This window comes from Acidovorax sp. 210-6 (genome assembly GCF_010020825.1).
GTDB lineage: Bacteria > Pseudomonadota > Gammaproteobacteria > Burkholderiales > Burkholderiaceae_C > Simplicispira > Simplicispira sedimenti.
On record NZ_JAACJE010000001.1, the window covers coordinates 3,329,575 to 3,780,225 of the forward strand.

Below are 450,651 nucleotides of genomic sequence, written 5' to 3' on the forward strand. Positions count from 1 at the left end.
GCGCTGCGGACCGGGGCAGCGGCAGAGGCCACACCTTTACGCAGGGCAGCCTGCACCTTGGCCATGCTCAGGCGGCTGCTCATGGCTGCGCGCCCACCACCACGGTGACCATACGCGCAGGCTGGAGCTTGCGCGCCATGGCAGCCTTGACGTCGGCCACGGTGAGGGCTTCCACGCGGCGCGTCCAGCCATCCAGGTAGTCCAGCGGCAGGCCGTAGGTGGCGATGTTGACCACATTGGCCAGCAGCTTGCGGTTGCTGTCGATGCGCAGCGCAAAGCCGCCCACCAGGTTGTCCTTGGCGGCGCGCAGCTCTTCTTCGGTGGGGCCCTCGGCGACGAAGCGCTCGACCACTTCGTGCGCGACCTGCACGGCCTGCGCGGCCTGGTCGGGCCGGGTCTGCAGGTTGATGCTGAACGCGCCCGCATGCAGGCCCGGCGCAAAACCGCTGTACACGCTGTAGCTCAGGCCGCGCTTTTCGCGCACCTCTTCGGTCAGGCGCGAGACAAAGCCCCCGCCGCCCAGGATGTGGTTGCCCACCAGCAGCGCGATGAAGTCGGGGTCCTTGCGCGCAAAGCCGGGCTGGCCGATGTACACATGGGCCTGGGCCGAGGCAAAGGGGATGTTCTGCTGCGCTGCAGCCTTGAGCGGCTCCACCTCAGGCACGGCAGGCAGCGGGGCGCAGGGGCTGGAGGCCGGCAGGCGCGCCAGCAGCGCAGCCACCAGCAGCCGCGCCTGCGCCTTGCCCACCGCGCCCACGATGTGCACGCGGGCGCGGCAGGCGTCCAGGTGCTGGGCGTGAAAGCGCTGCAGGTCGGCCACCTGGATGCGCTCCAGCGTTTGCGGCGTGGGGCGCTGCCCATAGGGATGGCTGCCAAACACGGCACTCGAAAACGCCTTGGCGGCCACGGTGCCGGGCCGGGTGTCGGCCTCGCGCAGGCTGGCGCTCCAGCGGGCGCGCTCGCGCGCCCACACCTCGGGCGGCAGGGCGGGCTCGGCCATCTGGCGCGCGGCCAGGTGCACGGCCTTGTCGAGCAAGGCGGGCTCGGTGAGCGAACGCAGCGAGAAGCTCAGGGCATCGCGCCCGGCGCTGGCCTCGAACTGCGCGCCCAGGTCGGCCCAGGCTTCGCCCAGGGCGTTTTCGTCCAGGGCGGCAAAGCCGCGCCCGGCGCGCACGCCCTTGGACACCATGCCCGCCAGGGCCTGCGCGAGGCCGGCCTGTTCGGCCGGGTCGCGCCGGGCACCGGCGTCAAAGTCGATCTGCACATCCACCATGGGGATGGCGGTGCTTTCCACCAGCCAGACGCTGGCGCCGCTGGGCTCCTGCCAGTGCTGGATGGGCAGCAGCGCCCAGGCGGATTGGGCATAAAAAAGCACACCAGCGCTTACCAATAAAGCGCGGACAGCTATTATTTTTATAGCATTCATGGCAATGGTTCCAGGGTAGGCCTGAACGTGGGCATCAGTGGCGGTGGGCTGCGGCGGGCGCGCTGCCGGGGCGGGCGGCGCCCGCAGGCAGGGGCTGGGGCAGCAGGGTGGCCACGGTGAGCTGGTCGTCGCCAAAGTAGCGCTGCGCCACGGCCTGCACCTGCTGCGGCGTGACGGTGCGCAACTGCGCCAGCAGACGGTCTTCGGCGTCCAGCGGCCAGCCCTGCACCCAGTGCTGGCCCAGGCTTTGCGCCTGGCGCATGACCGAATCGCGCTCATAGACCTTGGCGGCGATCCACTGGGTCTTGACGCGCTCCAGCTCGGCCGCACTCACACCGTCGCGGGCCACGCGCGCCAGTTCGGCGCGCAGGGCGTCTTCGACCTGCCGCGCCGTCTTGCCCTGGGCCGGGACGCCGGTCAGCACAAACTGCGCAGGCCCGCGCCCCATGACGGAGGCACCGCTGTCGGCGCTGTCGGCCACGCGCTGTGCGCCCTGGGTGAGGGCACGCTCCAGGCGTGCACCGTCGTAGCCGCTGAGCACGGCGGAGAGCACGATCAGCGCCAGCGCGTCGCGGTCTTCGGCGCTGGGGGCGTCCACCGCAGTGAGTGCGGGCACACGGAACGCCAGCGCCACATAGGCCTGCTCGGCCGGGGCCTTGACCTCGATGCGACGCAGGCCGCGCTGGGGCGGCTCGGTGCGCGGCTTGCGCGTGGGCACGGCGCGCGTGGGGATGCTGCCGTAGTACTTTTCGGCCAGCGCACGCACCTGGGCCACATCCACGTCACCCGCCACCACCACGGCGGCGTTGCCCGGCACGTACCACTGGCGGTGGAACTGGCGCACGTCCTCGGGCGTCATGGCATCCAGGTCGCTCATCCAACCGACGATGGGCCGCCGGTAGGGCGAGGCGGTGAAGGCCGCCGCGCTGAGCTGCTCCCACAGCAGGGCACGCGGCTGGTCTTCGGTGCGCAGGCGGCGCTCTTCCTTGACGACCTCGATCTCCTTGCGGAATTCGGCGTCGGGCCATTCGTTATGGGCAAAACGGTCGGCCTCCAGGCGCATCACGTCTTCGAGCCGGTGCGCCGGAATCTGCTGGTAGTAGCCGGTGTAGTCCAGGCTGGTGAAGGCGTTCTCCTGCCCACCCAGGGCCGCCACACGGCGCGAGAACTCGCCCGGCGGCACGCTGCGCGAGCCCTTGAACATCATGTGCTCCAGCACGTGGGCGACGCCCGAGGTGCCATCGACCTCGTCCATGGAGCCCACACGCACCCAGACCATGTGCACCGCCGTGGGCGCGCGCCGGTCGGGCTGCACGATGAGCTGCATGCCGTTGGAGAGCTGGAACTGCTGCGGCCCGGCCACGGCCTGCGCTGCGGCAGGGGTTGCGGGCGCACGCGCCGGTTGCGCCTGGGCAGCCCCGGCGACAAGACAGGCCCACAGGGCCAGGAGGGGTGTGGCGTGTTTCATAGAATGCAGTGATTCTACGAACCCACCAATGTTCAGTTTTTTCAAGAAGAAACCCACGCCTGCGCAGCCCACCGAGGGCAGCGCACCCGCACAGCCGACCGCGCCCTCGCCCGTTTCGCCGCCTGCCGAACCACCGCCCAAGCCCGCCGCCACCGGCGATGCCGACGCCGGCGGCCTGTTTGGCTGGCTGAACAAGCCCATCGCGCCACTGAACGCAGATGCCGCTCCCCCGGTGGCCGTTCCGCCTGCGGCTCCTGCGGCCCCAGCACCTGAAGCGCAGGTGCTGCCAGCCCCCGCAGCGCCGTCGATACCCACGCCCACAGCAGACGTTCCGCCCCCGGCGCCGACACTGGCCCCGGCGCCACCCGCCACGCCGGAACCTGCGGCGCCCGCTGCACCTGCACCTGCACCTGCACCTGCACCTGCACCTGCACCTGCACCTGCACCTGCACCTGCACCTGCACCTGCACCTGCACCTGCCCCTGCCCCTGCCCCTGCCCCTGCCCCTGCCCCTGCCCCTGCCCCTGCCCCTGCCCCTGCCTCTGCCCCTGTCATGGCATCGGCGCCCATGGCAGCGGAGCCAGCGCCAGAGCCTGCGCGCAAGGGCTGGCTCGATCGCCTCAAGTCCGGTCTGCGCAAGACCGGCAGCAGCATTGCCACGGTGTTCACGGGCACGCGCATCGACGACGCGCTGTACGAAGAACTGGAAGACGCCCTGCTGATGGCCGACACCGGCGTCAAGGCCACGCAGTGGCTGCTCACCGACCTCAAGCGCCGCGTCAAGGAAGCCAAGGCCACCGAGCCTGCCGCCGTCAAGGGCCTGCTGGCCGAGGCGCTGACCGAACTGCTGCGCCCGCTGGAAAAGCCCTTGGTGATTGGCGAGCACCAACCCACCGTCATCATGGTGGCGGGGGTCAACGGCGCCGGCAAGACCACCTCCATCGGCAAGCTCACGCGCCACCTGGCCCAGCACGACCAGAAGGTGCTGCTGGCAGCGGCCGACACCTTCCGCGCCGCCGCGCGCGAACAACTGGGCGTATGGGCCGACCGCAACACGGTCGAGATCGTCAGCCAGGAAGGCGGCGACCCCGCCGCCGTGAGCTTTGACGCCGTGACCGCGGGCAAGGCGCGCGGCAAGGACGTGGTGCTGGTGGACACCGCCGGGCGCCTGCCCACACAACTGCACCTGATGGAAGAGCTGAAGAAGATCCGCCGCGTGGTCACCAAGGCCGACGCCACGGCGCCGCACGAGGTGCTGTTGGTCATCGACGGCAACACCGGCCAGAATGCGCTGGCCCAGGTGCGCGCCTTTGACGACGCGCTGCAGCTCACCGGCCTGATCGTGACCAAACTCGACGGCACGGCCAAGGGCGGCGTGCTGGCCGCCATTGCGCAGGAGCGCCCCATTCCGGTGTATTTCATCGGCGTGGGCGAAAAGCTCGAAGACCTGGAAACCTTCAACGCCCGCGAGTTCGCCCAGGCACTGCTGGGCTGACGACCACGCCCCGCCCGGGCCACCGGGCCACGGGGCGGGTTTCCCCGTTTACGCGGGCAGGCGATTGCCGCATGATGGTGCCTTCTTGGCTCCAGGAATCCGTCCACGCTTCCTGTGGACTGGTCCGCGCACCCATGTTCACCGAACTGGTCAAAGCCCTTGCCCTGCTGCTGACCCTGTGCTTTCTGCACGCCAGCCATATCCGCCTGTGGCGACAAAAGCCCACGGCCGGGCGCCTGACCTCGGGGCTGCTGTTCGGCAGCATCGCCGCAATCAGCATGCTCAGCCCGTTGGTATCGGTCGGTCCTGGTGCGATTTTCGATGTGCGCTCCGTGGTGCTGAGCATGGCGGGTCTGTTCGGCGGCCCCGTGGTCGCTGGCTTGGCCGTGGTCATGGCGGGCACCGCGCGCCTGTGGATCGGCGGCGCCGGAACCTGGGTGGGCCTGTCGGTGATCGTGCTTTCCGCCGCCCTGGGTCTGGCCTTCCGCTGGGCCCTGCAGCGGGGACTCGTCCAGGTCAGGCCTGTGCCGCTGCTCGGCTTCGGCCTGCTGCTGCACGCCGTGGCCCTGGGCATGGCCCAGTGGCTGCCAGACACCCTGGCGCAGGAGATGAACCAGCGCCTGACGCTGCTGCTGCTGCTGCTGTCTGCGCCTGCCACGGCCCTGGTCGGGTTGCTGCTGCGCGACGTGGAAGACCGCATGGCCACCGAGCAGGCGCTGCAAGAAAGCGCAGCGCGCCTGCACGCGATTGCCTACGCCATCCCCGATGTACTGCTGGTGCTCGACGCACAGGGCCGCTATGTCGAAGTGCTGTCACCTGAAGAGTCGGCACTTGCAGCACCCGCCCCCGTGCTGCTGGGCAAACGGCTGCATGAGGTGCTGCCAGCCGCTCAGGCGGACCGCTTCATGGAGCTGATCCAGGCCACGCTGCGCAGCGGCCAGACCGAAAGCGTCGAATACGTGATGGAGACACTGTCCGGGCCGCGCCATTTCGAAGGCCGGGCGCGCCCCCTGGGCACACGGGTCAACGGCCAGGCCACGGTGCTCTTTCTCGCCCGCGACATCACCGAGCGCACGCTGGCCGAGAACGCGCTGCGCGAATCCGAGCTGCGCTTTCGCTCGCTGCTGCGCGACATTCCCGCCATCTCGGTGCAGGGCTACCGCGCCGATGGCAGCACCACCTACTGGAACAAGGCCTCCGAAACCCTCTACGGCTACACCGAACAGGAAGCACTGGGCCGCAACCTGCTGGACCTGATCATTCCGACCGAGATGCGCGAGCCGGTACGCAAGGATGTCGCCCGCATGTTCGCCACCGGCCAGCCCATCCCGGCCGGCGAGCTGCGCCTGCGGCGCAAGGATGGCTCGCTCGTCGATGTGTTCTCCAGCCACACGCGCATTGCGGTACCGGGGCAGCCCCCCGAGATGTTCTGCATCGACATCGACATCTCCGCCCGCAAGGCCGCCGAGGAAGAAGCCCGCTACCTGGCCTTCTACGATGCCCTCACCGGCCTGCCCAACCGACGGCTGCTGACCGACCGGCTGCAGCAGGTCATGGCCGGCAGCGCGCGCACGGGCCTGAATGCGGCCGTGCTGTTCGTGGACATTGACAACTTCAAGACCCTGAACGACAGCCGGGGCCACGAGGTGGGCGACCTGCTGCTGGTCGAAGTGGCGCAGCGCCTGCGCGCCTGTCTGCGCGAGCAGGACACGGTGGCGCGGCTCGGTGGCGACGAGTTCGTGCTGGTGCTGCAGAACCTTAGCCCCGATGCCACCGAAGCGGCCGCACAGGTGCGTACGCTGGGCGAACTGCTTCTGACGCAGTTGCGCATGAGCTACCGCCTGGCCGGGCAGGATCACCATTTCACGGCCAGCATCGGTGCCACGCTGCTGCGACATCAGGCCTCGGTGGACGAGGTGCTCAAGCAGGCCGACCTGGCCATGTACCGCGCCAAGGATGCAGGCCGCAACACCCTGCGCTTCTTCGACCCGGACATGCAGGAGGCCGTGAACCAGCGCGCCCTGCTCGAAACCGAGCTGCACGACGGCCTGCGCAATGGCCAGTTCCTGCTGCTCTACCAGCCCCAGGTGGACAGCGAAGGACAGATCACCGGCGCGGAGGTGCTGTTGCGCTGGAAGCACCCTGAAAAGGGACTGGTCTCGCCCGCCCTCTTCGTGCCGTTGGCCGAGGACACCGGCCTCATCCTGCCACTGGGCTACTGGGCCATGGAAACCGCCCTGCGCCAACAGGCCCGCTGGCGCACGGACCCTCGGCTGGCCCACCTGACGCTGGCCATCAATGTGAGCGCGCGCCAGTTCCACCAGGAAGACTTCGTGGCGCAGGTGCTCGACCTGATCGGCTCCACCGGGGCCGACCCGGCGCACATCAAGCTCGAACTGACCGAAAGCCTGCTGCTGCAGGACGTGGCCGGCGTCATCGCCACCATGCAGGCACTCAAGCGGCACGGCCTGGGTTTCTCGCTCGACGACTTCGGCACCGGATACTCCAGCCTGAGCTACCTCAAGCGTTTGCCACTCGACCAGATCAAGATCGACCAGGGCTTCGTGCACGACGTGATGCTGGACCCCAAGGACGCCGCCATCGCCCACACCATCATCGCGCTGGCCAACATGCTCGGCCTGGGCGTGATTGCCGAGGGTGTGGAAACGCCCGAGCATCACCGCTTCCTGATGGAGCATGGTTGCCGCGCATTCCAGGGTTACCTGTTCGGTCGGCCCGAGCCATTGGAGCTGTTTGAGCAACGCGTGCGCGCGCAGCACAGCTGATCCGAGGACTCAAGTAACGCGGCTGTTGTGCCGATATGCCGGTATCCGCTCCTGGGAGTCCGGCCATGAAAGTCACATCCTCTGCCCTGCAGTGGCAGGTGCAGCACAGCGCCACGCGCGTGCAGGCGCAGAGCACCCGGCTGGAAGCCTGGGTAGGCCCGCGCCCAGCGCGCGCTGCCGCAGTCACAGGTCAGCCGTCGGCCCGCGCACTTGCCGCGGCCAGCGCTGCGGCCGTGGCACACAACGCGCCCGCACCCCAGGCCGCGTCCAGCACCAAGGCGCGGGATGCCGACCCCGCCAAGGCACTGACCCCGCACCTGGCCATGGTGCGCGACCTGATCGAACGCATGACCGGCATCCGCGCGCAGGAATTGCGCCTGGCGGACGCTCCAGCGGCCGATCCCGTGGTGCTGCAAGACCCCCGTGCAGCCGCCGTTGCATCCCCGCGCCCTGAATTCGGCCTGGAATTCGAACAGCACACCGTGCTCGAAGAAACCGAGCAGACCCAGTGGGCCGCCCAAGGCGTGGTGCACACCGCCGATGGGCAGGAAATCCGTTTCAGCCTGCAATTGCAAATGCAGCGCAGCTACCGCGAGGAAACGCACCTGCTGGTCCGCCTGGGCAACGCGGCCCAACCGGTGGATCCGCTGGTCATCAACTTTGACGGCATGGCCGCGCAGTTGCAGGACCTGCGCTTTGCCTTCGACCTGGACGGCGATGGCCACACCGAGCAGGTGCCTTTGCTGGCGGGCCAGCGCGCCTACCTGGCGCTGGACGGCAACCGGAACCAGCGCATCGACGATGGACGCGAGCTGTTCGGCCCCGCCACGGGCAACGGCTACAGCGAACTGGCCGAACACGATGAGGACGGCAACGGCTGGATCGATGCCAACGACACCGTGTATGGCGAACTGCGCCTGTGGACCCCCGAGGCCGAAGGGCCTGGCCACCTGCGCACCCTGCAAGAAGCCGGTGTGGGTGCCTTGGCGCTGGCGGCAGCAGACACCCCGTTCTCGCTGCGCACGACCGACAACCGCACGCTGGGCGCCGTGCGCGCCACCAGCGTGTACCTGCGTGAAGACGGCGGCGTGGGGAGCACGCAGCAAATCGACCTGGTGGCCTGAGCACCGGTTCTGAAACTACCAAGCCCCCTGCGTCTCTTGCCGCACCCAGTCGGCGTACGCTGCGCTGGCCTGCTGGGGCTGCACCACCAGTTGCGGCAAGGTATAGGGGTGCTGGGCCTGCAACAGCGCACATAGCCCATCCACCGCCTGGGGAACGGTCTTGCAGACCAGGCGCCACTCGCCATCCTCGTGCAGCGCGCCCTCCCAGCGGTAGTGGGAGGTGATGGCTTCGATCTGCACGCAGGCCGCCAAGCGCTGCGCCAGCACAGCCTGCGCCAGGCGGCGCGCATCCTCTGCCGTGCCCACGGTGGTGGTCACGGCGCTCAGGGTTTCGGAACAAAGAGTCATGGATAGAGACCTCGCCACACAAGTCTGCCACGCAGGAACGCGCCTGACCGCCCCCTCATTTTGTGCAAACCCCAGGGGAACTCCGGAATTAGCAGTCCCTCCAAGAGAGTGCTAATATGAAGGCATACAAGGAAAGGACAAGCCGAATGACCCTTCCCACCATCGCTGCGACGAACGCTGTGGCGCCTGCCAACCCTTGGGCGCTGGTGCCCCCGCTGGGCAATCTGGACGCCTACATTTCTGCGGTCAACCGCCTGCCGCTGCTCACCCCTGAAGAGGAGCAGGAAGCAGCGCGCGCCCTGCGCGACCGCAATGATGTGGACGCCGCAGGACGCTTGGTGATGTCGCATCTGCGCCTGGTGGTGTCCATATCGCGCCAATACCTGGGCTACGGACTGCCACAGGGCGATCTGATCCAGGAAGGCAATGTGGGGCTGATGAAGGCGGTCAAGCGCTTTGACCCCGACCAGGGCGTGCGCCTGGTGAGCTATGCCATGCACTGGATCAGGGCCGAGATCCACGAGTACATCCTGAAGAACTGGCGCATGGTCAAGGTGGCCACCACCAAGGCGCAACGCAAGCTGTTTTTCAACCTGCGCTCGATGAAGCAGGGCTTCAAGGCCGATGCCGACGCGCTGGACACGCACCGCAACACGCTGACCGAGAGCGAAATCGATCAGGTGGCGGCGCAACTGAACGTCAAGCGCGAAGAAGTGCTGGAGATGGAAACGCGCATGTCGGGCGGCGATGTGCTGCTGGACCCTGCCCCGTCGGACGATGGCGAGCAGGCCTATGGCCCCATTGCCTATCTGGCCGATGCGGCGCACGAACCCACCGCCATGATCGAGTCGCGCCAGCGCGACCTGCTGGCCTCCGATGGCATTGCCACGGCGCTGAACAGCCTGGATGCGCGCAGCCGCCGCATCGTGGAGGAGCGCTGGTTGCGCGTCAATGACGACGGCTCGGGTGGCATGACGCTGCACGAACTGGCCGCCGAATACGGCGTGAGCGCCGAGCGCATCCGCCAGATCGAAGTAGCGGCCATGAAAAAGATGAAGAAGGCGCTGGCGGAATTCGCCTGACGGCCTGCTGCCCCCCCCCAGAAACACCAGGGCTGCCATGTGCAGCCCTGCTGCTTTCAGCGCACCCACTCCACAGGCCTCAACGGGCTTCCTTGAGCAACTGCTTCACATCGTGCGCCAGGGCCTCGGCACCGCTGCCGTAGCGGTAGTACACGCGCAGGCGACCCTGGGTGTCGTAGATGTAGCTGCCGGCCGAGTGGTCCATGGTGTAGCTTGTGGGGGTCTTGCCCTCGGCCTTCTTGTAATAGATCTTGAACTCCTTGGCCAAGGCCGCTGTCTGTTCGGCGTTGCCGACCAGGGCCAGGAAGCTGGGGTCGAAGTTGGCCATGTAGGCTTTGAGCATTTCCGGCGTGTCGCGCTCGGGATCCACGGTGATAAAGATGGACTGCAGGCGTTCGCCATCGGCACCGAGCATTTTCTTGACTTCGGCCATCTCCTGCATGGAGGTGGGGCACACATCGGGGCACTGGGTGTAGCCAAAGAACACCACGACGACCTTGCCTTGGAAGTCCTTGATGCTCCGCTGCTGGCCGTTGTGGTCCTTGAGCGGTGCGAAGTCGCGCGCATAGTCCATTTGCGACAGATCCACGCCACGAAACTCCGGTTGGCTTTTGGAACAAGCAGAAAAAATGGCTCCAGCGCTTACAAAAAAAGCGCAAGCAGCTATCGTTTTTATAGCATTTCGACGGGGCATGAACGGGGCTCTCACTGCAGGTAGTGGTCCACCAGCAGGGCTGCAAACAGCAGGCTGAGGTAGACGATGGAAAAACGGAAGGTGCGGCGCGCCAGTGCATCCGAGTAGCTGCGCCACAGCGCGAACCCGTAGGCACAGAAACCTGCGCCCAACAACACAGCGGCGCTCAGGTAGATCCAGGAACTCATGCCGGACACAAAAGGCATGAGGGCAGCGGCAAACAGCACCAGGGTGTACAGGAACACCTGCAGGCGCGTGTAGGCATTGCCATGGGTCACCGGCAGCATGGGAAGGCCGGACTTGCGATAGTCCTCCACCCGGTACAGGGCCAGCGCCCAGAAGTGCGGCGGCGTCCACAAAAAGATGATGAGGAACAGGATCAGCGCCTGCGGCCCCACATCGCCGGTCATGGCGGCCCAGCCCAGCACTGGGGGCATGGCGCCCGAAGCCCCCCCGATGACGATGTTCTGTGGCGTGCGCGGCTTGAGCAGAAGGGTGTAGATGACCGCATAACCCACAAACGTGGCAAAGGTCAGCCACATGGTCAGCGGGTTGGCTCCCTCGTACAGAACGGCCGAACCCGCCAGGCACAGCACCGCAGAAAACAGCAGTGCCTGCATGTCGGTCAGCTCACCCTTGGCCGTGGGGCGCCAGGCGGTGCGCTTCATCTTGGCATCGATGGTTTTCTCGACCAGGCAGTTGAAGGCGGCGGCCGCAGCCGCCACCAGCCAGATTCCCAGGCAGGCCACCAGCATGCGCAGCAGTTGGTCGAGTGTGGGCACGCCAGGCACCGCCAGCACCATGCCGATGAGCGCACAGAACACGATGAGCTGGACCACGCGCGGCTTGGTCAGCGCGTAATACTGCGCCAGGCGCGAGGGGAGCGACACTGCGGCGGTCACGCTCATGCCTTGGCCTTGGCTGTCGCCAGGGGCGTGTTGGATGACACCAGTACGGCCTGTGATGCGCTGGCCTCGCTGGCCGCCAGCGCCCAGGTCAGTACACCCACCAGCGCCGCAGCACCACCGGTGTGCAGCACGGCAGCCGCCAGGGGCCAATCGAGAATCACGTTGCTCAGACCGGTGACGAGCTGCAACGCTGCCAGCGCCAGCAACCACCGTCCCTGCGCTGCCACGGGATGGGTGGAATCCCCTGCACGCAGCATGCGCAGACCCAGTACGACCAGCACCACCAGGACCAGGTAGGCGAACAGTCGGTGCACATAGTGAATGGCCGTGAGCGCCGCAAATCCAATGTGGCTTCCATCCTTGAGCAGGCCCAGCGGACGCCAGATCTCAAAGCCCTGGGCAAAGTCCATGGCAGGCCACCAGCTTCCCTGGCAGGTCGGGAAGGTGGTGCAAGCGAGCACCGCGTAGTTGGTGCTGACCCAACCGCCCAAGGCGACCTGAATCCACACCAGCGCCAGGGCAGCCACCATGGCCCAGCGCAAGTTCACTGGTAGCTGCACAGGTTGTACGCCCTGCACCGTGCGCACCTGCCGCACCGCTTGCGCGCACAACAAGGCCAACAGCACCAGCCCCCCGATCAGGTGCAAAGTGACGATGGCGGGGAACAGCTTCATGGTCACGGTCCAGGCGCCAAACACCCCCTGCAGGCAGACCCACACCAGAGTGGCCACGGCCCAGCCGGGGTGCAGGGGTTCATCACCGGTGCGTCCCTCGCGCTGCCACTGGCGCTTCTGGCGCCACACGCCCACATTGATGGCAATGATCAGCACACCCACGGCGCTGGCAAGGTAGCGATGGATCATCTCCACCCACGCCTTGCCATGCGTGACCGGGCCGGTGGGCATGGCATCCTGGGCCGCACTGATTTCTTCGCGTGCACCGATGGGGCTGGCATTGCCGTAGCAGCCCGGCCAATCGGGACAGCCCAGACCCGAGTCGGTCAGGCGCGTGAAAGCACCGAACATCACCAGATCAAAGGTCAGGAACAGCGTGAGCACCATGAGTGCCTGCAGGCGCTTGCCACGGGCACCGCCCCTGCTGCGCCAGGCCACCCACGCCAAAGGTCCCAGGGCAATGGTCGCTCCCAACAGCATCAGCTGCAGCAGCGGCGCGTAGTCATACAAGGCTTGGGTTTCGTTCATCGAGAGGTTTCCATGCGTCCTGCAGTGTCCCAGGATGAAGAAGCGCGCAACATGCGCTCCAGGTCACGCTTGGCCTTGGCCGCGCCTGCGGCATCCAGTGCCGCAGGGAAGCGCATCATCCAGTTCCCCATAGGGTCCACAACGTATAGGTGTTCGTTCAATCCATGTCCCGGGGCCGGCTCCAGCCAACGCGCCAGCGCCTGGGCATCCACCCGCAGCACCGTGGCCTGCGCCAGCGCCGGTTGCAGCGCCTCAGGCACCGGGGCGTCATCCGTCACAAGCCAGATCCAGTCGAGCCGGTCCTTTTCACGGCCCAGGCCCTCGCGCATCTGGCGCTGCAAATACAGGTGATTTTCGCAGACTGCATCGCAGGCCCCGGAACCCACGCTCACCAGCAGCCACTGATGGCGCAGATCGGACACCCGGCCGGGACGGCCATCCAGCGTGCTGGTGGCCAGCGCTTCGGGGACGGGACGCTGCGGATCAATGAGGCTGCCAAAGTTGCGCCGCCCTTCCGGCCGCACCACGTAGTAGGCAAAGTACGACGCCAGCACCGGCGCCAGACAAGCCAGCAGCAGCACCAGCAAAGTCCAGCGCGCACGGCGCCGAGCGCGCGCCGCCTCGGGCTTGTCGCCTTCAGGCGGTGCGAGGGCTGCGAGGGTGGAGGCGTCGGACAAATTGGAACCAGACATAAAGCAGTGCAATCAGGCCGCTGAGCCCGAACCATTGGAAAGCGTAGCCGTGGTGCTTCTCCACCCCGGCGCTGAATGCGGGCCACTGACGCAGCAGGCCATCGGCAGGCCCCTGGGTCTGCACCACCGTCAAGGGTGCCAGGGCCAGGCCGGTTTCTGCCGCAAATGCGGCCAACTCCAGATTCTGCCGGATGCGCGAAGTCCCTGGTCCCTTGTCGGCACCAGCCAGTTCCAGAAGACGCGAGGGCCCCAGCGCGAGCCGTCCGGTCACCTCGACCTCGCCTTGCGGTGTCTCTACGCTCGCCAGCGCCGTGCGGTCCTGGAAATTGCGCGCAATCCAGCCACGCTGCACCAGCACGCTGTGCGCGGCCCCTTCCAGCTGCAGCGGTGTCAGCACAAAGAATCCTGGCCGACCGTTCATCTGGCGGTTGTCCAGGTACACCGTGTGCTCAGCCAACCAACGTCCACGCAGGTGCACGGTGCGATGCAGCAGGTCAGCGGCCTGCTCGGTGCCGGGGCGCAAGGCCTGCACCGCTTCATGGGATGTGAGGGGTGACTGGGTGGCACGCGTTTCCACCGCCGTCTGCAGGGCCTGCTTCTGGGCAGCCCGGTCCATTTGCCACCGACCCAGGGACGCGGTCACCCCCACGGCCAACACCGCAGCCAGGGTCACACTCCAGAATCGCCCTTGTGCCTGCATGCCTTGTACCGTCCCGGGATAATCGCTTTCCATGAAAACCATGGTTCTGCTCGCCTTTCTGGCCATTCTTGCCAGCCTGGGCTCTGCATTGTTCTTCATGCTGCGCGGCGACCGCAAGCCTGCCCCCCACAGTGAAGACAATGGCCGACGCATGGCCCGTATGCTGGCCTGGCGCGTGGGACTGTCGATCGCGCTCTTCATCGCCCTGCTGCTGGCCTGGAAGCTGGGTTACATCCAGCCCACCGGCCTGCCCGCAGCGTAGCGCTCCGACTTACATCCAGTACACCAGCACGTACAAGCCCAGCCAGACCACATCGACAAAGTGCCAATACCAGGCGGCACCCTCGAAGCCAAAATGCCGCTCTGCGCTGAAATGCCCCTGATGCAGGCGCAGCGTGATGAACAGCAGCATCAACATGCCCAGGAAAACGTGGAAGCCGTGGAAGCCCGTGAGCATGAAGAACGTAGAGCCGAAGATGCCCGAGTTGAGCTTGAGGTTCAGGTCGGTGTAGAGGTGGTAGTACTCGTAGCCTTGCACACACAGGAAGGTAAAGCCCAGCAGCACCGTGATCCACACGAAGGCGATGGTCTTGCCGCGCTGATTCTCACGCAGCGCATGGTGCGCAATGGTCAGCGTGACACCGGAACTCAGCAGCAAGGCGGTGTTGATGGTCGGCAGCCAGAACGGCCCCACGGTCTTGAACGGCTCCACGATACCCGCTGGCGACGCCGTGGCGCCCGCCACCACGCTGGGCCACACGGCCTTGAAGTCGGGCCACAGGATGCCGTTTTCCAGGCTGCCCAGCGCAGGCACCGAGTGCGCGCGGGCCCACCACAGCGCGGTGAAGAACGCGCCGAAGAACATCACTTCCGAGAAGATGAACCAGCTCATGCCCCAGCGGTAGGAGAGGTCGATCTTGCGCCCGTACAGGCCTCCCTCGCTCTCGCGGGCGGCATCGCGGAACCATTGGAACAGCACGACCAGCCACCACAGCAGGCCAAAACCCAGGGCATAGGCGCCCCAGTCGATGCCATTGATCCACTGGCTTGCTCCCAGGATCACGAAGAACAGCCCCGCCGCAGCCATGACGGGGTGGCTGGACTGCGCGGGCACGTAGTAGTACGGGGTGCTGCTGGGGGTGGTTGCACTCATCTCGATTGCTCCTGGATCTATATGTTCTTTTGGGACTCACACAATGAAGTGGACCAGGGCCATCAGCAGCGCCACCAGTCCAAAAATGGCCACCAGGCCCACCACAATCACATGCAGGGGATGTATCCGCTGCAAGTCCTCACGGTACTCGCTGCCCTTGCGCAGGCCAATCAGCGACCAGGCCACCGCACGGATGCTGCGCAGCGCCGAACTGCGGCCCGGTGCCTGGGGCGGGCGGGGCTCGGTGACCTGCTTCATGTGCCCGCCTTGGGGTTCACCTGGGCTGCCGCCACAGGGGTGACGGGTGCGGGAGGCGTACGCCCACCCACCTCGAAAAAGGTATAGGACAGCGTGATGGTGGTGACATCACGCGAAATGCGCGGGTCGATCACAAAGGCCACTGGCCATTGCTTCTTCTCGCCAGGCTCCAAGGTGTACTGGTCAAAGCAGAAGCATTCCAGCTTGTTGAAATGCGCTGCCGCCTGGCTGGGGGCGTAGCTGGGAATGGCCTGCGCTGCCATACGCCGGTTCTGCACATTCTGGAACTCGTACATCACCGTGGTCAGCTCGCCAGGGTGCACCTGCAGCGAGCGCTGCGCGGGCCAGAACTTCCAGGGACCACGGGCATTGGCATCGAACTCCACCGTGATGGTGCGGCTGCGATCCACCTGGGTGTTCCTGGGCGCCGGCACATCACGCCCTGCCGCGCCATTGCCCGGTACCTGGCGCTCGGACAAGGCCAGGATATTGATACCCGTCAGCTCACAAATGCGCTCGTAAATAGGGACCAAGGCATAGCCAAACGCAAACATGCCCACGGCAATGACGGCAAGCTTGCCGAGCATCTGGGTGTTGGCGCTGCGCGCTGTCATGACGGTCGCCTCAGGCGTTCAGCCACAAAATCTTGCCGACGAAACCTGCAAGAAAGGTGGCGGCAAGCGCCACCAGCCCCCACGCAGTGCGGGCATTGGCCTTGCGTTGTGCAGCAGTAGGCATGGCAGTCTCCTCAGCCAATGATGCGCGTGGCCGTTGCGTCCAGCTTCGGCGGGGTCTCGAAGGTGTGCAGAGGTGCAGGCGAAGGCAGCTCCCACTCCAGGCCCTCGGCACCATCCCAGGGCTTGGCGGGAGCCTTGGACCCCTGCCCGCGCATGCAGGGCCAGACCACGGCGACAAAGAAGTACACCTGCGCCAGACCAAAACCCAGCGCGCCGATGGACGCAACGGCATTGAAGTCGGCAAACTGCATGGGGTAGTCCGCATAGCGGCGTGGCATGCCCGCCAGCCCCAGGAAGTGCATGGGGAAGAAGGTGATGTTGAAGAACACCAGTGAGGTCCAGAAGTGGATCTTGCCGCGCAGTTCGGAATACATCACTCCGGTCCACTTGGGCAGCCAGAAATACACGCCCGCAAACAGCGCAAACAGCGAGCCGGCCACAAGCACGTAGTGGAAGTGCGCCACCACGTAATAGGTGTCCTGCAACTGGATGTCGATGGGCGCCATGGCCAGAATCAGGCCCGTGAAGCCACCAATGGTGAACACGAAGATGAAGCCTACCGAAAACAGCATGGGCGTCTCGAAGGTCATGGAACCACGCCACATGGTGGCCACCCAGTTGAAGATCTTCACCGCCGTGGGCACCGAGATCAGCATGGTGGCGTACATGAAGAACAACTGGCCCGTCACCGGCATGCCCGTGGTGAACATGTGGTGCGCCCACACGATGAACGACAGGATGGCGATGGACGAGGTGGCGTACACCATGGAGGCATAGCCGAACAGCTTCTTGCGGCTGAAGGCAGGCACGATCTGGCTGATGATGCCGAAAGCCGGCAGGATCATGATGTACACCTCGGGGTGCCCGAAGAACCAGAAGATGTGCTGGTACATCACCGGGTCACCGCCCCCCGCGGGGTTGAAGAAGCTGGTGCCGAAGTGGCGGTCGGTCAGCGTCATGGTGATGGCGCCGGCCAGCACAGGCATCACGGCGATCAGCAGGTAGGCGGTGATCAGCCAGGTCCAGCAGAACATCGGCATCTTCATCAGCGTCATGCCGGGCGCGCGCATGTTCAGGATGGTCACGATGATGTTGATCGAGCCCATGATGGACGAGGCACCGAGGATGTGCATGGCAAAGATGCCGGCGTCCATCGAGGGGCCCATCTGCAACGTCAGCGGCGCATACAGCGTCCAACCGGCGGCGGGCGCGCCGCCGGGCATGAAGAACGAGCCCACCAGCAGCAGCGCAGCCGGGATCATCAGCCAGAAGCTGAAGTTGTTCATGCGCGCGAAGGCCATGTCGGACGCGCCGATCTGCAGCGGCACCATCCAGTTTGCGAAGCCCACGAAGGCCGGCATGATGGCGCCAAACACCATGATCAGGCCGTGCATGGTGGTGAGCTGGTTGAACAGCTCGGGGTTCACGAGCTGCAGGCCGGGCTGGAACAGCTCGGCACGGATCAGCAACGCCAGCACCCCGCCCACCATCAGCATGGTGAAGGAGAACAGCAGGTACAGCGTGCCGATGTCCTTGTGGTTGGTGGCATAAACCCAGCGGCGCCAGCCTGTGGGTCCGTGGTGATGGTGATCGTGCGCGCCGTGCGCGGCGCCTGCAGCGTGTGCGGAATGGTCAAGAACTGCGCTCATGGGTGGGATTCCTCAGTGCACTCAGGCACGGTTCACTTGCCGCGCTGGGCCACGACGTCGGCCGGCTGCACGAGCTGGCCGGTCTTGTTGGACCAGGCATTCTTGGTATAGCTGATCACGGCCGCCAGGTCGGTATCGCTGAGCTGCTTCCAGGAAGGCATGGCCCCATTGGCCGCTCCCTGCAGCAAGACCTGGATCTGGCGCGCAGCATCCTGGTCCTTGACGATGGCCGAACCATCCAGCGCCTTGATCGCACCCGCACCCTGACCGCTGGCCTGGTGGCAGGCGGCGCAGTTGGCGGCGTACACCTTTTCACCGCGCGCCACGATGTCGTCGAGCACCCACACGCGCTTGGGGTCGTCGAGCAGCGCTGCTGCCTTCTTCTTTTGCTCTGCCACCCAGGCGGAGTAGTCCTGAGCGGACACCACCTTGACATGGATGGGCATGTACGCGTGCTCCTTGCCGCACAGCTCGGCGCATTGGCCGTAGTAGTCGCCCACCTTCTCGGCGCGGAACCAGGTGTCGCGCACAAAGCCCGGGATCGCGTCCTGCTTCACACCGAAGGCCGGAACCATCCAGGCGTGGATCACGTCATTGGCCGTGGTGATGATGCGGATCTTCTGGCCCACGGGCACCACCATGGGGTTGTCCACCTTCAGCAGGTAGTCGGCAGGCGCCTGGGACACGTCGCCGCTGTTGGACATGGCGCGGTGGCTGCTGTCCAGCGTGGACAGGAAGGCAATGCCCTCGCCTTCGCCCTTGAGGTAGTCGTAACCCCACTTCCACTGGTAGCCCGTGGTCTTGATGGTGATATCGGCATTGGTGGTGTCCTTCTGGGCCACCAGCACCTTGGTGGCGGGCAGTGCCATCAGGATCACGATGATGAAGGGGATCACCGTCCAGATCACCTCGACGGTGACCGACTCATGGAAATGGGCTGCCTTTGCCCCCTGGGACTTGCGATGCTTCCAGATCGAATAGAACATCACCGAGAACACGGCCACGAAGATCACCGTGCAGATGATGAGCATCATCCAGTGGAGCCAGTGCTGCTCTTGCGCAATGCGCGTGGCGGGTGGGTGCAGGTTGAGCTGGTTGACCGCCGGGCCGCCGGGCAGATCCTGCGCGGCATGCGCTGCCGTGGTGGCCCAGGCGCCGACCCAGCACAGGGCGCTGGCCAGCATGTGGGGAATGCGCATCATGGTTTTCACTTTGTTGTGCCTCATCGTTCGAGTCGTCTCCCTCACCGTCGCCCAGGGGCTGGCGCCTTGCACTGCAGGGCCACGCACCCAGCGCACCAACGCACCGCCCACAGGCAGTCGAAACGCGGCCCGAGGGCTGCGAAACCATTGTAGCGGTATTGAGATAAATCAGACGTTCACGTAATTACTGCCTTTGTGGGCAGTGTTTTTGCGCTACGTCATTGACGAGATAACCGGCACTTGGCCGATGATGCTCAGCGGCGTTGATTGCCGCGCAGCATGGCGCGCATGTCCTGCAAGGACACGGCACTTTCCCCCGCCACGGGCACCCGGGGCGTGGGTTTGTAGGCATGGCCATAGACGATTTCAAAGGTCAGCGCCAGTTGACCTCCATGCTCCGGCGCCGCCAGCCGCTCGGTCAAGGCCTGCTCCAGGCCCGCCTTCCAGCGCCGCCCACGCAGCCCCGCAAAGCGCGCCGGATGCAGGTTGCGGCCCAACTCGCGCAGTTCTTGCAGCAGGCGCGGCGCGCTGGGAAAAGTCAGGGTGATGCGCTCCATGTCCATCACCGGCTCGGCAAAGCCCGCCTCGATCAGCATGTCACCCCAATCGTGCATGTCGGTGAAGGCGTGGCCAGGCAGGGGCCAGTCCATGGCCGCGTAGAGCGCGCGCAGCTCACGCAGGGTGTCCGGACCCAGGCACGAAAACATCAGGTAGCCGTCCACGCTCAGGGCCTTTTGCCACTGCGCAATCAGCGCCTGTGGGTCGGCTGCCATGTGCAGCGCCATGTTGGCCCAGAGCATCTGCACCGATCCGGGCGCAGGCGCCTCAAAGCGCACACCCGCACCTATCCACCGGGAAGCCGACCACCATGCAGGCGCCAGCGCATTGGCAGCCACGGGCTGCAGGTGCGGCGCGGTCTCGACAACGTGGCACAGCGCCTGCGGGTAGCGCGCGCGCACCAGGGCGTGTGCCTGCAAGCCACCGCGCACCGGATCCCAATGACACCAGGCCTGGGGAGGAATGCGAATCCACTGCAGGCGCTGCTCCATGCGGCGTGCCACCTCCTCATGCAGCCAGGGCGACAACGCAGGCGCAGTGGCCTGCCAATGGGCGGCGGCAACAGGGTCGATGGTGGGCGGGCGCTCGAAGGGCATGGCAGCTACAAAGGCAAATGGCGCAACCGTTTGTTGCGCCCTGCCCTATATTGGACACGATCATGCATACCCCTTCGCCCTCCATGCTGCGCACCACCCTGCGCCGCCTGGGTGCATGGCTGCCGAGCCAGTGCGCCATCTGCCATGCCTGGCCCGCACGCCGCGTGTGCGATGCCTGTGCCGCACGCTTTGCCCAGCCGCAGGCGCGCTGCACCGGCTGCGCCCTGCCCCTGCCCGCCAGCGGCCATGCCCCCGAAGGCATGCGCTGTGGCACCTGCCTGCGCACACCCCTGGGGCTGGACCGCTGCGTGGCGGCCGTGGACTACGCCTACCCCTGGGCGGGCATCGTGGGGCAATACAAGTTTCAGGCAGACCCCGCATGGGCGCCCACCCTGGCCCGGCTGCTGCACAGCACGCCCTGGGCCGAACCACTGATGGATGCCGCCGATTGGGTCCTCCCCATTCCGTTGTCTGCCCACCGCCTGCGCAATCGCGGCTTCAACCAGGCACTGCTGCTGGCCCGCATCCTGGCGCCCGCCAAGACAGACGCCACACTGCTGCTGCGCCTGCATGACACACAGGCCCAAAGCAACCTGGGCCGCGCGCAGCGCCTGCGCAATCTGCAGGGCGCACTGGCGGTGGACCCGTTGCGCGCCGCCGCGCTGCAGGGGCGCAGCGTGCTGCTGGTGGACGACGTGATGACCACCGGCGCCACGCTGCAGGCCGCTGCGCTGGCCTTGCGCCAGGCAGGTGCCAGCACGGTGTCAGCCCTGGTGTTTGCACGCACGCCGCCACCCGAATGACGCACGACAGCGCAGACAATACGCCCATGTTCCACATCGTCCTGGTCGAACCCGAGATCCCGCCCAACACGGGCAACGCCATCCGCCTGGCGGCGAACACCGGCTGCACGCTGCACCTGGTCGAGCCGCTGGGCTTTTCGATGGAAGACCGCCTGATGCGCCGCGCCGGGCTGGATTACCATGAATACGCCCGCGTGCTGCGCCACCGCGACTGGGCGAGCTTGCTGGCCACGCACCACCCCGACCCGCAGCGCATGTTTGCCTTGACCACCAAAGGCCAACGCCTGGTGCACGAAACGCACTTTGAGCCCGGCGACTGGTTTGTGTTTGGTGCCGAATCGCGTGGCCTGGACCCTGCGCTGCGCGAGACCTTTGCCCCCGCGCAGCAACTGCGCCTGCCCATGCTGACGGGCCAGCGCAGCCTGAACCTGTCCAACGCCGTGGCCGTCACGGTGTTCGAGGCCTGGCGCCAGAACGGCTTTGCCGCGCCTCCCGGAAACCCCTGAGTTAGTTCACCAGGCCCGCCGCTGCGCGCTGCAGCGCCACCGCCTCGGGCACCTGCTCGGTCACAAAATCGAGGAAGGCCTTGGTGCGCGCAGGCACCATGCGCCGCGTGGGCAGGGCGGCATACACGGTGTAGCGCGAATACATCCAATCGGGCAGCACATGCACCAGCGCGCCGCTGGCCAGGTAGGGCTCGATCAGCAGGCGCGCCATCACGGCCACACCCACACCGTCGAGCGCGGCGCGCAGCAAAAGCTCCGTGCTGACCGATTGCAGCGCCACATGCGGCATATCCACCTCCTGCGCCGCAAACTGACCCTGCAGATGCTGCAGGCGCAGCTTGCGTCCGGCAGGGTTGTGCATGGCCATGGCACTGTCGCGCAGGTACTGGTGGTGGCCCAGGTCTGCGGGCGTTTGGGGCACGCCCATGCGCTGCAGGTAGGTCGGGGACGCCACCACGACGGCCTCGCCCTGGAACAGGTTGCGCGCCACGATGTTGCCATCGTAGTCCTCGGGCACCACCATGAAGGTCACGTCAAACTCGTCCACGCGGGCGGCCACGTAGTTGTCGGTGGCAATGTCCAGCAGCAGGCGCGGATAGCGCGCGCGCCAGGGCGCCACCAGCGGCGCCAGAAAGTAGGTGGCCAGCACCGGCGGCGCCAGCACATGCAGGCTGCCGCGCAGTTCGCGGGTGCTGGCAGCGGCGTGGGCCTCGGCGTCTTCGATGTCGAACAAAATGGCGCGCACACGCTCCAGGTAGGCCTGGCCCGCATCGGTCAGCGCCACCTTGCGCGTGGTGCGCTGCAAAAGCCGCGTTCCCAGGTGGCGCTCCAGATCCGCCACCATGCGCGTGACCACCGGGGGCGACATGTCCAGCGCCCGCGCCGCTGCGGCAAACCCCCCCTCGTCCACGACGCGGGCAAACACCCTCATGGCCTGCAGGCGATCCATCGCTCAGCCCCTTCGCCCAGCACTGGGCGCGGCCAAGGCCAGCGGCCGCCGCGCAAGGGCCGCCCCGCCGCGCTGGTGGCGTCCCCCTGCCCGCAACGCGCAGCGATGCGAGAGCGGGGGGAAGCGGCGCAGCCGCTCAGGGGGTTGGCACCTTATACAGGCGCGCCGTAGCTGCGCGACAGCGACTCGGCCACGCAGGCGGGCTTGTCGGCCCCCTCGCGCTCCACGGTCACCAGCCAGGTCATCTGCAGCCCATCGGGCGCCAGCGCCTCGGTGGCCTGCAGCGTCAGCCGGGCGCGCACACGGCTGCCCACGGGCACCGGCGCGGTGAAACGGACACGGTTGAGGCCGTAGTTGACGCCCATGCGCGCACCCTCGATCTGGATGCCCAGATCGAAGAAACGCGGAATCAGCGACAGCGTAAGAAAGCCATGCGCAATGGGCGCTCCAAAGGGCCCGGCCTTGGCGCGCTCGGGATCCACATGGATCCACTGGTGGTCGCCCGTGGCCTGCGCAAACTGGTTGACCTGTTCCTGCGTGATGGTGATCCAGTCGGTCACGGCCACTTCCTGGCCCACGCAGGCACTCACTTCGGTGTAGGAACGAAAGGTTTTCATGGGCGCAATGTAGCGCCGCCGCCCCACGGGCCTTGTCTGGCGTGCGACAGCAGGGCATCAGGCGTCCAGCCATGCGGTGATCGGATCCCATTGCTCCAGGTCGCGCGCCACGCGGCCAGGGGTGACGTCGAACACCGTGAGCCCGTGCGCCGCCAGGTGCACGTAGTTCTGCGTGTCGCGCAGCGTGCCCAGCACGGGCAGGCCCAGCCCATCCACGAAATGGTGGAGCTGCTCGGCCGAACGCGTGCGCTCATCCACCCGCATGCCCACGATGCCCACCTGCGCATGACCGGCGCGGCGATGGGTGGCCAGCTGGTCCAGGAAGTCGCGCGTGGCGTAGATGTCGAAGATGCTGGCCTGCAGCGGCACGATGATCTTGTCGGCCAGCTTGAGGGCATCGCTCAGCCGCCAGCCATGCAGGCCTGCGGGCGTGTCCAGCACGGCGTGGATGCCCTTGGGCGGCTTGGCGATGGCATCGCCATCACCCGTATCCCACAGCGCAATGGGGCGCGCCTGGGGCGGACGCAGGCCCAGCCAGAGGCGCGCGGATTGCTGACGATCCACATCGCCCAGCGCCACCGCATGGCCCTTGCGTGCCCAGTACCCCGCCACATGTGTCGCCAGCGTGGACTTGCCCACGCCACCCTTGGGATTGGCTATGACCACCACCGGCATGATCCGATCTCCTTGCGAACAAACAACAAAAAGTGCCATTAGCGCTTATGGATAAAGCGCAAGCAGCTATTGTTTTTATAGCAACAGCATCACGCGTGCTGCCCTCCCCGCTTGACGAAGAACAGCCCGGCGCCCACCGCCATGAGCAACCCGCCAAACACGCGGTTCTGCACGCGCATGGCACGGGCACTGCGCGTCAGCCGGCGCAATGCGCTGGCACCGGCGGCATAGCCATGCATCACGGTCACATCGACCACCACCGTGGTGGCGGCCATCACCAGCAACTGGGTCCAGAGCGGGCGCGCGTCGGTCATGAACTGCGGCAGCACGGCCACCATGAACAAAATGCCCTTGGGGTTGGTGGCATTGGTCAGAAAACCGGTCAGGCAGCGCTTCTTCCAGGTGCCCGCAGGCCCACCCTCCTGCTCCTGCAGGGGTGACGCCTCACCTGCACGCCACTGGTTGAACCCGAGGTACAGCAGATAGCACGCCCCGAGCACCTTGACCAGGTTGAACGCCCACTCGGACGCCAGCAACAGCGAGCCTACGCCCGCCCCGGCAATGACCAGCACCAGCAACAACCCCAACTGCAGGCCCAGGATGGTGGCACCCGCCTTGCGCACCCCGTAGTTGAGCCCGTGGCTCATGGACAGCACGGCCCCCGAGCCGGGCGAGATCGCAATCAGGCAAGAAGCCACGAAAAAAGCCAACCAAGTCTGCACATCCATGGGAACCGTCCGCCACAAGCTCAAATTGAGCGGGGCATCTTAGCAAGCCCCGGCGCAGCCCACAGGCCGTGCGCGACAATGACACCCTCGCTCACGCCCTGTTCCATGCCCCCCTCCGACTGGCTCCACACCCTGCGCCTGCTGCTGGAAATCGCGGCCACGGCGGCCTTTGCGCTCTCGGGCATCATCGCCGCGGCACGCAAGCGGTTGGACGTCGTGGGCGTGTGCGTGGTGTCCTTTGTGGCCGCCTTTGGCGGCGGCACCCTGCGCGACCTGCTGCTGGACCAGCGCCCCTTTTTCTGGGTGCGGCACACCGAGTTTGTGTGGGGTGTGCTCGCCCTGTCCCTGGCGGCCATGCTGTTCATGCGCCACCGCCACTTCGAGCCCACCGAGCGCGCCATGCTGCTGCCCGACGCCATCGGTCTGGGCCTGTTTGCGGCCGTGGGGGTGGATGTGGCCACGGCCGTGGGCATGCCCGCCATCATTGGCGTGATGATGGGCGTGATCACGGGCGTGTTTGGCGGCGTGCTGCGCGACGTGCTGTGCAACGAAGTGCCCCAGGCCTTCAGCGACCACCGCCCCTACGCACTGTGCGCCTTCGCGGGCGGCTGGGCCGACGTGGCGCTGCGCCAAATCCACACCAGTGAATGGATGCCGCTGGTGGCCTGCGTGGCCATCACGGCGGGGCTGCGCGGCCTGGCCGTGTGGCGCAACTGGCAACTGCCCGCCTGGCGGGTCTGAAAGCCGGTTTGCCCCTCCATGCCCAGGCCCATGCACGGGGCGCACCCCGCATGGCCCGCTGCACCGCTACACTGCCGCCATGTTCCAGCCCAGCCAAGCCGACGTCCGCCGCTTCTTCTGCGCAGCCCATGCCAAGGCGCGTGCGGGCGCGCCCATGGAAGCCATAGAGACCCTGGCCAGCCTGTGGATTGCCGAGCACCCCGAGTACCACGCCGAACTCGCGGATGCGGACGCCGCCGTGGCGCGCAACTATGACGAGACGCCGGACCGCACCAATCCCTTCTTGCACCTGTCGATGCACCTGTCCATCAGCGAGCAGTGCAGCATCGACCAGCCGCGCGGCATCCGCCAGGCCGTGGAGTTGCTGTCCAAGCGCCTGGATTCCCTGCACGACGCGCACCACGCCACCATGGAATGCCTGGGCCAGATGCTGTGGGACAGCCAACGCTCGGGCCGCCCGCCCGATGGCGATGCCTATGTCGCCGCTGTCCAACGCCGGGCAACACGCGACTGAGCGCACCACGTCATGCCGTCAGCCGCCCCGCCGGACGGGCGGGCTGCGCGCCACCGGGCACCACGCCCAGGTAGGCATGGGGCACGACCAGCAGGTCGCTCTCCAGGCCGCCCGCCAGCAGACGGCGCGGCACGCTGCCGCGCAGCAGTTCCATCAGCCATGAGCGGTGCTCCTGGCCCAGCACCACCAGATCGGCGTCGGCGCTTTCCTGCTGTACCGTGAGTTGACGCGCCAGGTCGCCCCGGCCGATCAGCGTGCCGACACGGTTGCGCCGAGCATCGAACACATTGGACAGCCGGTACAGCCGCTCCTGCGCGTACTGCAGCACCTCGCGCCGGTAGGCCTGCACGGCAGCCGTTGAAGCCTCGGCGCTGCGCAGCCGGGCTTCATCGTGGGTGTCGATGGCATGGAACAGTTCCAGGGCCGCGCCGGTCTCGAAATCGCCCGCGTAGCGCACCAGTGGGCGCGATGCCGCAGAGAAATCCACCGCCACCAGGACCCGTGCATAAGGCCCCTGCGGCGGACGACATGCCACCAGCACCGGGCAGGGACAGCGGCGCAACAACGGGTACAGCAGCGTGCGCCAGGGCGGCACGGGCCAGGGACGGTGCATGCGTCCGTGCGCCACCAGCAGATCGGCTCGCTCGGCCTCGGCCAGGCAATCGTCCAGCGGCCGACCCGTGCCGATCACCGCAGTCACTGGCACACCATGGCGCCGCGCCAGTTGGCGCGCGCGCTGTTCCAACCGAGCCGCCGGATCGGCCAGTTGCAGCGGCGGCGTTTCGCAGACATACAGGACGCGCAGCCGCGCGCCATGGGTGGCGGCGAGCGTCGCCGCCCGGTCCAGGCCGTGCTCGGCCGGGGTGGAAAAATCGGTCAGGGCCAGAATGTTCTGGATGCGCATGGGAACTCCTCTCGGGCAGATGGGCGGGACGCCTCAGCGTCATCGTCTGCGTCATCCACCTCTCGCGCGGAAGAAAGGCATCTGTGGCAACGGGCCAGGGCGGCGCGCGCATGCCACTGCACCGGACGAGGATGTGCCCGGCGGGGATTGGATGACGTCTGTGAGAGAAGAGCCGCCGGGCCTAGGAATCTGCGACCGGGGCGATGGACTGCGCCCACCCCGGCCCGACCCGAAAGGATCTGGGCGTTGAATGATGGGGTTCAAGGGCCAGCGGTTTCATGCGCCTGCCATTGTAGGGAGCAGGGCTGCAAGCCACAAGCATGTCGCACCTCGGCGTGTCAGTATTGGCGCGCCCGTGGCAAGCGCGAGGGAGGGTCAGCGGAAGCGCGGCTGCGGCACCACCTGCAGGTCCCCCTGCACCTTGCCGATGTACTGCGCCAGCGCCTTGAGCTCGTCGTTGGAGAACTGGCCGACCACGCCTGCCATCACGCCGTTGCTGCGGCCCACGTAGGCGTTCTTGCCGGTTTCCTTGTAGGACTTGAGGGCGACGAACAGATAGTCGGCATGCTGGCCGGCGATCTTGGGGTAGGACGGGTCGATGGGCTTGGCGAAGTTGTCGCCGTGGCAGGACACGCAGGCGCCCTTTTGCAGCAGCGCGGCCACGCGGGCATCGGGCTGGCGCTTGGGTGCCGCGGGCAACTCGGTGCCGCTCTTGCCATGCTGGGCATAGTAGGCGGACAGATCGGCAATGTCCTGCTCGGTCAGCGAGATGGCCACACCGCGCATGGTGGGGTGCTTGCGCTCGCCCTTGAGGTAGGCCTGCAGCGCCGAAGCCAGGTAGGCCGCGTTCTGGCCCGAAATCATCGGCACCTTGTGCACTTCAGGGAAGCTGGACTGGTAGCCCACGATGCCGTGGCAGCCGATGCACATGGCATTCTTTTGTTCACCGGCCTGGACGTTGCCCTGCACCTCCTGGGCGTGGATGGCGGCGGTCCCGCAAGCGACAGCCAAGGCAACGAGCATGTGGAGCGTCTTTTTCATTTTGCGAGCACAATCTTTGTGGAAGAGAACCCTGGGGCCCAGGCGCTGAAAATTATTATAGCCAGCACCTGTCAAGCCCATTTGTCAACGATACCGCATTTATTTTCATGAAATTCCAAGGCTCCCAGAATTACGTCGCCACCCAGGACCTCATGCTGGCCGTGAACGCCTCTATCCGACTGCAGCGCCCCTTGCTCGTCAAGGGCGAGCCCGGCACCGGCAAGACCATGCTGGCCGAGGAAGTGGCCCAGGCGCTGGACATGCCGCTGCTGCAGTGGCACATCAAGTCCACCACCAAGGCGCAGCAGGGTTTGTATGAATACGACGCCGTGAGCCGCCTGCGCGACAGCCAGCTGGAAGGCAGCAGCGAGCGCGTCAAGGACATCCGCAACTACATCGTGCAGGGCGTGCTGTGGCAGGCCTTCACGGCCGACCGCCCGGTGGCACTGCTGATCGATGAGATCGACAAGGCCGACATCGAATTCCCCAACGACCTGCTGCGCGAGCTCGACCGCATGGAGTTCTACTGCTACGAAACGCGCGAGCTCATCAAGGCCAAGCACCGTCCGCTGGTGTTCATCACTTCGAACAACGAAAAGGAACTGCCCGACGCCTTTCTGCGCCGCTGCTTCTTCCACTTCATCAAGTTCCCCGAGCCCGACACCATGCGCCAGATCGTCGGCGTGCACTTCCCCACGCTCAAGGGCGATCTGCTCTCGGTGGCCATGAAGACCTTCTACGACGTGCGCAACCTGCCGGGCCTGAAAAAGAAGCCTTCCACCTCCGAGCTGCTGGACTGGCTCAAGCTGCTGGTGGCCGAAGACATTCCGCTGTCGGCCCTGCAAAGCGCCGACAACAAGGTGTCGGTGCCGCCGCTGGTGGGAGCCTTGCTGAAAAACGAGCAGGACGTGAGCCTGTTCGAAAAGCTGGTGTTCATGAACCAGAGGAACAGATAAGAGCATCCCCCTGTGTCGCTTCGCTCCATCCCCCTTCTCTCGAATTGCTGCGCAATTCGGGAAGGGGGACGCTCCCAGCGCGGCGGGGCGGCCCTTGCGCGGGAGCCCTGGCGGGGGCAGCGCCAGTCTCAGGGGCCACGGATGATGTACGCGATATGGAAAACTGACATCGGAGCCAACGCATGAGTTTTGTTCAACCCGTTGTGATGCGAGACCGCAACGTGCGCCTGGAGCCCCTGGGCCTGGAACACGTAGCGGGTCTGGCCGATGCCGCTGCCGACGGAGAACTGTGGAAGCTGCGCATCACCTCGGTGCCCGAGCCGCAGGACACGCGCGCCTACATCGAAACCGCGCTGGAGGGACGTGCCCAAGGCCACCGCTTTGCCTTTGCCGTGCTGGACGACGCCAGCGGCCAGGTGCTGGGCAGCACCAGCTTCCACGACATCCTGCCGGCCGTGCGCCGCGTGGAGATCGGCTGGACCTGGTACCGCAAGAGCGTGCAGCGCACCCACGTCAACACCACCGCCAAGCTGCTGATGATGGGGCACGCCTTTGACCAGCTCGCCTGCCACGTGGTGGGCTGGCGCACCGACAACTTCAACTTCGCCAGCCAGCGCGCCATCGAACGCCTGGGCGCCAGGAAGGACGGCGTGATCCGCGGCCATGCACTGCGCCGCGACGGCACCATCCGCGACACCGTGATGTACAGCATGCGCAGCGGCGAATGGCCCGAGGCCCGCGCACAGTTGCTATACCTTTTGCAGCGCCATGCGCAGGATTGACGGGCGCTAGAGGCTATTTTTATGTTGATTGATTTTTTCTACACCCTGCGCGCCGCCAAGCTCCCGGTATCGGTGAAGGAGTACCTCACCCTGCTCGAAGCGCTGGAGGCTGGCGTGGTGGGGCCGCGCTCCGAGGACGCCTGGAGCCTGGACGATTTCTACTTCATGGCGCGCACCGCGCTGGTCAAGGACGAAAAGCACTTCGACAAGTTCGACCGTGCCTTTGCGGCGTACTTCAAGGGCGTGGAAATGGTGGCCGACTTCACCAAGGAGATCCCCGCCGACTGGCTGCGCAAGGTGCTGGAGCGCGAACTGAGCCCCGAGGAAAAGGCCGCGATCCAGAAAATGGGCTGGGACGAGCTCATGGAGACGCTGAAAAAGCGCCTCGAAGAGCAGAAAGAACGCCACGAAGGCGGAAACAAGTGGATCGGCACCGGCGGCACCAGCCCCTTTGGTCACGGCGGCTACAACCCGCAGGGCGTGCGCATTGGTGGTGCGGGCAAGAACCGCAGCGCCGTCAAGGTGTGGGAACAGCGCGCCTACCGCGACTATGACGACCAACAAGAGCTGGGCACGCGCAACATCAAGGTCGCGCTGCGGCGCCTGCGCAAGTTCGCACGCGAAGGGCACGAGCTGGAACTCGATCTGCCCGACACCATCCGCAGCACCGCGGCCAACGCGGGCTTTCTGGACATCAAGATGGTGCCCGAGCGCCACAACAACGTGAAGGTGCTGCTGCTCATGGACGTGGGCGGCACCATGGACGAGCACATCCAGCGCGTGGAGGAACTCTTCAGTGCCGTGAAGGCCGAGTTCAAGCACCTGGAGTTCTACTACTTCCACAACTGCGTGTACGACTTCGTCTGGAAGAACAACCGCCGCCGCTTTGCCGAGAAGTTCCCCACCTGGGACATCATCCGCAAGTACAACAAGGACTACAAACTCATCTTCGTGGGCGACGCCACCATGAGCCCCTACGAGATCCTGCAGCCTGGCGGCAGCGTGGAATACAACAACGAGGAAGCCGGGGCCGAGTGGCTTCAGCGCCTGACGCACGCCTTCCCCCGCTACGCCTGGGTCAACCCCGAGCCCCAGGGCGTGTGGGAGTACCGCCAGAGCATCAGCATCATCCAGCAGCTCATGGGCCACCGCATGTTCCCTTTGTCACTCAAAGGCCTCGAAGACACCATGCGCCTGCTGTCAAAATAGCCGCATGCCACGCCACGCCCCGACGCCGGCCCGATGGTCGGCGTTGCTGTTTTTCTGCCTGGTGCTGACGGGCTGCAGCCTTTGGCCCCGCGCGAACGACGCGGACCCGGAAGGCCAACCCGGCACACCCCTGGCCTTTGAGGTGCGCGTCCAGGCCCCGGATGCGCTGCGCCCGCTGCTGGAACAGCACCTGGAGCTGCAACGCTTTCGCCACCTGCCCGACCTGCGTGCCGACGAGCTCGAACGCCTGCGCGATGCCGCCGCCGCCAACGCCCGCGAACTGCTGGCCACCCAGGGCTACTTCTCACCCGATGTGCAGGTGCTGCTGACGCAGGCGCCCCCAGGCAGCCCCACCGCACAACACATCCGCGTGCAGGTGGAGCCCGGCCCCCGCACCCAGGTTGCACAGGTGGACATCCGCCTGCAAGGCCCTGGCGCACAAGCCCCCGGTGCCGAGCGCCTGCAGCAAGGCCTGCAATCGGCATGGACGCTGCCCAGTGGACAGCCCTTCACCCAGGACGCCTGGGACAACGCCAAACAGCAGGGCCTGCGCACGCTGCAAACGCGGCGCTACCCGGCGGCACGCATCGCCCACAGCCGCGCCGACATCGATGCCCCACAGCACCAAGCACGCCTGGCCGTGCACTACGACAGCGGCCCGCTGTACCGCTTTGGTGCGCTGCAGGTGCAGGGCAGCGAGCGCTATGGCAGCGACACCGTGCACCGCATCGCCCGCCTGCCCCTGGGCAGCACCTACGACGAAACCGCCCTGCTCGACGCGCAGCAGCGCCTGGCCGACAGCGGCTATTTCGACGCCGTGTTCCTGAGCCTCGCGCCCGAAGTGCAAGACCCGCTCTCCGCCCCCGTTCTGGCCCAGGTGCGAGAAGCACCGCTGCAGAAATGGGTGCTGGGCGTGGGCGCCTCCACCGACAGCGGCCTGCGCCTGTCGGTGGACCACACACACAACCGCTTGCCCTGGCTGGGCTGGCGCGCCCTGAGCAAGATCGGCTGGGACCGCAACACCCAGTCCCTGACCACCGACTGGACCGGCCTGCCGCACGACAGCGGCTGGCGCTGGTTCACCGGCGCCCTGGTGCAGCGCGATGCCACGGGCAGCACCATGGTGCACAGCAGCCGCCTGCGCGCAGGCCGCGCCAAGAGCAGCCAACGCATCGACCGCTCCCTGGCACTGCAATACGACAGCGCAGACAGCCAGGGCGTCGGCGCCCCTCCCTCCAGCGCCGCCCTGGGCCTGCACTACGCCTGGACGGGACGCTACTTCAACCAGCCCACCAACCCCACGCGCGGCTGGGGCCTGGCCTGGGAACTGGGCCTGGGCCACACCCTGCGCCCCGAGCGCGACCCCTACGTACGCGCACTGGTGCGCTGGCTGCATTACCAGCCGCTGGGGCAGGTCGGCAAGGCCACGAAGCCCGGCCCCAGGGCGCGCATCGCCTGGCGCGCCGAGGGCGGCGCCGTTCTGGCGCGCGATGGCACGCCCGTGCCGGTGAGCCAGTTGTTCGTGACCGGTGGTGACACCACAGTGCGCGGCTACGGCTACCACAGCATTGGCGCGCGCACCACGGCAGGCCAGACCACCGGCGGCCGCTACCTGGTCGTGGGCAGCATGGAATGGCAGCACCCCCTGGTGCTGGATGGCGCCCCGTCGGACTGGGAAAGCGCCTTGTTTCTGGATGCAGGCGCCGTGGCCGACCAGCCTGGCGACCTGCACGCCCGCGTGGGTGTGGGTGCAGGCCTGCGCTGGCGCAGCCCGGTGGGGCCGGTGCAGGCCGACCTGGCCTACGGCGTGCAGGAGCGCAAGCTGCGCCTGCACTTGCGCCTGGGCTTTCGCTTCTGATGGGCACCATGCCGCGCCGCACCCCACCCGCCTCAATCAGAGTGAAACACTACACTAGCGCGCCCAGCCCCGAGGTGTTTGCCGCTGGCGCGAGCCGGCCCAGCGGCCCCAACCCTTACGCAGCCGCCTCTGGCCAGGGCGCAAGCGCCAGCACACCGCCGCAGCGCAAGCCCTGGCTGCTACCGCTGCTGGGCCACGCCCTGGTGCGCGCGGGCGCCCTGGTGCTGCTGGCCTGCACGGCCCTGCTCGTGTGGCTGCACCTGCCCGGCTCACTGGCCACGGCGGTGCAATGGATCACCCCGCTGCTGCCCGCAGGCCAACAGATCGAGGCCCAGGGTGTGCAGGGCAGCCTGCGCCATGGGGGCCGCATGGCCTCGCTGCGCTGGAGCGGCCCCGGCCTGCAGGTGCAGGCCCAAGACGTGCAGATCGCCTGGGACCTTGCCACGCTCCTGCAAGGCCGCGTGGTGCTCAGCCGCCTGCGGGCCGCACAGCTTGCGCTGACCCACACCCCCCAGCCCAGCGCTGCCCAGCGCGACACAACCGCGCCAACACAGCTCGGCCTGCCCCTGCGCGTGGACATGCCAGCGCATATCGGTCAGATCGTCTGGAACGGCCAGCCCCTCGCGCAAGACCTGCAAGCCCACTACGGGTACGACGGCAGCACGCACCGGCTGGAGCTCGCCCAGTTGCAGGTGGCCCAGGGCCGCTACCAGGCCAGTGGCACGCTGCAGGCACAGGCCCCCATGGCACTGGACGTGCAAGCCCAAGGCCAGGTGCACACCACCACGCCAACCGGGCAGGACCTGGTCCTTCAGGCACAGGCCCGGCTGCAAGGCCCTCTGGCCGGGGCCGATGCCCTGCTGCGGTTGCAGGCCCGGCTGCAGCCCGACACAGCACACGCCCCCACCACGCACTCCACCGCCCAGATCGACGCCACCATCGCGCCCTGGGCCGCGCAGCCACTGCGCCAGGCCCAAGCCAAGCTACAGGCGCTGGACTTGGCCATTCTGTGGCCCCAGGCACCGCACACCGCGCTGCAAGGCAACGTGCAGGTGCAGCCCGAAGGTGCGGGCTGGCAGATCGAGGCCCAGTTGAGCAACCCGCAGCACGGCCCCTGGGACCAGCAGCGCCTGCCCCTGCAGGCCCTGCAAGCCAGCGCCCACTACGACGGTACGCTGTGGGAGCTGGCCCAGGCCCGTCTGCAGGCAGGCAGCGGCCACATGACCCTGCAAGGCCGCTACCACCCCGCGGACAAGGCCCTGGAAGGCGGCGCCCAGTTGCACGCCTTCAACCCCGCTCTGCTGCACAGCGCCTGGGCGCCACAGCCCCTCAGTGGATCGCTGCTGGCACGGCAGAACGCCACGGGCCTGGACTGGCGCGTGGACCTACAGGCCGACGCGCGCCGCACAGCGCCTGGGCCGGGCCTGCGGTTGGACCATGCCCGTGCCCAGGGCCGCTGGCACGACCGCACCTTGCAGATCGACCGCCTGGACCTGCAAGCCCTGCAGGCCCGTGTGCAAAGCCCAGGGCTGGAACTGCGCTGGGCCGATGCCCCCCAGGCGCGTGGCCGTCTGACCCTGGCGCTGCCCGGCGCCAGCGCCCAGGCCAGCGGGCACTGGAGCGCCCACAGCGGCGCAGGCCAGGCCCAGGTGGACGTGCAGCAGGCAGCCCAGGTGCAGGCCTGGCTGCGCAGCCTGCCCGGCCTGCCACCCGGCGCACTGGATGCGGGCACGGCCCAGGGCCAGGCCCGGCTGGACATGCGCTGGCAAGGGGGCTGGAAAGACGGCCTGGCAGTACCCACGGGCACTGGCCGCAATGCCCCAAGCCCCCCACCCCAGCTCGAAGCCACGCTGAGCGCCCCGCGTCTGGAATGGATGACCCGCGCGGCGGACAACCCAGCGGCCACCACCGTGCAATGGCGCGATGTGCAGGCCCGTTTCAACGGTAACGCCGCGCAAGCCCAGCTCGACCTGGACGCCCAGGCCCTCACCCAAGGCCAGCGCCTGCGCCTGCAGACGCGCCTGAGCGGCGGCCAGAAGGCCCCAGCGGGCGACTCCCCCGCCACTGCGGCATGGCACGCCCAGATCGCTACCCTGCAACTGACGGCCCAGCCCACAGCGGCAGGCGCAGGCCAGCCCTGGCTGCTGGCCCTGGCCGAACCGCTGCCCTTGGCGCTGCACACCGAGCCCGGCCCCACACTGGCCTTGCAGGCGGATGCGGGCTCGGCCCACCTCAGCGGGCCCCAGCCCGGCCGCACGCTGCTGCGCTGGGAGCGCCAGCGCCTGCGCACGCACCCGACCCAGCCCTGGCAATGGCAGAGCCGTGGCACGCTGGAGGGCCTGCCGCTGGCCTGGCTGGCCGCGCTTGCGCCCCCATCAAGCACCCCATGGCCTGCCACGGCGCAAGGCGTCGCCCCCCTGCTGTTGAAGGGCCGCTGGGACACCGAAGGCGGCGCCCGACCACGCCTGGACGCCCGCCTGCAGCACGAAAGCGGCGACCTGCCCTTGCCCCTGATCGAAACCAGCGCCGCACCCCAATCCGCAGGGGTGCGCGCCTTGGCCGCGCAGCTGGAAACCGACGGCACCACCCTGAGCGCCCAGCTGCACTGGGACAGCGCACGCGCAGGCACACTGGAGCTGCAGGCATCCACACAAATCGCGCGCACGGACCAGGGCTGGCTCTGGCCCGAACAAGCCCCCGTGGCAGCGCAGATGAACGCCCAACTGCCGCAACTGGGCGTGTGGTCGGCCCTGGCGCCGCCGGGCTGGCGTGTGCAGGGCACGCTGGACACGCAGGCCACCCTGTCGGGCACGCGCAGCCAGCCGCGCTGGCACGGCAAGCTGGCGGCTGATGGCTTTGCGCTGCGCTCGGTGCTGGACGGCGTGGACCTGCGCGACGGCCGCCTGCGCGCCACGCTGCAGGGCGACCGCATCGCGATCACCGAACTGCAGCTGCACGGCAGCCCCGGCGGCGGCGCCCACATCCCCGGCTACAGCGGCAACCGCACACCGCCACCACGCGATGGCGGGCGCCTGGAGGCCCAGGGCCATGTCACCTGGGCCGCAGGCCAAGGCCTGGCCATGGACCTGAACGCCCAGGCCCACGCCCTGCAGGTGCTGGCCCGCGCGGACCGCCAGGCCAGCGTGTCCGGCAAGGTGCGCGCCACCCTGGCCCAGGGCCAGGTGCGCCTGCAGGGCCAACTGCGCGCGGACCGCGCCGCCCTGCTGCTGCCGGACGCGAACGCCCCCCGCCTGGGCAGCGACGTGGTGGTGCACTGTGCGGACGATGCCCCCCGCAGGGACGCTGCGGCCCCTGCACGCCGCACCCTTCCTGCCGCCCAGGTGGAGCTGCGCCTGGATCTGGGCGATGACTTTGCCGTGCAGGGCCACGGCATCACCACCCGCCTGGGTGGGCAGGTGGAGGTGCAAAGTGGCGGGCCGGGGGGCGCTGCACTGCGCGTGACCGGGGAGGTGCGCACCGTGCAGGGCCGCTACCGCGCCTGGGGCCAGATGCTGGACGTGGAGAGCGGGCTGATCCGCTTCAACGGCGCCTACGACAACCCAGCGCTGGACATCCTGGCCCTGCGCCCCCAGATCAGCACCCGGGCGGGCGTGCAGGTGCAAGGCACGGCACAGGCCCCGCGCGTGCGCCTGTACGCCGACCCGGAGCGGCCGGATGCCGAAAAACTGGCCCTCGTGGTGCTGGGCCGCAGCGCCTCCAGCGGCACTGCCGAAGCAGTGCTGCTCCAGCAGGCCGCATGGGCACTGCTGGGCAGCAAAGGGACGAGCCCCACAGCCCCCCTGGCCAGCCGTCTCGGGCTGGACGAACTCGGCGTCCAGACCACCGACGGCAGCAACGGCGCCAGCAGCGCCGCCCTCACCCTGGGCAAGCGGCTGTCCCAGGACTTGTACCTGAGCTACGAGCGCAGCCTCTCGGGCGCCATGGGCACGCTGTACATCTTCTACGACCTCTCACGCCACCTGACCCTGCGCGCCCAGACAGGCGAGAAAGCGGCTCTGGATCTGATCTACACCCGGCGATTCGACTGAAGGCCGAAGGATTTAGGCCAAATTGGCCTGTAGCGCCCGTCCATCAAGCGCAGGCAGCTATCAAAATGGAAGCGTTTGAACGCGTACAATCCTGGCCTGCCGCTCCTCGTAGTTCAATGGATAGAACGAGTGCCTCCTAAGCGCTAGATACAGGTTCGATTCCTGTCGAGGGGACCAAGTGACCGAATCACACTGTCTCACAACACCTCAGAAACCCGCATGCCTCCTAGCATCGCGGGTTTTTTGTTGTCTCAAGCCATATCACCCCGTAACATGACATACCGCCAAAAAAGCGGTATTTTTGACGGTATCTTGAAATACCGCCAAACGGCATACCGCCAAACGGGAGGGACTCATGGCACTGACAGATACCTTCACCAAGAACGCAAAACACAGTGGCAAACCTGCTGGCGACAAGCACCGCGATGGCAACGGCATGTACTTGCTGGTGAATGCGGGCGGCAAATACTGGCGCATGGATTACCGCTTTGCCGACAAACGCAAAACGCTGGCGCTGGGCGTGTACCCCGAGGTATCACTGGCAAAGGCCAGACAGCGGCGCGAAAAAGCACGCGAGCTGCTGGCGGACGGAATCGACCCCGGCATTGCCAAGCGCGAGGAAAAGCAAGCCAAGGCGGCAGCGGCAGGAAACACCTTTGAGGCGGTGGCAGAGCAATGGCTCAAAGCCACGGCAGCAAAGCGGGCCGCCATCACGCAGGACAAGGTAACGACATGGCTACGCAAGGACGTGTTCCCGTACATCGGAAAAATGCCAATTACCAGTATCGGGCCGCGTGACGTGCTGGCCGTGGTGCGCAAGATGGAAGCGCGGGGCGTGATCGACAGCGCAAAGCGCATCGCCCAAATTTGCGGACAAGTGTTTCGGTATGCGGTGGCCGAGGGCACGGCAGAGCGGGACGTGACCACCGACCTGCGCGGCGCATTCCAGCACGCAGAGAAAAAACACTATGCCGCCATCACCGACCCGGCAAAGCTGGGCGAGCTGCTGCGCTCCATCCACGCTTACACCGGGCACCCCTACAGCGTGGCAGCGCTGAAGCTGTCGCCCCTGGTGTTCCTGCGCCCCGGCGAACTGCGCACCGGCGAATGGGCCGAAATTGATCTGGAAGCAGCAGAGTGGCGCATCCCCGGCAGCAAGATGAAGATGAAGAATGACCACATCGTCCCGCTGTCGCGGCAGGCCGTGGAGATTTTGCAAAGCCTGCACCCCATCACCGGGCATGGCCGCTATGTGTTCCCCAGCCTGCGCACAGGCGAACGCCCTATGAGCGAGAACACGGTGAATGCAGCGCTGCGCGGCATGGGCTATAGCAACGAGGTTCACACAGCCCACGGGTTCAGGGCAACGGCACGCACCATCATGGATGAAGTGCTGGGCGAGCGCGTGGACTTGATAGAGCACCAACTGGCCCACGCGGTGAAGGATGCCAATGGGCGGGCCTACAACCGCACGGCACACCTACCAGCACGGCGGGACATGATGCAGCGCTGGGCGGACTACCTGGACAAACTGCGCATCGGGGCGGACGTGATCCAGTTCAAAGCCGCGTGAACACCCACATTCACAGCAAGGCCCTTTGGGGCCTTTTTCTATGACATGCGCGACGACAACAAGATGCACGACTTCGACATGAACGAAGGCTTGTTCGTGTTCTTCTTAGACAACATGCAGACACGCCGGAAATATTCTTATAAATCAATGACTTACATAAAACATCGATCCAGCAAGTACAAGCTGTATACAACGAATTACGTGCTTTTGATTGTTGGGGTGGGGTGGGGCTGCCGCAACCGCTGTGCGGTGTTTCATCCCTTAGGATTGGCGCACCTGCTTGGATGCAACGGCACAAAGGGCGAAAGCCCCCAAGTGCTTTGAACACAAGGAGGCTTTCTAGTACCCAATCCCGAAGGATCGAGGACTGTCTGGGGAGACAAACCGAGATTCTATAGAACTGGCCGCATACGAGCGACCTGTTCACGGGTACGGGATTGTTCTTGGCCCTGCTTATAGAAAGGCCAGCCATGGCCCAAAACGTCTATCACCCTGAAACCTTGCTGCGCCTGCCGCAAGTGCTGACCCGCTTTCCTGTGTCCCGCTCCGGCTGGTATGCGGGCGTGAAGTGCGGCAAATACCCCTCACCCATCAAGACCGGCCCGCGCACAGCCATGTGGCGCTCCAGTGAAATCGACGCCCTCATTGCCGCCATCGGCAAGTGACTGGAGGACGTTATGCACACAGTCAAGGACTATTCAAAGTCCGGGCAAACCGCGCCCAGCGTAATTCCCTCATTCGACACCCTGCCCGACAGCGCGTTCATTCGTGAGTCGCAACTGGTGCAAAGCCCCAAGCGCCCCGACAGCCCCGCACCCCTGCCCTTCAGCGCCCCGACCCTGTGGCGCAAGGTGAAGGCGGGCACTTTCCCCAAGCCCGTCAAATTGTCGGATCGGGTGACAGCATGGAAAGTGGGCGACGTGCGCGCCTGGATCGCTAGACACTGCTCAATGCAACAGGCGGGGAGCTGAGGCCATGACCCCAAAGAAAACGCCCGACCCCACCAAAGCAGAATCGAGCGCTCCGAACACGGCGCAGTCTATCGCTACCGACAGGGATTTTCACGCCCTGCGCAGAGCCTATGCGCAGCAAGGCCACCACCTGCACAGCGTGACGCCCAAGGACGGCGCAACCACCTATTGGGCCGAGCGCTGGGGACTGGTGCGCTACCTGCCCAGCTTGCACGATGCCGCGCTGTTTTTGGCGCAGATTGGGGGGCGGCTGTGATCGCATCCGAACAATTCCAACAAGCCATTGCAGGCGCTGGCCTGCCAGTGCCCGAGGTAATCCACGGCGACGGCACGCTGTACCGATTCAGCACCAACGGCAAGCGCGTGGATCAATCGGGCTGGTATGTCTTGCACGACGATGGCGATGTTCCAGCGGGCGCTTTTGGTTGCTGGCGCAGCGGGCTATCTCAGACCTGGTGCAGCAAAGACACCCAGGCCATGACCCAGGCCGAGCGCATCGCCCACCAGCAGCGCATGCTGGCCATTGCGCAGCAGCGCGAAGCCGACAAGGCCCAGCGCCAGCAGGATGCAGCGACGGCGGCGGCGCAGCGCTGGGAAGCTGCGCTACCGGCCCCGGCGGATCATCCGTACCTGGTGCGCAAGGGCATTCAACCCCACGGCATCAAGGCCGAGGGCGAGGCGCTGCTGATCCCGCTGCGCGATGCGTCAACCACCTTGCACAGCCTGCAAGCCATCGGCCCCGAGGGGGACAAGCGCTTTCAACCGGGCGGGCGCATCAAGGGCTGCTACTTTGGCATCGGCAAGCCCAAGGGGCTGCTGATCGTGTGCGAGGGTTTTGCGACCGGGGCCAGCATCCATGAGGCCACCGGCCATGCCGTAGCGTGCGCAATGAACGCGGGCAACCTGCTGGAAGTGGCCCAGGCACTGCACAGCAAGTACCCCAAGCTGCGCCTGATCCTGGCGTCTGACGATGATGCTTTTACCGACGGCAATCCGGGCATCACCAAGGCCACCGAGGCGGCAAGGGCCGTAGGTGGCTACCTGACAAAACCTGACTTTGGCGAGCAGCGCGGCGACAAGGACACCGACTTCAACGACTTGCACCAGCGGGCCGGCCTGGGGGCTGTGCAGGCGTGCTTTGATGTGGCTATGGCCGTGGTGGCTGATCCCGTTTTTCCGCCATTGGAGGACGTGGCCCACGGTATCGACATAGACCCGGCCACCACCGCACCCGAGCCGCTGCGCGCGCCACTGCCACCTGGCGAGGCATACCCGGTTGATGCGCTGGGCGACGTGCTGGGTGCCGCTGCGCGAGCTCTTCACGAAGTGGTCAAAGCACCAATGGCGCTGTGCTGCCAGTCTGTGCTGGCCGCTGCCAGTCTGGCCGCGCAAGCGCATTTTGATGTGCAACTGCCATGGGGACAGCGCAAGCCGCTATCGCTCTTCCTGCTGACCGTGGGCGAGTCTGGCGAGCGCAAGAGCGCGGTTGATGATGTAGTTCTCGGAGCGGCAAAGGCCCATGAAAAAACCGCCATGGCCGCCTATCAAGAGGACATGGATCGTCATGAGGCCGATATGGCTGCATGGGGCAAGGCCACCGAGGCGGCGCGCACCGCTGCCACCCAGGGCAAGAAAGGCACGGCCACCGCCGAGCAGATACGCGATGCGGTTGCAGCCGTCGGAGACAAGCCTGTTGCACCCATTGCGCCATTGCGGTTTGTGACCGACCCGACGGCGGAAGGGCTCTACAAGCTGCTGGCCATGGCGCAGCCGAGCGTGGCGCTTTTCAGCGACGAAGGCGGCCTGCTGATTGGCGGGCATGCACTCAACGGCGACAACTTCCTCAAGACCATCACGCGCTGGTCAAAGATGTGGGACGGAGCGCCTTTCGACCGCGTGCGCGCTGGCGATGGCGTGGGCATCCTGTACGGGCGACGCATGGCCTTGCACCAGCTGGCGCAAGGGGATGTGATGGTCAAACTCTTGTCCGACCGGCTGGCCAATGGACAGGGGCTGCTGGCGCGCTGTCTGGTGGCATGGCCTGAATCCACTATCGGCACGCGGCACGCCGATGCATTCGAGTGGGCAGGGGCGCGGCCCGAGCTCAAACGCATGTTTGCCGTGCTGTCTGGCCTGCTGGAGACTGAGCCGCGCACGTCGGAGAAAAACCCGCAAGAACTTGATCCCCTGGAACTGCCGCTGTCGGCTGAGGCCGGTCAATTGGCGCTGCAAGCGGGCAACCAGTTCGAAACATTGATGGCGACCGGGAACGACCTGAGCGAGCTGCGCGACCGCACCGCGAAGGCGGTAGAAAACGCCTGCCGCATTGCTGGCGTACTGGCTGCAATTGAGGGCGGCATGGGCACCAGCGAAATTACTGCTGACCACCTGACGCGCGCCCTCGTGCTGATCCAGTGGTATCTGGCCGAGGCGCTGCGCATTCGTGGCGCAGCTGCTGTACCGCAGTCTGTGCAGGATGCCGAGGCGCTGTCGAACTGGCTACACGCGCGAGGCATGCGCAAATTCCGAACCCGCGATGTTCTCAACGCTGGCCCTGCGCAACTGCGCAACAAGGCGCGACTGATGGCGGCGATAGAGCAGCTTGTCGAGGCCGGGTACATCACCGCATGCCCGGCAGGGACGGAGATTGACGGCGTGAAGGCGCGCAAGGCGTGGGAGGTGCATCACCATGTGGTTTGACCCTCAAACCCTGCTGGCGCGCTCTTACCCCCCTGCGACTTCTGCGACTTCTGCGACTTTCGAGGTGCAGGTAGGGACAAAAGTCGCAGAGTCGCAAAAGTCGCAGCCTGCCGCGAACGATGCAGCCCTCGACCCCGACAGCTATTGCTGGCCGCACAGCAGCGCCTGGAACACCAGCGAGATAGCGCTGTTCAACCGGCGCGCGGCGCTGTTCGTGCGGCGTGGCGCCAGCGACACCGAAGCCGAGCGGCTGGCCGAAACGCTGGTGCAGTGTGATCGTGAGGGCGACAGCATGCACGCCTGCATGGAGTGTCGGCACCTGCAAACCAGTGAGCCCTGGCGCTGTGGCAACTGGCAATCGGCTGGTGTAGCTGTTCGTGCTGTCGATGCGAGCCTGGCGCGCACCATGGTCATGCAGGCGCAGCGCTGCCCAGGCTATGCGGCGGCTGCCCTGCCAGCGACGGCACCGCCATTCGTGGCCGAGCCGGAACCACCACCACCTGCAACTGCACAGCCCCAGGCCAGCAGCCCCGACCGTTGGCCTGCTGCGCCATGGCGGGAGTCTGACCGCGCATACCTGGCCCACCATGCCGAATGCCATGCATGCCAGTGCGCAGGCCGGGGCTACGGGCAGCGCTGCGCCATCGGCATGCAGCTATGGACGGCGTACAGCAGCATGAATTCAGACTTGAAGGAATAGACCATGGCAACCACCAAAAACACCAAGGGCAAGGACAAAACCCCACCTGATCCCAATGCCTTGCGGGTTGAAGTCCACCCCGGTGACAGCCCTTCCGAAAAGCTGGCCGCGCTGGCAACCGACGGCGCACTGACTGCCATCACGCTGCAAGCCTATGCAGGCGGTGGCAAAGAGCTGGGAGTGACTGAGCTACTGGCCGCCATGCGCAAGGCCGGGGACGAGACCGTGGCCGGAGACATGGGCCGGTTTGAGCGCGTCTTGACCCACCAGTTTCTGACCTTGGACGCGCTGTTCAACAACCTGGCGCAACGCTCAGGGCGGCAGGATTCATTCAAGGGCATCGAGGTGCTAATGCGGCTGGCCCTGAAGGCGCAGTCCCAGGCACGCGCAACGGCTGAGACTCTGGCATTGATGAAAAACCCCATGCCCTACATCAAGCAGGCCAACATTGCCAACGGCCCCCAGCAGGTCAACAACGGCACTCCCGCGAGCGCGGGGAAAACACAATGCAAACCAAACGAACTATTGGAGCACCAGCATGGCAACACCCTGGACACCAGAGCGCAGGCAGCGGCAGGCCGAGCTGATCCGGCAATGGCAACCGTGGAAGCAAAGCACCGGCCCACGAACACCCGAGGGTAAGGCAGCGTCATCACGCAACGCATGGCAGGGCGGGCACCGGGCGCAACTGCGAGAGCTGACCCAGGCGCTGAATGCCGAGCTGGCCGAAATGCGCAGGATCAACAACATGGCGCGGGGTTGATCGAGGGCGGGCGCTAGCATGCCGGGGGGAGGGGGAAAGTCTGGGCATGCGACTTGAGTGACACCCTGCAGTTCCGCACGCACAGAAAAAATCCCCGTTTGAAAACAATCAAACGAAAATTCCCCAGTCAAAGCTAGATGCTTTCCTTGGCTTACGCAGACTAGGAACAACGTGAACTTCAAAACCATCTGCGCACTGTGCGCATTGCTCGCCACAACGGGCGCATATTCGCAACAAGCGGACATCGCAACGTGCAGAAGCCCTGCGGGTAAGGTGTACCGACATTTCAGCGGCATCGTGGAAAAGGCAGATGCCGGATGGTCAGATGAAAAAATCTCAGAGGGAGTTTTGACGCTCGTGCGGACATCAAACGGGACGCTGGACATGCTGTTCATAGATGCCCGCAACAAACCCATCAGCATGACGCAGGACGGAGCAAAGCTCGTGCTGCTCAGGTCATCCGACAAGTCAATTTCGATTCTTGCGCACTACGCAGGCGCGACCACTGAGATTTACTCGTTCTTTCAAGAGAAAGACGGGCGAAATAGATACAGCGTTCTCACCAGCAGAACAGGACCGCAGGCCGTGGTGGAAAAGAGTAGCGTAATGCTCGGCGTATGCGACCCAATCAGATTTGACCTGCTGCCGCGATAGGTGCGCGTGTAGGTACGCGGGCGAAGGAACGACGAGAGCGACACCGAATCCTCCGTAGACTTTTCGCAACGGAAGGGAGACACCTTCACAAATGACGGTACTTTTGACGGTACTTTTCAAGTAGAAAAATCAAAAATCCAGCATCTATGCGGCTTTCAAGCTGCCATTCGATTCCTGTCGAGCCCAACGGAAACATGGGGACATTGCGACGGCTGCGCATGGGCCATGCGCTGACGTGCCCCGCGCCCCATGCCTTCGATTCGCAGCCCCTTTGCGCTGCAACAGGGTCACTGTGCAGCGCAAAGCACACTCTTACGCCACGCTGCCGGCGGCCGTCCGACCCTGCAAGGCTGGGACGCTGCCAAGGTAGCGGTCCACCGACAGGCCTTCGGTGGAGATCCCGGTCTTGCGGCCGGTGACGATGTCGGCCAGGAGTTGCCCCGAACCGCAGGCCATGGTCCAGCCCAGCGTGCCGTGCCCCGTGTTCAGGTACAGGTTCCTGTGCGGCGTGCGGCCCACAATGGGCGTGCTGTCGGGTGTCATGGGGCGCAGGCCGGTCCAGAACTCGGCGCGTGCCAGGTCGCCGCCGGGGAAGAGCTGGCGCGTGACCATCTCCAGCGTGGCGCGGCGCTGCGCGCGCAACGTCTTGTCAAAGCCCGACAGTTCGGCCATGCCACCTACGCGGATGCGGTTGTCAAAGCGTGTCAGCGCAATCTTGTAGGTTTCGTCGAGGACCGTGGAGACGGGTGCCAGCGCCTCGTCCTGGATCGGGATGGTGAGCGAATAGCCTTTGACCGGGTACACCGGGATGTCCAGCCCGCTGGACAGCAGCAACTGGCGCGAGTAGCTGCCCATGGCCAGCACGTAGCGGTCGGCCTTGACCACCTCCCGGTCTGGTGTGGCCAGCTGCACGCCATTGACGGCGCCCTGCCCGTCAAACAGCAGCGCGTCCACGCTGGTGTTGAAGCGGAACTGCACGCCCAGCTCCTGCGCCATGCGCGCCAGGGCGTTGGTGAACTTGAAGCAGTCGCCGGTTTCGTCCTGCGGCAAACGCAGGCCGCCGGCGATCGGGGCACCGGCCCGGGCCAGCGCGGGCTCGGCCTGGCACACGCCCTTGGCGTCGAGCATTTCGTAGGCAATGCCGCACTCCTTGAGCACGGCGATGTCGCGCTCGGCCTGGTCCACCTGCTTTTGCGAGCGGAACAACTGCAGCGTACCGGCCTGGCGGCCTTCGTAGGCAATGCCGGTGTCGGCACGCAGCTGGGTGATGCACTCGCGGCTGTAGTTGGACAAGCGCAGCATGCGCTCTTTGTTGACCGCATAGCGCTCGGCCGAGCAATTGCGCAGCATCTGGGCCATCCAGCGCAGCTGGAACAATGTGCCGTCAGGCCGGATGGACAGTGGCGCGTGCTTTTCGAACATCCACTTGAGCGCCTTGACCGGGATGCCGGGCGCGCCCCAGGGCGTGGAGTAGCCGAACGAGACCTGGCCGGCATTGGCAAAGCTGGTGTCCAGGGCCGGGCCCTCCTGCTGGTCGATGACCGTGACCTCGGCGCCCGCGCGGGCCAGGTAGTAGGCGGTGGTCACACCAATCACGCCCGCACCCAATACGACAATTTTCATGGCATGTCTCCGATGTACGATGAATGATCGTGACTTTACGGATTTTCAGGCATATCTTTTGCTGAAATAATGCTCTACTACAGCAATAGCTGCCGTTTTGATTGTCAAACCTCTGCATGAACAACAATGTCTGAACTCGACTCCATCGACCGGCGCATCCTGGACCTCTTGCAGCAGGACGGACGCCTGACCATGACCGAACTGGGCGAGCGTGTCGGCCTGTCCACCTCCCCCTGCTCACAACGGGTCAAACGGCTGGAGGCGCAGGGCGTGATCAAGGGCTACCACGCACGCGTCAACCCGGCCGCGCTGGGCAAGAACCTGCTGGTGTTCGTGGAAATCACCCTGGCACAGAAATCCGAGCACATCTTCAAAAAGGTGCGCGACGAGTTGCAGAACATGCCCGAGGTGCTGGAATGTCACCTGATCTCGGGCAGCTTCGACTACCTGGTCAAGGTGCGCCTGACCGACATGTCGGAATACCGGCACCTGCTGGGCTCCATCCTGCAACACATGCCGGTGCCAGCGCAGTCCAACAGCTATGTGGTGATGGAGGAGGTCAAAGAAAGCTTCGTGATCCCCGTCCAGCGAGGAAAGGTCTGACGCGGCTGGGAAGGGCCCCGATGGCTTCTACGACGGTCCCACATGAACGACCGCAGCAGAAGCAGCGCCACATACCGTCGGTAGCACGTGGCTTCCAGCGCACAGCCCCCACTGCACCGGTGCGATACCAAAGATCACAAAGAAAAGGGCCGCACGTTCTTGGAACGGTGCGGCCCTTGATGTGGTGCCGATTGTCGGGATTGAACTGACGACCTACCGCTTACAAGGCGGTTGCTCTACCACTGAGCTAAATCGGCGAGAGAGGTATTGTAAAGCCCCGCCAGCTCACTTGACACGCTTGAGCGCGGGCCGTGTGGGCGAAGCCGGGGGTGGCCCGGGGGGATGCGGGTCGCTGTCCTCGTCGCCCGGCTCGCTGCTGACCAGCTGCACCAGGCGGCTTGGATCGGCACTGGATACCGGCGCCGCAAAAGTGGCGGGCGGCGGCGCCATGTCTTCCGCGGGAGGGAAGGCCATGCCCTGCCCGTTTTCACGGGCGTAGATGGCAATCACCCGGCCCACGGGCACCATGATGTCGCGCGCCACGCCGCCAAAGCGGGCCTTGAAGCTGATGTAGTCGTTGCCCAGTTGCAGGCTGCCCGTGGCATCAAAGCCGACATTGAGCACGATCTCGCCATTGTTGACGTACTCCATGGGCACCTGCACGGTTTCGTCCACGCGCACGGCGATGTAGGGCGTGAAGCCGTTGTCCGTGCACCATTCGTGCAGTGCACGGATGAGATAGGGGCGCGTGGAGGTGGTTTCCAGGGCGTTCATGGGCGAGGAGGCTGCAGGGGTTGGGCGACGGACAGTCTTACTTGCGCATGACCTTTTCGGAGGGCGTGAGCGCCTCGATGTAGGCTGGGCGCGAGAAGATGCGCTCGGCGTACTTGAGCAGCGGCGCCGCGTTCTTGGACAGTTCGATGCCGTAGTAATCCAGGCGCCACAGCAGCGGTGCAATCGCCACGTCGAGCATGGAGAAGTTCTCGCCCAGCATGTACTTGTTCTTCAGGAACACGGGGGCGAGCTGCGTCAGGCGATCGCGGATGTGGGCGCGGGCCTTTTCCAGGGCTTTTTCGTTGCTCTTGGAGGCACGCGATTCGAGCGTGCCGACGTGCACGAACAGTTCCTTCTCGAAGTTGAGCAGGAACAGGCGCACGCGGGCGCGGTCCACCGGATCGCCAGGCATGAGCTGGGGGTGCGGGAAGCGCTCGTCGATGTACTCGTTGATGATGTTCGATTCGTACAGGATCAGGTCACGTTCAACCAGGATGGGAACCTGCCCGTAGGGGTTCATCACGCTGATGTCCTCGGGCTTGTTGTAAAGATCCACGTCGCGGATTTCAAAGTCCATGCCTTTTTCGAACAGCACGAAACGGCAACGGTGGGAGAAGGGACAGGTGGTTCCCGAATAAAGCACCATCATGGCGAGTAGCTCCTAAAAACCAAAGGAGTGGAGCGCTCGCAAGCGCCCACTCCGTAGAGAAATGCACCGCCGCCAGGGCGGCGGCGGTGGCCAGGTCGAGACCGGGCCTTACTTGACGTCTTTCCAGTAGGCTGCGTTGAGCTTCCAGGCGAAGAATGTCATGACGAACAGGAAGCCCAGCACCCAGATGCCCAGGCGGACACGCGTGCCCTGGGCAGGCTCACCCATCCACTGCATGTAGGCCACGAGGTCGCCGATGGCGGCATCGTAGTCCTGCGCGCTCATGGAGCCGGGCGTGATCTGCTCGTAACCCTTGAAGGCGTGGGTGGTTTGGTCGAACACCGCACGGCGCTCACCCTGCAGTTGCCACAGGGGATGCGGCATGCCTACGTTGGGGAACAGCACGTTGTTCCAACCCGTGGCCTTGGCCTCATCACGGTAGAAGGAGCGCAGGAAGGTGTAGAGGTAGTCGGCACCCGTACCACCATGGCCGGCGCGCGAGCGAGCGATCACGGTCAGGTCGGGCGGGTTGGCGCCGAACCATTCCTTGGCCTGCTTCGGATCGATGTTAGCCTTCATGGTCTCACCGATCTTGTCCGTGGTCAGCAGCAGGTTGTCCTTGATCTGCTGCTCGGTCAGGCCGATGTCCTTGAGGCGGTTGTAACGCATGAACGCGGCCGAATGGCAGCCCACGCAGTAGTTCACGAACAGCTTGGCACCATTCTGCAGGGCAGGCAGATCGTTGAGCTTGTTGGGCGCCTTGTCCCAAGGGATGGTGCTACCGCCAGCAGCGTGCGCCGCGCCAGCGGCCAGACCCAGGGCTGCAATGAACGAGAGAATGATTTTTTTCATGGTGGGTTGACTCCGGCTCAATGCGCTTTGTAGGTGACACGGTCGGGCACCGGCTTGGTCTCACCCTTGGCACTCCACCAGGGCATCAGCAGGAAGAAGCCGAAGTACAGCAGCGTGCCGACCTGCGAAACGCGCTCGCCCACAGGCGACGGCGGCTGCACACCCAAGTAGGCCAGGATCACGAAGTTGACCACGAACACGGCATACACGTACTTGTGCCAGCTCGGACGGTAGCGGATCGACTTGACCGGGCTGTTGTCCAGCCAAGGCAGGAAGAACAGGATGATCACGGCGCCGCCCATCACGACCACGCCCCAGAACTTGGCGTCAATGGCCAGCATGAGGGCCACGACCACCGCAGCAGCCACGGCGACGATGCCCTTGAAGAGCACCGGCATGCGCGCCTTGAACACACCAAACGCCGCAGCCAGCACCACGCACGCGACCAGCGCATACATCATCTCGGCGGTGATGGCGCGCAGCATGGAGTAGAACGGCGTGAAGTACCACACCGGGGCGATGTGTGCCGGCGTGACCATGGGGTCGGCCGGGATGAAGTTGTTGTACTCCAGGAAGTAGCCACCCGCCTCAGGGGCAAAGAAGACCACGGCCGAGAACACCATCAGGAACACGCAGACACCGAAGATGTCATGTACCGAGTAGTAGGGGTGGAACGGAATGCCGTCCGCAGGTGCATTGGGAGACCAGCGGTTGCCCTTGGGGCCCTTCTTGATTTCCACGCCGTCGGGGTTGTTGGAACCCACATCGTGCAAGGCCAGCAAGTGCGCCACGACCAAGCCCAGCAGCACCAGGGGCACGGCGATCACGTGGAAACTGAAGAAGCGGTTCAGGGTGGCATCGGACACCACATAGTCACCACGGATCAGCAGCGCCAGATCAGGACCCACGAGCGGGATGGCAGCAAACAGGTTCACGATCACCTGGGCGCCCCAGTACGACATCTGGCCCCAGGGCAGCAGGTAGCCCATGAAGGCTTCGGCCATCAACGCCAGGAAGATGGCGCAGCCGAAGATCCAGACCAACTCACGCGGTTTGCGGTAGCTGCCGTAGAGCAGGCCGCGGAACATGTGCAGGTACACCACGACAAAGAATGCCGAGGCACCCGTGGAGTGCATGTAGCGAATCAACCAGCCCCAGGGCACGTCGCGCATGATGTACTCGACCGACTCGAAGGCCTTGGCGGCGTCGGGCTTGTAGTGCATCACCAGGAAGATGCCGGTGACGATCTGGATCACCAGCACCAGCAGGGCCAGCGAGCCGAAGATGTACCAGAAGTTGAAGTTCTTGGGTGCGTAGTACTCCGACATATGGACGCGATAGGCGTCGAATGCCGTGGGAAAGCGGTTCTCAAACCAGTTGGTGAGCTTGGCGCCCGCCGAGGCGTTGGGGGAAATTTCCTTGAATTCGGCCATGGTGGGGTCCTCGATTAGGCTTTCTTGTCTTCACCGATGAGCAGGCGCGTATCCGACAGATACATGTGCGGCGGGATTTCGAGGTTGTCCGGCGAAGGCTTGTTCTTGAACACACGGCCGGCCATGTCGAAGGTCGAACCGTGGCAGGGGCACAGGAAGCCACCCTTCCAGTCGTCGGGCAGCGAAGGCTGAGGACCGGGCGTGTATTTTTCAGAGGGCGAGCAGCCCAGGTGCGGGCAGATGCCCACGGCCACGAGGACTTCGGGCTTGATGGAGCGGTGGCCGTTGCGCGCGTAGGCTGGCGTGAACTCGTCGGGCTTGCGCTCGGACTTGGGATCGGCGAGCTGCGCATCCAGCGCAGGCAGATCGGCCAGCTGCTCGGGCGTGCGCTTGATGATCCAGACCGGCTTGCCGCGCCACTCGACGATGGCGCGCTCACCGGGTTTGAGCTGAGAAATGTCCACTTCAACCGCAGCACCGGCGGCCTTGGCCTTCTCGGAGGGCTGGAAGGTACTCACGAACGGAACGGCGGTTGCTACGCCGCCCACAGCGCCCGCGCAGCCGGTCGCGATCAGCCACGTCCGTTTGCTGGAGTCGATTGGAGTGTCACTCATGGGGGTCCTCTATGATCATCGCTAGGGTTGGGACAACCGTAAATTGTAGCGGACTGCAATGAACCAACCGCCGCTTTCTCGCGCAGTCATGACCTGGATCGAAAATACGGCGATTGCGTGATACTGCGGGCTTGTCGTTTTGAAAGGAATCGAACCATGGGAATGATGCAGGAATTTCGTGAATTCGCCATCAAGGGCAACGTCATCGACTTGGCCGTGGGCGTGATCATTGGCGGCGCCTTTGGCAAGATCGTTGACTCGGTGGTGTCCGACCTCATCATGCCGGTGGTGGGCCTGGTGTTCGGCAAGCTGGATTTCTCCAACCTGTTCCTGGTGCTGGGCACCGTGCCCGAAGGCACGGCCATGACGCTGGATGCGCTCAAGAAGGCGGGCGTTCCGGTGTTTGCCTATGGCAACTTCATCACCGTGGCGGTGAACTTCTTCATCCTGGCGTTCATCATCTTCATGATGATCAAGCAGATCAACCGCCTCAAGCGCGAGGCCCCTGCGGCCCCCGAAACGCCCGCCGCCCCCGCTCCCACGCCCGAAGACATCGTGCTGCTGCGCGAAATCCGCGACAGCCTCAAGCGCTGAGCACCTGCGCCGAGTTTTACAGCGCCAGGCGGCGCGCCATGCGCACGGCCTCGATGAGGCTGGAGGCATCGGCCACGCCCTGGCCCGCGATGTCGAAAGCGGTGCCATGGTCCGGGCTGGTGCGTACCAGCGGCAGGCCCAGGGTCACGTTCACGCCCTTGTCCACGCCCAGGTATTTCATGGGAATCAGGCCCTGGTCGTGGTACATGGCCAGCACCGCATCAAACTCGCCCGGATGACCCGGCGCATGGCGTGCGCGCATGAACACCGTGTCGGGCGGCAACGGCCCCACCACGGTCCAGCCCCTGCGCAGACCCTCGGCGATGGCGGGGGCGATCACCTCGATCTCCTCGCGGCCAAACAGCCCCCCTTCGCCCGCGTGCGGGTTCAGGCCAGCCACAGCGATGCGCGGCGCGCGCCCCAGGCTGCGCGACAACGCTTCGTGCGTGATCTGCAGGGTTTGCAACAGGTTGCCTTGCGTCACGGCAGCCAGCGCGTCGCGCAAGGACACATGGATGCTGACCAGCACGGTGCACAGCTCATCGCTGGCCAGCATCATGCGCACGGGCATGTCGGCCAGCGCAACGCCTGCGTGCGCAGCCGCCTCGGCCTGCAGCAGCTCGGTGTGGCCGGGGTAGTCCACTCCCGCCGCGTGCAAGGATTCCTTGTGCAACGGCGCCGTCACCAGCCCGGCCACCTCGCCACGCAAGGCCGCGCGCGCGGCCCACACCACGCACTGCGCTGCCGCCCGGCCGGCCTGCGCCGAGACCTGGCCCCAGGGCACCGGCCCCGGCAGGCCGGGCAGCGGCAGCACCGGCAGGCTACGCGGCGGCATGTCCAGCGCCTGCACGGGCGCATCGATCTGCGCCACCGGCAGCTCGGGCTGGCCCGGCCGGACGATGCACTGCGCAGCGCGGCGCAGCGTAGCCAGGTCGCCCACGGCGAAACAGCCGCGCAGCAGCTCAGGTGCGTCCCGGAATGCCTTGGCGACGATCTCGGGGCCTATGCCTGCAGGGTCTCCCTGGGTGATGGCCAGAGGGCGCAGCGTAGATTTTTCAGTCATTTATGCCTCTAGCGCTCGTATTCATTGCGCAAACAGCTATCATTTTTATAGCGTATCATGCGGGATTGTCGATGTCGATGAACCGGTGCTCCAACCCCAGCTGTGCCGCCACATGGGCGGCCACCGCCGGGGCGCCATAGCGTTCGGTGGCGTGGTGCCCGGCGGCGATGAAGGCCACGCCACTCTCGCGCGCCAGGTGGGCCTGGGGCTCGGAGATTTCGCCGGTGATGAACGCATCGGCACCGGCGGCCATGGCGGCCTCGAAGTAACCCTGCGCCCCGCCGCTGCACCAGGCCACGCGACGGATGGGCTTGGCATCCTCGGGCGCCACCAGCGTGGTGCCGCGCCCCAGCACCTGCTGCACATGCTGCGCCAGCAGCTGCGCGTTGCCATAGTCCGCGCTGGCCACGCAGCCCAGGTCCTGCTCGCCAAAGCGCGCGTCGGCCTGCCAGCCCAGCAGTGCGCCGAGGCGGGCGTTGTTGCCCAGTTCGGGGTGCGCGTCCAGGGGCAGGTGGTAGGCGTACAGGCTGATGTCGTGCGTCAGCAGGCGCTGCAGGCGTTGCTTCATCCAGCCGGTGACGCGCCCGTCCTGCCCGCGCCAGAACAGACCGTGGTGCACAAAGATGGCGTCGGCCTGCTGCGCAATGGCGGCGTCGATCAGCGCACGGCTGGCCGTCACGCCACTGACGATGCGCGCAATCTGCGCCTTGCCTTCGACCTGCAGGCCATTGGGGCCGTAGTCCTTGAAGCGTTCGGGCTGCAAGAGCGCGTCCAGCGCCTGCAGCAGGGTGTCTCGGTGAATGGGCATGGCCGTATTGTCGTGCGGCGCAGGGGGCAGCGCTTGGGCCACAATAGCATCCGCACTCTCATCGCCCATCGTCCATGAAACGCATCTGGTTGCTGTTTTCGCAGACCGTGACGGTTCTCGTCGCGGCCTATTTTGTCGTTGCCACCTTGCAACCGGACTGGATCCGCAAGGGCGCCATCCGGTCGGGCGCCGGCATTGCGCTCATCGAGGCCCCTCCAGCCGCCAGCGGCTACGTGCCGCCAGGCAGCCTCAGCGGCGCGGCGCGCAAGGCCTCGCCCGCCGTGGTGAGTATCAACACCAGCACCGCTCCGGCGCGCGATCCGCGCAGCAACGACCCTTGGTTCCGCTTCTTCTTTGGCGACATGGGCAACGAGCCCCAGACAGGCCTGGGCAGCGGCGTGATCGTGAGCCCCGATGGCTACATCCTCACCAACAACCACGTGGTCGAGGGGGCCGACGAGATCGACGTCACCCTCTCCGACAGTCGCCGGGCACGCGCCCGCGTGGTGGGCACCGACCCCGAGACCGACCTGGCCATCCTCAAGGTCGAACTCGACAAGCTGCCCGTCATCGTGCTGGGCAACTCCGACGAGCTGGCCGTGGGCGACATCGTGCTGGCCATTGGCAACCCGTTTGGCGTGGGGCAGACGGTGACCAGCGGCATCGTCAGCGCGCTGGGGCGTAGCCAGCTGGGCATCAACACCTTCGAGAACTTCATCCAGACCGACGCCGCCATCAACCCCGGCAACTCGGGGGGCGCCCTGGTGGACGTGAACGGCAACCTGCTGGGCATCAACACCGCCATCTACTCACGCTCGGGCGGGAGCCTGGGCATTGGCTTTGCCATTCCGGTGTCCACGGCGCGCATGGTGCTCGACGGCATCGTGCGCGAGGGCAAGGTCACGCGCGGCTGGATCGGCGTGGAACCCAACGAACTGTCGCCCGAACTGGCCGAAACCTTTGGCGTCAAAGCCACCGAAGGCGTCATCATCACCGGCGTGCTGCAAGACGGCCCTGCAGCCGTGGGCGGTATCCGTCCTGGCGACGTGATCGTGCAAGTAGCGGGCAAGCCCGTGACCAACGTGGCGGGCCTGCTGTCCTCGGTGGCGGCGCTGCGCCCCGGAGAAGCGGCACCGTTCCAGGTGCAGCGCGGCAACCGGATGCTCGACCTGGAGCTGACGCCCGGCGTGCGGCCACAGGCCCGACGCACCCGCCAGCGCTGAGCAGCGCGCCGGTCAGCGCGGCGTGGTTTCCTGCACGTCGTCCGGCGCCCGCGTGTGCCGGATGAAGACTTGCGCAGCCCAGATACCCAGTTCGTACAGCAGGCACATGGGCACGGCCAGAGCCAGTTGCGACACCACATCGGGCGGCGTCACAACGGCAGCGATGATGAAGGCCAGCACGACGAAATACCCCCGAAACGCCTTGAGCTTCTCCACGCTCACCAGCCCCAGGCGCGCCAGCACGATCACCACAATGGGCACCTCGAAGGCCAGGCCAAAGGCAATGAACATGGTCAGCACGAAGCTGAGGTAGGCCTCGATGTCAGGGGCGGCCGTGATGCTCTTGGGCGCAAAGCTCTGGATGAAGCTGAACACCTGCCCAAAAACGAAGAAATAGCAAAAGCCCACCCCCACAAAGAACAGCAAGGTGCTGGAAACCACCAGGGGCAGCACCAGGCGCTTCTCATGGGCATACAGGCCGGGCGCGATGAAGGCCCAAACCTGCCACAACACCACAGGCAGGGCCAGCAGAAAGGCTGAAACCAGCAAGATCTTGAGCGGCACCATGAAGGGCGAAATGACCGAGGTAGCGATCAGCGTGGCCCCTTTGGGCAGATGAGCTACCAGGGGAGCGGCCAGCAAGTCATAGAGGGCCCCTGGCCCGGGGAAGAAAAACAGCAGCGCTGCAGCCACACCCACGGCGATCAGTGCCTTGACCAGTCGGTCACGCAGCTCGACAAGATGCTCCACAAAGGGCTGCTCGGTGCCGGCTAGTTCTTCGTCTTTGGATGGTTGGTCGGACATGATGGGTTGCCTGCAGGCCTGCGGCCCGCGGTGGCGTCGCTGGCAAGCGCGCGTCAGTGGAATTTTTGGGGCCGGTAGCGCGCAACACGCGCAGCGCCAGATTGCGCCTTGGTACGCACGCCGTTGCGCGACTTGTACCACTGGGGCACCGCGCCACGCTTGAGGCGCCAGTTCTTGCCTGGATGCCGGTACACGGGAGCCGCCGGCTCCACCGTGGCACTGCCCTCCAGCTCCGCGCTGGCCTGGCCGGTGGCTTCGGCCCAGTCCTGCTCGAACTCATTGGCCGCGGTCTGGACGGAGTGTTCCACGTCGCGGGCCGCGCTTTCCACCGTTTCCTTCATCTTCTTGAGCTCGTCAAGCTCCATGGAACGGTTGACCTCGGCCTTCACGTCGGACACGTAGCGCTGCGCCTTGCCCAGCAAGGTGCCCACGGTGCGCGCAACGCGCGGCAGCTTCTCAGGCCCGATGACGATGAGCGCCACCACGCCAACCAGCGCCATCTTGGACAGGCCGATATCAATCATGCGTGCGCGCGCCTCTCGGTTTCAAGCATCAGCTTTTTTGCTTGGCTTCGACGTCGATGGTCGTCTTGTCGGTGGCCGTGCTGCCCGTGACCTGGCCTGCGGGCGGCGTGGCCGGGGCGGACGCATCACCGGAAGTGCCATCCTTCATGCCGTCCTTGAAGCCCTTGACGGCGCCACCCAGATCAGAACCGATGTTCTTGAGCTTTTTGGTGCCAAACACCAGCACGACGATCAGCAGGACAACCAGCCAATGCCAGATGGAAAAAGTACCCATGGAAATTCTCCTAACGAATGCGGGCCATTTTAGTCGGCGCCTGTGACGAATCTGTCAGAGACCTTGCAAAACAGCTCTCAGCCCTTGAGCCACGGACGCGGCCCACCCAACACATGCACATGCAGATGGTGGATTTCCTGCCCGCCTTCAAGCCCCGTGTTCACCACAATGCGGAACCCCCCCTCGGGATAAGGGCGGCAGCCCTGCTCCAGCGCCAGGCGCGGCGCCAGCGCCATCATGCGCCCGAGCAGCCCCGCATGCTCCGGCTGCACCTGCGCCATGGAGGGCAAGTGCAGCTTGGGCACCATCAGAAAATGCACCGGCGCCCAAGGGTGGATGTCATGGAAGGCAAAGATCTCGTCATCCTCGTACACCTTGCGGGACGGAATCTGGCCCGCAATGATCTTGCAGAAGAGGCAGTTGGGGTCGTGGTCGTGAAGGCTAGCCATGGCGGTTTCTCAGAAATGTCAAAGCAGAAGGAGTTCCATCATTCGCGCAAGTGGCGCCGCCCAAAACGCCAAACACCGGCGGGGCCCAGGCCAGCGGCCACCGTGCAAGGGCCGCCCCGCCGCACCGGTGGCGTCCCCCTTCCCGAATTGCGCAGCAATTCGAGAGAAGGGGGAAGGCGCGCAGCGCCACAGGGGGTTGCTCCCCATCATGCATGCTGCGCCAGATCCAGCGTGGCGCGCACGCCCACATCGGCGCGGTGCGCCAGCAGCCACTGCTGCCCAGCCTCGCGGCCCAGGTCGAAGAGTTTGTGCAGAAAGGCCGCATCCGCGCGCGACTTGCTGGCAAAACCCTGGCCTTGCAGCGGGGTTCCGCCGTCGATGCGGTGCATGCGCACGTTCTTGTAGCGGCGCGGGTCCAGCTTGCCCTCGGCCAGCAGGCGGCGCACGAACTCGATGGCCCGCAACTCGGCCAGCAGGCTGGCGTTGAAGGTGATTTCGTTCATCCGATCCATGATCTCCGGCATGGTGTCGGGCACGCCCAAATGCTCGATCGGATTGATCTGCACCAGCAGGATGTCGCTGCACTCGGTCTGGTAGATCAGCGGGTACAACGCCGGGTTGCCGGAATAGCCCCCGTCCCAGTACAGCTCGCCCTCGATCCGCACCGCGCTGAACATCAAGGGCAGACAGGCCGAGGCCATGACCGCATCGGCCGAGAGCCGAGGGCCGGCAAAGATTTCCCCGCGCCCCGTGCGCACGTTGGTGGCGCACACAAACACCTGGGGCACGCCCTTGCGCTGCGACGCCAGCAGCTCGAAATCCACTTCGCGCGCCAGCAGGCTGCGCAACGGGTTGATGTCGAAGGGATTGATCTGCGCGGGCGCCAGCCAGGGCGTGGCCATCATCGGCAGCCCGGCAAAACCCTGGGACTGAGGAAGCCCCCAGGCCATGTTGCCCAGGGCGCCCACACCCTCCCACAGGCGACGCAGCGTGGCGCGTGCCAATGCGGCACCCGCCTGACGTGCATCCAGCGGGTCGGCATGCTCACGCGCGGCCTGTGCAAAACCGTGGGCCAACGCAACCGCGTTCATGGCCCCAGCGCTGGTGCCACTGATGCCGTCGAGCGTCCACTGCCCGTCTTCCAGCAGCGCATCGAGCACGCCCCAAGTGAACGCACCGTGCGAGCCCCCGCCTTGCAAGGCCAGGTTCAGGCCCTTGGCTGGGGTGCGCTCTGGCTCAGGCATCGATCGCACGGCTCTGGTTCATGGTGACCATACCGCGGACGATGCGGTAGAGGAACCAGATGGAGATCAGCCCCCAGGCAATCCAGCCCGGCAACAGGAACAACACCCACAAGGGCGCCGTCAGCACGTACAACACCCCGGCCCAGATCACGGTACGGATGCGCCAGGCGTAGTGGCTGGCCTGCCAGGTACCGTCGGCATCGCCTTTTTTCACCAGGTCGATGACCAGCGCAATGATGAGCAGCGCCGCGCCGGGCTGTGCGCCCGGAATCACGGCGCCCACGGCCACGATCAGGTGCAGCAGGTAGCTGACCCAGCCCCAGGCCTTGAGGCCCTCGGCACGTTGGTCTTCCACATCGGTGATGTCGCTCATGGCACAGCCCTCCTCGGGGATGCGGGTTTCAGGTGCGGTCGCGTGCGGCCTTTTCGGCAATGCCGCTGGTGCCTTCGCGGCGCTCCAGTTCGGCCAGCACGTCGTCGGGGTGCAGCCCGTAGTGGGCCAGCGCCACCAGGCTGTGGAACCACAGATCGGCCACCTCGTACACGAGCTTGGCCTTGTCGGCGCCATGGTCCACGTCCTTGGCGGCCAGCACGACCTCGGTGGCTTCCTCGCCGATTTTCTTCAGAAATGCATCCGGCCCCTTGGCCAGCAGGCGGGCCACGTAGCTGGTAGCGGGGTCGGCGCCCAGCGCGGGCTTGCGGCTTTCGATGGTGGCGGCCACGCGGGCCAGGGTGTCGCTGCGGGTCATGCGGGTATCACTTGTAGATCGATTCCGGGTCTTTGAGCACCGGATCGGCAGCCTGCCAGGCATCGCCCTGCAGCACGTTGAAGAAGCAGCTGTGCCGACCGGTGTGGCAGGCAATGCCGGGCTCATGGCCCAGTTGGGTGACCTTGAGCAAGACCACATCGGTGTCGCAGTCGGTGCGGATCTCGTGCACGGTCTGCACGTGGCCGGACTCCTCACCCTTGAACCAGAGCTTGCCGCGCGAGCGACTGAAATACACCGCGCGACCCAGCTCGGCCGTCTTGGCCAGGGCCTCGCGGTTCATCCACGCAAACATCAGCACATCGCCCGTGTCTTTTTCCTGCGCGATGACGGGCACCAGGCCCTGCGCATCCCATTTCACTTCGTCCAGCCAGTTCATTTCGGCATTGTCCTTGAAAGCCGTTCAGCGCCACTGCGGCGCCCAGGAGCGCATCGCGTGCACGGCCCCTTCGCCCAGGGTCATGCCAAAGCGCTTGACCAGGCGCTCGGCCACGTTCTCGCGGCGCGTGTAGTCGATGATGTCCTCGGCCTTGACCACCTCGCGCGCTACGTAGTCCAGGCTGCCCAGGTGGTCGGCCAGGCCCAGATCGATGGCCTGCTGGCCCGTCCAGAACAGGCCGCTGAAGGTTTCGTCGGTGGACTTGAGACGGTCGCCGCGCCCTTCCTTGACCACCGCGATGAATTGCTGGTGGATCTGGTCGAGCATGGACTGCGCGAACTGGCGCTGCTTGTCCGACTGCGGGCTGAAGGGGTCCAGAAAGCCCTTGTTCTCCCCGGCGATCAGCAAACGGCGCTCGACCCCGAGCTTTTCCATGGTGCCGGTGAAGCCAAAACCGTCCATCAGCACGCCGATGCTGCCCACAATGCTGGCCTTGTCCACGTAGATGTCGTCGGCGGCGGCGGCAATGTAGTAAGCGGCCGATGCGCAGGTTTCTTCGACCACGGCGTACAGCGGCTTGTTGTGCTTTTGCTTGAGGCGCACGATCTCATCGTTGATGATGCCTGCCTGCACCGGGCTGCCACCGGGCGAATTGATGAGCAACACCACAGCCTGCGAACCCTGGTCCTCGAACGCACTGCGCAGCGCAGCGAGCACATTCTCGGCACTGGCTTCCGCGCCATCGGCGATTTCGCCCTTGACGTTCACCACCGCTGTGTGGGGCGCCGATTTGCTGGCATTGCTGGCCATTTCGTTGGAAGCCAGCGTCCAGACCAGGCCGGCAAACAGCAACAGCCAGGCCAGGCGAAAGAAGATGCGCCAGCGCCGAGCGGCACGCTGCTCTGCCAGCGCGGCAAAGGCGAGTTTTTCGAGCACCCCGCGCTCCCAGCCCGGAGCGCTGGAATCATCCTCTTTTGCTACCGATTGAGTAGCAACTTGCGCCCATGGATCGGGCGTCGGCAATGGTTTTTGCTCAGATCCAGCGCCAGAAGTCGCTTGGGGGTCGGTCATGTCAGAAATCCACAGGTTTCAAAGATTGCGCAGTATGCCAGTGCACCATGCCATCGCTCTCGGTCAGGGCGATCTTGACCAGCCCGCCCCGGCAGGGGCCGCCCACGCAGGTGCCGGTGTCGGGGGCATAGGTAGCGCCGTGGGTGGCACACATCAGCCAGCGCCCGCTGTCGTCGAAGAAGCGGTTTTCCTGGTAGTCCATTTCCATGGGCACATGGGCGCAGCGGTTGAGATAGGCGTGCACCCGCCCCTGGAAGCGGATGGCAAAGGCGCGGCAATGCTGCCCGTGGTACAGCACGTCAAACGGCACGGCCAGGCCGCCCTCCTGCAGGTCGGCGCTGGGGCACAGAGGCAAGGCTTGTGGGTCGGTGTGCTCGCTCATCTCATGCCGCTCCATCCAACCAGGCGTGCAGGTCAGCCACCGAATGCGCCACATGCAGCGGATTCAGCGCCGCAAAGGCCTCGGGCTCGTGCGCGCCGTAGCTCACGCCCACACTGGCACAGCCCGCGTTCTGCGCCATCTGCAGGTCGTGCGTGGTGTCGCCCACCATGAGCAGGCGCTCGGGCGGCACGTCGAATTCGGCCATCAGCTCCTGCAGCATCAGTGGGTGGGGCTTACCGGCGGTTTCATCGGCGGTGCGCGAGCCGTCGAACACACCGCGCAGACTCACGCTGCGCAGTGCTTCGTCCAGGCCACGGCGGCTTTTGCCGGTGGCCACCGCAAGCAGGTGGCCGCGCTCGCGCAGCCGCTCCAGCAGGGGCAGCACGCCATCGAACAGGCTCAGGTCGTCCTGGTGCTGCATGTAGTGGTAGCGGTAGCGCTGGCCCAGTTCGGGGTAGCGCTCGGGCGGCACATCGGGCGCAGCGTGGGCCAGCGCTTGCGGCAGCGCCATGCCAATGACATAGGAGGCCGCCTGTACGCTGGGGGTGGCGCCGCCCACGTCGCGCACGGCGGCCTGGATGCTGCGCACGATGATGGCCGTGGAGTCGAACAGCGTGCCGTCCCAGTCGAAAGCGATCAGGTCGAAGCGGCGCGCACGGGCGATGGAATTCATGGTGTGTCGTGAACAAAAATGGCCAGATCGGGCGGCAGTGGTGCCAGCAGTTCGGTGCGCACGCCGCTGGCGGGGTGGTCGAACTGCAGCCGCCAGGCGTGCAGGAACATGCGTTTGAGGCCCTGGCGCTGCAACTGGCGGTTGAGCTCAAAGTCGCCGTATTTTTCGTCCCCGGCAATGGGATGACCCTGGCTGGCCAGGTGGACGCGGATCTGGTGCGTGCGCCCGGTCTTGATGGTGACCTCCAGCAGCGTGAACGCGGGCAGGCCTGCATCGGGCCGCTCGGGCAGCACGCTGCGTACCTTGACCAGCGTGATGGCACGCATGGCATCAGGATCCTCGGGCGTGGTCACGCGCACGCGGCGCTCACCATCGGGCTGCAGGTATTTGTGCAACGGCGTGTCGATGAGCTTTTTGCGCGCAGGCCAAGTGCCCACCACCAGGGCCAGATAGGTCTTGCCGGTCTCGCGCTGGCGGAACTGGTCCTGCAACTGCGTGAGCGCGCTGCGCTTCTTGGCCACCAGCAAAATGCCCGAGGTTTCGCGGTCCAGCCGGTGCACCAGCTCCAGAAAGCGGGCCTGCGGTCGTGCCTGGCGCAGTTGCTCGATCACGCCAAAGCTCACGCCGCTGCCGCCGTGCACGGCCGTGCCTGCGGGTTTGTCGATGGCAATGAGGTGCTCGTCCTCCAGCAGCAGCGGGAATTCGCGCGCCGGTGCAGGGCGCTCGGCCTTGTCGGCCATTTTTTCGGACACACGCACGGGCGGCAGGCGCACCTGGTCGCCCGCATTGACCCGGGTGTCGGCGCTGGCGCGGCCTTTGTTGATGCGCACCTCGCCACTGCGGATGATGCGATAGACGTGGGTCTTGGGCACGCCCTTGAGTTGGCGCAGCAAAAAGTTGTCCAGCCGCTGGCCCGCCGATTCGGCATCGACCTCCACGGTACGTACCGCCGATGGTGCAGCAGTGCCTGGGGTTTGCGAGCGTGTCGTCGCCCGCGGCAGCGGTTTGGCCCCTATAATGTGTTTCACCTGCGCAGTGTTTTGTAAGTGGTTGATTCGTCTGGAGTTTAGTCCACGCGGCCATTTCCCCATGCGCAGGCAGGTCGATGCCGGCGGGTGTCGCACCAGCAGATGACAGGCCCATTGCCTGCCATGGCCGGTGTGGCGCACGGGTGGCTGACACATTGGAACACCGATACGGAATACCCCATCTGGCAGGCCACCCCACCCGGGCCCGTCCTGCCGGAGGATCGAAGCGAACATGTGGGCACTGGTCATGATGGTTCAAGCACTGTGGCGTAGGCGCCTGCCTGCGGCATGGGCATCAAATCATGCTCCAGCGCCCTTCCAGCCTGCGCAACCAGCTACATTTTTTGTAGCATTTGAGCGTACTGTCAGGCTTTTCGCCCCCATCCACGCGCCCTTGCCGCCCCCGCAAAGCTAGAAGCTGTGCGGGGTATTGCGGCATCCTTGGCAATTCCCTTCGTTCCAGAGCGTCAGTCCAGGCATTGTTGGCTCGGCAAGAGCCTGTCGTTTGTTTGGAATCAGCGGGTCGGTCGCCGCGCGGCGTGAGTGCTGCTGCGCAGGCGCGTCCCGCCACTGGAAGAAGGAAAACGCTCATGAAGCGGATGCTCATCAACGCCACGCAGCCCGAAGAACGGCGCCTGGCCATCGTCGACGGACAAAAGCTCCTCGACTACGAAATCGAAATCGAAGGGCGCGAACAGCGCAAGGGCAACATCTACAAGGCCGTGGTCACCCGCGTGGAGCCCAGCCTGGAAGCCTGTTTCGTCGATTACGGCGAAGACCGCCACGGCTTCCTGCCCTTCAAGGAAATCTCGCGCATGTATTTCAAGGAAGGCGTCTCGCCCTCCCAGGCGCGCATCAACGACGTCATTAAGGAAGGCCAGGAGCTGCTGGTCCAGGTCGAGAAGGAAGAGCGCGGCAACAAGGGCGCAGCGCTGACCACCTTTGTCAGCCTGGCCGGGCGCTACGTGGTGCTGATGCCCAACAACCCGCGCGGCGGCGGCGTCAGCCGACGCATCGAGGGCGAGGACCGCGCCGAGCTGAAGGAGGCGATGGACCAGCTCGAGTACCCCAACGGTATGAGCATCATCGCGCGCACGGCCGGCATCGGTCGCAGCGCCCCCGAACTGCAATGGGACCTGAACTACCTGCTCAAGCTCTGGAGCGCCATCGACGGCGCAGCCAAGGGCGGCAAGGGCGCCTTCCTGATCTACCAGGAATCGAGCCTGGTCATCCGCGCCATCCGCGACTACTTCAACAGCGACATCGGTGACATCCTCATCGACACCGACGACATCTATGAACAGGCCCACCAGTTCATGTCGCACGTGATGCCCGAGCACGCTGGCAAGGTCAAGCGCTACCGCGACGACGCAGCCCTGTTCAGCCGCTTCCAGATCGAACACCAGATCGAGTCGGCCTACGCGCGCACCGTGAGCCTGCCCTCCGGCGGCGCCATCGTGATCGACCACACCGAAGCGCTGGTCAGCGTGGACGTGAACTCGGCCCGCGCCATCAAGGGCGGCGACATCGAGGAAACCGCCACCCGCACCAACCTGGAAGCGGCCGACGAAGTGGCGCGCCAGATGCGCCTGCGCGACCTGGGCGGCCTGATCGTGATCGACTTCATCGACATGGAGGAGAGCAAGAACCGCCGCGAAGTGGAAAACCGCCTGCGCGATGCCTTGCGCCAGGACCGCGCCCGCGTGCAGTTCGGCAACATCAGCAAGTTCGGCCTCATGGAAATGAGCCGCCAGCGCCTCAAGCCCGCCCTGAGCGAAGGCTCCTCCATCCCCTGCCCGCGCTGCGGCGGCGCGGGCCACATCCGCGACACAGAAAGCTCCGCGCTGCAAATCCTGCGCATCATCCAGGAAGAGTCCATGAAGGACAACACCGCCGCCGTGCACTGCCAGGTGCCGGTGGAAGTGGCCTCCTTCCTGCTGAACGAAAAGCGCACCGAGATCGCCAAGATCGAACTCAAGCAGCGCGTGGCCGTGCTCATGGTGCCCAACAAGACGCTGGAAACGCCCAACTACAGGCTCGAACGCCTCAAGCACGACGACCCGCGCCTGGACCACCTCGACGCCAGCTACAAGCTCGCCGAGGAATTTGAGGACCCCACCGCCGTCACGCGCCGCTCGCAAGAGCCCACCAACAAGCAAACGCCCGTGATCAAGGGTGTGCTGCCCGATGCCCCCGCACCGGTGGCCGAGCCCCGCCCCGAACCCGCACCGCGTCCCGCACGCAACGCCCCCCAGGGCGCTGGCGCGGCGGCCCCTCGGGCCAACGCCCCCAAGTCTGCTGGCGCTGCGGCTCCGGTGGCTCCCGCGCAGGAGCAAGGCTTCTTCTCCTGGCTCAAGAGCCTGTTTGGCTTCGGCCCCTCGGCCCCTGCAGCCCCCGCACCCGTGGCACCGGCCAGCCCTGCGCCCGCCGCAGAACCCGGCGCCCGCGAGCCCCGGCGTGACGGACGCGGTCGCCGTGGTGAACGCAGCGGCGAGCGCCAGGGTGAACGCAACGGCCCCCGTGACGGCGCCGGTCGCGAAGGCGGCAGCGACGGACGCGGCCGCCGTGGTGAGCGCAACACCGAGCGCGAGCCACGCAATGGCGAAGTACGCAGCAACGAAAGCCGCCCACCGCGCGAGAACCGCGAGGGCAACCGCCCGCGCCGCGATGCAGAGGCCCGCGCCCCTCAGGCCAACGACACCGGTCTGAACGCCACCGAGGCACCCCAAACCGCCGCAGCGGATGCGAACGCGAGCGAACGCGCCCCCCGCAACGGCAACGGCCGCCGTGAACGCGGCCCGCGTGGCGAGGGACGTGAGCGCCAGCCCCGCCCGGCACCCGACACCAGCACGGCCGAAACCGGTTTTGCCGACACGGCACCTCAGGAATTGCTGCCGGACCTGGATCTGACCGGCAATGAGATTCCGGGCAGCACCTCGGCCGAAGGCGGCGAGCCCCGTCAGCGCCGCTCGCGTGACCGCTATGGCCGCAACCGGCGCGAGCGCGGTGAGCGCAACGATCAGGCCGCCGCACCCAGCACCGAGGCCGATAGCGGCAACCTGCTGGACATCGACCTGACGGGCAGCCACGCCGCCCCAGCAGCCGAACCTGCCACGGACGAGCCGCCGCGCCGCAGCTACTTTGCAGCCGCGGCCCCCGCGCCGCTGCAAGCGCCTGCCGAAGACGCAGCGCCCGCCCCCGTGCAGGCCGAGGCGCCCATCGCCGCAGCAGCACCCACAGAGGCCACGGCAGCGCCCGCAGCACCTGCCCCTGCCGCCGCACCCCAGCCAGCACCGCAAAGCGCAGGCCTGCCCCGTGTGGCGCCCTACCAGTTGCCGGTGCAGGAAATGCAGCAGATCGCGCAAAGCAGCGGCCTGCAATGGGTGCAGTCCGACGCGGACAAGGTGGCAGCCGTGCAGGCGGCCATCGCCGCCGAGCCCCGCCCCATCCACGTGCCGCGCGAGCGCCCCCCTGTCGTGGTGCTGGATGAAGGCCCGCTGGTGCTGGTGGAAACCCGCCGCGACCTGCGCGATCTGCACCTGCCGTTCGAGCAAGAGCAAGGTCCAGCCGCCTGACCGGAGCCGCAAGGCATACAGCAAACCCTGCAAGGTCGCAGCCGCGGCCTTTTGCAGGGTTTGTGCCTTCTGTGGCTTTGCCGCGGCGACCGCGCCAGAGCGATCCAGCGGCGCTAAGCTGAAAGCTGTTGTCATCCCCCTTGCCGCCCACCTCTGCCATGCTGATCCTGCTCTCCCCCGCCAAGTCACTCGACCTGGACACCCCGCTGCCCGCTGAGCTGCCGCACACCTTGCCGGAGTTTCGCCAGGAGGCCGCGCAACTCATCGAGGTGCTGCGCCCCCTGGCGCCGCAGCAGGTGGCCTCGCTGATGCACCTGAGCGATGCGCTGGCCGCACTCAACGTGGCGCGCTATGCGGCATGGTCACCCCGCTTCACGGCAAAGAACGCACGCCCTGCCCTGCTGACCTTCAATGGCGATGTGTACGAAGGGCTGGACGCGCGCAGCCTGGCACGCAGCGACCTGGACTGGGCCCAGGACCACCTGGCCATCCTCAGCGGCCTGTACGGCGTGCTGCGCCCACTGGACTGGATGCAGCCCTACCGCCTGGAAATGGGCACGCGCCTGGCCACGCCGGCGGGCGCCAACCTGTACCAGTTTTGGGGTGACCGGCTGGCCGAGCACCTGAACCAGCGCCTGGCCGGCGACCCCGCACCCGTGCTGCTGAACCTGGCCTCGCAGGAATACTTCAAGGCCGTGGACCGCAAGGCGCTGCGTCCACGCGTGGTCGAATGCGTGTTCGAGGACTGGAAAGGCGGCAGCTGGAAAATCATCAGCTTTCACGCCAAGCGCGCACGCGGGCTGATGGCCCGCCACGCCATCCAGCAGCGGGCACGCAAACCAGAGGATCTGCGGGGCTTCGACGCCGAAGGCTGGGCCCACGATGCCGCCGCCTCCAGCACCGGCCGGATGGTGTTCAGGCGCAGGCTAAAGTAGCCTCTAGCGCTCGCGAAACAAGCGCTAGAAGCTATCATTTTTATAGCAAAATCGATTGACCATGCACTCGCCAGACCAATCCCCACTGGGCAAGGCGTCGGCCTACGCCGATCAGTACGACCCTTCGCTGCTGTTCCCCCTGGCGCGTGCGCCCAAGCGGGCTGAGATCTGCATCACGGGCAACGTGCCCTTTGTGGGAGCAGACCTGTGGACGGCGTTTGAACTGTCCTGGCTCAACGAGCGCGGCAAGCCGCAGGTGGCCCTTGCACACATCACCGTACCGTGCGAGACGCCAAACATTGTGGAGAGCAAGTCCTTCAAGCTCTACCTCAACAGCTACAACAACACGCGCTTTGCCACCGCACAGGACGTGCAGGCGCGCCTGCGCGCCGATATCAGTGAGGCCGTCTGGCGTGGCGCCGAAACTCCGGGCACCGTGGGCGTGCGCCTGGTGCTGCCGGAGCAGTTTGACCAGGAGCCGCTGCACGAGCTCGACGGGCTGCTGCTGGACCGGCTGGACATCGAATGCGACACCTACCAGCCCGCGCCCGAGCTGCTGCGCGCTGCCATGGACGAAGCGCCGGTCAGCGAGGTGCTGGTGAGCCACCTGCTCAAGAGCAACTGCCTGGTCACCGGCCAGCCCGACTGGGGCAGCGTGCGCATCGCCTACAGCGGCCCACAGATCGACCAGGAACGGCTGCTGCAGTACATCGTGAGCTTTCGCAACCACAACGAATTCCATGAGCAATGCGTGGAGCGCATCTACATGGACCTATGGACGCGCTGCAAGCCCATCAAACTGGAGGTGTATGCGCGCTACACGCGCCGCGGGGGCCTGGACATCAACCCCTGGCGCACCAGCCACCCGCAGGCGATGCCCAAGAACATCCGTACTGCGCGCCAGTGAGCGCCTTGGGTGCTGCAAGCAACCGCCCCAGGGCGGGTCACGAACGACGAAAATCCAGCCAGTCGCAGCGCAGCTTGTGGCGCCGGTGCGCGCTGCTGCGCCAAGTGACATAGATGCTGGGAATCAGCATACCCAAGCAACACAAGGGAACACCCCACCACTGGTCAAACAGGTAGGCGGGAAACCACCCCACCCAGCCCATGAGCCACAGTGTCAGCACGACATCCCACAAGTAGTATTCCAAGGGATGCTCGGCCTTGTGGTCCACATGCCATTGCTTGATGCGTTGCAGCTCTTCGAGGGTCATTGGAGTCTCCCGGCGCGACGGAGACTCCAATGTAAGACTGACGTAAGTTTTCGTCAAGGAGTGGGTGCGGCCTCAGCCGAACACCCGTCCTGCCCGCAGCCGAGCTTCAACGCACGCGGAACACTTCCAAGGTACGGCCCAACACGGCAGCACTGTCACTCATGACGCGGGATGCTGCGGCCGATTGTTCCGCCAAGGCTGCGTTCTGCTGGGTGTCCCGATCGAGCAGGGTGACGGCCTCGTTGACCTGTGAGATGCCCTCTGCCTGCTCGCGCGCTGCGACACCCATCTGGCCCATCAGGGTATTGACGTGCGCCACCGACTGCACCACCTGTTCGATGGTTTTGCTGGCCGACTGCATCAGGCCCGCACCGCGGCCGATGTTGCTGGCCGACTCGTTGATGAGCGCCTGGATTTCCTTGGCAGCCTCGGACGAGCGCTGCGCCAGGCTGCGCACCTCCCCTGCCACCACGGCAAAGCCACGCCCCTGCTCACCCGCACGCGCGGCCTCGACGGCTGCATTGAGCGCCAGGATGTTGGTCTGAAAGGCGATGCCCTCGATGGTCGAGATGATCTGCCCCATCTTGCGCGAAGACTGCTCGATGGCACCAACCACCTGGCTGACCTGGGCCACCGCTTGCCCACCCTCACTTGCCAGCTCAGCACTGTGGTGGCTTTCACGCACCACCTTCTGGGCGGCCTCGCTGGAGTTTTCCACCGTGGCAGAGAGTTGCTCCATGGCCGCGGCCGATTCTTCCAGGCTGCTGGCCTGGGATTCGGCACGGCCGGACAAATCCAGCGCGCTCTGCGCCATCTCGGCAGACACCGCACTGAACTTCTCCATCTCCTCCATCGCATCGCCCACCACGGCGCGGATGTTGAGCTGCAGGCGCTGCACGCGCGCCATGACCTTGCCCAGCACATGGGTCATGGGCAGGGTGGGCTCACGGTGGGTCAGATCACCGCTGGCCATGCCGTTGAGCAGCCTGCGCAGGCTGCGGATGGGCAGCGTCATGCTCACGTGGTAACGCGCCAGCACCAGGCCCGCCACCACCAACCAGGCGAGGGTTTGAAAGGCCACGGCCATGCCGTCGTTCCAGCCCATCCAGCCCGGCACCAGGGACACCAGCATGAGCGGCAGCATCATGGCCGTCAAGCGCAGCGTGGGGCCCGAGCGATACGCCCTGCGAACGTTGTCCCACACACTGGTGCTGCGCACGCCGCCCGCATGGATACGGATGGTCTGGCGTCCGGACTCGCGTTCCTGCTTGACGCGGGCATACAAGGCCTCGGCGGCCTGAACCTGCTCGCGCGTGGGCTTGGTGCGCACCGAGAGGTAACCCACCGGCTTGCCCTCGCGCATGATGGGCGTGACATGGGCCTGCACCCAGTAGAAGTCGCCGTTCTTGCGCCGGTTCTTCACAAAGCCCGTCCAGCTGCGGCCGCGCCCAATGGTGGCCCACATGTCCTTGTAGGCCTCGGGCGGCATGTCCGGGTGGCGGATCATGTTGTGCGGCTGGCCCATGAGTTCTTCCATGGAGTAGCCACTGACCCGGGCAAAGGGTGCGTTGCAGTGCGTCAGCACCCCCTTGGTGTCGGTGGTGGACATCAGCAGCTCATCGGCCGGAAAGTCGTATTCGTTGTTGGTGACGGGAAGATTGACGCGCATGAATCCTGGCTCCAGGAAGGTCTTTTTTGATAAAAACGATACTTTTGATAATTCTATCTCAAGACCTTGAAATCCGTATGGATGGGCAACATATTGCTCCGAAAGGCCGAAAACCGCCATGAAAATGAAGCGCGCTCAAACACTTTGTTGCCATAGTGCAAAAAGTGATACCAAGCCCCTGAAGCCCTCTTGACGCCCCGAACCTGGCAGGTGTAGGAGGGCTGATCCACGGTCTTTTTTGCGCCGAACAACCGGCGCGCCAGTGCAAGCGAGATCGCTACCCAAGCCATGGCGCCACAGCAGCTGGCCAAGAATGGGGCACTAAAACAGCATGGCGGTACCCCCGTCCGTGCCTCCCCCATCTGCACGTTCTGGCACCAGAGTGCTCTCATCCAGGTGCACCAGCCCACCCACGCGCACGCCCAGCAGGCGCAGGCGCTGCTGCAGCGGCACACGCTTGAGGCACAGGCCCGCCACGCGGCGGATGGTCGCCGCGTCGTGCGTGGGCTCGGCAATGGTCTGGTCGCGGGTGACGGCGCGAAAGTCGTCATAGCGCAGCTTGATGCCGATGGTGCGGCCCCGATAGCCCTTGCGCTGCAGGTCCTGCGCGACGCGCTGGCACAGGTCGGTGAAGATGGCGCCGAGTTCGGCGCGGTCGTGCACGGCGTGCAGGTCGCGGTCAAAGGTGGTTTCGCGGCTCATGCTCACGGGCTCGCTCTCGGTCACCACGGGGCGCTCGTCGCGCCCCCAGGCGGCATCGTGCAGCCAGGCGCCCGTGGCCTTGCCGAAATGCTGCACCAGCCACTCGCGCGGGCGGGCCGCCAGTTCACCGATGGTGTGGATGCCGTGGCGCGCCAGCTTTTCGTCGGCCTTGGGGCCGATGCCGTTGATCTTGCGGCAGGCCAGCGGCCAGACAAGCGACTGGAGGTCGGTCTCGTGCACGATGGAAATGCCCTTGGGCTTGTGGAATTCGCTCGCCATCTTGGCCAGCAGCTTGTTGGGCGCTACGCCGATGGAGCAGGTCAGGCCCGTGGCGTCGTGGATGCTCTTCTGGATCAGGCGCGCGAGCACGCGCCCGCCCTCGCGCTGGCCGCCGGGCACGTGGGTGAAGTCGATATAGACCTCGTCCACGCCCCGGTCCTCCATCACGGGGGCGATGTCGGTGATGATGTCCTTGAAACGGCGCGAATAGCGTCGGTACTCGTCAAAGTCCACTGGCAGCAGGATGGCCTGCGGGCACAGGCGCGCGGCCTTCATGAGCCCCATGGCCGAGCCCACGCCGAACGCACGCGCCGCGTAGGTGGCGGTGGTGATCACGCCGCGCCCGGTGTAGCCCTGCAGCAGCGGAAAGGCGGAGAGCGGAATCTCGTGCAGCGGCAGGCCCGAGCCTTCGGTGGTGAGCACGCTGTCGCAGGCCCGGCGCCCGCCGCCGATCACCACGGGCAGGCCCTGGAGTTGCGGGTAGCGCAGCAGTTCCACGCTGGCATAGAAGGCATCCATGTCCAGGTGGGCGATGCGGCGCGGCGGGGAACTGTCGGTGGCGGTCACGGCCGCCATTGTTTCACCTCAGGGTGTGGGATAGGTTCCCGGCAGCAGGATGGAGGTATCGACGGTATTGATGTCGGTGCGGCCGCAGAAGGCCATGGTGAGGTCGAGCTCCTTGCGGATGATCTCCAGCACGCGCGTCACGCCCAGTTCGCCGTAGGCGCCCAGGCCGTAGAGGAAGCTGCGCCCGATCAGCGTGCCGCGCGCGCCCAGGGCGCGGGCCTTGAGCACGTCCTGGCCGCTGCGAATGCCGCCGTCCATCCAGACCTCGATGTCCTTGCCCACGGCCTGCACGATGCCGGGCAACGCGGCGATGGACGAGGGCGCGCCGTCGAGCTGACGCCCGCCGTGGTTGCTGACGATGAGCGCGTCGGCGCCGCTGTCCACGGCCAGGCGCGCATCCTCGGCGTCCATGATGCCCTTGAGGATGAGCTTGCCGCCCCAGCGCTTCTTGATCCATTCCACGTCGCCCCAGTTGAGCTCGGGGTCGAACTGCTCCACCGTCCAGGACGAGAGCGAGGACATGTCGCCCACGCCCTTGGCGTGGCCGACGATGTTGCCGAAGCTGCGGCGCTTGGTGCCCAGCATGCCCAGGCACCAGTGCGGCTTGGTGGCCAGGTTGATGAGGTTGGCCAGCGTGGGCTTGGGCGGCGACGAGAGGCCGTTCTTGATGTCCTTGTGGCGCTGGCCCAGGATCTGCAGGTCCAGCGTGAGCTGCAGGGCCGAGCAGCCGGCGGCCTTGGCGCGGTCGATCAGGCGCTCGATGTAGTCGCGGTCGCGCATCACGTAGAGCTGGAACCAGAAGCCAGGGCCGGCGTGCTGGGCCACGTCCTCGATGGAGCAGATGCTCATGGTCGAGAGGGTGAAGGGCACGCCGAAATCGCGCGCCGCACGGGCCGCGAGGATCTCGCCGTCGGCGTGCTGCATGCCGGTCAGGCCCGTGGGCGCCAGCGCCACGGGCATGGCCACGTCCTGGCCCACCATGGTGGTGCGCGTGGTGCGCCCGGTCATGTTCACGGCAACGCGCTGGCGCAGCTTGATCTTCTGGAAATCTTCCTCGTTGGAGCGGTAGGTGCCCTCCGTCCACGAGCCCGAATCGCAGTAGTCGTAGAACATGCGGGGCACGCGGCGCTTGGCGATGCGGCGCAGGTCTTCGATGCAGGTGATGGTGGACAGGTCGGGCACGCGGATCTCCTTGGGGGTCTGGTTCTGGTTGGCCGCAATGGTAGGTCGCATGCTGGCGCCAGGCCATCAAAAATTACTTTCGCGCTTTGGACCAAATTTGCATTCAAGACCCGAATTGGCCTCAAGGCAGTGAACAAGAGCTCCAGCAGCTATTGTTTTGATAGCAACTCAAGCCAGCTCGGAGGTGCTGTCCGAGGCCTGCGCCAGCAATTCAGGCTCCTGCGCCGCCCCCGCGTAGCAGCGCACCTGCATGCGCCCGGAACGCTTGGCCGCATACATGGCGGTGTCGGCGTGACGCGCCAGTTCTTCAAAGGCACTGCCGTGCTGCGGGAAGAGGGCCAGCCCTGCGCTGAGACCCACGCGGACTTCGTGGCCCTGCAGGTCGAACGGCGCCTGGCACACGGCCAGCACCTTGCGCGCCACCACCGTGGACTGCTCCGGCCCGTCCAGGCCCGGTAGCAGCACGACGAACTCATCGCCCCCCTGGCGGCACACGGTGTCCGACTGACGCACCGCCGCCTGCATGCGGCGTGCAAACTGCACCAGCAATTCGTCACCCAGGTCGTGGCCCAGACGGTCATTGACCTGCTTGAAGCCATCCAGGTCGATGTACATCACGGCCAGCGACTTGCCCTCGCGCCGCGCCAACGCCAGCGCCTGGCGTGCGCGGTCCTGCAGCAGCACGCGGTTGGGCAGATCGGTCAGGGCGTCGTACTGGGCCAGGCGCGCCATGCGCTCGGCCAGGGCCATGGTTTCGGTCACGTCGTGCAGCACCATCACTGCACCATTGAGGTGACCGTGGCGATCGGTGATGGGGCTGGCGGTTTCCTCGACCACGTAGCGGTGTCCGTCCTTGCGGTGCAGCACCACGCCACGCGTAGGACCACAGGGCTTCCCCGACCCCAGGGCCTGGCGCACCGGGCTGGGTTCCACGCGCTCGCCATTGTTGTGATACAGCGGTGCCACGACATCCACATCCTGGTCCGCCGCATCGAAGGCCTGCCAGCCGGTCATGCGCTGGGCCACGGGGTTGATGTAGGTGACGCGGCCTTGCGCGTCGGTACACAGCACCGCATCACCAATGGACTGGAGCGTCAGGCGCATGCGCTCCTTTTCGCTGAACAGCTCCTCCTCCATGCGCTTGCGTTCGGTGATGTCTGTCATCTGCGCAAACATGCCGCGCACCGGACCATCGTTCCCCTCGCGATCGGGGGTGTAGGTGATGTGGACGTGCCGCACATCGCCCGACGCCGTGGTGATGGTGCGCTCGAACACCTGGGGGCGCCCCTGCAGCGCCTGCAGCACATAGGGCTGGACCATGGCGTAGCCATCGGCGCCCAGCACTTCGGCAGCGGTCTTGCCCTGCAGCGCCTCGGGTGGGCTGCCAAAGAATTCGCGACTGGTCTGGTTGACAAAACGGTTGCGCTGCTCCTGGTCCCAATAGCTGATGGTCGAGGGCAGGTTGTCCAGGATGGTGCGCAGGTAGTGCTCTGCCTGCTGCAGCTGGCTGGCCACCTGCTGGCGACGCCCCAGCTCGCGCGTAAACAGGACGGCCAAGCCCACGCAACCGGCCATGAGCACCAGGGCAAAAAAGGACAGTTGCAAGGCGCTCTTGCGCCAGTCGGCCAGAATCACATCGGTCGATTGGGCGACGTTCACCACCAGGGGATACGGCCCCACATGCCGAAAGGTATAGAAACGCTCCATATCATCCAGCGCAGCCACCCCCACGAAGCTGCCCGAGCGCTCCGACAAAAACCGCAGCATATTCGCCGTACCGGCAAGGGACTTGCCCACATGGTCATCCCCATAGGGATAACGGCTGACGATGGTGCCACTCCCGAGGAACAGGTTCACACCGCTGCCCGGCCCCAGGTCCAGTGATTTGAACAACTCGTTGAAATAGCTCAGTCGGATGGAGCTGACCACCACCCCGGCCACACGCCCGTTTTCCCCCCGGTAGGCCCGTGCCACCGGCAGCATCCAGGTCTGCGTGACCTTGCCCAGCACAGGCTGCCCGATCACCAGGCCTTCCTTCTCGCCCCTCATCAAGGCCTGGAAATAGTCACGGTCAGCGTAGTTGGCCTTGCGCGGCGGCATGGCGCCCGAATCGATGACGATTTCACCCTGGCTGTTGATGACATACACATCCATGATGCCTGCGGCACGCAGGGGACGGTCAAAAAGCACCGTGTTGCGCACTTCCTGCTGCAGTTGCATGACCTCGGGATGTTCCAGCTTGATCGCAACGTCCTGCAGCGACTGGTCCATCGCACTGAGCGTCCAGCCCAGGGACTGCTCCAGCGCCTTCACCAGATTGGCGTTGTTACGCTCGGCAAAGGCCCACTCGTCCTGGCGCATGGTCCAGACCGTGCGCGCCACCATCGATCCAATCCCCATGCTCAGCAGCAGGGCGAGCCAGATCGGACGTTGGGATAGGAATCGGCGCATCGCGTTGGTGGGGTGTGCGCTCTGGATTGTAGGGGCGAAGAAGCGAGACGCACGCCGCTGTCAGAGCGCCGACACCAGAGTGTCAGCGCCGGGCAACCCCTGCGCCCCGCACCTCGATGCGCAGCTCGTCGAGCACCCGCCCCCGCGCATCGGTCAGCTGCACCACATGCCGCCCTGGCCACGGCAGCCAGGCCACTTGCGCGCCCCGGCCCAGGGGCTTGCCATCCATGCGCCAGCGCAGGCCCGGCGCCGAGGCAGGCGAAGCCATGAAGTGCACGCGCTGGTGCTGCGGCGGAATGTCGGGATCCAGCGCCACGATGCTGCCCGGCGCGGGCGCCACGATGCGCACCGCACCCATCACCTCGGAATCCAAGCCAAATTGGCCTTTTGCGCCCGTCAAATAAGCGCCATCAGCTACATTATTAATAGCAAACAACGCTTGCTGCGTGCCCGCCACAAACCACTCGGTGCGCGCGGCCTCCAGCGGCACCTCCGCACCCGGCCCGGCGCCAAAGTGCACCGGCAGACGCACCAGCGCCGCAGGCGCCGCCGGGGCGCGGCTGGGACTGCGGGCATGCAGGTGCGCCATGAGTGCGGCCCAGATGGGCGCAGCCCCGCTGGTGCCGCTGACCTCGTGCATGGGCGCCCCGCTGGCGTTGCCCACCCACACGCCCACGGTATAGCGGCTGGACCAGCCGATGGCCCAGTTGTCGCGCATGTCCTTGCTGGTGCCGGTCTTCACGGCCGCCCAGCTGCGGGTGGCAAGCACGCTGTCGGTGCCGAAGGTGCGCGCACGGGCCAGCGGGTCGGCCAGGATGTCACCCACGATCCAGGCGGCGCCCTCATCCACCGCCCGGGTGAACGCAGGGCGCACGGGCCGCTCGGCGCGCAGCAGCGGAGCCACCGGGCTGTGGCGCCCGCCGTTGGCCAGCGCGCGGTAGGCATTGGTCAATGGCAGCAACGGCAGTTCAGCACTGCCCAACGCCAGGCTGTAGCCGTAGTAGCCCGCGCTCTCGCGCAGCGGCAGGCCCAGCGCCTGCAGTTGCCGGTAGAACGCGTCGGGCGACACCATGACCAGCGTGCGCACCGCAGGCACGTTGAGCGACGCGGCCAGCGCCGTGCGCACCGACACCCAGCCCTTGAACTGGCGGTCGTAGTTCTGCGGGATGTACAGCCCGCCCGGCGTGGCGATCTGCGCCGGTGAGTCTTCCACCAGCGAGGCCGCCGTGAGCCTGCGCTCGGCCAGCGCCTGCGCGTACAGAAACGGCTTGAGCGTGGAACCCGGCTGGCGCAGCGCCAGCACGCCATCAACCTCGGCAGCTCCGCTCAGGGCACCCGACGAGCCCACCCAGGCCAGCACCTCGCCGCTGGCGTTGTCCAGCACCAGCACGGCCCCGTCTTCCACCTGGCGGCCCTGCAGTTCACGCAGATGCTGTGTGAGCGACTGCACCGCAAAACGCTGCAGTGGCGCGCTGAGCGTGGTGCGCAGTTGCGCGCCTGGGGAGACCCCACCCTGCTGGGCCTGCGCCAGCGCACGGCGCGCCGCATGCGGAGCCACGCCTTCGCTGGCGGGCCAGGCGCGGCGCTGCAACGCAGCATGGGCCAACATCTCCAGCGCGGTGCAGTCTGCGGCCTGCGCCGCAACCGACGGTGCCCGGCCGGTACGGGCGGGGGCCACCTGCATCTCACGCCACACACCGCAGGCCCGTTGCGCCACCTGGGCGACACGCGCATTGGGGGCGCGCACCAGGGCCGCCGCCAGCGCCGCCTCCTGGGCATCGAGCCCATGCGCAGCCTTGCCAAACAGCGTGCGCGCCAGGGCATCAATGCCCACCACCTCGCCACGAAAGGGCACCAGGTTGAGATAGGCCTCCAGAATCTGGTCCTTGCGCCAGCGCCGATCCAGCACCTGCGCCGCCACCGTCTGCCCCAGCTTTTGCGCCACGCTGCGCCCACCGGGGCCCTGGCGCCAGTCGTCGTCGAGCAAGCCCGCCAACTGCATGGTCAGCGTGCTGGCACCCCGCGTGCGCGTGTTCCACAGATTGCCCCAGGCCGCCGCCGATGCGGCGCGCCAGTCCACTCCGCTGTGCTCGTAAAAGCGCCGATCCTCGCTGAGCAACATGGCCTGGCGCAGCGCTGCCGACACCTCCGGCAAGGCCACCCACTGACCCCGGCGTACCGACGCATCGGTGCGCAGCCGCTGCAACACCTCCCCCTCACGCGAGAGCACCAGCACCTCCGAGGGCTGGTGCGCGCGGCGGACTTCGTCGAAGGTGGGCAGGCCCCAGGCCACAGGCGCGCACACGGCCGCACACAGCACCAGACACCACTTTGCGAGCCCCATGCCTGCGCTGTACCTCATGCACTGAAGATCCGGCCCAGCCCCTGTGCGGCCATCATTGCGCTGGGACGACCTGCACCCGCCCATTCGGCACCTCGCCAAACATCTCCGGCGCGTACAAGGCCTCGGCGCGGCTGGGGGGCAGGGCAAAGTCGCCCACGTTGTTCAGGCGCACGGTGTACTCCATCTTGACGGTGCCCTTGGGCAGGTATTCGTAGTAGCTGCGGAAGGCCTCGAAGCTGCGCTCCTCGAAAGCAGGCCAGCCTGCGCCGCTGCGCCGCTCGCCCTGGGTGGCGATCTCGGAGTCGCGGCCCAGGCCGCTGCCCAGGATGGTGGCTCCTGCGGGCACGGGGTCGGTGATGGCGACCCAGGTCATGTCGGTCTGGCTGGTGACCTCCAAGGTCACGCGCAACACGTCGCCGCGCGTGTACTGGCCTGGCGGCAGCGCCTTGTTGGCCTGCTCGATGGGAGTCACCGTCTTGGCGATGCGGTAGCCCGCGCTGAACGGTGCCTTGAGCGCGATGGCCGCCACCGATTGCACGGTGAGCCAGGGCTTGCCCGGCCCCTGGTGTGCGACGGAAAGCTGCTCCTTGCCCGCACCCCAGGGCAGGAACATGCCGTTGCCGCGCAGCATGCCGGGGGCTGCCGGTGCACCAAACCAGGTGGTCTGGTGCGCGGCGCCGCTGGCGTCCTGCGCCTTGATGCGCTCGACCTTGCTCCAGTCCACGCTGGCGCTGTTGCCGCCCATGCTGGCGCGGGTGGTGCCAGACACCGGGGTGGCCTCGAATTTGGCGCTGAATTTCTCCAGCGCCAGCCCGCCCCACAGGTTGGCCGTGGTGGTGTGCCAGGCGCCGCCCTGCTGGCGGCTGATGAAGCCGTTGGCCAGGCGGCCCATGTCGTCCTTCCAGGCCGGATCGTCCATCACGGCGAGCAGCAGGCGCGCGGTGTTGACGTCGCCGTTCTGCATGAGCCACCACCAGTAGTCGTCTTGCTCGGTGCTGAAGAGCAGCTTGGTGCCCTGGTAGGACAGGCGGGCCTTGAGGATTTGCTGCGCCTCCTGCAGGCGCTGTTCGCGCTGGGGTACGTCCTGCACGCGGCGCAGGATGTTGAGCCAGTCGATCACGCTGTGCGTGGGCCACTGGTTGGGCGCCACGGTGATGCTGGCCACCATGCGGCCCTGCGCCTTGCCGTAGCGCGACAGCGCCTCGATGGCGGCGAGCTTGCGCATGTCCAGGTCCTTGCGCGGGCTCCAGAAGCTGCGCTCGATGCGTCCTTCGATGAAGGCAGTGAGCCCGCGCTCCATGGGTGCGCGCACGTCGTCGGGCAAGGCGAAGGCGGGGTTGAGCGCGGCGGCTTCGTGCGTGGCGGCGAGCACATAGGCCGTGAGCGTGTCGCTGCCCCGGTTCGCATCGCCGTCGCGCGGCGGGAAGTAGTGGGCCAGGCCATCGTCGTCCAGGTAGGTGGGCAGTTGCGCAACCACGGTCTGCCAGAGCTTGGCGTCACGCAGGCCCACGGCCTTGCTGGTCTTTTGCTCCAGGCAGGTAAAGGGGTAGCGCGCCCACCAGTCGCGCACGCCGGGCAGGCCTTCGGCCAGCTTGGGTTGCAGCGCGAGCTTGAGCCCGCCGCGCTTGGCACCGGTATCGGGCAGCGCGTCAGCGGGTGCCTGCACCGGCAGCGTGTAGCTGCCATCGACCTGCACCAGCGTGGCCTGCTGCACCGTCAGCGGCACGGCGGGAATGATGCGCTGGCTGACCTTGAGGGCGTCGCGTGCCCCGCCGCCCTGGGCCTTGGCTTGCACCTCCCACAGCAGGGCCTGGGCGCGGGTCTGGCCCAATTGCTCGGGGGCGGTCACCATCCAGGCCAGCTCGCGCGCCTCGCCCGCAGGGATGTCCACGGTCTGGGGCTTGAGCTCAAGCAGCGTGGCGCGCGGTGCCACTTCCACCTGCATGGCCGCCTTGGTGGTGTTGCGCAACGTGAACTGGGCGCGGAACTGGTCGCCCTCACGTACCAGCGGTGGCAGGCCGCTGATGATCTGCAGGTCCTGCGTGGCACGAATGGACGTGCTGCCCGTGCCAAAGAGCCCGGTGGCGGCGTCGGCCACGGCCACGATCTTGAACGTGGTGAGCGCGTCGTTCAGCGGCACCGTCACCTTGGCCTGGCCGTTGGCGTCGAGCTGGAGCGCGGGCTCCCACAGCAGCAAGGTGTCGAGCAGCTCGCGCGTGGGTGCACGCCCACCGCCGCCGCCCGCGGGCACGGCCTTGCGGCCGTAGTGGCGCCTGCCGATGATTTCCATCTGCGCAGTGGATGTCTGCACACCCCAACTGCGGCGCTGCAGCATGGCGTCGAGCAAGTTCCAGCTGGTGTTGGGCATGAGTTCGAGCAGCGCCTGATCCACTGCAGCCAGCGCCACTTCGGCGTGGGCTGCGGGCTTGCCGTTGGGCAAGGTGGCCGTGATGGTGACCTGGGCCTTGCCACGCACAGGGTAGCTCTCCTTGTCGGCGCTGAGCTTGACGTTGATCTGGTGGCCTTTGGTGCCCACCTTGAGTTCCGCCGCGCCCAGGCGGAAGGCGGGCTTGGACAGATCCACCAGCGCCGTGGGTGCCTGGTATTCCTTGCCCTCGTACCAGAAGGCCGTCCACCATTCACGCGGCGCCTTGAAGCCCCAGGTGAAGAAGCTGTACCAGGGCACGTCGCGCAGGCGGCCGCGCAGCGCCAGCACGCTGACGTACACATTGGGGCCCCATCCGTCCTCGATCTTGAGGTGCACTGTGGGGTCCTTGCCGGTCAGCTCGACGACCTGGGTGGCAATGATGCCTTCGCGCTCCACCGCCACCAGCGCCGTGGCATAGCGGAAGGGCATGCGCACCTGCAGGCGCGCGGTTTCGCCGGGCTGGTAGCTCTTCTTCTCGGGCAGCAGGTCGATGCGGTCATGGTTCTCGCCACCAAACCACAGCTCGCCCTGGCGCGTGATCCACACGGACGACGCCGCATCCACCGTGTTGCCGGCCTTGTCGCGTGCCGTGGCCACCAATTCCACCTCGCCGCTCTGGTCGATCTTGGCTTCGCACAGCAGCAGGCCGCGCGCGTCGCTCTGGCCGGTGCAGACGGTACCCAGGTCCTTGGTCTCGACACGATGGTCGTAGCTGTAAAAGCCCCCCACCATGCGCTTGCGGCTGCTGGTGGTGATGCGTGCAATGGCCTGCACCTGCAACGGCACATCGGCAGCCGGCTTGCCATCGGGGGTGAGCGCCAGGGCCTGGAAGCGCAGCTTCTGGTTGGCCGAGGCCCAGCCTTCGGTCTTGATGCCCGCCAGCACTCCCGCAGGCCAGAGCGTGTGGGTGCTGCGCAGGGTTTGCACCTCGCCGTTGGGGTCGGCATAGGTGGCTTCGATGAGCAGGTCTTGCGCCGCCGGGGCGCGCGGCACGTTTTCCAGCACGACGCGGCCTGCACCATTGCGGTCCAGCGTGAGCGCAAGCTTGTCGGCCACCACGCGCGCATCCTGGCTGGCGGCCTCTTCTTCCTCGCCGTCGCCAGCTGCGGCAGCCTGGCGGTTGCGGGGGGGGCGGAAGCTGAATTCCTCGTAGTCACCAAACTGCAGCCACTTGGGCCGCACCAACGCAGACACTCGCACCGGCAACTGGGCCGCCGCGCCACCCGCCACGTAGTTGACCTGCACGCTGGCAGGCACCGTGCGCACGTTGACCAGCGGGCCCTTGTCGGCCGGGCCCACACGCCCTTCCAGCACCGGCAGGCGGAATTCCTCGACACGGAAGCGCCCCGAGGTCAGGTACATGTCCATCTGCTCGCCGCGCAGTTCGACCTCGTACACACCGAGCTTGGCGGCTGGGGGCACGGCAAATTCGCTGTGTGCGCTCAGGCCACCGGTGGCGGTCTTGCGCCATTGCAAGGGCTGCGTGTACTGCTGCCCACTGCCCACATGGGTGATGACCAGCGTGTCCGGCCGGCGCTCGGGCAGGCCAAAGCCCTTGCGCGTTTCGGTGCGCAGCAGGTGCTTCATGGACACGGTTTCCCCGGCGCGCAGCAGCGTGCGGTCGAACACGGTGTGCGCACGCGCATCCGGCTGCGGGCCGCTGCTGGTGGGCAGGTTGAAGCGCCAGGGCTCGATGCCGCGCTGCCACTCGCTCCAGGCAAAGGCCATGTCTTCCACACCGTCGGTGCCGCGCAGGCGCGCACTGACAAAGTAGCCGGCGCCAGCGTCACCGCCGTTCTCGCAATAAGGCGCCTCGGGTGACAGGCCTTCGATCCGCGCCAGGCCCTGGGCATCGGTGGTGCCGGTGGCCAGTTCCTTGCCGCTGCAGTCGGACACACGCACCTGCGCGCCCGCCACGGGCAGCCCCCGGTCGAGCGAGGTCACCCACACCAACGCGTTCTCGCGCCCCAGCTTGAAGTGCACGCCCAGGTTGGTGACCAGGGCCATGCTGCGCACGTACATGGTGCGCTCTTTGCCATGGCGCTCGTCCAGCAGCGAGGCACCCAGCAGCGGCGAGGCGATCTCGACCACGTGGAAGCCCGGCGCCAGCGGGATGCCCACCACCTCGAAAGGCCGCTTATCGCCCTTGTCGGGGCGGGGCAGGTCCAGCGCGCGCACGCCCGGCTGGCCGCCCAGCAGCGAGAGCATGCGCGTTTGCACCACGCTTTTGTCCTCCTGCTCCAGCACCTTGGGCAGGGCGCCCTTCACCTCGCGCCGCGCCTGGCTGCGGTCGATGAAAAAGCGGTCGTAGCGCTGCACCTTGTGGAACCAGGCAATGATGTCCGCGTCCTGCGTGGGCCGCAGCGTGCTGACCTTGCCACGGGGCGGCTGAGCGTCCGTGCCCGCCTGCAGCCCCTGCACGCGCAGGTCGGGCTCCACGTTGCGCAGCGTGACGGGAAACAGCGCCGGGCCCTGCGGGCCTTCGGCAAAGCGCTCGACGATGCCAAAGGGCGACGCTGCAAACTTGGCCAGCGGCGGCAAACCACCCGTAGCCACCTTGAGCGGAAAGCTCTGCGCATTGGCCAAGGGCCGGCCCGAGGCGTCCTTCAGGTCCTTGGGCAACTCCAGCGCGTAGGTCGTGCTCTCGGTCAGGGGCGGGGCAAACTGCACGCTGCTCACCAGCTCGTCGGCCTGGTGTGCTTGCGCCTCGCCGCCGTCGTCTTCCTGCAGCCGGGGCTTGACCACCTCTTGGGCCGACTTGAGCCGCAGGCCCGCCGCCAGCTTGCGCGGTACCGGGGCACTGAACGTCACCGTGAGCGGGCGGATCGGCAGGCAGGCAGCCTGGGCGTTTTCGCGCTCGCAGGTGAATTCGGCGGTGAACGGCGCACGCACCTGGTAGGTGAAGCGCTTTTCCACCGCATTGGGCACGCCGCTGGGCGTGGCCACCCCCTTGCCCCACACCAACTGCACCTTGGTCGAAGGCGTAAAGCGCCGGGCGCAGGCCAGCGTCTGCACCGCCAGCGGCTCCTGCGCCGCACGTCGCTCCAGGCCCTGGGCCTTGAGCAGGGCCGCACGCTCCTTGCCATCCACCAGGCGCACCGGCACGCGCTCGCCCACGCCGTCGAGCTGGCACCAGGCATAGGCCTGCACGCTCTCCAGTGTGGCGGGGCCGTTGAGCTGCAGCACGAAATACTGCTCTTCGTCGATGGGCTCGTAGGTGCCGGGACGCAGGTTCTGCACGAAAGGCCCGCCGCTATTGAATTGATAGCTAGCAGCGCCCTTCAATGGGGCGCCAGAGGCCGATTTGAAGTCAGGCTTGATGTGTGCCGTGCAGCGCACCCCCGGTGGCAGGTCGCGCTCGAAGTCATACACCCATTCGCGCTCGCTGGTCCAGCGGCCCGTGCCCTTGCTGACCTGCGCGTCGCTGCAGCGCAGTTCCAGCGGCGCCGGGGCCTTGGGATCACCGAAGGTGATGGCGGCACTGTCGAACTTGGCCACCACCTGGCGCACCCGCGCCACCTCACCCTGCGGCGAAAACTGGGTGATCTGCAAAGCCTGGGCGCTGCCAGCGGCCAGCAGGCCGAGCAGCCAGAGACTTTTTGGGATGGATTTCACACTGCCCCCTCACGAATAGAACCTGCAAGCGTACCCAATGCACTGGGCAGGCATATGGCCGTTGCATGTGCTTACACATTGTTCGGGCCGCCTCCAGCGCCCCGGTCATGGGACCTGCCTAGAATCCGCCCCCACCATGACACAAGAGAGGGAAGCGGATGATCAAGAAGATAGCCATTGTCGTGGCGGTGGTGGCTGCCGGGTGGTACTCGCAAGTCGGCGGGCGACAAATCAACGAAAGCCAGGTGCAGGACTTTTACCGCCAGGAGTCCCAGGCGTTCTATGCCCGCGACCCCGAAGCCATGTGCAAGCTCATCAGCACCAAGTTCCATGGTACTGAGCGCATCAAGATGATGGGCGAGAGCCGGGAAGCGACGACCACCCGCGACCAAACCTGTGAAAGCTACCGCGCGGCCTTTGATTCTTTCGAAAAAATGGGCGGCAAGATGGGCGGCATTCTGTCGATGGAATACTCGCAAAACATCGACCACATCGAAATCGCTCCCCACCGCAAGAGCGCCCGTGTGACCGGCACCAAGACCCTGAAAATGGGCGGCGCGATCATGGAATTCAACATCCGCTTCACCGAGGACATCGAGCGCGAATGGGGCCAGGCCAAGATGGTGCGCTCCGATACCACCACCCGCGTGGTCATGATGGGCGACAGCGGCATGAAGCAGAGCGACTTCTTCCGCTAGGCTTTGCAGACACCGGCGGATCGGTGAAAACCCATACCGCCGCAACGGTTCGTTGGCTTGTCAGCCTGGCACGGCTGTGCCATCCTGCGGCAAGAAATTTTTGCCCCGCCCATGCCGCTTGACACTCCCTTTGCCCAAGAGCTCTGCGACCTGTTGCACGCAGAGTTGGGCTTGGTGTGCAGCTTCATGGATGCCGACGGGCGCATCGTGGCGTCCAGCGAGCGCCAGCGCCTGGGCAGCATCCACCCGATAGCGCAGCGCATTGCGCGCGGCGAGATGGACGAATACCGCGTGAGCGCAGAGGAAGCGCGGCAGTCCACCACCGTGCGCGAAGGCATCAACATGGGCATAGACCTGGCGGGCCGACGCCTGGCCTGTTTTGCCATTGCCGGGCCGCTGGACGTGGTGCGGCCACTGGCACGGATTGTGTGCTTTTGCGTGACCTCCTTGCTGCAGATCCGTCAGGAGGAGCCTCCTGCACTGGCGCCACAGCCACCAGGCACCAGCACCGACCTGATCGAGCTGCTCAGCCATGCCAGCCAGACCGTCGAATCCAGCCTGGCCCGGCTGCACGAAGCCGTCAACCACATCGACCAGGGCATCACCCTGTTCGACCCACAGCTGCGGCTCGTGGTGTGGAACCAGCGCTTCCTCGAGCTGATTGGCTGGCCCACGGATGCCGCCTGCCTGGGCCAGCCCATGACGGCCTTGCTGCGCAGCTACGCGCAGCACACCGGCCAGGCCACTGACGATGAGGCGCTGCAGGCCCTGGTGGCCCGCCGGGTGGAGCGGGTGCGCGAAGGCCAGACCAACCACTTTGAATACGCCAGCCCCACGGGGACCGTGCTGGCCGTTGTGGACCGGCCACTGGCCGATGGCAGCGTGGTGTCCACCTACACCGACATCACCGAGAAGCACCGCGCCGATGCCGCCCTGCGCGAAGCCTACGCCCATGCCGAACGCCTGGTGCAAGAGCGTACGCGCCAGATCTCCGACTTTGCCAACCTGTCTTCCGACTGGTTTTGGGAGCAGGACGCGGACTTTCGCTTTACCCGCTTTTTCGGCCACTCCACAGAAAAGCTGCGCCGCAACCCCAAGGACTTCGAAGGCAAGCGGCGCTGGGACATGCCCATCCAGGGCGTATCCCCCGAACAACTGGCAGAACACATTGCCTGCCATGAACGGCATGAGCCATTTCGCCGCTTCGAGTATGAAATCACGGCGGCCGACGGAAGCATCCAGTACTTCTCGGTCAGCGGCGCCCCCCGGTTCGATGACCAAGGCCGCTTTCTGGGCTACCACGGCATGGGCAGCAACCTGACCGAACTGCGCCGTGCCGAGTTGGCCATCCATGAACGCGAACGCCAACTCGCCCAGATCGTGGACGGCACACCACTGGCCACCTTCGTCATTGACGTACAGCACCGCGCCACCCACTGGAACCGTGCCTGCACGGCACTCACCGGCGTAGATGCCGCCACGGTCATCGGCCGTGGCGAGGTCTGGCGCGCGGTGTACCCCAGCCAGCGCCCGACCTTGGCCGACCTGTTGGTGGACCAGGCCAGCGACGAAACGCTGGCCGAGCATTACACCTATTTCAGACAATCGGTCTTGATGGCAGGCGCACTGGAAGCCGAGCTCCTGCTCCCCGGCGATGGACAGGGACGCGAAGATCGATGGCTGTACGTCACGGCCGCACCGCTGCGCAATGCGCGAGGCGAATTGACGGGCGCCATCGAAACCCTGCAGAACGTGACCGGGCGCAAGCGCGACCAACGGCTGCTGGAAGAACGCAGCAGCGCGCTGCAACAGGCCTACGAGCAAATGGAGCAGCGCGTACAGGAGCGCACCGAGGAGCTGTCACGGCAACTGAGCTTCATGCAGCAACTCATCGAGGCCATCCCCAGCCCGTTGTTCTACAAGGACGCCCAGGCACGCTATCTGGGCTGCAACAGTGCCTTTGAAGCCTTCATCGGCGCACCCGCGTCGAGCATCATTGGAAAGACGCCGCACGACATTGCGCCCCCCGCTCTGGCAGACCGCTATCTGGCCGCCGACCGGGAAATTCTGGACCAGCCAGGCAAACAAATCTACGAAAGCCAGGTACGCCACGCCGACGGACAGCTGCACGACGTGATGTTCCACAAGGCCACCTTCACCCACCCCGACGGCAGCGTGGGCGGACTGGTGGGCGTGATGCTGGACATCACCGAGCGCAAGCGCATGGAGAACGACCTGCGCCAGGCAGCCACGGTGTTCGACAACAGCGCCGAGGGTGTGATCATCGCCGAGAAGAACGGCACCATCATCGGCGTGAACCGGGCGTTCTGCACCATCACCGGCTATGCGCGCGACGAGGTGATCGGCCAGTCGCCGCGCATGCTCCAGTCCGGGCGGCACGACCGCCGGTTCTACAGCGGCATGTGGGAGACGATCGGCCAGCATGGCCGCTGGCAGGGCGAGGTTTGGAACCGGCGCAAGAACGGCAAGGTGTACCCACAGTGGCTGTCCATCACGGCCGTGCGCGACGCCCAAGGCCAGCCCACCCACTATGTGGCCACCTTCTCGGACATCACGCACCAGAAGCAGAACGAGGAACGCATCCAATTGCTGGCGTTCTCCGACCCGCTGACGGGCCTGCCCAACCGCAGGCTGCTGCTGGACCGCCTGGAGCACGCGCTGATCGTGAGTGCGCGCAATCAGCAGCGCGGAGCGCTGTTCTTCATCGATCTGGACGACTTCAAGGGCCTCAACGACACGCGTGGACACTACATCGGCGACCTGCTGCTGCAACACGTGGGCAAGCGCCTGGTGGCCTGCGTGAGCGAGGGCGACACCGTGGCCCGGCTCGGTGGGGACGAGTTCGTCATCATGCTCGAAGGCCTGGGGCAGGATGCGATGCAGGCACTCAAGCAGGCCGAGGCCGTGGGTGCCAAGATTCTGCTGGCCCTCAACGAACCCTACACGCTGCAGGGCACGGTGCACCACAACACGCCCAGCATTGGCGTAGCGCTGTTTGGTGAGCCCCAGGGCACTGTGGAAGATCTGCTCAAGCAGGCCGACCTGGCCATGTACCGGGCCAAGGCTTCGGGCCGCAACGCGCTGTGCTTTTTCGACCCACAGATGCAGTCGACGCTGGCCGAGCGCGTGGGGCTGGAGAAAGAGCTGCGCGCAGCACTGGAGGGCCAGGATTTCGTGCTGCATTACCAACCCCAGGTGAACGAGGCCGGCGCCATGATCGGCGTGGAGGCGCTGGTGCGCTGGCAGCACCCGCAGCGCGGCACCGTGTCACCCGCCGAGTTCATCCCACTGGCAGAGGACACGGGGCTGATCCTGCCTCTCGGGCGCTGGGTGCTGGAAACCGCCTGCCGCCAACTGGCCGTGTGGGCCCAGCGCACGGACCGTAAGCACCTGACCATGGCGGTCAATGTCAGCGCCCGGCAGTTCCACCATGCGGGGTTTGTGGAGCAGGTGCTCGGCGTGCTGGAGCAGACCGGCGCACCGGCCCAAAGGCTCAAGCTGGAACTGACCGAAAGCCTCCTGATCACCAACGTGGAGGAAGTGGTCACCAAGATGGATGCGCTCAAGGCACGGGGCGTGTGCTTTTCGCTCGACGATTTCGGGACCGGCTATTCCTCGCTGGCCTACCTCAAGCGCCTGCCGCTGGACCAGCTCAAGATCGACCAGGGCTTTGTCCGCCATGTGCTGACCGAAGCCAACGACGCCGCCATCGCCCGCATGGTCATTGCGCTGTCCGAAAGCCTGGGGCTGGAAGTCATTGCCGAAGGCGTGGAGCATGTGGAGCAGCGCGATTTCCTGGCGCGCCACGGCTGCCATGCCTACCAGGGTTATTTCTTCAGCCGCCCCCTGCCGATCAATGCCCTGGAAGCCTACGCCGATGCCCGGCAGGCAGCCACCTACTTGTTGGCTGGCGAAGGCATTTGAGTTCCGATCGACGCGTCAGACGGCCAGCCGCGCCTGGTGGCGCGCAATCTGCGCGCGCACCTGCGCGGGTGCCGTGCCGCCCAGGGTGTTGCGTGCGCCCAGCGAACCACGCAGGCTCAGGCACTCGTACACGTCCTTCTCGATGCTGGCGTGGAAGCCCTGCAACACGGCCAGCGGCAGCTCGGACAGGTCACAGGCGTGCGACTGGGCTGCCCTCACGGCGTGGGCCACGGTCTCGTGCGCGTCGCGGAAGGGCAGGCCCTTCTTCACCAGGTAGTCGGCCAGGTCGGTGGCGGTGGCGTAGCCCTTCTTGGCGGCGTCTTCCATGGCCTGCGGGTTGACGGTGATGCCGCCCTCCTTGGCGCCCGTGGCTGGGTTCACCTGGCCGCCCACCATCTCGGCGAAGATGCGCAGCGTGTCCTTGAGCGTGTCCACCGTGTCGAACAGCGGCTCCTTGTCTTCCTGGTTGTCCTTGTTGTAGGCCAGGGGCTGGCCCTTCATCAGCGTGATCAGGCCCATCAGGTGGCCCACCACGCGGCCGGTCTTGCCACGCGCCAGTTCGGGCACATCGGGGTTCTTCTTCTGCGGCATGATCGAGCTGCCCGTGGTGAAGCGGTCAGCGATCTTGATGAAACCGAAGTTCTGGCTCATCCAGATGATGAGTTCTTCAGACAGGCGGCTCACGTGCACCATGCACAGGCTGGCGGCCGCCGTGAATTCGATGGCGAAGTCACGGTCGCTCACGGCGTCCAGGCTGTTCTGGCACACGCCGTCCATGCCCAGGGTTTTCGCCACGCGCTCGCGGTCCAGCGGGTAGGTGGTGCCGGCGAGAGCCGCTGACCCCAGCGGCAGCACGTTGGTACGGCGGCGCACGTCCTGCATGCGATCGGCGTCGCGTGCGAACATTTCCACGTAGGCCAGCAGGTGGTGGGCAAAGCTCACGGGCTGGGCCACCTGCAGATGGGTGAAGCCGGGCAGGATGACGTCCACGTTCTTTTCTGCGACCTCCACCAGGGCCTTCTGCAGGTCGCTGAGCAGGCCGCCGATCAGGTCGATCTCGCCGCGCAGCCACAGGCGCACGTCGGTGGCCACCTGGTCGTTGCGGCTGCGGCCGGTGTGCAGGCGCTTGCCAGCGTCACCCACGAGCTGCGTCAGGCGCGCCTCGATGTTCAGGTGCACGTCTTCGAGATCGAGCTTCCACTCGAACTGGCCGGACGCGATCTCCTGGCTGATCTGCGCCATGCCGCGCTGGATGGCGGCGTGGTCGTCCTGGCCGATGATGCCCTGCGCGGCCAGCATCTCGGCATGCGCCAGGCTGCCCGCGATGTCGGCCTGCCACAGGCGCTTGTCGAAGTACACGCTGGAGGTGTAGCGCTTGACGAGGTCGCTCATGGGCTCGGAAAACAGCGCCGACCATGCCTGCGCCTTGGTGTCGAGCTGGTTGTGGGAAGGCTGGGTGGGTTGGCTGGTGGGCATGGGAGGGCAATAATCCGGTGGAACAGACACCCGGAACACCCGGATGCCGCAATGCAAGAGACGCAAATTTTATCGACCCTTCCAGACACACCTGCCACAGCGCGCCAAGCCCTGACGGCCGGACGCGCACTGGTGTTCGATGCCTGCCACGCCGGAGTAGTGCTGCGCGCGGTGCTGTTTGTCGAGGCGGTGATCGCCGTGGGCGCACTTTTCGGCGCGGACTCTCCGCCCGACTGGCTGGCCCGACTGGCCCTGCTCACGGGCGTGGCACTGCCCGCCACGCTGGCGTGGCTGGTCGCTGCCTGCAGCCTCAAGCAGTGGCTCGAACGTCTGAGCACGCATGGCCAGTACACCGCAGGTGTGGTGCTGGGCGCGCTGGCGGGACTGGGCGCCTGTGGCATCACGCAGGTGGTTGCCACCACCGAGCACGCACCCTGGATCGCCAGTGCTGCCAGTGGCGCATTGCTGTCCGCGCTGCTGGTGGCGGCGCTGGTGCTGCGCGCGCGCGGGCGCACCCCTGCAGCCACCACGGCACGCCTGACCGAGCTGCAGTCGCGCATTCGCCCACACTTTCTTTTCAACTCGCTCAACAGTGCCATTGCGCTGGTGCGTGACGAGCCCGCCAAAGCCGAGTCGCTGCTGGAAGATCTGAGCGATCTGTTCCGCTCGGCCCTGGTCGAACAAGGCGAAGCCGTGACCTTGGCCGACGAGATCCGGCTCGCGCGCCGCTACCTGGCCATCGAGCAGGTGCGCTTTGGCGAGCGACTGCGCGTGCAATGGCAGCTCGACCCCCGTGCCGATGCAGCCCTGCTCCCCCCGCTGTTGTTGCAGCCGCTGGTGGAAAACGCCGTCAAGCACGGGGTAGAACCCAGCACCCTGGGCGGCAAGCTGCGCGTGCTGACCGAACTGCGTGGCAGCCGGGTGGTGGTACGCATCACCAACACCCTACCCGACGAGCGCTCCAGCAAGGGCGATGTGTCCCGCGGCAACGGCATTGCATTGGCCAACGTGCGCGCCCGCCTGTCGCTGCTGCACGACGTACAGGCCGACTTCAGCGCAGGCGTGCAGGACGGCCTGTACCAGGTGCGCCTGAGCCTGCCCGCTCCGCCCAATGTGCAGCAAGCTGCCACACCCTCACGCCCTTCTCGCAAGAAACGCCATGAACATTCTGGTCGTCGATGATGAAACGCTGGCACGCAACCGCCTGCGCACCCTGCTGGCCGATTGCGCAGCCCAGCCACCCCACATGGTGCGAGAAGCAGCGAGCGCCACAGAGGCCCTCGGGCTGCTGTCCCCCAGCGGCGGACAGGCCTTCGATTTGCTGCTGCTGGACATCCACATGCCCGGGCAGGACGGCCTGTGCCTGGCGCAGAACCTGCGCGCGCTGAGCCACCCTCCGGCCGTGGTGTTTGTGACGGCCCATGCCGACCATGCGGTCAGCGCGTTCGAGCTGGATGCCATCGACTACCTCACCAAACCTGTGCGCCTGGAGCGACTGCAGCAGGCCCTGGCCAAGGTGCAGCGTACGCAGCGCCCTGCCCTGGTCGCGGCACCGCAACCCGCACTCAGTGAGGATGCATCGGGCGAAGTGCTGCTGATCCAGGACCGCGGACGCACCGAGCGCGTTCCACTGACCGAAGTGATGTACTTCAAGGCAGAGCAAAAGTACGTCACCGTGCGCACCACGGCGCGCAGCTATGTGCTGGACGGCTCTCTCAGCGAGCTGGAAGCGCGCTTTCCTGGCCGCTTTCTGCGCATCCACCGCAACGCACTGGTAGCGCGGCGTGCACTGCGTGCCCTGGAGCGTCACCATGATCCCGAGGAGGGCGAAGGCTGGGCCGTGCGCCTGCATGGCCTGGCCGAGCTGCTGACCGTTTCGCGCCGCCAGGTGGCGGTGGTGCGCGAAGTGCTCTCGCAATAAGCCACGTTCAGGTCGGCAGCGGGCCGTCCAGTCGGGGGGCCATGTCTTCCACCACGCCACTGTCGATGCGCCGCTGGACAAGGCGCAGCCAGGATGCAGGCAAAGGCAGCGCCAGCATCGGGCGCAGGCGCTCGGGGTCCTGTTCGGGCGCGTACAAGGCATCCAGAAGGTGCGCCATGGACCATTGCGGATGCGGCCGCTCTTGCAGCGCCATGGGGGCGCCGGCCCACAGATCGCCCTCCTGCAACACGCGGTAGTACCAGCCCGTGCGGCGGCTGGCCTGCACCTGGCGCGCCATGTCGGCACGGGCAAAACGCTCGTTGAGCTTCCAGCAGGGCTGGCGGGCCTGGCTCACTTCGAGCAGCGCCTCGCCCACGCGCCAGTGGTCGCCCAAGCAGACATCTGCCTCGGTCAAGCCCCGGGTATGCAGGTTTTCGCCAAAGGCTCCCGGCACATGCAGCAAAGGGTGTGCGCCCAGCACAGCCTGCCAATGGGCACTGTGTTCTTGCGGGTAGTGGTGTATGGCCTTGTCGGGCCCGCCATGCACGCGCAGGTCGCCTTGCGCATCCCCCACCAAGCCCAACACGGTGGCACGCACCCTGCCAACCACCGGGCGCTTGTCAATGCCGCTGCGGCTGCCCCGTGCATAGGCTTGCACCGCCCCCACGCACACAGCCAACAGTTCGCAGGCGGAACCTTGGCTACTGGCCCAGGCCACGGCGCAGTTCCTTGAGCAGCAGCGTGACCTGGTTGGAGGCGTGCCGGTAGCCGCCCTGGAAGAGTTGCAGTGCCTTTTCCCGCTCGCCCGCCTGGCTCAGCGACACCACCGCCGCCGCTTGCGCGTGGAAGTAGCGGTGCCGGGACACCAGCATCTCGAACGCCGGATACTGGCCCAGCATGTCCTTGCCCGTGCCTTGGAGCCACTGCCCCAGCGGGCAGCAATCGGCATCGCCCACCTGCGCGGGGTCCAAGACTTCGGTGGACGTGCCTTCCACCACCTGGCGCAAGCGCTCCTTCCAGGCGTCATGGCTGACGATGGCGGCATCGATATCGAACTCCGTCATCAGCGTCGCGGCGTACTCCGGATCCAGCACCAGCTCGCTGGCGTTGTCCTCGTAGGCCCAGGTGGTTTCGGGGCTGGACGAGTCCTGCTCCTTGAACTTGAAAAAGCGGCTGAAAAATCCCATGCGAACCTCTGGTGCTGGTGGCTTCCTGGGCCGCGCTGGCCCACGCAAAACATTGTTTTTTGGCGATCGAGAAGCATTTTGTGACACCGAAGACGCTTTGACCAGGGGTTTTCCCGCCTTTCGAGGAAAGCAACGCCCCCATGTCGGGCTTGTGGGCATGCATGCGACACGTCAGCGCGCTGCCCTTGTGCGTGAAGCCCTGGGCATGCACAGGCACAATCAGCGGCTACCATCGCCGTTTCCACCGCCCTCCCCTGCGACGAACCTAGCCCATGCCTGCTTTTTCCTTTGAAGCCCTGGACGATCAGGGCCTAACCCGCAAGGGCGTGCTCGAAGCGGACACCGCAAAAGCCGCGCGCAGCCAGTTGCGCGCGCAGGCGTTGGTGCCACTGACCGTGCAGGCGGTGGGAGAAGGCAGCGCCAGCGGCCCCGCGTCCAGCGCCTGGTTCACACGCCCGGTCTTCAACGCCACGGCGCTGGCCATCTGGACACGCCAGCTCGCAGGGCTGGTGTCCTCGGGCCTGCCGCTGGAGCGCGCATTGACGGCCCTGGCCGACGAAGCCGAGCATGAGGGCCAGCGCAATCTGGTGGCCGGGCTGCGCGCCGAGGTGAATGCAGGCTCCACCTTCGCGCGCGCGCTGCAGCAGCACCCGCGCGAGTTTTCCGACATTTACTGCGCCGTGATCAGCGCGGGGGAGCACAGTGGCCACCTGGCCCAGGTGCTGGAGCGCCTGGCCGATGACCTGGAGGAGCGCCAGGCGCTCAAGGCCAAGCTGCTGGGCGCAGCGCTGTACCCTGCCATCGTTACCGTGGTGGCTATCTTGATCGTGCTGTTTCTGGTCACCTACGTGGTACCGCAGGTGGCGGGGGTGTTTGCAGGCACCAAGCGCCAGCTCCCGATGCTGACCGTGGCCATGCTGGCCATCAGCGCGTTTGTGCGCAGCCATGGTCTGTGGATGGGCGGGCTGCTGGCACTGGGCCTGCTGGGCGGGCGCTGGGCGCTGCGCATGGACAGCGTGCGCACCCGCTTCGACGCTGCCGTACTGCGTCTGCCGCTGCTGGGCCGCCTGGCCCGAGGCTACAACGCGGCGCGCTTTGCCGGTACGCTGGCCATGCTGGCTGGCGCAGGGGTACCCATCCTCAAGGCACTGCAGGCCGCTGCCGAAACGCTGAACAACCGCGCCCTGCGGGCCGACGCGCTCGACGCCCTCGTCATGGTGCGCGAAGGCGCTCCCCTGGCCTCCGCCCTGGCGCAGAAAAAACGTTTTCCCAGCCTGTTGCCCATGTTTGCGCGCCTCGGCGAGCAGACAGGTCAGTTGCCCGTGATGCTGCAACGTGCGGCCCAGCAGTTCTCGACCGAGGTCCAGCGCCGCTCCATGCAGCTGGCCACCTTGCTGGAACCCCTGCTGATCGTGACCATGGGCCTGGTGGTGCTGCTGATCGTGCTGGCAGTGCTGCAACCCATCATCGAACTCAACCAATTCATGAAGTAGGCCCCACGATGGCGCAGACCTTGGACGACAAGCTGGTGGTGGCGATTTCCTCGCGCGCCTTGTTTGATTTCGAGGAAGAAAACCGCCTGTTCGATCAGGGCGATGCACGGGCCTACATGCAGCTGCAACTGGAGCGGCTGGACGCCCCCGCTGCGCCAGGCGTGGCTTTTTCGCTGGTACGCAAGCTGCTCGCCTTCAACACACCAGACCAGCAGCGGGTGGAGGTGGTGGTGCTGTCGCGCAACGACCCCACCAGCGGCATGCGCGTGTTCCGCTCGGCGCGCGCCCATGGCCTGGCCAGCGTGCAGCGCGGCGTGTTCACCCAGGGGACGGCTCCCTTTCGCTACCTGCGCCCGCTGGGCGCACATCTGTTCCTGTCAGCCAACGGGGCCGATGTGGCCCAGGCCTTGGCCATGGGCTACCCAGCCGCCCAGGTGGCCACCCAGTCAGCCCAGGCCAGCGCCGCGCACCCGCACGAGGTGCGCATTGCCTTTGACGGCGACGCGGTGCTGTTTTCCGACGAGGCCGAGCGGGTGTTCCAGTCCGCCGGGCTGGATGCCTTTCAGGCGCACGAGCAGGAAAAAGCCCATCTGCCGCTGCCGCCGGGGCCGTTCAAGCCATTTTTGTCGGCCCTGCACCGCCTGCAACGCAGCAGCCCGGGCGAGATGCGCATCCGCACCGCGCTGGTCACGGCACGCAGCGCCCCGGCGCACGAGCGCGCCATCCAGACGCTGATGAGCTGGAACATTGCGGTGGATGAAGCCATGTTCCTGGGCGGGCTGCCCAAGGGCGAGTTTTTGCGCGAGTTCGAGCCCGATTTCTTCTTTGACGACCAGACCGGCCATGTGCGCTCGGCCGCGCAGCATGTACCTGCAGGACATGTGAGCAGCGGCATCACCAATCCAACGGTCTGATTATTAGGTCAAAAATGCCTATATCGCCCGCTGAATAAGCGCGGAAAGCTACATTTTTTATAGCAGAACCACGACGGACTACAAGCCCCCCGTGCGCTTGACCTTGGGATCGGAGTAGGTCAGCGGCTCGTTCTTGGCCTGGGGAGCCATGCGTTCCTGCAACGTGGCCTTGTTGACCTCCTGCGCCAACTCAATGGCGCTGCCGCTGGCGCGCCAGAGGGATTGCAGATGTTCCAGCAACTGCTTGTAGAGCGGCTCCTTCGGGGGCTCGGGAGGCTCTTCCACCGTTTCCTTCTTCTGGACCATGGTCCAGTCGCGGTTGGGGGCGTCGGGATCGGAAGGTTTCTCGGGCGCCTTGACGACAGCCCCTTCACCCAGACGGTCCATGGACTCCACGGGGTTGGGGTTGTTGATGGGGCGTACAGGTACCGCCCCGGAAGCTCCGGTGGAATACAGATCTGCGCCCTGGGGACGCCAGATCGGAGATCGGTCGACAGGTGGCAGTTGCATGATGGGGCCTCTGGGAAAAGTTACACGACGGGGCTTTAACCCCATCTCGCGCCTCCATTTCGGCGAAAAGAAGGGGGAATTGAGGTCTTATTACCATTTGTAACAAATTGACCGTTACCTCCGCTACTACGCCAACCCACCAGCAGCGCTACAAAAACCGCTCCAGCAGCTTGCGCGAGGCTTTGTCCAGCGCGGTGGAGTCGGGAATGGCGTACTGCACGCCCTCGGCACTGGCCACCAGCAGCTTGGTGCGCCCATGCAGGCGGCGGATGTCTTCCTCGCCCTTGAGGGTGAAGCGCGTAGGACCGCGATCGGTTTCTACCGACCAGGTGCTGGGCGTGGAGAAGCTAGACACCCCGCTGATTTTCACGATAGTGGGCACAAACTCGCGCACCGCCAGTTCTTCTTCGACCATGGCGCGGGCCGCTTCGGGCAGCGCATCGAAACGGTCGAGCCAGATCAGCTCATGCCCATCGGAACCCACGATCGAAAGCCCTTCCTGCGGCGCGGCCAGCGGAAAAGCCCGCACGGGCACCACGCCGCTGTGCACAGTGCCGTCAGGCAGGGTCAACACCAGGCGACCATGGGCGTCGCGGTGCAGCTGCAGGGAAATGGAAACATTGGGGTGTTGCATGGTGTTCTTTCATTGCCCGGCCGGGTGAGCGCTGTGCTGCAAGCTGCTGTCGATGACCACGCCAGCAGCCTGCGCGTCTTCTTCGGCGCGGCGCACCTGGGCCTGGTACAACCGCCAATAGGCACCTTGCTGCTCCATGAGTGCGTCGTGCGGGCCCACCTCGACGACCTCTCCGCGATCCATCACCACCAGGCGGTCGGCCTTGCGCAGAGTGGACAGGCGGTGCGCAATGGCAATGGTGGTGCGGCCTTGTACCAGGTTGTCCAGCGCTTTCTGGATTTCCTTTTCGGTCTCGGTGTCCACGGCCGAGGTAGCCTCGTCCAGAATGAGGATGCGCGGGTCGATCAGCAGCGCCCTGGCAATGCTGATGCGCTGGCGCTCGCCGCCCGAGAGGCCCTGGCCGCGCTCGCCCACCAGCGAGTCGTAGCCATGCGGCAGGCGCAGGATGAACTCGTGCGCATGCGCTGCGCGTGCGGCCGCGATGATTTCTTTGCGCGTGGCGTCCGGCTTGCCGTAGGCAATGTTCTCGGCAATCGTGCCAAAGAACAGGAAGGGTTCCTGGAGCACCAGCCCGATGTGGCGCCGGTAGTCGGCCACGGCAAAGCGGCGCAAATCGACGCCATCAACCTGGATCGAACCTTCGCTCACATCGTAGAAGCGACAGATCAGGTTGACCAGGGTGCTCTTGCCCGATCCGCTGTGCCCCACCAAGCCGATCATCTCGCCGGGGCGGATGTCCAGATCCAAATTGCGAATGACCGCACGGCTGCCGTAGCGAAAGCCTACGCCGCGCATGGCGATGGCGCCCTGCACCTGTGCCAGCTTCACGGGCTGTGCCGGGTCGGGCACGTTGCTGACATGGTCCAGGATGTCAAAGATGCGCTTGGCCCCGGCCGCCGCTTTCTGCGTGACCGAGACAATGCGGCTCATCGAATCGAGCCGCCCATAAAAACGCCCGATATAGGCAATGAAGGCCGTGAGCACACCGACCGTGATCTCACTGCGCGAGACCAGCCAAATGCCAAAGGCCCAGACCACCAGCAGTCCCATTTCGGTAAGCAGGGACACCGTGGGCGAAAACAGCGACCAGGTGCGGTTGAGCTTGTCGTTCACCTCCAGGTTGTGCTGATTGGCATCGCGAAAGCGCTGGGCCTCCCGGCTCTCCTGCGCGAAGGCCTTGACCACACGGATACCCGGAATGGTGTCGGCCAACACGTTGGTCACCTCGCTCCAGACGCGGTCGATCTTCTCAAAGCCGGTGCGCAGGCGGTCGCGCACGGTGTGGATCAGCCAGCCGATGAACGGCAGCGGCACCAGCGTCACCAGCGCCAGCGCGGGGTTGATGGAAAAAAGGATGACCGCTGTCATCACGATCATGAGCACGTCGGTCAGAAAGTCGAGCGCGTGCAGGGAGAGGAACACGTTGATGCGGTCGGTCTCCGAGCCAATGCGCGCCATGAGGTCGCCAGTGCGCTTGCCGCCAAAGTAGTCCAGCGACAGGCGCAGCAGGTGCTCATAGGTGGTGGTGCGCAGATCAGCGCCAATGCGCTCGGACACCAGCGCCAGGATGTAGGTGCGCGCCCAGCCCAGCCCCCAGGCCACGAGTGCAGAAGCCAGCAACCCGGACAGGTACAGCAGCACCAGCATGGGGTCGATCTTCTGGCCGTTCTGGAACGGGATCAGGATCTCGTCCATCAGCGGAATCGTCAGGTACGGCGGCACCAGCGTTGCCGCCGTGGAGGCCAGTGTGAGCGCAAAGCCCGCCGCCAGTTGCCCACGGTAGGGGTGCGCGAACCGCCACAGGCGCAGCAGCACCCAGGTGGAGGGCTGCGGGGCCTGCGCACGCGCACAAGCGGGGCATTCTTCGCTGTCGGGGGGCAGTTCGGCGTTGCAGACGGGGCAGCGTGCTTCTTCCGGCACTGCACTCTGCGCACCTGCGGCGCTCTGGGCCACCTGCTCGAAGCGCTGAATCAGCAGCAGTGCCTGGGCCTGCGCCCCCAGCGTGAATCGCCACAACGCCAGGCGCTGCTGAGCGTCGTGCAGCTCCAGAGTGCCTACCCCAGCGTGGTCTCCCATGCGCAGCACAAGGTGCGGAGCAATATCCCAGGTCTGCCAATCGTTCTGTCCGGGAGCCAGAGCCAGCAGGCGACGGGTTGTCACCACGATCACCCCCTCACCAAAGCGCAGCGCACCGTCAAGGTCAACCGCCAGCGCCGCCCGCACGTTCTCGTCGGAAGCGAGCATGGCCCGCAAACCCGCCCCAAAGGGGCCCTGAAAAACACCCGATGTATCCAATGGATGGTGATGTTGCATTGTGGTCTTGTAATTGCACCCCCGGGCCCTGCCTGTGTGAGCGCCCAGCGATATGGGAATTCTCTCCGAAGTACCCCTACACGGCAGCAAGGCTGTCCGGGCATCTCGACTTAACGCCCCACCCCCTGCCGTGGCTGACATGCCTGTAACCATGGCAATCTGACGCACAATCCTGAAATCACCCTACCCTGGGTCTGAAATTCTCTCGTCCGGCAAACCACCCTTGCACCCCATGGCGAAATTCAACGACATCCAACTACTGCGCATCAACTACCTGCGCGGCCCCAACCTGTGGACTTACCGTCCGGTGCTCGAAGTCTGGCTGGACCTCGGCGCGCTCGAAGACCACCCTTCCCATCAGATCCCCGGTTTCAATGAGCGCCTGACCGCATGGCTGCCTGCGCTGATCGAGCACCACTGCGGCGTGGGTGAGCGCGGAGGCTTTCTGCAACGGCTGCAAGAGGGCACCTGGTGCGGTCATGTGCTGGAGCACATCGTCATTGAGCTGCTGAACCTCGCCGGCATGCCCACTGGCTTTGGCCAGACGCGCAGCACCTCGACACGCGGCGTGTATCGCATGGTGTTTCGCGCACGCGACGAGCAAGTGGCCCGCGTGGCGCTGGCACAGGGCCACCGCCTGATCATGGCCGCCATCAACGATGAGCCTTTCGACGTACAGGCCGCCGTGGCACGCGTGCGCACCGAGGTGGATGAACGCTACCTGGGCCCCAGCACGGCCTGCATCGTCACCGCCGCCACCGACCGGGGCATTCCGCACATCCGGTTGAACGACGGCAACCTGGTTCAACTGGGCTATGGAGCCGCCCAGCGCCGCATCTGGACCGCAGAGACGGAGCGCACCAGCGCTATCGCCGAGGGCATTGCCTCGGACAAGGATCTGACCAAGAGCCTGCTCAAATCCTGCGGGGTTCCCATTCCCGAGGGCCAGATCGTCAACAGTCCCGCCGAAGCCTGGGAGGCCGCGCAGGACATCGGCTTGCCCGTGGTCGTCAAACCCTCGGATGGCAACCATGGCAGGGGCGTGAGTCTGGACCTGCGCAAACAGGAAGACATCGAGGCCGCCTACCACGTGGCCTACCCCGAGGGCAGCGACGTGATGGTCGAGCGCTACATCCCCGGCGACGAACACCGCCTGCTGGTGGTGGACGGCAAGCTGGTAGCCGCCGCGCGGGGTGAGCTGGTCTGCATCACCGGCAACGGCCATTCCACGGTCACCGAACTGATTGAAACCCAGCTCAACTCGGACCCACGCCGCGGCTACGAGGAGGAATACCCCCTGGAAATCATCGACGTGGCCACCGACTCCAAGGTGCAGCTGGAACTCAAGCGCCAGGATCTGGATGCTCAGTCGGTGCCTGCAGCCGGCCGCGTGGTGGTGGTGCAGCGCAACGGCAACATGGCCGTGGACTGCACCGATGAGGTGCACCCCGAAGTAGCCCACATGGCGGCCTTGGCGGCCAAGGTGGTGGGACTGGACATTGCTGGCATCGACCTGGTGGCGCAGGACATCAGCAAGCCCCTGCAGGCGCAGGGCGGTGCCATCGTGGAGGTGAACGCCGGCCCCGGCCTGCTGATGCACCTCAAGCCCGCCGTGGGTGCGCCCCGCCCCGTGGGGCAGGCCATCGTGGAACACCTGTTCCCTGCCGAAGAACACGACGACGCGGACCAACCCGCCGGGCGCATCCCCGTGGTGGGGGTGGCGGGTACGCAGAACACCACCTTGATTGCTCGCCTGGTGGCTTGGTTGCTGCACCTGAGCGGAAAGCACACCGGGCTGGCGTGCCGCGAAGGCCTGTTCCTGGACCGCCGCCGCGTCGAATCCACCGACAGCACGCATTGGGAGCCCGCGTATCGTCTGCTGATGAACAAGATGGTGCAGGCCGCCGTCATCGAAAACGACGCCCGCGTGATCCTGCGCGACGGTCTGGCCTACGACCGCTGCCAGGTCGGCGTGGTCACCGACATGCTGGGCGCAGAGGGCCTGGCCGAATTCGACGTGCACGAGCAGCCCCAGATGACCAAGGTCCTGCGCACCCAGGTCGATGTGGTGCTACCCAGCGGCGCGGCGGTACTCCATGCAGCCCATGCCCAGGTGGCCGAGCTGGCCCCGTTGTGCGATGGCGCCGTGGTGCTGTACGCGCAGGACGGCGGACTCGATGTAATTGTCCAGCACCGCACACAGGACCAGGGCCGCGCGGTATTCATCAAGGGCGGACGTGTCGTGCTGACCACCGGCGGCAACGAGCAAGCCATCGCCCCTTTGAGCGCACTGTGCTTTGGCCGCAGCGCCACGCCACCCGATACCGACGCCCTGCTGGCCGCCATAGCTGCCGCATGGGCGCTGGACATTGCCCCGGACCTCATCGTTGCGGGCATCAAGACCTTTGAACCCGATCAAGCTGCCGCCCAGGCTGCGTAGACCGCCGACGCATTGGCAGAAAAAAAAGGAAATATCCCCATGGATGTCACCCGCATCAGGGCCTTGCGTGGGCCCAATCTCTGGAGCCGCCACCTGGCCATTGAGGCCGTGGTTTCCTGCAGCGCGCAGGAATGCACCATGTCGCGCATCGACGGCTTCGAGGCCCGCCTGCGCGCCCTGTTTCCAGCCATTGGCGTGCTGCAGCCCCAGGGCGGCGAGACCGATCTCTCGCTCGCCCACGTGTTGCAAGCGGCCGCGCTGGCGCTGCAGGCTCAGGCCGGTTGCCCGGTGAGTTTCGCGCGCACCACGCCCACCGTGGATTCAGGAGTGTTTTTAGTCGTCGTGGAATACACCGAAGAAGAGGTGGGCCGCGAGGCCTTCCAGTACGCCCGGCAATTGGTACAGGCGGCCCTCGATGGCAACTCCTTCAACACCGAAGCCGCTATTGCCCACCTGCGCGATCTGGACGAAGACGTCCGCCTGGGCCCCAGCACGGGGGCCATCGTCCAGGCCGCCGTGGATCGAGGCATCCCCTACCGCCGCCTCACCCAGGGCAGTCTGGTTCAGTTGGGTTGGGGCTCCAAGCAGCGGCGCATCCAGGCGGCCGAAATCGATTCCACCAGCGCCGTGGCCGAATCCATCGGCCAGGACAAGGACCTGACCAAGCGCCTGCTACACGCCGCCGGTGTGCCCGTACCGCTGGGCCAGCCGGTCGAAACGGTGGACGAGGCCTGGGCCGTGGCCCAGAAGGTCGGCCTGCCTGTGGTCGTCAAGCCCCAGGACGGCAACCAGGGCAAGGGCGTCACGGTCAACATCACCGACCGCGCGCAACTCGAAGAGGCCTACAAAAACGCCGCCGACTATGGCACCGTGATGGTCGAGCGCTTCCTGCCCGGGCAGGATTTTCGCCTGCTCGTGGTGGGTGACCAGCTCGTGGCCGCCGCCCGCCGTGAACCACCCCAGGTGCTGGGCGACGGTGAGCGCACAGTGCGCGAGCTGGTGGACATCGTCAACCAAGACCCGCGTCGGGGTGAGGGCCACGGCACGGCACTGACCAAAATCCGCCTCGACGATATCGCCATCTCGCGCCTGGCGTTGCAAAACCTCACACCCGATTCGGTGCCCGAGAAGGGCCAGCGCGTGGTACTGCGCAACAACGCGAACCTCTCCACCGGCGGCACTGCCACTGACGTGACCGATGACGTACACCCTGAAGTCGCCGCACGCGCCGTGGCTGCGGCCCAGATGGTGGGCCTGCACATCTGCGGCGTGGACATGGTGGCCGAAACCGTGCTGCGCCCGCTCGAAGAGCAGGGCGGTGGCTTTGTCGAGGTGAACGCCGCCCCCGGCCTGCGCATGCACCTGGCGCCCAGCTACGGCAAACCGCGCGCCATCGGCCAGGCCATCGTCGATCGTCTTTACGCCCACGGCCAGGACGGCCGCATTCCCGTGGTGGCCGTCACCGGCACCAACGGCAAGACCACCACGGCACGCCTGATCGCCCACCTGTTCTCGGCACAGGGCCTGCGCGTGGGCATGACCAACACCGACGGTGTGTATGTGAACGGCCGCCAAATCGACAGCGGCGATTGCAGCGGCCCCAAGAGCGCACGCAACGTGCTGCTGCACCCCGAGGTGGATGCAGCGGTGTTCGAGACCGCGCGTGGCGGCATCCTGCGCGAAGGCCTGGGCTTTGACCGCTGCCAGGTGGCCGTAGTCACCAACATCGGCGAAGGCGACCACCTGGGCCTGAACTACATCACCACAGTGGAAGACCTGGCGGTGCTCAAGCGCGTGATCGTGCAAAACGTGGCCCCCACAGGCTACGCCGTGCTCAACGCCATGGACCCTATCGTCGCCGCCATGGCCAGTGTGTGCCCTGGCAAGGTCATCTACTTTGCCAGCGACCGGCTGCACCCGGTCATGGTCACGCACCGGGCCCAGCGGCACCGCACCGTGTATGTCGATGGTGACTCCATCGTGGCAGCCGAAGGCTCCTGGCGTGAAACCATCCACCTGCGCGATGTGCCCATCACGCGGGGGGGCAAGATCCTGTTCCAGGTCGAAAACGTCATGGCTGCGGTGGCTGCGGCCTGGGGCGCTGGCCTGCCCTGGCAGACCATTCGCCGGGGCCTCTCGGGCTTTGTCAACGACAGCGACAACGCACCTGGCCGCTTCAACCTGATGGATTACCACGGCGCCACCGTGATTGCCGATTACGGCCACAACCCCGACGCCATGCGCGCCTTGGTACAGGCCGTGAATGCCCTGCCCGGCAAGCGCCGCAGTGTGGTCATCAGCGGCGCTGGCGACCGCCGCGACGAGGACATCCGCGTGCAAACCGTGATCCTGGGCGCCGCCTTCGACGACGTGATCCTGTACCAGGACGCCGCCCAGCGCGGCCGCGCAGATGGCGAGGTCATCGGACTGCTGCGCGAAGGACTGGCAGGCGCCACACGCACGCAGCATGTGGAAGAAATCCGAGGCGAGTTCCTGGCCATCGACACCGCACTTGCTCGCCTGCAACCGGGCGACCTGTGCCTGGTGCTGGTCGATCAGGTGGAAGAAGCCCTGGCCCACCTCGCGCAGCGCTGCGCAGAACCGCGGTTGAGCGCATGAGACGCAGTGCGCTGGCCCTGCCCGCCTTCCTGCTGGCCCTGGCTGCTCAGGCAGCCTCGGGCGAAAAGATTGGCGCCGTGGACACCGCCTTCCAGTGGATTGGGCGGGACCACGACATTCTGGTGGAGGCCTACGACGACCCGGCCGTGCAGGGCGTGACCTGCTACGTTTCGCGTGCTCGCAAAGGTGGCATCAAGGGCACCCTGGGTCTTGCAGAAGACCGCGCCGAGGCCTCCATTGCCTGTCGGCAGGTAGGCCCCATCAGCATCCCCGAGCCGCTCAAGAAGCAGGAAGAAGTGTTCAGCGAACGCATGTCCATCCTGTTCAAGCGCCTGCGCATCGTGCGCATGGTGGACACGCAGCGCAATGTGCTGGTGTACCTGACCTACTCCGAAAAACTGATCGACGGCTCGCCGCAGAACAGCGTCACGGCGGTGCCCGTGGAGCGCAGCCTGCCAATTCCCATCAGACCATGAGCCAAGGCTGCGCCGTCAGCCCGCTTCAAGGGTATGCGTGGCGTTGCGATCCTGCCCCATCAAATCCACCATGCACGGAAGCGCCTCGCGCAACGCTGCGTGCAAAGTGTGCGGCGGATTGATGACGAACATGCCGCTCGCAGCAAGGCCGGGACGCTCACCCGCCCCTGATTTCACCGTCAGGGACGCATGCAACCAGTTCTTCCCGGCTTTGCTGGCGACCGATTTCAACCGCCGGGGCAGGTCGTGCGCCTCCGGGCGCGGAATGATGGGGTACCACACGGCGTAGGTTCCCGTGGCAAAGCGCTTGAGGGCATCCTGCAGCATGTCGGGCACACGGGCGTAGTCGCTCTTGAGTTCATAGCTGGGATCACACAGAAGCAGCGCCCGGCGCGATGGTGGCGGCAGAAAGCGGCGCACCCCTTCAAATCCGTCCTCCTGCAGCACTGCCACCTGGCGCCCTGCATTCAGTTGCGCCACATTGCCTGCCAGCGCACGCAGATCAGTCGGGTGCAGCTCGAACAACTTCAGTTTGTCGCGCTCGCGCAACAGATGCTGCAGGATGAACGGAGAACCAGGGTAAACCCTGATTTGCACCCCTTGATTGAAACCCCGCACCAGTTCAAGGTAGTTCTGCAAAAGCGAGGGAAGCGGCGCGGCAGAGGGTGCACTGGCAGCCGCGGCCAGTTTGAGAACCCCTTCCTCGGCTTCGGCACTGGTGCGCGCATAGTCACCATCCAGCCTGTATAGACCGGCACCGGCGTGGGTATCCAGCACCATCAGGGCCGTGTCCTTCGCGATGAGGTGCTGCAGGGTGGCAATCAGCACGGAGTGCTTGAGCACGTCGGCATGGTTGCCGGCATGGAAGGCGTGGCGGTAACTGAACATACGTCAATGGTAACCCCCGCATCCCCCATGTGGATGCGCAGCACGGTGCTAGACCGGGTTGTGCGGGCCTGCACAGCGGGCACAATCGTGGAAAAAGTCGGCAGGCAGCGTGTGTTTTTTCCCACCAGATACGTTTTGTTGTCGGTGGGGCTGCGCACAGCGGCGATGATGGCCCCTGCTTTCTTGTAGCTCCAACCTGCGTAGGCTGTCCCCGCAGCTTTGGCTCTATGGATTTCTCACCATGACCGACCTCGTTACCGAGCACCCCTCCCCAACGGCAATGCATGTCGATGCCTTGCCAGTGGGCACGCGCCTGGGAGAGTTTGAAATCCTGGCTCTCCTGGGGGTGGGTGGCTTTGGCATGGTGTACAAGGCATTCGACCATTCCCTGCACCGGGCCGTGGCCATCAAGGAATTCATGCCTGCAGCGCTGGCCACCCGCGGTGGCGATGGCGCTCTGGTACCGCGCTCGCCTGCGGACCAGCCTGCTTTCCACGCAGGCCTGAAGTCTTTTGTGGGTGAAGCGCGGTTGCTGGCCCAATTCGACCACCCCTCCCTGGTCAAGGTGTTCCGCTTCTGGGAAGCCAACCATACGGCCTACATGGTCATGCCCTTGTACAGCGGCATGACGTTCAAGCAAGCGCGCGCCCAGATGCGAACGCCCCCCCCAGAGGCTTGGCTGCGCAAGGTACTTTGGTGTGTGCTGGGAGCGCTGCGCGTGCTGCACGGCGGTCAGACGCTGCATCGCGACATTTCTCCCGACAACATTTTCTTGCAGGACTTTGGCCCGCCTGTATTGCTGGATCTGGGTGCTGCACGCCATGCCATCAACGACCGGGACCGCAAGCATACGGCCGTGCTCAAGGTGAACTACGCACCGATCGAGCAGTATTCCGAAGGCGACCTCGAGCTGGTGCAGGGGCCATGGAGCGACCTGTACTCCCTTGCAGCAGTGGTGCACGGCTGCCTTTGCAACGATACGCCCCTGCCGTCCACGCTGCGCGCCATCCGTGACCGTATGGTGCCCTTTGCCCGAGTCGCCAAGACGGTGCGCAAACAGTTCGGACAAGAGTATTCCCCAGCGTTTGTCGATGCGATCACCAAGGCCTTGTCCTTGCAGCCCCAAGACCGACCGCAGAGCATTGACGAGTTCCTGCAATTGATGGAAATGACCACGGCGCCTGCCGGGCTGGAGTTGTTTGACTTCCGTGCCGAGCTCGGCGACCTTTGGGTCGAGCCGACCGACCAGCCGGGGCCGGGCATTGTGGTGCCTACCGTGGACTTGACGTCCGAAGTCATGGGCAAGCTCAACAAGCCGATTCCGCCTGCGCCTGTCCCGACACCTGCTGCTGAACCCACTCCACCCGCTCCGGCCATGCTGGACGCGCAGGACACCGTGGCGCTGGACGCCGGCGACACCGTACTCATGGAAGACGTGGCCGACAGTTCCCTCCTTGACGCGGTGGAGGCGTCCCAGCCGCCGATGCCTCCGGGCACCAAGCGTTACGGACTGGAATCCGAGCGTGAGCGACCATCGCGCCCCACCCCTCTGCACAAAGGCGCACCCAAGACGGCTGCACGAAAGCCCGCTACGGGTGCAGGTGTGGCTTGGTGGGCCATCGGCGTGGCAGCACTCGTCGTGATGGCGGGTGGCGCCTACGGATGGCGCAGCCATGTGGCCGGCAAGGCGCCGCCGCCCAAGGACGACATCATCACTGAACTCGCCGAGCCGGCATCCGCTCCAGCATCAATGCCTGCCTTGGATGCCACTGCAACAGCGGTGGCGCCTGCTGGCTCTGAACCAGCCTCCGATACGGTGGGCGCTGCTTCGGCGTCGGAAGTAGCGTCTAGTCCGGCTCCTGCCTTTGTAGCGGCCTCTGACCCCCGTGCAGCCTCGCGTGTGACGCAACGCCGCAAGGCTGCTGCAGCAGCAGCCGCGCCCCCCCCGGCACCCGAGCCCGCACCGCCCCCACCGCCCGCGCCCGAACCAGCACCCGCGCCTCCACCGCCCAAACCCGCACCGCCGGTGCGGCTGTGCGAAGGAGAGTCGTTCTTCACCCGCAGCATGTGCCTGCGCGAGCAATGCCGCAAACCCGGCAATGCCGCCTTGCCTGTCTGCGTGGAGTTCCGCCGCCAGATGGAGCCACTGGAGAATCGCCAGCTTGCCAATTGAGGGATTTCGCCCCTTGCGGCACCCCTGGTGTTGATGAGGCGAGTTTTGTATAATGGCAGGCTTCGCAGCGAACTGGTGCTCCGCGGCGAAGTGGGTTTGCCCTACGCGGGCGCGCCCAGGTCCCACCTAAGAGGTTTCCGCCTGAGAGAAACACCGACCGTGGAAAAGAGCCCGCAGGACACCGGCCCCTATTTTTTGGCCGGTCAAACCCTCGAAAGAGAACTCTCATGTCTACATTCAGCGCAAAACCCGCTGAGGTGGTGCACGAGTGGTTTGTGATTGACGCCACCGACAAGGTGCTCGGTCGGGTAGCCAGCGAAGTTGCCCTCCGTCTGCGCGGCAAACACAAAGCCATTTACACGCCTCACGTCGATACCGGTGACTTCATCGTCATCATCAACGCATCCAAGCTCAAGGTCACCGGCACCAAGTCGCTCGACAAGGTGTACTACCGTCACTCGGGTTACCCCGGCGGTATCACGGCCACGAACTTCCGCGACATGCAAGCCAAGCACCCCGGCCGCGCGCTGGAAAAGGCCGTCAAGGGCATGCTGCCCAAGGGCCCGCTGGGTTACGCCATGATCAAGAAACTCAAGGTGTACGGTGGTGCAGAGCATCCCCACACCGCCCAACAGCCCAAAGTGCTGGAACTGTAAGGAGCCTTGAGATGATTGGTGATTGGAACAATGGCACCGGCCGTCGCAAATCCAGCGTCGCCCGCGTGTTTCTGAAAAAAGGCTCTGGCAAGATCACGATCAACGGCAAGGACATCCAGTCCTATTTCGGCCGTGAAACCTCGATCATGATCGCCAAGCAACCCCTGGCGCTGACCAACAACCTCGAAGCCTTCGATGTGCAGGTCAACGTCAATGGCGGCGGTGAATCCGGCCAGGCCGGTGCCACCCGCCACGGCATCACCCGTGCGCTGATCGACTACGACGCCTCGCTCAAGCCCGCGCTGAGCCAAGCCGGTTTCGTGACGCGCGATGCACGCGAAGTCGAGCGCAAGAAGGTCGGTCTGCGTGGCGCCCGCCGCGCAAAGCAGTTCTCCAAGCGCTGATCCGCTGCGACTGCACGCCTTCCCTGCAAAACCGCCACGGTGCAAACCGCTGGCGGTTTTGTTTTTTTGGGCGCACTTGCCCCAGAGGGTATAGTCCGGGCCTTCGATCGCCAAGGAGACCGATCCCATGCGTTTTCGTCTGCTGCGACGCCGCTTGACCGTCAGCGCCCCCCGGATGGCCGTGCGCAGTGCGCTGCCTTGGCCTTTGCGCTGGTTCCTGCTGGCGCTGATGCTGGGGTTCTCCGCAGCATTGGCGCTGTGGGCTTTTGAGTTTGGGCGCTCCATTGCCGGGCTGGATGCAGGAAGCCGAGAAGAACTCAAGCATCTGCGCGCCGAGGTGCAGCGCCTGCAGGACGAGTCCCAACGGCATCAGGCCCTTGTGGACACCTCGGGAAGCCTCTTGCTGGCCGAAAGGACCGCCCTGGAGCAACTCACCGCAAGATTGCGCCAGGCCGAGGCAGAAAACCGTTCGCTGCGCGAAGACCTGGGCCTGTTTGAAAAACTCATCCCGGCTGGCGCCGACACCAACGGCGTCGCCATCAGAGGCCTTCAGGCTGAAGTCATCGCAGGAGTGCATCTGCGATGGCAAGCACTCGTGATGCGCACCCTCAAGAATGCTCCAGAATTCAAGGGGCAGGTGGAGTTGGTGCTGACCGGCACACGCGAAGGCCAGCCTTGGACCCGCACATTCCCAGGCCAAGGCCAGGCACTGCAGCTGCGCCAATACCGGCGCCTGGAAGGCATGATCGACCTCCCCCCCCATACCGTGGTAAAAACCGTCACCGTCCGCGTGCTGGAAGGTGGCACAGCACGGGCCACCCAGACACTTGCGCTGGAAGACACTGCGGCAAGCCCTGCCAGTTAGCGCGCTCCGGCGCAGCGTCCAGCCCGCCATTGGAGTATTGAACATGTTTTCCCGCAACAAACAACCTCCCATCAAAAGCCTGATCGCAGAAGGCAGCCGCATTGAAGGCAATGTGCTGTTCACCGATGGCTTGCGCATCGATGGCGAAGTGGTCGGCGACGTGCGCGTGGGCCAAGGCACGCCGGGCCTGCTGGTGATCTCAGCCACCGCCAAGGTGGAAGGCGCGGTGCATGCCGACCATGTCATCGTCAACGGCCAGATCCATGGCCCGGTACATGCCGGCACCATGCTGGAACTTCAGCCCAAAGCGCGCATTGCCGGGGATGTTTACTACAAAACCCTGGAAATGCACCAAGGCGCCACCATCTGCGGAAAGATGTTTCCAGCCGATGCCGTGGTGGAAGAAAAGCCCACATTGAAGCTGGCGGCAAACAACCCTTGAGGGTGAACAATTGCGCGCTTTGCAGTAGCATTGCGCCCCAAAGTCCTATCCCGGAGCCCCGCCATGAGTGCCGCAGTCCAAGATTCCCCCGAAGAAGTCATGCCCGACCCCATCCTCTTCACCGAGAGCGCGGCCGCCAAAGTGGCCGATCTCATCGCTGAAGAAGGCAACCCCGATCTCAAACTGCGCGTCTTCGTGCAGGGCGGCGGCTGTTCGGGTTTTCAGTACGGCTTCACTTTCGATGAGATCGTCAACGAGGACGATACGGTGATGACCAAGAACGGCGTGTCTCTGCTGATTGACGCCATGAGCTACCAGTACCTGGTGGGCGCCGAAATCGACTACAAGGAAGACCTGCAGGGCGCCCAGTTCGTGATCAAGAACCCTGGCGCATCGTCCACCTGCGGCTGCGGCTCCAGCTTCTCGACCTGAAAAACCACACCCGCCAGCAACGCTGGTGGAATCAAGCGGGGTAGATCGCCCCGAGCACACGGGCGCCTTGGGCGCCCGTTGCGCTGGGCAGGTTGCCGGGCAGGCCCAGAAGGCACTGGCGCGCCAGCCAGGCAAAGGCGGCAGCCTCCACCTGCTGCGCGGGCAGGCCCAGCGTATCGGTAGGCTGCACACGCAGGTTCGGCAACAGCGCCTGCAGGCGTGCCATCAGGCGGCCATTGAAAGCCCCACCGCCACACACAGCAAGCAGAATGCTATTATTTTGATAGCGCATAGCGCTTTCTGCACAAGCGCTGGCGGTCAATTCGAGCATTGTCGCCTGCACATCGGCCGCAGACGCGGATGGGCAGTGGCGCAGGTGTTGCTCCAGCCACGAAGGGTTGAACAGGTCGCGCCCGGTGCTTTTGGGCGGGCTTTGATGCAGGTAGGGCTCAGCCTGCATCTGTTGCAGCAACGCAGGCAGCACCTGACCACTGGCCGCCCAGGCGCCGTCGCGGTCAAAGGGCTCGCCGCGATGCTGCTGGCACCAGTGGTCCATCAATGCATTGCCAGGGCCGCAGTCAAAGCCCAGCACGCTGCCGTCGGCACGCAGCACGCTCAGGTTGGCGATGCCACCGATGTTCAGCACCAAGGCATCCTGGCCCGGTTGGCCAAACTGGAACTGGTGAAAGGCAGGCACCAGTGGCGCGCCCTGGCCGCCGGCGGCGACATCGCGGCTGCGCAGGTCGGCGACCACGCGGATGCCCGTGCATTCAGCCAGCAGCGCCGGATTGTTGAGCTGCAGGGTGTAACCCGTTCCGTCAAAGGCGCCAGGGCGGTGGCGCACGGTCTGTCCATGCGCTCCGATGGCCTGCACCGCGCTGGCGGGGATATCGGCAGCCTGCAGCACGGCCTGCACCGCCTGCGCATAGCAGCGCGCCAGCGCATTGGCGGCCAGCGCGGCGCGGTGCAGTTCGTCGGCTCCGCTGGTGTTGAGCGCCAGCAGTTCACTGCGCAGGTCAGGGTCAAAACCCAGGGCGTGGTGTCGCAGCACCTGGCAGCGCGGCCCGGAAAAGTCGGCCAGTACGGCATCCACGCCGTCCAGCGAGGTGCCGGACATCAGGCCGATATACAGATCGGACATGGCTTTGGTGGCACCTCAGCGGCCCAGGCGCTTTACTCTGCGCTGGCCTGCTCGATGAGCGCGGCCGAAGACAGCTCGATGCGCATGGTGCTGGCCAAGCGGTCAAAGGCTGGGCGTGCGGCGGCAGACACCGGTGCGGCGGCCTCACTCTGGCGGGCGATGACCATCGGGTCCTGGTGCTGGCCATCGACGCGGAATTCGAAGTGCAGGTGCGGCCCGGTCGCCCACCCCGTGGCGCCCACCGTACCGATGTTCTGCCCCTGGGAAACGGACTGGCCCTTCTTCACGTCGATGCGGTTCAGGTGCGCATACACGGTGACATGCTGGTTGCGGTGCTTGACATAGACCACGTTGCCAAAGCCATTTTGAACCCCAGCAAAGTCCACCACACCGTCACCCACGGTGCGCACCGGGGTGCCTGTCGGAGCCGCAAAATCGGTCCCCAGGTGGGCACGCCACTTTTGCAGAATGGGGTGAAAGCGCATGGCAAAGCCGCTGGTTACCCGGGAAAACTCCAGCGGCGAGGCCAGGTAGGCGCGGCGCTTGCTCTGACCGTCGAGCGTGTAATAGGCGCCTTTGTCCGAGCCGGGCTCCTGGAACCACAGAGCCTGGTGGGTTTTGCCGTTGTTGACGAATTCTGCGCTGAGCACACGGCCGGAGCGCAGGGGCTCGCCATCGGCCACCAGGGTTTCGTACACGACCGAGAAACGGTCGCCCTTGCGCAGGGCACGTCGGAAGTCGATGTCAGCCGAGAACAACTCGGCCAGTTGCACGGCCACGCCATCAGGGATGTTGGACGCATCCGTCGCGGCAAACAGCGAGCTGTGGATGACGCCCCCCGCCAAGCGCGTGGAGGCCGTCAGCGGCGCCGTCTCGATGCGCGAAACAAAACCCTTGTCGGTCTTCTCGACCACCAGGCGCTTGAAGTTGCCGCTGTCGTCATGGGCCCAACGCGCCGTCAGGCGCTGCAGGCTGTGGTCGTCGCTGGTTTCGGCAGACACCAGGCGTCCAGTGCGACCCAGCAGATTGCGCTGCACCAGCGTGTCACGGCGCAGAAAGGCCGCGGCCAGCGGATCGGCCACACCCATGCGCTGCAAGAGTGATTCGGCCGTATCCGTGCTGCGCACCTGTTCCGAACGGTAGAGAGAGAAGCCGCCGGTATCGGTCAAATCCGCGAGCGCCACCCCCGAGGCCAGGGATTCCACTGGCAGCTCCACCAGACGCACTGGCAGGTCGGCAGGGTCCGGCCCCAGCGAGGCGACGGCAAACGCGCCACCGCCGCCCGTCAACAGGACGGCTGCAACAAAAGCGGTGATACGACGGGGGTGTTTTTGAATGCCTTGGGCAATTCGCTCCAGCAAGGCGGTGCGTGCGGTGGTCAGGCCGTGTGTCAAAAGTCGATCCCCAGGTCTGCAAGGCAGCCCACGCGCTACCGGCGGTGCCGGGTAGCGCGGGCGCGCCAAAGAATGTCAGGCGGCAGGCAGCGCCGGCAGGCGGCGCTGGGCGGGCACGTAAAATCCCCACTCCTGCAATGTGCGCGCAAGTATAGCGAAGCGCTTTGAGAGCACACCCTAGAAAACCCTATGAATTCATCTGCTGAAAACACACCACTGTCCGAGGGCGTGGCCCGGGCGCTTGAAGTCTCGCTGCGCGGCGTGGAGGAACTGCTGCCCCGTGACGAATGGGTGAAGAAACTCCAGCGCTCCGAGGCCACGGGCCAGCCGCTGCGCATCAAGCTGGGCCTGGACCCCACAGCCCCCGACATCCACATCGGCCACACGGTAGTGCTCAACAAGATGCGCCAACTGCAGGACCTGGGGCACCAGGTGATCTTCCTGATCGGCGACTTCACCACCCTGATCGGCGACCCCTCGGGGCGCAACAGCACGCGCCCGCCGCTCACGCCCGAGCAGATCAAGGTCAACGCCGAAACCTACTACCGCCAGGCCAGCCTGGTGCTGGACCCGGCCCGGACCGAGATCCGCTACAACAGCGAATGGAGCGAGCCCCTGGGCGCCACCGGCATGATCCAGCTGGCCGCCAAGTACACCGTGGCGCGCATGATGGAGCGCGATGACTTCCACAAGCGCTTCAATGCAGGCCAGTCGATCAGCGTGCACGAATTTCTGTACCCGCTGATGCAGGGCTACGACTCGGTGGCGCTCAAGAGCGACCTGGAGCTGGGCGGCACGGACCAGAAGTTCAACCTGCTCATGGGCCGCCATCTGCAGCAGGAATATGGCCAGGAGCCGCAGTGCATTCTGACCATGCCGCTGCTGGTGGGGCTGGACGGCGTGGACAAGATGTCCAAGTCCAAGAACAACTACATCGGCATCACCGAGGACGCCAACACCATGTTCGCCAAGGTGCTGTCGATCTCGGACGACCTGATGTGGGACTGGTACACGCTGCTGTCCTTCAAGAGCCTGGCCGAGATCGCCGCGCTCAAGGCCGAGATCGCCGGCGGGCGCAACCCCAAGGATGCCAAGGTGATGCTCGCCAAGGAGATCACGGCGCGCTTCCACAACGCCGCTGCGGCCGACGCGGCGGAGCAGGATTTCATCAACCGCAGCAAGGGCGGCATTCCTGACGACATTCCCGAGGTGGCGCTTTCGGGCGCGCCGCTGGGCATCGGCGCGCTGCTCAAGCAGGCCCACCTGGCCCCCTCGAGCAGCGAGGCCAACCGCCTGATCGACGGTGGCGGCGTGCGCGTCGATGGCGCGGTGGTCAGCGACAAGGGTCTGAAGCTGGGCGCAGGCAGCTACGTGGTGCAGGTGGGCAAGCGCAAGTTCGCGCGGGTGTCCATTTCGTAGTCTTTTTGGCCTTCAAGGCTTGCCATTCAAGCGCAAGTAGCTATATTTTTAATAGCATTCACGCCCGGCCATAGGTGGCCGTGAAGCTGGCCTTGGCCAGGCTGTGGGCATTGACCATGAAGCCCGCGAGCGCGGCCGTGGCATCGTCGGGAATGTCCAGTCGCGGCACCGAGAGCGCGTGCACGGTGAAGATATAGCGGTGTGGCTTGTCGCCCGGTGGCGGGCACATGCCGCCCCAGGCCATGGCACCGTAGTCGTTGCGGATCTGGCGCGCGCCCTGCGGCAGTTGCGCACTGCCCTTGGCGCCTGCATTCGGTGCCAGCGCCGTCGTATCGGCCGGCAGGTCCACCACAAACCAATGCCACCACCCCGAGCCTGTGGGCGCATCGGGGTCGTACACGGTCAGTGCAAAACTCTTGGCGCCCTCGGGTGCGCCGCTCCATTGCAGTGCGGGCGATTCGTTGCGCCCCGAGCAGCCAAAGCCATCGAACTCGAAGTGCTGCGGCACCGTGCCGCCGCTGGGAATGTCGGGACTGGTGAGGGTGAAAGTGCTCATGCGTGCCTCCTGTGGTTTGACCCCGGCAAGTATGCCGCCTCGCACCCTGTGCGGCCAGACCTGGATGGCTCAGTTCGGGCCCTTGAAACTGCGTGTGCTGTAGAACGCTGGATCCAGCGGCTGGAGCAAGGGCAGTCCGCTGGCCGCGTCCTTGGGCTGGGCTTCGATGTAGCTCAGAAACACATCGGCATCGAGCACGCCCACATCAAGCCGCCGCGCAGCGGGCACTGCGGCCAGGGTCTTGTAGCCGTCACCCCCGCGTGCATTGAAGCTCAGGGCGAACATGCGGTAGGTTCTGGCCCTGTCCAGGGGAGCCCATTGGCCTGTGCGCGCGTCACGCACCTCGATGCGGCTGACGCGCTGGCCCCGGGCCGCCGTGGCGTCCACATCAAAGCGCAACCCGGCGGTGTAGGGATAGGGGCCGGTGGAGCCGCCCGGCCCATAGACGGCCTCCAGGCCATCTTCCAGCATGGCATGCACCTCGTCGCCGGTGATATCCAGGCGGTGCAGCATGTTGCCAAAAGGCAGTACCTGCATCACGTCGGATGCCGTGACCTGCCCTTGCAGCGCCCCGCGCACGCCACCCGCGCTTTGCAGCGCGACGTCTGCGCCGCCGTACCTGGCCTGCGCCACTTCCAGATAGGCCTGCGCCACCAATTGCTGAATATCGCCGCCATGCGCGTTGACCCTGGGCTGCGCATTGCATGCCACGCTGGATTGGCTGTGATCGCCCGCCGCAGCCTCGGCACCAGGCACACGGCGCATGCACAGCTCGGCTGGCGCCGTGGCCACCACGGTCTGGTTGAAACGTGCCACCCGCTCCTGGTAGGGCTGGAGCATGGCCGCCGCAGCCGCTTGCGGCGCCGTGGCATGCAGCACGCCGCTGGCTTCCACACGGGCCCGCAGCGCCTTGTTCTCTTCGTCCGAAGGGGCCTTGCCGGCGATGGTGAAGTGCTCACCGATGAGGACATGCGGACGCCCTTCGCATGCCAGCACCTCGCCCTGCGCATCGAACTGCACCCGGAGTTCACCCACCACCTGCGCATACTCCCAGGCCTGGACGATGCAGACGGTCTTGCCATCCCTGTCCTTGCTGCGCGTGGGATAGGGCCCCGCCGGTGAGCCCACGCCCAGGGTCTGGAGCTGTTGCGGCCCCAGCAGCGTGTGCGAATCGCCGCCCACAATCACATCCACGCCACGCAGCCTGCCCGCCAGCCGCTGGTCGTTGCCGTAGCCGATGTGGCTCATCAGCACGATCTTGTTCACACCCTGCGCGTGCAAGCGGTCGATCTCACGCTGCGCCGCGATGGCCTCGTCCTCGAACGTGGTGTCTGGATCAGGGCTGGAGGATGCCTTGGTTTTCTGCGCCACCGTCAGGCCCACCAGGCCGATGGGCTGCCCTCCCCGCTCCAGCACCACGGACGGCTGCACCGCACCCGGCGCCCTGGAGGGATGCAGCGCCGAGCCAGCACCAAAGTGCACATTGGCACTCAGCGCGGGGGTCTTGCACGGCCCTTGGCGCAGCAGATCAAGAAAGCCCTTGAGCCCTGCGTCGCCTTTGTCGAACTCGTGGTTACCCAGAGTGAACGCATCGAAGCACACCGTGTTCATCAGCGCGGCATCCGCCGCACCTGCAGCGCCTGCGCGGTTGAAGTAGAGCGTGCCCGTCAGCGCATCCCCCGCATGGAGCTTGAGCACCTGGGGACCGGCTGCCTGGGACAGCGACTCGAATGCGGCCGCCACGCGCGCAAAACCGGCGGCATCGACCGCCACAGCCACCGGCGCACCCGTCCCCGCATCCAGTTGCAAGGTCCTGGGCTGGGGCTCCAGGTGCGAGTGGTGGTCATTGATGTGCAGCAGGGTCAGCGTGTAGGGCCGTGCGCCCTCCCGCAGACCGGCACAGGACGACAGCAAACCCGCCGCCAGCAGAGCCCACGCAAGGGTACGAAAACGGTTTTTCCAGAATCCAGGCATAGCCACACTCCCATCCACCGCCCATGCAGCGCCCGCATGTCGGCGCGGTGGATCCTTGCCTGCGATGTTAAGGCGATGTGCAGGGGACTTTGCAGCGCTGCCTCACACCGGGAGCCGCCCTTCCTCCACCGCGTGGCAAGCAATGCGAATACCGCCCAGGGTGAGGAGCTGGGGCCGCTCGGTGCGGCAGCGCTCGTTGACATGCGGGCAGCGCGGGTTGAAGGCGCAGCCCGGTGGCGGGTTCAGCGGGTTGGGCACTTCACCCTGTACGGGGGTGCGCGCCTTGCCGGTGTCATGCATCTTGGGGATGGCGTCCAGCAACATGCGCGTGTAGGGGTGGCGCGGGTTGTCGAACAGGGTGTGCTTGTCGGCCAGCTCCACCAGGCGCCCCAGGTACATCACGCCCACCTGGTCGCTCACGTGGCGCACCACGGCCAGGTTGTGGCTGATGAACAGGTAGGTGAGTTGCTGCTCGCGCTGCAGATCCTTCATGATGTTGAGCACTTGCGCCTGCACCGACACGTCCAGCGCGCTGGTGGGCTCATCGCACACCAGGAACTCGGGCTTGGTGGCCAGGGCACGGGCAATGGAGATGCGCTGGCGCTGGCCGCCAGAGAACTGGTGCGGGTACTTGGCCATGTCCAGCGGCGACAGGCCGACGGACTGCAGCAACTCGCCCACACGTGCCTTGAGCTGCGCCTTGTCGGTGATGAGGCCATGCTCCTTGAGGGGTTCGCCAATGATGTCTTCCACCAACCAGCGCGGGTTGAGGCTGGCGTACGGGTCCTGGAAAATCATTTGGATGCGTCGGCGCATGGCCTTGGCGTTGTTGCCCTTGAAGGCGGCATGTGCATCCTGCCCGTCGAAGGTGAGGCCCCCACGCGTGGGCTCGTACAAGCCCACCAGCAGGCGCGCCACGGTGCTCTTGCCGCAGCCCGACTCGCCCACCAGGGCCAGGGTCTTGCCCTTTTCGATCTCGAAGCTCACGCCATCGACGGCATGCAGCAGCGTGCGCGGCTTGCCTTCGAGCACGCGGTTGAGCCAGGGGGCGGACACATCAAAGGTGCGCGCCAGGTCGTGCGCCTGCACCAGGGGCTGGGGGGCGGTGTTCAGGGCGGCGGCGCTCATGCGGTCACCTCGCTGTGTGCGGCGTGCAGCCAGCAGGCAGCGCGTGTGGCACCCGCGGCCATCAGGTCGGGGCGATCCTGCAGGCAGCGGTCGAAGGTGCGGGTGCAGCGCGGATTGAAGGCGCAGCCCTTGGGGATGGCGTTGAGGCGGGGCATGGCTCCGTCGATCTGGTTGAGGCGCTCGCGGTCTTGCTCCATGTCGGGGATGGAGGCCATGAGGCCCACGGTGTAAGGATGGGCGGGGTGGTTGATAACTTCGTGCACGGGGCCAATCTCGGCAATGCGGCCTGCGTACAGCACGGCCACACGGTCGCAGGTTTCGGCGATCACGCCCATGTCGTGCGTGATGAGCATGACCGCAGCGCCGCGCGATTTGCAGATGTTCTTGAGCAACTGGATGATCTGCGCCTGGATGGACACGTCCAGCGCCGTGGTGGGCTCGTCGGCGACGATGAGCTTGGGCTCGGCCGCCAGGGCCAGCGCAATCACCACGCGCTGGCGCATGCCGCCGGAGAACTGGTGCGGGTAGTGATCGATGCGCTGCTCGGCCGCCGGAATACCGGTGTCGCGCAGCAACTGGATGGCCCGCTCGCGTGCCTCAGCGGGGGTGACGGGCAGGTGCGTGAGGATGGTTTCGGTGAGCTGCCGCCCCACGGTGTACAGCGGGTTGAGCGAGGTCAGCGGGTCCTGGAAGATGGCACCGATGTGCCGCCCGCGGATGTGGCGCATCTGCTCATGGCCGAGGTTGTCGATGCGCTGGCCTTCGAGCACGATCTGGCCCGAGGCCACGCGGCCCGGCGGCTCCAGCAGGCCGATGATGGCCGCGCCGGTGAGCGATTTGCCCGCGCCCGATTCGCCCACCACACCCAGGATCTCGCCGGGAGCGATGGAGAAGGAGATGTCGTCCAGGGCCCGCAGGGTGCCGCGACGGCCTGGAAATTCGACGACGAGGTTTTTGACTTCTAGAAGAGACATATCAGTGATTCACAGTGCTGTGCGCTGCACGCAGTCCATAGAAAGGGCATGGCCCAGGCCAGCGGCCACCGTGCAAGGGCCGCCCCGCCGCACGGGTGGCGTCCCCCTTCCGCATCGCGCAGCGATGCCAGAGAAGGGGGAAGCGGCGCAGCCGCTCAGGGGGATGTTCGCCATCTTTTCAGCGCAGACGTGGGTTGAGAGCGTCACGCAGCCAGTCGCCGAGCAGATTCACGGACAACGCGATCAACACCAGCATGGCGCCGGGGAAGACGGTGATCCACCATTCGCCCGAGAACAGGTAATCGTTGCCGATGCGGATCAAGGTGCCCAGCGAGGGCGAGGTGGGCGGCGCGCCCACACCCAGGAAGGACAGCGTGGCCTCGGTGATGATGGCCGTGGCCACCTGGATGGTGGCCAGCACCAGCACCGGGCCCATCACGTTGGGCAGCACATGCTTGCGCATGATGCGCAGCGGCGCCACGCCGGTGACGCGCGCGGCCTGCACGTATTCCTTGTTGCGCTCCACCAGCGTGGAGCCGCGCACCGTGCGGGCGTACTGCACCCAGCCGGTGAGCGAGATGGACAGGATCAGCACCCCAAAGGCCAGGGATTCGTGCGCATTGGGAAACAGCGCCCGGCCCACGCCCGCGATCAGCAGCGCCACCAGAATGGCCGGGAACGACAGCATCACGTCGCATAGGCGCATGAGCACGGCATCGATCCAACCGCCCTTGAAGCCCGCCAGCAGCCCGAACGACACGCCCACCACCACCGACAGCACGACCGAGGCTACGCCCACCACCAGCGAGATGCGGGCGCCGTAGATGAGCGCCGAGAGGATGTCGCGGCCCTGGTCATCCGTGCCCAGGGGATAGGTGCCGCGCCCTTCAGGCATCCAGGCGGGGGGCAAGCGCGCATCGCCGAGGTTGAGGGTGGCCAGATCAAACGGGTTGTGGGGCGCCACCCAGCCGGCAAAAACGGAGCAGAACACACACACGAAAGCGATCAGGGCCGCCACGATCGCCATGGGCGAGGTGCGGAAGCTGTGGCCGACATCGCTGTCAAGCCAGCGGGCAAGGGTGTTTTTCATTGTGGAAAATCAGTGTCCGGGGGCCACGCACCACCGGGATGGTGGTGGTGCGCTGCCTCCGGTCTTGGATCAGTGGGAAAAAAAGAAAACGGTCGTCGGCTTACTGCACGCTCATCCACTTGAAGGGCATGAAGTTGTCGGCCAGTTGCACCAGCTTGACCTTGTTGCTCACCCCCCAGGCCAGGGCCTGCTGGTGCAGGGGCAGGTGGCCGATGTCGGCCGAATGCAGGTCGAAGGCCTCGCGGATCATGGCATTGCGCTTGTCCTTGTCGGTCTCGGACTGGATCTTGAGCGTGAGCTCATCCACCTTGGGGTTGCAGTAGGCCCCCAGGTTGAACTGGCCCGATCCCTTGTCGTCCACGCAACGCATCAGCGCATTGAGGGCGTTGTGTGCGTCGTAGGTGCCGGGGGTCCAGCCCAGCATGTAGAAACTGGTGTCGCGGCGCAGGATCTTGGGGAAATAGGTGCCCTTGGTTTCGGCCTGCAGGTTGATCTTGACGCCAATGCGCGAGAGGTTGGCGGCCACCGTCTCGCAGATGAGGCGGTCGTTCACATAGCGGTCGTTCGGACAGTTGAGGGCCACCTCAAAACCACTGGGGTAGCCTGCCTCGGCGAGCAGTTTCTTGGCAGCTTCCACATCATGGGGCAGGCGCTTGTTCTGGTCCGTGCTGAAGCCGTTGATGCCTGGCCCCACCATCAGCGCAGTGGGGTTGGACGCGCCGCGCATCACCACGCGCTTGATGCCGTCGATGTCGATGGCCTGGTAGAAAGCCTGGCGCACGCGCTTGTCCTTGAAGGGGTTCTTGCCCTTGACGTTGGAGTACAGCAGTTCGTCACGCTTTTGGTCCATGCCCAGGAAGATGGTGCGCAGCTCGGGGCCGGTGACGGCACGCACGCTGCCGCTGGCATTGACGCGGGCAATGTCCTGCACCGGCACGGGTTCCATCACGTCCACCTCGCCCGACAGCAGCGCGGCCACGCGCGTGGCATCGTTGCCGATGGGGGTGAAGACGACTTCGGCGGCGTTGCCCTCGATCTTGTCCCAGTAGCCCCCATGGCGCGTGAACACGGTGCGTACGTTGGGCTGGCGCTCGCGCACGCGGAACGGGCCGGTGCCGTTGGCCTTGAACGAAGCGGTGTTCTCGATGCCCTTGCGCCGGTCCACCGGGCGCTCGGCCTTGTTGGCCTCGCACCATTTCTTGCTCATGATGTACACGAGCGAAATCACGTCGGGCAGGATGGGGAACGGTGCCTTGGTTTCAATCTCCACGGCGTGGTCGCCCACCTTGCGCACTTCCTTGATGTCGTTGGTGTAGCTGCGCATGTCCGAACCGTCACCAGCAGCACGCGCGAACGAAAACACCACATCGTCGGCAGTGAACGGCGTGCCGTCGTGGAACTGCACGCCCTTGCGCAGTTCGAAGCGCCAGACCGTCGGTGCGGTCTGCTTCCAACTGGTCGCCAGGGCAGGCGCCAGGCCCAGGTCCTTGCCCCGGCCCACCAGCGGCTCATACACGTTGCCCGTCACGCTCAGTTGCAGCGATTCGTTGAGCGAATGCGGGTCCATGGACAGCGCATCCCCTTGGTTGGCAATGCGGACGGTTTGCGCATTTGCTACCAAATTCATAGCGCATAGCGCCGTAAATACGGCGCTGTAAGCCATTTTCTTATTGAACTTCATGGCATGTCTCCTGGTGGTGGATGAAAGCGTCGAATCGGGTGTGCTGCGCGCAGTGGTCACGCCGCCGCAGGCAGGGGCATGGACTGCTCGATCAGGCTGGCGTGCAGGGCGGAGCCCAGCGGCAGGATGTCGTCGTTGAAGTCGTAGCGGCTGTTGTGCAGCGCGCTGCCGCTGGCGCCCGTACCCTGGCCGATGCGCAGGTAGGCGCCGGGCTTGCTCTGCAGCATGAAGGAAAAATCCTCTGCGCCCATGCTGGGCTCCAGGTCGCGCACCACATGGTCCGCGCCCACCAGCATCTCGGCGACGTCGCCCGCAAACTGCGCCTCGGCCTCGGTGTTGATGGTGGCCGGGTAGATGCGTTCGTAATGCACCGTGGCCGTGGCGCCAAAGCCCAGGGCGATGGCGTTGCACATTTCCTTGAGGCGCTTCTCCACCAGTTCCTGCACCTGGGGATCAAAGGTGCGCACCGTGCCCACAATACGCGCCGCGCCCGGCAGCACGCTGAAGGCGCCCATGTCGCCTGCGTGGATGGCGCACAGGCTGATCACCGCGCTTTCGATGGGGCGCACGTTGCGCGAAACAATGCTCTGCGCTGCCGTGATGATGTGCGCCGCCACCAGCACCACGTCCACCGTCTGGTAGGCGTGTGCGCCGTGGCCGCCGCGGCCGGTGATCTCGATGGTGATGCGATCGGCCGCCGCCATCATGGGGCCGGAGTTGATGCCCACCATGCCCGGGCGCAGTTGCGGCCAGTTGTGCATCGCATAGATGGATTGCACGGGAAAGCGCTCGAACAGGCCGTCTTCCATCATCACGCGCGCACCACCGAAGCCCTCTTCGCCGGGCTGGAAGACCAGCACGGCCGTGCCGTCAAAACGACGGGTCTCGGCCAGGTAGCGTGCGGCCCCCACCAGCATGGCGGTGTGACCGTCGTGCCCGCAACCATGCATGAGCCCGCTCTTGCAGGATTTCCAGGGAAACTCGTTGTCTTCGGTAATGGGCAACGCATCCATGTCGGCACGCAGGCCCACCATGGCGCCACTGGCGCGGGTCTGGCCATGGATGACGCCCACCACGCCGGTACGGCCCAAGCCTTCATGGATTTCATCGACACCACACAAGCGCAACGCTTCCTTGACGCGGGCGCTGGTGTAGTGCTCCTCGAAGCCCAGCTCGGGATGGGCATGCAGGTCGCGGCGCAAGGCCGTGAGTTCCGGAAGGAACTGCGCGATGTGCGCAAAGGCCCTGCCACCAGCTTTCAGGCGCAGCTGTGCCATCTCAATGCCCCCCGGCTTTGCCTACGCGCAGCCGTGGGTCCACGGCGAAATACAGCAGATCCACAACCAAGTTGATGACCACGAAGATCAGTGCGATCAGGCACAGGTAGGCAGCCATCACCGGAATGTCGGCAAAGGTGACTGCCTGGATGAACAACAGCCCCATGCCTGGCCACTGGAACACGGTCTCGGTGATGATGGCGAAGGCGATCAAGCCGCCCAGTTGCAGGCCGGTGATGGTCATTACCGGCACCAGCGTGTTTTTCAGCGCATGGCCGAAATGGATGGCGCGATCGGTCAGGCCGCGGGCACGCGCAAACTTGATGTAATCGGTGCGCAGGACTTCCAGCATTTCAGCCCGCACCAGGCGCATGATGAGCGTGAGCTGAAAGATCGCCAAGGTGACTGCGGGAAGCGTGATGTGGTGCCAGCCCTTGGCGCTCAGCAGGCCGGTGCTCCACCAGCCCATCTGCGTCACGGGGCCCCGACCAAAGCTGGGGAACCAGCCCAGGGTGACGGAAAACACCAGGATCAGCAAAATGCCGATCAAAAAGGTGGGCAAGGAGACCCCCAGAAGGGAGAAAGTCATGAACACCTGGCTCATGAAAGTGCCGCGCTTGAGCGCCGCATACACGCCCATGGGCACTCCGACCAAGAGGGCCAGGAAGGCGGCCACCAGGGCCAGTTCCAGGGTGGCAGGGAAACGCTCGGCAATGAGTCGGGACACCTTGGCGCCCTGGCGCAGGCTCAGGCCAAACTCGCCCTGTGCGGCGTTGACGAGGAAGTGTCCGAACTGAACGAAGAACGGTTGATCCAGCCCCAACTGCGCACGCAGTTCCCGAATCTGCTCGGGCGTGGCGTCCTGTCCGAGCAGGAAAACCACGGGATCCCCCACATACTGGAACAGCATGAAGGAGATGAAGGCCACCGTGACCATGACGATCACTGCCTGGATTAGGCGGCGCAGGATGAAAGCTAGCATCGGTGTAGGAGTCGAGTGGGTTTCGGTCAGCCTGCCCAGGCTGCTTTTGGCGGCCTGGGCGTCATACGGTGTACAGCCGGTGGTGCAGGGTAGGCACGACCGGCCACGGGATCAATTGATCTTCACCGTTAGCATGTCCACGCGGTTGTCGGCACGATGGACCAATTCCACATTCTTCTTCATGGCCCAGGGGATGACCTGGTCGTGCAACGGAATGTGCGATACGGTGTCATTGGACAACTGCAGCGCCTCGGTCAGCATGCGCGCGCGCACGGGTGCGTCGGTTTCGACCTTCACGCGATCGACCAGGTAGTCCATGCGCTCGTTGCTGTAACGGCCGACGTTGTAGTTGCCGTCGCCCCCTGACCCACGGTGCGTACCAGCGACTGCAGGCTGTATAGCGCGTCAAAGGTCGGAACGCCCCAGCCGAGCATGTAGATGCTGGCTTCGTAGCGCTGAATCATGGGGAAGTAGTTCACCAGCGGCATGGTGCGCAGCTTGGCCTTGACACCCACACGCGCCCACATCGCGGTCACCGCCTGGCAGATGGCTTCGTCGTTGATGTAACGGTTGTTGGGGCAGGCGAAGTCCACTTCAAAACCGCTGGGGTAGCCCGCGTCTGCCAGGAGCTTCTTGGCCGCTTCCACATCGTAGGGGAAGCGCTTGGCCACGCCTTCCGTCCAGCCTGCCACCTGGGGCGCCACCAGCGCACCGGTGGGCTTGCCCAGACCCCGCATGATGTTGCGCGAAATCGTGTCCACATCAATGGCTTGGTACAAGGCCTTGCGCACGCGCACGTCCTTCAGCGGATTCTTGCCCTTGACGTTAGAACCCGGCAACTCTTCACGGAACTGGTCCATGCCAAGGAAGATGGTGCGGTTTTCCAGTCCATCGATCACCTTGAGATCGGCGCTGGCACGCAGGCGGCCCAGGTCCTGGGGCGTGGGATCCAGCACCATGTCCACCTCGCCCGACAGCAGCGCAGCAATGCGTGTGGCAGCGGACTTGATCGGGGTGTACACAATCTCCGTCACATTGCCTTCCATCTTGCCCCACCAATTGGGGTTTCGCTTGAAAACCATGCGCTGGTCAGGCTGCCAGGACGTCAGCACATACGGCCCGGTCCCCATGGCATTGCGGTGGGCAAAATTCTCGTCCGCCGCCTTCATGTCCTTGGGGTCCACCGACTTGTTCTTCTCGGCCCAAGCCTTGCTCATCATGCGCAGCTCCGTCATCTGGCGCAGCAGCACGGGGTTGGGGCCTTTGAGGATGACGTCGATGGTGTGGCTGTCCACCTTCACCACTTTGTCGATGCCCTGGACATAGGGCGAGAAGTTGGAGGTCTTGGCCATGGCGCGGTTCAGCGAGAACACAGCGTCATCGGCGGTGAATGGCGTACCGTCGCTGAATTTCACTTCCTTGCGCAGATTGAAGCGCACCTGGGTAGGCGAGATTTCTTTCCAGGACGTTGCCAACACCGGTTCGACCGCGAAAGTCTTGCTGTTGTAGTACACCAGGCTTTCGTACACATTGGCATGCAGACCGTTTTGCAGCGCATTGTTTTGGGAATGGATATCCCAGGTCGCGATTTCCCCTTGGCTGGCCCATTTGAAGGTCTTGGCATGCACGCCGGGCGCCGCAGCCAAGGCCGCAGCCGCTGCCAGCGTCAACAGACTGATTTTGAACTTCATGAAACCCCTCGTATTGAAAAAAGGTAACTATGCAACAAGGCATAAGCTCATGCCAATGGGTTATCCCTTATTACCCAAGACCATCAGGGGACATCGGAAAGGCCTTGCTTGACAAGCCTCGAAATAGACGTTGTCGCCAATCAGTTGGGGAGCGCCTGATGTCCGCACTGATTCTGCAAATCCAAAGCCACTCAGCACTTTTGAATGGCATGAAAACCACGCACCAATAGAAAAAGCCAGCCCGAAGGCTGGCTTTTTGATTCTGCTGGAATACTGGCTCAGGCCAGCATGCCATTAGAAGTTGTGGCGAACGCCCACGCCGAAGTGGCTCTTGGCGCCGGTAGCGTAGCCACCAGCAGCAGCGCCGTTGGCGTCGCCGTCCTTGTAGTACGCAACGTATGCGAAGGTGCGCTTGGACAGAGCGTACTTGCCTTCCAGCAGGAAGTCGGTGTTCTTCATGCCGTCGCCGTTTTGGCGAGCGATGTCAGCCGTGACGGAGAAAGCGCCCAGAGGAACGGTAGCGCCCAGGGTGAAACCCTTGCTCTCGCCAGCGGGGTTCTGGATAGAAGCAGCAACCTTGAAGCTGCCGAAGTCATAGCTGCCGCCCAGAGCGTAGTTGCCCTTGGCGTTGTTGACCTTGTTGTAAATGAACGAAGCCACGACGGGGCCTTGAGCGTAGATAGCGTTCAGGTCGTACTTGGCGTTGCCACCGCGGTCGGGCTTGAAGATGTAGCCCAGGGTGCCGCTGAAGCCATTGGCAGCGAAGGTGTACTGCAACACGCTGTTGTCACGCACATCACCACCCATGGAGGCCATGAACTGGTTGATCGTGGCCGAGTAGTTGGCGGCGCCGGTCAGTTCCCAGGCAGCAATACCGTAGAGGCTGGGGTTCAGGGTGCGGCCCATCTGGACGCGACCAAAGCCGCCCTGCAGAGCCATCCAAGCGGCACGGCTCCACATCTGGCCGCCGCTCTTGTTACCCGAACCATCTTCCATGCTCAGGCCGTGCTCGAAGTTGAACGAAGCCTTCAGACCACCGCCCAGGTCTTCCACGCCACGCACGCCCAGACGGCTGGTGCCGTTGTTCATAACGCCAGAACCGGACATCTGGAAGGAGACGCCATCGGACTTAACCAAGCCCATGTCGGCCACGCCGTACAGAGTGACGGAAGATTGAGCCATGGCGGCGCCGGAAGCAGCCAGCACGGCCAGGGCGATCAGGGATTTTTTCATTGCGAGTTACTCCAAGGTTAAACATAGGGCGCCGGTACGGGGGGTCTGGGGGTGGTTTGCACCTTGGCAATCCCGCCGGTTCCCCGGGCCAACCTCCTGGTGGGGAAGTTGTTGCTATTGCACCAGACGTCGGCGGGTTTCGCAAAGGAAATCACCCACAAGGCGCCTTAAAAAAGGATTTCGTTGTCCTGTTGCAACACCGCGCCGTCTGCCTGCACAATGGACGCAACGCAGGGGCAGCGAGCCCGGTGCTCCTCGAGCAGCTTGTTGTTTTTTTGTATCAATATGAAAAGTGTGTTGTGAAAAGCACGGGAAACTTAGCCCCATGGATCGCCTATTGATTGCGTTGGACACTACGCTGCGCACCTTGTGGGCGGCACCGAGGGCCGGGGAAGCCTCCCCGGCTGAGAGCATTCCGGATGCGCCACTGGCACCGGCCGACAGGCAGCAGTCCGTGGCATTGATGCGCGTGAACCATGTGGGTGAGGTCTGTGCACAGGCGCTGTACACCGGCCAGGCTGCGGTCACACGCGACGAATCCCTGCGCCTGCAATTGCTGGAAGCCGCCCGCGAGGAAACGGACCACCTGGCCTGGACGCAGGAGCGCATCCGAACCCTGGGGGGACGCGAAAGCCTGCTCAATCCCCTGTGGTTTGCCGGTGCCTTTGGGCTCGGGGTGCTGGCCGCCAGCATCAGCGACAAGGTCAGCCTGGGCTTTGTGGCAGAGACCGAGGACCAGGTCGCCGCACACCTGGACAGTCACTTGCAACGACTGCCTGCCCAGGACACCCGCTCACGCACCATTGTGGCGCGCATGAAGTCCGACGAAGAGCGCCACGCGGCCTGGGCGCGCCGCGCCGGTGCGGTGGAGCTGCCCCCCCCGGCGCGCTGGCTGATGCGCGCAGCGGCCAAGGTGATGACCTCCACAGCGCACCATATTTGATCTCAGGCCTCGATCAAATCGAAGCTGGTGACGATCTCGGCGGTTTTTCCCAGCATGATGCTGGCGGAACAGTATTTCTCGTGGCTCAGGGCGATGGCGCGCTCCACGGCCGTGGCGGGGATGCCCTTGCCTGTGACCGTGAAATGCATGTGGATGCGCGTGAAGACCTTGGGATCGGTGCTGGCGCGTTCGGCCGAGAGCTTGACGCTACAGCCGCGCACGTCGTGCCGCCCACGGCGCAGGATCAGCACCACATCGTAGGCGGTGCATCCGCCCGTGCCGGCCAACAGCGTTTCCATGGGCCGGGGTGCCAGATTTTGTCCGCCCAGCGCTGGTTGCGCCGCGTCGGGCGCGCCATCCATGGCCAACACATGACCGCTGCCGGTTTCGGCCACAAACCCCATTCCGGAGCGGGTGCCTGCGGCACCCGTCCAGCTCACTGTGCATTCCATTGTTCCTCCTGCGTGGTGTTCTTGCGACAAATGTAACAGCCGCATCAAAGAAGCGGTATTCATGCTGCAGCGCAACAGACTTGCGCTACACTGACGCCATGCGCTGCCCATGGGCAGTGCGCCAATTGTCTCCTCCACCTCCCTGGTGGATTCCACCCCGGGCCTTACCGCCTGGGGTTTTTTTTGTGTGCATGGCGACCCCCCTGTGGTGCGTGCTGCGGTATGGCAAGCGCCTATGATGTGTGCCCCGCCCTGTCCCTGCCGTGGCGGTGATGTCCTTTTCTGCCATGAACCAGCCCCTGACCCCCCTGGATTACCTCAAGAAGATCCTGACCGCACGCGTCTATGACGTGGCGGTCGAATCCGACCTGGAGCCTGCCCGCAACCTCAGCCGCCGCCTGCACAACAAGGTGCTGCTCAAACGCGAGGACCAGCAACCCGTGTTCAGCTTCAAACTGCGCGGGGCCTACAACAAGATGGCACAGTTGGCGCCCGAGCAGTTGCAGCGCGGCGTGATCTGCGCCTCGGCGGGCAACCATGCCCAGGGCGTGGCCATGAGCGCGCACAAACTGGGTACGCGCGCCGTCATCGTGATGCCCACCACCACGCCGGCCGTCAAGATCGACGCCGTGCGCGCCCTGGGTGGCGAGGTGGTGCTGCACGGTGACAGCTATTCGGATGCGTACGGCCACGCCGTGGAATTGCAGCAGGCCCAGGGCCTGACCTTTGTCCACCCCTTTGATGACCCGGACGTGATTGCCGGCCAGGGCACGATCGCCATGGAAATCCTGCGCCAGTTACAACCTTTGGGCAGCACCAGGCTGGATGCGGTGTTCGTGGCCATTGGCGGCGGCGGGCTGATCAGCGGCGTGGCCAACTACATCAAGGCCGTGCGGCCCGAGGTCAAGGTCATTGGCGTGCAGATGAACGATTCCGACGCCATGATGCAGTCGGTGCACGCCGGAGAGCGCGTTCAGCTCGCCGACGTGGGCCTGTTCTCCGACGGCACGGCGGTCAAGCTGGTGGGCGAGGAAACCTTCCGCATCGCCAGCGGCCTGGTGGACGAGTTCGTGACCGTGGACACCGACGCGGTGTGCGCGGCCATCAAAGACATCTTTGTGGACACGCGCAGCATCGTCGAGCCCGCTGGCGCGTTGGCCGTAGCCGCCATCAAGCAGTACGTGGCCACGCACAAGACCAAGGGCGAGACCTACGCTGCCATCCTGTGCGGCGCCAACATGAACTTCGACCGCCTGCGCTTCGTGGCCGAGCGCGCTGAGGTGGGCGAGGAACGCGAAGCGCTGCTGGCGGTCACCATCCCCGAGGAGCGCGGGAGCTTTCGCCGCTTTTGCGAAGTGATCGGCAGCCTGCCCGGCGGGCCGCGCAATGTGACCGAGTTCAACTACCGCATCAGCGACAGCGCACGGGCGCATGTGTTTGTGGGCCTCACCGCGCACGGCAAGGGCGAGTCGGAAAAGATCGCCAAGAACTTTACCCGCCACGGCTTCGAGGCGCTGGACCTCACGCACGACGAGTTGGCCAAGGAGCATTTGCGCCACCTGGTGGGCGGGCGCTCGGCACTGGCGCAGGAGGAGCGACTGCTGCGCTTTGTCTTTCCGGAGCGACCCGGCGCACTGTTCAAGTTCCTGAGCCTGATGCAGCCCACCTGGAACATCTCGCTGTTCCACTACCGCAACCAGGGCGCAGACTACGGCCGCATCCTCGTGGGCATGCAGGTGCCCGCGAGCGACGCGCAGGCGTTCGAGGCTTTCCTCGCCACCCTGGGCTACCCCTATGTGGAAGAAACCCAGAACCCGGCCTACCGCCTGTTCCTGCAAGCCAATTCTTGATGAAATATGGCTCTAACACTTATTTTTAGGGCGCTAGCAGCTATTGTTTTTATAGCATGACACAAGCCCTGCGCCACTACCTGCTGGCCGTGCAGTTCTTCACCCGCATTCCCATCACGGGGCGGCTGGCACAGTGGGTGGGGTACAGCCCGGCCATGCTGCGCGCCAGCAGCGCGCATTTTCCGGGCGTGGGCTGGCTGGTGGCGGCGGTGGCGGTGGCCTGCCATGCCGCCCTGATGACCGGGCTGGGCACCGGCCCCCTGGTGCCCTGGGTGGCGGCAGTGTTCAGCACGGTAGCCACGGTGCTGGTCACCGGGGGCTTTCACGAAGACGGCCTGGCCGACGTGGCCGACGGCCTGGGCGGCAGTGCCGAGCGCGAGCGCGCGCTGGACATCATGAAGGATTCGCGCATCGGCGCCTACGGCGCCATGGCGCTGGTGCTGGCACTGCTGGCCAAAACCAGCCTGCTGGCGCACCTGGGCACGCAGGGCATGGTACCGGTGCTGACAGCGCTGGTGGGCGGGCATGTGCTCTCGCGCTTTTGGCCACTGCTCATCATCCGTGGCCTGCCCCATGTAGGCGACACGGCGCGGTCCAAAAGCAAGCCGCTGGCAGACCAGATCACGCTACCCGCGCTGGGTGCCGGATTGTTGTGGTGTTTTTTACCTCTAACGCTTGTCTGGCAAGCGCAAGGCGCTCTGTTTTTTATAGCATGCACCGGCCTGAGCTCAATAGCTGCCGCCTGGATGGCACGCTGGTTTGCGCAGCGCTTGCAGGGTTTTACTGGCGACTGCCTGGGCGCCACGCAGCAGGTGAGTGAAATCGGCTTCTACCTGGGCGCAGCGCTGGCGCTGGGGCCTGCCCTGGCATGAGCCCCCGGCTCTGGCTGGTGCGCCATGCGCCCCCGCTGGCAGCACAGGGGCTGTGCTACGGGCGGCTGAACCTTCCCGCCGACGCGCAGGCCACACGGGACAGCGCGCGTGCGCTGGCAGAGGCACTGCCCCAGCGTGTGCTCGCATGGCACTCACCGCTACAAAGATGCGAGCAGCTCGCGCACACCCTGCAAGCGCTGCGACCAGATTTGGCCTCCAAGCCCGATGTCCGCCTGCAGGAGCTGGACTTTGGCCGCTGGGAAGGCCAGGCCTGGAGCGCCCTGCCCCGCGCCGACATCGATGCCTGGACAACAGACTTTGCCCAACACCGACCTGGTGACGGCGAGAACCTGGCCACCATGGTGCAGCGCGTGGATGCGGCCCTTCAAGACGCCCGCCAGCAAGCGCTGCAGAGGCAGTACGATGTGCTCTGGATCAGCCACGCGGGCGTGGCGCGCTGCGTGCAGTGGCTGCTGCAGCACCCTGCAGGTCCATTGCCCCAAGCCCATGAATGGCCGCGGGAGGCGCCCGCATTCGGGCGCTGGGTCTGCGTACCCCTGCCGCCTACTTGAGCCGCAAGGCGCCCTTGGCGCGTGCCAGTGGCGCGGGTCTGGTACTTGGGGGTGCAGGAGCTGCCATCGGGGCCACTGACGCATGGCCCATGCCCGCGCCGCCACGCAGCTTGAACTGGCTGGCCGCACGCAACAGGCCACTGGCCTGTTCGCGCAGGGACTCCGAGGCGGCGGCAGACTCTTCGACCAAGGCGGCGTTCTGCTGGGTCATCTGGTCCAGTTGGCGCACGGCCTGGCTGACCTGCTCGATGTTGTCGCGCTGCTCACTGGCCGAAGCGGTGATCTCGCCGATGATGTCCGACACGCGGCGCACGCTGTCCACGATTTCGTTCATGGTCTGGCCAGCCTGCCCTACCAGTGCGGAACCAGCCTCGACCCGCTCCACGCTGGACCCGATCAGCGCCTTGATTTCCTTGGCGGCATCGGCCGAACGCTGGGCCAGGCTACGCACCTCGCTGGCCACCACGGCAAAGCCACGGCCCTGCTCGCCCGCACGTGCGGCCTCCACGGCCGCATTGAGCGCCAGGATGTTGGTCTGGAACGCGATACCATCGATCACGCCAGTGATGTCGGCGATCTTGCGTGAGCTGGTGGTGATCTGGTCCATGGTGCTGACGACCTGTGCCACCACCTCGCCCCCCCGTCCGGCCACCTGTGCGGCCGAGACCGCAAAGTCGCTGGCGTGGCGCGATGATTCAGCGCTGTGCTGTACGGTGCTGGTGAGTGTCTCCATGGAGGACGAGGTTTCTTCCAGGTTGGCTGCCGTCTGCTCGGTGCGGTGGCTCAGGTCCTGGTTGCCGTTGGCGATTTCGCTGCTCGCGGTGGAGATGTTGCCCGCCGCTTCCTGCACCTGGCGCACCAGGTCGCGCAGCGATTCCTGCATGCGTGCCATGGCGGATACCAGTTGACCGACCTCGTCCTGCTGCTGCGTGTGCACGTCTTCAGTGAGGTCGCCGGCCGCAATGCGCTCGGCCAAACGGCTGGCGTCGCCCAGCGATTGCGTGATGGAGCGCACACTGAAATAGGTGAGCGGTATCAGCACCGCCAGCCCCAGCACCAGCCCCACGCCAATGAGCACGGCCATGGATGCGGTGCGCGTCTCGACTCCCACGCGGGCTTCGTCCATCTGGCTGCGCGCACTGGCCGCCAGATCGCCCAGCATCTTGTCGGCATCGTCGGTGTGCTTGCGCAGGCGGTTGGCATAGGCACCGCCGCCGGCCCCATCGAGTTGCGCGTTCTCAATCTGCTGGAAGATGGGGGTGATCCCCGTGTCGTACTGCTGCAGCTCTTCCAGGGCCTTGTCGATGGTGCCAGTGAACTGCGCATCCTGTGCCTGGCGCTGGCGCACCTCGCCCAGATCCTTGCGCAGCTTGCCCATGGTGCCAGCCCAGTCCTCACGCAGCTTGGCCACCTCGACGCTGTTGTTGAAATTGATGATGATGTCTTTTTCAACGCGGCGCACGTGCCCCAACAGGGTGCGCAGGTCCGACATGTCGGTGAGGGTCTGTACTCGGAGCGAAAACAGCTCCTGCAAGGTGCCCCGTGTGCGGTCCAGCGCCACATAGCCCATGGCGCCAATCACGATCAGCAACACCAGTGCAAACCCCGTGCCGAAGTACAAGCGCGCACGGATCGAGAGTCGGCCAAGCAGATTCATGGCACCCTTTCCATCAAAACCATCAAGCACGGCAAGGCGCCTTCTGCAGCGTCTTACCCCTCCCGTAGCCTTGTGGGCTACCTTTGGTTGCAATATAGCCCAGCCCCCTGTTGCCGTATCACAGGGTTATCACGGCTGGGCACAGGTGCTCATCGCTGCGGATGCAAGGGCACGTAGAAGCTGCCACCAGCACGCTGGAACTCCTCGGCCTTGGCGGCCATGCCCTGCTGCAGCGCAGCATCCTCGGCCAGGCCCTTCTGGGCCGCAAAGTCGCGCACCTCTTGCGTGATCTTCATGGAGCAGAACTTCGGCCCGCACATGGAGCAGAAATGCGCCACCTTGGCGCTGTCCTTGGGCAGGGTCTCGTCGTGGTACTCCTGCGCCGTCTCCGGGTCCAGGCCCAGGTTGAATTGGTCCTGCCAGCGGAAGTCGAAGCGCGCCTGGGAAAGCGCGTCGTCGCGCGCCCGCGCGCCCGGGTGGCCCTTGGCCACGTCGGCGGCGTGCGCGGCGATCTTGTAGGCGATGATGCCCTGCTTGACGTCGTCGCGGTCGGGCAGGCCCAGGTGCTCCTTGGGCGTGACGTAGCACAGCATGGCCGTGCCCATCCAGCCGATCATGGCCGCGCCGATGGCTGACGCAATATGGTCGTAGCCCGGGGCGATGTCGATGGTCAGCGGGCCCAGGGTGTAGAACGGCGCCTCGTGGCAGGTCTTGAGCTGCTCGGTCATGTTGGCCTGGATCATGTGCATGGGCACATGGCCGGGGCCTTCGATCATGGTCTGCACGTCGTGCTTCCAGGCGATCTGGGTCAGTTCGCCCAGCGTGTGCAGCTCGGCAAACTGGGCTTCATCGTTGGCGTCGGACGCGCAGCCAGGCCGCAGGCCATCGCCCAGGCTGAAGGCCACGTCGTAGCTCTTCATGATGTCGCAGATGTCCTCGAAATGCTCGTACAGGAAGCTCTCGCGGTGGTGCGCCATGCACCACTTGGCCATGATGGAGCCGCCACGCGAGACGATGCCCGTGCGCCGCGCCGCCGTGAGGTGGATGTAGGCCAGGCGCACGCCGGCGTGGATGGTGAAATAGTCCACGCCCTGCTCGGCCTGCTCGATCAGGGTGTCGCGGAAGATTTCCCAGGTCAGGTCCTCGGCGATGCCGCCGACCTTCTCCAGCGCCTGGTAGATCGGCACGGTGCCGATGGGCACGGGCGAGTTGCGCACGATCCAGTCGCGCGTGGTGTGGATGTTCTTGCCGGTGGACAGGTCCATCACGTTGTCGGCGCCCCAGCGGATGGCCCAGACCAGCTTCTCCACCTCCTCCTCGATGCTCGAGGTGACAGCCGAGTTGCCGATGTTGGCGTTGATCTTGACGAGGAAGTTGCGCCCGATGGCCATGGGCTCGACCTCGGGGTGGTTGATGTTGGCCGGGATGATGGCGCGGCCGCGCGCGACCTCGTCGCGCACGAACTCGGGCGTGATGATCTTGGGGATGCTCGCGCCCAGCGGGTTGCCCATCAGGCGCTGCTCACGCGCTGCGTCCTGCTGGTACTGCGCCATCCACTCACGGCGACCGTTCTCGCGGATGGCCACGTATTCCATCTCGGGCGTAACGATGCCTTTGCGCGCGTAGTGCATCTGCGTGACGTTGGCACCGCTCTTGGCGCGCAGAGGCTTGCGTTGCAAGGCGGCGGCCTCCAGGCGCAGCTGCGCCAGGCGCGCGGCGTCCTCGCTCTTCTGGCCGTCGTCCAGCGCCACGGGAGGGCGGCCGGCGTAGGCCTCGGAGTCGCCACGCGCGCCGATCCAGGCGCCGCGCACGCTGGGCAGGCCGCGCCGCACGTCGATCACGGCCTGCGGATCGGTGTAGGGGCCGGAGGTGTCGTACACGCTGACCACCTCGCCGTTGGTGAGCTGGATGTCGCGCACCGGCACCTGCAGGTCTGCGTGAAGCTGGCCCGGCAGATAAGCCTTGCGCGAGGCCGGGAAAGGCTCGCGGGCACGCGCCAGCTGGGCGGCGAAGGAGTCATGGGCAAGGGGTTCGGGGGCGTTCATGGTCAGGTCTCCTGGGTCCGGATGGTGGGGTGCTCCGGACTGGACCTGCGCCCGCCGCAGGCACGGTTCGCGCCTGCGGTGCGGCGTGTCTGCCGGATGGGCAGCCACGCAAACTGGGAGGGTCGGCTCTTCTTCCGCCGGCATGAACCGGATCAAGTTCGTCGGGTTCGCAGCAGGCCTGACAACAGGCCGTTTGCATCTCAGCGCATCAGCACACCCCGGAGCAGGCGCGAGTATAGGTCAGATGCCGCGTTCGAGGATCAGCACAGCGAAGAAGACACCCGCCGCGATCATCGTCCACTTGAGAACGACAAAACCCAGGCGCTTGTAGCGCGCCTGCCCCGTGCCGGCATAAAAAGCAAAGCACAGCGCCGCCACAAACAGCAGCAGCATGATGAGCCAGCGGAACAGCAGCATGCGCTCTATTCCCCGTGCAATGTGACGCCGAGGGCGATTGTCACTGGCGCGCTCCAGACCAGCGGCCGCCGCGCAAGGGTCGCCCCGCCGCGCTGAGCAAGCGCTCCCCCTTCCCGCATCGCGCAGCGAGGCGAGAGAAGGGGGAAGGCGCGCAGCGCCACAGGGGGTTGTTTCATGTCACCAGGCGCGCGCAGGTTGCGCGAAGCCGGTGGGCGCGAGGCGCTCGTTGTCAAAAGTGACGACCTCCCAGGCCTCCGGGTGGGCCTCCAGCTCCCGCAACAGCAGGTTGTTGAGCGCGTGGCCTGAGCGGAAGGCACTGTAGGCCGCCAGCAGGGGCTTGCCCACGAGGTACAGATCGCCCATGGCGTCCAGAATTTTGTGCTTGACGAACTCATCGTCGTAGCGCAGACCGTCGGCATTGAGCACCTTGTAATCGTCCATGACGATGGCGTTGTCCAGCCCGCCGCCCAGTGCCAGGCCGCTGGAGCGCATCATCTCCACGTCCTTGGTGAAGCCGAAGGTACGCGCGCGCGCGATGTCGCGGCTGTAGTTGCCGGTGCCGAGGTCGAATTCCACACACTGCCCCGTGGAATCGACCGCCGGATGGGCGAAATCGATCTCGAAGCGCAGCTTGAAGCCGTGGTAGGGCTCCAGGCGCGCCCACTTGGCCTGCGCGCCCTCGCCATGGCGCACTTCCACCGGCTGCTTGACGCGAATGAAACGCCGCGGCGCGTTCTGCAAGGCAATGCCTGCGCTCTGCAACAGGAAGACAAACGAGGCCGAGGAGCCGTCGAGAATGGGCACTTCTTCGGCGGTGATGTCCACATACAGGTTGTCCACCCCGAGGCCCGCGCAGGCCGACATGAGGTGCTCTACCGTGTGCACCCGCGCGTCACCCACCGAGATGGTCGATGCCATGCGGGTGTCGGTCACCGCCAGGGTGGACACCGGAATGTCCACCGGCTCGGGCAGATCAATGCGCCGAAACACGATGCCGGTGTCGGGCTGCGCCGGGCGCAGGGTCAACTCCACGCGCTGACCGCTGTGCAGGCCCACGCCCACCGCACGGGTGAGGGACTTGAGGGTACGTTGCGCAAGCATCCCGCAATTTTAGTGCGGCTGGCCCTCGGCCGCAGCACTGTTCAGCTATGGCTTCAATAGAAACAAAAACGCCCGCGCCTTAGCGCCCCAAGCCAGCGACCGCCGCGCAAGGGCCGCCCCGCCGCGCTGGCGGCGCCCCCCTTCCCGCGCTGCGCAGCAGCGCGAGAGAAGGGGGGAGCGGCGAAGCCGCTCGGGGGGTTGCTCCGAATCAATCTGCCTGCTTGCGCAGGAAGGCCGGGATCTCCAGATCGTCCATACCGCCCGACACCAGCGCATCGACCCGCGCTGCAGCCTGCGTGCGGTTGGTGCGCCACACACTGGGCACCGCCATGTTGCCGTAGTCGGCGCCGCCAGCGGGAGCCGCCATGCCAGAAGCCATGCCCCCAGCGGCCATGCTGTTGCCCACCATGGGGTACGCCATGTTGTCGGTACCGGTGCGCAAGCCGCCCTGCACCACCGAAATGGGCTGGCGCCGCGCGTTGGCACGGGACAGGCCCGTGGCCACGACCGTGACACGCAGTTCGTCACCCAGGCTGTCGTCGTAGGCAGCACCATAGATGACATGTGCATCGGGCGATGCGTAGGCGTTGATGGTGCTCATGGCCAGGCGCGATTCGGACAGCTTGAGGCTGCCACGTGCCGCCGTGACCAGCACCAGCACGCCCTTGGCGCCGGAGAGGTCGATGCCTTCGAGCAGCGGGCAGGCCACGGCCTGCTCGGCGGCGATGCGTGCGCGGTCCGGGCCGCTGGCGGTGGCGGTGCCCATCATGGCCTTGCCGGGTTCGCCCATCACGGTGCGCACGTCTTCAAAGTCCACGTTCACATGGCCGTACTCGTTGATGATCTCGGCAATCCCGCCCACGGCGTTTTTGAGCACGTCGTTGGCGTGGGCAAAGGCCTCGTCCTGGGTGATGTCGTCACCCAGCACTTCCAGCAGCTTCTCGTTGAGCACCACGATCAGCGAATCGACATTGGCTTCCAGTTCAGCCAGGCCGTTGTCGGCGTTTTGCATGCGGCGGCCACCTTCCCAGTCGAAAGGCTTGGTCACCACGCCCACGGTGAGGATACCCATCTCCTTGGCCACACGCGCGATCACCGGGGCCGCGCCCGTGCCCGTGCCACCGCCCATACCGGCGGTGATGAACAGCATGTGCGCGCCTTCAATGGCTGCGCGGATTTCCGCTTCGGCCGCCTCGGCAGCTTCGCGGGCCTTCTCGGGCTTGCTGCCTGCACCCAGGCCCGTGCCACCAAGCTGGACCACACGGTGCGCCGTGCTGCGCGCCAGGGCCTGTGCATCGGTGTTGGCGCTGATGAACTCCACGCCCTGCACGCTGCGCGCAATCATGTGCTCGACGGCATTGCCACCGCCGCCGCCCACACCAATCACCTTGATCTGGGTACCCTGGTTGAAGTCTTCGGCTTCGATCATTTCAATGGTCATCTTGCAGCTCCTCTTTCATCAATTCTCAAATGGGTTTCAGGTTCTTGTCTGGAAACGGTGTCAATTTCGGGGACTCGCGGGCGGTGGCGGCCCAGCACTGCGCCAGCGCCCGCGCAGTCTTCGTTGCGGGCTGGCCCGCGAAAGCCACAAGGGGAAGTTCATGGTCAGAAGTTCCCCACGATGAAGTCCTTGAGGCGGCCAAAGACCGACTGCACGGCGCCGCCCTTGTGCGCCACCTTGAAACCCCGCAGCCGGGCCAGGCGTGCCTCTTCGAGCAGGCCCATCACCGTGGCGGCGCGCGGCTGGGCCACCATGTCGGCCAGCGCGCTCGAATACTTCGGAATGCCCCGGCGCACCGGCTTGAGGAAAATGTCTTCGCCCAGTTCCACCATGCCCGGCATGACCACGCTGCCGCCGGTGAGCACGATGCCCGAGGACAGCACTTCCTCGTAGCCCGACTCACGGATGACCTGCTGCACGAGCGAGAAAATTTCCTCGACGCGCGGCTCGATCACACCCGCCAGCGCCTGCTTGCTGAGCATGCGCGGCCCCCGGTCGCCCAGGCCCGGCACCTCGACCTGTGCCTCGGGATCGGCCAGCAATTGCTTGGCAAAACCGCTTTCGACCTTGATGTCCTCGGCGTCCTTGGTGGGGGTGCGCAATGCCATCGCTATGTCGCTGGTGATGAGGTCACCCGCGATCGGAATGACGGCCGTGTGGCGGATTGCGCCACCGGTGAAGATGGCCACATCCGTGGTGCCCGCACCAATGTCCACCAATGCCACGCCCAGTTCGCGCTCGTCGTCCGTCAGCACGGCCTGGCTGCTGGCCAGCGGGTTGAGCAGCAGTTGCTCCACTTCCAGCCCACAGCGGCGCACGCACTTGATGATGTTCTCCGCTGCGCTTTGCGCGCCTGTCACGATATGCACCTTGGCCTCCAGGCGGATGCCGCTCATGCCGATGGGCTCCTTCACGTCCTGCCCATCGATCACGAACTCCTGCGGCTCCACCAGCAGCAATCGCTGGTCGCTGGAAATGTTGATGGCCTTGGCCGTTTCCACCACGCGCGCGACGTCGGCGGCGGTGACTTCCTTGTCCTTGACGGCTACCATGCCGCTGGAATTGATGCCCCGGATATGGCTGCCCGTGATGCCGGTATAGACCCGCTGGATCTTGCAGTCGGCCATCAGCTCGGCCTCTTTCAGCGCCTGCTGGATGCTTTGCACCGTGGCGTCGATATTGACCACCACACCGCGCTTGAGACCGTTGCTCGGCGCCACGCCCAAGCCTGCCAGCTTGAGTTCGCCGCCGGGCAACACCTCGGCCACCACGGCCATGATCTTGGCCGTGCCGATGTCCAGCCCTACCACCACATCTTTGTATTCTCTTGCCATATGCGTCTTGTGCCTTTTGTTCTGAGCGTGCCTGTCAGCGGCGCACGGTAGCGCCCTGCTGCCCCTCCAGCACCGTGGTCACCCCGCGCAGGCGCAGCGCGTAGCCGCTGCTGTGGCGCAGGTCTGCCGATTCCAGCGCGTCCGCGCGGCGCCCGTACTTGCCAGCCACTTGGGTGAGCGTGCGCACGAAGCGCTGCAGGCGCAGGGCCAGCTCTTCGTCGCTGCCTGCCCCCAGTTCGATCTCGGCTCCGCTGTCGAGCACCATGCGCCAGCTCCCCCGACGGTTGAACTCCAGCACCTGGATGTCCCAGTCAAGTGGCTCCACGATGTGCTGCAGCTTCGCGTGCATTTGCAGCATCTGCGCCGAAGCCCCCTCGGGCCCGGCCAGGCGTGGCAACAGGTCGTATTCGGGATCGTCGGCGCTGGCATCAAACACCTCGCCAAAATCATTGACCATGGTGGTGCTGGATTCCGCGCCCCAGTGGGCCACCGGGCGGTGCTCTTCCAGCAACACACGCAGCGTGCCGGGGTACTGGCGCTGCACCTGCGCCTTGCGCACCCAGGGCACCTGCTCGAAGGCGGCGCGGGCGGCCTGCAGGTTCAGCGTGAAGAAATTGCCTGTCAGGCGCGGTGCCACGTTGGCCCGCAGGGTCACGGCACTGTGGTGCGTCACATCACCCTCCACCACCAGCCGCGTGATGGCAAAGGCGGGCAGGCGCATGAGCCAGGCCGCCAAGGCTGCCAGCAGCAGGGCGGCGCAGCCCATGAACAGGGCCGTGGCGGTCCAGTTCATGAGGCGCACATCCAGCGGTGCGGGCAGGGTTTGGTTCACGCCTGAACCTCCTGCGGCGGCGAGTCGAGCGCGGCGCTGGCCAGCAGGCGCAGGCACAGGTCTTCATAGCTGATGCCTGCGGCGCGCGCCGACATGGGCACCAGCGAGTGGCCGGTCATGCCGGGGGACGTGTTCATCTCCAGCAGGAAGGGCTTGCGGTCGCTGGCGCGCACCATCAGATCCGCGCGCCCCCAGCCGCGGCAACCCAGCGCACGGTAGGCGGCCAGCACGATGCGCTGGATCTCGCGTTCCTCGGCCTCGGGTAGTCCACTGGGACACTGGTATTTCACGTCGTCGGTGAAGTACTTGTTCTGATAGTCGTACGCACCGTCCGGCGCATTGATGCGAATCACCGGCAGCGCCACGGCATCTGCGCCCTGGCCCAGCACCGGGCAGGTGACTTCCTCGCCTTCGATGAATTCTTCGCACAGCACGTCGGGGTCGTAGCGCGCCGAGAGCCGCACGGCTTCCTGCATGTCCGAACACCCCTGCACCTTGGTCACTCCGATGGATGAGCCCTCGCGCGGCGGCTTGACGATCAGCGGCAGGCCCAGCTCGTCGGGCACGGTGCGCACGGTTTCACGGTTCTGGCGCTCGGGCGCCAGCCAGACGTAGCGTGGCGTGGGCAGTCCCTCGGCCAGCCAGACGCGCTTGGTCATCACCTTGTCCATGGCAATGCTGGACGCCATGACGCCCGAACCGGTGTACGGAATGCCCAGCAACTCCAGCGCGCCCTGCACCGAGCCGTCTTCCCCATGCCGCCCGTGCAGCGCGATGAAGCAGCGCGCATAGCCAGCGCGCTTGAGTTCGCACAGTTCGGTGTGCGCGGGGTCGAAGGCATGGGCATCCACGCCGCGCGCGCGCAACGCCTGCAGCACACCCGCACCGGACATGAGCGAGACCTCGCGCTCAGCCGAGGTGCCGCCCATGAGCACGGCCACCTTGCCCAGCGCGGCCGGGGTGGGCAGAAGCTGCCCGGTGGTCTTGGCATCCATTGCGGTCATTGCGCTTTCTCCTCCTGCCCTCTTTGCTCTGTATTTGATAGCAACTCAACCAGTCTTCCCGGCATGTTGCCGATGGAGCCTGCGCCCATGCACAGCACCACGTCGCCGTCCTGCGCCATGGCTGCGATGGCCTGGGGCAGATCAGCCACGTCCTCCACAAACAGGGGCTCCACACGCCCCACCACGCGCAGCGCACGCGCCAGCGATCGACCGTCGGCAGCCACCACGGGCGCCTCGCCTGCGGCATAGACTTCGGTGAGCAGCACGGCATCGGCGCTGCCGATGACCTTGACGAAGTCCTCGAAGCAGTCGCGCGTGCGCGTGTAGCGGTGTGGCTGGAAGGCCAGCACCAGACGCCGCCCGGCAAAGGCACCGCGCGCCGCCGCCAGCGTGGCCGCCATTTCCACAGGGTGGTGGCCGTAGTCATCGATCACGGTGAAGCGCCCACCATCCTTGGCGGGCAGGTCGCCATAGCCCTGAAAGCGCCGCCCGACGCCCCGGAAGCTGGCCAACGCACGCAGCACGGCCTCGTCGGGAATGTTCAGCTCCACCGCCACGGCAATGGCCGACAGGGCGTTGAGCACGTTGTGCTCGCCCGCCAGGTTGAGCACCACCTCCAGGTCGGGCAGCGTCACGCCATTGCGGCGCTGCACGGTGAAGTGCATCTGCGCCCCCACAGCCCGCACGTTGACGGCGCGCACCTGCGCGTCCTCCGAAAAACCGTAGCTGGTGATGGGGCAGGACACCTCGGGCACGATCTCGCGCACCGCCGGGTTGTCGATGCACAGAATGGCCGTGCCGTAGAACGGCATGCGGTGCAGGAAATCGACAAAGGCCTTTTTGAGCCGCGCGAAGTCGTGGCCGTAGGTCTCCATGTGGTCGGCGTCGATGTTGGTCACGACGGCCATCACGGGCAGCAGGTTGAGGAACGAGGCGTCGGATTCGTCAGCCTCGACCACGATGTAGTCGCCGCTGCCCAGCTTGGCGTTGGCCCCGGCACTGTTCAGGCGCCCGCCGATGACGAACGTGGGGTCCAGTTCCCCCTCGGCCAGCACGCTGGTGACCAGGCTGGTGGTGGTGGTCTTGCCATGCGTGCCAGCAATGGCGATGCCGCGCTTGAGGCGCATGAGCTCGGCCAGCATGAGCGCCCTCGGCACCACGGGGATTTTCTTTTCGCGCGCGGCCAGCACCTCGGGGTTGTCGCTTTTGACGGCGGTGGAGGTGACCACCGCATCCGCCCCGGCAATGTGCGCTGCCGCATGCCCCACAAAGGTCTGCATGCCCAGGCCCTGCAGGCGACGCAGCGTCGCGCTGTCGGACAGGTCCGAGCCCGAAATGCGGTAGCCCAGGTTGAACAGCACCTCGGCAATGCCGCTCATGCCAGCACCCCCAATGCCGACGAAATGGATGTGGCGGATGGCGTGTTTCATAGAGCCTGTCCAAAGTCTTTTCGCGGCGCCCGCAAGGAAGCAAGAAGCCGCAATCTAGGCGCGTACCGCAGCCCATGCTGGTAGCCTGGGCAAGGTGCGCAACGACGAGTGCGGCTTCTTGCTGCCTTGCCCGAAGGGTTGCCCCGCAGAGGCAGCGCCTGCGGCGTTGCCCATCCTCGCCGCACACCAGTGCGGCTTGCGGCGGGCGCCTTGCATCCGCTGCCTCTGCGGGGCAACGGGCACCACGAAAAGACTTTGGACAGGCTCATGCGAGCTCCTCACACGCGGTCACCACCTCGCGGGTGGCGTTGATCTTTTGCATTGTTTTGGCCTTCAGCGCCCGTTCCATCAGCGCTGTACGCTCTGTATTTTGTAGCATTTCGGCCAAGCTTTGGGGAGAAAGATCGCGTTGTTGCACCAACCATCCACCCCCGGCCTGCACCAGGAACTGCGCGTTGGTGGTCTGGTGGTCGTCCACCGCCGCCGGAAACGGCACAAACACGGCGGCAGCGCCCACAGCGGCAATCTCTGTCACCGTGCTCGCGCCCGCGCGGCAGACGATGATGTCGGCCTGCGCGAAGGCGCTGGCCGTGTCTTCGATAAAGGGCGTCAGCTCGGCCTGCACATCGGCGGCCTCGTAGTTGGCGCGCAGTTGCTCGATCTGCGCCGCGCCACTTTGGTGTGTGACCACAGGGCGCCGGTCCGGCGGGATGAGCGCCAGCGCCTGGGGCACGATGTCATTGAGCGCACGCGCCCCCAGGCTGCCACCCACCACCAGCAGGCGCAGCGGCCCGGTGCGGCCCGCAAAGCGCTCTTGCGGCGCCTCCTGGCGCGTGAAGGCAGCGCGCAGCGGGTTGCCCACCCACTGGCCTTTCTTGAGCACCTCCGGAAAGGCCGTGAACACGCGGTCGGCCACGCCCGCCAACACCTTGTTGGCCATGCCAGCCACCGAGTTCTGCTCGTGCAGCACCAGCGGCTTGCCGGCCAACACAGCCATCATGCCGCCCGGAAAGCTGATGTAGCCGCCCAGGCCCACCACCACATCCGGCTGCACCCGGCGCACCACGCACCAAGCCTGCCAGAAGGCGCGCAGCAGCCGCAGGGGCAGCAGCGCCAGCGTGGCGAGGCCCTTGCCGCGCACACCGGAAAAGTCGATGGTCTCCAGCGCAAAACCATGCGGTGGCACGATGCGCGCCTCCATGCTGTCGGGTGCCCCCAGCCAGTGCACACGCCAGCCGCGCGCACGCAGCTCCTCGGCCACGGCCAGACCGGGGAAGATGTGGCCGCCGGTGCCTCCGGCCATGATGAGGGCGGTCTTGGCGCTCATACACGCCCTCCTCTCATCAGGCGCTTCGCGCCTGGCATTGCTGGCGCAATGCGCGGTTTGTTTTGGTGAAACAAACTGCTCATACGCGGCCTCCGCGCATCGAATACTGCGCATTCGGCAGCGCTGGCGCGCTGCAGCAGCCCGTTTTGGTGAAACAAACTGCTCATACGCGGCCTCCGCGCATGAGCAGCTTGTTTTCATAATCAACCCGCAACACCACCGCGAGCGCCACCAGGTTCATCAGGATGGCCGAGCCGCCATAGCTCATGAGGGGCAGCGTCAGCCCCTTGGTGGGCAATGCGCCCAGATTCACGCCCATGTTGATGAAGGCTTGGAAACCGATCCAGATGGCCACGCCCTGGGCCACCAGGCCTGCGAACACGCGGTCCAGCGCAATCGCCTGGCGGCCGATGTGCATGATGCGCCGCGTCATCCAGAGGAAGGCCACGATGAGCACCAGCACGCCCACCAGACCGAATTCCTCGCCGATCACCGCCAGCAGGAAGTCGGTATGTGCTTCGGGCAGCCAGTGGAGCTTTTCCACGCTGCCACCCAGGCCTACGCCAAACACTTCGCCGCGGCCAAAGGCGATCAGTGCATGCGAGAGTTGGTAGCCCTTGCCCAGCGCGTGCTGCTCGCTGAAGGGGTCCAGATAAGCAAACACACGCTCGCGCCGCCAGGGCGAGCTGACGATCATCAGCGCGAATGCCGCCACCAGAATGGCCGCGATGAGGAAGAACATGCGCGCATTCACGCCGCCCAGGAACAGAATGCCCATGGCGATGACGGCCACCACCATGAAGGCGCCCATGTCGGGCTCGGCAAGCAACAGCACCCCGACCACCGCCACCGCCGCCCCCATGGGCAGCACGGCGCGGAAGAAGCGCTCCTTCACATCCATCTTGCGCACCATGTAGTCGGCGGCGTAGATGAGCACAGCGAACTTGGCCAGCTCCGACGGCTGGAAGCTGATGGGCCCCAGCGCCAGCCAGCGCCGCGCCCCGTTGACGACCTTGCCCACCCCCGGCACCAGCACCACGACCAGCATCAGCAGGGCCGCCCCAAAGAGCCAGGGGGCCAGCCGCTCCCAGGTGCGCATGGGCATCTGGAACGCCAGCAGCGCCGCCACGAAACCCATCACCAGGTAGAACGCGTGGCGCGTGAGGAAATGGGTGGGCGCGTAGTTGGAAAAGCGTGGGTTGCCCGGCAGCGCGATGGACGCCGAGTACACCATCACCAGTCCCCAGGACAACAGGGCCACCACCACCCACAGCAAGGCCTGGTCAAAACCCAGCACGCTGGCGGGGGTGGCCGTGGTCTGGCGGTACTCGGTACCGCCCACGCGCACGGGCAGTACATCGGCCGCCTGGCTGCGCGCGCTGCCCAGCCACTGCGTCAGGCGCTGCCATGGATTGCTTGGGGTGCGTGTGGCCGCGTTGCTCATACGCCGCCTCCCAAGTCCTGGCCTGCGTCCTGCGCCAAGGCCTGCACGGTATCGACAAACACCTGCGCACGGTGCGCATAGTCGCGGAACATGTCCAGGCTGGCGCAGGCGGGCGAAAGCAGCACCGCATCACCCGCATGGGCGCGCTGTGCGGCCCAATGCACGGCATCGGGCAGCGTGGCGCAGTCGTGCAAGGCAATGCCGGTGCCCTGCAGCGCGGTGCGAATGGCCGGTGCATCGCGCCCGATCAGCACCGCCGCGCGGGCGTAGCGCGCCATGGGCGCGGCCAGCGGGCTGAAGTCCTGGCCTTTGCCGTCGCCACCCAGGATGACGACCAGGCGCCGCTCGGGCCCCAGCCCATTGAGGGCGGCCACCGTGGCACCCACATTCGTGCCCTTGCTGTCGTCGAAGAATTCGACCTCGTTCACCGTGCCCACCGGCTCGACCCGGTGCGGCTCGCCCCGGTATTCGCGCAGGCCATACAGCATGGCCGAGAGCGGGCAACCCGCTGCCTGCGCCAGCGCCAGTGCCGCCAGGGCATTGGTGGCGTTGTGGCGCCCGCGGATACGCAAGGCGTCGGCGGGCATCAGGCGCTGGATGTGCAGCTCCTCCTCGGCGTTCTTGCTGCGGCGCAGGGTTTCGTCGGCCTCTTGCGCGCGCACCAGCCAGGCCATGCCGTTGACGACCTCGATACCGAAATCGCCCGGCCGCTGCGGCATGTCTGCGCCAAAGGTCACATGGGCGCGGTGCTGGGGCTTTTGCAGCCTCTGCTTCACTGGCGGCGGCATGGACGGCGCCCCCACGCTTGCCACTGCGTGCGCTGCGCTGCCCCCCAAGGGGGCTGCTGCCGCCTTCGGGCGGCCGGGCGGCGGCAGCATGTGCATCACCAGCGCATCGTCACGGTTGAGCACCATCAGGGCCTGCTCGCCAAAGATGCGTGCCTTGGCCGCGGCGTAGGCGGCCATGTCGCCGTGCCAGTCCAGGTGGTCCTGCGTGACGTTGAGCACCGCTGCGGCCGTGGGCTCGAAGCCGCGCACGCCGTCCAGCTGAAAGCTCGACAGCTCCAGCACCCAGGCCTCAGGCAACTGGCCGGCGTCGATGCGCTCGGCCAAGGTATCCAGCAGCGTGGGGCCGATGTTGCCTGCCACCGCCACCGACTTGCCCGCATGCGCCACCAGCTTGCCGGTGAGCGAGGTCACCGTGGTCTTGCCGTTGGTGCCGGTGATGGCCAGCACGGCAGGCGCGTAGCCATGGGCGGCACGCAGCGCGAGCAAGGCCGAAGAATACAGGTCAATTTCGCTTCCAACGCTTATTCCACGGGCGCAAGCAGCTACAAAAACAGGAGCAATCACTTGCGGAGCCAGGCCGGGCGAGCGGTACACCGCGCTGAAGTTCGCACCGTCGAGCAAGCTCGCATCAAAGGCTCCGGCCACAAAACGCACCTGGGGCAGCTCGGCGCGCAATTGCGCCAGCTGCGGCGGGGCCTCGCGCGTGTCGGCCACCGTCACCTGGGCACCGCAGCGCGCACACCAGCGCGCCATGGCCAGGCCCGATGCGCCCAAGCCCAGCACCAGCACCTCCTGGTCCTGCAGGGGCTTGCTGCCCTCCAGGGGCCAGCCTTCGGGTACGGGGTCGGGTGCGGCGGGCGGCTCCTCGGCGGTGGGTTCGGGTGCCGCGGGTTCGACGGCCTCGGCGCCCGGGTCGGACACCGGGGTTTCGGCAAAGATGCGCGCCACAAAAGCCGCGGCCTCGCGCGCGGCGTCCAGGGTTTGGGGCAGCTCGTGCTGGGGCGCCGGGGCCACCACCGCGGGCGCAGCGCCACTGCTCCCCAGATCCGCTGCAGCGGACTCAGCAGGCATGGCCGGTGCGCCAGCCTCATCTTCCGCAGGCTGGGGCAGCGCCAAGGGCGTGCCTTCGGCGGTGGGGGGGAGGTGCTCGTCCAGCGGATTCATCGCAGCTTCAGGGTGGACAGGCCGATGAGGCACAGCAGCATGGTGATGATCCAGAAACGCACGACCACCTGCGTCTCCTTCCAGCCGCTCTTCTCGAAATGGTGGTGCAGCGGCGCCATCTTGAGCAGACGCCGGCCTTCGCCGTACTTGCGCTTGGTGTACTTGAACCAGCTCACCTGCAGCATGACCGACAGCGCCTCGACCACAAAGATTCCGCCCATGATGGCCAGCACGATTTCCTGGCGCACGATGACGGCAATGGTGCCCAGGGCACCGCCCAGCGCCAGCGCGCCCACATCGCCCATGAACACCTGGGCCGGGTGGGTGTTGAACCACAGGAAGGCCAGGCCCGCACCCGCCATGGCGGCACAGAAGATGAGCAGCTCACCCGCACCCGGAATGTGCGGGAAGAACAGGTACTTGGAATACACCGAGCTACCCGCCACGTAGGCAAAAACGCCCAGCGCCGAGCCCACCATGACCACTGGCATGATGGCCAGGCCGTCCAGGCCGTCCGTCAGGTTGACCGCGTTGCTGGAACCCACGATCACCAGGTAGGTAAGGATGACGAAGCCCAGCACGCCCAGCGGGTAGCTCACTTCCTTGAAGAACGGCACCAGCAGGCCCGCCTTGGGCGGCAAGCTGACATCAAAACCCGAACTGACCCAAGTGAAGAACAGCTCCAGCACCTTGAGGTTGGAGCTTTCGGAAATGCTGAACACCAGGTACAGCGCCGCCGCCAGCCCGATGAGCGACTGCCACAGGTACTTCTCGCGCGAAGGCATGCCGTTGGGGTCTTTGTAGACCACCTTGCGCCAGTCGTCGGCCCAGCCGATGGCACCAAACCCCAGCGTGACGATGAGCACGATCCACACAAAGCGGTTGGACAGATCGGCCCACAGCAGGGTGGCAATGGCAATGGCCAGCAGGATCAGCACTCCGCCCATGGTGGGCGTGCCGCTTTTGACATGGTGCGTTTCCATGCCGTTGGTGCGGATGGGCTGGCCGATCTTCAGTGCCGTCAGGCGCCGGATCACCGCAGGCCCGGCGAGCAGGCCGATGAGCAGCGCTGTCATCGCACCCAGCACGGCACGCAGCGTGAGGTACTGGAACACGCGCAAAAAGCCCAGCTCGGGCGACAGGCCTTGCAGCCATTGGGCCAGCCACATCAGCATGGTGCACCTCGACCGGTTTCAATGCGTCGTGCCATGGTCGGCCTCCTGCGCCGCAGCGGCGGCTTGCGCGGTGGAGGTCAATGCCTCCACCACCTGTTCCATCTTCATGAATCGCGATCCCTTCACCAGCACGCTGCCCACCTCGGGCAGCGCCTGCCGCACCGCTGCCAGGAGCGATGCCATGTCGTCAAAATGCGTGGCTGTGCCAAAGGCCTTCGCGGTGTGCCGCGACAGCGTGCCCAGCGCGTACAGCCGCTCGATGCCGCGTGCACGCGCATGGCCCCCGGCCTCGGCGTGGAACTGCGGCCCCTGGTCGCCCACCTCGCCCATATCGCCCAGCACCAGCAGGCGCGGCGCGGGCAGTTCGGCCAGCACCTCGATGGCGGCGTGCATGGAGTCCGGGTTGGCGTTGTAGCTGTCGTCCACCACGGTGACGGTGCGCTCGCCGCAGCGCACACCCAGCGCACGCGAACGGCCCTTGACCGGCGCGAACGCGCTCAGGCCGCGCGCAATGGCGTCCAATGGCACGCCCGCCGCCAATGCGCAGGCTGCGGCGGCCTGGGCGTTGGTCACGTTGTGGCGGCCCGCAATGTGCAGCGCACATTCCAGCGGCCCTTGCGGCGTGGCCAGGATGACCTGCCAGGCGCCGCCCTGCCACTGGGCCTGTGTGCAGCGCACATCGGCCTGCGCACCACCAAAGGTGATGCAACGCCGCCCCGCCGCCAGGTGCTGCCACAGCGCGGTGTAGGCATCGCCCGCCGGTAACACGGCCACGCCGTCTTCGGGCAGCGCGGCCAGCACCGAGCCGTTTTCTTCGGCCACGGCCTGCACGGTGTGCATGAATTCCAGGTGCTCGCGCTGCGCGTTGTTCACCAGGGCCACGGTGGGCTGGGCAATGCGTGCCAGCAGGGCGATCTCGCCGGGGTGGTTCATGCCCAGCTCGACCACGCCCACGCGGTGCGAGGCGTTCAGGCGCAGCAGGGTTTGCGGTACGCCGATGGCGTTGTTGAGGTTGCCGCGCGTGGCAAACGCGGCATCCTGCGCGTGCGCCTGCAGGATGGCGGCAATCATCTGTGTGACCGTGGTCTTGCCATTGCTGCCGGTGACCGCGATCAAGGGCAGGTTGAACTGCGCACGCCACGCAGCAGCCAGGTGGCCCAGGGCCTGCAGGCTGTCGGGCACTTCGATGCCCGGCAGCCCGGCGGCCTGCAGGCCGCGCTCGGCCAGGGCGGCCACAGCGCCGCTGGCGCGGGCCTGGGCCAGAAAGTCGTGGGCGTCAAAGCGCTCACCGCGCAGGGCCACGAACAGATCGCCCGGCTGCAGGGTGCGCGTGTCGGTGTGCACGCGGGCCAGGGGCGTGGCGCCATCGCCCACCAGGCGTGCACGCGGCTCGCGTGACTGGATCCAGGCGAAAACCTGCTGCAAGGTCATGCCCGTCATGGGGTGCCTCCTCGGCGCTGGAGTGCTGTGATGGCTTGTGCCATGTCCGAGAATGGCTGTCGCACGCCCGCCGTTTCCTGATAGTCCTCGTGGCCCTTGCCTGCGATGAGCACCACATCGCGCGCATCGGCCTCTTGCAGGGCCAATCCGATGGCGGCAGCGCGGTCCGGTTCGGCGCGCACGGTTTCCCCGGCAATGGTGCCCAGCAGGATCTGGTGCAGGATGTCGGCAGGCCGCTCGCTGCGCGGGTTGTCGCTGGTCACCACGACCCAGTCGGCGTGGCGCTGCGCAATGCCGCCCATCAGCGGGCGCTTGCCCGCGTCGCGGTCGCCACCGCAGCCAAACACGCACCAGAGCTGGCCGCCACGCTCTTGCGCCAACGGTCGCAGGGCTTGCAGTGCCTGCTGCAGGGCGTCGGGGGTGTGGGCGTAGTCCACGGCCACCAGCGGTTGGCCGGGCTGCACGATGCGCTCCATGCGGCCCGGCACGGGCTGCAACTGTTCGCAGGCACGCACGGCCTGCTCCAAGGGCACGCCCAGGGCGCGCTGCGCGGCAATCACGCCCAGCAGGTTGGAGACGTTGTAGCTGCCGATCACCTGCGTTTGCAGCATCAGGCTGCGTTCCCCTTCGCGCACACAAAAACGCAGGCCGCCCTCACCCAGCGTGACCTCGGTGGCGCTCAGGCGGGCGGCCGTGTGCTGCGAGAGGCTCCACAGGTCGATGCCACGCCCCTGCAAGGCTGCATGCAGGGCGGCACCCTGGGGGTCGTCGATGTTGATGGCAGCGGCACGCAGGCCAGGCCAGTCGAACAGCGCGGCCTTGGCCTGCCAGTAGGCCTCCATGCTGGCGTGATAGTCCAGGTGGTCTTGCGTGAAGTTGGTGAACACCGCCACGGGAATGCGCGTGCCCACCAGCCGGTGCTCGGCCAGGCCGATGGAGGAGGCCTCGATGGCGCACGAGCGCGCACCGGCATCGGCAAACTGCCGGAAGGCGCGCTGCAGCAGCACAGGGTCTGGCGTGGTCATGCCCGTGGACTCCAGGCGCCCGGCAAGCCCCACACCCAAAGTACCCACCAGGGCACATGGGCCAAGCGCTGAATGCTCCTGATTCGATAGTGCCTGCGCCAACCACCAGGTGGTGCTGGTCTTGCCGTTGGTGCCCGTGACGGCCACCACCTTCAGCGCCTGGCTGGGCTGGCCGAACCAGGCGGCAGCGATGTCGCCGGTGGCCTGCTTGAGGCGGGGCAGCGCGGCGATGTCGTCGCCCGCAAAGGCGTAGGGCAGCACGCCCTCATGCTCGACCAGGCAGGCCGTGGCGCCGCGCACCAGGGCGTCGCGCACATGGGCACGGCCGTCGGTGGCAGCGCCGGGCCAGGCGATGAAGCCATCCCCCGGCGCGATGCGGCGGCTGTCGGTGTGCAGCGTGCCGGTGACGCGCGCGCGCAGCCACTGCACGGCCTCGTGGAAATCGGTCAGGGTGCGGATCACAGCGGCTCCTCCACCACCTCGGCCACGATCTGCGGCTTGACGTCCATGTCGGGCTGCACGCCCATCATGCGCAGCGTCTGCTGCACCACTTCGCTGAACACGGGTGCTGCCACCGCACCGCCGTAGTACACGCCGTTGCTGGGCTCATCGATCATCACCGCGACGATGATGCGTGGCCGGTCGATGGGCGCCATGCCGGTGAACCAGGCACGGTACTTGTTGGTGGCGTAGCTCTTGCCCACCTGCTTGCGCGCGGTACCCGACTTGCCGCCCACGGAGTAGCCCAGGGTCTGCGCCTTCTGGCCCGTGCCACCTGGGCCCGCGGCCATCTGCAGCATCTTGCGCACGGCGTCGGCCGTCTTGGGCGAGAACACGGGCACGCCCACGACCGGTTCGCTGCTCTTGAGCATGGTGGCCGGGATGATCTGCCCCTGGTGCGCAAACACGGTGTAGGAACGCGCCATCTGGAACAGGCTGGCCGAGAGACCATAGCCATAGGACATGGTGGCCTGCTCGATGGGGCGCCAGGTCTTGTACGGGCGCAGGCGACCGCTCACCACGCCGGGGAACCCGAGCTGGGGTTTTTGCCCGAAACCGGCGGCCGAGAAGGTTTCCCACATCTCGCGCGCGGGCATCTGCATGGCGATCTTGGTGGTGCCCACGTTGCTGGACTTCTGGATCACACCCTCCACGGTGAGTGCGCCGTAGTTGTGCGTGTCCGAAATGGTCGATCCGGTGATGGTCAGACGCCCTGGCGAGGTGTCGATGACCGTCTGGGGCCGCACGCGCCCGGTCTCCAGTGCCAGCGCAATGGTGAAGGGCTTCATGGTCGAGCCGGGCTCGAAGGTGTCGGTCAGCGCGCGGTTGCGCAGTTGCTCGCCCGAGAGGTTCTGGCGCTTGTCGGGCGCGTAGCTGGGGTAGTTGGCCAGGGCCAGCACCTCGCCCGTCACGGCATCGAGCACCACCACGCTGCCCCCCTTGGCCTTGTGCGCCTGCACCTGGTCGCGCAGCTTCTGGTAGGCAAAGAACTGCACCTTGCTGTCGATGGACAACTGCATGTCGCGCCCATCGACCGGCGGGCTGATCTCTCCCACGCCATCGACCACGCGGCCCAGGCGGTCCTTGATCACGCGGCGCGAGCCCGGCTTGCCGGCCAGCAGGTCATTGAAGGCCAGCTCCATGCCCTCCTGGCCCTTGTCCTCGACGTTGGTGAAGCCCACCACATGGGCTGCGGCCTCGCCCTCGGGGTACTCGCGCTTGTATTCCTTGCGCAGGTAGATGCCCTTGATGCCCAGGGCCACGATCTGCTGGCCCAGGTCCCAGTCGAGCTGGCGCTTGATCCAGACGAAGGTCTTGTCCTCGTCGGCCAGCTTGCCCATCAGGTCCTTGAGCGGCATGCCCATGAGCCGGGCGAGTTCCTTGAGCTTGGCGCGCACCTGGGGATCGTCGTGCGCGACGTCCTCGGGAATGGCCCAGATGCTGGCCGCAGGCACGCTGGAGGCCAGGATGAGACCATTGCGATCCAGGATGCGCCCCCGGTTGGCGGGCAGCTCCAGCGTCCGCGCAAAGCGCACCTCGCCCTGGCGCTGGAAGAATTCGTTGCCCACCACCTGCACGTAGGCCGCGCGCAAGCCCAGGCCCACAAAGCCCAGGGCGATCATGCCCACGATGAACTTACTGCGCCAGACCGGCGTCTTGCTGGCCAGCAGCGGGCTGGTGGCGTACAACACACTGCGGCTCATCGCTGCACCTCGGATGCGGCCGGTGTGGGCAGGGGATTCACCACGTACTGCGTGATGGCCGGCGTGGCCGTGCGCATCTGCAGGCGCGCACGCGCAAGCTGCTCCACCCGCAGCGGCGTGGCCTGGGCGCGCTTTTCCACCTGCAGACGCTGCTGCTCGGTTTCCAGGCGCCGCGCCTCGGCGTTGGCGCGGTCCAGCTCGGTGTAAAGCTGGCGCGATGCGTACTGCGTGTGCACCAGGTACAGCGCACTGGCAATCACCGCGAGCAGCAGGGCGATGTTCAGGCGCGTCATGCCGGCACCTCGGTACGCTCGGCCACGCGCATCACGGCGCTGCGCGCACGCGGGTTGGCCGCCACCTCGGCGGCACCGGGCTTGATGCGCGCCAGCGCCTTGAGCCGCATGGGCTGCGGCGCGGCAAAGGGGGCACGGCGGTCGTACACCTCCTTGGAGTGCTGCGCGACGAACTGCTTGACGATGCGGTCCTCCAGCGAGTGGAAGCTGATGACCACCAGCCGCCCGCCAGGCCGCAGCACCGACAGGCTGGCCTCTAGCGCCTGTTGCAGCTCTTCAAGCTCGGCGTTGATGAAAATCCGAAGAGCTTGAAATGTGCGCGTTGCAGGGTTCTGGCCCGGCTCGCGGGTTTTGACCGCGCCAGCCACGAGGTCGGCCAGTTCTGCGGTGGATGCAACAGGACCCCGTTCCTGCCGCCGAGCAACAATCGCCTTTGCAATGGGGCCAGCAAACCGTTCTTCACCGTATTCACGTATCACCTCCGCAATCTGCCCTACTTCGGCACTGGCCAGCCACTCGGCCACGCTTTGTCCGCGCGTGGTGTCCATGCGCATGTCCAGCGGGCCATCGAAACGGAAACTGAAACCCCGTTCGGGGGTGTCGATCTGGGGCGAACTCACGCCGAGGTCCATCAGCACGCCAGCAGCGCTGCCGACCGGGAGGTCGGCCAGATGGCGAAAACCTTCATGCCGAATGGAAAAACGCGCATCCTGGATGCGCGCTGCTTCTTGGATGGCTTCGGGGTCCTTGTCGAAGGCCAGCAGACGCCCCTGGGGCGAGAGCCGTGAGAGGATGCGCCGCGAATGCCCTCCGCGCCCGAAAGTGGCATCGACCCACTGGCCCGCAGGCGCGTCGCCCGCGCCCGCCAGGAGCGCATCGACCGCTTCGTCCAGCAGTACGGTGGTGTGTGCAGCCGTGGTGGTCAAGCGCGCCTCAGAAAGAGAAGTCCTTGAACACATCGGGCATGTCGCCCTGCATGGCCTGCGCCTCCTGGGCGTCATAGGTGGCCTTGTCCCACAGCTCGAAGTGCTCGCCCATGCCCAGCAGCATGGCGTCCTTGGTGATGCCCGCGGCTTGGCGCAGTTCGGGCGAGATGAGCACGCGGCCGGTGGCGTCCATGTCCACGTCCATGGCGTTGCCCAGGAAGATGCGCTTCCACCACTGGGCCGACATGGGCAGCGCCGCAATGCGCTCGCGGAACTTCTCCCACTCGGGGCGCGGAAACACCATGAGGCAGCCGTGCGGATGCTTGGTGATGGTGAGCTGGCCGGCGGCGGTGGCGCTCAGGACGTCACGGTGCCGGGTCGGCACAGAAAGCCGACCCTTCGCATCCAGACTGAGCGAAGACGCCCCTTGAAACACTGCACCGACCCCTTGCTGTTGATTGAATCCATTGCCGGCTTGCCACAGACCGGAAATGGCACTTTTCACCACCTAATTGCACTTTTTTGCACTGTAGCAGGAAAAGCAGCGTTCGCAACAGGGTTTGCAACAACTTCTTGCAATGAAATCAAGGACTTAGGCGCTATTTTGCATGTGCATGTCAGGCAAAAAACCTTTTACACAAAGCAGTTAGACGCGCCAATGAAAGTAACACCTGAGGCATGTGGACAGTCTGCCTTTTTGCAGCATTCCAAAGACAGAGGCCGCCCGCTCCCCCAGGGGAACGGGCGGCCCGCACCGAAAAGGCACTTAGAACGTGTTCGTGATCTTACAAAATGAAGCGCGAAAGGTCTTCGTCCTGCGACAGCGCCTGCAGGCGCGCATCGACGTAGGCTGCGTCGATGGCCACCGTCTGGCCCGCTCGGTGCGCGGCGTCAAAGCTCACCTCGTCGAGCAAACGCTCCATCACCGTGGACAGGCGGCGCGCGCCGATGTTCTCGGTGCGTTCGTTGACCTCGAAGGCAATGTGCGCCAGGCGGGTGATGCCTTCGGGCGTGAACTCCAGCGCCACGCCCTCGGTGGCCAGCAGCGCCTGGTACTGGCGCACCAGCGAGGCGTGCGTCTGCGTGAGGATGGCTTCAAAGTCCTGCACCGAAAGCGAGTCGAGCTCCACGCGGATCGGAAAGCGCCCCTGCAACTCGGGAATCAGGTCGCTGGGCTTGGCCAGGTGGAAAGCTCCGGAGGCAATGAACAGGATATGGTCGGTCTTGACCATGCCGTACTTGGTGTGCACCGTGGTGCCTTCCACCAGCGGCAGCAGGTCGCGCTGCACGCCCTGGCGTGACACATCGGCGCCGCTGCTCTCCTGGCGCGCGGCCACCTTGTCGATCTCGTCGATGAACACGATGCCGTTCTGCTCGGCGCTGAGCAGGGCGCGCTGCTTGATCTCTTCCTCGTTGACCAGCTTGGCCGCCTCTTCCTCGACGAGCTGGCGCCGGGCTTCGGCAATGCTGAGCTTGCGCGTCTTGCGCTTGCCCTGCCCGATCTGGCTGAACATGCCGCGCAGCTGCTCGGCCATGTCCTCCATGCCCGCTGGGCCCATGATTTCGAGCTGTGGGCGGGCCTCGGCCAGGTCGATCTCGATTTCCTTGTCGTCGAGTTGGCCCTCGCGCAGCTTCTTGCGGAACACCTGGCGTGCGGTGCTGTCGGGCGGCGGCTCGCTGCCGGGCGTGCGCGCCACGGGGATGAGCACGTCCAGGATGCGCTCCTCGGCCGCGTCTTCGGCGCGCGTGCGCACCTGGCGTGTCTGTACCTCGCGCTCCTGCTTGACGGCCACTTCCATCAGGTCGCGGATGATGGTGTCCACGTCCTTGCCCACATAGCCCACCTCGGTGAACTTGGTGGCTTCGACCTTGATGAAAGGCGCATCGGCCAGGCGTGCCAGGCGCCGCGCGATTTCGGTCTTGCCCACGCCCGTGGGGCCGATCATGAGGATGTTCTTGGGCGTGATTTCGTGGCGCAGGGGCTCCTGCACCTGCTGGCGGCGCCAGCGGTTGCGCAGCGCAATGGCCACGGCCCGCTTGGCCTTGGACTGGCCGACGATGTGGCGGTCCAGCTCGGAGACGATTTCCTGGGGGGTCATGGAAGACATGGAGAGAAATTCCAATCAAATCGGCACATAGCGCTTATAGAATAAGCGCAAACAGCTATTATTTTGATAGCAAACGAAGTTCCCTTAAAGGGTTTCAATCGTGTGGTGCATGTTGGTGTAGATGCACAGCTCACCGGCAATGGCCAGGGATTTGCGCACGATGTCTTCAGCGCCCAGTTCGGTGTTGGTCAGCAGCGCCTTGGCGGCCGAATGCGCATAGGCCCCGCCCGAACCGATGGCCACGATGCCTTGTTCGGGCTCCAGCACGTCGCCGTTGCCGGTGATGATGAGGGAGGCCTCGCGGTCGGCCACGGCCAGCATGGCTTCCAGGCGGCGCAGCACGCGGTCGGTGCGCCAGTCCTTGGTCAGCTCGATGGCGGCGCGCACCAGGTGGCCCTGGTGCTTGTCCAGCTTGGCTTCAAAGCGCTCGAACAGCGTGAAGGCGTCGGCCGTGGCGCCGGCAAAGCCCGCCAGCACCTTGCCATGGTGCAGCTTGCGCACCTTGCGCGCCGTGCCCTTGACGACGATATTGCCCAGCGTGACCTGGCCGTCGCCGCCAATGGCCACCTGCACGCCCTGCGGGGTTTGGCGGCGCACGCTGAGGATGGTGGTTCCGTGGAACACCGGGGATTCGTTGGATGCGGTCATAGGGCGCTTAGGTGGGGGCGCCCACCGTCAATACAAGTCAGTTTTTAGTGGTGAAGCCGCTTCCAGTGCCGCGTGACACTGGCACACCCCAGACCAGGGCTCCCGCGCAAGGGCCGCCCCGCCGCGCCGGGAGCGTCCCCCCTCCCGAATCGCGCAGCGATTCGAGAGAGGGGGGAAGGCCCGCAGGGCCTCAGGGGGGAGTACGCTAATTCTTCCGCGGCAGCACCCAGGCATGCTCGTTGACACCGAGCACGTTGAACAGCACCGCCACCAAGCGGTGCAGGTTGTGGAACTGCACTTCGCGCCCCTGGGCCTGCTGCTGGGCCGCCCAGTTGAGCACCGAGCCCGCAGCGGTGAAGTCGATGCGGATGAGCCTGTCGCACGGGATGGCCAGCGGCTGGCCCGCAGGCACATGGTCCTGCATGCCTTCGAGCAGGTGGGTGGCGTCGCCCTCGATATGGCCGGTCAGCCCGGCCAGCGCAGGCACCGAATCGCCAAAACCCGTGAGCGGCGCCGGGGTGGTGCTGTCTTTCCAGTGCGGCCGCGCAACCAAATCCTGGGCCGGGGCGGGCGCAGGCGCGACCTCGGGGGTGGAATCGTCGCTGTAGCCGCACAGCGGGTTGGCCCAGGAGGGAGGCGACACTTCGTAGGTGACGCAGTAATCCAAGGCCACCATTTCGAACTCGTCGGCCTGGCCCATGAAGCGCAACACCGCCATGCGCAGGCGCCACCATTCCGGGTTGGTCTCGCGGTTACCCGACTGGGTGCACTCCTGCAGCAAGGTCAGCAGCGCTTGCGAGCCCGTGAACACAAACTGCCCCTTCATGTCCGCCCAGCGGGTGAACTCGTTGGCCAATGCGGTCAGCGCCGTGTCTTCAATGGACTTGAGCCGCGTCCAGGTCAGCGTCCAGGGCGAGGCCGAGCGATTGATGGATGCCTGCAGCGCAGCTGCCGACTGCAGCGTCATGGCGGCCGGTGCGTTCCAGCTGAATTCACGCTGGGGCACTGCGGTGGCCTCGGCCTTCACGGCAGCCTGCAGGCCCAATTGTTCGGGGATGGAAAACCACAGCGGCGCAGAGCGCGCAAAGCGCCCGGCAAAGTCGATGGCCAGCGCGTCAAAACGGTCTTGCTGGCCTGTGGCGCGGTACAGGTCGAACAGCGTCATCCAGATCTCGAACTGGGCATCGGCTTCGTCGGCGCTGTGGCGCTCCAGCACTTCCAGCAGGCCCGCCTCTGCGCCCGCGTAATCGCCGTTGGCAAAGCGGATGGCGGCTTCTTCGAGGTCGGGTTCGTGCACGAATTTCTCCAAGGCCGGTGCGGCCGGTGGTGCCGAGGTACCTGCCCCCCCCATGTTCCATGTGGCCGCATCGGGCTCCTCCAGCGGCAGGGAGGTTTCCTGTGCAGCCAGGCTGTCGCCCGCGAACAGCGGCTCGGGCGCCGTGCGTGCGGGAGGGGTGGGTTGCAGAGCCAGGGGAGCCGTCGGGGCGTAGGCATTGGGGTGGGCCGGCACGGTGGTCGCGTCTGCCAGGGCATCGCCCGCCTGCACAGGGGCCACACCTTCGGGGTTGTCACCCGCCTGTTTGCTCTTCCACCACTGCATGGACATCTGCGCCTCGATCTCGTCGATCTTCTTGATCGTGACGGCGCGCTCGCCTGGCGAGGTGAGGCTGCTCTGGAAGAACGAGGGTCGGGCCGCCGGATCGGCCGTGCGCTGGCCGCTCAGGGCGTCGCGCTGGCGCAGTTTGCGCAGCTGATCGAATTCACGGCGGCGCACAAAGTCGTTGCGCCGCTTGCGCTCGATCATCTCCTTGAGCATCTGCTTGCTGTACTGGCTCTCCTTGTCGTCCTGGATGGAGTCCAGCTCCGACCAGTTGACCGTGGGGTTGCGCACGAAACGCACCACCTTGGACAGGAGGCCACCGCCGGAGGAGGGGTTGTCTTCCTTGCTCATGATGGCTTGCGTACTGCGCGGCAGAGGCTCAAAAGGAGTTCCCCGTCAATCACCAAACATCTTTTGCTTGAGCTCGCGGCGCTGCTGCGCTTCCAGCGAGAGCGTGGCCGTGGGTCGGGCCAGCAGGCGGCCCACGCCAATGGGTTCGCCGGTTTCGTCGCAGTAACCGTAGTCGCCAGCGTCGATGCGCGAGATGGACTGCTCGATCTTCTTGAGCAACTTGCGCTCGCGGTCACGGGTGCGCAGCTCCAGGGCGTGTTCTTCTTCGATGGTGGCACGGTCTGCCGGGTCGGGCACGACCACGGTGTCCTCACGCAGGTGCTCGGTGGTTTCACCTGCGTTGTTGTGCATGTCCTGCTTGAGTTGCACCAGCTTGCGGCGGAAGTAGGCCATCTGGACGTCGTTCATGTACTCGCTGTCGGGCATGGCGAGGATGTCGGCGTCGGTCAATTCCTCCAGGGGCTTGGTCTTCCAGTGGTTGGCCAGCTTGGGGTCCTTTTTGGGAGCCGCAGCACGCGGGGCTTGCAGGGTGGTGGGCATGGTATTCGTGTAACTCGCTTTGGCAGCCGTCGAAGCGACGGACTGCTGAATGGATGGTACGGTCAATTGGGCCAGGCGGGAAGAAGGCCGAGCACTGCGCACGGGCAAGCCGTCAGGCGACGCTGGAGCCGCCTTGGCGCTGACTTTTGCCGGGGCCGGTGAGGCCGCGGTGGAAGACGCCTTTGCAGGGGCCTTGGGTTTGCTGGGTGCAGCGTTCACGTCCTGTCTCCTCGCGGTACGGGCTTCCCGCTTCGGTGGCGGTGCGGCGCCACCTGCGGGAGGTTTGATCGTAGTATGCCCTTGGCTTTACCGGGGCGCGATTGTATAGGCACTGTCTTGCTTGGGGGCAGGCGTTGTGCATTCCCCACACCGCGGGTGCTGCATCAGGCGACCAGGCACTGGTCCAGGCCCTGCTCCAGGATGTCGCGCGGCAGCTCGATGCCGATGAACACCATCTTGCTCTGGCGCTTCTCGCCCTCGGCCCACTGCGGCCCCAGGTCGCTGCCCATGAGCTGGTGCACGCCCTGAAAGATGACCTTGCGCTCAGTGCCCTTCATGTGCAGCACGCCCTTGTAGCGCAGCATGCGCGGGCCGTAGATGTTGACGATGGCGCCCAGAAAGTCTTCCAGCTTGGCCGGGTCAAAGGCACGCTCGGCGCGATAGACAAAGCTCTTGACGTCGTCATCGTGGTGATGGTGGCGGCCATGCTGGTGCGAGGGGTGGTTGCAGTGCTCGCCATGCGCATGGTCGTGGTGATGGTGGTGCCCGTGGTCATGGCCATGCTCGCACTGCCCATGGTCATGGTCGCAGTGGCTGTGGTCGTCCTCTTCCTTGAGGAAATCGGGGTCGATGTCCAGCTTGGCGTTGAGATTGAAACCGCGCAGGTCCAGCACCTCGGACAGCGGCACCTCGCCAAAGTGCACCGCCTTGATCGGCGCACGCGGGTTCATGTGCTTGAGGCGGTGGATGAGCGCGTCCACTTCTTCGGCGCTGACCAGGTCGGTCTTGGACAGAAAGATCTGATCGGCAAAGCCCACCTGGCGGCGCGCCTCCTGGCGATCGTCGAGCTGCTGCTGGGCATGCTTGGCGTCCACCAGGGTGAGGATGGAGTCCACCAGGTAGGTTTCGGCGATCTCGTCGTCCATGAAGAAAGTCTGCACCACCGGGCCGGGGTCGGCCAGACCCGTGGTCTCGATGACCACGCGGTCAAAAGCCAGCATGCCTTTGCGGCGCTTGGCAGCCAGCAATTGCAGGGTTTCGCGCAGGTCTTCGCGGATGGTGCAGCAGATGCAGCCATTGCTCATCTGCACGATCTGCTCCTCGCTGTCGGTCACGAGGATGTCGTTGTCGATGTTCTCCTCGCCGAACTCGTTTTCGATGACGGCGATCTTCTGGCCGTGGACTTCGGACAGCACACGCTTGAGCAAGGTGGTCTTGCCCGAGCCCAGGAAGCCGGTGAGGATGGTGACGGGGATGAGGGACATGAGAAGCCTTGGGAGAAATACGGGAGACAACCCAAAAACTGTAGCCGAGCTGTCAAGCCCCTGTGCGCAGGGGCTGTATGAACTTTGAGTGATTTGTGCCTCTGGCGCTTTCACATCAAGCGCAAGCAGCTATTATTTTTATAGCATTGGTGCTCACTTGCGCATCACGGCCAGGCCCTTGAGGTATTCCCCTTCGGGGAATTCCAGCGTCATGGGGTGGTCGGGCGCCCCACCCAGGCGCTCCAGGATGTAGCCGTCCACCCCCGCATCGGCCCCGGCCGAGGCGACGATCTTGTGGAACAGGTCGGCGCTGATGCCGCCCGAGCACGAGAAGGTGTAGAGCACACCGCCGGGCTCCAGCAGCTGCAGCGCCAGGCGGTTGATGTCCTTGTAGGCGCGCGCGGCGCGTTCGGCGTGCGTGACCGTGGGGGCGAACTTCGGCGGGTCGAGCACGATCGCGTCAAAGCGCCGCCCTTCGCGCAGAAACTGGCGCAGCGAGGCGTTCACATCGGCATCCAGAAACGTGGCACGGGCCGCGTCGAAGCCATTGAGTGCCACATGCGCGCGCGCCCGCTCCAGCGCCGGGCCAGACGAGTCGATGGACACCACCTCGCCGTCCTCCACCCCGGCCGCGCGCTGGCCCGCCAGCGCCGCCACCGAAAAGCCCCCGGTGTAGCAATAGCAGTTGAGCACACGGCGCAGCCCCAGGCGCTGCACGCAGTCGGCAAAACGCTTGCGGCTGTCGCGCTGGTCCAGGTAGAAGCCGGTCTTGTGGCCCTCGGCGATGTTGAGCGTGAGAAGCCACTCGTGCTCGTGGATCTCCAGCTCCAGCGGGGGTGCCTCGCCCCCGGCCTGCGGGCCGCCGCGCAGCCAGCCGGTGCTGCTCTCCAGCCCTTCGAGCTGGCGCACGCTGGCGTCCGAGCGCTCGTACAGGCGCGTCAGACCCGTGGCCTGGAGCAGCGCGTCGGCCAGCACGCTCTTCCAGCGCTCGGTGCCCGCGCTGGTGAACTGCGCCACCAGCGTATCGCCGTAGCGGTCCACCACCAGGCCGGGCAGACCGTCCGACTCGCCATGCACCAAGCGCACGCCGTTGCTTTGTATATCAAATCGGCCTCTAGCGCTTATTGCACGGGCGCAAGCAGCTATGAAAAAAGGAGCATCGATGCGCTGCGCCTCGTCAAAGCTCCACACCCGCGCGCGGATGCGCGACTGTGGGCTGAACGCCGCCCAGGCCAGGAACTGGCCCTCGTGCGATTCCACGCGCACGGTTTCGCCGCTGTCGCCGCCGCCCTTGGCGATGGCGCTTTCAAAAATCCAGGGGTGGCGACGCTGCAGTGAGCGCTCTTTGCCGGGTTTGAGTCGGATCGTTTTCATCCCCGGATTGTGCGTGCTGCGCCAATACCCGTAACACGCCCAGCCCGCCAAGGGCTGCGCATTGTCCGAGCGCAACCTTCCGGCTTATTTGCACAATTTGATTAAAACAAACCCAAACTTAACCCTCAGTCATCCAGGCCCCCGTGGAATCCGCCAGCCTCGTGCAGGTCTGGCAAATGCCGGCTTCAGCCCGCCGGGCTCAGGCTCTCGACCAACAGGGCCGGAAGCTCCTGCACCAGGCGCGGCTTGTGTACCACCGGCACACCGGCCAGCACAAAGGCGTAGGAGCCGCGTTGCGCTTCGTCCAGCGAGGTCACCACGATCACACGGCTGCGCTGGAACTGCGGATGCGAACGCAAACGGGAAATCAAGGTGGCGCCATCGATACCCGGCAAGAGAATGTCCACAATGAGAACGTCGGGCTGAAGTTCGCCCGCCATGGCCAGACCCACGATGCCGTCGTCCGCCACATGCAATTCCACCTGGGGGAATTCATGCGCCATCAGCAGCTTGACCAGGTTCTGAAAATGGACCGAATCCTCGATCAACAGTACCCGCTGAGGGCTGCCGCACGACGCTTCCCGGCGCCCATCCCGCGGAGAGCGCCTGGATGCGGTATCACCCTCCGCATCATCGATCGAGGCTGGCGCTCTTGCGGCCATCTCATGGCCCCGCGCGTCCCCAGCAGCCCCTTGGCGCCGCTTCAGCCACCGCTCCACCGAGGCTCGCGCAATGCGCCGGTGCCCGCCGGGCGTCTTCCAGGCCTCCAGTTCGCCCCGATCCACCATGAGTTGAACGGAACGCACTGCCAAGCCCAGCACGCGTGCGACGTCGCGCGTGCTGCAGTCCGCAGGCAGGGACATGAGCTTGCTGGCTTCCATGGTCGCAAATTTTATCATTTATGTTTCGATAAATATGATGCATTTGGTTAAAACCAACATACCCCTTTCCCGAGGACATGCCATGCACAAACGAATCCTGGTTGTTGAAGACCACGCAGACATCCGCAAACCGATCCACGTGCCCCTGGAGTTTGAGGACTACGACATCCATGAAGCCGCCAACGCCGATGAAGGCCTGGTGGCCGTGCAGCAAGTGCGCCCCAATCTGCTGCTGGATGGGATGATGCCCGGCACCATGGACGGGCTGGATCTGCGCCGTTGCATCAAAAGCGACCCCTCCCTGGATCTCCCCCAGGTGGTGCTGCTGACCGCCCGCGGTTAGAGCCAGGACTTCAAGGTATCGGACACAGGCCCAGGCATCGACCCTTCGCAGCACACCATGATTTTTGAAAAATTCCGCCAGGCGAACACCCGCGTCAGCTACCAGCACGGCGACACCGGGCTGGGGCTGGCCCTTTCGCGCGAGCTGGCGGACCTGCTGGGCAAGGGCGCCTGCTTCACTCTGGCCGTGCCCACGGGCGCGCAGGTATCGCGTCCCAAGGTTCAAGCGGGCGCTTCTGCCTGAGCACCGGCTCCCAAAGCCTGTGCACTGCGGGGGGGCTCTGGCTATTTTCCCTCTTGGGTTTCCGGCACATAGACCATGCTGCCGTCCTTCATGCGGTAGGCCACCCCGGCCTTCATGCCCTGGCCTTCGCCAATCTGGCCCGAGGACTGGTACTGCTTGAGCTCATTGCCTTCCTTGACCAGCATTTCCATGTTGGGCTTGCCCGCGTTCTTGATGACCACCACGTCCTGCGAGGCAAAGGGGTTGAGCGGGTTCTCGGCCACGGCGATGAGCAGCACGGCAATCACCACCAGGAACACGTCGATGATGTTCACCACGCTGAGAATGGGATCGTCCTCGTCGGAGTCGCCCAGGATGTCGATGCGCATGCGGCGGGATTCAGCCATGGGCCAGCTCCCGGGTGGCGCGCGAGGGCACCGCATCGTGTGCATGGCCGTGCGCAGGCGTTGGCACGGCCACGGGCGCGGCGTCCAGGCCAATGAGCAGCACGTTGAGCTCCTCCATGAGCCAGCGCTTGCGCAGCGTCTGCACCACAAAGGTGATGGCGGCCGCCAGCAGCGCCACGATCACGGCGGCAAAGGCCACCACCAGGTTCTGCGCCATGCCCTGCGTGTTGCCGGCCGCCACGGCCACCAGGGCCGGGCCCATGGGGATCATGGTGGCCACCAGCCCCAGCAGCGGCGCCACGCGGCTGACGATGCGCTGGAGTTCGAGCTGCTTGAGCACGTACAGCTCCAGCCCGTCGCTGCCCAGGTGGGCATTGCGCTGCCAGTAGCGGTGCAGCGGCTGCTGGCCCTGCGGCAGGCGCGCGCGTGCCACGGCCTCGACCAGCACCTGCCCCAGGCTGAACAGGGCATAGACGAACATCAGGCACAGCAGCACCAGTACCGGGGTGAGGAAGAACTTGGAGATCTCGTAGAGGAAGCTTTCAAGGGCGTTCATGCGGAGGCTTTCAAAGAAATGGAAGATGGAATGCGGTGGCGGCGCACGCGCCAGGTCTGCCAGGCCATGCCGGCCAGCACCACGGCGCCCAGCAGCCAGGCGTAGGCCCAGATGAGCTGCTGCACGGGGGTGTCGCGCAGCACCTCGCGCAGCTCCTGGCCGCGCACCACCGGGGGCGGCGCAGGTGGCTCCGGTTCCGGTGCGGGCGGTTGCGGCTGCGGTGCTGCCTGGGGTGGCGCAGCAGCGGCGCTGGGCGCGGCCTGGGCAGGCGCAGGCTGCGGCCCGATGCCAAAGCCCTGCGCCAGCTCGGCCACGTAGGCCTTGAAGGCTTCGTTGCCGGTGTGCACGTCGTGGCGCGCGGCCAGATCCTGGTAGGTGGCCACCAGCTCGCGCTTGGTACGCTCGTCGGCCTGCCAGTAGTCCTTGCGGATGGCTTCGAGCATGCGCTCGGCCACCTGCGCCAGGGCGGTGGGGTTGTTCTTCTCGAACCATTCGCGCGTGCCCAGGCGGTGGCGGTCGTTCACATAGGTTTCGTGAAATTCCTGCCACTGGTCGTCGCGCACCACGTTGCGGTCCATCACCTGCCAGCCCCAGAAGTTGTTGACGGTGTTGAGCATCTGCAGCGTGCCGCTGTAGCCCTCCTGCATCATTTCCTTCATCCAGTTCGGGTGCTGATAGACGCTGCGCAGCTCGGTGGCCATGAACTTCTCGGCCGTCTGCAGGCGCGCGCGGTTGGGGTCGCGCATGTTGGAGATGTAGAGCTGCGGGTTCTTGCCGTCCAGGTGCTTGACGGCCAGCGAGATGCCGCCCAGGTACTCGAACGGGTGATCGGTATCAAGCAGGCCGCGCAGGTTGGACGAGCGCGAGAACACCGCCGCGCTGGTGCCGCGCAGGTGCTCGGCGTAGGTGTTGATCTCGCGCCCAGAGGGGTCGGCCAGCTTGCGGCTCCAGTTCGCGGTGTTGGGGCCATAGGCCCAGGACATGCGCGAGAGGTAGAGCTTTTCGAGCTTGCCGTCGCCCTCTTCCCACATGTCGGAGGCGAGCGAGGCGTCGGTCAGCTTGGTGCTGTAGTCGCCGCTTTCGTTGCCGAAGATGCGGGTCAGGGCAAACTCGCGCGCCTCCTGCGCGGGCACGCCCTGCGCACGCAGCGCGGCCTCGATGCGCTCGGTGTTGGCACGCACAAAGTTCTTCTCGCGCGGCTCGGGCTGCGCGGCGAGCAACTGGATGGCCTCGTTGAAGCGCTCCATCACATTGGGGAACTGGTCACGGTACAGGCCGGTGAGCGAAATCACCGTGTCGATGCGCGGGCGCCCCAGCTCCTGCAGGGGAATCACCTCCATGCCCACCACGCGCCCGCCCTCGTCCCAGCGCGGTTTCACGCCCATGGCATAGAGGATTTGCGCCTCCAGCATGCCCAAGTGGCGGAGGGTTTCGGTGCTCCACATGCTGAAGGCCAGCTTCTCAGGGAACTTGCCGTGCTCGGCCTGGTAGGACTGGATCAGCGCCTGCACCGCCTCCTTGCCCGCCTCGTAGGCCGCGCGCGTGGGAATGCGCGCAGGGTCGAAGCCGTACATGTTGCGTCCGGTGTGCAGTGCGTCGGGGTTGCGGATCGGGTCGCCGCCGTAAGACGGGTCGATCCAGCGTGCCGACAGGCCCTGCAGCACGCCCTCCACCTCCCAGGCGGCCCGCAGCGTGACCAGGAAGCGCCGCCCCTTCTCGGCCAGCACGCGCAGTTGGGGGTCGTCCAGCTCGCGCAGCGGGCGCTCGCTGAAGACCCAGTCGTCCACGAAGCGGTAGGGCGCGGTTTTGGGCAGGTCCTTGTAGTCGCCCTTGAACGCGGCCTTGGCGTTTTTCACACCCGTGGCCTCGTAGAGCGGCTGACCCAGCATCTGCATCACGTTGCTGACGAGGTGGGCGCGCTCGGCGTCCTGGCCCAGGGTGTGCAGGCCCAGCGGCTGCTGGGCAGCGCCCAGGTCTTCGAGGTAGTCCTCCAGGTCGCGCAGGAACTTGTCGAAGCTGCGCTCCAGCTCGGCGACCTTCCACTTCAGGTCTTTGTGGATGTTCATCTTCACTGCCTGCGCCACGATCAGCTTGCGGTTGTTGTCCTTCACCAGGCCGGAATCGAGCGACTGGTATTCGCGGATCAGGTCGTTGATGCGCACGAAGTCTTCCGACAGACCTGCAGGCGCGAACGCCGGGGTCTGGTGGCTCACGATCACGCCGCGCCCGCGCCGTTTCACGTGCAGCGCCTCGCCAATGTTGTCCACGATGTAGGGATAGACCACTGGCGTGTTGCCCACCAGCAGGTTGGGCTCGTCGTAGGCCCACAGGCCGCGCTCCTTGCCGGGCGTCCACTCCTGCGTGCCATGCGTGCCAAAGTGCACGATGGCGTGTGCCGCATGCTGCTCACGCGCCCACAGGTAGGTGGCCAGGTAGAAGTGGTTGAGCGGCACCTTGGTGTCGTGGAACAGCTTTTTTTCGTCGTGGTGGCCCGCCGCTGTCTCGCTGCGCATGGGCTGGGGCAGCACCACGAGCTGGCCCAGCTTCATGCGCGGAATGACAAAGCCCTGCTGCCCCTGGTGGCGCACCACCCAGGGGCTTTTCTCGGGTGCGCCCCAGAAGGCGGTGATGCGCTGGCGCACCTCGGCGGGCAAACCCTGGAGCCAGCGCTCGTAGCGCGCCAGGGGCAGAAAATCCCAGTGCGGCGTCTTCATCAGCTCGCCCAAGGCGCCGCTGCGGTACGCCGGGCGCAGCAGGGTGGCCACGGTGGCGATGATGTCCTGCTCGGTGGTGGCATCGATGCGGTAGCCCTCGGCGCGCAGGCGCTGCACCAGGTGCTCCAGCGAGCGCGGCACGTTGAGGTTGGAAGCACCCTGGTTCTTCTCACCCGGCGGGTGGTTCCAGAAGAACAGCGCCAGGCGCTTTTCGGCGTTGGGCGAGGACTGCAGGCGTGCCAGGTTCACGGCCTTGCCGACGAGCAGGTCCATCTGCTCGGGCATGGGCACCAGCTCGCCACCCTCGTTGGCGCTGACGACCACCGGGTCCTGCAGGCCGATGTATTCGGCGTTGGTCAAAGAGAACGGCAGGTTGAAGCTGTTGATTCCCACGGTATCGCGCAGGTATTCAGCCCGCGTGCCCTGGCGGTACGACAGCATGTGGATGACCGGCACGCCCATGGCGCGGTGCCAGGCCTTGCGCGCGTCGGGGTTGATGCCCAGGAAGGTATTGACCAGCAGCACCTGCGGCAACACCTTGCCGTCCAGCGTGATGATGGGCTCGTCCACCTCCACCGGCGCCAGCTCCTGGGGGTTGGGGAAGCCCGATCCCGCATACACCCCGGCAGCAATGTCGGCCACCTGCACCGGACGCCCCCCAGGCCCGGCCGGAGGTCCACCACCCCCCGGCCGGGTCGCTGCCGTTGCAGCTTGCACATCGGTGGCCGCACGCGCCACGCGGCTGCTGCGGTAGAACACCAGCGGCAGCGCGCCACGCGCTTCCAGCGCGGCAATGGTTTCGTCGAGCACGCGGGTCTGCCCGTCGGACAGGTAACTGGACGACATCTCCATGCCCACCACCGGCGCGCCCCGCACCGCGCCGCCCTGGCGTGCCTGCCACCAGGTCAGGTAGCTGCGCAGGTCGGCAAACACGCCCTTGTCGTACGCCGGGTGGTAGATACCACCGTTGGGCAATGCCACCGGCGCGGGCACGGAGGCGGGGTCGGTGCCCTGCAGCACGGCGCGCAGGTACTGGAACAGGCGCTCGTGGTTCACGCGCATGCCGCCCACGTAGTAGTCGAACACGCGCTGGGCCTGTACCGGCGGCAGACCCATGGGACGCAGACGCACGGGCGGGCTCATCACATGGATGCCCACGCCCGGCAGGCGGGCGGCGCGGATCTGTGCCCCGGCCACACGCTCAATCAGCGCCTGGTCGTCGGAGCGCGGTGCATCCACCAGCACCAGGCGCGCACCGTCGAGCACACGCGCCACGCCTTTTTCGCCCTCGGCATCGACCTGCGTCCAGGCCAGCTCCACGCCCTGCGCGCGAGCGGCTTCCTGCATGAGCTTGAACTTGCGCTCCAGCACCATGGTGCTGCTGATCAGGGCCACCTTGTCCGCCGCAGCGGCGGGGCCCACCAGCGCGCAGCACAGGGCTGCCACCATCCATATCCAGCGTGCCATTTTCAAGATTCCGTCAGTTCGTAAACGATAGGGATGCGCAGGTCGATCGCGCGCCCCGGTGCCATCTGTGCAGCCAGGGCTTGTGCCACGCTGCGCACCAGTTGCTCGGCGGCATGGTCGAGCGCCTTGAAACCCGAGGAGTGGTGCAACATGCAGTGCTGCAGGCTGCCGTCGGCACCCACGCGCAGGTGCACCACCACGGTGCCGCTCTGGCCCATGCGGCGCGCGCTGGCCGGGTAGCGCTTGCCCTGCTGCAAGGCCTGCTCCAGCTGGGCACGCCACTGCTGGTAGTCTTGGTCGTTTTGCGGCGCAGGGGGTGCGGCGACGCTCGGGGGCGCTGGCGGCGCCACAGCCGCCACCGCACGCGGCGCTTCGGCCGCCGCAGTGGCGACCGGCGTGGCCACGCTGGGTTCAGAGCGCAGGGGCTCGGCCTGGGGCTGCGGCGCCTGCACCGGTGCCCGGGGAGCCGGGGTGGGACGGTGCGCAGCCACGGCCCGCTGGCGCGGGGCCGGTGCGGGCTGCGGCGCGGGGGGCTCGGGTGCCACCTGCGGGGGCACCGGCGCGGGCGGTGGGGGCGGTGGGGGCGCCGCCCAGCGCACGGCCACCTCCAGGCGCTCCACGGCAGGCGCCTGTTCCAGGCCCCACCAGAGCGCGGCACCCAGCAGGCTGGCGTGCAGCAGGGCAGAAACGGCCCAGTCCCTGGGCGACATACGGGTTGGCGCCCCGGTGGCGGTCATGGTGGGCGCGTTCATGTGCGGCGCACCTCCAGCGCCACCTTCTCGAAGCCCAGCGCCTTCACGCGGTCCACCACGTCCACGAAGTCGGTCAGCGCCAGAGCGCCATCGGCGCGCACCGTCACGGGCTGGGCGCGCTCGAAGCGGGCCAGGGCGGGGGCCAGATCGTCCACACGCTCGTCATTCAAGTACAGCACCTTGTGGCTGGTGAGCGTGAGCACCACCGGCGCAGGCTGGGCCGGTGCGGCCTGCGCGGCCTGCGCCAGATCCACGGGAATGCGCCCGGTGACCACGAAGGTGGCTGTGGTGAGCACGATGGTGAGCAGCACCAGCATCACATCGACCAGCGGCACGACGTTGATGGAGTCGATGTCCTCATCCATGTTCAGCCTCCCTGGGCTTCGTCGAACTCGGCCAGCTTGACGCGCACCACACGGCGCAGCGCGTTGTTCAGCCCCACGCAGGGAATGGCCACACCAATGCCCACGGCCGTGGCCTTGAGCGCCAGGGCCAGGCCGACCATGATGGTTTTCACATCCATGGCCCCGCTGCTGCCCAGGGCCTCGAAGGTGAGCATGATGCCCAGCACCGTGCCCAGCAGGCCGATGTAGGGCGCGTTTGCGGCCACGGAACCGATCACGCCCAGGCGCTGGGTCAGCTCAGTCTCCAGCCGCACGCGGCTGCGGTAGCTCTGCACCTGCACCTGGCGATAAAAACGCCAGCGCTCCAGTGCCACGGCCACGGCCCAGGCGCTCAGGGACAGGAGCAGGCCGATCACGCCCCACTCCACGACGGATTTGAAGTCTTGCATGGTGTGCTCCGATGTTCAGAACTGCAGGCTCAGGCCCAGGCGCCAGGTACGGCCGGGATCCACCACGATGGAGGGGTCCTGGCTGGTGTAGCGGCCGTCCATGTTGGAATCGCCCGCACCGCGTGCCGTGAGGTAGTAGCGTTTGTCGAACAGGTTTTCCACGCGCACGTAGGCACTCAGGCGCGCGCCGGGCCAGGCCGAGAGCTTGGTGCTGTACTGCGCCGTAAGGTGCAGCAGGGTGCGACCCGGAAGTTTTTCCTGGTTGATTTCGTCGGCCCAGGCCGAGGCCTTGGCGTCGATCTCGCCGCTGAGCGTCCAGCCCGGTGCGGGCAGGTAGTTGGCGCGCAGGTTGAACTGGTGCGGTGGCGTGCGCGGAATCTTCTTGCCCGTGTTGTCAAAGCGCTGCACCGTGAAGTTGCTTTGCCAGAAACCGGGGTTGGCACGCTGCGCCGCCGTAGGGCTGGCGACATAGGTACCGTTGGCGTTGCCGTAGGTCTGGTAGTAGCTGTCGTAGCGCGTGAACCAGGAATCCAGGTAGGTGTAGGCCACATCGAACGACCACTGGCGGTGCGGCTGGGTGCGCAGCTCCAGCTCCATGCCCCGGCTGCGCGCACCGCCGATGTTGCGGAACTGCGAGCCCCCGCCCGCCGGATTGTTGCTGCCCGCGTACTGGCCATTGCTGTCCAGGATGAAGTCCTTGCGGTCCACCTGGAACAGCGCCGCGCTCAGGCTGGAGGGCCAGCCCACCAGCTGCATCTGGCGCTTGAGGCCGATTTCGAAGCTGGTGGCCTTTTCCGGCTGGAGGTCGGGGTTGCCCTGCACCAGAGCGTTGGTGGTGGTCTGCCCGCGGTAGAGCTGCTCGGCCGTGGGCGCGCGGAAGCCCGTGGACACCGCCGCGTGCAGCGCGGTGTCCTTGTCCAGCGCGTGGGTCAGGCCCAGGCGGTAGCTGTTCACGCCAAAGTCCTTGCGCTCGGCCACCGTGCGGTTGCCGTTGCCCGCCACGGGCAGGGCGTTGAAGCGCACGCCCAGGCGGTCGTGGCGCAGGTTGAAGGTGGCCGCCGTCCTGTCACTCAGGCCCCACTTGGCCTCGCCGTACAGCGCCTGGTTGGTTTCCACGGTGTCGTCGTCGCTCATCACCATGCCTGCGGGGGTGACCGGGCCGGTGGGGCGCGAGCGGTAGCTGTTGAGCGTGCTGACGCGGTTGTCGAAGCTGTTGCGCTTGACCTCCAGCCCGCCCATCAGCGCCAGGCGGTCGCGGTGGGTGCGGTACTCGGTCTTGAAGCCGCGCTGCACCTGCGTGTAGTCGTTGAGCAGGCTGTAGTGGTCGATGCCCGTGGTGGGCGCGCCCGTGGCCGTGAAGCGCATGGGGTTGGCCCAGAAGGTGGTGTCGTCCTGGTACTGGTACACCACGGCCAGCAGGTTGCTGCGCTCGTCCAGGTCGTTGGAGTAGGTCAGGTTGACGCGCGCGAGATCCACGTCGAAGTTGCGGCTGTAGCCGCGCCCGCCGTCGATGCCGCGCGGATCGGTGAACGCGTTGTCCACCCCGGTGACCGAGCCCTCGCGGTCGCGGAAGCGCCGGGACTTCTCGAAGCCCAGGCTCAGGTCACTGCGCGCATCCAGCGCGTACTTGAGGTTGCCCGAGAAGGTCTTGCTGTAGGTGCGCGAGAGGAAGTAGTAGCCGTCCTGGTCGCGGTCGCTGTACTGGATGTGGCCCGACAGATCATCCAGCGCAAAGCCCGCACGCACCATGGCTCGTCGGTAACCGAACGAACCCGCATCCACCTCGGCCTTGATCCCTTTCTGGCTGGCGCCACGCTTGGTGGTAATGACCACCGCACCTGCCAGGGCGTCCTCGCCATAGAGGTAGGAGGCACCGCCCTTGATGACCTTGAGGGACTCGATGTTGTCGATGTCGATGTTGACCTTGCCCGTGCGCTCGAAGACCGGCACGCCATCGATGATGATGGCCACACCGGGCTTCTCGCCCATGTAGCGCTGGTTCTCCACGCCGCGCAGCTTGATCTTGACGGTCTCGCCATCGCCTTGCAGGTCGGCCGTGATGCCGCTGACATTGCGCAAGACCTCGATCAGGTTCTTGGCATGCTGCTCCTCCACCTGTTTGCGGCCGATGGTGATGGACGACACCGGATCGGTGGCGCTGGACAGAAAGCGGTCGTCAATGGCCGAGCCGGTGATGGTGATGGTGATGGGGCCCAGCGTATCGTTGGTCTGGGCCAGGGCGGACGAAGACATGCCACAGACCAGCAGACAGGCCAGGGCGACGGTGGAGTAGCGCAACATCGTGCTTTTCCTCGGGGAATGGGTGGGTCGGAACGGGGTGGCGCGCCCGGCCACGGCCAGGCCGTGGCCAGCGCAGGCGGATCGGCAGGCGCTCAAGCGCGCTGCGGGCCGGGCAGCAGGCGAAGGGGGAGGCGAAAGGACGGCACCCGCCGCCCGCAAGCATCAGGTGCGGGGGGTACGGTCAGCCGCGCGCAGCAGGCGGCGCGCGTGTGAGGGCGCCCAGCCAGACGGTGGGCGTGGGCCCGGCGCGGTAGAACGCAACCGGCATCTCCTGCGCGCAGCGCAGCAGGGGCAACGCCGCGGGCAGGGCGGGCGGTGCCGCCACGCCGTGCATGCCGCACCAGAGGCAGGGCTTTTGCATGGGCGAGGCCTGGGAGCCGTCGCCGCCGCCAGGGTCGGCCTGCACCAGCAGCATGCCGGTGCTGGTGCACACCTCCATGGCCAGCTCGGGACTGGCGCTGGACACCATGGCCTGCGCCACGGCCGGGGCCAGCGCGCCAAACACCATGGCCAGCATCGCCAACAGGGCGACGAGACGGCGGTGGAGACGGGTGGCGCGCATCGGCGTAGTGTAACCAAGCGCTGCTGTCGGGCATTTGCGCCAGCGCAAGGGCCTGCCGCCCCGCAGGCGGCGCCCTACTTGCGCCGCGCCCGCGGGTGCGCCTGGTCGTACACCTTGGCCAGGTGCTGATAGTCCAGCCGGGTATAGACCTGCGTGGTGGTGATGCTGGCGTGCCCCAGCAGCTCCTGCACGGCGCGCAGGTCGCCGCTGCTTTGCAGCAAGTGGCTGGCAAAGGAGTGGCGCAGCATGTGCGGGTGCACCGGCGTGCTCAGCCCGGCGCGCTGGCTGCGCTGGCGCAGGCGCAGCCAGATGGATTGGGCCGACAGGCGCGTGCCGCGCTGGCCCAGGAACAGCGCAGCGTCCAGCCTGCCAGGTGCAAACGGCGTGGCGCGCTGCGCCAGCCAGGCCTGCAGCGCCTGCAGCGCTGCCGCGCCCAAGGGCAGGCTGCGGCGCTTGCTGCCTTTGCCGCGCACATGCACTTCGGCGGCCTGCAGGTCGATCCAGCCGCGCCCCAGGCGCTCGGTGTCGGGGCCAGGGGCCACGTCCAGGCCTTCGAGCTCGCCCACGCGCAGGCCGCAGCCGTACAGCAGTTCGACCATGGCGGCATCGCGCGCTTCCAGCCAGGGGGCGACGCCGTCTTCGGCATGTTCGGCCAGACGCACCGCGTCGTCCACACCCAGTGCCTTGGGCAAGGGCTTGGGGGCCTTGGGCGCACGCACGCCCTGCACGGGGTTGTGCGCGGTCAGCCCCTGGCGTGCGGCCCACAGGTAAAAGCCGCGCCAGCCCGAGAGGATGAGCGCTATGCCGCGCCCGCTGCGCCCGCCCGCATGCATCTGCGCCACAGCGCGGCGAATGTGTGCGGTCTGCAATTGCAACAGCGGCAGACCGACCTGTTCGCCCACCTGCTGCAGGCGCTGCAGGTCCAGCGTGTACAGGGTGACGGTGCGCGCGGCCAGGCGCTTTTCCACGCGCACATGCTCCAGGTAGCGCTGGGCTTCGGGGGGCAGCGGCGCGGGGGCGGTCATGTGTTGGCCGCTTTGCACGCCGCCCACGGCCCACGAATCCGGCGCGGCCCAGGCCAGCAGCCACCGCGCAAGGGCCGCCAGAACTCCACTGTGCAGGCGCTGGTGGCGTCCCCCTGCCCGCATCGCCCAGCGATGCGAGAGCGGGGGGAAGGCGCAAAGCGCCACAGGGGGGTGGTCACATCACCTCAAGCGCAGCAAGGCTGCGCTGGCGAGTTCTGCCATGCGCGCCAGGAAGTCCGTGCCCATGGTGGCGTCAAAGCGCTGCGGGTCGGGCGAGCCCAGCACCAGCAGACCGAAGGCGGGGGTGGCGCTGTCGATGGGGCCTTCGCGCAGGGGCAGCAGGGCCACGGACTGGGCGCTGTGCGCCACGGGTTCGGTCTCGCCCTCTGGCGTGACCAGCGCCTGGGGCAGCCACTGCGTGGGCTCGAAGCCCAGGTTGGGGCCGCAGAAGGGCATGGTCAGCGAGCTGGCAAAGGCCTGCGCATCTTCGCTGGCGCCCAGCGCAAAGTCGCAGTCGATGTACGGCCCGGCCACGCCCCACACGCGCACGGCGGCCAGGGGCACGTCAAACAGGGCGCGGATGCTCTCGGTCACTTCGGTGGGCAGGTCGAACGGGTCGCGCACGGCGAGCAGGCGACCGGTCCACTGGTGCACCTTCTGGCCGATGGCGGCGTTTTCGGTGCCGTGGCGCACCATTTCGATGATGCGCTGCTCCAGGCCCTTGATCTTCTCGCGCAGCATTTCGGCCTGGCGCTCCTGCAGGCTCACGGCGCGCTGGCCGTGCGGGCTGGTGAGCTGCACGCCCGCCAGCACCTCGGCATGGCGCTCGAAGAAGCCGGGTGTGCGCAGCAGGTATTCGGCGATGTCGTCTTCGGTGATGGGGGGGATGGCGTTGCTGGTGGTCATGGTGCGTCGGGAATATCGATCTGGCCTTCGAACACGGTCACGGCGGGGCCGGTGAGGAACACGGAGTCGGCCTCCTGGCCGCTCCAGGCGATGGTGAGCAGGCCGCCGCGCGTCTGCACGTCCACGCGCGCATCGAGCAGGCCCAGGCGGATGCCCGCCGCCACGGCCGCGCAGGCGCCGGTGCCGCAGGCCAGGGTTTCGCCCGCACCGCGCTCGTACACGCGCAGGCGCACATGGCTGCGGTCCACCACTTGCAGGTAACCCGCGTTCACGCGCTGCGGAAAACGGGTGTGGCACTCGATGAGCGGGCCGGTCTGCGCCACCGGGGCGGTGTCCACGTCCTCCACCAGTTGCACGGCATGCGGGTTGCCCATCGAGACAACCGCTATCAAAACAGTAGCTTCTGGCGCTTGCCCATCGAGCGCAAGAGGCCATTTTTGTCCCAAACCTTGGGGCACAGGCACCAGGCCTGCAGCGTCGAAGGGCACGCGCGCCGGGTCGAACTGCGGGCGGCCCATGTCCACGGTGACGCGGCCGTCGGGGGTGAGTTCGGGTGCGATCACGCCCGACAGCGTCTGCACGCGGATGCGGTCCTTGGCGGTGAGCCCCTTGTCGCGCACATAGCGCGCAAAGCAGCGTGCGCCGTTGCCGCACTGTTCCACCTCGCCGCCGTCGGCGTTGTGGATCACGTATTCAAAGTCCAGGCCCGGCACGGGCGCGGGGCGCACGGTCAGGATCTGGTCCGCGCCCACGCCGAAGTGGCGGTCGGCCAGAAAGCGGTAATGCGCGGGCGTGAGCCCCAGGCGTTCCTGGGTCTCGTCGAGCACGACAAAGTCATTGCCCGCACCCTGCATCTTGGTAAAGCGGATCTGCATGGCTTGGATTATCGTAGCTGTCGCAGCACCGTGGCACGGTGCCTTGTCCGGCTGTGTTTTTTCCGCAAGGAGCTTTCCGATGAATGACCTGAGCGCTTTCCCCATCACCCGCAAATGGCCGGCCCAGCACCCGGACCGCATCCAGCTCTACTCCCTGCCCACGCCCAACGGCGTGAAGGTGTCGATCATGCTGGTGGAAACCGGCCTGCCCTACGAGCCGCACCTGGTGAGCTTCGAGACCAACGACCAGCTCTCGCCCGAGTTCCTCTCACTCAACCCGAACAACAAGATCCCCGCCATCATCGACCCGCACGGCCCGGACGGCACGCCCTTTGCACTGTTCGAGTCGGGCGCCATCCTGGTGTACCTGGCGAGCAAGAGCGGGCGCTTTCTGCCCGCGGACACTGCCGCGCGCTTCGAGACGCTGCAATGGCTGATGTGGCAGATGGGCGGCGTGGGGCCCATGTTCGGCCAGCTCGGCTTCTTCCACAAGTTTGCAGGCAAGGACTACGAGGACAAGCGCCCGCTGGGCCGCTACGTGGCCGAATCCAAGCGCCTGCTCGGCGTGCTGGAGCAGCGCCTGACGGGCCGCCGCTGGGTGATGGGCGACGAGTACACCATTGCCGACATCGCCATCTTTCCCTGGGTGCGCAACCTGGTGGGCTTTTACGGCGCGGGCGAGCTGGTGGAGTTCGAGCGCTTCCCGCAGGTGCAGCGTGCGCTGGCGGCGTTCGTAGAGCGCCCGGCCGTGCAGCGCGGGCTGGCCATTCCCGCACGCGACTGAACTCACTCGATCCGCAGCACGTCGATCCGGGGCACTACGGCCAGCCGCGCAGGCAGACCAATGGTGCCCACCCCCGCCGTCACGAACAGCGGCCCGGCCGGCGTGGTGTTCAGCCCCTCAAACCAGCCCTGTGCACTCATGCCGGGCAAGACCCAGTGGCGCGTGATCCAGGGCAACATGATCTGGCCGCCGTGCGTGTGTCCGCTGAGCACCAGGCGGGCGCTGCCCGCAGGCAGCAGCGCTGCGGTGTCGGGCTGGTGCGCCAGTACCAGCCGCGGCACGGTCGGCGTGCCCGGCGGCAGCAGGCGGGCCACGTCGCCGCGCGGATCGCCGCCCCACAGGTCGCCCAAACCCAGCACCTCCCAGCCCCGGAACAGCAGGCGCTGCCCTTCGAGCAGTTGCACGCCGTGGCCTTGCAACGCCTGGCGCAGCGCCGCCGCCAGCGGTGGCCCGGGCGCCCCGGTGTCGTGGTTGCCCAGCACGCCCCAGACCGGATGGCGCAAACGCGCAAACGGCGCCAGCAGCACGTGCAGATCGCGCGGCGGCTCGTAGGTCCAGTCGCCCGCCACCACCACGGCATCCACATCCAGCGCATTGAGCCGATCCACCAGCCGCTCGATCTGCCCGCCGCGCATGAACAGGCCGGCATGCACATCAGCCACCAGCGCCAGCCGCAGCGGCTGCGCCTGCACCGATGGCGACAACGGCAAGCGGTGCTCGCGCACGGTCAACAGGCGCGGCTCCACCAGGCCGCTGTAGGCCACCAAGGCCAGCGCCCCCAGCCATGCCAGCCGCGGCGCGCTGCGCCCTGCGGGCTGGCGCAGCCCCAGCAGCGCAGCGCCACACCAGGGAATCACCGCCCACACTGCCCAAAAAATCCACAACTTGACCAGCACGACGGTCTCTCGCCCGGGGTCGATCCAGCGCCCCTCCCGGTCCAGCCAGGCCAGCACCAGCGCAAGCGCCAGCCACCCCCCGCCCAAGCCCAGCAAGGCGCGCTGCAGCCGCGCAGTACGGGGGCAAATACGCAATGGCTGTGAGGATCGGTACATCGTGGGGTGTTTGGGGTAGGCCCGGCATTGTGCCGCTGGCTCCTGCCCATAATGCAGCCATGACACGCCCCAGCCAGCTCCTGCACCCGCCCCGCCCCCCCGTCCCCACCCTGAACGCCGCCACCGTGCTGCTGCTGCGCGATGGCGCGCAGGGGCTGGAGGTGCTGATGACGCGCCGCTCGACGAAAGCCAGCTTCGCGCCCGGTGCCTATGTGTTCCCCGGCGGCGGCATCGACGCACTCGATGCGCAATCGCACGCCACCGCCGCGCGCCGCGCCACGCAGAGCGACGAGCAGCTCACCCAGGCCATCGCTGCCATCCGCGAGAGCTTCGAAGAGCTGGGCGTGCTGCTGGCGCGCCACCCTGACGGCCGCTGGGCCGATGCCGACGACATCGCCGCACTCGACCGCCACGCCCCCTTCGCCGCGCAGTGCCAGGCGCGCGGCCTGCAACTGGCGGCCGACGGCGTGTTCACCCTGGCGCGCTGGATCACCGACCGCGACCTGCCCAAGCGCTTCGACGTGCCCTTTCTCGTGGCGCGCATGCCCGAGGGCCAGACGCCCGTAGCCGACGAGGCCGAGCAGTTCGAGCCCCAGTGGGTGCGCCCCCAGGAGGCGCTGGATCGCCACGCGGCTGGCGGCTTCTTCATGATCTTCCCGACCATCCGCACGCTGCAAAGGCTGGCGCAATTCAAGCGCGTGGATGACGTGCTGGCCGCCTGCGCCGTGAGCGAAGCCCCGCTGTGGACGAGCTGCCCGCGCGCGGGCCTGCTGGCCGGCAAGGAAGCGCGCTACATGGAAGACGAAATGCCCTTCGGCGAGCTGGCCCTGGTCTGCCCCGACGGGCAGATCGCCCACGCGCTGGACTGGCAGAGCGAGCGCCCGGTGCAGCTCTTGAAGAACGTGCAGCGCCTCACCGCCCCCAACCCCGGCGTGATGACCGGCCCCGGCACCAACAGCTACCTCGTGGGCGACCCGGCCACGGGCTACATCGCCATCGACCCCGGCCCGGCGGACGCGGAGCACCTGGAACGCCTGTGGCGCGCCGCGGGCGGCGACATCCGCTGGATCGTCTGCACGCACTCGCACCCCGACCACTCGCCCGGCGCCGCGCCGCTGCAACAGCTCTGCGCACGCGCGGGCCGCGCCGCGCCGCCCATCCTGGGCCTGCCCTCGGCCCCCACGGCGCGTGCCGACAGCCAGTTCACTCCCGACCGTTCGCTATCGAATGATGAGCGGCTCACGCTCACCGGTAAAGGGCTGGAAGGCGAAATCACCCATACGCTGCAGGTGGTGCACACACCGGGCCACGCGGCCAACCATGTGTGCCTGCTGCTGCGCGAAGACGGTCTGCTGTTTTCCGGCGACCACATCCTCAACGGCAGCACGACCATCATCAACCCGCCCGACGGCAACATGGCCGACTACCTCGACGCGCTCGACCGGCTCGACCAGCTGTGCGCCGAACACGGCGTGGAGTTCATCCTGCCCGCGCACGGCCATGTGCTGGGCGAGGCCCGCGCCGCCATCGCCCAACTCAAGGGCCACCGCCTGGCGCGCGAGGCCAAGGTCATCGCCGCCATGCAGCAGCTCCCCGAAGGTACGGTGGAGCAGTGGGTGGAACTGGCCTATGCCGACGTGCCGCCGCGCATGTGGCCGCTGGCGCAGCGCTCGCTGATCGCGCATGTGGAGCGCATCCGCGCGCTGGAGCCGGGCAATGACTGAGCCGAGCGACAACACCGTGCGCCTGGCCAAGCGCCTGGCGGCCGAGCACAGCCTCTCGCGCAGCACCGCCGAACAGTACATCGAGGGCGGCTGGGTCAGCGTCGATGGCCAGGTGGTGGAGCTGCCCGGCGCGCGCGTCGCGCCGCAGCAGCGCGTGGAACTGGCGCCGGACGCCAGCCTGCTGGAGCTCACCCCCGTCACCCTGCTGCTGCACAAGCCGCCGGGCTACGAGGCCGGGCTGGGGCTGGAGGCCGGCGCGGCAGCGCACGGCAGCCGCAGCCAGGGCGCGCCCTCCGCCCTCACGCTGCTGAACGCGCAGAGCCACCTGCCCGAGGACGCCGCAGGCATCCGCGTGCTGCTGCGCCACTTCAAACAGCTGGAATGCTTCACGCCGCTGCCCACGCCGGCCAGCGGGCTGGTGGTCTATACGCAGGACAAGCGCATCGCGCGCAAGCTGCAGGAGGACATCGAGACGCTGGAGCAGGAGTGCATCGTCGAGGTGGCGGGCCAGATCGCCGACAACGGCCTGAAAAAGCTCTGCCACGGCCTCTCGTTCAACGGCCGGCCGCTGCCCCCCATCAAGGTGAGCTGGCAAAACGAAACCAAGCTGCGCTTCGCGCTCAAGGGCATACGCCCTGGGCAGATTCCGGCCATGTGCGAGGCCGTGGGCCTGCAGGTGCTGGCCATCAAACGCATCCGCCTCGGCCGCGTGCCGCTGGCCAAGGTGCCCGAGGGGCAGTGGCGCTATCTTCAACCTTGGGAGAAGTTCTGACACCCCCTGTGGCGCTGCGCGCCTTCCCCCCTCTCTCGGCTTCGCCGTGAGGGGGGACGCCCCCAGCGCGGCGGGGCGGCCCTTGCGCGGGGGCCGCTGGCCTGGGCCGTGGCAGCACCATCAAAAACCATAGCTAACCGCGCTGTGGACACAAGCGCTGCGGGCGCTTTCAGATCAAAATTCACACGCCACTGCTACACTGCCCGGCCATCCTGGAGGGAGACCATGGAACACCCACCCCGCAGCAACGCATCGGCGCAGGCGGCACCCTTGGAGTCAGCAGCGATCGACGCCCACCCGTTGGAGTTTTCCGGCCGCGGTGGGGAGTATTTCCGTGTCTGGATCGTCAACGTACTGCTCAGCATCGTGACGCTGGGCCTGTACACCCCCTGGGCGCGCAGGCGCACGGTGCAGTATTTCTATGGCCACACGCTGGTGGCCGACAGCCCACTGGAATTCACGGCGCCGCAGCGCAAGATGGTGACGGGTTTTGTGCTGCTGGTCCTGCTCACGCTGGCCTATAACATCGCCGTGGACACTGGGCAAGACACGGCCGTGGCCTTGCTGCTGCTGGGCGGCGCAGTGCTGGCGCCCTACCTATGGGCCAGCGCCATGCGGTTTCGGTTGGGCAACACGCGCTGGCGCGGGCTGCGCCTGCGGTTTGCGGCAAGCTGGCGCGAGGTGTACAGCGCCAGTTGGCCGGTGTTTGCCATTGCGTTGGTGTGGATTGGGGTGGTGTTCGGGCTGCGCTGGGTGGCCCCCGAGCTGGCCCAGGCCCTGGACGGCGCCACCCCCGACGGCGACGAAAAGAGCAGCGCCATGCCCGCGCTGCCACCGGCGCTGTGGGCCTTGCTGCTGCTGGGCGTGGTGCTGTCGCTGCTGTGCTTCATTCGGCTGGAATACAACTACCAGAGCCTGCTGGTGCTGCGCACCCACCTGGGCGCCGAGGCCGGACGCTGGAAGCCGGTGTACATGGATTTCGTCAAGATCTGGCTGGCCACGGTGGGGGTGTTCCTGCTGTGCTTGCTGGGCATGGTGGCACTGGTGACGCTGGCGGCGGGGGGCTCGGTGGCGCTGCTGGCGGGCCTGGGCAAGAACGCCGGGGTGTGGGTGTTCTTCCTGTTGCTGTTCGGCTTTTTTGCACTGTTCATGCTCTTGCTGCTGGCCTCGGCACCGGCACGCGCCTACCGCGAGGCGCGCATGTTCCTGCTGCAATGGAACAACATCGGCGTGAGCCAGGTGGCCCGCTTTCGCTGCACGCTGAGTGTGCGCGGGTTTGTCTGGCTGCGCGTGCGCAACCTGCTGCTCACGCTGCTGACGCTGGGTTTTTACCGGCCCTTTGCGCGGGTGAGCGAGTACGCCATGAAGCTTGAATCGGTCACGCTGCACGTCAAAGGGGGCGTGGACCAGCTGGCAGGCCAAATGCTGCGCCACCAGGAGGGCGGGCTGGGCGATGCGCTGGCCGATGCGGCGGGGCTGGACCTGATCGGGTGATCACGAACACCCCCCTGAGCGGCTGCGCCGCTTCCCCCCGCTCTCGCAGCGCTATGCGCTGCGGGCAGGGGAACGCCCCCAGCGCGGCGGGGCGGCCCTTGCGCGGGGGCCACTGGGCTGGGCCGCGCCAGTTTTTGGGGCTGGAGTGCTTTGTCGAGGAGACCACCCGTTGAATGCATCTCAGGAATCTACCGTCGCACCCGGCGATCTGCTCCCGGGACGCTGGTTTGACGGACGCAGCAGCCAGGCGCGGCCGGTGCTGGTGGGCTTGCGGGCCACGGCCCGGGGGCCGTCGCTGCACCTGCATCCGCTGTCGGCACCGGGCGCGGCGCCGGTAGTGTTTGCCCACCAGGACGTGGGCTGGCCCGAGGCCTGGAATGCGCGCCGCCCCCAGGCACGCGTGGTGGTGGACCTGCGCGATCACGGCAGCCTGGAAATCGACGCCGTGTCTGCCTGGCACGCGGCCCTGGCCGCAGCGGGCGCGCGCCCCGGCCTGGCCCAGCGCATGCAGACGCGCTGGAGCGTGCTGCTGGCCGTGCTGCTGGCCGCTGCCATCGGCCTGACCCTGTTCTACCGCTATGGCACACCGTGGATGGCCACGCAGCTCACGCGCTGGGTGCCCGTGGGCTGGGAAGCCGCGCTGGCCGACCAAGGCCTGCGGCAGATGGACGATGGCCTGCTCAAGCCGAGCAAGCTGCCACCCGAGCGCCAGGCGCAGCTGCGTGCACGTTTTGATGCGCTGGCCGGGCAGATCCCGCCCGCGCTGCAGCGCTACCCCGGCTACGCACCGCGGCTGCAGCTGGAATTCCGCTCCGGCCTGGGCGCCAACGCCTTTGCCCTGCCCGGCGGGCAGGTGGTGATGACCGATGGCCTGGTGCAGGCGGCCGCCAAGCAGGGCCTGGACGACGACGCGCTGGTGGGCGTGCTGGCGCACGAGATCGGCCATATGGTGCACCGCCACACCACGCGCATGGTCGTGGAGCAAGGCGTGCTGCAAATGGGCCTGGGGCTGGCACTGGGCGATGTGTCGGGCGTGCTCTCCACGGGCGGCGCGCTGCTCACCGGGCTGCACTACCGGCGCAACCATGAGCGCGAGGCCGACTGCTTTGCCATCGGCCTGATGCGCCACGCCGCCCTGCCCACGGCGCCCATGGGCACGCTGCTGCTGGCCATCGCGCACGACGAGGACGACGCTGAAGGCAGCCAGAAGTCCGGCGCGAGCCAGCCCGCGCCCCAAAAGCAGGGCAAGGCCGAAGCCGCGCACCCGATCTGGTCGCTGCTGAGCAGCCACCCCGACACGGTGGAGCGCGCCCACGCGCTGCAGCAGGGGCAGTCGCCCCATTGCTCAGCGCTGTGACACATCAAAAATGAGAGCTGCCAGCGCTTGCCCCATAAGCGTTGGAGCCATTTTTGGCTAAAAAAGTGTGAAGCGCGCCGATAAGCCGGATTCTGTGCACTGCGGTTGCCCGCAGCGTGACCGCCATTACTCTGGGCCGGGGGTCGCCCACCCGGCTCGATGCTACCTACCCGCCAGCTCTCCCTGCGGATCCACAAGGTCGAGAGAGGTCGCCCTGCTCCCGTGGCTGGCCTACTTGGTATTGCTGCGCGTAGAGATTGCCCGTTTCACCCCCAGTGGTCTGCCTTGCGGCACTCCCCCGGGACTCGTCTCTGTTGCTCTGATCCTCACCTCACGGTGGGCAGCCGTTAGCTGCTACGCTGTCCTGTGCAGTCCGGACGTTCCTCCAGTGCCTGGTTTCCCAGATTGCACCAGCGGCGGTCTGGCGCGCTTCACGGGCGTGATTATCCCAGACCGGCGGGACGCCACGGCGCCTGGCAGATACTTGCACCATGACCGCAGCCCACTCCCACTTCGACACCGCCGCCCGCGACTGGGACCAGCGCCCCATGTCCCAACAACTGGGCGCCGTGCCGCCGCGCCTGCTGGCGCATTTGCCCCTGGCCCCCACCGACCATGTGCTGGACTTTGGCGCGGGCACCGGCCTGCTGGCCACTCAAATCGCACCCCTGGTGGAGCAGGTCACGGCGCTGGACATGTCTGGCGCCATGCTGCAGGTGCTGGCCGACAAGGGCTTTGCCAACATCACACCGCACCAGGGCGACATCTTTGCCGGCCTGCCGGGGCGCTACCACGCCATCGTCAGCTGTATGGCCCTGCACCATGTGGCCGACACCACCGCACTGATGCAGGCCTTTGCCAGCGCCCTGCACCCCGGCGGGCGCGTGGCCCTGGTCGATCTGTACCAAGAAGACGGCAGCTTTCACGGCGACAACGAAGCCAAGGGCGTGCACCACTTCGGCTTTGCCCCCCAGGCCCTGCAGGCACAGGCCGAGCACGCAGGCCTGCGGGACGTGGCGTTCACCGAAATCCTGCGCATGCAGCACCGCAATGGGCGGGAGTACCCCTTGTTCTTGATGACGGCGCGCAAGCCCTGACGCAGCTCACGCGCCCGCCACTTGCTCCCACGTCAGCCCAAACCGCGCCAGGTACTTGCGCAGGCGGTCTGCATCGTTGACCACGGAGCGCTGCGTGCGCGAGGCCTGGAACAGCACCCGCCCGGCATCCGACAGGCTGCGCGCACGCCGGCACACCCCGGCCACGGCCTGCAGTTGCAGGCGGTCAAACAGGTCCATGGCATCCCACACCGCGTCGCCCACCAAGGCCTGCAGCGCCGCTTCGCCATCGGGTGCAGTGGCAGCCCCCACGCCCTGCGGTTGCCATAGCCAGCGCAGCCGTGCCACTTCGGCCTGCACCAGCGATTCGCCAATGCGGCCTGCTTCTGCCAGCGTGGCCAGCCGGGTCACACTGGCGGCCAGGTCGCGAAAGTTGCCGCTCCACAGGGCCTCGGGGCCCGTGGCAAAGCGCAGGTACGCGGCCTTGGCCTCTTTGGTGAACCGCACCGCGCCGCCCAGCTCGGCGGCCACGCGCATAAGCAGGTAGTCCACATTGGGCTCGATGTCCTCGGGCCGCTGCGCCAGGCCGGGCAGCACATAGCTCCACAGGTTGATGCGCGCAAACAGGTCTTCGCGGAAGCGCCCGGCCGCCACCTCGGTGCGCAGGTCGCGGTTAGTACCCGCCACCAGCTGAAAGTCGCTCTCCACCTCACAGTCGCTGCCCATGGGGTAGAAGCGCTTTTCTTCCACGGCCTTGAGCAGCATCGCCTGCTCGTCCAGGCCCAGCTCGCCTATTTCGTCGAGGAACAGCACACCCTGGTGCGCCGCACGCAGCAGGCCGGGCCGGTCAGCCGCCGCACCCGTGAAGGCGCCCTTCTTGTGGCCAAACAGGGTGGATGCCGCTCCGTCACCGCGCAGCGTGGCGCAGTTCACTTCGACGAACTCGCCTGCCACCTGGTGGCGGGCTTTCTTCAGCTCAAACATGCGCCGCGCCAGATGCGACTTGCCGGCGCCCGTGGGCCCGGTGAACAGGATGGGCGCACGCGAGCGCACGGCCACGCGCTCCACCTCGTCGATCAGTCCGTTGAAGCGCGCATTGCGCGTGGCAATGCCGCTTTTCAAGAACTGCACCGCATCGCGCTGCTCTGCGCCAAAGCGCTGGGCAATCACGTCGTAGCGCGAGAGATCCAAGTCGATCAGCGCAATGCTGCCGGGGTTGCCCGCCTGCTGGCGCTTCGGGGGCGAAGTCTGCGCCAGCACGCCCGGAATACGGCGCGACTCCACCAGCAAGAACAGGCAGATCTGCGCTACGTGCGTACCCGTGGTGATGTGCGTCCAGTACTCCTCGCGCTCGGTGTCGAAGCGGTAAGCCTGCGTCCAGTCAAAGAGCTGGGCATACACCTCGCCAAAGTCCCACGGGTCGGCAATGGGCATGGGCACCAGGTTCACCGTGGTCTCGGGCGAGGCAAGAGCCATGTCGGCCTGCACGAGCTGAGCCAGGTCTTGGTGCGCAAGGGTGTAGAGCAGCTCCAGCCGATCAATCACCACGTCTTCGTGCTGCACCAGCGACACGGTGGGGCGCCACTTCTCCCACCGCCCCGCGCCCCGGCCGGAGTCAAGCTGCGTGCCCAGAAAGCCGATCACCACCTTGTTTTTACGCATAGATATCAATCTATTTATTTAGTTTTAATTCTAGTATTCCCACATCACATAAATCAAAAGAATCCCTTTCAGGATTTTCTATCCATTCAAATCAACAAGTTACAAACCAGCGACACCCTAGCCACCCACCTGGCACGCATCTGGCAATAGACAAGGCATCCAGCGCAAGCGGTGACCGCTCACAGGCCGGGGTTGGGACAGAAGTCCGCCCCGCCGGTGCCGGAAATCCGGGACCTTCGGGCCCTGTCGATGCCCTGCATGCCGCACACCGCAAACACTGGATGACGGCACGGCCGCAGTAGCCACTCCGAAAGGACGTGCCTGGTGCGACTCCAGGCGTGTCACCACTGGTAGCTCAGTCTGGTAGAGCCCCGCCGAAAGGCGGTTGTCGCAGGTTCGATTCCTGCCCACGGTCGCAAGACCTTGATTGGAAGTACCGGTCGAAAGACCACCCGCCGAACGCGGGGAGCGGCCCCAGGGTTGCGTTTATCTAGACGCCGCCGCAAGACCCCGCCCCGTCAGCCGGTGGCGGTTTGTGCCAGCACCGGGCACAGCCCGCGCCCGCAGCCAGCCACGCTGCCGCCCCGCCTGCGGGGCAGCAGACAAGGCGCACTGCAGGGCCCTGGCTGTGCCCCCTGGCACCCCGCCATCGCTGTAACGGCAACCCGATACGACAACAAAGAAGAGAGAGAGGAAAAGAGATGCTGAAGATGTTTCAACGAGCCGTCGTGAAGAAAAGCGAACGCGCCCTGCTGCTGCGTAACGGCAGCTTTGATCGCGTGCTGCACAGCGGTACCTACTGGCTCTTTGCGGGCACTGACGAGCTGCGCGTGGAGACCTTCGCCCTCGAACAACCCGCCTTCACCCACGGCCTGGCCGAGTACCTTATGGCGCAGGAGCCTGCCGTGGTGGCAGCCGAGTTTGTGCAGGTGAACCTGTCGGAAACCGAAGTGGGCCTGCGCAGCGAAAACGGTGTGCTGGTCGAGATCCTGCCGCCCGGCACCCGCCGCCTGTATTGGAAAGGCCTGGTAGAGGTGAGCGTACAGGTGGTGGACCTGCAAGCCGGCGCAGAACTGCCCGCCGACCTGGTGGCGCGTTTGACGCAAGCCCAGCTGCGCCAGCGCGCGGTGACGGGCCTGACCGGCGTACTGCAGGTGCAGGTGCCCGAAGGCCAGTGCGCGCTACTGACGGTGGACGGCAAGGTGGAGCGCCTGCTGACCGCTGGCACCTACGCGTTCTGGAAGTACGGCCGCACCATCGCCGTGGAGCTGGTGGACCTGCGCCTGCAAGCCGTGGAGGTATCGGGCCAGGACATCATGACCCGCGACAAGGTGGGCCTGCGCCTGAACCTGTGCGCCACCTACCGCTATGCCGATGTGCTGCGCGCCTTTGCCCAGTTGCAAAAGCCTGCCGATCACCTGTACCGCGAGCTGCAGTTTGCGCTGCGCGCCGCCGTGGGCACCCGCACGCTCGACGAACTGCTGGAGAACAAGACGGTGATCGACGAGGTGGTGACTGCACACATGGCCGCCAAGCTGTTGCCCTACGGCATGCAGCTGGAAAGCGTGGGCGTGAAGGACATCGTCCTGCCCGGCGAGATGAAAACCATCCTGACCCAGGTGGTGCAAGCCCAGAAGCAGGCCGAGGCCAACGTGATCCGCCGCCGCGAGGAAACCGCCGCCACGCGCTCGCTGCTCAACACCGCCAAGGTGATGGAGGACAACCCCGTCGCCCTGCGCATGAAGGAGCTGGAGACGCTGGAACGCGTGGCCGAGCGGATCGACAAGATCTCGGTGTTTGGCGGCCTGGACCAGGTGCTGAATGGGCTGGTGAAGATGCGCTGAAGCCCATGGCACAGTGCCAGGATCATGCAGACAAGATAAGAACAAGCAAGACGAAAGAACACCATGAACAACTACGAACAATACGAAGTCCCGAACGGCGTCCCCGTGAAGATGTGGACCAACGGCGTGCCTGTGGAGGAAGACGCCAAGAACCAGCTGCGCAACATTGCCCGCCTGCCCATCGTCTTCAAGCATGTGGCGGTGATGCCCGATGTGCACTTGGGGATTGGCGCCACCATCGGCTCGGTGGTGCCCACGCTCAAGGCCATCATCCCCGCCGCAGTGGGCGTGGACCTGGGGTGCGGAATGATGGCGTGCAAGACCACGCTCACGGCCAGCGACCTGCCTGACAACCTGTCCGGCGTGCGCGCCGCCATCGAGCGCGCCGTGCCCGTGGGAATGACCCCCAAGCGCTTCGGCCGTGACAAGGGAAGCTGGGATACGCCGCCTGCAGAAACCGACCGCGCCTGGGCCGCGCTGGTGGATGAGTTCGACGAGATTTGCGAAGCGCACCCGCGCATCAAGAACACGAACAACTACAAGCACCTGGGAACGCTGGGAACGGGGAACCACTTCATCGAAATTTGCCTGGACGAACACCAGTCCGTGTGGGTGATGCTGCACTCCGGCTCACGCGGGGTGGGGAACGCCATCGGCACCCACTTTATCGAGCTGGCCAAGAAGGACGCTGAGCTGCACCAGCGCAACCTGCCGGACAAGGACCTGGCGTACTTTGAAGAAGGCGCGCAGTACTTTGGCGATTACGTGAAGGCCGTGGGGTGGGCGCAGAAATTTGCTGCCGCCAACCGCGAGGTGATGATGGGCCGCGTGATTGCCGCGCTGCGCCAGGTCATCACCAAGCCGTTCGAGACCCACGTGGAAGCCGTGAACTGCCACCACAACTACGTGCAGCGCGAGACGCACTTCGGGCAAGACGTGTTCGTGACCCGAAAGGGCGCGGTGAGTGCCGAGCAGGGCAAGCTGGGAATCATCCCGGGGAGCATGGGGGCCAAGAGCTTCATCGTGCGCGGAAAAGGCAACCCCGAGAGCTTCAACAGCTGCAGCCACGGCGCAGGGCGAACCATGAGCCGCACCAAGGCCAAGAAACTGTTCACCGTGGAAGACCAGATCAAGGCGACCGAAGGCGTGGAATGCCGAAAGGACGCCGACGTGATCGATGAGATCCCGATGGCGTACAAGGACATCGATGCGGTGATGACGGCGCAGGAAGACCTGGTGGAGGTGGTGTACACGCTCAAGCAGGTGGTGTGTGTGAAGGGGTGACCAAACATGAACGTCTACAAAGAGCAGGTAGAAACGCTCCAGAACCTGATGGTTGCACGAGCAACCGGCAACGACGAAAACGACGCCGACTATGTGAGGCTACGACAGGTCGTTTTGTCGGAGAAGCGATTTGACTCCCTGGTTCCAGGCTTCGTGAGAACCTGCCGAAGCCTGCCTCAGTTTTGGCAATTTATAAAAAGCAAGTACGCCACGTATGCCGAGCGAAGAGAGTACATATGGAGTGAGTTTCGCCCCCTTTTGGACTTGATTGAATCTGACCAGAACCATGAACCGCCCCGGGTTTTGAGGAGGCTCCAACACTTGAGAAGATGGAGCTATGAACAAGTCACCGAAGTTCTCCCCGGAAGTGCGCGAGCGCGCCGTGCGCATGGTGCAGGAGCACCGAGCCGACTACCCGTCGCTGTGGGCAGCGATTGAATCGATTGCCCCCAAGATTGGCTGCGTGCCACAGACCTTGAACGACTGGGTCAAGAAGGCCGAGGTCGACAGCGGCCAGCGCCCCGGCACCACCACCTCGGATGCGCAGCGCATCAAGGAACTGGAGCGTGAGGTCAAAGAATTGCGCCGGGCCAACGACATCCTGAAGACGGCCAGCGCGTTTTTCGCGCAGGCGGAGCTCGACCGCCGACTCAAGTCGTGAAGGCCTACATCGACCGCCACCGTGATGACTACGGGGTCGAGCCCATCTGCCGGGCGCTGCAGATGGCCCCGTCGTGTTACTGGCGCCACGCAGCCCGGCAACGCAACGCGCAACTGCGCAGTGCACGCGCCCAGCGTGACGAGGGTTTGAAGGCCGACATTCAGCGCGTGTGGCACGCCAACTGGCAGGTCTACGGAGCCGACAAGGTCTGGCTGCAGATGAACCGCGAGGGCATCGTGGTGGCGCGCTGCACGGTCGAGCGTCTGATGCGTGCCATGGGCTTGCAAGGGGCACGCCGTGGCAGGGCGGTGCGCACCACCACGCCGGATACCTCGGCCCCGTGCCCGCTGGACCACGTCAACCGGCACTTCCATGCCAGCCGTCCCAACGAGCTATGGGTGTCGGACTTCACCTATGTCTCCACCTGGCAAGGCTGGTTGTATGTGGCCTTTGTGGTGGATGTGTACGCTCGGCGCATCGTGGGCTGGCGCGTCAGTCGCAGCATGCAGACGGACTTCGTGCTCGATGCCCTGGAGCAGGCTCTGTACGAACGCCAGCCAGCGGCCCATGTCTTGACGCACCATTCCGACAGGGGCAGTCAGTACGTCAGCATCCGCTACACCGAACGCTTGGACCAGGCGGGCATACAACCTTCGGTGGGCAGCAGGGGAGACAGCTATGACAACGCGCTGGCCGAGACCATCAACGGTCTGTACAAGGCCGAGTTGATTCACCGCCGGGGACCTTGGAAGACCAGGGAATCCGTGGAACTGGCCACCCTGCAATGGGTGCACTGGTTCAACCACGTCCGACTGCTCACGCCGATTGGGGGCATCCCTCCGGCAGAAGCTGAGGCAAACTACTGGAGGCAACTCGCCGCCAGCGACACCTCGACAAAGGTGTCAACTTAAACCAACCGGCCTCCTCGATACCCGGGGCGGTTCACCATCCCGCTGATTCATTGGTCTCTGGGGCCGTGAAAAAAATGAACTCGGCGTATGCCCAAGCCGTATGGTCAAAAGCCCTTGATCGGAGGGCAGCAGATCCAGAGGGTGCAATTACTGTAGCTCGGACACTTCTTGAGTCGGTGTGCAAGCAAATTCTTGATGACTGCAACGTTGCACATGACGACAACCCCGACATGAACAAGCTGTATCGACTCACAGCAGAGGAGTTGCGAATAGCTCCGTCCCAACACACCGAACAAGTTTTCAAACAAATATTGGGAGGTTGCACGGCAGTCGTTGAGGGCCTAGCAGCGCTTCGAAATCGCTTGGGCGATGCCCATGGAAAGGGGAAGGTAGGCGTTCGACCTGCTGCGAGGCATGCAGAACTGGCAGTCAATCTCTCAGGCGCGTTAGCCATCTACTTACTTGCTACGCATGAGGCTCGCAAGGATGTACCGACCTAACGTGATCGGTGTCAAACCAACCTTGATGAGAACAAAAAATATTGAATGAAGGTGCACTCACTAAACCTCGACGGCTCCACCGGCGAAGGCGGCGGCCAGATTCTGCGCACGGGCCTCGCCCTGTCCATGGTCACCGGTCGGCCGCTGCACATCACGCGCATTCGCGCCGGGCGGCCCAAGCCGGGCCTCATGCGCCAGCACCTGGCCTGCGTGCAGGCGGCCGTGGCCGTGTGCGGTGGGCGGGCTGAGGGGGCGGAGCTGAATTCGCAAACACTGCTGTTCACGCCCGGCGAAGTGCGATCGGGCGACTACCGTTTTCAGATCGCCACCGCAGGCAGTTGCCTGCTGGTGCTGCAAACCGTGTTGCCCGCGCTGATGCTGGCCGAAGCCCCCAGCAAGGTCGAATTGATGGGCGGCACGCACAACCCGATGGCGCCGCCGTTTGATTTTCTGGAGCGCGCCTTTGCCCCGTTGGTGCGGCGGCTGGGCGTGGGGCTGGAGCTGGATCTCAAACGCCGTGGCTTCTTTCCTGCGGGCGGTGGCGAGCTGGTGGCGCACATCGCGCCCGACCCGCAGGCGCTGGCTCCGGTGGATGTGCAGGAGCGCGGACCGCTGCTCAACGCCTGGGGCGAAGCGCTGGCGCCCGGCCTGGCACGCAGTATCGCGCCGCGTGAACTGGAGACGCTGGGCCAGCGCATGGGCTGGACGTTTGAGGCAGGCCAGCTGCGCCAGCCACCCACGCGCCAGAACGAAGGTCCAGGCAACGCGCTGCTGGCAACGCTGGAGCATGCCCATGTCACCGAAGTCTTTGCCAGCTGGGCGAACGCAGCCTGTCGGCCGAGCAAGTGGCCAAGCGCCTGGCGAATGAAATCCGTACCTACCAACGCAGCCACGGCGCGTTGGGCCCGCACCTGGCCGACCAATGGATGCTGCCCCTTGCGCTGGCCGTGTGGCGCAGTGGCCGGGCCGCCAGCTACACCTGCACCGAGGTCACGCTGCACACAGCCACCAATGCGCAGACCATTGCACTGGGTTTGCCCCTGCAGGTGCGGATCATCCCGGTGGAACGGGCGATGCGGGTAGAGATTGCCCCAGCGTAGCCTTGCCACGCCCTGGCATCGGCCTGCACTCCTGACGCACAGGCATATCCATATCGCCATGGCGGTAGAACACCTGGTTCAAAATGCAGGCCACACCCCTTGTCGCATTTCACAGGAGACGCCATGAAAGTTGAAAACGTTCTGCAAACCATTGGCAACACGCCGCACATCCGCATCAACCGCCTGTTTGGGGCGGGGGCCAATGTGTGGGTCAAGTCCGAGCGCGGCAACCCCGGTGGCTCGATCAAGGACCGCATCGCGCTGGCCATGATTGAAGACGCCGAGAAATCGGGCGCGCTGCAGCCCGGCGGCACCATCATCGAGCCCACCAGCGGCAACACTGGCGTGGGCCTGGCCATGGTGGCGGCCGTCAAGGGCTACAAGCTCATCCTCGTGATGCCCGACAGCATGAGCATCGAGCGCCGCCGCCTGATGCTGGCCTACGGCGCCAGCTTCGACCTCACGCCGCGCGAGAAGGGCATGAAGGGCGCCATCGCCCGGGCCGAGGAACTCAAGGCCCAAACACCCGGCGCCTGGATTCCGCAGCAGTTCGAGAACCCGGCCAACGTGGACGTGCACGTGCGCACCACGGCGCAGGAGATCCTGGCGGACTTCCCCGACGGGCTGGACGCGCTCATCACCGGCGTGGGCACGGGCGGCCACCTCACGGGCACGGCGCGCGTGCTGAAGGCCCGGTTCCCGCAGCTCAAGGTGTTCGCCGTCGAGCCCACGCTCTCGCCCGTGATCTCGGGCGGCCAGCCCGCGCCCCACCCCATCCAGGGCATTGGCGCGGGCTTCATCCCCAAGAACCTGGACACCGGCCTGCTTGATGGCGTGATCCAGGTCGATGCCGAAGCGGCACGCGAATTCGCCCGCCGCAGCGCACGCGAAGAAGGCATGCTGGTGGGCATCTCCAGCGGCGCCACGCTGGCCGCCATCGCCGCCAAACTGCCCGAGCTGCCGGCAGGTGCCCGGGTGCTGGGTTTCAACTACGACACGGGTGAGCGCTACCTGTCGGTGGAAGGCTTCCTGCCGACCTGAACAGGCCCGGAGCGCGGGCGTCCGCGCTCCCAAAATTCCTCCGGTCGGTAAAATTCGCGTCTCTGCATTGCCCTTTGCCCGATCACCACGGGCCCGCAAGACCATGATCCGTCTCTCTGAAATCCGGCTGCCGCTGGGCGCGCTGCCCACCGATCCCGAAACCCACCCCGAGGCTGCGCTGCGCGCCGCTGCCGCTCAGGCGCTGGGCATCGCGCCCGCCGGCATCGCCCACGTCCACGTCTTCAAGCGCAGCTTCGACGCGCGCAAGGCCGACCTGCTGGCGGTCTATATCGTCGATATCACCCTCACCGAGCCTGCCCAGGATGCCGCGCTGCTGGCACGGCATGCGGGCAATCCCCACATCCAGCCCACCCCCGACATGGCCTGGCGCCCGGTGGGCCAGGCTCCGGCCGGGCTGCGCGAGCGCCCGGTGGTGGTGGGTTTCGGGCCCTGCGGCATCTTCGCGGCGCTGGTGCTGGCGCAGATGGGCCTGCGGCCCATCGTGCTGGAGCGCGGCAAGACGGTGCGCGAGCGCACCAAGGACACCTGGGGCCTGTGGCGCAAGCGCGAGCTGAACCCCGAGAGCAATGTGCAGTTCGGCGAGGGCGGCGCGGGCACTTTCTCCGACGGCAAGCTCTACAGCCAGATCAAGGATCCGCGCCACCTGGGCCGCAAGGTGATGGAGGAGTTCGTGCAGGCCGGTGCACCGCCCGAGATCCTGTACGTGGCGCACCCGCACATCGGCACCTTCAAGCTCGTGAAGGTGGTCGAGACGCTGCGCGAGCAGATCATCGAGTTGGGTGGCGAGGTGCGCTTCCAGCAACGCGTGACCGATGTGCTGATCGAGCAGGGCAGCACCGGTCAACGCCAGCTGCGCGGCCTGCGCGTGCTGGACCAGGCCACGGGCCAGACCCACGAGCTGGAGGCGCGCCATGTGGTGATGGCGCTGGGCCACAGCGCGCGCGACACCTTTGCCATGCTGCACGAGCGCGGCGTGCACATGCAGGCCAAGCCGTTCTCGGTGGGCTTTCGCATCGAGCACCCGCAGGGCGTGATCGACCGCGCGCGCTGGGGCCGCCACGCCGGCCACCCGCTGCTGGGCGCGGCCGACTACAAGCTGGTGCACCACGCCAGCAATGGCCGCACGGCCTACAGCTTCTGCATGTGCCCCGGCGGCACCGTGGTGGCCGCCACCAGCGAGCCCGGCCGCGTGGTGACCAACGGCATGAGCCAGTATTCGCGCAACGAGCGCAACGCCAACGCGGGCATGGTGGTGGGCATCGATCCGCAGGACTACCCCACCGACCCCGCCGCGTTCGAGGCCCAGCTCGGCGCCACGCACGGCGTGGAGGCACTCCAGGATGGCCAGTACCACCCGCTGGCGGGCATCGTGCTGCAGCGCCAGCTCGAAGCCAACGCCTATGTGCTGGGCGGCGGCAACTACAACGCGCCGGGCCAGCTCGTGGGCGATTTTCTGGCGGGCCGCCCCTCCCAGGCACTGGGCAGCGTGGAGCCCTCATACAAGCCCGGCGTGACGCCCTGCGACCTGCGTGCGGCCCTGCCCGACTACGCCACCGAGGCGCTGCGCGAGGCCCTGCCGGCCTTCGGCCGCAAGATCAAGGGCTTCGACATGCACGACGCCGTGCTCACCGGCGTGGAGACGCGCACCTCGTCACCGCTCAAGATCGGTCGGGGCGAGGACTTCCAGAGCCTCAACACCGCCGGCCTGTACCCGGCGGGCGAAGGCGCGAGCTACGCGGGGGGCATCCTCTCAGCCGGTGTGGATGGCATCAAGGTGGGCGAGGCCGTGGCGCGCAGCATTCTGACAACCCCCTGAGCGGCTGCGCCGCTTCCCCCTTCTCTCGGCTTCGCCGGGAAGGGGGACGCCACCAGCGCCTGGACTCGGAGCACTGGCGGCCCTTGCGCGGTGGCCGCTGGCCTGGGCCGCGCCAGTAGCATTCGCTGCAGGAGGTGCGAAGCGCCAAGCAAAAGCGCCAGGGGCCGAAGCCACCTGGCGCTTGTTGGGGTATCGGAGCGGCCGGGCCGCCATCAACCCTGGTTCTGCATGTTCTGCAAGGCCGCAATGCGCTCTTCGATGGGCGGGTGGGTGCTGAACAGTTTGCCAATGCCCCCGGCAATACCCATGGCAGCCATGCTCTTGGGCAGCTCCTGCGTGTGCACGCCACCCAGGCGGGCCAGGGCATTGATCATGGGTTGGCGGCGGCCCATGAGCTGGGCGGCACCGGCGTCGGCACGGAATTCGCGCTGGCGCGAGAACCAGGCCACGATGATGGCTGCCAGGAAACCAAGCACGATGTCCAGCACGATGGTCGTGACCATGTAGCCGATGCCGGGGCCGGAGCTGTTCTCGTCGTTCTTGCGCAGAAAGCTGTCCACGGCATAGCCAATCACGCGCGAGAGGAACACCACGAAGGTGTTCATCACACCCTGGATCAGCGTCATGGTGACCATGTCGCCGTTGGCGATGTGCGCTACCTCGTGGCCGATGACGGCCTCGACCTCCTCGTGCGTCATGTTCTGCAGCAGGCCGGTGGACACCGCCACCAGGGCCGAGTTCTTGAACGCACCGGTGGCAAAGGCGTTGGGGTCGCCCTCGAAGATGCCGACCTCGGGCATGCCGATGCCTGCCTTGTCGGCAAACTTGCGCACGGTCTCGACGATCCAGGCCTCATCGGCAGAGCGCGTGCCGTCAATGATCTGCACCCCGGCGCTCCACTTGGCCATGGGCTTGCTCATGAGCAGCGAGATGATGGCGCCGCCAAAACCCATGATGAAGGCGAAACCCAGCAGCGCGCCAAGGTTCAGCCCGTTGGCGGTGAGATAGCGGTTCACGCCGAGCAGGCTGGCCACGATGCCAAGCACGGCCACCACGGCGATGTTGGTCAGCAGGAACAGGATGATGCGTTTCATGGTGCTCCACAAAAAAGTGGTCGGTTGTCGGAACTGGATGGATCACATGGGGGTGGCCCGGCAATCCTTCAAGCCGCGCCGGACAAAGCCCGGAGCGCGGTTTACTAGAGACCCATCATAAAAGGAAAGGTTCGCCCAGGCAGGCCTGAGGATTTCAGTTTGCTATAAATTTTATAGCTACCATCGCTTATAAACAGGGCGCTACAGCGTGATTTCTTTTAAACCTGAACACATTTCCAGGGCAGCGCCTCTCCGGCACGCAGCGGCTTGAGTTCGGCCTCGCCGAAGGCGAAATGCTCGGGGGGCATCCAGCTTTCGCGGCGCAGGGTGATGGTGCCGCTGTTGCGCGGCAGGCCGTAGAAGTCCGGGCCGTGGAAGCTGGCGAAACCCTCCAGCTTGTCGAGCGCCCCGGCGTTATCGAAGGCCTCGGCGTACATCTCCATGGCCGCATGGGCCGTGTAGCAACCCGCGCAGCCGCTGGCGTGCTCCTTGAGGTGCGCAGGGTGCGGCGCGCTGTCGGTGCCCAGGAAGAACTTGGGGCTGCCGCTGGTAGCGGCCTGCACCAGCGCCTGGCGGTGCGTTTCGCGCTTGAGCACCGGCAGGCAGTAGTAGTGCGGGCGGATACCGCCGGTGAAGATGGCGTTGCGGTTGTAGAGCAGGTGGTGCGCGGTGAGCGTGGCCGCGGTGAAGCGGTCTGCCTCCTGCACGTACTGCGCGGCTTCCTTGGTGGTGATGTGCTCGAAAACGATCTTCAGCTCGGGGAAGTCGCGGCGCAGCGGGATGAGTTGTTGCTCGATGAACACGGCCTCGCGGTCGAACAGGTCGATGTCGGGGCTGGTCACTTCGCCGTGCACCAGCAACAGCAGGCCGGCCTTCTGCATGGCTTCGAGCGTCTTGTAGGTCTTGCGCAGGTCGGTCACGCCCGCATCGCTGTTGGTGGTGGCGCCTGCGGGATACAGTTTGGCGGCGACGACGCCCGCGTCCTTGGCGCGCGCGATCTCCTCGGGCGGCAGGTTGTCGGTGAGGTAGAGCGTCATCAACGGCTCGAACGCCACGCCCTGCGGCACGGCCGCCAGGATGCGCTGCTTGTACTCCAGCGCCTGCTGCGCCGTGGTCACGGGCGGGCGCAGGTTGGGCATGATGATGGCGCGGCCGAACTGAGCGGCGGTGTGCGGCACCACGGTGTGCAGCGGCGCACCGTCGCGCACATGCAGGTGCCAGTCGTCGGGGCGGGTGATCGTGAGAGTGTTTGGGGCAGCGGTCATGTCTGCCATTGTCCCATCACTGCCCCCGCCACGGCATCTGGCGGGGCCGCCATGCGTCGCTCGGGTCGGGCCTATTCGGGGTCGAACCCGGCCAGATCCAGGGCTTCGCGCAGTGAATCGAGCGCGTCGCGCACGAGGAAGGTTTCCGCATCGTCGCGGGAGCATGCCCGGATGGCATCATGGCTGATGCGCTTGACGAACTGCGCCAGCGCCTGGGCATTTTCGGGCGTGAGTTCGGCGGTGATGACCACGGGTTGCGACATATTCAAGTTCTCGTTCTGGCCCGGAGGCCTATGCCGGGAGATTCCGGCCCTGCACATCTTACTGGCCCAAAACACAGCGGCACCCGAAGGTGCCGCCGGAGCATGGTGCCAGGTGCTCAGTGCTGCAGGATCTTGTTGAGAAAATCCTTGGTGCGCGGCTGGCGCGCATCGGGGTTGCCGAAGAACTCCTCCTTGGAGCAGTCCTCCAGAATCTTCCCGCCCACGTCCATGAAGATCACCCGGTTGCTCACGCGCTTGGCAAAGCCCATTTCGTGCGTCACGCACATCATGGTCATGCCCTCGTTGGCCAGACCCACCATCACGTCCAGCACTTCGCCCACCATCTCGGGGTCGAGCGCGGAGGTGGGTTCGTCGAACAGCATGACGATGGGGTCCATGCTCAGTGCACGGGCAATCGCCACGCGCTGCTGCTGACCACCCGAGAGCTGGCCAGGGAACTTGTCCTTGTGGGCGATCAGGCCCACGCGCTCCAGCATCTTGAGGCCACGCTTCTTGGCGTCGTCGGCACTGCGGCCCAGCACCTTGATCTGCGCGATGGTGAGGTTGTCCGTCACCGACAGGTGGGGAAACAGCTCGAAGTGCTGGAACACCATGCCCACGCGCGAGCGCAGCTTGGGCAGGTCGGTCTTGGGGTCATGGATGGCCGTGCCGTCCACCCAGATCTCGCCCTTCTGGATGGGTTCGAGCGCGTTGATGGTCTTGATGAGCGTGGACTTGCCCGAGCCCGACGGGCCGCACACCACCACCACCTCGCCCTTGCTGATGCGGGTGGAACAGTCGTTGAGCACCTGGAAGGAGCCGTACCACTTGGAAACGTTCTTGAGTTCGATCATTGTTGAAATTCCTCACGCGGTGGCCATCAGCGGATGATGGCGATCTTTTGGTGCAGTCGCTTGACCGTCCAGGACAGGGCGTAGCAAATGATGAAGTAGAGCACCGCCGCCGCCAGATAGGCTTCGATGGGGCGCCCGAAGTTCTTGCCTGCCACCTCGAAGCCCTTGAGCATGTCGTAGGCGCCGATGGCATAGACCAGCGAGGTGTCCTGGAACAGGATGATGGTCTGCGTGAGCAGCACCGGCAGCATGTTGCGGAAAGCCTGCGGCAGGATCACGAGCTTCATGTTCTGGCCATAGGTCATGCCCAGTGCCTGGCCCGCGAACACCTGACCACGCGAGATGGACTGGATGCCCGCACGCATGATCTCGCTGAAGTAGGCCGCCTCGAAGGCAATGAAAGTCACCACGGCCGAGACCTCGGCCCCGATGGGCCTGCCGATGATGGCGGGCACGAGCAGGAAGAACCACAGGATCACCATCACCAGCGGAATGCTGCGCATGCCGTTGACGTAGATGGTGGCCGGAACGACCAGCCATTTCTTGCCGGACAGACGCATGAGTGCCAGCACCGTACCGAACAGAATGCCGCCGATGGTCGCCACCACGGTGAGCATCACGCTGAAGTACAGGCCCTTGAGCACGAAGTTGCTGATCAGGTCCCAGTTGTAGAAGGAAAAGTCCAGAGCGAGGTTCATGTCAGTGGCCTCCCGATCCGCCAGCCACGATCAGGCCGGGCACGCGCGAGCGCTTCTCGACAAAGGCCATGACGCGGTTGATGGCAAAGGCCGAAACGATGTACAGACCCGTGACGGCCAGGTACACCTCGATGCCGCGCGAGGTCTCTTCCTGCGCCTGCATGGCGAACATGGTGAGTTCCGCCACCGACACGGCGAAGGCCACCGAAGAGTTCTTGAAGATGTTCATCGTCTCGCTGGTCAGCGGCGGAATGATGATGCGAAACGCCATGGGCAAGAGCACATAGCGGTAGGTCTGAAAGGTGGTGAAACCCATGGCCATGCCCGCATAGCGCTGGCCACGCGGCAATGCCTGAATGCCCGAACGCACCTGCTCGGCGATACGCGCCGAGGTGAAGAAACCCAGCGCCAGCACCACGAGAACAAAACCGGACACACCCCGCATCACTGGGAACAGCGTGGGCACCACGTGGTACCACAGGAAAATCTGCACCAGCAGCGGGATGTTGCGAAACAGCTCCACCCACGCGTTCCCCAGGCGAACGACCATGGGTCTGTCCTGCAGGGTACGCAAAGTGCCCACCAGCGAACCCACCACCAAGGCCAAAGCCAAGGCCAGCACCGATACCGACACCGTCCAACCCCATGCTGACAGCATCCAGTCCAGGTAGGTGATGTCGCCGCCCTTGCCAAAGCAGCCTTGAATCGCCTCCCTTGTCAGCGTGTCCTCGCAGAACACCTGCCAATCCCAGCTCATAGGATGATTCCTTATTCAATATGACGCTGCAGGCATCTCGGCCCGCATGCGCCCAACAAAAAAGCCCCTTCAAACCGGTGGTCCGAAGGGGCGGCTCCTACCCGGGATTACTTCTTGGCGTAGTCTTCCATGGGCTTGTCGTTGGGGTTGGCCCAGGCGTCCTTGGTGGCTGCGGACAGGGGCAGGCCAATGGCCAGGTTGGTGGGAGGCACGGGCTGCATGAACCACTTGTCATACAGCTTGGCGAGCGAACCGTCCTTGATCTGGCGCTTGATGGAGTCGTCCACGGCCTTCTTGAAAGCGGGGTCGTCCTTGCGCAGCATGCAGGCGATGGGCTCGACGTTCAGCACTTCACCCACAATCTTGAAGTCGGCGGGGGTCTTGGCCTTGGAGATGTTGGCCGCCAGGATGGAGCCGTCCATCACGAAGGCGTCGGCACGACCGGTTTCCAGCATCAGGAAGCTGTCTGCATGGTCCTTGCCATAGACTTCCTTGAAGTCCACGCCACCGGCACGCTCGTGCTTGCGCAGGGTCTGCACCGAGGTGGTGCCCGTGGTGGTGGCCACGGTCTTGCCGTTCAGGTCCTTGACCGAAGTGATGCCCGAATTGGCCTTGACGGCCATGCGCACTTCTTCCACGTAGGTGGTGACGGCAAAGGCCACGTCCTTCTGGCGCGCCGCGTTGTTGGTGGTGGAGCCACACTCCAGGTCCACCGTACCGTTGGTCACCAGCGGAATACGGTTCTGCGAGGTCACGGGCTGGTACTTGATCTCCAGCTTGGCCAGGCCGAGCTGCTTTTGCAGGTCGGCAATGATGACTTCGGCCATTTCGGTGTGGAAGCCGACGTACTTGCCGCCACCCAGGGTGTAGGACAGGCCCGAGGACTCGCGCACGCCCAGGGTGATGCTGCCAGCGCCCTTGATCTTGGCCAGTGTGTCGTTGGCTTGCGCCATGGCAGTGCCAGCGGCCAGCAGGGTGATGGCAGCAGCAAGCAGGGGTTTCTTCATGATTGTCTCCTTGTGGGTCAACGAAAAAAACGGATGGGTCGGTGCGATTATCTGCCCAGGCCCGCCAAGCCTGCGCAAACGCCACACCATCGTAACCGGCAACGCGCTAAGCGCGGCGCCCGGATTCAGAAAGGAACATGGTCGGTCGGGTACTTCCAGAAGTCGCGCAGCAGGTAGCTGACGGGCATGTTCAGAGCCGTGCCCTTGGGCGGGATGGGGCGCAGAAACCACTTGTCGTAGATGTCATAGATGTCACGGCTGGTGATCAGGCGACGCATCTCCTCGTCCACCACCTTCTTGAACGCGACATCGTTCTTGGGCAGCATGATGGCCAGGGGCTCGGTGGTCAGGAAGCGCCCCACCACCTTCAGCGCCTTGGGATCAGGCCGGTTGGCGGCCAAACCGAACAGCAGCACATCGTCCATCAGAAACGCATCGGCCTCGCCTTTTTCCACCATTTCAAGCGCTCTGGCGTGGTCCGGCGCCTCCACGATGGTCAGGCCCATCAGGCGCTCGCGGTTGGCCTGCTCTACCGCCTTGAGCGGCGTGGTGCCCTTGGTGGACACCAGTTTTCTGCCCGTCAGGTCTTCAATGCGGTCCACCGGGCTGGACGCCTTCACCAGGAGGCGCGCCCCGGTGATGAAGTGGGGAATGGTGAAACCGACCTTCTGGCGCCGCTCGGCATTGTTGGTGGTGGAGCCGCATTCCAGGTCGGCCTTGCCCTCTTCCACCATGGTGATGCGGTTGGCCGGCGTGACCATGAGGAACTCCACCGGCATGTCCTTCATGCCTGTTTTCTTGCGCACCGCGTCGGCAATGCGCAGGCACAGGTCCACGGCGTAACCGACCGGTTTGCCATCCACCATGTAAGAAAACGGCACCGACGATTCCCGGTGCGCCACCACCAGCTTGCCGCCTCCAGCGACACGCTCCAGCACCGTTTGCGCAGGCACCGCAGCGGCGCTGCACAGCAACGCAAGACAAGCGGCAAAGGTCCTGATGGTGGTCATGCTGACTCCCCGTCGGTTGGTGAATGGTGCAGCGCCAAGGCACTGCGGATGCGCTCAGACACAGAGCAGCACAACCTGCTCCGGCCCCCGAAAAAAACCCAAGGCGCGGATGGTAAGTCCCGCATTCACGCATTGCCAATGCTGAATCCGCGCACAACTATGAAAAATATTTATACAAGCCCCGCACCCGCCTGCACCTGCAAATACTCCCACAGAGCCTGGGCGGTGCCCTTGGCGGTTTCCTTGCCCGAGGGTTTTTCTCGGTAGGCGCGCACATCCATCACCATCTGCAGTTCTGTCGCACCCGGCGGTACAGCGCTGACCAGGCGGCGCGCCTTCAATTCCTTTTTGACCGCGCTGTAGGGCAAGAAGGCCACGCCCTGCCCCTCCAGCGCCATGGCCTTGAGGCCTTCGGCCATGTCGGTCTCGTACACCCGGTCCAGATGGATGGGCGTGCCCGACTGCTTGAGGATCAATTCCGTCACACGCCCCAGGTACGCCCCTGGCGCATAGCCCAGGTAGGGCAAGGGCTGGCCCGGCTTTCCGGGCAAGCAATGCACGGGCTTGCCGTCCGCATCGGGGCGACTGTAGGGCGCCAGCACCTCCTGACCCAAGCTGACCATCTCGTAGCGATCGGCGTCCAGTTGGAAGGGCTGAGAATCATGGTGGTAGGTGATGAGCAGATCGCAACTGCCTTCGACCAGGCGCATCAGCGCATCGTGCACGTTCAGGGCAATGAGCCGGCTCTTGAACGGCCCGAACTTCGTGCGCAGGCTCGACACCCAGGCCGGGAAGAAGGTGAACGCCAACGTGTGCGGCACGGCGAACTCGATCATGTCCTGGCTCGACGTGCTGTGTGCGCGCAGCATGGCGCGGGTGTTCTGCAGCGCCTGCAGGATTTCCAGCGACTGGTCGTACAGCGTCTTGCCGGCCCCCGTAAGCCGGGTGGGGTAGGAGCTGCGGTCCACCAGATCGGTCCCCGCCCAGGCCTCCAGCGCCTGGATGCGGCGCGAGAAAGCCGGTTGCGTGACATGCCGCAGTTGCGCCGATCGGCTGAAACTGCGCGTCTCGGCCAAGCTCACAAAATCCTCAAGCCATTTGGTTTCCATGGGTGGATTATCTGCCTGCGCTATGCCACAGCCATAGGTGCAAGCGCGCATGCTCCGGGATGCGGAGCATCGCGCTGCAAGTCGCCGCATAATGGCCACGCAGCATCTGCAGCGCTCACCACGCGCACCCAGCGCTTCCTGCACCACCGAAACATGGTCGGTCACGGCAGCGCCGCTTTTCCGCGCTCTCCCTGACTTTCCGACACCATGTCCACCACACCCTCCCCCGGGCCCGATCCCGCTGCGCCGGCAGCGGACACCCCCTACCCCGACGAGCCCCGCTCGCTGCGCATCGAAGACTGGCTCACCGTGATCGTGATGGCGCTGCTGGCCCTGATCACCTTCGCCAACGTGCTGGTGCGCTACTTCACCAGCTCCTCGTTCGCCTGGACGGAAGAAATCTCTGTGTTCCTGATGATCGTGCTGGCCCTGGTGGCCGGTTCGGCCGCCGTGGCGCGCGACATGCACATCCGCATCGAATGGTTCGCCGAGGGCGGCTCGTTCGCGCGCCGCCGTGCCCTTGCGCGCTTTGGCGCGCTGATGGTGGCGCTGCTGTTCGGCGCCATCGCCGTGCTGAGCGTGCGCGTGGTCTGGGACGACTACCGCTTCGAGGAAACCTCCCCTGGCATCGGCGTGCCCCAGTGGTGGTACTCGGCGTGGCTTCCGGTGTTCTCGGCATTGATTACCTGGCGCGCCCTCGGCCTGTTCTGGCGGCGCGGCAAGAAGCCTCCCGTGGAGTTTCTGGACACCGCAGGCTCTGCCGGGCCAGAGGAGCGCCAGCCATGATCGCCACCCTGCTGTTCGTGGCCTTCCTGGCCATGATGTTCGTGGGCGTGCCCATCGGTGCCGCCCTGGGCCTGGCGGGCGCGGCCGCCATCGCGCTGGCCAATGCCGAGACGCAGTGGTTCGGCCTGCTGGCCGTGCCGCAGAACTTCTACGCCGGCCTGGGCAAGTACCCGTTGCTGGCCATTCCCATGTTCGTGCTCGTGGGCTCGATCTTCGACCGCTCGGGCGTGGCGCTGCGCCTGGTGAACTTTGCCGTCTCCATGGTCGGTCGCGGCCCCGGCATGCTGCCGCTGGTGGCCATCGCCGTGGCCATGTTCCTGGGCGGCATCTCCGGTTCGGGCCCGGCCAACGCGGCCGCCGTGGGCGGCGTGATGATCGCCGCCATGTCGCGCGCGGGTTACCCCGGCAGCTTCTCGGCCAGCGTGGTGGGCGCCGCGGCAGCCACCGACATCCTGATCCCGCCCTCAGTCGCCTTCATCATCTACTCGGTGCTGGTGCCCGGCGCCTCGGTGCCCGCGCTGTTTGCCGCCGGCATGGTGCCCGGTGTGCTGGCGGGCGTGGCATTGATCGTGCCGGCCGTCTGGATGGCGCGCAGGCACCGCATGGGCGCCCTGGAGGCCGACATGCCGCGTCCGCCCTTCTGGAAGAGCCTGCGCGAAGCCTCCTGGGGCCTGGCCGCGCCAGTACTGATCCTCGGGGGCATGCGCGCGGGCTGGTTCACGCCCACCGAAGCGGCCGTGGTCGCCGTTTTCTACGGCCTGTTCGTGGGCATGGTGATCCACCGCACGATCTCGGTGCGCGACCTGTTCCCCATCCTGCGCGAAGCGGGCGAACTCTCGGCGGTGATCCTCATCGTGGTCTCGCTCGCGGGCATCTTCGCGTATTCGCTCTCCACGCTGGGCGTGATCGACCCGGTGGCCAACGCCATCGTGAACTCGGGCCTGGGCGAATACGGCGTGCTGGCGCTGCTGATCCTGCTGCTCATCACCGTGGGCATGTTCCTCGACGGCATCTCCATCTTCCTGATCTTCGTGCCGCTCTTGCTGCCCATCATGCAGCACTACCAGTGGGACCCGGTGTGGTTCGGCGTCATCCTCACGCTCAAGGTGGCGCTGGGCCAGTTCACGCCGCCGCTGGCCGTGAACCTCATGGTCTCGTGCCGCATCGCTGGCGTGCGCATGGAGTCCACCGTGCGCTGGGTCGGCCCCATGCTGCTGGCCATGTTCCTCGTGATGGTGGCCGTGATCGCCTTCCCGCAGCTCGCGCTGTGGCTGCCCGCCCAACTGGGCTATTGAATTTTTCCCAAGGAGACTGAAAGCATGAAACTGCGTACCTTCCTCACCACCGCCGTGGCCGCCGCCGCGGCCCTGGCCTTCACCGCGCCCGCCGCCCTGGCGCAGACCGCCTACAAGAGCGAATACCGGATGTCGCTCGTGCTCGGCCCGGCCTTTCCCTGGGGCAAGGGCGGCGAGCTGTGGGCCAACAAGGTGCGCGAACGCACCCAGGGCCGCATCAACATCAAGCTCTACCCCGGCGTGTCGCTGATCCAGGGCGACCAGACGCGCGAGTTCTCCGCACTGCGCCAGGGCGTGATCGACATGGCCGTGGGCTCGACCATCAACTGGTCGCCCCAGGTCAAGCAGCTCAACCTGTTCTCGCTGCCCTTCCTGATGCCCGACTATGCCGCCATCGACGCCCTGACCCAGGGCGAGGTGGGCAAGAGCCTGTTCCAGACGCTGGACAAGGCCGGCGTGGTGCCCCTGGCCTGGGGCGAGAACGGCTACCGCGAGATCTCCAACTCCAAGAAGGAGATCAAGAGCCCGGCCGACCTCAAGGGCATGAAGATCCGCGTGGTGGGCTCGCCGCTGTTCCTTGACACCTTCACCGCGCTGGGCGCCAACCCCACGCAAATGAGCTGGTCGGATGCCCAACCCGCCATGGCCAGCGGCGCCGTGGACGGCCAGGAAAACCCCCTGTCCATCTTCACCGCCGCCAAGCTGCACACTGTGTCGCAAAAGTACCTGACGCTGTGGGGCTACATCGCCGATCCGCTGATCTTCGTGGTGAACAAGGACATCTGGAACAGCTGGACGCCCGCCGACCGCGAGATCGTGAAGCAAGCCGCCATCGATGCCGGCAAGGAACAGATCGCCCTGGCCCGCAAGGGCGTGGTCGAGGCCGACAAGCCGCTGCTCAAGGACATCGCCGCCAACGGCGTGACCGTGACCCAGCTGACCCCTGCCGAGCGCGAGGAGTTCGTCAAGGCCACGCGCCCGGTGTACGCCAAGTGGAAGGGGCAGATCGGCGCCGACCTGGTGAATGCCGCCGAGAAGGCGATTGCCGCCCGCAAGCCCTGAACGGCTCGCACCGCGTCAACCCCAAGCCCCGCATAGCGGGGCTTTTTGCTATATTTTTAATAGCTGTTAGCGCTTATATTACGGGCGCCAGAGGCCAAAAATACCTCAAACCTCCAGCGCCTCGCCGGACTGCTGCAGCGCCCACATGCGTGCATAGCGCCCGCCCGCCGCCAACAGCGCGGCGTGCGTGCCGCGCTCGACGATGCGGCCCGCGTCCATGACCAGAATTTCGTGCGCATCCACCACGGTGGAGAGGCGGTGCGCAATCACCAGCGCGGTCTTGCCCTGCGCCACCTGGCGCAGCTCGGCCTGGATGGCGCGCTCGTTGGCCGAATCCAGCGCGCTGGTGGCCTCGTCGAAGATCAGGATGGGCGGGTTCTTCAGCAGCGTGCGCGCAATGGCCACGCGCTGCTTCTCGCCGCCCGAGAGCTTGAGCCCGCGCTCGCCCACCATGGTGGCGTAGCCCTTGGGCGTGGCGGCGATGAAACCATGGATGTGCGCCGCGCGTGCGGCCTGCTCCACCTCATCCTGCGAGGCGTCCGGGCGACCGTAGGCGATGTTGTAGGCCACGGTGTCGTTGAACAGCACCGTGTCCTGCGGCACGATGCCGATGGCGCGGCGCAGGCTTTCCTGCGTCACGCTGCGGATGTCCTGCCCGGCAATGCAGATGCGCCCGGCCTGCACGTCATAGAAGCGGAACAGCAGGCGCGAGAGGGTGGACTTGCCAGCGCCCGAGGGCCCGACCACGGCCACCGTCTTGCCTGCCGGAATCTCGAAGCTCACCCCATTGAGGATGGGGCGGCTGGGCTCATAGGCAAAGTGCACGTCCTCGAACCGCACCGTGGGCGCCGCCAGCCCTGTCAGCGCGGTGGCGCCTGGAGCGTCGGCCACTTCGCGCTCCCGGTCCATGAGGGTGAACATCTTGTCCAGGTCGGTCAGGCTCTGCTTGATCTCGCGGTAGATCACGCCCAGGAAGTTGAGCGGGATGTAGATCTGGATCATGAAGGCATTGACCATGACCAGATCGCCCAGCGTCAGCCGCCCCTCGGCCACGCCCTGCGTGGCGCGCCAGAGCATGGCCACCAGCCCGATGGCGATGATGAGCTGTTGCCCGGTGTTGAGCAGGGACAGCGTGCTCTGGCTCTTGAGGCGCGCACGCCGCAGGCGCTCCAGGCTCTCGTCGTAGCGCCGCGCCTCGAACTGCTCGTTGTTGAAGTACTTGACCGTCTCGTAGTTGAGCAGCGAATCGACCGCCTTGGTGTGCGCGGCCGAATCAAACTCGTTGGCCTCGCGCCGGAACTGGGTGCGCCACTCGGTCACCAGCACGGTGTAGGCGATGTAGCACAGCAACGCCGTGAGCGTAATGACGGCAAACCCCACATCGAAGCGTGTGCCCAGCACCGTGAGCACCAGCAGCACCTCGACCAGGGTGGCCAGAATGTTGAACAGCGCAAACGACACCAGCGACTCGATGCCGCGCACACCGCGCTCGATGTCGCGCGTCATGCCGCCGGTCTGGCGCTCCAGGTGAAAACGCAGGCTCAGCCCATGCAGGTGTTGAAAGGTCTGCAGCGCAATGCTGCGCGCCGCGCCGTGCGTGGCCTTGGCAAACACCAGTTCGCGCAGCTCATTGAACAGCGAGGTGGACAGGCGCAGCATCCCGTAGGCCAGCAGCAGGCCCACGGGCACCACCAGCAGCGCCGTGGCGGCGCCGGGCGACACATCCATGGCGTCCACCAGTTGCTTGAGCAGCAGCGGCACGCCAACGTTGGCCAGCTTGGCGCCGACCATGAAGGCGATGGCGGCCAGTACCCGGCCCTTGTATTGCCACAGGTAGGGCAGCAGGCGGCCCAGTGTGGCCCAGTCGGAGCGCGGGCGGGCGGGTTCGAGGGGCGAAGGGGGGGGAGCAGATTCGCCGTGGCGGCGCATGGGAGACAATCCAAAGATCAGACAACACCCGAGATTGTGCCCATGTCCCAGCATTCCGACCGTCCCGCTGCCTCTTTACCCACCGACAAGGAGCTGGTGCTCAAGGTCATCCCCATGCCCGCCGACACCAACGGCAATGGCGACATCTTTGGCGGCTGGGTGATGGCACAGGTGGACCTGGCAGGCTCTGTTCTGCCCGCGCGGCTGGCACAGGGCCGCATGGCCACGGTGGCGGTCAATGAATTCATCTTCAGGCACCCGGTGCGCGTGGGCGACATCCTGTCGCTCTACGCCAGCGTGACGCGCGTGGGCCGCACCTCCATCACCGTGGAAGTGGAGGTGTTTGCCGAGCGCTTTGCCCAGCAGGGCGACTACGTGAAGGTGACCGAGGCGCGCCTGACCTATGTGGCCATTGACAGCGAAGGGCGGCCTCGCCCGGTGCCGCAGGCGCAGGCGCAGGGCACAGCCTAAAACCGCGAAAAATCCGGCGGGCGCTTCTCGATAAAGGCCATCACCGCCTCGGCCAGTTCGGGCGACTGCACGCTGTGCTGCAGGGCTTCGCCCTCGGCAGCCAGCGCGGCCTGCAGCGCCGCCTGGTGGCCCTGGCGCAACAGGCGCTTGGCGCTGGCCACGGGGCCCGGTGCCAATTGCGCCAGGGCTTCTGCCGTCTGGCGCGCACGGGCCAGTTCCTGGCCTGCGGGTTCCACGGTGGTGAGCAAACCGGCGCGCAGCGCGGTATCGGCGTCAAACGGCTCACCCAACAGCACGAGCTGGCTGGCCAGGCGCATGCCGGCATTCATGGGCAACAGGTAGCTGGAGCCGAACTCGGGCACCAGCCCCAGGCGTGCGAAGGGCAGTTGAAAACGCGTGCCCTGGGCCGCATGCACAAAATCGCAATGCAGCAGCAGCGTGCTGCCGCCGCCAATGGCCAGGCCATGCACCGCCGCCACGATGGGCTTGTCGAACGTCGTCAGGCGGCGCAGCAGGCGCGAGAGCGCCGACTTTTCGTAGCCGTCGGCCAGCAGGCCGTGCTGCACGCTCTTGAGGTTGGCACCCGAGCAAAAGGCATCGCCCTCGGCGCTGAGCAGCACCACGCGCACGCCGGGGTCTTCGGCAGCGCGGGCCAGGTGGGCCTCCAGCGCGTCGAACCAGGCATCGTCCATGAGGTTGCGCACACCTGCCTGGCCAAAGCGCAGGTGCAAGACCTTGTTCTCGGTGGTGGTCTGGAAGGAAAGGCTCATGCCGGGGTCTCCAAGGGTTGGGCGGAAAGGTGGAAGGGCTCTGCGGCGGGCGGCCCCAAAAACAAGGCCAGCGCCTGCTGCGCCAGCGCATCGAGCGACAGGGGGCCATCGGGCCGGTACCACTGCACCGCCCAGTTGAGCGCGCCCAGAATGAACAGGCGCGCCAGCGGTGGCGCGGTGCATAGCCGCCCCTGCTGGTGCAAGGCCTGCAGCACGGGCATCCAGGGGGCCTCGTACACGGTCTTGAGGCGTGCGATGGAGTGGCGCTGCTCCGGCGTGAGCGAGCGCCATTCGTACAGCATCACGGGAATGAAGTCGCCCTCGGGGCCGAACAGGATTTCAAAATGGTGGCGCACCAAGGCAGCCAGGCGCTCTTGCGGCAGCGCATCGGCGCGCACGCCATCGAGTGCCGCCTGCTGGCTGCGCACGGCATGCTCCATGCCTTCGTGCATGACGGCGTGCAGCAACGCGCTCTTGCTCTCGAAATGGTAGAAGGGCGAGCCGCTTTGCATGCCCGCTGCGGCCGCGATGTCGCGCGTGCTGACGGCGGCGAAGCCCCGGCTGCGGAACAGGCGGGCCGCGCCGCGCAGCAATTCGCGGCGGCGGTTGCCTTCGTCGCGCGCATCGGGCAGCTTGCGCGGACGCCCCCGGGCGCGCCGGGGCGCCTCGGGAGAATCTGTGCCCTGCGCATCCATGCCCGGCACCTTAGCCGGGTTTCAGGATTTCAGCAAGCAAATGCTTGGCAAAAACCCGTCATGCGGCCAGGGCGCTGGCAGGCTCGGGCCGGGCGCGGGTCAAGGCGGCGCCCGTGCCCATTTCCACCTCGCCGCTGAGCTGGCCGCCCTCCTCGATCACCAGCTTGCCATAGCGCACCTTGCCGCTGACCTTGCCGGTGCCGTGGATCACGAGCTTGTGGCGTGCCGTGAGCGTGCCGCTGAACTCGCCCCGGATCTCCGCAATATCGATCTCTGCGGCGCCACGGAATGCGCCCTGCTCGGCGATCTGGATCACGCGCGAATCCATGGTGGCCTCGACCGTGCCCTCCACCACCAAGGTGTCGCAGTCGGTGATCTCCACCCCCTTGAGCTTGATGTTGGGGCCTACCGTGAGCTTGCTGCCCACGGGCTCCGTGCTGCTTTTGGGGGCGCTGCTGGCCACCGGCGCAGTCGCTGTTGGCGCGCTGGTGGATGGCGCCACCCCATTGCTGTGGTGGTGCGGCTGCGCCGCAGAGGGTGAGCGGGGGGCCAGGGCGTCGGGTTCGCGCCTGCCGAAGAAGGGGTTTTGCACAGCCATCGTTTCTCCTTGGGACAAAAGTCCATCCTAGGAGCCACGCACTGGTAAAACACCGCGCATTGCGCAAGATCGGTAACCAGGTGGTTCAGGCGTTGCATGCGCTTGCAACGCTTGCAGCCCCATACAGTTGTGGCGGGGTCAGGACACGATGTACGCCGCTGCGCCCGAAGACAGCAGTTTGCCGTCGGCGCCCAGAAACTCCATGCGCGTGGTGGCCACGCGCGAGCCCAGGCGCAGCACTTCGGCGCGCAGCTCAAAGTGCGTGCCGATGCCAGGGCGCAGGTAGTCGATGCGCAAATCGATGGTGCCCAGCTTGGCAAAGCGGTGCAGGCGCTGCAGGGGTTCTTCGTCCATGTGGCGCGCGCCGATGGCGGCCATCACCGCCAGGCCGCCCATGGCGTCGAGCCCGGCGCTGATGACACCCCCGTGGATGCGGTTGTGCGCGAAGTGCCCGATCAGCTCGGGCTTCATCTCGATGCGCCCCGCCACGCGCTCGGCCTCCATGCGGACAATCTTGAGCCCCAGCACCTGATTGAACACGATGCGTTCCTCGAAGATCGTCTTGAGCCCGGCGATGAACTCGGGCTCGAACGGCGGCGGGGTGGCGGTGGATTTGGTCATGGAGGTATTGGCTTGTGCCCGGTGCTGCAATTGCTATTATTTTAATAGCTGCTTACGCTTGATTGGCGGGCGCAAACGGCCAATTTTCCTTGAATGACTGCTTCAGCACTGGCTGAAGTCTGGCTTGCGCTTCTGCATGAACGCGGTGAAGGCTTCACGGGCAGCGGGTTCGCCCAGCATGCGCCCGAAGCTGTCCCCCTCGATGGCCATGCGTTCGAGCACGGGGGCAGTCTGGCCCAGCTTCATCAGGCGTTTGGTCTCGACCAGCGAAGACAGTGGTTTGCCCGCGAGCTTGCGCGCCTGCGCTTGCGCCACGGCGTTGCATTCGGTGGGCGGCACCACGCGGTTGACCAGCCCGACCTCCAGCGCTGCCTCGGCCATGAAGGGCTCGCCCAGCAGCAGTGCCTCTGCGGCACGGTGGTAGCCCAGCAACTGCGGCGCCAGCAGGCTGGACGCAGCCTCGGGGCACAGGCCCAGGTTCACGAAGGGCATGGAGAAGGCTGCGTTGTCCCCCGCATAGACCAGGTCACAGTGGAACAGCATGGTCGTACCGATGCCCACAGCCGGGCCGCAGACGGCGGCGATCACCGGCTTGGGGAAGCTGGCGATGGCGCGCAGGAAGCGGAACACCGGCGAATCCTGCGAGGACGGCGGCTGCTGCAGAAAGTCGCCAATGTCGTTGCCCGCGCTGAAGACCGTGGGGTCGCCCTGCAGCACCACCACGCGCACGCTGGCGTCCTGCGCAGCGGCTTCCAGCGCATCGGCCAGCGCCGCGTACATGGCGCGGGTGATGGAGTTCTTCTTGTCCACGCGGTGGAAGGTCAGGGTCATGACGCCTGCATCGGCGTGCACGAGGATGTCGTTCTGCGGTTCGCTCATGGGAAATCCTTGCGAGGGCGCGCTGGCCCTCATTCTTTGTAATAGACGATCTGGTGGCTGGTGGCGAGCATGGTGCCCGCCTCGTTCCACAGCTGGGCGGTCTGGTCGAAAAAGCCGTTGCGAAACTCCTGCGCGCGCGCCTGGCCCAGCACATAGCCCGTGCCCGTGGCCTGCAACTGCGGCGCGCTGGCATGGAAGTACACGGTGATGGACACGGTGCCTGCGGGCACATGCACGGCGCGGCGCAGCCATACGCGCGGAAAGAACACGTCGGCCAGCGCCGCCAGCCCACAGAAGTCAAGCACACGCTCGGGCGTGTTGCGCATCCACAGCTGCGTGAGGCTGCTGTCGCCCTGGCCGTTCCACTGCCGGGGCAAGGCACCGGCCACGGGCCGCAGGTCGTAGCGGTTGAACCATTCGACGCCCGGCACCGGCGGCACGGGCTGCAGCGTGTCGGGCCGGGGCACCTCGGGCATGGGCATGTCGGCCAGGCTCCAGGTGTCGCGGCGCGCCGCCGTGACCGCCGTGGCCGTGGTGGTGACCACGGGCTCGCCGTCGGCACCGGTCTGCACGATGGACACGTTCCAGTGCTGGGTCGAACGGTTGGTGCGCACCGGAGTCGCATCGACCGTGAACGGCCCAGTGGTGGGCGCCCCGGCGTAGTTGACCGTGAGCGACAGGGGCTCACCCAACAAGCGGGGATGCAGCAGGATGGCGCGCAGCGCCGTGGCCGCGGTGATGCCGCCAAAGGGCCCGACCATGTTCCAGTAGGCTGGGTGTGTCTGGCCCCGGTAGTGGCCCTCGGCCAAGGTGTCGAGCACCAGGGCCTGGTCAAAGGAATGGGGTGTCGTCATGGTGCCGAGTGTGCCGTGAAATGCGCCGTCCCACCGTCATGCCGGTGACTGCGCCGCCGGGCGGGCCAGCGCCGCCAGGTCGGCCACCGCACGCGGCCACAGGCTTTGGCGGAACTGCTCGCGGAAAAACCCGAAATGCCCGATGCGCAGCGCCTTCACGTCCTGCGGTGCGATGCGCTCGACGCGCGTGGGCGCGTTGCTGTAGAGATTTACCAGGGCCTGCGTGCCGCGCAGCGTCATCAGTTCGTCGTCGCTCATCGACAGCGCCAGCACCGGAAAGCGCACTGCGCCATAGCGCTGTGCCACCTCGGGGCCCTCGGCGCCCACGCTGTAGGTGGGGTTCAGGCACCAGCGGCGCCATTGCAGGATCACGCCGGCAGGCAGGTCGCCCACCTTGCGCAGCTTGCGGCCAGGGAAGTAGCCGCACAGGCGCGTGGCCAGCGGCACCAGCACCCACCAGAAGTACGGCACCATGCGCTTGAGGCGCGGGGCGTTGTCGCGCCAGTAGCCGCTGCCCGCAGCCACGCTGAGCAGGCCATCCACCTGGCCAGGGTTGCGCAGCAGGCCGGGCAGTTGCGCACCCAGGCTGTGGCCCAGCAGGTACAAAGGTTGTTCAGGCAGCGCCGCGCGGGCCGCCGCAATCACGGCCTCGTAGTCGCGCGCCCAGTCGAACAGGTCGGCGCGCACCTCGCGCAGGGGGCCCACGAGCGAATCGCCATGGCCCCGGTAATCGAAGGTGGTGACGCGAAAGCCCTGCTGCGCCAGCCACTGGGCGAAGGAGGCGTAGTAGTCCTGCCGCACCCCCATGGCCCCGCCGATGACCACGCTGGCGCGGGCCGCGCCCTCGGGCTCGAACACGCACAGCGCCACGCTGACGCCTTCATCGACCCGCAAGGTCTGCTTGGTCATGCTTGTCTCCTGTCAATCATGCCGATCTGCGCCAGCTTGAGTTTCAGAACACTCCGCCCTCAAGAAAGGGCTTACACCCCGCCCTCAAGGGCGTAGCGAGCGGGTGTCAGGCTAGGCGGACGGAGCACAGCAACCGGAACGTACTTACCTAGTACGTGAGGATTGCAAGCACCGCCCAACGACGCATGACGCCCGCGCAGTAGCCAGTTACAGCGCTTCAAAGATTCCTGCGGCGCCTTGGCCCGTGCCCACGCACATGGTCACCATGCCGTACTTCAGCTTGTGGCGGCGCAGTGCGTGCACCACGGTGGCGGCGCGGATGGCGCCGGTGGCGCCCAGCGGGTGGCCCAGGGCGATGGCGCCGCCCATGGGGTTGACCTTGGCGGGGTCCAGGCCCAGGGTGTTGACCACGGCAAGCGACTGGGCGGCAAAGGCTTCGTTCAGCTCGTACCAGCCGATGTCCTCGCTCTTGAGGCCGGCGTAGCGCAGCGCGGCGGGAATGGCCTCGATGGGGCCGATACCCATGATTTCGGGCGGCACGCCGCGTGCGGCGTAGCTCACGAAGCGCGCCAGCGGCGTGAGGCCGAACTGTTTCACGGCCTTCTCGCTGGCCAGGATCAGCGCACCTGCGCCGTCACTGGTCTGCGAGCTGTTGCCGGCCGTCACGCTGCCGCGCGCGGCGAACACGGGCCGCAGCTTGGCCAGGCCTTCGAGCGAGGTGTCGGGGCGGGGGCCTTCGTCCAGGTTCACGGTGCGGGTCTTGGTGATGACTTCCCCGGTGGCCAGGTTGGGCACGCGCTCCAGCACTTCGATGGGGGTGATTTCGTCGGTGAATTCGCCCGCCTGCTGCGCCTTGATGGCGCGCATGTGCGACTCCAGCGCGAAGGCGTCCTGCATCTCGCGGGTCACCTTCCACTGCTGGGCCACCTTCTCGGCCGTCAGGCCCATGCCGTAGGCAATGCCGACGTTCTCGTCCTTGGCGAACACCTCGGGATTGAACGAGGGCTTGCCACCACCCATGGGCACCATGCTCATGGACTCGGCACCACCGGCGATCATCACGTCGGCCTCGCCCACGCGGATGCGGTCGGCGGCCATCTGGATGGCCGTGACGCCCGAAGCACAGAAACGGTTGACGGTGACGCCGCCCACCGGGTGGCTGAAGGCCAGGCCGGTGGCGATACGTGCCATGTTCATGCCCTGCTCGCCTTCGGGGAAGGAGCAGCCGATGATGGCGTCTTCGATCGCCTTGGGGTCCAGCGTGGGGACTTGCAGCATGGCGCTCTTGATGGCGGCGACCAGCAGCTCGTCAGGACGGGTGTTGCGGAAATAGCCGCGGCCCGAACGCCCGATGGGCGTGCGCGTGGCGGCAACGATGTAGGCGTCTTGGACTTGTTTCATGATGGGATCCTTACCTTTGGGGTGTGGCGGCAGGGGCCGCCGGGGCACTGGTTTTGCTCTTGCTGGCGGGCACCCAGGCCCAGATGAATTCGCACTCGATGGGCTGCGCGCCGGATTCGTCGCTCACCTGCACGGCCACGGTGACTTCGCCTTTGTCGCTTTGCTGCATGAGCGTGCGCTGCTCATCGGTGAGCGTGGCCACTGCGCGCAGGGCGCCCTGGGCACGCCGCTTGAAGGCCACGCGCAGCTCCTTGGCCAGGGGCAGGCAGTCGTCGCGCACGTTCATGCCCACCACCATGCCGGTGGCCGTCTCTGCCAGCAGCGTCATGGCGGCGGCGTGCACGCCGTGGATGTGGTTCTGCACCCGGCGCTGGTTGGCCACGGCCACTTCCACGCGCTGGGGCGTCAGCTCAAGGTACTGCAGGCCTGCCGTGCCGGTGAAGGGCACGGCGCGGCGCAGCACCAGGTTGCGCGCCCAGGGCCGCACTGCGGCGGGCACCCGGTCGAGCTGGCCCATGGTGCGGGCCAGCCGGTTGGGCCGCGCGGTGGAAGGGGTGGCTGCAGCGCTCATGTCAGTTGCGAACCGGTTTGCCGGTGGACAGCATGCCCATGATGCGTTCCTGGGTCTTGGGGTGGTCGAGCAGGCTGCAGAAGGCCTTGCGCTCCAGCGCCATGAGGTATTCCTCGTTCACCAGGGTACCGGCCTCGACCTCGCCGCCACACACCACACCCGCGATCAGGCTGGCAATGTGGAAGTCGTGCGCGCTGATGAAGCCGCCGTCACGCATGTTGACCAGCTGCGCCTTGATGGTGGCAATGCCGCTGCGACCGGCCACGGGGAACAGGCGCTTGTGCGGTGCACGGTAGCCGCTGGCAAACATGGCCTTGGCTTCGTTGATGGCAACGAACAGCAGCTCGTCCTTGTGCGCCACAACCACGTCGCTCTCCAGCAGGTAGCCGAGCTTGCGCGACTCCAGCGCACTGGTGCCCACCTTGGCCATGGCCGCGGCGGTGAAGCCTTCGGTCAGGAAGGGCAGCACGTCCTTGGAGGTGGACAAGGCCATGTTCTCGGCGGCACGGCGGGCGATGTAGGTCAGGCCGCCCGCGCCGGGCACCAGGCCCACACCCACTTCGACCAGGCCGATGTAGCTTTCCATGGCCGCCACGCGTTTGCTGGAATAGATGGCCAGCTCGCAACCGCCGCCCAGGGCGATGCCGCGGATGGCAGACACCACGGGCACGTTGGAGTAGCGCAGCGCCAGCATGGCCTTCTGCAGCTCGGCCTCGGCGCCTTCCACGGCCTTGGAGCCGCCCATCATGAAGGCGGGCAGCATGGACTGCAGGTCGGCACCGGCAGAGAACATCTCGTCCGGCGACCAGACCACCAGGCCCTGGTAGCTTTCCTCGGCCATGGCCTGGGCCTTGAGCAGGCCCTCGATCACGCCGCCGCCAATGGCGTGCATCTTGGTCTTGATGGAGGCGATGAGCACCGCCTCGTCCAGCGTCCACAGGCGGATGGATTCGTCCTCGAACAGCGTGGTGCCCGCCGTCTTGGCGCTGGGTGCGTTGGCGCCCAGCACGCTCTCGGGGAAGTGCTGGCGCGCATACACGGGCAGGCTGCGCGGGGCCACGAACTGGCCGGTGGTGGGGTTGAACGAGCCCTCGGGCTGGTGCACACCGCCGCGCTCGGCCACGGGGCCCTTGAACACCCACTCGGGCAGGGGCGCCTTGCACAGTGCCTTGCCAGCGTCGATGTCCTCCTGGACCATCTTGGCGACTTCCAGCCAGCCTGCTTCTTGCCACAGCTCGAAGGGGCCCTGCTTCATGCCAAAGCCCCAGCGCATGCAGAAGTCCACATCGCGGGCGTTGTCGGCAATCGAAGCCAGGTGCACAGCAGCGTAGTGGAAGCTGTTGCGCAGAATGGCCCACAGGAACTGGCCTTGCGCGCCTTCGGCGTTGCGCAGGAGCTTCAGGCGCTCGGCTGCGGGCTTCTTGAGCATGCGGGCATAGACCTCGTCGGCCTTCTGGCCTGCGGGCACATAGTCCTTGCTCGCCAGATCGAAGCGCAGCACATCGCGGCCCACCTTCTTGAAGAAGCCGGCCTTGGTCTTCTGGCCCAGGTTGCCCATTTCCAGCAGGGTCTTGAGCACTTCAGGCGTGGCGAAGCTGGCGTAGAAGGGGTCGGTCTCGGCCGAAAGCGTGTCCTGCAATGTCTTGATGACGTGGGCCATGGTGTCCAGGCCCACCACATCGGCGGTGCGGAAGGTGCCGCTCGATGCGCGGCCCAGCTTCTTGCCGGTGAGGTCATCGACCACGTCGTAGGTCAGGCCGAAGTTCTCGACCTCCTTCATGGTGGCCAGCATGCCGGCGATGCCCACGCGGTTGGCGATGAAGTTGGGCGAATCCTTGGCACGCACCACGCCCTTGCCCAGCGTGCTGGTGACAAAGGCCTCGAGCGCGTCGAGGTAGCGCGCTTCGGTCGTGGGGGTGTTGATCAGTTCCACCAGCGCCATGTAGCGCGGCGGGTTGAAGAAGTGGATGCCGCAAAAACGCGGCTTGATGGCGTCGGGCAGGGCCTCGGAGAGCTTGGTGATCGACAGGCCCGAGGTATTGGACGCGACGATGGTCTGTGCGCCAATGAAGGGAGCGATCTTCTTGTACAGGTCCAGCTTCCAGTCCATGCGCTCGGCAATGGCCTCGATGATGAGGTCGCAGTCGCGCAGTTGCTCCAGATGCTCTTCGTAGTTGGCCTGACCGATCAATGCGGCGTCGTCCGCCACACCCAGCGGTGCGGGCTTGAGCTTCTTGAGGTTGTCGATCGCCTTGGTGACGATGCCGTTCTTCGGGCCTTCCTTGGCCGGCAGGTCGAACAGCACCACCGGCACCTTGACGTTGACCAGGTGCGCAGCAATCTGCGCACCCATCACGCCAGCGCCGAGCACGGCGACTTTCTTCACTTGAAATCGGGACATGGTTTTCGTTCCTTGTTGATGGCCCGACCGCGCTCTGCGCAGGCCAGGCCTGTGCCCTTACTGCACCCGGGTCCAGGTCTGCGTGCGGCCAAACGGCCCAAAGGAGCCACGCACTTCGAGCTTCTTGCCGCCCTCGGTGGGCGTAAGGCGCAACGTGTAGTTGCGGCCGTTCTCGGGGTCGAGAATCTTGCCGCCTTCCCACACGTCCTTGCCCTCGGCCTTCTTGGCGCCACGGATGATCTCCAGGCCCAGGAGCGGCTTGTCCTTGCGATCGTCATCGCATTCCTTGCACACGTCCTCGGGCTTGGCGTCCTTGGTCAGGCGCTTTTCGATGGTGCCATTCAGCACACCCGCACCATTGGCCTGGATGCGGATCTCGGCCTTGGCCTCGCCGGTCTTGTCATCCACGTTGCGCCAGAGGCCTTCGGGCGTCATCTGCGCCCATGAAGGGGCGGAAGTTACTACAAAAATGATAGCTGCTATCGCTTTATTCATGGGCGTCTCCTTAGGTTTATGTATCGATTTCAGGCCAGTGCCAGGTCGGTATCCATCAGCACCTTGCTGCCAGTGCGGGCGGTGCGCATGGCCGTCGCCGTCTCGGGGAAGAGCTTGGCGAAGTAGAAGCGCGCCGTCTGCAGCTTGGCCTGGTAGAACGGATCCTGGTTGCCTTCGGCAATTTTGCGCAACGCGACCTGGGCCATGCGTGCGAAAAAGTAACCGAACACCAGGTGACCGGCGACGCGCAGGTAGTCCACGGCGGCGGCGCCCACTTCGTCGGGGTTCTGGAAGCCCTTGAAGCCGATCTCGGTGGTGAACTTGGTCATCTGGTCACCCAGGTAGGCGATGGGATTGACGAACTCGGCCATCTTTTCGTTCACGCCCTCTTCGGCCACCAGTTGTGCCACCAGCTTGCCGAACTTGCGCAGCGTGGCGCCGTTGTTCGACAGCACCTTGCGGCCCAGCAGGTCCAGCGACTGGATGGTGTTGGTGCCTTCGTAGATCATGTTGATGCGGTTGTCGCGCACATACTGCTCCATGCCCCATTCCTTGATGAAGCCATGGCCGCCGAAAACCTGCATGCAGGCGTTGGTGGCGATGTGGCCGTTGTCCGTCAGGAAGGCCTTGGCGATGGGGGTGAGCAGCGCGAGCAGGTCACCGCTGTCCTTGCGCACCTTCTCGTCGGGGTGGTGGTGCTCCTTCTCCAGCAGCATGGCGCAGAAGGCTTCCAGTGCACGGCCACCTTCGGCGTAGGCCTTGGCCGTGAGCAACATCTTGCGCACGTCGGGGTGCACGATGATGGGGTCGGCAGGCTGGTCCTTGGCCTTGGGGCCGGTCAGCGAGCGCATCTGGATGCGGTCCTTGGCGTAGGCCAGTGCGTTCTGGTAGGCGACTTCGGTCAGGCCCAGGGACTGGTTGCCCACGCCCAGGCGGGCGGCGTTCATCATCACGAACATGCCCTGCATGCCCTTGTTGGGCTGGCCGACCATGGTGCCCACGGCGCCTTCGAGCGTCATCTGGCAGGTGGCGCTGGCCTTGATGCCCATCTTGTGCTCCAGACCGGAGCAGTAGATGCCGTTGCGCTCGCCGACGGAGCCGTCCTTGTTCACATGGAACTTGGGCACGATGAACAGGCTGATGCCCTTGATGCCGGGAGGCGCATCGGGGAGGCGGGCCAGCACCAGGTGGATGATGTTCTCGGCCATGTCATGCTCACCAGCGCTGATGAAGATCTTGTTGCCGGTGATCTTGTAGGTGCCGTCGGCCTGGGGTTCGGCCTTGGTGCGCATCAGGCCCAGGTCGGTGCCGCAGTGGGGTTCGGTCAGGCACATGGTGCCGGTCCACTCGCCGCTGGTCATCTTGGGCAGGTAGGTGGCCTTCTGCTCGGGCGTGCCGTGCGCTTCCAGCGCGGCGTAGGCGCCGTGCGTCAGGCCGGGGTACATGGTCCAGGCCTGGTTGGCGCTGTTGAGCATTTCGTAGAACAGCGTGTTGACCACGAAGGGCAGGCCCTGGCCGCCGTATTCCGGATCGCAACCCAGTGCCGCCCAGCCACCCTCGACATACTGCGCGTAGGCTTCCTTGAAACCCTTGGGCGTGGTCACGGCGTGGGTGGTGTTGTCCAGGGTGCAGCCTTCGGCGTCGCCCGATGCGTTGAGCGGGAAAGTCACCTCGGCCGCAAACTTGCCGCCTTCTTCCAGCACCGCATTGATGGTGTCGGCGTCAATGTCCGCGTGCTTGGGGATCTGCTTGAGCTCGTCCACGACGTTGAACACTTCGTGGATCACGAACTGCATGTCGCGCAGAGGCGGCGTGTAAGAGGGCATGGGGCTACTCCTTGGAGGTTGGGTGAGAAACAGGGGAAGGCACCGCCGCAGGCGCAGCTGCGCTGAAGCGGGCCAGGATGTTGTCGAAACCGGTGAGCGCACGGGCGATCGAGCCGGGGTTCTTGAGGAAGCGCGCCTCGTAGTGCAGCGCCAAAATCAGGCCATGGACCTCGAACAGCATCTGGTCTTCGACCACATCGCTGCGGATCTGTCCCAGATCCTTGGCCTGGGTGATGGCACGCTTCATGGCCGCGTGCCAGGTCAGCACCGAATGCGCGAGCGCATCGCGCACGGGCCCGGTACGGTCATCGAACTCGATGGCACCGCTGATGTAGATGCAGCCCGAGTCGATTTCGATGGAAGTGCGCTTCATCCAGTTGTCGAACAGCGCGCGCAGGCGCTGCACGCCGCGCGGCGCCGACATGGCGGGGTAGAACACTTCCTGCTCGAAGCAGTGGTGATATTCGCGGATCACCGAAACCTGCAGCTCTTCGCGCGAACCAAAATGGGCGAACACGCCGGACTTGCTCATGCCCATCACGTCGGCCAATGCACCGATGGACAGGCCTTCGAGCCCGATGTGGGTGGCCAGGCCCAGCGCGGCCTCGATGATGGCTTGCTTGGTCTGCTGGCCCTTCTGCAGCGCGCGCGCACCGCCCGAACGCGTACGTGTCGCGCGGGGTTTGGCACTGGTGGATTCGGTGGCAGGCATGCTTCAGATAAAAACGAACGATCGTTCTATTCTGCAGCAATTTCTTACCAGCGCCTATCCCCCCCCGAAAAATAGAGAGGCTTCTCCAACCGAACGTGGCAAGCCTGCCACCCGCCGCGCTCACAGCAATCGGGCCAGACTCTCCTGCAAATGCTCGGTCGGCAGGCGGCGCTGCCCCGTGCGCACAAAGCGCTGCAGCCGCCCCAGCGCAAAGGCCACCCAGACACTGGCGGCCACCTGCGCATCCACCGTAGGCGTGGCCGATCCCGCCTGCCCGGCGGCAGGCCGCAGGCACTGGCGCAGGTGGGACTCGATGCGATCAAAGAACTGGTTCATGCGGGCCTGCAGGCGCTCATGCTCCAGCACCAGGGCATCGCCCACCATCACCCGGGCCAGACCAGGGTTGCGCTCGCCAAACTGCAACAGCAGGGCCACCACGCGCGCGGCCTGCTGGGGGCCATCGGCCGATGCGGTCGCGGGGGCATCGCCCTCGCGCCCCACGATCTGCACCACGCGCGTCAACACCGCGTCCTCGATGTAGTCGATGAGTGCTTCAAACATCTGCGCCTTGCTGGCGAAATGGCGATACAGCGCCGCTTCGCTCACGTCCAGGCGGGCGGCCAGCGCGGCGGTGGTGATGCGCTCCGCGCCCGGTTGCTCCAGCATGGCGGCCAGTGCCTGCAGGATTTGCTCACGCCGCTCGCCGGGCCGTGGTCTGCGCCGAGGCTCCGCCTCACGCGCCGCAGAGTCAGTGGGATCAAGGCCAGCGGGCGTGGGGTCAGGGCTGTTCATGGCGGTGTGGGAAAAACACGTCGGGGCATTCTCGCACGCTCATGTCGGCACACTCCCCCTCGCGACCGCAGCGAACACCAGGGTCACGCGCAGGCCCTTGCCTCCCGCTCCCGGCTCCAGCACCAGAGAGCTGCCGTGGGTGCGTGCAATCTCCTCGGCAATGGGCAGCCCCAGGCCCGAGCCCTCGCCCCCGGTCCCCGGAACGCGGTAAAAGCGCTGCAGCACATGGGATACCTCCTGCTGGGGTACGCCAGGCCCGTCGTCTTCCACCTGCAGAAAAGCCGCAGGCCTTCCCGCCAGGTCGGTCAGTGTGGCGCAGCGAATGGTCACCGAGCCTGCGGCCGGGGTGTATTTGATGGCGTTGTCCACCAGGTTGGACAGCAGCTCGCGCAACAACCAGTCGTGGCCGGACACATGCACCGGCTGCGCATCCAGGCCCAGGTCGATGCCCTTGCCGGTTGCGGCGTCGAGGTACAGCTCCAGCATGCTTTCACACAGATCCTTGAGATCCACGCGCTGCATGGGCTGGGCGTTCATACTGCGTGCATCTGCCCGGGACAGGGCCAGCAACTGGTGCGCCAGTTGCGAGGTACGGCGCGTGGCATCGCGCAGCTTCTCGATCTCGGACGCTTTCAAAGTAATAGCACCTTGCGCTTGCCCCACCTGCCCTGGGAGCACTTTTTTATCTACCAACCGAGCATTTGCAGGCGCCTTGGCGGCCGAGCGGGCCAGCAAGGCCCAGGCTTCCACCTGCGCCTGCAAGCCCGCCAGCGGCGTGCGCAACTGGTGTGCGGCATCGGCCACGAATCGGCGCTGGCTGTCGGCCTGGGCGTTGACCAGGTTGAACAGCCGGTTGAGCGAATGCACCAGAGGCCGTACCTCGGCGGGTGACGCCGCCTCGTCGATGGGACTGAGGTCGCGCGGAGAACGCCGCTCCACCGCATCGGCCAGATCCACCAGGGGCTTGAACGCCCGGCCCACCGCCCAGTGGATGGCCAGCCCTGCGGCCGCCACCAGCAGCAGGTTGGGCAGGAGCACGCGCAGCAGCAGTTGCTGCGCCCATTGCTGGCGTGGGTCCGTGCCGTCGGCCAATGCCACCACCAGCTCCCCCGCCCCCGTGCGTCCGCGTTGCACCGCCACGCGGTAGGTCACGCCACCCTCCTCGACGCTGTGGAACTCCGGCTCGCCGGTTTCAGGCACGGTGGTGCGCACCCAGTCATCGCCCAGCAGCAAATTGCCAGAGAGGTCGCGCACGCTGTAGCCGGTATAGGAAGCGTTGCTGCGCAGAAAGTCTTCGATCGGGGGCGCCATCAGCCACACCACGGGCTGCGACTCACCCACCCCCGGTGCCAGCACCGAATCGGCCAGCGCCGGCAGCAAGCGCAACAGGCGCTGATCGTGCCGCATGGCGGCCTCGTCGGCCGAACGGTAGTCCATCCACACCCCCAGCAGCGCCAGAGTGCACAGCGGCAGCAACAGCAGCAGCAACAGCCGGTTGCGCAGATCGGAGGTCATGCCCTGCAGGCGTCGGCGCAGCATGGCCAAACTTGCCGTCCGCGGCTCAAGAAGCTTGCAGTTCCAGCCGGTAGCCAAAGCCCCGGATGGATCGCAGCGCCACGCCATGCGGTTCGAGCTTGCCGCGCAGGCGCGAGACATACACCTCGACCGCATTGGGGGTGATTTCCTTGTCCCAGCCGGTGAGTGCCTGCAAGAGCTTGTCCTTGCTGGCGGGCTTGGGAGCGTGAACCATCAGGTACTCCAGCACCGTCCACTCACGCGGCCCCAGCTCGATGGGCTGCAGTGGCGCATCGGGCTGCAAGCGGATGCCCACCCAGCGGTTGGCTGTATCCAGCTCCAGCGGACCAAAGTTGAGCACGGCCGAATTGGCCGCCTGCGAGCGGCGCAGCAGCGCCCGCAGCCGCGCCAGCAACTCGGGCAGCTCAAAGGGCTTGACCATGTAGTCGTCGGCCCCCAGGTCCAGCCCCTGTACCCGGTCGTGCAAGGCGTCGCGCGCCGTGAGGATGAGCACCGGCATGTCCCTGCTGGCCATGTCCGGGCGGCGCATGCGCCGCGTCAGCTCCAGCCCATCCATGCCTGGAAGCCCGATATCGACCACCGCCACATCGAAAGTCTCGCGCTGCAGCACCTCTTCGGCCCGCTCGCCGCTGCCCACCCAATCGACGGCATAACCCGCCTCTGTCAGCCCCAGCTTGATGCCGCTGGCCACCATGATGTCGTCTTCGACCAAAAGAAGGCGCATGGTTCATCCTCAGCGTTCAAAGAGGTGCATGGGGAAGGCCCATGCACCAGGCACAGCGCTTGCACTGGGCGCCCCCAGGCCAGGGCCGCCGTGCAAGGGCCGCCCCGCCGCACGGGCGGCGTCCCCCTTCCCGGCTCGCGCAGCGAGACGAGAGAAGGGGGAAGCGGCGCAGCCGCACAGGGGGTTGTTCATGCTAATGACTACGGATCATCGTGCCATAGGCCTGCTCGGTCAGGATCTCCAGCAGCATGGCGTGCGGAACACGACCGTCGATGATGTGCACGGCGTTCACGCCCGCCTTGGCGGCATCCAGCGCGCCCGCAATCTTGGGCAACATGCCGCCGCTGATGGTGCCATCGGCAAACAGCTCGTCAATACGGCGCGCTGTCAGATCGGTCAGCAGCTTGCCCTCCTTGTCCAACACGCCAGGCGTGTTGGTCAGCAGCAGGAGCTTCTCGGCCTTGAGCACCTCGGCCAGCTTGCTGGCCACCACGTCGGCGTTGATGTTGTAGCTTTCGTTGTGCTCGCCAAAACCGATGGGGCTGATGACCGGGATGAAAGCATCGTCCTGCAGCGCCTTGACCACGCTGGGGTCGATGGACACGATGTCGCCCACCTGACCCACGTCATGCTCCACCTCGGGGTTCTTGTTGTCCACCATCTTGAGCTTGCGCGCGCGGATCATGCCGCCATCCCGCCCCGTCAGGCCCACGGCCTTGCCGCCCACCTGGTTGATCAGGCCCACGATGTCCTGCTGCACCTCACCCGCCAGCACCCACTCGACCACCTCCATCGTCTCGGCGTCGGTCACGCGCATGCCCTGGATGAACTGGCCCTTTTTGCCCAAGCGGTTGAGGGCGGTCTCGATCTGCGGCCCGCCACCATGCACCACCACGGGGTTGATCCCCACGAGCTTGAGCAGCACCACATCCTCGGCAAAGTCCTGCTGCAGGGCCGGGTCGGTCATGGCGTTACCGCCGTACTTGATGACCATGGTCTTGCCATGGAACTTGCGGATGTAAGGCAGCGCCTGCGCCAGGATCTCGGCCTTGTCGCGCGGTGCAATCGAAAGAAGGGTTTCAGTGGTCATGGATACGGCCGCTTTCAGCACGAAGAGGGAATCGTGCAAATTGTGCCGCAAACCAGACCCACGTCAGTGGCGCAGCCAGGCAGGCACCTTGAAGCGCACAATGGCCAAGTAGGCGGTCACATAGGTCACCACAAACAGTGCGCAAAACACCATCAGCACCCAGGTGTTGCTCCAGAACAGCACTGCAGGCACCACGGTGAGCAAGGTAAACCCCCACAGGTACGGCGAAGTGCGGTTGTTGCGCATGAGCATGCGGCGCGACTCATCGTCGTGAAACACGCTGCGCACGATACGGCGGTAGATCAATTGGTGGAAATGCAGCGCATCGGCCACGCCGGGCGACACTCCGCGCACCCACTTGCGGTATATCGAAAACACCGTCTCCCACACCGGGTAGATCAGCAGCAGCATGGGAAACCAGGGAGATACCGCCGGGTTGCGCTGCACCAGAGACAGACTCGCCAGCGCAATCACCACACCCCAGATGTAGGCCCCCCCGTCGCCGGCAAACAACATGCCTCGCGGGTAGTTCCAGAGCAGGAACCCTGCTGTCGCGGCAGCCATCGTCACCAGCAGGGCTGCCAGGGCGCGGTCGCCGACCTGCAGCGCCACATGCGCCAGCGCCAGACAAACGATCAGGGCCACCATGCCTGCCAGTCCGTTGTAGCCGTCGATGATGTTGAAGGCATGCGGCAGGCCCGCCACCGCAAGCAGCACCACCAAGCTCCCCACCCAAGGGACCATGGGCAGCCAGGCATCCAGCCAGTCGAGACCAGTACGCGGCACCTCCAAACCCACCAATAGCAACGCCAGAATTCCGGAGGCTGCGGTGAGCGCAAGGCGATATCGAACGGCCAGACGCTGCGTCAGGTCCTCGGCAATCCCTCCCACGGCCGATGGCAACAAGGCGGCCATCCAAGCATAGACCCAGGTGTCCAGGCGCACTGACGCGTAGTCACCCAACAGGGTTTCAACCACCCCCAAGGACCACGCCACCAGCGCACCCAACAAGATGGCAACCCCTCCAAGCCGGGGTACGTCTCCATGATGAAACCTCTGAGGCATGCCGTTGCCATAGACCGCCGCATGACTGCGCACCCACCGGACGATAAAACCCGCAGCCAACGCCGCGACGACAAATGCCACCAGAGAGAGCCAAATCATGGAGCGCCGATGTTACCTTTTTCACAAAATGGAATAAGACCCACCATCGGCAGAAATGTAACCAATTACCGCTGTAGCGAACGGTAGATGTTCAGGACCCGCTCTACGTACTGCTGGGTCTCCGGATAGGGCGGGATGCGCCTCCCATGCTTCAGTACCGCGCCCTCGCCGGCGTTGTAGGCGGCCAATGCCAGTTCTTTGTCACCATCAAACATGCGCAGAAGGTCGGCCAGGTACCTGGTCCCGATATGGGCGTTGAGCTTGGGTTCCATCACGGCCTGCTTCGCCTCTTGCGCGCTGCGCGCCGTCACACCATAACGCTGCGCTGTTGCTGGCATGACCTGCATCAAACCCAGCGCCCCCTTGCGCGACACCGCTTCCGAATTGAATGCCGACTCCGCCGCAGCGACCGCAATCACCAAGGCTGGCTCCAGTGCCTGGGCGCGGGCGGCTTCTTCCAGCACCGGTCTTGCAGACTCATATTTCGTAGACGACGAAAGATGGCGTACGGAACCCTTGGGCTTATCGGAAACCACCGAGCCCACCCCTTCCAGCCAAACCACTTCACGCGCCGCTGGCGGCGCCACGTTACCCATGTGGACCACCCCATTTCGATCCACAAACTCCCAAACCGCCGAGGCAGCGGCATCGGAAACGCCCATTGAAAGTGCCGACAGCAAGGCCCAAACGACCAGCGTCATCAACCGGCGCACAAAAAGACTCCTGTCCCACACGTTCATCATTCCATTCATTGACATACCACTCAAGCCCCAGCCCACCAGGACTTGAAGCGACGCCAAGCCGTTGGTGAAGGTTCATCAAGCGGCACGGAACCGGCAAACTGCCCCGATCGGCGCAACCTGATCAGCCGCGCAGGCATACCCGCAGCGACCATGCCGTCGGGGACATCCTGACGCACCAAGGCACCCGCAGCCACAACCGCACCACGCCCGATCCTCACACCTTCGAGCACAATGGCTCCAGCACCAATCCACGCGCCATCTCCCACGACAATCTGCGCGCGGGTAATTCGATTGCGAGCAATGACGGCGTCGCCCTCATCGATGGCATGCCCAGCCGACAGCAGCTTGGCATGTGGCCCAATCAGTACATCTTCCCCAATGTCCAGCCCCCCCTCACCGGAGAGGTAGCAGCCAACATTGACGATCGTACGCGCACCGATCCGAATCCCGACCATCGGGTCGGCGACCACATCACTGACGACCAAACGTGTATGGGCGTACAGACTGACATCCGCGCCAAGGCAAATGACATCGGCGCGCTCGCCAAAACGCATCACCGAGACCGTGGGGTCAATGCGGCACCCGCTGCCCATGGTGTCGATGCCCGGATGAAAGTCTGTGGGATCTGGGACACCCAAAATGCGATGCATTCTGCTCCCTTCAGTTCAACCTCAAGAACTTGCGAAGACGCCGACGCAAAGAGCTTTCATGCAAGGCATGCTGGGTATGCGCCAAGGTTTCCTTCGCGGATTGCAGATTTGCAGCCAACTCCCGCTTTTCAGCAGCCAAGGTCTCGACCAGCTGTTGCAAACGACTGGCATCAGCTTTCAATAGGCTGATTTCATTTTCGAACCGATGAATGACTTCCTTGGCTTCTGCAAATGCCTTTTGGTGCTCAATCAAGGATGCATGCTCAGGCTCATGCACTCGCCGCAGCGCATCTAACTCCAGACGCAAGCGCTCGGCTTGCGCACGTATATCAGCCATTTCCCAGACACGTCCATCTCTGGACGGCACTGCCACTACCATCCATTGATAAACATCGAAATCAGACCACCCGGCCAGTAATTGCTGTCGCAAATCCCCTGTCAGCGCCTCCCAGCACCATGAGAACTCACTTTGGGCCAATGGAACCCTGTTGGCATCCCAAAGGCGGGGAACCCAGCCGCTGTTCATCATCGCTTTTTCAACACTGCGACGAGTAAAGAAGTGAACATGGGTTCGATCCAGCAGACCTTTGTCCGCATAATCAAACACACCATACCGCAGGGCCGCCACGATTCCGGCATACGCCACGTTTGGCACAGAAACCACCAACTTCCCCATTGGCTCCAGCACCTCGCCCAACGCGCGAAGCACCGCCTCAGGGAGTCGCAGATGCTCCAGCACATCACATGCAAGCACCACTCCGAAGCGCCGGTCACCCAGTGCTGCGATCCAATCGGTGCACTCCAGATCACTCTCGATCACCTCCACGCCCATGGCCAGAAGGGCCTGCACAGCCTCGGGATCATTCTCGACCACTGTCACCTTGCAACCGCGTGCAAGCAGCACCCGCGTCATCGCTCCAGCACCAGGGCCTAGCTCCAGCACCGCACTGCCCTGCGGAACCTGCCGCAACAGACGAGCAGGCCAATTATCTGCTTCGGGATCAAAAGCGTAGTCGTATCTATCAATATTGGACATGGCGTTCCTCCTGGGGCGCTGGTCGCCACATTTGATCCCACAAGCCCCAGTGCCACCAGGCCCAGGGTCGTTCCCGCACATCCGCCTCCAACCGCTGGATCACCTGATCAATCGCGACCCTAGGATCCGCAGGAAGAGGTTCGACTTGCACATTCAATTGATCAGGCGCCTGACTCCGCGTAATGACATGCAGCAACGCCGCACCCGTCGAATGAGCCAAGCGCTCAATGCCCGTGGGAAGTAGCAGCTGCCCCCCCAGAAACGGATGACTGCGCAAGCGTCCAAACTCTGGGCGCCATGCATCCGCCAGAATCCCCCACGCCTGCCCAGACCGAAGCCCCTCATGCAAAGGACGCAACCCATCATTGGAGGTGCACCACTGCCCGCCAGTAATATCCGTATAGGCTTTGATCTTGTTGGTCAAAAACCGTCGCTGCGACGGATTTAGTTCAGCATTCTCTGCTATGGGCATGGTCATGGCATGCAACCGCAAACCACGACGCGCCAAAGCAATGGGACCGGCCAAAAGACGGTCATAGTGATTGAGAACGACTATAAAACCCTGGTTCTTGCTCTGAAGCGCCTCAACATGCTCCCAACCAGACACCGTCACACGAGGACCACCGGGCATACCCATCCTGTACAAGACCACGGAGTCCAGCATCTCCTGGGCCAGCATCTCCATGTGTGATTGCGCCCACAGACGACATTGCACAGCCTCAGCATCGGGAAACACTTCGCGGAAACGCGCCTCCAGATAGCGCTCCGTCGCCTGCCGCTGTGGCGCCGGATCACGGCCCAAACGATGCGCCAGTCGCCATGGCAACGACGTGGGCATCCGCCCAAGCAGCGGAAAACCCCAATCCATTCTCCAGTCAGCGCTCACTCTACTTGCAGCCATTCGTGCTCCAGCCAGACAAGCCCCACCTCCCGATGCCTCTGGTTGAGTACCGTGAAAGGCTGGACCAATTCCGCCATATCCAAAACCTGCAAGCCTGAATCGTCCAGGGTGTAAACACTCCAAAGATATTCCCCAGACAATAAAGGCAAGCGCGGATACTTCACGCGCAGTCTATGCAATCCAACGCCGCTCAGAGGTCGATGCCCCACACGAAACTGAGTGCTGGTACCAAAAACGTTGTCCTTGTCGGGGCGCACAATCGAAAATCCGACATGGAACGGTGCCGCACTGTAAGCCTCCACCTCTATTTCAAGAATCAGATCCTGAAATGAATCCACCTGCGCCGGATTCACACCATCCGATGTTTCGATGGTCAATCGCATGATCTTCACCGGTGCCGACACTGAAGCCGACGCGCCCGCAGAAGCAACCCCGACCTCAGCATCTGCGGAAACGCCATCGCTGCGCAAATGAGCGTATCTGCGTCGTTCATAGGCCTCGTATGCGGTAACCACATCTTCAGTGCTGCCCAATGCCTCTATGCGTCCGGCATGTACCCATGCAGCACGCTGGCATAAGCTGCGTACTTGATACAGGTTGTGTGAGCAAAACAGGATCGTGGTACCGCGCTCACGCAATCCAAGAATCCGATTCAGGCTCTTCTTTTGAAAATGAAGATCTCCCACTGAGAGTGCCTCATCCACAATCAACACCTCTGGATCGATGGCAGTGGCGGCTGCAAATGCCAGCCGCATGAACATGCCAGACGAGTAGGTCTTGACCGGCCGAGCCAGCGCTTCAGACGACAGTTCGGAAAACTCAATCGTTTGCGCGACGAAGGCCTCCAGCGCCTCTCCCTGAACCCCATGCAAGGCTGCCATGAAACGGATGTTGTCCAGCCCTGATTCTTCGGGGTGAAAGCCAGCGCCCAGTTCCAGCAAAGCTGCCACGCGCCCTTCCCGAAACACCTGCCCTTTGGTAGGACGAATGGTGCCGGCAGCGATCTTCAGTAGCGTGCTCTTGCCAGCCCCATTCTCACCAATCAGGCCAAAGGTTTCGCCCGACTTCACCTCAAAATCCACACCGGTGAGGGCGACATGCAGGCGATGGCGCGGCTTGCGTGAGAGCCACTCCCACAGACGGTCCTGTGGCCGCGCATACACCGGGTAGATCTTCTCTATGCCCTCGAAACGAATCAAAGCGCCTCCCCCAGTGCCGACTTCATCGAGCGGAAAAACCACCACCCACCACCGCCCAGCAAGAGCACCCAGAACGCCAGGGCATACCCTACCCCATGCATCATAGGCATCCCCAGCACAACGCCCTGCAGCACCAACACCATGCACGCCACGGGGTTCAACAGATACCAAGCATGGAATGACTCAGGCACCTGCGACAAGGGGTACACCACCGGGGTGAGGTAGAACCACAATTGCGTTGCAAACGCGACAAAGGAGCCTACATCACGCCACATGAAGTGGGCCATGCTCAGAAACAGCGTCAGACCCAAGGTCAGCACCAACTGGGCCAACACCAGCAGCGGCACCATCAACCAACCCATCGCCGGCCCCAGACCCTGCGCCATGGCCAGGGCGAGCAGCAATGTGTATGCCACCGCCATGACCGGAACACTTCCACCCACGGAGACTGCAGGTAATATTTCTGACGGCATGGGCTGCTTGCGCAGGAAGTCTTCATAGGCAACCAGGCTGCCAACCCCCCTGCCGATGGAGTCGGTGAACGGCAGCCACACCGCCAGACCCGCCAACAAATGCAACAAGTAGCCCTGATCGGTTTCCAACCCCGGCACCCGGACCGCCAGCAAGCGGCCAAACAGCACGTAAAAAATCGCCAGTGTGGCTACAGGCTGAACAAATGCCCATGCCAGACCAAGCACCGAGCCCGCATAACGCGTCTTGAACTCGCGCAGCATCCAATAGCGCCACAAAACCCATGCATGTCGAGTGGCGCCTCGCTGCACATGCTGCTGCAAGGCCGCTTGCGGCTGATGGTGCATGGGCTCCCCTGGCACGCTCACGGAGCCATCCCTTCCGTGGACGCAGGGATTGCCTTGCGCGCAGCCAGCAAGCCCTGCTCAAACGCCTCCGCCGACGCCTGCCAGTGTTGTTGGCGCGCGAATTCCTGTCCGCGGCTGGCCAATGCCTGACGCTCAGCGTCGTTCTGCAAGAGACGGCACAGAGCGTCTGAAAGCGCTTCGAGCGTGGGATCGGTCAACAGCGCGACGTCATCATGGAGCAACCACTCCACGCACTCGCCCCGATTGGAGACCACGGCGCAACCAGCAGCCATCACCTCCAGGGGCATCAAGGACAAATTGGTCAAAGACATCACCAGCGCCGCATCGCACTGACTGAATACGTCGGCCAGTTCTTCGGGCGTGATGACACCCGCCGCAAGGTGCGGAAACGGGATGTGATAGTCACCCACATCCCACCCGGCCAGAATGAACTGGGTGTCAGGCAATTTGCGCGAAACTGCCTCCAGCACCAACAACCCGAATTCGAAGGCACGTCGGGGTGTGGGCGGACGCGCGTAGAAGAAGACGCGCTTGATATGTGGCTCGCGCCTTGGGCGCTGCCGGTACAGCTCATGGTCCACTCCAAAGCTGATGGGGTGCGTCTGCATCCCATACTCGGCTTTCAGCTTGCGCGCCAGCCAACCACCAGCGGTGATACCAAAGAACCCGAAGTGGTAGGTGTTGTCGGCCAAGACCGACTCTGTTCCGGTCGGGTAAAAGCTCGGTTCAAAGTCCTGCACAAAATACAGCTTCTTGACCGGGCCAACGACCGCACGCACTGGGTATGCTGTTTGCCACCCCGTGGCAATCACAAATTCACAGTTGGGCAGCCCCTCAAAGCCCACATAGACCTTGGCCTTCAAGGGAAAGAAATGTGCACAAATGTCGTGATGTGCCGCTTCAGCGGTAGCGTGCACCGAGGGGCTCACAATCACGATGCCCGACTCCCAGCCCATGCGCTCCAAATGCCAAATGGTGCGAAAGATCGTCTGGTGCCCCCCCGAACCAATATTGAAATCCGGAATGAACCACAGCAATGTGTTGGGGCGTGCAGCTTGTGGCGCCAGTTGCACACGTTCTACGCGAACAAAATCGTAAGTTGCAAAAACGTTCCGGCTCTTCAGCATGCCACCGGGCCCATGTTTGAGCCGCTGGCGAACCATGGATGCCGTGCGAAACACTCCATGGTGCCGAGTCAACTCCCATACTCGGCGCAGGCGCCGCACGAATGATCCGACCATATTTCCCCAAAACTGATTTCAAAATCCTGCCGTCTGCACCAGGCACTGCGCCCAGTACCGTTGGCTAGGCAGTGCGACCACGCTGCAGCGCCTGATCGCGTGAAATAACGCCCAACAGCCAGCCTGGCAAACGGCGATGCCGGGTTCCCAGGAACTGACCCAAAGTTCGCGCCAACTCTATGGCCGCCATATATACGGAATGCTTCAGCCAGGAAATGCCACCCAGGCCCGCCTGATGCAACCAACGGGCATCCCTGCGTGCCAACAGCATCGCACTGGCCAGCGCACGCCAGAGGCTGCGCTGGATCTCATAACCAAAATCACGCTGAAAGGAACTGGCCTCGTCAAAGTTTCGCTGCAGCGTCTCCCACACACCGAAATCGTGGGAGTGGTAAACCGCCGCCTCCGGCACGTAGGCCTTGGCGTATCCGGCCTTGATGGCCGCCAGCATCCAGGTCTGGTCTTCGGCAAACATGACGTCTGGAAACGGCAGATGCTCCCACACCGAACGGCGCAGGCAGGAATTGTTGTTGGAGAAGAAGTGCAGAAACTGCCGGTGGCCAACCTCGCGGTCAAAGCGCTCGCGGTCTTCCATGCGCACCCGCGAAAGCGCATTGCCAAAACCGGCAAAATGCTCCTGCAACTCCCGCTGCGTCACCAGCCGCGCGCCTGGATGCGCGCGATGCGGGCCAAATGCCCCCGCCACTTCAGGCGCGCTGTCACAACCGTCAACCAGGTTGTACAGCCAGTGCGCATCGGCTGGACGTGCATCCTGGGTAATGAACACCAGAAAATCGCCACGAGCCAAAGTAGCGAGATGGTTTCGGGTGCGCCCGTGGCCAAACTCTGCTGGCGCGATCTGCTCCACCCGCACCCCGCGCTTGCGGGTCTGCTCCACGGAATCGTCCTTGGACCCTGAGTCCACCACAATGACCTCGAAAGGCCAGGGCGTGTGCTGAGCCAAGACGGCATCCAGCACCTCGCCCCACAGGGCGCCGCCGTTTTTGACTGGTACAAGGACTGAAGCACGCATGTGATTCTTGAATACGTAGTTGTCAGAAATGCTTACAGCCCATTGAGATTGCAATTTCAACCAAGAACAGCCCCCTCTAACAGGCTGCTGAAATACTGCTGGAGAACTCAAAAAATGACGACTTTGAGGGTGCCTCACCCCTTGCCGGGTTCGAAAGAATCGCTTGTAGGCCGTTTTAAGCGGTCGATGTTCTTGGCTGCCAATGGGCAAACCAGTATTTCAGCAGCCTGCTAAGAACTATTCCAGTTCGCGCTAAGTGCTATTTTTTTCCTTCAAAACGGTTGAACATGGCCTTGATAGCCTCGACGTCCACCTCTATTCCATACTTTTTCACCATTTCGTCGCGAATCCTTGCGTCCCCTTGTTCGCGGCAGTAACGCACCGCACGATTGGCAGCCATTTCTGCAACCTCATTCCATTCCAGAACACGCCCCTCCCGCTTACTGACAATCTGAAAAGCGTAAATGAACTCGCCTTCGTTGACCGGCCCAACAATGTCTCCCTCCTTTGCACCAGCCAACGCACGCATCAGCGGAATATCGTCTGACAACATCACCCAGCCGAGATCTCCCTGCGGATCCAAGTTGTAGACCGTCTTCGCCTTCGCCACCAATTCGTCGAACGGCTTGTTGTTCATTCCCACTTTCGGAATCTGGCTCAGCAACCAGCCCACGGCAGGCTCCCCGTCCACGGTGGACGACTTTGGCAACATCACCCGGTTCATCCGAGCCGATGGCGGCACAGCGAATGCTTTCGGATTTTCGACGAAGAATTTCTTGGCAGCCTCTTCATTGGCTGGCGACGCACATTCCGGTCGCAATTGCTGAAATATGGTGTGCGCATAAATGTCGTCAAACCGACGGGCCGTGATGCCCTCTTGGCGCGCCACACCCTTGGATTCACCTTCCAGCACTAGCGCTCGGGTCAAGGTCATTTCCCGCACAATGTTCTCCACCCCCCAGACGTTCTTGCTCAACGCACGGAGGTCTGTTCGCAATTTCAGGTACTCGGACACATCTGCTTCAGTGATGACCTCCTTATTTCCAACGCGCCCCAAGACTTCTACTTTGTCTTGTGCACCCCACGTCGGCCACACAGTGACTACGTATACAGTCAGCACCCCAATGGCAAATCGTTTGAACTTCATGGTTAGCATTTTCACGAACAAGTTATGGCATAACCGGCTGCGCCAGTTCCCACAGGGGCCCATAGAACACGTCAGCCTCCTTTCCTGCAGAGTTAAGCACTACCAGATCCTGATGGCCGTCCTTATCTAGATCCAAGAGCTGCAGGCTGGTCGAGAAGCCACTGGATACTAGTTTCCGTGCTTCAAGCACATTGCCTGCGGCGCCCAGTCGCTGGAGGAATATTTGCTGGCTATCCCCCCACAGCACCAGATCGTCAGACAAGGCCGCGACCGATACGAATCCGGTCGGAGGCGCGCTGATCCATTGAAGTTCCCCTGTTTCCATGTGGACACGGGCATTGCGCCCTCCTGTTTCCAGGGCAATATACAACCAACGCCCTGTAGGCGACGGCCTCACCTGCCGTGGTATGGAAGAAAAGCGCGCCAAAACCACGGCTTGCGCCGTGGCATCCATTCCCGGCACGTATATCACTGACTTGTCATCCAAACAGGCAACTGCGATCCCCCCACCCTGGGCGTTGGGCACCCTGGAGACGCGGGTGGGGTGCCATGGTGTGCGGCACAACACTGTGCGCTGCACCTGGGCCGCAGCCCGGTTGTCTTCATACCAATCCAGCCACGCAACTTCGGTGCCCTCGTAGGGAGTCGCCAAAAGCCGGAAATGCCCCTCCTGCGCCTGCAACAAAATAACGTCTCGTGGGCTGAATCCCACATGTATTTTGTGCACACGCATCAACCGCTCGCCCTCCAGGCGAAAAATATCAATCGCCCCACCTTCTTCTACGGCAGCACCCAAAAGATTGTCCGACAACCATACTGCAGAGTCCGGATGGTAAGCCACTGGCTGGCGATCGAGCAGTCGAACCGTCCGCCCCTGCAACCGATACACAACAACTTTGTTGTTTTCATGCTCTATGGCACCCAAGAAGCAGCCCTGAGCACCACAACGAACTTCACCACCCCAAGCCTCTGGCAGCTCAAAACGCACGTGCGATGCTTGGCTGTCGGGCACCACAACTTCGCCATCCACCGGGCGCGGCGTCTGACAGGCCGCCAGCAGCGCTGACAAAGCAGAGCCCAGCAACACGCTCCGCAGCGTTCGATACCAATTCATAACTTGCACCTCAAAAAAAAGTAGCGCCATTAGGCGCTACTTTGTGGCAGGTTACCCAAAAACCCACCTTGGCGGCACGGGCAGCGTCGGCAGCATCACAAATGCCACCGACAAACCCATTACGCATTAGGGGTGATGAGCACCCAGAATAGTTTGGACGGCACCGAAAGCGGGAGCGGAGACCACACTATAGGTAAACACCGAGCGCGGAGCGACAGGAGCAACGGGAGCAGTACCCAGAGCCGTACCAGCAGCACCAGGGAAATCAGCAGGAACCACGCCAGTGTTCCACTCGATGAAACCATCGGTGTAGTTGGCAGGACGACCAGCGATTTGCTCAGGATCGAACCAATCCAGCTCGCGATGGGTCAGAGCAAAGTTGACCGACTTGCGACCCTGCGCATTGTCAAACATGTTGACAGTGTGGGTGCCGCGCTGGTCACCAGTGGACCACACAACGATACGGGTCTCGTTGCCACCATTGGCCGTGCCATCAACGAAATAACGCATCAGCATTTGAGGACCAACACCGGGAACCACGTTCACGGCACCCGCCACGTTTTCCAGGCTTTCGGGACCCATGGTGCTCAGGTTGGTACCAGCCGCCAAGGTCAGGTCGCCGTCGATCACAGGAATATAGGACACGTCGCTGGAAGCAGCCATCACCTGCACCGCGTTGGCAGCCAAACGATTACCAGCGCCCACTGCATTTGGCAATGCAGCTTCAGCCGCCGAGCAAGCAGCAGCAGGAGTTGCGGGAGCCAAACTACCCAGAGCAAACACCAGATAACCACGACGACCTTCCAGACCCAGACCAGACTGGGCAGCCCAGACGAAGGGCTCGTAGTCGTTGTGGGTCATGGGGAAGCAGCCGTCGGTGATGTGAGCAGACTCTTGGTCAAAGAACGTCCAGTACACCGACTTGATGGTGCCCGAGCGGTTGATCAGACCCACAGCAGTGGTATCGGCTGCGCCGTTGTGAATAACGTTGGGAACCACAACGCCGTTGGAGAACGTACCCATGGTGTAGGCCTGCGCCACACCTGCGGTCATCGCTGCTGCCGCGACGGCTGCCATTGCAAACTTTTTCATCTTCTCAGTCCTTAAAAATTGAAGGAAGCTTTCCCTTATGGGATATGCAACCCATCCGCCACTTCGTTTGGGTTGCTGCTATCTTAGCTTGAGCGTGCAGTGTTTTCAATCAAAACTCGCCAGAATGTGGCATCCATCACGCATGTTGCGCACAAACAACAAAAATCAAGGTTTCGCATCCGAGAACATGATACTTTGGCGCAACACATGGTGCCAGGCGCCATCAATCCGACGCCAGTGATCCTGCACAACATCCTCCAATCCCTTAATGCGCATCTGCGGCACGCTATAGCGCATCCACACATCCAGCACGGCATTGTCGCCCTCCATGCTGCGGATGCCGCGCACCTCCACGACATCATAGGCAACGCCACCGCGCTTGAGGTAACCCTCCAGCGTCAGGCTCTTGTCCTTGGAAGCAGCTTCGTACTTCCATGCCTCCAGGCGGTCGTTGGCGCTCACTAGGCGCCAGTAGGCCTGAGCACGCGGGATCAGGTCGGCTTGGTCGTCGGCGCGCGCAGAGCCAGGGGCCGTTGCGCAACCTGCCAACGCTGCCACCAAGGTGGTTGATCCAATGAGACAGGCCAGTAGCCTGCGACGGTGGGGTTGCATGGTCATGGGTAATATCTCCTGTTCAGTTCTTTAATCAGAAGGGTTGGTAGAGCGGATTGGATCCGATGGTATGGACAGTTTTGACAAGCACTGGTTCAGTGCGTTTACTGCAACGCCGCAGCGGGGGACTTTGTCTCTTCACGCGGTGCGGGCTGCAAGGCGATGGCTCGCATGCGCTGGCGCAGCTCTGCGCTGGCGGCACGCAATTCGTCGTCGTTTTCCAGAGCGCGCGGCGTCAGCAACACCAGCAGTTCGGTGCGCTCGCTCTGGTCGCTGTTCCGGCCGAACAGGGCGCCCACGACAGGGATTTCTGACAGCAACGGCACTCCGGTGCTGCCGGCAGACGAGTTTTCGCGGATCAGCCCCCCCAGAACGACAGGCTCCCCGGAACGCACGGCAATACGGCTCTGGATCTGGCGGGTAAGGAACTTGCGTTGCCCCGTGGGAATATCCACGTCACCCACATCGGTCACCTGCTGCAGGATGTCCATGGTGATCAGCCCGCCAGCATTGACCGAAGGGGTGACCGAGAGCATGACGCCGGTGTCTTTATAAGTGATGGACTCCGTAACGATGGTTCCCGTCGAAGAGGTGGAGCTCTTGATGGGTTGCTGGTTACCGATCTGGATGGTGGCGTTGTGGTTGTCCAGCACCAGCACCGTGGGGTTGGACAGCACGCGCAGCTTGGATTTTTCTGCCAGTGCATTCAGCGTGGCGCGGATGGTACCCGCCTTGTTGAGAATGGTGTAGGAGAAGCCCGGCTGCGAGGGGCCAATGGAGCCGCTTTCGCGCAGGTTCAGTAGCGCATTGCCCTCGCGGCCGCCGCCGAGGCTGTTTTGCACAAACCATTCCACACCATAGGCAAGGTTGCCGGAGAGGCTGACCTCGACAATGCTGGCTTCGATGAGCACCTGGGTCGGCGCCTTGTCCAACTCACGCAAGGCTTGCTCTATGCGGCGATACTCGGTGCGCGGCGCGCGGATCAGCAATGCGTTGCGCTTTTCATCGGCCACCACACGGACGTTGCCATCCAGATGATTGACCGTGGTGGCTGGCTCATTGCTGGCGCTGGCCTGATTGGGCGTCAACACCGGCAGACCAGCGGCAGAGGATGTGGAGGCCCCGCCAGAGGCTGTGGTTTTGCTGCCACTTGTATTCAGGGTCGAGGCACTCCCCTTGGCAGAACCCGATGTGAATTGCGAAGGCGCGCTTCCCGCGGCCACGCCTGGCTTGGCGCCATTGGTGCTGCTTCCGAACAATCCATTGAGCATTTCGGCCAAGTGGGTGGCCGAGCCATTTTGCACGGGGTACACAAACAGGGTGGCCTCCAGCGCGTCCATGGGCCGGTCCAGGCGCCGGATCCAGGTTTCCACCTGACTGAGGATGTGGCTGCGCGGCGTGACCACCACCAGAGCGTTGAGCCGTTCGATCGGAATCACGCGCACGAGGCCATGCAGGGGGTTGGTGGCTTGTGCTGCGCCCGCGCTGGCGCCGGAATTGGCAGCGGCCATGCCCAGCATGTTGGCAGCAGCAGCGGGCAGCGCTGCACCCTGGGCTCCGCCCGCGGCGTTGCTGCTGGTTGTGTTGCCATAGGGGTTGCCAGCCGATGCGTCGCCCCCGATCAGGGCCTGCAATGCATCGCGCACCACGCTGACGCTGGCGTTTTCCAGCACAAACACGCCCAGGGACATGCCGGCCAGAAAATCGACATCGAATGCCTCGACCAGTTCCAGCCAGCCGCCCAATTGCGCCTTGCTGCCCTGCAGCACCAGCAGGTTGCGCATGCTGTCCACATAGACGATGGCCTCCCGGGGCGCGACGGGCGCCAGGATTTTGGCCATTTCGCTGGCGCCGATATGGTTGAGCGGCACGATGACAGTGCCTGCGCCTGCCAGATCCTTGAAGCGCGCCGTGCCCACCACAGGACGCGACCCCACGGTCACGGTGCGCTTGGTGACGTGGTACACCCCGGCGCTGTCGCGCACGATGGCCAGGTCATGGGGCAAGAGCACGGTATCCAACACGTCCAGCACCTGGCTTCGCGGCAAAGGCTGGCGTGTGTGCAGGCTCACCACGGCGTCGCCTCCGGCGTCAATGGTGTAGTTCAGCTTGAGCAGATCCCCCAGCAGGGCCGACGCAAGACTGGCGACGGAGATGTTCTCGAAATTGAGCGACACCCGGTCACCCGAGACAAGCGCAGGGTCGATCTTGGGGGTCACGTCGCGCTTGAACAGGGTGTCGTTGCCAGGGAACAGACGGCTACCGGCCGGGGCCTGCTTGTTCTGGGCCTTGACCACGCCCTCTTTCTCGGTCGCAGAGGGCCTATTGGCGCCAGAAGGCTCCGCCACCGAACCAGGATTGGTTGTCGGCGCCCCGGCCGCCGCTGAATCGGTGGCTGGCTTTGTCGTTGCAGCAGCGTCTGGGGGTGGCTCAGCAGTATTTGCAGCAGCAGGATCGGAAACTTGCGCCGTGGCGCACGCCGAAACCAGCAGCGCCATCAGATAAATGGAGGGCCGAAAAATCATGTCAGATAGCTCCGGGTGTGTACGGTAGGTCGCCAGCAATCCGGCGGCCTCAGGGGTTGGCCAGAGAAGTTTGCCGTCGTGCCGGGTTGGCCTTGGCCGGAGGCGGGTTACCCGGCTCCAGCGGACGCTCGGCGCGCTGTCCATCTGCAGCGACGAAATAGGCCTTTCGGCCATCGAAGGACTGAAGTTTCCAGGGCTCGGAGGCCACACTGATCTTGAAGACGCTGCCATCCTTGCGCTGCAGGACGGCTACGCGCTCCTTGCCCGACTCGAACACGGCCATGAGGCGCGATTGCAGGAGCTCCTGGGCCATGCCGGCTTTTTTGTCGCCCGAATCGGCCGGCTTGCGCGACGACCAAAGCAAAGGGCGCTCCAAGGCCTGCTTTGCGACGGCCCCGGATGGTGAGGGCAGCGCCTCGAACTGCGGCAAGTCCGGAATGCGCGGTGCAGGGGCCTGCCACTGGTCTTTTTTGGCATGCCACCAAGCAGCGCTGCCCGCCAAAGCCGCAGCCGCCAGTGCAGGAACCAGGTACCAGGGTCTGATCATGGCGCAGCCTTCCCGGGCGCCAGGGGCGCATCCAATTGGAGGGTCAAACGTGCCTGCTGGGAAGCAACTGCAGCGGTGCCGCCTTCGCGCGCAAGGGTGGCCGAGCGCACCCAATATATCGGGCGATGGGTTTGCATGGTCTGCATGAAGCGCACCATGCGATTCCATTCCCCCGTGATGGTGGCAGTGAGCCGTACCCGGTTCATTTCCCCATCAGATCCCGTCTCCAGCGCCACTTGCGACGATACCAGCGTACCGCCAGAGGCGGTGATCAGTTCGCGCAGCTTCTGCTGGACATCGTTCTGTGCATTGTCGCCCGAAGCATGCAGCCTGGGAGTCACCGCATCGCGCACCAGCGCCAGCCTCTTGCCAATGTCAGGACCCGCTTGGATGACTCCATCGATGCGCTCGCTGCGAGATTCGAACTGCCCCAGTGCGGTGTCGTAGCGTATCCAGAGGGTGCGGTATATGCCTCCGGCTACAGCCAGCACAGCCACTGCAAGGCCGATAAGCAAAACACTGGCATTGCGAGTCCAGGGATTCATGGCTTGACTCCTTCGACTGCACGCCAACGCATCTCGAATGTGAATCGCTCTTTGTTCAGGTTGTTGTCACGCACGCTGGCCACCGTGGCCTTGGTGTCGGCGAACTGCGGTTGTCGCCCCAGGAGGGCTGCCAGTTCAGCGGCATTGCCCGTCAGACCACTGATGCGGATTTCATTGCCATTGACATCGATGCGGTCCAGCCAAGTGTCGTCCGGCAATGCCTGCGACAGGGCGTCCACCACACTGGCCAATGGCAGGCTTTGTTGAAGCCCCTGGCGCAGCTCCTCTCCCAGCGCCGCCTGTTGACGCAGTTCATCCAGTTGCTGTCGCAGCGGTTGCGACTGGGGCTCGACCGCCGCAATGTGCTGAACGGCGCGCAACACATCTTCACGTTTGAGCACCAGAGGCATGAGCGCAGGCAGGAACAGCGCTGCCAAGGACAACAGTGCTCCCATCAGCACCAGCACATGCATCCAGCGCCGGCGCAGGGAGAATGTTTGCGTGGTCCCTGAGTCCACTGCAAAGGCACGCCCGTGGCGCGCCAGGTACACAGGTGCCTGTGGGCCCAGCCCTTTCTCGACACACCATGTATCGCAGTGACTGCGGCGGCACAGTCCCCATTCGACAACCCAGCCACCTTGTGCATGGGGCTGCGCATGCCACGCCGCCACCGTGTGCTGTCGTGGCAAGGGAGAGGTGCGCCACAACGTTTCCTCGACCGCCTGCCTCAATGCATGACGGGGCATGTCAGGCAGAACGGCGGAGCCCCACAGGCTTTCGGATTCCGGCACCAGTAAACCTTCCGCCTTGCCTGGCTTGACGGCACGCAGCCGTGTTTCGGTAACAGCCCAATGCGAACCATCCACAGAGACCAGCCCCCGCGGACGGCTGGGCCACCATCCGCGCTCGGACAACAGGCGACGCAGATCCGCGCATCCCCACGCAAGCCTGTCTTGCGCCATTTGCACGCGGCGGTAGAGTTGCCCCTTAGCTGTCATGGACTCCATTCCTGTTCCGGCTTGTTGATGCGGCGCGTGGGCTCCAATGTGAGCAAGGTCCAGGGAGCCAATGTGTCGGGTCTCTCGCGGGAGTCGATCCACGCCTCGCGCAACCACCACCGGTCGCCATCACCCCTTGCATAGGCACGAACCCGCACTTCTTTCCCGCCGCCGCTTTTGGCAGCAAAGAAATCGGCCGTCGCGCCCGAAAGCAGGAGGCCCGCGCGCGATTCGGGCGGTGATTGATGAACTTGAGCCCCAAGCCCTTTCTGACCCGTCAAGATGTCGATCAAAGCCCAGGGGGTTGCATCGACTTCCAGTCGCTGCTGGCCGTTGACGCCGAGGTAGGGCGCGATTATGTCATAGAGCTCCGGCGTCATTCCCAGAACGGATTTGAGCTCCGAGAGGTCTTCCAGCGCCGAATTGCGGGGCACCGCAGGCCAGTTTGCAGCCCTGTATTGCGCGGCTTCCGCCCCCCCAGCGCCCGTGGGCGTATCGTCCGGATCCAGGAAGTCACGGATACGGGACACCATGATCGCTGCATCACCCGCAGGCAGTTCTCCCACCCGCTGCAGTAGCGCAAGCAACAGACCATCGCTGGCGACATTGACGTCTATCAATCCGGTGGCAGGCGTCACCTCCAGCCATATTTCCTGCCCTTCCAGGGTCAGCACCTCTCGGCGATAGTGGCTGGGCTGGTCTCTTTCCGCCACCAGTCGCTGCGCCGCGAGCTGCAGAGCTCCGTCCAGCACGGCCTCGGCCCTGAGACGCTCCAGCGCCAGGCCCGCTTGCTGGGTCTGCTGGCGCATGCCTTTGGCACCGGCCAGCACGGTGAGGGACAAGGCCGCCACCAACCAGAGGACCAGCACCAGTGCGGCGCCTGCACTCCCGTGCCGCCAGGGGCGCGTCAGATGAGCCGTCGTCATCGCGCCCTCGCCAAGGGAAAAACCAGGGGCGGCCAATCCCCCCGCGCGTCGCCCAGTTCCAGCCGAATACGGGCTGGGTACTGCGCCTGAGAGGCGTCCCATTGCTGTGTCCAGGCGCCGGTGCGGCCATCCTGGTAATACCACTGCAGGGTACGCACATCGGTCAGCAGGGTCTCGCGCAAGGCCTGGTTCCAGTCCATCGCCATGGCAGAGCCGTCGTAGGGCAGTGCCTCGACGGACAGATCCACGCGGCCGTCGTTGTGGCGCAGGGGGCCGATGCGAAAGACGTGCAATCCCCCGGCGCTGCCGCGCTCCGGCAGCGGCGCAACCCACATCAGGCCCGCAGCGTTGCCGCTGAAGAAACGCACAAAAACGCCACCTTCCTGGCGCGAGAGCAGGCGCAAGCCGTCGAACTTGCGCCCCAGCCACTGGCTGACGGTCAGCATGTGCTCGGCACGCTCCATGGTGCGCTGGTTGCGATCCTCGGTCCGACCAATGACGCCGAAACCGGCAAACATCAGCCCCACCACCGCCGCCGTGACGGCCAGGGCAATCAGCAATTCAATCAGCGTGAAACCGCGCTGGAGGACGGACAGGCTGCGGCTCATGGCGCGGCCCTATAGGGTTTCCAGCCGGTCCAGACCAGCACGGCATCGCCACCCTCAGCACGCATCACATCCACCGTGACCCGAGCAACGGTTTGGGGCGCGGGGCTCGGACGGCCGGGCGGGGCACCCCATTGCGCCACGGCGGGCTGCATTTGCAGGCGCCAGCGCCAGGCGCCCGTCTTGCCTTCGCTTTGGTTCGCCAGTTCTTCGGCATACAACGCGCCTGCCAGCACCGAGCGCGCCACCATGGCGGCCTCCACCCGCTCCTGGACAGTGACAGCGTTCTTGGAGCTTTGCCCGACCGTGCGGTACAGCGTGCCCAGGGCCATGGCTGCAATGGCCATGGCCACCAGGGCCTCCAGCAGGCTGAAACCCCTGATACCCCTGGTGCCCTGGGTCACCCTCCAGGACAACAGTGCGCTGCTTCGTGCCTTGTTCGTCATGAGGGGGCCTGCACCGGGGTTTGCTCCACCCGGCCCAACAGCCAGTTGACGCGGTACTTCACTCCCTGCCCTGCGCGCAACACACTCAGGCTGCCGCCTTGCGTTCCGCCATCGTTGTTGAACTGGAACAAGGGCTCGCCGGATACCGGGGCTGCGCCCTTGCGCCTTTCGATGGCGGTCCATTGCACTTGCAGCGACTCGGGCAGGTCCACGCGCCATTGCCCATCGGCAACGAGCTGACGGCCCTCCGGCTCGTAAGCGACGACAACCGCACGCCCTTCCCGCTCGCTGAGCGTGCGGGCCTGCACCAGCAGGCTGGCCACATCACGCACGGTCTGGTGGTAGCGTGCGCGGTCCATGTACGACTGCGCGCTGCCCCCCACCACAGCCACCGTGATGGCGGCCAGCACGAGCACGACCAACAACTCCAGCAGAGTGAAACCGGAATGCGTGCGGCGCACCGGCGCGAGACAAGTCATCGGCGGGCAAGAAGCGGTCTGCGACGAAGCAATCCGTCAGTTGTAAACGTCGGCGTTTTCGCCATCTCCACCTGGCTTGCCGTCAGCCCCGAGCGAAAAGACGTCCGGCCCCGCATTGCGACCTGGATTCTTGTACTGGTAGGCTGCGCCCCAAGGGTCGGTGGGCAGGCCCTTCTTCATGTAGGGGCCGTTCCAGCCTTGTGCAGTGGACGGACGCTCGACCAGAGCGCGCAAGCCTTCGGCGTCGTTGGGGTAGCGACCCACATCGAGCTTGAACAGATCCAGGCTTTGCTCCAGCTCGCCGATCTGCACACGGGCCGTCTTGGACTTGGCGCCGCCCAACTGGTCCAGCACCCTGGGGCCCACCAGGCCAGCAAGCAGGGTCAGGATGACGAGCACCACCAGCAGTTCGATCAGGGTAAAGCCAGCGGAACGGCGCGGCGCGGCGGCCATGGGGCGAGCGGAAAAATGTTGCACGGTTTGCATGGATGTGTGTTGCCAGAACATGAAGGGTCAGATGGTATCGTTGATGGACAGTACGCCGCCCAGGATGGAGATGATGATGAAAGCCACCACCATGCCCAGGATGATGATGATCAGCGGCTCCAGGGCGGCCAGCACGCGCCCCATGGTGCGGCGCCCCTCTTCCTCGTAGCGGTCGGCCAGCGCGAGCAGTGTCGCGTCGAGTTGGCCAGTCTCCTCTGCCACGCGAATGAGCTGGGGGGTGCTGGTTTTGTGGAAATGGCGCAGCCCGAACCCGCTCGAAAGCCGTTTGCCGGTCTTGACCGTTTCCACCAGGGGCTCCAGATCCGTGCGCAGCACGGTGTTGGTGAGCGCATCGATGGCAATCTTGAGCGCATCGACCATGGGAATGCCCCGTTGCAAAAGAATGCCAAAGGTGCGGAAGTACATCGCAAACTGCAGATTGCGCAGCACCACGCCCAGCAAGGGCACGGCCAGCAGGGCGCGATCGATCTGCAGCCGCCCGGACGGCGTGGCCGCCCAGCGCGAAAAACCGTACAGCGCCAATGTGGAAACCAGCAGCAGCTCCATCCAACGCGAGCGAATCAGATCACTGAATTGCACCACCAGCCGCGTGGCGTAGGGCAAGGCGTCGCCCATGGAATCGAAAATCTCGCGGAACTGAGGCACCACAAAGGCCAGCAGCATGATGACCGAGAGTACCGCCACCACCAGCAGGATGACGGGGTAGGTCATGGACGAGATGATGTAGTTGCGCAGCTTGTCGTCCGCCTCCAGTTGCACGGTCAGCTCCTTGAGCACGACATGCAGAGAGCCCGAGGTTTCGCCAGCGCGCACCAGCACCAAATATTGACGGCCCAGGTCGTTTTCGAAGGGCAGCAGCGACTGGTGCAGCGACTTGCCGGCACGCACGCTCTCCTCGACCTTGCCGATGAAGGTCTGCAGGCGCTCGTTGTCGGCGGTTTCCTTGAGCATGGACAGCGCACGGTCCAGCGGCATGTTGGCCTGCTTGAGGTGTGCCATTTCGCGTGTGAACAGCAACACATCCTTGCGCTTGAGCCCCAAACCACGCGCACCGCCCGCGGAAGGAGCGTCCGAGCCCGCGTCGCTGCTGATGCGCACGGGCGTGATCCCCTGCCCCATGAGGCGCAGGCGTGCGGTGTCGGCGTCGGGCGCACGCACGCTGCCCTGGCAGGGCTTGCCTTCGGAGGTCACGCCGGCGTATTGGAATTCAGTCATGTTGGCGAGCGACCCGCAGTACTTCTTCTGCCGTGGTCAGGCCCTGAAAGACCTTGGTGGCGCCATCGTGCAACAAGTTCCCTGCGGCGTAGGCGCCTTCGTCACCGCGCAGGGTGGATCCGTTTTCGAGCACCGCGCGCTTGACCTGGTCGTTGAGTTCCAGCAGCTCATGGATGGCCAGCCGCCCCCGGTAGCCCGTGGAACGACAGTGCGCACAACCCACCGGGCGGTAGAGCGTGGCTTCTGCCGGCGCCTGCACCCCCAATGAGGATGCGGCCAAATGGGCCTGCTCTGGAGTGAGTGGCGCCTTGCAGTCCGTGCAAAGCTTGCGCACCAAACGCTGCGCCAGCACACCCACCACGGAGGCGGTGATGAGGTACGGCTCCACCCCCATGTTGATGAGGCGCACGATGGCCCCCAAGGCGCTGTTGGTGTGCAGTGTGGAAAGCACCAAGTGGCCCGTGAGCGCGGCCTGCACGGCGATTTCTGCCGTTTCGCCATCGCGCATTTCGCCGATCATGATGACGTCGGGGTCCTGGCGCAGGAAGGAGCGCAGCACGGCCGCAAAGCTCAGGCCGATCTGCGGCTGCACCTGAACCTGGTTGAGCCACTGCAGGCGGTATTCGACCGGGTCTTCCACCGTGAGAATCTTGAGGTTTTCACCCTCCAGCTCCTGCAGCGACGCGTACAAAGTGGTGGACTTGCCCGAACCGGTCGGCCCCGTGACCAGCAAGATGCCGTGGGGCAAGGCCAGCATCTGTCGCAAGGCCTGCAGCGTGGCCGGGGTGAAATGCAGGCTTTCGAGCGAAAGCAGGTCGAAGTTCTTTTCGAGCAGACGCATGACCACCGATTCGCCGAAGGCGGTCGGCACAGTGGAAACGCGCACATCCATTTCCTTGCCATGCACGCGCAGCTTCGTGCGCCCGTCCTGAGGCATGCGGCGCTCGGCGATGTCGAGCTGCGAAAGAATTTTGATGCGCGAGACGACGGCGGGGGCGTCTTTGTTGTCGATCTCATCGACCGGGAAGATCTCGCCATCCACACGGATGCGCACCACCGATTTCTGCTCGTAGGTTTCGATGTGAATGTCCGACGCTTTGGATGTGACCGCATGCGCCAGGATCTGGTTGACCCGCTGGATGATGGGCGCCTCGGACGCCATGTCGCGCAGGTGCTCAATGAACTCGGACGCCTCGGCACCGCCAGGGACGGCCTCTTCGTCCTCCTGCGCGGCCTGCACATACCACTCGTTCAGCCGACCGGCAATCTCGGTTTCGAGCCCAAACACCAGCGTGGGCACGGCACCGAACACCAGGCGCAACGCAGAGCGCAGGGTCTCGCTGCGCGGGTCGGCGCTGGCAAACGCAGGTGGCTCGGCACCTTCCTGCGCAGGCCCCAGCGGCAGCAGGTTGTGGGCCAGCAGAAAACCGGTATTGAGGGCGGGCGTTTCCGGGCGCTCTGCCGGAAATGCGTCGGCGCGCAGCAGGGGCAAGTCCGCCTGCCGGGCCAGTGCGGCAAAGACGTCGGCTTCCGCCACCAACCCCAGGCTGACCAACAGCCGCCCCAGCTTTCCGCCCATGGAGCGCTGCACTTCGAGCGCCCGCTCCAAATCGTGGCGCGAGAGCTTCTGGGCAGACAGCAACATGTCTCCCAGCCTGGGGGCAGCAGCAGCCTGCTCGGTCGGTTCGATACGTTCTGCGGTCGGCAAACTCATTCTTCAGCCTTGTGGGTTCTGGGGCGCCTGCGCGGCATCTGGGTGCGGCGTGTACTTACCCGTAGCGGGCGCAGGCCACAACAGGCAGCGCAGCAGCCGGTCCATTTCGGAGCCGGGATAGTATGCCCTGTAAGTGCGAATTCTCTGCCACAGCGGTTGGTTCCGCCAGGCCAGGTAGTCTGCAACAAGGCTTGTATCCCGTTGCAGGCTGCGCAGGCGCTGGTCCAAGGCCATGGCCTGGCGGTAGCTGTTGCGCCCGGCCTGGCCGACACGACGCAGCACCGCTGGGGCGTCACGCAACAGGCGCAGCATGCGATGGTGCAGGCTGCGGCTGTGTGCGCCGATCTGGTTGACCGCATGCTGACGGTACTGCAGGGTGGGGGCATCGACGAACGTGCGCCGACCGCTGCCGCTGAGCACGGCACACCACCAGTCGTGCACCACCACCTCCGCGGGAATGGGCAGCGCCATGGCCAGAAGGTTGCGGTTCACCATGGTGGCGCAGCCGGTGACTTGGTTCATGCTCAGCAGATCCCTTGGCGTGCAGCGTGCGGGGTCCATGTGCTGGTAGCGCACAAAGGATTCGGCGATGGGCGCCAGCGCCTCGTCCACCACCCGCAGGTCGGTGTGCACCAGGCAGGGAGTCCCCGGTTCAGCGCCTTGTTCGGTGCGCTGCATGGCGGCCAGGGTCTGCGCGATTTTCTCCGGCAGCCAGACATCGTCCTGGTCGCAGAACATCGCCCAGGGCGCCTGTGCATCGTCCAGGCTGGCCTGCATGAGGTATTCGAAGTTGCCCAGACCACCCCGCCCAGCCGGGCGCGGTGGCAGCAGCAGCAGGCGCCCGCCGAACTGCGGGCGGTAGCGCTCCAGCACAGCCCGGGTTCCATCGATGGAGCCATCGTCGCTGACCAGCAGGCGGAAATGCGGGTATGTCTGTACCAGGAGCGAATCCAGCAGCACGGCCAGATGGCGCTCCCCGTTCCAGGTGGCCAGCAACACATCAACCAACGCGGCGTGCATGGTTTTGCTGAAACTGTTGGTACGCCGGGGAATGCCACAACCGCCACAGGCTGCGCAGATGCCAGCCCAGGTGGCGCCATTGGCGGTGGCTGGCACGCTGGCCCACGTGAACAACGCAGGCGTCTTGCGCCTCGGCCAGGCGGTACCCGGCCAGTTGCAGGCGCAGGCAGATGTCCACGTCTTCGCAGTACATGTGGTAGGCCTCGTCGAAGCCCTGGATACGCTGGTAGGCCACGCTGTGGAACAGCAGCAACGCGGCGTTGGCCCAGTCGGGCGCCGCAACCCGCACCCTGCGCCTGGCGGCACCGCCCAGGTAGCGCCGCAGCAAAGCACCAGGGGTGGGCAGGCGGCGGGCATGGTCCTGAGGCTGGCCGTGGGCATCGACCTGCTGCGGATACACGCAGCCCACGCCGGGCTGTTGCGCGGCCTGCAGCATGGCGACCCAGGGATCCTGGGACCAGGTGATGTCGGGGTTCATGACCACAAAGAAGGGCGAAGGCGCGCTTTGCTGCTGCTCATGTCCAAAGGCCTGGTTGTGGTTGGCTCCAAAGCCCAGTGGCTGGGGGTTGTGCAGCACGCGCACATCCAGGCGACCGCGCCAGGCAGCATCCGGGGCGGCCAGCGCCTGCGTGAGGGCGGGCTCGGGGGTGTTGAGCGTGACCCAGACGCGGCGAATCAACGACTGCGGTGATTGCACCAGCAGCGCCAGCAGGGACAGCACCTGTGCACCGTGGCCATGGCTGACGATGGAAAGCGCGAGGGTCACCGGCCTGCCGCTGGGAAATGGTTAGGCAAACAGGGCATCAGCGCCCAGGCTGGCGAGAAGTGGCGCGGCGCTGTCCTTGGCCGAGAGCAGCGGTTGCTGGCCTTGCGCCAGCGCAGGCCAGGAAATGCCAATGCTCGGGTCGTTCCAGGCGATGCTGTGCTCGTGCTGCGGTGCGTAGTAATCGGTGGTCTTGTAGAGGAAATCCGCCGACTCGCTGAGTACCACGAAGCCATGGGCGAAGCCGGGCGGCACCCAGAGCTGGTGCTGGTTGTCCTCGCTCAGTTCCACGCCCACCCATTGCCCGAAGGTGGGCGAGCTGCGGCGGATGTCCACGGCCACATCGAACACGGCACCTCGCGCCACGCGCACCAGCTTGCCTTGGGGCTGCTGGATCTGGTAGTGCAGGCCGCGCAACACGCCCCGGCTGGAGCGGCTGTGGTTGTCCTGCACAAACTGGTGGTTGGTGCCTGTGGCTTCGTTGAAGGCTTTCTGATTGAAGCTCTCGAAGAAGAAACCGCGCGCGTCGCCGAACACCTTGGGTTCGATCAGCACCACCTCGGGGATGGACAACCGGGTCGCTTTCATCAGTACACCGTCTCTTTCAGCAGGCGCTGCAAGTATTGGCCGTAGCCATTTTTGGCCAAGGGCTGGGCCAGGCGCTGGAGTTGTTCGTCGCCAATCCAGCGGCTGCGCCAGGCAATTTCCTCGGGGCAGGCGATCTTCAGGCCCTGGCGGTGTTCCAGCGTGGCGATGAACTGGCTGGCTTCGAGCAGGCTTTCGTGCGTGCCGGTGTCCAGCCAGGCATAGCCACGGCCCATGATTTCAACGTTGAGCCGGCCCTGCTCCAGGTACAGGCGGTTGAGGTCGGTGATTTCCAGCTCGCCGCGCGGGCTGGGCTTCAGGCTCTTGGCGAGCTCCACCACTTGCTGGTCGTAGAAGTACAGGCCGGTGACGGCGTAATTGCTTTTGGGCGCCTGGGGCTTTTCTTCGAGCGAGAGCACCTTGCCCTGGGCATCGAACTCGGCCACGCCATAGCGTTCGGGGTCGTGCACGTGGTAGGCAAACACACTGGCGCCGGTGCTGCGGCCATGGGCGTTGGCCAACAGCTCGTGGAATTGGTGGCCGTAAAAGATGTTGTCGCCCAGCACCAGGGCGCTGGGTGCGTCACCCACAAACGACTCGCCGATCAGGAACGCCTGCGCCAGCCCGTCCGGGCTGGGCTGAACGGCGTATTGCAGGCTGATGCCCCACTGGCTGCCGTCACCCAGCAACTGTGCAAAGCGCGGGGTGTCCTGCGGCGTGCTGATGACCAGGATCTCGCGGATGCCCGCCAGCATGAGGGTGCTGAGCGGGTAGTAGATCATGGGTTTGTCGTACACCGGCAGCAACTGCTTGCTGATGGCCAGCGTGGCGGGGTGCAGGCGCGTGCCGGAGCCGCCAGCGAGGATGATGCCTTTGCGGGATGTCATGGTCATGGGGAGGTCAGAGGATTTCGGCGAGCATGCGCGCCACGCCGGTTTGCCAGTGCGGCAACTGCAGGCCGAAGGTGGTTTGCAGCTTGGCGGTAGCCAGCCGCGAGTTGTGCGGGCGCGTGGCGGGCGTGGGGAAGGCACTGGTGGGCACAGGCGCGACTTCTTTTGCTATTATTTTTATAGCTTGCTGCGCTTTGCTGGCGTGCTCCAGCACGAATTTCGCATAAGAATGCCAAGTGGTTTCGCCCGCCGCCACGCAGTGGTACAGGCCGCCGTCCTGCGGCCGGTGCTGCAGGTGACGGATGGCGTGGGCCGTGACGTCGGCGAGCAGGTCGGCCCCCGTGGGCGCACCCCACTGGTCGTCGATGACGGTGAGGCGTTCGCGCTCCTGGCCCAGGCGCAGCATGGTCTTGGCAAAGTTGCCGCCGCGTGCGGCATAGACCCAGCTGGTGCGCAGAATCAAATGCTGGCAACCCGATTGCTGGATGCGTTGCTCGCCTTCCAGCTTGGTGGCGCCGTACACCGACAGCGGTGCTGGCGTGTCGGTTTCGACCCAAGGCCGGGTACCGCTACCGTCGAACACATAGTCGGTGCTGTAGTGCACCAGCCAGGCACCCAGGCGCGCGGCCTCCTCGGCCACGAGGCCGGGGGTGGTGGCGTTGAGCAGGCGCGCGAATTCTGGTTCGCTCTCGGCCTTGTCCACGGCGGTGTGGGCGGCGGCGTTGACGATGACCTGAGGGCGCAGCTGGCGCACGGTGTCGCGCACGCCCTCGGGGTTGGCAAAGTCACCGCAATGCGCTTGGCTGTCGAAATCCAGCGCCGTGACCTGGCCCAGCACGCTGAGGCTGCGCTGCAGCTCCCAACCGACCTGGCCGCCTTTTCCGAGCAGGAGGATGTTCATGCTCATGCAACGCTGCCCTCGGCCTCGTACTGCTTGGCCACCCAGTCGCGGTAGGCGCCGCTTTGCACCTGCGCCACCCAGTCGGGGTGGTCCAGGTACCACTGCACGGTCTTGCGGATGCCGGTGTCGAAGGTCTCGGCGGGTTTCCAGCCCAGCTCACGCTCGATCTTGCGCGCATCGATGGCATAGCGCCGGTCATGGCCGGGGCGGTCCTTCACGTAGGTGATCTGGCTGCGGTAGCTCTGGCCGTCGGCACGCGGACGCAACTCGTCCAGCAGGGCGCAGACCGTGTTCACGATATCGATGTTGGGCTTCTCGTTCCAGCCGCCGACGTTGTAGGTTTCGCCCACAGTCCCGGCCTCCAGCACTCGCCGGATGGCGCTGCAGTGGTCCTTGACGTAGAGCCAGTCCCGGATCTGCATGCCGTCGCCGTACACCGGCAGGGGTTTTCCGGCCAGCGCGTTGACGATCATCAGCGGGATGAGCTTTTCCGGGAAGTGGTACGGCCCGTAGTTGTTGCTGCAGTTGGTCGTGAGGACCGGCATGCCATAGGTGTGGTGCCAGGCGCGCACGAGGTGGTCGCTGGCGGCTTTGCTGGCGCTGTAGGGGCTGTTGGGCTCGCAGTTGTGCGTTTCGGTGAACGCGGGCGCATCGGGTGCCAGGGTGCCGTACACCTCGTCGGTGCTCACGTGCAGGAAGCGAAATGCTTCTTTTTTTGTAGCATCCAGCGCTTGCCAGTAGTGCCTTGCGGCTTCCAAAAGCCTGAAAGTGCCGACCACGTTGGTCTGGATGAAGTCCTCGGGGCCGTGGATGGAGCGATCCACATGCGATTCGGCCGCAAAGTTGACGATGGCACGCGGCTGGTACTGCGCCAGCAGGCCATCGACCAGGGTGCGGTCACCGATGTCGCCCTGCACGAAGACATGGCGCACATCGCCCTGCAGGCTGGCCAGGTTGTGCAGGTTGCCGGCATAGGTGAGCTTGTCGAGGTTGACGACGCCCTCCGGGTTGCCGGCAAGCCAGTCGAGTACGAAGTTGGCGCCGATGAAACCGGCGCCTCCGGTGACGAGGATCATGGGATGAACCAAAAATGTGCCGAGGGCAAAGTTTTGGATTATCCCACCGCACCTTGTTGCTGCTCGTAACCGCCGGCCCTCGGCGTGACGCTCAGAAGTGAATGCCGCGCATCATCTGCTGCAGCGCAACGGCTTCCGCCGACAGCTGCGGCTTGGCGCCCTTCTCTCCCTTGGCCGCGGACGAATCGGGGAACATGCGGAAGCTGGCGTTCATGCCGATCTGCGCCACACGCGGCACCAGGGCGTGCATTACCTGGCCCAGGATGCCCAGGCGTGTGGCAATGCGCACCGGCTTGAAGATGCAGGCCTGCGCCACCATGTCGGCGGCCTCCTCGGGGCTGAGCGTGGGCACGTTGTTGTAGATCTGCGTGGGCGCGATCATGGGGGTACGCACCAGCGGCATGTTGATGGTGGTGAAGGTGATGCCCTGGTCGGCGAACTCGCTGGAGGCGCAGCGCGTCCAGGCATCGAGCGCCGCCTTGCTGGCCACATAGGCCGAGAAGCGCGGGGCATTGGTCAGCACGCCGATGGAGCTGATGTTCACAATGTGGCCCTTGCGCTTTTCCACCATGGCAGGCAGCAGCCCCATGGTCACACGCAGGCAGCCAAAGTAGTTGAGCTGCATAGTGCGCTCGTAGTCGTGGAAGCGGTCGTAGCTGCTCTCGATGGCGCGGCGGATCGAGCGGCCCGCATTGTTGATGAGGAAATCCACCCCGCCGTGGTCGGCTACGAGTTGCTGCACGAAGCGGTCACAGTCCTGCATGTCGGCAATGTCCACGGCATACGCGATGAACGCATGGCCCTTGTCCTTGGCTTCCTGGCAGGCGGCGTCGAGCTTGTCCTGGTCGCGTCCGCAGATGATGGTGGTGGCGCCCGCCTCGGCAAACTTGTGCGCCGTGGCCAAGCCAATGCCCGAAGAGCCCCCCGTGACCAGCACCACCTTGCCCGCCACCGTGCCCTTGAGCGAGCGGTCGATGAACAACTCGGGGTCCAGGTGGCGCTCCCAGTAGTCCCAGATGCGCCAGGCATAGTCGTTCAGGCTGGGGCAGGAAACGCCCGAACCCTTGAGCGCCGCCAGCGTTTCGCGGCAGTCAAAGCGCGTGGGGTAGTTCACAAAGGTGAGCATGTCCTCGGGCAGGCCCAGGTCCTTGAGCACGGCATTGCGCACACGGCGCACGGGCGCAATGGCCATGAGGCTCTTCTTGATGCCCTTGGGAATGAAGCCCAGCAAGGCCGCATTGACGAACAGGTTCATGCGCGGCGCATGGGCAGCGCGCGAGAAGATATCGAGCACATCGCCCACGCGGTAGCCCACCGGATCCACCAGGTGGAAGCACTTCTTGCCAATGGAAGCCTGGTGGCTGATCACGTTGATGGCGTTGACCACGAAGTCCACCGGCACGATGTTCACGCGCCCGCCTTCCAGGCCCACGGAAGGCATCCAGGGCGGCAGGATCTGGCGGATGCGCTGGATGAGCTTGAAGAAGTAGTACGGCCCGTCGATCTTGTCCATCTCGCCGGTTTGGCTGTCGCCCACCACCATGGCGGGGCGATAGACCGTCCAGGGCATCTTGCACTCCTGGCGCACGATCTTTTCGCTCTCGTGCTTGGTCATGAAGTAGGGATGGTCCAGCCCCTCGGCCTCATCGAACATGTCTTCGCGGAACACACCTTCGTACAGCCCCGCTGCGGCGATGGACGACACATGGTGGAAATGCCCGGCATCGATGGCGCGGGCAAACTCCACCGTGTTGCGCGTGCCTTCCACGTTGACGGCCACCTGGCTTTCGGTGTCGGCCGAGAGGTCGTACACGGCAGCCAGGTGATGGAAATGGTCGATCTGGCCCTTGAGCTTTTTCACGTCCTCGGCGGCCACGCCCAATTTCTTGCTCTTGAGGTCACCAAACACCGGAACAGCGCGCGCGGCGCTCACGCCCCAATAGCTGCGCAGTTCGGCCACCTTGTCCGCGCTCTCCTTGCGCAGCAGGAAGTACACCACGGTGCCCTTGCGCTCCAGGAGTTTTTTGACCAGACGCTTGCCGATGAACCCTGTGGCTCCTGTCACGAAATACTGCATGCTCAAGACTCCTGTTGGTTGTGCTGTGAAATCGCTCCCATTCTTGCTCAGGCCCGCCAGTGCAGGCTTCAGCAAAAACCCGCGGCGATGCTACCCACCAAATCCATCGCTAGACCCCACCCTCTATGTTTTTAGGAGCGGCCACCTACACGCGGGCCATTGCACGGCGTACATTCCCATTCATGCCCAGCGCGGTTGCTGCGGCGCATCTTCAACCCCTTCCACGGAGGCCGTATGGTCAAGAAACTGCAGAAACTCAGCAACGACAAGAAAAAGCCGGGCGCCCAGCTCTCGAGCACCGTCAAGGACTCCGCCCAGCAAATCTGGCTGGCCGGCCTGGGCGCTTTTGCCAAGGCCCAGGAAGAAGGCAACAAGGTGTTCGAGGCCCTGGTGAAGGAAGGCCTCTCGCTGCAGCGCAAGACCCAGGCCGTGGCCGAAGAGAAGATCTCGCAAGCCTCCAGCCGCGTGACCGGCATGGCCACCGACATTGGCTCGCGCGCCGCTGGTCAGTGGGACAAGCTGGAAACCATTTTTGAAGACCGCGTGGCCACCGCTCTGTCCAAGCTGGGCGTGCCCACCTCGCGCGATCTGGACGTGCTCAACGCCCGCATCGACGCACTGGCCAAGAGCCTGGGCAAGACCCCTCCGGCCACCAAGCCTGCGCCTGCCAAGAAGGCCGCCGCAAAGCCTGCAGCCAAGCCCGCTGCCAAGAAGGCCGCTGCAAAGCCCGTGGCCAAGAAAGCTGCTGTCAAGCCCGCAGCCAAACCGGCTGCCAAGCCCGCCGCCAAGAAGACTGCTGCCAAGCGCGCGCCCTTCCCCAAGGTAGCACCCCGCAGCACCCCCGAAGCCGCAGCGGTCGCAGACGCAAACCCCAGCGCCTGATCGCACGACGCCACCGCCGCCTGAGGCGGCGGCAGGCATCGGCCCCTCAGCGGCTGTCACGTCCATGGCGTGGCAGCCGTTGTGCTTTGCTGCACGTCAACATGCCGCAGTGCAGCATGAAATCTGCCTGAAACGTCGGTTAGAGTAGCCCCAGGGAACCCATTGATTCGATGCATGAGGACCAGCACCCATGGTGAAAAAAGCGCCGCGCCGCACCGCTGAACGCATACTGGAAGTCACGCTCGAACTGTTCAACCGTTTCGGCGAACCCAACGTCTCGACCACCCTCATTTCCGCAGAACTGCGCATCAGCCCGGGCAACCTGTATTACCACTACCCGGCCAAGGATGAGCTGATCAACGCGCTGTTCGACCGCTACGAGCGCTCGCTCACTGAGTTGCTCGGCGCCAGCGGCAGCGTGCGCAACGTGGAGGACGCCTGGTTCTTCATGCACACGCTGTTCGAGCTGATCTGGCAGTACCGCTTTTTGTACCGCGACCTCAACGACCTGCTGTCCAAGAACCGGCGGCTCGAAACCCATTTCCAGACCGTGCTGCAGCACAAGACCGCTTCGGTACGCACCCTGCTGGACGGCATGCAACGCGCGGGCAGCCTGCAGATCGACACCCGCGAGATCGAACCCACCGCCACCAGCATGGTGGTGGTGCTGACGTACTGGCTGAGCTTCGAGTACGTGCGCGACCCGCGCCGCGCCCTGGAGCCCGAAAGTGCGCAGGCGGCCCTGCTGCGCGGTGCCCACCATGTACTGAACCTGCTCATGCCCTACCTGGAACCTGGGCAACGCAGCCACCTGTTGCAACTGGCCAGCGCCTACCAGCGCCCCTGAACCCCCTACAGACACCCCAACGGAGACAATGATGGCTAAATGGATCCCCTTCCCCCACGCTGGCGAATTCGACTACACCCCCGCCAGCCTCAAGAAGCAATGGGCGCGCCTGCATGCCGGCGACGCCGAGCCCCTGCCCAAGGACGCCGCCGTGCTGCAGGCCTGGGCCCATTACCACAATGGCAACTTCCAGCAGGCGGCCGAGGAAGGGCTGGCCGCCGGCGGTGACGGCATCACCGTGGCCAACAAGGCCACCGCCATCTACGCCACCTACCTGGAGAAGAAGGAAAAGACCCGCCTCGACCTGTTCATGCAGGTGGCCGAGCGCGCCCAGGCCCAAGCCCAGGCGGAACCACAGAATGCCAACGCGTGGTACTGGAACGCCTACGCACTGGGCCGCTACAGCCAAGGCATCAGCGTGGCCAAGGCCCTGGCGCAAGGGCTGGGGGGCAAGATCAAGGAGTCGCTCGAAAAAGCCATCGCCCTGGCACCCAAGCATGCCGACGCGCGCATTGCGCTGGGCGCCTTCCATGCCGAGGTGATCGACAAGGTCGGCGCGCTCATCGGCGGCATGACCTACGGTGCCAAGAAGGACGTGGGACTCAAACTGTTCCAGGAAGCACTCAAGCTCAACCCGGGAAGCGCCATTGCGATGATCGAGTACGCCAACGCGCTGGTCATGCTCGAAGGCGACAAGAAGATGCAGGAAGCGACCAAGCTCTACGAACAGGCCGCCGCCACCGAACCCCAGGACGCCATGGAGCGCCTGGACGTGGAAATGGCCCAGGCAGAGCTAGAGGAATAACGCCCGTCGCGGGGCGCTATGGCGCCCGCCAGTGCCACCGTGGAACTGGCTTTGCCAGACCACCGGTGGCGTCCCCCCTCCCGCAGGAGAGGGGGGAAGGCGTGAAGCAACTCAGGGGGGTGTCCCAAACCTTCGGGCCGCAATCTCCAGCAGGCCATCAAAAATCAGGTTGTCCACCAGCTCGAACGGTCGCGTCATGCTGGGGGCCATCTTCCAGCCTGCACCGCCCGTCATCATGCACACGGGCTCCTCGCCACAGTGCTGCAGCAGGTGCTGGTAAATGCGCTCGACGGCACCGGCAATGGCAAAGGTGCCGCCGCTGGTGAGGGCATCGCTGGTGTTGGTGGGGAACGACCGCACCTCGCCCGTGGGCACGTGCAGACCGGCCGTGCCGGACTCCAGCGCGCGCAGCATGATGCCGTGGCCCGGCAATATCAGTCCACCCAGAAAGCGCCCCTGCGCGTCGATGGCCTCCACCGTGACGGCCGTGCCCACCATCACCACCACCAGCGGCCGCGCCGGGCCCCGCGCCAGCACGCGCTGGCGGGCGCCGATCATGGCCACCCAACGGTCACAGCCCAGGCGTGAGGGATGGTCGTAGCCGTTGGTGAGACCCGACTCCTGCAGCGAGGGCACGACCCATTGCGGGTCCACGCTCCACAGCTCCATCTGGTCTTCCACGCGCCTGCGCACCGCGTCGCCCGCCACCACACAGCCCAGCATGCGCGTGGGCGCCGCCAGGTGCGCCCAGGCGGTTTCGGACAGTCGATCGATGTGGTCCAGAAACTCGGCGCCCTGCGCCAGCAGGGCCGCGCCAGGGCGCGGTGCCTCGTACATCGCCCACTTGAGGCGGGTATTGCCCACGTCGATGGCCAGAAAGCTCATGGCGCGCATTATCAAGGGATTTGCCTTCGCCGCACGTCACCTTTGCAGCAAAGTCACCCCTGCCGCCAGGGCAGGCCATGAAAGCGCCAGCCGCCCACACGCCCGCGGTGGGCGTGCTCATCAGGGTCGCCTTCAAAGCCTTCGAGCACGTTCCAGGCCTCCAACCCCAGGGCCGTGGCGCGCTGCGCGGCAGCGATGGAGCGCACGCCGCTGCGGCACAGCAGCAGGGCCTTGCGGCCCGGCGGCACAGCAGCCTGGATCTGCGCATCGAACTGGGGGTTGAGCGCCATGCCCGGCCACTGCTTCCAGGCCACGGCCACGGCGCCCGGCACCTCCCCCACCCACGCGCGCTCGGCGTCGGTGCGCACGTCCACCAGCACGGCCTGGCCCGCTTGCACCCATTGCCAGGCCAAGGCCGGGCTCACGTCGCCCGCATAGCCTTGGGCGCTGCGTTCCTGGGCCTGCACGGCGGCTGCGGCGGCATCGTGGCGCAGGCCCGAGTGGCGGTTGGCCGGCAGGGTCTCGTGCATGCGCTCGGGCGCGGGCAGGTGCAGTCCTTGCATCAGCGCGACAAACTGCTCCTCGGTACGCCCGGCCAAGCGCGGGTTGTGCGCCTGCTCAGCAGCGATGCTGGAGTGGCTGCGCCCCTCGTAGTCATGGCCTGGCCAGACCAGGGTGTCGGGTGGCAGCGCGAACAGCACCTGGGTGATGCTGCGCCACAGGGTGCGCGCGTCGCCGGACTGGAAGTCGGTACGGCCACAACTGCCGATGAGCAACGTGTCCCCGGTGAACACATGGTCACGCCACAGGTAGCTCATGCTGCCCGCCGTATGGCCAGGGGTGTGCAGGGCGCGCAACTCCTCACCGCCAAAGTGCAGCACATCACCATCCGCCAGTTGCACCTGCGCCGTGCCGATGCCGCAGGCCGCAGGTGCCGCCGTGCGCGCGCCGGTGTGCTCGGCCAACAGGGCGGCACTGGTGATGTGGTCGGCATGGTTGTGCGTTTCCACCGCCCAGCACAGCCGCAGGCCCCGCGCCTGCAGCACGGCCAGGTCACGCTCGATCTGTGCATCGACAGGATCGATGATCAGGGCCTCGCGTGTGTGCGGGTCGTGCAGCAGATAGGTGCAGGTGCCGGAGGCGGGGTCCAGGAGTTGGAGGGGGTGCATGGTGGTGGCTCAGAACTTTTCAAGATAAAAACTGGCTACAGCGCTCGTCCATATTGCGCAAGCAGCTATTATTTTTATAGCATTTATTCCCACTGCGGTGCGGGTTCGTCGCGCAGTTGGCGGCGCAAGCGGGCGTAGTCGGGCACCACGCTGGCCACGGTGTCCCAGAAGCGCGGGCTGTGGTCCATGACGCGCAGGTGCGCCAGTTCGTGGACGACGACGTAGTCGATGACGGCCTGGGGGTAGTGCAGCAGGCGCCAGTTCAGGCAGATGGAGCCATCGGCACGCGCACTGCCCCAGCGGGTTTGCGCGCTGGACAGGCGCAGGCGGGTCCAACGCACGCCCAGCTGCGGGGCAAAGTGGTCCAGCCGGGCGCTGAAATGCAGGCGTGCATTGCGCATGAGCCAGGCCTGCACGGCGTCGCGGATCTGTACGGGCTGGGCCGATGCACTCAGACCAATGCGCAGTTGGCGCTGGGGGCCGCAGGCGGCGGCGGGTTCGCTGGTGACAGCCACATCGTGCAGCACACCACGCGCGCTGTGGCGCGCATCGAGCACCACCTGCAGCGGCGTGCCCAAGTAGGGCAGCACGGTGCCGTCGTGCCAGGCAATGCGTGCATGCTCCAGGCGCTGGCGGCGTTCGCGCGCCTCGTGCAGTTTGCGCAGGATCCAGTCCGACTTGTCGCGCAGTGCGGCATCCACGGCACCCAGCGTGACCCAGGACGGCGCGCGCACAGCCAAGCCGTCAGGCCCTACGGTGAAGCCGATGCTGCGCCTGCGTGCACGCTCCAGCCGGTAGGCGACCACGGCATCGCCCAGGCGCAGCTCGCGGTTGGCCTGCGGATGGGCAAAGGCGGCGGCAGGCAGCACCTGTGACAGCGGGATGCTGGGCTGCATGACCGAATCTGCTATCAAATGAATAGCGTTTTGCGCTTTATCAACGGGCGTTTGAGCCACATTTTTGCCTGAAGAAGGCAACGCAGGCCGTGGGTCGAACAGGTCCAGTGCCAGTTGCACAAAACGCTGCATGCGGCACCTGTCAGGCGGCGGCGCTGGCGTTGCTCAGCAGGTGCTCGGCAAAAGCGGCCAGATCGGCATGGATCTGAACGCCCGCAGGCCAAGTGGGAGGCAAGGCCTGGCCCGGCTCCATGGCGGCCGACTCGCCCGTGCACAGCAGGTGCAGCCGCGCGCCCAGGGCCGCGCCCGCGAGCAGATGCACACGGCAGTTGCCGGCCACCACCACGTCCTCGGCGTCCACCCCGTAGCGCTCGCAGATCTGCTCCATGAGCCCGGGTTCCGGCTTGCGGCAGTGGCAGGCGTCGTCGGGCGCATGGGGGCAGAAGAACACCGCGTCGATGCGACCGCCCACCGCCGCCAGTTGCTTGTGCATCTTGGCGTGGATGGCGTTGAGCGTGGCCATGTCGAACAGCCCCCGCCCCAGGCCTGGCTGGTTGGTGGCCACCACCACATGCCATCCAGCGTGGTTGAGCCGCGCAATCGCCTCCAGCGCGCCGGGCAGCGCGGTCCAGTCGTCAGGCGACGCCACGAACGCATCGGGCTCCAGGGCATTGATCGTGCCGTCGCGGTCGAGGATGGCGATTTTCATGGCTGCATTATGGCAACACTGGACACCTCCCTCGCGCACCACCGCAATGCGCGCGCTCGCTGATTCAGCGCCGCGGAATCAGTCGTTCGGCAACTGCCAACCCGTGACGTACAGCCCATGGGTACGCCCCCGCGCCCACTGGAGCTGCAGGCGCTGGCCCGGCCGCCAGGTGGCGGCCTGCGGGTCGGAAATGATGGATTGCTGGGGCTGCGCCAGGCCTTCGATGCGCAGGATCAGCTCGGTGCCCCCGGTGCCGCGCAGACTGGGCGACACGGCGCGGCTGCCCAGCACCTGGGCCTGCACCGGCGGCTGGGCCTGCAGATTCTGCAGGTTGTGCGTGCGCAGCAGCAACGCACCAGCGCCGCCCAGGCAGGCCAGCACCCAGGCGCCCAGCAGCCCTGCGCGCACCCCGCGCCCATGGCCCCGGCGCGCCAGCCACCACAGCCCCGCTGCCAGCAGCGCCACAAGCGCCAGGCCCACCAATGCTGGCAGGAACAAATCCAGCGCCGTGGCCTGCGGCGGCGGCAGCGGCTTCAGCGGCCAGGCGGCTGGCAAGGGCGCACGTTCAGCCTGCCATTGTTGCCAGGCACGCAGCGCCGCCAGCAACGCCGGTGGACCAAACAGCAGCCAGGCCGTGCGCTGACTGCGGGCGGAATCAGTGGTCATGGGCATAAAACCAACGGCTACTCCGCACAATCACGGCCCATGAAAAGGGCGCGGCCTCCCGATCAGGGCTCCCGCGCAAGGGCCGCCCCGCCGCGCAGGGAGCGTCCCCTCTCCCACCAGGGAAGAGGGGCAATACCTCCCCTCCCCCCTCGCGGGGGAGGGGTCGGGGGAGAGGGGGCGCCGAAGGCGACAAGGGGGGAGTTCTCAAGCCAACCGAGCGAGATCCGCCACGCGGTTCATGGCGACATGCAGCGTCTTGAGCAAGCCTTGGCGGTTCAGGCGCAAATCGAGCTGCTCGGCGTTGACCATCACGTCGTCAAAGAACGCATCCACCGGCGCGCGCAACACGGCCAGGGTTTGCAGGCTGGCGGTGTAATCGCCCGCGTCGAACTGCGCATTGGCCTCAGGCACGAAGCGCTGCAGCGCAGCGTACAGGTCTTTCTCGGCCAGCTCCTGCAGCAGGGCGGGGTTGACGTGGGCATCCACCGCACCTTCGGCCTCGGCCTTTTTCAGGATGTTGCCCACGCGCTTGTTGGCTGCCGCCAGCGCGGGGGCTTCGGGCAGTGCGGCGAAGGCGCGCACCGCTGCGAGCTGCTTCTCAACCAGGGCCAGGCGCTGGGGGCGCAGGGCCAGCACGGCGTCCACTTCCTGGGCGCTGTAGCCTTGCTCGCGCAGGCTGCCGGCGAGGCGGTCATAGATGAAGTCGGCCAGCTGCGCCGTGGCGTCCTGGGTCTTGTCGCCGAACGCGGGCACGGCGCCCTTCAGCAGCGCCAGCAGGTCCAGCGGCAGGTTCTTCTCCACCAGCATGCGGATCACCCCCAGCGCATGGCGGCGCAGCGCGAACGGGTCACGGTCGCCCGTGGGCAGGTTGCCGATGCCGAACATGCCCACCAGGGTTTCGAGCTTGTCGGCCAGCGCCACGACCACACCGGCCATGTTGCGCGGCAGCGCGTCGCCCGCAAAGCGCGGCTTGTAGTGGTCTTCGATGGCCTGGGCCACCGTCTCGCCCAGACCGTCGTTGAGGGCGTAGTAGCCGCCCATGATGCCCTGCAGCTCAGGGAACTCGCCCACCATGTCGGTCACGAGGTCGGTCTTGGCCAGTTGCGCGGCCAGGTCGGCGTCCTGTACCAGTTGCGCATCGCCCAGCTGCTGCGCGATGGCCTTGGCGATGGCGCGCACGCGCTCCACACGCTCGCCCTGCGTGCCCAGTTTGTTGTGATAGACCACCTTGGCCAGGCTGTCCACGCGCGAGGCCAATGTCTTTTTACGGTCCTGGTCAAAGAAGAACTTGGCATCGGCCAGGCGCGGGCGCACCACGCGCTCGTTGCCGCCAATGACGAAGCAAGGGTCTTCGGGGCAGATGTTGCTCACCACCAGGAACTTGTGGGTCAGCTTGCCTGCCGCATCGAGCAGCGGAAAGTATTTCTGGTTGGCCTTCATCGTGAGGATGAGGCATTCCTGCGGTACGTCCAGGAACTGCTCCTCGAACGCGCAGACCAGCACATTGGGGCGCTCGACCAGTGCCGTCACCTCGTCGAGCAGGGCGTCATCCTCGATGGGGCGCACGCCACCACCCAGGCGCGCAGCAGCGGCTGCGAGCTGGCGGGCGATCTCGGCCTTGCGCTCGACAAAGCTGGCGATCACGGCGCCGTCACGCGCCAGGGTCTCTGCGTACTGGTCGGCGTGGGCAATCTCCACCACCGGTTTGGCCGCCTCGAAGCGGTGGCCCTGGGTGGTGCGCCCTGCCGTCAGGCCCAGCGCCTTGACCGGCACCACCGTGCTGCCATGCAGGGCCACCAGGCCATGCGCGGGACGCACGAAATGCACGCTGCTCCAGCCGGGCAGCTCGCAATCCGTCTCCAGCTGGTAGCTCATGACCTTGGGGATGGGCAGCTTGGCAATGGCTTCGTCCAGCGCTTTTTGCAGGCCGGTGTCCAGCGTGGCGCCGCTGACCAGGCTGTCATAGAACAAGGCTTCAGCCTTGCCATCGGGCGCGCGCTGCAGGCGGGCCACTGCGGCGGCGGGGTCGGACAGGTCGGCGCCCAGGGCCTGCAGCTTTTTCAGCAACGCGGGCGTGGGCTGGCCCTCGGGCGTCAGGCCCACGGCCACGGGCATGAGTTTTTGGCGCACGGCCTTGTCTTCGGCCTTGAGCCAGACATGGCGCACATGCGCAGCCAAGCGACGCGGCGACGCGTAGGCGGTAACGCCCGAGTCGTCGCCCGTCAGACCCTGGGCCTGCAGCTGGTCGAACAGCACGCCGGCAAAGGCGTCGCCCAACTTTTGCAATGCCTTGGGGGGCAGTTCTTCGACAAACAGTTCTACGAGAAGGTTTTGCGTGGTCATGTGATCGACTCTATTCCGTTATCCGTTGGGCATTCGCTACGCCAGAGATGCCTGAAACAGGCGCGGCCCATGCGCAGGCAGCCGCGCAAGGGCCGTCCCGCAGCGCGGGCTGCGTCCACCTGCCCGCATTGCGCAGCAATGCGAGAGCGGGGGGAAGTCGCGAAGCGGCTCAGGGGGGTGTCTCACTTCAGGCGGTCTTCTTGGGCATGTTTGCCACCCATTCGCGCGGAGCCATGGGGAAGCCCAGGCGTTCGCGGCTGTCGTAGTAGCTTTGTGCCACGGCACGGGCCAGGTTGCGGATGCGGCCGATGTAGGCGGCACGCTCGGTCACCGAAATGGCACCGCGCGCATCCAGCAGGTTGAAGCTGTGCGCCGCCTTGAGGACTTGCTCGTACGCGGGCAGCGCGAGTTGCTGCTCCATCAGGTACTTGGCCTGCTTTTCGTGGGCGTTGAAAGCGGTGAACAGGAAGTCGGCGTCGGAGTGCTCGAAGTTGTAGGTGGACTGCTCGACCTCGTTCTGGTGGTACACATCGCCGTACTTCAGCGTGTCGGTCCACTGCAGGTTATAGACGTTGTCCACGCCCTGGAGGTACATGGCCAGGCGCTCCAGGCCGTAGGTGATCTCGCCCGTGATGGGCTTGCAGTCGATACCGCCCACCTGCTGGAAGTAGGTGAACTGCGTCACCTCCATGCCGTTGAGCCAGACCTCCCAGCCCAGGCCCCAGGCGCCCAGCGTGGGGTTCTCCCAGTCGTCCTCGACGAAGCGGATGTCGTTCTTCTTGAGGTCAAAGCCCAGGGCTTCCAGGCTGCCCAGGTACAGCTCCAGGATGTTGGAAGGCGCGGGCTTCAGGACCACCTGGTACTGGTAGTAGTGCTGCAGGCGGTTGGGGTTCTCGCCGTAGCGGCCGTCCTTGGGGCGGCGGCTGGGCTGCACATAAGCGGCCTTCCAGGGCTCGGGGCCGATGGCGCGCAGGAAGGTGGCGGTGTGCGAGGTGCCCGCGCCCACTTCCATGTCGTAGGGCTGCAGGAGCGCGCAGCCCTGGGCGTCCCAGTAGGACTGCAGCTTCAGGATGATTTGCTGGAAGGTCAACATGAGGTTCGGGGCACTGGCAAGGCCAGAGCCGGGCAATGAGGAAGGTGAAACAACAACGGGATCTCGCCGAAGCCCAGGCGCGCCGCCCTCCAGGAAGGAGGTCACGTGGCGCCAGGGCCAAACCGGCGATTTTACGGCGCCCCGCCAAGAACAAAGGCCGGGGCCCTTGTGGAGCCCCGGCCTTGGCCACCGGTGTCGCATGCGGATCGCAGAGGCAAACGATGGGCGCGCCTCCAGAAGATCAGTATTCCCAGAAGATTCGCTGCAATTCCTTGCTGTCCTGGGTCTTGGTCAAAGCCACCATGGCCAGGATGCGGGCCTTTTGCGGGCGCAGGTCATGCGCCACCACCCAGTCGTATTTGTCGTCGGGCTGCTCGGCATTGCGCAGCACAAAGCCATCGGGCACGCGGGCCGAGCGGACGATCTGCACACCCTGGCTGCGCAGGGCCTTGAGCGATTCCACCGCCTGCGCAGCCACCGAGCCATTGCCCGTGCCGGCGTGGATCAGCGCCTTGACGCCCACCTTGCCATAGGCTTCGATGCCTGTGGTGTTCATGTTGCCGTAGCCGTACACAATGTCCACTGCGGGCAGGGTCTTGATGTCATCGATGTTGAATTCGGACTGCGTGGTGTGCCGCTTGACCGGCGCGCGGAACCAGTAGTTCTTGCCCTCCACCACCATGCCCAGCGGCCCCCACTGGCTCTTGAAGGCCTCGGTCTTGATGTTGATGTGCTTGTGCACATCGCGGCCACTCTGGATCTCGTCGTTGATGGTCACCAGCACGCCTTTGCCCGCAGCGTCCTTGCTGGCGGCCACGCTGACGGCGTCGTACAGATTCAACGCACCATCGGCCGACAGGGCCGTGCCAGGACGCATGGAGCCCACCACCACGATGGGCTTGTTCGTGCGCACCGTGAGGTTCAGGAAGTACGCGGTTTCTTCCAGCGTGTCGGTCCCGTGGGTGATGACGATGCCGTCCACGTCGGCCTGCTTGGACAAGGCGGAAACACGCTGACCCAGCTTGAGCAGGTGCTCGTTGGTAAAGCTCTCCGACGCGATCTGGAACACCTGTTCACCCGACACCTTGGCGACGTTGGCCAGCTCGGGAGGCTTTACTCACACGCAGCGTGGACTTCTGCCTGGGTTTCTACAAACATCCCCACCCTCAGATTGCTAGCGACTTGCTGGTCAGCGGCAGGCTGTATCTGGCGGTGGCCACCTGTGTATGGCCACGCGCGCCCCGCGCGGCCAGCCTGGGGGCACGGCTGGCGCAGGAGCCCGAGATCCGCCTGGTGGGGGACGATCCCATGCGCCAGGCCATCGATGAGATTGCGCAGCGGCTAGGGTCGCCTGCCGGGCCGGGCATCCAGGTGCAGACATCGCGCCTGGCGCTGGCGCTGGAGCTGGTGCGCCTGGGCATGGGCATGGGCTGGACGGTGGTGTACTTCCTCACCGCCACCCGGCTCGACCCGGCCCAGATGGTGGCCATGGAACTGCCCGATTTGCCGCCCATGTCGCTCTACAGCTACCATGCCAGCGCCCATCCGCCGGGGCTTCATGCGACACGCATGCTCACCATGCTGCCGGGTCTGCTGCACGCAGCGCTGTCACCCCACACACGCAAATGACGTAAAAAAACCCGCCCCCGCAGTTGCAGAGGCGGGCCGACTGGCTCAAGCCAGCGGGGGGATCAGGCGCCCTGCCAGCGACGCAGCACCAGGCTGGCGTTGGTGCCGCCAAAGCCAAAGCTGTTGGACAGCACGGTATTCAGAATGGCGTCGCGCGTGCGGGTGACCAGCGGCATGCCGCCCAGCAACGGGTCGGGGGTTTCGACGTTGACCGAACCGGCGATGAACTGCTTGCCCAGCATGATGAGGCAGTAGATGGCCTCCTGCACGCCCGTGGCGCCCAGCGAGTGGCCGGTGAGTGATTTGGTGGACGAGAACGGCGGCACCTGGTCGCCGAACACGGCCTGCATGGCGCGCACTTCCTGCATGTCGCCCACAGGGGTGGAAGTGCCATGGGTGTTAATGTAGTCGATGGGCGCATCCAGCCCTTCCATGGCCTGCTTCATGCAGGCAATGGCGCCGTCGCCCGAGGGGGCCACCATGTCTTCACCGTCGCTGGTGGCGCCAAAGCCCACCACTTCGGCCAGGATGGTGGCGCCGCGCGCCTGGGCGTGCTCCAGGCTCTCCAGCACCACGGCACCGCCGCCGCCGGCGATGACGAAGCCGTCGCGGTTGGCGTCGTAGGCGCGCGCAGCCTTCTCGGGTGTGGCGTTGTACTTGCTGGACATGGCGCCCATGCCGTCGAACAGCAGGGCCATGCCCCAGGACAGTTCCTCGCCGCCACCGGCGAACACCACGTCCTGCATCCCCCAGGCGATTTGCTGCGCGGCCGCGCCGATGCAGTGCGCCGAGGTGGAGCAGGCCGAGGTGATGGAGTAGTTGATGCCCTTGACCTTGAAGTTGGTGGCCAGGCATGCCGACACGGTGCTGCTCATGCAGCGCGTGACCTGGTACGGGCCCACGCGGCGGATGCCTTTTTCACGCAGTGTATCGGCCGCCTCGATTTGGTTGGCGGGCGAACCGCCACCCGAGCCCATGATGAGGCCGGTGCGCGGGTGGCTGACTTGCTCGGGCGTCAGACCTGCCTGCTTGATCGCGTCTTCGAGCGCAATCTGCGCGTAGGCTGCGGCATCGCCCATGAAGCGCAATTGCTTGCGGTCGATGCGCGCCTCGATGTCGATCTCGGGCACGCCCGCGACCTGGCTGCGCAGTCCCAGTTCGGTGAACTTCTCCACGGCCTTGATGCCGCTCGTGCCCGCGCGCAACGAGGCCTCCACTGTGGCCCAATCGTTGCCAATGCACGAGACGATGCCCGCGCCCGTGATGACTACGCGCTTCTTGGTCATGCCGCTTCCTTGCTGTCGCCTTCGCGCAGAAACAGGCCCACGCGCAGGTCATTGGCTACGTAGATTTCCTTGCCGTCGGCGAGCAGGCGTGCGTCGCCGATGGCCATGTTGAGTTTGCGCTTGATGACGCGCTTGATATCGATCTCGTAGGTGACGAGCTTCACATCGGGGCCCACTTCGCCCGTGAACTTGACCTCGCCCGCGCCCAGCGCGCGGCCCCGGCCCGGCAGGCGCAGCCAGGTGAGGTAGAAGCCGATGAGCTGCCACATCGCGTCCAGCCCCAGGCAACCGGGCATGACCGGATCACCCTGGAAATGGCAGGCAAAGAACCACAGATCCGGCTTGACGTCCAGTTCGGCCACGATCCGGCCCAGGCCATGGGCACCACCGTCGCTGTCGATGTGCGTGATGCGATCGAACATCAGCATGGGCGGCAAGGGCAGGCGTCCGCTGTCGGGGCCGAACAGCCGGCCTTCGCCCGAGGCGATCAGTTGGTCATAGGAAAAGGATTCGGCCATTGTCAGTCTTGCTCCGCATCGGCGGCTGGGCCGCCCTGGTTTTCATCGTGCCCGCCCCGGGATGTCATGGCGGACCCCCATTATCCCGTATGCCTTGGGCCCTTTGGCACTCGCTTGCGCAGGGCCGCCATCATCAGCACCAACCCACCCAGAGCCCACAGCGGCCAGAGCCCCCAGTGCCCGGCCCAGTGGGCATAAGGTGTGGGCGCACCATCGCGCCCTTCCACCTGCCCCACCAGCACACCACGCTCGTGGCGTGCCAACTGGTGCGTGACCACGCCCCGGTGGTCGATGATGGCCGTGGCGCCGGTGTTGGTGGCACGCACCATGGGGCGCTCAAACTCCAGCGCACGCATGCGCGCAATGGCCAGGTGCTGATCGATGGCCAGCGTGTTGCCAAACCAGCCGATGTTGCTCAGGTTCACCAGCACGGTGGGCGCTGGCCTGCCGGGCTGGACGAACAGTGCGGCCAGCTCCTCGCCAAACAGGTCCTCGTAACAGATGTGGGGCGCAAAGCGCTCCCCGCGCCAGTCGAACGTAGGCTGGACCAGCGCGCCCCGGTTGAAGTCGCCCAGCGGGATGCGCATCAGATCGGTGAACCAGCGGAACAGAGGCGGGATGAACTCGCCAAAAGGCACAAGGTGGTGTTTGTCGTAGCGGTACACCTCGCTCTGCCCGGCGCGCAACCCCATCACCGAGTTGGTGTAGCCCTCTTCCATGCTGCCCAGGGGCAGGCCGATAAGGGCCGCACGCTCAGGCTGGGCAAAGTGGTCTTGCAGGCCCTGGAGGTAGCCCTCGGGCAGTTGCTGGGGCAACAGCGGCAAGGCGGTTTCGGGTGCCACGACCAGCGCCCGGTGCGGCTGCAGGAGCAGGTCGCGGTACCACTGCAAGGCCATGGGCACACCGGAGCCGGGTTCAAACTTCTCGTCCTGCGGGATGTTGCCCTGCAGCAGCACCAGGGGAACTGGCGTCTTGCGCCCCTGGATGGGGGTGTGGCACGCCTCCACGGCGCAGTGTCGGTCCAGGGCGGCTGCTACGCCAATGGCACCGAGCAACAGCACCAGCGCCCAGGCCCGCAGGCTGCGCAGATCGGACATGCGTACCTGCACCAGCAACATGGTCAGCGCAGCCGCCACCGCGCCCACGCCGTACACACCAACCCAGCGCGCCAGCGCCGCCAGCGGCCCCTGCACATGGGCATAGCCGCCAGCGCCCCAGGGAAAGCCCGTCCACCAGACGCCACGCGCCAGCTCGGCCAACAACCAAAACGCTCCGAAAACAATAGCACCTTGCGCCCGTCCCTTGGGCGCAAAGTGCACAAAAAGCCCTGAAATCAGCGCATAGTAGCTGCCCAGAAACATTGCCAGCGCCAGCACCGCAGCCGCGGCCAGGGGCGCCGCCAGGCTCCCGTAGGTGTGCATGGAGACATAGAGCCACCAGAAGGTACCCGTGAGCCAGGCCGTGGCAAACACACCGCCCAGCAGTGCACCGCGTCGCCAGCCCTGCGAAACGCTCAGGAGCCAGGCGAGCACGGCCAACGAGGCCATCTGCAACCACCACAAGGGCTGGCCGTTGCCCGGCCACGCGAGCGACGCGGCCTGAAGCCCCCCAGCCGCAGCCGCCCACCACAGCGCCAGCCAGCGCCTGGGCTGCGCTGGCGCGTACCGTGGGGAAGTCATCCGGCAGCCGCTGCCGAATCGGGCGGCAATGGCGCCACCTTGAACCAACGCACCGCCCCGCCCTTGGTGTGCAGCACCACGAACTGCAGGCCGCACAGCGCGAGTTGCTCGCCCCGGCGCGGCACATGGCCCATTTCGTGGGCGATCAGACCGCCGATTGTGTCGAATGCTTCGTCGGCGTCACTGCCCACAACCTGCACGCCGAAAGCCTCGCTGACGCGCTCTACCGGCGTATCGCCGCTGACGCGGTAAGTGCGGTCGGCCAGCGCGAAGATGTCGCCTTCTTCCTCGGGAATATCGAATTCGTCCTCGATCTCTCCCACGATCTGCTCCAGCACATCCTCGATGGTGACCAGCCCGGCCACGCGGCCGAATTCGTCGATGACCACAGCCAGGTGGTTGCGATTGCCGCGGAATTCGCGCAACAGATCGTTGAGGCCCTTGCTCTCGGGCACAAACACCGCCGGGCGCAGGAGTGCACGGATGTTCAGCTCGGGCGCGCGCTGCAGCTTGAGCAAATCCTTGGCCATGAGGATGCCGATGATGTTCTCGCGCTCACCCTGGTACACCGGAAAACGCGAATGCGCGGTGCTGATGATGAGGTGCAGCATCTCGTCATACGGCGCATCGATGTTGATCAGGTCCATGCGCGGCGCCGCCACCATCACGTCGCCCGCCGTCATGTCGGCCATGCGGATCACGCGTTCGAGCATGACGCGCGAATCGGCGCCGATCACGTCGTTGCTTTCGGCCTCGGCCAGGGTTTCAATCAGCTCTTCGGCCGAGTCGGGGCCAGGGTGGATGAACTCCACCAGTTTTTGCAGAAGCGTGCGCTTGTCTTCGCGTTCAGGCGAGCGCGCAGGGTGTGGTTCGGACACAGCCTAGGGTGCAGGACGTGCGGTAGTGGGACAGGCCCCTAGTGTAGTGCTTCACTCTGATTGGCACTTTCAGCCAGTGGCCAAGGGGTCAGCTGCTAGGCGCAGGGGCGCAGGCATAGCGGGTTACGTCAAGCCACTGCAACAACGCAGATGGCCCCTTGGCCACTGGCCCGAAGGGAGCCCCGAAAAAGCCGCCCAGCGTCGTTGCAGCGCTTGACAAGGGCACCACCATTGCCCGCGCGCTGCGCCTAGCCGGGCAGCTTTTTCGGGGCTCTGAAAGTACCAATCAGAGTGAAGCACTACACTAAGATAATGGTTTGCCATGACGGCACGGATCGTGTGCCGAGGTCCGCGTTCAGCGATCGGTGGACCCCAGCGCCTTGCGCACACCTTCGCGCACTTCATCCCCCATGCCGCGCACGCTGGCCAGGAAGGCCCAGAACTGCTTGGCCTGGCGCTTGAGTTGGTAGTCCACCTCGCCGTACTGCTGCTCGACTATTTCGGTCATGCGGGAGTCCAGATTGGGGGGCGGCAGTTGCAGAAACGCCTCTGATTCGGAGCCATCGCGCTGCACCACGGCCCCGGCATTGCTGGCGATGCGCAGCATGGCCGTGTTTTCGGTCAGTGCATGGATGAAGACCATGCGCACACCCGCGTTGCGCGCGTGCATGACGGCCCGGTCGAACAGCCGCGCCCCGTAGCCACGCCCGCGTGCACAGCGCGCCACCGAAACACCGAACTCGGCGCAGTTCGCATGCTCGGGCAGGGGCGTATAGGCCAGGTGCGCCATCGCGATGAGTTCGAGCCGACGGTTGTAGATACCGAAGATGTCATCACGGTCAAAGTCGAGCTGATCCACATAGCGCCGGATCTGCTCGTCACTGGCCGGGTAGCCAAAGCGCAGATAGCGATCTTCCGCATCCAAAGCGAACAAATGCCTGGCGATGCGCTCGCGGTGGCTGGGCCCCAGCGAACGGATCGGCACCATCAGATGCTTGGCGGCGCCAGGCGGGCGCCCGCCCTTTCCCCGTGTCGATACGGGATCGGCAGTGTCCAAGGCGGCCTGAAGCCATTCGTTGTTTGCGGTCATGGAACCAATATAGGGGTTTTCCCTGGCAATTCCAAGACATTTTTGCTGCATTGCAACAATTCAACACAAACCCGAATTTAGTGCATGAAATCAATGACTTGCAAAAGAGCCCGCTTGCCCACACCAGCACAAGGTGTCGGCACGGAGACAGGTTGGGAGTCTCCGATGCGCTGCCCGTGACCCTTCACCAGGCCACGCGCGGTGTTGGCCTTTACACCGGTACCGCCGTGGTGGTCTTCACACGGTCGAGCACGAAGCTGGTCTTGCAATCCTGCACGCTGGGGTGCTTGAGCAAGGTGTCCATGATGAAGCGGCTGTAGTGCGCCATGTCGGCCACCACCACGCGCAGCAGGTAGTCCATTTCGCCGGTCAGTGAAGCGCACTCCACCACCTCGGGCCAGGTCTGCACGCTGGCGCGAAACACATCCATGGGGTTGCGCTTGTGGGTTTCGGTGTGCTTTTCCAGCCGCACATTGAGGTAGGCCGTGAGCCCCAGGCCCACCGCCTCGGGGCGCACCAGTGCCACATAGCGATCGATCACGCCGCTCTCTTCCAGGCGCTTGACACGGCGCAGCACGGCACTGGGCGACAGGCCCACCTGCTCGCCAATCACCTCGTAGGTTTCCCGGCCGTTGTGCTGCAAACAGCGCAATATAGCCCTATCCAGCTTGTCCAATGCGTCAGAAGTATTCATGACGCAATTATTACGCGCCACCCATCCACGGAGATCACTTTGCCCTTGTATCGGGTATGTCCCGATAGTGATAACCCATGGATTACCCAACAATAAATTCCACAAAAACGCACGGTCGTTCGTTTTTGTGCAATACAAAATCCACAGGAGACATTCATGACCGGTTTCATTCGCCGCGCGCTGCGCGGCCTGGCGTTCGCGTGTGCGTCCCTAGCTCTGTTGCACGGCGCCCATGCAGGCACCTACACCCAGACGCGCTACCCCATCGTGCTGGTGCACGGGCTGTTTGGCTTTGATTCGGCGCTGGGCGTCGATTACTTCTACGGCATCCCCGAAGCGCTGCGCCGCGATGGCGCCAAGGTCTATGTGGCCCAGGTGTCGGCCGCCAACAGCACCGAGGTGCGCGGCGAGCAACTGCTGGCCCAGGTGAAGAACATCCTGGCCATCACGGGTGCGTCCAAGGTCAACCTGATCGGCCACTCTCACGGCGGCCCCACCACGCGCTACGTGGCCGGTGTGGCGCCGCAGCTCGTGGCCTCGGTCACCTCGGTGGGTGGCGTGAACCGCGGCTCGCGCGTGGCCGACATCATGCGTGGTGTGGCACCTGCAGGCAGCGTCAGCGAGAGCGTGGCGAACGGTGCCGCCAAAGCCCTGGTCACCCTGATCAACCTGACCTCGGGCGGCAGCAGCCTGCCGCAAATGCCCACGGCCGCGCTGGATTCGCTCACCACGGCTGGTTCCGCCAAGTTCAACCAGCGCTTCCCCGCCGGTGTACCCACCAGCGGCTGCGGCAACGGCGCCGAACTGGTGAATGGCGTGCGCTACTACTCCTGGACCGGCACCAAGACGCTGACCAACCTGCTGGACGTGAGCGACGCCCCCCTGGCCGTGCTGGGCCTGGTGTTTGGCGAAGCCAACGACGGCCTGGTGTCTGCCTGCTCGTCGCGCCTGGGTAAACACCTGGGCGACTACTCGCAAAACCACTTGGACGAAGTCAACCAGGTGCTGGGTCTGCGCGACTGGTTCGCTACCGATCCCGTCACGGTGTACCGCCAGCAGGCCAACCGCCTGAAGAACCTGGGCCTGTGATGCACAAGGCGGTGTGGGCCGGTGGAGCAGTCGCCGCCCTGGCCGGTGCGGGCGCACTGTGGTGGTTTCTGGGCGGGGACACCTCGCCCACCGACACCGCACCGCCCGCCGCCCAGGGCCAGGGGCCTGCACAGGCCCTGGCCCGCGCAGCCCCACCGCCCCACCCCCTCGGCCAAGGACGCACAACCCCAGGCGCAGCGGGCAACGACCCGTTGCTGACCCCCGGCCTGCGGGACGCCATCGAGGCCATGTTGCACGACGCCGGCGAAGCCGGCAGCCCCGACGCCTTGAAGCTGCGGCTGGAGGCGCTGGTCGGCCAGCACTTTGCGCCAGAGATGACCACCCGCGCCCTGGCCCTGGCGCGGCGCTATGTGGACTACCGGGTGGCGCTGGGACAACTGCGTCCCCCCGCCGATCCGCTGGACCCCCATGCCATGCGACAGGCGCTGGAGCAGCGCCAGAAGCTGCGCCTGCAGCACTTCGACGGCGACGAGTACGAGGCCTTGTTCGGCCAGCAACAACTGCTGGACCAGGCCCTTCTGGCCCGCTTGGAGATCGAGCGCAACACCGCGCTGAGTGCCGAGGAGAAGCGCAAGGCCCTGGCCGAGACCGAAGCCCAGTTGCCCGCCCCGCTGCGCGCGCAGCGCAGCGAATCTGTGGCCCATGTCGGCGCCGCCCAGCAAACCGCCGCCTTCAACGCCCAGGGGGCGGACGATGCCACCCGCTTTGCCCAGCGCAGCGCCACCTACGGCGCCGAGGCCGCAGAGCGCCTGGCACGCCTGGACCGCGAAGAGCGCGACTGGAACGCCCGGTTGGACCAATACCAACAAGCGCGCAGCGCCGGGCAGGATGCCGCCCGCCTGGATCAACTGCGCCAGACCCTGTTCACCCCCGAAGAACAGCTGCGCCTGGAAGGCGCCCTGGGCCTGCGCAGCCCTGCGCAAAACCGCTGATACAGCACCCGTTTCGCGCACATGGATTTGATGTGACGCAAAATTCCTGCAAACACCTTGTTTTATGAGGCCCATTTCGCGCGAACACTGATCTCCCTGGCGCCTACAGTGCATGACTCAGAGGCTGAAAGTTTTTTGCCCGTGCCCGAAAGGCGCGTCAAAGCGCCGCTGATCGAGGCGCAAAGCGCAGCCATAGCGCGGGCTATGGCGAGCATTTGCAACGACGAGCAGGGGTGTTTTGGCGTGCAAGGCGGGCATTGGCAAAAGACTCTCAGCCTCTCAGGTCAAGCAACTACGGAGACACCATGAACGCTGCACTGCCGGAAACGGCCACCGCCCCCCAAGACGCCTGGGACAACCCCATGGGCACCGACGGCTTCGAATTCATCGAGTACGCCGCACCCGATCCAGCCGCACTGGGACGCAGCTTTCAGGCCATGGGCTTCCAACCCGTGGCACGGCACCGTCACAAGAACGTGCTGCTGTACCGCCAGGGGAGCATCAACTTCATCGTCAACGCCGAGCCCGACAGCTTTGCCCAGCGCTTTGCGCGCCTGCACGGGCCCAGCGTCTGCGCCATTGCCTTTCGCGTGCACGACGCCAAGGCCGCCTACGAGCGCGCCATCTCGCTGGGCGCCTGGGGCTATGCCGGCAAGGCGGGCCCTGGCGAACTGAACATCCCGGCCATCAAGGGCATTGGCGACAGCCTGATCTATTTTGTGGACCGCTGGCGCGGCAAGGGCGGCGCACAGCCCGGCGACATCGGCAACATCGGCTTTTACGACGTGGACTTCGAGCCCCTGCCGGGCGTGAGTGCGCAAGAAGCGCTCAACCCCGTGGGCCATGGCTTGACCTACATCGACCACCTCACGCACAACGTGCACCGCGGCCGCATGGCCGAGTGGGCCGATTTTTACGAACGTCTGTTCAACTTCCGCGAAATCCGTTACTTCGACATTGAAGGCCAGGTCACGGGCGTCAAGAGCAAAGCCATGACCAGCCCCTGCGGCAAGATCCGCATCCCGATCAACGAGGAAGGCAAGGACAAGCCGGGCCAGATCCAGGAATACCTGGACATGTACAAAGGCGAGGGTATCCAGCACATCGCCATGGGCTCAGATGACCTCTACGCCACCGTGGACAAGCTGCGCGCCAGCGGCGTGCGCCTGCTCGACACGCCCGACACCTACTACGAGCTCGTGGAAAAGCGCATCCCCGGCCACGGCGAGCCGCTCGCCGCATTGCGTGACCGCAAGATCCTGATCGACGGCAAGAAGGACGCACTGCTGCTTCAGATCTTCAGCGAGAACCAGCTCGGCCCCATCTTCTTCGAGTTCATCCAGCGCAAGGGAGACGAGGGCTTTGGCAACGGCAACTTCAAGGCCTTGTTCGAGTCCATCGAGCTGGACCAGATCCGGCGCGGCGTACTCAAGGCTCCGGGCCAGGCCTGAGCGGACTGCCCCCCCGACACAGGCCGCCACCGAAGCGGCCTGTGCGCACCATGACAAAAAACCAGGAGACACACCATGGCCGCCGAACCCGTCGTCTATGGAGCGAGCGAGCGCCCCCCGCGGGGTGACTACGCCCGCGCCCGCCCCGACTACACCTGCACCCAGGACTGGAACGCCTATACCGCGCAGGACCACGACACCTACCGCCGCCTGTACGAACGCCAGAGCGCACAGTTGCCCGGCCTGGCCTGCGATGCCTTCATCGCCGCACTGCCCCGGCTGGGCGCGCGCGAACGCATTCCGCGGCTGGACGACATCAGCGAGCACCTGCACCGCGCCACCGGATGGGAGCTGGTGTCCGTGCCCGGCCTGATCCCCGAGGTGCCCTTCTTCACCCTGCTGGCCCACCGCAAGTTCCCGGTCACCGACTGGATTCGCACCCCCGAGGAGTTCGACTACATCGTCGAGCCCGACATCTTCCACGACCTGTTCGGCCATGTGCCGCTGCTGTTCGACCCGGTGTTTGCCGACTACGTGCAGCGCTATGGCGAAGGGGGGCTCAAGGCCGAGCGCCTGGGCGCGTGCGAGATGCTCTCGCGGCTGTACTGGTACACCATCGAGTTTGGTCTGATCCGCCAGCCCGAGGGGCTGCGCGCGTATGGCGCAGGCATCCTCAGTTCGGCCGGCGAACTGCGCTACGCCGTGCAAAGCCCCGAGCCACAGCGCCTGCCGCTGCGGCTGGAGCGCACCATGCGCACGCGCTACAAGATCGACAGCTTCCAGCAGACCTACTTCGTCATCGACAGCTTCGAGCAATTGTTTGCCATGACCGACCCGGACTTCGGCCCGATGTACGAGCGCCTGCGCAAGCAACCCGAACTGGCAGCCAATGCGCGCGATCCGGACGATGGCGACAACGCCACGGACGCCGAAAGCTACCCCGGTTTTCGCTGCATGCTGGAGCGCTGAGAGAACCGCCGACGCTGCGCGCCCCTCAATCCGCCTGCGCCAGTTCTTCCAGGCATTCGGCCATCACCTGCGCATCGCAGGCCATTTCCACATGCGCCAGGCCCGCCACAAAGCGCTGGCGCGCGCCGGGCAGCGCCGCCGTGCGCGCCGGGAAGACGATGTTGTCGCAGTTGGAATACCAGCAGGTGAACAGGCGGGCGCGGGTGAGGGGCTCGTCAAGCTGCAGTTGCTGCAGCCACGGGCTGGCCTGCTGCATCTGGCGTCCGTTGGTGGCCTGGCTCCAGCGGCCCAGCCAGGTGCCGCCGTGCGGCGTGCCCAAGGTGATGACCCGGTGCACCCGCGCATCGGCAGAAAACGCCCGCAGCCAAGCCCGCGTGGCCAGGCCGCCCATGCTGTGCGCCACGATCACGGGCGGCAGGCCGGTGGCCTGCGTCACACGGCGCACCGCCTCGTCCACCGTGGCGGCATAGGCATCGATGGAGCCGAACACCGGCTCCAGGTTCACCGCCACGTAGGCATGGCCGCGCGCACGCAGCAGCGGCATCCAGGACAGCCACAACCCACGGTTGCACAAAAAGCCGTGCACCAGCACCACGCCACGCCGACCGGTGGGGGCATCGGGCAGCCAGTCGGGCACGCTGGTGCTGCGCAGCGGCTGGCGCCAGGCAAACACCACCAGCGCCCAGCGCGCCTCGGCCACGGCCGCCCGCAACACCTGCGCCAGCGTGGCCCGGGGCGCCACATCAGCCTGGTTGACGGCATGCATCAGCACAAAGGGCAGGCCCAGGCCCAGCACATACATCCCCGCAAAAACACCCATTCCTGCCCAGGCCAGATCCAGCCCCTGGGGCAGCGCCCAGGCCCACCAGGCCGCCAGGGATAGCACCAGAGACACCAGCGCCAGCAATTGCATGCGCGCGATCATGGTGTACCTGCAGCGAAGTGAAGAGAGGGAAGACTATTCATGCGGGCTTTCGAGGTGGCGCAAGGGGGGAAACGCCGTTTTTCGGTGTAATGGTGAAAGCATAGACCATCCCCTCCAGCCATGGACGCTGCCGACACCATCCGCCACAGCCTTGCCGACGTGACCGCGCTGCGCGTGCAGCAGCAGGCCGACCCATCGCTGGCCCAGGCCGTACTGGCCGTCAAGCAATGGCAGTCGCGCCGCTTCGCTGGCACCTATGCCGACCTGATGGCCGACCCCCTGTACCAGGGTGCCACGCGATTTTTCCTGGAGGAGCTGTACAGCCCCGGCGACTACAGCGAGCGCGACACGCAATTCGGTCGCATCGCGGGCACCTTGCAGACGGTGTTTCCGCAGGCGGTGGTGCAGACCGCCACCGACCTGGCGCTACTGCACATGCAAACCGAGCGGCTGGACCACGCCATGGGGCTGGCCTGGGTGCACCTGCCCCCCACCCCCGCCGACGCCGCCCGCTACGTGGCCGCCTGGCGCGGCGTGGGCGAGCGCGCCGAGCGCGAACAACAACTGGCCAGCGTGATGAAGCTGGGCCAAGACCTCACCCGCTTCACGCGCATGCCCGGCCTGCGCATGATGTTGCGCATGATGCGCAAGCCCGCCCAGGCCGCCGGCCTGGGGGCCTTGCAGCATTTTCTGGAAACGGGGTTTGACACCTTTGGCGAGATGGCGCGCAGGCGCGGTGCGGTGGAGCATTTTCTGAGCACCGTGCACGAGCGCGAAGCCATGTTGATGCAGGCGCTGTTCGACGGCGACCCTGTCGCCTGCGGGACGCAATTGGAGGCCACCCTAGGACTTGCCCGGTAGCCCTTGCGCACTGCAACACAGAGAATGGGGCCTCCTTTTTTCCCCATCCTGACTGCAGAACAACGCATGGACAAGATCTGGCTCAAGAACTACCCCGCGGGCGTACCGCACGACGTGGACCCCGATCAGTACCGCTCGGCCGCGCACCTGCTGGAAGAGGCGATGCGCAAGCATGCCGCCAGCCCCTTCTCGGTGTGCATGGAACGCTGGATGAGCTACGGCGAGCTGGATCGCCATTCCGCCGCCCTCGGCGCCTGGCTGCAGGGCCAGGGGCTGGAGCCCGGCGCGCGCGTGGCCATCATGCTGCCCAACGTGCCGCAGTTCGCCGTGACCATGGCCGCCGTGCTGCGCGCGGGCTACACCTGTGTGAACGTCAACCCGCTCTACACCGCACGCGAACTGGAGCACCAGCTCAAGGACTCCGGCGCCACCGCCATCGTCATCCTAGAGAACTTCGCCCACACGCTGGCCGAAGTGGTCGATCACACCAACGTCAAGCATGTGGTCATGGCCTCCATGGGCGACATGTTGGGCTTCTGGTACGGCCAGTGGATCACCTTCGCCGTGCGCCACCTGGCCAAGATGGTGCCCGCCTATGAGCTGCCGCTCACCGGCGGCCGCCAGGTCACCAGCTTCAAGAAGGCGCTGGCGATGGGCGCGCGCCGCACGCTGCAACCCAGCCAGGCCAACCACGACTCCATTGCCTTCCTGCAGTACACGGGCGGCACCACGGGCCTGTCGAAAGGCGCGGTGCTCACCCACCGCAACATCATTGCCGCCACGCTGCAAGCCGAGGCCTGGTTCACGCCGGCGCTGTCCAAGATCGGTGACCTGAGCAAGGCCAACAGCATTGCCGCGCTGCCGCTGTACCACATCTTCGCGCTCACGCTGTGCCTGCTGGCCATCCGCCAGGGCTCGCGCCTGACGCTGATCCCCAACCCGCGCGACATTCCCAAGTTCGTCGAGGTGCTCAAGAAACGCCCCTTCCACATGCTGCCGGCCGTGAACACGCTGTTCAACGCCCTGCTGCAGAACCCACAGTTCCGCGCGCTCGACTTCTCGCACCTGTGCGTGTCGCAGGCCGGCGGCATGGCGGCGTCCGAGGGCACGGCCAAACAGTGGCAGAAGGTCACGGGCAGCACCATGATCGAGGGCTGGGGCATGAGCGAGACCTGCGCCATCGGCACCAACAACCCGGTCAACAACACCACCTTCACCGGCACCATCGGCCTGCCGCTGCCGGGCATCGAGATCGCCATCAAGGACGATGACGGCAACAGCCTGCCCCAGGGCGAATCGGGCGAGATCTGCATCCGTGGCCCCAACGTCATGCCGGGCTACTACAACCAGCCCGAGGAGAACGCCAAGGCCTTCACACCCGACGGCTTCATGCGCACGGGCGACATCGGCATCATGGACGCCGAGGGCTACACGCGCATCATCGACCGCAAGAAGGACATGATCCTGGTCAGCGGCTTCAACGTCTTCCCCAACGAGATCGAGAACGTCATCTCCACCTGCCCCGGCGTGCTCGAATGCGCCGCCGTCGGCATCCCCGACGAGAAATCGGGCGAGGCCGTCAAGGTGTTCGTGGTGCGCAGCGACCCCTCGCTCGAAGAAAGCGACGTGGAACGCTTCTGCCACGAGAACCTCACCGGCTACAAACGGCCCAAGTACATCGAGTTCCGCGAAGACCTGCCCAAGACCAACGTGGGCAAGATCCTGCGCCGCGAGTTAAGGACAACCCCCTGAGCGGCTGCGCCGCTTCCCCCTTCTCTTGCAGCGCTGCGCGCTGCGGAAGGGGGACACCGCCAGCGCGGCGGGGCGGCCCTTGCGCGGCGGTCGCTGGGCTGGGCCGCGCGCATGGCAACCACCACGGGCAGCAAATTTTCATTGGATAGCTTATGACGCAACATCCATCGGCCCTTCCGCCCGAAGTCACTGTTTTTGAACGCGGCTGGCTGTCGTCGAACAACATCCTGTTCACCGGACTGCATTCGGGCGCCGCGCTGGTGGACACGGGCTACTGCACGCACAGCGCGCAGACGCTGGCGCTGGTGCAGTCCGCGCTGGGCGGACGGCCGCTGGAGCGCATCCTCAACACCCACCTGCACAGCGACCACTGCGGCGGCAACGCCGCGCTGCAGCAGGCCTGGCCGCAGGTGCACACCGCCATCCCGCCCGGCCAGGCAGCGCATGTGCGCCACTGGGACCCCTACGCCCTGAGCTACACGCCCACGGGCCAGGAATGCCCGCAGTTCCGATGCGACGCCCTGCTGCAACCCGGCACCGAGGAGCTGCTGGGCGACCGCCCCTGGCAGGTGCACGCCGCGCCGGGGCACGACCCGCATTCCATCGTGCTGTTCGAGCCGCAGGACCGCATCCTCATCTCGGCCGATGCACTGTGGGAGAACGGCTTCGGCGTGGTCTTCCCCGAGCTCGATGGTGCCGACGCCTTCGAGGAAGTGGCACGCACGCTCGACCTGATCGAGCACCTGGCTCCGCGCACCGTGATCCCCGGCCACGGCCCGGTGTTCCACGATGCCCCGCGCGCCCTGGGCGTGGCACGCAGGCGCCTCGACGGCTTCGCCAGCAACCCCGGCAAGCACGCGCTCTATGCCGCCAAGGTGTTGCTCAAGTACAAGCTGCTGGAATGGCAGCGCATCAGCCTGCCCGACCTGCGCGCCTGGACCGACGCCACGCCCTACTTCGGCACCATGCACCAGCGGCATTTCGGCGACCGCGGCCAGGCCGAGTGGCTGGAGGGGCTGATGGACGAGCTTGTGCGCTCGGGGGCGGCGCGGCGGGAAGGGGATGTGCTGGTGAATATTTGAGGTGTTTTTGGCCTCTGACGCTTATCTGATAAGCGCAAACAGCTATATTTTTTATAGCAATCATCATGTAGTTGCAGTGGGCAGCTGGCCGGGTCTCGCCCCGGCGGGCGACTCACTTTCTTTCGCTTCGCCGAAAGAAAGTAAGCAAAGAAAGGGCGACCCTGCTGGCTCCGACCCTCCGCTTCGCTGCGGGCAACGGGGTCTCGCTCGAACTCGCGCCTGCGGCGCTCAGACAATCGCGAGCCCTGATCCGCTGGCCGCTGCGCTCCTCGGCGCATCCTGAAGGGATAGTGGCAGCCCAACAGTCCTACGGGCCATCGCTGCGCTCGGCCCCACAGGGCGCAGCGATGGCCCGTGTTCTTTCCAACCCCTTCTGGCTGCGCCTGCGGCGGGGCGCTTGCGGGGTGGGCATGCGCGTCGCAGCGCGCATGCTTTGTCATCTGACTCGCCGGGGTTGTCCGAACGAAGCTGCGCAGCAGCGCAGTGAGTTCCACGGCGCACCCCGCAAACGCCCCGACGCAGGTTTGCTCCTTCGCACCGCGAAGGGGTCGCAGACAGTGGGTCGCCTTTCTTTTGGGTACTTTTCTTTGGCGAAGCAAAGAAAAGTACCTCGCCCCCCGGGGCGAGACCCGGCCAGCCACCCTCAAAAACAGCCCCCAAGAACCATCAAGGCAGTTCCTTGTTCACCTCCGGCTCCGCAACCCCCCGCGGCCCCACCGTCCCCAGCCGCGCCTTGAGCGACTGCGGCTGCCCCGTGATCAGCGCCGCGTAGTTGGTGGTGTTGGCCAGCACCTTCTTCACGTAGTCACGCGTTTCGCTGAACGGGATGTTCTCGGCCCAGATGGCGGCGTCCAGCACGGTGCCGTTGCGCCACACCCGTGGGCGGCCGGGCCCCGCGTTGTAGGCGGCAGCGGCCATGGGCATGGAGCCGCCGAAGTCGTCCAGCGCCAGCTTGAGGTAGGCCGTGCCGATGGCGATGTTGGTGTCGCGGTCGGTGATCTGCTCGGCACGGAAGTCCGTCAGCCCGATGCGCTTGGCCGTCCAGCGTGCGGTGGCGGGCATCACCTGCATGAGACCCGAGGCACCCACGTGCGAGCGGGCATCCATGATGAAGCGGCTTTCCTGCCGGATCAGGCCATAGACGTAGGCCGGGTCGAGTCCGATGGACTTGGCACGCTCCACCACCGCGTCGCGGAAGGGCATGGGGAAGCGCTGCACCATGTCGATGGTGCCGCGCGTGCGTTCGCTGGTGTTGATGCAGCGGTCCCACACCTCGCGCTGGCAGGCAAAGTCGGCGGCGGCCAGCAGTTCGCGGTCGTTCATGCCGCCGGGGCGGTGCAGGTTGGTGGTGTAGTTCCACTCGCGCACGCCCTCGCCACGCAGGCCGATGAGGATGGCGTACAGCCCCCGGTTGAGGCCGGGGTTGGCGCGCGCAGCGGCTTTCTCTTCCTCGGTCAGCGGTGCGGGGGCGGGGGGCAGCGTCACGCGCTGGCCCAGTTCTTCCAGCGCCAGTTGTTCGTAAAAGCCGCGTGTACCGGCAATGCCTTCGAGCAGGCGCTGGGCCTGGGCGCGCTCGTGGTCGTTGGGGCGGCCGGCCAGCAGCGCGCGGGCCTTCCAGTACACCCAGGTGGCGTCCTGGCGCTGCTCCTCGCCCATGGCGTCGATGGCATGGCGCACCTCCCTCCACTGCCCGGCGCGCAGGGCGGCACGCACCTTCCAGGCCAGGAGGTCGTCGTTCAGGTCCGTATCGCGCGATACGTTGGCGTAATAGCCCATGGCACTGGGCGAGAGCTTTTGCGCCGCCACCTTGCCCATCACGCCCCAGGCCCAGTTGCGTTCTTCGGGCGACAGGTGCACGCCCCACTTGGCATCCAGCTGCGACGCGGCGGATTCGATGTCGCTGCCCGCCAGCTTGATGAGGGCCAGCAACACCAGCTCCTGCCGCATCCGCCCACGGGCCGTGGAGTGTGCGCGCAGGAACTTGCTGGGCGCGTCCAGGGCCTCGCGCAATGTGGGCAGCGCATCGGGCGCCACGATTTCCACCGCCTTGCGCGCCACACCGGGGCGGTTGGCTTCCACAGCCAGGCGCGCCTTGCGCCACACATCCAACGCACTGAGCTTGCGCGCCGCCAGCAGCTCAGCCGCAGCGTGGGCGCAGCCGTCATCGGCGTCGCGCTGGCTGTGCCACAGGCGGCGTACCTCATCCCCCACGTTGGGGCTGGCAGTGCCCTTGATGTCTTCGATCAGCAGCGCGTAGCAGCGCACCTCCTTGTCGTCCTGCATGCGGTACTGGGCGTGGTGCTCGGCAAACTGCGCCCAATCGCGGCGCTGGCCCAGCAATTGCAACCAGTCGTTGCGCAGGCGGTCTTCGTGGTAAGTGCCCGCCCAGCGCTGCAGAAAGCCCTGCACTTCCTGTGCCGAGGCGTCGTTCAGCCGGGCCTTGAGCTCCCAGTAGGCCGCCCAGGGCTCCAGCGCATGGCCCTTGGCCTGGGGAAGGAGCTGTTCGAGCCTTTTGCGGTCGCCCTTGCGAAAAGCCTGCTGCATGTCCAGCAGCACCTGGTCCCCCTTGGGCTGGGCCCAAACAGGGGCCGTGGGCGTAGCCAGCAGCGCACAGGCCACCAGCGGTGTCAGAATCTTCGATAAATACATTCGGGGAATTATGTGATGGACAAAGCAGCCCTGCGGCGCACTCTGGTGGAACAACGCCTGAACCTGCCCGATCGCCTACAGCGCGCCGACCTATTGCAACAGGTCATGCGCATCTGGCTCGTGAACCGGCCCGACACCATCATCGGCGCCTACTGGCCCATCAAGGGCGAATTCGACCCCCTGCCCGCCCTGCACCGCTGGAAGGAAGACGGCGAACTGCTCGACGAACCGCAGTTGCGCCGCATCGGCCTGCCCGTGGTGAACAAGCAGCACAAGACCCTCACCTTCCACGCCTGGTACCCCGGCTGCCCCATGGAGGAAGACGCCTACGGCATCCCCAAGCCCAAGGACACCGAGCTGATCGTGCCCACACTGCTCTTCGTGCCCTGCGTGGGCTACGGACCGGGCGGCTACCGCCTGGGCTACGGTGGCGGCTTCTACGACCGCACCCTGGCCACCCTGCAGCCCCGCCCAACTACCGTGGGCCTGGGCTACACCCAGGGCTACCTCGACGACTTCGAGCCCGAGGCGCACGACCTGCCGCTGGATGCGATCCTGAACGACAACGGGGTGGTATGGCCTGTATGAGGCACATCCCCCTGAGTCGCCTGCGGCGGCCCCTCTCCCCCTGCCCCTCTCCCACCAGGGGAGAGGGGTAACACCTCCCCTCCCCCCTCGCGGGGAAGGGGTCGGGGGAGAGGGGCCGCCCCCTGCGCGGCGGGGCGGCCCTTGCGCGGTGTCTGCTGGCCCCCGCTGCTGACGCCGCTGCATCGATAAGCAAAAACCGACGAACCCGCAGTGGCTTCGCACGCGCCGCGTTATTACACATATTTGCTTTGCTGTGATATTTGTGTAATATTTAACACATGCATTCTTCCCTCGACGCCAAAGTCCAACCCAAGCACCTGCTGCTGGAGCTGCTACTCGCCAGCGGCGACGACGCCCTGCCCGTCAGCCATGCCGTGGCGGCGGGGGCCGTGTTCGGCATCAGCGAGAACCATGTGCGCGTGACGCTGGCGCGGCTGGCCGCGCAGGACATGGCGCAGGCCACCGAGCGCGGCACCTGGCGCCTGGGGCCGGCGGCGCAGAACCTGGCGCAGGATGTGTCCCACTGGCGCAGCACCGCCGAGCGCCTGCGCCCCTGGAACGGGCAGTACGTGGCGGTGCACTGCGGCGCCCTGGCGCGCAGCGACCGCGCCACCACACGGCAGCGCGAGCGCGCCCTGCACCTGCTGGGCTTTGCCGAGCTGCAACGCGACTTCTGGCTCCGCCCGGACAACATCGAGGCGGACATCGCCGCCATCCGCGCGCGCCTGCACGCGCTGGGTCTGGAGGCGCAGGCCGTGGTCTGCGGCTGCACCTCGCTCGATGCCGCGACCGAGGCCGCGGTGGACGCGCTGTGGGACGGCGCGGCCCTCAACCAGGGCTACCGTGCCACGCAGGAGCGGCTGCAACGCTGGCTGGATAGCGCGGCACGCCTGCCCATCGACCAGGCGGCGCGCGAATCGTTCTTCCTCGGTGGCGCGGCCATCCGCCAGCTCGTGTACGACCCGCTGCTGCCCGAACCCATGGTGGACGGCGCGTTGCGCGCCGCCTTCATCAACAGCGTACACGCCTTCGATGCGGCGGGCCGCGCCATCTGGGACCGCTTCTACGACGCTCTGCCCACCCCCGATGCCGCCGCGCGCAAGGCGCGCCTGCGCGTCGCCTGACCCTTCCCTTGCCCCAGGAGACACCGCCATGACCGCCCTGAACGAGAGCAACGCCCTGCACACCCGCTACCTGGCCGAAACCCACCAGGTCGAGAACGTGTCCTGCGAACTCGCCGACTACAACATGTACGCGCAGGACGCCGCGCTGCGCGAGGCCGTGCAGCGCGAGGGCGCGGCCTGGGCCGATGCGGATTTGCTGCGCTTTGGCGAGTTGACCGGCTCGGCCGAGTACCTGGAGCAGGGCCACCTCGCCAACAAGCACCTGCCCGAACTGGAAACGCACGACCGCTTCGGCAACCGCATCGATCTGGTCAAGTTCCACCCCGCCTACCACCGCTGCATGGGCACGGCCATCGAGCACGGCCTGCACTCCGCGCCCTGGACCGATCCGCGCCCGGGCGCCCACGTGGCGCGCGCCGCCGGCAACTACCTGCACACCCAGGTGGAGGCCGGCCACGGCTGCCCCATCACCATGACCTTCGCCGCCATTCCAGCGCTGCGCCTGCAGCCCGACCTGGCCGCGCTGTGGGAGCCCAAGATCACCGCGCGCGTGTACGACCCGCGCAATGTGCCCGTGGAGCAGAAAGCCGGCGTGACCATCGGCATGGCCATGACCGAGAAGCAGGGTGGTTCGGACGTGCAGGCCAACAGCACGCGCGCCTACCCCGTGGGCCAGGGCTGCCCTGGCCAGGCGTATGAACTGGTGGGCCACAAGTATTTCGTCTCGGCGCCCATGTGCGACGCCTTCCTGGTGCTGGCACACACCGACAAGGGCCTGTCGTGCTTCCTGCTGCCGCGCTGGCGACCCGACGGCACCAAAAACCCGCTGCAGGTGCTGCGCTTGAAGAAAAAGATGGGCAACGCCTCCAACGCGTCGAGCGAGACCGAGCTGCGCGGCGCGCTGGCCTGGATGGTGGGCGAGGAAGGGCGCGGCGTGCGCAACATCATCGAGATGGTGGCCATGACGCGCTTCGACTGCATGGTGGGCTCCAGCGCGGGCATGCGCATGGCGCTGTCGCAGGCGCTGCACCACTGCGCGCACCGCAGCGCCTTCGGCGCACGCCTCAACCAGCAGCCGCTGATGCAGAACGTGCTGGCCGACCTGGCGCTGGAGAGCGAGGCCGCCATGACCCTGTCGATGCGCGTGGCCCGCGCGCTGGACCACCGCGACAACCGCCACGAGGATATGCTCGTGCGCCTGGTGACCGCCGTGGGCAAATACTGGATCTGCAAGCGCACGCCCGGCCACGCCTACGAGGCCATGGAATGCATCGGCGGCAGCGGCGTGATGGAGGACAGCATGTTCCCGCGCCTGTTCCGCGAGTCGCCCGTCAACGCCATCTGGGAAGGCAGCGGCAACATCCAGTGCCTGGACGTGCTGCGTGCCATGGCCAAGACGCCCGAGGTGGTGGACGCCTTCTTCGCCGAACTGCGGCTCGCGCTGGGCCAGAACACATTGCTCGACCAGCATGTGCGCGACCTGGGCAAGGAATTCCTTGATACCACCGACCTGCAGTACCGCGCCCGCCATGTGGTCGAGCGCATGGCGCTGGCGCTGCAGGCCTCGCTGCTGGTGCGCGGCGCGCCCGCCTTCGTGGCCGACGCGTTCTGCGCCTCGCGCCTCGCGCCCGAGGGCAGCTTCAACTACGGCGCGCTGCCGCGCGGTGTGGACGTGCAGGCCATCATCGACCGGGCCACGCCACGGATACAGTGACACCCCCCTGTGGCGCTGCGCGCCTTCCCCCCTCTCCTGCGGGAGGGGGGACGCACCCAGTGGCCCGGCAAAGCCGGTTCCACGGGTGCCCTGGCACAAGCCCGCTACGCACGCCGGAGTGCATTGACGCACAATGGGTCGCTCTTTTGCGGCCCCTTTTCTTCAGCAGGTGAACCATGCTCCAGCTCTACATCGGCAACAAGAACTACTCCTCCTGGTCCATGCGCCCCTGGGTGCTGCTGCGCCAGGCGGGCATTCCGTTCGAGGAAGTGCTCGCGCGCTTCGACAGCTTCGACGCTGACTCGCACTTCAAGGCCATGATCGCCGGCATCTCGCCCACCGGTAAGGTGCCCGTGCTGGTCGATGGCGATCTGGCCATCTGGGACACCCTGGCCATCGCCGAATACCTGGCCGAAACCTACCCCGAGAAAAACCTCTGGCCCCAGGACAAGACCGCCCGCGCCCGCGCCCGCAGCGTCTGCGCCGAGATGCACAGCGGCTTCACCGCCCTGCGCGGCGCATGCCCCATGAATATCGAGGCCCACCTGCCCGACATCGGCGCACTGATCTGGCGCGACAAACCAGCCGTGCGCGCCGATGTGCAGCGCCTGGTGGACATGTGGAGCGGCCTGCTGGAGCAGCACGGCGGCCCCATGCTGTTCGGCGACTTCAGCATCGCCGACGCCTTCTACGCCCCGGTCTGCATGCGCCTGCACAGCTACGGCCTGCCGGTGCCGGAGCACATCCAAGCCTATGTGCAGCGCGTGCGCGCACTGCCCGGGGTCAAGGCCTGGATCGACGGCGCGCTGGCCGAGCAGGATTTCCGCGACTTCGAGGAGCCGTACCGGCTGGGGCGCTGAGACGCTGATTTCGCTCCCGGCATGGCACTTGTAGCACTTGTGTGCTACATTGATTCACCACCGGAGCCGCCATGTCCACCACCACCATCCGCCTCGAAGACGAGCTGAAAGCCCGTATCAACGCCGCTGCCGCGCAAGCGGGCAAAACGGCCCATGCCTTCATCCTGGACTCCCTGGCCCAGACGGTGGAGCAGGTGGAACTGGACAACGCCTTTCACGCCGTGGCCGACGAGCGCTGGGCACGCATCCGCGCCACGGGACAGACCGTGGCCTGGGACGATGCCAAGGCCTACCTGGTCGCCCGCGCCCAGGGCAAACGGCCACGCAAACCCTCCGCCCGTACCCCAGGCAAGTAAACGCCAGCGCCCGCCTTCGCATGACCCGCACCGAGCTGGCCCCGGAAATCCTGGACGATTTCGACCGCTTCTTCGACCACATCGCCCAACACGACCCCGAATCCGTACCCGAGCACATTGACACCATTCTGGAGGCCCTGCAGATCCTCACCCACAGTCCGCAGATCGGGCGCCCTGTGCGGGGCGGCAAGCGGGAGCTGGTGATAGGTCAATCCTCGCGCGGCTATGTGGCGCTGTACCACTACGTGGCTGCCATCGACACCGTGTTCGTGCTGGCGGTGCGCAGTCAGCGGGAGGCCGGTTTCAAGCGCTGAGGCCCGGCCTCACCCCTGCCGGAACTGCTTGCGCAAAAACGGTTTGTGCCGCCCGATGTGCGCCAGTTGCTCGGAGGTGATGCTGCTACCGAGGGATCGCCCTCGGCGGCTAGATGGATACTTAAATGGCGAAGCCATCACGGCAACACATCCCCCGGAGCTGCCGGAACATCAGGCACCAGATCCAGTGCAGCCGCATATTTTTCAGCGCTGGCGCGCTGGCCACGCTGGGCGATGTAGTCCTCGGCGGCGAGCGCTGCCAGTTTTTCAGCCAATGCCGTCGCCGCCAACTGATTGACGGAAATGCCCTCCCGCTGGGCATAGAGCTTGGCGTTCTGGTGGATCGATTGCGGTAAACGCAGGCTGAGTATGCTCATAGTGCTCCTCCATCCAATAGCTTCAAGAACTGGCCGGGTGTGACCACCTGGACTGCGAACCCACCTGCGGCAGCAAAGTCGCGCAGGTTGTGCGTCACCAGATAGTCTGCCGAGGCATTGACTGCGGCCTCCAGCACCAGTTCATCGCGGGGGTCACGCAATTGAGGCCGCCACAGAAAATGAACCGACTGCTGAACCGCGACGGCACACACCATGTCCAAAACAGCGTCGATCGCGTCCACAGGCAAGGGCAACAGCCCGGAACGGTGCAAGACATCCTCGTACTCCATGGCCAATGGCACCGTCAGATGCAAGCGATATTGCCCTGTAGGCAAGCGCCGGAGCAATTCAAACGACGCACCATTGCGTGAACGCAGCCCCGCCACCAACACATTGGTGTCCAGCACAATCTGGGGACAAGCTTTCATGGTATTACCTATAATACCGTATCACATCCAGCGAGGCGACCTACCGCCCTCCTCACCCCTGCCGGAACTGCTTGCGCAAAAACACCTTGTGCCGCGCAATGTGCGCCAGTTGCGCCGGGGCGATCGAGCCGCCCAGGGTCTCGTCCTCGGTGTTGAGCACCGCGTTGGCATAGCGCATAGCGCGCGCCACCACCTCGGTTTCGCTCACCTCCTGCTGCGCGGCCAGGTCCATGGCCACGCGGCGCATGGCGCGCTGCGACAGCACCCACATGGCACCGAAGGCATCCCATGCGCCAGCAGCCTCCAGAGCTTTTTCACGGTCGGCCAGGATTTCCGACAGAGGCTTGTTCAGGATTTGCTGCAATCCCTCCAGTTGGTTCTGCAGTTCCTGTGCCCGCGCCTGCAAGGCCTGCGCGGCCTGCTCGGTGGCGGCCACTTGCTCTGCCGAGGGCGCTGCCTGCGGCACCGGAATGCTCCCATCGGGTTGGGGCTGCACAATGGTCAATGAATCAGACAAGGACATGATGGGCGTACTGTAGCAACGCATGCCTGCAACCAACACACCCGCCACGCACCCATGAAGACGATCTACCAAGCGGCCAACGCCATCGAAGCGCATATGTTGCGCGACCTGCTGGCCCAGGAGGGGCTTTCGCCCGTCATCCAGGGCGAGCATCTGCAGGGCGCCGTGGGCGAACTGCCTGCTGCCGGGCTCGTCCGACTGGAGGTTCCAGAGCCAGAACAAGCGAAAGCCCGCGAAATCATCGCGCGCTGGGAGGCGGACCAGCCCAGCGAAACTGCCCCCATACCGCAGCACTCCCGGCGCGCCGGTGGGTTGTGGTACTTCGTGGGCGGCATGCTCCTGGGGGCGGGTTTGTTGTACGCCTTCGTGCGGACACCGGTCTCCAGCGATGGCATTGACCACAACTGGGACGGAGTGTTGGATGAGCGATGGAGCTACGCCGCGCGCGGCAATCTGCTACGCACGGAAGTGGACCGCAACCTGGATGGCAAGATTGACTACATCGTGCAATACGACAAACGAGGGTTGGCAGAGTCCGCAAAAAGCGACGACAACTTTGACGGAACATACGAGACCACGACGAGCTTTCGTGACGGCAACGCCGTGACTACAAGGACAGACACCAACGGAGACGGTCTCCCGGATCTGGTAACCCACTTTGTCCATGGCGTTCAACGGTCCACGCAATACATCAACCCCACCTCGGGCCTGCCCGTGCGGGTGGAGTATTTCAATCTAGGCGTGATGCTGCATGCCGACTTGGACACCGACAAAGACAGCAAACTGGACACCCGCGTGACCTACACCCCCCTGGGGGAGGAGGCTTCACACGGCCCTATTCCCCGGTAGGTACACAAACGCCCCCCACCACCGATACACTGCCCCCATGCAAATCTACATGGTGGGGGGCGCCGTGCGCGACCGGCTGCTGGGCCGCCCCGTGAACGACCACGACTGGGTGGTGGTGGGCGCCACGCCCGAGCAGATGGTGGCCCAGGGCTACCTGCCCGTGGGGCGCGACTTTCCCGTCTTCCTGCACCCCCAGACGCGCGAGGAGTACGCGCTGGCCCGCACCGAGCGCAAAAGCGGGCGCGGCTACCGGGGCTTCGTGGTGCAGACCTCGCCCGACGTGACGCTGGAGGAAGACCTCTCGCGGCGCGATCTCACTATCAATGCGATAGCGCTTGGCGCATATTCCACGGGCGCTGAGGCCATTTTTGACCCCCATGGCGGCGCGCGCGACCTGCGCGACAAGGTGCTGCGCCACGTGACCCACGCCTTCCACGACGACCCGGTGCGCATCCTGCGCGTGGCGCGTTTCGCGGCGCGCTTCACCGACTTCAGCGTGGCGCCTGAAACGATGGCGCTGATGCGCTCCATGGTGGCGCACGGCGAGGCCGACCACCTGGTGGCCGAGCGCGTGTGGCAGGAGCTGGCGCGTGGCCTCATGGAGGAAAAGCCCTCGCGCATGTTCGAGGTGCTGCGCCAGTGCGGCGCGCTGAAGGTGGTGCTGCCCGAGGTGGACCGCCTCTGGGGCGTGCCCCAGCGCGCCGACTACCACCCCGAGGTGGACACCGGCGTGCACCTGATGATGGTGCTGGACATGGCCGCGCGCCTGCAGGCGCCGCTGGGCGTGCGCTTTGCCTGCCTCACGCACGACCTGGGCAAGGGCACCACGCCCCAGGATGTGCTGCCGCGCCACATCGGCCACGAGCAGCGCAGTGCCCAGTTGCTCAAGAGCCTGTGCGAGCGCCTGCGCGTGCCCACGGACTGCCGCGAGCTGGCCGACGTGGTGGCGCGCGAGCACGGCAACATCCACCGCAGCGGCGACCTGGGCGCGGCCGCGCTGGTGCGGCTGCTGGAGCGCTGCGACGCGATCCGCAAGCCGGCACGGCTCGACGAGATCCTGCTCGCCTGCGAGTGCGACGCGCGCGGGCGCCTGCATTTCGAGGAAAAACCCTATCCCCAGCGCCCGCGCATCAACGCCGCGCTCACGGCGGTGCAATCGGTTGCTACCAGTGTGATAGCTGCTCACGCAGCATCCAAGGGCGTTACAGGCCAAAAAGTAGGTGAACTAATCCACGCCGCACGCGCGGAGGCCGTGGCCGCCTGGCTGGCCCAGCCCGCCACCTGATTCCGTTTCCAAATCATTGGTGTCTAGGCGCGAAGCCGCAGACAGTGCTGCAGCACGGCAAGGCGAAGCAACAACGACACGGATGATTTAGAAATGGAATGACGATCAGCTACCAGCGCAGCACGCGCGGCCCCAGCCAGGCACCCGCCAGCGTGGGCAAGGCCATGCCCGCCAGGTACCACACGGCCAGGAAGGGCGCGGCCATTTCCGGGCAGTGCAGCGCATAGGCCAGCGCGCCCAGGGCACCCGCCAGCAGCCCGGCCCCGGCGCCCGCCCAGGCCAGGCGCGTGGGCGCCGCGCCGCGCAACGCCCACAGGCTGGCCGCCAGGGCGGGCAGCGACAGCGCCGCGATGTTGAAGGCACAACTGCGCCAGGTGCTGCCCAGCACCAGGGGCAGGCGCTCGCCGGGCCCGGCCTGGCCCAGCGCCACGGCGGCCAAACCCCACAGCACCAGCGGCGGCAGGGCCAGCAACGCCAGGCTGTGCCCCAGGCCCATGCCGGGCCGCGCCAGGCGGCGCAACACGGCCAGGCCGCCAGCGGCCAGCAGGCCGGCAAACCCCAGCTTGCCCCAGAACATGGGCAGGGCCATGTCCTGCACCACCCCAGGGCGCATGCCAAACAGCAACAGCATCAACACCAGGCCCCCGCCCAAGCCGGCCAGCACCGCCACCGCAAAGCGTTGCTCGATGGCGTACGACGCCACCGGCTCTGCGTCCTGCGCCAGCAAACCAATCAAATCGTCCGTTTTCATGCCGTTCCCCTGATACGGGCGGCCAGGGCCTTAAGCCCCCGGTGCACACCCACCTTGACCGCCGATTCCGACAGCCCCGTCAGGCGCGCCGTCTCCACCACCGACAGGCCTTCGAGCTTCATGTGCACGATGGGCAGGCGCTGGCGCTCGGGCAGCGTCTGCAGCAGCTGGCCCAGATCGCGCCGGGCCTGCGCGGCCTCGGCATCGCTGCTGGAAAACAGCTCCTGCACGTCATCCAGCGGCACATCGAGCGCGCCCTTCACCGCGTGCGAGCGCAGCCAGTCGATGAGCTTGTAGCGCGCGATGGCATGCGCCCAGGCCGTCACCGGCAGGTCGGGCCGGTAGGTGTGGCGCTGGTTGTGCACGGCGAGCAGGGTCTCCTGCACGAGGTCCTCCACTTCATCGGGCCGCTGGGCCAGGCGGCGGCGCAAAAAGGCCCGCAGGTGCGCGCTCAGCTCCTTCAGGAAGCGCTGGTAGGCGTCGGTGTCGCCCTCCAGGCCCTGCAGCAGCAGCGGGCGCAGCCGCTGTTCTATCTCCATGGCGTCTCCCTCGCTGGTATTCGGGGCCGGTGCGCGGCCGGTTACACGGGGGCCGAAAAATAAATTTTCGGCCACAGCGTAACCCGCACCGCCGTGCCCGCGAATTACAGCGCAGACCGGCCGGGTGCGTTGGCATTGCAGGCAGAGGTCTCGTTCATCACCCAAGGAGCTATCAGCATGACCACCCGTTCCCTCACCCTCGGCGCCCTGGCTTTTGCCGCCCTCGCTTCTGGTGCCGCCATCGCCCAGTCCGACAGCATGAACAAGTCCGGCGACATGGCCAAACCCACCATGGAGAAGTGCTACGGCGTTTCCATGGCCGGCAAGAACGACTGCGCCGCCGGCCCCGGCACCACCTGCGCGGGCACCGCCAAGGTGGACTACCAGGGCAACGCCTGGAAGTATGTGCCTGCGGGCACCTGCACCAGCATCCAGACGCCCAAGGGCATGGGCTCACTCAGCGCCATCAAGGCCTGATCCCCGATAGGACCGCACCATGCCCCACCTTCTCACCGCAGGCCTGGGCCTCAAGCCCCAGCATTACGACGAGGCCCTGCACTGCACCGCCAGCGGCCTGTGGTGGGAGGTGCACCCCGAGAACTACCTGTCGGGCGGTGGCCCGCGCCTGGCCTGGCTTGAAGCCATCCGCGCGCGCCACCCGGTGTCGCTGCATGGCGTGTCGCTCTCGCTCGCGGCCGACGCGCCGCCCGATGCGGGCCACCTGCACCGCCTGGCGCAACTGGCGCGGCGCATCGAGCCCGCGCTGGTGTCCGAGCACCTCGCCTGGTCGGCCTGGCGCGGGCGCTACCACCCGGACCTGCTGCCCTTCCCGCGCACGCACGAGGCGCTGGCGCGCATTGCAGCCAACATCAGCGCCACGCAGGACGCACTGGGCCGCACCATCGCCATCGAGAACCCCACACACTACCTGCACATCGACGGGCACGATTGGTCCGAGACCGATTTCCTGGCCGCGCTGGTGCGCCGCACCGGCTGCGGCCTGCTGCTGGACGTGAACAACGTGGTCCTCAGCGCGCACAACCTGGGCACCCGCGCCCACGACTACCTGGACGCCTTTCCGGTGCAGGCCATCACCGAGATCCACCTCGCGGGCCACCATGCCGACCCGCGCCTGGGCGAGACGCTGCTCATCGACAGCCACGACGCCCCCGTAGCCGAGCCCGTGTGGGCGCTGTACGAGCACCTGATCGCACGCACCGGCCCTCGGCCCACGCTGATCGAGCGCGACGACGCCATCCCGCCCCTGCCCGAGCTGCTGGCCGAGCGCGAGCGCGCGCACCGCATGCTCGCGAACCTGGAGGCCCTGCCATGCGCCTGAGCGATTTCCAGGACGGCCTGGCCAGTGCCCTGCTGCCCCCACCCGGCGCCAGCGCACCGCCGCCCGCCTGGCTGGATGCGCTGCTCGCCCAGCCCGGCTTTGCCGTGTACCGCAACACCGTGGCCAAGGGCTGCATCGACGCGCTGCAGGCCAACTACCCCGCCGTGCACGCCCTGGTGGGCACCGACTGGCTGCGCGCCACGGCACATGCCTTCGTGCACCAGCACCCGCCGACGGACGGGCGACTCATGGGCTATGGCGCGGGCTTTGCCGATTTTCTGGAAGGCTTTGGCCCGGCCGCCAACCTGCCCTACCTGGGCGCCGTGGCGCGGCTGGACCGCTGCTGGACCGAGTCCCACCTGGCCGCCGACGCGCCCACGCTGCAGGCCACATGGCTGGCCCAGCAGCCGCCCGAGGCCCTGGCGCTGCTGCGCCTGCACCCCCACCCGGCCACGCGCTGGCGGTGGTGCGCGGAGCACCCCGCCTACCGCCTGTGGCAATGCCAGCGCGACGGCTTGCCCTGGGATACCGACCTGCCCTGGCAGGGCGAAGGCGCGCTGCTGACCCGCCCGCACGATGCCGTGCAATGGGCGCCCCTGCCGCACGCGGGCTGCGCGCTGCTGGACGCCTGCGCCGCAGGCGCCACTTTTGAAGACGCCGCCGCCCAGGCCCTGCAGGCCGCCCCCGCCACCAACCTGCCCGCGCTCGTCGCACTGCTGCTGCGCACCGGCGCCCTGCGCGCCCCCGAACCCTGTTGAACGAGGAGTACCCCATGCACACCACCCATTCCCCTGTCGGCTCTGCGCCCGCATCCCTCCCCGGCGTGCGGGGGCTGTGGAACGGCCTGGCCCAGCGGCTGGAGCAGTGCACACCGCACGGCCTGATCGCGCTGGCCGCGCGCCTGGCGCTGGCGGGCATTTTCTGGATGTCGGGCCGCACCAAGGTGGAGGGCGTTTTCACGATCACCGACACCACTTACCTGCTGTTCCGCGAGGAATACAGGCTGCCGCTGATCCCCCCGGAATGGGCGGCGCCCATGGCCACCCTGGCCGAGCACCTGTTCCCGGTGCTGCTGGTGCTGGGACTTTTCACGCGCCTGTCGGCCCTGGCGCTGCTGGGCATGACGCTGGTGATCCAGGTCTTTGTGTACCCCGACGCCTGGCCCACACACCTGTCGTGGGCGGCGCTGATGCTTTACCTGGCCGGGCGCGGTGCGGGCCGCCTGTCGCTGGACCGCTGGCTGGGACTGCGCTGAGGCCTTTGGTTCAGAGCTCGCTGCGCACCCAGCGCTCGATGTCCGCCGCGCCCAAGGCGCCCGAAATGCGTGCCACTTCGCGCCCGCCCTGGAACAGCACCATGGTCGGAATGCTGCGGATGTTATAGGGCGCCGCCAGCTGCGGGTGGGCCTCGGTATCGAGCTTGGCCAGCCGCACCTGGGGCTCCAGCGTGCGCGCCGCCTGGGCAAAGGCCGGCGCCATCTGGCGGCACGGCCCGCACCAGGGCGCCCAGAAGTCCACCAGCACCGGAATGTGGTTGCGCTGCAGATGCTTGGCAAAGCTGGCGGCATCCAGCGCCAGCGGCGCGCCCATGAACAGGGGCTGGTGGCAGCCGCCGCAGTCAGGCTGGCTGCCGAGCTGCGCCGCCTGGACGCGGTTGGTGGTGTGGCAGTGGGGGCAGACGATGTGCAGGGATTCGGTCATGCCCCAGACATCGGGCCGCACCCCGAAAAAATCAAGTCAGAGCCACTTGACGATCAGGCTCAGCACAAAGCTGAGCAGCACGGTGCTGGCCAGCGGGATGTACCACTCGCGCCCGAACAACCGGAAATGAAAATCCCCCGGCAACTTGCCCAGCCCCAGGCGCTGCAACCAGGGCGTGAGCCCGTTGATGAGCACCAGCGCGAGGAAGACGACGATGAGCCAGCGGATCATGCGTTACAGCCTGTGGCTGCGGTCGCCGTGCGCAAAGCCCACGGCCTCCCAGGGCGCGCCCTTGGCCAGCAGCAGCACCTGGAACAGCTCGCCCATCTCGTGCTCCATCAGCAGCTTGGCCGCCAGGGCGCGCTCTTGCAGCGGCGCCTGCTCCATGGCCTGCGGCAGGCCGCAGTTGATGAGGAAATGCGCCTGCGAGGTGTAGCCGAGCAACTGCCATTCCTGCCCCACGGGCAAGGGCTGCTCCTGCGCGGCCAGCACGATGCCGGTGAAGTTGACGTGCGCCGTGATGTCCTTGGCACCCACGTCCACCAGCGGGTTGTCGTCGGCCTGGTGGGCGCGGTGGCACATCAGCGTGCCCATGTGGCGCTGCGGGTGGTAGTACTCGCGCTCGCCAAAGCCGTAGTCGATGAGCAGCAGCGCGCCGCGCCGCAGCTTCTCGCCCAGGGTGCGCACAAAGGCTTCGGCCTGGGGGTGGATTTCGGTGAGGTAGTCGTGCGTGCCGCCGATGGGGATCGGCGGCGCCAGGGGGGTGGGCCGGTCTTGCCAGACAAACGCCTCCTGTGCCAAGGCCACACCACGCTCATGCCACTGCCCACCCTGGCGCAGCAGCAGTTGCACAGGCATGGCGTCGAGCAGCTCGTTGCCCACGACCACGCCTTCCATGGCGTCGGGCAGGGCGTCCAGCCAGCGCAGCTTGTGCGCGTGCGCGGCCAGGCGCTCCTGCTGACGCGCGCGCAGACTGCCCGACAGGTCCACGATGGTGTAGCGCTGCACCGCGTCGCCCAACGCGTCCAGCAGTTGCAATGCCAGCGCGCCCGAGCCCGCGCCAAACTCCCACAGCTCGCTGGTCTGCGTGCGCTCCAGCGCCTCGCGCACCTGCACGGCCAGTGCCTGGCCGAACAGCGGGGTCAGCTCGGGTGCGGTCACAAAGTCGCTGCCCGACTGGGGCAGGTGGCCAAACTTGGGCAGGCCGCCCGCGTAGTAGCCCAGGCCCGGCGTGTACAGGGCCAGCGCCATGAAGCGGTCGAATCCGATCCAGCCGCCCGCGGCGCCGATGGCCTGGGCGATGTGGGAATGCAGCGGGCCGCCAGTGTGGCTTGCGTTCAGGGACACAGATCACCTCTCCTGCGCATCGGGAACATCGGGAACGGCCCGCAGGTAGCGGTCAAAGGCCTCGCGCTGGCCTTGTGCAGCCTCCTGGCGCAGGTAGTCCACGGTCAGCATGGATGCGAGCTTTTCTGCCGCAGCACTGGCGATGAACTGGTTGACGGAAATGGCATCGCGCGCTGCCAGTTCGCGGATTTTGGCGTGCACCGAATGGGGCAGGCGGACGGTCAATGCGGTCATGTTGGGCTCCTCAGCATGTCCAGGAATTCAGCAGGGGTCACCGGGCTGATCCCCAGTGATGTGATGCGCGCAAAATCGCGCACGTTGTGGGTCACCAGGTAGCGGCTGCCCGAGGCCACGGCGCATTCCAGCACCATATCGTCATCGGGGTCGCGCAGAAAGGGGCGCCACAGGTAGTGCACATCCTGCAGATGGGCAATGGACGCCAGATAGCGCAGGTAGGCCAGGGCGTCCTGCGGCTGCAGTCCTGGGGGCAGGTGCTCTGGCCGTGTGAGCACCGCCTGCCACTCGGTGTACAGCGCCACGCTCAGCGCAAACTCAAAGCGCGGGTGAGGCAGACTGCCGACCAAGGCAAAGCTGGCCCCCTGGCGCGACCGCGCCGCTGCCACCAACACCGAGGTGTCCAGAACGATTCGCATGGTTGCACCAGTATAACCACATTGACCGCACAAAACCCATGGGGGCGGCATAAACTACAGGCTTTTGCGCTTTGCACCGCAGCACCCGAATGCCCACCCCCACCCGCCCGCGCACCGTTCTGGTCACCGGCGCTGCCAAGCGCCTGGGCCGCGCCATTGCCCTGACGCTGGCCGAAGGCGGCTGGCAGGTGGCGGTGCACTACCGCAGCGCGGAACAGGATGCTATCGAAACAGTAGCTGCTTGCGCCCGTATTTCGGGCGTTAGTGGCCATTTTGATGCTGATTTTTCAGACGAAGCTGCCGTGCGCACCCTGTTGCCGCGCGTGGTGGCGCACTTTGGTGCGGTGGATGCGGTGGTCAACAGCGCCTCGCTGTTCGAGCACGACGACCCCGCCACCTTTGGCTACGCCCGCCTGCAGCAGCACCTGGCCAGCAACACGGCGGCGCCGATTGTGCTGGCGCAGGCCCTGCACGCGCACCTGAACGAACGCGCTGCCCAGGGCGAGGCCGATGCCCAGGGCGCGGTGGTCAATCTGCTGGACCAGAAGCTCTGGAACCAGAACCCCGATTTTTTGAGCTACACGCTCTCCAAGGCCGCCCTGGAAGCCGCGGGCACCATGCTGGCGATGGCGCTGGCGCCGCGCGTGCGCGTGGTGGGCGTGGCGCCGGGGCTCACGCTCACCAGCCACTACCTCAGCGAGGAGCAGTTTCAGCGCCTGCACGCGCTCAGCCCGCTGGGGCGCTCGTCCACCGCGCAGGACGTGGCCCAGGCCGTGCGCTTTGCGCTGGAAAACCGCGCGCTCACCGGCACCACGCTGCTGGTCGATGGCGGCCAGCACCTGATGCGCTTCGAGCGCGACTTTTCCCTCATGCAAGACACCCCCACCCCGCCATGAAACCCACCACCGGCCTGCAGACCCTGACCCTGACCGGGCTGCGCTTTGACGCCAACCTGGGCATCCTGGCGCACGAGAAGAGCTCCCCCCAACCCATCCAGGTCGATGCCGAACTGAGCCTGGGCGCACAGCCCCTGGAGCCGCACGACGACGACATCGCCCATGTGCTGGACTACCGCAAGGTGCGCCAGATCATCATCGACGAATGCACGGCCGAACATGTGAACCTGCTGGAGACGCTGATCGGCAAGCTCGCGCACCGGCTGCTGCAACTGCCTGGCGTACAGGGCGTGCGCGTCAAAATCGCCAAACTCGAAATCTTTGACGACTGCGAAGTCGCCATCCGCATGGAAGCCGGGCAGTGGTGAGAACCTGTTCACGATCTTTTCATGGGGTACGTTGCCCCGCAAAAGCAGTGGGTGCAAGGCGCAAACCGCAGCCGGGCTGGTGGCCCGGCGAGGATTTGCAACGCCGCAGACGCTGCTTTTGCGGGGCAACCCTTCGGGCAAGGCAGCAAACCGCCACGCTCGTTGTTGCCCGCCTTGCCCAGGCCGCCAGCATGGGCTGCGGCAGACGCCTAGATCGTGACGGTTTGCTGCCTTGCGTACCCCATGAAAAGATCGTAAACAGGTTCTACACAGCAACACAATGAACACCTGGACCCCCGACACCGACACCCCCGCCGCCGACGCACCGCAGGCTGGCGCCGCGCCCCACAGCTTCAAGATCGAGCGCGAGGCGCACAAGCTCGAAAAGCGCCTGTGCCGCGAGGTGGGCAAGGCCATCGTGCAGTACAACATGATCGAGGAAGGCGACAAGGTCATGGTCTGCATGTCGGGCGGCAAGGACAGCTATGCGCTGCTGGACATCCTGCTCAAGCTGCAAAAGCGTGCGCCCATCCATTTCGACCTTGTGGCCGTGAACCTGGACCAGAAGCAGCCCGGTTTCCCCGAGCATGTGCTGCCCGACTACCTGACCAGCGTGGGCGTGCCCTTCCACATCGAGAACGAGGACACCTACAGCATCGTCAAGCGCCTCATCCCCGAGGGCAAGACCACCTGCAGCCTGTGCTCGCGCCTGCGCCGCGGCATTCTGTACCGCGTGGCCGACGAACTGGGCGCCACCAAGATCGCCCTGGGCCACCACCGCGACGACATGCTGGCCACGCTGCTGCTCAACATGTTTTTTGGCGGCAAGCTCAAGAGCATGCCCCCGAAGCTGGTGAGCGACGACGGCCGCCACGTGGTGATCCGCCCCCTGGCCTTTGTGGCCGAGAAGGACACCACCCAGTGGGCCAAGGTGCGCCAGTTCCCCATCATCCCCTGCAACCTGTGCGGCAGCCAGGAGAACCTGCAGCGCAAGCAGGTGAGCGAAATGCTGCGCGAGTGGCAGAAAAAATACCCCGGCCGCGTGGAAAACATGGCCAACGCCCTGCAAAACGTGGTGCCCAGCCATTTGCTGGACGGCGCGCTGTACGATTTTGTGAACGCGCGTGCCACCGGCGTTGCCAGCGAGGACGGCGACAAGGCCTTTGACGAAGAAGAGTTCCCTGCGCCGCCCCCGCTGCCCGGCATGCAGGTGGTTCGCATAGGCTGAACAAGGCCCGCCCGCCGACCGGCCACACCCCCAAGGAGGACAGCATGCTTTCCCGCCGCTCTCTCGGTCTCGCACTGCTGGGCACCGCGCTGGTCGCAGGCTGCTCCACCACCCGCGTGGTGGACAGCCAGGTGCAAAGCTGGTCCACCCTCACCACCCCGTCTGCGCCGCCCACCTACCGGCTCGACAAGCTCCCCTCACAACAGGCGGCGGCCCAGGCCTTTGCCCCCATCGAGGCGCTGGCCCATGCCGCGCTGCAACGCGCCGGGCTGCAGCGCGACGACGCACAGCCCCGCCTGATTGCCGAAGTGGGCGTGCGCTCGGGCCAGGCCCTGCCCGACTGGCCGCACTACCCGCCCGCCTGGTGGGGCTGGGGCCCTGGCCGTGGCTGGCGGCCCGGCATGCGCGCGGGCGCCATGCTGCGCGAGATGCCCCCCACCCTGCACCGACGCGAAGTGAGCGTGGAATTGCGCGACGCGCGCACGCAGCAGGTGGTGTACGAGACCTCGGCCCTGTTCGAGGACGTGTGGACCGACGACCCCGCCGTGTTTGGCGTGCTGTTCGACGCCGCGCTCAGCGGCTTCCCGCAACCGCCCCAGGGCCCGCGCCAGGTGCGCCTGCCCCTGGCCCCCACCGGCGCCCCGCGTTGAGCGTGCCGATGCAGGCCACCCGCATCATTGCCGTGCGCCACGGCGAAACCGCCTGGAACGTGGACACGCGCATCCAGGGCCACCTGGACATCGCCCTCAACGACACCGGCCGCTGGCAAGCACGCCAGGTGGCCCGTGCCCTGGCAGACGAGCCGCTCGCCGCCGTGTACACCAGCGACCTGCAGCGCGCCCACGCCACGGCCCAGGCCATCGCCCAGGCCAGCGGCGCCCCGTTGGTGGCTGAGCCCGGCCTGCGCGAGCGCAGCTTTGGCGAACTCGAAGGCCGCACCTTTGCCGAGATCGAGGCCGAGCTGCCTGAACAGGCCCGGCGCTGGCGCCAGCGCGACCCGCACTTTGCGCCCACGGGCGGCGAAACCCTGGTGCAACTGCGCGAGCGCATAGCCGCCACCACACACCGGCTGGCGGCGCAGCACACGGAGCAGCTCATCGTGCTGGTGGCGCACGGCGGCGTGCTCGACATGCTCTACCGCCTGGCCACGGGCCTGGACCTGCAGGCACCGCGCACCTGGCTGGTGACGAACGCCTCCATCAACCGCCTGCTCTGGACGCCCCAAGGGCTGACCCTGGTGGGCTGGGCCGACACACAGCACCTTGACACGGGCTCCCGCGATGAAACCGTCACCTGACACCGCACTGCAACACCCACTGGTCGGCCAGCGCGTGGACCTGATCGACAGCCCCGCGCTGGTTGTCGATCTGGACGCGATGGAGCGCAACATCACCCGCATGGCCGACTTTGCCCGCAAGCACCAGGTGCAGTGGCGCCCCCACGCCAACGCCCACCGCAGCGCCGAGCTGGCCCTGCAAATGCAGCGCGCCGGTGCCGTGGGCGCCTGCGTGCAGAAGATTGCCGAGGCCGAGGTGCTGGCCGCAGGCGGCGTGCGCGACATCACCCTGACCAACCAGGTGGTCGCCTACCCCAAGCTGCTGCGTGTGGCACGCCTGGCCGCGCGCCTGCAGGCCCAGGGCGGGCGCCTGGCGCTGGCCGTGGACAGCCCCGAGGGCATCACCCGCCTGGCCGAGGCCATGGCCCAGGCCGCACCGCAGACGCGCATCGACGTGCTGGTGGAAATCGACGTGGGCCACTGGCGCTGCGGCGTACCGCCCGGCGAGCCCGCGCTGGCACTGGCCCAGGCCGTGGCGCGGCTCACACAGTTGCGCTTTGCCGGGCTGCAGGCCTTCCAGGGCCGGGCGCAGCACATGCGCAGCGCGGCCCAGCGCCGCAGCGTGGCCACGGCCTGCGTGCAGTCGGTGCGCGCCACCTGCGAGCGCATCCAGGCCGCCGGCCTGGGCGTGCCATTGGTGACCGGCGGCGGCACCGGCACGCTGGTGCACGAGGCCGCCAGCGGCGTCTATGGCGAACTGCAGGCGGGCACCTTCCTGTTCATGGATGCCGACTACGCACGCAACGAACGCGAGCCCGCCCAACCGGCTTTCGAGCATGCGCTGTACGTCAAGACACAGGTGATCTCGCGCCAGGGCGAGCGCGCCGTGTGCGACGCAGGCCACACCAGCCATGCCATCGACGCGGGCGTACCCTGGGTGGCCCACCTGCCCGAAGGCCAGGGCCTGGCCTACCACAGCGCGGGCGACGAGCACGGCATCCTCACCGCCGAAACCGACGAAACCCCGCTGCCCACCATTGGCAGCATGCTGTGGCTGGTGCCCAGCCACTGCGACCCTACGGTGAACCTGCACGACACGCTGATCGGCGTGCGCGGTGGGCTGGTGCGCGGCGTGGTGGAACGCATCATCGCGGTCGATGCGCGCGGCGCGCTGAGCTGACCCCCGTTGCCCATGACCATGTCCCATCCCTCGCTCCACCCCCAACACCGCACCCTGCTGACGCTGATGGTGCTGTGCGCAGCACTGGCCACCATCACCAGCGAGGCCGGTCTGCTGCACTGGCATTGGCTGTTCAAGCCGCTGACCATGGTGATTGCTATTGTTTTAGTAGCTACCAGCGCTTATCCCATAATTGCTAGGGGCCAATTTGATTCAAAATCCTGGTGGCTGCTCGGCGCGGCGCTGGTGGGCTCGCTGGCGGGCGACGCCTTCCTCATGGTCGAGGGCTTCTTCATCCCAGGACTAGTGAGCTTTCTGCTGGCACACATCGCCTACATCGTGCTGTTCCGCCAGGGCGTGGCCTGGCTGCCCCGGCCTGGCGCCTTGGCCGCCACGCTGAGCGTGGGCGGCGCCATGTATGCCTATCTGTGGCAAGGCGGGCTGCCCGCCGAACTGCGCATTCCGGTGGCGGTGTATGTCACCGCGATCGCGCTCATGGCGGCGCAGGCCCTGGGCCGCGCCAGCGTGCTGGGCGACCGCGCGGCGCGCCAGGTGGCGCTGGGCGCGTGCTTTTTCATGCTCAGCGATTCGCTGCTGGCCACCAACCGCTTTGTGCAGCCGCTGCCGCTGGCGCAGGCGGGCGTGCTGGCCACCTACTACGCGGCGCAGGCCTTCATCGTGCACGGCATGGTGGCTGGCCTACGCAGACCACAGCATGCTTCCGTTTGACGTTACTACCGCAGAACGTTAATATTCATGGCAATCCAGTCCTTCAAGTGCAGTGAAACCGAAGCCCTGTTTGGCCTTGTTCGCGTGCGCCGCTGGGTGAACGTCGAAGCCCCTGCCCTCCGGAAATTGCGCATGCTTCATGCTGCGCACGCGCTGCAGGATCTGCGCATTCCCCCAGGGAACCGCTTGGAGCCACTTTTCGGTGACCGCGAAGGCCAACACAGTATTCGTATCAACGATCAGTGGCGCGTGTGCTTCGTGTGGACCCCGGAAGGCCCGAAGGACGTTGAGATCGTCGATTACCACTGAAGTGAATCCAATGGGATGAAGCACAGGAGTGTGGACCATGAGCAAGCAACTGACCCTGCCGACCCCCGGCGAAATCCTCGCCACCGAATTCCTGGAGCCCTTGGGGCTGACGCAGTACCGTCTTGCCAAGGAAATCCATGTGCCACAGACTCGCATTGCAGCCATCATCAAGGAGGGGCGCTCCATCTCTGCCGACACCGCTCTGCGTCTGGCGCGATTCTTCGGCACGTCTGTGGAGTTCTGGCTGAATCTTCAGAGTCAATACGACGCCGACATCGCGCGCGCCGCTCTCGGGCAAGAGCTCGAATCCATAGCGCCGTTTGCGATGGCTTGATCGATCCCTCATTTCGCACCCCTATTCAGCGTCGGGCTGGCGCGCTGGGTGCGCGGCCTGGAAGGGCGCGAGGCCCTCGCAGTGTTCCGCGATGCGCCGCACCGTGGGGTACGGCGCCAGGTCCAGGCCGAAGCGGCGCGCGTTGAACACCTGGGGCACCAGGCAGCAGTCGGCCAGGGTGGGCGTGTCGCCATGGCAGCACAGGCCGGTCTGCGCGTCGCGCGCCAGCTGCGCCTCGATGGCTTCCAGGCCCAGCGCCATCCAGTGGTGTATCCAGGCGGTGCGCTGCGCGTCGGTGGCCTGCAAGGTGCCGGTGAGGTAGTTGAGCACGCGCAGGTTGTTCAGCGGGTGGATGTCGCAGGCCACGCTCAGGGCCAGCGCGCGCACGCGGGCGCGGCCCACGGCGCCCTGCGGCAGCAGCGCGGGCGCGGGGTGCGTCTCTTCCAGGTATTCGAGGAGGGCGAGCGACTGCGTGAGCGTGGCGCCCCCGTCCTGCAGCGCGGGCACGAGCGCGGCCGGGTTCACGGCGCGGTAGGCGGCCTGGAGCTGCTCGCCGCCGCCGCGCAGCAGGTGCACGGGCACGCTGTCATACGCCAGCCCCTTGAGCGCGAGCGCGATGCGCACGCGGTAGGCGGCCGAGCTGCGGAAGTAGGTGTAGAGCCGCAGCATGGTCACTCGGGCGCTGGCACGCGGCGCACGGTCTGGTCGATGGCGCCGAAGATGCTCTGGCCGGCGGCGTCGAACATCTCGATGCGCACGCGGTCGCCAAAGCGCAGGAAAGGTGTGACGGGCGCGCCGCCCTCGATGGTCTCGACCATGCGCAGCTCGGCCAGGCAGGCGTAGCCCACGCCGCCACGGGCGATGCTGGAGCCATGCAGGCTGCCGTGCTTGTTCGACACCGTGCCCGAGCCGACGATGGAGCCCGCCGCCATGGCGCGCGTCTTCGTCACATGCGCCACGAGCTGGGCGAAGCTGAAGGCCATGTCCTGGCCCGCGTCGGGGCAGCCGAAGGGCTGGCCGTTGAGCTGCACGTTCAGGGGGCGGTGCAGCTTGCAGTCCTGCCAGGCGTCACCCAGCTCGTCCGGCGTGACGGCCACGGGCGCGAAGCTGCTGGCGGGCTTGGACTGGAAGAAGCCGAAGCCCTTGGCCAGCTCGGCCGGGATGAGATTGCGCAGGCTCACGTCGTTCACCAGCATGACGAGGCGGATCGCCTGCGCGCACCGCGCCACGCCCGCGCCCAGCGGCAGGTCGCCCGTGACCACGGCCACCTCGGCCTCGAAGTCGATGCCCCAGTCCTCGGTGAGCGCGTCGATGGGAGCCTGCGGCGGCACGAAGCTGTCCGAGCCGCCCTGGTACATCAGCGGGTCGGTCCAGAACGATGCGGGCATCTCGCTGCCGCGCGCCTTGCGCACCAGCTCCACATGGTTGAGGTAGGCCGAGCCGTCGGCCCACTGGTAGGCGCGCGGCAGCGGCGCATGGCATTGCGCCGGATCGAAAGGCTGGGCGCCGGGCGCCTGGCCCCCATTGAGCGCATCGGACACCTGCTGGAGCTGGGGCGCGCAGCGCTCCCAGTCGTCCAGCGCGGCCTGCAGCGTGCGCGCGATGGCGGGGACGGGCTGGCAGCGGGTGAGGTCGCGGCTGACGACGACGAGCGTGCCGTCGCGGCCGCCTTGCTGGAGGGTGGAGAGTTTCATGGGTGGGCTCCGCAATCAGGTGGGGCGATGGCTACCGTCGTGCATCCACGCAGCGTGTTTGGGGGCTTTCTTGGTGCGCGCCCATTCGTTGAGCATGTCCCACTTCACCTCGTCGAGCTTTTGCAGCATCTCGGGCGTGCCGGTGTTCACGGCCAGCTCCAGGCGGTGGCCGCTGGGGTCGAAGAAGTAGATGGACTGGAACAGCGTGTGGTCGGTCGGGCCGATGACCTCGATGCCGTCGGCCTGCAGGCGCGCCTTGGCGGCGAGCAGTTCCTCCATGGTGTCCACCTGCAACGCCAGGTGCTGCGTCCAGACGGGGGTGTTGCGGTCGCGGTCCATGGGCGGCTGGCCCGGCAGCTCGAAGAAGGCCAGGATGTTGCCGTGGCCCGCGTCCAGGAAGATGTGCATGTACGGGTCGGGCTCGCCGGTGGAGGGCACGCTGTCCTCGGCGATGGCGAGCACGAAGCCCATGTTCAGGTACTTGCCGTACCACTCCACCGTCTGCTTGGCGTCCTTGCAGCGGTAGGCCACGTGGTGAATTTTCTGGATCTGCATGGCGGTGTCTCCTGTGCCGTTCATGGCACCTTGGACGCCATTACACGGCCTTTCGATCTATCATTCAAACGGTATTTATTAATTCATTTATCAGTTTTTCATATGAATGTGACCCTGCGGCAGTTGCGCGCCCTGGTGGCGCTGGTGCGCACCGGCAGCTTCACCCAGGCCGCCGCCTCGCTGCATGTGACGCAATCGGCGCTGAGCGGGCAGATCAAGGAACTGGAGCAGGCGCTGGGCGTGCGCCTGGTCGAGCGCAGCACGCGGCGCATCGGGCTGACGGAAGCGGGGCGCGGCTTCTATCCGCTGGTGGACAAGATCCTGCAGGACCTCGAAGGCGTGCTGCACGGCATCGACGATCTGAAGGCGCTCAAAAAAGGCGTGGTGCGCGTCGCGGCCCCGCAGCTCATGGCCTGCACGCTGCTGCCCGAGGTGATCGCCGCATTCAGCCACGCCCATCCAGAAGTGCAGGTGCGGCTGGCCGACTGCGAGGTGGACAGCGTGCTGGCGCGCGTGGCCAGCGGCGAGGTGGATTTTGGCGTGGGGCCCGAGCGCCCGACGGGCGCGGACATCGCCGCACAAGCGCTGTTCGAGCTGCCCTTCATGGTGGTCTTCCCGCCGGGCCATGCGCTGGAACCGTTGCCGCGCATTGGCTGGAACGATGTGGTGCAGCACCCGTTCATTGCCCTGCAGGGGCAATTCACAGAGCTGCTCACGCACGACCTGCACGGCGCGCTGCGCGACCTGACACTGCGCCCCAGCCACGAGGTGGCCTTCATGTCCACGGCGCTGAGCCTCGTGCACGCCGGCCAGGGCATCACGACCTGCCTGCCCTACGCAGACTCGCTGGTGAAGCTCTACCAGTTGCGGATGCGCCCGCTGACCGGCCCCGAGCTTCGCCGCAAGTTCCAGGTTTATCAACGCGCCAGCGCCTCGCTGGCACCGGCGGCGGCTGAGTTCGCGCGGTTCCTCCATGCGCAGGTGGCGTCCCGAGGCTGGAGCGCTTCTGGTGAATGATTCCTGCCGCTCTGCATTCCGTCAGGGCGCATGAACGCACGGCCCAGCCCAGCGACCACCGCGCAAGGGCCGCCCCGCCGCGCTGGTGGTGTCCCCCCTCCCGAAGGAGAGGGGGAAGGAGCGAAGCGACACAGGGGGTGTTTACCTCAGCGCCGGCCCGCCGATGCGCTCCTGCAGCGACACGGTGCCGCCAATCATGATGAGCGCTGGCGGGTGCACCCCGTGTTTCACGCTGAGCGCGGGCAGGGTTTCGAGCGTGCCGACGATGGTGCGCTGGTCCGGCCGGGTGGCGCGCTCGACCAGGGCCGCAGGCGTGTGGCCCGGCAGGCCATGCTCGACCAGCTTGGTGCAGATCACCGGCAGGGTGCCTACGCCCATGTAAATCACCACCGTCTGGCGCGGCCGGGCCAGTGCGGCCCAGTCCAGCGCGACGCTGCGCTCCTCGCCCTCGCCCTGCAGGTGGCCGGTGGCGAACACCAGCATGCCGGTGTGGTCGCGGTGCGTGAGCGGAATGCCGGTGCTGGCCGAGGCGCCCTGCGCGGCGCTGATGCCGGGCACGGTCTCGCAGGCAATGCCTTCGGCAATCAGGGCCTCGGCCTCCTCGCCGCCACGGCCAAAGATGTAGGGATCGCCACCCTTGAGGCGCACCAGCGACTTGCCGGCCTTGGCCAGGCGCACCATGAGTTCGATGATGCCTTCCTGGGGCAAGGTGTGGTTGCTGCTTTGCTTGCCGACGTAGATGCGCTCGGCGTCCTGGGGAATCTGGCGCAGCACATCGTCCGACACCAGGTTGTCGTAGAGCACCACGCGCGCGCTGGCCAGCACGCGGGCAGCCTTGAGGGTCAGCAGTTCCGCGTCACCGGGTCCTGCACCGACCAGCGTCACGCGCCCCCATTCAGAAGGTGAAAGGACGGCGGTCACAGGGGCGTCTGGCTGAACGGCGGCGTGCGCGGGAGGGCGGGCGGTATCCATCAATGCTCCGGTAAAAGCGGGGTGCGGTGGCAGGTGTTCCCATTGTCAAAAGCCCTCGCCATAACGCCCTTGACTCACATCAAGGACATGCAGAACCATTGCGGTGAACATCGGCACATGTCGGCGGCCTTCTGCCACCGATAAATGCCCACCATGGTAAACCTCCCGATCCTTTCACGGCGCCCCCGATCCTTGGCACGCACCCTGCAGTCCTGCGGCGTGTCGCTGCTTCTGTGCCTTGTCGCCCATCAAGTCCATGCGCAGGCCCCGGACGCTGCGCGCCAGCGCGAGCTGATCCGCATGGTGCGCCAGGACTGCGGCTCCTGCCACGGCCTGCAACTGACGGGCGGCCTGGGCCCCGCGTTGACCCGCGAAGCACTGGCCGACAAGCCCCTGGAATCCATGGCCTCGACGATCTACGGCGGCCGCCCCGGCACGCCCATGGCGCCCTGGAAGGCCATGCTCAGCGAGGCCGACGCCCTGTGGATCGCCCAGCAACTCATGGCCGGATTCCCCGAGCCGCAGAAGGATGCCCGATGAAACGCCGTGACTGCCTCGCCCTGCTGGGCGCCTCTTCCCTGCTGCTGGCGGGCTGCGCCAGCACCGGCCCCGCGCCCTCCCTGGTCGGCACGGGCGACCTGGGCGTCGTCGTGGCGCGCTCCACCGGCACGCTGGCCATCGTCAACACCAGCCAGCGCAAGTTGCTGGCCGAGGTCAAGGGCCTGGGCGACCTCTCGCACGCCTCGGTGGTGTTCTCGCGCGACGCGCGCCATGCCTTCGTTTTCGGGCGCGACGGCGCGCTGACCAAGGTGGACCTGCTGACCCAGCGCATTGCCGGCCGCGTGATGCAGGCGGGCAACTCCATCGGTGGCGCCATCAGCGCCGACGGCAGCCTGGTGGTGGCGCAGAACTACACGCCGGGCGGCATCAAGGCCTTCGACACTGCCACGCTGGAACTGGTGGCCGACGTGCCCGCCGAGTTCGAACCCGGCCGCCTCTCGCGCGTGGTCGGCCTGGTGGATCTGCCGGGCCGCCGCTTCGCCTACAGCCTGTTCGACGCGGACGCCATCTGGATCACCGACCTGTCCAACCCCGCGCGCCCCGTCACCACCAAGCTGCCGAACATCGGCCGCCAGCCGTACGACGCGCTGGTCACGCCCAACGGACGCCACTACATCGCCGGCCTGTTCGGCGAGGACGGCCTGGCCATGGTGGACCTGTGGGAGGAAAAACCCCAGGTACGCCGCATCCTCGCGGGCTACGGCCGGGGCCAGGAGCCGCTGCCGGTCTACAAAATGCCGCACCTGCGCGGCTGGGCCGTGGCCGGGCGCCGCGCCTACCTGCCCGCCATCGGCCGCCACGAGGTGCTGGTGGTGGACACCGACACCTGGCAGGAGGTCGGCCGCATCCCGGTGGCGGGCCAGCCCGTGTTCGTGATGGCCCGGCCCGATGGCCGCCAGGTGTGGGTCAATTTCTCGGTGCCCGACTACCACCGCGTGCAGGTCATCGACACCACCACACAGAAGATCGTGCGCACGCTGGAGCCCGGCAAGGCCGTGCTGCACATGGAATTCACGCCGCGCGGCGAATCGGTCTGGATCAGCTCGCGCGACGACCACCGCGTCAGCGTGATCGACACGCAAACCTTCGCCACCCAGGCGACGATGACAATCGATTCGCCCAGCGGCATTTTCTTCACTTCCCGCGCTGCGCGGGTGGGGTTCTGAGCTATGGAACACCCCCCTGAGCGGCTGCGCCGCTTCCCCCCGCTCTCGCATTGCTGCGCAATGCGGGCAGGGGGACGCCGCCAGCGCGGCGGGGCGGCCCTTGCGCGGCGGCCGCTGGCCTGGGCCGCGCGAATTTCATCGCATGCGGGCATATCGCAATGCAGCGGAGGAACGGCATGCTTCTGAATACCGACCTGCGCCTGGCGCTGCTCAACCCCTGGCAACGCGATTTTCCGCTGGTGCGCGAGCCCTTCGCGCACATCGCTGCCAGCCTGGGCATGCCGGCCGACGAGGTCCTGGCAGGTTACGCCCGGCTGCAGAGCGACGGCGCGTTGAGCCGCATCGGCGGAGTGTTCGCGGGCAATGCCGGCGGCGCCGCGCTGCTGGCCGCCATGGCCGTGCCGCCCGAGCGCCTGGACGCCGTGGCCGCTGTGGTGTCCAGCCACCTGGGTGTGAACCACAACTACCAGCGCGAGCACCACTACAACCTCTGGTTCGTGATGACCGGGCAGGACGATGCCGCCGTGCGCGCCGCCATGCGCGCGCTCGAAGAGGCTACGGGCCTCCCCGCGCTGCAACTGCGCATGCAGCGCGCCTACCACATCGACCTGGGCTTTGATCTGCGCGGCAGCACCGCCCCCGCGCCCATGGCGGCCGCGCGCGAGGCCACACCGGTGCTCGATGCCGACCGGCCGCTCGCCGCCCTGCTCGAAGACGGCGTGCCGCTGGTGCCGCGCCCCTACGACGCCTGGGCGCAGGCGCTGGGCCGCACGCCCGAATCCGTGCTGCACACGCTGCAACAGTGGCTGGACCAGGGCACGGTGCGGCGCATCGGCGCCATCGTGCGCCACCACGAACTGGGCTTCGACGCCAACGCCATGACGGTATTCAACATCCCCGATGCCGAAGTCGACACCTGCGGCGAGGCGCTGGCGCGCGTGACCGGCGTAACCCTGGCCTACCGGCGCGAGCGCGCCGAAGGTTGGCCCTACAACCTGTACTGCATGGTCCATGGCCGCGACCGGGCCGCCGTACGCGATGTGATCGCACGCGCCATCGCCGAAGCCGGCCTCGCGCAGTATTCGCACGAGGTACTGTTTTCGTGCCGCCGCTTCAAGCAGACCGGCCCCCGGCGCTTCCGCGCCCTGCCCGAAGCCGCTGCCCCCAGCGCCGCCACACCGGAGGTGCTCGATGCTGTCGCCGGATGACGCCCGCCTGCTGGAGCGCCTGCACGGCGATCTGCCGCTGACCGAGCGGCCCTTCGCCGACGTGGCCTTGGAGTTCGGCTGGACCGAGGACGACGTGATCGGTCGGCTGTCGGCCCTGCTGGAGAGCGGCATGCTCACGCGCTTCGGCCCGCTGTTCCAGATCGAGCGCGCGGGCGGCCTGTTCGTGCTCGCCGCCATGGCCGTGCCCGAGGAACGCTACGAGGCGGTCACGGCCCAGGTCAACGCCCACCCCGAGATCGCGCACAACTACCGACGCGACCATGCGCTCAACATGTGGTTTGTGCTGGGCACCGAGACGCCGGCGCAGTGCGCGGCCGCGATAGCACGCATCGAGGCCGAAACGGGCCTCCACGTGCTGGCCTTCCCGAAGGAGCGCGAGTTCTTCGTCGAACTCAAGCTCCCCCTCACGAGCGGAGAAGCCCATGGCGCTTGACGATTTCGACCGTGCCCTGATCGCCGCCACCCAGGGCGGCCTGCCGCTGGTGCCCCGCCCCTACGACGCCGTGGGCGAACGTCTGGGCGTCTCGGGCCTGCAGGTGCGCGAGCGCCTGGCGCAGATGCTGGAGAGCGGGCTCATCCGCCGCATCGGCGCCGTGCCCAACCACTACCGCCTGGGCTTCACAGCCAACGGCATGAGCGTCTGGGACGTGGACGACGCGCTGGTGGACCAGCTCGGCGAACGCATCGGCCAGTTGCCCGGCGTGAGCCACTGCTACCGCCGCCCGCGCCGACTGCCGAGCTGGCCCTACAACCTGTTCGCCATGCTGCATGGCCGCACGCGCGCCGAGGTCGAGCAGCAGGCCGTGCAGTTGCGCGAACTGCTGGGCAGCGCCTGCCGGGGCCACGACATTCTTTACTCCACCGCCATCCTCAAGAAGACCGGCCTGCGTCTTCGGCAAAGCCAAGAAAGCTAACCATGTTCCGCATCAGCCAATACATGCGCGAGCTCGCGCAAGCCCAGGCCACGGGCACCTACCCCGTTCCCGCCCGCCGGGGCAGCGGCCAGCCGCCCGGCCCGGTGGTGATCTGGAACCTGATCCGCCGCTGCAACCTCACCTGCAAGCACTGCTACGCGCTGTCGGCCGACCACGACTACGAGGGCGAGCTGTCCACGCAGGAAGTATTTGGCGTGATGGACGACCTCAAGGCCTACAGGGTGCCGGTGCTGATCCTCTCGGGCGGCGAGCCGCTGATGCGGCCCGACATCTTCGAGATCGCCGAGCGCGCCCGGGACATGAAGTTCTACACGGGCCTGTCGACCAACGGCACCCTGATCGACGAGCCCATGGCCGACCGCATCGCCGCCATGGGCTTCGACTACGTGGGCATCAGCCTGGATGGCCTGCGCGAGACGCACGATTTCTTCCGCCGCCTGGACGGCGCGTTCGACCGGAGCCTGGCCGCCGTGCGCTACCTGCACCAGCGCGGCGTGAAGGTGGGCCTGCGCTTCACCATGACGGCCATGAACGCGCACGACTTCCCGGCGCTGCTGGACCTGATGCGCCAGGAGGCCGTGGACAAGTTCTACTTCTCGCACCTCAACTACGCCGGGCGCGGCAACATCCACCGCGGCAAGGATGCGCAGTTCCAGGCCACGCGCGATGCGCTCGACCTGCTGTTCGAACGTGCCTGGCAGTCGGCGCTGGAAGGGCGCGAGGAAGACTACGTCACCGGCAACAACGACGCCGACGGCCCCTACCTGCTGCAATGGGTGCGCGAACGCATGCCGCAGTGGGAGGCACCGCTGCGCGAGCGCCTCATCGCCTGGGGCGGCAATTCGAGTGGCGTGAACGTGGCCAACATCGACAACCTGGGCAGCGTGCACCCCGACACCATGTGGTGGCACCACGACCTGGGCAACGTGCGCCAGCGCCCGTTTTCAAGCATCTGGTCGGACACCTCCGAGCCACTGATGGCGGGCCTCAAGGCCAAGCCACGCCCGGTGGGTGGACGCTGCGCGTCTTGCCACTATTTCGAGATCTGCGGCGGCAACACGCGCGTGCGCGCCCAGCAGCTCACGGGCGACGCCTGGGCGGAAGACCCGGGCTGCTACCTGCGCGACGACGAGATCGGCCTGGTCTCGGGCAGCGATGCGCAGCGCGTGGCCGTGACGCCGTTCAGCAACCGCCGCCGCACCATCGAGATCCATCCGGAGTCTGAGGATGCGTGAGCGCCTGCGACGCTGGCTGGCCAGCGCCGGCCAGCTGGCCCTGAGTGCGGGCCTGCTCTGGATGGGCCTGGACCTGGCCCATGCCCAGTCCGCCCCTGCCCCCACGACGACCGCCACGGTGGACGCCGCAGCGCTGTTCCAGCAGCACTGCGCTTCCTGCCACGGCACGCAGCGCACCGGCGGCATGGGCCCGGCGCTGCTGCCCGAGAGCCTGGAACGCCTGCGCCGCCCCGAGGCGCTGAAGGTCATCGGCGAGGGCCGACCGGCCACGCAGATGCCGGGCTTTGCCGCCACGCTGTCGAGCACCGAGATCGCCGCGCTGGCCGGCTGGATCTACCAGCCCGTGGTGCCCGCGCCCGGCTGGAGCGACGCCGACATCCGCGCCTCGCGCACCGCGCCCGTACCGGAGAAGCCGCTGGCCGACAAACCGGTGTGGAAAGCCGACCCGATGAATGTGTTCCTGGTCGTCGAGGGCGGCGACCACCATGTGTCGGTGCTCGACGGCGACCGCTTCGAGGTCATCCACCGCTTTGCCAGCCGCTACGCGCTGCACGGCGGCCCCAAGTTCTCGCCCGATGGGCGCTACGTGTTCTTCGGCTCGCGCGACGGCTGGATCACCAAGTACGACCTGTGGAACCTGGCCGTGGTCGCCGAGGTGCGCGCCGGCCTGAACATGCGCAAAGTGGCCGTGAGCGGCGACGGCCGCTGGGTCATGGCCGCCAACTACCTGCCGCGCACCGTGGTGCTGTTCGATGCCGACCTTCAGCTGGTCAAGCGCTATGACGCCACCACGCTGGACGGCAAGACCGCCTCGCGCGCCTCGGCGGTGTACGACGCCACGCCGCGCAAGAGCTTCGTGGTCGCGCTCAAGGATATTCCGGAGGTCTGGGAAATCTCCTATGACCCCAAGGCCGCACCGATTTACGACGGGCTGGTGCACGACTACAAGATGGGGGAGGCCATCGCCAAGCCGGGTTACCAGAACGTGCGTCGCACACCGCTGGACGAGCCCCTGGACGACTTCTTCTTCGACCAGAGCTACCGCCATGTGCTCGGCGCCACGCGCCCCAAGGCGGGCAGCAGCGAAGATGCGTCAGCCCAGGTGGTGAACCTGGACGTGCGCCGCAAGATCGCCGACCTGCCCATCGCCGGCATGCCGCACCTGGGCTCGGGCATCACCTTCGCCTGGAACGGCACCACGGTGCTGGCCAGCCCGAACCTCAAGGACGGCGCCATCGACGTGATCGACATGAAGACCTGGCGCACGGTCAAGACCATTCCCACGCCCGGGCCGGGCTTCTTCATGCGCAGCCACGAAAACTCGCGCTACGCCTGGACCGACTCGATGATGAGCCCCAAGGCCAAGGACACGCTCACGCTGATCAACAAGGCCACGCTGGAGCCCGTGGCCAGCCTGCGCGAGCCCGGCAGGACGCTGGCGCACATCGAGTTCACCAAGGACGGCCGTTACGCCCTGGCCAGCGTGTGGGAGATGGACGGCGCCATCATCGTGTATGACGCCCAGACGCTCAATGAAGTCAAACGCCTGCCCATGAGCAAGCCCGTGGGCAAGTACAACGTGTGGAACAAGATCACGCGTTCGGAAGGCACTTCGCACTGAAGAACACCCCCTGTGGCGCTGCGCGCTTTCCCCCCGCTCTCGCATGGCTGTGCCATGCGGGCAGGGGGACGCGCCCAGCGCCTGTACGTGGGAATACTGGCGGCCCTTGCGCCGGAGCCCTGGTATGGGCCGTGCCTGTGTCGCCGCCCAAGGACAATGCGACCTGTTTTGGAGCAATTGACATGGAATCCACCCCCATCACCCGTATTCACCCGCAGGCCCAATGGTCCGACGCCGTGGTGCACAACGCCACGGCCTATCTGGTAGAGGTGCCCGAGAGTGGCACCGACATCACGAGCCAGACGCAGGCCCTGTTCGCGCAGGCCGAGCGCACCATGGCGCTGTGCGGCACCGACAAGCGCCATATCCTGATGGCGACGATCTACCTCAAACACATGGCCGACCGCGCTGCCTTCAACGCGCTGTGGCAGGCCTGGCTGCCCGAGGGCTGCGCCCCGGCGCGTGCCTGCGTGAGCGCCGAGCTGGCAAGCCCGGACTATCTGCTGGAGATCGTGTTCACCGTGGCGGTGCCACAGGGCTGAGCTGCGCGACGGGCTCGTCGCGCGCAATGCGGCCATCGACCAGCTCCACCAGCCGGTCGCAGCGCGCCGCCAGGCGCGGGTCGTGGGTGACGACGATGAAGGCCGTGCCGCGCTCGGCGTGGATGCGGCGCAGCAGCGCGAACACGTCATCGGAGGACGCCGTGTCCAGGTTGCCCGTGGGCTCGTCGGCCAGCACCAGCGGCGGGTCCATGACCAGCGCGCGCGCAATCGCCACGCGCTGCTGCATGCCGCCCGACAGCTCCGAGGGCCGCTTGTGCAGGGCGGCCGCCAGGCCCACGGCGTCGAGCAGTTCGCGCGCCCTGGCGTCGGCCTGGGCACTGGCCCGGCCCGCGTGCATCAGCGCGGGCAGCGTGACGTTTTCCAGCGCCGTGAAGGCGGGCAGCAGGTGGTGGAACTGGAACACAAAACCCAGCGTGCCGCGCCGGCGCAGCGTGAGCTCGGCATCCGGCAGGCCACGCACCGAATCGCCGAGCAGCCGGTAGTCGCCCTCGGTCATGCGTTCGAGCAGGCCCAGGATGTTGAGCAGCGTGCTCTTGCCCGAACCCGAGGGCCCCATCAGTGCGAGAAACTCGCCGCGCTGCACGCGCAGGTCGATCCCGTGCAACACCTCGGCCTCGTTGGACTGGCCCAGGTTGTAGCGTTTGCGCAGGCCCTGCAGTTCGATCAGCATCGTCACATCCTGATCGCTTGCGCCGGATCCATGGCCGCAGCCCTGCGCGCCGGCGCCACGGCGGCGAGCACCCCGCAGAGCGTGGCGATCAGCGCCACGCGCAGCGCGGTGGGCACCGGCACGGTGATGGCGAACAGCGGCAGCCCATCCGAGCCGCGCACAAACGTGGTGAAGGCCCAGACCAGCGCCACCGCCAGGGCGATGCCCAGCAGCGAGCCCAGCGCCCCCACCACCGCGCCCTGCAGCAGGAAGATGCGCTGCATCTGGCCGCGCGTGGCGCCCATGGCGCGCAGGATGCCGATCTCGCGCCCCTTTTGCACGACAGAAACCACCAGCACGCTGGCAATGCCCAGCACCACCACCACGAGCACCACCGCGCGGATGATGGTGGTGCTGACGCTCTGGGCGTTGAGCGCCGAGACGAGCTGGGCGTTGCTCTCCTGCCAGCTTTCCACGCGCAGCGGGTGCTGGCGGCGCAGGCTCTCGGCCAGGGCCTGCGCGGCCCAGACGTCGGTCACCGTCAAATCCAGGTGCGTGGCGCCGCCGGGCAGTCCCTGCAGGTTTTGCGCGGCGCGCAGGGGCACGATCACGGTGCGGCGGTTGAGGTCCTTCACGCCCAGGTCCACCAGCGCGGTCACGCGCGCAGAGTCGCTCACCAGGCCGGTGCGCAGGGTGAGGCGGTCGCCCACGCGCAGGCCCAGGTCGGCGGCCAGCTCGCGGCCGATGATGGCCTCGCCCGGCTGCAGGCTGGCGCGCCCCGCCACCACCTTGGAGCGCAGGTTGACGATGCGGTCATAGCGCTCCAGCTCCACGCCCAGCAGCGCAATGGCCAGCGCCGCCTCGCCGCGCAATGCCAGGCCCGAACCCGAGACCATGGGCGAGACCGCCGCCACCCCCGGCGTGGCCTGCAGCACCGGCAGCAGCGCTTGCCAGTTGGCCACGGAGCGCAGGCGCTGGGCGCGTGGCTGGGTGTCGCTGAGCATGGCCGTGCCGGCCTCCAGGCGGGCGGCCGGAGCCACCAGGTCTTCGGGCGCGCGCAGGCTGATGTGCGCCTGCGCGCCCAGGGTCTTGGCCAGCGTGTTGGCCTGCAGCCCTTCGATGAGCGCGGAGATGTAGGCCACCACGGCAACCCCGGCCGCCACGCCCACAATGATGAGCAGCGTCTGCATGCGCCCCTCGCGCAGGAAGCGCCAGGCCACCTGCCACTCGAAGCCCGGCCAGTAGCGCCGCATCAGCGCCCCATGCCTGGCGTCAGGGCCGCACCGACCGCGCCGCCGCCCTCGCCTGTGCGCATCCCGGCAGCCGGCTCCCAGGGCACGGACCGCGGGCGCACGCGCTGGCCCGGCTGCACGGCGGCGGCGCGCAGCACCCAGTCCTCGGCCGAGAGCCCTTCCTGCACTTCGAAGGCGTCGAGCGTGCGCAGGCCCACGCGCACACGGCGCAGCTCGGCCCGGCCGTCGCGGGCCACCAGCAGTTGCGCGGTATCACCCTCGATGGGCGCGCGCAGCACCGACAGCGGCAGCGCCAGGGCGCGCTCGCTGCGGCCGGTTTCCACCTCCACGGAGAGCGTCATGTCTTCGCGCAAAAAATCGGGTGGCGCCTGTTCCAGTGCCAATTTGACCTCGATGGCACCGCGCTGCGCGTCCACCCCCGGGGCCAGGGACTGCACCCGCGCCGCAAACGGCTGGCCGGCAAAGGCGTCGGCCAGCACGGCGGCACGCTGGCCCGGCTGCAACTGCTGCAGAAAGCGCTCGTCCACCTGGGCCACGAGCTGCGTGGGGCCGTCCAGCGCCAGCGTCAGCAGGGCCTTGCCCGGCTGCACGATCTGGCCCGGCTCCACGCTGCGCAGGATCACGCGCCCATCGCCGCCCGCGCGCAGCGCGGTCTGCGCCAGCCGGGCCTGGGCGGCCTGCGTGGCGGCGCGTGCGGCGTCCCACTGGGCCTGGGCCTGCGCGGCATCGGCCCCGGCATCGCCTTGGGCCTGCCACTGGGCCTGGGCGGCGGCCTGCTGGGCCAGCGCCACATCGAGCGCGCGGCGCGCTTCGTCGCGCTGGGCCGGGCTGTAGAAGCCCTGGGCCACCAACGGCTCCACGCGCTCGAACTGGGCCCGCGCGGCGCGCACGCTGGCGTCGGCCTGGGCCAGCGCCGCCTGCGCCGCCTGGCGGCCCGTGCCGCGCAGGCCCGCCAGGCGAGCACGCGCCTGCTGCTCGGCCGCTTGGGCCTGCGCCAAGGCGGCCTGGGCCTCGTCGGATTCGAGCTGCACCAGCACCTGGCCGGCGCGCACGTGCGCGCCCTCATCCACCGCCACGTGCGCCACGCGTGCCGTCACGGTGCTGCCCAACTCCACCCGCGTGAGGCTTTCCACGCGCGCGGAGAACTGCAGGCTGCGCACCAGCAGCCCCTGGCGCGGCTGCACGGCATCGACCGGCGCGGGCCGGGCAGCCAGCCAGGCCGCGACCACCAGCAGCAGCACCAGCGCGCCCGCCACGAGGGCGCGACGCCCGTGCAGCGCTGTCATGCGCCGGCCCCGAACAGATCGGCCCCACCCCGCCCCGCAGGCGGCTGCAGCCCCAGGTGACGCCACGCAGCCTGGGTGGCGATGCGCCCGCGCGGCGTGCGCTGCAGGTAGCCCTGCTGGATGAGGTAGGGCTCGATCACATCCTCGATGGTGCCGGCCTCTTCGCCTATGCTCGCGGCGATGTTGTCCAGCCCCACGGGGCCGCCGTCGAAACGGTGGATCACGGCCTCCAGGAGCTTGCGATCCATCACGTCGAAGCCCTGCGGGTCCACGTCGAGCATGGCCAGCGCGCGGTGGGCCATGTCCTGCGTGATGCGGCCGTCGCCCTTGACCTCGGCATAGTCGCGCACCCGGCGCAGCAGCCGGTTGGCAATGCGCGGCGTGCCGCGCGAGCGGCGCGCGATCTCGAAGCCGCCCGCGTCGTCGATGGGCGCGCCCAGCAGCCCCGCGCTGCGCATCACGATGCGCGCCAGCTCCTCGGGCGTGTAGAACTCCAGCCGCGCCACGATGCCGAAGCGGTCACGCAGCGGGTTGGTGAGCATGCCCGCGCGCGTGGTGGCACCCACCAGCGTGAAGGGCTGCAGGTCGAGCTTGATGCTGCGCGCCGCCGGCCCCTCGCCGATCATGATGTCGATCTGGTAGTCCTCCAGCGCGGGGTACAAGATCTCCTCGACCACAGGCGAGAGGCGGTGGATCTCGTCGATGAACAGCACATCGTTGCGCTCCAGGTTGGTCAGCAGGGCTGCCAGATCTTTGGGCTTTTCCAGCACCGGGCCACTGGTCTGGCGCAGGTTCACGCCCAGTTCGGCGGCAATGATGTGGGAGAGCGTGGTCTTGCCCAGCCCCGGCGGACCGAACAGCAGGACATGGTCCAGCGCCTCCTCGCGCTTCTTCGCAGCGCCGATGAAGATTTCGAGTTGCTCGCGCGCCTTGGCCTGGCCCACATATTCCTGCAGCAGCTTGGGCCGCAGGGCGCGCTCCAGGGCTTCTTCCTGAGGCGAAGAAGGCGCTGCAGACACGACCCGCTTGGGGGGGGCGGGAGTGAAATCGTCGGTGTGGATGGTCACGTTGCGAAGCAGCTGTACGCCGCGAAAATGAGGGCCAATGCGCGTATGCTGGCGATTCTTGCATACCGGGGCCGGATGCCATAATGCCTGCGGAGTGTCGACGCCCATTGGCTGGATGCCCGCTTGTTTATGCCGGAAAGGAATGGAATGAAGTACCGCTACTGGATGGGTCTTGTTGCATCGGTGTGCATGGTGAATGTTGCCCACGCCGACCTGATCAACGTCAGCACGACTTCACTGGAATCTTCCACAGAAGAAGCGATTGCCTGCACCATCATCGCAACAACCGGCGCCACTTACCAGGGCTACAAGGTGCTGGTGGCGTTTTCGGAAGCGGTCGGCTCCGATGCCAATCCGACCATGCGCGTGCAATCGCTGCGATCGAACATCGTGTACACCAACGACGACTGGCAAGGCATGCAGTACCTCAATGGCCAGGCGCTTGGCAACGGCACTGCAGTAGCGGGGATTTATACCAACGGCGTGGGACGCACGCCCAATACCCCGACGGATTCCGGCATCCTGACCCTGTTCGCGCCCGGTGACGCCGTCTGCGCCTACTCCAAGGAAGTGAGCCACACCAGCCTGAAGAAAGTCAGCGTCGCCCTGACGGACATTACCGACAAGGTTCTGGCGACCAAGAACCTCTCTACCGCCGAGGCGTTCACACTCCAGAAGTGGTTGCCCTCCCGCTGAGGGAGGAGCCCTTGGCCCGGTTACGTACACCCCGGACCAAGGGCTCTGCGCTCGTCAGTTGCTGCGCAGGGATTGCAGGATGCGAACAATATTGTCCAGCGCTGCAATGCCGCCCCCGCTGGGCGGCGGAGTGACCTGTCCGCCCAACCAGTTCTTCAGCCCTTGGGCATACGACACGTCAAAGCGACCATAGTAGTCCATCGCCCCCCTGCTCGTGCAAGAGGCACCGCCGCCATACAGGTTGCCGACCACATAGCGGCCATCGCTTGAAAAAATCGCAGAGCCGCTGCTGCCGCCCTGGGTGGTGCCCGAGTTCCAGCCCACCATGTAGAAGTTGCCGGTGTTGCCCACACAACCAAACTGGTTACCCTCGGTGGCAACGCAGCTGGTCTGCCCGGCAATCTGGCCCTTGCTGATCTTGAGCATGTCCCCGGCGGGATGGTGCAATCCCACGATAGCGGTGTTGTTCACCAAGGCCGAACCGGAGGCATCCCAACCCGCAAAATAGGCCCCTGCAGGGGCGGGCTCATTCAGGCGCATCAGAGACACGTCCGTCTCCGCGCTGGTGTACAACAGCGTAGCACCGTTGGCAAGCTTTGCCGTGGTGCTGGACAAGGTGCGCGAATTGCAACCCGATGCACGGTAGAACCAATCGGTCTGCAGCGTGGATGCGGCGGTCTGCGTGGAAATGCAATGGTTGGCGCTCAGGAAATACGGCGTCCCAGAGCCTTTCGCGTCATTGAGCAGGGTACCGCTGCAAGCGTAGGTCTTGCCCTCTGCGGTGAACAGCATGCGCGCCACCGCATTGCTCTGCATGGCAAAGCTGCTGTCGCACACGGCATCCTGGTTGCAGGTGTCTGATTCGTTGATCTTGGCGTGTACTGAGCCACTTGCGCCAGGATCCAGTTCAGCAAAGATGTGCGAAACCATGGGCACGGACACTTGCACGGCGTCGGTTGCCACACCTGCTGGCAATTCAATTTCCAGCGTCACTTCGTCCGACCCAAAATCCGGAGTCCACCAGGTGCGCGCCTCAGCGCTGTCACCCGAGGCCTGGGTGTTGCGCAGCACGTGGAGCAACACTTCTTTGCCGCTGATCTGGATCACGGTGCCCGGTCGCGCCTGGCTATAGACACGCAGGACAGCAGACTCTGGCAAGGAGGTCACCTGTACGCCCAAGCGCAGGCCCAACGCCTCCTGGGCGGAGATGCTCAGGGCCGCCATCTGCCCACCGGCGGCGGTCTTGCTCCAGCGCAGCTGCTGCTGCACCCGATCCACCGAAGCCGCTGCCGGAACCGCACGCGCCTCCCCCACCATGCGGGGCCCTGGCAGGATGGGCGCCAACTCGGCCTTGCCCGACTGCAACACGCCCAGCACGATACGGGCAGGCACTAGCAACCCCTCCACCGAACGTGTCTTGACCTGGGATGCCGCCGCCGTGCCAACCGCCTGTGGCACCACCATGCCTTCTACCCGCATCACCGGCGCAGCGACCGACTCGCTGGGGCTCTGACCATCTCCCCCACACCCGGAGAGCACAACCCCCACGAGCACCAGGCCTGCGCCACTCCATTGGTTCCAGCTTTTACGCATTGTTGCCTTCATTTCTGACGATGGATGCCGGTTTTCACTTCGCCAGCGCCTTGAGCGCCAGCTTGATCCCCTCACTGACCGCCACATCCCCAGGCAAAGCCTTGAGTGCAGCCGCCGCTTCCTTGTCGTTGTACCCCAAAGCGAGCAGCGCCTGAAGAATATCGCCCTGCGCACCGCTGGCCTGCGCAGCGCTTGCCGTACCCAATGTGTCGCCCAATTTGCCCTTGAGTTCCAGCAACAAGCGCTCGGCCGTCTTCTTGCCGATACCCGGCACCTTGACCAGCCGCCCGGCCTCCTGCAAGGCCACGGCCTGGGTCAGGTCGTCCACGTCCATGCCGCTGAGGATGGACAGTGCCGTGCGAGGCCCCACGCCGGATATCTTGATGAGTTCACGAAACGCCGCGCGCTCGCGCGCCGTGGCAAAGCCATACAGCAATTGCGCATCCTCGCGCACGATGAACTGCGTGAGCAGGCTCACCGTCTGGCCCACCGCAGGCAGGTTGTAGAACGTGCTCATGGGCACCTGCACCTCGTAGCCCACGCCATGGCAGTCCACCAGCACTTCGGGCGGGTTCTTTTCGAGCAGCTGGCCGGTCAATTTGCCTATCATTGAAATCCTTTGCCGCGACGAGGCGGCCAACGACTGGGATTATCCGCGTGATACTGCGCCACACCTTCACCCCCCACAACAACACCCGCCTCACGCACCTGTGCGGCCCGGCCGACAGCCATCTGCGCACCATCGAGGCGGCGCTGCAGGTGAGCATTGCGCACCGGCACGAGCAGTTCAAGGTGGACGGCCCGAAGGCCCGCGCCACGCAGGCGCTGGAGGTTCTGCAGGCCGTCTACGAACTGGCCGACCGCCCCATCACCGAAGAGCACCTGCAACTCATGCTGGCGGGCGACAGCGCCCTGGCCGCCGAAACCGAGGGCGGCCCGGCGCCGCTGAACACCCGCCGCGCCGACCTGCGCGCGCGCACGCCCACGCAGGCCCTGTACCTCGACAACATCGCCACGCACGACATCACCTTCGGCATCGGCCCGGCCGGCACCGGCAAGACCTACCTCGCCGTGGCCTGCGCGGTCGACGCACTGGAGCGCAGCAACGTGCAGCGCATCGTGCTCACGCGCCCGGCGGTGGAGGCCGGCGAGCGCCTGGGCTTCCTGCCCGGCGACCTGGCGCAGAAGGTGGACCCCTACCTGCGCCCGCTGTACGACGCGCTGTACGACCTCATGGGCTACGACAAGGTACAGAAGGCCTTCGAGCGCAATGCGCTGGAAATCGCGCCGCTGGCCTTCATGCGCGGGCGCACGCTGAACAACGCCTTCGTCATCCTCGACGAGGCGCAGAACACCACGCCCGAGCAGATGAAGATGTTTCTCACGCGCATCGGTTTCGGCTCGCGCGCCGTCGTCACCGGCGACGTGAGCCAGATCGACCTGCCCAAGGGGGCGCTGAGCGGCCTGATCGACGCGGAACGGGTGCTCAAGCGCGTCAAGGGCATCGCGGTGACACGCTTCACCAGTGCCGACGTGGTGCGCCACCCGCTGGTGGCGCGCATCGTCGATGCCTACGACGCCCAGCGAGGCCGCCGCAGCGCCGACTGACACCCACAAATACTCATAAATCAATAGCTGCTCGCGCAATCAGGACGGGCGCTGGAGGCCAAAATGGCTCTAAACCACCTCACCCTCTCCCTGCAGTTTGCCCGCAGCGACGACACAGCGGCCCACCGCGCCGTGCTGCCGCGCCACAAGGTCGCGCGCTGGATCCGCCACGCCCTCGCCCAGGACGCCGAAATCACCGTGCGCATCGTCGGCGAGGACGAAGGCCGCCAGCTCAACCGCGACTACCGGCACAAGGACTACGCCACCAACGTGCTGACCTTCGACTACACGCAGGAGCCGGTGGTCACCGCCGACCTGGTGCTCTGCGCCCCCGTGGTCGAGCGCGAGGCACGCGAGCAGAACAAAAGCCTGGAAGAACACTACGCGCACCTGCTGGTGCACGGCACGCTGCACGCCCAGGGCTGGGACCACGAAACCAGCGAAGCAGATGCGCAGGAAATGGAGGCCTACGAAACTGCCATCCTGCAGGAACTGGGCTACGCCGACCCCTACGCCCCATAGCCCGCCCCACGGACCGCACACCCTCCGGCAAAGCAGTTGGTACTTTTGAGGCGCCAATCAGTCCGTCAGCTTCAAAAATCTCCACCTAAGATGGAGGCAATGGCCTGGAACCCGCTCGCCAACCAGGGCCTGAAGGAGAACCCTTGGACACCATCCTGCTGCTCACCGCCGCCTTCGTCGCTGGCGCCCTCAACGCCGTCGCCGGAGGCGGCAGCTTTCTGACCCTGCCCGCGCTCGTGTTCACCGGCGTGCCGCCCGTGGCCGCCAATGCCACGGGCACGGTGGCGCTGCTGCCAGGTTATATCGCCGGGGCCTGGGGCTTTCGCGAAGACACCGCGCCGCCGCCGGGCCTGTCGATGCGGCTGCTGGTGGTGCTCTCGCTGATCGGCGGCGCGGCGGGCGCGGCGCTGCTGCTGGTCACGCCCGACGCCACCTTCCGCAAGGTGGTGCCCTGGCTGCTGCTGGCGGCCACGGCGCTGTTCGCCTTCGGGCCGTGGCTGCGCGCGCGGCTCGCGGGCGGCAAACCCTCCACCACCCGCGCCACCGTCGGCGTGCTGGCCGTGGCGGGCTATGGCGGCTACTTCAACGGCGGGCTGGGCATCCTGCTGCTGGCCCTGTTCGGCCTGCTGGGCCAGACCAACCTCAACGCCATGAACGGGCTGAAGAACTGGGTCTCGGCCCTGCTCACGGCCATCGCCGTGGCCATCTACGCCGCGGGCGGCGTGGTGCATTGGCCCCAGGCGCTGCTGATGATGCTGGCCGCCACGGCCGGCGGCTACGGCGGCGCACGCGTGGCGCGCAAGCTGCCTGCGCCGGTGCTGCGCTGGGGCATCGTGGCCACAGGGCTGGTGATGGCCGGACTGTTCTTCTGGCGGCAGTGAGCAGCCACACCACGCATCCCCCCGGCCCAAGGCATACGAGCGCGCGCTCGCTCTGGGTCATGCTGCTGGCGCTGCTCAGCGGCTTCGCACTCAGCCAGGCGTTCCGCACCACCACCGCCATCCTGGCCCAGGGGCTGACGGCGGAGTTCGGGCTGTCCGCCCAGTCGCTGGGCGCCTTCGCCGGGCTGTTTGGTCTTTCCTTCGGCGTGGCCCAACTGCTGATGGGGGTGGGCCTGGACCTGTACGGCCTGCGCCGCACCGTGCTCATTGCCTTTCCGCTGGCAATTGCCGGTGCCACGCTCTCGGCTGTGGCGCCCAGTTACGCCTGGCTGATGGCAGGCCAGTTGCTGATCGGCATGGGCTGCTCACCCGCCTTCCTGGCCTGCACGCTGTTCATCGCGCGGCACTTTCCGGCGGATCGCTTCGCTTTTCTTTCGGGCGTGGCCATGGGCGTGGGCGGGCTGGGCCTGCTGTTCACCGGCACCCCGCTCGCCTGGCTGGTGCAGCACGGCGGCTGGCGCACCGGATACGCAGCGCTGGCCGGCCTGAGCGCGCTGTCGTGGCTGCTGATCTACCTGCGCGTGCACGAGCCCCCACTGCCAACCCCGCCCGCAGCCGCGCAAGAAACCTGGGGCCAGGCCCTGCGCGGCTTTGCCGAGCTGCTGCTCCTGCCCCACACCTGGGGCATCCTGCTGCTGGGCATGTCGGGCTACGCCGCCTTCCTGTCGCTGCGCGGCCTGTGGCTGGCGCCGCTGCTGATGGACCGCTTCCACCTCACGCTGGTGGACAGCGGCAACGTCGCGTTCGCCCTGTCGCTCATCGCGCTGTTCGCGCCCGGCCTGTCGGGTCGGCTGGACCCCGGCACCGCCAAGCGCCGGTTCTGGATCGCCAACGCCTCGCTGCTGATGGCCGCGCTGTTCGTGGCGCTGGCGCTGCTGCGGCAACACACGGGCGCCAGCGTGGCGCTGATCCTGCTGATGGGCCTGCTTTCGGGCTATGGCGTGCTGCAGTACGCCGATGTGCGCGCCTCCTACCCACCCGCGCTGACGGGCCGCGCCCTGTCGGCCTTCACCATGGCCATGTTCCTGGGCGTGGCGCTGATGCAGTGGTTCACCGGCATCGTCGCCACCTGGGCCCAGCAGCGCGGCGCAGACCCGCACACCGCCGTCATGCTGGCCATTGCGGGCTGGCTGGCGCTGGCTTCGCTGGCGTTTCGGGTACTGCCGAAGTCGCCATTGCTGGCCAACCAAAAATAAGAAAAACCAAGCTCTGCGCTTATCTATCAAGCGTCAGCAGCTATGATTTTTGAATCAAACCCTGGCTGGTTCCATGCGCATCGGAATCGTCACCGGCCCATCGTTGACCAGGTGCACCTGCATGTCGGCGGCAAATTGGCCCGTCTGCACCACGGGGTGCACGGAACGCGCCCGGGCGACCAGGTAGTCGAACAGCCGCCGCCCCTCATCGGGCGCGGCGGCCTGGCTGAAGCCGGGGCGGTTGCCGCTGGAGGTGTCGGCGGCCAGGGTGAACTGGCTCACCAGCAGCAGGCCGCCACCGATGTCCTGCACGCTGCGGTTCATCTTGCCAGCCTCGTCGCTGAAGATGCGCAGCTTGAGGATCTTGGACAGCAGCCTGTCGGCCTCCTGCTCGGTGTCGCCGCGCTCGGCGCACACCAGCACCAGCAGGCCCGCACCGATGGCACCTACGGTCTGCCCCTCCACATCGACACGTGCTTCGCGCACGCGTTGCAAGACACTGATCACTTCATTCCATCCTTGGGTTCGTCGGGAAGGTCATCAAAATGCGCCTCCACGTCGGTGGGCAGCAGCTCGATGGTGGCGCGCAGGCCGGGCACGGCGGCCATCAGGGCGCGCTCGACCTGGCCGCGCAGCTCGGCGGCATGGTGCAGGGTCCAGTCGGCCGGCATGTGCATGTGCATATCGACAAAGCGGCGCTGCCCGGCGCGGCGCGTGGACACATGGTCGAAGCGCAGCGCCCCCGGCGGCTGGCCCTGCACGAAGCCTTGCAGCGTGGCCTCGATGGTGGCCTGCACCTCGGGTTCGGCGGCCTCGTCCATCAGGCCCTGCGTCGAGCGCCAGACCAGTTCCAGGCCTTCCTTGAGGATGTTGAGCGCCACCAGGATGGCTGCCGCGGCATCCAGCCACAACCAGCCTGTGAGGGCCGCGCCCACCAGACCCACCAGCACGCCGGCCGAGGTCCAGACATCGGTGACGAGGTGGCGCGCATCGGCCTCCAGCGCGATCGAACGGTGCTCGCGCGCGGCGCGGAACATGGCCCAGGCCAGCAGCCCGTTGAACGCCGAGCTGAGCACCGACAGCCCCAGGCCCCAGCCCACCTGTTCGAGCGGCTGCGGGTCGAACAGCCGGTGCCCGGCCGCCCAGAGGATGCCGCCGGCCACGCCCACGATGAGCAGGCCCTCGAAGCCCGAGGAAAAGTACTCGGCCTTGTGGTGGCCATAAGGGTGGTTGTCGTCGGCCGGCAACTGCGCCACCGTCACCATGGCCAGGGCGAACACCGCGCTGGCGAGGTTGACGAAGGACTCCATGGCGTCCGACAGCAGGCCCACCGAACCCGTCACGTACCAGGCCAGGGTCTTGAGCGTGATGGTGAGCAGGGCCACGCCCACCGAGGCGCGCAGCAGGTTGGCGGGCGTCAGCCAGGGGCGAGGGAATGGGGCATTGGAAGACATGGCCCGGATTACACCAGACCCGCACCACCCCACCCCGTGCCAGAATCGCCGCCATGAACAGGGCATGGCACCGCCGCACCGCCGCCGCGCTGGCCTGCATCCTGGCCGCCGGTGGTGGTGCCGGGTGGCTGGCGCACGCGCGCCTGCAGCAGCTGCAGGCGGCCTTCGAGACGGACGCGCGCATCGTGCACCGCCTGCTGAGCCAGCGCGCGGTGCAGCACGATGCCATCCTCTCCACCCTGGCGCTGCTGCAGCCCGCCGCGCCCGAGCAGGGCAGCGCCGACGCCGCCCTGCCGCGCCTGCCCTCGGTGTACCCGCAGATCCTCGACGTGCTGCGCCGACCGGCCGACGGTGCCTGGCCCGCCGCCGCGCCCGGGCTCGACACCGCCGAGGCCGCCTCGCGCGCCAGCGGCCACGCCGCGTTGGCGCAACCCGACCTGGCCGCCGGGCGCTACCACCTGGTGCTGGCGAGCACGCCCGCCAGCTACGCCCTGCACATCGACCTGCACGCCTCCGTGCCGCGCGACGAATGGCCCATGGACCGCGCCACCAGCCCGGTGCGCGTGACGCTGGAGCACGCCGGCCAGACCTTCACCATCCAGAGCGGCCACATCCCGGCGCACGGCTGGACCTACGGCTTTCGCAAGACCCTGGCCGCGCCGAGCCAGCCGCTGGACGTGGTGGCCCTGCGCACCGTGGGCTGGAGCGAGCTGCCCTGGCTCGCCATGCTCGCCTGGTGCGCCTTCACCGCCGCCGCCACCGTGGCCGCGCAGGCACTGTGGCGCCAGCGCGTGGCGCGCCGGCGCGCCGAGGAACTGCTGCGCCTGGGCCAGGTGGCGCGCCTGAACACCCTGGGCGAGCTCGCCGTCGGCATGGCGCACGAGCTCAACCAGCCCCTCACCGCGCTGCTGTCGGGCACGCAGGCCGCGCAGCGCCTGCTGGGCGACGACCCGCCCGACCTGGAGACCGTGCGCACCGCCATGGCGCGCGCCGTGGAGCAGGCGCGCCGCGCCTCCGACGTGGTGGGCCGGCTGCGCCGCCTGGTCGAGCGGCCCGACCTCGCCGGCCAGGCGCAGCCGCTGCAGCTGCCCGCCGCCGTGCACGACGCGCTGCACCTGCTGGAGCCCGAATGCCGCGCCCGCGCCGTGGCGCCCGAGGTGCACGCCGAGCCCCACCTGCCCGCCGTGCTGGCCGAGCCCGTGGCGCTGCAGCAGATCGTGCACAACCTCGTGGTGAACGCGCTGCAGGCGCTGGAACAGGTACCTGCCGCCGAGCGCCGACTGGAACTGCACCTCACCGCACCCACCCCCGGCCAGGTGCAGCTCACCGTGCGCGACCACGGCCCGGGTATCCCGCCCGAGGCGCGCGAGCGCCTGTTCGAGCCCTTCTTCACCACGCGCGCAGGCGGCCTCGGCCTGGGCCTGCCGCTGTGCGAAAGCCTGGCCCAGGCCATGGGCGCCAGCCTCCAGCTCGCCCCCGGCCACGGCCGGGGCGCGGCCTTCGTGCTCCGCCTGCCCGCCGCCACCTCCAAGCCATGAACGACAGCGCCCCGTCCCTCTCGCCCCTCATTCACCTCGTGGACGACGACGCCGCCGTGCGCGAGGGCCTGTCTCTGCTCATCGCCACCGTGGGCCTGCGCGTGCAGGCCTGGGCCGATCCGCAGGCCTTCCTGGCCGGGTTCGACCGCGCCAGCATCGGCGCCATCGTGCTCGACGTGCGCATGCCCGGCACCAGCGGCCTGGCCGTGCTGGAGCAGCTCCAGGCCCAGGGCGCGGACCAGCCCGTGGTCCTGCTCACTGGCCACGGCACGGTGGACATGTGCCGCCGCGCCTTCAAGGCCGGCGCGGCCGAGTTCCTCGAAAAGCCGGTGCACGACGAGGTGCTCATCGAGGCCCTGCAGAACGCCGTGCGCCAGCATGTGCGCTCGCGCGAGCGCCACCAGGCCGACCAGCAGGCGCGCGAACGCCACGCCCAGCTCTCGGCGCGCGAGCGCGAGGTGCTGGGCCTGATCGTCGAGGGGCTGACGAACAAGGAGATCGGCCGCGCGCTCGCCCTCTCGCCCCGCACCGTGGAAACGCACCGCGCCAACCTGTTCGCCAAGCTGGGCGTGGACTCTCTGGCCCAGCTCATCCGGCGCTACGCCGCGCTCGTAGATACCCACCCAGACCCGTGAAACCCTGTTGACTTCACCAGTGGCCGCCGCGCAAGGGCCGCCAGCATTCCCACGTGCGGGCGCTGGGAGCGTCCCCCTGCCCGCATCGCGCAGCGATGCCAGAGAAGGGGGAAGGCGCGCAGCGCCACAGGGGGTTGCCTCCTCAGTATTTCTACGGAGCCGCGCGCGTAGCCGTCCGCATGGCGCCGCGCGGCGGCTTTTTCTACAGTTCTCCCACGGCGCCGCAACGGGTGGCGCCGAAGCACAAACACCGGAGAACACCATGCACCACATCCTCAAGACCACCGCCTTCGCCCTCGCCTTCATCGCCACGGCCGCCAGCGCCGAAGGCGTGCGCACCGAGCGCAACATGTCGCTCGACCTGGCCAACCAGATCGCCGCGCACACCGTCGCCGCCTGCACCGCCAGCGGCTACAACGTGACGGCCACCGTGGTCGACCGCGCCGGCACCGTGCGCGCCGTGCAGCGCGCCGACAACGCCGGCCCGCACACGCTGGAGGCCAGCCGCCTCAAGGCCTACACCTCGGCCTCGGCCAAGAACACCACGCAGGCCATCATGGAAGGCGCGCAGAAGAACCCCGCCGCGGCCAACCTGGGCCAGATCCCTGGCTACCTGCTGCTGGGCGGCGGCGTGCCGGTGAAGGTGGGCAACGAGGTCATCGGCGCCGTGGGCGTGGGCGGCGCGCCCGGCGGCCACCTGGACGAGCAGTGCGCCATGGCGGCCCTCGCCAAGGTGCAGGATCAGCTGAAGTAAGCCATGGCCCGCAGCGCATACCGCTTGGTACGGCACGCCCTGGCAGGCGCCTGCCTGGCCGCCGGCTTGGTCCTGGCTGCCCCAGCCAGCGCCCAGGTGGCGCCCACGGCCAGCGAGATCGCCGCCTACCAGGGCCTGCACGCCGCCGCCGCGCGTGGCGACACCACGGGACTGCAGCGCCTGCTGGCCGCCCGGCCCGACGTGAACATGCGCGACGCCCACGGCCGCACGCCGCTGCACGTGGCCACCTTCGCGCGCCAGCGCGAGGCCGTGCGCCTGCTGGCCCAGGCCGGCGCTGCGCTCGACCTGCTGGAGAACGACCGCTACGACGCCGTCACCATCGCCGCCGTGGCCGATGACGAGGACACGCTGCGCCTGCTGCTGCAGCTGGGCGCCAGCGCGAAACAGGTGACCAGCCGCTACGACGGCACGGCCCTGATCGCCGCCGCCCACCTGGGGCACGCGGGCGTGGTGCGCCAGCTCATCGCGGCCGGCGCGCCGCTGGACCATGTGAACAACCTGCACTGGACGGCGCTGATCGAGTCCATCGTGCTCGGCGACGGCGGCGCGCGCCACCAGGCCACGCTGCAGGCGCTGCTGGACGCGGGCGCCAGCACCCGGCTCGCCGACCGCCACGGCAACACGCCGCTGCAACTGGCGCGCCAACGCGGCTATGACGCCATGGTGAAGATGCTGGAGGCGGCCGGCGCACGCCCTTGAACGTGCGGAGCGCTATTGAATTGGTAGCTACCAGCGCTTATTGGATAAGCGCTACAGGCCAATTTCATTCAGAAAATTCGCCGTCGGTCACCAGCCGCGCCTTCACGCTCTTGCCCTTCACGCGGCCGCTGTTGAGGCGCTGCACGGCCTGGGCGGCGATGGCGCGGTCCACCGCCACGTAGGTGGAGAAGTCGTTCACATTGATCTTGCCGACCTGCGCGCGCGTGAAGCCCATCTCGCCGGTCAGCGCGCCCAGCACGTCGCCGGCGCGGATCTTCTCCTTGCGCCCGCCGATGATCTGCAGCGTGGCCATGGGCGGCACCAGCGGGCCGCTGCCCGTGGGCGTGAGCTCGGCCAGCGGGTACCAGCGCGACTCGCGGCCCTGCAGCTGCTCGATCTTGCCCACGCTGCCCATCTCGTCCATGCTCGCCAGGCTCAGCGCCAGGCCCTCGGCGTCGCCCCGGCCGGTGCGGCCGATGCGGTGGATGTGCACCTCGGGGTCGGGCGTCACGTCCACGTTGATGACGGCGGCCAGGCTGGCGATGTCCAGCCCACGTGCGGCCACATCGGTGGCCACCAGCACCGAGCAGCTGCGGTTGGCAAAGCGCACCAGCACCTGGTCGCGCTCGCGCTGCTCCAGCTCGCCAAACAGGGCCAGCGCGCTGTAGCCCTGCGCCTGCAGCACGGCCACGAGGTCGCGGCACTGCTGCTTGGTGTTGCAGAAGGCGATGGACGACTCGGGCCGGAAGTGCCCCAGCAGCAGCGACACCGCGTGCAGGCGCTCGGAATCCTTCACCTCGTACCAGCGCTGCTCGATCTTGGCCTCGGCATGCTGTGCCTGCACCGTGACCTGCTGCGGGTTCTTCATGAACTGCGCGCTGAGCTTGGCGATGCCCTCCGGGTAGGTGGCCGAGAACAGCAGCGTCTGGCGCTCCTTGGGGCACTGGCGCGCCACGGTGGCGATGTCGTCGAAGAAGCCCATGTCGAGCATGCGGTCGGCCTCGTCGAGCACCAGGGTGTTCAGGGCTTCGAGCGTGAGGCTGCCGCGCTCTAGGTGGTCCATCACGCGGCCGGGCGTGCCCACCACGATGTGCGCGCCGTGCTCCAGGCTGGCGATCTGGCCGCGCAGCGGCACGCCGCCGCACAGTGTCACGACCTTGATGTTCTCCTCGGCGCGCGCCAGGCGGCGGACCTCGGTGGCCACCTGGTCGGCCAGCTCGCGCGTGGGGCACAGCACCAGCGCCTGCACGGCGAAACGGCGCGGGTTCAGGCGCGCCAGCAGGGCCAGGCCGAAGGCGGCCGTCTTGCCGCTGCCGGTGCTGGCCTGGGCGATCAGGTCCTGGCCCCGCAGCGCCAGCGGCAGGCTGGCCGCCTGGATGGGGGTCATCTGGGTGTAACCGAGCTGCTGCAGGTTGGCGAGCTGGGCGGCGCCCAGGGCCAGCGTGCTGAAGGCCGCGCCGGCTTGGTGGTCTTGGGAAGTCATGGGCAGGATTATCCGGCCCGGCGCCTCCGCGCCGTCACCCCCAGAACGCCATCACCCCCACGAAGGCCAGCGTATGCGCCACGATGCCCGGCGCCACGGCCAGCGCGTAACGCCAGCCGCCACTAGCCAGCGCCACCGCGCTCTTGCTGCCGGCATGCACCAGCAGTGCCGCCATCAGGGCCTGCGCCACGGCCGGCGCCATGGGGCTGGCGGGGCCGCCCTGCACCAGCAGGGCCGCCGTGGCGGCGTGCACATCGGCCAGCGCAGCGAGCAGCGCGCCCGCCAGCATGCCGGCGTCGCCCTGCCAGCGCGTGAGCAGCTGCACGCCCACTTGCACGGCCGTCAGCAAGGCGGCGATGAGCGCCGCGTCGCGCAGCTTGAACATGGCCGTGTCGGGCGGGAGTTGAGGACGGGTCGTTCCATCCTCCAGGCCGCCCGTCGCACCACGCACCCGCCACCAGCCCCAGGCCCCTGCCACCACAGCCCCGGCCAGCGCTGGCGCCCACAGCCGCACCAGCCAGGCGGGCTGCACGGCGGCAGCCACCACGACGATCTGCGCCATGGTGGCGACACACGAGAGCACGGCCGCGCCCGCCTGCGCGCGCACGGCCACGGTGCCCTCGCGCGCCTCCATGCCCAGGCTGGCGATGGTTGCCGTGCTGGAGACAAACCCCGAAGCCAGCGCCGACAGCGCCATGGCCTGGCGTGCCTGCAGCAGGCGACGGCCCACGTGCGCCAGCGACTGGATCACCAGCAGCACCAGCAGCAGGCGCATGACGACATGCGGGTTCAGCAGCCCCTGCCACAGCGCTTCATTGGGCACCAGCGGCGCCACCAGCAGCAGCAGCGCCGCCAGGATCAGGCCGCTGCGCACCTCGCCCGGCTGCAGCCAGTCACGCGAGAACTGGTGCAGGCTGTCGCGCGCCGCCAGCAGCCCCGTGGCTGCCACGGCCAGCGCGGCGGCCAGCAACTGGTCGCGCGCGCACAGCACGCCGATCAGGTAGGCCAGCAGCAGGGCGATCTCGGTCGTCACGCCGGGGTCGCCCGAGCGGTCGCGCGCATAGGCCGTGACCGCCAGCGCCGCAATGAACACGCCCACCACGGCCACCAGCGCCGTGGAGCCGATCAACGCTGCCGCCGCGCCGCTGAGCGCGGCCAGCGCGAACGAACGCACCCCCGCCAGCGAACGGAACGGCCCGTCTCCCTTGCGCCGTTCGCGCTCGATGCCCATGAGCAGCCCACAGCCCAGTGCACTGGCCAGCACCGCCATGGCGGCAGAAAAATCACTGCTTGCCTGCATAACCTCGTGTGTCGTGTGCAACTTGTCATCGTGCCAGAAAAAAGTCTTCCGACTGCTTTGCGGTGCAGCATGGGCAAAGGCCTGGCAATGGGCTATAACAGAAACCTGCGCTGTCACGCACCCACCCAAGCCTTCTGCCTGGAACCCATGTCCGAGCCCTCTACCGCCACCGCTGCACTGCCCAGGGCGTACCAGGACGACGCACTGCTGCGCCTCATTGCGGACTCGGTGCCAGCGCTCATGGCCTACTACGAACTGCCGCGCCTGCAGTGCCGTTTTGCCAACCAGGGCTATGCGGCGTACAACGGGCATTCCACGCAATCCATCCTGGGGCTCACCGTAGAGCAGGCCATTGGCCGCCGGGCCTGGGAAGCCATCCGCCCCCATGTGGATCGCTGCATGCGGGGCGAGCGCGTCAAGTACACGCGCGAGCAGACGCTGCCCAGCGGCGAGATCCGCATGATTGAGGTCAACCTGATTCCGCACTTCGAGGGCCAGGCAGACCCTGTGGGCGCCTTTGTGCTGATCAACGACATCACCGAACGCTGGCGCGCCGAAAGCATGGTGCGCCAAAGCGAAGAGCGCATGCGCAAGTTCTCCGAAGCGACGGACGAGGCCATCGTCTTCCATCGAGACGGCATCATCATCGACGGCAACGAGGCGCTGACGCGCCTGACCGGCTACCCGCTGCACGAAGTCCTGGGCCTGTCCATCTTCAGCTTCATTCACCCGGAATACCGATCCATTGCGTTGGAATACACCCGCAGCGGCTCCGAGCATCCCTACGAAGTGGCCATCACGCACAAGGACGGGCACAACATTCCGGTGGAGGTCGTGGGCAAGACCATGCCGCAACTGCACGGCGACTACCGCATCGTGGTGGCCCGCGACATCAGCGTACGCAAGAAGGTGGAGGAGCGCGAAGCCTTCCTCGCGCTGCACGACGCACTCACCGAGCTGCCCAACCGCCGCCACCTGATGGAGCAGCTCGAACGCCAGATCGCGCAAGCCCAGCAGGCCAACCGCCACCTGGCGGTGCTGTTCATCGACCTGGACCATTTCAAGACCGTGAACGACTCGCTGGGCCACCATGCCGGTGACCAGTTGCTGTGCGAGGTGGCGCACCGCTTCACGCGCTGCGTGCGCAGTGCCGACATCGTGGCGCGCCTGGGTGGGGACGAGTTTGTCATCGTGCTCACCGACATCCACCACGCCGACGAGGCCGCCCTGGTGGCCGACAAGCTGCTGCAGGCCATGCAGTCGGTGTTCCCGCTGGAGCATGTGCCGGTCACGGTATCGCCCTCCATCGGCATCAGCCTGTTCCCGGAAGACGGCACCCGCGGCGATGTGCTGTTGCGCTGCGCCGATGCCGCCATGTACCACGCCAAGGAAAGCGGGCGTGGCAACCGCCAGTTCTTCCAGCCAGGCATGGACGGCAGCGCCATGCAGGTATTGCAGCAGGAGCGGCAACTGCGCGAGGCCATCGCCACAGGCGCCTTTGTGCTGCACTACCAGCCCCAGGTCAGCCTGCACGACGGCTCGCTGCAGGCGCTGGAGGCACTGGTGCGCTGGCAGCACCCCGAGCGCGGCCTGGTCGGGCCGGACGACTTCATCGGTTTTGCCGAGTCGCGTGGGCTCATCACCCCCATCGGCCGCTGGGTCATGCTGGAGGCCTGCCGCCAGCTCAAGGCCTGGCAGGACCAGGGGCTGGCGCTGGTGCCGGTGTCTGTCAATCTCTCGGCGCTGGAGTTCCGTCAGCGTGACATGGCAACCGAAGTCGCCGCCGTGCTGCGCCAGACGGGACTGGAGCCGCGCTTTCTGGAAGTGGAGCTGACCGAAACCGTGCTCATGCAGGACGCCGAACAGGTGCTCTTGACCCTTCAAGCCCTGCGGACGCTGGGGGTCGGCGTCTCGATCGACGACTTCGGCACTGGCTACTCCTCGCTCAACTACCTCAAGCGCTACCCGCTGAACAAGCTCAAGATCGACCGCTCCTTCGTCACCGACATCCCGGACAACGCCGACGACGTGGCCATCGTCACCGCCATCGTACAAATGGGCCACAGCCTGCAGCTGCGCACCGTGGCCGAGGGCGTGGAAACCCCCGCGCAGCAGGAGCTGCTGCGCCAGCTTGGCTGCGACATGGTGCAAGGCTTCCTCGTGTCGCGCCCGCTGGACGCACAGCAGACGCTGGAGTGGCTGTCGCGCCCGCAGTCTGCTGTCACATCCGATGCGCCGGGACGTGGACAATAGCTCCATGCCTTTGATCGCCGACTTCATCGCCCCGACCCGCCACACCGACCCGGCCGAAGCCCTGGCCCAGGTGCAGCGCATCTACCAGCAGCAGATCGGGCACCTGCGCCAGACCATGCAGCGCTATGTGGCTGGGGACACCCCCGAGCAGCCGGTGCGCGCGTTCTACCCCTTTGTGCGTGTGCAAACCAGCACCAACGCCCGCGCCGACACCAAGCTGGCCTATGGTTTTGTGGAGGGCCCCGGCCGCTACGAAACCACGCTCACCCGGCCCGACCTGTTTGCCAACTACTACCTGGAACAGTTCCGCCTGCTGCGCAGAAGCCACGGCGTGGAGCTGGAAGTGGGCACCAGCAGCCAGCCCATTCCCATCCACTTCTCGTTTGCCGAGCACGACCATGTGGAAGGCCAGCTCAGTGCCCAGCGCCGCCTGCTGATGCGCGATTTGTTCGACCTGCCCGACCTCACGGCCATGGACGACGGCATTGCCAACGGCACCTGGCAGCCCCGCCCCGGCGACGCGCAGCCGCTGTCGCTGTTCACCGCGCCGCGCGTGGACTACTCGCTGCACCGCCTGCGCCACTACACGGGCACGCAGCCCGAGTGGTTCCAGAACTTCGTGCTGTTCACCAACTACCAGTTCTATATCGACGAGTTCGTGCGCCTGGGCCACGCCGAGATGGCCAAGCCGGACAGCGAGTACATCGCCTTCATCGAGCCCGGCAACGTGGTCACACGCCGCGTGGGCCTGAGTGCCGAGGCGGGCGATGAGCTGGGCGCCGCGCCGCCGCGCCTGCCGCAAATGCCCGCCTACCACCTGGTGCGCAAGGATGCGAGTGGCATCACCATGGTCAACATCGGCGTGGGCCCGTCCAATGCCAAGACCATCACCGACCACATCGCCGTGCTGCGCCCGCACGCCTGGATGATGCTGGGCCACTGCGCCGGCCTGCGCAACACCCAGCAGCTGGGCGACTACGTGCTGGCCCACGCCTATGTGCGCGAAGACCATGTGCTCGACGAGGAGCTTCCGCTGTGGGTGCCCATTCCCGCGCTGTCGGAGATCCAGCTGGCGCTGGAGCAGGCGGTGGCCGACGTCACGTGCATGGGCCGCGACGAACTCAAGCGCATCATGCGCACCGGCACCGTGGCCAGCACCGACAACCGCAACTGGGAACTGCTGCCCGACAACCTGCCCCAGCGGCGCTTTTCCCAGAGCCGCGCGGTGGCGCTGGACATGGAAAGCGCCACCATCGCCGCCAACGGCTTTCGCTTTCGCGTGCCCTACGGCACCCTGCTGTGCGTGAGCGACAAGCCGCTGCACGGCGAGATCAAACTGCCCGGCATGGCCAACCACTTCTACCGCGAGCGCGTGGACCAGCATCTGCGCATCGGCATGCGGGCCATCGACATCCTGCGCGATGGCGGTGTTCAGCGCCTGCACAGCCGCAAGCTGCGCAGTTTTGCTGAAGTGGCCTTCCAGTGAGCCTTGCGCACCTGGTATGAATCTGGACGTCACCACCCTGCTGATCGTGAACGTGGTCAACCTCGCGCTGACGGCGGGGACCTTGCCCTTCATCATGGGGCGCCAACTCAGCCGGGGCGCCTGGTTTGCACGCAGCGCACTCATCATGCAGGCCCTGGGCTGGCTGCTGATGATCAGCTCCGAGCAGTTCTCCGGCCATTGGCTGGACCGGGCGCTGTCGGTGACTTCCGTCTCCTGCATGGGCCTGGGCGAGTGGTGGATGTTCCGCGCCCTGGGGGCGTGGCTGGGGCCGCGGCGCTGGGGTCGCCTGCTGGCAGTGGTGTGCGTGCTCACGCCCATCGGCTACTTTTTGAGCTTTGACAGCTACCCCCTGCGCGTGGGCTGGACCAACTTCATGCTGGCCCTGCAACTGGTGCTGGTGGCGCAGGCCTGCCTGCACCCGGCCTCGGCCATGTCGGGGCGTTGGCGCTGGGTGATCATGGTGGGCCTGCTCGTGCTCGCAGGCTTCACCACGCTGCGCGGCATTCTGGGGGCCTTCTTCACCGAGCAGTACCCCAGCTTCACGGCCCCGCACCCCATCAACATGCTGGCCATGCTGGCCAGCAACGCCGCCATGGTGCTGGCCAACGTGGCTGTGCTGGTGGCCTGGCGCACCGAGGCCGAAGCCGAACTGCAATTGCAGGCCCAGACCGACCCGCTCAGCGGACTGCTCAACCGCCGGGGCTGGGACAGCCACGCTACCCCGCTGTGGAGCCATGCAAAGCGCCATGGACTGCCGCTGGGCCTGGTGATGCTGGACCTGGACCATTTCAAGCATGTCAACGACCGCTACGGCCACGAAACCGGTGACCTGGTCATTCGCGAACTGGGCAGCGCCTTGCGCTTCACGCTGCGCCGCAGCGACATTGCCGCACGCATGGGCGGCGAGGAATTTGCCGTTCTGCTGCCCTACAGCAGCGAGTCCGCCGCACGCAGCCTGTTTGCACGACTGCGCCAGGCGCTGGAAACCCTGAACATTCCCGGCATGGACGAACCCGTGCGCCTGAGCGCCGGGCTGGCCCTGCTGGGGCCTGACGACACCAGCCTCGAAGCCCTGCGCGCCCGCGCCGACACCGCGCTGTACCAGGCCAAGGCCGAGGGCCGTGACCGCCTGGTGCTGGCTGCCTCCACCGCAACGCCCCCTGCATCCCCTGCCCTGGCCGCATGACCGCACCCCTGCTACAAGCCCAAGACCTGCGCAAAACCTACGGCGACAGCACCGTGGTGAATGGCGTGTCGTTCGCCATCGAACCGGGCGAATGCCTGGGCGTCATCGGCCCCAATGGCGCTGGCAAAACCACCACCATCCGCATGTGCCTGGGCCTGACCACGCCCGACGGCGGCAGCATCCATTACCAGCCCGTTGGCGGCCCTCTGTTGCAGATGCCGCGCGACGCCCTGGCCATCAAGGCCGAGATCGGCGTGGTGACGCAGTTCGATTCGCTCGACCCGGACTTCACCTGCCTGGAGAACCTGCGCGTGTTCGGCCGCTATTTCGGCCTGGGCGCGCGGGTGATGGACGAGCGCGCGCCGCGCCTGCTGGAGTTCGCCGCGCTCACGCACAAAGCCCACGCCAAGCCGGGCGAGCTCTCGGGCGGCATGAAGCGGCGCCTGTCGCTGGCGCGCGCGCTGGTGAACGAGCCGCGCCTGCTGCTGCTCGACGAGCCCACCACCGGCCTGGACCCGCAGGCGCGCCACCTGATGTGGGAGCGGCTGCAACGCCTGGTGCAGGCGGGCACCTCCATCCTGCTGACCACGCACTTCATGGACGAAGCCGAGCGCCTGTGCTCGCGCCTGCTGGTGCTCGACCACGGCCGCAAGATCGCCGAGGGCGCGCCGCGCGCGCTGATCGCCGAGCACCTGGAGCCCGAGGTAGTGGAGGTGTACGGCGCGGGCGCCCTGGCGCTGGCACAGGACGCCGCCCTGCAAGCCCTGGCGGCGCGCACCGAGGTCAGCGGCGAGACGGTGTTCTTCTACACCCGCGAGGCGCGCCCGCTGCTCGACGCGCTGCTACAGCACCCGCACCTGCGCACGCTGCACCGGCCGGCCAACCTGGAGGATTTGTTCCTCAAGCTCACTGGGCGCCAGATTCGTGAGGATGGTTGAGCACCCAATTTGCTCCTGAATTCATAGCTGCCAGCGCTTATCCATAAAGCGCCAGGCACCGATTTGACCCCTAAACCGCGCGCGGCTTGACCTTGCTGGCCGCGAGCTTGGCATTTACCCGCGCTGTGTCCACATCGTCCGCGCGCGCCAGCGCCACGCCCATGCGGCGCTTGGCGAAGCTCTCGGGCTTGCCGAACAGGCGCAGGTCGGTGTCCGGCACGCGCAATGCTTCATCGATGCCGTCGAACACGATGCCCGCGGCCTCCACGCCGCCGTAGATCACGGCGCTGGCGCCGGGGTTGCGCAGGCTGGTGTCCACCGGCAGGCCGAGGATGGCGCGCGCGTGCAGCTCGAATTCGCTCTGGTGCTGCGTGCACAGCGTGACCAAGCCGGTGTCGTGCGGGCGCGGGCTGACCTCGCTGAACCAGACCTGCTCGCCCTGCACGAACAGCTCCACGCCGAAGATCCCCTGGCCGCCCAGGTTGTCGGTCACGGCCCGGGCGATCTGGCGCGCCTTCTCCAGCGCCGCCGGGTGCATGGGGTGGGGCTGCCAGCTTTCCACGTAGTCGCCGCTCACCTGCACATGGCCGATGGGGTCGCAGAAGTGGGTTTCGACCTGGCCGCCTTCGCTTGAATTCGACGATGCGGCGCCTACGCCGCCGCGTGCGCGCACGGTCAGCAGCGTTATCTCGTAGTCGAAGTCGATGAAACCCTCGACGATGACGCGCCCGTGGCTCACCCGGCCGCCGGCCATGGCGGTGTCCCAGGCTTTCTGCACGTCATCAGGGCCGTCGATCTTGCTCTGGCCTTTGCCCGAGCTGCTCATCACCGGCTTGACGATGCAGGGGTAGCCGATGCCTGCATCAATGGCGGCCTGCAGCTCGGCCAGCGAGTCGCAGAACCGGTAGGGGCTGGTGGGCAGGCCCAGCGTCTCGGCCGCGAGGCGGCGGATGCCCTCGCGGTCCATGGTCAGGCGCGCGGCGCGGGCCGTGGGGATCACGCGCACCACACCCTGGGCCTCCAGCTGCTCCAGCATCGGCGTGGCGATGGCCTCGATCTCCGGCACCACCAGGTGCGGGCGCTCGGCCTCGATCAGGGCCTGGAGCTGCGCCGGGTCGCTCATGGCGATGGTGCGCGCGTGGTGCGCCACCTGCTGGCCGGGGGCGTGGTCGTAGCGGTCCACGGCGATGGTCTCCACGCCCAGGCGCTGCAGCGCGATCAGCACCTCCTTGCCGAGCTCGCCCGCGCCGAGCAGCATGACCTTGGTGGAATGGGGAGAGAGCGGGGTGCCGAGGGTTGTCATGGGCCGTGGAAGTGGGAAGGAAACTGGCGGCTACTGTAATCGAGCGCCTGCGGCGGACGAGGACAGAGCGGCGGCAATTGCGCACAATACACGCCATGTCCTCCCTCCCCCTGACCGGCACCCCTCCCGCATCGCCCTGGCGCCCGCCCGGCCTCTCGCTGCGCTGGTGGCCGGTGTTCCTGCGCAACCTGCTGGTGTGGCGCAAGCTCGCCATCCCCAGCCTGGTCGGCAACATCGCCGAGCCGCTGATGTGGCTGGTCGCCTTTGGCTACGGCATGGGCGCGCTCGTGGGCCAGATGCAGGTGAACGGGCAGCAGGTGCCCTACATCCTGTTCCTGGCCAGCGGCTCGATCTGCATGAGCGCCATGAACGCCGCGAGCTTCGAGGCGCTGTACTCGGCCTTCTCGCGCATGCATGTGCAGAAGACCTGGGAGGGCATCATGAACACGCCCGTGGGGCTGGACGACGTGGTGCTGGCCGAGATGCTCTGGGCCGCCTTCAAGGCGCTGTTCACCGTGACGGCCATCATGGGGGTGATGCTCGCGCTGGGCATCAGCCACAGCCCCAAGCTGCTCGTGGCCTGGCCCGTGCTGCTGTGCGTGGGCATCATGTTCTCCAGCATCGCGCTGATCTTCAACGCGCTGGCCAAGGGCTACGACTTCTTCACCTACTACTTCACGCTGGTGCTCACGCCCATGATGTTCCTCTCGGGCGTGTTCTTCCCGCGCGAGCAGCTGCCCACCGTGGTGCGGCACATTTCCGACTGGCTGCCGCTGACCAATGCCGTCGAGCTGGTGCGCCCGCTGTTCATGGACCAGTGGCCCGCGCACCCGCTGCGCCACGGCCTGGTGATGGTGGTCACCACCGTTGCCGCCTACTGGGTGGCGCTGTCCCTGACGCGCCGCCGCTTCGCCGCCTGACCGCCATGACCGCACCCAGCCTGTTGAGCCCGGAGCACATCGCCATGGTGGACCGGGGTGTCTCGGTGATCGTGGCCTCGCGCGACGCCGCGTTCCGGCCGAGCATCATGCGCGGCGTGGGCAGCGCCATCAGCGCCGACGGCACCCAGGTGACGGTGTACCTGCGGCGCAGCCAGTCGCGCCAGCTCCTGCAGGACATCGGGTCGGGCGGCGGCCTCGCGGTGGTGTTCAGCGAGCCGCCCACGCACCGCACGCTGCAGCTCAAGGCCCGCGAGGCCACGCTGCGCCCCGCGTCGCCGGCCGACCAGCCGCAACTGGACCGCTACCTGGCCTCGATGCAGTGCGAACTGGCGCCGGTGGGCTACGGGCCGCAGTTCGCGGCCGCCATGCTCTCGGCACCGCTGGACGACGTGGTGGCGGTGCAGTTCACGCCCGAAAGTGCCTATGACCAGACGCCGGGGCCCCGCGCCGGCGCCCCGCTGGACGCCCCGAAGGCCAGACCATGACGGCCCCTTCGCTGCACTCCATCCGCCCTTGCCTGGAAGGCGCCATCCCGGCCGTGATGGCCACCTGCGCCAGTGACGGCACCCCCAACGTGGCCTACATCTCGCAGGTGGTCTATGTGGACGAGGGCCATGTGGCCCTGTCCTTCCAGTTCTTCAACAAGACGCGCGCGAACATCCTGGACAACCCGCACGCCTCGGTGCTGGTGCTCGATCCGGTGACGGCGCGTTTTTATCGCCTGCACCTGCGCTACCTGCGCACCGAGACCAGCGGCGCGCTCTTCGAGAGCATGAAGGCGCGGCTGGCCGGCATCGCCTCGCACACCGGCATGGCCGAGGTGTTCCGCCTCAAGGGCTCGGACGTGTATGCGGTGGAGCATATCGACGCCATCGACGGCGAGGGCCTGCAGCCCGCACCCGGCCGCACCGGCCTGCTGCACCGCCTGCGCCAGTGCAGCCAGCGCATGGCCGCCTGTACCGGGCTGGACGAACTGCTGCAGACCGCGCTGGCCTGCCTGCGCGATGCGCTGGGCATCGGGCATGCCATGGTGTTGCTGCTCGACACACCGGCCCAGCGCCTCTACACCGTGGCCAGTTGTGGCTACGCCACTTCGGGCGTCGGCTCGGAGATCGCGTTGGGGCACGGGGTGATCGGCGTGGCCGCGCGCGAGAACACGCCGGTGCGCATCAGCCACATGACGCACGCGGCGCTCTACAGCCACGCCATGCGCAGCAGCCTCCGGGCCGGCAGCACGGACGACCCGGCACTGGCGCCGGGCACCGAGATCCCCTATCCCGGCCTGCCCGAGCCCCACAGCCAGCTCGCCGTACCCATGGTGGCCGCGGGCCGCGTGCTCGGCGTGCTGTTCGCCGAAAGCCCGCGTGACATGGCCTTCGACTTCGAGGACGAGGACCTGCTGGTGGCGCTGGCCGGGCATCTGGGCGCCGCCATCGACCTGCTGCAGGCCGCGCCGGAGACGGGCGAGGCCGCCGCGACCGACGCGGCGCAGGTGCCGGTGCCGAGCGGCGCACCCGTGCGCGTGCGTCGCTACGCCTCGAACGACAGCATCTTCATCAACGACGACTACCTCATCAAGGGCGTGGCTGGCGCCATTTTCTGGAAGCTGTTGCGCGACTACACGCAGGCCGGACGGACCGAGTTCTCCAACCGCGAACTGCGGCTCGACCCTTCGATCCGCCTGCCCGACGTGGCCGACAACCTGGAGGCCCGCCTGCTGCTGCTGCAGCGCCGCCTGCAGGAGAACAACCCGCCCATGCGCATCGAGAAGACCGGACGCGGGCGCTTCCGGCTGTGCGTGGCCTGCCCGGTCCAGCTCGAGGAACAGGCGGGCTGACCCCTCACTGCAGACTGGCGCCGGCCATCCCCAGGCCCGCCATGAGCTTGTCCCATTCCCGGGCGGTGAGGTGGGGGCGCACCACATCCAGCACCGCGCCGAACGCCTCGCCCGGCGCCTGCTGGCGCATGCCACCCAGCAGAGCCAACCGCTCGGCCGGCGCCATGAAAGGCACCATCCAGCGCATCACCAGCATCATTTCGCCGGGCGGGATCGACGACACCAGCGTGCCGTGCACGGCCATCAGCTCCTCATCGGTGTAGTGCTGCCACAGCGCCGCGTTGTGCGCGGTCTCTTCCAGGTGCATGTGCTCGAAGTTGTGCGCCACGAACAGCGCCAGCGCGTGGTACAGCGCCTGGGCGCGTGGCGCGCGGTCGGCGCGCGCGCAGGCCATCAGGTCGGCCACGGCACGCACCAGGCGCAGGATGGCCCGCTCGTGGCCCTCGTGCTCATCCGCCACCGCCAGGCTGCCGCCCTGGGCGCGGGCTTCGATGGCCGGGTGCACGAAGCGGTTCTCATGCTCCAGATGGGCCTGGAGCACATCGAGCAGTTGCGCCACGCGCTGGCAGCCCTGGGCGAAGTCGAGGTCGTCCTCCACATCCATGCGGCCCAGGCCCAGCAGGGTGTCGGTCATGAAGGCGCGCAGCGCCTTGTGGATGCCGGCGTACAGGTCCACGCGCGGCACGACAGGTTGGGCAGCGGCGATTTCGGCAATTTCACGGGTATCGATCTTCATCACGTTCTTTCCTGGCCCCGGGGGCCTGCTACGACACGGTGCGAAACCGTGCCGGGCCGGGTGCACCATGCACCCGCAACCGTGGAATGAAGTCTAGAAATCGCTGCCTTCGCGCGCTGTTAAAAATCCCTTAACCGAACCCTATTCCATCCTTAAAAACACCATCGTCCGCCAATTGCGTGAATTCCGTCACGCCGCCGCGCGCACCATGTCCACCGCCTTTTCCGCGATCATGATGGTGGGGGCGTTGGTGTTGCCGCTGACGATGCGCGGCATGATGGACGCATCGACCACGCGCAGGCCCTGCACGCCGCGCACGCGCAGCTGCGCATCCACCACGTCGTGCTCGCCCGGCCCCATGCGGCAGCTGCCCACGGGGTGGTAGATGGTGTCGGCGTGCTGGCGGATGAAGGCCTCGATCTCCGCGTCGGACTCCAGCACGGGCGCGGTGCCATAGCGCGCCAGCGCGGGCTGCGCCAGGATTTCCTGCATACGCCGAAAGCCGTGCACCATGCGGTCCATGTCGGCGCGCTCGCCCAGGAAGTTCGGGTCCACCAGCGGCAGCGCCATCGGGTCGCCGCTGGCGAGCTGCACGCTGCCCCGGCTCACGGGCTGCAGCAGGCAAACATGGCAGGAATGGCCGTGGCCCAGCACCGTTTTGCGGCCGTGATCCACCAGCTTGCCGATGACGAAATGCAGCTGCACGTCGGGCGCCGTTTCCGAGGGCTGGCTGCGGATGAATCCGCCCGCCTCGGCGAAGTTGGTCGTCAGCATGCCACTGCGCTGACGCCGCCATTCGTGCACGCCGCGCACGATGCGCGCCACGCCGGGCACCGAGATGCCGAACAGCTCGCTCTGCCCCGGTGCATCGACCACGCGCACCACGTCGGGATGGTCGTGCAGGTGTGCGCCCACGCCCGGCTGGTCGTGCAGCACGGCAATGCCGTGGCGCTGCAGCTGCGCCCCGGGGCCGATGCCCGAGAGCATGAGCAGTTGCGGCGACAGCAGCGCGCCGGCGCTCAGCAACACCTCACGCTTGCAGCGCAGCTGCTGCAAGCGGTTGCCCTGGCGGAATTCCACGCCCACGGCGCGGCGCCCGTCGAACAGCACGCGGGTGGCGTGCGCCCCAGTAAGCACCTGCAGGTTGGGCCGCGCCAGGTGCGGCGTAAGGTAGGCCTTGGCGGCGCTGAAGCGCTCGCCGTTGCGGTGGGTGACCTGGTATTCGCCCACGCCTTCCTGCGTGGCACCGTTGAAGTCGCGGTTGTGCGCGTGGCCCGCCTGCACGCCGGCCTCGACGAACACCCGGGCGAAGCGGGTGGGCGAACGCAGGTCCATCACGTTGAGCGGGCCGCCCGTGGCGTGCCAGGCGTCGGCGCCGCGCTCGTTGTTCTCTGCGCGCAGAAAGTACGGCAGCACGTCGCTCCAGCCCCAGCCCGGGTTGCCCTGCGCGGCCCAGTGATCGTAGTCCTGCGGCTGGCCGCGCACGTAGATCATGGCGTTGATGGAGCTGGAGCCGCCCAGCACCTTGCCACGCGGCTGGTAGCCCCGGCGCCCGCCCAGGCCAGGCTGCGGCGTGGTGTTCAGCCCCCAGCCGTTGAGCATGTACTTGGCCATCACGGCCAATCCTGCCGGGCAGTGGATGAGCACGCTGTGATCCGCCGGTCCGGCCTCCAGCAGGCACACGCGCACAGCCGGGTCTTCGCTCAGGCGCCCAGCGAGCACGCAACCGGCCGATCCGCCCCCCACTACGATGTAGTCGAACATACCCGTCTCCTCCGTGTTTGACGCACCTTAACCGATGGAGCGGGCCAATGCCGCTACGATGGTGGCTGTTGTTTCACTTTGCAGAGAGTACTCCACATGAGCATCACTACGGTTGGCATCATCGGCGCCGGCACCATGGGCAACGGCATTGCGCAGGCCTGCGCGGTCTCGGGCATCAACGTCGTAATGGTCGACATTTCGGACGCCGCGGTGCAGAAAGGCCTGGCCACCGTCTCCGGCAGCCTGGACCGCCTGATCAAGAAGGAAAAGATCACCCAGGCCGACAAGGACGCGGCGCTGGCGCGCATCAAGACCTCCACCAGCTACGACGACCTCAAGGCCGCGCAGCTCGTCATCGAGGCCGCCACCGAGAACTATGAGCTCAAGCTCAAGATCCTCAAGCAGGTGGACGGCATCGTGGCCCCCGACGTGATCATCGCCTCGAACACCTCGTCGATCTCCATCACCAAGCTGGCCGCTGCCACCAGCCGCGCCGACAAGTTCATTGGCATGCACTTCTTCAATCCCGTGCCGATGATGGCGCTGGTGGAGATCATCCGTGGACTGCAAACCAGCGACGCCACGCACGACGCCGTCAAGGCCATGGCGCTGGCGCTGGGCAAGAGCCCCATCACCGTCAAGAACGCCCCGGGCTTCGTGGTCAACCGCATTCTGGTGCCCATGATCAACGAGGCTTTCTTCGTGTTGGCCGAAGGCCTGGCCACGCCCGAGGACATCGACGCTGGCATGAAGCTGGGCTGCAACCAGCCGATTGGCCCGCTGGCCCTGGCCGACATGGTGGGCCTGGACGTGTGCCTGGCCGTGATGGACGTGTACCTTGCCGAGTTTGGCGACAGCAAGTACCGCGCCTGCCCGCTGCTGCGCGAAATGGTGGCCGCCGGCCGCCTGGGCCGCAAGACGGGCAGTGGCGTGTACCAGTACTGAGCACCGCGCTCCCCTTCCAGGCCGGGCGGTTTCATCCGGCCTTTTTCTTGGCGTTTCATGGTCAAAATGCCCTGTAGCACTCGCCCATAAAGCGCATCTAGCTCCTTTTTCAGGAGCGCTTGTTCTATCCCCTGTGTTTCAGAGGGCCTTCCAGTGATTTAATTGCACGCAATTTAATTGCCAGCAATAATTCATCCTATGCCCACCGAACACACCACCGAGAGCCCCAGCCCACCCATCCTGTGGCTCGACAACCAGGTCTGCTTCGCGCTGTATTCCACCTCGCTGGCGATGACCAAGCTCTACAAGCCGCTGCTCGACGCCATCGGCCTGACCTATCCGCAGTACCTCGTGATGCTGGTGCTGTGGGAGCAGGACGGGCCCACCGTCTCCGAACTCGGCGAGCGCCTGTTCCTCGACTCCGGCACGCTGACGCCGCTGCTCAAACGCCTCGAAACCTCGGGCCTAGTGGAACGCCAGCGCGATCCGCAGGACGAGCGCCGCGTGCGCATCCGCCTCACGCCGCAGGGCCGTGCGCTGCGCGAGCGGGCCGAAAGCGTGCCCGCCTGCGTGCTGCGGGGCAGCCACACCCCGCTGCCCGAACTGCACGCGCTGACGCTCCAGCTCCAGGCGCTGCGCGCCCAGTTGGCCCCGGCCTGACACCTCCGATTCACCCCCCGCCCGCTCCGGGCACCACCTGCAAAGGAAAGCACCATGACCACGCTCGACAAAGTCCTCTACACCGCCCGCGCCCACACCACCGGGGGCCGCGACGGCGCCTCGCGCACCGACGACGGCCGCCTCGATGTGAAACTGTCCTCGCCCGGCACCTCGGGCACCGGCACCAACCCCGAGCAGCTGTTCGCCGCCGGCTACTCGGCCTGCTTCATCGGCGCACTCAAGGCCGTGGGCGGCATGCAGAAAATCGCCATCCCGCAGGACGTGGCCGTGGACGCCGAGGTGGACCTCGGCCCCATCACCGGCGGCTATGGCATCGCCGTGCGCCTGCAAGTGCACCTGCCTGGCATGGACCGCGCCGCCGCCCAGGCGCTGGTGGACGCGGCCCACAAGGTCTGCCCCTACTCCAACGCCACGCGCGGCAACATCGATGTGACGATCACGCTGGGTTGAAGTCACCCCCCTGTGTCGCCTTCGGCGCCATCCCCCCGCTCTCGCAGTGCTGCGCACTGCGGGCAGGGGGACGCTCCCGGTGCTGCGGGGCGACCCTTGCACGGGAGCTCTGGCCTAGGCAGCGCCAGTTCATGCGCGCGGCATGGATCACTGAAACCACCGCAGATTGCCGTGGCATGGATCAGACCCAAGGCCCGCGACCTCATGGCAAAAAGCGACCGACGCTTGAGTGCCATGACGCCAGTGGGCTATGCTCTGCCCCTACAGCGTGACGCCTTGTTGACCGGATTCGCCCATGAAAGACCTGATCCGCACCGTCTTTTCCATTCGCCAGAAGCGCCGCAGCCCGCCTGCGGGGCCCGTGCCACCCATGGGCAGCCTGCTCATCCGGGGCGAGATTCGCATGACCGTGAACCAGAACATCCCGCGCGAACTGTGGAGCTGGATGCTGCTGTCGGGCTGGCGCGCCATTCCGGTCAAAAAAGACCGCCGCAAGGCACGCGACCTGCCTCCGGGTGCGCTGCTGGAGCTCATCAGCGCCCACCCCACGGAACGCAACACGGTGCACGCCCGCGTCCTCGCCCAAGCCAGCGACAAGCCCCGGTAAAAGACCGAGGGGCCGGCGCCATGCGCCATGGATGGCACGGTGCAGGCTCCTCGGTGTAGGGTACGTGGGTCTCAGCGGTAGCTGCGCGCGTCCTCGATGACTTTTCCATCGTTGGGCAGGCTGCCAGGCGCCACCATTTCCACCTCGCCGCGCAGCTTGGTCACCTCGCGCATGGCGTCCTGCAACTGAACAGCGAGACCGCCAGCGGTTTCGGTGGTCTCCACCTGGAGCACCATCTGGTCGTTGGCCATTTCACCACTGACCACGAGCCGGGCACGCTGAACCTGCGGAAAGCGTTTCACGATGGCGTCCACCTGGCCAGGATGCACAAACATACCGCGCACCTTGGTCGTCTGGTCCGCACGCCCCATCCAGCCCTTGATGCGCGTGTTGGTGCGGCCCGTGGGGCATGCGCCAGGCAGCACCGCAGAGAGGTCGCCCGTGCCAAAACGGATCAGCGGGTAGTCGGGGTTGAGCGTGGTGACCACCAGCTCGCCCACCTCGCCCTCGGGCACGGGATCGCCCGTTCCGGGGCGCACGATCTCGACGATCACGCCTTCGTCCAGCACCAGACCTTCACGGGCCTCGGTTTCGTAGGCAATCAACCCCAGATCGGCCGTGCCGTAGCACTGGTAGCCGGTGATGCCGCGCTCTTGCAGCCAGTCGCGCAGCGAAGGCGGAAAGGCCTCCGCCGAGAGCATGGCCTTGGTCAGGCTGGGCAGGGGAATGCCCATTTCGGCCGCCTTCTCCACGATGATCTTGAGAAAGCTTGGGGTGCCGATATAGCCCGCGGGCTTGAGGTCGGCAATGGCCTGCACCTGCTGCTCGGTCTGGCCCGTGCCGCCGGGGAACACCGTGCAGCCCATGGCGTGGGCGCCGCTCTCCATCATGGAGCCTGCGGGTACGAAGTGGTAGGAAAAGCAGTTGTGGATCAGCTCTCCGGGGCGAAAGCCTGCTGCATAGATGGCACGCGCCATGCGCCAATAGTCGGGGCGTGCGCCTTCGGGTTCGTACAGGGGGCCGGGGCTTGCGAACACGCGCGGCATGGCCTTGCCAAAGCCGACGGCCGCAAAGCCACCGAAGGGGCTGTCGGCGCGCTGGGCTTGCTGGCGCTCCAGCAGCTCATACTTGCGCGTGACAGGCAAGCGGGCCAGGGCCTGGCGGCTGGTGATGGCGGCAGCGTCCACACCCGCCAGGATGCTTGCAAAGGCGCTGCTGGCCTTTTGAGCGTGGGCCACCTGCTGCGGCAATGCAGCCATGTGGGCGGCTTCGCGCTCGGCACTGGAGCGTGTTTCCAGTGCGTCATAGAACTTGCTCATGCCGGGGGCTCCTGTGTCTGAAAGAAATTTGGATAAAAAGGCTCCTGACGCCCATTCAGAAAGCGCCAAAAGCTATAAAAAATGTAGCAATCAGGCCAGCCAGCGCTTGCGCCGCTTGTAGCTCTTGACGTCCTTGAAGCTCTTGCGCTCGCCGCCGCCGACGCCGAGGTAGAACTCCTTGACGTCCTCGTTGCTGGCCAGATCGACGGAGGCGCCGTCCATCACGACCCGGCCCGACTCCATGATGTAGCCGTAGTCGGAATACTTCAGGGCCATGTTGGTGTTCTGCTCGGCCAGCAGGAAGGTGACCTTTTCCTTCTTGTTGAGGTCTTGCACGATGTTGAACACCTCCTCCACGATTTGCGGCGCCAGGCCCATCGAGGGTTCGTCCAGCAGCACCATCTTGGGGTTGGTCATGAGCGCGCGGCCAATGGCGCACATCTGCTGCTCGCCGCCCGAGGTGTAGGCCGCCTGCGATGTGCGGCGCGTTTTCAGGCGCGGGAAGTAGTTGTAGACCTTTTCGAGGTTGGCGGCGATCTCGGCCTTGCTCGAACGCGTATAGGCGCCGGTCATCAGGTTTTCTTCGATGGTCAGGTGTGCGAAGCAGTGGCGACCTTCCATGACCTGCACCACGCCACGCTTGACGAGGTCGGCAGGCGAAAGGTTCTCGATGCGCTCGCCATGCAGCTCGATGGAGCCCTTGGTGACCTCGCCACGCTCCCCCTTGAGCAGGTTGGAGATGGCGCGCAGCGTCGTCGTCTTGCCCGCGCCGTTACCGCCCAGGATGGCCACGATGCCCCCTTCGGGCACCTGCAGCGAGACACCCTTGAGCACGAGGATCACATGGTTGTAGATGACCTCGATGCCGTTGACGTTGAGAACAATGTTTTTTGAATCCATGGTGTTGCCTTCGCTGTGCCAATCGAAAGGGTTGCGGCACAACTCTTTCGATTGGCGGCTGTCATCACAGCCGTTCAAAACTGGCGCGGCTCCCTCGCCAGAGACACCGTGGAACGGGCTTTGCCCGGCCACCGGTGTCGTCCCCCTTCCCGCGCGAAGCGCGAGAGAAGGGGGAAGGCGCGCAAGCGCCTCAGGGGGATGTCCTCAAGACTGGCAGTCAGCCGCGTCGCGACGGGTCAGCTTCTTGTCGGACATGTACTTTTCAGAACCTGCCTTGATCATGGGCTTGAGGATCTGCTCGTCGGCCTGGTACCAGTCGGCACCGATGTTCCACTTCTTGCCGTCCCAGGTCTGCACGCGGGCCCAGGTCGAACCCATGTGGTCGGCGCAGCTGGTGGACAGCGGACGCATCACACCACTGAAGCCCAGCGCGTCGAGCTTCTTCTGGTCGAGTGCCAGGTTTTCCAGGCCCCAGCGCACTTGCTCACCGGTCATGACCTTGCCCTTGCCGAAGCGCTCCTGGGCGCGGCGCACGGCCTCGATGCTCAGCATCTGAATGATCACGCCACGGGTGTAGAGCACGGAGCCCACCTCATCCTTCGGCCCGGTGCCCTGGCCCTTGTCGTGCACATGCTTGAGGATGTCCTGGATGACCTTGGGTTGCTGGCCCGAACCGTTGAGTGCCAGCGCGTTGTAGCCCTTGGCACCTTCGCCCACGTCACGCACATCGGGTTCGGCACCGGCCCACCACACACCGTACATCTTGTCGCGCGGGTAGCCCGTGGCCTGGGCTTCCTTCAGGGCGGTGGAGTTCATCACGCCCCAGCCCCACAGCAGCACGAAGTCGGGGCGGCTCTGGCGCACTTGCAGCCAGGTGGCCTTCTGCTCGACGCCAGGCGCCGTCACGGGCAGCATCTGCAGCTCGAAGCCGTGCATCTTGGCGCGCTCCTGCAGCAGCGGGATGGGTTCCTTGCCGAACGGGCTGTCGTGATACACCAGAGCGATCTTCTTGCCCTTGAGCTTGTCCATGCCGCCCAGGTTCTTGCCGATGTGCTGGATCAGGATGTCGGCGCCGGTCCAGTAGCTGCCCATGAAGGGGAAGTTCCACTTGAAGGCCATGCCGTCCTGCGAGACGGAGAGACCGTAGCCCAGCGTCATCAGCGGTACCTTGTCGGCGGGCGCCTTCTCGGTCAGGGCGAAGGTGATGCCAGTCGATTGCGGATCGAACAGCGACACGCCGGGACGGCTCTTGAGGCGTTCGTAGCACTCCACGCCGCGGTCGGTGGCGTAGCCGGTTTCGCACTCTTCAAAGGTCAGCTTCACGCCGTTGATGCCGCCGTCACGGGCATTGATGAGCTTGATGTAGTCCTGCTTGCCGTTGGCCCAGGGCGTGCCATTGGGTGCATAGGGACCGGTACGGTAGGACAGCAGCGGGAAGAACTGCTCCTTGGCCTGCGCGATGGCGCTGGTGCTCAGGGACGAGGCACCTGCAGCCACCACGGCAGCGGCAATCACGATTTTCGAAAGCTTCATGTATGTCTCCTTTGAATGAAAGTGTTGAAGCACGGGAAAAGACCGGGTCTCCAGTGGACGCCCCCTTCAGGAGCGAGCGCATCGGGAATTGCGTGTAAGTGGTTTCCTGCAGAGAGCCTGCCTCAGTGGGGGAAGGGCCACAGGCGCATCTTCTGCTTGCCAATGGACCAGAGCTTGGCCAGGCCGTGGGGCTCAACGATCAGGAACCACACGATCAGGCCGCCGAAGATGATGAGCTCAGCATGCGAGACAGCGGCTGTGGAGATCTCGATCCCGAACAGGCCTGCCAGTGCCGGGAGGAACTGGTTCAGGAAGATGGGCAGCACCACGATGAAGGCCGCGCCAAAGAACGCACCCATGATGGAGCCCATGCCACCGATGATGACCATGAACAGCAGGCGGAAGGAGATTTCCACCGAGAACGCCGCCGGCTCCCACGAGCTCAGGTGCACGAAGGCCCACAGCGCGCCCGCCATGCCGACGATGAAGGAGCTCACGGCGAACGCGCTGAGCTTGGCGTACATCGGGCGAATACCGATCACGGCGGCGGCCACGTCCATATCGCGGATGGCCATCCACTCGCGGCCGATGGCGCCGCGCACCAGGTTCTTGGCCAGCATGGCCACGATCACCAACAGCGACAGACAGAAGATGTACTTGCTCACGGCGCTGTCGATGGGCATGCCCAGCACCTGCAGGTTGCTCACCGACACCGAGCCGGAGTCGGAATTGTTGGTGAACCACTTGATGCGCAGGAACATCCAGTCGCTGAAGAACTGCGCGGCCAGCGTCGCCACGGCCAGGTACAGGCCTTTCACGCGCAGACTGGGCAAACCGAACAGGATGCCGAAGAACGTAGCGCACAGGCCGCCCAGAATCAGCGCCGGAATCAAGGGCATGCCAGGGAAGCGCACAAAGAAGTTGAAGGCCCCGTACGCACCCACGGCCATGAAGGCACCCGAGCCCAGAGAAATCTGGCCGCAGTAGCCCACGAGGATGTTCACGCCCAGCGCGGCCATCGACATGATGACCAGGGGAATCAGGATGGCACGGTAGAAGTAGTCGGTGGCCAGCATGGGAACCACCAGGAAGGCCACCGCCAGCAGCAGGAAGATGGCAATGCGGTCCTGGGCAATCGGGAAGACCTGCTGATCCGCCCGGTAGCTGGTCTTGAACTGGCCGTTTTCGCGGTAGAACATGGGTTCTCTCCTTGTTGTTCTTGTGGTGGTTCAGACGCGGTCGATGATCTTTTCGCCGAACAGACCCTGAGGGCGGAACAGCAGAAAGACCAGTGCCAGCACATAGGCAAACCAGATTTCGATACCACCGCCCACGAACGGGCCGAGGTACACCTCGGAGAGCTTTTCACCCACGCCGATGATCAGGCCACCGATGATGGCGCCAGGCACCGAGGTCAGGCCACCCAGAATCACCACCGGCAGGGCACGCAGCGCCACAGTGGTGAGCGAGAACTGCACGCCCAGCTTGGAGCCCCAGATCATCCCGGCCACCAGGGCCACCACACCAGCCACGCACCAGACGATGACCCAGATGCGGTTGAGTGGAATGCCAATGGACTGGGCGGCCTGGTGGTCGTCGGCCACAGCGCGCAGGGCGCGGCCGGTCTTGGTCTTCTGGAAGAAGATGCTCAGCAGCAGCACCAGCGTGGCAGCGATGGCAGCGGCGATCACGTCCTCCTTGTTCACCAGGACGCCGCCTTCAAAGACGGACTCGAACAGGAACACCGGGTCCTTGGGCATACCCACGTCGATCTTGTAGATGTCGCTGCCGAAGAGCGTCTGGCCCACACCTTCGAGGAAGTAGGTGATCCCCAGCGTGGCCATCAGCAGCGTCGCGCCTTCCTGGTTCACGAGGTGGCGCAGTACCAGGCGCTCGATGACCCATGCGACGACGAACATGAACACCCCTGCAATCACGAAGGCGGCGAGGTTGGCCACGATGGCGTTGTCGATACCGGTCCACTTGGGGATCCACTCTGAAAAGCGCGCCATGGCCAGTGCCGCGAACAGCACCATCGCACCCTGCGCGAAGTTAAAGACGCCCGAGGCCTTGTAGATCAGCACGAAGCCCAGGGCCACGAGCGAATACAGCATGCCGGCCATCAGGCCGCCGATCAGTGTTTCAAGAAAGAATGCCATTTGCTTGTCTCCCGCCTCAATGGCTGGTGCCCAGGTAGGCTCGGATCACGTCTTCGTTGTTGCGCACTTCTTCAGGCTCGCCATCGCCGATCTTCTTGCCGTAGTCGAGCACCACGACACGGTCGGAGATGTCCATCACCACGCCCATGTCGTGCTCGATCAGCACGATGGTGGTGCCGAACTCATCGTTCACGTCGAGGATGAAGCGGCACATGTCCTGCTTCTCTTCCACGTTCATACCGGCCATGGGCTCATCGAGCAGCAGCACCTGCGGCTCCATGGCCAGGGCGCGGCCCAGGTCCACACGCTTTTGCAGACCGTAGGGCAACTGGCCCACGGGGGTCTTGCGGAAGGCCTGGATTTCCAGGAAGTCGATGATGTGCTCGACCTTCTCGCGGTGCGCGATTTCCTCGCGCTCGGCGGGCCCCCAGCGCAGCGCCTGCAAAAGGAGGTTGCTCTTGATCTTGAGGTTGCGCCCCGACATGATGTTGTCGATCACGCTCATGCCCTTGAACAGCGCCAGGTTCTGGAAGGTGCGGGCGATGCCCATCTCGGCCACCTGGCGGCTGTTCATGTGGCCAAAGGTCTTTCCGCGGAAGGTGATGGAGCCTTCGGAGGGCGTGTACACACCGTTGATGCAGTTGAGCATGGAGCTCTTGCCGGCACCGTTGGGGCCGATGATGGAGCGGATCTCATGCTCGCGCACGTTGAACGAAATGTCGGTCAGCGCCTTCACGCCGCCAAAGCGCAGACTGATGTTCTTGACGTCAAGGATGACGTCGCCGATTTTTTTCTGGGTCATGGGGTGCTTTCCGGTATCTCAGGCACTGACCTTGGCAGGCGCATGGACCTTGGCGTCGAGGATCTTGAGCGTGGCACTGACGCTGCCGGTGCGCCCGTCCTCGAACTTGACCTGCGTTTCGACGAATTGCTCGGTGCGACCGCCATACAGCGCATCGACGAGCACGGCGTACTTCTGGGCGATGAAGCCGCGGCGCACCTTGCGCGTGCGGGTCAGCTCGTCATCGTCGGGGTCCAGCTCCTTGTGCAGCACCAGGAAGCGCGCCACCTGCGTATCGCCCATGCCCGCCTCGGCGGCCAGGTCGGCATTGACCTGGGACACGCAGTCGATGATGAGTTGCAGCACCTGCGGCTTGGAGGCCAGATCCACATAGCCGCCGTAGGGCAGGCCCTGGCGCTCGGCCCAGTTGCCCACGGCCTCGAAGTCGATGTTGATGAAGGCGCAGACCTGGTCGCGGTCGTGCCCAAAGCACACGGCCTCCTTGATCTGCGGGAAGAACTTGAGCTTGTTCTCGATGTAGTTCGGCGCAAACATGGCACCGCCATTGAGCTTGCCCACGTCCTTGGCGCGGTCGATGATGCGCAGCTGGCCGTTGGCATCGATCACGCCGGCATCACCGGTGTGGAAGTAGCCGTTCTCGTCGATCACCTCGGCCGTGGCGTCCGGGCGCTTGTAGTACTCCTTGAGCACCGACACGCCCTTGACCAGCACCTCGCCGTTGTCGGCGATCTTGAGTTCGATGCCGGGTGCCGCCTGGCCCACGCTGTTGAGGTCCACCTGCCGGTCGCGCTGCAGGCACACATAGGCGCAGGTTTCGGTCTGGCCGTAGAGTTGCTTGAGGTTGATGCCGATGGAGCGGTAGAAGCGGAACAGGTCCGGGCCGATGGCCGCGCCCGCGGTGTAGGCCACGCGGATGCGCGAGAGCCCCAGCACATTGCGCAGCGGGCCATACACAGAAAGGTCGTACCACTTGTACAGCAGCCGGTCGCTGCTGCTGACCGGCTTGCCGTCCAGGATGTCGGCGCCCACGCGGCGCGCCAGCTCCATGGCCTTGGCGTACAGCCAGCGCTTGAAGGGGGCAGCGTCTTCCATGCGGATGGACACCGAGGTCAGCATGCCCTCGAACACGCGCGGCGGCGCAAAGTAGTAGGTCGGCCCGATCTCGCGCAGGTCGATCGACACGGTGCCTGCCGACTCGGGGCAGTTGATGGTGAAGCCCGCGACCAGCCAATGGGCCACCGAGAACAGGTGGTCGCCCACCCAGGCGGGGGGCAGGTAGGAAATGATGTTGTCAGTAGGCACCAGGCGATCGACCTCGACCCCGCCCTGCGCCGAGGCGATGAAGGCCGAGTGCGTCTGGCACACCCCCTTGGGCTTGCCCGTGGTGCCCGAGGTGTACAGGATGACCGACACGTCCTCGGGGCGGTTGCGTTCCACCTCGGCCTTCCAGGCGCCGGGGTGGGCGCGGTCCCATTCGGCGCCTAGCGCCATCAGCTTCTCGGTGCTGATGAGGCCGGGTTGCTCGTAGTTGCGCAGGCCACGTGGGTCGTCGTAAATGATGTGGGTGACGCTGGGCACCGACTCGCGCACCTCCAGCAGCTTGTCCACCTGCTCCTGGTTCTCGGCGAAGAAGAACTGCACCTCCGCGTCCTCGATCACGAAGGTCATCTCGGTGGCCACCGCGTCCTGGTACAGCGGAATGGGCACGCCACCCACGCTCTGCACAGCCACCATGCTCATGTACAGGTGCGGGCGGTTGTCGCCGATCAGGGCCAGGTTCTGCCCGCGTCGGAAGCCCAGGGCCAGCAGGCCGCAGGCCAGTTGCTGCACCGTCTGTGCAGCGTCTTTCCAGGTCCAGGTCTGCCAGATACCGTACTCTTTTTCGCGTACGGCCGGGTCTGTCGGGCGCTCGGCTGCATGTTTGAGCAGCAGTTGCGGGAACGTGGTCTTCATTCCGGGTCCTATCGATGGGTCTGCAGTAGCCCTTGCGGGGCAGCAAGCCCAGAGGTCGCCTCTGGGACTTGGTAATTCATAATTGCATGGTAGGAGTTACTTTGACGCCGCGTTGTCTTTGCGATGACAATTTAGGGGTAAATACGGGCGGGGGATAACCCGCAAGCACCCCGTTCAGCGCACAAACCGCCCCTCCCTGTTCACCAGCGTCAGCTCCACAAAGCGCGAAGCATTGCGCTCGGGGACGCTGGCGTTGATCTCGAAACCACCCACATCCATCTTGCGCAGGCCCCAGGTCGCATCGATGAAGGAGGCGCGCGTGGGACTCTTGCCCGCGCGCTGCAAGGCTTCGGCAAACACCCGGGCGTTGATGTAGCCCTCCAGGGCCAGGTGCGATGGCTCCATCTTGCTGTCAATGGCCTTCCAGGCCGTCTGAAAATCGCGCACGACCGGGATGATGGCGTTGGTGGGCAGGGGCATGACCTGAGAGATCACCAAGCCCACTGCATGACTACCCAAGGCCTTGACGTTGGCCGCCGTGCCCAGCACCGACAACGCATACAGCGTGACCCCAGGTCGCAGCGTGCGAAAGGCCTTGATGAACTCCAGCGCAGGCTTGCCTGCCAGGCCCACAAGCACGGCCTCCGGGTTGGCATCGGCAATTTTCTGGGCTGCGGCCGCTGCGTCCGATGCGTTGTTCTCCACGTTGGCCGTGCGGCCCTCGGGAACCTTGGCGCGCTCCATGGCGGCGCGCGCACCGGTCAACACCTCCTTGCCAAAGGTATTGTTCTGCTGGACTACCGCAATACGCTGTATGCCCAACGTGGCAAGGTGTTGAATGCACTTCTCGGCTTCTTCGGCATAGCTGGCGCGGATGTTGAACACATTGCGCGCCCCCGGGATGCGGCTGAGCTGGCCGCCCGTGAACGGCGCAAAGAACGGCACCCCGCTGTCCTGCACCTTCGGCAACATGGCTTCGACCATGGGAGTGCCCATGCAGTTGAACAACGCGAAGCAATCCTTGTCGGCCAGAAAGGTGTCGAGGTTAGCCAAGGCACGCGGCACTTCGTAACCGTCGTCCAGTGTCTGCAGCAGGATCTGACGGCCTTGGATCCCGCCTTTGGCGTTGATGGCGGTGAAAGCAGCCACCGCCCCCTGGTGCATGGCCGAGCCCAGATCCCCCAGCGGCCCCGTCAAGGCCGTGGACTGGCACAACTTGAGCGGCGCCTCTTGGGCCAATGCGCGGGTGGCGGCCAACCAGGGCAGTGCGAGACCGACGCTGGCCAGCACGCGGCGGCGGCTCATGGTGGATGCTTGGAAGGTGGGCATGGTGTCTCCTGGGTTCACACGGCGGTGTAACTTCCTGTATCGTTGTATCTTCAGGTCTGAATTGGAATTATTTTGTCCTTGCGACGACATTTGGGATCGTGGTATTCCCGCATTCCGCGTCGCACTCTGCCCCTGCTGCCTTTCGCTTTACTTGCACCGCATGAGCACCGATCTGTCCTTGCACCACCGCCGCCGCAAACCCACGGCCGATGAACTGGCGGACATTCCCTGGCTGCCCTTGCTGCAACCGCACGAGCGCACCTGCGCCGAAGAGGTGCTGCTGGTGGGCGACGCGCTGCCCGGCGACTATGTGTGCCGCGTTGGGCGCCCCGTCACCTACTGGTTCGGCGTGATCGAGGGCCTGCTCAAGATGAGCAACGACAACGCCGACGGCGGCACCATGACCTTTGCCGGCCTGCCGCCGGGCGGCTGGTTTGGCGAAGGCACGGCCGTCAAGCGCGAGCCCTACCGCTACAACGTACAGGCCCTGCGCAAAAGCGTGGTGGCGGGCCTGCCCATAGACACCTTCCACTGGCTGCTGGACCATTCGCTGGGCTTCAACCGCTTTGTCATGCACCAGCTCAACGAGCGCCTGGGCCAGTTCATTGCGGCGCGCGAGATCGACCGCCTCAACAGCCCCAACGCCCGCGTGGCGCGCAGCCTGGCGGCCTTGTTCAACCCCACGCTGTATCCCGGTGTGGGCCAGGTGCTGCGCATCACCCAGCAGGAACTGGCCTACTTGGTGGGCCTGTCGCGCCAGCGCGTGAACGAAGCGCTCGCGGCCCTGCAGGCGCGCGGGGTCATCCGCGTGGAATACGGCGGGGTGCGTGTGCTGGACCTGCAGGCGCTGCGCGACAGCATCCCATCCTCCTGATGATTTGAGAAAAAATGGCCTCCAACGTCCGTCCATCAAGCGCCAGTAGCTATTATTTTCATAGCAATAGAGATCCTTCACGGGCGGCCGCCGGCATGCACAATGGCTGCCAAGTTTCACAGAGGAGCACCCCCATGGACCTGAGCTTGTCAAGCACCCTGCGCACCGCGCCCGCACTCTGCCTGCTGCTGGGCTTGGGCGCCTGCACCAGCGTGGCACCGCCCGCCCCAGCGCCAGGCGAGGAGCTTCTGGGCCTGAGCGCCCACCACGAACTGCTGCGCTTTCGCGCCGGTGCGCCGCAGCACATCCTGGAGCGCCGCAGCATCAACGGCCTGGCGCCCGGCGACCAGCTCGTGGGGCTGGACTACCGCGTCGCGCGGGGTGTGCTGTTTGCCCTGGCACAGAGCGGGCGCCTGTACACGCTGGACGCTGCCACGGGCGCCGCCAACGCAGTGGGTGCCCCCGATGCGTCGCCCCGCCTGCGCGGGCAGGCCTGGGGGTTCGACTTCAACCCTGCGGCCGACCGCATTCGCGTCGTTTCGGACCAAGGGCACAACCTGCGCCTGCACCCCGACACCGGCCAACAGGTCGATGGCGACGCCACCCAGCCTGGCGTGCAGCCCGACCCCGCGCTGCGCTACGCCTGGGGCGACATGCACGCGGGCCGCACGCCGCACATCGTGGCAGCGGGCTACACCTACAACCAGCGTGACGACAAACTCACCACCAACTACGCCATCGACGCTGCCCTGGGCACGCTGGTGCTGCAGGGTTCGCGTGAAGGCACCCAACCCATGGTCTCACCCAACACCGGGCAGCTGCGCACGGTGGGCTCCCTGGGGCTGGGACCGCTGGAAGACGCATCGTTCGACATTGCCGACGTCAACAACACCGCACTGCTGGCCGCGCGCACCGGTGCGCATGCGCCCACCGTGCTGTACCGGGTGGACCTGGACACCGGCCGCGCCCGAGCGCTGGGCGTGGTGGGCGACGGCGCCCCGCTGCGCGGCCTGGCCATCGTTCCATGATGCCGCTGCCCGCTCCCCGCAAGGCCGCAGCCCTGTGCGCCCTGCTGTGGCTGACGGGCGCGGCCAGCGCAGGCAGCCTGCGCGTACAGGTGCTGGACAGCGCGGGCAAGCCCCTGGAGGGCGCCGTCGTCTCGCTCGTGTCCGATGCCGCGCGCCGCGCGGTGCGTCCCCTGCCCGAGCAGGAAATCTCACAGGAGAACAAGCAGTTTGTGCCTGCAGTGCGCGTGGTCACCGTAGGCACGCTGGTGCGCTTTCCCAACCGCGACAGCGTGCGCCACCATGTGTACTCGTTCTCGCCGGCCAAGAAGTTCGAAATCAAGCTCTACGCGGGCACGCCAGCCGCCCCCGTGCTGTTCGACCAGCCCGGCGTGGCCGTGCTGGGCTGCAACATCCATGACCAGATGGTGGGCTGGGTGGTGGTGCTCGACACCCCCTATTTCGCCCAGACCGATGCCCAGGGGCAGGCGCTCCTGGAGGGGATGCCTGCGGGCGCGCACCAGTTGCGCGCCTGGCACGCGCGCCTGCCGGTGGATGTCACGCCACCCCAGCAGGCCATTGCACTCACCGAAGGCGACAGCACCGCCACCGTGCGCCTGGGCGGTCTGCAGCCATGAGCCCAACACCCACCCGCGTGCGCCACAGCCTGATCCTCAAGCTGGTCGGGGTGTCTATCCTGCTGCTGCTCATCGTGCAGGCCGCAGGTTTTGCCGTGGTACATGTCGGCATCGACCGCAACGCGCGCCTGCAACTGGCGCGCGAGCTCGACAACGACGAACGCGTGTGGCTGCGCCTGCTGGAGCAAAACGCCGAGCGCCTGCGCCAGGGCTCGGCCCTGCTGGCGGCCGACTATGGGTTTCGCGCCGCCGTCAGCTCGGACGACCAGCCCACGATCCAGTCCGCGCTGGAGAACCACGGCGCACGCATCGGTGCGGCGGCCACAGCCCTGCTCGACACCCGCCTGGCGCTGCGCGCGGCCAGCCTGGCGAGCGAGCTGCCGCAGATGCCCGCCGAGCTGCCCCTGGTGGTGCAGGCCCTGGCCGCGCAACCCCAGGGCAGCCAGGTGGCCGTGATTGCGGGGCGGCCCTACCAATTTGTCATGGTGCCCTTGCGCGCACCGTTGGTGATTGGCTGGGTGCTCATGGGCTTCCCGGTGGGCCAGCCGCTGGCCGATGAAATGCGCCAACTGCTCGGGGTGGACGTGGCCGTGCGCGTGCAGGCGGGTGCGAGCACCACGCTGCCGGTGGCCACCGTGCCTGCGCCGGTGCGGGCACGGCTGCTGCAGCCCGGTGCGCTGCCGCTGGAGCTGCAGGCCGGTACGCACACCCTGCTGGTGCGGGCCCGCGCCCTACCGGCCGTGGGCGGCGAGGTGCACACCCTGCTGTTGCGGTCGGTGGACACCGTGGTGGGGCCGCTGCGCCAGTTGCAACTGCTGCTGGCCGTCATCACCGCAGCCGGTGTGCTGCTGTTTGCGCTGGGCAACGGCGCCATGGCGCAGCGGCTGACCACCCCGCTGCGCTCGCTGCTCACGGCCACCCGGCGTCTTGCGGGCGGCGACTACAGCGAACCCCTGCGCCACACCGGGCGCAGCGACGAGATCGGCGACCTGGCGCGCTCTTTTGACGGCATGCGCCTGGAAATCGCCCGCCAGCAGGCCGAGGTGCGTGACCTGGCCTACCGCGACCGCCTCACCGGCCTGCCCAACCGCGAGCGCTTTCGCCAGGCCGTGATGCAGGCCATTGCGGCACAGCCCCCCTTGGGGAGCACACCCCTGGCAGTGCTGCTGCTGGATCTGGACCGTTTCAAGCATGTCAACGACGTGCTGGGCTACGCCTTTGGCGACCGCCTGCTGCAGGCCGTGGCCCAGCGCCTGCGGCCCCACGCATCCCAGGCCCCCGATCTGGTGGCACGTGTGGGCGGCAACGAATTTGCGCTGCTGCTGCACGATGCCGACCCCACCCGCGCCCTGAAGGCTGCGCAGACCATCGTGCAGGCCTTTGAGGCGCCTCTGGAGCTGAACGAACAGACCGTGGACCTGAGCGCCGCCCTGGGCATTGCCTGCTGGCCCGGCCACGCCGCCGACGCCGACGGACTGCTCAACCGCGCCGAAATCGCCATGTACGCCGCCAAGCGCACGCTCAGTGTGGTGCAGATGTACGACCCTGCGCTGGACTCCTCCAGCGCGCAGACGCTCACCTTGCTGGGCGACCTGCGCCGCGCCGTGGAGCAGGACGAACTGCGCCTGTTCCTGCAACCCAAGGTGGCGCTGCAGGGCCACCACACCCTGGCCGCCGAGGCCCTGGTACGCTGGCAGCACCCACAGCGCGGTCTGGTACCGCCCATGCAGTTCATCCCCTTCGCCGAGCAGACGGGCTTTGTGCGCCAGCTCACACTGTGGGTCTTCGAAGCCGCCGCACGCTGGCAGGCGCAGCCCCAGGCGCGTGCGCTGGGCGTGCGCGTGTCGGTCAACCTGTCCACGCGCGACCTGCTGGATCCCGATCTGAGCCATCGCCTGGATGACATCCTGCAACGCCACGGTGTGGCGGCCACGGCCTTTTGTCTGGAGATCACCGAAAGCGCCATCATGGACGACCCCCAGCGCGCCGAAGCCATGCTCAACCGCCTGGCGCAGCAGGGGTTCCGGCTCTCCATCGACGACTTCGGCACCGGCTATTCGTCACTCGCCTACCTGCGCCGCCTGCCGGTACAGGAGCTCAAGATCGACAAGTCCTTCGTCATGGGCATGCAAAGCGCCGAGGGTGACGCCATGATCGTGCGCTCCACCATCGACCTGGCGCACAACCTGGGGCTGAGCGTGGTGGCCGAAGGCGTGGAAAGCGCCGACATCCTGGAGCACCTGCGCAGGCTGAAGTGCGACGAGGCGCAGGGCTACCACATCAGCCGCCCCCTGCCGCTGGACGATTACCTGGCCTGGCAGGCGCGCCAGGCCTGAGAGCAACCCCGGCGCGGAATCATTGGCCCGGGGCGTGGTAGCGCCGCGCGCTGGCGCCGCCATCCAAAGCCTGGGGGGGCGGCGTGGACGCAGCCGCTGCGGTGCCCTGGCTGGGACCGGACCAGTCGCGGTCATCGCGCGCGCTGCGCTCCAGCCGGAAAGCGCTCACCACCTGGGTCAGGCGCCCTGCCTGCTCCTTGAGGCTGTCGGCCGCCGCCGCGCCCTGCTCCACCAAGGCCGCGTTCTGCTGGGTCATCACCTCCAATTCGCCCACCGACTGGCTCACCTGCCCGATGCGCTGGCTTTGCTCCTGCGCGGACTGGGTGATCTCGGCCATGATGTCCGACACCTTGCGCACGGCGCCCACCAGTTCATCCATGGTGCTGCCCGCACGGTGCACCTGCTCGCCTCCTTGCTCGACCTGCTGCACGCTGGCGCCGATCAGGGCCTTGATCTCGCGCGCCGCCGTGGCCGCGCGGCCCGCCAGGTTGCGCACCTCGCCCGCCACCACCGCAAAGCCGCGCCCCTGCTCGCCTGCGCGGGCCGCTTCCACAGCAGCGTTGAGCGCCAGGATGTTGGTCTGGAAGGCAATGCCGTCGATCACCCCGGTGATGTCGGCGATCTTGCGCGAGCTGGCGCTGATGGACTCCATGGTCTGCACCACCTGCGTCACCGCCTGCCCACCGCGCGTTGCCGTCTGCGAGGCGCTGGAGGTCAGGTGGTTGGCCTGGTGTGCGGAATCCGCGCTCTGCGACACGGTGCCGGTCAGATCGGCCAGCGCCGCGGCACTGGCCTGAAGGTTGTGCGAGGTCAGTTCGGTGCGCTGACTCAGATCGAGGTTGCCCGACGCGACCTCCGAGCTGGCCGTGAGGATGGAATCGGCCGCCTGGCTGATCTCGGCCACCAGGGCGCGCAGGCGCTCCTGCATGGCGGCAATGGCGTCGAGCAGGCGGCCGGTTTCGTCGTGGATGCGCACTTCAATGGCCGAGGTCAAATCGCCGCGCGCAATGCGCTCTGCCACCACGACCGCGCGGCCAATCGGCAACGTGATACTGGCCGTGATGCGCCGCGCAATCCACCATCCCAGCAACGCAGCCACCGCCACCAGCCCCGCACCCAGACCGCGCGCCTGGCCCTGCAGTCGCTCGGCCTGCTCGGCCGATGCCGCATTGAGCTGGTTCTGCCGCTCGATCAGCTCCGCCAGCTTGGCGCGCCAGGCGCTCTCGGCGGGCGCGGCGCGGGTCATCAGCGTGAGCGTGGCGCTCACGGTGTCGCCGTCTTCGATGGCCTTGAGGGCGGTTTCCATTTCGGGGCGGGCTTTCTGGGCCAGGGCCTCGATGTCGCTCAGCAGCTGTTGCTGCTCCGGCGTCGTGTCTGCCGAGGCAAAGAGCTTGGCCAGCGCCGCCTGATGCTGCTGGTAGTCCTGCAGCGATTTGCGCGCCGCTGCAATCTGCGCCTGGGCCTGCTGGCCGTCGATTTCGTTCAACATGGCGGCCGAGCGGCTCTGGATGCCCAGGGCACCCACCGTCTCCAGCATGGTGTTGACCCGCTTGGCCTTGGCCGCACCGGGGCCGGTGATGGCGCGCATCTGCTGGTTGACCGTGTGCAGCGACCACAGCCCTCCGGCGGCAATGCCCATCATCAGCACCAGCAGGCAGCCAAACCCCAGGCGCAGCCGTGCTGCGATGGAGAGCGAAGTGAGCGTCTGGGCTAGGGACATAACAAAACCTCCGGTGCCAATGGCAGCAAACCCATGTGGGATGCGGCCCCCGAGTGTATTGACAATACGTTACGCTGTGTACGGGAGATCATGTGGGTTTTCCATGTAAGCATGTGCGCTGTGCATGGGCCCGAATGAGACAATCCGGCCCATGCAAGCCAAGAAGCCCGCCCCGCGCCCCCTGCAGCCCTCCCCAGCGCCCGGCGGCGCCGAGCCCGCCGCCCAAGGTACGCGGCTGAACAAGCGCCTGGCGGAGCTGGGCCTGTGCTCGCGCCGCGAAGCCGACGACTGGATTGCACGCGGCTGGGTACAGGTCAATGGCAAGGTGGCCGAAATGGGAACCCGGGTGCAGCCGCAGGACCGCGTCACCGTGCAGCAGGCCGCGCAGCGCCAGCAGGACAGCCGCGTCACCATCCTGCTGAACAAGCCCATCGGCTACGTCTCGGGCCAGGCCGAGGACGGGCATGAGCCTGCCGTAACGCTCATCAACCCGCGCACACACTGGCGCGACGACCCCAGCGGCCTGCGTTTCTCGCCGCCGCACCTGCGCGGCCTGGCGCCGGCCGGGCGGCTGGACATCGACTCCGTGGGCCTGCTCGTGCTCACGCAGGACGGGCGCGTGGCGCGGCAGATCATTGGCGAAGACTCCACCATGGACAAGGAATACCTCGTGCGCGTGGTGTACCAGGGGCCGGGCCCGCTGCGCGCCCTGCCGCCGGGCGCGCGCGCCGAGCCGCTGCAGGAGATCGACGAGCGCGACCCCGTCAGCACCAACGTGCAGGCGGTGTTCCCGCGCGAGCAACTCGAACGCCTGCGCCACGGCCTGAGCCTGGACGGCCAGCCGCTCAAGCCCGCCAAGGTGGAATGGCAGAACCCCGAGCAACTGCGCTTTGTGCTGCAGGAGGGCAAGAAGCGCCAGATCCGCCGCATGTGCGAACTGGTGGGCCTGAAGGTGGTGGGCCTCAAACGCATCCGCATCGGCCGTGTCACACTGGGCAACCTGCCCGTGGGGCAGTGGCGCTACCTGGGCCCGCACGAACGCTTCTGACAGCCCGTGCTCCAGGGCGCGCCCTGGCCTTTTGTTCGGAGCGCGCATGTCCCCTTCCACACCGCCCCAACCGGGCAAAAAATCCCAGGCCGCGCGCGCAGCCTTGCAATCGCTGCGCCCCGCCGACCTGCGCGGCGCGGCGCGCCTGGCCACCCAGGCCACGGCAGGCGTGGCGCGCATTGCCGAGGGCGTGCACCGCTCGGTGCTGGACACCCTGGGCCTGCCCGGCGCGGCCACGCCGGGGCGCACACGCGGCATCACCGGCCTGGTGTACCAAAGCATCCACGGGGTGACGCATTGGGTGGACGTGGGCGTGCAGGCCGCACTGCGGCGGCTGGAGCCCACGCTGGAGCGCGCAGGCATGGGTGCGCAAACGGCGCCCTCGCCCGAACGCGAGGCACTGCTGTCCGCACTGAACGGCGTGATGGGCGACCGCCTGGCCGCCGATGCCAACCCCCTGGCCCTGCCCATGGAACTGCGCCAGCACGGCCACGCACTGGACCTGGCCGCACTGCGCGCCAGTGGCAAGGCCACCGGCAAGGTGCTGCTGCTGGTGCACGGCCTGTGCATGAACGACCTGCAATGGCAGCGCGCAGGCCACGACCACGGCGCACACCTGGCCCAGGCGCTGGGCTACACCCCCGTGTACCTGCGCTACAACACCGGCCAACACACCTCCACCAACGGGCAGGCCCTGGCAGAGCGCCTGGAAGCCCTGCTGCAAGACTGGCCCGTGCCGGTGCAAGAGCTGAGCGTACTGGCCCACAGCATGGGCGGGCTGGTGGTGCGCGCCGCCTGCCACAGCGCCGCCACGGCAGGCCAGCGCTGGCCCGCAGCCCTGCGGCATATGGTGTTTTTGGGCACCCCGCACCATGGCGCACCGCTGGAGCGCGCCGGCCACTGGGTGGATGTGCTGCTGGACAGCACCCCCTACAGCCGACCCTTCGCGCGCCTGGGCCAGCTGCGCAGCGCGGGCATCACCGACCTGCGCTACGGCCATGTGCTGGACGCCGACTGGCAGGGCCGCGATCGCTTTCGCCGCAGCCCCGACACCCGCACCCCCTTGCCCCTGCCCGCAGGGGTGGCCTGCTACACCGTGGCCGCCACGCTGGCTGCGCGCCGCAGCCCCCTGGCCGAACGCCTGGTGGGCGACGGCCTGGTGCCCCTGCGCAGTGCCCTGGGCCTGCACGACGACCCGGCCCGCTGCCTGGCCTTTGCCAAGCCGCACCAGTACCTGACCTTTGGCACGGGGCACCTGGATCTGCTCAGCGATGCGGGCGTGGCGCAGAAGATCGTGCATTGGCTGCAGGGCGTGCAGGCATCTGCAACCAATGCGCCATGACACGCATGGCTTGGTCAACGCCCTTGAAAGCCGCCCGCCCGCCCATAATTGCCCGCCTGCGGCGCCTGCCTGCGTGCGGGGCGCCTTCTTTCGCCTTGGATTTGTCCTTTTTGAACCCCTATGAGCAAACAAACCCTTTCCTTCCAGGCCGAAGTGGCCCAGTTGCTGCACCTGGTCACGCACTCGCTGTACTCCAACCAGGAAATCTTCCTGCGCGAGCTGATCTCCAACGCCTCCGACGCCTGCGACAAGCTGCGCTTCGAGGCGCTGAACAACAACGCGCTGTACGAAGACGCCCCCAACCTTGAAGTGCGCGTGAGCTTCGACAAGGACGCCAAGACGCTCACCATCCAGGACAACGGCATCGGCATGAGCCAGCAAGAGGCCATTGACCACCTGGGGACCATCGCCAAGAGCGGCACCAAGGACTTCATGGGCAAGCTCACGGGTGACCAAAAAGCAGACGCCCAGCTCATCGGCCAGTTCGGCGTGGGCTTCTACTCGGGCTTCATCGTGGCCGACAAGATCACCGTCGAATCGCGCCGCGCGGGCCTGAAGGCCGACGAAGGCGTGCGCTGGGTCAGCGGCGGCGCTGGCGACTTCGAGGTGGAAACCATCACCCGCGCCGCGCGCGGCACCAGCGTCATCCTGCACCTGCGCGACGACGCTGCTGAATACCTCAACGCCTGGAAGCTCAAACAGGTCATCGGCAAGTATTCCGACCACATCAGCCTGCCCATCCTCATGGAAAAAGAGGAATGGAAAGAGAGCGAGAAGGAAGGCGAACCCGGCGGCATGGTGAAAACCGGCGAATGGGAAACCGTCAACAAGGCCAGCGCCCTGTGGACCCGCCCCAAGAAGGACATCACCGAAGAGCAGTACCAGGAGTTCTACAAGGCCATCAGCCACGACCACGAGAACCCGCTGACCTGGGCGCACAACCGCGTGGAAGGCAACACCGAGTACACGCAGCTGCTCTACATCCCCGCCAAGGCGCCGTTCGACCTGTGGAACCGCGACAAGAAGGCCGGTGTGAAGCTCTACGTCAAGCGCGTCTTCATCATGGACGATGCCGAGGCGCTGATGCCCAGCTACCTGCGCTTCGTCAAGGGCGTGATCGACTCGGCAGACCTGCCGCTCAACGTCAGCCGCGAACTGCTGCAGGAAAGCCGTGACGTGCGCGCCATCCGCGAAGGCAGCACCAAGCGCGTGCTCTCCATGCTGGAAGACCTGGCCAAGCACGACAAACATGACGCCCCGGCCGAAGGCGCCGACGGCGTGACCGATGTGGTCAGCGAAGAAGACAAGGCCAAGGAAGGCAAGTACAGCGCCTTCTACGCCGAGTTTGGCGCCGTGCTCAAGGAAGGCCTGGGCGAAGACTTTGCCAACCGCGAGCGCCTGGCCAAGCTACTGCGCTTTGCCAGCACCACCAGCGACGCCGTGAGCGTGGGCTTTGCCGACTACAAGGCGCGCATGAAGGAAGGCCAGGAGGCCATCTACTACATCACCGCCGACACCCTGGCAGCCGCCAAGAACAGCCCGCAGCTCGAAGTCTTCAAGAAGAAGGGCATCGAAGTGCTCTTGATGACCGACCGCGTGGACGAGTGGGCGCTGAATTACCTGCACGACTTCGACGGCACGCCGCTGCAAAGCGTGGCCAAGGGCGCCGTGGACCTGGGCAAGCTGCAGGACGAGGCCGAAAAGAAGGCCGCCGAGGAGGCCGCCGAAGCCTTCAAGCCCGTGCTGGCCAAGCTGAAAGAAGCCCTGAAGGACAAGGCCGAGGACGTGCGCGTGACCACCCGCCTGGTGGACTCGCCCGCCTGCCTGGTGGTGCAGGACGACGGCATGAGCACGCAGCTCGCCCGCATGCTCAAGCAGGCCGGCCAGAAGGCGCCCGAGACCAAGCCCGTGCTGGAGGTGAACGCCGAGCACCCGCTGGTGAAGAAGCTCGACGGCAGCGTGCACTTCCACGACCTGGCCCACATCCTGTTCGACCAGGCCCTGCTGGCCGAAGGCGGCCTGCCGGACGACCCGGCGGCTTACGTCAAGCGGGTGAATGCGCTGCTGGCTTGATTTGAAGAAAAATGGCCTCTGACGCTCGTGGAATGGGCGCTAGTAGCTATAAAAAAATGAGCGAATAGCCCCGGTGGGATGGAAATTCTGCCGGGGTTTTGTCTTGGGCTTGGGGGTGCTGTAGCCCTAGCGGAGATGTGGAGCTCAACCGCGTCCACCCGATGGCCGGTCATGGCGTTTGCAAGTCGAGCGCCTTCCACGCGGCGAACACATCCACCTGCTTGCGCAGCCAATCCACGGGCATCGGGCTGGTTCCCCAGTGGTGCAAGCGCCCGAGGGCCTCGCCCATGTTCCACAGGTGCCGCAGTTGGACGAACAGCGGTAGCGCGGCCATGTCCGCTGGCGTGACCTCGCCACCGGCGCTGCGGTAGCCCTGGAGGTAGTGCGCCCACCGTTCCAGTAGCAGCTCGTCGGGTTCCTTGAGGCTCTTGCGCGTCAGGTAGGACCAGGGCATCACGCACAGGTCGTAGGCCAGGAAGCCCGGCCCGGCGTCGTCAAAGTCAAAAAACACAGCACTTTTGGCACCGTCGGCATTCGTGGCGATGTGGTTGTTGAAACCATGCGTGTCGCCGTGGCAGATGACGCGGCTCAGCCCACCCTTGGCCTGGGCCAGTTCGGCCAGCAGGCCTTGCACCAACTGGCGGTAGGTGTTCAGCAACTCCAGGTCCAGCTCGGGGTGCGTGTGCAGATAGGCCAGGGTTTGCTCCGCCAGGTGACTGCCGTTCAGGGTGTATCGGCTGGGCGGGCCAGCATAGTCGCGGGCCGTCATGTGGATGCGAGCCAACGTGCCGCCTGTCTGCTCGAAGTCTTCCAGCGTGTCCGGCACGGCGCCTGGCGCATGCCGGAACAACGCCATGGCGCGCAGCCCTTCGGGGAAACGCAGTTCCACATGGGTGCGCCCCTGGGCAGTTGACACCGGCACAGCCACGGCCACGCCATGGGCGTCGAGGTGCGCCAGGAGTGATAGCTCGAAATCGGCGTTGAAATCCCCGCGCGGGCGGATGGAATACAGCCGAACGACGTACCTGCTTCCATCGACAGAGCGCAGTGCGTAGTTGTCGTTCAGGCCCCGGCGAATCAGGTGGCACTGCTGCACCGCAAGGCCGTGGTGCTGCTCCACCCAGCGCGCGATAGAGGATGCGGCCGCGGTCGTGTGGGCGGTGACGAGATCAGGGTCGTGGCGTTGGGTGGCATGCATGGTGCATTGTCCCTGCGTTCCAGGCCTGCTGCCGGAGCTGCTGCCACGGCTAGAACCGGGCCTCACGCCACCAACGGCTCCTCCTGCATCGCCTCGATCTGCTCGTGCAGCATGTCCACCTGCCCGCGCCAGTAGTCGCTGGTGCCGAACCAGGGGAAGTTGATCGGGAAGATCGGGTCTTCCCAGCGGCGGGCGAGCCAGGCGCTGTAGTGGATGAGGCGCAGGGTGCGCAGCGGCTCGATGAGGGCCAGCTCGCGGCGGTCGAAGGGGCGGAACTGCTCGTAGCCGTCGAGCAGGGCGCCGAGCTGGTGCGTTCGCTGGCGCCGGTCGCCCGACAGCAGCATCCACAGGTCCTGCACCGCTGGGCCCATGCGGGCGTCGTCCAGATCCACGAAGTGCGGGCCGCCACGGCCCCATTCGTCCAGTGGCGTCCAGAGGATGTTGCCGGGGTGGCAGTCGCCGTGCAGGCGCAGCATGGTGGCATTTTTTAAGCAAAATTGGCCTCCAGCGCCCGTGGATTGTGCGTCAGCAGCTATCAAATCAAGAGCGGCATTGCAGGCCTCGCGCCAGGCTGATTGCACATCGAGCGGGATCAGGGCGTGCGCCAGCAGCCAGTCGCGCGGCTCGGTGCCAAAGCTCTGCAAGTCCAGCGCGGGACGGTGCGTGAAAGGGCGTGCGGCGCCCACGGCGTGGATGCGCGCGAGGAAGCGGCCGGTCCATTCAAGCACCTCGAAGTCGTCCAGCTCGGGCTGGCGTCCGCCACGCCAGGGGCTGACGGAGAACTGGAAGCCGCCGTGCGGGTGCAGCGTGCGGCCATCGATCACCAGCGGGCCCACTGCGGGCACCTCGGCGGCCATGAGCTCGGCGGCGAAGGCGTGTTCTTCGAGGATCTGCGCCTCGCTCCAGCGCCCGGGGCGGTAGAACTTGGCCACCACGCGGCTGCCGTCCTCCAGCGTGGCCTGGTACACGCGGTTCTCGTAGGACGACAGCGCCATGAGCCGCCCGTCGCCATACAGGCCCACGCTGGCCAGCGCGTCGAGCACGACATCGGGCGTGAGGGTGGCGAAGGGGTGGAGCGGCGCGGTGTCGGGACTAGGGTTCATCCTCTGATTTTCGCCGCCACACCCGCACCCAAGACATGTCATACTTTGTTACATTCGGAAGAGATTCCGCGCGCGGAACTGTAAGGAGTGGCGAATGGCGTTGAGCATCAAAACCAAGATCTGGCTTCCTGCCATTGCGGTGAGCATTGGCCTGGTTCTTATGTCCACGGGCTCGGCGGTGCGCACGGTGAAGTCGCAGGCCATCACGGTCAAGGAGCAGTCCGATCAGCAAAGCAAGCTGGAGCTGTCCGCACGCTGGCGCGGGCTGGCCGAGGCACAGGCGCTGCGCACCCTGGGCGCGGCGCTGGCAGCCGATGAGGCCTCGGCCGCCCTGCTGCAGGGCGGGCAGGAGCAGGACCAGCAGGAGCTGGCCCAGGTGCAGTCGGCGCTGGGCACGCTGCTCACCACCCCGATGGAGCGCGCCGCGCTGGACGCTGCCACCCAGCAGGCGCAGGCGCTGAAGGCTTCGCTGGAGGCCGCGCAAAAGCTCAAGGCGGCGGGCGATGCCGCCGCGCTGCAGGCACACATCCAGAGCGACACGCAGGGCAAGCTCAAGGCATTTCAGAGCGCACAGCAGGACATGGTGCGCCTGACCGAGCGCGGCGCCACCGAGTTGCGCGACAAGGCGGGCACGGAGCGCCTGAAGACCGTGTGGGGCGTGGCGGGCATCATGGCCATCATCATTGTGGCGGTGTGCATCGGCACGCGGCTGGTGCAGCGCAGCGTGACGGAGCCGCTGGCTTACATCACCCAGGTGGCGCGCTCGATTGGTGCAGGTGACCTGACGCTGCACATCAGCACCGACCGGCAGGATGAAATGGGCGAGGTGCTGCGCGCGCTCGATCAGATGTCGGATTCCCTGGCCGAGTTGGTGGGGCAGGTGCAGCGCTCGGCAGGCAGCATTGGCGCGGCCAGCGTGGAGATCGCCCATGGCAACCACGACCTGTCCAACCGCACCGAGGCCACGGCGGCCAACCTGCAGCGTGCGTCGTCCACGCTGGACCACCTCAACAGCGCCGTCGGTCAGTCGGCCGCATCGGCCCGCGAGGCCAACGCGCTGGCTGCTTCGGCCTACACCGTGGCGCAAAGCGGCGGTCAGTCGGTGAGCGAAGTGGTGCAGACCATGCACCGCATCGACCACTCGTCCAAGAAGATCGTGGACATCATTGCCGTAATCGACGGCATTGCCTTCCAGACCAACATCCTGGCGCTGAACGCCGCCGTGGAAGCCGCCCGTGCCGGCGAGCAGGGGCGCGGTTTTGCGGTGGTGGCCAGCGAGGTGCGCTCGCTGGCCGGGCGCTCGGCGGAGGCCGCGCGCGAGGTCAAGGCGCTGATTTCCGCCTCGGTGGAGAGCGTGGAAGCCGGCACGGCGCTAGTGGACCGCGCCGGACAGACCATGCAGGAAATCGTGCAGTCGGTGCAGCGCGTCAGCGGCATCATCGAGGAAATCACCGCCAGCACCGCCGAGCAAAGCCGCGACATGCAGCAGGTGAACGCTGCCGTGGGCGAGCTGGAGCAGATGACCCAGCAAAACGCCGCCCTGGTGGAAGAAAGCGCCGCCGCCGCCGGTGCCATGAGCGAACAGGCCGCCGTGCTCGAACGCCTGGTGGGTCGCTTCAAGCTGGACGGTGTGGCGCAGCAGCCTTCGTACGCGCAGGCCCGCGCGCCTGCGGCTGCGCCCGCGCTGCTGACGCGCAGTTAACTCTGGCGGGCGCGGCTCACGGCTGCATGCTGGCGACGTGCCCCCTGCGCGGGTCGCCCTGCCCGCGCAGCAGCTCGTGGAACAGCGCCTGCGTGGCCTGCGGGCCATTGTGCTGCTGCACCGCAATCCAGGGCTGTGGCGGCGCCTGCACGGCGGTGGTGAAGGCCTGCCAGGCACTGACCAGGCGGTCGTTCAGGCCCTGAACGCCCCATTCAGCGGTGCGCTTTTTCACCTGAGCGGGGGCAAAGAACATGACTGGGCGCGGGCCGGGCAACTGCCCCGCGCCGCCCAGGTCGCCCACATGGCTGGCGCCCACGGCGCAGCTGTAGGCCAGTTGCGTGCAATGCTGGTGGATGCGCTGGCGCAGCGCCACGCTGCCGGCAAAGTCGATGTACACGCAGGGGGTGTCAGCGGCGAGCTGCTCCAGGTCCTCGTAGGCGACCACGCGGTGGTAGCAGCCCAGGCTTTCGCAAAAGGCCTGGTTGGCCTGGGATGTGAGGCCCACCACCTGCACGCCCGCACGCTGCGCGAGCTGGAAGGCCGTGCCGTAGGCGGTTTTGCTTGATGCGCTGGAGAGCAGCAGCGTGCCCGCACCATAGAAGCCCTGGTCGGCCAGGAAGTCGTCAATGAGCCAGGAGGTGATGAACAGCGGCCGCAGCAGGGCCTGGATGTCTTCGGTCTCGGGGCGGTAGAACGGGTCGGCGCTGCAGCGCAGGTAGTGGTTGTACACCGCGTGCAGGCCCGCGCGGTGCGCGGCGCCGTCGGCAAAGCCGGTGGCCGATGTCTTGTGCGGCTGCAGGACTGCCTCGTTGACCATGGGCCAGTAGCCATAGAGCCGCTCGCCCACGGCCACATCAGGGTGCAGCGATTCGGTCACCGTGCCAAAGCCCCACACGGGCACGATGCCCCAGCCCGCCTCGCCCGAGGGGAAGAAGCGCCAGTACTCCAGCATCTCGCCCATGGCGGCGTAGGTGATGTTGTTGGCGGTGAGCGCAAAGCGATCGACGCGCACGCGCACCTGGCCGTCGGCCAGCGCGGCGGGTTCGGTGCTGCGCAAAGTGGTGGTGGCCAGGGCGTCCTGGCGCACAAACAGGGTGGTGGTGTTCATACACCAACGGTAGGGCAAGCCGCCCGCAGGCTCAAGCCCGGCGCGCCGCCTGCGCGACACCCCCAGGCGGGGTTGCGTTGCGCACGAGGGATGGTGTTCAGGCGCCCCAGACCACGTCCTTGCCCTCTGCGGCGCTGCGCCGCAGCATGTCGATGAAGGGCGCTGCGCGCTGGCGCAGGGTGACGGTGTCACGCTCCCGGCCATCGGGCTCCTGCTGCGCAGCGTCCTCGGCGTCGGCGGTTTGGCCTGCTTCGGCCAGGCGGCGTTCTTCTTCCAGCACGGCGGCCTCCAGGGCCGCAATGGTTGCGGGGATCTGCGCGGCGGTGATGATGCCCTGCGCCAGCGCCTCCTTGCCCGCCAGCTCCAGCAGGCGCTTGGCATGGGGTTCGAGCAGGATCAGGTCGGCCGTGGCACGGGATTTGAATTTGTAGAGCATGGTGTGCGTGCTATAGGGTGGTGTCGGGTGCGAGCATACGCCGCCCCGCACGTCCGCCCGGCATGCGTGCACGCAGGCGCTGGGCCGCCTGCAAGAGCAGCGGGCCATACAGCAGCAAGGCCAGCGCGGCGCCGATCAGGGGCAGGGCCGCATAGACCCAGCCCGTGAGCCGCTCGCCCCCCAGGGCCACACCCACCAGCAGCGCCACGGCCGGGTTCACGAAGGAGTAGCTCCCCGCCAGTGCGGCCGAGGTGTTCTGCAGCAGCCACAGGTAGGCGTTGAGCGCCACCAGCGTGCCCAGGCCCAGCAGGTACACCCAGGCCAGCCAGGAGCGTGCACTCACATCGGCCAATGCACCCACGGGCTCGACCGCCAACGCCAACACCATGCCCATGGCCCCGCCGGTGAGCCATTGCGCGCCCGAGGCCATGGCCGGTGCGGGCAGCGAGAGCTTGCGCGAGGCGTAGGAGCCGATGCTCCAGCACAGCGGCGCGCCAAAAGCCAGCAGTGCGCCCAGGCCCGATGCGGAAAAGTCGCCTTCCAGCGCCAGCAGCAAGGCGCCGACCACGCCCAGGGCCAGGCCCACCCAACTGGTGGCGGGCACATGCTCGCCGCCCCAGCGTGTCCATAGCGCCAGCCACATGGGCATGGTGGTGACCACCGTGGCCATCAGGCCCGAGCCAATGCCCATCTTTTGTGCAAAGCCGATGCAGTTCATGGCCAAAAACACCATCAGCCCGCCCACCAGCGCACTGTGGCGCCACTGCGCCGCCGTGGGCAGTGCCTGGCCCTGCGCCAGCGCGACCAGCAGCATGACCACCCCGGCGCACAGGAAACGGCTCGCGTTCATGAGCAAGGGCGGCATGGTCTCCAGCGCTATGCCCAGGGCAAAGTAGGTGGTGCCCCAAACCACATAGACCAGCAACAATGCGACCGCAACCGCCAAACCACGCGAAGATTGCGCTTGTGCCCTGAAAAATGTCGGCATATCCTTCACCTGACCGGAAAATTGATGGAAACCACTCGGTTTTCGGAATTTTTACCGATTTGAGATGGCTATGCAAGCAAATATTCAGACAGATGAGATGGATGCCAGAATTATTTCGGCATTGGGCGCCGATGGCCGTCGATCGTACGCCGAGGTGGGTGCCGAGGTGGGCCTCTCGACCGCCGCCGTGCACGAGCGCGTCAAGAAGATGCTGGACAAGGGCGTGATCCGGCGCTTCTCCATCAGCGTGGACCCCGAGCGCGTGGGCCTGAACTTCACCGCCTTTGTGGCCATCCGCAATGACGGCGGCATCCACTGCCGCGACGTGGCGCCGCGCCTGCGCGCCATGCCGCAGGTGGAGGAGCTGCACAGCGTGGCCGGCGAATACGACTTCCTGGCCAAGATCCGCACCACGCACGCCCGTGCGCTGGAAGACGTGATCTACCAGATCAAGGCCATCGAAGGCGTCGCCCGCACCACCAGCACCGTGGTGCTGAACACCGAATTCGAAGACCGGCCGCTGGACCTGGGCTGGCTGTCCAAGCACGACAAGAACGTTTGACCCCCACACCATGCACCCCATCACCATCTACCACAACCCCCGCTGTGGCACCTCGCGCAACACCCTGGCGCTGCTGCGCGAGCGTGGCTTCGAGCCCGAGGTCATCGAGTACCTGCACACGCCGCCCAGCCGCGAGACCCTGCGGGCGCTGATCGCCGCCACCGGCCAGCCCACGCTGGCGCTGGTGCGCACCAAGGAAGCGCTGTTCACCGAGCTGGGCTTGGACGTGCCGGGCGTGACCGATGCGCAGCTCGTCGATGCCATGCTCGCCCACCCCATCCTGATCAACCGCCCCATCGTGGTCACCCCGCTGGGCGCGCGCCTGTGCCGCCCAGTCGAGCAGGTGCTGGAACTCCTGCCCGCGCAGGATTGAGGCCCGCACCCACCAACGCATGAACGTACCCGCACGGCACTGGGTGGTGGTGCGGCTGGGCACGGCCCAGACGCTGGCCTGGGCCTCGTCCTACTACCTGCCCGCGCTGCTGGCGCAGCCCATGGCACGGGACCTGGGCGTGGGTACCTCCACCATCTTTGCGGCGTTTTCGCTGGCGCTGGTGGTGTCCGCATTGCTGGGCCCGCTGGCGGGCCATGCCATCGACCGGCACGGTGGCCGCCCGGTGCTGCTGGGCACTAATCTGCTGTTCGCCGCCGGGCTGGGCGCGCTGGCGCTGGCGCAAGGCCCGGTGGGGTTGTTTGCGGCGTGGGCGCTCATCGGCATTGCCATGGGCTCGGGCCTTTATGAAGCGGCCTTTGCCACGCTGGTGCGGCTCTACGGTCAGGGCGCCCGGGGCGCGATCACGGGCATCACCCTGGTTGCAGGTTTCGCCAGCACGGTGGGCTGGCCGCTCACCGCCTGGATGGAGGCCACCTGGGATTGGCGCGGCGCCTGCGCGGGCTGGGCCGCGCTGCACCTGCTGCTGGGCCTGCCGCTCAACGCCTGGCTACCGCGTGCTCGCCTGCGCCCCGCGCCGCCCGCCCCTGCGCCCCCCGACCTGGCCACGCCACCGGAGGCCCCGGTGCCCCATGCGCGGCGCACGGCGCTGTTGCTGTCCTTCGTGTTCGCTGCCACCTGGTTCACCAGCACCGCCATGGCGGCCCACCTGCCGCGCCTGCTGCAGGCCCAGGGCCTGCCGCTGCAAGCGGCCGTGGCGGCCGCCGCGCTCGTGGGGCCGGCCCAGGTGGCGGCGCGGCTGCTGGAGTTTGGCCTGCTGCGCCGCATGCACCCGCTGGCATCGGCCCGGCTGGCAGCGCTGGCCCACCCCACGGGTGCGCTGCTCCTGGCCTGGGCCGGTGGTGCAGGCAGTGTGGCCTTCACGCTGCTGCACGGCGCGGGCAACGGCATCCTCACCATTGCCAAGGGCACGCTGCCCCTGGTGCTGTTCGGGTCGCTGGGCTATGGGCTGCGCCAGGGCATGCTGATGGTGCCCGCGCGCGTGGCGCAGGCATTTGCGCCCCTGCTGTTCGGCCTGCTGCTCGACCACTGGGGCACGGCCTCGGTGGCGGCCACCGCTTTGCTGGGGGTCGCCTGCGCCCTGGCGCTGTGGTGGCTCAAGCCCCCACCCCACCCTCCCGCCTGACAGATGCCTGCACACCCGTCGCTTTCACACCCCGCCCCTCGGCCACGCCTTGCCGCGCCCATCTTGGCCCTGCTGGCATGCCTGGCACTGGCGGGCTGCGCCCACACCGAGGGCGCTCTGGGCTACTACTGGCAGTCGGTGCAAGGCCATGCACGCCTGCTGCAGGCCGCGCGGCCGCTGGACGAATGGATTGCCAACGAGAGCACCCCCGCACCCCTGCGCGCGCGCCTGCAACTGGCGCAGCGGGCGCGCCACTTTGCCGTGCAGGAGCTGGGCCTGCCCGACAACGCGAGCTACCGCAGCTATGCCGACCTGGGCCGCAGCGCCGCCGTGTGGAACGTGGTGGCCGCGCCGCCCTACGCACTGGAGCTGCACCGCTGGTGCTTTCCGTTCACCGGCTGCATTGGTTACCGGGGCTACTTCCAGGAGGCAGACGCGCAGGCCGAGGGCGCACGCCTGGCTGCACAGGGGCTGGAGGTGGACGTGTATGGCGTACCCGCCTATTCCACGCTGGGCTACCTGGACTGGGCGGGCGGCGACCCGCTGCTGAACACCTTCATCGGCTGGCCCGAGGGCGAGTTTGTGCGCCTGCTGTTCCACGAACTGGCGCACCAGGTGGTGTACGCCCAGGGCGACACGCTGTTCAACGAATCCTTTGCCACCGCCGTGGAGCGCCTGGGCACCGAGCGCTGGCTGGCCACGCAGGCCCGCCCCGAGGTGCGCCAGGCCTTTGCCGCCAGCGAGGAGCGGCGCCAGTCCTTCCGCGCCCTGACGCGCGCCACGCGCGCACGGCTGGCCGAAATTTATGAGCAAAACAAGGCCCCAGCGCACGACAGTCAAGCGCTGAATGCTATGAAATCAGGAGCAATGCAGGATTTTCGCGCCCGGTACGCTGTGCTGCGCGAGCGCTGGCTGGCCCAGGGCGCGCGCGTGGAAGGCTACGACCGCTGGGTGGCCCAGGCCAACAACGCCAGCTTTGCCGCCCAGGCCGCCTACGACGCCTGGGTCCCCGCATTCGAGGCCTTGTTTGCCCAACAAGGCCAGCGCTGGGACGCGTTTTATGATGCAGTACGCCACCTGGCTGCCTTGCCGCAGGACGAGCGCCATGCGCGCCTGCAGGCCCTGCTGCCACCGCCCCACCAAGGAGACTGAACCCATGTCCGTGATCCACATCCACCGCCACCACCACCTGGGCCTGGAGGAAGCCCGCAAGGTCGCCTTCCTGTGGGCAGAACAGGCCGAGGAACAGTTCGACATGGAATGCGCTTACGAGGAAGGCGACACGCTGGACACCGTGTACTTCAGCCGCGCCGGGGTCAAGGGCACGCTGCAGGTGCAGCACGACCAGTTCGAGCTGCGCGCCGAGCTGGGCTTTCTGGTCGGCGCGTTCAAGAGCCGCATCGAGCAGGAGATTGCCGAGCAGCTCGACACCCTGCTGCACCCCGCCGGGCCGGGCAAGAAGCACAAGCACGCCACGAAAAAGAAAAAGGGCTGACGCGCCAAAGACAAAGCCCTCCGAAGAGGGCCTTGCAGGGTGCGCAGGCTGCGCGCCGCGCGGGTGTGGCGTCAGCCGCCGACTTACTTGTGGCGCTTGCCCACGTTCTTCTTGCTGCGCGTGTGCGAACCACGCTCCAGGCTCACGCGCTGGCCACGGCCAGGGGTGGGCAGCACAACGCCATTGGGCGTCTTGGGTTGGGGGGTGAACTTGCGGTCAGCTTCGGTAACGATTTTGTTGCCCATGGCGAGGTCTCTGTCGGTCAGGTTGAAAACCCCATATTAGGCCACAGACGCCCGGCGGGCACTGCTGGGGTTGTTGGCAGGCGGCTTCAGCTCAGGGATTCGATCAGGTCGATGTACTGCTGCTTGGCGTCGTCCTGCGCCGTGCCCTTGAGGTTGTTCCAGGCATCCCACTTGGCGCGGCCCACCATGTCGGAAAAGCCAGGCTTCTTCTCGGCGTTGTCGCCTGCGGTGCCCTGCTTGTACAGCGCGTAGATCTTGAGCAGCGTGGCGTTGTCGGGGCGCTCGCTGAGGTTCTTGGAGTTGGCCACGGCGGCTTCAAAGGCGGCGTTCAGGTCGGACATGCAGTGCTCCTTGGGTTGGGGTGGGGTAAGAACGGGGATGCCTTCCCCGGCAGGCGTTGTATCTTACGTTCACACTGCGGCCACAATCGCTGCATTCCTTAGACGACTGCCTCCAATCACCCAACCCAGCCCCTGCTGCCTTCGCCCATGGTGACCCGCCTATCCACCCGCACGCCTTCTGGCACTGCCACCCACACACCGTCCACGCCCGCTGCAGGCACAACCCCATCCCACGGCCTGCCCTTGCCGGACCTGGCCCTGGACGCCGCCAAGGCCGTGCAGAAGAATGTGCGCCGCGCCGCCACCGGCATGCTGGGCCTGTCCGGCGAGCGCATGAGCAAGGTGGACACCGCCTGGCTGCGCATGGATTCGCCCAGCAACCTGATGATGATCAACGGTGTGTGGACGGTCTCGCCCGGCATCACGCTGGCGGCGCTGCGCGAACGCGTGCAGGAGCGCCTGCTGCAGTACCCGCGCTTTCGCCAGCGCGTGGTGGAAGACCCGGCTGGTGCCACCTGGGTGGACGACCAGCGCTTTGACATCGACGCCCATGTGCAGGCCGCCAAGCTGCCGCGCCGCCGTGGCCAAAGCCCACAGGACGCGCTGCGCCAGTTCGTGGGCGACCTGGCCACCAAGCCGCTGGACCCCAAACGCCCGCTGTGGCATTTCTACCTCGTCGAGGACTTCACCGGCGACGATGGCCTGCCCAGCAGCGCGCTGGTGGTGCGCCTGCACCACTGCATTGCAGACGGCATTGCGCTGATTTCGGTGACCATGTCCATCGTCGATGGCGGCACCGAGCCCCCCAAGCGGCGCAAGAAGGGCCCCGGCGGCGCCGAGGACTGGATTGCCGACACGCTCATCAAGCCCTTCACCGGCATGACCGTGAAGGCCCTGGACCTGGTGGGCGAGAGCGCCGCCAAGTCCCTGCACCTGCTGCTGGACCCGGAAAAGGCCGTGCAGCACGGCCTGGCGGGCTCGGCCGATGCCGCGCGTCTGGGTTACCAACTGGTGAGCGACGCGGCATCGCTGGCCCTGATGCCCGACGACTCGCCCACCGGGCTCAAGGGCGTGCCTGGCACGCAAAAGCGTGTGGCCTGGTGCCCACCGCTGCCGCTCGATGAGGTCAAGGCCATTGGCAAGGCGCTCAACTGCTCGGTCAACGACGTGCTGCTGTCCTGCGTGGCCGGGGCCATTGGCAGCTACCTGCGCCACCAGGGCGAAGACACCGAAGGCAAGGAAATCCGCGCCATGATTCCGGTGAACCTGCGCCCCATCGAGGAGGCCTGGAAGCTGGGCAACCACTTCGGCCTGGTACCGCTGGTGCTGCCGATTGGCATCACCAACCCGGTCGAGCGCGTGTACGAAGTGCGCACCCGCATGGCGGCCCTCAAGGGCAGCACCCAGCCGCTGCTGGCCTTTGGGCTGCTGGCCGTGGCGGGCCTGCTCATCAAGCCCGCGCAGGACGCGCTGCTCAACCTCTTCAGCCGCAAGACCACGGCCGTCATGACCAACGTGCCCGGCCCGCGCGAGCCCATCTACCTGTGCGGATCGCGCGTGACGCAGTGCATGTTCTGGGTACCGCAGTCGGGCAACGTGGGGCTGGGCGTGTCCATCCTGAGCTACGGCGGCGGCGTGCAGTTCGGTGTCATCACCGACACGCAGTTGTGCCCCGAACCGCAGAAGATCATCGACGCCTTCGCGCCCGAATTTGCCGCACTCTCCACCCTCACCCTCATGCTGCCGTGGGGCGAGGAAGACTGAGCCTGCACAACGCGCTGGGCGCCTGCGCGCTGGCCTGCATGTCCCTGGCCGCGCGGGCCGAGGTGCAGGAATCCCACGCGCGGGAGCCCTACCCCGTGCACGCCCGCCCAGGACAGACGCTGCGCGAGGCGCTGAACGCGGCCACACCCATCACCTCGGGCGGCCAACGCTTTCATGGCTACACGCACTGGAACGTGCGTTGGAACTTCTGGTGGCAGCAGGACACTGCAGGCCGCTGCCGCATCACACGCGTGAGCACCCGGCTGCAGTCGCGCATCCAGATGCCCGAGCTGGCCACAGGTACGGCGGCGCAGACGGCGGCCTTTGCGCGCTACCACACCGCGCTGTACCAACATGAGCTGGGCCATGTGGAGTTTGGCCGCAAGGCCGCGCAGGCCATCGACCGCGGCATTGCCGCCCTGCCCCCCGCCCCCGATTGCCCCACGCTGGAGCAGCAGGCCAACGCCCTGGGCCAGCGCCTGCTGGCCGAGCAGGTGCAGCAGGAGCGCGAATACGACCAACGCACCCGCCACGGCGCCACCCAGGGCGCGTTACTCAACGATTGATTGCTATTATTTTAATAGCTTCTAGCGCTTTATGGACGGGCGCCAGAAGCCAAAATCACTCATAAACCCAGCCCCTGCACCGCCTGGAACAAGGCCTGGCGTGCCTGGGCAATGACCTGGCCTTTCCAGGTGTCCGTGTCGGTGTAGAAGGCGTTGCGCATGCGCGCCTTGATCTGCGCGGCCAGCGCAGCGTCGGCCTCGGGGTGGAGCTGCAGCCACTGTTCGGCGCGCAGGGCCTCGATCACTTCCATGACGGGCACGGTGCCGTACTCCAACGCAATGCCGGTGAACTCGGCCTGTGGGCATTCGTCGTAAATGGCGTTCCACATCAGGCCGGTGAGAAAGGCCGAAGTGGAGCTGCCGTCGTAGATCGAAGTGACCGGCGTGCTGCCGCCGCCGTCCCACCAGCGGCGCGCACGCGCCACGGCGCTGGCGTCGTCGCGGCCGGCGTAGATGCGCTCGCCATGGCCGCTGGGCCCCAGGCCGGTGTGCAGGTCGATCCAGCCGATGCGCCGCGCTGCGCCACCGTGCGCTCGCAGCACCTGGCGCAGGGTGCGGTGGCTCCAGGTGGGTTCGGTGCCGCCAAAGAACAGGCCCTGCGGGTAGGCATGCTGGCCGCGCGAGATGGCGGCCTGCCAGGCCGACTCGCCGTGCGTGGCCAGGTACTGCTGCACGGCCGCCTGGTTGGCCGCGCCCGGCGGCCAGGCGTCGGGGATGACAAGGTGCGCAATGGCGGCGTAGTCCGTGTTGACGGGCAGGGGCTGGCCGAAGTCCTGGAAGTTGCGGTTGAGGTCCACGTTTTCGTGCGTGACCCGGCGCAGGTGCGAGAAGCCATAGGGGTTGAGCGCATGCAGGTAGAGCACGGCCACGCCCTGCGCATGCGCCGCCGCGCGCCATTCCTGGTCATGCAGCGCGTACACCTGCACGCCGCTGCCGCAAAAGCCCTCCACGCCATGGCAGGCACTGCTGACGATCAGCAGCTTGTCGGCATCCAGCGGGCCATCACGCGCCACGTCCAATGCCAGCGCTTCGCCCTCGCTGCCGGGCAGCGGGTGCGGGTGCGACTGCACTGACAGGCCCGCCGTGACAGCGGCCTCCAGAAAGCGCGCCCTGGCCTGTGCGTAGTTGGGCGCAAAGGCCTGCACCACGCCCACTGCGCTCATGCTGCACCCCGGGGCTGTGCCAGCCATTGCTGCGCCAGGCGCACCCAGTAGGTGGCGCCCAGCGGGATCAGTGCGTCGTTGAAGTCATAGCTGGGGTTGTGCAGCGTGCACGGGCCGCCGCCGTGGCCCAGCACGCGGTGGTCGCCGTCGCCGTTGGCAATGAAGCAGTACGCGCCCGGCTTGGCCTGCAGCATGTAGGCAAAGTCTTCGGCGCCCATGGTGGGCTCCTGCGCCACCACCTTGTCGGCACCGACGATGCCCTCCATCACGCTGCGGGCAAACGCGGCTTCTGCGGCGCTGTTGATGGTGGGCGGGTAGTTGCGTTGGAAGTGGAATTCACACTGCGCCTCGTGCGCAGCGCAGGTGTGCTCGGCCACCTGCTGCATGCGCCGCTCGATCAGGTCCAGCACCTCCAGCGAGAAGGTGCGCACCGTGCCCTGCAGCTCGCAACTGTCGGGCACCACGTTGGTGGCCTCGCCCGCGTGCACCATGGTGACCGAGATCACCCCGGCATCCACCGGCTTCTTGTTGCGGCTCACGATGGTCTGGAAGCCCAGCACCATCTGGCAGGCAATGGTCACCGGGTCGATGGTGGTGTGCGGCAGGGCCGCGTGGCCACCCTTGCCGCGCACCACGATGCGGAACTCGTTGGACGAACCCATCACCGGCCCCGGACTCACGGCAAAGGTGCCCGCGGGCATGCCGGGCCAGTTGTGCATGCCGAACACGGCCTCCATGGGGAAGCGCTCGAACAGGCCGTCCTTGATCATCTCGCGCGCGCCGCCGCCGCCCTCCTCGGCGGGCTGGAAGATCAGGTACACGGTGCCGTCAAAGTCGCGGTGCTGCGCCAAGTGCTGCGCAGCGGCCAGCAGCATGGCGGTGTGGCCGTCGTGGCCGCAGGCGTGCATCTTGCCCGCGTGCTGGCTGGCGTGGGCAAAGGTGTTGAATTCCTGCATGGGCAGAGCGTCCATGTCGGCGCGCAGGCCGATGGCACGCCCACACGCGCCGCCGTCGCGCCCGTGCACGATGCCTACCACCCCGGTGGTGCCCATGCCCCGGTGGATGGGGATGCCCCATTCGGTGAGTTTGGCGGCCACCAGGTCGGCGGTGCGCTGCTCTTCAAAGCACAGTTCGGGGTGGGCATGGATGTCGCGGCGCAACTGGGCGATGGCGGCGGCCTGGGTGGCAATGGAATCAATGATTTTCATGGTGCATGTCTCCTGGCGTCTCCGGGGACCGGGGCATGGCTGCGCCCGAAATCCCGGGTGGCTGCACAGTCTATCCCCGTGCGCGGCCGACAGCCGTTGCGGGGTTTATTACCATGGCAGGCATGAGCCTTGCCGCCCCCCTGCCCCTGTCCACCGTCGTGCGCGGCGCCTGCCCGCACGACTGCCCCGACACCTGCGCCCTGCTGACCACCGTGGAGAACGGCCGCGCCGTGCGCGTGCAGGGCAACCCCGACCACCCGCACACCGGCGGCGTGCTGTGCACCAAGGTCTCGCGCTACGCCGAGCGCACGCACCACCCCGAGCGCATCCTCACGCCCATGAAGCGCAGCGGCCCCAAGGGCAGCGGCCAGTTCACGCCCGTCACCTGGGACGAGGCCCTGGCCGACATCGCCGCGCGCCTGGGCGCGATCGCCGCGCGCGACCCCCAGGCCGTCCTGCCCTACAGCTACGCCGGCACCATGGGCCTGGTGCAGGGCGAGAGCATGGACCGGCGCTTCTTCCACCGCCTGGGCGCCTCGTTCCTGGACCGCACCATCTGCGCCACGGCAGGCGGCGAGGGCCTGGTGCACACGCTGGGCGGCAAGGTGGGCATGAAGGTAGAGTTCTTTGCCGAATCCAAGCTCATCCTCATCTGGGGCAGCAACTCGATTGGCAGCAACCTGCATTTCTGGCGCATCGCGCAACAGGCCAAGCGCGACGGCGCCAAACTGGTGTGCATCGACCCGCGCAAGAGCGAAACCGCCGAAAAATGCCACGAGCACATCCAGCTCCTGCCCGGCACCGACGCGGCGCTGGCACTGGCGCTGATGCACGAGCTCATCGCCCACGGCTGGCTCGACCACGACTACATCGCGCGCCACACCGTGGGCTGGGAAAAACTGCGCGAGCGTGCCCTGCAATGGCCGCCGGAGCGCGCCGCGCAGGTGTGCGGCCTGCCGGTGGAGCAGATCCGCCAGCTCGCGCGCGACTATGGCACCACGCAGCCCGCCGCCATCCGTCTGAACTACGGCATGCAGCGCGTGCATGGCGGCGCCAACGCGGTGCGCGCCGTGGCCTGCCTGCCCGCGCTCACGGGGGCCTGGCGGCACCGCGCGGGCGGCGTGCTGCTGTCCAGCTCGGGCAGCTTCCCGGTGGACCGCACCGCACTGCAGCGCCCCGACCTGCTGGCAGGCCGCAGCCCGCGCACCATCAACATGGTGACGATTGGCGACGACCTGTTGCGCGAATCCTCGCCCGCCTTCGGCCCGCAGATCGAGGCCCTGGTGGTTTACAACAGCAACCCCGTGGCCGTGGCGCCCGAATCGGGCAAGGTGGTGCAGGGCTTCGCGCGCGAGGACCTGTTTACCGTGGTGCTGGAACATTTCCAGACCGACACCGCCGACTACGCCGACTATCTCCTGCCCGCCACCACGCAGCTGGAGCACTGGGACGTGCACCTGGCCTACGGCCACACCGACGTGCTGCTGAACCGCCCGGCGATTGCCCCCCAGGGCCAGGCACGCAGCAACGCGCGGATCTTCCGCGACCTGGCAGCGCGCATGGGCTTCACCGAGCCCTGCTTCCAGGACAGCGACGAGCAGCTCTGCCGCCAGGCCTATGGCACCAAGGTGGACTTCAACCTGCTGCTGGAACAGGGCTTCGCGCCGCTCGGAGGGCCGGAGGCGCCGTTTGCCGAGGGGGGCTTTCCCACCCCCTCAGGCAAGTGCGAGTTCTTCAGCGAGCGCCTGGCCGCGCAAGGCCTGGACGGCCTGCCCGACCATGTGCCCAACCACGAGGCGGCGGGCACCTCTGCACAGTACCCGCTGGCCATGATCTCGCCGCCGGCGCGCAACTTCCTCAACTCCACCTTCGTCAACGTGAAAAGCCTGCGCGACATCGAGGGCCGCCCGCTGCTGGAGATCCACCCGCACGACGCGGCCGCGCGCGGCATCCAGGACGGCAGCGTGGTGCGCGTGTTCAACGGCCGCGGCAGCTACCGCTGCCACGCCCATGTGAGCGAACGTGCACGGCCCGGCGTGGTCAATGGCCTGGGTATCTGGTGGCGCAAGCTCGGCATGGACGGCACCAATGTGAACCAGCTCACCAGCCAGGCGCTGACCGACCTGGGGCGCGGGCCGACGTTTTATGACTGCCTGGTGGAGGTTTCCTTGTGCCCTGCCCCGTAAGGAGGGCATCTACCAAGAATCACCCTTGTTCAACCATCGGGATGCCGGAGGTTCAGGAAATCGGAGCCCCACACATTCACGTCATAGTCCAAGACGCGTTGTGCCAGCGCCTGCATACGAAAAGCGGCCTCCTGCCCGTCCAGACTCAGTGCGTTGTGCAGGCTTTGAATCATGCTTGCCTCATCGTAGGGGTTCGTCAGCACCGCGCCCTTGAGTTCCACGGCTGCGCCCGCAAACTCGGACAACACCAGAACCCCCAATGTATCGGAGGCTGATTTTGCCGAAATGTACTCTTTGCAGACCAAGTTCAGTCCGTCGCGCAGGGGGGTGATCCAGGCGACATCTGCAGCCACATAGAACGAGACCAGTTCTTCAAAGGGGAAGGAGCGGTAGAAGTACCGCACTGGCGTCCAGTCCATGCTGGAAAAGCGGCCATTGATTCTACCCACCACTTGGTCCAGTTGCTCTCTGGTCTTTTCATAGATTTCCATGCCTGGCGCTGCCGGTGTAACGATATTGAGCATCACGACCTTGCCATGCCATTGAGGGTGCATGTCCAGCAATTTTTCAAAAGCCAGCATTTTTTCAATAGGTCCCTTGACGTAGTCCAGGCGCTCTACCGAAAGAATCACCCGCCTGCCCTTTGTTTCGGCAAGCAAGTTGCCCACCAAGGCCTGACTCTCCGTTGATTTGACGATTTTCCTGACTTTCTCATTGTCGATTCCTACCGGATGCGCCCCAACCCGCAGGACGCCCTGCGGAGTTTGAATGGCGCGTGTGATTTCCTCGACCCCCAGCGCACATCCGTAGGAAAGATAGGTCGGTGCACAACACTCTCGCTCCAGTATCTGCGTAGGAACATTGGAGCGGACAACGTCGATGAAATTTTCCACATAGCGCGGTATATGGAAACCCACATAGTCACACTTCAGCAGGCTCGACACTATTTGCCCCTTCCAAGGAAGAATATTGAAAATGTCGGCGCTGGGGAATGCCGTATGGTGGAAAAATGCAATTTTCAAATCCGGTCGGAGTTCCCGCAGATACGCAGGCATCATCCACAAGTTGTAATCGTGTATCCAGACCGTGGCGCCTTCGGCCGCAACCGCTGCCGTTCTTTCCGCAAAAAGTCTGTTTACCTCGCAAAACCGCACCCAGTGTGCTTCGATAAATGAGGCTCTCTCCGGAAAGGAAAATATGATCGGCCAGAAAGCTTCCTTGGAAAACTGCTTGTAAAAAATATTGATATCTTCCTCGGTAAGCGCCACCCGTGACGCAACCAAGTGGGGATATTTGAGCACGTCAACATAGACATCCACCTCGAAATCCTCAGGGGTTCTGCTGTCCTGCTGAGACCATGCGACCCACGCCCCTTTTTTACCCTCGGCAAAAAAACCCAACAACGTGGGCAGGATTCCATTCGGGCTGCGGGGAAGTCGGCGCAGGACATGCCCACCGTCTTGCCGGACTTCATCGAAGGGTTGGCGGTGGTAAACAATCACCAATTCCGCAGTACCCTCGGCCCTTGGGTTGCCTTCGAGAGGAGGGGCGGTTTCCAGTTTGAATCCATGGTGTCGAATGGCCTCCAGGATGCCACCCGGACCCGGCTGGCTGGCACGGAAAACCGGCAACGATGCATGGTGCGAAACCACAGCCTGGGTGAGCCCGGTTTCGGCATTACTCACAATCACGCCTTTGTAGCCCGTCTTCATGAGAGACAGGTCGTTGAGTGTGTCGCCCGCCACCAACACATTGTCCGGCGACAGGCCTTCGACCTCCAGCAATCGCCGCAGGCTGTCGCCTTTAGACACTCCTGGCGGCAGAAAATCGAGGTATTTTCCCGCCGACGTGAGTACATCCAGACCGATCGAGCGTCCAACTTCATGCACGGCAGGAAGAATCGAGGGGTCCTCATAGTAGAAAGAGCAGCGCCGCTCTTGCGGGACTTCCTGCCGCTGCAATCCCCCGATAGAAGCGACTCGACTCCAGATGACGTCATGGCCTGGCCACTTTTCAGCAATTTCCTGCTGCAGCGGCATCACTGGAGCATAAGTATCTTCCTGTCGCTTCAATATGGTGCCTCCCACATCCGCAATGATGTAATCCGGCACAGGAATCAGAGGATCGTCCAACAGGGACAAAATACTTTCATAGGCCCGTCCGGTCACAAAAATCAACAGTATCTTTTCGAAATTGTTGCGGATCAATTTGTAAAGTTCTGAAGCACCTCCACCACCTTCTGGCGGCAAAAAAGTGCCATCCAGATCCGTCGCCAATATCAATTCATGGGTAGAGCACATGTGATTCATCCTGACCTCCGCAAGAAATTCCAAAAAACGAGACACACTAGGCGATGTATTTCACACTCATGGATGGCACTGGTGGGCCCGCCTCCATGCCTTCGACGGTTGATTTCAGCCAACACTCGGAACGGTTTTTTGCAGCAAAGAAGGCACTGCTGTTGCCAGATGCAGTGTGTGTGTAGGAAATGCAAATTCGACGCCAGACTCCCGGAAGGAGCGCACCAGGGACAGATTGATTGCCTGCTGGATATCCATGTAAAGATTGAAGTCCGGATCCAGCACGTAGTAAACCGCTTCGTAATCCAGGGACGATGGCCCAAATCCCTTGAGATGCGCACGATCAAAACGGGTGGAACCCTGCGATCCGATGGCCTCTGCAATCATCCCGGGTATTTTTTCCAGACGGTCGTGGGGGGTGTCATACGTGACACCCACGGAAAACACAACACGCCGCTCCTGCATTCGCTTGTAGTTTCTGATTCGGCTTTTCAGCAGGTCATTGTTGGAAAAGATGATCTGCTCACCGCCCAGACTGCGCACACGGGTGGTTTTGAGCCCCACATGCTCAATCGTGCCCATCAAGTCGTCAACAATGACAAAATCACCAACCACAAATGGCTGATCGATAGCGATGGAGAGTGACGCAAACAGATCGCCAAGGATGTTCTGAACCGCCAAAGCCACCGCAATGCCACCAATACCCATGCTGGCCACCAATGCAGTGACGTTGAGCCCCATGTTGTCGAGCAGCAGCAGCCCGATCAATGCCCACAGAACCACTCGTCCAATGAATGCCAATATGGGGCGGGTGGTGGCTCTTGCAGCCCTGCTCGATACCTCATCGGTGGCAAGTCGCTGGCGCAAAAAGAAGTCCAGACCCCGGCTTGCCCAGAATCCAGACTGCAGGATCAACAACCCAATAAAGGCGCGATCTGCCAGCTCCTTGACGCTTTGAGGCAGCACCAATAAGTGCACCGCGACGTAGATGGCAACACCCAGTGCCAGAAAAATCCGCGTGGAACGCAATACCTCGACCAGAAAATCATCGATCTGGTTGTCTGTGGCATTTGCCGCATGTTCGAGGCGATTCAAGGCAATGCTGCGAACCAGCATCACCGTGAACATGGCTGCGGTGGCAGCCAACAGGGCGAACACCCAATCCTGCATGTTGTTGTCTGCAATAACCAGCTGAAGTGTGTTCATGGGATCCTCGTGTCGAGCAGACCCGCCGACAGTGGAAGTCGGTCGTTGCGCGATCCGGGATTCAGTCCGCATCAACGCATGCGATTGCTGCGACGCTCAGGTCGGCAGAGCCTGCGATGGGGAAATAGAAGAGACGCTGTCAGCATCTGCGGAAACCTCCGCGCAAGTACAGCTGACAGGCCTTGCGATGTGCAGAAAAGTGTACCGCAACAGACCGGCAGTCCCGTAGCGGCCTTGGCTACAACCCGTCAGGCACCACCGTTTGCTCGATCGCGCCGCACAGGCTCAGCCCGTCGCGGCCCTTCATGTCGATGCGCAGGGTGTCGCCCGATTGCAGCCAGGGGCTCAGGGTCTTGGCGCCCTGCAGGGTTTCGATCCAGCGCTTTTCTGCCAGACAGCCCACGCCGCGGGGCCAGTCGCGGCGGCCCTGGGCATCCTGCACGGGCGGGTTGCTGACAGGGCCTGCCAGCACGATGCTGCCCGCACGCAGTGCGCGTGTGCGGCAGGCCTGGGCGATGAGCTGGCCGAAGTGAAAGCCCATGTCCGGCCCGGCCTCGCACAGGCCCAGCTTGCGGCCGTTGAGGGCGGTTTGCACCGTCAGGTGCACGCGGCCCTGCGCCCAGGCGGTGCCCAGTTCGTCCGGCGTGACGGCCACCGGGCTGAAGGCTGTGGCCGGGCGGCTGAGCAGCGGGCCCTGGCCGCGCTCGCGCTCCAGCGCTTGCGGGCCACGCAGCACCACGGCGCTGGCCAGCATCAGCAGGCGCACGCCCTCCAGCGCCTGCTCGGCCGTGCTGGCGCGCGCCACGTCGCCGGTCACCACGGCCAGTGCGGCAGCGGCGTCGATGTCCATGGCGGCACTCTCAACCACGATGTCCTCGCAGGGCCCTTGCAACGCATCGCTGGCCAGTTGCTCCAGCAGCGGCTCCTGCGTGCTGGCGCCCTGAACGCTGGCAGCGCCCGCCTCCTGCGCCAGCTGGGCATGGTGCGGGTAGGCCGATGCCTGCAGGCACTGGTAGGCGCGCGGCAGCGGTGCCAGGCAGTGCTGGGGGTCGAAGGGGAAAGCGTGGCGCGCCCGACCGGCATTGAGGCTGTCGTACAGGTCCTGCAACTGGGGCGAGAGGTAGCCCCAGTCGTCCAGCACCTGCTGCAGGCGGTGGGCAATGCCGGTGGCGTAGTGGGCACTGCCCAGGTCGCGCGAAACAACCACCAACTGGCCGTCGCGGGAGCCGTCCTTGAGGGTGGCGAGTTTCATGGTGCGGTGTAGAGGGTGAAGCGCGGGCGATTCTATTGCAGCCGCACCGGGGAGATGGCCGTGTGAGGTACGCTCGGGGGTTCCATGATTCCGCGCCGTGCCCTGCTCTTGCTGACCGCTGCCGTCCTGGGCCTGCACGCGCTGGTGCTGGGGCTGGCGGCGCATTCGGGGCTGCCTGCGGCGGTCAGTCCCGCGCCGGTGGTGTTCCATACGCGCACGGTGGTGCCTGCCGCGCCTGCGGCGGTGGCAGCCACGGCCGCGCCCCCTGCCGCCCCAGCCCCCGCCCAACCACGCCCTGCGGCGCAGCGCAAGCCACGCCCCAGCAAGACGGCACCCCCACCGACGGAAACAGGTCTGTCCGATCCTCCACCCGCGGTGGATGTGGCGACGGCACCCGCCCCCACGGCCAGTGCGCCGGACGACACCGCATCGAAGCCCTTGCCCCAGGCGGTGGAAACTGTGGCTTCTGCCCCCGAAGTGCCGCCTGCGCCCACCCCGCTGGCCGCGGCATCGGACAGCCACACACCCGCACCCCCACCCGGCATTGCCGTGTTGGCCCCTGGGGGAGCGCCCGACGGTGCAGGCGCGCCGCAGGTGCCGGTGCGCCTCCCGCCCCCGGCGCGGCTGGACTTTGAGGTGCGGGGCCAGGCCAAGCGCCTGCAGTACAGCGCCAGCGCCGAGCTGGTCTGGCAGCACGACGGCCAGCAGTACCAGGCGCGGCAGGAAATCCGCGTGCTGTTCCTGGGTTCGCGCGCGCAGACCAGTGTGGGTGAGATCACCCCGCTGGGCCTGCAGCCCCGGCGCTTTGGCGACCGCTCGCGCAGCGAAAAGGCGGCGCATTTCGACTTTGCCCAGGGCCAGGTAACCTTCAGCGCCAACAACCCGGCAGCACGCATTGCGCCGGGCGCGCAGGACCGGCTCAGCGTCTTCCTGCAACTCAGCGCCATGCTGGCCGCCGCGCCACAGGCCTACCCTGCGGGCACGCGCATCCAGGTGCCCACGGTGAGCTCGCGTGCCGCCGATCTGTGGACCTTCACCATTGGGGACACGGAAACGCTGGACCTGCCGCTGGGCCCGGTGCGTGCCGTGGCGCTGGAGCGCCTGCCGGTGCGCGACTACGACCAGAAGGCCCAGGTCTGGCTGGCCCCGGAGCTGGACTACCTGCCCGTGCGCATCCGCATCACCCAGACCAACGGCGACTTTGCCGAACTCAACCTGCGGGCGCACCAGGCGCCATAGCCCCACCGGCGCGCCGGTGGCGTGCACAGGGACGCAGTTCGTGGAATACTGGCAGCGCAGCCTCTTGAACTTTGGGGGCTGCACAGCCATCTCATCCGGGAACGCCAATCAGGGAGAAATTACATGCACATGCTCTACGATTCGGATTCCTTCGTGGTGGTCCACATGCTGGCCGACGCGGGCCTGTCCGCCCCGGCGAGCAACGACACCACGCCCCCCGAGCCCCAGCTCGTGCGCCACGGCTTCGAGATCGTGGACAAGCGCAGCGGCAAGGAGGTTTATCTCGATGGGTCCTGGGCCGAGATGTTCCAGCAACAGATCCAGGCCTGGCAGCGCGAGGCGCCGACCCAGGAAGAGGTCGAAGACATCCTCGACCGCTACACTGGGCTGGCGCAGAACCCGGTGGTGGTGCATTGAGCTTTTTGAGGCCTCAGCGCCCATTCCATGGGCGCTAGCAGCTACTAATTTAATAGCAATCAAGTCTGTCCATCCGCCCGCCTCCGCAAAGGATGCGCTGTGCGGCCATTGCGGGGTTCTTTCGGTCAGGTGTCGTGGCGCGGGCCGGGCTGGGGTGCCAGGTCTTGCCAATAGTCTGCGGGCTGCGGGCGCACCCGCGCGCCTTTGCGTGCCAGCACCGTGCCCAGGCTCACACAGCACAGCGCATGCTCTTGCGGCCCCAGGCCCAGCAGGGCGCGCAGGGCGGCCGATTGCAGTGCCTTGCCGCTGGTGAGCGCCGAGCCAAAACCCAGCGCCGTGGCCATGAGCAGCACATTCTGCACGGCGCAACCCGCGCTGAGGATGCGCTCGTGCAGGCCGATATCGGCATCGCCCTTGGCGCCATCGACCACCAGCACCCACAGCTCGGGCGCCCGGTAGGCCTTCTCGCGCGCCTGCTCCAGCAACTCGGCACCCGCCTGCGGGTCGCGCTCGTGCAGTGCGGCGGCAAAGGCATCGGCCAGCAGCGGGCGCTGCGCAGGCAGCACGCGCACCAAACGCCAGGGCAGCAGTTGCCCGTGGTCCGGCGCATGCGCGGCCGCGCCCACGATGGCCAGCAACTGCGCTTCGTCCGGCCCCGGCGCACCCAGGCGCTTGGGCAACACCGTCTGGCGCGCCTGCATCAACGTTGCGGCCGCTGCGGCCATGTCGCAAGGGGAAGTGGAGTCCATGGGTGAATTGTCAGCCCGGTCGCCCATCGGGCCGCAAACGCCCATACCAGGAACCCAGGCGCACGCCCCACACAGCCACCACCGCAGCCCACAGCAGCGCGGCGCCCAGCAGCAGCGCCGTGGACAGGCGCCCTGGCACGCTGGCCGCAATGCGCAGCAGCGTCGCCAGTTGCAGCAGCCAGAACAGCGACCAGGCCACGCTATCGGCCACTTGGGCGCGGCCGCTGTGCCCGCAGGACACGCGCGTGACCATGGCCAGCATCAGCGAGCCCAGGCAACCCATGGTGAGCGCATGCAGCGCGCCCAGGCCCAGTGCGGGCATGCCTTCGATCAAAGCCAGGCCGCGTGCCAGTCCGGCCAGCACCAGGGCCACGCCCAGCCACAAAAAACCGATGTGCAGCATGGCCATCATGCGGTTGCGCAGGCTCTGGGTCAGGCTCCAGAGGCGCGCAATCCACAGCAGCGCGCCGCCTGCCCCGAGTTGCCACGCGGCGAACCCCCAGGCGCCAAGCCCTTGCGGTGCCCACCACAAGGCCAGCACCTCGCACACGGCAGCGCCCCACATCAGCCACAGCAACCAGAAGGCGTAGCGGCCTTCGATGAAAGGCATGGCGTGCGAGGTGAAAAACGGAACCATGCGGTGCGCCGCCGTGACAAACACCACCACCATGCAGCCCCACAGCGCGGACAGCACGCAGGTGCGTGCCACATCCCAGGCCTGCCCCGTAGCCGCCGCCAGCAGCCCCAGCAGGCACAGCACGCCCCAGGTCAGCGCCAAGCCCACGGCGCGTGGGTGCAGTTGGTCCGGCTCACGGCTGCACCGCACCATGCGCCAGAACCGGGCCGCCATCCAGGCCAAGCCCGCGGCCGCCAGCAGCACGCCACTCAGGGCCAGGGCAGAGCTGGCCAAGGCACCAGCGAGCCACAACAGCCAGCCCAGGGCCTGCAGCAGCAGCGCGGGGCGCAACGCGGCAAGGGGCAGCGGCTCCACGCGCAGCCATTTGGGCGCGGCGGTGAACAGGAAGCCCGCAAAAAACAGGGGCATGAAGCCGTACACCATGACGGCCGCATGCACCAGCGAGGGCGGCAGCGCCGCAGGCAGGGGAGGCACCAGACCGGCCTGCGCGGCCTGCACCAGCGCCCACCAGGCGCCAGAGGCGATGAGCAACACCATGGCCAGGAAGAATCCCAGCCGGTGCGGTGCCAACATCAGGTAACGCGGGCGCCAGCGGCGGTCTTGCCGCGCCAGCGCCTCGGGGGTCGGTTTGCCGCCTACCGGCCGCAGGGGCTGGAGGAGGCGCTCCTTGTCACCCACAGCTTCCCATGTGCCCGCACTGGGTGCAGAGGTCGCAGCCATCCTTGCGGATCATGGCGTGCGCACCGCACTCGGGGCATTTTTTGCCGGCGAGCACCGGCATCTGGTTGCCCTGGGCTGCCGTGGCGTTACCGCTGTCCTGCTCGATGGCACTGTGCTGCTGGCGCGCGCGGCGGGCCAGGATGTTCTGGATGGCGTAGGCGATGGCTGCGACTTCGGAGTCGTGCCACTTGGGCACATGGGTGCCGTCGCTCTTCTGGTAGGTGCCCAGGCGCACCGGGCCACGGTCCCAGGCGACCTTGCGCATGTCCGACAGGGCGCGCTCCAGGAAGCCGCCACGTGCCGCCAGCGACAGCAGACGCATGCTGGAGGTGACCCACTGCTGCGACTCGCCGCTCTGGCCCACGGGCATGAAGAACTCGATGGCGCGGTCCACCGTGCCCGTGCCCTCGGCATTGGGCACCGGCAGGAAGGAGACGATGAGGTACAGGCGCTTCTGGCCTTCCTGCGTCCAGTACTCGACCTTCTCGGCCACAGCCGACAGGGCACCGCTGGGGCGGCTTTCGATCACGGTGCGCATGGGGTCCACCGGGGCGGACTCCGGCGCTGCCGCTTCGCTTTGGGCGGGCGCAGGCGCGGAGGCGTGGGTCTCCAGCACGGCACCCAGGATGTTGTTGGGCCGGTAGGTGGCCAGGCCCTTGAGGCGTGCGCGCCAGGCCTGCAGGTACAGGCCCTTGAAGTCGTCGTAGGGGTAGTCGGCTGGGATGTTCACGGTCTTGGAGATGGCCGTGTCCACATAGGGTTGCACCACCTCCATCATGGCGATGTGGTCCTGGGCAGTCATTTCGAGCGCCGAGACAAAGTACTCGGGCAGCTTTTCCACGTCGCCGCCCAGCTCGCGGTACAGGCGCCAGGAATGGTCTTCCACGGCGTACTCGGCCATGCTGCCGTCGGCCTCGCGCTTGCGGCGCTTGTACATCCAGGAGAACGGCGGCTCGATGCCGTTGGAGGCGTTGTCGGCAAAGGCCAGGCTGACCGTGCCCGTGGGCGCGATGGACAGCAGGTGGCTGTTGCGGATGCCATGCGCGCGGATCTTCTTCTTGATGTCGGCAGGCAGTCGGCTGGCGAAAGTGCCTTCCTTGAGGTAGCCGTCGGCGTCGAACTTGGGGAACGGCCCCTTCTCGCGCGCCAGCTCGACCGATGCGGAGTACGCCGCATCGCGCATGCTCTCGGCAATCCGCTTGGCCATGGCGCGGCCGTCGGCGCTGTCGTAGCGCAGGCACATCATGGCCAGGGTGTTGCCCATGCCGGTGAAGCCCACACCGATGCGGCGCTTGGCCTTGGCCTCGGCGTCCTGTTGGGCCAGGGGCCAGAAGGTGACGTCGAGCACGTTGTCCAGCGCGCGCACCTGGATGGCCACCGACTTGGCGAAGGCCTCGAAATCAAACACCGGCACGCCATCAAAACCAAAGGGGTTGCGCACGAAACGCGTGAGGATGATGGGCCCCAGGTCGCAGCAGCCATAGGACGGCAGCGGTTGCTCGCCACACGGGTTGGTGGCCGAAATGGTTTCGCAGTAGTTGAGGTTGTTGTCGCGGTTGATGTGGTCCAGGAACAGGATGCCCGGCTCGGCGAAGTCGTAGGTGGACTTCATGATGGTGTCCCACAGCTCGCGCGCGGGCAGGCACTGGTACACCCACAGGCCGTCGTCGCGCTGGTAGGCGCCTTGCTCCATCACGGTGGCACCCGGCTTGGCGCGGTGCACCAGTTCCCAGGGCTGGTCGTCCAGCACGGCCTGGATGAAGGCGTCGCTCACGCCCACCGACACGTTGAAGTTGTTCCAGCGGCCGGGGGTGCGCTTGGCGGTGATGAAGTCGTGCACGTCCGGGTGATCGATGCGCAGCACGCCCATCTGCGCACCCCGGCGGGCGCCGGCGCTCTCGACGGTGGAGCAGGATTGGTCAAACACGTTGATGTAGCTGCACGGGCCCGAGGCCATGGAGTGCGTGCCCTTGACCTCGGCGCCGCGCGGGCGGATGCGCGAGAAGTCATAGCCCACGCCGCCACCGCGGCGCATGGTTTCGGCGGCCTCGCGCAGGGCTTCGTAGATACCAGGGAAACCCTCGTCGTCCACGCCCTGGATGCAGTCGCCCACGGGCTGGACAAAGCAGTTGATCAGCGTGGCCTGGATGTCGGTGCCTGCGGCACTCATGATGCGGCCCGCGCCGATGGCGCCAGCATGCAGGTTGGCCAGGAACAGGGCTTCGTATTTTTCCTGGTCGGCCGGTTTTTCGACCGATGCCAGGGCGCGCGCCACGCGCCTGAACAGATCCTCGGCACTGGTTTCACCCGCCTTGAGGTATTTTTCCTTCAGCACATCAAGGCTGATGGGCTGCGTGGCCGTCACATCCTGTGCGCGGCCCAGGTTTTCTCGCTTCATGGTGTGGGTTCCGTTGGTGGTGCTTAGGAAGGGCATTCCCTGCGGCCACGCGGCCCGGGAAAGCGATGCCGCCCACAGATGCGGGCGGCGGCAGGGTGGCAGTTTAGCGAGTTGCGCTCGCCCCGTTTTGCGGGTTTTTCCGGCGCTGGCCCGGCAAGCCGCACCATGTCTGGATTTGGCCAATTGTAATATTTTGTTTCATCGGCATCGGCACGTGCGCGCGCCCTGGGACAAGCCCGTGCAGCCCTCCGGGCGGACCAGGAATGGGGACATTGCCGCTCGCCCACCATGCGGCCGTCGTAGCATCACGGCATGTCGAAAGCATCTGGACTTCCACGGGCAGCGGCGCTGCTGACCACCCTGATGATCCTGGGCGGCTGCGCACTGACCCCACACCGCAGCGAGGTGCCGACCTGGCCCCAGGCCCTGGAGCGCCTGCTGCCCACCGAAATACTGCTGCTGGGCGAACGCCACGACGCCCCCCAGCACCAGGACATGCAGCGCCAGACGGTGCAATGGCTGGCCCAGCGCGGGCTGCTGGCGGCGCTGGTGATGGAGATGGCCGAAGCAGGCCGCAGCACCCAGGGCCTGGCGCCGCAGGCCAGCGAGGCCGAGGTGCAGACCGCACTGGGCTGGAGCGAGGCGCTCTGGCCGTGGCAAAACTACGGCCCCGTGGCCATGGCGGCGGTGCGCGCGGGCGTACCGGTGCTGGGCGGCAACCTGCCCCGGCCCCAGCTGCGCACCGCGCAGACCGACACCAGCCTCGAAGCGCTGCTGGGCCCCGCCGCCCTGGAGCACCAGCGCCAGGCCGTGCGCGACGGGCACTGCGGCCTGCTGCCCGAGTCCCGCGTGCCCGGCATGGCCCGCATCCAGGTGGCACGCGACCAGTCCATGGCCCAGACCGCCAGCGCCGCACGGCGCACCGGCCAGGTGGTGCTGCTCGTGGCAGGGGCAGCGCATGTCAAACGCAGCCTGGGCGTGCCCGCACACCTGCCCCAAAGCCTCAACATCAAAGTGGCCATAGCGCACGCCGGAAAAGCGGATTCAGCTATCAAATCAGAAGCAGACTGGTGGCATGCCACCCCGGCGCTCCCTCCCGATGACGCCTGCGACAAGCTGCGCCAGCGCTGGCAGGACAAGCCCGCCCGCTGAAGGGGTGCGAGCACACCTGGGCCGTGCCTGGACGGCCGGATTCCGGCATACCCGCCGGGCCTGCGAAAATGCACCCCCTATGAATGCTCCCGCCTACATCCTGACCCTCTCCTGCCCCGACCGCCTGGGGCTGGTGCACGCCGTTTCCGGTTTCTTGCTGGAGCATGGCGGCAACATCGAAGAAGCCGCACAGTTCAACGACCACGACACGGGTCTGTTCTTCATGCGCGTGCAGTTTGCCTGCAGCCAGCACGACCACGCCACGCTGCGCGAGCGGCTGGCGACATTCGCCGAGCCCTTCCAGATGCACTGGCGCCTGCACGCCACGGCAGAGCCCATGAAGACCGTCATCCTGGTCAGCAAGGAGGGCCACTGCCTCAACGACCTGCTGTTCCGCTGGAAGTCGGGCCTGCTGCCGGTGGACATCCGCGCCATCGTGAGCAACCACCGCGACTTCTACCAGCTGGCGGCCAGCTACAACGTGCCCTTCCACCACATCCCGGTCACGGCGGCCACCAAGGCCCAGGCCGAGGCGCGGCAGTTCGACATCATCCAGCAGGAGGGCGCCGAGCTGGTGGTGCTGGCGCGCTACATGCAGATCCTGTCGGACGACCTGTGCCGCAAGCTCTCCGGGCGCGCCATCAACATCCACCACAGCTTCCTGCCCAGCTTCAAGGGCGCCAAGCCCTACTACCAGGCGCATGACCGGGGCGTGAAGCTCATCGGCGCCACGGCGCACTACGTGACGGCGGACCTGGACGAAGGCCCCATCATCGAGCAGGACGTGGCCCGCGCCGACCACACCGACACGGTGGAAGACCTCACAGCCCGTGGCCGCGACACCGAGAGCCTGGTGCTGGCCCGCGCCGTTAAGTGGCACAGCGAGCACCGCGTGCTGCTCAACGGCCACCGCACGGTGGTGTTCCGCTGAGCAGCCCCCGCCAAGGCACGCCCATGGCCACCGCAGCGCCCCCGCCCTCCCCGGCCCTTGGCAGCACGCTGGCGCGGCGCATCCCGCCCATCCAGTGCCTGCTGACCTTCGAGGCCCTGGCGCGGCTGCGCAGCGTGACGCTCACGGCCGATGAGCTGTGCGTCACGCCCAGCGCCGTGAGCCACCGCGTCAAGCAGCTGGAGCAGATGCTGGGCACGCAGCTCTTTGGCCGCGCCGACTTTTCGCTCACCACCGACGGCATCGCCTACCTGGCCCATGTGCGCGAAGGTTTGAGCGCGCTGCAGCGCTTTCCAGGCGTCTCCAGCACACCGGGCAAGCGGCGCCTGCGCATTGCCGTCACGCCCACCTTTGCGCGCGTGGTGCTGATTCCGCGCCTGCGCCAGTTCACCGAGGTGTACCCCGAGATCGACCTGACGCTGCAGATCTCCATCCCGCTGCTGGACGTCGTGGCCGAGGACGCCGACCTGATGGTGCGCTTTGGCACCGGGCGCTACGCCGATGTGGAGCACACCGAAATTGCGCGCGACGTGGTCACCCCCCTGGCCTCACCCGCCTGGCTGCGCGAGCACGGCCCTTTCGAGCGCCCCGAGGACCTGGACCCCGCCACCCTGCTGCGCAGCCCGCTGGAACCCTGGCGCACCTGGTTTGCCGCCGCCGGGCTGGACTGGCCCGAACCCAGCACCGGCTCGCAGTTCAACGACGTGGGCCTGATGTGCGACGCCGCCGCCGCCAGCATGGGCGTGGCGCTGGTGCGCCTGAAGCTGGGCGCCCCCTGGATCGAGAACGGCACCTTGGTGCGCCTGTACGACCTGGACGCCCCCAGCCCACACGCCCACTACCTGTGCTGGCGCACCGGTGCCATGGACCGCTGGGAATGCGCCGCCTTTGCCGAATGGCTGCACAAGACGATTTTCTAAGCAAAATAAGCCTTCAGCGCCTATCCAGCAAGCGCTGATAGCTATTATTTTGATAGCAAACTACCGCTGCTTGCAGGCGTTTCACGGCACCCTGCAAAAAGCATCCATGCAGTGCGGCGCCGATGGGACTACAGTGGCGCCCATGAACGCCCCCCTTCCCACCGCTGCCCCCAGCCCCCAGGAGCGCGCCGCCCGCCAGGACCAGGTGGTGCAAGCCTTGCTGCAGGTGCTGCCCGCGCAGGCCCTGTTGTGGCACACCGAGGACACCACCCCCTACGAATGCGACGGCCTCACGGCCTACCGCCAGCGCCCATTGGCGGTGTGCCTGCCCGAGACCGAGGCCCAGGTGCAGGCCGTCTTGCGCACCTGCCACCGCCTGGGCGTGCCCGTGGTGGCACGCGGCACCGGCACAGGCCTGTCGGGTGGGGCCATGCCGCATGCCATGGGGGTCATCCTGTCGCTGGCACGCTTCAACCGCATCCTGGCGATCGACCCCGCCAGCCGCACCGCGCGCGTGCAGTGCGGCGTGCGCAACCTGGCCATCAGCGAGGCAGCCGCGCCGTACGGCCTGTATTACGCGCCCGACCCGAGCAGCCAGATCGCCTGCACCATCGGCGGCAACATTGCCGAAAACTCGGGCGGCGTGCACTGCCTGAAATACGGCCTGACGGTGCACAACGTGATGCGCGTGCGTGGCTTCACCGCCGAGGGCGAGGAAGTCACCTTTGGCAGCGAGGCGCTCGACGCGCCCGGCTACGACCTGCTGGCCGCCGTGATCGGCAGCGAGGGCATGCTGGCCGTGGCCATCGAGGTCACCGTCAAGCTCGTGCCCAAGCCCCAACTGGCGCGCTGCATCATGGCCAGCTTCGACAGCGTGCGCAAGGCGGGCGACGCCGTGGCTGCGGTGATTGCCGCGGGCATCATCCCCGCCGGGCTGGAGATGATGGACAAGCCCATGACCGCCGCCGTGGAAGACTATGTGCACGCGGGCTACGACCTCACGGCCGAGGCCATCCTGCTGTGCGAAAGCGACGGCACACCCGAAGAGGTGGAAGAGGAAATCGGCCGCATGAGCGCCGTGCTGCAGAGCGCCGGCGCCACCGCCCTGGCCGTGAGCCAGAGCGAGGCCGAGCGCATGCGCTTCTGGAGCGGGCGCAAGAACGCTTTCCCCGCCAGCGGCCGCATCAGCCCCGACTACATGTGCATGGACTCGACCATCCCGCGCAAGCGCCTGGCCGACATCCTGCTGGCCATCCAGGACATGGAGAAGAAATACGGCCTGCGCTGCTGCAACGTGTTCCATGCGGGCGACGGCAACCTGCACCCGCTGATTTTGTTCGATGCCAACGACGCCGACCAGCTGCACCGCGCCGAGCAGTTCGGCGCCGACATCATGAAAACCAGCGTGGCCTTCGGCGGTGCCATCACCGGCGAGCACGGCGTGGGCGTGGAAAAGCTCGCCAGCATGCGCGAACAGTTCACCGACGCGGAGCTGCAGCAGATGGAAGGTCTCAAGCGCGCCTTCGACCCACAGGGCCTGCTCAACCCCGGCAAGGTCATTCCCACGCCCAACCGCTGCGGGGACATGGGCATGATGAAGGCGGTTCAGGGCGCGCTCAGCCGGGCCTGAGTCTCCAGCCAGTCGCGCAGCGCCTGCAGTGCGTCCGAGCCCGGACGGTGCTGCGGCTGCACAAACCAATAGCCCTGCGTGCCGGGCAGTTCCTGCGGGTGCGCCTGCACCAAGCGCCCGGCATCGATGGCCTCCTGCGCCAGCAACAGCGGCACCAGGCCCACGCCCAGACCGGCGACTGCCGCTGCCATGACCATGGAAAACAGCTCGTGGCGCGGCCCGCGCGAGGCGTGCAGCGTGTAGTGCCAGCCGCGCGCGGCGTACCAGTCACGCCAGGCGTTGGCGCGCGAGGCCAGCGTGAGGTGCGGGCAGTGCAGCCAGGCAGCTTCGTCGTGCAGCGCGTGGGTGGCGGCGTACTGCGGGCTGCACACGGGCACGCAAGGCCCCTCGGGCACCACCATGCAGCCCTGGGTGTCGCTCCAGAGCCGGTCGCCGTAGTAAATGGCCGCGTCAAAGCCGCTTTCGTCAAAGGCAAAGGGCTCAGAGCGCACCGACAGGTTGAGCGTGATGCGCGGGTGCAGCGCCGCAAACTGCGGCAGGCGCGGAATGAGCCACTGCGTGCAGAAGGTGGACACCACCGCCAGGTGCAGCACATAGCCTTCTTCGCGGCCCACGCGGATTTCCTGCGTGTCGCGCTCGATCTGCTCCAGGTGCAGGCGGATGCGCGCGGCATAGCTGCGCCCGGTGTCCGTCAGCGCCAGGCGCTGGCGTGCACGCACGAACAGGGTGACGCCCAGGCGGTCTTCGAGCGCGGCCACGTGGCGGCTGACGGCGCTGGGCGTGAGGGCCAGTTCCTCGGCCGCACGCGAAAAGCTCTGCAAGCGCGCCGAGGCCTCGAAAGCCTGGAGCACGCCCAGGCTGGGAATGTCTTTCCGCATGGTTCAATCGCCCCGCATTGTTCATAAAACTCAACAATTCTGACAGATTAAGCAGTTGTTCAATGCATGGAGCGCAATTACCATGGCGCAACCGCCTCGCCGTGGCCCCGGCACCCGCCGGGCCTGGCCGGGGCCGATTCCACCCCGCATTCCCACCAAGCTCTCCATGACCGCACCCTCCTCCACCGACCGTTTCGACACCGTTCTGCAGCAACTGGGCCTCGACCTGGCCCCCTGGAAGGGCCAGGACATCGCCGTGCGCGCCCCGCGCGACGGCGTGGTCTACGCCCGCCTGGCCCGCCACGACAGCGCGCAGGCCCAGGCCATGATCGACAGCGCGCACGCCGCCTTCCTGCAGTGGCGCGCCACGCCCGCGCCCGTGCGCGGCGAACTGGTGCGCCGCCTGGGCCAGAAGCTGCGCCAGCACAAGGAGGCCCTGGGCCTGCTGGTGTCGCTGGAGGCGGGCAAGATCCGTTCCGAAGGGCTGGGCGAGGTGCAGGAGATGATCGACATCTGCGACTTCGCCGTGGGCCTGTCGCGCCAGCTCCATGGCCTGACCATCGCCAGCGAGCGCCCGGGCCACCGCATGATGGAAACCTGGCACCCCATGGGGGTCGTGGGCGTGATCTCGGCCTTCAACTTCCCGGTGGCCGTGTGGGCCTGGAACACGGCGCTGGCCCTGGTGTGCGGCAACGCCGTGGTCTGGAAGCCCTCGGAAAAGACCTCGCTCGCGGCCATCGCCAGCCAGCACCTGATGCTGCAGGCCCTGGCCGAATTCAATGCCGACCACGCCGGCTGCGCCCCGGAGGGCCTGAGCCAGCTGCTGCTGGGCGAACGCGAACTGGGTGAACTGCTCGCGCGCTCGCCACGCGTGCCCGTGGTCAGCGCCACGGGCAGCACGCGCATGGGCCGCGCCGTGGCGGTGGACGTGGCACAGCGCTTCGGCCGCAGCATCCTGGAGCTGGGCGGCAACAACGCCATGGTGGTGATGCCCAGCGCCGACCTGGAGCTGGCCGCGCGCGCCATCACCTTCGCCGCCGTGGGCACGGCGGGCCAGCGCTGCACCACGCTGCGCCGCCTCATCGTGCACCGCGACGTGGCCGCACCGCTGCTGGCGCGCCTGGAAAAGATCTACGCCAGCGTGCGCGTGGGCGACCCGCTGGAGGACGGAGTGCTCGTCGGTCCGCTGGTGGACCGCGCATCGTTCGAGCAGATGCAGAGCGCCCTGGCACAGGCGCGTGAACAGGGCGGCACCGTGCAGGGCGGCGAGCGCGAATGCCAGGCCCTGGGCGAGGACGCCTGGTACGCCCGCCCGGCCCTGGTGCGCATGCCGGCACAAAGCGCCGTGGTGCAGCACGAGACCTTCGCGCCCATCCTCTATGTGCTGACCTGCACCAGCCTGGACGAAGCCATCGCCTTGCAGAACGGCGTGCCGCAGGGCCTGTCGTCCGCCATCTTCACCACCGACCTGCGCGAGGCCGAGCGCTTCCTCTCCAGCACGGGCAGCGACTGCGGCATTGCCAACGTGAACATCGGCACCTCGGGCGCCGAGATCGGCGGGGCCTTCGGTGGCGAAAAGGAAACCGGCGGTGGCCGCGAATCGGGCTCGGACGCCTGGAAGGGCTACATGCGCCGCGCGACCAACACCATCAACTACAGCGACGCTCTCCCATTGGCGCAAGGCGTGCGCTTCGACGTCTGACCCCATGATCGCCAACCCCCAGGGCGCGCCGATCGCCATCATCGGCGGCGGCGCCATTGGCAGCGCCATTGCCTATTACCTGACGCAGATGGCACTGCAACAGCCCGTCGTCGTGGTCGAGCGCGACCCGAGCTATGCCCAGGCTTCGTCGGCGCTGTCGGCCAGCTCGATCCGGCAGCAGTTCTCCAGCCCGATCAACATCGCCATTTCGCAGTTCGGCATCGGGTTCCTGCGCGACATCGGCGCGCGCCTGCAGGTGGGCGGCGAGCGCCCGGACATCGGTCTGGTCGAAGCGGGCTACCTGTACCTGGCCAGCCCAGCGGGCGAGGCCGTGCTGCGCGACAACCACGCCGTACAACGCGGTATGGGCGCCGACGTGGCCTTGCTCACACCCGATGCGCTGCGCGAGCGCTTCCCCTGGCTCTCCACGGACGGCGTCTCGCTCGGTTCGCTGGGCCTGTCAGCCGAGGGCTGGTTCGACGGCTACAGCCTGCTGCAGGCCCTGCGCCGCAAGGCCCAGGCCCAGGGCGCGCGCTATGTGCAGGCCGAGGCCGTGGGCGTGGACGCGCAGGCCAGCGGCGGCGTGCAGCACATCCGCGCGCTGCACCTGGCCAACGGCGAACGCCTGGCATGCAGCGCCGTGGTCAATGCCGCCGGTCCCTGGGCGCGCCCGGTGGCGCAGTGGCTGGGCATTGACCTGCCGGTGTTTGGAAAACGGCGCACGGTGTTCCACTTCACCTGCCCCGAGGCGCTGCCCGGCTGCCCGCTGCTCATCGACCCCTCGGGCATCTGGCTGCGGCCCGAGGGCACCGGCTTCATCGCGGGCTATGCCCCACCCGAAGACGAAGACCCCGACAATGCACCGTTGGACCCGGACCACGCCGCTTTCGAGGACCATGTCTGGCCCACCTTGGCCGAGCGCATCCCAGCCTTCGAGGCGCTGCGCTTGCGCAGCACCTGGGCGGGCTACTACGAGATGAATGCGTTCGACCACAACGCCATCCTGGGCCTGCACCCGGCCTGCGACAACCTGTACTTCGCCAACGGCTTTTCGGGCCATGGCCTGCAGCAGTGCCCGGCCATCGGGCGCGGCCTGGCCGAGCTCATCCTCACTGGCCGCTGGCAAACGCTGGATCTGGAGCCCCTGGCCTTCCAGCGCATCCTCGACAACCGCCCCCTGCTCGAACGCAATGTCATCTGAAACCAGCCCCTCCCTTCCCCGCACCGGCGGCCAGATCCTCGTGGACCAGCTCGTGCTGCACGGCGTGCAGCACATCTTCTGCGTGCCCGGCGAAAGCTACCTCGCCGTGCTCGACGCATTGCACGACGCGCCCATCGCACTGACCGTCTGCCGCCAGGAAGGCGGCGCAGCCATGATGGCCGAGGCGCACGGCAAGCTCACCGGGCGGCCCGGCGTGTGCTTCGTCACGCGCGGCCCCGGCGCCACCAATGCGGCGGCGGGCGTGCACATCGCCATGCAGGACTCCACGCCCCTGGTGCTGTTCGTCGGCCAGATCGAGCGCGGCGCGCGCGGACGCGAGGCCTTCCAGGAAGTGGACTACCGCGCCGCCTTCGGCCCGCTGGCCAAGTGGGCCACCGAGGTGGACGATGCGCGCCGCCTGCCCGAGATCGTGGCGCGCGCCTTCAGCGTGGCCTGCAGCGGGCGCCCCGGCCCGGTGGTGGTGGCGCTGCCCGAGGACATGCTGGTCGAGCGCACCGAAGTTTCCGACGCGCGCGCGCTCCAGCCCATAGCGACCGCGCCCGCACCGGCGCAGATGGCGCGCGTGCTGGAGCTGCTGCGCCAGGCCAAGCGCCCCATGGCCATCGTCGGCGGCAGCCGCTGGGATGCCGAGGCCGTGGCACGCTTCCAGGACTTCGCCGCCTCCCACACCCTGCCCGTGGCCTGCTCGTTCCGGCGCCAGATGCTGTTCGACCACCAGCACCCCTGCTACGCGGGCGACCTGGGCCTGGGCGTGAACCCCGCCCTGCTCGCGCGCATCCGCGCGGCCGACCTGCTGCTGCTCGTGGGCGGGCGCCTGTCCGAGGTGCCCTCGCAGGGCTACACCCTGCTCGACATCCCCACGCCGCAAATCCCGCTGGTGCATGTGCACCCCGACCCGGATGAACTGGGCCGCGTGTACCAGGCGCAGCTTCCCGTCAACGCCACGCCCACGGCCTTCTGTGCCGCCCTGCCCACGCAGGCCGCGCAAGCGCCCAGCCTGGAGCGCCAGCAGGCCGTGCAGGAAGCCCATGCCGCCTACCAGGCCTGGAGCGACCCGGCGCCGATCCGCATCCCCGGCGACCTGCAGATGGGCGCGGTGATGCAGCACCTGCGCGCGGCGCTGCCGCAAGACACGGTGTTCTGCAACGGCGCGGGCAACTTCGCCACCTGGGTGCACCGCTTCTGGCCGTTCCGCCAGTTCGGCACGCAGCTCGCGCCCACCAGCGGCAGCATGGGCTACGGCCTGCCCGCCGGCGTGGGCGCGCAGCGCCTGTGGCCCGAGCGCACGGTGGTGGTGTTCGCGGGCGACGGCGACTTCCTCATGCACGGCCAGGAGTTCGCCACGGCCGTGCAGTACCGGCTGCCGATCATCGTGGTGCTGCTGGACAACGGCATGTACGGCACCATCCGCATGCACCAGGAGCGCGAGTACCCGCGCCGCGTCAGCGGCACGGCATTGCAGAACCCCGATTTCGCCGCCTACGCCCGCGCTTTCGGAGGCCACGGCGAACGCGTAGAACGCACCGAAGATTTCGCCCCGGCGCTGGAGCGCCTGCGCGCACAGGCCCAGGCCACGCGCCTGCCCGTGCTGCTGCACTGCCTCATCGACCCCGAGGCGATCACGCCCACCAGGTCGTTGAGCCAGATACGGGGAAGCTGAAACTCGGCAAGCTCAGATTGCTATCTTTTTGATAGCTATTTGCGCTTATTTATTGGGCGCTGGAGGCCCATTTCATTCAAAACCCTCGGCCACCCAATCCCGCTGGGCCGCAGCGCCCTCCAGCGCCAGCAGCGCCCGCTTGCGCGGCAGGCCGCCGCCAAAGCCGGTGAGGCTGCCGTCGCTGCCGATCACGCGGTGGCAGGGCACGATGATGGAGACCTTGTTCTGCCCATTGGCCGCCGCCACGGCGCGCGCGGCGCTGGGGCGGCCGATGGCGCGGGCCTGTTCGGCGTAGCTGCGCGTCTGCCCATAGGGGATGGCGAGCAGGGCCTGCCAGGCGCTGAGCTGGAAGGGTGTGCCCACCAGGTCCAGCGGCACGCCAAAGCGCTGGCGTTGCCCGGCGAAATACTCCGCCAGTTCGTGGGCTGTTTGCGCCAGCACCGCGCTGTCGCCCGGCTGCACCGGGCCGCCGCGCGCGGCCTCGACCTGGGCCAGCTCGCGCTGCACGCCGCCCTGGCCCACGAATTCGAGCAGGCACAGGCCCTGGGGCGAGGCCACGGCCAGCATCTCACCCAAGGGGCTGGAGAACTGGCGCGAGAGCAAGGCCATGGGCCGGGGGGTCAGGCGATACGGTCGAGCGCGGTGCGCAAATGCCCCACCGTGCGCTCCACGTTGTGCCACTTCTCCAGCCCGAACAGGCCGATGCGGAAGCTCTTGAAGTCCGGACCCTCGTCGCACTGCAGCGGCACGCCCGAGGCCGTCTGCAGGCCCACGGCGGCGAACTTGCTGGCGTTCTGGATGCCGGGGTCCGTGGTGTAGCTGACCACCACGCCGGGCGCTTTCCAGCCCTCGGCCGCCACGCTGGGGAAGCCCTTGCTTTCCAGCAGCGCGCGCACCTGGGCGCCCAGTTCGATCTGCTCCTGGCGCACCTTGGCAAAGCCGTATTCGCGCGTCTCCTGCATCACGTCGCGCAGGCGCACCAGCGCGTCGGTGGGCATGGTGGTGTGGTAGGCGTGCTGGCCTTTTTCGTAGCCTTCGGCGATCTGCATCCACTTCTTCAGGTCGCAAGCGAAGCTGCTGCTCGTCGTGCCCTCGATGGCCTGGCGCGCACGCTCGCTCAGCATCACCATGGCGCAGCAGGGCGAGCCGCTCCAGCCCTTTTGCGGCGCGGAGATCAGCACGTCCACGCCGGTGGCCTGCATGTCCACCCACATGGCACCGGAGGCGATGCAGTCGAGCACGAACAGTGCGCCCACCTCATGCGCGGCGGCGCTCACGGTGCGGATGTAGTCGTCGCTCAGGATGATGCCGCTGGCCGTCTCCACATGCGGCGCGAACACCACCTTGGGCTGCTCGGCGCGGATGGTGGCGGCCACTTCCTCGGCCGGGCACGGTGCCCAGGGCGCCTGCGCGCCCTCGCCCTGCTTGCGGGCCTTGCAGACCACGGCGCCGCCGCCCAGGCCGGTGTCGGCGTCGAAGATCTGGCTCCAGCGGAAGCTGAACCAGCCGTTGCGCACGATCAGCACCTTCTGCTTGTTGGCGAACTGGCGCGCCACGGCCTCCATGCCGAAGGTGCCGCTGCCCGGCACCAGCACGGCGGTGTGTGCGTGATACACCTCCTTGAGCGTGGCCAGGATGTCCTGCATGACGCCAGTGAAGCGCTTGGACATGTGGTTGAGCGCGCGGTCGGTGTAGACGACCGAGAATTCGAGCAAGCCGTCAGGATCGATGTCGGGCAGAAGGCCGGGCATGGGGGTACTCCGTTCTTGGGAAAGCGAAAGGCCGCGCCCGGCGGCTGGCCCGGCGCGGCATCAAAGCATTTCAGCTTAGCACGGCCTATCGGCCCGTGCGGGCGCCACCCCACGGCCTAGGGCCTGTTAACACTATGGAAGGGGTCGCGAAGCTCATGACAGCCCGCCCATCAAGGCGCGTGACGCAGTGCGTGCGTCCGCACGTACAAGGAACGCAACACCGAGGGGTGGGCTGTCATGAGCATCCCTTCGGGTTGCCTCGCAAAGGGGCCGTCTGCGGCGTTGCCCGCACTTGCAAGGCACGAGCCTTGCGGCGCGCGGGCGCCTTGCATCCAGCCCCTTTGCGAGGCAACGCGATCCCCTTCCATAGTGTTAACAGGCCCTAGCGGGCCTTCCCTCACCAGGTATCGACGAAGCGCGGGCCGAGCGTGCCCACGCGTGCCGAGGCCAGGCCGCGCGCCAGCCAGGCGCGCGTGTCCGCCGGATCGACGACGGTGTCGATCTCCAGCGTGGCGGCCATGTGCATGGCCTCGCCATTGGCGTAGGACTTGGCCACGAGCTTCTGGAACAGCGCGTCGCGCTCGGCGCCTTCGGGCAGGGCTTCGAGCTCCTTGCGGAAGCCCAGGCGCACCGCCCCCTCCAGCCCCATGGCGCCGAACTCGCCCGTGGGCCAGGCGATGGTGAACACCGGCGCATGGAAGCCCCCGGCCGCCATGCCCATGGCGCCCAGGCCGTAGCCCTTGCGCAGCACCACGCTGAAGAACGGCACGCGCAGGTGCGCGGCGGTGACGAACAGGCGGCTCACATGGCGCACCTGCGCCGTCTGCTCGACCTCGGGGCCGACCATGAAACCGGGCGTGTCCACCAGGCTCACCAGCGGCAGGCCGTGCGCGTTGCACAGCTGCATGAAGCGCGCGGCCTTGTCGGCGGCGGGCGCGTCGATGGCGCCGCCCAGGTGCAGCGGGTTGTTGGCGATCAGGCCCACGGGGCGGCCTTCGATGCGCGCCAGCGCCGTGTGGATGCCGGCGCCAAAGCCGGTGCGCAGCATCAGCAGGCTGCCCTCGTCCACCAGGCCGCCCATGGCGGCGCGCGTGTCGTACACGCGCAGGCGGTTCTCGGGCACCACGGCGCGCAAGGCGCGCTGATCGGGAGCGGTCCATTGCGAGAAACGCCCCTGGAAGAACGACAGGTAGTGGCGCGCGGCAGCCACGGCTTCCCGTTCGTCCTCGACCAGCACGTCGATCACGCCGTTGGCGTGCTGCACGTGGCTGGGACCGATCTGCTCGGGCTTGAACACGCCCAGGCCGCCGCCCTCGATCATGGCCGGGCCGCCCATGCCGATGTTGCTGGCGCGCGTGGCGATGATGGCGTCGCAGCAACCCAGCAGCGCGGCGTTGCCGGCGAAGCAGCGCCCCGCCGCGATGCCGACCACGGGCACCTGGCCCGACAGCGCGGCGTGGCTGGCGAAGGTGTGCACATGCAGGCCCGCGACCACGGGGATGTCGGTGTCGCCTGGGCGCCCGCCGCCGCCCTCGGCAAACAGCACCACGGGCAACTGCTGGTCGAGCGCAATGCCGAGCATGCGGTCGGTCTTGGCGTGGTTGCGCGCGCCCTGGGTGCCGGCGAGCACGGTGGCGTCGTAGGCCATGACCACGGTGCGTGCCTTGTCCTCGCCGCACTGCGCGCCGTTGACGGCGCCGATGCCCGTCACCATGCCGTCGGCCGGGGTGTTGGCGATCAGGTCCTCCATGCTGCGGCGGCGCGCCTGCGCGGCCACGGCGAGCTGGCCGTATTCGATGAAGCTGCCCGCGTCGCACAGGTCGGCGATGTTCTCGCGCGCCGTGCGCTGGCCCTGGGCGTGGCGTTTGGCCACGGCGGCCGGGCGGTTCGCGTCGAGCGTGAAGGCGTGGCGGTCGATCACGCGCTGCAGGTCGGGGCGGATGTGGCTGGGGTCCTGCGCCGCCTCCGGCCCGGCGGCGTCCAGCGCGGCATCGTGCACGGGTTCGAGCACCAGCAGTTTGTGGCCCTGCGCTACGTAGGCACCAGGCGCGGCGGCGAGGTTCAGCACGCGGCCCGCGTGCGGCGCGAGCAGCACGTGTTCCATCTTCATGGCTTCAAGCACGGCCAGCTCGGCGCCCGCCGCCACCACAGCGCCTTCGGCCACGGCGTACTGCACCAGGCGTGCGGGCATGGGGGCGCGCACGGCGTGCGGGTCGGCGTCCTCGGGGGCCGTCGCTGTATTTGAATGATTTTGGCCTCCAGCGCTTATCTGGCAAGCGCTTTCAGCTATTATTTTTGTAGCATCCAGCAATGCGGGCAGCACCTCCTCCACCCAGCGCGTATGCACCTGCTGGCGTTCCATCTCGGGCCGCTTGGCCAGGGCCTGGAGCAGCGCAAGATTGGTCGCCAGGCCGTCGATGCGGCACTCGGCCAGCGCGCGCCGGGAGCGGCGCAGCACGTCGGCAAAACTTCCGCCGCGCGTGGAGACGATGAGCTTGGCCAGCAGCGTGTCGTAGTGCGGCGAGGGCGCACGGCCCGCGAGCGCGTGCGTGTCCACGCGCACGCCCGGCCCCGTGGGCAACGCCAGCCGCGCGATGGTGCCGCTGCCCGGCTGGGCCTGGCCCTGGGCATCCAGCGTTTCGGCATTGATGCGCCACTGGATGGCATGGCCCTGCGCGCGCGGCGGCTGCGCCGGGTCCAGGCCCAGGCCCAGGCCCTGCAGGCGGCGGCCGGCCGCCAATGCCATCTGCGTCTGCACCAGGTCCACGCCCGTCACCTCCTCGGTGATGGTGTGCTCGACCTGCAGACGCGGGTTGCATTCGATGAACACGTAGGGCAGATCGCTGGACGCCAGGTCCACCAGGAACTCGAAGGTGCCCAGGCCCTCGTAGCGCACTTCGCGCGCCATGGCCAGGGCGTCCTGGATGATGCGTTGGCGCAGGCTTTCCGGCAGCGACGGGCTGGGCGCGATCTCCACCAGTTTCTGGAAGCGCCGCTGCAGCGTGCATTCGCGCTCGCCCAGCGCGACTACGTCCACGCCGTCGCCCAGCACCTGCACCTCGATGTGGCGCGCGTTCACCATCAGGCGCTCGACGTACACGCCCGCCACGCCGAAGGCGGCCTGCGCCTCGCGCCGACAGGTGTCGTAGGCGGCGGGCAATTCGGCCGCCGACTGCACGGCGCGCATGCCGCGCCCGCCACCGCCGCCGATGGCCTTGATGACGATGCCTGCGCCCTGCCCGCCCGCCTGCTGCGCGTGCCAGAAGGCCTGCGCCTCGTCGAGCGTGACCTCGTGCTGCGTGCCGGGCATCAGCGGCACGCCACAGCGCGCCGCCAGCGCGCGCGCCTGGGCCTTGTCGCCGAACAGCGCCAGCTGCGCCGGCGTGGGGCCGATGAAGCGCAGGCCCGCCGTCTGGCAGTCCTGTGCGAAGTCGGAGCGCTCGCTCAGGAAGCCGTAGCCGGGGTGCACGGCGTCACAGCCACGCTCACGCGCCAGGGCGATGAGGCGCGCGCCGTCGAGGTAGGCCGCCGGGCCCGTGGCACCGAGCGCGATGGCCTCGGTAGCCGCCTGCACATGGGGCGCACCGGCATCGTCGTCGGCGTACACCGCGACACTAGGAATGCCCAGGTCGTGCAGGGCGCGCGCGATGCGCAGCGCCACCTCGCCACGGTTGGCGATCAGGACTTTGGAAAAGACCGGCGTGTTCATGGTTTTGCTTCTGTTTTGATAGCTGCAACCGCTCATAAATTCTGCGGTCTTGGTCATTTTGACCTGTCAAACCCGCAGCATATGCAGCCCGGCAGCAGAACACCAGCCAGCGCTATAACCCAGGCGACACGCCATGTTGGCCCCGCACAGGCACCGCGTCGCACTCGCCGATACCATGGGCGGCTTCTTCACGAGAGAACCACCCATGCCCGACTTCCGCAGCGACACCGTCACCCAGCCCACACCCGCCATACGCGCGGCCATGCAGGCCGCGCCACTGGGCGACGACGTGTTCGGCGACGACCCCTCCGTCAACGCACTGCAGGAGCATGCGGCGCAACTGCTGGGCTTCGAGGCCGCGCTGTTCGCGCCCTCGGGCACGCAGACCAACCTGATCGCCCTCATGGGCCACTGCCAGCGCGGCGACGAGGCCATCGTGGGCCAGAGCTGGCACACCTACCGCTGGGAGGGTGGCGGCATGGCGGTGCTGGGCTCCATCCAGCCGCAGCCCGTGGAAACACAACCCGACGGCACGCTGCGCCTGGCCGACATCGCCGCCGCCATCAAGCCCGACGACCCGCATTTCGCGCGCACCCGCCTGGTGGTGCTGGAGAACACCACGGGCGGCCAGGTGCTGCCCACACCCTACATCGCCGAGGTGGCGCAACTGGCGCATTCCAGCGGCCTGGCCCTGCACCTGGACGGCGCGCGCCTGTTCAACGCCGCCACGGCCAACGCCGAGGCGAATGGCACCGACGTCTACGACGAGGCCCGTGCCCTCTGCCAGCACTTCGACACCGTGTCGCTGTGCCTGAGCAAGGGCCTGGGCGCGCCCGTGGGCTCGTTGCTGCTGGGCCGTGCCGACTTCATCCACCAGGCCAGGCGCACGCGCAAGATCCTGGGCGGCGCCATGCGCCAGTGCGGCCTGCTGGCCGCCGCCGGACAGCATGCGCTGCAGCACCAGGTGCGCCGCCTGGCCGACGACCACGCCCTGCTGCGCCAACTGGCCGCCGGCCTGGCCGAGGCCGGACGCAGCCATCCGGTATTGCAAGGACGCCTGGCGGTAGCCTCGGCGCACACCAACATCCTGTTCACCGACGTGCATGCCGATGTGGCGCCCGCCTTCACCGCCTGGCTGGCCCAGCACGGCGTGCGCGTGACCAGCAGCCTCTATGGCGGCCAGACGCGCCTGCGCTGGGTGACGCACCTGGACGTGGGACCGCAGGATGTGGCGCAGGCGCTGGAGTGCGTTCAGCGCTTTGGCACAGCCTGATTCTTGCGATGGATTCCGCTCGCATCACCTGCCGTGCAGACAGGCTCTGTGGCGCGGCCTCAAATAGGCGTGTCTGAGGGCTCCGGCCGCGCCCTGCGACCAAAGATGCCGGTGCCCACCCGCACCATGGTGCTGCCGGCCGCGATGGCGGCGTCCAGGTCGTCCGTCATGCCCATGGACAGGGTGTCAAAACCCGCCAGGCCCGGCAGACCGCTGGCGCGGATGGTGTCAAACACCTCGCGCGCGCGCAGATGCAGGGCGTATTGCGCATCAAAACCCGTGGCCGGTTCCGGGATGCTCATCAGCCCGCGCAGGCACAACTGTGGCAAGACCGCCACGCTTTGCGCCAAAGCCAGGGCCTCCTGCGGGGCCACGCCCGACTTGTTGGCGCCCCCGTCCACATTGATCTGGATGCAGACCTGCAGTGGCGGCAGATGGGCCGGACGCTGGTCGGACAGGCGCTGCGCGACCTTGAGCCGGTCCACGGTATGCATCCAATCAAAGTGCTCGGCCACCAGCCGGGTCTTGTTGCTTTGCACCGGCCCAATGCAGTGCCATTGCAGGGTGGGCGCGCCCATCTGGCGCAGTGCCGCCATTTTTTCTACAGCTTCCTGCAGGTAGTTTTCGCCAAAGGCGTGTTGCCCGGCGCGAGCGGCTTCGAGCACGGCATCGGGCCCGAAGGTTTTGGATACAGCCAGTAACAGAACGCTGGCCGGGTCGCGCCCGGCACGCTCGCAGGCATGTGCCACCCGGTGCTGTACCTGTTGGAGCTTGTCGGCAATCGTGGTCATAATGGCTGTCGAGCGTACCAAACGTCAGAGGGAACCGTGGACATTACCCAACTGCTGGCCTTCAGTGTCAAGAACAAAGCATCGGACCTGCACCTCTCTGCGGGATTGCCACCCATGATCCGTGTGCACGGCGACGTGCGACGCATCAATGTCGAAGCACTGGACCACAAGACGGTGCACGCCATGGTGTACGACATCATGAGCGACTCGCAGCGCAAGACCTACGAAGAATTCCTGGAGGTGGACTTCTCGTTCGAGATCGAGGGCCTGGCGCGTTTCCGCGTGAACGCATTCAACCAGAACCGCGGCGCGGCTGCCGTGTTCCGGACGATTCCGAGCAAGATCCTCACGCTGGAGCAGCTCAACGCGCCCAAGATCTTCGCCGACCTGGCGCTCAAGCCGCGCGGGCTGGTGCTGGTGACCGGCCCCACGGGTTCGGGCAAGTCCACCACGCTGGCGGGCATGGTCAACCACCTCAACGAAACCGAGTACGGCCACATCCTCACCATCGAAGATCCGATCGAGTTCGTGCACGAGTCCAAGAAGTGCCTGGTCAACCAGCGCGAGGTGGGGCCGATGACGCTGTCGTTCGCCGCGGCCCTGCGCTCTGCGCTGCGCGAGGACCCGGACGCCATTCTGGTGGGCGAAATGCGCGACCTGGAAACCATCCGCCTGGCCATGACGGCCGCTGAAACGGGCCACTTGGTGTTCGGCACGCTGCACACGTCCAGCGCCGCCAAGACCATCGACCGGATCATCGACGTGTTCCCCGCCGAAGAAAAGGAAATGGTCCGTGCCATGTTGTCCGAATCGCTGCAGGCCGTGATCTCGCAAACGCTGTGCAAGCTCAAGGACGGCTCGGGCCGCGTGGCCGCGCACGAAATCATGCTGGGCACCAGCGCCATCCGCAACCTGATCCGCGAGGCCAAGGTGGCGCAGATGTACTCGACCATCCAGACCAGCAACAGCGTGGGCATGCAGACGCTGGACCAGAACCTCACCGATCTGGTGCGCCGCAACATCATCAGCCCGGCCGAAGCCCGCGCCAAGGCCAAGATGCCGGAAAACTTCCCTGGCTAAACGTCCCCCAGCCGTTCCGATCCACAGACACCGGCCGCGCGCGGCCCACTGGAGCACCCCATGAAAGGCATTCTTGGTCTGTTGCGCATGTCTTCGCGCAACAACAAGCCACAGCAAGACCACAGCGATTCCGTTTTCTTTTCCACGGCCTTTGCCAACCAGGGTGTCGATCCGGCGATGCTGGTGCCCTGGGAGGCACGTGCCGTGGAGGTGGGCGCCAAGCGCCTGCCCGCCAGCAAGGGCGGCAAGCTGCTGCAGGCACTGTGGTCCAAGGACAAGTACATGGCGCACCTGGACCAGGACGCTGTGCGGCGCATGGAGAACTTCTTCGAGTTTGCCCAGGTGCCGCCCAACCGCGATCTGATCCGTCAGGACGAGTACGGCAATTTCATGATCGTGCTGCTGTCGGGCACCATCGCGGTGGATCGACTGCAGCCCTGGGGTGAGCAGTTGCGTCTGGCAGAAACCCGCCCTGGCGACATCCTCGGAGAGATGTCCTTGCTGGACAGCGGCATCCGCTTCTCTGCCTGCACCACGCTGACCGATTGCGAAGTCGCCGTGCTCAGTGCCGAGGGCATGGACGACATGATGGTCAAGGACCCGCAACTAGCCGCCAGTCTGGTGGCGCTGCTGGCACGCAAGCTGTCGCTGCGGCTGCGTGCCGTGAGCGCGCGGCTGAGCGAGAACCAAAAGTAAACCCCTGACCCGTTAGCACCCTCGGAGGGAGACACACAGATGGAACGCGATCAGGCGAGTAAGTTCATCAACGATCTGCTGAAGCTGCTGGTGAGCCGCAACGGCAGCGACCTGTTCATCACGGCTGAGTTTCCGCCTGCCATCAAGGTGGACGGAGCGATCACCAAGGTATCACCCCAGGCGCTCACGCCCAACCACACGCTGACGCTGGCCCGCTCCATCATGAGCGACAAGCAGGCCGCCGAGTTTGAGCGCACCAAGGAATGCAACTTCGCCATTTCGCCCTCGGGCATCGGTCGCTTCCGTGTCAATGCATTCATCCAGCAAGGGCGCGTGGGCATGGTGCTGCGGGTGATTCCGCTGACGCTGCCCACCATTGACGGCCTGGGTCTGCCCCAGGTGCTCAAGGAAGTGGCCATGACAAAGCGGGGGCTGTGCATCTTTGTGGGTGCCACGGGCTCGGGCAAATCGACCTCGCTGGCCGCCATGGTGGATTGGCGCAACGAGAACTCCTTCGGTCACATCATCACGGTGGAAGACCCGGTCGAGTTCGTGCACCCGCACAAGAACTGCGTGGTCACGCAGCGCGAGGTGGGGCTGGACACCGACAGCTGGGAAGCCGCGCTCAAGAACACGCTGCGCCAGGCACCCGACGTGATTCTGATGGGCGAAATCCGCGACCGCGAGACCATGGAACATGCCGTGGCCTTTGCCGAAACCGGCCACTTGTGCCTGGCCACCCTGCACGCCAACAGCGCCAACCAGGCCCTGGACCGGATCATCAACTTCTTCCCGGAAGAGCGCCGCGCGCAGTTGCTGATGGACCTGTCGCTCAACCTGCGCGGCATGATCTCCCAGCGCTTGATCCCCAAGCAGGACGGCAAGGGGCGCGCGGCTGCGGTGGAAGTGATGCTCAACACCCCGCTCATTGCCGACCTGATCTTCAAGGGCGAAGTGGCCGAGATCAAGGAAATCATGAAGAAGAGCCGCAACCTGGGCATGCAGACCTTCGACCAGTCGCTGTTCGATTTGTTCGAGTCCAACGTCATCAGCTACGAAGACGCGCTGCGCAACGCCGACTCCCTCAACGACCTGCGTCTGCAGATCAAGCTCTCCAGCCAGCGCGCCAAGAGTGCGGACCTGGCTTCGGGCACCGAACATTTCGCGATTGTCTGACACCCCCTGGGCGCTACGCGCCCTCCCCCCTTCCCTCGGCGATGGCCGGGAAAGGGGTTCCCGCCAGTAGCCTGGGGATGCCAGCTCCACAGCGTCCGCGGGCCTGGGCCACGCGCCTTTCTCCCGGTACCGTCTTTCTTGCAAGAGCCATCACATGCCAAGCACCAATCCTCGCAACTACGACGCCACCCCTTCGCGCAAGGTCGCCTTTGTGGGACTGGGCGTGATGGGCTACCCCATGGCCGGCCATTTGGCGATGGCCGGGCATTCGGTCACCGTGTTCAACCGCACCGCTTCCAAGGCCCAGGCCTGGTGCGTGGAGTTTGGCCAAACGGCGAACCCGCAACAGGCGGCCACCCCCCGGCTGGCGGCGCAAGGGGCGGACATTGTGTTTTGCTGCGTGGGCAACGACGAGGACTTGCGCTCCGTGACGCTGGGGGCAGACGGAGCCTTTGCCGGCATGGCGCCGGGCAGTATTTTTGTGGACCACACCACGGCATCGGCCGAAGTGGCACGTGAGCTCTATGGTGCAGCCCGTGCCCTGGGTCTGCAGTTCATCGACGCACCAGTGTCGGGTGGTCAGGCAGGAGCACAGAATGGGCTGTTGACCGTGATGTGCGGTGGCGACCCCGAGGCCTTTGATGCCGTGCAACCCGTGGCCATGGCATTTTCGCGCGCCTTCACGCGCATGGGCGCCTCGGGCGCCGGCCAGCTCACCAAGATGGTCAACCAGATCTGCATTGCCGGGTTGGTGCAGGGCCTTTCAGAGGCCATTGCCTTTGGTCAGCGCGCTGGCCTGGACATGCCCCTGGTGCTGGACGTGATTGGCAAGGGTGCCGCCCAAAGCTGGCAGATGGACAACCGCGGAAAAACCATGGTGGCCGACCAATTTGACTTTGGCTTTGCCGTGGACTGGATGCGCAAGGATCTGGGCCTGGTGCTGGCCGAAGCACAACGCAATGGTGCTCGGCTGCCCGTGACCGCGCTGGTGGACCAGTTCTATGGCGACGTGCAGCAAATGGGCGGCAAGCGCTGGGACACGTCCAGCCTGATCAAACGACTGCGCTAGGGAGTGGGATGCGCCGCCAGCGTCGGCGGCACGCTTTCACTGGGCCGGACGCGTTTCCGGCACCTCGCCATTCACCGCATTGGCCGGTTTTGCTTGCTTGCCGGCGTTCAGACTTGCGGCTTCTTCCTCGGTGAGGTACTCAAACACCCGCACCACCTTGCTGACGCCGGTGATGCCTCGGGCAATGGCCGTCGCACGTCCGGCTTCGCGCTGCGACACGCGGCCCATCAGGTACACCACGTTGCGTTCGGTCACCACCTTGAAGCTGTTGGCCGACAGGTCTTTGGCATCCACCAGACTGGCACGCACCTTGCCCGTGATGAAGGTATCGTTGGAGCGCTGCCCGATCGTGCTGTTGGGCATCACGGCCAGATCATTGACCACGCTGCGCACGTTCTGCTCGGCGGCAACGGTTTTTTCGACGGCATCCCGAACCTCGGCGCTGGGCACTTCGCCGGTCAGCAATACCTGGCGGTTGTAGCTGGTGACGTTGACATGGACCTTGTCGCCATAGATACCGTGGATACGGTTTCCAGCGCGCAACTCAATGCCCTCGTCCTCCACCTGCGTGCCTACGGTGCGGCGGTCCAGCGCCATCATGCCGCCCACAGCCGCCCCCCCGACCACCGCCGCAGCACATCCAGACAGACTGACGACCAACACGGCAGACGCCAGCGCGGCACAAGCCGCTCGATAGTTCTTGAACATCATGACAAAACCTCCTGTTCACCAAACAACTGTGCATCCATGCCATCAGACAGGCAATTGAGCACCAGGGTATGCACCTCGCGCACCCGTGCAGCACGGTCATGGGGCACAGAGATACAGACATCTGTTTCGCGCAAAAGGTTCGCCAAGCCTCCGCCCAGCCGCCCCGTCAAGGCCACCACCGACATGTCGCGTTCATGGGCTGCCTGTACGGCCCCCAGCACACTGGGGTCGTTGCCACTGGTGCTCAACACCACCAGCAGGTCCCCGGTTTGCCCCAGCGCACGCACCTGCCGGGCAAACTGCTGGGTGGCATCACCACCGCCGATCGTGAGCAGGGCACCGTCGGTGCACAAAGCCATGGCTGCCAGTTCCGGGCGCTCGCGCTCGAAGCCTGCGACACAGCACGCGGCAAACTGCTGCGCATCGGTGGCCGAAACGCCGCTGCCGCACACCAGGACCTTGCCACCACTCGTCACACAGGCGAGCAGCGCCTGGACCGCGTCGGCAATGGGCCGAGCCAAGGTCTGGGCGGCCTGGTATTTCAGGTCAGCGCTGTCGATGAATTGCTGCTGGATGCGTTGCTCGATCATGGGTTCTACGATGCATAAACCTTGCGCAAGGCAGTGATGATAACCGCTGCGTGTTATCAATTTTGTAGCATTCTGTGGCTGCCGCCTGAGCTGGCGCCTCACTGTGCGTCGAAGGCCCCCCGAATCCACGAGATATCGGGCTCCAACAACACGGCGTCAAACCGACACGGCGGCTGCGCCCCCAGTCGCAGCAAAAAATGCTGCGCAGCAAACACAATGCGCCGCTGCTTGGTCGCGCCAATGCTTGCCCCTGCGCCGCCCCAGGCTTGACTGGAGCGGCTGCGCACTTCAACGAACACCACCGTGCCATCGGGCTCGCGCATCACCAGATCGATCTCGCCCCCACCGCGCCCTGGCGTCCGATAATTGCGTGCCAGCAAACGCAGGCCTGCAGACTGCAAATGGGCCAGCGCACGGTCTTCCGCCCACTGGCCCTGAGTCCGCGTGTTTGCCGTCGCTACCGTACCCGGTTTGTTCTTGCCAAGGAAACCCATTGAGCGCCTCTTTTGCCCCCGTTCTGGACGCTGCACGCCATGCAGCCGGCTCGCAGCATTATCCCCAGGGCGCCCTGTATGTGGTGGCCACCCCCATCGGCAACCTGGCAGACATCACGCTGCGCGCTCTGCATGTATTGCAGCTGGCCGACACCTTGGCCTGCGAGGATACGCGCCACAGCCACAGCCTGCTGCGCGCCTACGGCATCGACAAACCCCCCAGCCAGTGGCTCGCCGTGCACCAGCACAACGAGGCCCAGGCCGCGCAGGAGGTCCTGGCCCGTTTGCAGGCAGGTCAGCGCGTGGTTTACATGAGCGACGCAGGGACCCCCGGCATCAGCGATCCAGGCGCACGCCTTGCCGCCGCTGTGGCGACAGCGGGTTTGCGTGTGCTGCCTTTGCCGGGTGCCAGCAGCATCACCACCGCGTTGAGCGTTGCGGGCGCCGTGGCGCAGGGCGGAGGTGACCAGGGTTTTGTGTTTGCTGGGTTTCTTCCCACCCGCAGTGCAGAACGCAAGGCCGCCGTGGAGATGCTGCGCACCGAACCCCGCTGCATCGTTGTGCTGGAGGCACCGCACCGCATCGCCGATCTGGCCCAGGCACTGGCCGTACTGGAGGAGCGCCCGGTCACCCTGGCGCGGGAATTGACCAAGCAGTTCGAACAAATCTCCACCCTCCCCGCCCACCAGGCTGCGCCTTGGCTGCAGGAAGACCCCCAGCGCTGCCGGGGTGAATTCGTGGTGGTGCTGCATCCGGTGGCCAGCTCCAACGATGCCGAGGCCGGACTGCGCGTGCTCGATCGCCTGCTTCAGGAGTTGCCGCTGAAGTCGGCGGTACGCCTCGCGGCCGACATCACCGGCGTACCGCGCAACCAGCTGTACGAAGCTGCATTGCAGCGAAAGAACGCGCCAGAGCAAGAAGGCTGAGACGCCCAAAGCAAAACGCCCAACTGAACACAGTTGGGCGTTATTTTCTTGGTGGCCTGGGACGGAATCGAACCGCCGACACAAGGATTTTCAATCCACAAACAAAAGCCCGTTGAATCAACGACTTGTCAAATTGTCCCTCTACAAACGGGTCACTTTCGTACGCGGCCGTTCCAAGGGTAAATCTTAAACAAGGGCGCGATTGTAGAAGGCCTGAGCCTTGACGGGCCCTGATTCAATAGATAAATTACGGCCCGTCACCTATGTGTGAGGCATCAGCGCAATGCTGACTGTCGGTCAACTCCGAGAGTTGATCCAGCGCGTTCTCCGGTCAAGCCCGAGCGTGCACCTCGTGACTTCCTTATCGAAGTTCTTGATGCATTCTTGGAGCTAACATTGCCCTCTCCACGTCAAAAGCGCCGCCAGCGCGCATTTCAGCAACAACAAGGCCTCTGCTTTTACTGCCAGCGTCCCATGGTACCGGCGACCGCCGCAGGTGCGATCAACCGCTGCACAGCGGAGCACCTGATCCCAAAAGCTGACCGGGGCACCGACGCCCAGCGGAATCTTGTCGCTGCATGCTGGTTCTGCAACCATCATCGTCACGAGGGCCGGCGAAATGCCCGAACGCCGGCAGAGTGGGCAACCTACGTCCGTTATCAAGTGCACTGCGGACGTTGGCCAACTGCCTTCACTGTAGCCGCTTCGATTTCGTCAGAAATCGATGCGGAACTAAGGGCAACTGAAAACCCCTCCGAACTGATATCCTGCGCGGATGGTCAAGCCGAAATCCAACACCCCTCCCCTGACGTCCGAGCAAGCCGCGCGCTTTGCGGAGATAGCGCGTGAAGCGGTGCACAACTTTTCCGGCACCAGCGACGAGCTGGAGGCTGCGCTCGGCATGTACGTCCTGGGCGTTTACATGGGCTGGAAACCACTGGTCCTCATGCACAGCAAGAAGACGATTCGGAAGTACGAACAGATTCTGGGCATCACCGTGCGCGACGAGTTTGCAGAGACGGGGCCCAACTCGGAGCGCTCCAAGGCCTACATGATCTCTCGCACCGTTTCGAACTTCTGGAAGGCTGTCTCGGGCGAAGACAAGTCAATCGACAAAAGCGAACGGAAGCTGATTCAGGGGTAATCCAAGTCTCCTTTATGCAACAGGGGAATTGAATTCTCCTTGACGGTATTTCATGTCTCCTTCAAAGTAAGGAGACATGAATGCACCCTTTCTATCCCAACACTTGAAACAGCCGCCGGCTACGGCGGTTGAGACGCTGGCGCGGACGCAGCGGAGCGGGGCCGCGCCAGCGGCGCAGCCGCTGAGCGCTGGGCTTGTCTCAATTAAAACAAGTGACACGCTACTCCCTGAAGAAGTAGAGATAGACCAGAAGAAGGCACGACTCACCCGCCTTCGGCGCTCTGTCCTCACTGCTGCCCATCTGTTCCAACAGCCGTGGTCCGGATTCAGGACTCGCACGGCCATGCTCACGCTCACCTACCGCGACGTAGGAGCGTTTGAGCCTTGTCATATCTCCCTGCTGATCAAGCACATCCGCCAGTGGCTGCAGCGCCGCGGCTATCGAATGTTGTACGTGTGGGTGGCAGAGCTGCAACAGCGTGGCGCCCTGCACTACCACGTGCTCATCTGGCTCCCCAAGGGCCTGACTCTCCCCAAACCCGACAAACAAGGATGGTGGCCGCATGGAAGCACACGAATCGAATGGGCCAAGCGCCCTATCGGATACCTCTGCAAATACGTCAGCAAACTGGATATCGCGGGCGGACTTCCGAAGGGTGCTCGACTTCACGGAGCGGGCGGATTCGTCCAGGCCGCTCAGCAAATTCGACAATGGTTCAACCTGCCCACATGGCTCAAGCATCTCGCCGGAGTCGGCAGCCGCTTTGTGCGAGTCAAAGGTGTTGGCTTGGTGGACCGGGATTCGGGGGTTTGCGTGCAATCGCCCTGGCGGGTGTCCGTCAGCGGCAAAAGAGTCACTGCTCAAAAGGTTTTCGAATACATCGGGGGAATGACAAACGTCGCAGGTCCTTACTCGTTCCTTGGTCGCCCGACCCTTTTCGCACCTGTGGCGCCATGAACACCGATCCCCTATTCCTCACTCCCGAAGAGGTGAGCACGCTCACAGGCTTTCGGCTTCCATCGCGCCAAGTGCAATGGCTGCGCACCAAAGGCTGGCGCTTTGAGATCAACGGCAATAGGCAAGCCATCGTGGCCCGCAAATACGCAGAAAAGATGCTGGGTTGTGGAGCGCCAGAGGAACAGAGCTACCAGCCCAATTTCCGGGCTTTGCAGGGGGCGTGATGGGTCGGCGTAGGCAGTCCAATTTCGATGATCCCCCGCGCTTTCACCGCAAGGGCAACGTCTGGTATCACGTAAGCGGCACCCTGCCCCGCGTCTGGACCAAGCTCTCCAACGACCGCGCCGAAGCCCTGCGCCTCTGGGCCCAACGTGAGGGAGTGCGCGAGGATGAATCCACCCGGCTTTTCTCGGTGGTGGCCAGGCGGTACGTGCGCGAGGTGTTCCCTATCAAGAGCGTTCAGACCCGGCGCGACAACGACAAGGAACTCGCCAACCTGCTGCGCGTGTTCGGTCACATGCCCATCGAGGCCATCGCCCCTATGCACATCCGCCAGTACATGGACCTGCGGGGCCAGGTGGCAAAGGTGCGCGCCAACCGCGAGAAGGCCCTGTTCTCGCACATCTTCAACAAGGCCAGGGAATGGGGCTTCACCACCGCTCAGAACCCCTGCCAGGGCGTGAAGGGCTTCAAAGAAATGGGCCGCTCGCGCTATGTCACCGACGAGGAATTCGACCGCGTGCGTGCCAACGCACATTGCACGGTGGTCGACGCCATGGATATTGCCTTGCTCACCGGCCAGCGGCCCGCCGATGTGCTCAAGATCAAGCGCACTGACATTCGGGATGGCGCCTTGTGGATCGTGCAGAACAAGACCGGGGCACGCCTGGGCATCGAGATAACCGGCGAGCTGGCCGTGGTCATCGACAGGATCAACCAACGGCCCAGGCAGGCAATCAGCACATTTCTGATTCAGGACCAGAACGGCCAGCCGCTCAGCCAGGGGGCGCTGCGCTCACGCTTTGACAAGGCGCGCACGCTGGCAAAGGTGGATTTTCAGTTCAGGGATATTCGGGCGAAGGCGGCCACTGACACAGGGGATCTAGGGCACTCACAGAAGCTACTGGGGCACAAGAATCGAGAGATGACCGAACACTACGTCAAATCTCGACAAGGTGAGCGAGTTAAACCATCTCGGTAAATGCTGTGCCACCGGCACGCTCTGCTTTGCGTCGCTGGAATTCGGCCTCGTCGAGAAACACCGCGACAAGCATTGCCATTGAGCCGCGAAACTGGATCCAATAGCCGGAAGCCTCGCCATCACCAACCACGCCGAAACGGTAGCGGAACTGGTCTGCCAGCGGAGTCACGTCCCTTCGCAGAACAGGAACGCCTCCAAGAAGCGCGAAAAACTTCTCCGGCATATTGGAGTTGAGGAGATCGGCGTTGGTAAAGGTATGCGTAACTACTTTCCCGGTAGACGGAAGTATTTTTCCAGCATGAAGGTAGTGCAGTGCTTTCCCCAGCTTCTCTGCATACCTCTGAGTCACGTCTATGACGGTAGCGGGCACGGTCACCATGTAGACCTCCCCTATACCTGGGAGAGTTGTTCCCCTGACACCTCTATCTCGCAAAAAACGCCGCGTTTCGATACGAGACACCTCACGCAAGCTTTGGTACACCTGCGGCAGTCGAAAGCGTAGACCGCTAAGCACGCGCTCAAGGTCAGCTTCGCCTTCTGCTGTTAAATCCGCCATGACCCCCAGCCTGACGAGTGCGGCCATCACAAGCTCATCGTCGCTTGAACCTGCGTTGCATGCCCTGCAAGCGGGGAAAACATAGCCCTCTGGCCATCGTCGATTCAGGAAAAGGGATCGGGCAGGAAGGTGATCTTCTGTCTCTGCAGGTGTTTGCCCGCCACAAAAACAGCATATTGGGTTTCGAGTCAGAAACTCTCTCTTTCGCTGACTGTGACGACCCATCGCAATCCTATCTCTGCCGAAATTGTAGAAATTCAGACTTGAATGTAGAAACGCCCCAGAACCCTTTCGGGCGCTGGGGCGCATAAACACTGGTGGCCTGGGACGGAATCGAACCGCCGACACAAGGATTTTCAATCCTCTGCTCTACCGACTGAGCTACCGGGCCAGAGACATAAATTATAACCTGAAAAAAGCACCTGTCGCAAAAGCTGCGCAAATCACGCGCGTTTGCCGCGCCCCAGGTCCACGCCCAGCTGACGCAACTTGCGGTAGAGGTGGGTACGTTCGAGGCCGGTCTTCTCAGCGACGCGCGTCATCGAGCCGCCTTCACGCGCCAGATGGAATTCAAAGTAGGCCTTCTCGAAGCCATCACGGGCCTCGCGCAAAGGGCGGTCCAGATCAAAACCCTGGTGCGCCAAGGGACCGGGGTCTGCCTCCATGGTGACGGGCATGCTGCCCACACCTTGCTGCGTCATGTCTGACGATGACGACGTTGCGGCCGCCGACAGCGCCGCAGGGCGTGCAGCATTGCGCGCCAGTCCCTGCTCCACTGCCTTGAGCAGCTTTTGCATGGTGATGGGCTTCTCCAGAAACGCAAACGCACCGATGCGCGTGGCATCCACCGCCGTGTCGATGGTGGCGTGGCCGCTCATCATGATGACGGGCATGGTCAGGAGGCCGCTTCCGGCCCACTCCTTGAGCAACGTGACACCGTCGGTGTCCGGCATCCAGATGTCCAGCAGCACCAGATCGTACACATTGGCAACGCGCGCGCTGCGGGCCTGGGTCGCGTTTTCTGCGAGGTCCACGCTGTGCCCCTCGTCGTTCAGGATCTCCGACAGAAGGTCTCGAATGCCGAGCTCATCGTCGACCACAAGAATGTTTGCCATGAATGATTGCCTTGCGTCTGCAGTGCTGGGTGTTGTCAGGAAGCAACTATTTGCTCAGGGGCGAATGATAGCGACACTTGTGCGCCCTGTACTACCCCTTCTTCCTGTCGATTGACAAGTTCTATGCGCGCGCCGTGTTCGTCCGCGATCTTCTTGACCACCGCCAGACCCAATCCGGTGCCACGCGCCTTGGTGGTCACATAGGGCTCGAATGCACGTTGCAGGATGTGCGCGGGGAATCCGCCCCCCTGGTCGCTGATGCGCAGGCGCACACGCTTGGAGGCCTCGTTCCAGTGCGTGCTGATGCAAACCGGGGGGGGCCGGCTGTCTCCGCGCGCAGCACTCGCCTGCTCTGTGGCGTCCTGTGCGTTCTGCAGCAGGTTGTGCACGATCTGGCGCAGTTGCTGCGCGTCACCCATGATGCGTGGGCAGGCAGAATCAAGCTGTGCCTGCACTGCCACGGTGGCGCGCTCGGACTCATAGAGGTGCAGGATGTCCGCGATGAGCGCATTGAGGTCCACAGGCTTGAGCTCCGCAGCGGGCAGTCGCGCATAGTCGCGAAACTCGTTGACCAGGCGCTTCATCGCATCGACCTGGTCCACGATGGTCTTGACCGACTTGGCAAGCACCGCCTGCTCAGGAGCCGGCAACTTGGCATGGAGTTTCATTTCCAGCCGTTCCGCAGACAGTTGGATGGGTGTAAGCGGGTTCTTGATCTCGTGCGCCAATCGCCGCGCCACCTCACCCCAGGCCTGGGCGCGCTGTGCGGAAACAATTTCGGTAATGTCGTCAAATACCAACAGACGGGCCGCGTCCGGCAGCTCTGCACCGCGGGCAACGATGCTGGTGGCATGTTGCGCGACCGCGCCTTCGGCGGAACCCGAGCCATGCAGATCAAAAGACTGCTGCCAATGGTCGAGTCCGTGCTGGTCGCGGTGGCTCAGGAAGGTTTCGAACTGCTGCTGCACCGATTGTGCAAAGGCCTGCAAGCCAGGCACATCGGCCAGGGGCTGCCCCTGGAATGCGGCCAAGGGTTCACGCAGGATGCGTGTGGCACCAGGGTTGGACGAACGGATGGTGCCCTGGGCATCAAGCACGATGACCCCGGCCGTGAGGTTGTCCAGAATGGTCTGCAGGCGTGCGCGGGCGCTGTCCACGGCCTCCATGCTGCGCTCCACCTGGCTGCGTGCATCGGCGAGTTGCTGGGTCATGGAAGCAAAGGAACGCGTCAACCCACCCAGCTCGTCCTTGCCTTGCAGCACGGCCTTGGGACTGAGGTTGCCCTGCGCCACCTCGCGCACCCCTTCGGCCAGGACCAACAATGGCCGTGCCAACTGATTGCCCAACAGCACCGCCAGGAGCACAGCGCCAAACACCGCGAGAAACAGGCTCAGCGTCAAGGTGCCGATGTACATGCGCCGCAAGCCACCGCGCGCCAGGGCGCGCTCCTGGTATTCGCGGTGGGCTTCCTGCACGGCGACGGCGTTGTCCACGAGCACCGGCGGCAAGGGCACGACGGCCTGGAGATAGCGCGGCTCTGCCACCAGGCCCATGCCGGGGTTGGGCACCAACACCAAGACGGAAACGCGCACATTGCGCAAGGCCTCCGGGCGGGTGACATCGGGCAGTTCGTCCAAACCCTCGAGTTGCCCTATCGCACGCTGCTGACGTACGGTGCGCAATTGCTGGGCGGTGGGGCGCTCCTGGTCAAGCCGATAGCGCGATTGGCCCACACTCGCGACCAATTGACCCGCAGCGTTCCACAACAGCAGATCGCTGGCTCCGAGCTGGTCCCGAATGCGCTCCAACACCAGGCCCGCAGTGGCATCGGAAGTTTGCGACAGCTGCGCGCTGAGGCTGCGCGCCCGCGTCGCCGTCTCGCTGACCTGCATCTCCAACGTGGCACTGGCCAAACTGACCCCTGCGGCCAGCGCACCCTCGACCTTGACGTCGAACCAGCTTTCGATGGAGCGCGAGACAAACTGGTACGACACGTAATAGATCAGCAGGCCCGGCATCAGCCCCACCAGGGCAAAGATGGCCGCCAGCTTGACCAGCAAGCGGCTACCGAAACGCCCCCGCCGCAAGCGCAGCAGCAGACGCACAGCCACCCACAGCAACACGGCCAGCAAGAGCAGCGCCACCACCACGTTGACGCCAAACAGCCACCCGTAGTTGCGCTCGTACAGGACCCGGTTGTTGGTGGTGAGGGTCAGGAGAAAAAAGAGCACCAGGGCGATGGCCGCCATGATGGCCGTCCCCACCCCTACGGCCCAGCGCACCGCCCGCGAAGGGCGTAGCGCGTTCTGCGTCTCGCTCATTGCGTGGGCTCCGGACTCCAGCGCAGGCTGCGCGCCAGAGAGAGGTTCCAGCCCGAGCGTCCCAGCGCGCCGATCTGCAAGGGGCGCGGGAGCTGCGACAGATCCAGCCTGAAGCGCAGCTGCACCTGGTACTGTTCCTGGGGATCTATGGCGGCCGCAGGCGCAATCTTCCAGCGCACAATGCGCTGCATGGCAGCCCGCACGTCGGCCAGGTCGTCGAAGTTTTGCCCCAGGGCAACGCCCAGCCCGCTCGAGTCAAAAGGCGCGGAGGACACATTGAGGCGCCATCGGCGCGTCAATGGCTGGTAGCTCAGGCGCAGGTAGCGCACCTCGGTGGCAATGTGCTGGTCGTACCAGTACCAGCGCCGCCGGGTCAGTTCCGCCTCCGAGACGAAGTACATCGGGATGCCCTTGCGCAGCGCATCTTCGGCGAGCGTGGGCAGTTCGAACTCCAGCACGGCCGTCAGGAAGAGGCCTTCATCGGTCTGCTCCAGGCGCATGTCCGGTATGGCTGCCGGGTTCGCCGCCTGCGCTTGGCCGCACAGGGCCAGCAGGGCGAAGAGCACCCAGCGCAGCCCCCACAGGGCCGAGCGTCGCCACAGCACCTCGGCCGCACGGGAAACCGCATCAGCCGGGCTGTTTCTCGAGCAGCGCGTAGAAGAAGCCGTCATGTTCACCCGACAGATTGTCCGGGACACCCTCGGCCTTGTGGGGCACACCTGGCAACAAATGGCCCGGTGACGGCAGCAAGCGTGCGTCAGTGTTGTGTGCAAGAAACGCCTGGATCTGATCGCTCCCCTCGGCCCGGAACACCGAACAGGTGCAATACAGCAAGCGCCCCCCGGGTCGCACCAGGGGCCACAGTGCGCGCAGCAATTGCGCCTGGATGGCGGCCAGCTGCGCCACGTCGCACTCGCGGCGCAACCAGGCCACGTCCGGGTGGCGGCGCACGATGCCCGATGCGGTGCAGGGGGCGTCCAGCAGGATGGCATCAAACAGCTCGCCGCCACAATGCGCCCGCCACCAGTCCTCGGGGCGTCCGGCATCGGCGACCAACACCTGGGCCTTCAACTGGCAGCGTTCCAACGTAGCGCGGATGCGTTCGCAGCGCTGCGCATCCACATCCAGCGCCGTGAGCCGCAGATCCGCCTGGGGCCCGGCGCATTCGAGCAAGTGCGCCGTCTTGCCACCGGGCGCAGCACAGGCATCCAGCACGCGCAAAGGCCGGTTCAGATTCAGTCCCTGGAGCAGCAGGGGCGCGGCCAGTTGCGCCCCCGCATCCTGCACCGACACGTCGCCCTGCGCAAACCCCGGCAAGGACTGCACGGCCACGGCCCGCTGTAACACCAGTCCGTCGGCCCCGATGTCAATTGCTCCCAAATTGATAGCTGCTAGCGCTTTCTGGTATTGCCCTGGGGTCGTTTTTTGCTTGTTAACTCGCAACACCATGGGTGCCTGGTTGCGGGGGGCTTGCAGTACGGCCTGCCAATGCTGGGGGTGGTCCTTGCGCAGCCTTTGCACCCACCAGGCCGGGTGGTTCCAGCGCGCCAGATCGTCCCGTGCGGCGGCATCACACAGCGCCTGGCGCTCGCGCAGAAAACGGCGCAGGCAGGCGTTGACAAACCCCGCCTGGGGCCGCGTACTGCGCTGGGCCTTGGCCGCTTCCACCGCCTGGTTGACCAGCGTGTGGGGCTCGTAGGCCGCACTGGCGTCCGGCGCCATCAGTGCCAGCGCAGTGCACAGCAACGCATCGATGGCGGCAGCAGGCTTGCGCGGTGCCAATTGGCTGCGCAGGGCCTGCGCCATGCCCAGATGGCGCAGCGTCTCGAAAAACAAGGCCTGCACAGCGGGCCGCAGCGCGGCAGGGACCGTCTCCAGCGCTGCAGTCCCCGAGCGGCCGGCACGCACGGCCTGCAGGCAGGCGGCCACCGATTGGAGCACCACCGACAGCGCAGGCGCAGCACCCGCGCCGGGACTGGCCACGGGGGCCTGCGCATCGGCACCAGGCCGCTGAGGGATGCGGGTGTTTCCGGTCATGGATTCAAAGAGGTGAGAGACCCATAAAAAAACTCCCGGTCTGCCTGAAACCAGACAGGCCGGGAGCGCGCTAGGTCATGCTGCCTGCGGATCAGTCCGCAGAGGGCACTTCGGTACCGGTGGCGGCATCGGCCGCAGCATCGGCCTCGCCGTCCTGCGCCAGACCCGCCATTTCAGCGGCTTCGGCTTCGGCGATGGCACGGCGCTCGGCGTCGTCCATGGCGTCCTTGGCCTTGCGTGCCTGGTGGTAGGCCAGACCCGTACCGGCAGGAATCAGACGACCAACGATGACGTTTTCCTTCAGGCCACGCAGCTCGTCGCGCTTGCCCATGATGGCAGCCTCGGTGAGCACGCGGGTGGTTTCCTGGAAGGAAGCGGCCGAGATGAACGAGTCGGTGGACAGCGACGCCTTGGTGATACCCAGCAACAGGTTGCTGTAGGTCGCGGGAATCTTGCCCTCGGCCTGCAGTGCCTCGTTGGTGTTGAGGATCTCGGAGCGCTCGACCTGCTCGCCAGCGATGTAGGCGGAATCGCCCGAGTTCTCGACCACGACGCGGCGCAGCATCTGGCGCACGATCACTTCGATGTGCTTGTCGTTGATCTTCACACCCTGCAGACGGTACACGTCCTGCACTTCATCGACGATGTAACGCGAGAGTTCCTCGATACCCAGCAGGCGCAGGATGTCTTGTGGATCGGCCGGACCGTCCACGACGAGCTCGCCCTTGTTGACCACCTGGCCTTCGTGCACCAGGATGTTCTTTTCCTTGGGGATGAGGTCTTCCCAGACCTTGCCATCGGGGTCGGTGATCTGCAGGCGGATCTTGCCCTTGGTCTCCTTGCCGAAGGACACGGTACCGGTGACTTCAGCCAGCGTGCCCTTGTCCTTGGGCGTACGCGCTTCGAACAGCTCGGCCACGCGCGGCAGACCGCCGGTAATGTCGCGGGTCTTCTGACCTTCGATCGGGATACGGGCCAGCACTTCGCCGGGACCCACGCCCTGGTCGTCGCGCACCTGGATCAGAGCACCCACCTGGAAGCCGATGGTCACCGAATGGTCGGTGCCAGGGATCTTGACTTCGTGGCCGTTGGCATCGATCAGCTTGACCTGGGGTTTGACCACCTTGGCCGAACCACGGCGCTTGGGGTCAATCACCACCAGCGTGGACAGGCCGGTGACCTCGTCCACCTGCTTGGCCACGGTGAGGCCTTCTTCCACGTTCTCGAACTTCACCGTACCTGCGTACTCGGTGATGATCGGACGGGTCAGCGGGTCCCAGTTGGCCAGGATGGTGCCAGCCTTGATCTGCTGGTCTGCCTTCACGGTCAGCGTGGCGCCGTAGGGCACCTTGTGGCGCTCGCGCTCGCGGCCGTGCTCGTCCTGGATGACGATCTCGCCAGAGCGCGAGATGACCACCAACTCACCCTTGGAGTTGGTCACATAGCGCATCGTGGCGTTGAAGCCGATGAAACCGTTGGACTTGGCTTCCACGCTGGAAGCAATGGCTGCACGCGACGCTGCACCGCCAATGTGGAAGGTACGCATGGTCAGCTGGGTGCCGGGCTCGCCAATGGACTGGGCGGCGATCACACCCACGGCCTCGCCGAGGTTGATCAGGCCGCCACGACCCAGGTCGCGCCCGTAGCACTTGGCGCACAGGCCGAAGCGGGTTTCGCAGGTCAGCGCGGTGCGCACCTTCACTTCGTCCACACCAGCGGCTTCCAGCTCTTCGATCAGGTCTTCGTCGAGCATCTGGCCCGGCTGGGCCATGACCGCACGGGTTTCGGGGTGCAGCACTTCTTCAGCCGCGGTGCGGCCCAGGATACGGTCGCGCAGCGACTCGATCACTTCACCGCCCTCAACGATGGCACGCATCAGCGTACCGTTGGACGTGCCGCAGTCCTCTTCGGTCACCACCAGATCCTGCGTCACATCGACCAGACGGCGGGTCAGGTAACCCGAGTTGGCCGTCTTCAACGCCGTGTCCGCCAGACCCTTACGGGCACCGTGGGTGGAGATGAAGTACTGCAACACGTTCAGACCTTCACGGAAGTTGGCCGTGATGGGGGTCTCGATGATGGAGCCGTCGGGCTTGGCCATCAGGCCGCGCATACCGGCGAGCTGACGGATCTGGGCGGCAGAACCGCGAGCACCGGAGTCGGCCATCATGTAGATGGAGTTGAACGACTCCTGGTCCACTTCCTTGCCGTGGCGGTCGACGGTCTTTTCCTTCTTCAGGTGGTCCATCATGACCTTGGAGATGTCGTCACCGGCCTTGCCCCAGATGTCCACCACCTTGTTGTAGCGCTCGCCAGCGGTCACCAGACCGGAGGAATACTGCTGCGCGATTTCCTTCACCTCGGTTTCGGCACGCTCGATGATGGTGTGCTTTTCGGCAGGCACCAGCATGTCGTCCACCGCGATGGAAATACCCGCGCGGGTGGCCAGACGGAAACCGTTCTGCAGCAGCTTGTCGGCGAACACCACCGTTTCCTTCAGACCGCACTTGCGGAAGGACACGTTGATGAGCTTGGAGATTTCCTTCTTCTTGAGCGCCTTGTTGATGTTGGCAAAAGGCAGGCCCTTGGGCAGGATTTCCGACAGCAGCGCACGGCCCACGGTGGTGTCCACGAGCTTGGTCTCAGGCACGAACTCGCCCGTGGCCTTGTCCTTGGTCCACTCGGTCAGACGGACGCTGATCTTGGCGGTCAGTTCGACCACACCGGCATCCAGCGCACGCTGTACCTCGCAGGTATCGGCAAACACCAGGCCTTCGCCCTTGCCGTTGATGCGCTCGCGGGTGGCGTAGTACAGACCCAGCACCACGTCCTGCGAAGGAACGATGGAGGGTTCGCCGGAAGCGGGGAACAGCACGTTGTTGGAGGCCAGCATCAGCGTGCGGGCTTCCATCTGCGCTTCCACCGACAGCGGCACGTGAACGGCCATCTGGTCACCGTCGAAGTCGGCGTTGAAGGCCGCGCAGACGAGGGGGTGCAGCTGGATGGCCTTGCCTTCGATCAGGATGGGCTCAAAGGCCTGGATACCCAGACGGTGCAGCGTGGGCGCACGGTTCAGCAGAACCGGGTGCTCCTTGATGACCTCTTCCAGGATGTCCCACACCACCGGCGTGCCGGATTCGACTTCCTTCTTCGCCGCCTTGATGGTGGTGGCGATGCCCATGGCTTCCAGGCGCGAGAAGATGAAGGGCTTGAACAGCTCCAGGGCCATCAGCTTGGGCAGACCGCACTGGTGCAGCTTGAGCGTTGGGCCCACGGTAATCACGGAACGACCGGAGTAGTCCACGCGCTTGCCCAGCAAGTTCTGGCGGAAACGACCGGACTTGCCCTTGATCATGTCGGCCAGGGACTTCAGAGCACGCTTGTTGGCGCCCGTCATGGCCTTGCCGCGGCGGCCGTTGTCCAGCAAGCTGTCCACGGCTTCCTGCAGCATCCGCTTTTCGTTGCGCGCAATGATCTCGGGAGCCTTGAGCTCCAGCAGGCGACGCAGACGGCTGTTGCGGTTGATGACGCGGCGGTACAGGTCGTTCAGGTCCGACGTGGCGAAGCGGCCGCCGTCCAGCGGCACCAGCGGACGCAGGTCCGGCGGCAGCACGGGCAGCACTTCGAGCACCATCCACTCGGGCTTGATGCCGGACTTCTTGAAGGCTTCCAGCACCTTCAGGCGCTTGGCGTTCTTCTTGACCTTGACTTCGGAGCCCGTCAGGTCGCCACGCAGGCGCTCGATCTCGGTATCGATATCGATCGACTCCAACAACTCGCGAATGCCTTCAGCGCCCATCTTGGCCTGGAACTCGTCGCCGTATTCCTTGAACTTGGCGTCGTAGTCATCCTCGGACATGATGCTGTACTTTTTCAGCGGGGTCATGCCGGGGTCGGTCACCACATAGGCTTCAAAGTACAGCACGCGCTCGATGTCGCGCAGCGTCATGTCCAGCACCAGGCCCAGGCGCGAAGGCAGGGACTTGAGGAACCAGATGTGGGCGCAAGGCGCAGCCAGATCGATGTGGCCCATGCGCTCGCGGCGCACCTTGGTCTGCGTGACTTCCACGCCGCACTTTTCGCAGATCACGCCACGGTGCTTGAGGCGCTTGTACTTGCCGCACAGGCACTCGTAGTCCTTGATCGGGCCAAAGATCTTGGCGCAGAACAGGCCATCGCGCTCGGGCTTGAACGTGCGGTAGTTGATGGTTTCGGGCTTCTTCACCTCACCGAAAGACCAGGAACGGATCTTCTCGGGCGACGCCAAGCCGATGCGGATGGCATCGAAATGCTCGTCGGGGGTGAACTGCTTGAACAGGTCGAGTAGCGATTTCATAAGACTCTTTCCCTTTCCGAATTAGGAGCGCTCAAGCTCGATGTCCAGGCCCAGGGAACGGATTTCCTTGACCAGCACGTTGAACGATTCGGGCATGCCTGCCTCGATGGTGTGCTCACCCTTGACGATGTTCTCGTACACCTTGGTACGGCCTTGCACGTCGTCGGATTTGACAGTGAGCATTTCCTGCAGCACGTAGGACGCGCCATAGGCCTCCAGCGCCCACACTTCCATCTCACCGAAGCGCTGGCCACCGAACTGTGCCTTGCCGCCCAGCGGCTGCTGCGTGACGAGCGAGTACGGGCCGGTCGAGCGGGCGTGCATCTTGTCGTCCACCAAGTGGTGCAGCTTGAGGTAGTGCATGTAGCCCACCGTGGTGGTGCGCTCGAAGGCGTCGCCGGTACGGCCGTCGTACAGCTGTGCCTGGGTGCGCGTTGGCGTCAGACCCTTGGCCTTGGCGACATCGTCCGGGTAGGCCAGCTTGAGCATGTCGCGGATTTCCTGCTCCGTGGCTCCGTCGAACACGGGGGACGCAAAGGGCACACCCGTGGTCAACTCTTGCGCCATGGCGCGCAGCTCGCCGTCCGACAGCTTGGCAAGGTCTTCCTTGCGGCCAGCGGTGTTGTAGATCTGCTCCATGAAGGTGCGGATCTCGGCGGCGGCGGCCTCGCGCTGAAGCATGTCGCCAATGCGCTGGCCCAGGCCCTTGCCGGCCCAGCCCAGGTGGACTTCCAGCACCTGCCCGATGTTCATGCGCGAAGGCACGCCCAGCGGGTTGAGCACGATGTCCACAGGCGTACCGTCGGCCATGTAGGGCATGTCTTCCACCGGCGTGATCTTGGAGACCACGCCCTTGTTGCCGTGGCGGCCGGCCATCTTGTCGCCAGGCTGCAGGCGGCGCTTGACGGCCAGGTACACCTTGACCATCTTCAGCACGCCTGCGGGCAGCTCGTCGCCTTGCGTCAGCTTCTTGCGTTTTTCTTCGAAGGCCAGGTCGAAGCTGTGGCGGGTCTGCTCCAGCGAATTCTTGATCGACTCCAGTTGCGCGGCGACTTCGTCTTCGGCGGGGCGGATGTCGAACCAATGGAACTTGTCCACGCCGTCGAGGTAGGCCTTGTCGAGCTTGGTGCCCTTGGCCAGCTTCTGCGGACCACCATTGGCCACACGGCCGATCAGCAGCTTCTCGATACGGTCGAAGGCGTCGGCCTCGACGATGCGCAGCTGGTCGTTCAGGTCGAGGCGGAAGCGCTTGAGTTCATCGTCGATGATCTGCTGGGCGCGCTTGTCGCGCTGGATGCCTTCGCGGGTGAAGACTTGCACGTCGATCACCACGCCCTGCGAGCCCTGGTCCACGCGCAGCGAGGTGTCCTTCACGTCGGACGCCTTCTCGCCGAAGATGGCGCGCAGCAGCTTTTCTTCGGGCGTGAGCGTGGTCTCGCCCTTGGGCGTGACCTTGCCGACCAGCACGTCGCCAGGCTGCACTTCGGCACCCACGTAGATGATGCCGGACTCGTCCAGACGGTTGAGCTGTTGCTCCGACAGGTTGGGGATATCGCGCGTGATTTCCTCTGGCCCCAGCTTGGTGTCGCGGGCCATCACCACCAGCTCTTCGATGTGGATGCTGGTGTAGCGGTCATCGGCCACCACACGTTCGCTGATCAGGATCGAGTCTTCGAAGTTGTAGCCGTTCCAGGGCATGAAGGCGATCAGCATGTTCTGACCGATGGCGATCTCACCCAGGTCGGTGGAGGCACCGTCGGCAATCACATCACCCTTGGCCAGCTTGTCACCCTTCTTGACGATGGGACGCTGGTGGATATTGGTGTTCTGGTTGGAGCGCTGGTACTTGATGAGGTTGTAGATGTCCACACCCACTTCACCGGCCACGGCTTCGTCGTCGTTCACCCGGATCACGATACGGGTGGCATCGACGTAGTCCACCACGCCGCCGCGCGTGGCCGTGACCACGGTGCCGGAGTCGACGGCGGCAACGCGCTCGATGCCCGTGCCCACCATCGGTTTTTCCGGGCGCAGCACAGGCACGGCCTGGCGCGACATGTTGGCGCCCATCAGTGCGCGGTTGGCGTCGTCGTGCTCCAGGAAGGGCACCAGCGAAGCAGCCACCGACACGATCTGCGCAGGCGACACGTCCATGTACTGGATCTGGTCGGCGCTGACCAGCACCGATTCGCCTTTTTCGCGCGCAGACACCAGTTCGTCGACGAGACGCCCTTCAGCGTCGAGACCGGCGTTGGCCTGGGCAATGACGTACTTGCCTTCTTCAATGGCCGAGAGGTAATCAATCTCGTTGGTCACCTTGCCATTCGCCACTCGGCGGTAGGGCGTTTCGATGAAGCCGTACTCGTTCAGGCGTGCGTACAGCGCCAGCGAGTTGATCAGGCCGATGTTCGGGCCTTCCGGCGTTTCGATAGGACAGACGCGGCCGTAGTGGGTCACGTGCACGTCGCGCACCTCGAAGCCAGCGCGCTCGCGGGTCAGACCGCCCGGGCCCAGGGCCGAGACGCGGCGCTTGTGCGTGATCTCGGCCAGCGGGTTGGTCTGATCCATGAACTGCGACAGCTGCGAGGCACCGAAGAACTCCTTGAGCGCCGCGGAAATCGGCTTGGAGTTGATGAGGTCGTGAGGCATCAGCGGCTCTTGCTCGGCCTGGCCCAGACGCTCCTTCACAGCCTTTTCGATACGCGCCAGACCCGTGCGGTACTGGTTTTCCGCCAGTTCACCCACGCAGCGCACGCGGCGATTGCCCAGGTGGTCGATGTCATCGACTTCGCCGCGGCCATTGCGCAGATCGACCAGGATCTTGACCACAGAGAGGATGTCCTCGTTGGTCAGCACCATGGGGCCTTCGGCGCTATCGCGGCCCACGCGGGCGTTGAACTTCATGCGCCCGACGCGCGACAGGTCGTAGGTGTCTGCGCTGTAGAAGAGACGCTGGAACAGCGCCTGCACGGCGTCCTCGGTGGGAGGTTCGCCAGGGCGCATCATGCGGTAGATGGCAACACGCGCGGCGAATTCGTCCGTGGTTTCGTCGATGCGCAGGGTCTGGGAAATGTAGGGACCCTGATCCAGTTCGTTGGTGTAGATGCACTGCAGCTCTTGCACCGACGCCGAACGCAGCTTCTTCAGCAGTGCCTCGGTCAGTTCTTCGTTGGCCTTGGCGAGGATTTCGCCGGTGTCGCCGTCAACGATGTTGCGCGCCACCACGCGGCCAATCAGGAAGTCTTCAGGGACGCTGATGTGCGTGGTGCCGGATTGTTCCAGCTCGCGGGTATGGCGCGCGGTGATGCGCTTGTCCTTGGCCACCACCACCTTGCCCGACTTGTCGGTGATGTCGAAACGGGCCACCTCGCCACGCAAGCGCTCGGGCACGAATTCCAACAGGGCGCCGCTGTCCATCAGGCGGAAGTTGTCATTGACGAAGAAGTTCGCCAGGATGGACTCGGGGTTCAGGCCGATGGCCTTGAGCAGGATGGAGACCGGCATCTTGCGACGGCGGTCCACGCGGAAATACAGAATGTCCTTGGGGTCGAATTCGAAGTCGAGCCAGGAGCCACGGTAGGGGATGATGCGCGCCGAGAACAACAGCTTGCCAGAGCTGTGCGTCTTGCCCTTGTCATGCTCGAAGAACACGCCTGGCGAACGGTGCAGCTGCGAAACAATGACGCGCTCTGTGCCGTTGATGATGAAGGAGCCCTTGTCGGTCATCAGGGGCACTTCACCCATGTAGACCTCTTGTTCCTTCACTTCCTTGACCACCTTGGACTGCGCCGTGGACGATTCGCGGTCATAGATAATCAGCTGAACCTTGGCACGCACGGCCGACGCGAAGGTGAGTCCGCGGGTCTGGCATTCGCGCACATCGAAGGCGGGCTTGGCCAGGTTGTACTCCAGGAATTTCATCTCGACAAAACCGTTGTGCGAGACGATGGGGAAAGCCGAATTGAATGCGGCCTGCAAGCCTTCAATGGTTCGTTTTTTCGGCGGTACGTTGGCCTGCAGAAACGCTGTGTAGGCGTCCTTTTGCATCTGCAGGAGGTAAGGTACCTTCAGCACGCTGTCGCGGCTGCCGAAACTTTTGCGGATACGCTTGCGTTCGGTATAAGAGTAGGCCATGAGATCTCCGGGCTAAGACTGGGGTCCTGGGTCTTCGACGACGGAACTGCGGAAGGAAATGCCGCAGGCTTGGCGGTTGGCCACTACCAACCATGGCGGACGGCGATGCCTTGCACATCGCCCGGACCAAGGCGCCTTCTGCTGTCGGGTTCGTCAGAAGACACTTGAAAACTGGTGGGAAGCATCCGTCTGCTCCAGCCAGTTTTCAAGTGCGCTCTGGAAGCGCCAAAGGCTGGAGGCCCTGTGAGGACGCTCCAGCCCTTGAAAGAGACCGAATTACTTGAGTTCGGCCTTGGCGCCGGCTTCCACCAGCTTCTTGACGGCAGCTTCGGCGTCGGCCTTGGCAATGCCTTCCTTGACGTTCTTGGGAGCGCCGTCCACCAGATCCTTGGCTTCCTTGAGGCCCAGGCCGGTGATTTCGCGCACTGCCTTGATGACGGACACCTTGTTGGCGCCAGCGTCGGTCAGCACCACGTTGAATTCCGTCTTTTCTTCGGCAGCAGCAGCGCCAGCGCCACCGCCAGCAGCAGCGGGGGCGGCCATGGCGGCAGCGCTCACGCCAAACTTCTCTTCAATGGCCTTCACCAGGTCATTGAGTTCCAGGACCGTCATGCTGTCGAGAGCGGTCAGAAATGCGTCTTTATCGAATGCCATTTTGATTTCCTAACAATTAGTTAACAGGTCGGTCAGCACATTGCTCAGGCAGCAACGGCTTCGCCTTCGCCTTTTTTGGCCGCCAGGGCACCCAGCACCACGGCGGTGCGGGACATCGGCGACATCAGCAAGCCACACAGCTGGGCCAGCAGCACTTCCTTCGTAGGAATGTTGGCCAGTTGCTTAACGCCGTTGACGTCCAGGGCCTTGCCACCGAAAGCACCGCCACGAATCACCAGCTTGTCGTTGGTTTTCGCGAAATCGGCCACCACCTTAGCGGCGGCCACGGCGTCTTCGGAGAAGCCATAGATCAGCGGACCGGTCATCTGGTCTGCCACCACGTCAAACTGGCTGCCTGCCACAGCACGGCGTGCCAGGGTGTTCTTCAGAACACTCAGGCTTACACCCTTGCTGCGTGCATCAACGCGCAGTTTGGTCATGTCGGCGACCGTGATGCCACGGTATTCCGCAATCACAAGCGTTTGAGCTTTAGCGGCGAGGCTGGTCACTTCACTGATGACCGCTTCTTTCTCACTGCGATTAAGACTCAAGGTCTACTCCTTTAAATGCACTTCGGGACAAGTCCCTTCATGCGCTCTTATTGCAGCGACCAACTGTGGAGGAAAAATCATTCCATCTGCAGCGGGATCGCCATCTGCGCTGGCCTTGAAGGATTAAGCGCCTGTCGGCACACCAGCGGTCTTGGATGGCCCACCACACGGGTGCGGTAGCCCACCACCGAGGCACCTTTCGGCGCCTCAAGATTTCGCGCAATTACGCTGCGATGGTTTGCGTGTCGATGCGAACACCCACACCCATGGTCGAGGACAGGGCAACCTTGCGCAGGTACAGACCCTTGCTCGTAGCAGGCTTGGCCTTGTTCAGGGCTTCGATCAGCGCAGACAGGTTGGCCTGGAGCTTGTCGTTGTCGAACGAGCGGCGACCAATGGTGCTGTGCACGATACCGGCCTTGTCCACACGGAACTGGACCTGGCCAGCCTTGGCGTTCTTCACGGCAGTGGCCACATCCGGCGTCACCGTGCCGACCTTGGGGTTAGGCATCAGGCCGCGGGGGCCCAGGATCTGACCCAAGGTACCAACCACACGCATTGCGTCCGGTGCAGCAATCACGACGTCGAAAGGCATGTCACCCGCCTTGACCATGGCGGCAAGATCGTCCATACCCACGATGTCAGCGCCCGCTGCCTTGGCCTCTTCAGCCTTGGCGCCTTGTGCGAACACTGCGACACGGGTGGTCTTGCCGGTACCGGCAGGCAGCACCACGGCGCCGCGCACGACTTGATCCGACTTCTTGGCGTCCACGCCCAGTTGCACGGCCACATCGATCGACTCGTCGAACTTGGCAGTGGCGGCATCCTTGACGATGGCCAATGCCTCGGTCAAAGGGTACAGACGGGTGGATTCCACCTTGCCCTGCAGGGCTTTTTGCTTCTTGGTCAGCTTGGCCATTTACACACCCTCCACCGTCACGCCCATGGAGCGCGCAGAACCTGCAATGGTACGAACAGCAGCATCTAGAGATGCAGCGTTCATGTCCTTCATCTTGGTCTTGGCGATTTCTTCCAGCTGAGCGCGGGTGATCTTGCCGACCTTGGTCTTCAATGCATTGGCGGAACCCTTTTCCAGCTTGATCGCCTTTTTGATCAACGTGGTCGCCGGAGGGGTCTTGATAATGAAAGTAAAGCTCTTGTCTGCGAATGCCGTGATCACGACGGGCAGAGGAAGGCCGGGCTCCACACCTTGGGTCTGCGCGTTGAACGCCTTGCAGAACTCCATGATGTTGAGACCGCGCTGGCCCAGAGCAGGACCAATGGGGGGAGAGGGATTGGCCTTACCAGCTGGCACTTGCAGCTTGATGAAGCCGACGATTTTCTTCGCCATTTTTAAGACTCCTTACGGGTACCAGCGCCTACCGCAAAAACTGCACGCAGGCTCCCCGGGGGTTGTCGACTCGTTGATACACAGGGCGTTGAGTCGTTGAAACGCCAATGGACCCGCTGTGTTCAGGTTTTTTCTATCTGGCTGAATTCCAGCTCGACCGGCGTGGAGCGCCCGAAAATCATCACGGATACGCGCACACGGCTCTTTTCGTAGTTGACATCTTCCACAGTGCCGTTGAAGTCCGTGAACGGACCTTCCTTGACGCGCACCATCTCACCCACCATGAACTCGATCTTGTGGCGCGGCTTGTCGGTACCTTCCTGCATCTGACTGACGATCTTCTGCACTTCGTCTTCAGAGATGGGAGCGGGGCGATTTTTGGCGCCCCCCACAAATCCGGTCACCTTGCTGGTGTGCTTGATCAGATGCCAGGTGTCATCGTCCATGACCATCTCGACAAAGACGTAGCCAGGGAAGAGGCGCCGCTCGGTCGTCTTGCGCTGGCCATTCTTCATCTCGACCACCTCTTCGGTGGGCACCAGAATGCGACCGAACTTATCCTGCATTCCAGAACGTGCGATACGTTCAGCGATGTTGCGCTCTACCGCCTTCTCCATGCCGGAGTAGGCATGAACGATGTACCAGCGCAAATCGGGATTGGCAGCAGAAGCGCCCTGCGCAGCACCACCCAGTTCAACATCAGCGCTCATTTATTTTCTCCAGCCCAGGATCAGATCGTAGAGCACCCACTCGAGGGTTTTGTCCGTGAACCAAAGGAACAGAGCCATCACGACAGCAAACGCAAATACGTAGCCCGTCATCTGGACCGCTTCTTTGCGGCTGGGCCAGACCACCTTTTTGGCTTCGCGCCAGGCGTCTTTGGAGAAAGCAACAAGCTGGCGACCAGATTCCGACACCAAAAAGACTGCCGCAGCCAGAGCCAGCCCCACAATCAAAGCACCCCATTGAATCATGGGGCCCTGCTTGCTCAGCAGGTAAAAGCCAGCCACCGAGCCCAAAACCAGCAGCACTACCGCCGCCAACTTTGCTTTGTCCTGCCCTGTACTGACTGTCTCAACTTGCGAAGTGGCCATCACTGCCTATCCTCAATAATTCGGTGCCTCTCAAGACACTGAAGCCCGCCAGAGACTGGCGGGCCTTGGTTGCCACTATCAGATGGCAGGGGCAGTAGGAATCGAACCTACAACCTTCGGTTTTGGAGACCGACGCTCTGCCAATTGAGCTATACCCCTAGACCTTATTACTCGATGATCTTGGCCACGACGCCGGCGCCGACGGTACGACCGCCTTCACGGATGGCGAAGCGCAGACCTTCTTCCATGGCGATGGGGTTGATCAGCTTGACGGTGATCGACACGTTGTCGCCAGGCATCACCATTTCCTTGTCCGCGGGCAGCTCGATGGCGCCGGTCACGTCGGTGGTGCGGAAGTAGAACTGGGGACGGTAGTTGTTGAAGAAGGGGGTGTGGCGACCGCCTTCGTCCTTGCTCAGCACATACACCTCAGCCGTGAAGTGGGTGTGGGGCTTGATCGAGCCGGGCTTGCACAGCACTTGGCCGCGCTCGACGTCTTCGCGCTTGGTGCCGCGCAGCAGGATACCGACGTTGTCGCCAGCCTGGCCCTGGTCCAGCAGCTTGCGGAACATTTCCACGCCGGTGCAGGTGGTCTTTTGCGTGTCGCGGATACCGACGATTTCGATTTCTTCGCCGACCTTGACAATGCCGCGCTCGACACGACCGGTCACCACGGTGCCGCGACCGGAGATGGAGAACACGTCTTCCACGGGCATCAGGAAGGCACCGTCCACTGCACGCTCAGGCGTGGGGATGTAGGTGTCCAGGGCTTCTGCCAGGCGCATGATGGCCTGTTCGCCCAGGTCGCCCTTGTCGCCTTCGAGGGCCAGCTTGGCCGAGCCCTTGACGATGGGGGTGTCGTCGCCGGGGAAGTCGTACTTGGAGAGCAGCTCGCGCACTTCCATTTCGACCAGTTCCAGCAGTTCGGCGTCGTCCACCATGTCGCACTTGTTCAGGAAGACGATGATGTAGGGCACGCCGACCTGGCGGGCCAGCAGGATGTGCTCGCGCGTCTGGGGCATCGGGCCGTCAGCGGCGGAGCACACCAGGATGGCGCCGTCCATCTGGGCAGCGCCGGTGATCATGTTCTTGACGTAGTCGGCGTGGCCGGGGCAGTCCACGTGGGCGTAGTGGCGGTTGGCCGTTTCGTACTCGACGTGGGCGGTGTTGATGGTGATGCCGCGTGCCTTCTCTTCAGGCGCTGCGTCGATTTCGTCGTACTTCTTGGCTTCGCCGCCGAACTTGGCCGACAGCACGGTAGCGATGGCCGCCGTCAGCGTCGTCTTGCCGTGGTCCACGTGGCCGATCGTGCCAACGTTGACGTGCGGCTTGGTCCGCTCAAATTTCTCTTTTGCCATTTTTCGACTCCGAAAAAAACAATAGCCAAACAACAGGATTACGACGCAGCCATCAACAGACCGCACCACAAAGATGGTGCCCATGGCGGGAATCGGACCCGCGACCTCTCCCTTACCAAGGGAGTGCTCTACCACTGAGCCACATGGGCAGCGCGAACAGCATTCGCACAAAAAAACAAACCGCAAGACTGGAGCGGGAGACGGGAATCGAACCCGCGTCATTAGCTTGGAAGGCTAGGGTTCTACCATTGAACTACTCCCGCAGCTCTCGCTTCTCGCCACAGAACGCCAGGCATTACTGGCGCTCTGCTTGCATTTGGTGGAGGAGGCTGGATTCGAACCAGCGTAGGCGTAAGCCAACAGATTTACAGTCTGCCCCCTTTAGCCACTCGGGCACCCCTCCGGAGAATCTCAAATTATAGCAGAATTTTTTCCGCAAACTCAAGAGATCGCGTTCAATGCAACATCCATTCCTGTGGCGCGGCTGGCGGGGATCGAACCCACGACCCTTGGCTTCGGAGGCCAATACTCTATCCACTGAGCTACAGCCGCTGCGGCACGGAGGGATGCGATTGCATCTTTCGCGAGCCCGCGATTATCGCACGATTGATGACATGTCGGCCAACGCCAGCCAGGACAAGGGCAGACTTCCTTTTTATAATTTACTGATTTGCATCAACACAACACCAGGAGCCAACCCATGCACGTCAATGACACCACTCACTCGGGAACTGGCCCTGTCAAATCGCCCAAGCAGCTGCTGTCAGCGAGTTTGCTCGGGTTCATTGTTCCCATCGTGACCATCATTGGGCTGGCCAGCTACGTAGCATCCGGATACAAGACATCCCCAGGGTCCACAGACATGGAGCGGTCGGTGAACGCGCGCATCCAAAAGGTTGGTACGGTGGAGATTCGCGATGCAAATCGCCCACTGAAAACTGGCGAGCAGGTTTATCAAGCCCAGTGTGGAGCTTGCCACACCTCCGGAGCCTTGGGCGCTCCCAAGCTGGGCGACAGCCAGGCCTGGGATCCACGCGTCAAACAAGGCTTTGAAAGCCTCTTGCAATCGGCACTCAAAGGGAAGAATGCGATGGCAGCACAGGGTGGAGGGGCCTTCAACGATCTGGAAATCGCTCGTGCCGTGGTGTTTCTGGCCAACAAGGCCGGTGCAGGGTTCAGCGAACCGAAGGCTCCTGAGGTGGCACAGTAGCAATTGCACTGTAGACGCCCGGACTTTTCACGTAGCCATATTTCCGTTCAAAGTCTTTGCTGCTGGCTTCCTCGATGGCGAGGAGCCGGTCATCTATGTGCTCCGCCAGCAATGCGACCTCGTGCGAATGAAGCAACCCTAGGCCAATCGGAGTTTTCGCATAGACGTATCCGTGCTCATCCTGCACGAAGCCCAAGGACTCGGTGAGCACCCCCGTGTGGGAGATCAATTCTGTGACCGTCTTTCCGAACCGAAAGACCCAGGGAGTGACCTCCAGTTCGACGAAGACCCTCTGAGGACCGTTCTGGAAAAACCAACAGCCGTTGGCATCGGCGGCATAGTTCCGGCCCATGAACGCAATCCACTTGGAGTGCACTATTTTCTCCCCCTTGATCTGAGGGAAGCTTCCCTGCGCCTGCACCGCAAGATCCCGGAGATACCAGTCACCACGCGCATCCAAGCCCAGCCACCCGTAGCAAGCCGGTACATTGGGCCACTTGCCCATCGCTTTGATCACAATGTCGTCCACTTTGCAGTCCCGTCAATGCCTACATGGAATGCTGGATCGCACGCCGCCCATCATAGGCACCCATTACACAAAGAAAAAACCCCGCGATTCGCGGGGTTCTTGCGGATGCTAGAGCGGAGTCTTCTCACTTCTTCTGGCGGAACTTGCGCAAAGCGGCAATCTGAGCTGCCATGACTGCCAATTCCGACTGGGCACGGGCCAAATCAATTTCGCTCTTCGCGTTCTTGACAGCCTCTTCCGCTGCGAGACGGGCCTGGTTGGCCTTCTCATCATCAAGATCCTTGCCGCGAACAGCGGTGTCAGAAAGAACGGTCACTCGATCCGGCTGAACCTCAAGAATTCCGCCTGCAACAAAGACAAACTCTTCGCTGCCATCGGTCATCTCGATGCGCACCGAGCCAGGCTTGATGCGCGTGATCAACGGAGTATGGCGCGGATA

416 protein-coding genes, 9 tRNA genes, 1 other RNA gene, 6 pseudogenes, 1 riboswitch and 1 other annotated feature (2 of these 434 cut by a window edge) are annotated in these 450,651 nt (G+C 66.0%); of the genes and pseudogenes, 167 read left to right on the forward strand and 265 right to left on the reverse strand.

The window, feature by feature from the left end:
- The 3 genes in view from rsmD to GWK50_RS15470 are tightly spaced (at most 34 nt apart) and all read right to left on the reverse strand, a layout consistent with a single transcriptional unit that may run on beyond the window.
- Positions 1-83 carry the 5' portion of a 16S rRNA (guanine(966)-N(2))-methyltransferase RsmD gene (rsmD, locus tag GWK50_RS15460; protein ID WP_162017253.1) on the reverse strand. 592 nt of this gene lie to the left of the window's left edge, so only the first 83 of its 675 coding nucleotides appear in the window; it begins with the start codon at positions 81-83; the stop codon falls past the left edge of the window.
- Positions 80-1,426 (reverse strand): pitrilysin family protein, encoded by a 1,347-nt coding sequence (locus tag GWK50_RS15465; protein WP_162017254.1) that lies wholly within the window; start codon positions 1,424-1,426, stop codon positions 80-82. The genes rsmD and GWK50_RS15465 overlap by 4 nt, the downstream gene beginning before the upstream one ends.
- A gap of 34 nt (positions 1,427-1,460) precedes the next feature.
- Positions 1,461-2,894: a pitrilysin family protein gene (locus GWK50_RS15470; RefSeq protein WP_162017255.1), complete on the reverse strand. Its 1,434-nt coding sequence runs from the start codon at positions 2,892-2,894 to the stop codon at positions 1,461-1,463.
- A gap of 349 nt (positions 2,895-3,243) precedes the next feature.
- On the opposite strand from GWK50_RS15470, the gene ftsY reads away from it, so the two are divergent.
- The 3 genes from ftsY to GWK50_RS15485 all read left to right on the forward strand — a co-directional run bounded on the left by ftsY (position 3,244) and on the right by GWK50_RS15485 (position 8,299).
- A complete protein-coding gene (gene ftsY / locus GWK50_RS15475) occupies positions 3,244-4,389 on the forward strand; it encodes a signal recognition particle-docking protein FtsY (protein WP_162018143.1) in 1,146 nt (381 codons plus the stop codon).
- 134 nt (positions 4,390-4,523) lie between these two features.
- Complete coding sequence (locus tag GWK50_RS15480) at positions 4,524-7,175, forward strand: EAL domain-containing protein (protein ID WP_162017256.1); 2,652 nt, start codon at positions 4,524-4,526, stop codon at positions 7,173-7,175.
- A 65-nt stretch (positions 7,176-7,240) separates the two neighbouring features.
- Entirely contained in the window at positions 7,241-8,299 is a 1,059-nt protein-coding gene (locus GWK50_RS15485; RefSeq protein WP_162017257.1) for a hypothetical protein, read from the forward strand.
- Positions 8,300-8,314: 15 nt separating this feature from the next.
- Here GWK50_RS15485 and cutA read toward each other — a convergent pair whose 3' ends face one another.
- Positions 8,315-8,647, reverse strand: coding sequence for a divalent-cation tolerance protein CutA (gene cutA / locus GWK50_RS15490; protein ID WP_162017258.1), 333 nt, complete (start codon positions 8,645-8,647; stop codon positions 8,315-8,317).
- A 146-nt stretch (positions 8,648-8,793) separates the two neighbouring features.
- On the opposite strand from cutA, the gene rpoH reads away from it, so the two are divergent.
- Complete coding sequence (gene rpoH / locus GWK50_RS15495) at positions 8,794-9,729, forward strand: RNA polymerase sigma factor RpoH (protein ID WP_162017259.1); 936 nt, start codon at positions 8,794-8,796, stop codon at positions 9,727-9,729.
- A gap of 79 nt (positions 9,730-9,808) precedes the next feature.
- Here rpoH and GWK50_RS15500 read toward each other — a convergent pair whose 3' ends face one another.
- Genes GWK50_RS15500 through GWK50_RS15520 form a run of 5 tightly spaced genes read right to left on the reverse strand, consistent with a single transcriptional unit; the run spans position 9,809 to position 13,958 of the window.
- Positions 9,809-10,423 carry an SCO family protein gene (locus GWK50_RS15500; protein ID WP_162017260.1) on the reverse strand — a complete coding sequence of 205 codons (615 nt, stop codon included), beginning with the start codon at positions 10,421-10,423 and terminating at the stop codon, positions 9,809-9,811.
- Positions 10,424-10,434: 11 nt separating this feature from the next.
- Complete coding sequence (cyoE, locus tag GWK50_RS15505; protein WP_162017261.1) at positions 10,435-11,331, reverse strand: heme o synthase; 897 nt, start codon at positions 11,329-11,331, stop codon at positions 10,435-10,437.
- A complete protein-coding gene (locus tag GWK50_RS15510) occupies positions 11,328-12,533 on the reverse strand; it encodes a COX15/CtaA family protein (protein ID WP_162017262.1) in 1,206 nt (401 codons plus the stop codon). Before GWK50_RS15510 ends, cyoE begins: the two co-directional genes overlap by 4 nt.
- On the reverse strand, positions 12,530-13,225 hold the full coding sequence (locus tag GWK50_RS15515) for a hypothetical protein (protein ID WP_162017263.1): 696 nt from the start codon (positions 13,223-13,225) through the stop codon (positions 12,530-12,532). The genes GWK50_RS15510 and GWK50_RS15515 overlap by 4 nt, the downstream gene beginning before the upstream one ends.
- The gene (locus GWK50_RS15520; RefSeq protein WP_242455400.1) at positions 13,170-13,958 is read right to left on the reverse strand and encodes an SURF1 family protein; all 789 of its coding nucleotides are present in this window, start codon (positions 13,956-13,958) and stop codon (positions 13,170-13,172) included. The genes GWK50_RS15515 and GWK50_RS15520 overlap by 56 nt, the downstream gene beginning before the upstream one ends.
- Here GWK50_RS15520 and GWK50_RS15525 point away from each other — a divergent pair.
- A complete protein-coding gene (locus tag GWK50_RS15525; protein WP_162017265.1) occupies positions 13,957-14,187 on the forward strand; it encodes a twin transmembrane helix small protein in 231 nt (76 codons plus the stop codon). The two genes, GWK50_RS15520 and GWK50_RS15525, sit on opposite strands and share 2 nt — an antisense overlap.
- Positions 14,188-14,196: 9 nt before the next feature.
- Here GWK50_RS15525 and GWK50_RS15530 read toward each other — a convergent pair whose 3' ends face one another.
- The 6 genes from GWK50_RS15530 to GWK50_RS15555 all read right to left on the reverse strand — a co-directional run bounded on the left by GWK50_RS15530 (position 14,197) and on the right by GWK50_RS15555 (position 20,078).
- The gene (locus GWK50_RS15530; protein ID WP_162017266.1) at positions 14,197-15,078 is read right to left on the reverse strand and encodes a cytochrome c oxidase subunit 3; all 882 of its coding nucleotides are present in this window, start codon (positions 15,076-15,078) and stop codon (positions 14,197-14,199) included.
- Positions 15,079-15,114: 36 nt separating this feature from the next.
- On the reverse strand, positions 15,115-15,336 hold the full coding sequence (locus GWK50_RS15535) for a DUF2970 domain-containing protein (RefSeq protein WP_162017267.1): 222 nt from the start codon (positions 15,334-15,336) through the stop codon (positions 15,115-15,117).
- Entirely contained in the window at positions 15,333-15,950 is a 618-nt protein-coding gene (locus GWK50_RS15540) for a cytochrome c oxidase assembly protein (protein ID WP_162017268.1), read from the reverse strand. The genes GWK50_RS15535 and GWK50_RS15540 overlap by 4 nt, the downstream gene beginning before the upstream one ends.
- Positions 15,951-16,084: 134 nt before the next feature.
- Positions 16,085-17,722, reverse strand: a complete 1,638-nt coding sequence (gene ctaD / locus GWK50_RS15545) for a cytochrome c oxidase subunit I (protein ID WP_162017269.1) — start codon at positions 17,720-17,722, stop codon at positions 16,085-16,087.
- Positions 17,723-17,754: 32 nt separating this feature from the next.
- Positions 17,755-18,924 carry a cytochrome c oxidase subunit II gene (coxB, locus tag GWK50_RS15550; protein WP_162017270.1) on the reverse strand — a complete coding sequence of 390 codons (1,170 nt, stop codon included), beginning with the start codon at positions 18,922-18,924 and terminating at the stop codon, positions 17,755-17,757.
- A 254-nt stretch (positions 18,925-19,178) separates the two neighbouring features.
- Positions 19,179-20,078 carry a biotin synthase gene (locus GWK50_RS15555; RefSeq protein ID WP_162017271.1) on the reverse strand — a complete coding sequence of 300 codons (900 nt, stop codon included), beginning with the start codon at positions 20,076-20,078 and terminating at the stop codon, positions 19,179-19,181.
- 62 nt (positions 20,079-20,140) lie between these two features.
- Here GWK50_RS15555 and GWK50_RS15560 point away from each other — a divergent pair, with 62 nt between their 5' ends.
- The gene (locus tag GWK50_RS15560; protein WP_162017272.1) at positions 20,141-20,881 is read left to right on the forward strand and encodes a phosphoribosyltransferase family protein; all 741 of its coding nucleotides are present in this window, start codon (positions 20,141-20,143) and stop codon (positions 20,879-20,881) included.
- A gap of 26 nt (positions 20,882-20,907) precedes the next feature.
- Positions 20,908-21,387 carry a tRNA (cytidine(34)-2'-O)-methyltransferase gene (locus GWK50_RS15565; protein ID WP_162017273.1) on the forward strand — a complete coding sequence of 160 codons (480 nt, stop codon included), beginning with the start codon at positions 20,908-20,910 and terminating at the stop codon, positions 21,385-21,387.
- Between the two features lies 1 nt (position 21,388).
- On the opposite strand, the gene GWK50_RS15570 is transcribed toward GWK50_RS15565, so the two are convergent.
- The 4 genes from GWK50_RS15570 to GWK50_RS15585 form a co-directional block, all read right to left on the reverse strand.
- Positions 21,389-22,336, reverse strand: coding sequence for a LysR substrate-binding domain-containing protein (locus GWK50_RS15570; protein ID WP_162017274.1), 948 nt, complete (start codon positions 22,334-22,336; stop codon positions 21,389-21,391).
- 152 nt (positions 22,337-22,488) lie between these two features.
- Positions 22,489-22,953 carry a MaoC family dehydratase gene (locus tag GWK50_RS15575; RefSeq protein ID WP_162017275.1) on the reverse strand — a complete coding sequence of 155 codons (465 nt, stop codon included), beginning with the start codon at positions 22,951-22,953 and terminating at the stop codon, positions 22,489-22,491.
- Between the two features lie 57 nt (positions 22,954-23,010).
- Complete coding sequence (locus tag GWK50_RS15580; protein ID WP_162017276.1) at positions 23,011-23,628, reverse strand: ParA family protein; 618 nt, start codon at positions 23,626-23,628, stop codon at positions 23,011-23,013.
- Between the two features lie 89 nt (positions 23,629-23,717).
- On the reverse strand, positions 23,718-24,356 hold the full coding sequence (locus tag GWK50_RS15585) for a LysE family transporter (RefSeq protein WP_162017277.1): 639 nt from the start codon (positions 24,354-24,356) through the stop codon (positions 23,718-23,720).
- 105 nt (positions 24,357-24,461) lie between these two features.
- Here GWK50_RS15585 and GWK50_RS15590 point away from each other — a divergent pair, with 105 nt between their 5' ends.
- Together GWK50_RS15590 and GWK50_RS15595 are read left to right on the forward strand one after the other, a co-directional pair.
- Positions 24,462-25,097 (forward strand): trimeric intracellular cation channel family protein, encoded by a 636-nt coding sequence (locus GWK50_RS15590; protein WP_162017278.1) that lies wholly within the window; start codon positions 24,462-24,464, stop codon positions 25,095-25,097.
- Between the two features lie 79 nt (positions 25,098-25,176).
- On the forward strand, positions 25,177-25,611 hold the full coding sequence (locus GWK50_RS15595; protein WP_162017279.1) for a DUF1841 family protein: 435 nt from the start codon (positions 25,177-25,179) through the stop codon (positions 25,609-25,611).
- 10 nt (positions 25,612-25,621) lie between these two features.
- On the opposite strand, the gene GWK50_RS15600 is transcribed toward GWK50_RS15595, so the two are convergent.
- Both GWK50_RS15600 and GWK50_RS15605 read right to left on the reverse strand, forming a co-directional pair.
- Positions 25,622-26,515 (reverse strand): universal stress protein, encoded by an 894-nt coding sequence (locus tag GWK50_RS15600; protein ID WP_162017280.1) that lies wholly within the window; start codon positions 26,513-26,515, stop codon positions 25,622-25,624.
- A 375-nt stretch (positions 26,516-26,890) separates the two neighbouring features.
- Positions 26,891-27,556, reverse strand: a complete 666-nt coding sequence (locus GWK50_RS15605; RefSeq protein ID WP_162017281.1) for a c-type cytochrome — start codon at positions 27,554-27,556, stop codon at positions 26,891-26,893.
- A gap of 107 nt (positions 27,557-27,663) precedes the next feature.
- On the opposite strand from GWK50_RS15605, the gene GWK50_RS15610 reads away from it, so the two are divergent.
- The 15 genes from GWK50_RS15610 (at position 27,664) to GWK50_RS15680 (ending at position 43,771) form a co-directional block, all read left to right on the forward strand.
- Positions 27,664-28,512 (forward strand): MoxR family ATPase, encoded by an 849-nt coding sequence (locus GWK50_RS15610; RefSeq protein ID WP_162017282.1) that lies wholly within the window; start codon positions 27,664-27,666, stop codon positions 28,510-28,512.
- A gap of 182 nt (positions 28,513-28,694) precedes the next feature.
- Positions 28,695-29,294 carry a GNAT family protein gene (locus GWK50_RS15615; RefSeq protein ID WP_162017283.1) on the forward strand — a complete coding sequence of 200 codons (600 nt, stop codon included), beginning with the start codon at positions 28,695-28,697 and terminating at the stop codon, positions 29,292-29,294.
- Positions 29,295-29,315: 21 nt separating this feature from the next.
- Positions 29,316-30,503 carry a VWA domain-containing protein gene (locus GWK50_RS15620; RefSeq protein WP_162017284.1) on the forward strand — a complete coding sequence of 396 codons (1,188 nt, stop codon included), beginning with the start codon at positions 29,316-29,318 and terminating at the stop codon, positions 30,501-30,503.
- Positions 30,504-30,507: 4 nt separating this feature from the next.
- Positions 30,508-32,361, forward strand: a complete 1,854-nt coding sequence (locus tag GWK50_RS15625) for a BamA/TamA family outer membrane protein (RefSeq protein ID WP_162017285.1) — start codon at positions 30,508-30,510, stop codon at positions 32,359-32,361.
- A 41-nt stretch (positions 32,362-32,402) separates the two neighbouring features.
- Positions 32,403-36,410 (forward strand): translocation/assembly module TamB domain-containing protein, encoded by a 4,008-nt coding sequence (locus tag GWK50_RS15630; protein WP_242455401.1) that lies wholly within the window; start codon positions 32,403-32,405, stop codon positions 36,408-36,410.
- Between the two features lie 102 nt (positions 36,411-36,512).
- Positions 36,513-36,587 (forward strand) — tRNA-Arg (locus tag GWK50_RS15635).
- Between the two features lie 178 nt (positions 36,588-36,765).
- On the forward strand, positions 36,766-37,983 hold the full coding sequence (locus GWK50_RS15640; protein WP_162017287.1) for an integrase arm-type DNA-binding domain-containing protein: 1,218 nt from the start codon (positions 36,766-36,768) through the stop codon (positions 37,981-37,983).
- Between the two features lie 63 nt (positions 37,984-38,046).
- The gene (locus tag GWK50_RS15645) at positions 38,047-38,307 is read left to right on the forward strand and encodes a hypothetical protein (protein ID WP_162017288.1); all 261 of its coding nucleotides are present in this window, start codon (positions 38,047-38,049) and stop codon (positions 38,305-38,307) included.
- 146 nt (positions 38,308-38,453) lie between these two features.
- Positions 38,454-38,648 carry an AlpA family phage regulatory protein gene (locus GWK50_RS15650; protein ID WP_162017289.1) on the forward strand — a complete coding sequence of 65 codons (195 nt, stop codon included), beginning with the start codon at positions 38,454-38,456 and terminating at the stop codon, positions 38,646-38,648.
- 12 nt (positions 38,649-38,660) lie between these two features.
- Complete coding sequence (locus GWK50_RS15655) at positions 38,661-38,954, forward strand: AlpA family phage regulatory protein (RefSeq protein ID WP_162017290.1); 294 nt, start codon at positions 38,661-38,663, stop codon at positions 38,952-38,954.
- Positions 38,955-38,958: 4 nt separating this feature from the next.
- Positions 38,959-39,210 (forward strand): hypothetical protein, encoded by a 252-nt coding sequence (locus GWK50_RS15660; protein WP_162017291.1) that lies wholly within the window; start codon positions 38,959-38,961, stop codon positions 39,208-39,210.
- Complete coding sequence (locus GWK50_RS15665) at positions 39,207-41,654, forward strand: DUF3987 domain-containing protein (protein WP_162017292.1); 2,448 nt, start codon at positions 39,207-39,209, stop codon at positions 41,652-41,654. The genes GWK50_RS15660 and GWK50_RS15665 overlap by 4 nt, the downstream gene beginning before the upstream one ends.
- Entirely contained in the window at positions 41,644-42,354 is a 711-nt protein-coding gene (locus GWK50_RS15670; protein WP_162017293.1) for a hypothetical protein, read from the forward strand. Before GWK50_RS15665 ends, GWK50_RS15670 begins: the two co-directional genes overlap by 11 nt.
- Positions 42,355-42,357: 3 nt before the next feature.
- Positions 42,358-42,996, forward strand: coding sequence for a hypothetical protein (locus GWK50_RS15675; protein WP_162017294.1), 639 nt, complete (start codon positions 42,358-42,360; stop codon positions 42,994-42,996).
- A 292-nt stretch (positions 42,997-43,288) separates the two neighbouring features.
- Entirely contained in the window at positions 43,289-43,771 is a 483-nt protein-coding gene (locus GWK50_RS15680; protein ID WP_162017295.1) for a hypothetical protein, read from the forward strand.
- 312 nt (positions 43,772-44,083) lie between these two features.
- Here GWK50_RS15680 and GWK50_RS15685 read toward each other — a convergent pair whose 3' ends face one another.
- The gene (locus GWK50_RS15685) at positions 44,084-45,394 is read right to left on the reverse strand and encodes a D-amino acid dehydrogenase (protein WP_162017296.1); all 1,311 of its coding nucleotides are present in this window, start codon (positions 45,392-45,394) and stop codon (positions 44,084-44,086) included.
- A 126-nt stretch (positions 45,395-45,520) separates the two neighbouring features.
- Here GWK50_RS15685 and GWK50_RS15690 point away from each other — a divergent pair, with 126 nt between their 5' ends.
- A complete protein-coding gene (locus GWK50_RS15690; RefSeq protein ID WP_162017297.1) occupies positions 45,521-45,997 on the forward strand; it encodes a winged helix-turn-helix transcriptional regulator in 477 nt (158 codons plus the stop codon).
- A gap of 182 nt (positions 45,998-46,179) precedes the next feature.
- On the opposite strand, the gene GWK50_RS15695 is transcribed toward GWK50_RS15690, so the two are convergent.
- The 6 genes from GWK50_RS15695 to petA form a co-directional block, all read right to left on the reverse strand.
- Positions 46,180-46,254: transfer RNA gene (locus GWK50_RS15695), tRNA-Thr, on the reverse strand.
- A 28-nt stretch (positions 46,255-46,282) separates the two neighbouring features.
- Entirely contained in the window at positions 46,283-46,771 is a 489-nt protein-coding gene (locus tag GWK50_RS15700) for a ClpXP protease specificity-enhancing factor (RefSeq protein WP_162017298.1), read from the reverse strand.
- A gap of 37 nt (positions 46,772-46,808) precedes the next feature.
- Positions 46,809-47,420 (reverse strand): glutathione S-transferase N-terminal domain-containing protein, encoded by a 612-nt coding sequence (locus GWK50_RS15705; RefSeq protein ID WP_162017299.1) that lies wholly within the window; start codon positions 47,418-47,420, stop codon positions 46,809-46,811.
- A gap of 108 nt (positions 47,421-47,528) precedes the next feature.
- A complete protein-coding gene (locus tag GWK50_RS15710; RefSeq protein ID WP_162017300.1) occupies positions 47,529-48,272 on the reverse strand; it encodes a cytochrome c1 in 744 nt (247 codons plus the stop codon).
- A gap of 17 nt (positions 48,273-48,289) precedes the next feature.
- On the reverse strand, positions 48,290-49,705 hold the full coding sequence (locus GWK50_RS15715; RefSeq protein ID WP_162017301.1) for a cytochrome bc complex cytochrome b subunit: 1,416 nt from the start codon (positions 49,703-49,705) through the stop codon (positions 48,290-48,292).
- A 14-nt stretch (positions 49,706-49,719) separates the two neighbouring features.
- Positions 49,720-50,319, reverse strand: a complete 600-nt coding sequence (gene petA / locus GWK50_RS15720) for a ubiquinol-cytochrome c reductase iron-sulfur subunit (protein WP_162017302.1) — start codon at positions 50,317-50,319, stop codon at positions 49,720-49,722.
- 156 nt (positions 50,320-50,475) lie between these two features.
- Between petA and mscL the strand changes: the two genes are divergently transcribed.
- Positions 50,476-50,913, forward strand: coding sequence for a large conductance mechanosensitive channel protein MscL (mscL, locus tag GWK50_RS15725; protein WP_162017303.1), 438 nt, complete (start codon positions 50,476-50,478; stop codon positions 50,911-50,913).
- Between the two features lie 16 nt (positions 50,914-50,929).
- Here the strand turns inward: mscL and pdxA are convergent, their stop codons facing one another.
- Positions 50,930-51,976 carry a 4-hydroxythreonine-4-phosphate dehydrogenase PdxA gene (gene pdxA / locus GWK50_RS15730; protein WP_162017304.1) on the reverse strand — a complete coding sequence of 349 codons (1,047 nt, stop codon included), beginning with the start codon at positions 51,974-51,976 and terminating at the stop codon, positions 50,930-50,932.
- Between the two features lie 55 nt (positions 51,977-52,031).
- A complete protein-coding gene (locus GWK50_RS15735) occupies positions 52,032-52,784 on the reverse strand; it encodes a Nif3-like dinuclear metal center hexameric protein (protein ID WP_162017305.1) in 753 nt (250 codons plus the stop codon).
- Positions 52,785-52,858: 74 nt separating this feature from the next.
- On the opposite strand from GWK50_RS15735, the gene GWK50_RS15740 reads away from it, so the two are divergent.
- Positions 52,859-54,007, forward strand: coding sequence for a trypsin-like peptidase domain-containing protein (locus GWK50_RS15740; RefSeq protein ID WP_162017306.1), 1,149 nt, complete (start codon positions 52,859-52,861; stop codon positions 54,005-54,007).
- Positions 54,008-54,019: 12 nt separating this feature from the next.
- On the opposite strand, the gene tatC is transcribed toward GWK50_RS15740, so the two are convergent.
- The 12 genes from tatC to GWK50_RS15800 form a co-directional block, all read right to left on the reverse strand.
- On the reverse strand, positions 54,020-54,811 hold the full coding sequence (tatC, locus tag GWK50_RS15745) for a twin-arginine translocase subunit TatC (RefSeq protein ID WP_162017307.1): 792 nt from the start codon (positions 54,809-54,811) through the stop codon (positions 54,020-54,022).
- A 53-nt stretch (positions 54,812-54,864) separates the two neighbouring features.
- Entirely contained in the window at positions 54,865-55,335 is a 471-nt protein-coding gene (gene tatB, locus GWK50_RS15750; protein ID WP_162017308.1) for a Sec-independent protein translocase protein TatB, read from the reverse strand.
- A 28-nt stretch (positions 55,336-55,363) separates the two neighbouring features.
- Complete coding sequence (tatA, locus tag GWK50_RS15755) at positions 55,364-55,609, reverse strand: Sec-independent protein translocase subunit TatA (RefSeq protein WP_162017309.1); 246 nt, start codon at positions 55,607-55,609, stop codon at positions 55,364-55,366.
- A gap of 77 nt (positions 55,610-55,686) precedes the next feature.
- Positions 55,687-56,058, reverse strand: coding sequence for a histidine triad nucleotide-binding protein (locus tag GWK50_RS15760; protein ID WP_162017310.1), 372 nt, complete (start codon positions 56,056-56,058; stop codon positions 55,687-55,689).
- A 206-nt stretch (positions 56,059-56,264) separates the two neighbouring features.
- A complete protein-coding gene (locus GWK50_RS15765) occupies positions 56,265-57,302 on the reverse strand; it encodes a patatin-like phospholipase family protein (RefSeq protein WP_162017311.1) in 1,038 nt (345 codons plus the stop codon).
- A complete protein-coding gene (locus tag GWK50_RS15770) occupies positions 57,295-57,675 on the reverse strand; it encodes a hypothetical protein (RefSeq protein WP_162017312.1) in 381 nt (126 codons plus the stop codon). Before GWK50_RS15770 ends, GWK50_RS15765 begins: the two co-directional genes overlap by 8 nt.
- A gap of 28 nt (positions 57,676-57,703) precedes the next feature.
- Entirely contained in the window at positions 57,704-58,051 is a 348-nt protein-coding gene (locus GWK50_RS15775) for a phosphoribosyl-ATP diphosphatase (RefSeq protein ID WP_162017313.1), read from the reverse strand.
- A gap of 7 nt (positions 58,052-58,058) precedes the next feature.
- Positions 58,059-58,448 carry a phosphoribosyl-AMP cyclohydrolase gene (gene hisI / locus GWK50_RS15780; RefSeq protein WP_162017314.1) on the reverse strand — a complete coding sequence of 130 codons (390 nt, stop codon included), beginning with the start codon at positions 58,446-58,448 and terminating at the stop codon, positions 58,059-58,061.
- A gap of 24 nt (positions 58,449-58,472) precedes the next feature.
- The gene (locus tag GWK50_RS15785; RefSeq protein ID WP_162017315.1) at positions 58,473-59,519 is read right to left on the reverse strand and encodes a S49 family peptidase; all 1,047 of its coding nucleotides are present in this window, start codon (positions 59,517-59,519) and stop codon (positions 58,473-58,475) included.
- Position 59,520: 1 nt separating this feature from the next.
- Entirely contained in the window at positions 59,521-59,901 is a 381-nt protein-coding gene (locus GWK50_RS15790; RefSeq protein ID WP_162017316.1) for a Rieske 2Fe-2S domain-containing protein, read from the reverse strand.
- Between the two features lies 1 nt (position 59,902).
- Entirely contained in the window at positions 59,903-60,574 is a 672-nt protein-coding gene (locus tag GWK50_RS15795) for an HAD-IIIA family hydrolase (RefSeq protein WP_162017317.1), read from the reverse strand.
- Positions 60,571-61,575, reverse strand: a complete 1,005-nt coding sequence (locus GWK50_RS15800; protein WP_347339555.1) for an RluA family pseudouridine synthase — start codon at positions 61,573-61,575, stop codon at positions 60,571-60,573. The genes GWK50_RS15795 and GWK50_RS15800 overlap by 4 nt, the downstream gene beginning before the upstream one ends.
- A 617-nt stretch (positions 61,576-62,192) precedes the next feature.
- On the opposite strand from GWK50_RS15800, the gene GWK50_RS15805 reads away from it, so the two are divergent.
- From GWK50_RS15805 to queF, 3 genes are all read left to right on the forward strand, one after another.
- On the forward strand, positions 62,193-65,177 hold the full coding sequence (locus GWK50_RS15805; protein WP_162017318.1) for an Rne/Rng family ribonuclease: 2,985 nt from the start codon (positions 62,193-62,195) through the stop codon (positions 65,175-65,177).
- A gap of 158 nt (positions 65,178-65,335) precedes the next feature.
- Complete coding sequence (gene yaaA, locus GWK50_RS15810; RefSeq protein WP_162017319.1) at positions 65,336-66,112, forward strand: peroxide stress protein YaaA; 777 nt, start codon at positions 65,336-65,338, stop codon at positions 66,110-66,112.
- 61 nt (positions 66,113-66,173) lie between these two features.
- A complete protein-coding gene (gene queF, locus GWK50_RS15815) occupies positions 66,174-67,019 on the forward strand; it encodes an NADPH-dependent 7-cyano-7-deazaguanine reductase QueF (protein WP_162017320.1) in 846 nt (281 codons plus the stop codon).
- Positions 67,020-67,056: 37 nt separating this feature from the next.
- Here the strand turns inward: queF and GWK50_RS15820 are convergent, their stop codons facing one another.
- From GWK50_RS15820 to GWK50_RS15850, 7 genes are all read right to left on the reverse strand, one after another.
- Entirely contained in the window at positions 67,057-67,326 is a 270-nt protein-coding gene (locus tag GWK50_RS15820) for a hypothetical protein (protein WP_162017321.1), read from the reverse strand.
- Between the two features lie 106 nt (positions 67,327-67,432).
- Positions 67,433-68,995 carry a PAS domain-containing methyl-accepting chemotaxis protein gene (locus GWK50_RS15825; RefSeq protein ID WP_162017322.1) on the reverse strand — a complete coding sequence of 521 codons (1,563 nt, stop codon included), beginning with the start codon at positions 68,993-68,995 and terminating at the stop codon, positions 67,433-67,435.
- Positions 68,996-69,316: 321 nt separating this feature from the next.
- Entirely contained in the window at positions 69,317-70,552 is a 1,236-nt protein-coding gene (gene dinB, locus GWK50_RS15830; protein WP_162017323.1) for a DNA polymerase IV, read from the reverse strand.
- A gap of 9 nt (positions 70,553-70,561) precedes the next feature.
- A complete protein-coding gene (locus GWK50_RS15835) occupies positions 70,562-71,725 on the reverse strand; it encodes an alpha-hydroxy acid oxidase (RefSeq protein ID WP_162018145.1) in 1,164 nt (387 codons plus the stop codon).
- Between the two features lie 168 nt (positions 71,726-71,893).
- Positions 71,894-74,176 (reverse strand): diguanylate cyclase, encoded by a 2,283-nt coding sequence (locus tag GWK50_RS15840; RefSeq protein ID WP_162017324.1) that lies wholly within the window; start codon positions 74,174-74,176, stop codon positions 71,894-71,896.
- A gap of 82 nt (positions 74,177-74,258) precedes the next feature.
- On the reverse strand, positions 74,259-76,520 hold the full coding sequence (gene pbpC / locus GWK50_RS15845) for a penicillin-binding protein 1C (protein WP_162018146.1): 2,262 nt from the start codon (positions 76,518-76,520) through the stop codon (positions 74,259-74,261).
- A gap of 52 nt (positions 76,521-76,572) precedes the next feature.
- Positions 76,573-82,563: an MG2 domain-containing protein gene (locus tag GWK50_RS15850; protein ID WP_162017325.1), complete on the reverse strand. Its 5,991-nt coding sequence runs from the start codon at positions 82,561-82,563 to the stop codon at positions 76,573-76,575.
- 158 nt (positions 82,564-82,721) lie between these two features.
- Between GWK50_RS15850 and GWK50_RS15855 the strand changes: the two genes are divergently transcribed.
- Positions 82,722-83,261 (forward strand): hypothetical protein, encoded by a 540-nt coding sequence (locus GWK50_RS15855; RefSeq protein ID WP_162017326.1) that lies wholly within the window; start codon positions 82,722-82,724, stop codon positions 83,259-83,261.
- Positions 83,262-83,372: 111 nt separating this feature from the next.
- Complete coding sequence (locus GWK50_RS15860; RefSeq protein WP_162017327.1) at positions 83,373-87,206, forward strand: EAL domain-containing protein; 3,834 nt, start codon at positions 83,373-83,375, stop codon at positions 87,204-87,206.
- A gap of 15 nt (positions 87,207-87,221) precedes the next feature.
- Here GWK50_RS15860 and argH read toward each other — a convergent pair whose 3' ends face one another.
- Positions 87,222-88,682 (reverse strand): argininosuccinate lyase, encoded by a 1,461-nt coding sequence (gene argH / locus GWK50_RS15865; RefSeq protein ID WP_162017328.1) that lies wholly within the window; start codon positions 88,680-88,682, stop codon positions 87,222-87,224.
- A gap of 51 nt (positions 88,683-88,733) precedes the next feature.
- Between argH and GWK50_RS15870 the strand changes: the two genes are divergently transcribed.
- Both GWK50_RS15870 and GWK50_RS15875 read left to right on the forward strand, forming a co-directional pair.
- Positions 88,734-89,864: a histidine kinase gene (locus GWK50_RS15870; protein ID WP_162017329.1), complete on the forward strand. Its 1,131-nt coding sequence runs from the start codon at positions 88,734-88,736 to the stop codon at positions 89,862-89,864.
- Positions 89,842-90,603: a LytTR family DNA-binding domain-containing protein gene (locus tag GWK50_RS15875; RefSeq protein ID WP_162017330.1), complete on the forward strand. Its 762-nt coding sequence runs from the start codon at positions 89,842-89,844 to the stop codon at positions 90,601-90,603. Before GWK50_RS15870 ends, GWK50_RS15875 begins: the two co-directional genes overlap by 23 nt.
- Positions 90,604-90,610: 7 nt before the next feature.
- On the opposite strand, the gene GWK50_RS15880 is transcribed toward GWK50_RS15875, so the two are convergent.
- Together GWK50_RS15880 and GWK50_RS15885 are read right to left on the reverse strand one after the other, a co-directional pair.
- Positions 90,611-91,285 carry an MOSC domain-containing protein gene (locus GWK50_RS15880; RefSeq protein ID WP_162018147.1) on the reverse strand — a complete coding sequence of 225 codons (675 nt, stop codon included), beginning with the start codon at positions 91,283-91,285 and terminating at the stop codon, positions 90,611-90,613.
- Positions 91,286-91,304: 19 nt separating this feature from the next.
- Positions 91,305-91,790 carry a CZB domain-containing protein gene (locus GWK50_RS15885; protein WP_162017331.1) on the reverse strand — a complete coding sequence of 162 codons (486 nt, stop codon included), beginning with the start codon at positions 91,788-91,790 and terminating at the stop codon, positions 91,305-91,307.
- Positions 91,791-92,062: 272 nt separating this feature from the next.
- Between GWK50_RS15885 and gspF the strand changes: the two genes are divergently transcribed.
- Entirely contained in the window at positions 92,063-93,283 is a 1,221-nt protein-coding gene (gene gspF / locus GWK50_RS15890) for a type II secretion system inner membrane protein GspF (RefSeq protein WP_162017332.1), read from the forward strand.
- A gap of 8 nt (positions 93,284-93,291) precedes the next feature.
- The gene (locus GWK50_RS15895; RefSeq protein ID WP_162017333.1) at positions 93,292-94,197 is read left to right on the forward strand and encodes a 5'-nucleotidase; all 906 of its coding nucleotides are present in this window, start codon (positions 93,292-93,294) and stop codon (positions 94,195-94,197) included.
- Between the two features lie 78 nt (positions 94,198-94,275).
- On the opposite strand, the gene GWK50_RS15900 is transcribed toward GWK50_RS15895, so the two are convergent.
- The 3 genes from GWK50_RS15900 to GWK50_RS15910 form a co-directional block, all read right to left on the reverse strand.
- Complete coding sequence (locus GWK50_RS15900) at positions 94,276-94,707, reverse strand: hypothetical protein (protein ID WP_162017334.1); 432 nt, start codon at positions 94,705-94,707, stop codon at positions 94,276-94,278.
- 148 nt (positions 94,708-94,855) lie between these two features.
- A complete protein-coding gene (locus tag GWK50_RS15905; protein WP_162017335.1) occupies positions 94,856-95,341 on the reverse strand; it encodes a DUF1854 domain-containing protein in 486 nt (161 codons plus the stop codon).
- Between the two features lie 9 nt (positions 95,342-95,350).
- On the reverse strand, positions 95,351-97,654 hold the full coding sequence (locus GWK50_RS15910) for an ABC transporter ATP-binding protein (RefSeq protein WP_162017336.1): 2,304 nt from the start codon (positions 97,652-97,654) through the stop codon (positions 95,351-95,353).
- Between the two features lie 232 nt (positions 97,655-97,886).
- Here GWK50_RS15910 and cphA (GWK50_RS15915) point away from each other — a divergent pair, with 232 nt between their 5' ends.
- Genes cphA (GWK50_RS15915) through GWK50_RS15925 form a run of 3 tightly spaced genes read left to right on the forward strand, consistent with a single transcriptional unit; the run spans position 97,887 to position 103,189 of the window.
- The gene (gene cphA / locus GWK50_RS15915; protein WP_162017337.1) at positions 97,887-100,094 is read left to right on the forward strand and encodes a cyanophycin synthetase; all 2,208 of its coding nucleotides are present in this window, start codon (positions 97,887-97,889) and stop codon (positions 100,092-100,094) included.
- A gap of 39 nt (positions 100,095-100,133) precedes the next feature.
- Positions 100,134-102,713, forward strand: a complete 2,580-nt coding sequence (gene cphA / locus GWK50_RS15920; RefSeq protein WP_162017338.1) for a cyanophycin synthetase — start codon at positions 100,134-100,136, stop codon at positions 102,711-102,713.
- Positions 102,710-103,189, forward strand: a complete 480-nt coding sequence (locus GWK50_RS15925; RefSeq protein WP_162017339.1) for a CreA family protein — start codon at positions 102,710-102,712, stop codon at positions 103,187-103,189. The genes cphA (GWK50_RS15920) and GWK50_RS15925 overlap by 4 nt, the downstream gene beginning before the upstream one ends.
- 15 nt (positions 103,190-103,204) lie before the next feature.
- Here the strand turns inward: GWK50_RS15925 and rlmJ are convergent, their stop codons facing one another.
- Complete coding sequence (gene rlmJ / locus GWK50_RS15930; RefSeq protein WP_162017340.1) at positions 103,205-104,077, reverse strand: 23S rRNA (adenine(2030)-N(6))-methyltransferase RlmJ; 873 nt, start codon at positions 104,075-104,077, stop codon at positions 103,205-103,207.
- Between the two features lie 241 nt (positions 104,078-104,318).
- On the opposite strand from rlmJ, the gene GWK50_RS15935 reads away from it, so the two are divergent.
- From GWK50_RS15935 to erpA, 6 genes are all read left to right on the forward strand, one after another.
- On the forward strand, positions 104,319-106,250 hold the full coding sequence (locus GWK50_RS15935) for a serine/threonine-protein kinase (protein WP_197905027.1): 1,932 nt from the start codon (positions 104,319-104,321) through the stop codon (positions 106,248-106,250).
- A 227-nt stretch (positions 106,251-106,477) separates the two neighbouring features.
- A complete protein-coding gene (gene rplM / locus GWK50_RS15940; RefSeq protein WP_162017341.1) occupies positions 106,478-106,906 on the forward strand; it encodes a 50S ribosomal protein L13 in 429 nt (142 codons plus the stop codon).
- Between the two features lie 11 nt (positions 106,907-106,917).
- Positions 106,918-107,310 carry a 30S ribosomal protein S9 gene (rpsI, locus tag GWK50_RS15945; RefSeq protein ID WP_162017342.1) on the forward strand — a complete coding sequence of 131 codons (393 nt, stop codon included), beginning with the start codon at positions 106,918-106,920 and terminating at the stop codon, positions 107,308-107,310.
- A 127-nt stretch (positions 107,311-107,437) separates the two neighbouring features.
- Positions 107,438-108,175 (forward strand): DUF6776 family protein, encoded by a 738-nt coding sequence (locus GWK50_RS15950; protein WP_162017343.1) that lies wholly within the window; start codon positions 107,438-107,440, stop codon positions 108,173-108,175.
- Between the two features lie 43 nt (positions 108,176-108,218).
- Positions 108,219-108,617, forward strand: coding sequence for a polymer-forming cytoskeletal protein (locus GWK50_RS15955; RefSeq protein ID WP_162017344.1), 399 nt, complete (start codon positions 108,219-108,221; stop codon positions 108,615-108,617).
- Between the two features lie 63 nt (positions 108,618-108,680).
- Positions 108,681-109,049, forward strand: a complete 369-nt coding sequence (gene erpA, locus GWK50_RS15960; RefSeq protein ID WP_162017345.1) for an iron-sulfur cluster insertion protein ErpA — start codon at positions 108,681-108,683, stop codon at positions 109,047-109,049.
- 31 nt (positions 109,050-109,080) lie between these two features.
- Here erpA and GWK50_RS15965 read toward each other — a convergent pair whose 3' ends face one another.
- Complete coding sequence (locus GWK50_RS15965; protein ID WP_162017346.1) at positions 109,081-110,190, reverse strand: anhydro-N-acetylmuramic acid kinase; 1,110 nt, start codon at positions 110,188-110,190, stop codon at positions 109,081-109,083.
- Between the two features lie 32 nt (positions 110,191-110,222).
- Complete coding sequence (locus GWK50_RS15970; protein WP_162017347.1) at positions 110,223-111,584, reverse strand: M23 family metallopeptidase; 1,362 nt, start codon at positions 111,582-111,584, stop codon at positions 110,223-110,225.
- Positions 111,585-111,773: 189 nt separating this feature from the next.
- On the opposite strand from GWK50_RS15970, the gene tyrS reads away from it, so the two are divergent.
- Positions 111,774-113,003, forward strand: a complete 1,230-nt coding sequence (gene tyrS, locus GWK50_RS15975) for a tyrosine--tRNA ligase (protein WP_162017348.1) — start codon at positions 111,774-111,776, stop codon at positions 113,001-113,003.
- 58 nt (positions 113,004-113,061) lie between these two features.
- Here the strand turns inward: tyrS and GWK50_RS15980 are convergent, their stop codons facing one another.
- The 10 genes and pseudogenes from GWK50_RS15980 to GWK50_RS16025 form a co-directional block, all read right to left on the reverse strand.
- Complete coding sequence (locus GWK50_RS15980; RefSeq protein ID WP_162017349.1) at positions 113,062-113,559, reverse strand: YbhB/YbcL family Raf kinase inhibitor-like protein; 498 nt, start codon at positions 113,557-113,559, stop codon at positions 113,062-113,064.
- A 69-nt stretch (positions 113,560-113,628) separates the two neighbouring features.
- Positions 113,629-115,533, reverse strand: coding sequence for a 5'-nucleotidase C-terminal domain-containing protein (locus tag GWK50_RS15985; RefSeq protein WP_162017350.1), 1,905 nt, complete (start codon positions 115,531-115,533; stop codon positions 113,629-113,631).
- Between the two features lie 102 nt (positions 115,534-115,635).
- The gene (locus GWK50_RS15990; protein WP_162017351.1) at positions 115,636-116,661 is read right to left on the reverse strand and encodes a dipeptide ABC transporter ATP-binding protein; all 1,026 of its coding nucleotides are present in this window, start codon (positions 116,659-116,661) and stop codon (positions 115,636-115,638) included.
- Positions 116,658-117,635: an ABC transporter ATP-binding protein gene (locus GWK50_RS15995; protein WP_162017352.1), complete on the reverse strand. Its 978-nt coding sequence runs from the start codon at positions 117,633-117,635 to the stop codon at positions 116,658-116,660. Before GWK50_RS15995 ends, GWK50_RS15990 begins: the two co-directional genes overlap by 4 nt.
- A gap of 178 nt (positions 117,636-117,813) precedes the next feature.
- The gene (locus tag GWK50_RS16000; RefSeq protein WP_162017353.1) at positions 117,814-118,725 is read right to left on the reverse strand and encodes an ABC transporter permease; all 912 of its coding nucleotides are present in this window, start codon (positions 118,723-118,725) and stop codon (positions 117,814-117,816) included.
- A 100-nt stretch (positions 118,726-118,825) separates the two neighbouring features.
- Positions 118,826-120,406: an ABC transporter substrate-binding protein gene (locus GWK50_RS16005; protein ID WP_162017354.1), complete on the reverse strand. Its 1,581-nt coding sequence runs from the start codon at positions 120,404-120,406 to the stop codon at positions 118,826-118,828.
- A 56-nt stretch (positions 120,407-120,462) separates the two neighbouring features.
- Complete coding sequence (locus tag GWK50_RS16010; protein WP_162017355.1) at positions 120,463-121,683, reverse strand: M20 aminoacylase family protein; 1,221 nt, start codon at positions 121,681-121,683, stop codon at positions 120,463-120,465.
- Between the two features lies 1 nt (position 121,684).
- Complete coding sequence (locus GWK50_RS16015) at positions 121,685-122,665, reverse strand: ABC transporter permease (RefSeq protein ID WP_162017356.1); 981 nt, start codon at positions 122,663-122,665, stop codon at positions 121,685-121,687.
- Between the two features lie 111 nt (positions 122,666-122,776).
- Positions 122,777-124,356: pseudogene (locus tag GWK50_RS16020) on the reverse strand (ABC transporter substrate-binding protein).
- Positions 124,357-124,650: 294 nt separating this feature from the next.
- Positions 124,651-125,589, reverse strand: coding sequence for a porin (locus tag GWK50_RS16025; protein ID WP_162017357.1), 939 nt, complete (start codon positions 125,587-125,589; stop codon positions 124,651-124,653).
- A 325-nt stretch (positions 125,590-125,914) separates the two neighbouring features.
- Here GWK50_RS16025 and coq7 point away from each other — a divergent pair, with 325 nt between their 5' ends.
- Positions 125,915-126,532: a 2-polyprenyl-3-methyl-6-methoxy-1,4-benzoquinone monooxygenase gene (coq7, locus tag GWK50_RS16030; RefSeq protein ID WP_162017358.1), complete on the forward strand. Its 618-nt coding sequence runs from the start codon at positions 125,915-125,917 to the stop codon at positions 126,530-126,532.
- Between the two features lie 2 nt (positions 126,533-126,534).
- Here coq7 and GWK50_RS16035 read toward each other — a convergent pair whose 3' ends face one another.
- Complete coding sequence (locus GWK50_RS16035; RefSeq protein WP_162017359.1) at positions 126,535-126,984, reverse strand: OsmC family protein; 450 nt, start codon at positions 126,982-126,984, stop codon at positions 126,535-126,537.
- 287 nt (positions 126,985-127,271) lie between these two features.
- Between GWK50_RS16035 and ilvA the strand changes: the two genes are divergently transcribed.
- The 3 genes from ilvA to GWK50_RS16050 are packed head-to-tail and all read left to right on the forward strand — an operon-like array spanning position 127,272 to position 130,278.
- Positions 127,272-128,834 carry a threonine ammonia-lyase, biosynthetic gene (gene ilvA, locus GWK50_RS16040; protein WP_162017360.1) on the forward strand — a complete coding sequence of 521 codons (1,563 nt, stop codon included), beginning with the start codon at positions 127,272-127,274 and terminating at the stop codon, positions 128,832-128,834.
- Positions 128,835-128,890: 56 nt separating this feature from the next.
- Positions 128,891-129,706, forward strand: a complete 816-nt coding sequence (locus GWK50_RS16045; RefSeq protein ID WP_162017361.1) for an adenosylcobinamide-GDP ribazoletransferase — start codon at positions 128,891-128,893, stop codon at positions 129,704-129,706.
- Entirely contained in the window at positions 129,703-130,278 is a 576-nt protein-coding gene (locus GWK50_RS16050) for a histidine phosphatase family protein (protein ID WP_162017362.1), read from the forward strand. Before GWK50_RS16045 ends, GWK50_RS16050 begins: the two co-directional genes overlap by 4 nt.
- On the opposite strand, the gene GWK50_RS16055 is transcribed toward GWK50_RS16050, so the two are convergent.
- The 19 genes from GWK50_RS16055 to mraZ all read right to left on the reverse strand — a co-directional run bounded on the left by GWK50_RS16055 (position 130,271) and on the right by mraZ (position 153,821).
- On the reverse strand, positions 130,271-131,935 hold the full coding sequence (locus GWK50_RS16055; protein ID WP_162017363.1) for a methyl-accepting chemotaxis protein: 1,665 nt from the start codon (positions 131,933-131,935) through the stop codon (positions 130,271-130,273). The two genes, GWK50_RS16050 and GWK50_RS16055, sit on opposite strands and share 8 nt — an antisense overlap.
- A gap of 149 nt (positions 131,936-132,084) precedes the next feature.
- Entirely contained in the window at positions 132,085-133,980 is a 1,896-nt protein-coding gene (thiC, locus tag GWK50_RS16060) for a phosphomethylpyrimidine synthase ThiC (protein WP_162017364.1), read from the reverse strand.
- 112 nt (positions 133,981-134,092) lie between these two features.
- Positions 134,093-134,211: riboswitch (TPP riboswitch) on the reverse strand.
- 9 nt (positions 134,212-134,220) lie between these two features.
- Positions 134,221-134,397: a hypothetical protein gene (locus GWK50_RS19665; protein WP_197905028.1), complete on the reverse strand. Its 177-nt coding sequence runs from the start codon at positions 134,395-134,397 to the stop codon at positions 134,221-134,223.
- Between the two features lie 177 nt (positions 134,398-134,574).
- Positions 134,575-135,498: a UDP-3-O-acyl-N-acetylglucosamine deacetylase gene (gene lpxC / locus GWK50_RS16065; RefSeq protein WP_162017365.1), complete on the reverse strand. Its 924-nt coding sequence runs from the start codon at positions 135,496-135,498 to the stop codon at positions 134,575-134,577.
- 208 nt (positions 135,499-135,706) lie between these two features.
- Positions 135,707-136,939, reverse strand: a complete 1,233-nt coding sequence (gene ftsZ / locus GWK50_RS16070) for a cell division protein FtsZ (RefSeq protein WP_162017366.1) — start codon at positions 136,937-136,939, stop codon at positions 135,707-135,709.
- 164 nt (positions 136,940-137,103) lie between these two features.
- Positions 137,104-138,333, reverse strand: a complete 1,230-nt coding sequence (ftsA, locus tag GWK50_RS16075) for a cell division protein FtsA (protein WP_162017367.1) — start codon at positions 138,331-138,333, stop codon at positions 137,104-137,106.
- Between the two features lie 34 nt (positions 138,334-138,367).
- Positions 138,368-139,165, reverse strand: coding sequence for a cell division protein FtsQ/DivIB (locus GWK50_RS16080; RefSeq protein WP_162017368.1), 798 nt, complete (start codon positions 139,163-139,165; stop codon positions 138,368-138,370).
- A complete protein-coding gene (locus GWK50_RS16085) occupies positions 139,162-140,169 on the reverse strand; it encodes a D-alanine--D-alanine ligase (protein WP_277950301.1) in 1,008 nt (335 codons plus the stop codon). The genes GWK50_RS16080 and GWK50_RS16085 overlap by 4 nt, the downstream gene beginning before the upstream one ends.
- Entirely contained in the window at positions 140,166-141,599 is a 1,434-nt protein-coding gene (gene murC, locus GWK50_RS16090) for a UDP-N-acetylmuramate--L-alanine ligase (RefSeq protein WP_162017369.1), read from the reverse strand. Before murC ends, GWK50_RS16085 begins: the two co-directional genes overlap by 4 nt.
- 265 nt (positions 141,600-141,864) lie before the next feature.
- Positions 141,865-142,926: an undecaprenyldiphospho-muramoylpentapeptide beta-N-acetylglucosaminyltransferase gene (gene murG, locus GWK50_RS16095; RefSeq protein WP_162017370.1), complete on the reverse strand. Its 1,062-nt coding sequence runs from the start codon at positions 142,924-142,926 to the stop codon at positions 141,865-141,867.
- 163 nt (positions 142,927-143,089) lie between these two features.
- Positions 143,090-144,370 (reverse strand): putative lipid II flippase FtsW, encoded by a 1,281-nt coding sequence (ftsW, locus tag GWK50_RS16100; RefSeq protein WP_162017371.1) that lies wholly within the window; start codon positions 144,368-144,370, stop codon positions 143,090-143,092.
- Entirely contained in the window at positions 144,367-146,322 is a 1,956-nt protein-coding gene (locus GWK50_RS16105) for a Mur ligase family protein (protein WP_162017372.1), read from the reverse strand. Before GWK50_RS16105 ends, ftsW begins: the two co-directional genes overlap by 4 nt.
- The gene (mraY, locus tag GWK50_RS16110; protein WP_162017373.1) at positions 146,319-147,497 is read right to left on the reverse strand and encodes a phospho-N-acetylmuramoyl-pentapeptide-transferase; all 1,179 of its coding nucleotides are present in this window, start codon (positions 147,495-147,497) and stop codon (positions 146,319-146,321) included. Before mraY ends, GWK50_RS16105 begins: the two co-directional genes overlap by 4 nt.
- 18 nt (positions 147,498-147,515) lie before the next feature.
- Entirely contained in the window at positions 147,516-148,937 is a 1,422-nt protein-coding gene (gene murF, locus GWK50_RS16115; protein WP_162017374.1) for a UDP-N-acetylmuramoyl-tripeptide--D-alanyl-D-alanine ligase, read from the reverse strand.
- Positions 148,934-150,424, reverse strand: a complete 1,491-nt coding sequence (locus tag GWK50_RS16120) for a UDP-N-acetylmuramoyl-L-alanyl-D-glutamate--2,6-diaminopimelate ligase (RefSeq protein WP_162017375.1) — start codon at positions 150,422-150,424, stop codon at positions 148,934-148,936. Before GWK50_RS16120 ends, murF begins: the two co-directional genes overlap by 4 nt.
- Positions 150,421-152,166 (reverse strand): penicillin-binding protein 2, encoded by a 1,746-nt coding sequence (locus GWK50_RS16125; protein WP_162017376.1) that lies wholly within the window; start codon positions 152,164-152,166, stop codon positions 150,421-150,423. Before GWK50_RS16125 ends, GWK50_RS16120 begins: the two co-directional genes overlap by 4 nt.
- The gene (gene ftsL, locus GWK50_RS16130) at positions 152,163-152,459 is read right to left on the reverse strand and encodes a cell division protein FtsL (protein WP_162017377.1); all 297 of its coding nucleotides are present in this window, start codon (positions 152,457-152,459) and stop codon (positions 152,163-152,165) included. The genes GWK50_RS16125 and ftsL overlap by 4 nt, the downstream gene beginning before the upstream one ends.
- Entirely contained in the window at positions 152,456-153,385 is a 930-nt protein-coding gene (rsmH, locus tag GWK50_RS16135) for a 16S rRNA (cytosine(1402)-N(4))-methyltransferase RsmH (RefSeq protein WP_242455404.1), read from the reverse strand. The genes ftsL and rsmH overlap by 4 nt, the downstream gene beginning before the upstream one ends.
- 7 nt (positions 153,386-153,392) lie before the next feature.
- Positions 153,393-153,821 (reverse strand): division/cell wall cluster transcriptional repressor MraZ, encoded by a 429-nt coding sequence (mraZ, locus tag GWK50_RS16140; RefSeq protein WP_162018150.1) that lies wholly within the window; start codon positions 153,819-153,821, stop codon positions 153,393-153,395.
- Between mraZ and GWK50_RS16145 the strand changes: the two genes are divergently transcribed.
- Positions 153,813-154,181 (forward strand): hypothetical protein, encoded by a 369-nt coding sequence (locus tag GWK50_RS16145; RefSeq protein WP_162014698.1) that lies wholly within the window; start codon positions 153,813-153,815, stop codon positions 154,179-154,181. The genes mraZ and GWK50_RS16145 overlap by 9 nt on opposite strands.
- Here the strand turns inward: GWK50_RS16145 and hslU are convergent.
- From hslU to GWK50_RS16180, 7 genes are all read right to left on the reverse strand, one after another.
- A complete protein-coding gene (gene hslU, locus GWK50_RS16150; RefSeq protein ID WP_162017379.1) occupies positions 154,171-155,493 on the reverse strand; it encodes an ATP-dependent protease ATPase subunit HslU in 1,323 nt (440 codons plus the stop codon). The genes GWK50_RS16145 and hslU overlap by 11 nt on opposite strands.
- An 84-nt stretch (positions 155,494-155,577) precedes the next feature.
- The gene (hslV, locus tag GWK50_RS16155) at positions 155,578-156,141 is read right to left on the reverse strand and encodes an ATP-dependent protease subunit HslV (protein ID WP_162017380.1); all 564 of its coding nucleotides are present in this window, start codon (positions 156,139-156,141) and stop codon (positions 155,578-155,580) included.
- A 205-nt stretch (positions 156,142-156,346) separates the two neighbouring features.
- The gene (locus GWK50_RS16160; RefSeq protein ID WP_162017381.1) at positions 156,347-158,092 is read right to left on the reverse strand and encodes an STAS domain-containing protein; all 1,746 of its coding nucleotides are present in this window, start codon (positions 158,090-158,092) and stop codon (positions 156,347-156,349) included.
- A 45-nt stretch (positions 158,093-158,137) separates the two neighbouring features.
- Entirely contained in the window at positions 158,138-158,851 is a 714-nt protein-coding gene (gene dksA / locus GWK50_RS16165; protein ID WP_162017382.1) for an RNA polymerase-binding protein DksA, read from the reverse strand.
- A gap of 164 nt (positions 158,852-159,015) precedes the next feature.
- Positions 159,016-160,116: a GTP-binding protein gene (locus GWK50_RS16170; protein ID WP_162017383.1), complete on the reverse strand. Its 1,101-nt coding sequence runs from the start codon at positions 160,114-160,116 to the stop codon at positions 159,016-159,018.
- A gap of 153 nt (positions 160,117-160,269) precedes the next feature.
- A complete protein-coding gene (locus GWK50_RS16175; protein ID WP_162017384.1) occupies positions 160,270-161,490 on the reverse strand; it encodes a class I SAM-dependent methyltransferase in 1,221 nt (406 codons plus the stop codon).
- Between the two features lie 185 nt (positions 161,491-161,675).
- The gene (locus GWK50_RS16180; protein ID WP_162017385.1) at positions 161,676-162,371 is read right to left on the reverse strand and encodes a response regulator; all 696 of its coding nucleotides are present in this window, start codon (positions 162,369-162,371) and stop codon (positions 161,676-161,678) included.
- Positions 162,372-162,453: 82 nt separating this feature from the next.
- On the opposite strand from GWK50_RS16180, the gene GWK50_RS16185 reads away from it, so the two are divergent.
- Both GWK50_RS16185 and GWK50_RS16190 read left to right on the forward strand, forming a co-directional pair.
- The gene (locus GWK50_RS16185) at positions 162,454-162,714 is read left to right on the forward strand and encodes a response regulator (RefSeq protein WP_162017386.1); all 261 of its coding nucleotides are present in this window, start codon (positions 162,454-162,456) and stop codon (positions 162,712-162,714) included.
- Between the two features lie 21 nt (positions 162,715-162,735).
- Positions 162,736-162,957: pseudogene (locus GWK50_RS16190) on the forward strand (ATP-binding protein); the annotation flags it as partial.
- Positions 162,958-162,998: 41 nt separating this feature from the next.
- On the opposite strand, the gene GWK50_RS16195 reads toward GWK50_RS16190, so the two are convergent.
- From GWK50_RS16195 to dapF, 11 genes are all read right to left on the reverse strand, one after another.
- On the reverse strand, positions 162,999-163,343 hold the full coding sequence (locus tag GWK50_RS16195) for a DUF2149 domain-containing protein (protein ID WP_242455406.1): 345 nt from the start codon (positions 163,341-163,343) through the stop codon (positions 162,999-163,001).
- Positions 163,336-163,899, reverse strand: a complete 564-nt coding sequence (locus GWK50_RS16200; protein ID WP_162017387.1) for a MotA/TolQ/ExbB proton channel family protein — start codon at positions 163,897-163,899, stop codon at positions 163,336-163,338. Before GWK50_RS16200 ends, GWK50_RS16195 begins: the two co-directional genes overlap by 8 nt.
- Positions 163,896-168,080 carry a cobaltochelatase subunit CobN gene (gene cobN, locus GWK50_RS16205; protein WP_162017388.1) on the reverse strand — a complete coding sequence of 1,395 codons (4,185 nt, stop codon included), beginning with the start codon at positions 168,078-168,080 and terminating at the stop codon, positions 163,896-163,898. Before cobN ends, GWK50_RS16200 begins: the two co-directional genes overlap by 4 nt.
- Positions 168,081-168,082: 2 nt before the next feature.
- On the reverse strand, positions 168,083-168,832 hold the full coding sequence (locus tag GWK50_RS16210; protein WP_162017389.1) for an energy transducer TonB: 750 nt from the start codon (positions 168,830-168,832) through the stop codon (positions 168,083-168,085).
- Entirely contained in the window at positions 168,829-169,197 is a 369-nt protein-coding gene (locus tag GWK50_RS16215; protein WP_162017390.1) for a biopolymer transporter ExbD, read from the reverse strand. The genes GWK50_RS16210 and GWK50_RS16215 overlap by 4 nt, the downstream gene beginning before the upstream one ends.
- A gap of 2 nt (positions 169,198-169,199) precedes the next feature.
- A complete protein-coding gene (gene exbB, locus GWK50_RS16220; RefSeq protein WP_162017391.1) occupies positions 169,200-169,625 on the reverse strand; it encodes a TonB-system energizer ExbB in 426 nt (141 codons plus the stop codon).
- A 15-nt stretch (positions 169,626-169,640) separates the two neighbouring features.
- Positions 169,641-171,926, reverse strand: coding sequence for a TonB-dependent receptor (locus GWK50_RS16225; RefSeq protein ID WP_162017392.1), 2,286 nt, complete (start codon positions 171,924-171,926; stop codon positions 169,641-169,643).
- Positions 171,927-172,107: 181 nt separating this feature from the next.
- Positions 172,108-172,488, reverse strand: coding sequence for a DUF2946 family protein (locus GWK50_RS16230; RefSeq protein WP_162017393.1), 381 nt, complete (start codon positions 172,486-172,488; stop codon positions 172,108-172,110).
- Positions 172,489-172,562: 74 nt separating this feature from the next.
- A complete protein-coding gene (locus tag GWK50_RS16235) occupies positions 172,563-173,513 on the reverse strand; it encodes a tyrosine recombinase XerC (protein WP_162017394.1) in 951 nt (316 codons plus the stop codon).
- Positions 173,514-173,693: 180 nt separating this feature from the next.
- Positions 173,694-174,419, reverse strand: coding sequence for a DUF484 family protein (locus GWK50_RS16240; protein WP_162017395.1), 726 nt, complete (start codon positions 174,417-174,419; stop codon positions 173,694-173,696).
- Positions 174,416-175,294 (reverse strand): diaminopimelate epimerase, encoded by an 879-nt coding sequence (gene dapF, locus GWK50_RS16245; protein WP_162017396.1) that lies wholly within the window; start codon positions 175,292-175,294, stop codon positions 174,416-174,418. Before dapF ends, GWK50_RS16240 begins: the two co-directional genes overlap by 4 nt.
- A gap of 79 nt (positions 175,295-175,373) precedes the next feature.
- Between dapF and GWK50_RS16250 the strand changes: the two genes are divergently transcribed.
- Positions 175,374-176,078 (forward strand): glutathione S-transferase N-terminal domain-containing protein, encoded by a 705-nt coding sequence (locus GWK50_RS16250; RefSeq protein WP_162017397.1) that lies wholly within the window; start codon positions 175,374-175,376, stop codon positions 176,076-176,078.
- A 2-nt stretch (positions 176,079-176,080) separates the two neighbouring features.
- Here GWK50_RS16250 and GWK50_RS16255 read toward each other — a convergent pair whose 3' ends face one another.
- Complete coding sequence (locus GWK50_RS16255) at positions 176,081-177,130, reverse strand: metallophosphoesterase (protein ID WP_162017398.1); 1,050 nt, start codon at positions 177,128-177,130, stop codon at positions 176,081-176,083.
- A 59-nt stretch (positions 177,131-177,189) separates the two neighbouring features.
- Between GWK50_RS16255 and GWK50_RS16260 the strand changes: the two genes are divergently transcribed.
- The 4 genes from GWK50_RS16260 to GWK50_RS16275 all read left to right on the forward strand — a co-directional run bounded on the left by GWK50_RS16260 (position 177,190) and on the right by GWK50_RS16275 (position 182,477).
- Complete coding sequence (locus tag GWK50_RS16260) at positions 177,190-178,854, forward strand: MBL fold metallo-hydrolase (RefSeq protein ID WP_162017399.1); 1,665 nt, start codon at positions 177,190-177,192, stop codon at positions 178,852-178,854.
- Positions 178,847-179,626 carry an rRNA pseudouridine synthase gene (locus GWK50_RS16265; RefSeq protein WP_162017400.1) on the forward strand — a complete coding sequence of 260 codons (780 nt, stop codon included), beginning with the start codon at positions 178,847-178,849 and terminating at the stop codon, positions 179,624-179,626. Before GWK50_RS16260 ends, GWK50_RS16265 begins: the two co-directional genes overlap by 8 nt.
- Before the next feature lie 225 nt (positions 179,627-179,851).
- Positions 179,852-181,120 carry a YjgN family protein gene (locus GWK50_RS16270; protein ID WP_162017401.1) on the forward strand — a complete coding sequence of 423 codons (1,269 nt, stop codon included), beginning with the start codon at positions 179,852-179,854 and terminating at the stop codon, positions 181,118-181,120.
- 169 nt (positions 181,121-181,289) lie between these two features.
- Complete coding sequence (locus GWK50_RS16275) at positions 181,290-182,477, forward strand: M48 family metallopeptidase (protein ID WP_242455407.1); 1,188 nt, start codon at positions 181,290-181,292, stop codon at positions 182,475-182,477.
- Between the two features lie 65 nt (positions 182,478-182,542).
- On the opposite strand, the gene rnpB is transcribed toward GWK50_RS16275, so the two are convergent.
- An RNA gene (gene rnpB, locus GWK50_RS16280) (RNase P RNA component class A) lies at positions 182,543-182,910 on the reverse strand.
- A 58-nt stretch (positions 182,911-182,968) separates the two neighbouring features.
- Here rnpB and GWK50_RS16285 point away from each other — a divergent pair.
- Positions 182,969-183,574, forward strand: a complete 606-nt coding sequence (locus GWK50_RS16285) for a class I SAM-dependent methyltransferase (protein WP_162017402.1) — start codon at positions 182,969-182,971, stop codon at positions 183,572-183,574.
- Between the two features lie 6 nt (positions 183,575-183,580).
- Here GWK50_RS16285 and rtcR read toward each other — a convergent pair whose 3' ends face one another.
- Positions 183,581-185,194 carry an RNA repair transcriptional activator RtcR gene (gene rtcR, locus GWK50_RS16290; RefSeq protein WP_162017403.1) on the reverse strand — a complete coding sequence of 538 codons (1,614 nt, stop codon included), beginning with the start codon at positions 185,192-185,194 and terminating at the stop codon, positions 183,581-183,583.
- 343 nt (positions 185,195-185,537) lie between these two features.
- On the opposite strand from rtcR, the gene GWK50_RS16295 reads away from it, so the two are divergent.
- The 7 genes and pseudogenes from GWK50_RS16295 to GWK50_RS16330 all read left to right on the forward strand — a co-directional run bounded on the left by GWK50_RS16295 (position 185,538) and on the right by GWK50_RS16330 (position 194,372).
- Positions 185,538-185,610: transfer RNA gene (locus GWK50_RS16295), tRNA-OTHER, on the forward strand.
- Positions 185,611-185,895: 285 nt separating this feature from the next.
- On the forward strand, positions 185,896-187,038 hold the full coding sequence (locus tag GWK50_RS16300; protein WP_162017404.1) for a slipin family protein: 1,143 nt from the start codon (positions 185,896-185,898) through the stop codon (positions 187,036-187,038).
- A gap of 63 nt (positions 187,039-187,101) precedes the next feature.
- Positions 187,102-188,322, forward strand: a complete 1,221-nt coding sequence (locus tag GWK50_RS16305) for an RtcB family protein (protein WP_162017405.1) — start codon at positions 187,102-187,104, stop codon at positions 188,320-188,322.
- A gap of 337 nt (positions 188,323-188,659) precedes the next feature.
- Positions 188,660-189,894 (forward strand): IS3 family transposase gene (locus GWK50_RS16310; protein ID WP_162014894.1). Its coding sequence is split into 2 segments (ribosomal slippage): positions 188,660-188,948 and positions 188,948-189,894, totalling 1,236 coding nucleotides; the frame shifts between segments, so codons are not numbered across the junction.
- Positions 188,938-189,054: a sequence feature (AL1L pseudoknot), on the forward strand. (Overlaps the previous gene by 117 nt.)
- 545 nt (positions 189,895-190,439) lie before the next feature.
- Positions 190,440-191,494, forward strand: a pseudogene (rtcA, locus tag GWK50_RS16320) (RNA 3'-terminal phosphate cyclase).
- A 123-nt stretch (positions 191,495-191,617) separates the two neighbouring features.
- Positions 191,618-192,535 (forward strand): cysteine synthase A, encoded by a 918-nt coding sequence (gene cysK, locus GWK50_RS16325; protein ID WP_162017406.1) that lies wholly within the window; start codon positions 191,618-191,620, stop codon positions 192,533-192,535.
- Positions 192,536-192,638: 103 nt separating this feature from the next.
- A complete protein-coding gene (locus GWK50_RS16330) occupies positions 192,639-194,372 on the forward strand; it encodes an NAD(P)/FAD-dependent oxidoreductase (protein WP_162017407.1) in 1,734 nt (577 codons plus the stop codon).
- Between the two features lie 212 nt (positions 194,373-194,584).
- Here the strand turns inward: GWK50_RS16330 and htpX are convergent, their stop codons facing one another.
- The 9 genes from htpX to GWK50_RS16375 all read right to left on the reverse strand — a co-directional run bounded on the left by htpX (position 194,585) and on the right by GWK50_RS16375 (position 202,429).
- The gene (htpX, locus tag GWK50_RS16335; protein ID WP_162017408.1) at positions 194,585-195,466 is read right to left on the reverse strand and encodes a protease HtpX; all 882 of its coding nucleotides are present in this window, start codon (positions 195,464-195,466) and stop codon (positions 194,585-194,587) included.
- A gap of 218 nt (positions 195,467-195,684) precedes the next feature.
- Positions 195,685-196,731, reverse strand: a complete 1,047-nt coding sequence (gene pyrC / locus GWK50_RS16340; RefSeq protein ID WP_162017409.1) for a dihydroorotase — start codon at positions 196,729-196,731, stop codon at positions 195,685-195,687.
- Between the two features lie 71 nt (positions 196,732-196,802).
- Positions 196,803-196,994 carry a hypothetical protein gene (locus GWK50_RS16345; RefSeq protein ID WP_162017410.1) on the reverse strand — a complete coding sequence of 64 codons (192 nt, stop codon included), beginning with the start codon at positions 196,992-196,994 and terminating at the stop codon, positions 196,803-196,805.
- A gap of 116 nt (positions 196,995-197,110) precedes the next feature.
- Positions 197,111-197,848, reverse strand: coding sequence for an amino acid ABC transporter ATP-binding protein (locus GWK50_RS16350; protein ID WP_162017411.1), 738 nt, complete (start codon positions 197,846-197,848; stop codon positions 197,111-197,113).
- A gap of 26 nt (positions 197,849-197,874) precedes the next feature.
- Positions 197,875-198,546, reverse strand: coding sequence for an amino acid ABC transporter permease (locus GWK50_RS16355; protein ID WP_162017412.1), 672 nt, complete (start codon positions 198,544-198,546; stop codon positions 197,875-197,877).
- Position 198,547: 1 nt separating this feature from the next.
- Positions 198,548-199,303, reverse strand: coding sequence for an amino acid ABC transporter permease (locus GWK50_RS16360; RefSeq protein WP_162017413.1), 756 nt, complete (start codon positions 199,301-199,303; stop codon positions 198,548-198,550).
- Between the two features lie 107 nt (positions 199,304-199,410).
- The gene (locus GWK50_RS16365; protein WP_162017414.1) at positions 199,411-200,310 is read right to left on the reverse strand and encodes an amino acid ABC transporter substrate-binding protein; all 900 of its coding nucleotides are present in this window, start codon (positions 200,308-200,310) and stop codon (positions 199,411-199,413) included.
- A 125-nt stretch (positions 200,311-200,435) separates the two neighbouring features.
- Positions 200,436-201,320, reverse strand: a complete 885-nt coding sequence (locus GWK50_RS16370) for an amino acid ABC transporter substrate-binding protein (RefSeq protein WP_162017415.1) — start codon at positions 201,318-201,320, stop codon at positions 200,436-200,438.
- A gap of 170 nt (positions 201,321-201,490) precedes the next feature.
- The gene (locus GWK50_RS16375; protein ID WP_162017416.1) at positions 201,491-202,429 is read right to left on the reverse strand and encodes a LysR family transcriptional regulator; all 939 of its coding nucleotides are present in this window, start codon (positions 202,427-202,429) and stop codon (positions 201,491-201,493) included.
- Between the two features lie 207 nt (positions 202,430-202,636).
- Here GWK50_RS16375 and GWK50_RS16380 point away from each other — a divergent pair, with 207 nt between their 5' ends.
- Genes GWK50_RS16380 through GWK50_RS16390 form a run of 3 tightly spaced genes read left to right on the forward strand, consistent with a single transcriptional unit; the run spans position 202,637 to position 205,572 of the window.
- Positions 202,637-203,215, forward strand: a complete 579-nt coding sequence (locus tag GWK50_RS16380; RefSeq protein ID WP_162017417.1) for a TRAP transporter small permease — start codon at positions 202,637-202,639, stop codon at positions 203,213-203,215.
- A complete protein-coding gene (locus GWK50_RS16385; protein WP_162017418.1) occupies positions 203,212-204,510 on the forward strand; it encodes a TRAP transporter large permease in 1,299 nt (432 codons plus the stop codon). Before GWK50_RS16380 ends, GWK50_RS16385 begins: the two co-directional genes overlap by 4 nt.
- A 24-nt stretch (positions 204,511-204,534) precedes the next feature.
- On the forward strand, positions 204,535-205,572 hold the full coding sequence (locus GWK50_RS16390; RefSeq protein ID WP_162017419.1) for a DctP family TRAP transporter solute-binding subunit: 1,038 nt from the start codon (positions 204,535-204,537) through the stop codon (positions 205,570-205,572).
- A gap of 105 nt (positions 205,573-205,677) precedes the next feature.
- Here the strand turns inward: GWK50_RS16390 and GWK50_RS16395 are convergent, their stop codons facing one another.
- A complete protein-coding gene (locus tag GWK50_RS16395) occupies positions 205,678-207,501 on the reverse strand; it encodes an ABC transporter ATP-binding protein/permease (RefSeq protein WP_162017420.1) in 1,824 nt (607 codons plus the stop codon).
- A gap of 42 nt (positions 207,502-207,543) precedes the next feature.
- Between GWK50_RS16395 and GWK50_RS16400 the strand changes: the two genes are divergently transcribed.
- The gene (locus tag GWK50_RS16400; RefSeq protein WP_162017421.1) at positions 207,544-207,972 is read left to right on the forward strand and encodes an acyl-CoA thioesterase; all 429 of its coding nucleotides are present in this window, start codon (positions 207,544-207,546) and stop codon (positions 207,970-207,972) included.
- Here the strand turns inward: GWK50_RS16400 and GWK50_RS16405 are convergent.
- The 48 genes from GWK50_RS16405 to GWK50_RS16640 all read right to left on the reverse strand — a co-directional run bounded on the left by GWK50_RS16405 (position 207,969) and on the right by GWK50_RS16640 (position 255,436).
- Positions 207,969-208,742, reverse strand: coding sequence for an enoyl-CoA hydratase-related protein (locus GWK50_RS16405; protein WP_162017422.1), 774 nt, complete (start codon positions 208,740-208,742; stop codon positions 207,969-207,971). The two genes, GWK50_RS16400 and GWK50_RS16405, sit on opposite strands and share 4 nt — an antisense overlap.
- A complete protein-coding gene (locus tag GWK50_RS16410) occupies positions 208,739-209,437 on the reverse strand; it encodes a TetR/AcrR family transcriptional regulator (RefSeq protein WP_162017423.1) in 699 nt (232 codons plus the stop codon). Before GWK50_RS16410 ends, GWK50_RS16405 begins: the two co-directional genes overlap by 4 nt.
- A gap of 58 nt (positions 209,438-209,495) precedes the next feature.
- Positions 209,496-210,035 carry a polymer-forming cytoskeletal protein gene (locus tag GWK50_RS16415; protein ID WP_162017424.1) on the reverse strand — a complete coding sequence of 180 codons (540 nt, stop codon included), beginning with the start codon at positions 210,033-210,035 and terminating at the stop codon, positions 209,496-209,498.
- Between the two features lie 138 nt (positions 210,036-210,173).
- On the reverse strand, positions 210,174-210,656 hold the full coding sequence (locus GWK50_RS16420) for a thioesterase family protein (protein ID WP_162017425.1): 483 nt from the start codon (positions 210,654-210,656) through the stop codon (positions 210,174-210,176).
- A 102-nt stretch (positions 210,657-210,758) separates the two neighbouring features.
- Positions 210,759-211,535: an enoyl-CoA hydratase gene (locus GWK50_RS16425; RefSeq protein WP_162017426.1), complete on the reverse strand. Its 777-nt coding sequence runs from the start codon at positions 211,533-211,535 to the stop codon at positions 210,759-210,761.
- Between the two features lie 29 nt (positions 211,536-211,564).
- Positions 211,565-212,389 (reverse strand): thioesterase family protein, encoded by an 825-nt coding sequence (locus GWK50_RS16430; protein ID WP_162017427.1) that lies wholly within the window; start codon positions 212,387-212,389, stop codon positions 211,565-211,567.
- A gap of 36 nt (positions 212,390-212,425) precedes the next feature.
- The gene (locus tag GWK50_RS16435; RefSeq protein WP_162017428.1) at positions 212,426-213,298 is read right to left on the reverse strand and encodes an alpha/beta fold hydrolase; all 873 of its coding nucleotides are present in this window, start codon (positions 213,296-213,298) and stop codon (positions 212,426-212,428) included.
- Between the two features lie 207 nt (positions 213,299-213,505).
- Entirely contained in the window at positions 213,506-214,699 is a 1,194-nt protein-coding gene (locus tag GWK50_RS16440; protein WP_162017429.1) for an acetyl-CoA C-acyltransferase, read from the reverse strand.
- A 10-nt stretch (positions 214,700-214,709) separates the two neighbouring features.
- Complete coding sequence (locus GWK50_RS16445) at positions 214,710-215,270, reverse strand: DUF4442 domain-containing protein (RefSeq protein ID WP_162017430.1); 561 nt, start codon at positions 215,268-215,270, stop codon at positions 214,710-214,712.
- Position 215,271: 1 nt separating this feature from the next.
- Positions 215,272-217,671, reverse strand: a complete 2,400-nt coding sequence (locus tag GWK50_RS16450) for a 3-hydroxyacyl-CoA dehydrogenase/enoyl-CoA hydratase family protein (protein ID WP_162017431.1) — start codon at positions 217,669-217,671, stop codon at positions 215,272-215,274.
- A gap of 57 nt (positions 217,672-217,728) precedes the next feature.
- Positions 217,729-218,166 (reverse strand): DUF2147 domain-containing protein, encoded by a 438-nt coding sequence (locus GWK50_RS16455; RefSeq protein ID WP_162017432.1) that lies wholly within the window; start codon positions 218,164-218,166, stop codon positions 217,729-217,731.
- 29 nt (positions 218,167-218,195) lie between these two features.
- Positions 218,196-219,992, reverse strand: a complete 1,797-nt coding sequence (locus GWK50_RS16460) for an acyl-CoA dehydrogenase C-terminal domain-containing protein (protein WP_162017433.1) — start codon at positions 219,990-219,992, stop codon at positions 218,196-218,198.
- 4 nt (positions 219,993-219,996) lie between these two features.
- On the reverse strand, positions 219,997-220,704 hold the full coding sequence (locus GWK50_RS16465; RefSeq protein ID WP_162017434.1) for a TetR/AcrR family transcriptional regulator: 708 nt from the start codon (positions 220,702-220,704) through the stop codon (positions 219,997-219,999).
- A 120-nt stretch (positions 220,705-220,824) separates the two neighbouring features.
- Positions 220,825-221,496: a nucleoid occlusion factor SlmA gene (slmA, locus tag GWK50_RS16470; RefSeq protein WP_162017435.1), complete on the reverse strand. Its 672-nt coding sequence runs from the start codon at positions 221,494-221,496 to the stop codon at positions 220,825-220,827.
- Between the two features lie 39 nt (positions 221,497-221,535).
- Positions 221,536-223,011 (reverse strand): sensor histidine kinase, encoded by a 1,476-nt coding sequence (locus GWK50_RS16475; protein ID WP_162018155.1) that lies wholly within the window; start codon positions 223,009-223,011, stop codon positions 221,536-221,538.
- A gap of 46 nt (positions 223,012-223,057) precedes the next feature.
- The gene (locus GWK50_RS16480; RefSeq protein WP_162017436.1) at positions 223,058-223,756 is read right to left on the reverse strand and encodes a response regulator transcription factor; all 699 of its coding nucleotides are present in this window, start codon (positions 223,754-223,756) and stop codon (positions 223,058-223,060) included.
- Between the two features lie 193 nt (positions 223,757-223,949).
- Positions 223,950-224,846, reverse strand: coding sequence for an acetylglutamate kinase (gene argB, locus GWK50_RS16485; protein ID WP_162017437.1), 897 nt, complete (start codon positions 224,844-224,846; stop codon positions 223,950-223,952).
- A 63-nt stretch (positions 224,847-224,909) separates the two neighbouring features.
- Entirely contained in the window at positions 224,910-226,010 is a 1,101-nt protein-coding gene (locus GWK50_RS16490) for a glycosyltransferase (RefSeq protein ID WP_162017438.1), read from the reverse strand.
- Positions 226,011-226,075: 65 nt separating this feature from the next.
- A complete protein-coding gene (locus tag GWK50_RS16495; RefSeq protein WP_242455408.1) occupies positions 226,076-226,750 on the reverse strand; it encodes a transglycosylase SLT domain-containing protein in 675 nt (224 codons plus the stop codon).
- 23 nt (positions 226,751-226,773) lie between these two features.
- Positions 226,774-227,403, reverse strand: a complete 630-nt coding sequence (locus GWK50_RS16500) for an acyltransferase (RefSeq protein WP_162017439.1) — start codon at positions 227,401-227,403, stop codon at positions 226,774-226,776.
- A 10-nt stretch (positions 227,404-227,413) separates the two neighbouring features.
- Complete coding sequence (locus GWK50_RS16505) at positions 227,414-228,439, reverse strand: class I SAM-dependent methyltransferase (RefSeq protein WP_162017440.1); 1,026 nt, start codon at positions 228,437-228,439, stop codon at positions 227,414-227,416.
- Positions 228,426-229,307, reverse strand: coding sequence for a hypothetical protein (locus GWK50_RS16510; protein ID WP_242455409.1), 882 nt, complete (start codon positions 229,305-229,307; stop codon positions 228,426-228,428). Before GWK50_RS16510 ends, GWK50_RS16505 begins: the two co-directional genes overlap by 14 nt.
- A 14-nt stretch (positions 229,308-229,321) precedes the next feature.
- A complete protein-coding gene (locus tag GWK50_RS16515) occupies positions 229,322-230,539 on the reverse strand; it encodes an ABC transporter ATP-binding protein (protein ID WP_162017442.1) in 1,218 nt (405 codons plus the stop codon).
- Positions 230,536-231,357 carry an ABC transporter permease gene (locus GWK50_RS16520; protein ID WP_242455410.1) on the reverse strand — a complete coding sequence of 274 codons (822 nt, stop codon included), beginning with the start codon at positions 231,355-231,357 and terminating at the stop codon, positions 230,536-230,538. The genes GWK50_RS16515 and GWK50_RS16520 overlap by 4 nt, the downstream gene beginning before the upstream one ends.
- A 17-nt stretch (positions 231,358-231,374) precedes the next feature.
- The gene (locus GWK50_RS16525; protein ID WP_242455411.1) at positions 231,375-232,505 is read right to left on the reverse strand and encodes a glycosyltransferase family 4 protein; all 1,131 of its coding nucleotides are present in this window, start codon (positions 232,503-232,505) and stop codon (positions 231,375-231,377) included.
- A gap of 178 nt (positions 232,506-232,683) precedes the next feature.
- Positions 232,684-233,652: a glycosyltransferase family 2 protein gene (locus GWK50_RS16530; protein ID WP_162017444.1), complete on the reverse strand. Its 969-nt coding sequence runs from the start codon at positions 233,650-233,652 to the stop codon at positions 232,684-232,686.
- Positions 233,653-233,911: 259 nt separating this feature from the next.
- The gene (locus GWK50_RS16535) at positions 233,912-234,799 is read right to left on the reverse strand and encodes a peptidylprolyl isomerase (RefSeq protein WP_162017445.1); all 888 of its coding nucleotides are present in this window, start codon (positions 234,797-234,799) and stop codon (positions 233,912-233,914) included.
- Between the two features lie 22 nt (positions 234,800-234,821).
- Entirely contained in the window at positions 234,822-235,913 is a 1,092-nt protein-coding gene (locus tag GWK50_RS16540) for a VCBS repeat-containing protein (protein ID WP_162017446.1), read from the reverse strand.
- A 126-nt stretch (positions 235,914-236,039) separates the two neighbouring features.
- A complete protein-coding gene (locus GWK50_RS16545; protein ID WP_162017447.1) occupies positions 236,040-237,005 on the reverse strand; it encodes a hypothetical protein in 966 nt (321 codons plus the stop codon).
- Between the two features lie 165 nt (positions 237,006-237,170).
- A complete protein-coding gene (locus tag GWK50_RS16550; protein WP_162017448.1) occupies positions 237,171-237,623 on the reverse strand; it encodes a hypothetical protein in 453 nt (150 codons plus the stop codon).
- A 98-nt stretch (positions 237,624-237,721) separates the two neighbouring features.
- Positions 237,722-239,914 carry a type II secretion system secretin GspD gene (gene gspD, locus GWK50_RS16555; protein ID WP_242455413.1) on the reverse strand — a complete coding sequence of 731 codons (2,193 nt, stop codon included), beginning with the start codon at positions 239,912-239,914 and terminating at the stop codon, positions 237,722-237,724.
- Between the two features lie 277 nt (positions 239,915-240,191).
- Positions 240,192-240,689, reverse strand: a complete 498-nt coding sequence (locus GWK50_RS19945; protein WP_242455414.1) for a hypothetical protein — start codon at positions 240,687-240,689, stop codon at positions 240,192-240,194.
- Positions 240,686-241,234: a GspMb/PilO family protein gene (locus GWK50_RS16565; RefSeq protein WP_162017450.1), complete on the reverse strand. Its 549-nt coding sequence runs from the start codon at positions 241,232-241,234 to the stop codon at positions 240,686-240,688. The genes GWK50_RS19945 and GWK50_RS16565 overlap by 4 nt, the downstream gene beginning before the upstream one ends.
- Positions 241,231-241,752, reverse strand: coding sequence for a PilN domain-containing protein (locus GWK50_RS19950; protein ID WP_242455415.1), 522 nt, complete (start codon positions 241,750-241,752; stop codon positions 241,231-241,233). Before GWK50_RS19950 ends, GWK50_RS16565 begins: the two co-directional genes overlap by 4 nt.
- Positions 241,753-242,228: 476 nt before the next feature.
- Positions 242,229-243,158, reverse strand: coding sequence for a type II secretion system protein GspK (locus GWK50_RS16575; protein WP_162017452.1), 930 nt, complete (start codon positions 243,156-243,158; stop codon positions 242,229-242,231).
- Entirely contained in the window at positions 243,155-243,766 is a 612-nt protein-coding gene (locus GWK50_RS16580) for a prepilin-type N-terminal cleavage/methylation domain-containing protein (RefSeq protein WP_162017453.1), read from the reverse strand. The genes GWK50_RS16575 and GWK50_RS16580 overlap by 4 nt, the downstream gene beginning before the upstream one ends.
- Positions 243,763-244,209 carry a prepilin-type N-terminal cleavage/methylation domain-containing protein gene (locus GWK50_RS16585; RefSeq protein WP_162017454.1) on the reverse strand — a complete coding sequence of 149 codons (447 nt, stop codon included), beginning with the start codon at positions 244,207-244,209 and terminating at the stop codon, positions 243,763-243,765. Before GWK50_RS16585 ends, GWK50_RS16580 begins: the two co-directional genes overlap by 4 nt.
- On the reverse strand, positions 244,206-244,688 hold the full coding sequence (locus GWK50_RS16590; RefSeq protein ID WP_162017455.1) for a prepilin-type N-terminal cleavage/methylation domain-containing protein: 483 nt from the start codon (positions 244,686-244,688) through the stop codon (positions 244,206-244,208). Before GWK50_RS16590 ends, GWK50_RS16585 begins: the two co-directional genes overlap by 4 nt.
- 36 nt (positions 244,689-244,724) lie before the next feature.
- Entirely contained in the window at positions 244,725-245,174 is a 450-nt protein-coding gene (gene gspG, locus GWK50_RS16595; protein WP_162017456.1) for a type II secretion system major pseudopilin GspG, read from the reverse strand.
- A gap of 27 nt (positions 245,175-245,201) precedes the next feature.
- Positions 245,202-246,410, reverse strand: coding sequence for a type II secretion system F family protein (locus tag GWK50_RS16600; protein WP_162017457.1), 1,209 nt, complete (start codon positions 246,408-246,410; stop codon positions 245,202-245,204).
- Positions 246,403-248,124, reverse strand: coding sequence for an ATPase, T2SS/T4P/T4SS family (locus tag GWK50_RS16605; RefSeq protein WP_162017458.1), 1,722 nt, complete (start codon positions 248,122-248,124; stop codon positions 246,403-246,405). Before GWK50_RS16605 ends, GWK50_RS16600 begins: the two co-directional genes overlap by 8 nt.
- 3 nt (positions 248,125-248,127) lie before the next feature.
- The gene (locus GWK50_RS16610) at positions 248,128-249,144 is read right to left on the reverse strand and encodes a glycosyltransferase family 2 protein (protein WP_162017459.1); all 1,017 of its coding nucleotides are present in this window, start codon (positions 249,142-249,144) and stop codon (positions 248,128-248,130) included.
- Positions 249,125-249,910 carry a glycosyltransferase gene (locus GWK50_RS16615; RefSeq protein WP_242455417.1) on the reverse strand — a complete coding sequence of 262 codons (786 nt, stop codon included), beginning with the start codon at positions 249,908-249,910 and terminating at the stop codon, positions 249,125-249,127. Before GWK50_RS16615 ends, GWK50_RS16610 begins: the two co-directional genes overlap by 20 nt.
- A 21-nt stretch (positions 249,911-249,931) precedes the next feature.
- Positions 249,932-250,495, reverse strand: a complete 564-nt coding sequence (gene rfbC, locus GWK50_RS16620) for a dTDP-4-dehydrorhamnose 3,5-epimerase (RefSeq protein WP_162017460.1) — start codon at positions 250,493-250,495, stop codon at positions 249,932-249,934.
- Entirely contained in the window at positions 250,495-251,379 is an 885-nt protein-coding gene (gene rfbA / locus GWK50_RS16625) for a glucose-1-phosphate thymidylyltransferase RfbA (RefSeq protein WP_162018160.1), read from the reverse strand. Before rfbA ends, rfbC begins: the two co-directional genes overlap by 1 nt.
- A 13-nt stretch (positions 251,380-251,392) precedes the next feature.
- Positions 251,393-252,283, reverse strand: coding sequence for a dTDP-4-dehydrorhamnose reductase (rfbD, locus tag GWK50_RS16630; protein ID WP_162018161.1), 891 nt, complete (start codon positions 252,281-252,283; stop codon positions 251,393-251,395).
- A gap of 2 nt (positions 252,284-252,285) precedes the next feature.
- A complete protein-coding gene (gene rfbB / locus GWK50_RS16635) occupies positions 252,286-253,359 on the reverse strand; it encodes a dTDP-glucose 4,6-dehydratase (protein WP_162017461.1) in 1,074 nt (357 codons plus the stop codon).
- A gap of 91 nt (positions 253,360-253,450) precedes the next feature.
- A complete protein-coding gene (locus GWK50_RS16640) occupies positions 253,451-255,436 on the reverse strand; it encodes an SDR family oxidoreductase (RefSeq protein ID WP_162017462.1) in 1,986 nt (661 codons plus the stop codon).
- 234 nt (positions 255,437-255,670) lie between these two features.
- On the opposite strand from GWK50_RS16640, the gene GWK50_RS16645 reads away from it, so the two are divergent.
- From GWK50_RS16645 to GWK50_RS16655, 3 genes are all read left to right on the forward strand, one after another.
- Positions 255,671-256,318 carry a phasin family protein gene (locus tag GWK50_RS16645; protein WP_162017463.1) on the forward strand — a complete coding sequence of 216 codons (648 nt, stop codon included), beginning with the start codon at positions 255,671-255,673 and terminating at the stop codon, positions 256,316-256,318.
- Between the two features lie 190 nt (positions 256,319-256,508).
- Positions 256,509-257,165, forward strand: coding sequence for a TetR/AcrR family transcriptional regulator (locus GWK50_RS16650; RefSeq protein WP_162017464.1), 657 nt, complete (start codon positions 256,509-256,511; stop codon positions 257,163-257,165).
- Positions 257,166-257,196: 31 nt separating this feature from the next.
- A complete protein-coding gene (locus tag GWK50_RS16655; protein WP_162017465.1) occupies positions 257,197-257,970 on the forward strand; it encodes a hypothetical protein in 774 nt (257 codons plus the stop codon).
- A 111-nt stretch (positions 257,971-258,081) separates the two neighbouring features.
- Here GWK50_RS16655 and GWK50_RS16660 read toward each other — a convergent pair whose 3' ends face one another.
- The 9 genes and pseudogenes from GWK50_RS16660 to GWK50_RS16695 all read right to left on the reverse strand — a co-directional run.
- Positions 258,082-258,855: a type III pantothenate kinase gene (locus tag GWK50_RS16660; RefSeq protein WP_162017466.1), complete on the reverse strand. Its 774-nt coding sequence runs from the start codon at positions 258,853-258,855 to the stop codon at positions 258,082-258,084.
- Between the two features lie 53 nt (positions 258,856-258,908).
- Positions 258,909-259,385 carry a rhodanese-like domain-containing protein gene (locus GWK50_RS20100; protein ID WP_347339556.1) on the reverse strand — a complete coding sequence of 159 codons (477 nt, stop codon included), beginning with the start codon at positions 259,383-259,385 and terminating at the stop codon, positions 258,909-258,911.
- A gap of 138 nt (positions 259,386-259,523) precedes the next feature.
- A pseudogene (locus GWK50_RS20105) lies at positions 259,524-260,024 on the reverse strand (MBL fold metallo-hydrolase); the annotation flags it as partial.
- 83 nt (positions 260,025-260,107) lie between these two features.
- Positions 260,108-261,052, reverse strand: coding sequence for a SprT family zinc-dependent metalloprotease (locus GWK50_RS16670; RefSeq protein ID WP_162017468.1), 945 nt, complete (start codon positions 261,050-261,052; stop codon positions 260,108-260,110).
- Positions 261,053-261,062: 10 nt separating this feature from the next.
- Complete coding sequence (gmhB, locus tag GWK50_RS16675; RefSeq protein WP_162017469.1) at positions 261,063-261,629, reverse strand: D-glycero-beta-D-manno-heptose 1,7-bisphosphate 7-phosphatase; 567 nt, start codon at positions 261,627-261,629, stop codon at positions 261,063-261,065.
- A gap of 78 nt (positions 261,630-261,707) precedes the next feature.
- Complete coding sequence (locus GWK50_RS16680; protein ID WP_162017470.1) at positions 261,708-262,295, reverse strand: hypothetical protein; 588 nt, start codon at positions 262,293-262,295, stop codon at positions 261,708-261,710.
- A 204-nt stretch (positions 262,296-262,499) separates the two neighbouring features.
- Positions 262,500-264,638, reverse strand: a complete 2,139-nt coding sequence (gene glyS / locus GWK50_RS16685) for a glycine--tRNA ligase subunit beta (RefSeq protein WP_162017471.1) — start codon at positions 264,636-264,638, stop codon at positions 262,500-262,502.
- Between the two features lie 187 nt (positions 264,639-264,825).
- Entirely contained in the window at positions 264,826-265,731 is a 906-nt protein-coding gene (gene glyQ / locus GWK50_RS16690) for a glycine--tRNA ligase subunit alpha (protein ID WP_162017472.1), read from the reverse strand.
- Between the two features lie 241 nt (positions 265,732-265,972).
- Positions 265,973-266,839 (reverse strand): annotated as a pseudogene (locus GWK50_RS16695) (type II asparaginase); the annotation flags it as partial.
- A 20-nt stretch (positions 266,840-266,859) separates the two neighbouring features.
- On the opposite strand from GWK50_RS16695, the gene GWK50_RS16700 reads away from it, so the two are divergent.
- Entirely contained in the window at positions 266,860-267,360 is a 501-nt protein-coding gene (locus tag GWK50_RS16700; RefSeq protein WP_242455419.1) for a hypothetical protein, read from the forward strand.
- A gap of 62 nt (positions 267,361-267,422) precedes the next feature.
- Here the strand turns inward: GWK50_RS16700 and fabB are convergent, their stop codons facing one another.
- The 6 genes from fabB to GWK50_RS16730 all read right to left on the reverse strand — a co-directional run bounded on the left by fabB (position 267,423) and on the right by GWK50_RS16730 (position 273,505).
- Positions 267,423-268,646: a beta-ketoacyl-ACP synthase I gene (gene fabB, locus GWK50_RS16705; RefSeq protein WP_162017473.1), complete on the reverse strand. Its 1,224-nt coding sequence runs from the start codon at positions 268,644-268,646 to the stop codon at positions 267,423-267,425.
- Positions 268,643-269,164: a 3-hydroxyacyl-[acyl-carrier-protein] dehydratase FabA gene (gene fabA / locus GWK50_RS16710; RefSeq protein WP_162017474.1), complete on the reverse strand. Its 522-nt coding sequence runs from the start codon at positions 269,162-269,164 to the stop codon at positions 268,643-268,645. Before fabA ends, fabB begins: the two co-directional genes overlap by 4 nt.
- 80 nt (positions 269,165-269,244) lie before the next feature.
- Complete coding sequence (gene lnt, locus GWK50_RS16715) at positions 269,245-270,843, reverse strand: apolipoprotein N-acyltransferase (RefSeq protein WP_162017475.1); 1,599 nt, start codon at positions 270,841-270,843, stop codon at positions 269,245-269,247.
- Positions 270,840-271,721 carry a transporter associated domain-containing protein gene (locus tag GWK50_RS16720; protein ID WP_162017476.1) on the reverse strand — a complete coding sequence of 294 codons (882 nt, stop codon included), beginning with the start codon at positions 271,719-271,721 and terminating at the stop codon, positions 270,840-270,842. The genes lnt and GWK50_RS16720 overlap by 4 nt, the downstream gene beginning before the upstream one ends.
- 355 nt (positions 271,722-272,076) lie before the next feature.
- Positions 272,077-272,811: a GNAT family N-acetyltransferase gene (locus GWK50_RS16725; protein WP_162017477.1), complete on the reverse strand. Its 735-nt coding sequence runs from the start codon at positions 272,809-272,811 to the stop codon at positions 272,077-272,079.
- A gap of 211 nt (positions 272,812-273,022) precedes the next feature.
- Complete coding sequence (locus tag GWK50_RS16730) at positions 273,023-273,505, reverse strand: Lrp/AsnC family transcriptional regulator (RefSeq protein ID WP_162017478.1); 483 nt, start codon at positions 273,503-273,505, stop codon at positions 273,023-273,025.
- Positions 273,506-273,661: 156 nt separating this feature from the next.
- Here GWK50_RS16730 and GWK50_RS16735 point away from each other — a divergent pair, with 156 nt between their 5' ends.
- The 4 genes from GWK50_RS16735 (at position 273,662) to phhA (ending at position 277,967) form a co-directional block, all read left to right on the forward strand.
- Positions 273,662-274,594 (forward strand): triacylglycerol lipase, encoded by a 933-nt coding sequence (locus GWK50_RS16735; protein WP_162017479.1) that lies wholly within the window; start codon positions 273,662-273,664, stop codon positions 274,592-274,594.
- Complete coding sequence (locus GWK50_RS16740; protein WP_162017480.1) at positions 274,594-275,547, forward strand: lipase secretion chaperone; 954 nt, start codon at positions 274,594-274,596, stop codon at positions 275,545-275,547. The genes GWK50_RS16735 and GWK50_RS16740 overlap by 1 nt, the downstream gene beginning before the upstream one ends.
- 305 nt (positions 275,548-275,852) lie before the next feature.
- Positions 275,853-276,998 (forward strand): 4-hydroxyphenylpyruvate dioxygenase, encoded by a 1,146-nt coding sequence (hppD, locus tag GWK50_RS16745; protein WP_162017481.1) that lies wholly within the window; start codon positions 275,853-275,855, stop codon positions 276,996-276,998.
- Between the two features lie 75 nt (positions 276,999-277,073).
- Positions 277,074-277,967, forward strand: a complete 894-nt coding sequence (phhA, locus tag GWK50_RS16750; protein ID WP_162017482.1) for a phenylalanine 4-monooxygenase — start codon at positions 277,074-277,076, stop codon at positions 277,965-277,967.
- Positions 277,968-277,992: 25 nt separating this feature from the next.
- On the opposite strand, the gene GWK50_RS16755 is transcribed toward phhA, so the two are convergent.
- Entirely contained in the window at positions 277,993-278,892 is a 900-nt protein-coding gene (locus tag GWK50_RS16755) for an alpha/beta fold hydrolase (protein WP_162017483.1), read from the reverse strand.
- A 120-nt stretch (positions 278,893-279,012) separates the two neighbouring features.
- Here GWK50_RS16755 and GWK50_RS16760 point away from each other — a divergent pair, with 120 nt between their 5' ends.
- The 3 genes from GWK50_RS16760 to GWK50_RS16770 all read left to right on the forward strand — a co-directional run bounded on the left by GWK50_RS16760 (position 279,013) and on the right by GWK50_RS16770 (position 282,587).
- A complete protein-coding gene (locus GWK50_RS16760) occupies positions 279,013-279,753 on the forward strand; it encodes a hypothetical protein (protein WP_162017484.1) in 741 nt (246 codons plus the stop codon).
- Between the two features lie 66 nt (positions 279,754-279,819).
- Positions 279,820-281,505 (forward strand): AMP-binding protein, encoded by a 1,686-nt coding sequence (locus GWK50_RS16765; RefSeq protein WP_162017485.1) that lies wholly within the window; start codon positions 279,820-279,822, stop codon positions 281,503-281,505.
- A 152-nt stretch (positions 281,506-281,657) separates the two neighbouring features.
- Positions 281,658-282,587, forward strand: coding sequence for an MBL fold metallo-hydrolase (locus GWK50_RS16770; protein WP_162017486.1), 930 nt, complete (start codon positions 281,658-281,660; stop codon positions 282,585-282,587).
- Between the two features lie 666 nt (positions 282,588-283,253).
- Here GWK50_RS16770 and GWK50_RS16775 read toward each other — a convergent pair.
- Entirely contained in the window at positions 283,254-285,236 is a 1,983-nt protein-coding gene (locus GWK50_RS16775; RefSeq protein ID WP_162017487.1) for a lytic transglycosylase domain-containing protein, read from the reverse strand.
- Positions 285,237-285,251: 15 nt separating this feature from the next.
- On the opposite strand from GWK50_RS16775, the gene GWK50_RS16780 reads away from it, so the two are divergent.
- From GWK50_RS16780 to GWK50_RS16805, 6 genes are all read left to right on the forward strand, one after another.
- Complete coding sequence (locus tag GWK50_RS16780) at positions 285,252-285,824, forward strand: 5-formyltetrahydrofolate cyclo-ligase (RefSeq protein WP_162017488.1); 573 nt, start codon at positions 285,252-285,254, stop codon at positions 285,822-285,824.
- Between the two features lie 278 nt (positions 285,825-286,102).
- A complete protein-coding gene (locus tag GWK50_RS16785) occupies positions 286,103-286,948 on the forward strand; it encodes a PaaX family transcriptional regulator C-terminal domain-containing protein (protein WP_162017489.1) in 846 nt (281 codons plus the stop codon).
- A gap of 28 nt (positions 286,949-286,976) precedes the next feature.
- A complete protein-coding gene (locus GWK50_RS16790) occupies positions 286,977-288,662 on the forward strand; it encodes an acyl-CoA dehydrogenase family protein (RefSeq protein ID WP_162017490.1) in 1,686 nt (561 codons plus the stop codon).
- A 176-nt stretch (positions 288,663-288,838) separates the two neighbouring features.
- Positions 288,839-289,522 carry a glutathione S-transferase family protein gene (locus GWK50_RS16795; RefSeq protein WP_162017491.1) on the forward strand — a complete coding sequence of 228 codons (684 nt, stop codon included), beginning with the start codon at positions 288,839-288,841 and terminating at the stop codon, positions 289,520-289,522.
- Positions 289,523-289,593: 71 nt separating this feature from the next.
- Positions 289,594-289,878, forward strand: a complete 285-nt coding sequence (locus tag GWK50_RS16800) for a DUF1778 domain-containing protein (RefSeq protein ID WP_162017492.1) — start codon at positions 289,594-289,596, stop codon at positions 289,876-289,878.
- Positions 289,879-289,898: 20 nt separating this feature from the next.
- Complete coding sequence (locus GWK50_RS16805; RefSeq protein ID WP_162017493.1) at positions 289,899-290,192, forward strand: type II toxin-antitoxin system RelE/ParE family toxin; 294 nt, start codon at positions 289,899-289,901, stop codon at positions 290,190-290,192.
- Between the two features lie 137 nt (positions 290,193-290,329).
- Here the strand turns inward: GWK50_RS16805 and GWK50_RS16810 are convergent, their stop codons facing one another.
- From GWK50_RS16810 to GWK50_RS16820, 3 genes are read right to left on the reverse strand one after another with little or no spacing between them, the layout of a single operon-like run.
- Entirely contained in the window at positions 290,330-290,569 is a 240-nt protein-coding gene (locus GWK50_RS16810; protein WP_162017494.1) for a toxin-antitoxin system HicB family antitoxin, read from the reverse strand.
- Positions 290,566-290,997, reverse strand: a complete 432-nt coding sequence (locus GWK50_RS16815) for a putative toxin-antitoxin system toxin component, PIN family (protein WP_162017495.1) — start codon at positions 290,995-290,997, stop codon at positions 290,566-290,568. The genes GWK50_RS16810 and GWK50_RS16815 overlap by 4 nt, the downstream gene beginning before the upstream one ends.
- Before the next feature lie 52 nt (positions 290,998-291,049).
- Complete coding sequence (locus tag GWK50_RS16820; RefSeq protein ID WP_162017496.1) at positions 291,050-291,520, reverse strand: hypothetical protein; 471 nt, start codon at positions 291,518-291,520, stop codon at positions 291,050-291,052.
- A gap of 54 nt (positions 291,521-291,574) precedes the next feature.
- Here GWK50_RS16820 and GWK50_RS16825 point away from each other — a divergent pair, with 54 nt between their 5' ends.
- Both GWK50_RS16825 and GWK50_RS16830 read left to right on the forward strand, forming a co-directional pair.
- On the forward strand, positions 291,575-292,369 hold the full coding sequence (locus GWK50_RS16825; RefSeq protein WP_162017497.1) for a DUF2007 domain-containing protein: 795 nt from the start codon (positions 291,575-291,577) through the stop codon (positions 292,367-292,369).
- A gap of 37 nt (positions 292,370-292,406) precedes the next feature.
- A complete protein-coding gene (locus GWK50_RS16830; protein WP_162017498.1) occupies positions 292,407-293,654 on the forward strand; it encodes a multifunctional CCA addition/repair protein in 1,248 nt (415 codons plus the stop codon).
- A gap of 109 nt (positions 293,655-293,763) precedes the next feature.
- Here GWK50_RS16830 and GWK50_RS16835 read toward each other — a convergent pair whose 3' ends face one another.
- Together GWK50_RS16835 and GWK50_RS16840 are read right to left on the reverse strand one after the other, a co-directional pair.
- Positions 293,764-294,405, reverse strand: a complete 642-nt coding sequence (locus tag GWK50_RS16835; RefSeq protein ID WP_162017499.1) for a DUF1109 domain-containing protein — start codon at positions 294,403-294,405, stop codon at positions 293,764-293,766.
- A complete protein-coding gene (locus GWK50_RS16840) occupies positions 294,402-294,944 on the reverse strand; it encodes a sigma-70 family RNA polymerase sigma factor (RefSeq protein WP_162017500.1) in 543 nt (180 codons plus the stop codon). Before GWK50_RS16840 ends, GWK50_RS16835 begins: the two co-directional genes overlap by 4 nt.
- Positions 294,945-295,121: 177 nt before the next feature.
- Between GWK50_RS16840 and GWK50_RS16845 the strand changes: the two genes are divergently transcribed.
- The 4 genes from GWK50_RS16845 to GWK50_RS16860 are packed head-to-tail and all read left to right on the forward strand — an operon-like array spanning position 295,122 to position 297,538.
- Positions 295,122-295,421, forward strand: a complete 300-nt coding sequence (locus GWK50_RS16845; RefSeq protein WP_162017501.1) for a DUF2282 domain-containing protein — start codon at positions 295,122-295,124, stop codon at positions 295,419-295,421.
- A 19-nt stretch (positions 295,422-295,440) separates the two neighbouring features.
- A complete protein-coding gene (locus tag GWK50_RS16850) occupies positions 295,441-296,283 on the forward strand; it encodes a DUF692 domain-containing protein (protein ID WP_162017502.1) in 843 nt (280 codons plus the stop codon).
- On the forward strand, positions 296,274-297,041 hold the full coding sequence (locus GWK50_RS16855; RefSeq protein ID WP_162017503.1) for a DNA-binding domain-containing protein: 768 nt from the start codon (positions 296,274-296,276) through the stop codon (positions 297,039-297,041). Before GWK50_RS16850 ends, GWK50_RS16855 begins: the two co-directional genes overlap by 10 nt.
- Before the next feature lie 14 nt (positions 297,042-297,055).
- The gene (locus GWK50_RS16860) at positions 297,056-297,538 is read left to right on the forward strand and encodes a DoxX family protein (protein ID WP_162017504.1); all 483 of its coding nucleotides are present in this window, start codon (positions 297,056-297,058) and stop codon (positions 297,536-297,538) included.
- A gap of 10 nt (positions 297,539-297,548) precedes the next feature.
- Here GWK50_RS16860 and trxC read toward each other — a convergent pair whose 3' ends face one another.
- From trxC to GWK50_RS16885, 5 genes are all read right to left on the reverse strand, one after another.
- On the reverse strand, positions 297,549-297,983 hold the full coding sequence (gene trxC, locus GWK50_RS16865) for a thioredoxin TrxC (RefSeq protein WP_162017505.1): 435 nt from the start codon (positions 297,981-297,983) through the stop codon (positions 297,549-297,551).
- A 36-nt stretch (positions 297,984-298,019) separates the two neighbouring features.
- Positions 298,020-298,214: a DUF2905 domain-containing protein gene (locus GWK50_RS16870; protein ID WP_162017506.1), complete on the reverse strand. Its 195-nt coding sequence runs from the start codon at positions 298,212-298,214 to the stop codon at positions 298,020-298,022.
- Positions 298,215-298,217: 3 nt separating this feature from the next.
- Positions 298,218-299,234: an SAM-dependent methyltransferase gene (locus GWK50_RS16875; RefSeq protein WP_162018162.1), complete on the reverse strand. Its 1,017-nt coding sequence runs from the start codon at positions 299,232-299,234 to the stop codon at positions 298,218-298,220.
- Between the two features lie 99 nt (positions 299,235-299,333).
- Positions 299,334-299,564 carry a toxin-antitoxin system HicB family antitoxin gene (locus tag GWK50_RS16880; RefSeq protein WP_162017507.1) on the reverse strand — a complete coding sequence of 77 codons (231 nt, stop codon included), beginning with the start codon at positions 299,562-299,564 and terminating at the stop codon, positions 299,334-299,336.
- Positions 299,561-299,983: a putative toxin-antitoxin system toxin component, PIN family gene (locus tag GWK50_RS16885; protein WP_162017508.1), complete on the reverse strand. Its 423-nt coding sequence runs from the start codon at positions 299,981-299,983 to the stop codon at positions 299,561-299,563. Before GWK50_RS16885 ends, GWK50_RS16880 begins: the two co-directional genes overlap by 4 nt.
- Before the next feature lie 89 nt (positions 299,984-300,072).
- Here GWK50_RS16885 and GWK50_RS16890 point away from each other — a divergent pair, with 89 nt between their 5' ends.
- The 9 genes and pseudogenes from GWK50_RS16890 (at position 300,073) to GWK50_RS16930 (ending at position 306,303) form a co-directional block, all read left to right on the forward strand.
- Positions 300,073-300,879 carry an SDR family oxidoreductase gene (locus GWK50_RS16890; RefSeq protein WP_162017509.1) on the forward strand — a complete coding sequence of 269 codons (807 nt, stop codon included), beginning with the start codon at positions 300,073-300,075 and terminating at the stop codon, positions 300,877-300,879.
- A complete protein-coding gene (locus GWK50_RS16895; protein WP_162017510.1) occupies positions 300,876-301,247 on the forward strand; it encodes a dihydroneopterin aldolase in 372 nt (123 codons plus the stop codon). The genes GWK50_RS16890 and GWK50_RS16895 overlap by 4 nt, the downstream gene beginning before the upstream one ends.
- 280 nt (positions 301,248-301,527) lie before the next feature.
- Positions 301,528-302,475: a tRNA 2-thiocytidine(32) synthetase TtcA gene (ttcA, locus tag GWK50_RS16900; protein ID WP_162017511.1), complete on the forward strand. Its 948-nt coding sequence runs from the start codon at positions 301,528-301,530 to the stop codon at positions 302,473-302,475.
- A 44-nt stretch (positions 302,476-302,519) separates the two neighbouring features.
- Complete coding sequence (locus GWK50_RS16905) at positions 302,520-303,125, forward strand: DUF4136 domain-containing protein (RefSeq protein ID WP_162017512.1); 606 nt, start codon at positions 302,520-302,522, stop codon at positions 303,123-303,125.
- An 8-nt stretch (positions 303,126-303,133) separates the two neighbouring features.
- Positions 303,134-303,772, forward strand: a complete 639-nt coding sequence (locus tag GWK50_RS16910) for a histidine phosphatase family protein (RefSeq protein ID WP_162017513.1) — start codon at positions 303,134-303,136, stop codon at positions 303,770-303,772.
- Positions 303,756-304,931, forward strand: coding sequence for a DSD1 family PLP-dependent enzyme (locus GWK50_RS16915; protein ID WP_162017514.1), 1,176 nt, complete (start codon positions 303,756-303,758; stop codon positions 304,929-304,931). Before GWK50_RS16910 ends, GWK50_RS16915 begins: the two co-directional genes overlap by 17 nt.
- Positions 304,932-305,012: 81 nt before the next feature.
- Positions 305,013-305,660: pseudogene (locus GWK50_RS16920) on the forward strand (lysoplasmalogenase); the annotation flags it as partial.
- Between the two features lie 27 nt (positions 305,661-305,687).
- Positions 305,688-305,969: a type II toxin-antitoxin system RelE/ParE family toxin gene (locus GWK50_RS16925; protein WP_162017516.1), complete on the forward strand. Its 282-nt coding sequence runs from the start codon at positions 305,688-305,690 to the stop codon at positions 305,967-305,969.
- 37 nt (positions 305,970-306,006) lie between these two features.
- Positions 306,007-306,303, forward strand: coding sequence for a HigA family addiction module antitoxin (locus GWK50_RS16930; RefSeq protein ID WP_162017517.1), 297 nt, complete (start codon positions 306,007-306,009; stop codon positions 306,301-306,303).
- A gap of 21 nt (positions 306,304-306,324) precedes the next feature.
- Here GWK50_RS16930 and maiA read toward each other — a convergent pair whose 3' ends face one another.
- The 3 genes from maiA to GWK50_RS16945 are packed head-to-tail and all read right to left on the reverse strand — an operon-like array spanning position 306,325 to position 308,552.
- Positions 306,325-306,969: a maleylacetoacetate isomerase gene (maiA, locus tag GWK50_RS16935; protein WP_162018163.1), complete on the reverse strand. Its 645-nt coding sequence runs from the start codon at positions 306,967-306,969 to the stop codon at positions 306,325-306,327.
- A gap of 5 nt (positions 306,970-306,974) precedes the next feature.
- Positions 306,975-307,997, reverse strand: a complete 1,023-nt coding sequence (locus tag GWK50_RS16940) for a fumarylacetoacetate hydrolase family protein (RefSeq protein ID WP_162017518.1) — start codon at positions 307,995-307,997, stop codon at positions 306,975-306,977.
- A gap of 15 nt (positions 307,998-308,012) precedes the next feature.
- Positions 308,013-308,552 carry a VOC family protein gene (locus GWK50_RS16945; protein WP_162017519.1) on the reverse strand — a complete coding sequence of 180 codons (540 nt, stop codon included), beginning with the start codon at positions 308,550-308,552 and terminating at the stop codon, positions 308,013-308,015.
- Positions 308,553-308,654: 102 nt separating this feature from the next.
- On the opposite strand from GWK50_RS16945, the gene GWK50_RS16950 reads away from it, so the two are divergent.
- On the forward strand, positions 308,655-309,569 hold the full coding sequence (locus GWK50_RS16950) for a LysR family transcriptional regulator (RefSeq protein ID WP_162017520.1): 915 nt from the start codon (positions 308,655-308,657) through the stop codon (positions 309,567-309,569).
- A 141-nt stretch (positions 309,570-309,710) separates the two neighbouring features.
- Here the strand turns inward: GWK50_RS16950 and cobA are convergent, their stop codons facing one another.
- On the reverse strand, positions 309,711-310,541 hold the full coding sequence (gene cobA, locus GWK50_RS16955) for a uroporphyrinogen-III C-methyltransferase (protein ID WP_162017521.1): 831 nt from the start codon (positions 310,539-310,541) through the stop codon (positions 309,711-309,713).
- 192 nt (positions 310,542-310,733) lie between these two features.
- Between cobA and GWK50_RS16960 the strand changes: the two genes are divergently transcribed.
- The 8 genes from GWK50_RS16960 to GWK50_RS16995 all read left to right on the forward strand — a co-directional run bounded on the left by GWK50_RS16960 (position 310,734) and on the right by GWK50_RS16995 (position 317,830).
- Positions 310,734-311,081 (forward strand): cytochrome c, encoded by a 348-nt coding sequence (locus tag GWK50_RS16960; RefSeq protein ID WP_242455420.1) that lies wholly within the window; start codon positions 310,734-310,736, stop codon positions 311,079-311,081.
- Entirely contained in the window at positions 311,078-312,268 is a 1,191-nt protein-coding gene (locus GWK50_RS16965; RefSeq protein ID WP_162017523.1) for a cytochrome D1 domain-containing protein, read from the forward strand. Before GWK50_RS16960 ends, GWK50_RS16965 begins: the two co-directional genes overlap by 4 nt.
- 176 nt (positions 312,269-312,444) lie before the next feature.
- Positions 312,445-313,476 carry an Lrp/AsnC family transcriptional regulator gene (locus GWK50_RS16970; RefSeq protein WP_162017524.1) on the forward strand — a complete coding sequence of 344 codons (1,032 nt, stop codon included), beginning with the start codon at positions 312,445-312,447 and terminating at the stop codon, positions 313,474-313,476.
- Entirely contained in the window at positions 313,460-313,930 is a 471-nt protein-coding gene (locus GWK50_RS16975; protein ID WP_162017525.1) for an Lrp/AsnC family transcriptional regulator, read from the forward strand. The genes GWK50_RS16970 and GWK50_RS16975 overlap by 17 nt, the downstream gene beginning before the upstream one ends.
- Positions 313,920-314,411 carry an AsnC family transcriptional regulator gene (locus GWK50_RS16980; protein ID WP_162017526.1) on the forward strand — a complete coding sequence of 164 codons (492 nt, stop codon included), beginning with the start codon at positions 313,920-313,922 and terminating at the stop codon, positions 314,409-314,411. Before GWK50_RS16975 ends, GWK50_RS16980 begins: the two co-directional genes overlap by 11 nt.
- Positions 314,412-314,413: 2 nt before the next feature.
- Positions 314,414-315,667 carry a heme d1 biosynthesis radical SAM protein NirJ gene (gene nirJ, locus GWK50_RS16985; RefSeq protein ID WP_162017527.1) on the forward strand — a complete coding sequence of 418 codons (1,254 nt, stop codon included), beginning with the start codon at positions 314,414-314,416 and terminating at the stop codon, positions 315,665-315,667.
- Between the two features lie 61 nt (positions 315,668-315,728).
- Positions 315,729-317,288, forward strand: coding sequence for a nitrite reductase (locus GWK50_RS16990; protein WP_162018164.1), 1,560 nt, complete (start codon positions 315,729-315,731; stop codon positions 317,286-317,288).
- A gap of 182 nt (positions 317,289-317,470) precedes the next feature.
- On the forward strand, positions 317,471-317,830 hold the full coding sequence (locus tag GWK50_RS16995; protein ID WP_162017528.1) for a RidA family protein: 360 nt from the start codon (positions 317,471-317,473) through the stop codon (positions 317,828-317,830).
- Here GWK50_RS16995 and GWK50_RS17000 read toward each other — a convergent pair.
- From GWK50_RS17000 to ruvB, 4 genes are read right to left on the reverse strand one after another with little or no spacing between them, the layout of a single operon-like run.
- Positions 317,805-318,521 (reverse strand): ABC transporter ATP-binding protein, encoded by a 717-nt coding sequence (locus GWK50_RS17000; protein WP_162017529.1) that lies wholly within the window; start codon positions 318,519-318,521, stop codon positions 317,805-317,807. The two genes, GWK50_RS16995 and GWK50_RS17000, sit on opposite strands and share 26 nt — an antisense overlap.
- A gap of 2 nt (positions 318,522-318,523) precedes the next feature.
- Complete coding sequence (locus GWK50_RS17005; protein WP_162017530.1) at positions 318,524-319,753, reverse strand: FtsX-like permease family protein; 1,230 nt, start codon at positions 319,751-319,753, stop codon at positions 318,524-318,526.
- On the reverse strand, positions 319,753-321,039 hold the full coding sequence (locus GWK50_RS17010) for an efflux RND transporter periplasmic adaptor subunit (RefSeq protein WP_162017531.1): 1,287 nt from the start codon (positions 321,037-321,039) through the stop codon (positions 319,753-319,755). Before GWK50_RS17010 ends, GWK50_RS17005 begins: the two co-directional genes overlap by 1 nt.
- The gene (gene ruvB, locus GWK50_RS17015; protein WP_162017532.1) at positions 321,036-322,106 is read right to left on the reverse strand and encodes a Holliday junction branch migration DNA helicase RuvB; all 1,071 of its coding nucleotides are present in this window, start codon (positions 322,104-322,106) and stop codon (positions 321,036-321,038) included. Before ruvB ends, GWK50_RS17010 begins: the two co-directional genes overlap by 4 nt.
- Positions 322,107-322,253: 147 nt before the next feature.
- Here ruvB and GWK50_RS17020 point away from each other — a divergent pair, with 147 nt between their 5' ends.
- Positions 322,254-322,802: a hypothetical protein gene (locus tag GWK50_RS17020; protein WP_162017533.1), complete on the forward strand. Its 549-nt coding sequence runs from the start codon at positions 322,254-322,256 to the stop codon at positions 322,800-322,802.
- A 54-nt stretch (positions 322,803-322,856) separates the two neighbouring features.
- Here the strand turns inward: GWK50_RS17020 and GWK50_RS17025 are convergent, their stop codons facing one another.
- Positions 322,857-324,395, reverse strand: a complete 1,539-nt coding sequence (locus GWK50_RS17025; RefSeq protein ID WP_162017534.1) for a trypsin-like peptidase domain-containing protein — start codon at positions 324,393-324,395, stop codon at positions 322,857-322,859.
- A 34-nt stretch (positions 324,396-324,429) separates the two neighbouring features.
- Positions 324,430-325,005 (reverse strand): Holliday junction branch migration protein RuvA, encoded by a 576-nt coding sequence (gene ruvA, locus GWK50_RS17030; RefSeq protein WP_162017535.1) that lies wholly within the window; start codon positions 325,003-325,005, stop codon positions 324,430-324,432.
- 47 nt (positions 325,006-325,052) lie between these two features.
- On the opposite strand from ruvA, the gene GWK50_RS17035 reads away from it, so the two are divergent.
- From GWK50_RS17035 to GWK50_RS17050, 4 genes are all read left to right on the forward strand, one after another.
- Positions 325,053-326,003 (forward strand): PhoH family protein, encoded by a 951-nt coding sequence (locus GWK50_RS17035; RefSeq protein WP_162017536.1) that lies wholly within the window; start codon positions 325,053-325,055, stop codon positions 326,001-326,003.
- 63 nt (positions 326,004-326,066) lie between these two features.
- Positions 326,067-326,525: an rRNA maturation RNase YbeY gene (gene ybeY / locus GWK50_RS17040; RefSeq protein ID WP_162017537.1), complete on the forward strand. Its 459-nt coding sequence runs from the start codon at positions 326,067-326,069 to the stop codon at positions 326,523-326,525.
- A 143-nt stretch (positions 326,526-326,668) separates the two neighbouring features.
- Positions 326,669-327,406, forward strand: a complete 738-nt coding sequence (locus GWK50_RS17045; protein ID WP_162017538.1) for a sulfite exporter TauE/SafE family protein — start codon at positions 326,669-326,671, stop codon at positions 327,404-327,406.
- The gene (locus GWK50_RS17050) at positions 327,403-328,662 is read left to right on the forward strand and encodes an MFS transporter (RefSeq protein ID WP_242455421.1); all 1,260 of its coding nucleotides are present in this window, start codon (positions 327,403-327,405) and stop codon (positions 328,660-328,662) included. Before GWK50_RS17045 ends, GWK50_RS17050 begins: the two co-directional genes overlap by 4 nt.
- Before the next feature lie 54 nt (positions 328,663-328,716).
- Here GWK50_RS17050 and dtd read toward each other — a convergent pair whose 3' ends face one another.
- Entirely contained in the window at positions 328,717-329,169 is a 453-nt protein-coding gene (gene dtd / locus GWK50_RS17055) for a D-aminoacyl-tRNA deacylase (protein WP_162017539.1), read from the reverse strand.
- Positions 329,166-330,116, reverse strand: coding sequence for a cation diffusion facilitator family transporter (locus tag GWK50_RS17060; RefSeq protein ID WP_162017540.1), 951 nt, complete (start codon positions 330,114-330,116; stop codon positions 329,166-329,168). The genes dtd and GWK50_RS17060 overlap by 4 nt, the downstream gene beginning before the upstream one ends.
- Positions 330,117-330,169: 53 nt before the next feature.
- On the opposite strand from GWK50_RS17060, the gene GWK50_RS17065 reads away from it, so the two are divergent.
- The 4 genes from GWK50_RS17065 to GWK50_RS17080 all read left to right on the forward strand — a co-directional run bounded on the left by GWK50_RS17065 (position 330,170) and on the right by GWK50_RS17080 (position 333,763).
- Positions 330,170-331,654 carry an ATP-binding protein gene (locus GWK50_RS17065; RefSeq protein WP_162017541.1) on the forward strand — a complete coding sequence of 495 codons (1,485 nt, stop codon included), beginning with the start codon at positions 330,170-330,172 and terminating at the stop codon, positions 331,652-331,654.
- The gene (locus GWK50_RS17070) at positions 331,651-332,289 is read left to right on the forward strand and encodes a response regulator (protein ID WP_162017542.1); all 639 of its coding nucleotides are present in this window, start codon (positions 331,651-331,653) and stop codon (positions 332,287-332,289) included. The genes GWK50_RS17065 and GWK50_RS17070 overlap by 4 nt, the downstream gene beginning before the upstream one ends.
- 262 nt (positions 332,290-332,551) lie before the next feature.
- Positions 332,552-333,043: a heme-binding protein gene (locus GWK50_RS17075; protein ID WP_162017543.1), complete on the forward strand. Its 492-nt coding sequence runs from the start codon at positions 332,552-332,554 to the stop codon at positions 333,041-333,043.
- A 3-nt stretch (positions 333,044-333,046) separates the two neighbouring features.
- Positions 333,047-333,763 (forward strand): ankyrin repeat domain-containing protein, encoded by a 717-nt coding sequence (locus GWK50_RS17080; RefSeq protein ID WP_162017544.1) that lies wholly within the window; start codon positions 333,047-333,049, stop codon positions 333,761-333,763.
- 64 nt (positions 333,764-333,827) lie between these two features.
- Here GWK50_RS17080 and dbpA read toward each other — a convergent pair whose 3' ends face one another.
- Together dbpA and GWK50_RS17090 are read right to left on the reverse strand one after the other, a co-directional pair.
- Complete coding sequence (gene dbpA, locus GWK50_RS17085; RefSeq protein WP_162017545.1) at positions 333,828-335,246, reverse strand: ATP-dependent RNA helicase DbpA; 1,419 nt, start codon at positions 335,244-335,246, stop codon at positions 333,828-333,830.
- A 34-nt stretch (positions 335,247-335,280) separates the two neighbouring features.
- Positions 335,281-336,546: a DUF4010 domain-containing protein gene (locus tag GWK50_RS17090; protein WP_162017546.1), complete on the reverse strand. Its 1,266-nt coding sequence runs from the start codon at positions 336,544-336,546 to the stop codon at positions 335,281-335,283.
- A gap of 147 nt (positions 336,547-336,693) precedes the next feature.
- Here GWK50_RS17090 and GWK50_RS17095 point away from each other — a divergent pair, with 147 nt between their 5' ends.
- The 4 genes from GWK50_RS17095 to GWK50_RS17110 are packed head-to-tail and all read left to right on the forward strand — an operon-like array spanning position 336,694 to position 342,430.
- Positions 336,694-338,799, forward strand: coding sequence for a bifunctional diguanylate cyclase/phosphodiesterase (locus tag GWK50_RS17095; RefSeq protein ID WP_162017547.1), 2,106 nt, complete (start codon positions 336,694-336,696; stop codon positions 338,797-338,799).
- Positions 338,800-338,803: 4 nt separating this feature from the next.
- Positions 338,804-340,285, forward strand: coding sequence for an AMP nucleosidase (locus GWK50_RS17100; protein ID WP_162017548.1), 1,482 nt, complete (start codon positions 338,804-338,806; stop codon positions 340,283-340,285).
- Positions 340,286-340,301: 16 nt separating this feature from the next.
- Positions 340,302-341,492 carry a diguanylate cyclase gene (locus tag GWK50_RS17105; protein ID WP_242455422.1) on the forward strand — a complete coding sequence of 397 codons (1,191 nt, stop codon included), beginning with the start codon at positions 340,302-340,304 and terminating at the stop codon, positions 341,490-341,492.
- Positions 341,489-342,430 carry an ATP-binding cassette domain-containing protein gene (locus GWK50_RS17110; RefSeq protein WP_162017550.1) on the forward strand — a complete coding sequence of 314 codons (942 nt, stop codon included), beginning with the start codon at positions 341,489-341,491 and terminating at the stop codon, positions 342,428-342,430. The genes GWK50_RS17105 and GWK50_RS17110 overlap by 4 nt, the downstream gene beginning before the upstream one ends.
- 70 nt (positions 342,431-342,500) lie before the next feature.
- Here GWK50_RS17110 and purT read toward each other — a convergent pair whose 3' ends face one another.
- On the reverse strand, positions 342,501-343,733 hold the full coding sequence (gene purT / locus GWK50_RS17115) for a formate-dependent phosphoribosylglycinamide formyltransferase (protein WP_162017551.1): 1,233 nt from the start codon (positions 343,731-343,733) through the stop codon (positions 342,501-342,503).
- A 95-nt stretch (positions 343,734-343,828) separates the two neighbouring features.
- Here purT and GWK50_RS17120 point away from each other — a divergent pair, with 95 nt between their 5' ends.
- Genes GWK50_RS17120 through GWK50_RS17130 form a run of 3 tightly spaced genes read left to right on the forward strand, consistent with a single transcriptional unit; the run spans position 343,829 to position 346,511 of the window.
- On the forward strand, positions 343,829-344,653 hold the full coding sequence (locus GWK50_RS17120; RefSeq protein ID WP_162017552.1) for an ABC transporter permease: 825 nt from the start codon (positions 343,829-343,831) through the stop codon (positions 344,651-344,653).
- 5 nt (positions 344,654-344,658) lie between these two features.
- Positions 344,659-345,159 (forward strand): hypothetical protein, encoded by a 501-nt coding sequence (locus tag GWK50_RS17125; protein ID WP_162017553.1) that lies wholly within the window; start codon positions 344,659-344,661, stop codon positions 345,157-345,159.
- Complete coding sequence (locus GWK50_RS17130; protein ID WP_162017554.1) at positions 345,156-346,511, forward strand: GAF domain-containing protein; 1,356 nt, start codon at positions 345,156-345,158, stop codon at positions 346,509-346,511. The genes GWK50_RS17125 and GWK50_RS17130 overlap by 4 nt, the downstream gene beginning before the upstream one ends.
- Positions 346,512-346,515: 4 nt before the next feature.
- On the opposite strand, the gene GWK50_RS17135 is transcribed toward GWK50_RS17130, so the two are convergent.
- Together GWK50_RS17135 and GWK50_RS17140 are read right to left on the reverse strand one after the other, a co-directional pair.
- Positions 346,516-347,247 (reverse strand): hemerythrin domain-containing protein, encoded by a 732-nt coding sequence (locus GWK50_RS17135; protein ID WP_162017555.1) that lies wholly within the window; start codon positions 347,245-347,247, stop codon positions 346,516-346,518.
- Between the two features lie 189 nt (positions 347,248-347,436).
- The gene (locus tag GWK50_RS17140) at positions 347,437-349,011 is read right to left on the reverse strand and encodes a GMC family oxidoreductase N-terminal domain-containing protein (RefSeq protein ID WP_162017556.1); all 1,575 of its coding nucleotides are present in this window, start codon (positions 349,009-349,011) and stop codon (positions 347,437-347,439) included.
- 96 nt (positions 349,012-349,107) lie between these two features.
- On the opposite strand from GWK50_RS17140, the gene GWK50_RS17145 reads away from it, so the two are divergent.
- The 4 genes from GWK50_RS17145 to GWK50_RS17160 all read left to right on the forward strand — a co-directional run bounded on the left by GWK50_RS17145 (position 349,108) and on the right by GWK50_RS17160 (position 351,694).
- A complete protein-coding gene (locus GWK50_RS17145) occupies positions 349,108-349,956 on the forward strand; it encodes a 3-hydroxybutyryl-CoA dehydrogenase (protein ID WP_162017557.1) in 849 nt (282 codons plus the stop codon).
- Between the two features lie 198 nt (positions 349,957-350,154).
- The gene (locus GWK50_RS17150; protein ID WP_162017558.1) at positions 350,155-350,616 is read left to right on the forward strand and encodes a MarR family transcriptional regulator; all 462 of its coding nucleotides are present in this window, start codon (positions 350,155-350,157) and stop codon (positions 350,614-350,616) included.
- Between the two features lie 54 nt (positions 350,617-350,670).
- Complete coding sequence (locus tag GWK50_RS17155; protein WP_162017559.1) at positions 350,671-351,087, forward strand: organic hydroperoxide resistance protein; 417 nt, start codon at positions 350,671-350,673, stop codon at positions 351,085-351,087.
- Positions 351,088-351,382: 295 nt separating this feature from the next.
- Complete coding sequence (locus GWK50_RS17160; protein ID WP_162017560.1) at positions 351,383-351,694, forward strand: hypothetical protein; 312 nt, start codon at positions 351,383-351,385, stop codon at positions 351,692-351,694.
- Between the two features lie 71 nt (positions 351,695-351,765).
- Here GWK50_RS17160 and GWK50_RS17165 read toward each other — a convergent pair whose 3' ends face one another.
- The 8 genes from GWK50_RS17165 to GWK50_RS17200 all read right to left on the reverse strand — a co-directional run bounded on the left by GWK50_RS17165 (position 351,766) and on the right by GWK50_RS17200 (position 361,689).
- Complete coding sequence (locus GWK50_RS17165) at positions 351,766-353,013, reverse strand: AMP-binding protein (protein WP_162017561.1); 1,248 nt, start codon at positions 353,011-353,013, stop codon at positions 351,766-351,768.
- A 90-nt stretch (positions 353,014-353,103) separates the two neighbouring features.
- Complete coding sequence (locus tag GWK50_RS17170) at positions 353,104-353,913, reverse strand: ABC transporter ATP-binding protein (RefSeq protein ID WP_162017562.1); 810 nt, start codon at positions 353,911-353,913, stop codon at positions 353,104-353,106.
- A 204-nt stretch (positions 353,914-354,117) separates the two neighbouring features.
- Positions 354,118-355,446, reverse strand: coding sequence for an ABC transporter substrate-binding protein (locus GWK50_RS17175; protein WP_162017563.1), 1,329 nt, complete (start codon positions 355,444-355,446; stop codon positions 354,118-354,120).
- A 122-nt stretch (positions 355,447-355,568) separates the two neighbouring features.
- Positions 355,569-356,645 (reverse strand): branched-chain amino acid ABC transporter permease, encoded by a 1,077-nt coding sequence (locus GWK50_RS17180; RefSeq protein ID WP_162017564.1) that lies wholly within the window; start codon positions 356,643-356,645, stop codon positions 355,569-355,571.
- 30 nt (positions 356,646-356,675) lie between these two features.
- Entirely contained in the window at positions 356,676-357,605 is a 930-nt protein-coding gene (locus GWK50_RS17185) for a branched-chain amino acid ABC transporter permease (protein ID WP_162017565.1), read from the reverse strand.
- 16 nt (positions 357,606-357,621) lie between these two features.
- A complete protein-coding gene (locus tag GWK50_RS17190) occupies positions 357,622-358,407 on the reverse strand; it encodes an ABC transporter ATP-binding protein (RefSeq protein ID WP_162017566.1) in 786 nt (261 codons plus the stop codon).
- Positions 358,408-358,425: 18 nt separating this feature from the next.
- On the reverse strand, positions 358,426-360,360 hold the full coding sequence (locus tag GWK50_RS17195; protein WP_162017567.1) for an AMP-binding protein: 1,935 nt from the start codon (positions 360,358-360,360) through the stop codon (positions 358,426-358,428).
- Between the two features lie 174 nt (positions 360,361-360,534).
- Positions 360,535-361,689: an ABC transporter substrate-binding protein gene (locus tag GWK50_RS17200; protein ID WP_162017568.1), complete on the reverse strand. Its 1,155-nt coding sequence runs from the start codon at positions 361,687-361,689 to the stop codon at positions 360,535-360,537.
- Positions 361,690-361,849: 160 nt separating this feature from the next.
- On the opposite strand from GWK50_RS17200, the gene GWK50_RS17205 reads away from it, so the two are divergent.
- The 4 genes from GWK50_RS17205 (at position 361,850) to GWK50_RS17220 (ending at position 366,541) form a co-directional block, all read left to right on the forward strand.
- On the forward strand, positions 361,850-362,563 hold the full coding sequence (locus tag GWK50_RS17205) for a Crp/Fnr family transcriptional regulator (RefSeq protein ID WP_162017569.1): 714 nt from the start codon (positions 361,850-361,852) through the stop codon (positions 362,561-362,563).
- A gap of 134 nt (positions 362,564-362,697) precedes the next feature.
- Positions 362,698-363,591: a DUF4394 domain-containing protein gene (locus tag GWK50_RS17210; protein WP_162017570.1), complete on the forward strand. Its 894-nt coding sequence runs from the start codon at positions 362,698-362,700 to the stop codon at positions 363,589-363,591.
- Positions 363,588-364,205 (forward strand): methylamine utilization protein, encoded by a 618-nt coding sequence (locus GWK50_RS17215; RefSeq protein ID WP_162017571.1) that lies wholly within the window; start codon positions 363,588-363,590, stop codon positions 364,203-364,205. The genes GWK50_RS17210 and GWK50_RS17215 overlap by 4 nt, the downstream gene beginning before the upstream one ends.
- Positions 364,202-366,541, forward strand: coding sequence for an EAL domain-containing protein (locus GWK50_RS17220; protein ID WP_162017572.1), 2,340 nt, complete (start codon positions 364,202-364,204; stop codon positions 366,539-366,541). Before GWK50_RS17215 ends, GWK50_RS17220 begins: the two co-directional genes overlap by 4 nt.
- Positions 366,542-366,560: 19 nt before the next feature.
- On the opposite strand, the gene GWK50_RS17225 is transcribed toward GWK50_RS17220, so the two are convergent.
- Positions 366,561-368,261: a methyl-accepting chemotaxis protein gene (locus tag GWK50_RS17225; protein ID WP_162017573.1), complete on the reverse strand. Its 1,701-nt coding sequence runs from the start codon at positions 368,259-368,261 to the stop codon at positions 366,561-366,563.
- Positions 368,262-368,412: 151 nt separating this feature from the next.
- Here GWK50_RS17225 and GWK50_RS17230 point away from each other — a divergent pair, with 151 nt between their 5' ends.
- The 3 genes from GWK50_RS17230 to htpG all read left to right on the forward strand — a co-directional run bounded on the left by GWK50_RS17230 (position 368,413) and on the right by htpG (position 372,724).
- Positions 368,413-369,309, forward strand: coding sequence for a pseudouridine synthase (locus GWK50_RS17230; protein WP_162017574.1), 897 nt, complete (start codon positions 368,413-368,415; stop codon positions 369,307-369,309).
- 46 nt (positions 369,310-369,355) lie between these two features.
- Positions 369,356-370,651 carry an alpha/beta hydrolase gene (locus GWK50_RS17235; RefSeq protein WP_162017575.1) on the forward strand — a complete coding sequence of 432 codons (1,296 nt, stop codon included), beginning with the start codon at positions 369,356-369,358 and terminating at the stop codon, positions 370,649-370,651.
- Between the two features lie 120 nt (positions 370,652-370,771).
- A complete protein-coding gene (gene htpG / locus GWK50_RS17240; RefSeq protein ID WP_162017576.1) occupies positions 370,772-372,724 on the forward strand; it encodes a molecular chaperone HtpG in 1,953 nt (650 codons plus the stop codon).
- A 169-nt stretch (positions 372,725-372,893) separates the two neighbouring features.
- Here htpG and GWK50_RS17245 read toward each other — a convergent pair whose 3' ends face one another.
- The gene (locus tag GWK50_RS17245; RefSeq protein WP_162017577.1) at positions 372,894-373,922 is read right to left on the reverse strand and encodes a phosphotransferase; all 1,029 of its coding nucleotides are present in this window, start codon (positions 373,920-373,922) and stop codon (positions 372,894-372,896) included.
- 62 nt (positions 373,923-373,984) lie between these two features.
- Positions 373,985-375,025 (reverse strand): serine/threonine protein kinase, encoded by a 1,041-nt coding sequence (locus GWK50_RS17250; protein WP_162017578.1) that lies wholly within the window; start codon positions 375,023-375,025, stop codon positions 373,985-373,987.
- Positions 375,026-375,119: 94 nt separating this feature from the next.
- Between GWK50_RS17250 and GWK50_RS17255 the strand changes: the two genes are divergently transcribed.
- Complete coding sequence (locus GWK50_RS17255) at positions 375,120-376,727, forward strand: methyl-accepting chemotaxis protein (protein WP_162017579.1); 1,608 nt, start codon at positions 375,120-375,122, stop codon at positions 376,725-376,727.
- A gap of 16 nt (positions 376,728-376,743) precedes the next feature.
- Here the strand turns inward: GWK50_RS17255 and GWK50_RS17260 are convergent, their stop codons facing one another.
- The 3 genes from GWK50_RS17260 to GWK50_RS17270 form a co-directional block, all read right to left on the reverse strand.
- Positions 376,744-377,835: a DUF2855 family protein gene (locus tag GWK50_RS17260; protein ID WP_162017580.1), complete on the reverse strand. Its 1,092-nt coding sequence runs from the start codon at positions 377,833-377,835 to the stop codon at positions 376,744-376,746.
- 97 nt (positions 377,836-377,932) lie between these two features.
- Positions 377,933-378,271 carry a DUF1840 domain-containing protein gene (locus tag GWK50_RS17265; RefSeq protein ID WP_162017581.1) on the reverse strand — a complete coding sequence of 113 codons (339 nt, stop codon included), beginning with the start codon at positions 378,269-378,271 and terminating at the stop codon, positions 377,933-377,935.
- 10 nt (positions 378,272-378,281) lie between these two features.
- Positions 378,282-379,259, reverse strand: a complete 978-nt coding sequence (locus tag GWK50_RS17270) for an EamA family transporter (RefSeq protein ID WP_162017582.1) — start codon at positions 379,257-379,259, stop codon at positions 378,282-378,284.
- A gap of 97 nt (positions 379,260-379,356) precedes the next feature.
- Between GWK50_RS17270 and GWK50_RS17275 the strand changes: the two genes are divergently transcribed.
- The 5 genes from GWK50_RS17275 to GWK50_RS17295 are packed head-to-tail and all read left to right on the forward strand — an operon-like array spanning position 379,357 to position 382,893.
- Positions 379,357-379,821 carry an Lrp/AsnC family transcriptional regulator gene (locus GWK50_RS17275; RefSeq protein WP_162017583.1) on the forward strand — a complete coding sequence of 155 codons (465 nt, stop codon included), beginning with the start codon at positions 379,357-379,359 and terminating at the stop codon, positions 379,819-379,821.
- 10 nt (positions 379,822-379,831) lie between these two features.
- Positions 379,832-380,194, forward strand: a complete 363-nt coding sequence (gene arsC, locus GWK50_RS17280; RefSeq protein WP_162017584.1) for an arsenate reductase (glutaredoxin) — start codon at positions 379,832-379,834, stop codon at positions 380,192-380,194.
- Between the two features lie 19 nt (positions 380,195-380,213).
- Positions 380,214-381,398 (forward strand): MFS transporter, encoded by a 1,185-nt coding sequence (locus tag GWK50_RS17285; protein WP_162017585.1) that lies wholly within the window; start codon positions 380,214-380,216, stop codon positions 381,396-381,398.
- A gap of 3 nt (positions 381,399-381,401) precedes the next feature.
- Complete coding sequence (locus GWK50_RS17290) at positions 381,402-382,550, forward strand: aminopeptidase (RefSeq protein ID WP_162017586.1); 1,149 nt, start codon at positions 381,402-381,404, stop codon at positions 382,548-382,550.
- A gap of 4 nt (positions 382,551-382,554) precedes the next feature.
- A complete protein-coding gene (locus GWK50_RS17295) occupies positions 382,555-382,893 on the forward strand; it encodes a polyhydroxyalkanoic acid system family protein (RefSeq protein WP_162017587.1) in 339 nt (112 codons plus the stop codon).
- An 83-nt stretch (positions 382,894-382,976) separates the two neighbouring features.
- Here the strand turns inward: GWK50_RS17295 and GWK50_RS19670 are convergent, their stop codons facing one another.
- A complete protein-coding gene (locus GWK50_RS19670; RefSeq protein ID WP_197905031.1) occupies positions 382,977-383,138 on the reverse strand; it encodes a hypothetical protein in 162 nt (53 codons plus the stop codon).
- A gap of 86 nt (positions 383,139-383,224) precedes the next feature.
- Positions 383,225-383,479 carry an acyl-CoA-binding protein gene (locus GWK50_RS17300; RefSeq protein ID WP_162017588.1) on the reverse strand — a complete coding sequence of 85 codons (255 nt, stop codon included), beginning with the start codon at positions 383,477-383,479 and terminating at the stop codon, positions 383,225-383,227.
- A 309-nt stretch (positions 383,480-383,788) separates the two neighbouring features.
- Here GWK50_RS17300 and GWK50_RS17305 point away from each other — a divergent pair, with 309 nt between their 5' ends.
- Both GWK50_RS17305 and GWK50_RS17310 read left to right on the forward strand, forming a co-directional pair.
- A complete protein-coding gene (locus GWK50_RS17305) occupies positions 383,789-385,243 on the forward strand; it encodes a wax ester/triacylglycerol synthase family O-acyltransferase (RefSeq protein WP_197905073.1) in 1,455 nt (484 codons plus the stop codon).
- Complete coding sequence (locus tag GWK50_RS17310) at positions 385,225-385,809, forward strand: DUF922 domain-containing protein (protein ID WP_242455424.1); 585 nt, start codon at positions 385,225-385,227, stop codon at positions 385,807-385,809. The genes GWK50_RS17305 and GWK50_RS17310 overlap by 19 nt, the downstream gene beginning before the upstream one ends.
- Before the next feature lie 59 nt (positions 385,810-385,868).
- Here the strand turns inward: GWK50_RS17310 and GWK50_RS17315 are convergent, their stop codons facing one another.
- Together GWK50_RS17315 and GWK50_RS17320 are read right to left on the reverse strand one after the other, a co-directional pair.
- Positions 385,869-386,972: a M14 family metallopeptidase gene (locus GWK50_RS17315; RefSeq protein ID WP_162017590.1), complete on the reverse strand. Its 1,104-nt coding sequence runs from the start codon at positions 386,970-386,972 to the stop codon at positions 385,869-385,871.
- Entirely contained in the window at positions 386,969-388,180 is a 1,212-nt protein-coding gene (locus tag GWK50_RS17320) for a M20 aminoacylase family protein (protein ID WP_162017591.1), read from the reverse strand. The genes GWK50_RS17315 and GWK50_RS17320 overlap by 4 nt, the downstream gene beginning before the upstream one ends.
- Before the next feature lie 122 nt (positions 388,181-388,302).
- On the opposite strand from GWK50_RS17320, the gene GWK50_RS17325 reads away from it, so the two are divergent.
- Entirely contained in the window at positions 388,303-390,366 is a 2,064-nt protein-coding gene (locus GWK50_RS17325) for a molybdopterin oxidoreductase family protein (protein WP_162017592.1), read from the forward strand.
- 29 nt (positions 390,367-390,395) lie between these two features.
- Here GWK50_RS17325 and ggpS read toward each other — a convergent pair whose 3' ends face one another.
- The 3 genes from ggpS to GWK50_RS17340 all read right to left on the reverse strand — a co-directional run bounded on the left by ggpS (position 390,396) and on the right by GWK50_RS17340 (position 395,124).
- Complete coding sequence (gene ggpS, locus GWK50_RS17330) at positions 390,396-392,666, reverse strand: glucosylglycerol-phosphate synthase (RefSeq protein WP_197905032.1); 2,271 nt, start codon at positions 392,664-392,666, stop codon at positions 390,396-390,398.
- A gap of 114 nt (positions 392,667-392,780) precedes the next feature.
- Positions 392,781-393,872: a mechanosensitive ion channel family protein gene (locus GWK50_RS17335; RefSeq protein ID WP_162017593.1), complete on the reverse strand. Its 1,092-nt coding sequence runs from the start codon at positions 393,870-393,872 to the stop codon at positions 392,781-392,783.
- A 238-nt stretch (positions 393,873-394,110) separates the two neighbouring features.
- On the reverse strand, positions 394,111-395,124 hold the full coding sequence (locus GWK50_RS17340) for a fumarylacetoacetate hydrolase family protein (RefSeq protein ID WP_162017594.1): 1,014 nt from the start codon (positions 395,122-395,124) through the stop codon (positions 394,111-394,113).
- 84 nt (positions 395,125-395,208) lie between these two features.
- Here GWK50_RS17340 and GWK50_RS17345 point away from each other — a divergent pair, with 84 nt between their 5' ends.
- Both GWK50_RS17345 and GWK50_RS17350 read left to right on the forward strand, forming a co-directional pair.
- Positions 395,209-396,363 carry a DUF3108 domain-containing protein gene (locus tag GWK50_RS17345; protein ID WP_347339542.1) on the forward strand — a complete coding sequence of 385 codons (1,155 nt, stop codon included), beginning with the start codon at positions 395,209-395,211 and terminating at the stop codon, positions 396,361-396,363.
- A 123-nt stretch (positions 396,364-396,486) separates the two neighbouring features.
- Positions 396,487-396,780, forward strand: a complete 294-nt coding sequence (locus tag GWK50_RS17350; RefSeq protein WP_162017595.1) for a DUF3567 domain-containing protein — start codon at positions 396,487-396,489, stop codon at positions 396,778-396,780.
- Positions 396,781-396,905: 125 nt separating this feature from the next.
- Here GWK50_RS17350 and GWK50_RS17355 read toward each other — a convergent pair whose 3' ends face one another.
- From GWK50_RS17355 to GWK50_RS17365, 3 genes are read right to left on the reverse strand one after another with little or no spacing between them, the layout of a single operon-like run.
- A complete protein-coding gene (locus GWK50_RS17355) occupies positions 396,906-397,529 on the reverse strand; it encodes a nitroreductase family protein (protein ID WP_162017596.1) in 624 nt (207 codons plus the stop codon).
- A 10-nt stretch (positions 397,530-397,539) separates the two neighbouring features.
- Positions 397,540-398,886, reverse strand: coding sequence for an NnrS family protein (locus GWK50_RS17360; RefSeq protein WP_242455425.1), 1,347 nt, complete (start codon positions 398,884-398,886; stop codon positions 397,540-397,542).
- On the reverse strand, positions 398,837-401,284 hold the full coding sequence (locus GWK50_RS17365; RefSeq protein WP_162017597.1) for an adenosylcobalamin-dependent ribonucleoside-diphosphate reductase: 2,448 nt from the start codon (positions 401,282-401,284) through the stop codon (positions 398,837-398,839). The genes GWK50_RS17360 and GWK50_RS17365 overlap by 50 nt, the downstream gene beginning before the upstream one ends.
- 312 nt (positions 401,285-401,596) lie before the next feature.
- Between GWK50_RS17365 and GWK50_RS17370 the strand changes: the two genes are divergently transcribed.
- From GWK50_RS17370 to GWK50_RS17385, 4 genes are all read left to right on the forward strand, one after another.
- Positions 401,597-402,436, forward strand: a complete 840-nt coding sequence (locus tag GWK50_RS17370; protein ID WP_162017598.1) for a ChaN family lipoprotein — start codon at positions 401,597-401,599, stop codon at positions 402,434-402,436.
- A gap of 79 nt (positions 402,437-402,515) precedes the next feature.
- Positions 402,516-403,367, forward strand: coding sequence for a formyltetrahydrofolate deformylase (gene purU, locus GWK50_RS17375; protein WP_162017599.1), 852 nt, complete (start codon positions 402,516-402,518; stop codon positions 403,365-403,367).
- Between the two features lie 23 nt (positions 403,368-403,390).
- A complete protein-coding gene (locus tag GWK50_RS17380) occupies positions 403,391-404,305 on the forward strand; it encodes a LysR substrate-binding domain-containing protein (protein WP_162017600.1) in 915 nt (304 codons plus the stop codon).
- A 142-nt stretch (positions 404,306-404,447) separates the two neighbouring features.
- Entirely contained in the window at positions 404,448-405,935 is a 1,488-nt protein-coding gene (locus tag GWK50_RS17385) for an FAD-linked oxidase C-terminal domain-containing protein (protein WP_162017601.1), read from the forward strand.
- On the opposite strand, the gene GWK50_RS17390 is transcribed toward GWK50_RS17385, so the two are convergent.
- Positions 405,911-406,813, reverse strand: coding sequence for a LysR substrate-binding domain-containing protein (locus GWK50_RS17390; RefSeq protein WP_162017602.1), 903 nt, complete (start codon positions 406,811-406,813; stop codon positions 405,911-405,913). The genes GWK50_RS17385 and GWK50_RS17390 overlap by 25 nt on opposite strands.
- Positions 406,814-406,979: 166 nt before the next feature.
- On the opposite strand from GWK50_RS17390, the gene GWK50_RS17395 reads away from it, so the two are divergent.
- From GWK50_RS17395 to GWK50_RS17405, 3 genes are read left to right on the forward strand one after another with little or no spacing between them, the layout of a single operon-like run.
- Positions 406,980-408,515, forward strand: a complete 1,536-nt coding sequence (locus tag GWK50_RS17395; protein WP_162017603.1) for an aldehyde dehydrogenase family protein — start codon at positions 406,980-406,982, stop codon at positions 408,513-408,515.
- A gap of 4 nt (positions 408,516-408,519) precedes the next feature.
- Positions 408,520-409,716 (forward strand): FAD-binding oxidoreductase, encoded by a 1,197-nt coding sequence (locus tag GWK50_RS17400; RefSeq protein ID WP_162017604.1) that lies wholly within the window; start codon positions 408,520-408,522, stop codon positions 409,714-409,716.
- On the forward strand, positions 409,706-411,397 hold the full coding sequence (locus tag GWK50_RS17405; RefSeq protein ID WP_162017605.1) for a thiamine pyrophosphate-binding protein: 1,692 nt from the start codon (positions 409,706-409,708) through the stop codon (positions 411,395-411,397). The genes GWK50_RS17400 and GWK50_RS17405 overlap by 11 nt, the downstream gene beginning before the upstream one ends.
- Before the next feature lie 72 nt (positions 411,398-411,469).
- Here the strand turns inward: GWK50_RS17405 and GWK50_RS17410 are convergent, their stop codons facing one another.
- From GWK50_RS17410 to GWK50_RS17420, 3 genes are all read right to left on the reverse strand, one after another.
- Positions 411,470-412,006 carry a methylated-DNA--[protein]-cysteine S-methyltransferase gene (locus tag GWK50_RS17410; protein WP_162017606.1) on the reverse strand — a complete coding sequence of 179 codons (537 nt, stop codon included), beginning with the start codon at positions 412,004-412,006 and terminating at the stop codon, positions 411,470-411,472.
- An 11-nt stretch (positions 412,007-412,017) separates the two neighbouring features.
- Positions 412,018-413,148 (reverse strand): aminotransferase class V-fold PLP-dependent enzyme, encoded by a 1,131-nt coding sequence (locus GWK50_RS17415; RefSeq protein ID WP_162017607.1) that lies wholly within the window; start codon positions 413,146-413,148, stop codon positions 412,018-412,020.
- Between the two features lie 397 nt (positions 413,149-413,545).
- The gene (locus tag GWK50_RS17420) at positions 413,546-416,857 is read right to left on the reverse strand and encodes a carboxyl transferase domain-containing protein (protein ID WP_162017608.1); all 3,312 of its coding nucleotides are present in this window, start codon (positions 416,855-416,857) and stop codon (positions 413,546-413,548) included.
- A 205-nt stretch (positions 416,858-417,062) separates the two neighbouring features.
- On the opposite strand from GWK50_RS17420, the gene ltaE reads away from it, so the two are divergent.
- Positions 417,063-418,130 (forward strand): low-specificity L-threonine aldolase, encoded by a 1,068-nt coding sequence (gene ltaE / locus GWK50_RS17425; RefSeq protein ID WP_162017609.1) that lies wholly within the window; start codon positions 417,063-417,065, stop codon positions 418,128-418,130.
- Between the two features lie 59 nt (positions 418,131-418,189).
- Here the strand turns inward: ltaE and GWK50_RS17430 are convergent, their stop codons facing one another.
- Complete coding sequence (locus GWK50_RS17430; protein WP_162017610.1) at positions 418,190-418,921, reverse strand: YggS family pyridoxal phosphate-dependent enzyme; 732 nt, start codon at positions 418,919-418,921, stop codon at positions 418,190-418,192.
- A gap of 36 nt (positions 418,922-418,957) precedes the next feature.
- Between GWK50_RS17430 and GWK50_RS17435 the strand changes: the two genes are divergently transcribed.
- The 4 genes from GWK50_RS17435 to GWK50_RS17450 all read left to right on the forward strand — a co-directional run bounded on the left by GWK50_RS17435 (position 418,958) and on the right by GWK50_RS17450 (position 422,942).
- Entirely contained in the window at positions 418,958-420,001 is a 1,044-nt protein-coding gene (locus GWK50_RS17435; protein ID WP_162017611.1) for a type IV pilus twitching motility protein PilT, read from the forward strand.
- Between the two features lie 60 nt (positions 420,002-420,061).
- Positions 420,062-420,697, forward strand: coding sequence for a cyclic nucleotide-binding domain-containing protein (locus tag GWK50_RS17440; RefSeq protein WP_162017612.1), 636 nt, complete (start codon positions 420,062-420,064; stop codon positions 420,695-420,697).
- Positions 420,698-420,736: 39 nt separating this feature from the next.
- Entirely contained in the window at positions 420,737-421,873 is a 1,137-nt protein-coding gene (locus GWK50_RS17445) for a PilT/PilU family type 4a pilus ATPase (RefSeq protein WP_162017613.1), read from the forward strand.
- Between the two features lie 154 nt (positions 421,874-422,027).
- Positions 422,028-422,942, forward strand: a complete 915-nt coding sequence (locus tag GWK50_RS17450) for an NAD(P)-dependent oxidoreductase (RefSeq protein ID WP_162017614.1) — start codon at positions 422,028-422,030, stop codon at positions 422,940-422,942.
- A gap of 36 nt (positions 422,943-422,978) precedes the next feature.
- On the opposite strand, the gene GWK50_RS17455 is transcribed toward GWK50_RS17450, so the two are convergent.
- From GWK50_RS17455 to GWK50_RS17465, 3 genes are all read right to left on the reverse strand, one after another.
- Entirely contained in the window at positions 422,979-423,653 is a 675-nt protein-coding gene (locus tag GWK50_RS17455) for a BON domain-containing protein (RefSeq protein WP_162017615.1), read from the reverse strand.
- Positions 423,650-424,243: an SIS domain-containing protein gene (locus tag GWK50_RS17460; RefSeq protein WP_162017616.1), complete on the reverse strand. Its 594-nt coding sequence runs from the start codon at positions 424,241-424,243 to the stop codon at positions 423,650-423,652. The genes GWK50_RS17455 and GWK50_RS17460 overlap by 4 nt, the downstream gene beginning before the upstream one ends.
- Positions 424,244-424,341: 98 nt before the next feature.
- Positions 424,342-424,737 carry a YraN family protein gene (locus GWK50_RS17465; RefSeq protein WP_162017617.1) on the reverse strand — a complete coding sequence of 132 codons (396 nt, stop codon included), beginning with the start codon at positions 424,735-424,737 and terminating at the stop codon, positions 424,342-424,344.
- Here GWK50_RS17465 and rsmI point away from each other — a divergent pair.
- From rsmI to GWK50_RS19955, 5 genes are all read left to right on the forward strand, one after another.
- Entirely contained in the window at positions 424,737-425,663 is a 927-nt protein-coding gene (gene rsmI, locus GWK50_RS17470) for a 16S rRNA (cytidine(1402)-2'-O)-methyltransferase (RefSeq protein WP_162017618.1), read from the forward strand. The two genes, GWK50_RS17465 and rsmI, sit on opposite strands and share 1 nt — an antisense overlap.
- Positions 425,664-426,438: 775 nt before the next feature.
- On the forward strand, positions 426,439-426,807 hold the full coding sequence (locus GWK50_RS17480) for a hypothetical protein (RefSeq protein WP_162014699.1): 369 nt from the start codon (positions 426,439-426,441) through the stop codon (positions 426,805-426,807).
- Positions 426,808-427,150: 343 nt separating this feature from the next.
- The gene (locus tag GWK50_RS17485; RefSeq protein WP_162017620.1) at positions 427,151-427,765 is read left to right on the forward strand and encodes a hypothetical protein; all 615 of its coding nucleotides are present in this window, start codon (positions 427,151-427,153) and stop codon (positions 427,763-427,765) included.
- A complete protein-coding gene (locus GWK50_RS17490) occupies positions 427,762-427,989 on the forward strand; it encodes a DUF4224 domain-containing protein (protein ID WP_162017621.1) in 228 nt (75 codons plus the stop codon). Before GWK50_RS17485 ends, GWK50_RS17490 begins: the two co-directional genes overlap by 4 nt.
- Entirely contained in the window at positions 427,989-428,966 is a 978-nt protein-coding gene (locus GWK50_RS19955) for a tyrosine-type recombinase/integrase (protein WP_162017622.1), read from the forward strand. The genes GWK50_RS17490 and GWK50_RS19955 overlap by 1 nt, the downstream gene beginning before the upstream one ends.
- On the opposite strand, the gene GWK50_RS17500 is transcribed toward GWK50_RS19955, so the two are convergent.
- The 20 genes from GWK50_RS17500 to GWK50_RS17595 all read right to left on the reverse strand — a co-directional run bounded on the left by GWK50_RS17500 (position 428,950) and on the right by GWK50_RS17595 (position 449,025).
- A complete protein-coding gene (locus GWK50_RS17500; RefSeq protein WP_162017623.1) occupies positions 428,950-429,549 on the reverse strand; it encodes a hypothetical protein in 600 nt (199 codons plus the stop codon). The genes GWK50_RS19955 and GWK50_RS17500 overlap by 17 nt on opposite strands.
- A 288-nt stretch (positions 429,550-429,837) precedes the next feature.
- Positions 429,838-429,913 (reverse strand) — tRNA-Phe (locus tag GWK50_RS17505).
- Between the two features lie 52 nt (positions 429,914-429,965).
- Entirely contained in the window at positions 429,966-430,637 is a 672-nt protein-coding gene (locus GWK50_RS17510; protein ID WP_162017624.1) for a response regulator, read from the reverse strand.
- 35 nt (positions 430,638-430,672) lie between these two features.
- Complete coding sequence (locus GWK50_RS17515) at positions 430,673-432,958, reverse strand: ATP-binding protein (protein ID WP_199801511.1); 2,286 nt, start codon at positions 432,956-432,958, stop codon at positions 430,673-430,675.
- Entirely contained in the window at positions 432,955-433,629 is a 675-nt protein-coding gene (locus GWK50_RS17520) for a DUF4390 domain-containing protein (protein ID WP_162017625.1), read from the reverse strand. Before GWK50_RS17520 ends, GWK50_RS17515 begins: the two co-directional genes overlap by 4 nt.
- Positions 433,586-434,995 (reverse strand): 16S rRNA (cytosine(967)-C(5))-methyltransferase RsmB, encoded by a 1,410-nt coding sequence (gene rsmB, locus GWK50_RS17525; RefSeq protein WP_162017626.1) that lies wholly within the window; start codon positions 434,993-434,995, stop codon positions 433,586-433,588. The genes GWK50_RS17520 and rsmB overlap by 44 nt, the downstream gene beginning before the upstream one ends.
- 91 nt (positions 434,996-435,086) lie before the next feature.
- The gene (gene rpoC / locus GWK50_RS17530) at positions 435,087-439,331 is read right to left on the reverse strand and encodes a DNA-directed RNA polymerase subunit beta' (protein ID WP_162017627.1); all 4,245 of its coding nucleotides are present in this window, start codon (positions 439,329-439,331) and stop codon (positions 435,087-435,089) included.
- Between the two features lie 21 nt (positions 439,332-439,352).
- Positions 439,353-443,465 carry a DNA-directed RNA polymerase subunit beta gene (gene rpoB, locus GWK50_RS17535; protein ID WP_162017628.1) on the reverse strand — a complete coding sequence of 1,371 codons (4,113 nt, stop codon included), beginning with the start codon at positions 443,463-443,465 and terminating at the stop codon, positions 439,353-439,355.
- A 276-nt stretch (positions 443,466-443,741) separates the two neighbouring features.
- Positions 443,742-444,119: a 50S ribosomal protein L7/L12 gene (gene rplL, locus GWK50_RS17540; protein WP_005797571.1), complete on the reverse strand. Its 378-nt coding sequence runs from the start codon at positions 444,117-444,119 to the stop codon at positions 443,742-443,744.
- 44 nt (positions 444,120-444,163) lie between these two features.
- A complete protein-coding gene (rplJ, locus tag GWK50_RS17545) occupies positions 444,164-444,670 on the reverse strand; it encodes a 50S ribosomal protein L10 (RefSeq protein WP_162017629.1) in 507 nt (168 codons plus the stop codon).
- Between the two features lie 223 nt (positions 444,671-444,893).
- Complete coding sequence (rplA, locus tag GWK50_RS17550; RefSeq protein ID WP_162017630.1) at positions 444,894-445,589, reverse strand: 50S ribosomal protein L1; 696 nt, start codon at positions 445,587-445,589, stop codon at positions 444,894-444,896.
- Entirely contained in the window at positions 445,590-446,021 is a 432-nt protein-coding gene (gene rplK / locus GWK50_RS17555) for a 50S ribosomal protein L11 (protein ID WP_162017631.1), read from the reverse strand.
- Between the two features lie 122 nt (positions 446,022-446,143).
- A complete protein-coding gene (gene nusG, locus GWK50_RS17560) occupies positions 446,144-446,731 on the reverse strand; it encodes a transcription termination/antitermination protein NusG (protein WP_162017632.1) in 588 nt (195 codons plus the stop codon).
- Positions 446,732-447,115: a preprotein translocase subunit SecE gene (secE, locus tag GWK50_RS17565; RefSeq protein ID WP_162017633.1), complete on the reverse strand. Its 384-nt coding sequence runs from the start codon at positions 447,113-447,115 to the stop codon at positions 446,732-446,734.
- Between the two features lie 83 nt (positions 447,116-447,198).
- Positions 447,199-447,274, reverse strand: a tRNA-Trp gene (locus GWK50_RS17570).
- An 8-nt stretch (positions 447,275-447,282) separates the two neighbouring features.
- Positions 447,283-448,473, reverse strand: a complete 1,191-nt coding sequence (gene tuf / locus GWK50_RS17575; RefSeq protein ID WP_162017634.1) for an elongation factor Tu — start codon at positions 448,471-448,473, stop codon at positions 447,283-447,285.
- Positions 448,474-448,547: 74 nt separating this feature from the next.
- Positions 448,548-448,622 (reverse strand) — tRNA-Thr (locus GWK50_RS17580).
- A 40-nt stretch (positions 448,623-448,662) separates the two neighbouring features.
- A tRNA-Gly gene (locus tag GWK50_RS17585) sits at positions 448,663-448,736 on the reverse strand.
- A 54-nt stretch (positions 448,737-448,790) separates the two neighbouring features.
- A tRNA-Tyr gene (locus GWK50_RS17590) sits at positions 448,791-448,876 on the reverse strand.
- Positions 448,877-448,949: 73 nt separating this feature from the next.
- Positions 448,950-449,025, reverse strand: a tRNA-Arg gene (locus GWK50_RS17595).
- A 148-nt stretch (positions 449,026-449,173) separates the two neighbouring features.
- Between GWK50_RS17595 and GWK50_RS17600 the strand changes: the two genes are divergently transcribed.
- Complete coding sequence (locus tag GWK50_RS17600) at positions 449,174-449,683, forward strand: c-type cytochrome (protein ID WP_162017635.1); 510 nt, start codon at positions 449,174-449,176, stop codon at positions 449,681-449,683.
- Here GWK50_RS17600 and GWK50_RS17605 read toward each other — a convergent pair.
- Positions 449,649-450,212, reverse strand: coding sequence for a DUF2946 family protein (locus GWK50_RS17605; RefSeq protein ID WP_162017636.1), 564 nt, complete (start codon positions 450,210-450,212; stop codon positions 449,649-449,651). The two genes, GWK50_RS17600 and GWK50_RS17605, sit on opposite strands and share 35 nt — an antisense overlap.
- 124 nt (positions 450,213-450,336) lie before the next feature.
- Positions 450,337-450,651 carry the 3' portion of a F0F1 ATP synthase subunit epsilon gene (locus GWK50_RS17610; protein WP_162017637.1) on the reverse strand. 105 nt of this gene lie beyond the right edge of the window, so only the last 315 of its 420 coding nucleotides appear in the window; its start codon lies off the right edge, out of view — the gene reads right to left on this strand; the stop codon is at positions 450,337-450,339.

What these genes read in the sequence shown, in the direction of transcription:
- GWK50_RS16835 (WP_162017499.1), bottom strand. Translation starts at nt 294,405, where the DNA reads ATGAAAACGGACGATTTGATTGGTTTGCTGGCGCAGGACGCAGAGCCG.
- GWK50_RS16970 (WP_162017524.1), top strand. Translation starts at nt 312,445, where the DNA reads ATGCTTCTGAATACCGACCTGCGCCTGGCGCTGCTCAACCCCTGGCAA.
- GWK50_RS17210 (WP_162017570.1), top strand. Translation starts at nt 362,698, where the DNA reads ATGGACCTGAGCTTGTCAAGCACCCTGCGCACCGCGCCCGCACTCTGC.
- GWK50_RS17380 (WP_162017600.1), top strand. Translation starts at nt 403,391, where the DNA reads ATGGCCACCGCAGCGCCCCCGCCCTCCCCGGCCCTTGGCAGCACGCTG.
- GWK50_RS17510 (WP_162017624.1), bottom strand. Translation starts at nt 430,637, where the DNA reads ATGGCAAACATTCTTGTGGTCGACGATGAGCTCGGCATTCGAGACCTT.
- GWK50_RS16455 (WP_162017432.1), bottom strand. Translation starts at nt 218,166, where the DNA reads ATGAATAAAGCGATAGCAGCTATCATTTTTGTAGTAACTTCCGCCCCT.
- GWK50_RS17500 (WP_162017623.1), bottom strand. Translation starts at nt 429,549, where the DNA reads ATGGCCGCACTCGTCAGGCTGGGGGTCATGGCGGATTTAACAGCAGAA.
- ftsA (WP_162017367.1), bottom strand. Translation starts at nt 138,333, where the DNA reads ATGGCAAGAGAATACAAAGATGTGGTGGTAGGGCTGGACATCGGCACG.
- GWK50_RS17000 (WP_162017529.1), bottom strand. Translation starts at nt 318,521, where the DNA reads ATGCTGATCGAACTGCAGGGCCTGCGCAAACGCTACAACCTGGGCCAG.
- GWK50_RS17390 (WP_162017602.1), bottom strand. Translation starts at nt 406,813, where the DNA reads ATGCGGAAAGACATTCCCAGCCTGGGCGTGCTCCAGGCTTTCGAGGCC.
- GWK50_RS15600 (WP_162017280.1), bottom strand. Translation starts at nt 26,515, where the DNA reads ATGCGCATCCAGAACATTCTGGCCCTGACCGATTTTTCCACCCCGGCC.
- GWK50_RS15650 (WP_162017289.1), top strand. Translation starts at nt 38,454, where the DNA reads ATGGCCCAAAACGTCTATCACCCTGAAACCTTGCTGCGCCTGCCGCAA.
- GWK50_RS16850 (WP_162017502.1), top strand. Translation starts at nt 295,441, where the DNA reads ATGCCCCACCTTCTCACCGCAGGCCTGGGCCTCAAGCCCCAGCATTAC.
- GWK50_RS16265 (WP_162017400.1), top strand. Translation starts at nt 178,847, where the DNA reads ATGACTGAGCCGAGCGACAACACCGTGCGCCTGGCCAAGCGCCTGGCG.
- GWK50_RS16775 (WP_162017487.1), bottom strand. Translation starts at nt 285,236, where the DNA reads ATGTATTTATCGAAGATTCTGACACCGCTGGTGGCCTGTGCGCTGCTG.
- hslU (WP_162017379.1), bottom strand. Translation starts at nt 155,493, where the DNA reads ATGTCTTCCATGACCCCCCAGGAAATCGTCTCCGAGCTGGACCGCCAC.
- GWK50_RS16535 (WP_162017445.1), bottom strand. Translation starts at nt 234,799, where the DNA reads ATGAAGTTCAAACGATTTGCCATTGGGGTGCTGACTGTATACGTAGTC.
- GWK50_RS15955 (WP_162017344.1), top strand. Translation starts at nt 108,219, where the DNA reads ATGTTTTCCCGCAACAAACAACCTCCCATCAAAAGCCTGATCGCAGAA.
- petA (WP_162017302.1), bottom strand. Translation starts at nt 50,319, where the DNA reads ATGAGTGACACTCCAATCGACTCCAGCAAACGGACGTGGCTGATCGCG.
- GWK50_RS15515 (WP_162017263.1), bottom strand. Translation starts at nt 13,225, where the DNA reads ATGTCTGGTTCCAATTTGTCCGACGCCTCCACCCTCGCAGCCCTCGCA.
- GWK50_RS16945 (WP_162017519.1), bottom strand. Translation starts at nt 308,552, where the DNA reads ATGCAGATCCAGAAAATTCACCACGTGGCCTACCGCTGCAAGGACGCC.
- GWK50_RS16930 (WP_162017517.1), top strand. Translation starts at nt 306,007, where the DNA reads ATGAGCAAGCAACTGACCCTGCCGACCCCCGGCGAAATCCTCGCCACC.
- GWK50_RS15770 (WP_162017312.1), bottom strand. Translation starts at nt 57,675, where the DNA reads ATGAGCGACATCACCGATGTGGAAGACCAACGTGCCGAGGGCCTCAAG.
- GWK50_RS16905 (WP_162017512.1), top strand. Translation starts at nt 302,520, where the DNA reads ATGCTTTCCCGCCGCTCTCTCGGTCTCGCACTGCTGGGCACCGCGCTG.
- GWK50_RS16500 (WP_162017439.1), bottom strand. Translation starts at nt 227,403, where the DNA reads ATGCATCGCATTTTGGGTGTCCCAGATCCCACAGACTTTCATCCGGGC.
- GWK50_RS15595 (WP_162017279.1), top strand. Translation starts at nt 25,177, where the DNA reads ATGTTCCAGCCCAGCCAAGCCGACGTCCGCCGCTTCTTCTGCGCAGCC.
- GWK50_RS16670 (WP_162017468.1), bottom strand. Translation starts at nt 261,052, where the DNA reads ATGCAGCGTTTTGTGCAACTGGCACTGGACCTGTTCGACCCACGGCCT.
- GWK50_RS17455 (WP_162017615.1), bottom strand. Translation starts at nt 423,653, where the DNA reads ATGATGTTCAAGAACTATCGAGCGGCTTGTGCCGCGCTGGCGTCTGCC.
- GWK50_RS16225 (WP_162017392.1), bottom strand. Translation starts at nt 171,926, where the DNA reads ATGTTGCGCTACTCCACCGTCGCCCTGGCCTGTCTGCTGGTCTGTGGC.
- GWK50_RS15565 (WP_162017273.1), top strand. Translation starts at nt 20,908, where the DNA reads ATGTTCCACATCGTCCTGGTCGAACCCGAGATCCCGCCCAACACGGGC.
- GWK50_RS16000 (WP_162017353.1), bottom strand. Translation starts at nt 118,725, where the DNA reads ATGAAAAACACCCTTGCCCGCTGGCTTGACAGCGATGTCGGCCACAGC.
- ggpS (WP_197905032.1), bottom strand. Translation starts at nt 392,666, where the DNA reads ATGTGCTCTACCCATGAATTGATATTGGCGACGGATCTGGATGGCACT.
- GWK50_RS17185 (WP_162017565.1), bottom strand. Translation starts at nt 357,605, where the DNA reads ATGGCATTCTTTCTTGAAACACTGATCGGCGGCCTGATGGCCGGCATG.
- GWK50_RS15985 (WP_162017350.1), bottom strand. Translation starts at nt 115,533, where the DNA reads ATGCCTGGATTCTGGAAAAACCGTTTTCGTACCCTTGCGTGGGCTCTG.
- GWK50_RS16260 (WP_162017399.1), top strand. Translation starts at nt 177,190, where the DNA reads ATGACACGCCCCAGCCAGCTCCTGCACCCGCCCCGCCCCCCCGTCCCC.
- pbpC (WP_162018146.1), bottom strand. Translation starts at nt 76,520, where the DNA reads ATGGGGCTCGCAAAGTGGTGTCTGGTGCTGTGTGCGGCCGTGTGCGCG.
- GWK50_RS16725 (WP_162017477.1), bottom strand. Translation starts at nt 272,811, where the DNA reads ATGACCGCAAACAACGAATGGCTTCAGGCCGCCTTGGACACTGCCGAT.
- tyrS (WP_162017348.1), top strand. Translation starts at nt 111,774, where the DNA reads ATGAATTCATCTGCTGAAAACACACCACTGTCCGAGGGCGTGGCCCGG.
- GWK50_RS16610 (WP_162017459.1), bottom strand. Translation starts at nt 249,144, where the DNA reads ATGCACGCCGCGTTGGTTGATGTGTTGCTGGCCACCTGGAACGGGGAG.
- GWK50_RS16405 (WP_162017422.1), bottom strand. Translation starts at nt 208,742, where the DNA reads ATGAGCCTTTCCTTCCAGACCACCACCGAGAACAAGGTCTTGCACCTG.
- GWK50_RS17335 (WP_162017593.1), bottom strand. Translation starts at nt 393,872, where the DNA reads ATGAACACACTTCAGCTGGTTATTGCAGACAACAACATGCAGGATTGG.
- GWK50_RS16880 (WP_162017507.1), bottom strand. Translation starts at nt 299,564, where the DNA reads ATGACCGCATTGACCGTCCGCCTGCCCCATTCGGTGCACGCCAAAATC.
- rplL (WP_005797571.1), bottom strand. Translation starts at nt 444,119, where the DNA reads ATGGCATTCGATAAAGACGCATTTCTGACCGCTCTCGACAGCATGACG.
- GWK50_RS16460 (WP_162017433.1), bottom strand. Translation starts at nt 219,992, where the DNA reads ATGCCCTCTTACACGCCGCCTCTGCGCGACATGCAGTTCGTGATCCAC.
- ttcA (WP_162017511.1), top strand. Translation starts at nt 301,528, where the DNA reads ATGAACACCTGGACCCCCGACACCGACACCCCCGCCGCCGACGCACCG.
- GWK50_RS16680 (WP_162017470.1), bottom strand. Translation starts at nt 262,295, where the DNA reads ATGACCACTGATTCCGCCCGCAGTCAGCGCACGGCCTGGCTGCTGTTT.
- GWK50_RS16925 (WP_162017516.1), top strand. Translation starts at nt 305,688, where the DNA reads ATGGCAATCCAGTCCTTCAAGTGCAGTGAAACCGAAGCCCTGTTTGGC.
- GWK50_RS16015 (WP_162017356.1), bottom strand. Translation starts at nt 122,665, where the DNA reads ATGCTAGCTTTCATCCTGCGCCGCCTAATCCAGGCAGTGATCGTCATG.
- GWK50_RS16480 (WP_162017436.1), bottom strand. Translation starts at nt 223,756, where the DNA reads ATGCGCCTTCTTTTGGTCGAAGACGACATCATGGTGGCCAGCGGCATC.
- rpoC (WP_162017627.1), bottom strand. Translation starts at nt 439,331, where the DNA reads ATGAAATCGCTACTCGACCTGTTCAAGCAGTTCACCCCCGACGAGCAT.
- GWK50_RS15465 (WP_162017254.1), bottom strand. Translation starts at nt 1,426, where the DNA reads ATGAATGCTATAAAAATAATAGCTGTCCGCGCTTTATTGGTAAGCGCT.
- tatB (WP_162017308.1), bottom strand. Translation starts at nt 55,335, where the DNA reads ATGATTGATATCGGCCTGTCCAAGATGGCGCTGGTTGGCGTGGTGGCG.
- GWK50_RS16975 (WP_162017525.1), top strand. Translation starts at nt 313,460, where the DNA reads ATGCTGTCGCCGGATGACGCCCGCCTGCTGGAGCGCCTGCACGGCGAT.
- murG (WP_162017370.1), bottom strand. Translation starts at nt 142,926, where the DNA reads ATGAGCGCCAAGACCGCCCTCATCATGGCCGGAGGCACCGGCGGCCAC.
- GWK50_RS15910 (WP_162017336.1), bottom strand. Translation starts at nt 97,654, where the DNA reads ATGCAACATCACCATCCATTGGATACATCGGGTGTTTTTCAGGGCCCC.
- GWK50_RS16830 (WP_162017498.1), top strand. Translation starts at nt 292,407, where the DNA reads ATGCAAATCTACATGGTGGGGGGCGCCGTGCGCGACCGGCTGCTGGGC.
- GWK50_RS17315 (WP_162017590.1), bottom strand. Translation starts at nt 386,972, where the DNA reads ATGAGCGCAGTGGGCGTGGTGCAGGCCTTTGCGCCCAACTACGCACAG.
- GWK50_RS17260 (WP_162017580.1), bottom strand. Translation starts at nt 377,835, where the DNA reads ATGAACACCACCACCCTGTTTGTGCGCCAGGACGCCCTGGCCACCACC.
- cysK (WP_162017406.1), top strand. Translation starts at nt 191,618, where the DNA reads ATGAAAGTTGAAAACGTTCTGCAAACCATTGGCAACACGCCGCACATC.
- GWK50_RS17485 (WP_162017620.1), top strand. Translation starts at nt 427,151, where the DNA reads ATGCTCACGCTCACCTACCGCGACGTAGGAGCGTTTGAGCCTTGTCAT.
- GWK50_RS16050 (WP_162017362.1), top strand. Translation starts at nt 129,703, where the DNA reads ATGAGCCCCCGGCTCTGGCTGGTGCGCCATGCGCCCCCGCTGGCAGCA.
- GWK50_RS16380 (WP_162017417.1), top strand. Translation starts at nt 202,637, where the DNA reads ATGTCCACCACACCCTCCCCCGGGCCCGATCCCGCTGCGCCGGCAGCG.
- GWK50_RS17430 (WP_162017610.1), bottom strand. Translation starts at nt 418,921, where the DNA reads ATGACCACGATTGCCGACAAGCTCCAACAGGTACAGCACCGGGTGGCA.
- GWK50_RS16025 (WP_162017357.1), bottom strand. Translation starts at nt 125,589, where the DNA reads ATGAAAAAATCCCTGATCGCCCTGGCCGTGCTGGCTGCTTCCGGCGCC.
- GWK50_RS16365 (WP_162017414.1), bottom strand. Translation starts at nt 200,310, where the DNA reads ATGAAGAAACCCCTGCTTGCTGCTGCCATCACCCTGCTGGCCGCTGGC.
- GWK50_RS17480 (WP_162014699.1), top strand. Translation starts at nt 426,439, where the DNA reads ATGGTCAAGCCGAAATCCAACACCCCTCCCCTGACGTCCGAGCAAGCC.
- GWK50_RS15615 (WP_162017283.1), top strand. Translation starts at nt 28,695, where the DNA reads ATGAGTTTTGTTCAACCCGTTGTGATGCGAGACCGCAACGTGCGCCTG.
- GWK50_RS17245 (WP_162017577.1), bottom strand. Translation starts at nt 373,922, where the DNA reads ATGCATGCCACCCAACGCCACGACCCTGATCTCGTCACCGCCCACACG.
- GWK50_RS16085 (WP_277950301.1), bottom strand. Translation starts at nt 140,169, where the DNA reads ATGACCGCAATGGATGCCAAGACCACCGGGCAGCTTCTGCCCACCCCG.
- GWK50_RS16550 (WP_162017448.1), bottom strand. Translation starts at nt 237,623, where the DNA reads ATGACCATGCAACCCCACCGTCGCAGGCTACTGGCCTGTCTCATTGGA.
- GWK50_RS17150 (WP_162017558.1), top strand. Translation starts at nt 350,155, where the DNA reads ATGCCCACCGAACACACCACCGAGAGCCCCAGCCCACCCATCCTGTGG.
- GWK50_RS15640 (WP_162017287.1), top strand. Translation starts at nt 36,766, where the DNA reads ATGGCACTGACAGATACCTTCACCAAGAACGCAAAACACAGTGGCAAA.
- GWK50_RS16435 (WP_162017428.1), bottom strand. Translation starts at nt 213,298, where the DNA reads ATGACCAAGCAGACCTTGCGGGTCGATGAAGGCGTCAGCGTGGCGCTG.
- cobA (WP_162017521.1), bottom strand. Translation starts at nt 310,541, where the DNA reads ATGGATACCGCCCGCCCTCCCGCGCACGCCGCCGTTCAGCCAGACGCC.
- GWK50_RS16495 (WP_242455408.1), bottom strand. Translation starts at nt 226,750, where the DNA reads ATGAACGTGTGGGACAGGAGTCTTTTTGTGCGCCGGTTGATGACGCTG.
- GWK50_RS15900 (WP_162017334.1), bottom strand. Translation starts at nt 94,707, where the DNA reads ATGCAACTGCCACCTGTCGACCGATCTCCGATCTGGCGTCCCCAGGGC.
- GWK50_RS15980 (WP_162017349.1), bottom strand. Translation starts at nt 113,559, where the DNA reads ATGAGCACTTTCACCCTCACCAGTCCCGACATTCCCAGCGGCGGCACG.
- GWK50_RS16200 (WP_162017387.1), bottom strand. Translation starts at nt 163,899, where the DNA reads ATGAACGCCCTTGAAAGCTTCCTCTACGAGATCTCCAAGTTCTTCCTC.
- GWK50_RS16235 (WP_162017394.1), bottom strand. Translation starts at nt 173,513, where the DNA reads ATGACCGCCCCCGCGCCGCTGCCCCCCGAAGCCCAGCGCTACCTGGAG.
- GWK50_RS15790 (WP_162017316.1), bottom strand. Translation starts at nt 59,901, where the DNA reads ATGAGCGAGCACACCGACCCACAAGCCTTGCCTCTGTGCCCCAGCGCC.
- GWK50_RS17290 (WP_162017586.1), top strand. Translation starts at nt 381,402, where the DNA reads ATGCCTGCACACCCGTCGCTTTCACACCCCGCCCCTCGGCCACGCCTT.
- tatC (WP_162017307.1), bottom strand. Translation starts at nt 54,811, where the DNA reads ATGTCCGACCAACCATCCAAAGACGAAGAACTAGCCGGCACCGAGCAG.
- GWK50_RS17360 (WP_242455425.1), bottom strand. Translation starts at nt 398,886, where the DNA reads ATGGCTGCGACCTCTGCACCCAGTGCGGGCACATGGGAAGCTGTGGGT.
- GWK50_RS16995 (WP_162017528.1), top strand. Translation starts at nt 317,471, where the DNA reads ATGGAATCCACCCCCATCACCCGTATTCACCCGCAGGCCCAATGGTCC.
- rpsI (WP_162017342.1), top strand. Translation starts at nt 106,918, where the DNA reads ATGATTGGTGATTGGAACAATGGCACCGGCCGTCGCAAATCCAGCGTC.
- GWK50_RS15895 (WP_162017333.1), top strand. Translation starts at nt 93,292, where the DNA reads ATGGCGCAGACCTTGGACGACAAGCTGGTGGTGGCGATTTCCTCGCGC.
- GWK50_RS15690 (WP_162017297.1), top strand. Translation starts at nt 45,521, where the DNA reads ATGTCTGAACTCGACTCCATCGACCGGCGCATCCTGGACCTCTTGCAG.
- slmA (WP_162017435.1), bottom strand. Translation starts at nt 221,496, where the DNA reads ATGAACAGCCCTGACCCCACGCCCGCTGGCCTTGATCCCACTGACTCT.
- GWK50_RS16800 (WP_162017492.1), top strand. Translation starts at nt 289,594, where the DNA reads ATGTCCACCACCACCATCCGCCTCGAAGACGAGCTGAAAGCCCGTATC.
- GWK50_RS16475 (WP_162018155.1), bottom strand. Translation starts at nt 223,011, where the DNA reads ATGACCTCCGATCTGCGCAACCGGCTGTTGCTGCTGCTGTTGCTGCCG.
- GWK50_RS16360 (WP_162017413.1), bottom strand. Translation starts at nt 199,303, where the DNA reads ATGAGCTGGGATTGGCAGGTGTTCTGCGAGGACACGCTGACAAGGGAG.
- GWK50_RS16890 (WP_162017509.1), top strand. Translation starts at nt 300,073, where the DNA reads ATGCCCACCCCCACCCGCCCGCGCACCGTTCTGGTCACCGGCGCTGCC.
- GWK50_RS16370 (WP_162017415.1), bottom strand. Translation starts at nt 201,320, where the DNA reads ATGACCACCATCAGGACCTTTGCCGCTTGTCTTGCGTTGCTGTGCAGC.
- GWK50_RS16565 (WP_162017450.1), bottom strand. Translation starts at nt 241,234, where the DNA reads ATGAATCCCTGGACTCGCAATGCCAGTGTTTTGCTTATCGGCCTTGCA.
- GWK50_RS17060 (WP_162017540.1), bottom strand. Translation starts at nt 330,116, where the DNA reads ATGTCTTCCAATGCCCCATTCCCTCGCCCCTGGCTGACGCCCGCCAAC.
- GWK50_RS17100 (WP_162017548.1), top strand. Translation starts at nt 338,804, where the DNA reads ATGCCTTTGATCGCCGACTTCATCGCCCCGACCCGCCACACCGACCCG.
- GWK50_RS15560 (WP_162017272.1), top strand. Translation starts at nt 20,141, where the DNA reads ATGCATACCCCTTCGCCCTCCATGCTGCGCACCACCCTGCGCCGCCTG.
- GWK50_RS15555 (WP_162017271.1), bottom strand. Translation starts at nt 20,078, where the DNA reads ATGCCCTTCGAGCGCCCGCCCACCATCGACCCTGTTGCCGCCGCCCAT.
- cphA (WP_162017338.1), top strand. Translation starts at nt 100,134, where the DNA reads ATGGATGTCACCCGCATCAGGGCCTTGCGTGGGCCCAATCTCTGGAGC.
- rfbC (WP_162017460.1), bottom strand. Translation starts at nt 250,495, where the DNA reads ATGAAAGCGACCCGGTTGTCCATCCCCGAGGTGGTGCTGATCGAACCC.
- htpX (WP_162017408.1), bottom strand. Translation starts at nt 195,466, where the DNA reads ATGAAACGCATCATCCTGTTCCTGCTGACCAACATCGCCGTGGTGGCC.
- GWK50_RS16840 (WP_162017500.1), bottom strand. Translation starts at nt 294,944, where the DNA reads ATGGAGATAGAACAGCGGCTGCGCCCGCTGCTGCTGCAGGGCCTGGAG.
- exbB (WP_162017391.1), bottom strand. Translation starts at nt 169,625, where the DNA reads ATGCAAGACTTCAAATCCGTCGTGGAGTGGGGCGTGATCGGCCTGCTC.
- cutA (WP_162017258.1), bottom strand. Translation starts at nt 8,647, where the DNA reads ATGACTCTTTGTTCCGAAACCCTGAGCGCCGTGACCACCACCGTGGGC.
- argH (WP_162017328.1), bottom strand. Translation starts at nt 88,682, where the DNA reads ATGCCCACCAGCCAACCCACCCAGCCTTCCCACAACCAGCTCGACACC.
- ftsZ (WP_162017366.1), bottom strand. Translation starts at nt 136,939, where the DNA reads ATGACCATTGAAATGATCGAAGCCGAAGACTTCAACCAGGGTACCCAG.
- yaaA (WP_162017319.1), top strand. Translation starts at nt 65,336, where the DNA reads ATGCTGATCCTGCTCTCCCCCGCCAAGTCACTCGACCTGGACACCCCG.
- GWK50_RS16885 (WP_162017508.1), bottom strand. Translation starts at nt 299,983, where the DNA reads ATGCGAATCGTTCTGGACACCTCGGTGTTGGTGGCAGCGGCGCGGTCG.
- GWK50_RS17195 (WP_162017567.1), bottom strand. Translation starts at nt 360,360, where the DNA reads ATGAAGACCACGTTCCCGCAACTGCTGCTCAAACATGCAGCCGAGCGC.
- GWK50_RS17155 (WP_162017559.1), top strand. Translation starts at nt 350,671, where the DNA reads ATGACCACGCTCGACAAAGTCCTCTACACCGCCCGCGCCCACACCACC.
- GWK50_RS15520 (WP_242455400.1), bottom strand. Translation starts at nt 13,958, where the DNA reads ATGGAAAGCGATTATCCCGGGACGGTACAAGGCATGCAGGCACAAGGG.
- rplK (WP_162017631.1), bottom strand. Translation starts at nt 446,021, where the DNA reads ATGGCGAAGAAAATCGTCGGCTTCATCAAGCTGCAAGTGCCAGCTGGT.
- GWK50_RS15795 (WP_162017317.1), bottom strand. Translation starts at nt 60,574, where the DNA reads ATGAATTCCATCGCCCGTGCGCGCCGCTTCGACCTGATCGCTTTCGAC.
- secE (WP_162017633.1), bottom strand. Translation starts at nt 447,115, where the DNA reads ATGGCCACTTCGCAAGTTGAGACAGTCAGTACAGGGCAGGACAAAGCA.
- GWK50_RS15740 (WP_162017306.1), top strand. Translation starts at nt 52,859, where the DNA reads ATGAAACGCATCTGGTTGCTGTTTTCGCAGACCGTGACGGTTCTCGTC.
- GWK50_RS16785 (WP_162017489.1), top strand. Translation starts at nt 286,103, where the DNA reads ATGCATTCTTCCCTCGACGCCAAAGTCCAACCCAAGCACCTGCTGCTG.
- GWK50_RS15885 (WP_162017331.1), bottom strand. Translation starts at nt 91,790, where the DNA reads ATGGGATTTTTCAGCCGCTTTTTCAAGTTCAAGGAGCAGGACTCGTCC.
- GWK50_RS17410 (WP_162017606.1), bottom strand. Translation starts at nt 412,006, where the DNA reads ATGGCCTTGCTCTCGCGCCAGTTCTCCAGCCCCTTGGGTGAGATGCTG.
- GWK50_RS17180 (WP_162017564.1), bottom strand. Translation starts at nt 356,645, where the DNA reads ATGTTCTACCGCGAAAACGGCCAGTTCAAGACCAGCTACCGGGCGGAT.
- mscL (WP_162017303.1), top strand. Translation starts at nt 50,476, where the DNA reads ATGGGAATGATGCAGGAATTTCGTGAATTCGCCATCAAGGGCAACGTC.
- coq7 (WP_162017358.1), top strand. Translation starts at nt 125,915, where the DNA reads ATGGATCGCCTATTGATTGCGTTGGACACTACGCTGCGCACCTTGTGG.
- glyS (WP_162017471.1), bottom strand. Translation starts at nt 264,638, where the DNA reads ATGACCACGCAAAACCTTCTCGTAGAACTGTTTGTCGAAGAACTGCCC.
- GWK50_RS17005 (WP_162017530.1), bottom strand. Translation starts at nt 319,753, where the DNA reads ATGCGGCGCTACTGGCCGGGCTTCGAGTGGCAGGTGGCCTGGCGCTTC.
- GWK50_RS16525 (WP_242455411.1), bottom strand. Translation starts at nt 232,505, where the DNA reads ATGCTGAAGAGCCGGAACGTTTTTGCAACTTACGATTTTGTTCGCGTA.
- GWK50_RS16735 (WP_162017479.1), top strand. Translation starts at nt 273,662, where the DNA reads ATGACCGGTTTCATTCGCCGCGCGCTGCGCGGCCTGGCGTTCGCGTGT.
- GWK50_RS16950 (WP_162017520.1), top strand. Translation starts at nt 308,655, where the DNA reads ATGAATGTGACCCTGCGGCAGTTGCGCGCCCTGGTGGCGCTGGTGCGC.
- GWK50_RS17145 (WP_162017557.1), top strand. Translation starts at nt 349,108, where the DNA reads ATGAGCATCACTACGGTTGGCATCATCGGCGCCGGCACCATGGGCAAC.
- GWK50_RS16400 (WP_162017421.1), top strand. Translation starts at nt 207,544, where the DNA reads ATGTCCCAGCATTCCGACCGTCCCGCTGCCTCTTTACCCACCGACAAG.
- pdxA (WP_162017304.1), bottom strand. Translation starts at nt 51,976, where the DNA reads ATGACTGAAAAATCTACGCTGCGCCCTCTGGCCATCACCCAGGGAGAC.
- GWK50_RS17320 (WP_162017591.1), bottom strand. Translation starts at nt 388,180, where the DNA reads ATGAAAATCATTGATTCCATTGCCACCCAGGCCGCCGCCATCGCCCAG.
- GWK50_RS16420 (WP_162017425.1), bottom strand. Translation starts at nt 210,656, where the DNA reads ATGACCAAATCCACCGCCACCCCGCCGCCGTTCGAGCCCGAGTTCATC.
- GWK50_RS16795 (WP_162017491.1), top strand. Translation starts at nt 288,839, where the DNA reads ATGCTCCAGCTCTACATCGGCAACAAGAACTACTCCTCCTGGTCCATG.
- GWK50_RS15860 (WP_162017327.1), top strand. Translation starts at nt 83,373, where the DNA reads ATGCCGCTTGACACTCCCTTTGCCCAAGAGCTCTGCGACCTGTTGCAC.
- GWK50_RS16305 (WP_162017405.1), top strand. Translation starts at nt 187,102, where the DNA reads ATGAACAACTACGAACAATACGAAGTCCCGAACGGCGTCCCCGTGAAG.
- rpoB (WP_162017628.1), bottom strand. Translation starts at nt 443,465, where the DNA reads ATGGCCTACTCTTATACCGAACGCAAGCGTATCCGCAAAAGTTTCGGC.
- GWK50_RS16545 (WP_162017447.1), bottom strand. Translation starts at nt 237,005, where the DNA reads ATGAAAAAGTTTGCAATGGCAGCCGTCGCGGCAGCAGCGATGACCGCA.
- rpoH (WP_162017259.1), top strand. Translation starts at nt 8,794, where the DNA reads ATGACCCTTCCCACCATCGCTGCGACGAACGCTGTGGCGCCTGCCAAC.
- GWK50_RS16510 (WP_242455409.1), bottom strand. Translation starts at nt 229,307, where the DNA reads ATGGATTGGGGTTTTCCGCTGCTTGGGCGGATGCCCACGTCGTTGCCA.
- GWK50_RS16770 (WP_162017486.1), top strand. Translation starts at nt 281,658, where the DNA reads ATGACGCAACATCCATCGGCCCTTCCGCCCGAAGTCACTGTTTTTGAA.
- GWK50_RS17170 (WP_162017562.1), bottom strand. Translation starts at nt 353,913, where the DNA reads ATGGATTCAAAAAACATTGTTCTCAACGTCAACGGCATCGAGGTCATC.
- GWK50_RS15950 (WP_162017343.1), top strand. Translation starts at nt 107,438, where the DNA reads ATGCGTTTTCGTCTGCTGCGACGCCGCTTGACCGTCAGCGCCCCCCGG.
- GWK50_RS17135 (WP_162017555.1), bottom strand. Translation starts at nt 347,247, where the DNA reads ATGAAGATCGATACCCGTGAAATTGCCGAAATCGCCGCTGCCCAACCT.
- GWK50_RS16780 (WP_162017488.1), top strand. Translation starts at nt 285,252, where the DNA reads ATGGACAAAGCAGCCCTGCGGCGCACTCTGGTGGAACAACGCCTGAAC.
- GWK50_RS17445 (WP_162017613.1), top strand. Translation starts at nt 420,737, where the DNA reads ATGGAACGCGATCAGGCGAGTAAGTTCATCAACGATCTGCTGAAGCTG.
- GWK50_RS16195 (WP_242455406.1), bottom strand. Translation starts at nt 163,343, where the DNA reads ATGGCTGAATCCCGCCGCATGCGCATCGACATCCTGGGCGACTCCGAC.
- GWK50_RS16465 (WP_162017434.1), bottom strand. Translation starts at nt 220,704, where the DNA reads ATGCCTGCCACCGAATCCACCAGTGCCAAACCCCGCGCGACACGTACG.
- hisI (WP_162017314.1), bottom strand. Translation starts at nt 58,448, where the DNA reads ATGAACTGGCTGGACGAAGTGAAATGGGATGCGCAGGGCCTGGTGCCC.
- GWK50_RS16940 (WP_162017518.1), bottom strand. Translation starts at nt 307,997, where the DNA reads ATGAAACTCTCCACCCTCCAGCAAGGCGGCCGCGACGGCACGCTCGTC.
- GWK50_RS16845 (WP_162017501.1), top strand. Translation starts at nt 295,122, where the DNA reads ATGACCACCCGTTCCCTCACCCTCGGCGCCCTGGCTTTTGCCGCCCTC.
- GWK50_RS16005 (WP_162017354.1), bottom strand. Translation starts at nt 120,406, where the DNA reads ATGAAGTTCAATAAGAAAATGGCTTACAGCGCCGTATTTACGGCGCTA.
- rfbB (WP_162017461.1), bottom strand. Translation starts at nt 253,359, where the DNA reads ATGATCCTCGTCACCGGAGGCGCCGGTTTCATCGGCGCCAACTTCGTA.
- GWK50_RS16825 (WP_162017497.1), top strand. Translation starts at nt 291,575, where the DNA reads ATGAAGACGATCTACCAAGCGGCCAACGCCATCGAAGCGCATATGTTG.
- phhA (WP_162017482.1), top strand. Translation starts at nt 277,074, where the DNA reads ATGGCCGCCGAACCCGTCGTCTATGGAGCGAGCGAGCGCCCCCCGCGG.
- erpA (WP_162017345.1), top strand. Translation starts at nt 108,681, where the DNA reads ATGAGTGCCGCAGTCCAAGATTCCCCCGAAGAAGTCATGCCCGACCCC.
- GWK50_RS17300 (WP_162017588.1), bottom strand. Translation starts at nt 383,479, where the DNA reads ATGTCCGACCTGAACGCCGCCTTTGAAGCCGCCGTGGCCAACTCCAAG.
- GWK50_RS17465 (WP_162017617.1), bottom strand. Translation starts at nt 424,737, where the DNA reads ATGGGTTTCCTTGGCAAGAACAAACCGGGTACGGTAGCGACGGCAAAC.
- GWK50_RS15485 (WP_162017257.1), top strand. Translation starts at nt 7,241, where the DNA reads ATGAAAGTCACATCCTCTGCCCTGCAGTGGCAGGTGCAGCACAGCGCC.
- GWK50_RS15715 (WP_162017301.1), bottom strand. Translation starts at nt 49,705, where the DNA reads ATGGCCGAATTCAAGGAAATTTCCCCCAACGCCTCGGCGGGCGCCAAG.
- rfbD (WP_162018161.1), bottom strand. Translation starts at nt 252,283, where the DNA reads ATGAACATCCTCCTGCTCGGAAAAGGCGGCCAGGTCGGTTGGGAGCTG.
- GWK50_RS15855 (WP_162017326.1), top strand. Translation starts at nt 82,722, where the DNA reads ATGATCAAGAAGATAGCCATTGTCGTGGCGGTGGTGGCTGCCGGGTGG.
- GWK50_RS16965 (WP_162017523.1), top strand. Translation starts at nt 311,078, where the DNA reads ATGAAACGCCGTGACTGCCTCGCCCTGCTGGGCGCCTCTTCCCTGCTG.
- GWK50_RS15840 (WP_162017324.1), bottom strand. Translation starts at nt 74,176, where the DNA reads ATGCGCCGATTCCTATCCCAACGTCCGATCTGGCTCGCCCTGCTGCTG.
- GWK50_RS15685 (WP_162017296.1), bottom strand. Translation starts at nt 45,394, where the DNA reads ATGAAAATTGTCGTATTGGGTGCGGGCGTGATTGGTGTGACCACCGCC.
- GWK50_RS17235 (WP_162017575.1), top strand. Translation starts at nt 369,356, where the DNA reads ATGTCCCCTTCCACACCGCCCCAACCGGGCAAAAAATCCCAGGCCGCG.
- GWK50_RS16530 (WP_162017444.1), bottom strand. Translation starts at nt 233,652, where the DNA reads ATGCGTGCTTCAGTCCTTGTACCAGTCAAAAACGGCGGCGCCCTGTGG.
- GWK50_RS17125 (WP_162017553.1), top strand. Translation starts at nt 344,659, where the DNA reads ATGACCGCACCCAGCCTGTTGAGCCCGGAGCACATCGCCATGGTGGAC.
- GWK50_RS16170 (WP_162017383.1), bottom strand. Translation starts at nt 160,116, where the DNA reads ATGTCCCTCATCCCCGTCACCATCCTCACCGGCTTCCTGGGCTCGGGC.
- GWK50_RS16870 (WP_162017506.1), bottom strand. Translation starts at nt 298,214, where the DNA reads ATGATCCGCTGGCTCATCGTCGTCTTCCTCGCGCTGGTGCTCATCAAC.
- GWK50_RS17355 (WP_162017596.1), bottom strand. Translation starts at nt 397,529, where the DNA reads ATGGACTCCACTTCCCCTTGCGACATGGCCGCAGCGGCCGCAACGTTG.
- GWK50_RS17230 (WP_162017574.1), top strand. Translation starts at nt 368,413, where the DNA reads ATGCAAGCCAAGAAGCCCGCCCCGCGCCCCCTGCAGCCCTCCCCAGCG.
- GWK50_RS16010 (WP_162017355.1), bottom strand. Translation starts at nt 121,683, where the DNA reads ATGGCACAGCTGCGCCTGAAAGCTGGTGGCAGGGCCTTTGCGCACATC.
- GWK50_RS16520 (WP_242455410.1), bottom strand. Translation starts at nt 231,357, where the DNA reads ATGCACCATCAGCCGCAAGCGGCCTTGCAGCAGCATGTGCAGCGAGGC.
- GWK50_RS17385 (WP_162017601.1), top strand. Translation starts at nt 404,448, where the DNA reads ATGAACGCCCCCCTTCCCACCGCTGCCCCCAGCCCCCAGGAGCGCGCC.
- GWK50_RS15480 (WP_162017256.1), top strand. Translation starts at nt 4,524, where the DNA reads ATGTTCACCGAACTGGTCAAAGCCCTTGCCCTGCTGCTGACCCTGTGC.
- GWK50_RS15875 (WP_162017330.1), top strand. Translation starts at nt 89,842, where the DNA reads ATGAACATTCTGGTCGTCGATGATGAAACGCTGGCACGCAACCGCCTG.
- GWK50_RS16640 (WP_162017462.1), bottom strand. Translation starts at nt 255,436, where the DNA reads ATGCAGTATTTCGTGACAGGAGCCACAGGGTTCATCGGCAAGCGTCTG.
- GWK50_RS16585 (WP_162017454.1), bottom strand. Translation starts at nt 244,209, where the DNA reads ATGACGAACAAGGCACGAAGCAGCGCACTGTTGTCCTGGAGGGTGACC.
- coxB (WP_162017270.1), bottom strand. Translation starts at nt 18,924, where the DNA reads ATGATGCGCATTCCCCACATGCTGGCCAGCGCCCTGTGCTGGGTCGGC.
- GWK50_RS17440 (WP_162017612.1), top strand. Translation starts at nt 420,062, where the DNA reads ATGAAAGGCATTCTTGGTCTGTTGCGCATGTCTTCGCGCAACAACAAG.
- GWK50_RS15965 (WP_162017346.1), bottom strand. Translation starts at nt 110,190, where the DNA reads ATGTCCGATCTGTATATCGGCCTGATGTCCGGCACCTCGCTGGACGGC.
- GWK50_RS15500 (WP_162017260.1), bottom strand. Translation starts at nt 10,423, where the DNA reads ATGCCCCGTCGAAATGCTATAAAAACGATAGCTGCTTGCGCTTTTTTT.
- rsmB (WP_162017626.1), bottom strand. Translation starts at nt 434,995, where the DNA reads ATGACCGGAAACACCCGCATCCCTCAGCGGCCTGGTGCCGATGCGCAG.
- GWK50_RS16575 (WP_162017452.1), bottom strand. Translation starts at nt 243,158, where the DNA reads ATGACGACGGCTCATCTGACGCGCCCCTGGCGGCACGGGAGTGCAGGC.
- GWK50_RS16490 (WP_162017438.1), bottom strand. Translation starts at nt 226,010, where the DNA reads ATGATTTGGCTCTCTCTGGTGGCATTTGTCGTCGCGGCGTTGGCTGCG.
- GWK50_RS15525 (WP_162017265.1), top strand. Translation starts at nt 13,957, where the DNA reads ATGAAAACCATGGTTCTGCTCGCCTTTCTGGCCATTCTTGCCAGCCTG.
- GWK50_RS17025 (WP_162017534.1), bottom strand. Translation starts at nt 324,395, where the DNA reads ATGCGTAAAAGCTGGAACCAATGGAGTGGCGCAGGCCTGGTGCTCGTG.
- rplM (WP_162017341.1), top strand. Translation starts at nt 106,478, where the DNA reads ATGTCTACATTCAGCGCAAAACCCGCTGAGGTGGTGCACGAGTGGTTT.
- GWK50_RS16415 (WP_162017424.1), bottom strand. Translation starts at nt 210,035, where the DNA reads ATGGCTGTGCAAAACCCCTTCTTCGGCAGGCGCGAACCCGACGCCCTG.
- GWK50_RS15705 (WP_162017299.1), bottom strand. Translation starts at nt 47,420, where the DNA reads ATGATGGTGCTTTATTCGGGAACCACCTGTCCCTTCTCCCACCGTTGC.
- gspF (WP_162017332.1), top strand. Translation starts at nt 92,063, where the DNA reads ATGCCTGCTTTTTCCTTTGAAGCCCTGGACGATCAGGGCCTAACCCGC.
- GWK50_RS16180 (WP_162017385.1), bottom strand. Translation starts at nt 162,371, where the DNA reads ATGGAAGCCAGCAAGCTCATGTCCCTGCCTGCGGACTGCAGCACGCGC.
- GWK50_RS15540 (WP_162017268.1), bottom strand. Translation starts at nt 15,950, where the DNA reads ATGACAGCGCGCAGCGCCAACACCCAGATGCTCGGCAAGCTTGCCGTC.
- cyoE (WP_162017261.1), bottom strand. Translation starts at nt 11,331, where the DNA reads ATGAGCGTGACCGCCGCAGTGTCGCTCCCCTCGCGCCTGGCGCAGTAT.
- GWK50_RS16805 (WP_162017493.1), top strand. Translation starts at nt 289,899, where the DNA reads ATGACCCGCACCGAGCTGGCCCCGGAAATCCTGGACGATTTCGACCGC.
- tatA (WP_162017309.1), bottom strand. Translation starts at nt 55,609, where the DNA reads ATGGGTACTTTTTCCATCTGGCATTGGCTGGTTGTCCTGCTGATCGTC.
- GWK50_RS16540 (WP_162017446.1), bottom strand. Translation starts at nt 235,913, where the DNA reads ATGAATTGGTATCGAACGCTGCGGAGCGTGTTGCTGGGCTCTGCTTTG.
- GWK50_RS17600 (WP_162017635.1), top strand. Translation starts at nt 449,174, where the DNA reads ATGCACGTCAATGACACCACTCACTCGGGAACTGGCCCTGTCAAATCG.
- ftsL (WP_162017377.1), bottom strand. Translation starts at nt 152,459, where the DNA reads ATGACGCGCCTGAACATCGCCCTGCTGCTCGCGGTGATTGCCAGTGCG.
- lnt (WP_162017475.1), bottom strand. Translation starts at nt 270,843, where the DNA reads ATGACTTCCCCACGGTACGCGCCAGCGCAGCCCAGGCGCTGGCTGGCG.
- murF (WP_162017374.1), bottom strand. Translation starts at nt 148,937, where the DNA reads ATGACGGGCATGACCTTGCAGCAGGTTTTCGCCTGGATCCAGTCACGC.
- GWK50_RS17325 (WP_162017592.1), top strand. Translation starts at nt 388,303, where the DNA reads ATGAGCCTTGCCGCCCCCCTGCCCCTGTCCACCGTCGTGCGCGGCGCC.
- GWK50_RS15655 (WP_162017290.1), top strand. Translation starts at nt 38,661, where the DNA reads ATGCACACAGTCAAGGACTATTCAAAGTCCGGGCAAACCGCGCCCAGC.
- GWK50_RS15905 (WP_162017335.1), bottom strand. Translation starts at nt 95,341, where the DNA reads ATGCAACACCCCAATGTTTCCATTTCCCTGCAGCTGCACCGCGACGCC.
- hppD (WP_162017481.1), top strand. Translation starts at nt 275,853, where the DNA reads ATGAACGCTGCACTGCCGGAAACGGCCACCGCCCCCCAAGACGCCTGG.
- GWK50_RS15530 (WP_162017266.1), bottom strand. Translation starts at nt 15,078, where the DNA reads ATGAGTGCAACCACCCCCAGCAGCACCCCGTACTACTACGTGCCCGCG.
- GWK50_RS15575 (WP_162017275.1), bottom strand. Translation starts at nt 22,953, where the DNA reads ATGAAAACCTTTCGTTCCTACACCGAAGTGAGTGCCTGCGTGGGCCAG.
- GWK50_RS17225 (WP_162017573.1), bottom strand. Translation starts at nt 368,261, where the DNA reads ATGTCCCTAGCCCAGACGCTCACTTCGCTCTCCATCGCAGCACGGCTG.
- ctaD (WP_162017269.1), bottom strand. Translation starts at nt 17,722, where the DNA reads ATGAGCGCAGTTCTTGACCATTCCGCACACGCTGCAGGCGCCGCGCAC.
- ltaE (WP_162017609.1), top strand. Translation starts at nt 417,063, where the DNA reads ATGCCCGACTTCCGCAGCGACACCGTCACCCAGCCCACACCCGCCATA.
- GWK50_RS16250 (WP_162017397.1), top strand. Translation starts at nt 175,374, where the DNA reads ATGAATGACCTGAGCGCTTTCCCCATCACCCGCAAATGGCCGGCCCAG.
- GWK50_RS16895 (WP_162017510.1), top strand. Translation starts at nt 300,876, where the DNA reads ATGAAACCCACCACCGGCCTGCAGACCCTGACCCTGACCGGGCTGCGC.
- GWK50_RS16765 (WP_162017485.1), top strand. Translation starts at nt 279,820, where the DNA reads ATGGACAAGATCTGGCTCAAGAACTACCCCGCGGGCGTACCGCACGAC.
- GWK50_RS16350 (WP_162017411.1), bottom strand. Translation starts at nt 197,848, where the DNA reads ATGATCGAACTCAAGAACGTTTCCAAGTGGTACGGCTCCTTCCAGGTG.
- GWK50_RS15785 (WP_162017315.1), bottom strand. Translation starts at nt 59,519, where the DNA reads ATGACCGACCCCCAAGCGACTTCTGGCGCTGGATCTGAGCAAAAACCA.
- cphA (WP_162017337.1), top strand. Translation starts at nt 97,887, where the DNA reads ATGGCGAAATTCAACGACATCCAACTACTGCGCATCAACTACCTGCGC.
- rplA (WP_162017630.1), bottom strand. Translation starts at nt 445,589, where the DNA reads ATGGCCAAGCTGACCAAGAAGCAAAAAGCCCTGCAGGGCAAGGTGGAA.
- GWK50_RS16755 (WP_162017483.1), bottom strand. Translation starts at nt 278,892, where the DNA reads ATGATCGCGCGCATGCAATTGCTGGCGCTGGTGTCTCTGGTGCTATCC.
- GWK50_RS17515 (WP_199801511.1), bottom strand. Translation starts at nt 432,958, where the DNA reads ATGAGCGAGACGCAGAACGCGCTACGCCCTTCGCGGGCGGTGCGCTGG.
- GWK50_RS16915 (WP_162017514.1), top strand. Translation starts at nt 303,756, where the DNA reads ATGAAACCGTCACCTGACACCGCACTGCAACACCCACTGGTCGGCCAG.
- ilvA (WP_162017360.1), top strand. Translation starts at nt 127,272, where the DNA reads ATGAACCAGCCCCTGACCCCCCTGGATTACCTCAAGAAGATCCTGACC.
- GWK50_RS17165 (WP_162017561.1), bottom strand. Translation starts at nt 353,013, where the DNA reads ATGAGCAAGTTCTATGACGCACTGGAAACACGCTCCAGTGCCGAGCGC.
- ruvA (WP_162017535.1), bottom strand. Translation starts at nt 325,005, where the DNA reads ATGATAGGCAAATTGACCGGCCAGCTGCTCGAAAAGAACCCGCCCGAA.
- GWK50_RS16185 (WP_162017386.1), top strand. Translation starts at nt 162,454, where the DNA reads ATGCACAAACGAATCCTGGTTGTTGAAGACCACGCAGACATCCGCAAA.
- GWK50_RS16270 (WP_162017401.1), top strand. Translation starts at nt 179,852, where the DNA reads ATGGAACACCCACCCCGCAGCAACGCATCGGCGCAGGCGGCACCCTTG.
- GWK50_RS17205 (WP_162017569.1), top strand. Translation starts at nt 361,850, where the DNA reads ATGAGCACCGATCTGTCCTTGCACCACCGCCGCCGCAAACCCACGGCC.
- GWK50_RS16820 (WP_162017496.1), bottom strand. Translation starts at nt 291,520, where the DNA reads ATGTCCTTGTCTGATTCATTGACCATTGTGCAGCCCCAACCCGATGGG.
- GWK50_RS15470 (WP_162017255.1), bottom strand. Translation starts at nt 2,894, where the DNA reads ATGAAACACGCCACACCCCTCCTGGCCCTGTGGGCCTGTCTTGTCGCC.
- GWK50_RS16450 (WP_162017431.1), bottom strand. Translation starts at nt 217,671, where the DNA reads ATGTCCCGATTTCAAGTGAAGAAAGTCGCCGTGCTCGGCGCTGGCGTG.
- GWK50_RS19955 (WP_162017622.1), top strand. Translation starts at nt 427,989, where the DNA reads ATGGGTCGGCGTAGGCAGTCCAATTTCGATGATCCCCCGCGCTTTCAC.
- GWK50_RS15765 (WP_162017311.1), bottom strand. Translation starts at nt 57,302, where the DNA reads ATGCCTGAGCCAGAGCGCACCCCAGCCAAGGGCCTGAACCTGGCCTTG.
- GWK50_RS15585 (WP_162017277.1), bottom strand. Translation starts at nt 24,356, where the DNA reads ATGGATGTGCAGACTTGGTTGGCTTTTTTCGTGGCTTCTTGCCTGATT.
- GWK50_RS16425 (WP_162017426.1), bottom strand. Translation starts at nt 211,535, where the DNA reads ATGAGCGAACCGCAGAACGACATCCTCGTGCACGCCGATGCAGGCGTC.
- GWK50_RS16730 (WP_162017478.1), bottom strand. Translation starts at nt 273,505, where the DNA reads ATGAATACTTCTGACGCATTGGACAAGCTGGATAGGGCTATATTGCGC.
- GWK50_RS17295 (WP_162017587.1), top strand. Translation starts at nt 382,555, where the DNA reads ATGTCCGTGATCCACATCCACCGCCACCACCACCTGGGCCTGGAGGAA.
- GWK50_RS15610 (WP_162017282.1), top strand. Translation starts at nt 27,664, where the DNA reads ATGAAATTCCAAGGCTCCCAGAATTACGTCGCCACCCAGGACCTCATG.
- queF (WP_162017320.1), top strand. Translation starts at nt 66,174, where the DNA reads ATGCACTCGCCAGACCAATCCCCACTGGGCAAGGCGTCGGCCTACGCC.
- GWK50_RS16600 (WP_162017457.1), bottom strand. Translation starts at nt 246,410, where the DNA reads ATGACTGAATTCCAATACGCCGGCGTGACCTCCGAAGGCAAGCCCTGC.
- dapF (WP_162017396.1), bottom strand. Translation starts at nt 175,294, where the DNA reads ATGCAGATCCGCTTTACCAAGATGCAGGGTGCGGGCAATGACTTTGTC.
- fabA (WP_162017474.1), bottom strand. Translation starts at nt 269,164, where the DNA reads ATGGCCGAATCCTTTTCCTATGACCAACTGATCGCCTCGGGCGAAGGC.
- GWK50_RS20100 (WP_347339556.1), bottom strand. Translation starts at nt 259,385, where the DNA reads ATGCACGAGACCCTGCCGGCCAACCGCCACTCGGGCCTGCGCCACGAT.
- gmhB (WP_162017469.1), bottom strand. Translation starts at nt 261,629, where the DNA reads ATGAAAATCGCCATCCTCGACCGCGACGGCACGATCAATGCCCTGGAG.
- GWK50_RS17305 (WP_197905073.1), top strand. Translation starts at nt 383,789, where the DNA reads ATGCTGGGCCTGTCCGGCGAGCGCATGAGCAAGGTGGACACCGCCTGG.
- dbpA (WP_162017545.1), bottom strand. Translation starts at nt 335,246, where the DNA reads ATGACTTCCCAAGACCACCAAGCCGGCGCGGCCTTCAGCACGCTGGCC.
- GWK50_RS16580 (WP_162017453.1), bottom strand. Translation starts at nt 243,766, where the DNA reads ATGAGCCGCAGCCTGTCCGTCCTCCAGCGCGGTTTCACGCTGATTGAA.
- purU (WP_162017599.1), top strand. Translation starts at nt 402,516, where the DNA reads ATGAATGCTCCCGCCTACATCCTGACCCTCTCCTGCCCCGACCGCCTG.
- GWK50_RS16910 (WP_162017513.1), top strand. Translation starts at nt 303,134, where the DNA reads ATGCAGGCCACCCGCATCATTGCCGTGCGCCACGGCGAAACCGCCTGG.
- GWK50_RS15710 (WP_162017300.1), bottom strand. Translation starts at nt 48,272, where the DNA reads ATGAAAAAAATCATTCTCTCGTTCATTGCAGCCCTGGGTCTGGCCGCT.
- GWK50_RS16285 (WP_162017402.1), top strand. Translation starts at nt 182,969, where the DNA reads ATGACCGCAGCCCACTCCCACTTCGACACCGCCGCCCGCGACTGGGAC.
- GWK50_RS15925 (WP_162017339.1), top strand. Translation starts at nt 102,710, where the DNA reads ATGAGACGCAGTGCGCTGGCCCTGCCCGCCTTCCTGCTGGCCCTGGCT.
- glyQ (WP_162017472.1), bottom strand. Translation starts at nt 265,731, where the DNA reads ATGTTGACCTTCCAGCAAATCATCCTGAAGCTGCAGTCCTACTGGGAC.
- GWK50_RS15580 (WP_162017276.1), bottom strand. Translation starts at nt 23,628, where the DNA reads ATGCCGGTGGTGGTCATAGCCAATCCCAAGGGTGGCGTGGGCAAGTCC.
- GWK50_RS17160 (WP_162017560.1), top strand. Translation starts at nt 351,383, where the DNA reads ATGAAAGACCTGATCCGCACCGTCTTTTCCATTCGCCAGAAGCGCCGC.
- GWK50_RS15775 (WP_162017313.1), bottom strand. Translation starts at nt 58,051, where the DNA reads ATGACCCGCAGCGACACCCTGGCCCGCGTGGCCGCCACCATCGAAAGC.
- GWK50_RS17265 (WP_162017581.1), bottom strand. Translation starts at nt 378,271, where the DNA reads ATGCTCTACAAATTCAAATCCCGTGCCACGGCCGACCTGATCCTGCTC.
- GWK50_RS17400 (WP_162017604.1), top strand. Translation starts at nt 408,520, where the DNA reads ATGATCGCCAACCCCCAGGGCGCGCCGATCGCCATCATCGGCGGCGGC.
- fabB (WP_162017473.1), bottom strand. Translation starts at nt 268,646, where the DNA reads ATGACCAAGAAGCGCGTAGTCATCACGGGCGCGGGCATCGTCTCGTGC.
- GWK50_RS15660 (WP_162017291.1), top strand. Translation starts at nt 38,959, where the DNA reads ATGACCCCAAAGAAAACGCCCGACCCCACCAAAGCAGAATCGAGCGCT.
- GWK50_RS15625 (WP_162017285.1), top strand. Translation starts at nt 30,508, where the DNA reads ATGCCACGCCACGCCCCGACGCCGGCCCGATGGTCGGCGTTGCTGTTT.
- GWK50_RS17110 (WP_162017550.1), top strand. Translation starts at nt 341,489, where the DNA reads ATGACCGCACCCCTGCTACAAGCCCAAGACCTGCGCAAAACCTACGGC.
- GWK50_RS16650 (WP_162017464.1), top strand. Translation starts at nt 256,509, where the DNA reads ATGGTGAAAAAAGCGCCGCGCCGCACCGCTGAACGCATACTGGAAGTC.
- GWK50_RS17200 (WP_162017568.1), bottom strand. Translation starts at nt 361,689, where the DNA reads ATGCCCACCTTCCAAGCATCCACCATGAGCCGCCGCCGCGTGCTGGCC.
- tuf (WP_162017634.1), bottom strand. Translation starts at nt 448,473, where the DNA reads ATGGCAAAAGAGAAATTTGAGCGGACCAAGCCGCACGTCAACGTTGGC.
- GWK50_RS16655 (WP_162017465.1), top strand. Translation starts at nt 257,197, where the DNA reads ATGGCTAAATGGATCCCCTTCCCCCACGCTGGCGAATTCGACTACACC.
- cobN (WP_162017388.1), bottom strand. Translation starts at nt 168,080, where the DNA reads ATGGCACGCTGGATATGGATGGTGGCAGCCCTGTGCTGCGCGCTGGTG.
- GWK50_RS17080 (WP_162017544.1), top strand. Translation starts at nt 333,047, where the DNA reads ATGGCCCGCAGCGCATACCGCTTGGTACGGCACGCCCTGGCAGGCGCC.
- GWK50_RS17365 (WP_162017597.1), bottom strand. Translation starts at nt 401,284, where the DNA reads ATGAAGCGAGAAAACCTGGGCCGCGCACAGGATGTGACGGCCACGCAG.
- GWK50_RS15535 (WP_162017267.1), bottom strand. Translation starts at nt 15,336, where the DNA reads ATGAAGCAGGTCACCGAGCCCCGCCCGCCCCAGGCACCGGGCCGCAGT.
- GWK50_RS16300 (WP_162017404.1), top strand. Translation starts at nt 185,896, where the DNA reads ATGCTGAAGATGTTTCAACGAGCCGTCGTGAAGAAAAGCGAACGCGCC.
- GWK50_RS15700 (WP_162017298.1), bottom strand. Translation starts at nt 46,771, where the DNA reads ATGAACGCCCTGGAAACCACCTCCACGCGCCCCTATCTCATCCGTGCA.
- GWK50_RS16240 (WP_162017395.1), bottom strand. Translation starts at nt 174,419, where the DNA reads ATGACCACCAGCAACGCCATCCCCCCCATCACCGAAGACGACATCGCC.
- GWK50_RS16175 (WP_162017384.1), bottom strand. Translation starts at nt 161,490, where the DNA reads ATGAAAACGATCCGACTCAAACCCGGCAAAGAGCGCTCACTGCAGCGT.
- GWK50_RS17065 (WP_162017541.1), top strand. Translation starts at nt 330,170, where the DNA reads ATGAACAGGGCATGGCACCGCCGCACCGCCGCCGCGCTGGCCTGCATC.
- GWK50_RS16430 (WP_162017427.1), bottom strand. Translation starts at nt 212,389, where the DNA reads ATGACGACACCCCATTCCTTTGACCAGGCCCTGGTGCTCGACACCTTG.
- GWK50_RS16210 (WP_162017389.1), bottom strand. Translation starts at nt 168,832, where the DNA reads ATGAACGCGCCCACCATGACCGCCACCGGGGCGCCAACCCGTATGTCG.
- GWK50_RS15735 (WP_162017305.1), bottom strand. Translation starts at nt 52,784, where the DNA reads ATGCCCATTCACCGAGACACCCTGCTGCAGGCGCTGGACGCGCTCTTG.
- GWK50_RS17090 (WP_162017546.1), bottom strand. Translation starts at nt 336,546, where the DNA reads ATGCAGGCAAGCAGTGATTTTTCTGCCGCCATGGCGGTGCTGGCCAGT.
- GWK50_RS17120 (WP_162017552.1), top strand. Translation starts at nt 343,829, where the DNA reads ATGTCCTCCCTCCCCCTGACCGGCACCCCTCCCGCATCGCCCTGGCGC.
- GWK50_RS19945 (WP_242455414.1), bottom strand. Translation starts at nt 240,689, where the DNA reads ATGATCAGACCCTGGTACCTGGTTCCTGCACTGGCGGCTGCGGCTTTG.
- GWK50_RS17420 (WP_162017608.1), bottom strand. Translation starts at nt 416,857, where the DNA reads ATGAACACGCCGGTCTTTTCCAAAGTCCTGATCGCCAACCGTGGCGAG.
- GWK50_RS16590 (WP_162017455.1), bottom strand. Translation starts at nt 244,688, where the DNA reads ATGACTTGTCTCGCGCCGGTGCGCCGCACGCATTCCGGTTTCACTCTG.
- GWK50_RS16390 (WP_162017419.1), top strand. Translation starts at nt 204,535, where the DNA reads ATGAAACTGCGTACCTTCCTCACCACCGCCGTGGCCGCCGCCGCGGCC.
- GWK50_RS16440 (WP_162017429.1), bottom strand. Translation starts at nt 214,699, where the DNA reads ATGAAACAAGTCCAAGACGCCTACATCGTTGCCGCCACGCGCACGCCC.
- GWK50_RS16980 (WP_162017526.1), top strand. Translation starts at nt 313,920, where the DNA reads ATGGCGCTTGACGATTTCGACCGTGCCCTGATCGCCGCCACCCAGGGC.
- GWK50_RS17285 (WP_162017585.1), top strand. Translation starts at nt 380,214, where the DNA reads ATGAACGTACCCGCACGGCACTGGGTGGTGGTGCGGCTGGGCACGGCC.
- GWK50_RS15570 (WP_162017274.1), bottom strand. Translation starts at nt 22,336, where the DNA reads ATGGATCGCCTGCAGGCCATGAGGGTGTTTGCCCGCGTCGTGGACGAG.
- trxC (WP_162017505.1), bottom strand. Translation starts at nt 297,983, where the DNA reads ATGACCGAATCCCTGCACATCGTCTGCCCCCACTGCCACACCACCAAC.
- GWK50_RS16505 (WP_162017440.1), bottom strand. Translation starts at nt 228,439, where the DNA reads ATGTCCAATATTGATAGATACGACTACGCTTTTGATCCCGAAGCAGAT.
- GWK50_RS16105 (WP_162017372.1), bottom strand. Translation starts at nt 146,322, where the DNA reads ATGAATCCGCTGGACGAGCACCTCCCCCCCACCGCCGAAGGCACGCCC.
- GWK50_RS15620 (WP_162017284.1), top strand. Translation starts at nt 29,316, where the DNA reads ATGTTGATTGATTTTTTCTACACCCTGCGCGCCGCCAAGCTCCCGGTA.
- GWK50_RS17020 (WP_162017533.1), top strand. Translation starts at nt 322,254, where the DNA reads ATGAAGTACCGCTACTGGATGGGTCTTGTTGCATCGGTGTGCATGGTG.
- nusG (WP_162017632.1), bottom strand. Translation starts at nt 446,731, where the DNA reads ATGAGCGCTGATGTTGAACTGGGTGGTGCTGCGCAGGGCGCTTCTGCT.
- murC (WP_162017369.1), bottom strand. Translation starts at nt 141,599, where the DNA reads ATGAAACACGCCATCCGCCACATCCATTTCGTCGGCATTGGGGGTGCT.
- GWK50_RS17250 (WP_162017578.1), bottom strand. Translation starts at nt 375,025, where the DNA reads ATGAACCCTAGTCCCGACACCGCGCCGCTCCACCCCTTCGCCACCCTC.
- GWK50_RS17220 (WP_162017572.1), top strand. Translation starts at nt 364,202, where the DNA reads ATGAGCCCAACACCCACCCGCGTGCGCCACAGCCTGATCCTCAAGCTG.
- GWK50_RS16385 (WP_162017418.1), top strand. Translation starts at nt 203,212, where the DNA reads ATGATCGCCACCCTGCTGTTCGTGGCCTTCCTGGCCATGATGTTCGTG.
- GWK50_RS15825 (WP_162017322.1), bottom strand. Translation starts at nt 68,995, where the DNA reads ATGCGCGTCAATCTTCCCGTCACCAACAACGAATACGACTTTCCGGCC.
- purT (WP_162017551.1), bottom strand. Translation starts at nt 343,733, where the DNA reads ATGACAACCCTCGGCACCCCGCTCTCTCCCCATTCCACCAAGGTCATG.
- GWK50_RS16605 (WP_162017458.1), bottom strand. Translation starts at nt 248,124, where the DNA reads ATGAGTTTGCCGACCGCAGAACGTATCGAACCGACCGAGCAGGCTGCT.
- GWK50_RS17460 (WP_162017616.1), bottom strand. Translation starts at nt 424,243, where the DNA reads ATGATCGAGCAACGCATCCAGCAGCAATTCATCGACAGCGCTGACCTG.
- GWK50_RS16255 (WP_162017398.1), bottom strand. Translation starts at nt 177,130, where the DNA reads ATGTACCGATCCTCACAGCCATTGCGTATTTGCCCCCGTACTGCGCGG.
- gspG (WP_162017456.1), bottom strand. Translation starts at nt 245,174, where the DNA reads ATGCAAACCGTGCAACATTTTTCCGCTCGCCCCATGGCCGCCGCGCCG.
- GWK50_RS16160 (WP_162017381.1), bottom strand. Translation starts at nt 158,092, where the DNA reads ATGAGCAAGGAAGACAACCCCTCCTCCGGCGGTGGCCTCCTGTCCAAG.
- GWK50_RS19670 (WP_197905031.1), bottom strand. Translation starts at nt 383,138, where the DNA reads ATGGGCAACAAAATCGTTACCGAAGCTGACCGCAAGTTCACCCCCCAA.
- ftsW (WP_162017371.1), bottom strand. Translation starts at nt 144,370, where the DNA reads ATGAGCAACGCGGCCACACGCACCCCAAGCAATCCATGGCAGCGCCTG.
- arsC (WP_162017584.1), top strand. Translation starts at nt 379,832, where the DNA reads ATGCACCCCATCACCATCTACCACAACCCCCGCTGTGGCACCTCGCGC.
- GWK50_RS16230 (WP_162017393.1), bottom strand. Translation starts at nt 172,488, where the DNA reads ATGCGCGCCACCCGTCTCCACCGCCGTCTCGTCGCCCTGTTGGCGATG.
- GWK50_RS15670 (WP_162017293.1), top strand. Translation starts at nt 41,644, where the DNA reads ATGTGGTTTGACCCTCAAACCCTGCTGGCGCGCTCTTACCCCCCTGCG.
- GWK50_RS16035 (WP_162017359.1), bottom strand. Translation starts at nt 126,984, where the DNA reads ATGGAATGCACAGTGAGCTGGACGGGTGCCGCAGGCACCCGCTCCGGA.
- GWK50_RS16740 (WP_162017480.1), top strand. Translation starts at nt 274,594, where the DNA reads ATGCACAAGGCGGTGTGGGCCGGTGGAGCAGTCGCCGCCCTGGCCGGT.
- GWK50_RS16990 (WP_162018164.1), top strand. Translation starts at nt 315,729, where the DNA reads ATGGGCCTGGACCTGGCCCATGCCCAGTCCGCCCCTGCCCCCACGACG.
- GWK50_RS16375 (WP_162017416.1), bottom strand. Translation starts at nt 202,429, where the DNA reads ATGGAAACCAAATGGCTTGAGGATTTTGTGAGCTTGGCCGAGACGCGC.
- GWK50_RS16875 (WP_162018162.1), bottom strand. Translation starts at nt 299,234, where the DNA reads ATGGCGCTGGCCCTGTACACGCCGGGCCTGGGCTACTACGCGGGCGGC.
- GWK50_RS15870 (WP_162017329.1), top strand. Translation starts at nt 88,734, where the DNA reads ATGCAAGAGACGCAAATTTTATCGACCCTTCCAGACACACCTGCCACA.
- GWK50_RS17075 (WP_162017543.1), top strand. Translation starts at nt 332,552, where the DNA reads ATGCACCACATCCTCAAGACCACCGCCTTCGCCCTCGCCTTCATCGCC.
- GWK50_RS17450 (WP_162017614.1), top strand. Translation starts at nt 422,028, where the DNA reads ATGCCAAGCACCAATCCTCGCAACTACGACGCCACCCCTTCGCGCAAG.
- GWK50_RS16855 (WP_162017503.1), top strand. Translation starts at nt 296,274, where the DNA reads ATGCGCCTGAGCGATTTCCAGGACGGCCTGGCCAGTGCCCTGCTGCCC.
- GWK50_RS15510 (WP_162017262.1), bottom strand. Translation starts at nt 12,533, where the DNA reads ATGAACGAAACCCAAGCCTTGTATGACTACGCGCCGCTGCTGCAGCTG.
- GWK50_RS17070 (WP_162017542.1), top strand. Translation starts at nt 331,651, where the DNA reads ATGAACGACAGCGCCCCGTCCCTCTCGCCCCTCATTCACCTCGTGGAC.
- GWK50_RS17415 (WP_162017607.1), bottom strand. Translation starts at nt 413,148, where the DNA reads ATGCCCGGCCTTCTGCCCGACATCGATCCTGACGGCTTGCTCGAATTC.
- GWK50_RS17275 (WP_162017583.1), top strand. Translation starts at nt 379,357, where the DNA reads ATGGATGCCAGAATTATTTCGGCATTGGGCGCCGATGGCCGTCGATCG.
- GWK50_RS17190 (WP_162017566.1), bottom strand. Translation starts at nt 358,407, where the DNA reads ATGACCCAGAAAAAAATCGGCGACGTCATCCTTGACGTCAAGAACATC.
- GWK50_RS16355 (WP_162017412.1), bottom strand. Translation starts at nt 198,546, where the DNA reads ATGAACCTCGCTCTGGACTTTTCCTTCTACAACTGGGACCTGATCAGC.
- GWK50_RS16815 (WP_162017495.1), bottom strand. Translation starts at nt 290,997, where the DNA reads ATGAAAGCTTGTCCCCAGATTGTGCTGGACACCAATGTGTTGGTGGCG.
- GWK50_RS17345 (WP_347339542.1), top strand. Translation starts at nt 395,209, where the DNA reads ATGATTCCGCGCCGTGCCCTGCTCTTGCTGACCGCTGCCGTCCTGGGC.
- GWK50_RS16345 (WP_162017410.1), bottom strand. Translation starts at nt 196,994, where the DNA reads ATGTCGCAACCCGTGGTCATCACCGCCGAACTCACGCCCGAAAATGCC.
- GWK50_RS15995 (WP_162017352.1), bottom strand. Translation starts at nt 117,635, where the DNA reads ATGTCTCTTCTAGAAGTCAAAAACCTCGTCGTCGAATTTCCAGGCCGT.
- dinB (WP_162017323.1), bottom strand. Translation starts at nt 70,552, where the DNA reads ATGGCGGCCGTGACCGCCACCGACAGTTCCCCGCCGCGCCGCATCGCC.
- GWK50_RS17520 (WP_162017625.1), bottom strand. Translation starts at nt 433,629, where the DNA reads ATGACGGCTTCTTCTACGCGCTGCTCGAGAAACAGCCCGGCTGATGCG.
- GWK50_RS16395 (WP_162017420.1), bottom strand. Translation starts at nt 207,501, where the DNA reads ATGCGCCGCCACGGCGAATCTGCTCCCCCCCCTTCGCCCCTCGAACCC.
- GWK50_RS15805 (WP_162017318.1), top strand. Translation starts at nt 62,193, where the DNA reads ATGAAGCGGATGCTCATCAACGCCACGCAGCCCGAAGAACGGCGCCTG.
- GWK50_RS17140 (WP_162017556.1), bottom strand. Translation starts at nt 349,011, where the DNA reads ATGTTCGACTACATCGTAGTGGGGGGCGGATCGGCCGGTTGCGTGCTC.
- GWK50_RS16445 (WP_162017430.1), bottom strand. Translation starts at nt 215,270, where the DNA reads ATGAGCGCTGCAGCCACCCCTTCCACCGCGCGGCCCAACCGGCTGGCC.
- rlmJ (WP_162017340.1), bottom strand. Translation starts at nt 104,077, where the DNA reads ATGTTCAGTTACCGCCACGCCTTCCATGCCGGCAACCATGCCGACGTG.
- GWK50_RS16055 (WP_162017363.1), bottom strand. Translation starts at nt 131,935, where the DNA reads ATGAATCTGCTTGGCCGACTCTCGATCCGTGCGCGCTTGTACTTCGGC.
- GWK50_RS15605 (WP_162017281.1), bottom strand. Translation starts at nt 27,556, where the DNA reads ATGAAAAAGACGCTCCACATGCTCGTTGCCTTGGCTGTCGCTTGCGGG.
- GWK50_RS16810 (WP_162017494.1), bottom strand. Translation starts at nt 290,569, where the DNA reads ATGAGCATACTCAGCCTGCGTTTACCGCAATCGATCCACCAGAACGCC.
- GWK50_RS15760 (WP_162017310.1), bottom strand. Translation starts at nt 56,058, where the DNA reads ATGGCTAGCCTTCACGACCACGACCCCAACTGCCTCTTCTGCAAGATC.
- GWK50_RS16330 (WP_162017407.1), top strand. Translation starts at nt 192,639, where the DNA reads ATGATCCGTCTCTCTGAAATCCGGCTGCCGCTGGGCGCGCTGCCCACC.
- GWK50_RS17095 (WP_162017547.1), top strand. Translation starts at nt 336,694, where the DNA reads ATGTCCGAGCCCTCTACCGCCACCGCTGCACTGCCCAGGGCGTACCAG.
- GWK50_RS16215 (WP_162017390.1), bottom strand. Translation starts at nt 169,197, where the DNA reads ATGGATGAGGACATCGACTCCATCAACGTCGTGCCGCTGGTCGATGTG.
- GWK50_RS16790 (WP_162017490.1), top strand. Translation starts at nt 286,977, where the DNA reads ATGACCGCCCTGAACGAGAGCAACGCCCTGCACACCCGCTACCTGGCC.
- GWK50_RS16125 (WP_162017376.1), bottom strand. Translation starts at nt 152,166, where the DNA reads ATGAGCCGCAGTGTGTTGTACGCCACCAGCCCGCTGCTGGCCAGCAAG.
- GWK50_RS17270 (WP_162017582.1), bottom strand. Translation starts at nt 379,259, where the DNA reads ATGCCGACATTTTTCAGGGCACAAGCGCAATCTTCGCGTGGTTTGGCG.
- GWK50_RS16760 (WP_162017484.1), top strand. Translation starts at nt 279,013, where the DNA reads ATGGACGCTGCCGACACCATCCGCCACAGCCTTGCCGACGTGACCGCG.
- GWK50_RS17490 (WP_162017621.1), top strand. Translation starts at nt 427,762, where the DNA reads ATGAACACCGATCCCCTATTCCTCACTCCCGAAGAGGTGAGCACGCTC.
- hslV (WP_162017380.1), bottom strand. Translation starts at nt 156,141, where the DNA reads ATGACCGCATCCAACGAATCCCCGGTGTTCCACGGAACCACCATCCTC.
- GWK50_RS17405 (WP_162017605.1), top strand. Translation starts at nt 409,706, where the DNA reads ATGTCATCTGAAACCAGCCCCTCCCTTCCCCGCACCGGCGGCCAGATC.
- GWK50_RS17370 (WP_162017598.1), top strand. Translation starts at nt 401,597, where the DNA reads ATGTCGAAAGCATCTGGACTTCCACGGGCAGCGGCGCTGCTGACCACC.
- GWK50_RS17215 (WP_162017571.1), top strand. Translation starts at nt 363,588, where the DNA reads ATGATGCCGCTGCCCGCTCCCCGCAAGGCCGCAGCCCTGTGCGCCCTG.
- argB (WP_162017437.1), bottom strand. Translation starts at nt 224,846, where the DNA reads ATGACCACTGAAACCCTTCTTTCGATTGCACCGCGCGACAAGGCCGAG.
- GWK50_RS17340 (WP_162017594.1), bottom strand. Translation starts at nt 395,124, where the DNA reads ATGAAACTCGCCACCCTCAAGGACGGCTCCCGCGACGGCCAGTTGGTG.
- GWK50_RS15820 (WP_162017321.1), bottom strand. Translation starts at nt 67,326, where the DNA reads ATGACCCTCGAAGAGCTGCAACGCATCAAGCAATGGCATGTGGACCAC.
- GWK50_RS17105 (WP_242455422.1), top strand. Translation starts at nt 340,302, where the DNA reads ATGAATCTGGACGTCACCACCCTGCTGATCGTGAACGTGGTCAACCTC.
- pyrC (WP_162017409.1), bottom strand. Translation starts at nt 196,731, where the DNA reads ATGACCGCTGCCCCAAACACTCTCACGATCACCCGCCCCGACGACTGG.
- lpxC (WP_162017365.1), bottom strand. Translation starts at nt 135,498, where the DNA reads ATGCTTGCGCAACGTACCCTCAAGTCCCTCACCCGTGCGGTGGGCGTG.
- rtcR (WP_162017403.1), bottom strand. Translation starts at nt 185,194, where the DNA reads ATGCGTAAAAACAAGGTGGTGATCGGCTTTCTGGGCACGCAGCTTGAC.
- GWK50_RS15675 (WP_162017294.1), top strand. Translation starts at nt 42,358, where the DNA reads ATGGCAACCACCAAAAACACCAAGGGCAAGGACAAAACCCCACCTGAT.
- htpG (WP_162017576.1), top strand. Translation starts at nt 370,772, where the DNA reads ATGAGCAAACAAACCCTTTCCTTCCAGGCCGAAGTGGCCCAGTTGCTG.
- GWK50_RS16860 (WP_162017504.1), top strand. Translation starts at nt 297,056, where the DNA reads ATGCACACCACCCATTCCCCTGTCGGCTCTGCGCCCGCATCCCTCCCC.
- GWK50_RS16645 (WP_162017463.1), top strand. Translation starts at nt 255,671, where the DNA reads ATGGTCAAGAAACTGCAGAAACTCAGCAACGACAAGAAAAAGCCGGGC.
- GWK50_RS15990 (WP_162017351.1), bottom strand. Translation starts at nt 116,661, where the DNA reads ATGAGCGCCGCCGCCCTGAACACCGCCCCCCAGCCCCTGGTGCAGGCG.
- GWK50_RS15645 (WP_162017288.1), top strand. Translation starts at nt 38,047, where the DNA reads ATGCACGACTTCGACATGAACGAAGGCTTGTTCGTGTTCTTCTTAGAC.
- GWK50_RS17255 (WP_162017579.1), top strand. Translation starts at nt 375,120, where the DNA reads ATGGCGTTGAGCATCAAAACCAAGATCTGGCTTCCTGCCATTGCGGTG.
- GWK50_RS16045 (WP_162017361.1), top strand. Translation starts at nt 128,891, where the DNA reads ATGACACAAGCCCTGCGCCACTACCTGCTGGCCGTGCAGTTCTTCACC.
- GWK50_RS17350 (WP_162017595.1), top strand. Translation starts at nt 396,487, where the DNA reads ATGCACATGCTCTACGATTCGGATTCCTTCGTGGTGGTCCACATGCTG.
- GWK50_RS17010 (WP_162017531.1), bottom strand. Translation starts at nt 321,039, where the DNA reads ATGACAGCGCTGCACGGGCGTCGCGCCCTCGTGGCGGGCGCGCTGGTG.
- GWK50_RS16660 (WP_162017466.1), bottom strand. Translation starts at nt 258,855, where the DNA reads ATGAGCTTTCTGGCCATCGACGTGGGCAATACCCGCCTCAAGTGGGCG.
- GWK50_RS16410 (WP_162017423.1), bottom strand. Translation starts at nt 209,437, where the DNA reads ATGGATGCGCAGGGCACAGATTCTCCCGAGGCGCCCCGGCGCGCCCGG.
- GWK50_RS17130 (WP_162017554.1), top strand. Translation starts at nt 345,156, where the DNA reads ATGACGGCCCCTTCGCTGCACTCCATCCGCCCTTGCCTGGAAGGCGCC.
- ybeY (WP_162017537.1), top strand. Translation starts at nt 326,067, where the DNA reads ATGGCTCTAAACCACCTCACCCTCTCCCTGCAGTTTGCCCGCAGCGAC.
- thiC (WP_162017364.1), bottom strand. Translation starts at nt 133,980, where the DNA reads ATGAACGCCCCCGAACCCCTTGCCCATGACTCCTTCGCCGCCCAGCTG.
- GWK50_RS19665 (WP_197905028.1), bottom strand. Translation starts at nt 134,397, where the DNA reads ATGCTGCTGTTCCGCTGGCTCATCATGCTGCTGCTGTTTGTGGCGGCG.
- GWK50_RS17175 (WP_162017563.1), bottom strand. Translation starts at nt 355,446, where the DNA reads ATGAAGCTTTCGAAAATCGTGATTGCCGCTGCCGTGGTGGCTGCAGGT.
- GWK50_RS17395 (WP_162017603.1), top strand. Translation starts at nt 406,980, where the DNA reads ATGACCGCACCCTCCTCCACCGACCGTTTCGACACCGTTCTGCAGCAA.
- nirJ (WP_162017527.1), top strand. Translation starts at nt 314,414, where the DNA reads ATGTTCCGCATCAGCCAATACATGCGCGAGCTCGCGCAAGCCCAGGCC.
- GWK50_RS15935 (WP_197905027.1), top strand. Translation starts at nt 104,319, where the DNA reads ATGACCGACCTCGTTACCGAGCACCCCTCCCCAACGGCAATGCATGTC.
- GWK50_RS15590 (WP_162017278.1), top strand. Translation starts at nt 24,462, where the DNA reads ATGCCCCCCTCCGACTGGCTCCACACCCTGCGCCTGCTGCTGGAAATC.
- mraY (WP_162017373.1), bottom strand. Translation starts at nt 147,497, where the DNA reads ATGCTGATGTGGCTGGCCCAATGGCTGCAAGGCCTGTCGCCCGAGCTG.
- rfbA (WP_162018160.1), bottom strand. Translation starts at nt 251,379, where the DNA reads ATGACATCCCGCAAAGGCATCATCCTCGCTGGCGGCTCCGGCACGCGC.